General features: G+C 39.9%; 233 protein-coding genes, 11 tRNA genes, 1 other RNA gene and 13 pseudogenes (1 of these 258 cut by a window edge). 130 read left to right on the plus strand and 128 right to left on the minus strand.

Features of this window, described 5'->3' with window-relative positions:
* The 5 genes from APHWEB_RS06950 to APHWEB_RS04500 all read right to left on the minus strand — a co-directional run.
* A protein-coding gene (locus APHWEB_RS06950; RefSeq protein ID WP_226988806.1) for a hypothetical protein crosses the window boundary here: on the minus strand, positions 1-520 show its beginning. Its footprint begins 905 nt before the window's first position; only the first 520 of its 1,425 coding nucleotides appear in the window; its start codon is at positions 518-520; the stop codon falls past the left edge of the window.
* A gap of 276 nt (positions 521-796) precedes the next feature.
* Positions 797-1,279: a hypothetical protein gene (locus tag APHWEB_RS04485; protein ID WP_020849356.1), complete on the minus strand. Its 483-nt coding sequence runs from the start codon at positions 1,277-1,279 to the stop codon at positions 797-799.
* Between the two features lie 73 nt (positions 1,280-1,352).
* Entirely contained in the window at positions 1,353-1,862 is a 510-nt protein-coding gene (locus tag APHWEB_RS04490; protein WP_011450756.1) for a hypothetical protein, read from the minus strand.
* Positions 1,862-2,206, minus strand: coding sequence for a hypothetical protein (locus APHWEB_RS04495; RefSeq protein ID WP_011450929.1), 345 nt, complete (start codon positions 2,204-2,206; stop codon positions 1,862-1,864). The genes APHWEB_RS04490 and APHWEB_RS04495 overlap by 1 nt, the downstream gene beginning before the upstream one ends.
* A 282-nt stretch (positions 2,207-2,488) precedes the next feature.
* Positions 2,489-3,925: a hypothetical protein gene (locus APHWEB_RS04500; protein ID WP_011450928.1), complete on the minus strand. Its 1,437-nt coding sequence runs from the start codon at positions 3,923-3,925 to the stop codon at positions 2,489-2,491.
* A gap of 265 nt (positions 3,926-4,190) precedes the next feature.
* On the opposite strand from APHWEB_RS04500, the pseudogene APHWEB_RS07170 reads away from it, so the two are divergent.
* Positions 4,191-4,406: pseudogene (locus APHWEB_RS07170) on the plus strand (SAM-dependent methyltransferase); the annotation flags it as partial.
* A 760-nt stretch (positions 4,407-5,166) separates the two neighbouring features.
* Here the strand turns inward: APHWEB_RS07170 and APHWEB_RS04505 are convergent.
* Both APHWEB_RS04505 and APHWEB_RS04510 read right to left on the minus strand, forming a co-directional pair.
* The gene (locus APHWEB_RS04505) at positions 5,167-6,537 is read right to left on the minus strand and encodes a hypothetical protein (protein WP_011450925.1); all 1,371 of its coding nucleotides are present in this window, start codon (positions 6,535-6,537) and stop codon (positions 5,167-5,169) included.
* Positions 6,538-7,789: 1,252 nt separating this feature from the next.
* Entirely contained in the window at positions 7,790-8,155 is a 366-nt protein-coding gene (locus tag APHWEB_RS04510) for a hypothetical protein (protein WP_155237139.1), read from the minus strand.
* Positions 8,156-8,473: 318 nt separating this feature from the next.
* Between APHWEB_RS04510 and APHWEB_RS04515 the strand changes: the two genes are divergently transcribed.
* The 4 genes from APHWEB_RS04515 to APHWEB_RS04530 all read left to right on the plus strand — a co-directional run bounded on the left by APHWEB_RS04515 (position 8,474) and on the right by APHWEB_RS04530 (position 12,735).
* Positions 8,474-9,541, plus strand: coding sequence for a hypothetical protein (locus APHWEB_RS04515; protein WP_020849355.1), 1,068 nt, complete (start codon positions 8,474-8,476; stop codon positions 9,539-9,541).
* Between the two features lie 55 nt (positions 9,542-9,596).
* Positions 9,597-10,601 (plus strand): hypothetical protein, encoded by a 1,005-nt coding sequence (locus APHWEB_RS04520; RefSeq protein ID WP_011450921.1) that lies wholly within the window; start codon positions 9,597-9,599, stop codon positions 10,599-10,601.
* Positions 10,602-11,030: 429 nt separating this feature from the next.
* Positions 11,031-11,492 (plus strand): hypothetical protein, encoded by a 462-nt coding sequence (locus tag APHWEB_RS04525; protein ID WP_162183403.1) that lies wholly within the window; start codon positions 11,031-11,033, stop codon positions 11,490-11,492.
* Between the two features lie 232 nt (positions 11,493-11,724).
* A complete protein-coding gene (locus APHWEB_RS04530) occupies positions 11,725-12,735 on the plus strand; it encodes a hypothetical protein (protein ID WP_011450919.1) in 1,011 nt (336 codons plus the stop codon).
* A gap of 724 nt (positions 12,736-13,459) precedes the next feature.
* Here APHWEB_RS04530 and APHWEB_RS04540 read toward each other — a convergent pair.
* Positions 13,460-15,100: a hypothetical protein gene (locus APHWEB_RS04540; RefSeq protein WP_020849353.1), complete on the minus strand. Its 1,641-nt coding sequence runs from the start codon at positions 15,098-15,100 to the stop codon at positions 13,460-13,462.
* A 205-nt stretch (positions 15,101-15,305) separates the two neighbouring features.
* On the minus strand, positions 15,306-16,718 hold the full coding sequence (locus APHWEB_RS04545; protein ID WP_020849352.1) for a hypothetical protein: 1,413 nt from the start codon (positions 16,716-16,718) through the stop codon (positions 15,306-15,308).
* A gap of 805 nt (positions 16,719-17,523) precedes the next feature.
* Here APHWEB_RS04545 and APHWEB_RS04555 point away from each other — a divergent pair.
* The gene (locus APHWEB_RS04555; RefSeq protein WP_020848973.1) at positions 17,524-17,709 is read left to right on the plus strand and encodes a hypothetical protein; all 186 of its coding nucleotides are present in this window, start codon (positions 17,524-17,526) and stop codon (positions 17,707-17,709) included.
* Between the two features lie 386 nt (positions 17,710-18,095).
* Here the strand turns inward: APHWEB_RS04555 and APHWEB_RS04560 are convergent, their stop codons facing one another.
* The 8 genes from APHWEB_RS04560 to APHWEB_RS04600 form a co-directional block, all read right to left on the minus strand.
* On the minus strand, positions 18,096-20,024 hold the full coding sequence (locus APHWEB_RS04560; RefSeq protein WP_011450911.1) for a hypothetical protein: 1,929 nt from the start codon (positions 20,022-20,024) through the stop codon (positions 18,096-18,098).
* A 399-nt stretch (positions 20,025-20,423) separates the two neighbouring features.
* On the minus strand, positions 20,424-21,026 hold the full coding sequence (gene folE / locus APHWEB_RS04565; protein WP_020849350.1) for a GTP cyclohydrolase I: 603 nt from the start codon (positions 21,024-21,026) through the stop codon (positions 20,424-20,426).
* A 4-nt stretch (positions 21,027-21,030) separates the two neighbouring features.
* Positions 21,031-21,627 carry a F0F1 ATP synthase subunit gamma gene (locus APHWEB_RS04570; protein WP_020848972.1) on the minus strand — a complete coding sequence of 199 codons (597 nt, stop codon included), beginning with the start codon at positions 21,625-21,627 and terminating at the stop codon, positions 21,031-21,033.
* 90 nt (positions 21,628-21,717) lie between these two features.
* Positions 21,718-23,418 carry a hypothetical protein gene (locus APHWEB_RS04575; protein WP_020849349.1) on the minus strand — a complete coding sequence of 567 codons (1,701 nt, stop codon included), beginning with the start codon at positions 23,416-23,418 and terminating at the stop codon, positions 21,718-21,720.
* Between the two features lie 1,700 nt (positions 23,419-25,118).
* Complete coding sequence (locus APHWEB_RS04580; RefSeq protein WP_020849348.1) at positions 25,119-27,434, minus strand: hypothetical protein; 2,316 nt, start codon at positions 27,432-27,434, stop codon at positions 25,119-25,121.
* Positions 27,435-28,701: 1,267 nt separating this feature from the next.
* Positions 28,702-31,239: a hypothetical protein gene (locus APHWEB_RS04590; protein ID WP_020849347.1), complete on the minus strand. Its 2,538-nt coding sequence runs from the start codon at positions 31,237-31,239 to the stop codon at positions 28,702-28,704.
* A gap of 1,112 nt (positions 31,240-32,351) precedes the next feature.
* Positions 32,352-34,133 carry a hypothetical protein gene (locus tag APHWEB_RS04595; RefSeq protein ID WP_020849346.1) on the minus strand — a complete coding sequence of 594 codons (1,782 nt, stop codon included), beginning with the start codon at positions 34,131-34,133 and terminating at the stop codon, positions 32,352-32,354.
* Positions 34,134-34,408: 275 nt separating this feature from the next.
* Positions 34,409-36,949, minus strand: coding sequence for a hypothetical protein (locus APHWEB_RS04600; RefSeq protein WP_020849345.1), 2,541 nt, complete (start codon positions 36,947-36,949; stop codon positions 34,409-34,411).
* A 1,894-nt stretch (positions 36,950-38,843) separates the two neighbouring features.
* On the opposite strand from APHWEB_RS04600, the gene APHWEB_RS04605 reads away from it, so the two are divergent.
* From APHWEB_RS04605 to APHWEB_RS06725, 4 genes are all read left to right on the plus strand, one after another.
* On the plus strand, positions 38,844-39,290 hold the full coding sequence (locus tag APHWEB_RS04605; protein ID WP_011450899.1) for a HesB/IscA family protein: 447 nt from the start codon (positions 38,844-38,846) through the stop codon (positions 39,288-39,290).
* 22 nt (positions 39,291-39,312) lie between these two features.
* Positions 39,313-40,044: a signal peptidase I gene (gene lepB / locus APHWEB_RS04610; protein WP_011450898.1), complete on the plus strand. Its 732-nt coding sequence runs from the start codon at positions 39,313-39,315 to the stop codon at positions 40,042-40,044.
* A gap of 1 nt (position 40,045) precedes the next feature.
* On the plus strand, positions 40,046-40,540 hold the full coding sequence (gene nuoI / locus APHWEB_RS04615) for an NADH-quinone oxidoreductase subunit NuoI (RefSeq protein WP_011450897.1): 495 nt from the start codon (positions 40,046-40,048) through the stop codon (positions 40,538-40,540).
* A 460-nt stretch (positions 40,541-41,000) separates the two neighbouring features.
* Entirely contained in the window at positions 41,001-41,234 is a 234-nt protein-coding gene (locus APHWEB_RS06725) for a hypothetical protein (protein WP_020848970.1), read from the plus strand.
* Between the two features lie 935 nt (positions 41,235-42,169).
* On the opposite strand, the gene ileS is transcribed toward APHWEB_RS06725, so the two are convergent.
* The gene (ileS, locus tag APHWEB_RS04625; RefSeq protein ID WP_011450892.1) at positions 42,170-45,460 is read right to left on the minus strand and encodes an isoleucine--tRNA ligase; all 3,291 of its coding nucleotides are present in this window, start codon (positions 45,458-45,460) and stop codon (positions 42,170-42,172) included.
* A gap of 468 nt (positions 45,461-45,928) precedes the next feature.
* Here ileS and APHWEB_RS04630 point away from each other — a divergent pair, with 468 nt between their 5' ends.
* The 3 genes from APHWEB_RS04630 to APHWEB_RS04640 all read left to right on the plus strand — a co-directional run bounded on the left by APHWEB_RS04630 (position 45,929) and on the right by APHWEB_RS04640 (position 51,187).
* Positions 45,929-46,393 (plus strand): peroxiredoxin, encoded by a 465-nt coding sequence (locus tag APHWEB_RS04630; protein WP_011450891.1) that lies wholly within the window; start codon positions 45,929-45,931, stop codon positions 46,391-46,393.
* A 27-nt stretch (positions 46,394-46,420) separates the two neighbouring features.
* A complete protein-coding gene (locus tag APHWEB_RS04635) occupies positions 46,421-47,140 on the plus strand; it encodes a 16S rRNA (uracil(1498)-N(3))-methyltransferase (protein ID WP_011450890.1) in 720 nt (239 codons plus the stop codon).
* 1,308 nt (positions 47,141-48,448) lie between these two features.
* Positions 48,449-51,187 (plus strand): hypothetical protein, encoded by a 2,739-nt coding sequence (locus tag APHWEB_RS04640; protein WP_020849342.1) that lies wholly within the window; start codon positions 48,449-48,451, stop codon positions 51,185-51,187.
* Positions 51,188-52,918: 1,731 nt separating this feature from the next.
* On the opposite strand, the gene APHWEB_RS04645 is transcribed toward APHWEB_RS04640, so the two are convergent.
* Positions 52,919-53,953 (minus strand): flagellar biosynthesis anti-sigma factor FlgM, encoded by a 1,035-nt coding sequence (locus APHWEB_RS04645; RefSeq protein WP_011450888.1) that lies wholly within the window; start codon positions 53,951-53,953, stop codon positions 52,919-52,921.
* Between the two features lie 199 nt (positions 53,954-54,152).
* Here APHWEB_RS04645 and APHWEB_RS04650 point away from each other — a divergent pair, with 199 nt between their 5' ends.
* Both APHWEB_RS04650 and APHWEB_RS04655 read left to right on the plus strand, forming a co-directional pair.
* Positions 54,153-54,689, plus strand: a complete 537-nt coding sequence (locus APHWEB_RS04650) for an adenylyltransferase/cytidyltransferase family protein (RefSeq protein ID WP_020849341.1) — start codon at positions 54,153-54,155, stop codon at positions 54,687-54,689.
* A 228-nt stretch (positions 54,690-54,917) separates the two neighbouring features.
* Positions 54,918-55,619 carry a pyridoxine 5'-phosphate synthase gene (locus APHWEB_RS04655; RefSeq protein WP_011450886.1) on the plus strand — a complete coding sequence of 234 codons (702 nt, stop codon included), beginning with the start codon at positions 54,918-54,920 and terminating at the stop codon, positions 55,617-55,619.
* A 3,040-nt stretch (positions 55,620-58,659) separates the two neighbouring features.
* Here APHWEB_RS04655 and APHWEB_RS06505 read toward each other — a convergent pair.
* The 4 genes from APHWEB_RS06505 to APHWEB_RS04670 all read right to left on the minus strand — a co-directional run bounded on the left by APHWEB_RS06505 (position 58,660) and on the right by APHWEB_RS04670 (position 60,831).
* Entirely contained in the window at positions 58,660-58,803 is a 144-nt protein-coding gene (locus tag APHWEB_RS06505) for a hypothetical protein (protein WP_011450881.1), read from the minus strand.
* 91 nt (positions 58,804-58,894) lie between these two features.
* Positions 58,895-59,170, minus strand: a complete 276-nt coding sequence (locus tag APHWEB_RS04660) for an HU family DNA-binding protein (protein ID WP_011450880.1) — start codon at positions 59,168-59,170, stop codon at positions 58,895-58,897.
* Between the two features lie 192 nt (positions 59,171-59,362).
* Positions 59,363-60,241: a DNA polymerase III subunit gamma gene (locus tag APHWEB_RS04665; RefSeq protein WP_020849340.1), complete on the minus strand. Its 879-nt coding sequence runs from the start codon at positions 60,239-60,241 to the stop codon at positions 59,363-59,365.
* Positions 60,229-60,831: an L-threonylcarbamoyladenylate synthase gene (locus tag APHWEB_RS04670; protein ID WP_011450878.1), complete on the minus strand. Its 603-nt coding sequence runs from the start codon at positions 60,829-60,831 to the stop codon at positions 60,229-60,231. The genes APHWEB_RS04665 and APHWEB_RS04670 overlap by 13 nt, the downstream gene beginning before the upstream one ends.
* A gap of 524 nt (positions 60,832-61,355) precedes the next feature.
* Between APHWEB_RS04670 and coaE the strand changes: the two genes are divergently transcribed.
* The gene (gene coaE, locus APHWEB_RS04675; RefSeq protein ID WP_011450876.1) at positions 61,356-62,030 is read left to right on the plus strand and encodes a dephospho-CoA kinase; all 675 of its coding nucleotides are present in this window, start codon (positions 61,356-61,358) and stop codon (positions 62,028-62,030) included.
* Between the two features lie 544 nt (positions 62,031-62,574).
* Here the strand turns inward: coaE and APHWEB_RS06510 are convergent.
* The gene (locus tag APHWEB_RS06510; protein WP_011450874.1) at positions 62,575-62,751 is read right to left on the minus strand and encodes a hypothetical protein; all 177 of its coding nucleotides are present in this window, start codon (positions 62,749-62,751) and stop codon (positions 62,575-62,577) included.
* A 570-nt stretch (positions 62,752-63,321) separates the two neighbouring features.
* On the opposite strand from APHWEB_RS06510, the gene APHWEB_RS04685 reads away from it, so the two are divergent.
* From APHWEB_RS04685 to APHWEB_RS04700, 5 genes are all read left to right on the plus strand, one after another.
* Positions 63,322-63,393: transfer RNA gene (locus APHWEB_RS04685), tRNA-Asn, on the plus strand.
* A gap of 28 nt (positions 63,394-63,421) precedes the next feature.
* Positions 63,422-63,750: a transfer-messenger RNA gene (gene ssrA, locus APHWEB_RS06085) on the plus strand.
* Positions 63,751-63,947: 197 nt separating this feature from the next.
* Positions 63,948-64,421, plus strand: coding sequence for a ClpXP protease specificity-enhancing factor SspB (locus tag APHWEB_RS04690; protein ID WP_020849339.1), 474 nt, complete (start codon positions 63,948-63,950; stop codon positions 64,419-64,421).
* Between the two features lie 336 nt (positions 64,422-64,757).
* Positions 64,758-65,267, plus strand: coding sequence for a hypothetical protein (locus tag APHWEB_RS04695; protein ID WP_011450756.1), 510 nt, complete (start codon positions 64,758-64,760; stop codon positions 65,265-65,267).
* A 73-nt stretch (positions 65,268-65,340) separates the two neighbouring features.
* The gene (locus tag APHWEB_RS04700) at positions 65,341-65,748 is read left to right on the plus strand and encodes a hypothetical protein (protein ID WP_020849338.1); all 408 of its coding nucleotides are present in this window, start codon (positions 65,341-65,343) and stop codon (positions 65,746-65,748) included.
* 657 nt (positions 65,749-66,405) lie between these two features.
* Here the strand turns inward: APHWEB_RS04700 and APHWEB_RS04705 are convergent.
* Positions 66,406-67,440 (minus strand): rod shape-determining protein, encoded by a 1,035-nt coding sequence (locus APHWEB_RS04705; protein ID WP_011450870.1) that lies wholly within the window; start codon positions 67,438-67,440, stop codon positions 66,406-66,408.
* 257 nt (positions 67,441-67,697) lie between these two features.
* Here APHWEB_RS04705 and truB point away from each other — a divergent pair, with 257 nt between their 5' ends.
* The 8 genes from truB to APHWEB_RS04740 all read left to right on the plus strand — a co-directional run bounded on the left by truB (position 67,698) and on the right by APHWEB_RS04740 (position 79,555).
* A complete protein-coding gene (gene truB, locus APHWEB_RS04710; protein ID WP_011450869.1) occupies positions 67,698-68,600 on the plus strand; it encodes a tRNA pseudouridine(55) synthase TruB in 903 nt (300 codons plus the stop codon).
* Positions 68,601-68,634: 34 nt separating this feature from the next.
* Positions 68,635-68,916, plus strand: coding sequence for a 30S ribosomal protein S15 (rpsO, locus tag APHWEB_RS04715; RefSeq protein ID WP_011450868.1), 282 nt, complete (start codon positions 68,635-68,637; stop codon positions 68,914-68,916).
* 55 nt (positions 68,917-68,971) lie between these two features.
* Positions 68,972-71,488 carry a polyribonucleotide nucleotidyltransferase gene (gene pnp, locus APHWEB_RS04720; RefSeq protein ID WP_011450867.1) on the plus strand — a complete coding sequence of 839 codons (2,517 nt, stop codon included), beginning with the start codon at positions 68,972-68,974 and terminating at the stop codon, positions 71,486-71,488.
* Positions 71,489-71,493: 5 nt separating this feature from the next.
* The gene (locus APHWEB_RS04725; protein WP_011450866.1) at positions 71,494-72,279 is read left to right on the plus strand and encodes a methyltransferase domain-containing protein; all 786 of its coding nucleotides are present in this window, start codon (positions 71,494-71,496) and stop codon (positions 72,277-72,279) included.
* Positions 72,280-72,494: 215 nt separating this feature from the next.
* Positions 72,495-74,291 (plus strand): translation elongation factor 4, encoded by a 1,797-nt coding sequence (gene lepA / locus APHWEB_RS04730; RefSeq protein WP_011450865.1) that lies wholly within the window; start codon positions 72,495-72,497, stop codon positions 74,289-74,291.
* A gap of 1,252 nt (positions 74,292-75,543) precedes the next feature.
* Positions 75,544-75,705 (plus strand): hypothetical protein, encoded by a 162-nt coding sequence (locus tag APHWEB_RS06515; protein ID WP_011450862.1) that lies wholly within the window; start codon positions 75,544-75,546, stop codon positions 75,703-75,705.
* A 1,015-nt stretch (positions 75,706-76,720) separates the two neighbouring features.
* Positions 76,721-78,142, plus strand: coding sequence for a phage terminase large subunit (gene terL / locus APHWEB_RS04735; RefSeq protein WP_020848964.1), 1,422 nt, complete (start codon positions 76,721-76,723; stop codon positions 78,140-78,142).
* A gap of 543 nt (positions 78,143-78,685) precedes the next feature.
* Complete coding sequence (locus APHWEB_RS04740; RefSeq protein ID WP_011450859.1) at positions 78,686-79,555, plus strand: RNA polymerase factor sigma-32; 870 nt, start codon at positions 78,686-78,688, stop codon at positions 79,553-79,555.
* 2,050 nt (positions 79,556-81,605) lie between these two features.
* Here APHWEB_RS04740 and APHWEB_RS04745 read toward each other — a convergent pair.
* Both APHWEB_RS04745 and APHWEB_RS05815 read right to left on the minus strand, forming a co-directional pair.
* A complete protein-coding gene (locus APHWEB_RS04745; protein WP_020848963.1) occupies positions 81,606-83,621 on the minus strand; it encodes a hypothetical protein in 2,016 nt (671 codons plus the stop codon).
* 442 nt (positions 83,622-84,063) lie between these two features.
* A complete protein-coding gene (locus tag APHWEB_RS05815) occupies positions 84,064-84,741 on the minus strand; it encodes a hypothetical protein (protein WP_011450855.1) in 678 nt (225 codons plus the stop codon).
* Positions 84,742-84,927: 186 nt separating this feature from the next.
* Here APHWEB_RS05815 and APHWEB_RS04755 point away from each other — a divergent pair, with 186 nt between their 5' ends.
* The gene (locus APHWEB_RS04755; protein ID WP_011450854.1) at positions 84,928-86,481 is read left to right on the plus strand and encodes a YifB family Mg chelatase-like AAA ATPase; all 1,554 of its coding nucleotides are present in this window, start codon (positions 84,928-84,930) and stop codon (positions 86,479-86,481) included.
* Positions 86,482-87,621: 1,140 nt separating this feature from the next.
* On the opposite strand, the gene APHWEB_RS06755 is transcribed toward APHWEB_RS04755, so the two are convergent.
* Complete coding sequence (locus APHWEB_RS06755; protein WP_020849336.1) at positions 87,622-87,780, minus strand: hypothetical protein; 159 nt, start codon at positions 87,778-87,780, stop codon at positions 87,622-87,624.
* A 25-nt stretch (positions 87,781-87,805) separates the two neighbouring features.
* Positions 87,806-88,000 carry a hypothetical protein gene (locus tag APHWEB_RS06760; protein WP_020848961.1) on the minus strand — a complete coding sequence of 65 codons (195 nt, stop codon included), beginning with the start codon at positions 87,998-88,000 and terminating at the stop codon, positions 87,806-87,808.
* Between the two features lie 154 nt (positions 88,001-88,154).
* On the opposite strand from APHWEB_RS06760, the gene APHWEB_RS04765 reads away from it, so the two are divergent.
* Complete coding sequence (locus APHWEB_RS04765) at positions 88,155-88,724, plus strand: UbiX family flavin prenyltransferase (protein ID WP_011450849.1); 570 nt, start codon at positions 88,155-88,157, stop codon at positions 88,722-88,724.
* A gap of 765 nt (positions 88,725-89,489) precedes the next feature.
* On the opposite strand, the gene gatA is transcribed toward APHWEB_RS04765, so the two are convergent.
* Positions 89,490-90,965, minus strand: a complete 1,476-nt coding sequence (gatA, locus tag APHWEB_RS04770) for an Asp-tRNA(Asn)/Glu-tRNA(Gln) amidotransferase subunit GatA (protein ID WP_011450848.1) — start codon at positions 90,963-90,965, stop codon at positions 89,490-89,492.
* 624 nt (positions 90,966-91,589) lie between these two features.
* On the opposite strand from gatA, the gene APHWEB_RS04775 reads away from it, so the two are divergent.
* From APHWEB_RS04775 to ankA, 5 genes are all read left to right on the plus strand, one after another.
* The gene (locus tag APHWEB_RS04775) at positions 91,590-92,879 is read left to right on the plus strand and encodes a bifunctional folylpolyglutamate synthase/dihydrofolate synthase (RefSeq protein WP_011450847.1); all 1,290 of its coding nucleotides are present in this window, start codon (positions 91,590-91,592) and stop codon (positions 92,877-92,879) included.
* Between the two features lie 208 nt (positions 92,880-93,087).
* Complete coding sequence (gene hemC / locus APHWEB_RS04780) at positions 93,088-93,990, plus strand: hydroxymethylbilane synthase (RefSeq protein ID WP_021799056.1); 903 nt, start codon at positions 93,088-93,090, stop codon at positions 93,988-93,990.
* Positions 93,965-94,873 carry a UDP-N-acetylmuramate dehydrogenase gene (murB, locus tag APHWEB_RS04785; protein ID WP_020849335.1) on the plus strand — a complete coding sequence of 303 codons (909 nt, stop codon included), beginning with the start codon at positions 93,965-93,967 and terminating at the stop codon, positions 94,871-94,873. The genes hemC and murB overlap by 26 nt, the downstream gene beginning before the upstream one ends.
* Before the next feature lie 464 nt (positions 94,874-95,337).
* Entirely contained in the window at positions 95,338-95,562 is a 225-nt protein-coding gene (locus APHWEB_RS04790) for a hypothetical protein (protein ID WP_020849334.1), read from the plus strand.
* A gap of 1,222 nt (positions 95,563-96,784) precedes the next feature.
* Complete coding sequence (ankA, locus tag APHWEB_RS04795; RefSeq protein ID WP_020849331.1) at positions 96,785-100,480, plus strand: T4SS effector DNA-binding phosphoprotein AnkA; 3,696 nt, start codon at positions 96,785-96,787, stop codon at positions 100,478-100,480.
* Positions 100,481-100,788: 308 nt separating this feature from the next.
* Here the strand turns inward: ankA and APHWEB_RS07175 are convergent, their stop codons facing one another.
* Complete coding sequence (locus tag APHWEB_RS07175; RefSeq protein ID WP_133121364.1) at positions 100,789-100,932, minus strand: baseplate megatron protein TIM-barrel domain-containing protein; 144 nt, start codon at positions 100,930-100,932, stop codon at positions 100,789-100,791.
* Between the two features lie 1,100 nt (positions 100,933-102,032).
* On the opposite strand from APHWEB_RS07175, the gene APHWEB_RS04805 reads away from it, so the two are divergent.
* A tRNA-Met gene (locus tag APHWEB_RS04805) sits at positions 102,033-102,104 on the plus strand.
* 336 nt (positions 102,105-102,440) lie between these two features.
* Here APHWEB_RS04805 and APHWEB_RS04810 read toward each other — a convergent pair.
* The 4 genes from APHWEB_RS04810 to APHWEB_RS04825 form a co-directional block, all read right to left on the minus strand.
* Complete coding sequence (locus APHWEB_RS04810) at positions 102,441-103,046, minus strand: hypothetical protein (protein ID WP_020848959.1); 606 nt, start codon at positions 103,044-103,046, stop codon at positions 102,441-102,443.
* A 72-nt stretch (positions 103,047-103,118) separates the two neighbouring features.
* Complete coding sequence (gene recO, locus APHWEB_RS04815) at positions 103,119-103,856, minus strand: DNA repair protein RecO (protein WP_011450837.1); 738 nt, start codon at positions 103,854-103,856, stop codon at positions 103,119-103,121.
* A gap of 336 nt (positions 103,857-104,192) precedes the next feature.
* Positions 104,193-105,149, minus strand: a complete 957-nt coding sequence (gene thiL, locus APHWEB_RS04820; protein ID WP_020849330.1) for a thiamine-phosphate kinase — start codon at positions 105,147-105,149, stop codon at positions 104,193-104,195.
* An 804-nt stretch (positions 105,150-105,953) separates the two neighbouring features.
* Positions 105,954-106,970: an NAD(P)/FAD-dependent oxidoreductase gene (locus tag APHWEB_RS04825; protein WP_020849329.1), complete on the minus strand. Its 1,017-nt coding sequence runs from the start codon at positions 106,968-106,970 to the stop codon at positions 105,954-105,956.
* Between the two features lie 557 nt (positions 106,971-107,527).
* Here APHWEB_RS04825 and APHWEB_RS04830 point away from each other — a divergent pair.
* Genes APHWEB_RS04830 through dnaQ form a run of 3 tightly spaced genes read left to right on the plus strand, consistent with a single transcriptional unit; the run spans position 107,528 to position 109,951 of the window.
* Positions 107,528-108,715, plus strand: a complete 1,188-nt coding sequence (locus APHWEB_RS04830; RefSeq protein WP_011450833.1) for an NADH-quinone oxidoreductase subunit D — start codon at positions 107,528-107,530, stop codon at positions 108,713-108,715.
* Positions 108,712-109,227 (plus strand): NADH-quinone oxidoreductase subunit NuoE, encoded by a 516-nt coding sequence (gene nuoE, locus APHWEB_RS04835; RefSeq protein ID WP_011450832.1) that lies wholly within the window; start codon positions 108,712-108,714, stop codon positions 109,225-109,227. Before APHWEB_RS04830 ends, nuoE begins: the two co-directional genes overlap by 4 nt.
* Entirely contained in the window at positions 109,217-109,951 is a 735-nt protein-coding gene (gene dnaQ, locus APHWEB_RS04840; RefSeq protein ID WP_011450831.1) for a DNA polymerase III subunit epsilon, read from the plus strand. The genes nuoE and dnaQ overlap by 11 nt, the downstream gene beginning before the upstream one ends.
* 1,382 nt (positions 109,952-111,333) lie before the next feature.
* On the opposite strand, the gene APHWEB_RS04845 is transcribed toward dnaQ, so the two are convergent.
* Positions 111,334-111,405, minus strand: a tRNA-Met gene (locus APHWEB_RS04845).
* Between the two features lie 388 nt (positions 111,406-111,793).
* On the opposite strand from APHWEB_RS04845, the gene APHWEB_RS04850 reads away from it, so the two are divergent.
* Positions 111,794-112,699 carry a hypothetical protein gene (locus tag APHWEB_RS04850; protein WP_011450830.1) on the plus strand — a complete coding sequence of 302 codons (906 nt, stop codon included), beginning with the start codon at positions 111,794-111,796 and terminating at the stop codon, positions 112,697-112,699.
* An 861-nt stretch (positions 112,700-113,560) separates the two neighbouring features.
* Here APHWEB_RS04850 and APHWEB_RS04855 read toward each other — a convergent pair.
* Positions 113,561-115,822: a hypothetical protein gene (locus APHWEB_RS04855; RefSeq protein WP_011450828.1), complete on the minus strand. Its 2,262-nt coding sequence runs from the start codon at positions 115,820-115,822 to the stop codon at positions 113,561-113,563.
* A gap of 794 nt (positions 115,823-116,616) precedes the next feature.
* Here APHWEB_RS04855 and APHWEB_RS04860 point away from each other — a divergent pair.
* The 8 genes from APHWEB_RS04860 to nuoH all read left to right on the plus strand — a co-directional run bounded on the left by APHWEB_RS04860 (position 116,617) and on the right by nuoH (position 142,945).
* Positions 116,617-120,174: a hypothetical protein gene (locus APHWEB_RS04860; protein WP_155237134.1), complete on the plus strand. Its 3,558-nt coding sequence runs from the start codon at positions 116,617-116,619 to the stop codon at positions 120,172-120,174.
* 129 nt (positions 120,175-120,303) lie between these two features.
* Positions 120,304-121,119 (plus strand): hypothetical protein, encoded by an 816-nt coding sequence (locus APHWEB_RS04865; RefSeq protein ID WP_020849327.1) that lies wholly within the window; start codon positions 120,304-120,306, stop codon positions 121,117-121,119.
* Between the two features lie 1,859 nt (positions 121,120-122,978).
* Complete coding sequence (locus APHWEB_RS04870) at positions 122,979-133,040, plus strand: coiled-coil domain-containing protein (RefSeq protein ID WP_045895570.1); 10,062 nt, start codon at positions 122,979-122,981, stop codon at positions 133,038-133,040.
* A 625-nt stretch (positions 133,041-133,665) separates the two neighbouring features.
* Complete coding sequence (locus APHWEB_RS04875) at positions 133,666-135,795, plus strand: hypothetical protein (RefSeq protein ID WP_044104112.1); 2,130 nt, start codon at positions 133,666-133,668, stop codon at positions 135,793-135,795.
* Between the two features lie 848 nt (positions 135,796-136,643).
* Positions 136,644-139,025: a DNA topoisomerase (ATP-hydrolyzing) subunit B gene (gene gyrB, locus APHWEB_RS04885; protein WP_011450818.1), complete on the plus strand. Its 2,382-nt coding sequence runs from the start codon at positions 136,644-136,646 to the stop codon at positions 139,023-139,025.
* Between the two features lie 547 nt (positions 139,026-139,572).
* Positions 139,573-139,788 (plus strand): hypothetical protein, encoded by a 216-nt coding sequence (locus APHWEB_RS04890; protein WP_044104254.1) that lies wholly within the window; start codon positions 139,573-139,575, stop codon positions 139,786-139,788.
* Between the two features lie 9 nt (positions 139,789-139,797).
* Positions 139,798-141,876, plus strand: a complete 2,079-nt coding sequence (gene nuoG, locus APHWEB_RS04895) for an NADH-quinone oxidoreductase subunit NuoG (RefSeq protein ID WP_020849325.1) — start codon at positions 139,798-139,800, stop codon at positions 141,874-141,876.
* Between the two features lies 1 nt (position 141,877).
* Entirely contained in the window at positions 141,878-142,945 is a 1,068-nt protein-coding gene (nuoH, locus tag APHWEB_RS04900; RefSeq protein ID WP_020848955.1) for an NADH-quinone oxidoreductase subunit NuoH, read from the plus strand.
* Positions 142,946-143,503: 558 nt separating this feature from the next.
* Here nuoH and APHWEB_RS04905 read toward each other — a convergent pair.
* Entirely contained in the window at positions 143,504-153,499 is a 9,996-nt protein-coding gene (locus APHWEB_RS04905; RefSeq protein ID WP_155237133.1) for a hypothetical protein, read from the minus strand.
* Positions 153,500-154,813: 1,314 nt separating this feature from the next.
* Here APHWEB_RS04905 and APHWEB_RS04910 point away from each other — a divergent pair.
* From APHWEB_RS04910 to APHWEB_RS06535, 5 genes and pseudogenes are all read left to right on the plus strand, one after another.
* Entirely contained in the window at positions 154,814-156,553 is a 1,740-nt protein-coding gene (locus APHWEB_RS04910) for a hypothetical protein (RefSeq protein ID WP_133121363.1), read from the plus strand.
* Positions 156,554-157,297: 744 nt separating this feature from the next.
* Positions 157,298-158,154 (plus strand): annotated as a pseudogene (locus APHWEB_RS04915) (F0F1 ATP synthase subunit gamma).
* Positions 158,155-158,158: 4 nt separating this feature from the next.
* The gene (gene folE, locus APHWEB_RS04920) at positions 158,159-158,767 is read left to right on the plus strand and encodes a GTP cyclohydrolase I (protein WP_011450808.1); all 609 of its coding nucleotides are present in this window, start codon (positions 158,159-158,161) and stop codon (positions 158,765-158,767) included.
* A gap of 9 nt (positions 158,768-158,776) precedes the next feature.
* The gene (locus APHWEB_RS04925; protein WP_020849322.1) at positions 158,777-160,108 is read left to right on the plus strand and encodes a TldD/PmbA family protein; all 1,332 of its coding nucleotides are present in this window, start codon (positions 158,777-158,779) and stop codon (positions 160,106-160,108) included.
* Positions 160,109-160,452: 344 nt separating this feature from the next.
* Entirely contained in the window at positions 160,453-160,614 is a 162-nt protein-coding gene (locus tag APHWEB_RS06535; RefSeq protein ID WP_011450805.1) for a hypothetical protein, read from the plus strand.
* Between the two features lie 94 nt (positions 160,615-160,708).
* Here the strand turns inward: APHWEB_RS06535 and APHWEB_RS07180 are convergent, their stop codons facing one another.
* The 6 genes from APHWEB_RS07180 to rplU all read right to left on the minus strand — a co-directional run bounded on the left by APHWEB_RS07180 (position 160,709) and on the right by rplU (position 166,014).
* Complete coding sequence (locus APHWEB_RS07180) at positions 160,709-160,789, minus strand: hypothetical protein (RefSeq protein ID WP_410510716.1); 81 nt, start codon at positions 160,787-160,789, stop codon at positions 160,709-160,711.
* 921 nt (positions 160,790-161,710) lie between these two features.
* Entirely contained in the window at positions 161,711-161,833 is a 123-nt protein-coding gene (locus APHWEB_RS07185; RefSeq protein WP_080662890.1) for a hypothetical protein, read from the minus strand.
* Between the two features lie 414 nt (positions 161,834-162,247).
* Positions 162,248-163,990, minus strand: a complete 1,743-nt coding sequence (gene argS, locus APHWEB_RS04930) for an arginine--tRNA ligase (RefSeq protein ID WP_011450802.1) — start codon at positions 163,988-163,990, stop codon at positions 162,248-162,250.
* A 1,366-nt stretch (positions 163,991-165,356) separates the two neighbouring features.
* Positions 165,357-165,432, minus strand: a tRNA-Ile gene (locus tag APHWEB_RS04935).
* Positions 165,433-165,435: 3 nt separating this feature from the next.
* Positions 165,436-165,711 (minus strand): 50S ribosomal protein L27, encoded by a 276-nt coding sequence (gene rpmA, locus APHWEB_RS04940; protein ID WP_011450801.1) that lies wholly within the window; start codon positions 165,709-165,711, stop codon positions 165,436-165,438.
* A gap of 3 nt (positions 165,712-165,714) precedes the next feature.
* The gene (rplU, locus tag APHWEB_RS04945; protein ID WP_011450800.1) at positions 165,715-166,014 is read right to left on the minus strand and encodes a 50S ribosomal protein L21; all 300 of its coding nucleotides are present in this window, start codon (positions 166,012-166,014) and stop codon (positions 165,715-165,717) included.
* 251 nt (positions 166,015-166,265) lie between these two features.
* Between rplU and APHWEB_RS07190 the strand changes: the two genes are divergently transcribed.
* From APHWEB_RS07190 to APHWEB_RS04965, 4 genes are all read left to right on the plus strand, one after another.
* The gene (locus APHWEB_RS07190) at positions 166,266-166,829 is read left to right on the plus strand and encodes a baseplate megatron protein TIM-barrel domain-containing protein (protein WP_230596114.1); all 564 of its coding nucleotides are present in this window, start codon (positions 166,266-166,268) and stop codon (positions 166,827-166,829) included.
* Between the two features lie 250 nt (positions 166,830-167,079).
* Entirely contained in the window at positions 167,080-168,369 is a 1,290-nt protein-coding gene (gene eno / locus APHWEB_RS04955; protein ID WP_011450798.1) for a phosphopyruvate hydratase, read from the plus strand.
* A gap of 4 nt (positions 168,370-168,373) precedes the next feature.
* Positions 168,374-169,432 (plus strand): Obg family GTPase CgtA, encoded by a 1,059-nt coding sequence (cgtA, locus tag APHWEB_RS04960; RefSeq protein WP_011450797.1) that lies wholly within the window; start codon positions 168,374-168,376, stop codon positions 169,430-169,432.
* Positions 169,433-169,950: 518 nt separating this feature from the next.
* Positions 169,951-170,475: a 5-formyltetrahydrofolate cyclo-ligase gene (locus APHWEB_RS04965; RefSeq protein ID WP_011450796.1), complete on the plus strand. Its 525-nt coding sequence runs from the start codon at positions 169,951-169,953 to the stop codon at positions 170,473-170,475.
* 2,847 nt (positions 170,476-173,322) lie between these two features.
* Here APHWEB_RS04965 and rsmH read toward each other — a convergent pair.
* The gene (gene rsmH, locus APHWEB_RS04970; RefSeq protein WP_044104252.1) at positions 173,323-174,210 is read right to left on the minus strand and encodes a 16S rRNA (cytosine(1402)-N(4))-methyltransferase RsmH; all 888 of its coding nucleotides are present in this window, start codon (positions 174,208-174,210) and stop codon (positions 173,323-173,325) included.
* 1,003 nt (positions 174,211-175,213) lie between these two features.
* Here rsmH and APHWEB_RS06555 point away from each other — a divergent pair.
* Positions 175,214-175,366: a hypothetical protein gene (locus APHWEB_RS06555; protein WP_020848952.1), complete on the plus strand. Its 153-nt coding sequence runs from the start codon at positions 175,214-175,216 to the stop codon at positions 175,364-175,366.
* A gap of 837 nt (positions 175,367-176,203) precedes the next feature.
* Here the strand turns inward: APHWEB_RS06555 and APHWEB_RS04980 are convergent.
* The 3 genes from APHWEB_RS04980 to APHWEB_RS06560 all read right to left on the minus strand — a co-directional run bounded on the left by APHWEB_RS04980 (position 176,204) and on the right by APHWEB_RS06560 (position 179,631).
* Positions 176,204-177,040 (minus strand): DUF2163 domain-containing protein, encoded by an 837-nt coding sequence (locus APHWEB_RS04980; protein ID WP_011450791.1) that lies wholly within the window; start codon positions 177,038-177,040, stop codon positions 176,204-176,206.
* A gap of 1,725 nt (positions 177,041-178,765) precedes the next feature.
* Entirely contained in the window at positions 178,766-179,173 is a 408-nt protein-coding gene (locus APHWEB_RS04985) for a cytochrome c-type biogenesis protein (RefSeq protein WP_011450790.1), read from the minus strand.
* A 311-nt stretch (positions 179,174-179,484) separates the two neighbouring features.
* Positions 179,485-179,631, minus strand: a complete 147-nt coding sequence (locus APHWEB_RS06560; protein WP_155237132.1) for a hypothetical protein — start codon at positions 179,629-179,631, stop codon at positions 179,485-179,487.
* 885 nt (positions 179,632-180,516) lie between these two features.
* Between APHWEB_RS06560 and APHWEB_RS05000 the strand changes: the two genes are divergently transcribed.
* A complete protein-coding gene (locus tag APHWEB_RS05000; protein ID WP_011450786.1) occupies positions 180,517-183,156 on the plus strand; it encodes a glycoside hydrolase/phage tail family protein in 2,640 nt (879 codons plus the stop codon).
* 1,545 nt (positions 183,157-184,701) lie between these two features.
* Here APHWEB_RS05000 and APHWEB_RS05005 read toward each other — a convergent pair.
* The 9 genes and pseudogenes from APHWEB_RS05005 to APHWEB_RS07195 form a co-directional block, all read right to left on the minus strand.
* Positions 184,702-185,835 (minus strand): hypothetical protein, encoded by a 1,134-nt coding sequence (locus tag APHWEB_RS05005; protein ID WP_133121371.1) that lies wholly within the window; start codon positions 185,833-185,835, stop codon positions 184,702-184,704.
* A 65-nt stretch (positions 185,836-185,900) separates the two neighbouring features.
* Entirely contained in the window at positions 185,901-186,251 is a 351-nt protein-coding gene (locus tag APHWEB_RS05010; RefSeq protein ID WP_011450782.1) for a ferredoxin family 2Fe-2S iron-sulfur cluster binding protein, read from the minus strand.
* Positions 186,252-186,305: 54 nt separating this feature from the next.
* The gene (locus tag APHWEB_RS05015) at positions 186,306-188,084 is read right to left on the minus strand and encodes an Hsp70 family protein (protein WP_020849317.1); all 1,779 of its coding nucleotides are present in this window, start codon (positions 188,082-188,084) and stop codon (positions 186,306-186,308) included.
* Positions 188,075-188,530: a Fe-S protein assembly co-chaperone HscB gene (hscB, locus tag APHWEB_RS05020; protein ID WP_226988838.1), complete on the minus strand. Its 456-nt coding sequence runs from the start codon at positions 188,528-188,530 to the stop codon at positions 188,075-188,077. The genes APHWEB_RS05015 and hscB overlap by 10 nt, the downstream gene beginning before the upstream one ends.
* Positions 188,508-188,897 (minus strand): HesB/IscA family protein, encoded by a 390-nt coding sequence (locus tag APHWEB_RS05025; protein WP_020848947.1) that lies wholly within the window; start codon positions 188,895-188,897, stop codon positions 188,508-188,510. The genes hscB and APHWEB_RS05025 overlap by 23 nt, the downstream gene beginning before the upstream one ends.
* Position 188,898: 1 nt before the next feature.
* Positions 188,899-189,291 (minus strand): Fe-S cluster assembly scaffold IscU, encoded by a 393-nt coding sequence (iscU, locus tag APHWEB_RS05030; protein ID WP_011450778.1) that lies wholly within the window; start codon positions 189,289-189,291, stop codon positions 188,899-188,901.
* 15 nt (positions 189,292-189,306) lie between these two features.
* Positions 189,307-190,545 carry an IscS subfamily cysteine desulfurase gene (locus APHWEB_RS05035; RefSeq protein ID WP_011450777.1) on the minus strand — a complete coding sequence of 413 codons (1,239 nt, stop codon included), beginning with the start codon at positions 190,543-190,545 and terminating at the stop codon, positions 189,307-189,309.
* Between the two features lie 28 nt (positions 190,546-190,573).
* Entirely contained in the window at positions 190,574-191,773 is a 1,200-nt protein-coding gene (locus APHWEB_RS05040) for a cysteine desulfurase family protein (protein WP_410517942.1), read from the minus strand.
* Positions 191,774-191,776: 3 nt separating this feature from the next.
* Positions 191,777-192,123, minus strand: a pseudogene (locus APHWEB_RS07195) (RrF2 family transcriptional regulator); the annotation flags it as partial.
* Between the two features lie 212 nt (positions 192,124-192,335).
* On the opposite strand from APHWEB_RS07195, the gene APHWEB_RS05050 reads away from it, so the two are divergent.
* Both APHWEB_RS05050 and APHWEB_RS06815 read left to right on the plus strand, forming a co-directional pair.
* Positions 192,336-193,040, plus strand: coding sequence for an alpha/beta hydrolase (locus APHWEB_RS05050; protein WP_021799050.1), 705 nt, complete (start codon positions 192,336-192,338; stop codon positions 193,038-193,040).
* Positions 193,030-193,167: a hypothetical protein gene (locus APHWEB_RS06815; RefSeq protein WP_020848945.1), complete on the plus strand. Its 138-nt coding sequence runs from the start codon at positions 193,030-193,032 to the stop codon at positions 193,165-193,167. The genes APHWEB_RS05050 and APHWEB_RS06815 overlap by 11 nt, the downstream gene beginning before the upstream one ends.
* 1,441 nt (positions 193,168-194,608) lie before the next feature.
* Here APHWEB_RS06815 and putA read toward each other — a convergent pair.
* On the minus strand, positions 194,609-197,743 hold the full coding sequence (gene putA / locus APHWEB_RS05055; protein WP_021799049.1) for a bifunctional proline dehydrogenase/L-glutamate gamma-semialdehyde dehydrogenase PutA: 3,135 nt from the start codon (positions 197,741-197,743) through the stop codon (positions 194,609-194,611).
* A 235-nt stretch (positions 197,744-197,978) separates the two neighbouring features.
* On the opposite strand from putA, the gene fabG reads away from it, so the two are divergent.
* A complete protein-coding gene (gene fabG, locus APHWEB_RS05060; RefSeq protein WP_011450771.1) occupies positions 197,979-198,716 on the plus strand; it encodes a 3-oxoacyl-[acyl-carrier-protein] reductase in 738 nt (245 codons plus the stop codon).
* 2,697 nt (positions 198,717-201,413) lie between these two features.
* Here the strand turns inward: fabG and APHWEB_RS05065 are convergent.
* The 4 genes from APHWEB_RS05065 to APHWEB_RS05080 form a co-directional block, all read right to left on the minus strand.
* Positions 201,414-202,721 (minus strand): P44/Msp2 family outer membrane protein, encoded by a 1,308-nt coding sequence (locus tag APHWEB_RS05065; RefSeq protein ID WP_011450767.1) that lies wholly within the window; start codon positions 202,719-202,721, stop codon positions 201,414-201,416.
* A 63-nt stretch (positions 202,722-202,784) separates the two neighbouring features.
* Positions 202,785-204,125 (minus strand): P44/Msp2 family outer membrane protein, encoded by a 1,341-nt coding sequence (locus APHWEB_RS05070; RefSeq protein WP_020849314.1) that lies wholly within the window; start codon positions 204,123-204,125, stop codon positions 202,785-202,787.
* 8 nt (positions 204,126-204,133) lie between these two features.
* Positions 204,134-205,408 carry a P44/Msp2 family outer membrane protein gene (locus APHWEB_RS05075; protein ID WP_021799048.1) on the minus strand — a complete coding sequence of 425 codons (1,275 nt, stop codon included), beginning with the start codon at positions 205,406-205,408 and terminating at the stop codon, positions 204,134-204,136.
* Between the two features lie 1,074 nt (positions 205,409-206,482).
* Complete coding sequence (locus APHWEB_RS05080; RefSeq protein WP_101631098.1) at positions 206,483-207,673, minus strand: pyridoxal phosphate-dependent aminotransferase; 1,191 nt, start codon at positions 207,671-207,673, stop codon at positions 206,483-206,485.
* A gap of 301 nt (positions 207,674-207,974) precedes the next feature.
* Between APHWEB_RS05080 and APHWEB_RS05085 the strand changes: the two genes are divergently transcribed.
* Together APHWEB_RS05085 and trxB are read left to right on the plus strand one after the other, a co-directional pair.
* Positions 207,975-208,574, plus strand: a complete 600-nt coding sequence (locus APHWEB_RS05085) for a peroxiredoxin (protein ID WP_044104249.1) — start codon at positions 207,975-207,977, stop codon at positions 208,572-208,574.
* 5 nt (positions 208,575-208,579) lie between these two features.
* Positions 208,580-209,545, plus strand: coding sequence for a thioredoxin-disulfide reductase (gene trxB / locus APHWEB_RS05090; RefSeq protein ID WP_011450761.1), 966 nt, complete (start codon positions 208,580-208,582; stop codon positions 209,543-209,545).
* A gap of 762 nt (positions 209,546-210,307) precedes the next feature.
* Here trxB and APHWEB_RS05100 read toward each other — a convergent pair.
* The 4 genes and pseudogenes from APHWEB_RS05100 to coaD (APHWEB_RS05115) form a co-directional block, all read right to left on the minus strand.
* On the minus strand, positions 210,308-210,820 hold the full coding sequence (locus tag APHWEB_RS05100) for a hypothetical protein (protein WP_045895574.1): 513 nt from the start codon (positions 210,818-210,820) through the stop codon (positions 210,308-210,310).
* Positions 210,821-210,893: 73 nt separating this feature from the next.
* The gene (locus tag APHWEB_RS05105) at positions 210,894-211,403 is read right to left on the minus strand and encodes a hypothetical protein (RefSeq protein ID WP_011450756.1); all 510 of its coding nucleotides are present in this window, start codon (positions 211,401-211,403) and stop codon (positions 210,894-210,896) included.
* Positions 211,404-211,662: 259 nt separating this feature from the next.
* A pseudogene (coaD, locus tag APHWEB_RS06095) lies at positions 211,663-212,018 on the minus strand (pantetheine-phosphate adenylyltransferase); the annotation flags it as partial.
* Between the two features lie 14 nt (positions 212,019-212,032).
* Positions 212,033-212,539, minus strand: coding sequence for a pantetheine-phosphate adenylyltransferase (gene coaD, locus APHWEB_RS05115; RefSeq protein WP_011450754.1), 507 nt, complete (start codon positions 212,537-212,539; stop codon positions 212,033-212,035).
* A gap of 154 nt (positions 212,540-212,693) precedes the next feature.
* Here coaD (APHWEB_RS05115) and APHWEB_RS05120 point away from each other — a divergent pair.
* The 4 genes from APHWEB_RS05120 (at position 212,694) to APHWEB_RS05135 (ending at position 216,222) form a co-directional block, all read left to right on the plus strand.
* A tRNA-Phe gene (locus APHWEB_RS05120) sits at positions 212,694-212,764 on the plus strand.
* Between the two features lie 27 nt (positions 212,765-212,791).
* On the plus strand, positions 212,792-213,802 hold the full coding sequence (locus tag APHWEB_RS05125) for a gamma-glutamyl-gamma-aminobutyrate hydrolase family protein (RefSeq protein ID WP_011450753.1): 1,011 nt from the start codon (positions 212,792-212,794) through the stop codon (positions 213,800-213,802).
* A gap of 774 nt (positions 213,803-214,576) precedes the next feature.
* Positions 214,577-215,857, plus strand: coding sequence for a proline--tRNA ligase (gene proS / locus APHWEB_RS05130; RefSeq protein ID WP_020849311.1), 1,281 nt, complete (start codon positions 214,577-214,579; stop codon positions 215,855-215,857).
* A complete protein-coding gene (locus tag APHWEB_RS05135) occupies positions 215,854-216,222 on the plus strand; it encodes a holo-[acyl-carrier-protein] synthase (RefSeq protein ID WP_011450751.1) in 369 nt (122 codons plus the stop codon). Before proS ends, APHWEB_RS05135 begins: the two co-directional genes overlap by 4 nt.
* 240 nt (positions 216,223-216,462) lie before the next feature.
* Here APHWEB_RS05135 and APHWEB_RS06100 read toward each other — a convergent pair.
* Positions 216,463-216,864: pseudogene (locus APHWEB_RS06100) on the minus strand (rod shape-determining protein).
* A 1,268-nt stretch (positions 216,865-218,132) separates the two neighbouring features.
* Positions 218,133-218,399: a hypothetical protein gene (locus APHWEB_RS05145; RefSeq protein ID WP_011450749.1), complete on the minus strand. Its 267-nt coding sequence runs from the start codon at positions 218,397-218,399 to the stop codon at positions 218,133-218,135.
* A gap of 299 nt (positions 218,400-218,698) precedes the next feature.
* Here APHWEB_RS05145 and rpiB point away from each other — a divergent pair, with 299 nt between their 5' ends.
* Both rpiB and APHWEB_RS05835 read left to right on the plus strand, forming a co-directional pair.
* Positions 218,699-219,136: a ribose 5-phosphate isomerase B gene (gene rpiB / locus APHWEB_RS05150; protein ID WP_044108188.1), complete on the plus strand. Its 438-nt coding sequence runs from the start codon at positions 218,699-218,701 to the stop codon at positions 219,134-219,136.
* Positions 219,137-221,337: 2,201 nt separating this feature from the next.
* Positions 221,338-221,904 carry a hypothetical protein gene (locus tag APHWEB_RS05835; RefSeq protein ID WP_011450747.1) on the plus strand — a complete coding sequence of 189 codons (567 nt, stop codon included), beginning with the start codon at positions 221,338-221,340 and terminating at the stop codon, positions 221,902-221,904.
* Positions 221,905-224,370: 2,466 nt separating this feature from the next.
* On the opposite strand, the gene APHWEB_RS05165 is transcribed toward APHWEB_RS05835, so the two are convergent.
* The 5 genes from APHWEB_RS05165 to APHWEB_RS05185 form a co-directional block, all read right to left on the minus strand.
* Positions 224,371-224,442, minus strand: a tRNA-Met gene (locus APHWEB_RS05165).
* Between the two features lie 1,462 nt (positions 224,443-225,904).
* Entirely contained in the window at positions 225,905-226,303 is a 399-nt protein-coding gene (locus APHWEB_RS05170; RefSeq protein WP_021799045.1) for a phage tail tube protein, read from the minus strand.
* Positions 226,275-226,673, minus strand: coding sequence for a hypothetical protein (locus tag APHWEB_RS05175; RefSeq protein ID WP_011450742.1), 399 nt, complete (start codon positions 226,671-226,673; stop codon positions 226,275-226,277). The genes APHWEB_RS05170 and APHWEB_RS05175 overlap by 29 nt, the downstream gene beginning before the upstream one ends.
* Positions 226,670-227,227, minus strand: coding sequence for a head-tail connector protein (locus tag APHWEB_RS05180; protein ID WP_011450741.1), 558 nt, complete (start codon positions 227,225-227,227; stop codon positions 226,670-226,672). Before APHWEB_RS05180 ends, APHWEB_RS05175 begins: the two co-directional genes overlap by 4 nt.
* A gap of 16 nt (positions 227,228-227,243) precedes the next feature.
* The gene (locus APHWEB_RS05185) at positions 227,244-227,564 is read right to left on the minus strand and encodes a hypothetical protein (protein ID WP_011450740.1); all 321 of its coding nucleotides are present in this window, start codon (positions 227,562-227,564) and stop codon (positions 227,244-227,246) included.
* Between the two features lie 158 nt (positions 227,565-227,722).
* Here APHWEB_RS05185 and APHWEB_RS05190 point away from each other — a divergent pair, with 158 nt between their 5' ends.
* The 3 genes and pseudogenes from APHWEB_RS05190 to APHWEB_RS07205 all read left to right on the plus strand — a co-directional run.
* On the plus strand, positions 227,723-227,971 hold the full coding sequence (locus tag APHWEB_RS05190; protein ID WP_020849588.1) for a hypothetical protein: 249 nt from the start codon (positions 227,723-227,725) through the stop codon (positions 227,969-227,971).
* A gap of 135 nt (positions 227,972-228,106) precedes the next feature.
* Positions 228,107-228,224: pseudogene (locus tag APHWEB_RS07200) on the plus strand (P44/Msp2 family outer membrane protein); the annotation flags it as partial.
* A gap of 101 nt (positions 228,225-228,325) precedes the next feature.
* A pseudogene (locus tag APHWEB_RS07205) lies at positions 228,326-228,883 on the plus strand (P44/Msp2 family outer membrane protein); the annotation flags it as partial.
* Between the two features lie 1,516 nt (positions 228,884-230,399).
* Here APHWEB_RS07205 and mdh read toward each other — a convergent pair.
* Positions 230,400-231,365 (minus strand): malate dehydrogenase, encoded by a 966-nt coding sequence (gene mdh / locus APHWEB_RS05200; protein WP_011450737.1) that lies wholly within the window; start codon positions 231,363-231,365, stop codon positions 230,400-230,402.
* 68 nt (positions 231,366-231,433) lie between these two features.
* Positions 231,434-231,784: a dihydroneopterin aldolase gene (locus tag APHWEB_RS05205; protein ID WP_011450736.1), complete on the minus strand. Its 351-nt coding sequence runs from the start codon at positions 231,782-231,784 to the stop codon at positions 231,434-231,436.
* Positions 231,785-231,896: 112 nt separating this feature from the next.
* Between APHWEB_RS05205 and APHWEB_RS05210 the strand changes: the two genes are divergently transcribed.
* Complete coding sequence (locus tag APHWEB_RS05210) at positions 231,897-232,460, plus strand: RDD family protein (protein ID WP_044104243.1); 564 nt, start codon at positions 231,897-231,899, stop codon at positions 232,458-232,460.
* On the opposite strand, the gene tsaD is transcribed toward APHWEB_RS05210, so the two are convergent.
* From tsaD to APHWEB_RS05230, 4 genes and pseudogenes are all read right to left on the minus strand, one after another.
* Positions 232,453-233,481, minus strand: coding sequence for a tRNA (adenosine(37)-N6)-threonylcarbamoyltransferase complex transferase subunit TsaD (tsaD, locus tag APHWEB_RS05215; protein ID WP_020849306.1), 1,029 nt, complete (start codon positions 233,479-233,481; stop codon positions 232,453-232,455). The genes APHWEB_RS05210 and tsaD overlap by 8 nt on opposite strands.
* A 1-nt stretch (position 233,482) precedes the next feature.
* Positions 233,483-234,501, minus strand: a pseudogene (locus APHWEB_RS05220) (TAXI family TRAP transporter solute-binding subunit).
* A 7-nt stretch (positions 234,502-234,508) separates the two neighbouring features.
* Complete coding sequence (locus APHWEB_RS05225; RefSeq protein ID WP_020849305.1) at positions 234,509-235,240, minus strand: triosephosphate isomerase; 732 nt, start codon at positions 235,238-235,240, stop codon at positions 234,509-234,511.
* Positions 235,241-235,257: 17 nt separating this feature from the next.
* Positions 235,258-235,331 (minus strand) — tRNA-Thr (locus APHWEB_RS05230).
* 118 nt (positions 235,332-235,449) lie between these two features.
* Here APHWEB_RS05230 and rsmA point away from each other — a divergent pair.
* A complete protein-coding gene (rsmA, locus tag APHWEB_RS05235; protein WP_011450731.1) occupies positions 235,450-236,259 on the plus strand; it encodes a 16S rRNA (adenine(1518)-N(6)/adenine(1519)-N(6))-dimethyltransferase RsmA in 810 nt (269 codons plus the stop codon).
* A 2,693-nt stretch (positions 236,260-238,952) separates the two neighbouring features.
* Here the strand turns inward: rsmA and APHWEB_RS05245 are convergent.
* Both APHWEB_RS05245 and APHWEB_RS05250 read right to left on the minus strand, forming a co-directional pair.
* Positions 238,953-239,279 (minus strand): DUF721 domain-containing protein, encoded by a 327-nt coding sequence (locus APHWEB_RS05245; RefSeq protein WP_011450726.1) that lies wholly within the window; start codon positions 239,277-239,279, stop codon positions 238,953-238,955.
* A 37-nt stretch (positions 239,280-239,316) separates the two neighbouring features.
* Positions 239,317-239,408, minus strand: a tRNA-Ser gene (locus APHWEB_RS05250).
* A 2,155-nt stretch (positions 239,409-241,563) separates the two neighbouring features.
* On the opposite strand from APHWEB_RS05250, the gene APHWEB_RS05840 reads away from it, so the two are divergent.
* Positions 241,564-242,169: a hypothetical protein gene (locus tag APHWEB_RS05840; RefSeq protein ID WP_011450725.1), complete on the plus strand. Its 606-nt coding sequence runs from the start codon at positions 241,564-241,566 to the stop codon at positions 242,167-242,169.
* Here APHWEB_RS05840 and mreC read toward each other — a convergent pair.
* Positions 242,144-242,965 carry a rod shape-determining protein MreC gene (mreC, locus tag APHWEB_RS05845; protein ID WP_020848925.1) on the minus strand — a complete coding sequence of 274 codons (822 nt, stop codon included), beginning with the start codon at positions 242,963-242,965 and terminating at the stop codon, positions 242,144-242,146. The two genes, APHWEB_RS05840 and mreC, sit on opposite strands and share 26 nt — an antisense overlap.
* 452 nt (positions 242,966-243,417) lie before the next feature.
* Between mreC and APHWEB_RS05270 the strand changes: the two genes are divergently transcribed.
* The 9 genes from APHWEB_RS05270 (at position 243,418) to APHWEB_RS05315 (ending at position 255,647) form a co-directional block, all read left to right on the plus strand.
* A tRNA-Arg gene (locus tag APHWEB_RS05270) sits at positions 243,418-243,491 on the plus strand.
* 47 nt (positions 243,492-243,538) lie between these two features.
* Complete coding sequence (locus APHWEB_RS05275; protein ID WP_011450723.1) at positions 243,539-244,738, plus strand: cation:dicarboxylate symporter family transporter; 1,200 nt, start codon at positions 243,539-243,541, stop codon at positions 244,736-244,738.
* A 167-nt stretch (positions 244,739-244,905) separates the two neighbouring features.
* Positions 244,906-246,090: a cation:dicarboxylate symporter family transporter gene (locus APHWEB_RS05280; protein ID WP_011450722.1), complete on the plus strand. Its 1,185-nt coding sequence runs from the start codon at positions 244,906-244,908 to the stop codon at positions 246,088-246,090.
* 26 nt (positions 246,091-246,116) lie between these two features.
* Positions 246,117-246,695 (plus strand): tRNA (adenosine(37)-N6)-threonylcarbamoyltransferase complex dimerization subunit type 1 TsaB, encoded by a 579-nt coding sequence (gene tsaB / locus APHWEB_RS05285; RefSeq protein WP_020848924.1) that lies wholly within the window; start codon positions 246,117-246,119, stop codon positions 246,693-246,695.
* Positions 246,696-248,686: 1,991 nt separating this feature from the next.
* The gene (locus APHWEB_RS05295) at positions 248,687-250,579 is read left to right on the plus strand and encodes a peptidylprolyl isomerase (protein WP_044108160.1); all 1,893 of its coding nucleotides are present in this window, start codon (positions 248,687-248,689) and stop codon (positions 250,577-250,579) included.
* 47 nt (positions 250,580-250,626) lie between these two features.
* The gene (locus tag APHWEB_RS06575) at positions 250,627-250,785 is read left to right on the plus strand and encodes a hypothetical protein (RefSeq protein WP_020848921.1); all 159 of its coding nucleotides are present in this window, start codon (positions 250,627-250,629) and stop codon (positions 250,783-250,785) included.
* A 170-nt stretch (positions 250,786-250,955) separates the two neighbouring features.
* Positions 250,956-252,500, plus strand: a complete 1,545-nt coding sequence (locus APHWEB_RS05300) for a lysine--tRNA ligase (RefSeq protein ID WP_011450718.1) — start codon at positions 250,956-250,958, stop codon at positions 252,498-252,500.
* Positions 252,501-252,555: 55 nt separating this feature from the next.
* Positions 252,556-253,266, plus strand: a complete 711-nt coding sequence (ubiG, locus tag APHWEB_RS05305; RefSeq protein WP_011450717.1) for a bifunctional 2-polyprenyl-6-hydroxyphenol methylase/3-demethylubiquinol 3-O-methyltransferase UbiG — start codon at positions 252,556-252,558, stop codon at positions 253,264-253,266.
* A gap of 1,949 nt (positions 253,267-255,215) precedes the next feature.
* Positions 255,216-255,647 (plus strand): hypothetical protein, encoded by a 432-nt coding sequence (locus APHWEB_RS05315; protein ID WP_020848919.1) that lies wholly within the window; start codon positions 255,216-255,218, stop codon positions 255,645-255,647.
* A 1,238-nt stretch (positions 255,648-256,885) separates the two neighbouring features.
* On the opposite strand, the gene APHWEB_RS05320 is transcribed toward APHWEB_RS05315, so the two are convergent.
* Complete coding sequence (locus APHWEB_RS05320) at positions 256,886-257,098, minus strand: hypothetical protein (RefSeq protein ID WP_020848915.1); 213 nt, start codon at positions 257,096-257,098, stop codon at positions 256,886-256,888.
* Between the two features lie 928 nt (positions 257,099-258,026).
* On the opposite strand from APHWEB_RS05320, the gene thiC reads away from it, so the two are divergent.
* Positions 258,027-259,700, plus strand: coding sequence for a phosphomethylpyrimidine synthase ThiC (gene thiC, locus APHWEB_RS05325; protein ID WP_011450711.1), 1,674 nt, complete (start codon positions 258,027-258,029; stop codon positions 259,698-259,700).
* 3,126 nt (positions 259,701-262,826) lie between these two features.
* Here the strand turns inward: thiC and topA are convergent.
* Positions 262,827-265,262 (minus strand): type I DNA topoisomerase, encoded by a 2,436-nt coding sequence (gene topA, locus APHWEB_RS05330; protein WP_011450708.1) that lies wholly within the window; start codon positions 265,260-265,262, stop codon positions 262,827-262,829.
* Between the two features lie 1,007 nt (positions 265,263-266,269).
* On the opposite strand from topA, the gene APHWEB_RS05335 reads away from it, so the two are divergent.
* Complete coding sequence (locus APHWEB_RS05335) at positions 266,270-266,902, plus strand: cation:dicarboxylate symporter family transporter (protein ID WP_011450705.1); 633 nt, start codon at positions 266,270-266,272, stop codon at positions 266,900-266,902.
* A 545-nt stretch (positions 266,903-267,447) separates the two neighbouring features.
* Here the strand turns inward: APHWEB_RS05335 and APHWEB_RS05340 are convergent.
* The 3 genes from APHWEB_RS05340 to APHWEB_RS05350 all read right to left on the minus strand — a co-directional run bounded on the left by APHWEB_RS05340 (position 267,448) and on the right by APHWEB_RS05350 (position 270,833).
* On the minus strand, positions 267,448-267,669 hold the full coding sequence (locus tag APHWEB_RS05340; RefSeq protein WP_011450702.1) for a hypothetical protein: 222 nt from the start codon (positions 267,667-267,669) through the stop codon (positions 267,448-267,450).
* A gap of 1,122 nt (positions 267,670-268,791) precedes the next feature.
* Positions 268,792-270,171 carry an NAD(P)H-hydrate dehydratase gene (locus APHWEB_RS05345; RefSeq protein WP_011450699.1) on the minus strand — a complete coding sequence of 460 codons (1,380 nt, stop codon included), beginning with the start codon at positions 270,169-270,171 and terminating at the stop codon, positions 268,792-268,794.
* A 161-nt stretch (positions 270,172-270,332) separates the two neighbouring features.
* Complete coding sequence (locus APHWEB_RS05350; RefSeq protein ID WP_020848916.1) at positions 270,333-270,833, minus strand: hypothetical protein; 501 nt, start codon at positions 270,831-270,833, stop codon at positions 270,333-270,335.
* A gap of 934 nt (positions 270,834-271,767) precedes the next feature.
* Between APHWEB_RS05350 and APHWEB_RS05355 the strand changes: the two genes are divergently transcribed.
* Complete coding sequence (locus APHWEB_RS05355; protein WP_020848915.1) at positions 271,768-271,980, plus strand: hypothetical protein; 213 nt, start codon at positions 271,768-271,770, stop codon at positions 271,978-271,980.
* A gap of 271 nt (positions 271,981-272,251) precedes the next feature.
* On the opposite strand, the gene APHWEB_RS05360 is transcribed toward APHWEB_RS05355, so the two are convergent.
* Positions 272,252-272,545, minus strand: a complete 294-nt coding sequence (locus APHWEB_RS05360) for a hypothetical protein (RefSeq protein WP_044128612.1) — start codon at positions 272,543-272,545, stop codon at positions 272,252-272,254.
* Between the two features lie 275 nt (positions 272,546-272,820).
* Here APHWEB_RS05360 and APHWEB_RS05365 point away from each other — a divergent pair, with 275 nt between their 5' ends.
* The 3 genes from APHWEB_RS05365 to cutA all read left to right on the plus strand — a co-directional run bounded on the left by APHWEB_RS05365 (position 272,821) and on the right by cutA (position 277,640).
* Positions 272,821-273,477 carry an O-methyltransferase gene (locus APHWEB_RS05365; protein WP_020849301.1) on the plus strand — a complete coding sequence of 219 codons (657 nt, stop codon included), beginning with the start codon at positions 272,821-272,823 and terminating at the stop codon, positions 273,475-273,477.
* Positions 273,478-274,764: 1,287 nt separating this feature from the next.
* Entirely contained in the window at positions 274,765-277,257 is a 2,493-nt protein-coding gene (locus APHWEB_RS05370; RefSeq protein ID WP_020848913.1) for an ATP-binding protein, read from the plus strand.
* A gap of 47 nt (positions 277,258-277,304) precedes the next feature.
* A complete protein-coding gene (gene cutA, locus APHWEB_RS05375; RefSeq protein WP_011450692.1) occupies positions 277,305-277,640 on the plus strand; it encodes a divalent-cation tolerance protein CutA in 336 nt (111 codons plus the stop codon).
* A 248-nt stretch (positions 277,641-277,888) separates the two neighbouring features.
* Here cutA and APHWEB_RS05380 read toward each other — a convergent pair whose 3' ends face one another.
* From APHWEB_RS05380 to dusB, 3 genes are all read right to left on the minus strand, one after another.
* On the minus strand, positions 277,889-278,605 hold the full coding sequence (locus tag APHWEB_RS05380) for a M16 family metallopeptidase (RefSeq protein ID WP_052342460.1): 717 nt from the start codon (positions 278,603-278,605) through the stop codon (positions 277,889-277,891).
* A gap of 1,601 nt (positions 278,606-280,206) precedes the next feature.
* The gene (rpoD, locus tag APHWEB_RS05390; protein WP_021799040.1) at positions 280,207-282,075 is read right to left on the minus strand and encodes an RNA polymerase sigma factor RpoD; all 1,869 of its coding nucleotides are present in this window, start codon (positions 282,073-282,075) and stop codon (positions 280,207-280,209) included.
* Between the two features lie 231 nt (positions 282,076-282,306).
* A complete protein-coding gene (dusB, locus tag APHWEB_RS05395) occupies positions 282,307-283,254 on the minus strand; it encodes a tRNA dihydrouridine synthase DusB (RefSeq protein ID WP_011450687.1) in 948 nt (315 codons plus the stop codon).
* A gap of 192 nt (positions 283,255-283,446) precedes the next feature.
* On the opposite strand from dusB, the gene APHWEB_RS05400 reads away from it, so the two are divergent.
* Both APHWEB_RS05400 and APHWEB_RS05405 read left to right on the plus strand, forming a co-directional pair.
* Positions 283,447-284,337 carry a 4-(cytidine 5'-diphospho)-2-C-methyl-D-erythritol kinase gene (locus tag APHWEB_RS05400; protein ID WP_011450686.1) on the plus strand — a complete coding sequence of 297 codons (891 nt, stop codon included), beginning with the start codon at positions 283,447-283,449 and terminating at the stop codon, positions 284,335-284,337.
* A gap of 493 nt (positions 284,338-284,830) precedes the next feature.
* A pseudogene (locus APHWEB_RS05405) lies at positions 284,831-285,307 on the plus strand (MutS-related protein); the annotation flags it as partial.
* An 818-nt stretch (positions 285,308-286,125) separates the two neighbouring features.
* Here the strand turns inward: APHWEB_RS05405 and dnaG are convergent.
* The gene (dnaG, locus tag APHWEB_RS05410; RefSeq protein ID WP_020848909.1) at positions 286,126-287,964 is read right to left on the minus strand and encodes a DNA primase; all 1,839 of its coding nucleotides are present in this window, start codon (positions 287,962-287,964) and stop codon (positions 286,126-286,128) included.
* A 1,494-nt stretch (positions 287,965-289,458) separates the two neighbouring features.
* On the opposite strand from dnaG, the gene APHWEB_RS05415 reads away from it, so the two are divergent.
* The gene (locus APHWEB_RS05415) at positions 289,459-289,647 is read left to right on the plus strand and encodes a hypothetical protein (protein WP_011450680.1); all 189 of its coding nucleotides are present in this window, start codon (positions 289,459-289,461) and stop codon (positions 289,645-289,647) included.
* Positions 289,648-290,781: 1,134 nt separating this feature from the next.
* Here APHWEB_RS05415 and APHWEB_RS07030 read toward each other — a convergent pair.
* Both APHWEB_RS07030 and APHWEB_RS05420 read right to left on the minus strand, forming a co-directional pair.
* A complete protein-coding gene (locus APHWEB_RS07030; RefSeq protein WP_268915747.1) occupies positions 290,782-290,907 on the minus strand; it encodes a hypothetical protein in 126 nt (41 codons plus the stop codon).
* A 398-nt stretch (positions 290,908-291,305) separates the two neighbouring features.
* The gene (locus APHWEB_RS05420; protein ID WP_020848908.1) at positions 291,306-292,319 is read right to left on the minus strand and encodes a class I SAM-dependent methyltransferase; all 1,014 of its coding nucleotides are present in this window, start codon (positions 292,317-292,319) and stop codon (positions 291,306-291,308) included.
* A gap of 371 nt (positions 292,320-292,690) precedes the next feature.
* Between APHWEB_RS05420 and APHWEB_RS05425 the strand changes: the two genes are divergently transcribed.
* Both APHWEB_RS05425 and APHWEB_RS06970 read left to right on the plus strand, forming a co-directional pair.
* Entirely contained in the window at positions 292,691-292,972 is a 282-nt protein-coding gene (locus APHWEB_RS05425) for a DUF2610 domain-containing protein (RefSeq protein WP_011450677.1), read from the plus strand.
* A gap of 318 nt (positions 292,973-293,290) precedes the next feature.
* A complete protein-coding gene (locus APHWEB_RS06970) occupies positions 293,291-293,464 on the plus strand; it encodes a hypothetical protein (RefSeq protein ID WP_020848907.1) in 174 nt (57 codons plus the stop codon).
* 2,517 nt (positions 293,465-295,981) lie between these two features.
* Here the strand turns inward: APHWEB_RS06970 and APHWEB_RS05430 are convergent.
* The 4 genes from APHWEB_RS05430 to APHWEB_RS05445 all read right to left on the minus strand — a co-directional run bounded on the left by APHWEB_RS05430 (position 295,982) and on the right by APHWEB_RS05445 (position 301,637).
* On the minus strand, positions 295,982-296,575 hold the full coding sequence (locus tag APHWEB_RS05430) for a TlpA family protein disulfide reductase (RefSeq protein WP_020848906.1): 594 nt from the start codon (positions 296,573-296,575) through the stop codon (positions 295,982-295,984).
* On the minus strand, positions 296,565-297,536 hold the full coding sequence (locus APHWEB_RS05435) for a ribonucleotide-diphosphate reductase subunit beta (protein ID WP_011450673.1): 972 nt from the start codon (positions 297,534-297,536) through the stop codon (positions 296,565-296,567). The genes APHWEB_RS05430 and APHWEB_RS05435 overlap by 11 nt, the downstream gene beginning before the upstream one ends.
* 2,077 nt (positions 297,537-299,613) lie before the next feature.
* Entirely contained in the window at positions 299,614-301,002 is a 1,389-nt protein-coding gene (gene cysS / locus APHWEB_RS05440; protein WP_011450668.1) for a cysteine--tRNA ligase, read from the minus strand.
* Positions 300,999-301,637, minus strand: coding sequence for an exopolysaccharide biosynthesis protein (locus APHWEB_RS05445; protein WP_044104227.1), 639 nt, complete (start codon positions 301,635-301,637; stop codon positions 300,999-301,001). The genes cysS and APHWEB_RS05445 overlap by 4 nt, the downstream gene beginning before the upstream one ends.
* 1,412 nt (positions 301,638-303,049) lie before the next feature.
* Here APHWEB_RS05445 and APHWEB_RS05455 point away from each other — a divergent pair.
* From APHWEB_RS05455 to APHWEB_RS05465, 3 genes are all read left to right on the plus strand, one after another.
* Positions 303,050-307,864 carry an NAD-glutamate dehydrogenase gene (locus APHWEB_RS05455; protein WP_044104226.1) on the plus strand — a complete coding sequence of 1,605 codons (4,815 nt, stop codon included), beginning with the start codon at positions 303,050-303,052 and terminating at the stop codon, positions 307,862-307,864.
* Positions 307,857-308,297 (plus strand): Sec-independent protein translocase subunit TatB, encoded by a 441-nt coding sequence (gene tatB, locus APHWEB_RS06585; protein ID WP_011450665.1) that lies wholly within the window; start codon positions 307,857-307,859, stop codon positions 308,295-308,297. The genes APHWEB_RS05455 and tatB overlap by 8 nt, the downstream gene beginning before the upstream one ends.
* 158 nt (positions 308,298-308,455) lie before the next feature.
* A complete protein-coding gene (locus APHWEB_RS05465) occupies positions 308,456-309,826 on the plus strand; it encodes a PleD family two-component system response regulator (RefSeq protein ID WP_011450664.1) in 1,371 nt (456 codons plus the stop codon).
* 639 nt (positions 309,827-310,465) lie between these two features.
* Here the strand turns inward: APHWEB_RS05465 and APHWEB_RS05470 are convergent.
* Genes APHWEB_RS05470 through efp form a run of 3 tightly spaced genes read right to left on the minus strand, consistent with a single transcriptional unit; the run spans position 310,466 to position 312,734 of the window.
* On the minus strand, positions 310,466-311,398 hold the full coding sequence (locus APHWEB_RS05470) for an RluA family pseudouridine synthase (RefSeq protein ID WP_020848903.1): 933 nt from the start codon (positions 311,396-311,398) through the stop codon (positions 310,466-310,468).
* Positions 311,395-312,165, minus strand: a complete 771-nt coding sequence (locus APHWEB_RS05475; RefSeq protein WP_011450661.1) for an inositol monophosphatase family protein — start codon at positions 312,163-312,165, stop codon at positions 311,395-311,397. Before APHWEB_RS05475 ends, APHWEB_RS05470 begins: the two co-directional genes overlap by 4 nt.
* 2 nt (positions 312,166-312,167) lie before the next feature.
* On the minus strand, positions 312,168-312,734 hold the full coding sequence (efp, locus tag APHWEB_RS05480; protein WP_011450660.1) for an elongation factor P: 567 nt from the start codon (positions 312,732-312,734) through the stop codon (positions 312,168-312,170).
* A gap of 649 nt (positions 312,735-313,383) precedes the next feature.
* On the opposite strand from efp, the gene APHWEB_RS05485 reads away from it, so the two are divergent.
* The 4 genes from APHWEB_RS05485 to pssA all read left to right on the plus strand — a co-directional run bounded on the left by APHWEB_RS05485 (position 313,384) and on the right by pssA (position 322,832).
* Positions 313,384-316,695: a hypothetical protein gene (locus APHWEB_RS05485; RefSeq protein WP_210164998.1), complete on the plus strand. Its 3,312-nt coding sequence runs from the start codon at positions 313,384-313,386 to the stop codon at positions 316,693-316,695.
* A 531-nt stretch (positions 316,696-317,226) separates the two neighbouring features.
* Positions 317,227-320,598: an FAD-dependent oxidoreductase gene (locus tag APHWEB_RS05490; RefSeq protein WP_020849295.1), complete on the plus strand. Its 3,372-nt coding sequence runs from the start codon at positions 317,227-317,229 to the stop codon at positions 320,596-320,598.
* Positions 320,599-321,240: 642 nt separating this feature from the next.
* Entirely contained in the window at positions 321,241-321,924 is a 684-nt protein-coding gene (locus APHWEB_RS05495; RefSeq protein WP_011450657.1) for a phosphatidylserine decarboxylase, read from the plus strand.
* A gap of 62 nt (positions 321,925-321,986) precedes the next feature.
* Positions 321,987-322,832, plus strand: a complete 846-nt coding sequence (gene pssA / locus APHWEB_RS05500; RefSeq protein WP_020848901.1) for a CDP-diacylglycerol--serine O-phosphatidyltransferase — start codon at positions 321,987-321,989, stop codon at positions 322,830-322,832.
* Between the two features lie 348 nt (positions 322,833-323,180).
* Here pssA and APHWEB_RS05505 read toward each other — a convergent pair whose 3' ends face one another.
* Complete coding sequence (locus APHWEB_RS05505; protein ID WP_020848900.1) at positions 323,181-323,492, minus strand: molybdopterin-dependent oxidoreductase; 312 nt, start codon at positions 323,490-323,492, stop codon at positions 323,181-323,183.
* Positions 323,493-323,730: 238 nt separating this feature from the next.
* A pseudogene (gene yidC, locus APHWEB_RS05510) lies at positions 323,731-324,144 on the minus strand (membrane protein insertase YidC); the annotation flags it as partial.
* Positions 324,145-324,814: 670 nt separating this feature from the next.
* On the opposite strand from yidC (APHWEB_RS05510), the gene yidC (APHWEB_RS05515) reads away from it, so the two are divergent.
* The 4 genes from yidC (APHWEB_RS05515) to uvrA are packed head-to-tail and all read left to right on the plus strand — an operon-like array spanning position 324,815 to position 330,735.
* Positions 324,815-326,521 carry a membrane protein insertase YidC gene (yidC, locus tag APHWEB_RS05515; protein ID WP_011450654.1) on the plus strand — a complete coding sequence of 569 codons (1,707 nt, stop codon included), beginning with the start codon at positions 324,815-324,817 and terminating at the stop codon, positions 326,519-326,521.
* 12 nt (positions 326,522-326,533) lie between these two features.
* A complete protein-coding gene (locus APHWEB_RS05520; protein WP_020849294.1) occupies positions 326,534-326,992 on the plus strand; it encodes a 6,7-dimethyl-8-ribityllumazine synthase in 459 nt (152 codons plus the stop codon).
* Between the two features lie 4 nt (positions 326,993-326,996).
* Complete coding sequence (gene nusB, locus APHWEB_RS05855) at positions 326,997-327,842, plus strand: transcription antitermination factor NusB (protein ID WP_021799035.1); 846 nt, start codon at positions 326,997-326,999, stop codon at positions 327,840-327,842.
* Between the two features lie 28 nt (positions 327,843-327,870).
* A complete protein-coding gene (uvrA, locus tag APHWEB_RS05530; RefSeq protein ID WP_020849293.1) occupies positions 327,871-330,735 on the plus strand; it encodes an excinuclease ABC subunit UvrA in 2,865 nt (954 codons plus the stop codon).
* A 763-nt stretch (positions 330,736-331,498) separates the two neighbouring features.
* On the opposite strand, the gene APHWEB_RS07210 is transcribed toward uvrA, so the two are convergent.
* Complete coding sequence (locus APHWEB_RS07210; protein WP_080502898.1) at positions 331,499-331,693, minus strand: hypothetical protein; 195 nt, start codon at positions 331,691-331,693, stop codon at positions 331,499-331,501.
* Between the two features lie 186 nt (positions 331,694-331,879).
* On the opposite strand from APHWEB_RS07210, the gene APHWEB_RS05535 reads away from it, so the two are divergent.
* Positions 331,880-332,149: a hypothetical protein gene (locus APHWEB_RS05535; protein ID WP_020849292.1), complete on the plus strand. Its 270-nt coding sequence runs from the start codon at positions 331,880-331,882 to the stop codon at positions 332,147-332,149.
* 869 nt (positions 332,150-333,018) lie between these two features.
* Positions 333,019-333,213, plus strand: a complete 195-nt coding sequence (locus APHWEB_RS05540; protein WP_155238369.1) for a hypothetical protein — start codon at positions 333,019-333,021, stop codon at positions 333,211-333,213.
* A gap of 212 nt (positions 333,214-333,425) precedes the next feature.
* Here the strand turns inward: APHWEB_RS05540 and APHWEB_RS06590 are convergent, their stop codons facing one another.
* On the minus strand, positions 333,426-333,584 hold the full coding sequence (locus tag APHWEB_RS06590; RefSeq protein WP_020848897.1) for a hypothetical protein: 159 nt from the start codon (positions 333,582-333,584) through the stop codon (positions 333,426-333,428).
* Between the two features lie 128 nt (positions 333,585-333,712).
* Between APHWEB_RS06590 and leuS the strand changes: the two genes are divergently transcribed.
* The gene (gene leuS, locus APHWEB_RS05545) at positions 333,713-336,193 is read left to right on the plus strand and encodes a leucine--tRNA ligase (protein ID WP_021799034.1); all 2,481 of its coding nucleotides are present in this window, start codon (positions 333,713-333,715) and stop codon (positions 336,191-336,193) included.
* A 663-nt stretch (positions 336,194-336,856) separates the two neighbouring features.
* Here the strand turns inward: leuS and APHWEB_RS06140 are convergent.
* A complete protein-coding gene (locus APHWEB_RS06140; protein ID WP_370882745.1) occupies positions 336,857-337,072 on the minus strand; it encodes an orotidine 5'-phosphate decarboxylase / HUMPS family protein in 216 nt (71 codons plus the stop codon).
* Between the two features lie 16 nt (positions 337,073-337,088).
* Here APHWEB_RS06140 and APHWEB_RS07035 point away from each other — a divergent pair, with 16 nt between their 5' ends.
* Positions 337,089-337,220 carry a hypothetical protein gene (locus APHWEB_RS07035; RefSeq protein ID WP_011450647.1) on the plus strand — a complete coding sequence of 44 codons (132 nt, stop codon included), beginning with the start codon at positions 337,089-337,091 and terminating at the stop codon, positions 337,218-337,220.
* A gap of 82 nt (positions 337,221-337,302) precedes the next feature.
* Here APHWEB_RS07035 and APHWEB_RS05550 read toward each other — a convergent pair whose 3' ends face one another.
* Entirely contained in the window at positions 337,303-337,542 is a 240-nt protein-coding gene (locus APHWEB_RS05550; protein ID WP_011450646.1) for a TatD family hydrolase, read from the minus strand.
* A 466-nt stretch (positions 337,543-338,008) separates the two neighbouring features.
* Here APHWEB_RS05550 and APHWEB_RS05555 point away from each other — a divergent pair, with 466 nt between their 5' ends.
* Both APHWEB_RS05555 and pyrF read left to right on the plus strand, forming a co-directional pair.
* Positions 338,009-338,821: a TatD family hydrolase gene (locus APHWEB_RS05555; protein ID WP_011450644.1), complete on the plus strand. Its 813-nt coding sequence runs from the start codon at positions 338,009-338,011 to the stop codon at positions 338,819-338,821.
* Positions 338,787-339,473 (plus strand): orotidine-5'-phosphate decarboxylase, encoded by a 687-nt coding sequence (gene pyrF, locus APHWEB_RS05560; protein WP_020849291.1) that lies wholly within the window; start codon positions 338,787-338,789, stop codon positions 339,471-339,473. The genes APHWEB_RS05555 and pyrF overlap by 35 nt, the downstream gene beginning before the upstream one ends.
* An 808-nt stretch (positions 339,474-340,281) precedes the next feature.
* On the opposite strand, the gene ccmE is transcribed toward pyrF, so the two are convergent.
* The 5 genes from ccmE to ndhC all read right to left on the minus strand — a co-directional run bounded on the left by ccmE (position 340,282) and on the right by ndhC (position 345,685).
* Positions 340,282-340,707, minus strand: coding sequence for a cytochrome c maturation protein CcmE (gene ccmE / locus APHWEB_RS05570; protein WP_011450642.1), 426 nt, complete (start codon positions 340,705-340,707; stop codon positions 340,282-340,284).
* A 130-nt stretch (positions 340,708-340,837) separates the two neighbouring features.
* A complete protein-coding gene (gene surE, locus APHWEB_RS05575; RefSeq protein ID WP_020848895.1) occupies positions 340,838-341,590 on the minus strand; it encodes a 5'/3'-nucleotidase SurE in 753 nt (250 codons plus the stop codon).
* 2,637 nt (positions 341,591-344,227) lie between these two features.
* On the minus strand, positions 344,228-344,794 hold the full coding sequence (locus tag APHWEB_RS05580) for a complex I 30 kDa subunit family protein (RefSeq protein WP_020849290.1): 567 nt from the start codon (positions 344,792-344,794) through the stop codon (positions 344,228-344,230).
* A gap of 1 nt (position 344,795) precedes the next feature.
* Complete coding sequence (locus APHWEB_RS05585; protein ID WP_011450637.1) at positions 344,796-345,320, minus strand: NuoB/complex I 20 kDa subunit family protein; 525 nt, start codon at positions 345,318-345,320, stop codon at positions 344,796-344,798.
* 2 nt (positions 345,321-345,322) lie between these two features.
* Complete coding sequence (gene ndhC / locus APHWEB_RS05590) at positions 345,323-345,685, minus strand: NADH-quinone oxidoreductase subunit A (RefSeq protein WP_011450636.1); 363 nt, start codon at positions 345,683-345,685, stop codon at positions 345,323-345,325.
* A gap of 1,498 nt (positions 345,686-347,183) precedes the next feature.
* Here ndhC and APHWEB_RS05600 point away from each other — a divergent pair.
* From APHWEB_RS05600 to APHWEB_RS05860, 3 genes are all read left to right on the plus strand, one after another.
* Positions 347,184-347,531: a helix-turn-helix domain-containing protein gene (locus tag APHWEB_RS05600; RefSeq protein ID WP_226988836.1), complete on the plus strand. Its 348-nt coding sequence runs from the start codon at positions 347,184-347,186 to the stop codon at positions 347,529-347,531.
* 375 nt (positions 347,532-347,906) lie between these two features.
* Positions 347,907-348,314 (plus strand): DNA-directed RNA polymerase subunit omega, encoded by a 408-nt coding sequence (rpoZ, locus tag APHWEB_RS05605; protein WP_011450631.1) that lies wholly within the window; start codon positions 347,907-347,909, stop codon positions 348,312-348,314.
* Positions 348,315-348,484: 170 nt separating this feature from the next.
* Positions 348,485-349,147, plus strand: a complete 663-nt coding sequence (locus tag APHWEB_RS05860) for a Smr/MutS family protein (RefSeq protein ID WP_020848892.1) — start codon at positions 348,485-348,487, stop codon at positions 349,145-349,147.
* Positions 349,148-352,154: 3,007 nt separating this feature from the next.
* Here APHWEB_RS05860 and APHWEB_RS05615 read toward each other — a convergent pair.
* The 3 genes and pseudogenes from APHWEB_RS05615 to ykgO form a co-directional block, all read right to left on the minus strand.
* Positions 352,155-352,442, minus strand: a pseudogene (locus APHWEB_RS05615) (NADH-quinone oxidoreductase subunit C); the annotation flags it as partial.
* Between the two features lie 152 nt (positions 352,443-352,594).
* Complete coding sequence (locus APHWEB_RS06595) at positions 352,595-352,765, minus strand: hypothetical protein (protein ID WP_011450627.1); 171 nt, start codon at positions 352,763-352,765, stop codon at positions 352,595-352,597.
* Between the two features lie 900 nt (positions 352,766-353,665).
* A complete protein-coding gene (ykgO, locus tag APHWEB_RS06145) occupies positions 353,666-353,794 on the minus strand; it encodes a type B 50S ribosomal protein L36 (RefSeq protein ID WP_021799033.1) in 129 nt (42 codons plus the stop codon).
* 348 nt (positions 353,795-354,142) lie between these two features.
* Between ykgO and APHWEB_RS05620 the strand changes: the two genes are divergently transcribed.
* The 3 genes from APHWEB_RS05620 (at position 354,143) to APHWEB_RS05630 (ending at position 357,355) form a co-directional block, all read left to right on the plus strand.
* On the plus strand, positions 354,143-354,820 hold the full coding sequence (locus APHWEB_RS05620) for a hypothetical protein (protein WP_020849289.1): 678 nt from the start codon (positions 354,143-354,145) through the stop codon (positions 354,818-354,820).
* 339 nt (positions 354,821-355,159) lie between these two features.
* Complete coding sequence (gene xth / locus APHWEB_RS05625; protein ID WP_011450622.1) at positions 355,160-355,981, plus strand: exodeoxyribonuclease III; 822 nt, start codon at positions 355,160-355,162, stop codon at positions 355,979-355,981.
* 777 nt (positions 355,982-356,758) lie between these two features.
* The gene (locus APHWEB_RS05630) at positions 356,759-357,355 is read left to right on the plus strand and encodes an RlmE family RNA methyltransferase (protein WP_044104100.1); all 597 of its coding nucleotides are present in this window, start codon (positions 356,759-356,761) and stop codon (positions 357,353-357,355) included.
* 94 nt (positions 357,356-357,449) lie between these two features.
* Here the strand turns inward: APHWEB_RS05630 and APHWEB_RS05635 are convergent, their stop codons facing one another.
* The 4 genes from APHWEB_RS05635 to APHWEB_RS05650 form a co-directional block, all read right to left on the minus strand.
* The gene (locus APHWEB_RS05635) at positions 357,450-357,875 is read right to left on the minus strand and encodes a YebC/PmpR family DNA-binding transcriptional regulator (RefSeq protein WP_021799031.1); all 426 of its coding nucleotides are present in this window, start codon (positions 357,873-357,875) and stop codon (positions 357,450-357,452) included.
* A gap of 339 nt (positions 357,876-358,214) precedes the next feature.
* A complete protein-coding gene (gene truA / locus APHWEB_RS05640) occupies positions 358,215-358,955 on the minus strand; it encodes a tRNA pseudouridine(38-40) synthase TruA (RefSeq protein ID WP_011450619.1) in 741 nt (246 codons plus the stop codon).
* Entirely contained in the window at positions 358,952-359,854 is a 903-nt protein-coding gene (locus APHWEB_RS05645; protein ID WP_020849288.1) for an aspartate carbamoyltransferase catalytic subunit, read from the minus strand. The genes truA and APHWEB_RS05645 overlap by 4 nt, the downstream gene beginning before the upstream one ends.
* Positions 359,855-360,002: 148 nt before the next feature.
* A complete protein-coding gene (locus APHWEB_RS05650) occupies positions 360,003-360,599 on the minus strand; it encodes an RlmE family RNA methyltransferase (RefSeq protein ID WP_044104100.1) in 597 nt (198 codons plus the stop codon).
* 696 nt (positions 360,600-361,295) lie between these two features.
* On the opposite strand from APHWEB_RS05650, the gene APHWEB_RS05655 reads away from it, so the two are divergent.
* Positions 361,296-361,369 (plus strand) — tRNA-Pro (locus APHWEB_RS05655).
* Positions 361,370-363,313: 1,944 nt separating this feature from the next.
* Here the strand turns inward: APHWEB_RS05655 and mgtE are convergent.
* A complete protein-coding gene (mgtE, locus tag APHWEB_RS05660; protein WP_011450616.1) occupies positions 363,314-364,660 on the minus strand; it encodes a magnesium transporter in 1,347 nt (448 codons plus the stop codon).
* Positions 364,661-365,009: 349 nt separating this feature from the next.
* On the opposite strand from mgtE, the gene APHWEB_RS05665 reads away from it, so the two are divergent.
* The 5 genes and pseudogenes from APHWEB_RS05665 to APHWEB_RS06150 all read left to right on the plus strand — a co-directional run bounded on the left by APHWEB_RS05665 (position 365,010) and on the right by APHWEB_RS06150 (position 369,291).
* A tRNA-Leu gene (locus APHWEB_RS05665) sits at positions 365,010-365,092 on the plus strand.
* Positions 365,093-365,241: 149 nt separating this feature from the next.
* The gene (gene atpD / locus APHWEB_RS05670; protein WP_458692783.1) at positions 365,242-366,702 is read left to right on the plus strand and encodes a F0F1 ATP synthase subunit beta; all 1,461 of its coding nucleotides are present in this window, start codon (positions 365,242-365,244) and stop codon (positions 366,700-366,702) included.
* Between the two features lie 21 nt (positions 366,703-366,723).
* Positions 366,724-367,110: an ATP synthase F1, epsilon subunit gene (locus APHWEB_RS05675; RefSeq protein ID WP_011450614.1), complete on the plus strand. Its 387-nt coding sequence runs from the start codon at positions 366,724-366,726 to the stop codon at positions 367,108-367,110.
* Complete coding sequence (gene fsa / locus APHWEB_RS05680; RefSeq protein WP_011450613.1) at positions 367,107-367,763, plus strand: fructose-6-phosphate aldolase; 657 nt, start codon at positions 367,107-367,109, stop codon at positions 367,761-367,763. Before APHWEB_RS05675 ends, fsa begins: the two co-directional genes overlap by 4 nt.
* A 1,231-nt stretch (positions 367,764-368,994) precedes the next feature.
* Positions 368,995-369,291: pseudogene (locus APHWEB_RS06150) on the plus strand (GTP-binding protein).
* 562 nt (positions 369,292-369,853) lie between these two features.
* Here APHWEB_RS06150 and APHWEB_RS07040 read toward each other — a convergent pair.
* From APHWEB_RS07040 to APHWEB_RS05695, 3 genes are all read right to left on the minus strand, one after another.
* The gene (locus APHWEB_RS07040; RefSeq protein WP_280939962.1) at positions 369,854-369,979 is read right to left on the minus strand and encodes a hypothetical protein; all 126 of its coding nucleotides are present in this window, start codon (positions 369,977-369,979) and stop codon (positions 369,854-369,856) included.
* A 1,401-nt stretch (positions 369,980-371,380) separates the two neighbouring features.
* Complete coding sequence (locus APHWEB_RS05690; RefSeq protein WP_021799030.1) at positions 371,381-371,974, minus strand: hypothetical protein; 594 nt, start codon at positions 371,972-371,974, stop codon at positions 371,381-371,383.
* Between the two features lie 947 nt (positions 371,975-372,921).
* A complete protein-coding gene (locus APHWEB_RS05695) occupies positions 372,922-373,449 on the minus strand; it encodes a hypothetical protein (protein ID WP_020849286.1) in 528 nt (175 codons plus the stop codon).
* A 308-nt stretch (positions 373,450-373,757) separates the two neighbouring features.
* On the opposite strand from APHWEB_RS05695, the gene APHWEB_RS05700 reads away from it, so the two are divergent.
* Positions 373,758-375,239, plus strand: coding sequence for a hypothetical protein (locus tag APHWEB_RS05700; protein WP_021799028.1), 1,482 nt, complete (start codon positions 373,758-373,760; stop codon positions 375,237-375,239).
* A 664-nt stretch (positions 375,240-375,903) separates the two neighbouring features.
* On the opposite strand, the gene APHWEB_RS06600 is transcribed toward APHWEB_RS05700, so the two are convergent.
* The 3 genes from APHWEB_RS06600 to APHWEB_RS05710 form a co-directional block, all read right to left on the minus strand.
* Positions 375,904-376,065 (minus strand): hypothetical protein, encoded by a 162-nt coding sequence (locus APHWEB_RS06600; protein ID WP_011450604.1) that lies wholly within the window; start codon positions 376,063-376,065, stop codon positions 375,904-375,906.
* Between the two features lie 513 nt (positions 376,066-376,578).
* Positions 376,579-377,850, minus strand: coding sequence for an adenosylmethionine--8-amino-7-oxononanoate transaminase (gene bioA, locus APHWEB_RS05705; RefSeq protein WP_011450603.1), 1,272 nt, complete (start codon positions 377,848-377,850; stop codon positions 376,579-376,581).
* A gap of 62 nt (positions 377,851-377,912) precedes the next feature.
* On the minus strand, positions 377,913-378,746 hold the full coding sequence (locus tag APHWEB_RS05710) for a YihY/virulence factor BrkB family protein (protein ID WP_011450602.1): 834 nt from the start codon (positions 378,744-378,746) through the stop codon (positions 377,913-377,915).
* A gap of 1,009 nt (positions 378,747-379,755) precedes the next feature.
* Between APHWEB_RS05710 and APHWEB_RS05715 the strand changes: the two genes are divergently transcribed.
* Entirely contained in the window at positions 379,756-380,493 is a 738-nt protein-coding gene (locus APHWEB_RS05715) for a YebC/PmpR family DNA-binding transcriptional regulator (RefSeq protein WP_020849285.1), read from the plus strand.
* A 200-nt stretch (positions 380,494-380,693) separates the two neighbouring features.
* Positions 380,694-381,825 (plus strand): peptide chain release factor 2 gene (gene prfB, locus APHWEB_RS05720; RefSeq protein ID WP_155237155.1). Its coding sequence is split into 2 segments (ribosomal slippage): positions 380,694-380,756 and positions 380,758-381,825, totalling 1,131 coding nucleotides; the frame shifts between segments, so codons are not numbered across the junction.
* A gap of 595 nt (positions 381,826-382,420) precedes the next feature.
* Here prfB and APHWEB_RS05725 read toward each other — a convergent pair.
* Positions 382,421-382,582 (minus strand): hypothetical protein, encoded by a 162-nt coding sequence (locus APHWEB_RS05725; protein ID WP_155370117.1) that lies wholly within the window; start codon positions 382,580-382,582, stop codon positions 382,421-382,423.
* Positions 382,583-382,646: 64 nt separating this feature from the next.
* Between APHWEB_RS05725 and gatB the strand changes: the two are divergent.
* A pseudogene (gatB, locus tag APHWEB_RS06155) lies at positions 382,647-382,921 on the plus strand (Asp-tRNA(Asn)/Glu-tRNA(Gln) amidotransferase subunit GatB); the annotation flags it as partial.
* A 508-nt stretch (positions 382,922-383,429) separates the two neighbouring features.
* Here the strand turns inward: gatB and APHWEB_RS06605 are convergent.
* The coding region (locus tag APHWEB_RS06605; RefSeq protein WP_210164999.1) for a hypothetical protein at positions 383,430-383,649 on the minus strand (220 nt) is incomplete at its 5' end.

The raw sequence follows: 383,649 nt of genomic DNA on the forward strand, positions 1-383,649 counted from the left end.
TTTTTTCTACTACCACATTTCCGGTCGCGAGCGTATGTGCACCACGTAGCAAAGCAATTGCATCTGTTAGAGCCACTACGGCATTGGACACATAGCAAATTATATTAGAATTCTTTTCCTTAAGGGGATTTACAGAGCGGCGCGATTGACTGAGGTCATGCAGTGCCTGCATACACCGCTGGGCAAGTGATTTTCCTTTCTCCCGATAAAATTTAGAAGCTATTTCTTCGCTTTGATCCTCATTCCACTCTATATCTCGTATGGCATCATCAACTACTCTCACTAAATTGTAAAGACCTACTTGGACCAAGAGAAGCTGTTCCCCATCGAGGTGGGTGCCATCAGGACCGATTTTCTCACCAATGCCTTGTGCTCTTTCTACAGATTCTGCTGACGTATCCAAAGCACGCACCAGCACCTTGAGTGCCTCAAAATAAGACACATTCCCACCTTGCAATCCCGCGATTACGCCCTTGCAAACGGGCTCATGACCAAGTCCATGCATTGCATTTACCACCAAACACCCACCTCTACAACTATAACGAGCCATGACACAAGTAGTCAACTATTGATTTCTTAAAAAATATTGGGATTTGATCAATAATTTGATCAATAAAAAGAAGCAATACCTAAAGAAGAAAATATGCCTTGCTATGAAGATAATAATGTGCACTTCTATAGAGTATTCACTCCCTTACATCGGCTATTAGGGCTTTTATACAGTACACTTTTACGAAGGCACGGTGCCGTCTATGTGCAAGCACCGTTTTTCGCTAATTGGTAGAAAAATTACCTACTATAGTATGTGATACCCCATGGAATCTGCAACTAAACTTGGATAAGCAGCTTCGACGTTAGTAGATGAGAAGCCCCACGCTCTAGGATTAGCACAATCAAATTCTACAGGAACGCCATACTCAGGATTTCCCATGCACTGCTGCTTTACGCATACTGCTGCTGCTTCGCACAGTGTCTTCCTAACATTATTCAATAACTCCCCATGCAGTTCTGGGTTTGGTAATGAACTCACATCTATAGCTTCAAGTAACAGTTTAGCATCAGCTAGTAGCCCTGTTATATGAGAAAAAACATTTGCATCTCCCAGAGATTTAACCTCATTGAGACTTCTGCCACGAAGTACAGATAGTGCTGCTTGTAATTTTGCTCCGACACCCAAAACAGTGCGCTTACAGTTCTCAATATCACCTTCTATTACTGTTGGTATTGTATTGAAAGAAGTGTGCACTGCGTACATGGTAGACACAGCTTCTAAAAGCATTGGGAAAGGTTACAACCGCTTCCAAAGACATTATCATTGATGCACACACCAGCTGCATTGCGTTCGTGTTCTTCTAAGGCACGTTCTGTACTATTTTGCACAATTGAGTATCAGTGCTGTTGAGTACAGGATGCCCAACCATACATTGTAGTATAGATGCTGCTGTAGAGAAGGCGTGTAAGGCACTTTTACGATTGGTTTCCTGCTCTTCATCGCGTAAGCTAGAGATATAAGCGGCCTCCGTTAAGAGATGATATGCCATTGTTCGTATTTCAGGCTCTGTGCATCTTCCATTAGATTCAGTCACTAATTGACTTATTGACGCGTCTGACATTGAGCTAATAGCGCAGCACGACGTATTAATGTATCTCTCGATACGACGTTTTGTATCGGTTGTAGCCGCGCTTTCTTCTACCTTACCCGTGGTGACATATGCATTTGCTCTACTTAGTATTGCAATTGCATCTACTAGTTTTGTAACAGCGTCAGAAACATGACAGACAATATCAGGGCTTTGTTCCGCAAAAGGATTTATAGCATGGCGAGATTGATCGAGATGCGACAGTGCCTGTAAACACTGCATTATAATAGTGCATTTCCTCTGCGTTTTAAGAAATGTATAACCCTCTTTTCTCTACGCGCATCCGCTGTTGCACCTTCTATAGCAGCACCAATAGCTTCGATTGTGCTTAGGAAGCGCTTTTGAGACAAAGCAAGGTGCACTGCATTTATGTTTGTGCCTGCACCAACTTTTTCAACAATGCTCTGCGCCCTTCCTACAGATTCCGCTGCTTGATCCAAGATATACAGTAGTGCCTTGAGAATGGCAAAATAAGACAAATCTCTGTTTTGCAATCCTGAAATCAAGCGATCATAAGTAGACCTATAACCAGCTACGTAATTCCCAACTATGTCATGTCCATGCATTGCATTACCACTAAAACAACACGGCGACAACTATAACGTGTACAGCAGCACGCGACAAGCGAACTACTTATTTTTAAAGAATATCTAGATTGCAGTAATCATATGGAATGTATCTCTAAAGAAATCAAAATCTTACATATTATAGGGAATATTCTACTACAGCAGGAAAGATTTTAAGCGATACACTTCCACAAAAGTTGTGGTGCCTCATTAATGCATAAGGCACCGGGTACCGCTTACCTTTCTTCTAATCGCGAGCGAGCGCTAAAGCATCCGCCATTGTCAACTGCGCCGTAAAGAAAGATTAGGAAATATGGCCGAGAGTATTGTAGAAATGGCTGCTAAGTGAGACGATGGGATGTTCCACGCGTTGGAATCAAAACCAGATTCCTCAGGAATCCTATACTCAGGATCTCCAGCACACTGCAGTCTTATACATAGTGACCCAGCGGCTGACAAAATTTCTCTTGTACGATTCAACAAGGCACCATGCAAAGTGGGATTTGGTAGAGCACTCATGTCGATATTCTCAATGAGCCGTCGAGCATCAGCCACTAAACCTGTTATGAAAGAGCAGAGATTAGCATCCCCTAGAGATTGAGCAACACATAGTTTTTTCCTGCCCTTGAGAGCAGATAGTGCTTGTTGCACTTTGTCCAAAGTTTCCAGAACACTGCACGCACAGCGATCGGGCTTTCCCGCTATTTGTACTCTCGCAGCGCAGGAAGCATTTACCAGATACACCATCGCTGAAGCTTCTAAAAGCATAAGGGAAAGATTATGCTGACGTATCACATCATCATCATCACTAGGGAGCGCGCCCTCTATAAAGCACCGATATTCCTCAGAAGCACGTACCATTGCAGCCTGCGACACCGCAGCGAAAAACCTCGTATCAGTACAGCTAGGTGCAAGACCACGCAGTAAACGTCGCAGTACATTTTCCAGTGAAAAGTATGCATATGATACACAATCACGGTTTACCGTTTCTTCCCTACTATGTATTAAGCGAGATAACAGCGCAGCTTCTTTCAATAGGTAACATGTCATTTCCCGTATTTCAGGTGCTGAGCACCCGCCACCTGATGCATCTACTGAAGATCGTATTGTGGATCCCGGCACCGCATGAATAGCATAGCACGCCGCATTCATACATCGCGCAATACGATGTCTTGTTTCGGTTATGGCAGTGCTTTCTACTGTATTGCCTGTAGTTACGTATGTATGTGCTCGACGCATCAGGGTAATCGCATCTACGAGTACTAGTACGGTAATGGAAATAGAAGAAAATGCATCAGTATAATGCTCTGCGAGGATATTGAACCGACGGCGAGAATTACTAATATGATACAGGGCATCGAAACACTGTCTGATAAGCGCATTACATGTTTGTTTTAAGAAATTTAGAGATATTTCTTCCTCATTATTCTCAGATGCTGTTGCAGTTTGTATAGCAGTACTAACCTCTTCGGAAACTCTATGCAGGCGAACTTGAGCAGTGGCTAGGCACTGCGCATCAACCCTGCAACCTACTCTCCCGCTCTGCCCAACAATGCTTTGCGCCTTTTCTGTAGCTTCGACTGCATGCTCTAAGACACTTAGCAGTGACTTAAGGAAACTGAAATAAGAGCAATTCTCGCTTTGCAATTCTGAAATTAAGCGATTGCAAACGGGCTGGTAGCCAGAACCGTAATTGCTAACTGTACTGCGTCCATGCATTACATTTACCACTAACACCCAGTAGAACACTCTAACATGTTATAGTACATGCTACAAGGCAATGATTTATTTTTTAATACTTTGCTTTAAGCTAAATGTGCCTGAGAATTCTACACTTTTAAATAAATGCATTGTTGGTATAGCGTTTAAAGAAGGTATTGAATAAGCTTTTGGGGCATATAGCGGGCTGCGTTTACGCATAATGGAATAAAGTTCGACCTGGAACTATCAGAAACCCTGTGGGTACAGGTAGGTTGACCATGTAAACATAATAAACTCATGTGAACTTGCGAAAGATATAGCTTTGGAATACCCAAGTCCTAGTAGCAGTCTTGTTGCAAAATTACTGCACAGAGAGTACGAGCAAGAGTTTAAGCGATCTATCATGATGTGTTTTGATATATTTTTACGCTTCAACCCCAAGTCCAGTAGGAAAGATACTTCTGAGATCTATTTAGCAGCTCTAAAGTTCAAAGGGTAGTGGATACTCGTGGAGTTTAAGCTTCTCTAGAATTACTGCTCAGCGTTCTATTCTGCAAATCCAATACTCAATAAATATGTGCAGGATGCACCTTTCAAATTAATGCGTCGTAACTATGCATACAATTTGTGTTTTATGAAAACATCGCATTTTTACTCTCACCTGCAAGCACGAGGTCATAAACTTACACAATGCATATTGGAGTTCTTAATCTGAGTAAAGCACATACGGCAATATAGAAGCAAGTTCGGCAATAATCGAACAATACGTCCTATTGATGAGCTATAGATCTAATGTTAATGCAGCGTGCTATGGTTCATGCAGTACTGTTCCCACAATACGATCCTCAGTGATCGCACTGCGTAGAGGATAAGGGCTCAGAATCAGAAATTTCATGTTATTCCCTAAAAGAAGCTACTTCTGTTTCTACTTAATTCATGATGGTATAGGGGGAGAAATTGTTTAAATAGTCTTCAGTACCCCTTTGCGTTGGTAAAAGTACAACCTTATTGTTGTGTGTGAAATAAGTATGCAAGACAACTCGTATGCTAACAGTCTCATAACTAGAATTAGCATTTTTACATGCTATGTACTGGACGTTCTGTTGTTAGGAGAGGGAATTTCACTGGCCAGGTGCATGGTGAGAACTACTTCATGCCAGGTACTGTGTAATATTATTTATTGCAATGCTACACTTGGCCTTAGTAATTGCTCCCGCGCCGCTTTGGCCAGAAAAGAGCTAATTAAACTACCTATTGCATCAGTTTATATGATATCCAGTACCGTGTGCCATGCTCGTTAGTGAGGTAATATGTGTACTTTGTGGAAGCTCAAACATGGGTTCTTCGGTAGAGATTAAGACATCATTTTCTGTACCTAATAACACTTGTGGGTCATTCGTGCTTTTTGTCAATTTTCGTTGTATCTGAGTAAAATCTTTACAAGCATATTGTAGTATTCGTGACGAGCTTTCTGCATTAACTTTGAGTACTTTTGTGCGCTGTAGTATTGCTATTGTACTATTAATTTGGCTCACGAACTCACCGTATACGGGAGGTTCACCAAATTCTATACGTGCAACAGAGTTTTTAGATAAGATAGATGCAATTTTTGGCCTATTCAGGTAATGCACGTAAAGATCGAGCATTGTTTTTTGACAATAGGCAATATCGTTTCTAATCGAGATATTAGATGCAAGAGTTGATAGTTCTAGAGTTGATGACAATAACTTCGTTAAGATGTGCGAATACGGATGAATTGCGCCTTTATCATCAAGTTTTAGATTACATACATTGGAAAAATTATAGAGTTCCTCGCGAAGAGCAATTAATGCAATATCAAGAATCTGAAAGGTCTGGTAGTATTCTACATGGTGCGAAGCATTGTACGTCACAGAGGCAATCAGCGTAGAAACAGCACTGTGTAAGCACATGCTGATCCTACTGCGATCAGAAAGCGGTGTTCTGCTATTCAACAGTAATGACATCCTATCAATAATTTCTGTGATGCATGATATCCCGCTGTTGTAATCTTCCCTAGTTTTGCTCTTGTAATTAGGAGCTTCTTGGATTAGAGCACTTATGGTGTTGAATATAATTCTCTTTAGAGTACTGTATTTCTTATTGATAATATTATCCTTTTCCAATAATTCTTTGAAAGATTGCTTCGGGATTTGAGGCATGCTGCTGTGATAGGTGATCATCATTGCTGTAATGACAGGAAAAATACACGTCTTCACAGCTTCATACCGCTCCTCCGTACAAACCACATGCTGCTTTATATTAGGATGCTCCAAACTCGTAGACAGATGCTCTAATACTCTAGTAAGGTTATCATTGGTATACGAGAACCATTGCGAGAAGGTTTGATCAGCCTTCATATTATTCTCCATGATGCAATTCAGGATATAAGCAGCATGCGCTACACTTTGCGAGCCTAATGGCCTACAGTGAGGTGTGATAGAAACAGCATTTCTGGCATAGATGAGTGAAAACACGAAAGCATCAGAAACTTTTTTAGACGATATGCCATTTTCTATGATTTCACTAAGTACAGCTTCCAAAAAGCTCACGGAGCCTATGCTGGCATTTCTTAAAGGATCTTCGATATGAGAATATTCTGGTACAAGCATATTATTTTACGTTATATCCAACTAATTATGTAATACTATCTTAGTTATTGAGGGATAAAAGATATTATTTTTTAAAACAATCAAAAAATTAGCGACATTACGGGGATTTACTATTGAAAGATAGTTCCTTTTTTGGATTTATAAAATAGCATGAGATTTGGGAGAAATTGCTTTTTTAATATAAGTTTTCGTGTGAATACACAGGCGTAAGTGGGAAGTCTCCTTAATTATCGTGGGATCTTATGTTGCTTTTATATCTTACGAAATTGCAAGCAGCACAATGCCTGATGCAATGTGCATAGGTGATGTGATGAAATTGCAAGCAGTAGTTTACGTTTAAAAGCAGCGGAAAATCCCGTGAGGCGCATGGTATGCGGTAGGTTCTTCATATGTTGTTTATGTATAGAGGCAATATTTACACGAACAGCCTTTTTACAATGCATAAAAGTAATATTAAGTGTGCTCAGAGAAGCGATTCCGAAATTTAGAAACACGGTTGCAACCGAAGTTATTACACTTATCAGCATAACTATTTCAAGATCTCTCAGCACATGTTATGCAGTTTTTATGTTTGCGCATGCCAAGACACACAGGTACGGCAGCGAGTAAACCAGCTAGGAGTTTTTCATGTAAGCTTTTTGGGCCTTGAAGTATCTCGGCAGGTATGAAAAAATATCTGGCACTAATCTTAGCTTTATCACTTCCGATCAGGTACATTGCTAGAGCGATGCAGTGGTGTTACCTCGCATGCATTGTATATTCCCTCATTTTCCCCATGCCCATCACTTCTTCTGGTTTAGCGATTAGGTCCGTTGTATTTGAGGATATCTTTAGCTGTTACGTACGGTAATAGAGTCGCAGAGTTCTGCGCCATACAAGTTTGCTCTCTCCCATATACAAAAATTGCTTAGATATAGCAGCGTAATTGACGCACATTGAATGTTGGAATATAGCTAATATTATGGGCGTTATATGGCATGGGAGAGCTCTAAACAACACAGCGACCCTATCAGTAAGTTTTGAATCGCGTGAAATAGGGGATAGCTGACTAGCATCACTTTCCTGAAAAATGCGCTTAAAAGCATTTTGAAGTACCGTTCCATATTCCAAAATATACTCTGTAACCTCCTGCTATAATCCCCGCACAAGCAAAAGCTCCTATATTTTCTCGCATTTCCAAAATGCACGATAAATGTCTATATATTATTTTGTACGATAGAAAGCACACTGATGGTTAAAGCCACATCTTGAATCAAAGCATTGAGGTCAAGCTCGCTTTTACACACAAAACTGACATCAAGATGCGCCAAACAAGTGTATAACACCCCACATGCAACAATAGAGAGGTTTCCTTTGGTACAAACCCTTTTCCCGCTGCTATACCTACCAACCCTTTGCACAAACTCAGGACCTTTAAGGCCTTCCCTATGAAAACATTGCGATATGCTGTAGCACTACTCGCAACACATCCCCGCGCTTCCCCTAAACTAAATACTGCACTTTCTATTATATGCGCCAAGGCATATAATACTCCCTCGAGGTCCTCATATTGAGATATGCTGCGCAGTACCGCATTGCGGAATTCCTCCGAACATATGTCCGCACCACTGGCCTCCATAGTACGCGCAATGCTTGTATATGAACAAGCCACTTAAATGGACGGATATATCACAATCCCCCATTCCGGTTAACTTCAGCAGCAATAATACATTTTCTTCTAAGAGAGCATCCCTGTCTTTTCATGAAAATTTGATAAATTTTCATGCTAAAAGAAATATTATAATTACAAAGCATATGACATATCTTATTGTTCAGACATGCGTAATGTGAATGCTCGTTATATCTTGCTTCTTAGCATATAAAGCAATATTTTTAGTTTAAATTTATAATTTATTCTAGGATATAAAAAAAATTACGAGAGAAAAAAGAGGGCTATATGGCTATTCAATATAATGGTGACAATGATGTGCATTTGTACGATCCTGTAGCCCGCCTGCACCCGTACATTGCGCGTACTATGGAGGCCAGTGGTGCGGACATATGTTCGGAGGAATTCCGCAATGCGGTACTGCGCAGCATATCTCAATATGAGGACCTCGAGGGAGTATTATATGCCTTGGCGCATATAATAGAAAGTGCAGTATTTAGTTTAGGGGAAGCGCGGGGATGTGTTGCGAGTAGTGCTACAGCATATCGCAATGTTTTCATAGGGAAGGCCTTAAAGGTCCTGAGTTTGTGCAAAGGGTTGGTAGGTATAGCAGCGGGAAAAGGGTTTGTACCAAAGGAAACCTCTCTATTGTTGCATGTGGGGTTGTTATACACTTGTTTGGCGCATCTTGATAGGGTATCGGAATATCGGGAAGATGTAGACACTGCTGATTTGGGCAAAGCTATTACTAAGACCATCAATGCTATATACATTGTGTATAAAAGAGGTGACGTAATCAATGTTACTACTAACTGGAATGTAGAGGATATATCTTGCATATATGGACTTGGAATAGGGGAAGTAAGCCTGGTTCATCGTCTGATAGAAAAGACACTTAATGTTTCTAGGCGAACAATGAAGGGGGTGCCCGACATAACAGCTTTGGTTAAGGTGACGCAGGGCTCATCATGTGAAGTCGGGTGTATGAGTGCGTTGTGGGCAATGCCTGAATTGTTGCGCGATGCCGAACATACACGTGGTGCATCAGTCTCTCATAAGTTAGATGCTGTATCAATCAGCGCTGAAAACAATGAGCAAATACCCATTGCGACATTACGCTATGCAACACTGACACACAGATTACGTGCTCTAGTAAGTAGACTTCCTATTCCCTCTGATACCCGTGAAATTGATTCATGCTTACTAATGCGTTTTATGGCATCAACCTTGTTTGCTTCAGGAGATATAGAGGGCTGCAACGTACTAAAGGATGGCGCAGGCTTACCGAAAGCATTGTCCAACCTTATCGCCGCATTAGCTGAAAACGATTTAGCGCCGACGTACAGTCGCTGCTGAAGCAGAACAAGACTCTTTAGTGCCTACCCGATACAGGAAATGCTATGGTAATGACATGAATCCAAATAACTCAACAAATGCCTTGCATCCGTATATTGTAGATATCCTGAATAGCAGAGGAGATGCAACTTCAGTAGAATTCTGCAATTCAGTACTATATAGCATATTACAGGAGGAAGATTTTAGTGGGGTTTTCGCTGCCTTGGTATATGTATTAGAAGGCGCTGAATTGAGTTTAAAAACGGCTGAAAAACGTGCTAAAAGTGGTTCGGCAGCTCGGGTTCTCACAAGAAACGCGTGCTATGTCATGAGTGTATGTGTTGAGCTTGCACGTAGAGATGCGGAGGATGAGGAGATCTACTTCTTCCTACATGCAGTGTTATTGTATATTTGTCTGGGGCATCTTAACAGGGATGCAGCGTATACAGAAAATGCTATTGATGATTTGAGCGATGCTATATATCAAACAATAAATGCTCTCCATATTGTGGGGGCTTTGAGGTGTTCTCCTGCTGGTGTCGGAACTCGTTCCAATGCGCCCAATGTATTCTTCGAGCTTTTTTTAAAGCTTTCGAGATCTCGCATAGGTAAAGTAGAAATAGTTTTAGCTGATTATATGTTTTTCAGAGCAGTTGATGCGTCATTGGATGTATTTCATTATATTCGTGAGTCTGCGGTGCATAAGATTGTTGAAGCACAGGAGGTGCTGATGGGTTTACCACTGCCCGGGCATATTGCCAGTACGTTATTAGATAAAGAAATAAATTACGGAGCAATGCTCCTTCCAACAAAGACAGAGCAAATTTCTAGTGCATCATTGCGCGATACGCCACTTACTTATCGGCTAAACACTCTAGTACTGAGATTGCCAATTAGCTTCGGGGATAGTACTGATTACTGCTTGCCAATGCGCTTTATGGCATCGATATTGTGCATTGCAAACGACGTCAAGAAACTGAACCCCTTTTTAGAAGAGGCCCCAGACATATCAAGTAGAGTTTCTAACCTTATCGCCACATTAGCAAAAGATGATTTAGTACCAATGTACAGCCTTTTATGAGGCAGAAAAGTGCGCTGGAGTGTCTATCCAGAACATAGGAAATACTACGGTAATGCCATGAATGCAGATAACCAAACAGATGCCTTCCCCTCGCATTCTCATGCTACATATATTTTGTATGTCGTAGTTGAGGATTTTCAGATGGCTTGAGAGGAGGGAAGTTCAGTAGAATTCTGCACAATTCAGTGTTGTATAGTGTGTCACAGAAGGAGGTTTCCCCGCCTTTGTATATGTAGTAGAAAGTGTAGAAACCAACCTCAAAACTATGAGAGAACGCGTTAGCAATTTAGATCCGACGCACTCATAAAATACGCTTTTGCATATAATGTGTTATACGCAGGATATATACGTGGAGCTGTAAAATATAAGTTCTTTTACAAGGACGAAGGAAAGTATTTCCTATTGCGTGCTGTATTACTGTGGGCATATTTGGCTCATATTAACGGAGATGCTGGGAATATAGAAAATACCACTGACGATTTGAGCAATGCCATATGTCAAATAATAATCGTAGAAGCTCTAAGTAGTACTTTTCTTTCTGATAGAATGTGCAATAATGCGCGCTACTTCTTTCTTTTAGACTACGATAACTTTGTTTTAGGTAACACTCATAACTACGCAAGCATTTACTATGCAAAGGGTGTATTTGATGATGTTAGTTGCCTTGTTATACCTAAGATCGTTGAGGTACAAATGGTAGGGCTGCCACGAATTTCCATTACGCTATTTGATAAAGACATTGCTTTTGGAGTAAATCCTCTGTCAATACGCGGTGCAAATATTCCATCAACAAATACTAAGCAAGTATCTGGTGCATTATTAGGCGATGCACAACTCACTTATCGTCTAAACGTGCTAGTACTCGTATTGGCACTTGACTCTGGGGTGTAGAGGTGGATGCCTGCTTACTGATGCGCTTTGTTGCATCAATATTGTGGATTACAAATAACGTTAAGAAACTAAACCCCTTTGCGAAAGAATCCCCCTGTATATCAAGTAGATTTTCTAACCTGATCTCCAGATTAGCTGAGTATAATCTAATGTCGGTATATAATCGCAAATGAAACGGTAGCTGATAGAAGAAGTGTTCGTGTCAGAAGAACATTAAATAATGGGCAACAATATGAATTTATCCGACATAGTACTGGACTTACATCCCTATGTTGCAGACATCTTAGAAGTATGGGAAGATGGAAGCTCAGAAGAATTCTGCGATGCTATACTTGAGAGTATAGATAATGATGAAAATCCTCAAGGCGTTCGAGCGGCATTTATGTATTTGATAGATAGGGCTGAATATGCTCTAAGAAGAGCGCAAACACGTGCTCTAAGCAGGCCGATGACGGAACATCGCTGGATTTGTATTAACGAAGCACTACGCGCGGTGTGTTCCTGTAGTAGCGGCGTGAGGTTATCAAGCACTCGCCAGATATATTTTCTGCTACATTCAGCTATATTACATGCTAGCTTTGCTTATTTTGATAGAGGCGACGCACCACGCACAATACACAACGACTCGTACAACTTGCAAGATTCCATCTCTTTTCTCACCTCAGCGCTGGCTGTAGTATTGCGACAAGCCAATAAAGATCGGGCTAACGTTACCCGTTTCTGGGATGAGAATGCTATACCTCTGCTATCTAGCCTATCTGATAGTACAATCTATGATACGTTCATAAAAGCGTACGATAGAGCTGCGCAAATAATAATGCGTATGCAGCAAATCCTGCAAAATACAGGTGTTTATAGTAGGACGCGAAATTTATGTAACATACTTCATAATATAACTATACTTGACTTCAGGCGTTCGGGTATTAGTGCTGCCTTAGATTCTGATTACGATTCTGATGCCGAGGACATAGTTCTAAGCATACAAAATGACATGGGCTTTTATGAGAGGTTAAATGGATTATTCGAAAGCTTTCCTATACGCAATATTGGTAATTCCAACCTCTGCTTAAATATTCGGCATGCGGTAATCTTGGCATACTGTTTTATCAATAACTCTCGTATTACAAAAGCGATTGAGTACATAGAGGGAGAGGAGTGGGAGAATACACCTGTCCCATCAGAAATTAGTGAACTTGTTGGTGGATTAAGGCAAGATGCTTTCACCCAAGAGCCTGATCGCTAAAACAGGAGAAGTGATGGGCATGGGGAAAATGAGGGAATATACAATGCATGCGAGGTAACACCACTGCATCGCTCTAGCAATGTACCTGATCGGAAGTGATAAAGCTAAGATTAGTGCCAGATATTTCATACCTGCCGAGATACTTCAAGGCCCAAAAAGCTTACATGAAAAACTCCTAGCTGGTTTACTCGCTGCCGTACCTGTGTGTCTTGGCATACGCAAACATAAAAACTGCATAACATGTGCTGAGAGATCTTGAAATAGTTATGCTGATAAGTGTAATAACTTCGGTTGCAACCGTGTTTCTAAATTTCGGAATCGCTTCTCTGAGCACACTTAATATTACTTTTATGCATTGTAAAAAGGCTGTTCGTGTAAATATTGCCTCTATACATAAACAACATATGAAGAACCTGCCGCATACTATGCGCGTTACGGGATTTTCCGCTGCTTTTAAACATGCACTACTGTTTTATAAGCTATAAGGCGTGCCTTAACCGCGCTCTATGGCGTGAGTGCTAAAATATGTATTGTGAGATATTGGATTACAAATAAGTCGGATAACTACCTAGTCTTAAAGTTGCTTCTCTCAGAGGAATAGAGAGTTCGCCTTTTCATCATAAACTATAGAAAGATAAAAAGGGCATATTGTTGTAACGTGCCCTTTTGCAGTTATTGCCTTATTGTATTGAAAATGACATGAAAAAGCGGTGCATAGCACTCTTTAATGTAATCTGCGTCGTTTGGCTGACATATCAACATCTTCTTCTGCAGAGGGTTCTTCCATACGTCCAGAAGGGGATGATGACACTGATTCGCCTCTTGCTTCTGCTGAAGGAAAAGCGCTTGCTATGCCATGATGCTGAGGTGTACCTACCTGCTGTGCAAATATCGCACTTAGTTCTTCTTCTGAAGAATGATCACTTGTTTCTGGATGGCACGGGTAAGCACCTGCTGTTGCTGATGTAGTAGCCCCAATACTTTGAGCTCTTGCTGCAAGGGCAGCAACTGCAGCATGTGAAGTACTTGGGGCTGCTTCTTCGTCTTCGTAAGGAGCTAAATGCTCTGCTGCAGCTTGCTGGGTATGTATAGGAGTTTTCGGTTCCTCAGAATGATCTGACGTAGTCTCCTGTAAGCCATGCTCAGATATTAAGTGGTTTAGTTCCCGTAGAAGAGGTTCTGAAGTGATTGCTACCTGATTTACTACAAACAGCATTTGACTCACGAATTTACGGCCATGCATTGTTAGAACTAGGGCATCTAGATCCTGAGTCGACGGTATCAATTCATCAAGAGTACACATCACTTTCATGCATGCATCTGCGCGTGCTTGTGGATTGCTTGTATGACTATACCCTTGAATTTCATTGAGAGCCTGATTAAATTTTGTATAACATGGAGCAGTATTTGCAGGCAAAACACGGCCTTCATTCCGTACATCAGTACTCTCAGTTACTTCTATTAATGAGCAGAATGCGTTTAAAATACGTCCCGTTACAAGATCTTTCACTACACTTGAATCAGTGTTATGAACACAACGGTCATTACCAAAATCAAAGATTTCTTTGAGGGCAAGATCTTGTGCTGCATATAGCATATTACCGTGAGGTATTAGCGGGTGTGCATGGGGAAGCGCAGCTGCCCTGGAAATAGCATCACGTATGTATGGAGAAGTTGCATGCAACAAATTTATTGTTTGTCGAACAAGCTTACTGCGTTGCTCTGGAGGTGTAATAACACTTACTAGTCCCGTCATATTGACAAGGACATTTGCACAATTTACAACCATGGAGCGGGTTTGCTGATCTAAGGTGTTCTCAGTGGCTGTATTTATAACAGAGGCATATGCACTTGCCGCGGTGATGCACCTTGAGCGGGCGTCCCTCCATGGATCACTAGGCGCTGCAAGAGAGCCATGAATGCTTCGCAAGGATACATGTTGTAGCAAGACTATACTGTTGACTACAGTTGAAGCAGCATCGGCCATCAAAGCAGCATCCGTGCGAGATCCACTTTCCAAACATTTGCAAACAGCAGTAGTGCCATACCATAGTGCTTCATACAGATTGCTCAATAGGATGTGTTCTACTTCACGCAAATTCTCTCTGAGTGCTACACTTAAATGTTGTTGACAATTCAGGCTGCTGGTACTATACGGGCAGCTTGCGTCCATCCCTTCAGTTATATGGCGTAAGGTTCCATGCGCACTTTCTACAGTATACTTTAGTATATCATTAGAGCGTCTTTTATAGCATTCACCCCTCAAACTTTGCACTACTTGCTGGATAAAGGCTTGATTAGATGGAGGTCCATAGTTATCTAAAAACCGACGCACAGATGGACTAAGATTCCTAGGTGTAAGCATGATATTCTACCGTTTAAAAGGGATAGGTTTAGTGTATACAACTTATGCGATAGCTTACTATAAGTTTTGCTTAAATTGTTGTGCTTATCGTATGTATCAGTGTAATTTCTTCCCTACGGAGTATTCTGCATGCAACATAGTGTTATACTACGCGTATGACCAGGGTTTACACTGGCTAACGGACAGGATTGTCTAAATCAGTGCATCAATGGGCGCCCTTCGTTTTGGATGTATTTCCAGGTTTAACAGACGGTGCATGCATGAGATTCCGTGGAGTTCCTTTTCTCTCTAATGGTAATTGCGCATTGAGTAGCTGCTCTATATACTCTGGTATCCAGAGCATTGATATATATGCATCGGAGAGAACCTGTGTGCATTTTGGTTCCGGACCGTTATATTTTTTTTGTTCTAAAATGAGCTCTGGTAGTTCATCTAAGTATTTTCGGAAATCCTCTACTATACGTGAGTATTCAGATGTTTTAGCCATAGCACGGAGACGGTCTTTTTCTTTAGATACATTATGTAGTTCAAGAGCTTTTAGCAGCACCCTTAGACAATCGGAAACGCTGTTAGCAACCTTGTGATGACGTTTACTGCAGTTGACGTTGTTGAGACGGCTCCAGATATGTGATTTGTACAGAGGGATGAATGCAGCCGAGAAACGTGTTAATATTACCCTGTGTTCTGCATCTGAGTTACGGTTATCAATACACGCGTTACTGGCGAAGGCCTCAGCTTCTGATAGTATAATGTCTTTTGCTTTAGAAATGGGAATATAACAATATGTATATACAGCGTCTACATTCTTAGCCAGTAGTTCAATGGTGATCATTAACAGACTAAATTGCTCTTTTAGACAATTTTTAACACAGCTGCGCTTGCGTAGAGGAGTATGTCTATTGACTAATGAAACCATTCTGGAAGTTTGTTCGGTTTTACTGAGTAAGTCGCGGTACATGAGGGTGCGAGGTGGCGAGTCTTCAGCATCCACTGTATACTCGGGTATCAAGTTTACAGCGTCGTGGAATATACGCATAGCAGCGGCGCAGCGTTCAATTGTTTCGTTTTCTCTAATTAGTGCACTACTGTTCAATGCCATGGAAACTGGCATGCTACGTGCTCGATAGTGTTGCATCGTTATTATCATTGTGATGATGACAGAAGGAACCTTGCTCAGTTCAAGATTGCGTTCGATAATAGTACGATTCTCACCGCGGTAAATGGTAACTGTATGCCATAATGCATTGAATAACTCACTGTATGCCTCATCGAATTTTTCCCAAGAAGCGCCCATAGGTTGTGATTCTTCTAGTAATGCCTGCTGGGTAATGAGGCAGCTTATTTGTGTTATACTCTCTAGCACATCTGTCAAATGGAGCATGTATACGCTATAGTCTTCAATTGCGTAATTAGGCATCTGAGGGTATTTGTTCAACATACCATGCAGGTATTGAATCATAAAGACCAAAATACTATAGAACTCCGGATAAGGGGTGTTGTTCTGAATTTTGTTTAGCATAACATCGCAAAATTCCGTCGAATCAATTGCCGCATCTGTATTCAGAAGTGATTTTATAGAAACAAGAACAAGAGAGTTCAATCTACTACTTGCGTGCATGATATCACCATTTAATATACCAATAGTAGCATTTTATACTTAATAAGACATAAATTATATTTTTTTCTTAATATTTTTTTGTGCAGGACAAAATTTTTTAGGGTTTTTAGCAAAATGTCCTAATATTCCCGATGAATTTAATGTCAGTAATTTGTTACGTGTTCTCGAGATAATTACAAAATTCATGGAGTATGCTAGTGCCTTAGAGCCCATCGTACATAGTGCTTGTAGATTGTTTTGTGGCAACAAGGAAGTGCATCATGAGATCGTGCAAAAAAATACGGCAAAGAGACTGAGATCGCTGCTGGAGGTAGTGACGCATAAAAATATGCCGACGCATTGGGTTTTTGTTTGGAGCAGATTTGCGCAGCTGTATGATGTCGCAAACTGTAGCTTTTTTTTAAGTAAAGAGTTCGATTTTGTAGGGCATTTCTTGCTGAAAGATGCCAAATGTTCCATCCCTTGTGCCTGATAAGTGGGGTTAAATCATGAGAGGGATTCGTGTATCCCCTTGAGCTGGAGAAATTTTGTTGCTGCAGTTAGGTGCTTAGTGAAATTCTGCCAAAGGGAGGGGTTTTCTGATAACCGATTTTGCCGCCTCAGCTTTGACTTACTTCTGGAACTTTGCTCGCCTTCAATAATCCTTCAACTATTCTGCTTCTTTTTGGATTGTTGTATTTCTCATGTTGTTGCGTCTCTCCATAAATTATTCCCAATGCTTGCATGTAGCAATCACATTGCGGTTAGTATTGCGTGTTTTATGTAAGGGGAATGTGTTAATTAATGTGGATTTGAGGGCAGTAGTATGAACATCGGTAAGTCGGATGATAGGAACTTATCTATATACGCGTTTGGTAATACAGATAATGACTTAGTGAGTGCTATTTTAGGTTATGCAAGGAGATACGGGATAGTTAGTAATGACACTAATTTTAGTATCACTCATACCACACTTCTCGTAACATGTTTTACTGAGGAGTTGCATGGATAGAGCAAGAAGTTTATTCCCAGATTTATCGTGAGTAGTTCAACCGAATAGAGCGCTACGTATTCTGGCGTTTTCAGAGTTGAGTAGCTGTCTTTAATAACCCATGTATGAGCACTAACTGTGCGCATATCGATATGCAGTAACAACGTTATCAGTAAAGGTGGGGAGGCTATTTTTGCACGGTTATTCTTTGAGAGATCTTCTGCTTTTTCCCTTAATAAGGGTATTTTCAAGCATATTATCTTCATCATACTGCGCAATAAATAACGCACTCGAAGAGGGCACCATAACGCTCCGTACTGTGCCCTAATGGCTCATCCATACACTTTGATACTTTTCTAGTTTAACCTGTTACAGTGATTGTATAACTTTTACGTTCGCCGCATCATCTATAGATCAATGCTTTGTTCCTCCGAGTAATCTTTTGCAGTACAGCGCTCCGCTGTTACATCTGATAGCTGCGAATGTACTTCTGCAGTTACGGTTATCGGCCCAGTCACCTTAGGTGAAGAAGGGTGAGCGTTTGAGTTTCTAGAAGAGCTTCTATTGGCAGGAGATGCTGCTACCATTAATAATGCAAGTAGTTCTTCCTCCTCTGTGGCGAATTTTGCATCAGGATTCCCTTCAATTACCATATCTTCTTCGCTTATAGTCGGAGAGCAGCAGAATGCATTTCCTATACACGCTATCACCCTGGCAAAAAATTGCTTTACTTCTGTGTAACAGCAGACAAAAGCCTCTATTACGCAATTGAACGCATGCTTAAAAGCGCTACATATATTGCTTTGCTTTTGTTTTGCCACAATATCGCGGAAAGCTGTCGGATAATCTGATTTACATATTTTCCTGTTGAGCAGCTCTTCACCATTGAACAATGGCAGGAAGGAATAGTCCTGTTTCCAGGTGTGGTCATATAACTCTCTACGGTCATCTAGCCTATCCATTATTCTCGTAGTGAGGATAGCTACTCTTTCAATAGAGAAGTGCAATGACTGACAATCTTTAACATTTGGATTTCTCTGCAGTTCCTCAATCAAGTTCCCAAGTTTTTCTTGCATAGCTGCAGTATGTGAAAGTATCCTCAGCTGTAAATCTTTACTATTGTTATCTGAATCGAATACTGGAGAGGAATTGACAATACAGCGTAAACATACCTGCCTTAGGGTTTCGAGTACACATTCATGAAGATCATGTATAATCTCTGTTGCCTTGTCTTCCTCAATTTCCATATCTTCAGTTAAAGGTGTCTCAGGAAGAAGTACGGGCGTAGCCGTGTATACTTCTGTATCTTTAAGGGTTTTTTCTAATGCTTTTTCATATGTCAATTGTATGCTGGAAACATACACTACGCATTCCAGCAAATATGCTCTGATCCACAGCATATTATTCTCAAAGTTTCCAGCTTCTTCAGTAGCTTCGTGGTCTACAGTGCTGAAATCAACTTTATTTCCTAAATACCTTTGTAGTTCCCCGCGGTAAGCAGTTAAGAAGTGTTGAGCTAGATGTTGCATTGATACAGAAATCGAAATACTCTCTTCGGTTTCCATAACATGTCGTGAGCTTATGAATTTATCCAGCTCAGCCGACAGAGACATCACTATCAAATTCATGGCTGATGCCATGTGCGCCTTCAAAGCAGCAGGTGTATTTAAAGATGGTATTTGGGTCGTCAGTGAGAGGATGAGCACATGACGCAGCACTAACTTACGAGCCGCTGGGTTAGCAGCACTCGCAAGCATTGCCATAGCCTGCTGTGCGATTAATGAAGCTCTTGTCAGCAGTCGTACGTGTCTTATATCCGCTTGTTCTGTCGTGGAACTAAATGCGTAATTCTGCAAGGCCTGTACAAAACCAGCCATTGCGATAATAGTTTGGTCTGCCAGCATATTAGGCACGTCTGTAGCACTACTTGGCAGTATGCTATGCACTTTTGTAACACTTTGTAGTGTTCCTAGAACATCGTAACACCCTTTTAGTATGTCTTCTATGATATCACTAGGTATACTGTAGTCGGAATTACGAATAGATTGTTCAATAACTCTTTGTGTGTTGTCTAGGAAGTTCAACACGCTTTGAATCAATGGGAGAGGGGATGGCTCTGTAGATTGTTCTGGTGATACCATCTCATTTTTTATCTCAATGACGCACGATTTTGCTAGTTTCAAGACCGATAGCATATGTGCGAAAGTTTCTTCAGGACTCATATCACCCAGATGCACATCAGAGAATCCTTCTGCAACAGAGATTAGGGAATCAAATGCCATTGATAGCTCAATAGCATTAGCTTCAGAAATTTCATTTTTCTTTGTAGTAGGCATATACCACCTGGTATCATTTATAAAATGTAAGATATCATCAAGCGAGGTCAGAAGGCGCTAGGCAACAGGCAAAAACCAACTTTGCAAAATCAAGCGTGTATGTATTCGTATATTTATATACTACGACGCTAATAGTAAAGATATTATAAATTTTTTAAAAATGGGATAGCGAGTATGAGTTGTGTGTAGCAAGTTTTGCTCATTTTGGGGTAGGGTGAATTTAGTTGTAACTCGTATCTCCGTTAGTCACTATATATCAGACTATACAGCATGAGACGCTTATCATTAATTGTAAGTAGAAGGTGTACTTGTGCTCTTTGTATTAGCTTTATTTGCATAGAAAGAGAATTTTTTCAATACGATGACTTTAGTTGAGTTCGCATTAAATTCCCGAGACCTTTACATTTTAATTCTTAAGAAGAATTCATTGCGCAAATCACAACGCTCTTCAAAAACCCCTAACATTTGACTAGTTTGTACATTCAACCTCTCATCTCTAGAGGCAGTATCCCTGTTGCTACATTCAACGCACCAATGCTCGGCCTCTAGTAGTACAGCAACACCATGAGGATCTAGTATCTTCTCTAAATACTCTGCCACCTGATTAGTAAGACGCTCCTGAAGCTGTAGCCTTTTCGAAAAACAACCAACAATATGCGCTATACTACCAATACCAAGTATCTTCTCTTTTGGCATATAAGCGATATGCGCCACACCACATATAGGACTAAGATGATGTTCGCAGTTTGAAGAAAACCCTATGTTCTTCACCAACACCATTTCTGAACTACTCCCATCATAGGGAAGAATAGAATAGTGAGAGAGAAGCTCAGGAGCATAACCAGAACAAGACTTTTTATAGTAATCCAAGACCCTACGAGGCGTTTTTAATAAACCCTCCCTATTAGGATCATCCCCCATCCACCTTATTATGACTCTAACCGCCTCTTCAGCTTCTTCAATCGTTGGACAAACTCTACCACATTGCGTTACTTCTGCCATATACCTATCCCAAAGCTTCGCATCCACTAACCACTTCTATTAGATCCGTGGTTATTGCCGCCTGTCTTGATCGATTGTAATCTAAGACCAACTTGTTTAGCATACTTTTTGTATTGGTATTAGCAGATTCCATGGATATCATCCTACAACAGTGTTCACAGGTTACGCTTTCACATAAGGATAAGTAAAACCTACCCATAAAGCTATTAAACCATAGCTTCGTATTTATTGATGCAAAATCAGGATCATATAGATTTTCCCCTCTCTCGATCTCTACTTTATCTTTGCTTCCGTAGAAATCATTAGGGTCATCAACTGTGAGAATATCCTCTATAACCTGCTCCTGCAAATTTATGGCATGAAACTTGCTATATAGAACTGACACTCTCTTGTAACTTGTGAAATCTATGATACGAATTTGTCGCAGTAAGGAATTGGGAAATTGCGCTATTACGGTGAATTCTAGATAAATAATGTTGTGTGAGATGTCCGTGAGATATTTTGAAACAATAGTAATTTGTTTCTCACTGTGGACTTGGTGCGCATCTCTAAACATACCCCTCCTATAACTATCGAGGAGAAGACTAAGCAGCAAAGCCATGAATTGTTATCACACGTACACCAAATACCACACAACGTCTTACTAGAGGCACAGACCAATCATCAACTCACTTTAATGAACTGAACAAAATTACCTTGTCATACCAGAAGCAGCCTGCATATCCGCATTGACTAGCATCTGCTGCCGTAGATCTGTGAGCAGTGTACCATGCTCTCGATTGAACTCAGCAAGGAGATCCACGAGTCTAACTTCAAGTTTTTTACTGACTGGCCGCTGCTCACTGACTGTTTTCGGATCTTGTGTCGGTCCCGCTCTAATAGGAACAAGCGAAGACGTGAGACTAAGAAATGAGCTCACTACCATAGATTTTAAAGCATGCGTAATACCCTGAGCAGAGGATGGAGTTTCTTTGTGTTCAAGATCAAATACACAGGTACCGTCTTTTGTGCGACATATATCTCTGTTTTGCGGGACTTCACCTGAAAACACTGGCAACAGGCATTTGCTCCCATCCCAACAGCAATCGAATAAGGTTCTACCTTCGCATATCCTGTCTAACGTACGTTGTAAGCTGATCCCCAGTAGTTCCATTCCTTTTTTCAGGTCTTGAGGTACTACATCGTTTAGCTCTTGATTCATTAACTTTAATATGGAAAGCGACTTTTGTATTTTTTCTGCTACTTCCTGATTAGGCATTTCTCCACTAGTATCACCAGCGGATTTGATAATATTGTGATATAACTTGTCTAGCCCATCTGCTAGGCAATCCACTATATCCTGTAGTCTATTCTTAACAGAGAGAGTGCCTAAAGCCTCTTCGGCATTACATAACTTTTGATCAGTCTGTACGCTCTTTTTCCAATGATGCATCATTGTGAGAGTAAGTGACATACTCTCATTTAGACCCAGTATAACAAGGTTTGTTTTACCGTATGTTCTTCCTGCACGACATTTCGCTGCCTCTGCTTCTGACACGTTCTCCAGGCACTTATCGAGGAGGATATTACCTACTAGTGTCAGAGATTCATATAATCTTTCTGCCTCCATCTTCTGTGCTTCTGGCACGTGTACTAGTGCTGGTTTTATGAGAGCCATCATTATCGCCAAACGCAGCACGAAGTGATTTACCGACATACCTCTGTATTGTTTGGTCATATTCGAACTGACGAGCGAAGCTGCACATATTAAATCATTTGTTAGGAGACGCAATAAATGATGCGGTATTACAGTTTGAACTGCTGATAGACGAACTAAAAGATACCTACACACGTGTGTCATTCGTGGGATATTGCCCAGCTCAAGGCATTGCTCTTCCGTTTGGTTATCTGATACTTTCTCCGCGTTTACTGTTTGAAATATATCTAAAGCCTGCGTAATATAGATAGAAGCAGCAGTTAAGTATTCTGTATATTGGGCGCATTGAGGACTTCTAATAGTCTCCAGGTCGATTGCGCCTGCAATGTTGAGCAAAGCCTCATGGAAAGCACGAACATTTGCTAGAGGGGCAGAATACATATAGCCTATTCTGCCACCGCTGTGTGTTAGCATATTCGTGACAACGCCCATTATAGGCAACAATAAAGCACCAGCACTTTCTATGCTCGCTATTCTATCCTCGTCTGTGCTCATTCTTTTGCATCGCCTTAGCAAAGCTAGAGCAGATTTTAGATAAAACAACAAGTCGAGAGTTGCGTTACTTATGGGCTCACTTGTGGGTTCAAATGACGGTCTTATTACTTCCACATATAGATGCGATACATCTATATGCTCAAGACTTGTAGTATTAAGTGGTAGATACTTGAGTTTTGGAAAACGTAAAGGACCATTCATAACTTCTCTACCCCCCCCCCGAAAAAGGTACAGCGCCCTACCAACGAAGGGTAAAGGCTGCGTAAAACACCAACTATTAAGTAGAGACAGCATTCACAATTCGCATAGACCACACACGCTATGATTGTACTAATCCGCTATATCCTCAATCGATACGCGAAAGTTCCGCTTATGCTCAACTCACCTATATCTAATATGTACTTTTAATAAACATTATAATATATTTCAAGCAAATAAAGTGTACATTACGGTGTAATATACATTATCTCCTGAAGAGCATTGTTCTTGCGAGCACGCGTTATTTATCATTCTGCAATGGTTGCATGCTTGAACGTGTGAATGTGCAGCGAAATATGGAGTACTTGTCTATTTCTAAGGGAAAGGGCATCAATGATACCCAACAACGATTACTGATATTTAAAAGCTTATAAGTTTTTCGGTGTGCTAGTAAAGAAAGGATAGAGAAGAAATGCACACTAGCTTCGGCGCACTACTCTATTGATTTACGCGTATTTATCTCTAGTATGTAGCATAAACTAAAAATAGGATTCAGAGCTAAGTCAGAGAGCGTTAATCATATACATGCAGTAGCTTAGTATAAGAAATGCAATATGAAATTTTTTATACTAGCAGGAGGAGAATTGTGAATTAAAAAGGCATTTTACTAGACAATTTAATATTTTTTCATGCTATCCCAGAGAGATAAGAAAACAATAATAGCTAAGAAGACTGCTTCAGTGATTAAAGAAAATAGTACGTCTATAATATGTTTTTTCAGACAAACTTTAGCAAACAACCTTTTTCTTTTAATCTGTTCCTATCATATTTATTCAAAATCCATTGCATAACGCACTTGGTAGATGTGTAGCATCTGCAATGAATTAATGCGCCCTAGATATAAAAGTACTACAGGCGCTTGCCAGTGGAGAACATTTTTTAATTCGGAGGGTTATACATAAAAACGGAAGATATAGGAGTGACTTTAATCACTTATAACGCCTATGAAATGACGAAGGCTTCATATACATAATATGCTTTAGAAGTCTGCTTGCGATATTTAAACACGGATCTATAAGAAGATTACTGCGACATATTAATAAGAGTATCCCGATATAATTTGCACTTACTAGATAGCAATTAAAAACACCACCTCTTCCCGATATTCTACACTTATGCTGGTCTTACTGGTTAACTTGCTTAAGAATTTCAAACTCTATGCACATAACTTTGTTAGTAGTTGTCGTACTTTCTTGCTCTGGTTAAGTGATATGCAGTTCGCCATAAAAAATATATACATGGTTGTGCTACTCTGGTGGATATAAAGGAATTGATATACAAAATTTGCTACAACGTATTTAATATCGTCAGTTGTATTTCCGCCCATAGACTATGAGAACAAGGGAGGACGTTGTGCACACATATTCCAACTAGAATAGCGAGAGCTACGTAAGTGTTGGTAAGGGTAGACCAGGCTGTTCTTGATTTTTGCGTATAACTCTGAACGTATGCCAGACATCGTGCAATAAATTGCACAAGCCTGACACGTTTTCTAAGTCCTTCAGAGATCTACTCAATAATGGTGTTTTCAAAGCTCTCTCTACATAATGAAACCTCCATAACGTTTCCACCTTTGCGAGTTACAAACTCCTACTAGAAATGTCATCCCTTCTATATAGTATTGAAGGCGTGCAAGTTCTTTCCTAGTGCATAGTAGGAAAGAAGCAACTAGACAACGCAGTGAGAGCATTTTCCGGTGCAAGAGGTGACGGCAAAGGAGATGCCATTTCGCTGCTTGGTAATCTTGCTAATCTCTCTCCTAGCGCTCCATACATCGGACGAGCGCCGCGATATGCAGGTCTATCTATGCTTAACAACATATCTGGATGACATTCACCCGGCAATAACGGAAGCAACGCTCGCTTCTCATCTCCCCAAGGATGAACAGACTGCACGGTATCATCTACAAGACACATAGCTCTCTGCATACATAACGAAGCGTTTCTTAGCATACTACGTACACAGGCAGGAATATCAGTGCCAGGCAGTAAAGTTGCTGATATCCGGTCCATTGCATATTCCAAATTGCAAACAACTCTAGATATTGAACTATCCATTTCATGCATTGCTGCAGCTGAATCATCCTCAGCTTTGCAACATTTCCAATATTTCAAAGCAGCACTGTGCGCAGCTCCCGCGCCCATAGAACAGTATAGCTTATTTCTAATAAATCTTTTGCTCAATGGTTGAACAGACTGTTGCCTATCTGTTCGGTATATCTCTTCTGAAGCATCTAAGTATGCAATTGCATTTAGTATGTTTAAGAGGGAATATTCTGCTTTGTCTAGAAGACTCAAATCTTCCGATGATTCATCTACCTCAGCTCTCTGTTCTAGATAATTCTTAAATGCCCTTTCTAATAGAGCTTCTAATTTACATAAAATGTACACGTTGCATTCAAGCAGCGGATCGTCGCCCAGTGGTGCATACCGACCTATAGATGCCTTGAATTTAGAAACAGTGAGCGAGAACTTACGAATTACCAACTCGGCAAGTACTGTCTTCACGTATATATCAGTATCTTCCCGGAAAATACCTGCGATCGATGAACACATGTTTGCACACTGGGCAAATTCTCTCTCAACGTCAGGGCTCACGGGAAATGCTGTATCTGCTAGGATAGCAGATACCAGAAACAATACCCTACGAATGCCAGCTGAATCTGGATATTCTGTATCTCGTATAGCACGCCCTTTTTGTGATGATTGCATTATGTTCAGGCAATCACCGAGCTGCGTTATAGCATCTTCTACAGCAATCAGGCGCTTCGTAGGCTGAGAATCTGATTTCTCTATTTCAGTTCTTGCCAGCTCTAATAAAGGCCAAAGTGCTTGCACAAGGTGATTATGAGTGCCTGGATCTGGATCAGCTCTATGAAGTCTCCTTAGCCTGCATGATCTTAACGCATTGTACACCGCACGCTCTAAAGCACGTACATGCTGCTCATCTAATAAAGGCCAAAGTGCTTGCACAAGGTGATTATGAGTGCCTGGATCTGGATCAGCTCTATGAAGTCTCCTTAGCCTGTATGATCTTAACGCATTGTACACCGCACGCTCTAAAGCACGTACATGCTGCTCATAAAGTGTATCAGGTCCTTCATTTCCACTTTCAACTTCTTCGATAGCACTGGAATATCTACCTCTTGTTGCTTCAGAACTGACCGTACGTTTGCTTTGTGAAGAAGGAATGCAACACAGTCCTCGTGTAGACGTGACATTGCTCTCATCGCACATGTCTGCAGCTAAGTTCTTTACAGTATTGTGTAACCTTCGTAATGCACGTAACGTATCAGAACTGTTATGGAGTGGAATACCCTGTATTCTAGCAGCAACTACACCCATACTAGGTGCAGAGCTATAACCAGGAAAAGAACCTCGAACTCGAATAAATGAAGAGCTGCCACAAGGAGCAGAATCAGGAACTATAGGTGGTATCCCGTTACCACATTCGGCAGCAGCCAGCACAGCAGCATCCAAATCATCTGATTCCTCTTTCCTGTGATCCACGCTTTTTGCTCTGCTACTTACAGCACTCTTACTACGTGTAGTTCTACTACTTTCAGCATCTGTTTTGCTTCCAAGAGGCCTTGTAGTAGTTGTTCCAGAACTTGTCCTACGTTTTCCTTGAGAGGAAGGAATGCAACACAGCCCTGATGTAGAGGATGTATCATGGCCTTTTCCCTTACGAGCATCTCGAGGCTTTTCTGAGTCTGTACGTGTTTTAGCAGCACTACGATGTCTAGAGAAAAGTCCTCTGAACGCTCTAAGTATATAGCCTACTCTCTCAGATGCACCTCCTCTACGGGAATTTGCATTTCTGTTAACAGACGAACTCTCAGCAGTAGGAACATCGTTTTGTTCGAATACGTCATCAGATATATATGAGCCAGATGAAACGCGATCACTAACGTGTCTCTGAGTATTCAATCTCCTGTTGTCACCACTTCCTGGATGCATAAAAACTCCTTATTGGATATTCACGTTTTAGATGCAACGCAATTGCTAGCTACAAACAAGTACATTACCTTTATAAGGTGTTCCTAGCTATATCACAGGAGATCATAGGCCTTGCAGCTTGCTAAAGACACAAAATGCACAGCACTACCTTAATGGATGCAAGATGCAGATCCTACTCACGCATAACCCGACACTGGAAGGAAACACCACACAGAAAAAAGTAAATTTCAATTTGAGGCCATATTGGATGCACCAAAACCCCGGAGTCTCAGTCTACAATAAGCTGCTACAAAATGCAAATATTTTACCTATCATTGTATGTATAGAAGCAGCGCTATGTATACTAAAACGGGAAATCTGCTTACAAAGAGCAAATTTTATTTTACAACTTCTAGGATAATTGTGCCCAGTTTATATAAAATCATAGGAATATAGTGCTTGATGGGTGTCCGATCCGTATTCCTGTCCAAAATGTAATGCATGAAATGTAGAGTAACGTATATTGGTTGTGATTAGTGCATAGGAGAAGAATTTTTGATATATTCAAGCTGATGCTGTGACCGCGTGAGTATCAAGCTTAGTATACTCATCTAACTGATATTCCGCTATGTTGTCATCATGCATTGTAGCGCAAGCTTAGGGATCTTACCGGGGGTGTATGAGAATTGTGATGGCGGTCCTTTAACATCAGGAGTTATGTTGCTGTTAACATTGCAGATTAACCTACACATTTTTTCGCATGGTCGCTGTTATATACTCCCGATACATACTTTTCAGTATTATCTTAGATATTGCTGCATATAATGCATCCCATACTTTGTGCAAAGCAATACAGCCTTCTGTAAAGTCTTGAGTGCTCTGAGTATGAGTGTATGCTCATCCTAAGTTTTTGAATAAATTCCGCCGTGTTTTGAGAAACATACGCAGAAGTGTTGTTGACTTAATCTACATTATTCCAGATGCAGAATTATCTCCCAGTACAATGCAACATATTCAGCCATCTTGTTTTGCAGCATTGCCGAGTTTTAAGCCATTTCAGCCATCTTGTTTTGCAGCATTGCCGAGTTTTAAGCCATACCATACTTCCCATCCTCCTATAGCACCTGGAACAGCCTCTAGATAACACTATTATATGTGTTATCCAGAGTGCTGTGCTGTCTTGCTAAGTACACTCTCCACAATAAAACATTGCTCAGGAGACGTTGTTGCAGAATACTTTCACGATTCGGTTAAAGCACGGTCCATAGTGCAGAGATGCGTGCGAGCTTTATGGATTTCCTCTTACACTAGGCCATAAATCAACAGTAAGTTCTTCAGCATCTCTGACCAAGGTTACATTAAAAAGTATAGTTGATGGCGTTTGATTTCGGATACGTATGTTTCGCACGCTAACATCTGGATTAATGCTCAAAGTTTGAAGCTCGGCAGCATCGAGGAAGAAGGCTTGTTGCTCCTCACGTACTGACGGTTCGGTAGGCATCATGTAGTTAGCAGCTTCAGTGTCACGGCTTGGGCCGCTTATTTGTGATGTTGCAGTATGAAATAGTTGAACGGAAGGGTGTCGGCTCATAGGTGAACGTGCGGGCACAGGTGGGGCAGCAGCAGATGAAGATAATCGATTGTGCGCCATAGACCTTCTATTAGGCATTTCTCCAGGCAATAATGGCAATGATTTTGCATCCCAGATATTGGGTGTTGGAACCCTGTATGGATCTAAGATCTCAGAAGTTCTAATTGAACATATATAAGCTTTATTTAAACATTGAGCAGTGAGTGGCAGGGAAGAACAATCTGCCTTCATACAACCAATTGTTCTCGCTACACTGTCAAGACCACGTAGAATTTTCGTCACAACTCCTTGGCGCAGTCCTGCAGGACTGTTTACACAATCAACAACATCCACGAATGCATCATCAGCAGTTGAGATACAACGCTGTATGCTTTCATCAAAGCGTTTGAAAGCTTTGCATTTAGTTGCTTTGCATTCTGAGCGGTATAACTCCCTTGCGGCTTCCATGTAAAAAATTGTTTCAAGAGCAACAACTGCGGTATAGTGACTGTTGGCTTTTAGAGCTTCTAAAACTGCAGGAGAGCATCCTGTATCTCCGTACGTGTATCCCACCAGCGTACTTAAAATCATGAATGGGGTATCGCATACGACATATTTGACGTGTCTAACACGACCTTTTCGGGGATTTTTTTTTACATTGCTTCGGAATACGTCGATGGAGTAGTTGATAGCTGCGGTTACGGTGTACTTAACCAGCTCCTTATATTCTAGGCTATTTTGTGCGCTTACAACGCCTGATAGTGCTGAAAAAATACCTGCTATTGGAATAAATTTAGCATGAACCTCACTCGCAGCATTAGCCATATCTAACAAAACATAAGCTGCAAATGATAAGGCCCTTTGAAGTGCAGCAGCAGCAGTATCAGCATCTGGATCGGTTTTTTGTTTGCGTTTAGGAACTTCTTCTTCTCCCAATGCGCACATGCAGTTACATGTTGTGGTTATACTTACCGCAAGCTTTTTAATTACCTCTTCTCTGCAAGTTTTCTTTTTCAACTCTGTACTTAGTAATTGCAGAAGGTGTGTAAGTATGGAGCAAAAGGCATTCCTACACTTTATCCGATGCTTTGTATTCGAAGCTCCGTGTTTATGGATAGATTTAACATTAATACAAGCGACAGAGTTGATAGTAGCTTCCAAAAGATCGAGCTGTGATAAGTCAGTATCTATTGAGGGGTCCCTTATTTCTTGCCGTAAATCCTCAAAGTTTATAGATAGATACTGTATTAACACTGCAATATCAGTAGTGCCATATCCGTGTAATGCTGAGTGCGATGCCCTGGCTATTATCGTTCCTGGAGTTAGATGCGCACCGGGACGTGCTCCATCTAAATTAAGAGTTAAAGTGGAGGCACAACTATTCCTAGAAGCCCCCGCTCCTAGGGATTCCAAGTTGTCGCCCTCTAGTGTATGTTCTGCTACTGCCGGATCTTTTGCACTAGTATCTCTTTTTCTGCAAATCTGAAAACATTGTGCAAAAGCCTTTCGTATTCTATTCCAGACCCCACGATTACTATTGCTTCTTTGAGGAGGATTACACTCCTCTGCGAATACCGAAGGTGAAGTTTCTAAGTTGAAGCTAAAGTTGGAAACACTGGAAGCGAGAGAACTAGGAGCGCTCGCAGCACCACAACTAGATGCCCTCCTTCTCCGTATATATGTGCGGCTACTTTTGGAATGCTGAGTACGTAATGAACATTTTGCGTCACTACTTGTTCCTTTGGTAACAGCAGTTGCCTTATAACTCCCGAGAGATTGGGTTCTACCACGTCTTTCGGTGGTGATCTTATCACTTTGAGAAGAGTCTGCATAGCCAGGTCTGACAGAGCTCCTGCTTGCTCTAAAGCTTTTAGTGTACTGCGTAATGATAGGTGCGCCCAGGTTCTTGGAATTTGCATCAGTAATTACGGGACCGCCTCCTGCGCCATGAGTTTTAGGACTTTTACGCCTTACAACAGGATCACTACTAGCAGTACCACCGCTAGCTTGATCGATATGTGTAGTAACATCAGGACTGCTAGGTTCTACATTTCTCGTACTTGTATCAGCGGCATGTGTAGGACTGTCCTCTGCGCTGTCAGTTGTAGCAGTGGATGCAGCTTGTGGACTCTCATCGACAGAGTCGGTATCTGTGCTAGAATTATCGTGCGCTATAACCGCATAATTAGATTCAGTATTTTCTTCTTCATTTACACCAGCAGGTTGTTCAGTAGTCTTAAGCCCATTGTTGTGCATAGTTTCCTCAGCTTCACCTTTTGATTAAGGGTAGAAGATTCAAGCTTTACAGTGCTAAATGAACCGCCAGTTTGTCACTCACGTAGCAGTCGAGAAGTGTAACTTCCCAATAGTCTACACAGAGTATACACTGAGGCATCTACCCACTTTATTTCCGCAAATTCTTCCCAACAGGAACTCTTCAATAGAAAGTTGGAAAGCTGTTAAAAAAGTTGTGTAAAAGAACTTGAAACCGGAAGCTACATAATGGTTAACGTAACACAATATCCCTATTCAACGCCATTTTCACACACACTGCAACTCTACTATAAACTACTTACATATCTCTTAGCAAAGCTGCATGATAAATGAAAAAACTCCCTTCTATCCTGCAAAGAATAGCTTTTTTATTGTCAGCATTATAATGCGTTAACTTAAACTAGGAGTGAAGCTGTGCCATGACACTCCACGTGAATTATGATTCCCTAACAGAAACATTGTTATATAACTTTTTGTGTCTTTTTAAGAAAAAACACAAAATCTGCACAAATGAGGTGTATTCACTATAAACAGGGAAGGTCGCTACGTACTCTTTGCTTACAAGTTGCATACTGAACATGCATTTTGGTAAGATTAAAGTGTATTCTATGAAGGCCTAGTTTATCCAAAAATCAGAGAGTTAAAGAGCATACATACGATATGCTCACAGCGTAAAAAGCTAAGCTTTTCTTGAATGTGTGATGATTCATAAGCAATCTGGAAAGTATAGTTGTTATGCAACAGCGCGAGCATTCCATCTGTGCGTTTCTCTGACGCGTAAAAAGGACGTCTATCGCCAATATTGCAGGTGTTACCAATCAGGGAAAAAAATATCCCTGTGAGCATGCTTAATGCGCTACATATTTTCGGAGTGATTGGCAAACTTTGGGGAGAAGAAATATCGAAGATCACAAAAAGGTTATGTCCAGATTGTACATCAATACATTAGATGAAAGAGTGCTGTTATGATCTGCGTAACATACCGTCATCACCGCCATTGTAGTGCTCTTGTCAGCAGATTGATGTGTGAGAGTGATAACATGGCCTAAGGGAGGGCCCTAATGTAATTTAAAGCCCTTCCTTTGACAGCGGATTTACTTATACGTACTAAAGTGTTTAATGCGTCTTGAGGAAGAAGAGGATATTGCTGTGCTTGGTAAAATTTCACTTTCAGTACCCTGTATACGTGCTGACGTACTTGTCTCATTTTCCTGAAGACGCCCGTCCATCCTATACTTGCTTGATCTTGTTTCATGTCCACCAAGATCATAGTCTATAGATTGTCTTGCAGCAAAATCTATATCCAAAGCGCTAGAAGTTGCATGATCAGTTAATGTTCTTCGTATTGAGACCTCAGCATTATTTGAGCTGCTTTCAGAAGTGTGTTCTCGTACGTGTAGGGAATTAGATCGTGGACCAAAATTCTTTTTTCTTGAATTTGCAGTAGCCTTTAATGCAAGCATTGCGGGGATTTTCTTTAGTGTTTTTAGTGATAAGTGTGATGTACTAGGTTTATCACTTTTTTCTTTGTATAAAGTGCTTTTCTTCAGTGTTTTCGAATCACTAGCATGACTAGATGATGACATAACGCTTGGAATTTTTTCATACGAGGCGTGCTTACTTGATGCCTTTGCAAAGTAGAAAAAATAGAGAGTTTCCAGGGCAGATGTTACTGTTTTTCTTAATTCGCTGTACTGGGAGCGCGGATAAGATCGTAATATATAACTAAAATAGTCGTTGTCTAGTAACTTGTCAGCGCTCTCTAGGTTGTTCTGGATTGTTTCCATAACTGGTAGAGATTCTCTGCCGTACTTGCTAATTTTGCTGGAAAGATATGCGTTTCCTAGTACAGTACGTAGCCTATTTATATGAACTGGGCAGGGTTGGAAAGCGTCGCATATGCTGTCAAAATAATAGCTGTGCTCAAGATTTTTATTGTTCATAAGGGTGTTGCCCAGGTTCCGGCAGTTGAAGATATCAAGTTGAATCAGTGCAATGCTTGACGGTATTGAAATATTCTTCGAAGCTCTCCTAGATAGCTTGTTCAAACTGTTAGTAAGTAGAGTATGCGCAGTGTTTAACAGGTCAATGTCATGGTGAAATGAGTGTTTAAAGGTAGGTAAGGGTCTCCTGTTTAATATAGCAGAATATATGTTATCTATTCTTAATGCTAAATGCTGTGATAGCTGTATTCTATATTCATAAAGAGAGTCTTTATTAAGAATTCTAGCAATGCACGAAGCTACCTGCATATCCCTCTGTATCGCAGCATACTCTGATACTTGTACAGTTTGTGAAAGTATCAGGGCTGCATTATTAAAGGAAAACATGTGTTTTGTGATAGAGCTATCACGTGTGTATATCGCACCTTCTTCTGCTGAAGGAGTTCCTTCAATTTGTTTGTGTACAAGGTGAATTGCACACGATATTAAAGCGATTCCATTATCGATAGTACTACGTGTTTTACGTTTGGCAGGAGGCAGGAGGCTGACATCTTCACACAGATGCACAAGAGCATTACAACACTGAGTTAATACTACCTTATAGTCAAATGACACAGTCGCATCGGGACTATAATAGAATAGATGTATTTCATTAAGAACATTTTCTAATTCATGTAATGCTTTTTTGTTAGTACTCTCTCTATTACAAGATGATGCAGAGTTTGCTAGGAGTCTTGCGCTACTATTCAGTAGACGAAAAAGTAAAGGCTTTGCTTGGACAGAAGGATTATTGAACGACTTATTGTACTGCGCTATCTCTCGTTTTAGCTCACATTGATATGGTTCCTGGTTACTATGTGGAGAAAAGCTATATTGAACATCTTGAGATCCTTGATCAGTACCTGGTTCAGTACCGCGTACGTTATTATGCATAAGGTTTTCCTTTAAAATTTACTAAGAGTAATAAAAAAGATAAGAGGACTAAGTAGAGTGGTATCTCAGCCGTATAAGCGTGATAGTTTAGACAAGTGATACCAGGCGCGATTCCTATTGCATGCGAGACATTAGTGCAACATTGCAGTAATCTAAACCCCATTGCTGTTCGCAATCATGGGAAAGTGCTGCATAGCAATGCAAAATGCAGATTCATACATCGCTACAGGCATAAGATTCATATAGTATACACGGTACATCTTAATACGGATAGGTCAGGCAATACTCTTTGAAGTGATAGCTTTATTTGTGCCATCCTCAGGAGTAACGTTATGCTCTATAACAAAAGTATCTGTTAACCGCACTGTAACACGTTGAGGTACGTGTGAGATTGCAGCACTTGCTTGTATCATAGCTTTATCTGAAGTTGCAGCTTTTTCTTCAGGAGTACTATTACTTTTATCCGATATATCGATACTTCCTTGTGAAGTTTGGGTTTCTAGATCTTGTTTTTTGACGTAAATAACCGTTTCTTCTGAAGACGACGATAAGGACTCGACGTCTTCTTGTTCAAGAGAATTATCAAATACTGCACAAGGATCATGACCTATACAAGAGGTGCATCCTATAGTAAATCCTGCTATGCTGTCTCTTGCAGCTTTTACAATTGCTCTGGCGCGTTCATTACAATAAAAATCTTGTGTTTTTCCCGAGGATGAAGGTGCATGAATTCCACTTGATGTGCAATCTTGTATAGCATGTTGCGCTGCATGAATAGTGTCTTCTTTACTCTTTCGAGAGATATTACATAGTAGTTCGATTGCAATATCCAGTTCGACAAGATTTTTCTGGAAAGTACTATGATAACTTGAGATATCTTCTTCTTCAAGTGGGCTATCGTGCATGTTTTTGTGTATCTCCACAACGTGAACACTAATAGAGTCTTGTCCCTGTGCTCGGGATTTTGGTTGCAGAAACTGTGTTCTGCCGCGCACAGCAAGACTAGAATTTTCCTTCTCATACATTTGCAGCACTTGCGTGTCGTAGGGATTACTTTGTTCTTGATCATGCATGTGCCGGTATGTGTTCTCTATGCTTACTTTTTTGGGGAGTTGACTAGTTTTAGCTAGAATACCGTGTTTACTAGTAAAAGGTTGATGCTTAAACACGTCTTTTTCCGCTGCTGATGTCTTTTTTCTGAGTGAGCTTTTTCTTAAATGAAAGCGCACAGATTTTGAGCTGCTGGACTTCTGAACATAATTGCTAAACATCTTCTGTAAGGCGGTAACCTTTACTGGTACGCTATTCTGTTGCTTATCTTTAGGTTGCGTCCCCCCAGGGAATATTGGAATAGGGTGTGCAGCATAGTTGCTCAGAGTGCTGTGTTTCGACTTTTCCAAGCATCGTTGTGCGGATATTGCGGCCTTATTCAGTAGGATTAATATCTCTCCATGTTTATCATGATCAAGAACCCCATTGCAGTATCCCAAATGTTCACATACAGTTTTTAATTGGGCAATTACAATGTGGGTTTGAGAGAATCCTTCTACATCGTTATAGCACGAATTTATTGCCCGATTTAGGGACAGTGTAGTGTTACTCAATGTGATCATAATTTTCCGCACGCTATTATCGGCACTGTCGTGGAAATTAGAACACTTATAGAAGATTTCTTCTATGAGAGACTTACATTCAAACAGATATGTTTGTACTAATTCAATATCGCTGACTTCGCATACCGCTGGACCATCCAATGAAGCATAACGGTCTGCAGAGAGTATAAAGAGTTTAGCAGCTGTTATTGCTACTATGGAATTTGGCTGTCCAAGTGCTTGTCTAATAGAAGTATTGGCTTGATATGCTTGAAAGTTTGGAATAGCACCAGTCTCGATTGCCGAAGCTACGAGTTTTATGCCAAATTTTGTAATATATGCAACAATGAGCTTGTCATCGTCTGAAATGTCTCTTGTATTTACGAGACGGCTTAGAGAAGTAGCTGTGTTTATGCAGCTTAATAGGAATTCCTTTAGGCAATTGTGCCGCACGATAGTTGACTTCGCAATACTGTATGTCAACAACCTCAATGTACCCTGCAAGTTTGATAATGTGTTGAATACATGTAGTTCTTTCAGAGGCTCTGGCAGTAATATGGCTGTATTTTGAGTTGCATATACAATATCTGATATATTACAGAGCGCCTTCGATACGGTAAAATGGTAATCCTCTGTCATAATATCAGAAGAGGTGCTGTGAATCAGATGTAGCATAGCTGCGTGGCAATGCCTGACAATTGGCAAGATAATTGTTTCTGTTTCGGGAGATTGAGTGCTATTGTCCAAGAGATCGTGTATTGCATCCAATTCAGCATGACATTTTGTCCAGAGATTTTGTAAGAGCGCAGCTTGCACGCTTTCAGAGGTATCCTCTGGAGCATCTTGCAGGTTTTCAGGGAGCATGCTCTTACTATTCTTATTTACATAGTTGCACAATCCCTGTACGTCTAAGATTTTTTCAGTAATAAGATTGCGATCTAATGCCACAGGAGGCGAGGGAGATCCACTGGGTTCATAGATTAAGTGCCAATTCAAGGAATTACTTTCATCTAGATGTTGAGCAGGATGCCTTTCATCTAGCTGCTTTGGCCTAATACGTTCTTGCATTAATTTACAACGCAATACGTTGCCTTCACCTAATTCTTGAGATGCCCCAATACGGGATAATTTATTAGGAAAGTACAAATAATGCCTTTGGCGCGGTGCATTCTCTGGGCTTCGGGCGTTTTTTAATCCCAAAAAGTTTATAACCCACTTCCTCATGATATCTCCTAATAAATTAGGTAATAACGCAAATTATGCTTATTTTTTAATATATTGCTACAAAAAATAATGTTACCTGCTAAATAGTGTGAAATTTCGTGTGTGTTTATGAGAGAACACTAGATCTCAATATATGGAGGAGCGCAGTTTTTGCGATTTAAGAGTTGAATTTTGAGTATGGTAATAGTGTTATAAAAATACAAAAATAACGCTGAAAGTATGTGTCCTTTCAAACTTGGAGTAACAGTTAAAGAGAGGGAATTCTGTAAGGGGTTTGTAATAATTGTGGATTACCTGATGCATGAAATCCTCAAATTGCAGTATCTTTTAAAGTAGCTGCATTTGTTTATAGAGCCCGATATTATATGGTGTATGTATTGGCTTTTTGCATTCAGTCACGCATTAGAGATGTTCGTTGTAATATGGTGGAGCATATTCATATGAGAGCTGCTATGTAATTATAGTAAAGAACGTGTTTCTAGAAAACCATATCTATTGCTCTAAGTGGAAGAATGTTCTTTTGTTGGGTGAGGGAGAATATGTAGGATGTTCTATGGCAAGGGTTGCTTATGTAGCTTCAAAGCCGTATGCAATCACATATGCTTGCCAAATATGCTGTAGAAGGGGGATTTTTTCGTATTCTTGGTAGCTTTTAGAGCTAGTAGTATGTAATCCCACTTGTGTTGTTATGAGCTGCAGCATACTTGTACCTGGTAGACTCTTTATTTCCTTAATTCTTCAGTGTATTGGCATTTTTAGCTTTTATGTCTATTTGTGAGAGCGTAAGAGCATGAAGCGTTTTGATGCTTATAGAAGGACTTATTACACAGTAAGTTGGTTATTAGTGGATTGGCTGCTCTTGCCAAAGTATGTAACCTAATACGCTGAGCGTAGAGCAATTTTATACTATATTGTGAGTGCTATAGCTTTATTAGAGAATGTGTTCTTATAAAGGGCTATTCTGAGAAGCAAGAGCCCATAAATTTATCGTAGATCATCTCCAAATGATAATCTCCTATGAGATCGTCATTATAGTAGGATGGCTATTAGTCGCGCGTGATAAAGAATTTTAATAAAATGTCTCTCTGCGCACCTTTGAACTATCATAAGAAATAAAAGTATATTTTGGGTATATCTATCGTGCTTTAAACCAATGGATAATGTGGCTGGAGATATAACGAAACTTAGAAAGGTGATGTGTTATATAAATACTGTAATGCACGTATAATAGAGGTGTGCATGAACTTTTAACATGTGATGATTGCCTCAAATGAATCAGCTGGATTAGGCATAGCTTTACTGTGCATGAAGGCTGGTTTATCGGATGAGGTGCATGATTCGTGAGCCTATGAGTAGGTTGTTTATTTAGTGATATTAATAACGTATGTAATGATTTGACCTATATTGTTAAGTAATAGAGTTTGTATGATAAATAAGAAAATATAGATTGCGCCATATACCTATATTATGATAGAAGCAGTGTTGCTGCGTTATCATCTCCGGCACAGCCTGGTGTAGGGATATTGTTCAATGAAAGTGCGCGGTGTTGTGAATAGTTAGGGGCGTAGTGTTAGGTGCCCTTTTGAGACCTTTAGAAAGCCGATAGTAAGGGATTAAAAATACTAAACTGAACTAAGATAATACCAGTAAGTTTTTTAGTGTCTTTATTTGTCCAATAGCAGCGTTTATAGCGAACCGTATGTGAGATTATAAAAAGTTAATTAATATGTATGATATACTGATAGGTTATACTAGTATTTCATATGTCATAGGCTTTCAGCTTGTGTAAATGAATCGCATAGGAAAGGATAAAAATGCGAGATGACGGCCTTGTTTGACATGCCTAAAATACGTGATAGAATTGGGCTCTCTTTGTATAGCGACGGGTTATTGTATGTACGGTATAGAAAGTTATGGGTTGACTATAACTGGTGGTGCGGTCAATAAAATAAAGTCTGTCTTAGAAAGAGAGGGACATCCGTCTTTGCTGAGGTTATCTGTGCAGGGTGGTGGCTGTGCTGGGTTTAAGTATGAGTTCACTACTGAGAGTATTAGAGATGGCCTTATTGGTAGAAGTGATGGTGATGATGACTCAGAGTTTGACATAGATGATGAGGAAGAAGAGGAGGATGAAGATGGGCATGATGAGGTGCGAGGAGGGTCTGATCTCGTGCTTTCAGATGACTCTGGCGCTCCTATTTTGCTGATTGATCGTCATTCTAAGAAGTTTCTGAAGAACTCCACTATAGACTATGTAGAAGATATGAATGGGTCAAGGTTCGTGGTGAATAACCCTGGTGTAAAGTTTGGTTGTGGCTGTGGGAACAGTTTTTCGTTGTGAGAAGAAAGCGCCTCTTGGTTCAGTGCTGAAGGGGAAGAGGAGCGCTGTCGTTGAGTTAATCAAGGTATTGTTGGTAGCGTTAGTAGCGGTTGGTTGCTTCCGTAGTTTCGTTATAGAGCCTTTTCATATACCGTCTGGTTCAATGAAGAGTACTCTTTTGGTGGGTGATTATTTATTTGTTGGAAAGTATAGCTACGGTTACGGGCGCTATTCCACGGTTCTCACGCCCATTTTGTCGAGGATTCCTTTTTTGACTCTTAAGGGGAGGGTGTTATATACCCCTCCAAAAGCTGGTGATGTGGTGGTATTCAGGTTGCCTTCGGATCCGAGTACTAGTTATATAAAAAGGGTGATTGGTCTTCCTGGGGATAGTGTACAGATTAAAAATGGGCATCTGTATATAAATGGGAAGGAGATGCACTATGAAGTCGTGGGAGATTTCATGGACGGAGACAGAGCGGTGCGTCGGTATGTTGAGACTTTGTACAATGGCAAGTCATATGAGATATTAGATGAGCGTGAAAATAGTTCATTAGATAATACTCCTGTATATAAGGTGCCGCCTGGGCATATTTTTGTGCTTGGTGATAATAGGGATGATTCTCGGGATAGTCGCTTTGTAACAGAAGTTGGGAATATCCCAATTGATAACATTATAGGAAAGGCGCTTATAGTTGTTCTTTCTTTTCAGGGTAGTGATGGCTGGTTTCCATTCAAGATTAGGGCGGATAGAATCTTACATAAGGTGCGATAAAATGTTATATTGTGTGCAGTTTGGGAGAAGGGTCATAAGGCTGGTATCTGCAACTGTGCACGGTTTCTTTTTGACGCTTCTGGCAATGTTTAAGCCCAAAGTTACGTTGCGGTATCCGCATGAGAAGGGGCCTTTGAGTACTAGATTCCGTGGTGAGCATGCATTGCGTAGGTATGAAAGTGGAGAAGAGAGGTGTATAGCCTGTAAGCTCTGTGAGGCCATTTGTCCAGCTCAAGCTATAACGATAGAGGCGGAAGAAAGGAGTGACGGTAGCCGCAGGACTACAAGGTACGACATAGATATGACGAAGTGTATATACTGCGGATTTTGTCAGGAGGCATGTCCAGTTGATGCTATTGTTGAGGGGCCTAACTTCGAGTACTCTACGGAGACAAGGGAAGAGTTGATGTATAACAAGGAAAAGCTTCTAGCGAACGGAGACATTTGGGAAGAGGCTTTACGCTATCGGATTAAGAAGAACCAGCCTTACTATTAGTTTTCATTTGTGGCTTTGTGGTTTGGGGCGGTATAGCTACTGAGGTAGTTACTGTTCTATATCAGTATGGTGCTAGTTTAGTTTGGAGTGTTTCCCTATATTTTTCATTTAAGAAGTCGCTGCTTTGTATGAATGTAGATCTTTTGTGAAGAAGGTTTTTGCTATTCTTGGAAATAAGTAAGCGCTTCACGCAGCGGGATTACTGTAAAAAGGCTGCTATATGCATATCTTGCTCTTGTAAGTGAAATTTTCTGTTACAGGGATTTAGATAACGCAGCTGATTCTGCCAATATGGGACTCATGGTGCTAGGGAGAGAGGACGGAGTAGCATCGCATCATTTGGAGACAAGGCGCAGGCTACGGTGGAAGCGCAGTGTAGCGGTTTTGATGCGACTAAGGATTCTACACTATTGTTTAGCAAGTTTGTTGAAGGTGTAAAGATTGGCGAACTGTTGTCTTATTGGGAAAGTTACAGTTCTGTCTTGACGTAAATCTTTTAAGGTTGAAGTTTTTCCTAAGTGTGAGAAGGGAATGCAGATATTTCTACGAGTGGTTTGGCAATTTGTGTCCAGAATATACAGAAGCTTCAGGAGAAGAATGGCCACAGAATTTTAGGGTTATGCTATACGTAGGTGCTATTTCAAATCACGAGCTGATATTTGTTATGCCCTCCATCAAGGGGAGCAGAAAGTAGTAGTCATTCTGTGAACAAGTAGTGGAACATAATACACAAATCCACATCTTATCAAGTGTGTCCTGAGATATTATGAATCAATTGTGAACTGTGTCGAGTGGGTGGTAGAAGCCAGGAGGCATTTCATTTAGGATTACTATGCTTGTGCAGATTTAGAAGGAAGATGTGCAATCATGACATCGTACATGTAGTAAATACACCTACTAAAAAAGCATATTGAAGTTTTTTGGATGCTGGTCAAGTTTCAGCACACTTCTTTATCAATAAACATAGAAAAGTACTAGAACGTCTGATAGGCCGAAGTGTTGCTAAACTCATCATGCGATGCAAAAGATGTAATTTGAGAAGTATAGAAAGTATCTCGCAGACGCTGGAAAAGCTGTATGTGAATACCTAGCTTTGCATAGGAAGACTTCTCGCAGCAATGCTGCACGAATATTGAGAAAATCCGCATCCAACCCATAGAAAATCTCTTAACATTCTGCTAAGGAAGTACATCCCAAAGATACTGGAAAAATAGCAAGTGAATATCTAGCTTCATATAGGAATACTTCTCATTGTACTGCTGGAATGAATAATGAGAAAATTTCAACTCAAGCTATAGAGAATTTTGGATGATACCTTTCCATTGAGTAAGTCTTGACAGTACCTTTCAGATGCAGGAAAAAACGATATGTGAATACCTAGCTGCGGATAGAAAAATTCCACCGGATGCTAAGCGAATATTGAGAGATCTCAGCATAACCGATAAAATTTCAGATATATACATTACATCCATAAAGCAGGAGAATGCCTCTTCCGCATCGGCTTGAGCAATGCTTTATAATGGGCGCAGCGGTGATGCCTCAGGTTAAGAGCATCGCACCCAACACTAGGTACATTGTGAATCACACTGTAAAAACGCACTATGCCATTTTTTCAGGTAGAGTTTTAGATCAGCCCTGTAAGAATATGCTGAGATCTTTCTCATCTGTTACTTGAGTATATCCTGCTACTTTAGCATCTGTAATACTGTCTCTTAAGGAGTACTCCAAAGTGCTAAGTAGCGTTTGCTTCTTTATAAAGTCTTCCCACTTTAATATGGCTTCATATGTTTCACTGTCGCATGTATACACGCACACTTTAGCAAGGCTCAGCATGTCTAGGTCGCATTGTTTCCGGCCTTGTTGAATATATCTCACTATGTCTCGAGCAATTCCTTCAAGCAGCAGATCTTTAGTAAGCTCAGGGTCGATAGTGACGATGCCAACAGTCTGTCCACTTGAGATAATAGGGCATGAGTACTCATTGCGTACCTTCAAGCTCATGGAAAACTCATCAGCATGAAAGATGTACTGCTCATTTTTTGCACTGCCTAACGACAATTCACCACTAGGAAGCATTTCCCATACTCCAGCTTTCACTAGAGGAATGATCTCCTTGATTTTTTCAGGGATCCTTTTACCAAGTAATGGGAAGTTGAGTTTTAAGTCAAAAAATGCAACATCTTGGACATTATCGCACATCACAAGTTCCTTGATGTTTAGCTCACTCAAGATCACATTTTTGTATTCTGTAGGAAGAGATGACAATGCTGCACAATTATAAACATGTATTTTCATGCTGCTCAGTGGCTGTCTAATTCTCAGATTGTGAATGTTTCTCAAAGACAAAGCATGGCTACATATATCCATTACAAGCTGCATATTTTCAGCGTTTTTGACATGCTCTTCCTGAACTTGCAAAGCATTTGGAGCGGGAAAATCTGACAGATGTACAGATTCTTCCTGTTGAAAATCCAACCCTAACCAAATAGCTTCTGATATGAACGGCAAGAAAGGAGCAATCACTCTGCTAAAGTAGTACAGTACTGTATACAACGTGTTATATGCATCAAATTTATCTTGTGTTTTCTCAGTAGCCCAAAATCTTTCGCGACAGCGGCGGATATACCAGTTATTTAACTTGTCGGAGAATTGCACTATAGCAGTGCATGCAAGCTTTATGTCATAAGGGTCATGCCCTTCAATAGATTCCATAGCACTCAGCACGCTTTGCACCAAGTGCATACATTCATGGAGGATGTACTTATCCATGATATTATTTAAGCCGTCTAAGCTATCGAGCACACGTGCACGTATCTTGTCTGCATTTGCATATACTGTGAAAAAGCTGTAACTATTCCATATTGGCTTAACAACGTTCTTCAGCACATCACGGATTACTTGACCATCTTGATCTAGCAGTAGATCTCCCCCAGTTGATACGGAGCTAGAAAGCAACATGAACCGCAGTGAATCAGCACCAAACCTTTCGAATACTTCCATAGGGTCAAGGTAGTTATTTAACCTCTTTGATAGCTTTTGCCCTTGTATATCGAGTATCACTCCATGACATATGCAACTCTCAAATGGGTGTTTATCAAATATACCCGTTGAGAGAACAAACAATGTATAGAACCACCCTCTGGTTTGCGCTATATACTCAGTTATAAAATCTGCAGGGAAATTTTCTTCAAACAGTTCCTTGTTTTCAAAAGGGTAATGCACCTGTGCAAAAGGCATTGATCCTGATTCAAACCAGCAATCCAATACATCAGGTACTCTTCTCATCATAGACTTGCCAGAAGGATCATCAGGGTTGGGGCGTACCAAATCGTCTATATAAGGACGATGTAAGTCATCTATTGGACCAAAGTCTTCTTCCAGAGCCCGTACATTAGGGAGTACTTTTTTAATGGAGCCATATACGTCAATTCTTGGGTATTTTGGATCATCACTCTTCCATACAGGTACAGGAGCGCCCCAGAACCTATTTCTAGAAATAGACCAATCTCTGATCCCTTCTAACCACTTGCCAAACTGACCATCTCTGACATTATCAGGTATCCAATTTACTCCTTTATTGAGCTGCATCATGCGCTCTTTCAGCTTAGTCACTTCAATGTACCAAGATGGCATTGCGCGATATATGAGCGGGGTATCAGTCCTCCAACAGTGGGGATAGCTATGTGTATATGTACTTGTCTCCAGCCAAGAACCACGTTCTTTAAGATACATAATAACCTTATCAGTTGCGTCGAACACGTGACATCCCGCAAAGTCCGATATGGCTGCAGTATACACACCCGCGTCATCTATAGGACATATTATAGATAAGAGTTGTGAGACATTGCCATCTACGCTTGGGACGCTGTGCTTTTGGCACAATATAAAGTCATCTTCCCCAAATCCAGGCGCAATATGAACTATGCCTGTCCCAGTACCTTCTGTTACGAAATCAGCACCCAGTATTCTGAATGCATTTTTCTGATCGGCAAAATAAGGAAATAGGGGGTTGTACGCAAGTGATACAAGATCTTGTCCAGTGAGCTTGCAAACCTCAGTGTATTCTTGATTAATTCTCTTACAGTAATGCTGAAAGTGTTCTACATATCCCTCGGAGAATATCAACATTTCTTTTCCAAGAGAAGCAGCAACATAAGACATTTTTGGATTGACGGCTAACGCGAAATTTGCAACCAAAGTCCATGGGGTTGTAGTCCATGCGAGGATTTTACATGATTCAATATGAGGAGGTATAAATGATGGTTTATCTCGCAGTTCAAATTTAGCTACTATTGTTTTACTAACCTTTTCACGGTATGCATTGTCTAGTTTCGTTTCAAAATTTGACAACGGAGTCTGACAAGCCCAACTATAAGGCACTACCCTAAGGGATTCATATACGAGTCCCCTATCCCAAAGTTTGTAAAACGCCCACATGACTGATTCCATGAAGTCTTTATCCATGGTTTTGTAGCCATTATCAAAGTCTACCCAGCGGGCTTGTCTGGTTACGTATTCCTTCCATTTTTGGGTAAACCTCATGATCGAGTTACGACAGTTGGCATTAAATTTTTCAATGCCAAATTCTTCGATTTTTGTTCTTCCAGAAACATTAAGCTCTTTTTCACTTAGCATTTCGACTGGTAAGCCGTGGCAATCCCACCCAAACCTCCTATCCACTCGAAATCCTCTCATGCTCTTATAGCGCGCAACTGCATCTTTAATAAAGCCGGTTAAGAGATGCCCATAGTGAGGCAAGCCATTAGCGAAAGGAGGGCCATCATAGAATACAAAACGTCTAGTTTTTGGTTTATTCTCAACTGATTTCTCAAATATTTTATTTTTATCCCAATATTCAAGAATGTCCCGTTCAATTGAGGCAAATTCAGGATTTCCACTAACCTTGGGATAATACTTCACTTCTTTCCTCACTAAAGCCCCTGAGGAGGAAAGCATATTATTTTTTTCAACCATTGAAAATAGATTTTTCCTATGGAGGGGGAAATGAGATTACTATAACCTATGGTGATACATCTAAATTGCTGTTTTACTCAACTTTTCTGTTTCAAGGCATTTTCAATGGATAAACATGAAGTGGATATCTAGTACTGGGTACAAACTTCAGATAAAGTAAAGTCCGGCGTTTTAGCAATTGTTGATATTATATTTTGTACCAGTGGTTCAGTTTTTAAACAGCTGATAATGCGTGGGTCTCAAAAGACGGACTCTTTTTTCAGTTATACATTGATAAGCTAGTGTTTTAGTTGTTACTGATGCAATTCGCATTGTTTGCTGAAAATCTGTATTGCCAAAATTTCTGGTGATTAGTTTGTGAATGTTTCAGAGTACGTGTATCATCGGCTTGTGAATTATAGTTGAGAGGTAATTATGGTAGTTAGAGAAGGGGATAAGGCGCCGGGGTTCAAAGAGGAAGAGGGAGTAGTGTTTCCTATTTTGGCATCTTATTATGGGAATAAGAACGTAGTGCTATATTTTTATCCGAAAGATGATACTCCAGGATGTACCAAAGAGGCTGAAGGCTTTCGTGATGCTAATGACAAGTTTGCAAATCTAAATACCGCTGTTGTAGGGGTGTCTAGGGATAGCATAACCTCACACGAAAATTTCAAAAAAAAGTACCAGTTGCCTTTTGAGCTTATTGCTGATGAAGAAGCTATTTTGGCAAAAGCATATGGCGTATGGGTAGAAAAGAGCATGTTTGGGAAGTGTTATATGGGCATTGAACGATCAACTTTCTTGATAGATAAATGCGGTATTCTCAAGAGGATATGGAGGAATGTTAAAGTACATGATCATGTTGATACTGTATTAAAAGCGGTAAATGAGCTTTAGTAGTTTCTAGAAAAGCAATTATACTTTATGGTTTTCAAAAAGAAGCCCGTAAAAATCAGGCTATATTACAGCGATAGCGCACTGAATAAGGGTGAAAAGGTCCTCTTGCGTTCTGATCAAGCTCATTACATAAGAGACGTGATGAGAGTGAGGATATCAGATGCTGTTGTACTCTTTGATGGTGTAACAGGAGATTGGTTCGCTACTATTTCAGAAATATCTCGTAAGAAAGTAGAGGTGCGGGTTGAACACCTGGTTAGTGAATATGTAAAGAGCAGGGATCTTATGCTTTGCATTGCGCTTGTAAAGCAGGATACCATGCGTAGTGTTGTGCGACAAGCAACAGAGATGGGAGTAACGCAAATTCAGCCCATTCGTACGGAATATTCTGTAGTTAGTGATATAAATGTGCAAAAGTGTCGCCAATGGGCAATAGAGGCTGCTGAACAGTGTGAAAGGCAAGATATTCCGGAGATTGCATCGGTCATGGAATTTACGCATCTCAATGACCTTGGTAAGAAATTGGTACTATGTGATGAAACGGGTAAAGGAAGAATGCCTGCTGAGGTGCTGCGTAGTAAGGAGAACTTGGGCATCATAATTGGTCCAGAAGGGGGTTTTTCCGAGAGAGAGCTTGTCTGTGCAGAGAGTTTTTGTGAAAAGATGTCTTTGGGGCATAGGATTCTAAGAGTTGATACGGCAGTTGTGGCAGCTCTTGCATACGTGAATGAGTACTATATCTCATAGGTATTATTTCAGAGGTACTATCTACTGTATAATGAGCTGTTGTTGTGCTTATAAAGCGTCTAACAGCATGCATAATCTGGTATAAATACGGATTGATTATGGCACTGAGGCGTGTTGTATGTACTATCACCTGTTGAGGTTAGCGAGGAGTAGTTCTTATATGTCAAGGTATCGCTACAGTGTGGAGAAACATGCATTACATTGTGCAGCATTAAAAGTATTATGGTGACATGTGATATGGAGAAATCGCCAATGGTTAATAGAGGTTGCTGAACTATATGAAATGCATATTCATTGGTGCTCTATAGCATTTATGTATACCCCAAGATGTTAAGGGGCATATGTCAGTGTTGGTTGTTTGATCCAGAGCGACAGTGCCTTCTTATAGTTGTATTTGAAATATCCAGCTATGATGCCCTAAGTGAGTAGGGATCTTGCATGGCATTTGCGCATCTCAGTAAAGGTAGTCAGTACTATGTGATGAGACGGACAAAGGAAGAATGCCCGCCTAGGTGTCGTGTAGTAAGGAGAACTTGGGAATAACAATTTGTTCAGAAGGGGACTCTTCTGAGGGAGAGCGCTTGTGTGCGTAGAGTTTTTGCGAGAAGACGTCTCTCTAGGCCTCATGATAGGTGGTACTATGCGAATGCAGTAGTGAAGAATAATAAATTTTGGGAGTATATGGAAATTTGTTCCTTCACTGTGTATAGCATGTCTTTCATTTCAAGCGCTATGATCTTGCGTATACTCGTTTTATGATCATGTATTAGGCGCTCTGCAAGAGACTCTGTGACGGTATATGGCTTCCTATGTTTTAAAGCTGCTAGCGCGAATTGACAGATGCCCCATATGGAAGATATGGCATTAAGGTATGTATTCTTGGTGCGCGTAGCAAGTATAACTCGGCTTTAAAAGAAATTATCTTTTTATTTTGTTATGTAACTTTGTTGCTCAGCAATGAAAACACGAGCTTTTATAGTTAGATTTGTGAAGTGTTATGTTCATAAAAGCATTAAGAACTGTCCGGGAAATTCTTAATTTACAATGGCAAGAATTGTATGAGCGTGATACAATTCAACAGCTCTGTCTTATGGGTCGGGTTGTAGATTCCTAGTTAGAGGTAGGGTGTGTGTGGTGTATGGGCTTTGGAAGGTCCGTTGCTGGAATTGGTATATAGTTTGCGATTTATTGCGTTCTGTTACCGTATGCATGAAGGTGGCTGCATGATTGATAATCACCAGTTCTTACGTGTATGTGCCTGCTAAAGGGTGGGTGAATCTGTTTTAGATATTATAGTGTGTGTGTGCTATGGCTAAGTTGTTTTTCAGTTTGCGAAGCGATGACAGTAACAGAGGGGATCAGACGGCTTTGCCGGAAATTTTGTCGTTGCATCCTACATTGCAGCGTAATTTGCTCTCTGAGACGCATCTTTCAGAAAATGGTCTTCTGAGGTTGTGTAGTGATTTTACCTTCCGTGTGTCTGATGCGTTTTTCGTAGAGCCGGGTAATTGGGGTGATTTTGTTGCTGAATCTCCTTATGTTGTGGTAGATGCAAACGTAGATCCTTTACTTGCTAACTTGTGCGCTAGGTATTCTGATGTTGTCAGATTCTATGATCTTAGCATTTGGGATGGAAATGTACGGGGAAAAATACGGCTGAGCTGCAATGATGCCGGTAGTCTTAAGCGCGTTATGTGCTTTATCAAAGATGTATTGTCTTGTGGTGGGCTTGGTTTTGGGCGCATTTCTTCTAGAGCTCCTGCTTTTGGTCGAGCGCGTAGTCTAAGTCATGCAATTGCTAATGCATGTGATGGCTTTGTCAGATCGTATCTTTTGTTCTACATGCACCGTATAATCAGTGCTGGGTGCTTAGAGCAGGGTATGCATGGTGAGAAACTTAGGGTTTCTGCTGACTTTTTCATGCGCTTTATGGACGGAAGTGCCTTGTTGCATGATGAATCAGCGGCAGGTTTTTTGAGTGCGTTGTACTCGTGCATTGCCATTATTCCTTGTATGAAAGAGAAGGGATTTCGTGTGTTCTTTTCTGCGATTTTCCATGCTATTAGGCGGTTAGACAATACTGTTAAGCAAGATGTATTGAAAGATGACGTGGCAGCGGTGCGTGCGTTTTCAAATGCACGTGTTGCCTCTTTGGTGGGTAGTTGTGCTTCTGACGCTTCTGCTGAGGAGTTATTGGAGCGCTTATTCCATGATATAAGGTGTGTTGAAAACGGGCTTTCGTCGGTAGCTGCTGAGGCAATAGAGACATTGGCGATAATTCGCTGTTTCTCTGGAGCTCCGCTTCCTGGAGATTTGACTGAGCTTTTGGAAGGAGATGAGTATTTTACGCGTTATTGTCAAAAATATAACAAGATAGCTAAGAAGTTGAGGTTTCCTTTTAGGGTGATGTCGCGTAAGGATGTGCCTATCCATCGTGTTGTTGCTCCGGGTAGTTACCCGCTTTTATGTGATGTTAAGAATAAAACGGACGCTTTTTTGAGGAAAGAAAGAGTGTTAGGTCCGGTATTCATGGGGCTTCTTGAAAAATTCGAGAGGTTTTATCTCATTTCTGCCATGAGTGGTACTGAACCTGTTAGGGGAGTTCGCGCAACTTTGATGAAGTGGAGAAGTCCTGTTACGGCAATGAGGCGCTTTGCTAGATTCTGCCTAAGGGATTTTCTGATGATTTATGGTTCTGCTGCTTTAGTGCAGGGAGGATCTATGAATGTGGATCTGGGTGCTGGTATGGAAATAAATAGCAGAGCCCATAGTGTGCGTGTTTTAGGTTATGGAGGGCGTTTATTGACTACTGCGCATTGTTTAGATAGCGATACTGATGTTGGGCCTGATGATCTTAGTGATGCTGGTGATCGTGAAGGTGATGAATCAGGCTTGGCTGGGTATTCTCCTATGCGCAGAAGGATGTTGAAATATGTTTTGGTGGCGGTTTTCTTTATTAGCATACTGATGCTCTGTGCAGCTACTGTCCTTTTGATTATGTACGGGATGGATGATCTCATGATGGCTATAGTAGGGTCGATCATGGTTACTATTTTTGCGTTGCTCATACCGTATGTGTTGCACTTACTGTGTTCTATTTGGGAAGTTGAACTGCAGCAGAAAGCAGAGCTGTATTTGTGTTTGAAGATCAAGGATAACGATTTATTCGAGATTGCTGGGAATGCTTTTGGCGAAGATAGCATAAGTTTTCGTGATAATCAGTTGTACATAAATAATTCAGTAGTGCCTGCTGAGAAGTATGAAGTTACTTTGGTTGAGAGTCGGGATAGGGTTCCTCAAGGAAACTGTATTTTATTGGGCTTAAAGGCTTCTCAAGAAGATATGCGGATGTTTAAAGCTATATCTTCTGCGATGAATGCTCTTCCAATTCATGGGCTCAGTATAGCTGAAGGTGCTAGCAGTTGTGGAACGAGTGGTTTGTTACTCAGGTATGATGTAAAGTTAAATACAAGGTCTTCTTTCTTGCACGCGGCTGAAATTTTGGGAAGGGCTGGTCATGCTGAATTATTGCTTGCATATGTTGATTCGTATGTTGCTGCAGCCCTTTTGGGGGATGGTTCTTCTGCTGGGCTGTCGAAGAAATTTCTGCATTCCAGAAAGTTTATGCTCTTGTCGCAGGATCAGGATAGATGGGGTATTTTGGATATTATAGAGCAGACTTGTAGTAAATTCCTAGTGGGTGATCGTAGGAGATTTTTGGATTGTGTTAGGGAGGCTTTAAAAGAAGATAAGAAGAGGCTGTTCATTGATCCTATGGTGTCCATGATGATGGGGCCTGGGTTTCCTTTTGATCGTTCTGGATATAAGAATATTGCTATGTTTGTTTCAGGTTGGGATCCTGATGGTAATTGTTTTTCTGTAGAAGGGGTGGTGCATTTTACTGGCATATCTTTCGTGCGAGATGGTAATGGGGTTGAGTTTGTGGATGATGCTTCCCAATTTATCCAGGAAGCTGTGGAGTGTAATGTTAGTGATGTCCGTGTAGGAGGCGCTGCTGTAGACGGCCGCTTTAAGGGTGCGATGTAGAAGAAGAGGTATCAGGCTTCACTGTGGAGTCAATGTAAGTATTTGGCTCTCTGTATTTATGATATGCGTTTTTGCTTCTTTCGAGCTTTGCTATTGCCTTTTTCGTTAGGTACTTGTTATAAGGCTTTGATGTCCAGGTTGTAGTGCTTGCGTATGGTGTGTGTGCTTAACCTTGCATGTTTGTTAGCTGTGCTACAGTTGCGCTATTTTTTAGAGAACGGGTGTGTATAGCAATGCTTGTATCTCTAAGGTAGTTGCTTGATTATATCTCTAATCCCGTGTTTTTTCGCATGGAGGTGTTCTTTGAATCACGCACGATCACGCATTGCGATTTTATTGCACGTTGTGTCTTGTCGGTTCTCTATGCATCATAGACATGTGCAGTGCTTTGATTCTGAGCATTATTACTGTAGTATAGCAAATGTGAAAGAGACTTTAATTACGTACGGAAATGCCGTTTAGTATGAAAAAAGTGTAGAAATTTTGTGTACTGCGTCTGTAGTCGGGATTTATGCCCTTAACTAATGCATTCTTCGTAAATTCCCTCAACTTTTGTTTCGTGTTTATAGTGCTTTCCAAGTTGATGAGCTACTGCAGCGCAGCAACATATTTAGTTATCAGAGAAGAGAGAAGTAGGTTACATTGCCGTATTCTGAATTTTTTATCCAGTGCAAGTATGACACGTTGTATATCTCCAGCAGTGTATGACGCTAAGTTAACATGTCTTGCGGCGAGCACCTAGTCATCGAGTTTATGATTTGAGATATAGTGCTTTTATAGGATAAACGTTCGTATTGAGCTGAGAAATGGCTTCATGCTCACTCCCATTTTCAGGTGCTATAGCTTTGGAGTGAGGTGTCTACTATTGTTATAATGTAAACACCTCCACTTGTTGTATAATACGGTATAGTAGGTTCTGGAGTATTAGTAGTCGCAGCTTCTCAAAAGCATAGAAGCTTATAGGATATTGCTCTTTTTTATGTCTAAACTTCGGCATAAAGCGGTTGGACAAAAATGATGTGCTGTGAAATATCTGACGTCATCCTTTTAAGGATAGATTTTTCGTGACTATGCTATGTTTCAGATCTCAGGTTATGTAATCGCAAATCACAGGGGTTTTGGTGCTTGCTTGGAAAGTAATGATAGATTGCAACGGTAATCTTCAGAAGTAGTGTACATTTCGTATCTCATGTATGTTTTTCGTTGTACTACGTGCTTGGAGAATCGTAAGTGCTTGTAATCCATCAGGTAGTAGCCACACGGGAAGCACCCGCGCAAGATTCTACGGTGTAAAGAGTCTATAACGTATCAAGCTGAGTAGTATAAGAATCGGAGTAGGTATGACGCTTAGTGGGGGATGTTCTTGATGTTTCCAAGGCTGATAAAAGTTCTTATTTTCTTATATCTCAGTAGATTAATCTGTATTTTCTGCAACACATAGAAAAACAGTAAGTTCCTGCAGTTAGTGGTTAACAGCTACTGATGTAATCACTAAGCAGATAGGTCTTGCTAGTGATCCATTCCCTTATTATACTGCTATGTATGACTACAGCGTCTGTGTGTACGCTAGACTGTACCATACACAGATTTGTAACAACTCTGAGTACCAAACAGTGTCTAGTGTGTCAAAGGCAATACCTACATGATGCAAGACACTAAAAGGCTGTCTGTCTGAATTTACTCGTATAGACAGCCATCTACAGAACAAAACAAAGCTATAAAAGTAGAGAGCTATAATCCTCTTCCTTGACTAGGTGAGCTGCTAGAAGCTAGATATGATGCTGCCTTAGAAGAACTTGCTCCAGAAACTTGACTAGCAACAGCTCCTTCTGCTCCTTCGGCTTGAGGGTGAAAATCAAAGTCCGTACTTGTGTAAATCTTTGGTTTTACACCTGATAGTATGTCGTGTACGTTTATTTCAGGTTCAGAGGTCAAACCCTTGACAGTGCTCATTCCTTTCCATACACAGTGCAGAGGAATAGTAACCATAGCAAAACCAGCACCACCAGTTACTAATGAAACGCATAACATCGCAAATAAACTAATCGGAGCCGTTACAAGATCAGCACACAACTCATCTGTAGTCTGCTCCTCCTTCTTCCCGAAAATGTTCATACGTTCCTTCAGGAACTTTAAAGCTCCCCGCATGACACCGGGAATTCCTTCCTTAGCATTTGGCAATATATAGGAGACGAGCTTATCAAAGACAGACGATTTATCTATCTCGTATTTACCCTCGCGCTGAGCCTGTCTAATAGCTTGCTCCTCTTCATCAAAATCAGGAGTATTATTAGCGGCATCTACTAGGTCTAAAAAGCTATTCAGGTATTCAGGAGTTAAATCTTTTTTCACGAAGTCGCGAGATTCTTCAAACTGCGCAAGTTTATACATACTGAGCGCAAGTGTCCTTCTACGCTCACCAGTACGTAAATTATTAAACATATACTTGTATATCGCAGAGGCTTTTTCCTCACCAAAAGCTTCTGTTAGCAACTCCCTCATTCTTGTATTAAGGTGCTCAGAAGCGACTTGCTCACGCAATGCAGCATGCTCTGGTGAATTAGGATCAGAAACCTTCGCTGCAAGAGCCAGTTTTTCTTGCGTGCCACTAGCTAACAAGCTCGCTATGCTTCGCTCAACAGCATCAGAAATTTCTTTGTTTACAGTAGCAACTACGTCCGCATTGCTTTTTCTACAAATTCCTACAACATTTTCGGGTTTTAGATTACTATCCTCCAGATGGAGCTTGATGTTAGATATAGGCACAACATCACCTCATGTAAAATGCGATAAATTAGGGCTAAGGGTAAAGGGAATCACATACCTATCATAGAGGCTACAAAACCCATTGTATCAGTATAATACATACTGCAACAAATTGCAACAGTGGAAAAGCTTTTGAATCCGTGACAGCAAACAGTCCTAGATATACTATGTAGTGTAATACATTTGTGAAGTTTATGTAGTGATAGTAGGGATATTTGGTGGAACTTTTGATCCTCCTCATGAAGGACACGTCTATATTGCGCAGAAACTCAGAAAGTTATTGCGGCTTAGAGAGGTATGGTGGGTAGTTACTAGTAGAAATTACCTCAAGTCTTCAAGTAAGTACGATTTAGAGAAGAGAAAAGACCTTGTTCAGGAAGTTATTCTGAAGCTACAGGGTATGCGTGTAATTACAATGGATAGCCCTAGAGGATATGAAGTAGTACAATATTGTAAGAATAAGTATCCGAGCTTTAAATTTATTTGGATAGCGGGATCAGATAATATGGCTTCGATCCACCGCTGGTATAGATGGAGGGATTTCTGTGAAATGGTCCCTATTGTATTTTTAGAGCGTGCTGTATCCACGTACAAGGTTTTAAAAAGGCCATTTGCATCAGTGGTTCCTAGAGTGAATTTTTCTGCCGACAATGTATGTAACATATCGCGAGGATGGAGCATAATAAGGGCTAGAGCATGTGATATGTCATCAACTAAGATAAGAAATAAACTATAAATGTTACGGAGTATACGTAAGGCCTTTGAAATACTGTTGTTGACGCTGGGAGGGGATATTATAATAAAAAGAAGGTAGAGACGCTTGTGAACGTCATAATTTCTAGAACATAGGAGGCTGCATGTAGAATGTTTATATTACGTTGTGTTGCGATAATCGTGTAACATATTTATGTGTAGTTCTTAAAGTCTTTAGGTTACTTAAGCAGTATTTTCAAGGAGGATTTCAGTGCAGCTTGGTGTCAACGTTGATCATGTGGCAACACTTCGCAATCTCAGGGGCACAACATATCCCAGTATAGTTGAGTTGGCGAATATAGCGGTAGAACATGGCGCAGATTTCATCACTGTGCATTTGAGAGAAGATAGACGACATGTTCGAGATGATGATCTGTATGCGTTGAAGAAGCATGTGAATGTGCCTATAAACTTAGAAATGGCAGCTACTGAAGAAATGCTGGCCATAGCCAAAGAATTATCTCCAGAATTTGTATGTCTGGTTCCGGAGAAAAGGGAAGAGGTGACTACGGAATCCGGTCTGGATACTAAATTACTTTATGACACCCGTTTATTTATTATTAGTGAGCTGCAAAGGCATGGCATAAAAGTAACGTTGTTTCTCGATCCTAGCGAAGAAGACATTGCCTGTGCGAAAAGAATGAACGTTGACAAGATAGAGCTTCATGTCGGTGCGTATTGTATCAGTCGTGCCCCGCAGGAGTTGGAAATGATTACACGCGCAGCGCAACTAGTACACGAAGCAGGGATGATATGTCACGCAGGACATGGCATAGATTATGAATGTGCCGCAGCTATATCAAAGGTGAAGCATATCACCGCAATAAATGTTGGCCATTTTCTTGTTTGTGAGGCTATAACACAGGGTATGGGGAATGCGGTACGGAAAATGAAGGATATAATAACATCCTGATAGAAATGCTTAGAGAGGAAGTGTAACATCAAGTAAAATGAGATGTGGGGGAACTGTGAAGTCTGGGTGCGTAAATGCTGAGTTGTACGGTATGCTGACGGCGTTCGCGTGAGTGTGATATCAGCTGTCCTTCCAAGGTTCGCACTCTGTTAGTATGCGGGCTTCGCTCACATCTAAGTGGAGCAGTAATCAAGCTTTGTTGTGTTCGGAATATTCTGAGGCAGTACGGGGGATAGGGTAAGTGTCAACTATGCCTAATGAAGAAAGTATGAAACAAGAGAATATGTCACTCGTGATTTTTTATACTTCTGCTTACGGTGATCTCTAATTTGCAAAAGTGGAACAGTTTGTGTAGAACACTATGTCAATTTATGATGCGCTGTGCAGCATGTTCTTTAGTACTAAGAGTTTCCTATAGAAGCTGCTAAGGCCAGTATATGCGATCAATTTTAGTCATACTGCAGATGCAACGTGTATATTTTTCATTTAAGAATATGCTTTTAAGGAAGAATTTTTCTTGCTGAAAATGTAAATGCTGCTTGCTATATGTGAGAGTAAGACATGAGCCTTACTCCATCGTATTTATAAGTTATGCATTGCGTTGGTCGTTTGATGTGTGCAGCTTTCCAAAGTGATCTTATTATCCTATGCCCTTTGGTAGTCTATATCCGAGTAGAGTAATGGGTACGCTGTTCATAAGAATATACTCAAGGGGTAGTTAGAAATAAGGTGTAAACTCTGCCTTTCATCTCGTAAAAGCAGAAGATATCATCTAGAAATATCAAGAAGTATATGCTCTTCTTGATTTTTTGTAGATGTGCTTATTGGTGAAATTTGCAAAAGTGAGCAGTTAACACACTGCATCACTTTATGATACGCAGCGGTGAGCTATCCTTAGAGCTCATGAGAGAGCACCTTTTTCCTACAGCGAATATTGGCTCATCTTTGGCTGGTAGCGATAAATTTAGGCCACATTACGGTGGTAATGTCTGCAATTAAGACAGCCCTAGAAACCAATCATTCAATTCGCCTGCACAACGTTGGTACGACGACATGTTCGAGATGATAATGTGCCTATAAATTTAGAAATGGCAGCTACTCAAGACGGTAATACACCACTCCATGCGCTTCTTATACACATGTTGCGGAATAAGGATAATGGCAATATCAAACCAGGGCATATAGAAACTTTAAAGACCTTGGTTTCGCAGAGAGCACCTTTTTCCTGCAGCTAATATTGGCTCATCTTTGGCTGGTAGCGATAAATTTAGACATTATGAATGTAACGTGTATATCATTTTTAACTAAGACTATGCTTTTAGGGGAGAAATTTTCCTTATCTCAAATATATAAAGTCAATTAGTTATGTGGGATGAGCTGGGTATATCCCAAAAAGTTTTTAGTATCCATTGAGAACACCATAAATTGTGTGGCACTCATTTATCAAACACTTTTATAACCTATAAACCGTATATGCGATATTACATCTCCTTTTCCCTTATCCAAACCGAGGGCCTGTTTTAAACAGTAACTCTATGAACAGCAAGATTTCAGGGATATGCTATTTGTTAAAAGCAGGGTAGTGGCTATGAGGATTTCTAAGACCCACACATCGTAATCCGTATCTTGAAATTTGTGTATGTTGTCTAAGATGGACCTGATGGGTTTACCTTGGCAAGTGATTGTGGAAAACTCCTTTTAAAGAATAGTATGTTAGAGTGAAAGAATCGGGCAAATAGCACTATAGAGCTCCTTGCAATTTATTATGTAGTTTCTAGTATGATACTAGGCATAGGTGTGGATTTGGTATGTAAGGATACAAGCTTTAATTGCGAAATATTGTAGCAAATTCACAAGTGTGTTCTCTATTTCAGCAGTCAAACACTTGAATACCTCACAAGCTGTATTACAGAGCATTTACTCTTCTCCCCCTTGTTTTTAACACTGGGAATTTGTTTCTAGCAGTGACTGTGCGGCAATATTACAACAAAGCATCCTATATCACAGCAATGTAACAACACTTGAAATTTTTTTCTTCTCTCCCAGCAGTGTACCAAGAACTATGCATTGTGTGTCTTTTTCATTTATTAAACACTACAATCCTATATAAACCATATCTTGAGGCATCTTTATTGCGGGGCCTATTTCATTCTAAATGCATTGGGGGGCGACTGACTATGCAACGTCAGAATACTCAGCAAAGCGCTCTATCACAGGAGTATAATAGCGTTAAAAACCTTCCAGTTTTCAGGCAACAACATCCAGAACCGTGTACTGACCCTCTTACACTAACGGCTAGTCTATAGTACTAACAATGCAAGAGAATCAGGAACGCAAGATGACATTCAGCGATTTTTGCAAAAAAATAACGCCTGAAACTCCTTAGCACACTCGCAAAGCATTCCGACACAGTGTGGGTTTAGTCCTAGCTCCTTGTGTTTTATAAACAGTCAGAGCTAGTTTTGAGCACGTTCCAGAATGTGCTTAATCACGGGGATGATAGCAAGCAACATAACACCCTACGGATGCGCTCAGCAGTATATTACATGCTTTTATGTGCTACCACACGATTCATAACGCTATTACTAGGTTAAACAAAAAGAGCGGCACTCTCTATTTATAGTTATATACCAAATTCATAACCAGCATGCCTAACAACTGCAGATATTCCATTCTCCAAACAACTCCGCTATCGTCAGATCTTGTAACCTATCTGCCAAAACCGCACTAGTGAAGCTTTTTGTATATATAAGACACCTTACTCAGAAATACCTTATAACATGACGTGCTGCTATTCACCGAACGCATAACGTCCCACTATATGATACACACGAGAAGAGGACGCATTCCACGCACCCAGTATATAATAACGCAACAGGCCTACATTCTCGAAAACGACGCATACGCCACAACTCAAACACCCTTCCTTCAAGTACCCTTGTTATGGTTTCTAAAACTCACTTCATCTTCGAGAAACTAAGCACAGCTAGCCTTTACAAGGCAACAATATCCACTCAAAGAGCACAACACACCCACAGAGCTATAAACTGCACATCATTGTAACCTGTACATCCAAGCCAAACAAAGCACACACTTCAAACGCGAGGTGAAACCCAGCACAAACCAAAACCGCAACCGCCTCAAGGCACTCAACTCTTTTGAAGCTCGTAGCAACTCGATACAAATACTAATCCACTTTGTCTACGAAGCAACAACTCTAACAAGAAATACACGATCAAAAAGATGCTAGGTTCCTACCCGCATACAAAGTGCTTCTACACATTTACCGTATCTAACAACTTCCTACTCGAACGGAATCGTACACGTCTTTTTGGAGGTAATGTTTCTAAGTGACCAGTTTTTGGATTGTGGTACTTCTTCTCTGCGCACTGAATAACATGCAGCGTACCAACGTTGTGCAGGCGAATTGAATGATTGGTTTCTAGGGCTGTCTTAATTGCAGACATTACCACATCATAAGCGCTACTAGAATCTTTCTTTGTAAAGCCTAAACCCGACATCAACGCCCTTACTATGATTTCCTTGCTCATAAGTAAAACTCCTGACTCGACATAAGTTAACCGGACCTAGGATATTAGGTTGGTTGCTATAGTCAACTAAATTCGTAGCCATTAACTAACGTATTATTAAGCATGGACGACTTTTTGCCACAAAATCATGTAAAGACAGCGTACTTAGGTAAAGAACATAATAATTGAGAACATGAACACTAGGCAATATCCCTATTTTTTGGATTTGAGAAGATTTGATATAATCTCAGCTATTCTAAATAGGGTTACTTCCCTATGTATATGTAACTTTCGCGCGGTAGCAAAAATCTCCTGTGCTTTTGAGTACTTATCCAACATTGCAAGTATATTTGCCTCAGTCACGTAATTGGTGTTGCTTTCGTGCAACCTAAGTGTGCTCAGAATTGTGTCATATATCGCTTTAAGTGATAGGTACTCTATCTTGTGCATGGGAAGTTCTGTTTCCAGCACGTTTCCTATGGTGTCAGAAACGTTTTTTTTCTGTATCAAGTCAATTATGTTCTCGTACAGAGTTATTTCTTTGTCTATGTCTTCAGATACCATTCCTGGAATGCCAGGATATAAAGCTACTGCTTTATCTTCTAAGTTCATATCGGGAAATTTTAATCCTATTACTTGTCTTGTTTCCTCAAGACTAAGCTGAGAGAATGAAAGAATCATGCACCTAGACCTTATCACTATAGGCACGCTATATAGGTTGTGACTAATTATCAAGATAAGTGAGTGTTGTGGCGGTTCTTCCAAGATCTTGAGCATGGAGTTTATCGTGTTGCTGTTTAGCCCATCAATGCTATCAAGTATCACTATCTTACGTTCTGCACTTATCGGCGACATGTGTAAGAAGTGCTTAATTTTTCTGATCTTATCTATACCTATAGGTGATGTTTCATCATCTATGATAGCTACGTCTGGATGAGAATCCAAAGAATCAGAGCGAGTAAGAAACCTTGCATAAGCATGCGATAAAGTTGCTTTACCGATACCTCTTTTCCCGCACAAAAGCCAGGTGTTGACTTCACGATTTTGCCAAAGAGTCTCTTTTTGAGCACTATGTCCAACTACTGTGTCCATGTTGTTTTTCCACGGTTAATAGCATCAAGAATTTTGCTACTCGGTAGCATACCAGTTCTCAGTATTTTCTGCGATACCATGTCAAATACTGTAGAACACATTCCGCTAACAGAGCTATCATCCTCCCATAACTTAGAAACATGCATTCTAAGTTCTTCAGGAATATCAGAGGCCTTTAGAGCATCGCGCTCACCAGACAAATTCGCGCTAGTAGCTACAACAGGGAACTCAAACCTACTGAGTATATTACACGCCAGCGCATGATCAGGTATTCTCACGCCCAGGGTATCTTTGAAGAAGCGTCTTGGCAAGTTTTGTGCATAATGCAGAGGGAGTATGAAGGTTATCGGCCCCGGTGATAACATTTCCATTATCCTCAAGTCTGTATTTTTCATATTAGAAAACTTCTTAACTTGCTGAATATCACCTAACATTAGAGAGAAAGGTTTATCATATAAACGACGTTTTATGTCGTACAGTTTAGCAACTGCGCGTTCACTAAAAGCATTACATGCTAAAGCGTACAGAGTTTCAGTGGGGAAACATACTATTTCCTCATTTCTAAGCGCATTTACTATTTCTTCAACCATATATACCAATATACATAGTTACTATAAGCCTGCTGGTAGCCGATAATGAAGTTGTTAGGTCTTTAAAGGACATCTCCATGTATTAGGGTATCACATTCAGCTATGCGTATTAACTCTATTTATACTAAATTTTCAAGGGTACTTTATGGGACCTTGTATGCATGGTAGACAAATTTTTTCGTACTATTAGAGGGAGAGTAAAAAACATATAATGCGCTGTATAGCGTGCAACAATACGTAGTATTTGTACTTTTCACGTTGTATATGAGCTATGTAATCAGTCAATATGTATTCTGTTCCGAAGCGTACGAGGCATTCTTCCTTAATGGGTGATATAAGAGGTTTAAGCGATATGGCAGATGAGAAAGAATCTCTACGTGACTGCAGCTGATTTCTGAATACGGTAAATGTGTTGCTTTGTACATAGAATGTTGAGCATGTATACGCATGCAATACAGCGTTTTATTAGGTATATAGCGAGGTGATAGTTATTGTGTAAATTTTTGCGGCACAACAGGTAAGGCATGATAATTTTTGGCCTTAGTGGAGGGGTAGCTTCAGGTAAGACTCAGGTAGCAAGACTTTTTTCACAATTTGGTAAGGCAAGAGTTTTTAATGCTGATCGAGAAGTGCACAAAATGTATGAGCATGATGCCAGCATCATAGGGCTTGTCCGAGAGTATTTTCCAGACTCAATTCATGATGGCTGTGTTTCTCGGAAAGAGCTATTAAAGCATTTTGTAGAATATGGATCAAAGTGGCAAATGTTGCAGGCGGCCTTGTATAGTGAGCTGCTCATCAGACAAAATAGATTCATTACTGAGAGTCGCATAAGGAAAGCGAGATATGTGATATTAGATATACCTATGATATTGGAAGCAGGATATTGGAGGAGTTGTGATTTCATAGTATGGGTGCGTGTGAGCAAGGCAATACAGGTACGGAGATTGAGAGAAAGGGGTATATCGCAAGAGGGGATAAAGTGCCTTTTAAGTAGGCAAGTGCAGGCTGAAAAAAGACGAAATTTTGCAGATTTCAGCATAAACACATGTGGCAGCATAAGGGATACAGCCTTAGGGGTACTTGCTATTCTCAATAATTCTCGTGTCAATGCACAACGCGATATACGTTTCCACAGTCAGCGTTTATGCATTCTTCCTAGACGTAATGGGCTAGGTCGATTACCTAGTGTTCTGTGAATTATCAGCGGTATGTTATAGCTTTTGACTTTGCAGCTGCTCCTACGTAGGCCGGGTCTATTTCAGCTTTCTCTCTATAGCAACGGGTTTCTGTAATATGATGCCGGCATTAGCAACATCTTGAGGTAACACTCAGAAGAGGCACATCACCTTGAGTATAGGTTATTAGTCGTCCTGCAACACTTGGTCGCTATTGCTGTATCGCATAGTTCAAGCTGCAACTCAATGACTTAGAGCAACAGATCTTTGTAGTAAAAAAGCTGAAGCTTCATTAGTAGTAAGTTCTTGGCCTTGTTATGCTACTACTGCAAGTACAGCAGGTATAGATTTCTGTAGGTGTAGAAGGTAGAGCAGATGCTATGGCTTGACCTGTTTTCTCTCGAGCTTTTTTAATAAGAGCACCTGGAGCCAGATTCCCTACAGATTGTTTTCTTGTAGTGTGTGCAGATATGCCTCGTATCTCTATATCTTCTCCAGAGTTTATAGTGTCTTGAGTATTCATAGTATGCCCATTCTAACCACTTGCAGGAATGCTACTGCCATTTCAAGCAGCTAAATCCGTTCCGTCACGTAAAGACAACAGGTTACTGTAGTGTGACGCTGGCATTAGCAATACCTTGAGGTGATATACTCGGGATAGGCACATCACTTTGAGTTGATGTTCTTCATTGAACTTCAATCCAGCAATTCTACTAGTATCCGCAGCAGCGAGCATCACCATGACATTGATTGAGAGGGTGCTGTTGTTATACCTATGTCAGCAATTCAAGCACTGTACTCGGAGCATATGACTCGAATAGCGCCTTTTTTGGTAAAATGCCACCTTTAGGTTATTAGTGGATCTCTAATATGCGCGGCACGGGTTTTTATGCTGTGGAAACTTGAAGCTAATTAGCGTGTTTTACACCCATTATGGGGATTATCTCATGGATAATACGGCGTTATGGGCGATACTGAGTACGAATTGGGATTTTAAAAATGCAGAAGTATAATTGTGCGAGAGCATGCTATGGATATCTGCAGTTGTATGTTTTTAAACTAGATAATTTTGCGTCATACATGGCACATTCATAGTATGTTGATCGGTGTGGTTGCACACCACGGATATAAATCTAGGCACCATGTATGTACAATTCTTAATCACTGCAAAAAGCATGTAAGACTTGTTGCAAAAATTTTTCTCAATTTTGTGGAAAAAAGTACGAAACTGTTATATATAGGGAGCGCGCTGATATGCGTGAGTCTGGCTTTTGTTTATATAGCAATAGCGGTATAGTCTGCTTAGAGCTGTTCCCTGGTAGCTCAGCGGTAGAGCAACTGGCTGTTAACCAGTAGGTCGTTGGTTCGAATCCGACCCGGGGAGCTCAATGTGATGGGAAAGTTTAGTGTGCTTGCTTGACTTTCTCCATGTGCTGGCGTACAATCCTTTCGTGATCTTTCACTATGGCAATAAAAGTTACTTGGAATAGACGTTTTGGACCCGAGGGCAGTGCTCGGCATCTCCACGTGTTTGCGGGGATGAGACAGGTTAGACAGGCGTAGTAAAGAAGCTGGCTGTTGCTCGGTGGGAATTCCAGCCGTATAATTGGGTCATATTTATAAGTGCAAACGATGATTTCGTTGCCGCTAATGACAACGTGGAAACAGCTTTCGTAGCTGCAGCCTAGTGTGCCTTTAGCGCGGTCTCGGAGGCTTACCGGGCAACAGAAAAGCCTCCATTTCGGATACTATCGCTTCTTGTGCATCGAGTGTGGGATTATTTACTGGTCCTGTGAGTTGCATTTCATGATTTAATTTCTTTGCAGCGCGGTAAGTTTTATTTTAGCGACTGTATTTATTTATGGTATAATGGCAAGCTCTGCTCTATATGAGTATAACCCTTAGGGGATAACTGCATTTATATGCGTGAGAGGTTATATGGGTGATTTAGTAGATTATCGCAAGTTAGTATATTCTGCAATGTGCGGTGTTGTGAGGGAGGCTATGTCCTTCTTTTCTAAGCTCTCGCCTACCAGAGATGTTCATGTCGCCGTTTCTTTTGTGACGAATTGCAGTGGTGTTGTTCTTCCTGATTATCTAAGGATACAGTACCCTGAGAGCATGACTATAGTTCTGCAATATCAGTTCCGTGAGCTAAACGTTAGTGAGAATGGCTTTAGTGTTGTGCTTAGCTTTAGGGGTAAGGAAGAGCTCATTACAGTACCTTTTAGAGCTATAGTTAAGTACGTTGATATGATATCAAACTTCTCGCTTGATTTAGAGCAATACGGCGATATAGAGCTAGAGATGGAAATGGATTCCGACAATGACGATGATCTTGATGAGGATATAGTGTCATCGCATACAACCCAGGACAACATTATTTTTATTGATAAGTTTAGAAAGAATTAAGCGTATAGCATTCTGGGGAATGGGCTATGTTTTCGAGAGAGCAGTGTTGGGACAGGCTTTGTAGTTTCTGAAGTCTCCAATGGGAGAAGGGGCAGCCACCGGCAAAGTGGTTAGCTAGCTGCGGAGCGTAGGGTTTCGCGTGGATATAGGTCTCCGTTAAGTCTTTGAAAATAGGGCAGGCACTGTATGATAGTTCTCCTTCAGGGTGTTACATTGCGGCAAGTGCATATGCTCCTGTGAGGGGCGCAGTCACTAGGAGCACTTTAGAGCAGCGGATGCGCGTAGAGAAAAGAGGGTTATACATTTCTTAAAACGCAGAGGAAATGCACTATTATAATGCAGTGTTTACAGGCACTGTCGCATCTCGATCAATCTCGCCATGCTATAAATCCTTTTGCGGAACAAAGCCCTGATATTGTCTGTCATGTTTCTGACGCTGTTACAAAACTAGTAGATGCAATTGCAATACTAAGTAGAGCAAATGCATATGTCACCACGGGTAAGGTAGAAGAAAGCGCGGCTACAACCGATACAAAACGTCGTATCGAGAGATACATTAATACGTCGTGCTGCGCTATTAGCTCAATGTCAGACGCGTCAATAAGTCAATTAGTGACTGAATCTAATGGAAGATGCACAGAGCCTGAAATACGAACAATGGCATATCATCTCTTAACGGAGGCCGCTTATATCTCTAGCTTACGCGATGAAGAGCAGGAAACCAATCGTAAAAGTGCCTTACACGCCTTCTCTACAGCAGCATCTATACTACAATGTATGGTTGGGCATCCTGTACTCAACAGCACTGATACTCAATTGTGCAAAATAGTACAGAACGTGCCTTAGAAGAACACGAACGCAATGCAGCTGGTGTGTGCATCAATGATAATGTCTTTGGAAGCGGTTGTAACCTTTCCCAATGCTTTTAGAAGCTGTGTCTACCATGTACGCAGTGCACACTTCTTTCAATACAATACCAACAGTAATAGAAGGTGATATTGAGAACTGTAAGCGCACTGTTTTGGGTGTCGGAGCAAAATTACAAGCAGCACTATCTGTACTTCGTGGCAGAAGTCTCAATGAGGTTAAATCTCTGGGAGATGCAAATGTTTTTTCTCATATAACAGGGCTACTAGCTGATGCTAAACTGTTACTTGAAGCTATAGATGTGAGTTCATTACCAAACCCAGAACTGCATGGGGAGTTATTGAATAATGTTAGGAAGACACTGTGCGAAGCAGCAGCAGTATGCGTAAAGCAGCAGTGCATGGGAAATCCTGAGTATGGCGTTCCTGCAGAATGTGATTGTGCTAATCCTCAAGACTAGGATTTCCCATCTACTAACGTCGAAGCTGCTTATCCAAGTGTAGTTGCAGATTCCATGGGGTATCACATACTATAGTAGGTAATTTTTCTACCAATTAGCGAAAAACGGTGCTTGCACATAGACGGCACCGTGCCTTCGTAAAAGTGTACTGTATAAAAGCCCCCATAGCCGATGTAAGGGAGTGAATACTCTATAGAAGTGCACATTATTATCTTCATAGCAAGGCATATTTTCTTCTTTAGGTATTGCTTCTTTTTATTGATCAAATTATTGATCAAATCCCAATATTTTTTAAGAAATCAATAGTTGACTACTTGTGTCATGGCTCGTTATAGTTGTAGAGGTGGGTGTTTGGTGGCAAACACAATCCATAATGGGCTTGGGTATAGTTAGGAATTACGCATATGGCCATATGCGTTTACAAGCAGTAAAACCTTGTATACAAAACAACGAGCTTTCATGTCTAGGTCCGTAACATGGTTGGCTCAGACGGAATCATATTGACAGAGGTCGAACATAAGCCTTTTTAATAAAGGCAGTATATAACCGTTTCAGTAGTATGCCTTCCTGCACTACATTTCACGACAAATATCACTAGCTTCGTTTAATAGGCTCAAAGCCAAGTATACGGCACCATAGGAGGTGCTGGTACAGATACTAATTTTGCCTGAAAAGCACACGAGACAGAGAAGACATATTTTCCAAAACTTTTCCAACTCCTAGGGCTACGCAATATAAAGGATTTGCTGCTAGGGTGACTTGCAGCCCTGTTGCCTCTGCGATTACAACATCTAAGTTTTTCAGCATACTAGCTCCGCCAGTCAGTGTAATTCCCTGATCAACTATATCAGCAGATATTTCAGGAGGAGAACACTCTAAAGCAAGCTTGATGGCCGCAATTATGGTGTCTACTAATTCCGTAAGGCTTTCAGCAACCTCCTTCTCCGTTAGGGTAATTTCCCGAGGTACACCAGTCGTCAGATCCCGTCCTTTAACGACGGTACTATCTCCAGATCCTTCTTCAGGAATTCGCGCTGCGCCTATGTTCTTTTTTACCTTCTCAGCGGTGGCATCTCCAATAAGTAGGTTGTGATTCTTTCTTGTATAGGCAATGATCGCCTCGTCCATCAAATCACCTCCACTCCTCAAAGAGCGTGAATATACTATTCCACCAAGCGAGATAATAGCCACTTCAGTTGTGCCACCACCTATATCTACTATCATCGACCCTTCTGGATTAGAGACGGGTAAGTCTGCGCCTATAGCAGCTGCCATAGGTTCTTCAATCAAATAAACAGTGCCTGCTCCGGCGCATAACGCAGCATCTTGTATAGCGCGTCTTTCCACGGGTGTTGATCCAGAAGGTACACATATCACAGCAGTAGGACGATTAAGAGTTCTCCCCTTATTGGCAGTTTTTATGAAAAACTTTATCATCTCCTCAGCGCTCCTGAAGTCAGCTATGACGCCATCTTTCAATGGACGCACTGCTTCTATACCTTCGGGTGTTTTACCGAGCATCATTTTGGCTTCCACCCCAAAAGCATAAGGCACATAGCCACCATTATCCTTGAGCAAGGCAACAACAGAGGGTTCATTAATTATGATGCCTTTGCCTTTAACATACACGAGAGTATTGGCTGTGCCCAGATCTATGGCTAGGTCATTTGCCCACCAGTTTTTGCGGGTCAAAAATCCCTTACACTTTTCTATAATGCCTCCTGTGGCAGATATTGAGAAAAGAGACTGAAAATTGAAATTTGCCATAAAACACACCAAACTCTACGGAAGCAAGAACTCCTAATACGCTACTGCAAATCAACTAATACATCAATGAGTACGTGCTCTTGGAGTTTGTACAGTCTATATTGATAAACGCATTTGGCATAGGGGTTTTTCGTGATATTACTTCAGGAGTGAAATATAAAAGCTTTATATCGGCAATAGCCATGAAGCATGGATGGTTAAATATAGACAAACCATATGGGGTGAGCTCAGGTAGCGTTGTAGGCAAGTTAAAGAAGATGCTGCAGTGCAAAGTGGGGCATGCAGGAACATTGGATCCTCTTGCAACGGGCGTGCTTCCCATAGCGTTTGGTGAAGCAACAAAGACCACTAATTACGCGACTGACACCTTGAAGTCCTATGAAGTTACAATTCAGTGGGGTGAGCAGCGTGACACTGATGATAAAGAAGGCAAGATTATCAGGACTAGTACCCTTAGACCGACTGAGCATAGTATTAAAGAGGCGTTGCAACAATATGTTGGAGTTATACAACAAATACCATCGACTTTTTCTGCTATAAAGGTTGGAGGTATGCGTGCATATAGCTTATCACGAATGGGAAAAGAGGTAGCTTTAGCCCCGAGGAGCGTGTGCATTACGGAAATAGAATTACTGAGTGTGGATTCTGGTAGTAACACAGCTGATCTTAGAATTACTTGTGGGAAAGGGGTTTATGTCCGTGCTGTTGCGCGGGATTTAGGCATTACTCTTGGGTGTTATGGATATGTTGCGAGATTGCGTCGTACGATGGTTGGTCCCTTTACAGAAGCTAATATCGTAACCTTGCAGGAGCTAGAGACGTTAGTAGGTGAAAATAAGCTAGAGGAAGCGGTATTTCCACTTAGCATTGTTATGTCTGGTTTGCCACATATAGAAATAGATGTAGAAACGGCCAAAGTAGTAAAAAATGGCCGCAATATAAGATTGGTAGATGCTGCTTTAAATGGCTTGTACATCGTAGAGAATTGTGATATGTGTTACCTAAGCCAGGCGGGTGGCGTTCCTGTCGCTATCTGTGAAGTCGTAGATGGCACCGCGAAGCCGGTGCGGGTTTTTAATGTCTGAGTTTTTAATATAGTATGGGGGTGCTTGCGTTTTTATGTCGATTACACCTAGTAAAAAGTCTGAGTTGATTTCTGAGTATCGTATTAAGGAAGGGGATACCGGTTCTGCATACGTTCAATGTGCTATTTTATCCGAGAGAATACGTAATCTTACTGAGCACCTCAGGATCCATAAAAAGGATTATCATTGTAGGAGAGGGCTCATGGTCTTAGTTTGTAAGAGGCGCAAGAGGCTTCAATACATAAAAAACAAGTATGGGAGTGATTTGTATCTAGACTTGGTCAAGAAGCTTGGCATAAGAGACGTGTTCCATTGATTATAAATAAGTGATTTTAGCGCCTTGGCGTGTTTTTTAGAATGGGAATTTAAGTATGTTCGATATCACGAGGAAGTGTGTAGAGTGGGGAGATAGGTCGTTAACCATCGAAAGTGGTAAGATTGCACGTCAAGCTGGGGGTGCGGTTGTAGTTGACTATGGAGGCACATCTGTGCTTGCGACTGTTGTGTCGCAAAAGTCAAAGGAGGCAGTGGATTTTTTACCGTTAACTGTTCAGTTTTTGGCTAAGAGCTATGCGGTAGGGAAGATACCGGGTGGTTTTTTTAAGAGAGAGGGGAAGCCTTCTGATAGGGAAACTCTTATATCTAGAATTATAGATAGGAGTATAAGGCCGCTATTTCCTTCTGGCTTTAGTGATGAAGTTGCAGTGGTGTGCAATCTTTTGTCATATGATGCGAGTAGTCCTCCGGAGACTGTAGCTTTGATAGGCGCGTCTGCTGCTCTTGCGATCTCGGGTATTCCTTTTCATTGTCCAGTTGCTGGGGCTAGGATAGGGTATATAAGGGGAGAGGGGCGGTACATCTTAAATCCTTCTGCTGATGAACTGAGCGTTAGTGCGCTAGATATGTTCTATGCGAGGACGGATACATCGATCTTGATGGTAGAGTCTGAAGCTCATGAGTTGACCGAAGCGGAGATGTTGGGAGCTTTGCAGTTTGGGCATGAGCACTGTGAGGAAATAATAAAGGTTATAGGGGAGTTTGCTGAGGAAGCGAGGAAGTGTGCTCCTGCTGAGTTTGTTCCATGTGATTTGAGTACTATTATTGATAGTATAGGCTCTGATTACAAAGAGAGGTTTTTGGTTGCTTACTCTGAGAAGGAAAAGAAGGCTAGGGTAGCGAAATTAGATGCTGTTAGAGCTAGTTTAACAGAAGATTTGCGTGTCAAGTTTCTCTCTGAAAGCGAGGGTGGTAGCAAGTATATTGCGCAGGACATTGTTTATGCGATGAAGACGTTTGAGCGCTCTTTAGTTCGTGAGCGTGTTCTTGAAAGTAAATCTAGGATTGACGGAAGGGCATACGATCAGATTCGTAATATTGAGATAGAAGTTGATCTAATATCTAAGGCTCATGGTTCCGCTTTATTTACTAGGGGTGACACGCAGGCTCTGGTAATAACAGCGTTGGGTACTCCTCAGGATGAGCAAATAGTTGATGGCTTTGATGGGGACAAGAGGGAGCGTTTTTTGTTGCATTACAATTTCCCTCCGTATGCGGTGGGTGAGGCTTCTGCTCTGAGACCTCCGGGTAGAAGAGAGATAGGTCATGGTAAGTTGGCATGGAGGGCTATACATCCGGTTCTTCCTTCTAAAGCTGATTTTCCTTACACGATAAGGGTTGTATCTGAGATCACTGAGTCTGATGGTTCATCTTCTATGGCTACGGTGTGTGGTGCTTCGCTTGCATTGATGGATACGGGAGTGCCGTTAAAATCTTCTGTGGCCGGTATTGCGATGGGCTTGATAAAAGAGGGTGATAGGTACGCTATACTCTCGGACATACTCGGTGATGAAGACTATCTTGGTGATATGGACTTTAAGGTAGCTGGGACTAGAGAAGGTATCACTGCTCTGCAGATGGATATGAAGGTTAAGGGAATAGACTTTGCTGTTCTTGGGACTGCTTTAGATCAAGCTAAAGAAGGTAGGTTTTTCATCATTGAAAAGATGGATCGCGTAATAAAGGAATCGCGTGGTGCTGTTCGAGAACATGTTCCTAGGATGGAGTCTATGCTTATAGACAAGGGCAAGATAAAGAACGTCATTGGTGCCGGCGGGAAGAATGTACGTGAGATATGCGAAAAGACTGGTGCTAAAATTGAGATTTCTCAAGATGGTACGGTGATGATTTATGCCGTCGGGCGTGAGGCTATAGAAAGTGCAAAGGATATGATCACGGGAATAGTGTCTGAGCCTGAAGTTGGTAAGATCTATAGTGGTGAAGTTTGTGAGCTTGCTAAGTATGGTGCTTTTGTTACGTTTTTGGGTGCTAGAAAGGGGCTTGTTCACATTAGTGAGATTAGGAATGAGCACATAAATGCGGTGGCTGATGTTCTCGCGGTTGGTGATAAGGTAAAGGTTCTCGTCATTGATATGGATAAGGATCATATTCAGTTGTCAATGCGCAGAATAGATCAGGAGACTGGTGATCAAGTTGATTGTGAATTGTATGCTCCGCAAAGAAGGAATGGTGTTGCTGCCGGGAATACTGTTGGTGACAGTAGTGTAAATGGTGGAGGAGCAGGTTCTGTATATGTTCCTCGTGGAGATTATGGAGGTGCTTCCGCTGGAAGGAATGGTCGTGGTGGTGGAAAGCGCGATGGTGCTGCTAAGTCATCTTCTTCTGCGGGTAATGGAGGGGGTAGGTCATCTTCTTCGACGCGTCGTCGACATAGTGCTGGTAGTAGCGGTTATAGTTCTGATTCCTCTTCGGGAAACACTAAGTCGTCATCTTCTGAATCCTCTGGAGGTACAGGGGGACGGGGGCGTAATGGCGCTAATGGAGATGTTCAGAATGGTCCTGCTGCTCCTAAGAAGCCAAGGTTTTTCTAGGCTTTATGCTTTTTGATCGTAAGATTATAAGGCAATGTCGTGCATCGGCGCTTTCATTTTCTTCGTCAATTTTTTTTGAGGTGGCTGCTCTACTTGCTGGTAGAGTAGCCTTTCTTCAGTTGGATCGTGTTTCGGATATTTTGTTTTTGGGGTGTCGTGGCGACCCTATATTGAATCAATTTGTTCCTTTCTTCTCTTTGGACCATCGAGTTTTTCTTTGTGATGTTGTGGATTCGCAATCAGGAGATGGTAGAAGGTATTATAGGGTAGTATCTGATGACGAAGCCATGCCGTTTCTTGAGCAGAGTTTTGATTTAGCTATCAGCTATCTTACTTTGCATAACCTCAATTCCTTAGTAGAAGCAATTTCTAGAATTAATTCTATTCTGGGGAAGGGGGGTATATTCATAGCTGCCACTTTTGGAGAATCTACGCTAAGGGGTGTAAAGAAGGCTATAATCTCTGCTGAAGATGGATGTATTGTGCCTAGGATACAGCCTTTTCCTAGGTCAAGTGATATGGCAATGTTGCTACAGACCTGTGGATTTACGGATATAGTTGTTGATGTAAGTGTCATTTGCATCAGTTACATAAGTTTACATCACTTATATAAAGATCTAAAAGATATGGGTGAAGGTGATATGGTTAACAAGGGTTCTGAGCCTTTAGAGCCTGCTATTATGGAAAGAGCGTGGCATTTGTATAGGAAGTCACTGGCTGGAAAGGGGGAGGGGGAAGAAGCTCTTCCGGTGGAATACGAGATTATATTCTTAAAGGGCAGAAAAAAATAACTTTCGAATAGCGAAAAGAAGCGTACTGCATGTGATATCTCAGTGTTAGGTGTCTGTTGCGTGTAATAAAGAAATCAAATTGTTTGATGGAGAAGTGGTAGGCGTCTTAAAAGGTTGTCTATATGCCTTCTTGAGAAACTGATATAAATTATTACATTGAAAGGGAGATGATAGTAACTTAAACTTTGGCTTTAGATGTTGCTTGTGGTCCTAGAGTGAATAGGAGTTCGATACGGAATTTTGCGATAATAGCGCATATAGATCATGGAAAATCAACTTTAGCTGATAGGCTGATAGAGTCTTGTGATGCTTTGGCTGAGCGGGATATGAAGGAACAGGTTCTTGATTCCATGGATATCGAGCGTGAGCGCGGTATTACGATAAAAGCTCAAACCGTAAGGTTAAAGTATACATCTAAGGCGGGAGAAGTTTACTACTTAAACCTTGTTGATACTCCCGGGCACGTTGATTTTTCATACGAAGTTAGCAGAAGCTTAGCTGCGTGTGAGGGTTCATTGCTTGTTATAGATAGTAGTCAGGGTGTTGAAGCTCAGACATTGGCAAATGTCTATAAAGCGATTGAAAATAATCATGAGATAATAACAGTACTGAATAAAGTAGACCTTGTCTCTGCAGATCCTGAAAAAGTTAAGTCACAAGTTGAAACGATAATAGGGCTAGATGCAAGTGATGCTCTTTTGGTATCAGCTAAGACTGGTATAGGAATAAATGATGTTTTAGAGGCTATAATAGAGCGATTACCTGCGCCTGAAGGTGATGAGGAAGCTCCTTTAAAAGCGGTATTGGTGGATAGTTGGTATGACCCATATCTGGGCATTGTCATTTTAGTGCGTATTAAGGACGGTGTATTGAAAAAGGGAATGAAGATATGCATGATGTCCACGGGAGCGGTATATACCGTAGATAATGTGGGTGTATTTACTCCGCACAAGAAAATGGTTGATGCTTTGTCTGTAGGTGAGATTGGGTTTATCACTGCGGGCATAAAAGAGCTTTTAGCTTGTAAAGTAGGGGATACTGTTACAGAAGATGCTAGAAGATGTGCTGAAGCTTTGCCGGGATTTAGGGCTACCTGTCCGGTGGTCTTTTGTAGCCTTTTCCCTGTTGATGCTGGAAGTTTTGAACATTTAAGAGAGGCTTTGGGGAAGCTGCAATTAAATGACGCCAGCTTTACTTTTGATATAGAGAGTTCCACTGCTTTGGGATACGGTTTCCGCTGTGGTTTCCTAGGCATGCTTCATCTTGAAGTTGTCCAAGAGCGGCTAGAGCGGGAGTTTGATTTAGATCTTACTGCTACTGCTCCTAGTGTTGTATATAAGGTGACTGATAAGCGTAATGTCACAAGGGACATTCATAATCCTAATGATTTACCAGAAGCACATGAGATTCTCAAGGTGGAAGAGCCTTGGATAATGGCTACAATAATGGTTCCAGATCAGTATCTAGGATCTATGCTGGCTCTGTGCAATGGTAAACGCGGAGAGCGTGTAGATCTCTCGTATACTGGTAACATGGCTCTGTTGCAGTATCGGTTACCTTTAGCAGAAATAGTTTTTGATTTTTATGATAGGTTAAAATCTATCTCGAAAGGGTATGCAAGCTTTGATTGGCAGATGGATGGTTATATGCCTGCCGAGGTATCAAAATTGACTTTTTTGATTAATTCTGAGTTGGTAGATGCATTGGCGTGTATCATACATAAGTCAAAGATAGAATCAAGAGGGCGAGAAATTTGTGAACGCTTGAAGGATCTTATTCCTAGGCAGCAATATAAGATTGCAATACAGGCTGCAGTTGGTTCAAAGATAGTAGCGCGTGAGACTATATCTCCATATCGTAAGGACGTGACAGCAAAGGTGTATGGGCGCGATGTTACGAGAAAGATGAAACTGTTGGAAAAGCAGAAGAAGGGGAAGAAGCGTCTGAGGTCTATTGGAAATATTACTGTTCCGCAGAGTGCTTTTATTCAAGCATTGCAGGTGAAAGATTAGTTTCGGGTTATCTGTAAGTTTCAGAAGTGGATAGTAGGTATTCAGTCATTAATTTCAGGATTTTATCTTACTATATGAAACGCTGGGTTTGGAATATATCAAAGATTTTTTAGTATTGGGTGATTCTGCGCTCGGTAGAGGTTTTATGCAGTTCCGCTGTAGTATTCAGAACGAAGCGGTAAATGTGGTTTTGCTCTCTGATAATAATTCGCTCATACTGTTGCTAGTTTTACTTACGTAAAATTATGCATCTACCAATCTTTCCAACTGAAGAGTTACTGTATTTATGGGGTAGGGTATGTCTCAACTCCTGATGTAGATCCTATAAAGTGAGTAAAATACTGATGCCAGTGCATATTTTAATTACGATACCAGTACAATATTAGAATGGGTTGATTATTCTTAAAATACCTATAGTGCTGCTATACGTGTTACATCATATTAGTAGCTTTTTGTATATTAGCGAGGTACGGTCTTCTTAGTAAGACGATTTTTAATTTTACCATACTGCACGAGCAATAAAGTCATATGCTTTATGTCTACATTACTGCGGTTTTTGTAAGGAATGCAGGAAGATATATCGCTTAAAAGACATGTGGTTCTGCTGCAGTTTGTGCTGCTAGCGTTAGAATGCCGTTTAGTTACGTAGTTTTAATTCAGCAAAAACTGACTTCCTAGGTACTAGGTGTTGTCCAAGAATATGTAAGAAAGCATGGAGTTATAAGAAAGAAGTGGATGCACCGGTGATTTTTCTTTACACCCTATTCTAAGAGAGTGTGCTCTGCTTTTTAATATGCGTACTATCCTCTCTTGTGAATTTTCAAAGCCATTCTTGTTACAAAAAAGTATATTAATGGAGAGTCATGCGGTTATGTAACCAGTTATAGAACTTGTGCTATATAAGATGGGAGAATTAATACTAAAAGCAAGAGAAGAGATGCCGACTTTTTTCGTATGGTAAGCGCTTATTACGCGTTCAGACGTATGAAGGTCATACTCTTCTACATAGATTTACGTAATGCAAGCAAAAGTAAGTATAAGTATCTAGGAAAGTAATATTGATTACGCGGTAGTATGGGAAAATATTGAAGATTGTTGAACAGAAATTGTATCTACTATGTAATAAAAAGCGGTATGTATTTTGTATATGCTAGAGAACTTTAGCATAGTTATGGGCTTGATATGGCATGGTTTGTAGAGTTACCATTGGTGATGGAGTGCTGTTGTAGTAAGCTCTAAGGGTTTAACGGTATTGGAAAACAGTTTTCCTCGTCATCTTTGCGAGTCAGGAGACATGAAACATCTTGGAAAGGGTTACTTTGAATCGGTAAAGATTTTTGCACGAGAGTGCAATACTAGTCTGATGCTTGAAGAAGCTTTAAGTGAAGATTTGCTAAGGCTGTTGCACTTATAAACAAGCTTTTATAGCAGTATTTAGAGTTTTTAGTTGTTCTGCAGTTTGGTAAGAAAATTTATTGCGTTTTGCTAAAAACAAGGAGTATCCCATATAAAATAAGGCTCGCGGATAGTCTTGCATATATTTCAAGAATACCGCGCAATTGTTCCATATGAAAATGCTGCACTTCATTATTTTGATTTGCTAGAAAGGCTGGGTTCAGCTTCTCCGTTGGTGTGCTCTTCTTATATCAGATTATTTTGGGCTTTTACGCATCGGAAAAGTTTTGTTTATACTTGAGAAGACCTAACATTACATCATAAAATTTCGTCTGAAGTTTATCGCTACGGCGACCAACAAATAGCTATCCAAGCAAGGCCGTCCTGCGTGTTAACACATATCTACGAATAGATGATAGAATTCTTTGTGGAAAATTTTCTGTGAGAAGATAGCCTGAGTTCCTGCTACTAATCTCTGCAGCTTTAGTGGAAGTTACTCTGTGCGCTTTTTGTCTGTGAGTATTCCTAGCTTATGGCTTATTTTTCTTCTTCAGAATTAAATTTATATTCTCTAAATTCATATGTCTATTAAGGCATGCTGACAGCATTATGTTCTTCCATGCATTGTAATAGGAGGATATTAGTGGAGAAGGATACTATATCTCTCCTTTATGCAAGCGTTCTTTCTTATGATATTGCTTACGTCAGAACTTCCCCATACTTTGTCATCTAATTAATAGATGTGTACTTGTTGTATTTCTGAGAACCATATTTGGCTAGTAAAACGGTCCTTATAGCTTTCCAGATAGTGTTTTATCTGGTGCCGTGTATAGCTGAAATACCTCTAACTTTGTAGCACATCACGTAATTATACAAAAAAGTTCTTGGCTATATCTTTAGAAACGAAAATTAAGCTGATTATATGACCTTCTAACGTCTTTTATATTGAAAACTACATTCCATATGGAGCTTCACATCACTCATAGAGCTCCACTTATTCCTCATTCTGAATTCTAATTTAGTATAGAGTCACTATGCAATTCACTAAGTTTATAAAGCTAGTTTTTGAGACAGTTTCTCCAGGGAGCACGTACGTAAATAACTGGCACATACGTGTAATGGCCGACAGGCTGCAGGCAGCACATGAAGGGAAGATTAAAAGACTTATAGTAAATGTACCGCCACGCATGATGAAATCGATATGCGTGAGTGTAGCATGGCCTGCATGGATACTAGGGTTTAATCCATGTGCCAGAATCATTGTTGCAAGTTATTCTCAATTGCTTAGTGAGAAGCTATCTCTCGATACGAAGTGTGTTTTACAGTCATCATGGTATAGAGCAATATTTCCAGAGGTAGAAATAAGTAAACTACAGAATAGTAGAAGAAAGTTTATAACCACAAAGCTAGGATACAGAATGGCTACTTCGGTAGGTGGGACGGTAACTGGAGAAGGGGGAGATGTTTTAATTGTTGATGATCCGCTAAATCCGATGCAAGCATCTAGTAGCAAATATAGAAGGAGGGTGTTTGACTGGTTTAAAGAAAGCTTTTTAACCAGGATAAATGATAGGAAAAAGGGGATAGTAGTAATAGTAATGCACAGGCTGCATACTGAAGATTTATCAGCGCAAGTTCTTGCTACAAGTGCCCACAAGACATGGCACCACCTGTCGATACCTTTTATCGCTGAAAAAAGAGCGACTATCTTCTCTTTAAATAGGGATTATGGCTCTTCACGCTGTAGGGTGGCAATGTATAAACGCTCAAAAAATGAGCCCATTATCAAAAATTTAGGCAGTAGATATATTGAAGGTTTAAAGAATGAGGTAGGAATATACGCATTTTCATCGCAGTACCAGCAGAAGCCTATAAACATTGGTAATAGCGGAATCATACGAAAGGGATGGTTAAAGCGCTATCATAGTGATGAGTTTGATACTACGGAATCTTGCATAGTACAAAGTTGGGATACAGCATCCACTCTACACGCACATAGCAATTTTAGTGTCTGCATCACGTTAGCTATTCGGGATGGGAGCTTTTTTCTATTAGATGTATATAGAGCAAAAGCTAATTATACAGAGTTAAAGAAGAGGGTACTGCATCTAAGTGAGCATTGGAAACCGGATGTAATACTCATAGAAGAAAGATCTAGTGGGTATCAGCTTTTACAGGAAATGAGCAAAAAACTCCCCGTAATAGCGTTTAATCCTAAGAAGTATTGCAAATTATCTAGACTGCTTCAGATCATCCCTACAATTCAAAAAGGTCATCTTTTTGTGCCTCATTATGCTCCATGGTTACATGATTTTGAGAGCGAAATATGCGCGTTTCCTAATGGAGAGAATGATGATCAAGTTGATAGTCTCACCCAAGCATTCAACTGGTATCGTGATCAAGGAGTATCCAATATAGAAGAAGTACCTGAATGCAATATTCGATTTCTAATTTAAGAGCCTATAGCAACAATGGGTATGAAGCATAACTTGTAATGGTTTTTGCTAATAACTCATAGTTTCTTTTGCTGTATCATTATTATATGTTGTGCTCTGTTTACTTCTCTGAAAAGTGTTATCTTGGGTAAAGCAAGTAACAGGTATCGTGAAGACTTGCCGAGTAATTTCAAAAAGAAGCACATGCTCGTGATTATAAAGAAGATTGAATAAGAAACGCCTGCAAGGGTAGGGTATACGATAAGCAATTCATGAGATCTATGTATGAGAAGTATGCGGTGGTATTCATGCTAATAATATCTGTATCGATTAATATTTTCATACCAAACTTTTATATGAAAAATAGAAAGGTTATATAGATGCAGTGGATATTATTACGTATTTACGTTTATGCCACTAATTACATCTAGATGGAAATTGTATGTACACTTCAGTACTAGCGTAAAATTATTAAAGATGTAGCAAAGTCTTGAAAATTGCTCATACCATACCTATACTAGAGTGCGTACATAGTGCAATTAATAAACAGAGAGGCGTTGGTATATGCTTACCGCATCTGGGTTATCGATGGGAGCAGATGATTTACTTGCATATATGGAGCAAGTAAGGGCTTTTCCTATGCTAACAGAGAGAGAAGAGAAGGAATGTGCAGAGAATTGGCATAAAAATAGATCGGTAGCTGACGCTCATAAGTTGGTAACTAGCCATCTGAGGTTAGTGGTTAAAGTAGCAATGGGTTTTAGGAGTTATGGCCTTCCTCTCATGGAGTTAATAATGGAAGGAAACATAGGTCTGATGCAAGCAGTGAAGAAGTTCAATCCCGAATTGGGCTTCAGGTTGTCTACATATGCAATATGGTGGATAAAAGCGTCTATAAAAGACTATATACTGCGTTCCTGGTCGTGTATGCGTATAGGGACCACGCAGGCTCAGAAGAAGTTGTTTTTTAGTTTGAGGAAGATTAAAAGGAGAATATTAGGCTGTAGTGCTTCGGCCAGTCAGAGTGATATACGTGCTATAGCGGAGGAATGCGGTACTTCTGAAAAGGAAGTAGAGAGCATGGATAGGTTTTTCTCCAATAGGGACATATCACTCAGTGACAAGGTCTGCTGTGAAAGTGGTACTGAGCTACAAGATCTTATACCATGTTCAAGCCCCAATCAGGAGGTTATGTACCTATCCCATGAGGAGAGTGTGATGAAAGATCAGATGGTAAAGGAGGCTTTATCTACGCTGGATGAAAGACATAGAGATATTTTTTCGCGAAGAAAGTTAAAGGAACATCCAGACACTCTAGAAACGTTAAGTGAAGAATATGGAGTCTCAAAGGAAAGAATCAGGCAGATTGAGCTTCAATCTTTCAGTAAGGTAAGGTCTTTTGTAAACGCTAATAGATACAAGATATGCTGCTAGTTTATAGCGTCTACTGTGTTGGATTAGATTAAAGTCCGGTTTGAGGCTGATTTTCTGATAACATAAGTATGAGTAGATGTGCGGTAGTGTGTAAAGAGGTCATATGGATATGCTTCTGAGACATTATCTCAAAACACTGTTCTATTTGATAAGATATTTCTATTCTAGAAAGAGTAATCCTGGACACGCGCTATGATGCCGTTCTTATAGAGACTTAGCTACCTGTGTGTTGTTAGGATAGATTCTTTAAAAATGCCGTAAATAGGCCTTAAAGTTACACCATTGTTTTCCAAAAATAGCGATAAGTATTTTCGTGCCCATTTAGATTAGAATAGTAAAGGAGTTGTGTGATATAAGCAGGTATCCCATCCACCGACCCATATCTATATAGTAGAATCATAATTAATATCTATACGTGATGTAGTGAAGAGGTAATTCTGCTATTCTTGCAAAATATGCCCATACAGTAAGTGCTCACATACACTTTAAACTGGATTCTACTAACAAGATTGAGTTCTAGTGTTAAGGTTGTGATGCAAGTCGAGCGCATTCAGATAGACGTAATAAGTTTTTCCAAAATCTTGAAGAGCTGACTAAAGGCAACTCAATCAAGGTTCCAGAGTTGGATCAGGTGCGTTCTTACAGAGCTCTCTATAAAAAGAGAAACTATTAAAAATGAGAGGGTAATAGCATCATTTTATCTGAGTTATTCAGAGATAACTTCCCTTAATAACGGTGACGCATGGAGTTAAAACACATGAACCTTAAGGCAAGTAAAACACTCGCAGAAGAGAAGCTGCCTTCATATGAGTAGAAAACTAAATCCAAAACTTGTAAAGATCAGAGGCATAGTCCCGCTTGTATATAGCCAGATCTTTGAGAATCAGTCATGTATAATGATTATATCACATTAAATTCCCAACCTTAATACCATGATCCGATACATAAAATTACTCTAGACCTTTTTCTTTATCATGTAACCCGTATAATAAGTTTTTCAGCAGTTTGCGTACAGTTTCTAGGTTTTAAAAAAGTTTTCCTCGCAGTGATAGATTATTTTAGGTTCCTCATATAAGTTTATCACATTCTGAGCTGTAGACTCAATTCCCTCAGTATTTCATTTTTTAAAGACAGAGTATTATTTGTAACTCCGTGCATATCATCTATTTCATGAAGATTTTAATACTTTTAAAAGAAAATTTTATCGGAAATCGTATACAAGATCACAACATATATGAGAGCTACTGATATTATTGTGCTAGCCTAACACTTCAAAGCAATTCCCAAGAATTCATAGATGCTATCCAAGATGCCTCGCTTTGGAAGGAGTGAAAATGACGCATGATATAATGCTAACGTCCGCGACGTATGCTCAACATCTACCAATTTTTATTAGCGCAATGAGACCATGAGGATAACATGACGTTTTTATAAGGTATAGCTTTATATTGGAAAATACGCGGGAACTACAAAGAATATAAAAAACCTCCTTATATTGCCAAGCTGCATGTCAACTATGCGCATACAACTTATATCTCAATAAATAAGCTCGTGCCTATTAGTCTTAGAAATTTATGCTCTTCATTAAATTCCCTTCTAAAGGCTTTGAAAGAGAGCTTCATATGATATCTTTTTCCTCCTATGAACACCAGAGCAGGAAAAAGGATAAAGCAATTATTGCGGTGTTGTTATACACATTCCATTCATGTATAAACCACACATAACGCAAACAACACCACCAGAGGCGCTCCGTCACTCCATTCCCTGCTTCAGCACATAAACTTTAAAGACAGTAAAGTCGCACCGATTCTTTCCTATGCCACTTAGTGATTTGCAACTTTATAGCTAGGATAGTAGTGTAGCCTCCAAGATCTCGAGAGAAAACATACAAAACCAAAGACTTTCTACGCATGCAATAATAAACGTTTCTGCATAATCATGACAAAAAGCAGCAAACGCGCAGCTTAAAAGCTTTCCTGTTGTTGTAATGCTCACTATCCCAACACTTTTCTAGGATAAAAATACACTGCAACAAAAAAAGCCTTAGATTTTATCGCGAGACACCACTTCCATGCCCTGATCTACTACTTATTCTGCTACTACGCCCCCTAGGTGGAAGAACATCCACATACTCAGATTCCGCATTCTCATTAGCGGGCTCCTCCATAGCACTTATGGCCGAAGCGGTACCTATGCACCCAACAGCATCTATAGTTTTCAAATCACTTGCATTTAAGGCATACTCTTCTCTCGGCTTCGAGCCATCGTGGTCTCTAGATTCCCTATCACCATGAAGTAACGGTACCCCATCTTCAGAATCTACCGCAGCACTTTGTCTCATATTCACGCACGCGAAAGATATGCAGAGGAAACCTAAAGTCGCAGCCACGAAAGAAAGCACGAAGACGGATTGTATACTTAAAGTGATCCCTAACAATCCTCCAATACTCTCAAAAGGTATAGCCTCACTTCCATGTAGCATATACAGGCCCAGAGCGTATAATACAGAAAGCGCAGCGCATACAGCAAGAAAAATGCCGAATATATACATTGCTCTATTCAAATACCTACTTACATGTGATACTTCAGTCTTCGGCACACGCGGCAGCCAACGACCTTTTCTTCTTTCCACACCTTTGCCCACGCCCCTTCTCTCAAGGAAATTTCTAAAATCTATGTAAGTATCTACCACATTGGACTGCATGATAAACTCAGTGAGATCTTTATATTGAGGATTATCCACGAAATTACGTAAGAACTTTATCCGCTCAAATAACAGCAAAGCTATTTCCTTCGCATGAGCCATTACCTTCTTTCTATCGGTATCCTGACGACACACCCCTTCGCATATGTTACTCACTATATTTGATAGGAGTATTCCACCTTCTGCTGCATCATCACTTAAGCGCCTAATTTCCTCAGCAAGCGCCTCATAGTCTACCCCAAAACTACATCTCTGACGCGTGTGGTGACTCTCAATAAGTAAATTAACAAGTTCCCTACCTTCAGCAGAACTTAGCAGGCCATCGGACAACTTATGATAAGTGACACTCTGCTTCAACAACGCAAACGATGCGCTCGTATTGAAAGAATACCCAACCCTTCCACTATTAAAAAGCATAGCTCCAACATTGTCAGTAGTTATGCCAATTTCATTATTCAGCAACATACTGACTAGTAACAGCCTTTCCGCATTCACTGCAGCGCTCTTCCTAATCTGAGCACTAACCTTACTGTTTACTATATGAGGCCATTCATCATCATTTTTCAACGACGCCAAGAGCTCAACACGACTAAACGCAAGTGTCGCTGCAGATTCTGATCCACCAGACAAAACACTTCTGCGAATCTTATAATGCTTCGTCAAGCGAGGATTAAAATTGGATAACAAGCGAAGCTTCCAAGCCACGTTAGATACATAACCAGGATCAAGAGGCTCATCCATAGAAAGTAAAGCCAGTAAATCGTCACGAGACCTAGTTAGGTTCATGCAAGTGCTACTGGTATATACGGCATACGCAACACCAACCAAGGCAGAACCTGACATTTTCGACATTGCCTTTAAAAGCTTGCGAGAGCACGTTTTATATACCTCATCCCAGTTTAAAGTGCACTCCTCAGAAATATTTCCCGTATGCAATAATATTGCATCTACCACGTCACATACATCCTGCACAGCTTCACGAAGAGCATACGCAGGTGAAGACGGCGCTAGAAGGCTGCGCATCAGCGCCCCTCTCTCTTGAGGCATAAAAGCGCAAATAGCGACTAAATAACGACAGAGATTCTCCATGCCCTCTTCAGAAGCGATAGACCTCTTCAAGGCGGCTACTGCACAAGCCTCTCTCATACTGGGCACACCAATCTCGGCACCCGGTGTAGTGACATCGTAGGAATATCTCAGCCCATGAAAAGTAGGGTGCACCCTAAGGATATACTTTGGGGCCATTCCCTTGAAGATTGCACGAATGATCGCCCTTACCACTACTTCATTAACTACCCTTACGTCACGTTGCCCATCAGGACGCAATATCTCATTTGTAATTTCTTCAACTATTTTCCGCATCGTCTTGTTGTCTTAAGGATTAAAAAGGAATACATCCGATGCCATGAAGCGCACGCAGCTGCCACACACCACCGCATCCTAGATAACATAGATTAATACTTGCGGTCAAGACAAGAGCTACAGCCTCAGCTAGACATTGCTATACGCTAAAAATTTAAAACGCGTATAGTTCTAGTGTAGCACTATATATACTATGTACAGTTGTATCGAAAACTTGAGTATAAACTAAGGAAATTGCTGGAGAAAATAGGTTCACTAAACATAAGTTAAGTGTCGGCATTGTAATTTGCATACTATTCCGCTCTTATAAAAGCATGAGAGCAACTTTAGAAAAGATGGGAAATTCCTCTACTCAATTTCAGCATCAGTGAACGATTACATAGATTTGCAGATTCTACAAATATTAGAGTGCACTCACTCTACGTGATGGATATGCTGATTATTAGATTGTAAACTCAATACCAATAGATTCATATAGAGTACCATCCCGTTTAAAATCAATTTTATTTAGGTGTGGGAAATTGGCTTCCATAAAAACACCAGCATATATCGACGTGATGCTACCTATTTTGTACTTAATTCCGAAATTGATACTACATGGAACTCCATTCCCTTTGTCTATAGAAATACGTGACCCTACACGTAAAGCCAGGTTTTCTAATAGCAGTATGCCGTTCTTTTCCCAAAATAGCTCGGCATATGGAAGAGAATCACGTTTTATCTTTTCTTTTGTTTCCTGGAAAGAGGCAAATTCAAGCTTAGTAACACGATAGGAATACCCAACTCCTGCTGCGAAATTTCCCAGTGATGGAGTCGAAATAACATAGCTAATTCCTGCTAATGCGGAGTAGTGCTTGTGTATAATATTTGCCTTATTCTCAGGTTCATTTTTAGGTGTTGATGCTTCAGAAGTATCAGAAGGAGATTGTTTCTTTTTTGTTTTAAAAAGATTTAAGAAGTATTCACTTCCGTCTTTGTATGCACCTAAGCAAAACCTTAAATCTGCCTTTGTAGCGGATGAATTAGCATGTGATATGCTATCACAATATGCGCACTTGCTTGCAAGACCGATAACAATCACAAACTGAACAAGCGAATAGAAACGTTGTAATACTTTCATCCTTCATAACACATAACATACGGTTTGCTACAATACTACGTTTTGTAACTCTCAATACAATATAATATGCCAGATTATAAGAATATACTAAAAGTATCATGTTTTTATAATTAATAATTTAATATTTTTTACTAGGGATTTTGGTTATTTCTTGCTAAGAACTACTGCTTTAATGGCACATTTAAAATGCTGGCAGATGTAAATACAGTGGCATTCGTTGGTGTGTGTACTGTAGATGTTATTGTGCAAGTTCATATAGCAAATGGTATACCATCTTTTCATATCGTGGGTATGCCCGATAAGGTTGTTGCAGAGTCACGTGAGAGAATAAGAGCGGCATTAACATCTATCAAAGCTCCTCTACCGCTGAAACGTATAACGGTGAACTTATCTCCAGCGAGTCTATTTAAGGAAGGCAGCCATTATGATCTTCCCATAGTTATGGGCATACTTTCTGTTATGAAGATTATCAAAGAATCAGAGAAGCTTTCTTCTTACATAATGCTAGGTGAACTTTCATTGGATGGCAGCATTACAGCGGTAAAAGGAGTTCTTGCTGCGGCAGTATGTGCTAAAAATGGGTCGAAAGGGATAATATGTCCGTATGGCAATGCCAGAGAAGCGTCTCTCATTGCTGGTTTAGAAGTGCTGGGGCCGAGGCATTTATCTAATCTCGTGCATTACTTTAGTAATAATCATTATTCTGCGAATACCGACTCTGCAGAATTTTATAATACCTCTGATAGTAGGGGAAAAGAATTTCATATTAAAAGTAAAACTTTAACAATAGATATGGGAGATGTATTAGGGCAAGAAATCGCAAAACGCGCAGCGCTAATAGCAGCGGCGGGAGAGCATAATTTGCTTATGATTGGGCCTCCTGGTACTGGAAAGTCTATGATTGCAAAAAGAATTCCCGGTATTTTACCCGATTTAACTCCCGAGGAGATAATTGCAATTAATGTTATTTCCAGCATTACTCAAAGTGGGATTGAGTATCTTATCACTTCGAGGCCTTTTAGAGAGCCGCACAGTTCTGCGTCTATGCCATCTATAGTAGGAGGAGGGATGCGCGCGCACCCTGGTGAAATTACTTTGGCTCATAATGGTATTTTGTTTTTAGATGAATTGCCTGAGTTTTCTAAGAGTGTTTTAGAAGCGCTAAGGCAGCCTTTAGAAGATAAAAGTGTTGTAATAGCACGAGCGAATTCACATATTACCTATCCAGCAAATTTTCAACTTGTTGCGGCTATGAATCCTTGTAAATGTGGGTATCTAAATGATCCAAATAGGAGATGTTCTAGGGCGCCAAAATGCGCAATAGAATACCAAAGGAGAATTTCTGGTCCAATATTGAGTAGGATAGATATTAAAGTGGAGATGGGGAATGTAAGCGTGTTTTCGAAAATAACTGGAAGCAAGGAAGAAAATTCATCAGAAATGAAAAGAAGGGTCATGAGTGCAAGGCTTTTTCAAGAGCGTAGATATGGAGATGCTACGAAGAGAAATGCTTTTTTATCAGCGCATGACGTGGAGTCTTTTGTGATACCGTATATGTGTAGCAATGCGAGGAGATTGCTTGAACAAGTTTTTCAAAGGAATCAACTCTCTAATAGAGATTCTGCTAAGATCTTGAAAGTAGCAAGGACTATTGCGGATTTGTCTTGTAGTGAAGAGATCTTAGAGGAACATGTTGCTGAGGCCATAAGCCTGTTTGGTCATAATGTATTTTGTTTATAAACTTTGTTGCACTCTTGCCAGGCTGTATATTTTCTGAATCGCAGTTCTTTGCTCTCTTTGATAGTGCAAGTTCTTTTTGCTTTAGGGATATCTTAGCAGCATTGAAATTTAGGGCAGTGAGTACGCATTTCTCTAGGTAGAGTTCTGTTGTTTGTGAGCACTGGAGTTTAATAAGCCTTTTTGCATTCCAAAAGGCTTGATTATTCATGTGTAATTTAGCTTTTATATCTTAATACGAACGAGGGTGGTTTTTTAAACGCAAGTAGTTTTTTGCTCTTATTTAAGAAGCGCTTGTATTGAGAAGGAGCTTGTGCTGCTTAGTAAAATTGTCCATGACAATAACACTCTACCTCTTAAGAAGTGCATATAAAGTGCTATGGAGAATAATTACTAGCGATAAAGAAAATCCTCAATAATAGATATCGCAAAGAGCGCAGCTTTGTTACTTCAAATCTTGTAAGCAGTAGCATTTGTGTTATCAGTGGCAGGATATACATGGTCTCGCAGCATGTGAATAGCTAAAGCTTCTGGGTGATCTTGGAACAGTATGTTTCTATGAATGTCTTTTACTGACTTTATTATCCCGTTATCAGAAAATCTTACACCCAAAGATCCTCAAATCGTGTCATTCAGCAGGTAGAACCGTCCCTTTATGGTAGAGTATATATTATCCTCAATGAGGTTTTAAAGGCTTATTGATTCCAGAACTGGATGGGCGTATAGGTGTACATATCAGGTAATGTGGAAGCTATAAAAGCGCTGCAGTCTCAGAGTATAACCTTCTATAGAGCAGTATGGTGCAATAGTTGTGTAGATGGTGATCAATCTTTCCTAGACGCTAAAATTAAGGCACTGTTACGGGAGGGGGGATAAGGTTATCAACGCGGTGCTTTCTTCAGGGGTGTTACAAGTAAACCTATAAAGGTCTTTTTATGTGGTCATATCCGCACAATATGCTAGGTAAACATGCTCCTAAAGTGAGTATGATAAATTACAGAAAACCACGTACTAAATAATGGGGTCGCTGTTTGTCCGTGTGTTATGTTCGGAGCTCTTGACTTTTCCCGGTTTCATATGCCTTTCAGATGATAGGTTATCTGAGGCGTGTAAGAGGATTATAGAGGCCTGTTTATATCTAAGCTAGTTTTGGATCATTACATGAACATCAGAAAAAAACAAAGAATTCCATCCATTTGTTGCATCAGGTTCTACATGCACAGACACCATAGAAACCAATCTACTACCTGGCACGATTCTCAATTTATGTAGGACAACATCCTGATGATGCGGATCTAGCATAGATACTACATGTATAGCTGCAGCTTCAAGCTAACCAAGCAGCTTGTGAACGCGCACAAACTAAATAATGCCCATCGCATGCCATAATACTCTGCAATCCTCCGCAAACGCCCGTGAGGTTTATATCAGGATTTTTATGTACTATCTCAGCAATAGCCGCCGCAACCAATTGTCGATTAGTAGTTGGTGCATATGTGTGTATTATATCTTTAGCATCCATTCTAATTGCGTGAAATAAGGGAGTAATGCGGTAATGCAAGTAGTTATAGAACTGCTATAAGATTGTGCGCTGCTGTTTCTTTTTAAAAAGAAAGGACGTATATTCCTGTATACTTCTGCGTGTTAGACGTTAATTTTCATTGCATGAGGAAAATGTGAGAATAGTAGTTGGAATTTCTGGCGCTTCGGGTGCTATTTATGGTGTGCGTTTACTTCAGCATTTAAAAAATACAGATGTTGAAGTCCATCTAGTGATAAGTAATGCTGCAAAACTTACACTAATGCATGAATGTGCTGATATAATTACACTGAGAGAGTTGGAAGAGGACCTCTGCTATCAGTGTCATAATTGCGAGAATATAGGTGCGTCTATAGCAAGCGGATCATTTGCTACTGCGGGAATGATTGTTGCACCATGCTCCGTGAGAACCATGTCGGAAATCGCATCGGGCGCAGCATCGAATTTGCTCACTAGAGCAGCAGATGTAACTTTAAAAGAAAGAAGAAAGCTGGTACTGATGCTGCGGGAAACTCCCTTTCATTTTGGGCATTTAAGAAATATGACTGCACTTACAGAAATCGGAGCAATTATCGCTCCGCCCATACCATCTTTTTATCATCATCCTAAATCCATAACGGATATAGTAGACCATTCCGTTTCTAGGGTATTAAACATTTTTGGATTTTGGGATAAAGCGAAAGAATGGCAAGGGCTCAAGAAGTAACTCTAAGGAGTGAACATGTAATTTATTTGTAGAATATGATACTTTCAAAGCGGGAGTATCTTATACATGGCATATACATCAGATGCTCTAGAGATCTTAAAGTTTTGTGTGGATAAAAGCGTTTTGTCATAGCCAATCTGATAAAGGTTTGAGATTACTGTTACTACCAAGGATCCAATGCGCTTTTGCTGCTATACGGATACCTGATGAGTACAAATGCAGCAGTAGTAATGCTGCGCCTTCTCAAGTAAAAAGATTACATTTGTGACTTCGTGGTTTAGGAATAATATAGCATATTATATACAACGCTAGGCATTTTCAAACCCCTGAGTTTGTCCTTTAAAGGCTTAACAAGTCAGAAAAATGGAAAAAGATATCTAGAAACCCAGCCTCAAGACGCTAAAGATAAATACTATCAATATCCAGAATGGCATCTAAAGTGTGAGTTTAGATGTGGGGTACCGTTGTGTTTCGGAATTATGCCAATTGAGTATAGAACTCCTGTAATTATGGGAGTTCTGTAAGTATGGAAGTCCTGTAAGTATAGAAGTCTGATTCGGTTTCCTACAAAAGATTACAATGAGGGTGCTTTCGGTATTATCTCGAGAGTGGAAATACATGTATCCTATCCATGGTATTACGATAGCAGTAGGCTTAAGATACGTTTTCCCTATAACATAACTAGCAAATAATTTTGCTCAAATCTATAAACTCTCGACACACAAATATATGGCGACTGTTGCTACTTCTTCTGTAGTCAGGCACCTAAAAGTGGTGTAAGTGCTTTAGAAGATCACCAGTACGCTTGTGTATAACCGCAGCTACATTAAAAATTTCACCTTCATCGTAGTGCTTACCTATTACTTGTAATGACATAGGCAAGCCATGCTTCGTTAGGCCAGAGGGTATAGAGATGGCTGGAAGGCCTGCTAAGCTTGCAGGTACGGTAAAGACATCGCTATAGTATCTGTCTATCATTTCTAGTTTTTCGTCCATTCCAATGAAATTTCTCGGAGTTGTTAAAGTCAGTATGCAATCTACCTTTTTAAAGGCTTCATCGAAGTCTTGCATAACTCTGCGACGAACTCTCTGTGATTTATCATAGTATGCATCATAGCACCCATAGGAGAGAGCATATGCTCCGATAAGAATTCTACGTTTTACTTCTTCTCCGAAATTCAAGCTTCTCGTCAGCTCATACATATCATCTATGCTTTCACCTTCTCGTCTAACTCCATACCTGACGCCATCATAACGAGCCAGATTAGACGAAGCTTCAGATGATGCTATAACGTAGTATAAAGGCAGCGCGTACTTGGTATGATGCAAACTTATGTCTACAATTTCAGCTCCACAATCTTGTAAGTACTTTAAGTTTGCTGCCCACATTTCTGAGACACATTCCCGTTCCTTATTTTCAGGAATTGCATACTCCCTTACAATCCCTATGCGCTTTCCTTTGATATCGTAACTTATATGTTTTAAGAAGTCTGGTACGTCCACCGGTGAAGAAGTTGAATCTTTTTTATCATGTCCGCACATTGCCTGTAGCATTATAGCAGCATCTTCAACAGTGCGGGTGAGCACTCCTGCTTGATCTAACGAGCTTGCAAAAGCTATCATTCCCCAGCGAGAGCAGCGACCATAAGTGGGTTTTGCGCCTACTATGCCACATAAGGCAGCTGGTTGTCTTACAGACCCACCAGTATCACTACCAATGGCTGCTATGCATAGACGACCTGCAACGGCTGCGCTAGATCCCCCGGATGACCCTCCAGGTATAAGATCTTCGCCATAGGGGCCTTTCCATGGGTTTTTCACGGGTCCGAAGCAGCTGTAGCTGCTAGCAGAGCCCATGGCAAATTCATCCATGTTCAATTTCCCCATCATGCAAGCATTATTATTCCAGAGATTTTGAGAGATAGTAGACTCATAGCTAGGAACGAAATTCTTTAATATGTCAGAGCATGCGGTAGTGCGCACTCCTGCGGTGCAAAATAGATCTTTCACTCCTATAGGCATACCTGCTAATGGACTTATCTTTTCACCTTGAAGCAGTAGGTTTTCTACCTTTCTTGCTTGCTCTAATGCAATGTCTTGCGTTTTTGTTACAAAAGCATTGAGATTCTCATTCTCCATCTCATCTATGTACGCTTCTACAAGCTCAGTAGGGGAAAATTCTTTTCTCTTGAGGCAATTATGTGCTTCCAGTATTGAAAGCTTTAATAGTTCCTTCTTCATATTTAGCAGGCCACAAAAACGCTCAATTGTGATGGGAGGTTAACACACTTTGAGAGCAAGGCAACCGATTTAGTCACGTTATATGACTTCAAGCCTAGGTACTTTGAGTTTTATACGTAGCAAAACAATGATGCGCCATTTCTATACTTTCAAAATATTGATACAAATTTCTCCGATGTGGCAGTATAAGACTTTCTAGTGAAGCGCAAGATTATCTGATGATATATACGTTAGTCCTATGCCATTAAAACTGAATGCAATTTCAAAAGCCACCAGAGAACATATAAAATCTTTAGGCAACGGTAAGCTAATTTAATCCTCCATACCAATTGGTTATGTGGTGTGTGGAAGAATTGGTGAATACACTTGTGATTATGTGTTTTCCGCTCTACCGCTTGACATGCGGGTAGTATATTGCAAAAAAATAATAAGAATGCTACTGAAAGAGAGCACTTAGGGGGAGTACAGGGGTGCAGATGTGTGCACTGGGCATTTTAGAGATTAGTCATTATTAGGTGCTGAGCTAAGTGTAGTTGATATGCTCAATGCATAGATAGTAGGTTTTACATACATGTTGCTTGTAGAGGCAATAGCTCTGATTTTGTGATTTTCGGCTATGAGAGTATGGTATATATGCCACATTGGCCTAAGGTTTTAGAATTCAAACCTGAAGGTCTTACACTTGATAGAATGAGAGAAATTCTCTGTAGAATCGGGAATCCGGAAAATAACCTCCCGCCAGTTGTGCACGTTGCAGGTACGAATGGTAAAGGGTCTACCATAGCGTTTTTATCTAGTATATTGCAGGCAGCCGGGATGCGTGTTCATGTATATACTTCGCCGCATTTGCTAGAATTTAATGAAAGGATTGTTCTTAACGGGAGTAAAATCTCAGACAATCACTTACATGAGATTTTAGAAGAATGTCGTTCTAAGTGCGATGGGATGACGGTAACCTTTTTTGAGGCGACAACAGCGGCAGCGCTACTTGCATTCTCACGGGTTCATGCGGACATAGTGTTATTAGAAGTAGGTATGGGTGGTAGGCTGGATGCTACAAATGTGGTTATGCCTATCCTGACCATTATTACTTCAATTTCCTATGATCACACTTGCTTTTTGGGGGATACTGTAGAACTAATAGCAGGGGAAAAAGCGGGAATTCTTAAGGAAGGGGTGAGTTGTGTTTTAGCTCCTCAGAAGTATGATGCCGCTCGTAGGACGATAGAATATCATGCGGCTGTAAATCATGCTCCAATATACCGAGGAGGTATAGAATGGTCATGCACAAAAGATGCTGATGGAATGGTGTTTCGTAGTTCTGAAGAGTATAATTTTCCTCTTCCAGCGCTTCAAGGTGATCATCAAATAGATAACGCAGGCACAGCAATAGCTGCCTGCAGTGTATTATCAGGAAAGTTTGGATATGAAATAAGTCATGAAGACATAGAGGCGGGTTTGGTAAATGCTGTATGGCCTGCTAGGCTCGAAAGGATTGCTTCAGGAAGCCTCTATAACATGTTGCCAAAGTGCTGGAAATTGTTTTTAGATGGTGCCCACAACGTTGCAGGGGCAGAAGCTTTGAGAGATTGGATCACCGCTTATATGAAGCATGAGGATGTTTATCTCATAGTTGGAATGACGAAAGATAGAGATAGCAAGGCTTTTTTGGAGCCTTTAAAGCAGCACATTAGGTTTTTATGTACTGTATGTGTTAAGGCTGAGTATCGTGCTCAGTCTGCCGAAGATATTTTAAAGTGTGCGCTCGAATTGGATATTCCTGCATCTGCTGAAGAGGATATTAGAGCGTCTATACAAAAGATTATTGATATCGGTGATAGGGTGCGTAGCGCCACCATATTGGTTTGTGGTTCATTATTCCTTGCTGGTGATTTATTGAGAGAGAGTCTATAACATTGCTAATAAAGGTGAGAGATAGCAAATATTTTTGTTTATGTGCTCTTTGAATTTTCTACGCTATGCCTGTAAAAGCAAAGTTATATGTGTAAGTATGGGGAAGATTTTGGGTGTATGTGCTTTATTTATTACATGTTTTATCCATCTTTCCCTAAAATAAGGATTCATCTGATTTATATGCCGTAGTGCTCCGTTGGGTATAGTTATGGTTATTAGAATAGGTACAAGAGGAAGCCTTCTAGCCATGCAGCAGGCTAGAATAGTGAAAACTGCTATTGAAACCAATTATGCGGAGTTATCAACCCGTATAATTACCATAAAGACTTCTGGAGATATGAATACTCATGTACCTCTTTATGATATTGGTGGTAAGGGGCTATTTATAAAGGAGATTGAGGAAGCTCTTTTGGATAATATAATAGATGTGGCTGTGCATTCGGCTAAGGATGTTCCTGGCATATATTCCGAAGATCTAGATATTCCCTGTATTTTGCCCAGGGCATCAGCTTTAGATGCTTTTTTATCATCTAAATATGACAGTATAGCTTCTCTACCATTGAATGCAAAAATCGGTACTTCGTCGGTAAGGAGAAAGGTGCAATTATTGACGATGAGGCCAGATTTAGAGATCATTCCCATGCGTGGCAATGTAGAAACAAGAATATCAAAAATGCAGATGGGAGAGTGTGATGGTATTGTTTTGGCTGAAGCTGGTCTGTATAGGGTATCGAAAGATAATTTAATATCGGAAGTATTGCAGCCGGAAGTTATGTTGGGTGCAGTCGGTCAAGGAGCAATATGTGTTCAATGTCGCAGATATGATAGGAGGATACTTGAGATATTGAAGAAGTTAAACTGCCATAAGTCGTATACTACGGTATCAGCGGAGCGTAGCTTTATGAGGGCAGTAGATGGGTCTTGCAATACTCCCCTTGCTGCTATGGCGAAGTATATCGATATGGATATACTAACGATGAAGTGTATGTTAGCCGATGATGCCAGAAACATGGTATTTACAGAACGGGTTTTTGCAGAGCAAAATGCAGAAAGTGCAGGATATGAAATGGGGACATTGTTGAAAAATGAGTTACACCTTCACAGGTTATAAACTTCCTAAAGTTAGGGGAGTTTATAAAAGAAGCGTAAAAATGCATAGCATGACTTGGGTAGGCGTAGGTGGTGTTGCGCCATTGCTATTCAAGCCAAAGGACATAGATGATTTAGCGACCTTTCTAAAGAACACTTCATTAACAGCCAGTGCGATAGGTGCTGGCTCTAACGTTATTGTCAGAGATGGTGTATTCAACAATGTTGTGGTAAGGCTAGAGCGTGAATTTTCAGATATGAGATGCGAAGACAACGCTATTACTGTAGGGTGTGGGGCATCTATATCTGAGCTAGCTGCGTTTGCTAGGGAAAACTCTATTTCTGGTTTTGAGTTTTGTGTAGGTATGCCTGGAACTGTAGGGGGCGCGATAGCTACCAATGCGCGTTGCCATGGGAAGGATATAGCGTCTATATTACATGCGGTTATTGCAGTAAATGAGTACGGAGAGATTTGTACACTGTATAAAGATGACATGCAGTATTCGCGTCGTAGTCATGGTCTAGAAGGCAGATGGGTTTTTGTAGAAGCGAGGTTTGTGGGTAATCCAGCTGAGTTGAATACTATAAGAAATACAATGAGTGAATTGCTCATAAAACGCAATGCAACTCAGCCAATTTACTATGGAAAGTCCATTGGATATATCTTTCAAGATGCAGGTAATGCAGAAGCTAAAGCGCTTATAGAAGAAGCGGGGTGTCGAGGGTTGCAAGTTGGGTGTGCTGTCGTGTCGGAGAAGCACTGTAACTTTATAGAGAATATCGGAGGAGCTAGTGCGGCCGAAATAGAGGATTTAGGCAGCGAAGTAAAGCGTCTTGTAAAGGAAAAGACAGGAGTCAATCTAGAATGGAGCATTGAGTTTTTGGGTGCGCGAGTAGTAAAGTAAAAATTCCTGTGTGCAAGAGAATAGAGATAATACCGATGCTCGCCCGTACTGAGGGTTTTTATAAAGAATCATCTGATAAATACATGGTGATGTACCTTATAAAGGGAACAAGAGCATAGATATTGCAAGTGTATTCTTAGCTTTTGTCCTTAAATTTATCCGTCATGTTTATTTTAATTATTATGCTTTCATAGTGACCGCTTATAGGAAACTGTCTATATAGCTATAAGCTGCATAGACCGAGTTTTATTTGGGTTTATTGATCCAGAATTGCAAAATATCCCACTGCATGCTCTTACGGCTATAGTATTCCTATGTGTTGGTCTAAGGCATGGGGTTTCCCGTTGCATTCAAAAAGAACATATCTTGAGAGCGGAAACCGTAAGCGCCTGTCTAGGCTTTGTACTTGCTTTGCGTATACTGAAGAGGTAAAAAAGTCGAGGATAGGTGGCTTTTACTAAGAAGTGAAAGATAGAGACCTGGGGCCAGCTGCTAGTGCTGTAGGTATAAAACACCATAAGCAGTGGCTGCCGACACAGGTGTTATGGAGTAACAAACAGTATTGCCTGATCCAAGACTTTGCACCTATTCCGATATGTATCGAAAGATTTGCCGTATTTGAAGAAGAGTTTGAGCTATTTGTAGGGGGCTATTGGCTTTTATTCCAAAAAGTAGCGCTATGTTTTTGATCGGTTTCTAGGAGGTATTTTTAGGGATTGTTGAAAATATGGCCTTCCACGTATTTTAGCGTTCTTTTGTATACATGGTAGTGAAAACAACTTTCACGGGTAGGTGCAATGACATTGCTACCATATATAGTAGAGTTTTAGATATCATAAGAGCTGATATAACAGGTATAGAAGTATTATTTAGGGGAGGGGAATCTTCTATTTCTCAACTATAGAGGGTATTTAGACTTATATCTATGCTTTGATATGGGTATATATTCATAAAATGGAGGATAGCTGTTTTTACTGGAATTTACGATTTTCTGCGGTAATTACTAGAAGAGCTGCTATCTGTAATAAACTCTTCTATCCTTAAGTTATCAGATAAATTATTAAGGCGGTAAAGAAGCTTTGGCGTCGGAGTATAATCTAGAAACAGTGCTATGAGATAGGCTTTAGATTGCATTGCTCTAAGAATGTTCTGCAAGAGACAGTGTATTGACCCGTGAAAGTTGTTACCTGTGAGGTGAGTGGTATGCAATTTCAGAATACATTGCGCTTATGGCAAGCTTTTTAGTTTTCCAAAATATGCACAACTTTAAGGCAAGCATGGTAGGGGAATCTGCATTTTTTCACTTACATGCTTTTTATGGAATCACCATACATGCTCGGTATAAGATGCTTGGTAGTCGTTAATATACGTGGAGTTTAGCTAATTATAGAAAGGGCATAGTGTGAGTAGTTTTCATTATTTGGATGAAGCACTTTGGCCTTGCTGTTTTGTAAATAGTGCCATTATTTAGCTGAGATTCTTTCATAAAGGTCTAAGAGATGTATTTAGTCAATTAAGTATCATGGCCACTTTGCTTGGGCAAAGTGCGTGATTCCGTTTTGTCTTTTATATGTCCTTTAAAATTGAATAGTGCGTTTCAGTGACATCTATTTTAAAACTTTTTTATCTCTTATAGATTATAAAGGCAGGTGACATTTCGATGTACACATCTTGCAATTCTGGCATTTTTCTTTTGTCCGTAGGTAAGGTTTTTCGCCATCACCTGCTAGTTCCGGTTGTATGTGTTGGGCATTTTTATAATAATTTAATATTTCTTACGTTATCCTTTATTTCTCTAAGCAGTTAATTTCTTAAATCAAAAGATCTGGCGCCTGAGCGTCTGTAAGGCAGATTGTGCGCGCTAAGATAGGTTTAGTAAGACGTGTTTTTTATTGAATAAAGGCCCCAACAATGTTGACAGAAGAAGAAAAGAAAAAGAGCGCCAGTGCTCTGAAAGCCATTATCACAGGAGATTACGAGAGTTTTCAGGCGTCCATTCAGGGAATTTCTTCCGAAGGACTTAATACTCCCGTTGATAAAGAGGGGAGAACACTATTGCACTATGCAGCTTCATCCCGTAATGGTAATTTCTATGGCATTCTGGTTGAAAGAGGATGTGTTACTAATATCAAAGATGCTTATGGATTTACTCCAGAACAAGCACGTGAGAAGGCAGGGTATGCACGCACACAGTGGTATGGAGCAGATGTAAATGACCCTGGTGTATCTAGGCAGTTAATGACGCAAGCTGTTCAGCAGTCTGCAAAAGGTAACATGTATGGTGCTCTCGCTATATTAGACCTTGTGCGTAATGACGATGCAAACATTCAGGTCAATGAGAAAGGGCATGGTGTTTTGCATCTAGCATGTATTGAAGGCAGTGATCCATCTTTCACTTCATCCCTCATGCTAAAGGGTTGTTCTTTAAACATTAAGGATGTAGATGGTAATACGCCATTACATACAGCTGCATCTTCAGTAGGCAAAAATGCTTTAGGCAATCTTGATGTACTATGCGACAAAGCTCTTATAGCAGATGTTAATGCTAAGGGACCGGGTGGAAACACTCCGCTTCATATTGCTACGGAGCGTATGGATCACCAGAAAGTAAAGCATCTTCTCTCAAGGTTAAGTGATATTAGCGTTGCAAATGATGCTGGTGAAACCGTTTGCCACATTGTTGCAAAGCAATGGCCAAGGCGGGATGTTTTATCATACATTGACAAGATGCAAGAAGCGGTGTCGTCAAATATTGAGGGCAATCGCGAGTGTGCAGAGGCACTAATATTCCCGGATAAAAAAGGGATGAGTGCAGTACAGTATGCTATTAGAAGGCATATACCGGAGGCTGAGAAGATCTTCGAGAAGGCCATGAACATTGCAGATAAAGTGTATGGCTCAGCTTCTTCAGAAGTAAAATCTCTCTTTACATGTCCTAATCCAGAGGACGCATCAACGCTGGTGCATTTTGTATCTTCTAATGGGACCCCAAATTTTGATCCTCTTGCGAAAAGGGTATTGGAGGAAGCATATCATAGGTATGGAGAGGAACCTTTTACTAATTTAGATATTGCAGGTAATGCACCTATACATGCTGCAGCACAAAAATCAACAGTGGGGGTTTTTGAGCAGGTGGTAAGATGCACTCCTGAGTCTGTTGTAAATCAATTAGCACCGAATGGCAAAGCGCCTATTCACATGATAGTTGAGGATGAGCCAAGCCATAAAGGCGTAAGCGTTAAATTGCAGATGTTGATTGAGAATGTGCGTAATATTCCATCAATCAATGTACCATCTCCAGTGACAGGTGAAACGCCTGTGGTAGCTGCGTATAAAGGGGGCAACACTGAGGGTGTTAAGACTATGTTACGCTGTAATAGCATGGACGTAGATGCTCGGTCACATGATGGTGGAACTATAATACATTACGCAGCAAAGGATGGAAATTTAGAGATATTGCAGCAGGCTCTTGGAAGGAAGAGTAGTTATTCTAAGTTTCCTGTAAAGGATGGTGTTCCTACTCCAGGTGTATATGCGATTCGTGAAGCAAGTGGTGGAAAAGTATCGCTACCAGCACTTGACATGTTAATGAGATATGAGCCTTACCCGCAGCATGTTGCTGTCGAGGCAGTAAGAAAAGGTGCAGCAGATGTATTGAGGCATCTTATTACCACTGAAGTGATTAGTGTAAATGAAGAAATTACAACTCCTGAAGGAAAAAAGACAACTTTGACCGCTGAAGCACTAACTAGTGGTCAATATGCTGCAGTGAAGACGTTAATTAAAAACAGTGCTGATGTAAATGCGTCTCCAGAACCAGCTATTTCTGTGGGTATACAAGGAGGGTGCTTTCAGGGGGGTAAAGCTATAAAGCATTTAAAGCGTGTTGTAGAAGCTGGGGCACATATAAATACTCCTACCGGATCTATGAGCCCTTTAGCTGCTGCAGTTCAAGTGGCAAATGAGGCAAGTAACCTTAAAGAGGCTAATAGGATTGTAAATTTCCTTTTACAGAGGGGTGCAGATCTTTCGTCTACGGATCACACTGGAACTCCAGCCTTGCATTTAGCAACAGCTGCTGGCAACCAGAAGACTGCTAGGTTGCTCTTGGATAAAGGGGCTCCAGCAACGCAGAGAGATGCTTATGGTAAGACGGCTTTACATATAGCAGCTGCTAATGGTGACGGTAAGCTATATAAGTTAATTGCGAAAAAATGCCCAGATAGCTGTCAAGCACTCCTTTCTCATATGGGAGATACAGCGTTACATGAGGCTTTATATTCTGATAAGGTTACAGAAAAATGCTTTTTAAAGATGCTTAAAGAGTCTCGAAAGCATTTGTCAAACTCATCTTTCGGAGACTTGCTTAATACTCCTCAAGAAGCAAATGGTGACACGTTACTGCATCTGGCTGCATCGCGTGGTTTCGGTAAAGCATGTAAAATACTACTAAAGTCTGGGGCGTCAGTATCAGTCGTGAATGTAGAGGGAAAAACACCGGTAGATGTTGCGGATCCATCATTGAAAACTCGTCCGTGGTTTTTTGGAAAGTCCGTTGTCACAATGATGGCTGAACGTGTTCAAGTTCCTGAAGGGGGATTCCCACCATATCTGCCGCCTGAAAGTCCAACTCCTTCTTTAGGATCTATTTCAAGTTTTGAGAGTGTCTCTGCGCTATCATCCTTGGGTAGTGGCCTAGATACTGCAGGAGCTGAGGAGTCTATCTACGAAGAAATTAAGGATACAGCAAAAGGTACAACGGAAGTTGAAAGCACATATACAACTGTAGGAGCTGAGGAGTCTATCTACGAAGAAATTAAGGATACAGCAAAAGGTACAACGGAAGTTGAAAGCACATATACAACTGTAGGAGCTGAAGGTCCGAGAACACCAGAAGGTGAAGATCTGTATGCTACTGTGGGAGCTGCAATTACTTCCGAGGCGCAAGCATCAGATGCGGCGTCATCTAAGGGAGAAAGGCCGGAATCCATTTATGCTGATCCATTTGATATAGTGAAACCTAGGCAGGAAAGGCCTGAATCTATCTATGCTGACCCATTTGCTGCGGAACGAACATCTTCTGGAGTAACGACATTTGGCCCTAAGGAAGAGCCGATTTATGCAACAGTGAAAAAGGGTCCTAAGAAGAGTGATACTTCTCAAAAAGAAGGAACAGCTTCTGAAAAAGTCGGCTCAACAATAACTGTGATTAAGAAGAAAGTGAAACCTCAGGTTCCAGCTAGGACAAGTAGTTTGCCTACTAAAGAAGGTATAGGTTCTGATAAAGACCTGAGTTCAGGAACTAGTAGCTCTTTTGCAGCTGAGCTGCAAGCACAAAGGGGTAAATTGCGTCCTGTGAAGGGAGGTGCTCCGGATTCTACCAAAGACAAAACAGCTACTTCTATATTCTCCAGTAAAGAGTTCAAAAAGGAACTAACAAAAGCTGCCGAAGGATTACAGGGAGCAGTTGAAGAAGCTCAGAAGGGTGATGGAGGAGCTGCAAAGGCAAAGCAAGATCTTGGCATGGAATCTGGTGCCCCAGGATCTCAACCAGAAGCTCCTCAAAGTGAAGGCCCTAAGTCTGTAAAAGGAGGTCGCGGTAGGTAGAATTATACCGAAAAATCGCTGAGGTACTTTGATCAATATAATTCGCGCTTCTGAGTATTTAGGCGATGATCTCGCCACTTTAATAATACCCCTTTTAGAGTACATAACGCTCTAAAGGGGGCAGATTATTTTAAGTAGTAGGGTTTTGATTCTGAGATCTTTTGAGTACAACTATTCCTTAGTGTTTTTTTGGAATGCTATGTGCTTGATAAAGAAAAAACTTGCTCTGGGGTGGGATGCACTCTTGAGTACTTTCCGCGCTCTGTATATTCCTTTTTTTGCATCTGCATAATCTGCTGCATATGTGATTATGTGATAATGACGGAATTACCCAGAAAAGTTTTAGCGTGTGAGGCTATCATTCTCAGTAAAGTTACAGTAGGAAACTTGTCATTTTCATCTTGTATTTTTGTAAGTTGGCTAAGAGCACTAGCTATAACAAATGCATCTATGGCATTTTTTGAGAGTTATAATAATGAGCAACAAAGGGTGGTACTATTGTTCAAAATTTGTTTATGTGCTTTGTCTCACAATGGAGTTTAAAGTCATCTCCGTGTAGTACTACGACTTTAAGTAGAGAATACTTTGTATTTTCTTTATAGAAGCTCAGAGATATACTTCAGTATGTGTCGGAGGTTGTTCCCTTGGGAAAAAGGGCATTTTATCAACTGTGAACTATCGCTACTATGGCTGAGGAAAAGTAGATAGCAACAAAGATAGTATTCTGGTTTTATAATCAAACCGTAATCTTTCAACATGTTCGAAGATCGCTTTCACTTTATAATCCTTTTTGACTGCCCTGCTGAAAGGGCTTTTTTGTTATGAAACTATCCTCGCTCGATTTTCTTATCTTTGGATTCTATTACCACGGATAATGTTTGTTGGAATTATTTTAGAAGAAGCTTAGGCATTGCGTTATTTCTTTAACTCTTATGGTACTTGTACAGTTTTCAGCAGCTTTAATTAAATCTTTTTCAATGTGGGCTCAAAGAGTTGAGAATATAAGATTACGCTTATACTGTGACCATTTCTCTACTTTGCGCTGTAAGGGAAGTTCTTATGTTTGACTTCGTATTTAAGGTGCTTTACGCGACCTCGCGTGTGGGTAGATAGATAAATTTGCTATGGAGAGGAGGGATTTGCTTTGCATGCCAAATGCCGCATAATGTTCTGCATCGCGTGAACGATACGTTAATACTTTTTGCGTTGTTTTTGAGTTACGTAATCAATAAATTCACTGTTGTAATTTAAGAGATGCAAGATGTACACTCAGGCGTATATACTTATGGAATACTTCACATACCGCGTGATTAGGTAATAAAAAGGCCTCAGCTTTTCTAGAAGAATGTTCGCAGAAGCATTTAGTGATGTTTCAGGGTTTGTTTTTTATGCTAGGCGGACTTCCTTATGATCATCCCATGTAGGTATGCGGTTTTCAAATGGGCATGTAACGAAAAAATTCAATTTTTTTATTTATAAACATCTTGCTACTGTCTCAATAATTTGGTACATAGGAGAAAGTTGCACGGGTTTGTATGCAGCGCTTTCTTTTCGCGGGGTGGAGCAGTGGTAGCTCATCAGGCTCATAACCTGAAGGTCGATGGTTCGAGTCCGTCCCCCGCAACTTGTATTTCCTTAGTTCGCTATGTAGTGTTGTCCTAAGGGGCGGAATGTCTTTATCTCTAGCTATTGCTTTATCTTTAACTACTTGCGTGTTGTAGTAAAGCTGTTGTATCTATTGCAGCTCAGTAGAGTTCGGGGGGTAGAAGTACTAACGAAAAGTTTGAGATTAATATCAAAATGGCGGCTAATTTTATTCACCATCTACCGTATACTAACGCTTGGCTGCGCAATATCCGTATAGCTTAGCGGAATTATACTGTGTAAATAATATTCACTCAAAAGTGTGATGATTTTAAGATAACACAGGTTTTCACTTCGCTTACCACTAAGTGTTTATCTACATACCTCTTCCTTCGGAATGCTCTATGACGTTTGGCGAAGGAGAAGGGGAGACATGGTGCTCATGGCCTCTTTCTTCATGTGATACACCATCTAATCCTTGTGCTGCTCTTCCAATAGATTCGTCAGCATGTGGATACTGGTCAAAATCCCAAGGATCATATAGATGCGGGTCATTTCTTCCATCTAAATATCTCTCATCATCGCCACCGTCAGTATAATCTTCTCCTCCTTCGCCACCTCCTGATGCTGCTTCATCTCCTCCTTCTCCCCCTCCCTTTATGGAGTCAAAAAGTATAGGAAAGCCAAAAGCTAATGATGTTTTAGAAGGTCCATATATGCTAAACTGCGCTGATAGATTAGCTCCTAAAGACATTGCTGCTTTGTCTATATTACCAAGCAGGCTTCCTACAAGATCAGCCTTCATCGCTTCTACAGGGGTTGCCAGTACTGCATTCATTATTGCTAGAGAAGATCTATCATCTCCTTCTTCACCTCCTCCAGCAGCTTCAGCGCGCTCTTGAGTAGCATGCATTAAGGACTGTACACTAGCTATATTTGGTCCCATACCCATATCGGCACCGCCACCACCAGGTTTATGCATAATCACCTCTCAAGTAACATAGAAAATTCAAGGCATATCCTAACTACATCTACCATGCAATAGTGAATATTTTTAAAACGCCTCTTCCTCATATATAAGGGCTGTCATTTCTTTGCGCTGCTCTAGGAATTTTGAATCATCTGATAGTAAATGTCTATGGAGAAAATATCCTAGGATTTGTAAGCAGAGCAAAAACTCTTTTCGTGAACACTGTTCGGTGTGAGTTCCATTATGAAGATCGCGTAATATTTGTGGTAGAGGGAATAACAAGTGCCGATATGATACGCCAGCTCTTTCAGATATTGCGCGACCTGTTTTAGGAGATATGTACAATAGATTATCTTCGCAATGGTAAACAGCGCATCTTGAGAGATCTAAGGCGAAGCCCAGCTGGGATAAAATTTCAAGTTCAAGCTTTAAGTACTCGTTGTACCAATGGCCTCCACATTCTGCAGCTTCAGCAAACTCTATAAGATAGTCATATAGTATAGGATGTGCATCATTTGTGGGGACGGACTTGTATATTGTGGATGTAACAGAGGATAGACACAGCAACTTTGAATGATCTTGAAAATACGCATAAAAAGCTGATGAAATAATTTCACAGGAGTTAAAATACCCAAGGTTATTAGCTAATCTCGCACGCCACGTTACGCACACTCTATCTCCAATCTGCAGAGACTGCTTCTTTTTGTTTAGTCTGATCATGGCATTGCAAATTCCGTGATTACGCGTAAATACAGACAATATACTTCGAGTATCCCCATAAGGCGTCATGCTTACGATCATTCCATGGTCTTGCCATTGCATAGTGAATCAGCGCTATAGAACGAGCCTTAAGTTTTGATAAGTGGGGAAGAGCTGTCAAGGGCAATAATGTAGAACCGTAAATTTGTAGTGTATTTACTTCTATGAGTGTAGTAATACGCGTTTTTACAATTCAATGCACCGCAAATGAGCGCCTAGTACTGTAGTGATATTAAGGTAAGTGGCGGGTATTGGGTAGATTCTTAGTATATCTTACATGATATAATCAGCGTATACTTGTAATTGTATTTATAAGAACGCTGAAAAAAACGCTTACTGAAGTGGCAGTTCTACAGGTTATTCAAGCCATAGAGGTGTTTTTCCTGCAAAGTCATTAACTTAAGAAAAGGTGTGACTATAGCCCTCTTTTGATATTTTCATAAGGTTGTTATTTCTGTCGTATACACGTATTCCTTGTTCACGAGTAATGACTCCTATTCTTTTTACGGGGATTTTTATATTCGTGGCAATTTGCTCAACTTCTGGACAGTATTTGGGAGGGACCGTAAATGCCAGTTCGTAATCATCTCCTCCTGCCAGTACGTTTTCTAAAAGATCGTGATTTTGCATTATAGCAGCTGCGGCTTCGTGTGATAGTGGTACTTCATAAGCGTATAAATTTGCACCAACACCGGAAAGCTTACACAACAGCCCAATATCCTGTAATAATCCATCAGAAACATCTATGCATGCAGAAGCTACATTGCTAATACTGGTGCCTAACATAACTCTAGGCTGAGGTAAATCATATCTTTGCTTGAGATAGGAAAACTCACCAATTAGCTTTTTATTGTATGCTAGCAATCCTAAAGCAGCATCACCAATAGTTCCACTAACATATAGATAATCTCCTACTTTTGCATTAGATCTAGTAAGAATATTTGCAGATGGAATTCCCAAGGCGGTTATGCTTATTACGATGACATCTGCTAAATTATTGGTTGTATCACCACCTGTTAGCTTGATGGAAAAAATACTGTTATCTTCTTGTAAACCGGCGCAAAAGCTTTTCCACCATTCTTCATCAATAAATTTTGGAAGCGATAATCCCAAAAGATAAGAATGCGGTGTAGCTCCCATAGAAGCTATATCTGATAGGTTAACTCGTAGCGCCTTTTTAGCGAGTAAGAAAGGATCGCTATGATTTAAGAAATGAACATTTTCAACTAATACATCTTTTGTCATGATAAAAGACGATGTAGGGGAGGATACATGCGCAGCATCGTCATTTTCAGATGCAAACCCACTGCGAAGTAAAGGACGTATATATTTTTCTATACACTGAAACTCATCCATAATTCATCCAACAGCGTTCTGCGTTCCGTCTATATAAAGCGTTCCTTTCAAAAAATAAATGTGCCAACAGTAATATTTTGTAAAAATGCTGCCTAATATTCCTTATAAGTTTAGATAAAAACCTCTCTGCAATAAAAGGCAAACGTAGCCTCTTAATAGGCATTATCTCAAGCACATGTATAACTTCGCTTATGTTTTAAGAGTCAGTACATTGGAGATAGAAATCAAGATCGACACATTAAAATCTAAATGCCTGGTCATTATACGTTCTTCTGGGTCTTTAAATAGAAATCTTTGGAAGTAAGAAGATTGAGTAGATAAGCTCGAAAGACATACACCATTATTATCTATTGATCTTGTAGAAGTTTTCATTGCTGAATTTTCCATCCTTGTATAGTTACGGCTCCATGAAATGTCAGAAGTAATAAAGACTGAGCATGCCGTAAGTACTATCCAATAGGGTAGAACTGCAATATAACAAGAATTTAACAGCGCTTTTGTAAAGCAAATTCAGAGTATTGACGTATTTTTGTTGGTGACTTTCTTTCTAAGCGTAGCGTATACAAAGAATATTAGCAGCCACGTGCAATAAGCAAATTACTATCAGACAGTATTGGATTGCACACATAATTTCCTAAGTATTAAGTCATTCCCTGCTCATAAATTAAGAATATTGCTGTCTACTTAGAAGGCTAAAAAACTACTACTCACTCGGATGACCAACTCTTAGATTCCTCCACGACACAGAACACGAGATCTTTAAAAATCAGCATCTATGTGTGGCTAGAAGGTTTTTGCTATACACTAAAGCGTGGGAATACCTTTTGAGGTAGAATACTGAAAATTAAGAGGAGTATCCGGAAAGAGCACGGCACGTATATCTTGACATGCCAAAGCAGCCTCTGAAAAACCTACTAGTATAAGTTTTATCTTTCCGGGGTAAGCAGCTATATCACCCACGGCATATATTTTGCTACGTCTAGTCCTACATGTAGATTGCTCTACTGGTATCTGAAAGCCTTCTACGCCCAAGCCCCAGTTAACAATCTCACCCAGGTTTGCAGATATTCCAAAGAATGGTAAGAGAAAATCTGCTCCTATAGGGATTTCCTCCTTCGTGGTAATATTTCTGACTACAACGCTTCTGAGTTCTCCATTTTCACCATCAAGCCCTGCAAGTTGGTAAGGAATAAGCACATTTATGCGACCTTCATCCGCTAATTCTTCGAGTTTTTTTAAAGTATTAGGTGCGCAACGAAAAGACTTTCTTCTATGTATCACATACAGCTTATCAGCAACTTCCGCCAAATTTACAGCCCAGTCTGCAGCTGAATCTCCTCCACCAGCTATTACTACCTTTTTGTTCTTGAAGGTGGCCATTTGAGATACGTTATAGAATACGGACTTATTTTCGTATTCCATGATACCGTCAAGTGGGGGGCGGTTAGGGCCAAATCCTCCTGACCCAGCTGCAACTATTATTGCTCGACACTTTACGCTAGTACCTTTATTGGTCTGTAGAACAAAGCAGTCAGGACCTTCACTTATGCTTTCGACAAATTGCCCCATGATATAAACGGGAGCAAAGGGTTCTGCCTGCTTTTTCAGGTTATTTACCAGGTTTTGAGCCGTAATCATGGGATAGCCTGGGATATCATAAATAGGTTTTTCAGGATATAAAACTGCGCACTGACCCCCTACTATATCCAAAGCATCAATAACACAGGAATTCATTCCCAGCATACCTGCTTGAAACACGGTAAAAAGTCCCACAGGACCTGCACCTACTATAGCGACATCGAAAACAGAACTATACTCCACAGCTTTTGCTTTTCCAGTTTTTCTCTACCTATCACAAAGACACTGCTATATCTAGAAATAAAATACCTTTGAATGCTTGAAATTTATTATTCACTGGAAAAATTGACCTCTTTTACAGTGATTTCGAAAGAAAATGGGATTATAGATGATGCAATATTTTCTCAGATACTGCCTTTCTTTGTCTTTTGTTGGGTAATATGACCTCTACTGCTGTTACCGGATTTATTGCCTCTTTGGTAAGACGTTAGGGTTTTGTTACGTTTAGAGGTGCAAAAAAGAGGATTATATGCGGGTAGGAAAATATACGCGTAATCCGTGTGGCTTGAGGGTACACATAAATACTCATAAGGTATGTATTTTAGTGTATGTATCCCATAAGTGTGAATAATAGGGAGAAAATATTATATTAAGAAGTGTTGCAAGATATAAGAATTACACCATGCTCAATTATGGGCAGTATAGTGAATTCTCACGTTGTCAGGGAAACGGATTGACGAATTAGAACTTGACATCTGCACCTATTATAAGATACTAAAACTTGTTCTTTAGTAGCTAAAATGTCTGATAGCTCTGATGGCTATGCCAAGCCGATGACCATAAATTTTGGTCCTCAGCATCCGGCGGCGCATGGCGTTATGCGTTTGATACTTGAAATGAGTGGAGAGGTTATCGAAAGGATAGACCCTCACATAGGTTTGCTGCATAGGGGGACCGAAAAGCTCATTGAATATAAGACTTATCTTCAGGCGCTTCCGTATTTTGATAGGTTAGATTATGTGTCTCCTATGTCGCAGGAGCATGCTTATTCTCTGTGTGTGGAGCGGCTGTTGGGTTGTGAGGTACCGATAAGGGCGAAGTATCTCAGGGTTATTTTTTGCGAGCTGACTAGACTATTAAATCACTTATTAAATGTGGCATGTCAGGCGTTAGATTCAGGTGCTACTACTCCATTGCTGTGGATTTTTGAAGAGCGGGAGAAGATACTTTCTTTTTATGAAAGGGCTTCGGGAGCGAGATTTCATTCGGCTTATATTAGGCCGGGCGGCCTAGCTGCTGATGTACCCGATGGTCTTTTGGACGATATACATGAGTTTACTAACTATTTTCCTAAATTATTAGATAGTGTTGATGATTTGCTTACGGAGAATAGTATTTGGAAGCAGCGTAACGTTGAAATAGGAAAGGTTACTAAGCAACAGGCTCTTGATTGGGGATTTTCCGGGCCAATGCTTAGAGCTTGTGGAATCCCGTGGGATTTACGTAAAAGCCAGCCATATGAAATATATGATATATTAGACTTTAAGGTGCCTGTTGGTAGCAATGGAGATTGTTATGACAGGTATCTTGTGCGTATGGCTGAGATACGTGAATCGCTCTATATACTTGAGCAGTGTCTGCGTGATATACCTAGTGGGCCGGTGAAAACCGATGATAGAAAGATTGCTCCTCCTAAGAGAGAAGAGTTAAAATACTCAATGGAAGCATTGATTCACCATTTTAAGCTGTTCTCTGAGGGATATAAGGTGCCAGAGGGTGAGGCGTATGCTGCTGTAGAAGCTCCTAAGGGTGAATTTGGGGTATATATAGTCTCAGATGGTACTAATAAACCTTATAGATGCAGGATAAGATCACCGGGGTTTGCTCACTTGCAGGCCATAGATGCTATGGCGCGTGGACACATGCTTGCGGATTTGCCGGTTATTATAGGCTCTTTGGATATTGTTTTTGGTGAAATAGATAGATGAACTCTGCAGATCAGGAAAGCTTTAGGTTCACTGATGGTAACCTAGAAGAAGCATATAAGTGCATAAGTAGATATCCTGAAGGTAGGCAAGCGAGTGCAGTTATGCCTTTGCTGCATTTGGTGCAACAGCAAGCTGGAGGGTTTGTTCCTCGTTCTGCTATTGAGTATATAGCGAAGCTTTTGAGTATGCGTCCTGTGCATGTGCGTGAAGTGGTTGAGTTTTACTCAATGTATAATACTGCTCCTGTAGGCAAATATTTGGTACAAGTATGTAAGACTACTCCGTGTTGGTTACGGCGCAGCGATGATGTTCTCAATGCATGTAAGAGGGTGCTATGTGTGCGTGTTGGGGAAACAACTAAAGACAACCTTTTTACTTTAAGAGAAGTAGAATGTCTAGGTGCGTGCGTGAATGCTCCCGTTGTACAGATAAATGATGACTATTACGAAAATCTAGATGCGGAATCTATGGAGAAGATTTTGCTGAAATTAAAGGAGGGCAATGAAGGTTAGAGAGATTGTTTTAGATACGGAAACAACTGGCCTTGATGCTGATGGTGGCGACAGAATAATAGAGATAGGGTGCGTTGAGCTAGTAGATTATGTTATGACTGGTCGTGTGTTTCATAAATACATAGATCCAGAGCGTGATATATCTGTAGCTGCGACTAGGGTGCACGGAATAACAAGAGAATCTCTTATAGGAATGCCGAAGTTTGCTGAAGTTGCAGATGAGCTCCTAGATTTTCTTCAGGACAGTGCTCTCGTTATACATAATGCAAGATTCGACATGAGGTTTCTCGAGGTTGAGATTGAGCGCTTAAGCAATAAGCGGGCCATTACTAATACTATTGTCGATACTCTCGAGATGGCGAGAAAAAAGTTTCCGGGGATGCCGGCTAGTTTGGATGCGCTGTGTAAGAGGTTTAACATATCGACGCAAGAGAGGAAATTTCACGGAGCATTGAAGGATGCCACATTGCTGGCGCGAGTGTATGTAGAGCTGTTAGAAGCGCTGCAAAGGAGGCTAGTGTTTTCTCAAGAGGGAGATGACAGCAAGCAGGTTTCTGTAATCCATGATAAAGCAAAAAGAGTTGTATATCCTGCGCGCACATTTACATTGAGCTCTGAAGAGAAGAGGCTGCACAGGCAAACTGTTAGTAAGATGAAAAATCCTATATGGCTCATGTGTTTTGATGAAAAAGAGTTTTTCTGTAATGAAAACATTAACTCGTAATCCTATAGAATCCGCACTCACCAGTAATGCAAGCATATAAGCATAATGAGTTTGTTTTACCATGGAGCAATGAAGAGAAGAGGTAGCACATAGACTAACTGTACTATTGTCTCAAGCACTTACAGACGGAGATGTTGTTTACATGATATAACGGTTGAGAAATGCCATAAAACAATTGCACTACATCAAATTGTGATAAACATCCTTGAATATGATTAAAACTTTAGCAGCCGCACATATATGAGTAACTTATCTAGAGCTCATAGCTATGTAAAGTAATAACCTTCACCTCATGCTGTATTGAAATTTACAAAGGTAACACACATCCGCCTGGGATATAAAACAAAGCACTTTAATCTGTCTTTCTTAGATGCTGGAATCAAGGCATGTTCAATGCAGATTAGTCTATTCTCCTAGCAGCATTTCCTATAGATTGATATCTCCGATGATGCCAAAGTGCTATGTTTCACTTCTGATATCAGGAAGAGAATCTTAATGTAAGAGGCACTGAAAAAGCACTATCACGGAATAGCTTTATATATATTTTATCGTAATCTTCTTCGCAAAGATAAGATCTCATTATATTTTACTACCGTACATTGCATTGAACTCTTTAAAGGAACCCCAAACATTCACAAACGCTGGCCATACTAACTTGTATTATTTCCAAGAAAGCTTAAAAGAATGCGATGACACGTTGTGGTGTATGTAGATCTTCCTCAGTAAAAAGCTCGAGTACGCAGCATTCTCTACTTAATGCGATGGAAGGGGAGATAGGCCATCGTGATCAATGCGCTCTTCCTTCTCAGAGGTGGTTCCAGAAGAGTTATATCCTATCTTTGGAGTATTGCATCATGCACTCATTTCCCACTAAGGTACAGGATTATTATCTGTGCACTGCCATTTGTAAGATATAGCGACGTACTAGTAATTTTGAGCATTTTTTCTAAAAGTGCTTGCAGCACATAGAATATACCGAACCCCTGATAATGAGGTTGAAGATAAAGAGGATAAAAAAGGCAATGGGTCAGATTTAGATGATCCTATTATATACCGAATATTTTCCCTATCATCTCCTTTCTTATACATATTTCTTTGGCAGTAAATATACCATAAGGAACCTCTTATAGTTCTAGTTTGTACTGCGACGCAACAACGTGCTAGGTACAGATGCTCTTAGAGTGGGTGCGATAGGTTACTGGAGTGATATACAGCAAAGTTCTTACTAAATAACAGGGCAGCTGTGGTTCCAAGCGTTGTATTTGGCGCTCCTAACTTTTTTCTCTATTTCATGCTCTTTCAGATGACAGGTTTCTTAAAGCATTAGAAAGGATCTTGAAGCCCTGTTAACCCAAGCTAGTTTTAGATCATTATTACACAAGTGGCTAAGGAGGGATTCGAACCCCCGGCCCGGAGATTATGATGCTCCTGCTCTACCCCTGAGCTACCTAGCCCCAAGGTTATGGAGGTACCATATCTTTTGCGTTCTTGCAATATACTATTGCGCTGCCCTATGATTTCTATATTACGGGGGCTTTCTTCTTACGGGTATTTATGATGCATATAGCAATTCCAAGTTATAAAAGTTAAGTATTTATATACATTATCAGTATAACATTTAGAGCATTTGCATATGTTGTTCTTCTTATGCATATGGTCATTGCTTTAAATTGTCGAGGTTTATATTACCTATAGTCTAACCTCTAAGGATTTATGCATTGTATAGACGGCGTGCATGTGCTATACAATTTCTTTTCATTAAAATCTTAGGTCTTTTTTAACTAAAGATCTAATGGGGTCTAATTTATTAATAATTATAGGTATTACAAGGATAGTTAGGTTGTGTCTACCTATAACAGAGCATCTTTATATAGAAAAAACATGTTAGAAAATTTAAAGAAATTAAGTAAGGAGAGAGAAAATAATAACCTCTTCTACTTAGTAGATAGAAATAGAGCGCGCATCGATACGTCTCTGATGCATGCCTCTTCTTTAGCGCACTTAACCTCCATGGTCATGTGGTGCATAGTCTATGCAATAGCCTTGGTTGCTTTAAGTCAAGAAAAGTCGCTGGTGTGTGAGGCGCGGAAGTGTCTTATCTTATTTACTATGGGATTAGTGATTTTAGGATATGGAATATACGCATTACGCCTTGGGCTTGCTGCAACAAAGTCACAGCAGGAAGAGCATGAAAAACCACATGCAATAGCCGTAGCTGAGAAAATAGAGCTTGTGACCAGAGTATTAGAGGCAGCGATTTTTACCATACTAACATGTGTTTCAATGGCACTACTTGTCCAAGGAAAAAGCACGCCTGCATGCTTAACATTTTTCGGAATGATAGCCTCATTACTATCTATTGCTGCATCTACTGCTGGGATATACAGGCTGAATAAGCTATCAGAAACAGAAAGATCAAATCACTATAGAGCTCTTATAGCACTCCGCTTACTCTCTATAGCGCTTGGGGCAAGTAGTATATGTTTGGGAACTGTTTGTATGGTGCCTTCTATACAGATGTCAGAAGGAGTGCAAACTTCTCTAAGGTTAATGATAAGTTTTGGATGGATATTGGCAATTGCAGGAGCCATGATAGTTGCATACGCTTCTTCTAAATCTGTGCAGCATAGTAATCCTGACATAAATGCTTCGTTATCGCCTAGCAGCAATAGAGATGCTTCTGTAGGGCTATGTGTAGAGGACTGTATTCCTACTTTCCAAAATAACAGCATATCTGTTGCTCATTGATGTGTAGACAGGGGAAATATTAGCGGTTATGAAAATTGCATTTTTGCTTTAAAGAGTGTCTACCTCTTGGGCATAAGGCCATGCAGCATTTTTATATGTAGCTGGCTCTATGGCCTTCATACCAACAGGCATGGGTACTGTTAGCAAAGGATGGATGTATTGTATAATACATGTTAGCCAATCTGAATATGTCGACGATTACGTTGCTAATTTAGAGTTAGGGCATATGATGCACGGGGAGTAGCGCTCTCAGAGTGGTACCTTTTCTCACCTGTGCATGAGGGAGCTAGGCACTTCTTTTTCAATGAAGCTAGTGAGGTACCGTTTTTTATTTTGGCTATACGATGCTCTCATCTAGGTAAGACAGATACAGGCTCATCGTCAATTTTTACGTTTACTATCTGATGTCGTATATGAGATATGGGGAGTTACATAGTATTAGGAGATAATACAATAGAAATTGATTTATTATCTTCTTCGTACCTGATGTTTATATAAAAACTGATCTAAGATATGACAGACATCCTTCTCAGACTGCGTATTCATCCTATGCAGCTTTCCTTTCGTAAAAGTATATAAACTGATAGATGCAGTTCTTATGATAACTTACTACTATTATCGAAACAAAATGCTTTTATTAAAGTAAAGGTATAAAATCTAGCTGACGGATTTAAACCAAAACTTTTGTATGTTGTAGGCCTTTTACTTTACTATATCTAACAAGCCAAATCTGACACAAGCCCCATTCCTTGGAGCTTGTGTCAGAGGAATTCACCATTACAAACATATTTCCTAGTATGTTCCCTATGCATTCTTAGCAACTCTGTACGTAAAAATATTTTGATACATTCTCGTATTAATTCAGCTCATAGCTACATCATTAATCGTACCCAGCGGTGTAGAAGATATTTCTTCAGTTTTAGGAGATACAGCAGCCGGTTCACCAGTTTCATTTGCCACAGAAGGAATAGGAGTTTCTTGCTCCTGGAAGTATAGCTGAGGGCTATTTTTTCCGTCCCTACGTATGGTCATCAAGTAGTTTACGTTAGCATCAATTCCTCCATATGCAAGAATCAGATAGTACATAATTAAGGCGTAGACCGAAGCTATTGCCACTATTATTGCGGGTAATGCTATTACGTATACAGCGTATAGTGACGCAAATGTCCAGACAACAGCGGAAGAAGCGATGATGTAAGGGGTCTTGCGAAATAATCGGTGCTTTAAAGGTCTATGAGAGAAGGTTTCAATAATTTTTTTGCGTTTTGCCTCATCTAAATTACATAATTGATATAGATCTTCTTCACAAACAGGGGTATCGGATTCTAGAAAAGTTATGCTGTTCTCTTCATCTTCCGCACCTTTTTTTGCTGTAGAAAGATTTACTGAATAGTGTTTAAAGTTATTTTCTATGTCTTCGAATAATTGATGAACGTAACTTCCATCATCAGAAAAAACAGTGGCATTAGGTGATGCTGAGATTTCAAGTAGTTCCTCGATTGACAGAGCTTCGGTCTTGTAATTTCCCATGAGTTTAGTAAAGTGCTTCGCTGACGCCATAGCTTGTGCATTTTGCATGAATTTTTCTATATCATGTACTCTTGGCAATATACTCTCATAAGCTAACTGTGGTATATGCTCATGGTCGAACAGTATGACTTCGGACAAATTTTTCCTTAACTTATTATCAATCCCATCGCGTGCATCCTGATAGAATGATTTGCTATGAATTTTTCCACAAGCTTTCTTCAATTCCACTATAAATACGTCCCAGTTTAAATGGGGAACCATTTCCTGTATGGATGCAAAAATGTTTTGTATATCTTCAAGCAAAGCAAGATCTGCTGGAGATAATGTTCCTTCTTCAGATGTATTGAGAATATCTGATTTATTAAAATATAAATTATCTTTATCTATCTTTTCAAATCCCATATTCAATAAGCGGAGTTTTCCGTTTTCTATTATTATTTCTTCACCAGTAAATCTTTTTCCAGGATACAGAATAAGAGAGACAGCAGCTAACCTCTCTAACCCGTAATCTGTGTTATATTGCAGAGGTCCCATAACTTGCAGGTCTAGACTTTTTAGACTGGACACCATTGCGATGGCATCTTTTCCCTTCGATTTTATAAAATCACGGATGTCACTCTTCTTTATATCATTAGACGTGCACTTTTCCGCTTCAGTTGCTTTTAGTTTTAGAAACTCCTGTACGATACGGCGTAACTCATCACTATAGTCCACAAGTGGATGAAAGCATTTTTCAGCCGAATCTAATAGCGCTTCACCCTTTTCCTCTTGGGCATATTTGAAAATCATAAGATAAGTAATGAGCGTGTTATACGAAAGTTTTAAGTTGCCTATTCCGCCTACCATTGTCGTTAAGACGACATGAAACATAGAAAGATAGTCTTTCAGAGCTATGGTATGCAGTTCTTGTAGAAAAATAGGGTAATTTCTATTTTGCAGTGCTTTGTACAAACCCGAATTCTTTGTTATAAAAGACGTTGTATATGAATGTTCATCCTCGGGGTGTTTATCATAGTTGTCTACAACAGTTATCCAAGACGTATACAGTAACCTGAGAGCATCATCATCATTCAAATCTGCTATTATTTTTTCATCATTAAAATTTTTTGTTAAACTACTACACGCAGCAACCGCTAATTCCGCAGCAGTTTTTCTTATCATGCTTCTATTATAACTTAGCAAGGTAAGCGCATTATCCACATTATAGTTCAAGCAAACTCGATGAATTTCGCTTAAAGTTCCTTCTATCTTAAAGCCATGCCCGGCTCTATCAAGGTTACAAAAGCCCTTTAACGTTGTGACATGCTCTTCAATATCCAGATCCGCAGGCAAGTAATTATCTTCCATCAAGAGATTGTATAGCGGATCACAAATTAGAGCATAGCAAGTTTCAGTATTCAGCTTACCACCATTATGCCGACTTACATACTTTGCCATTTTTGTCGAAAAGAGAAGAAGATTCCCACACTTTTTTAGCTCTTCTTCTCTCCACTCATTAACCTTTGAAGCTTCGTCAACAGTAGGGTCACAAGCACCCACGCAATCTACTCTCTTTCCTTTTTTATTTTTATTTAAAACCAAACTAATGCTCATCGTAGCTCCAGAGAAAAGTAATTATTACATTTAATAAAGTACTAATTTTTTTAACGCAAGGCTGATGACATTGTTACTATATTAATAGTATGCAATATGATCGAAGTTATTTTAGAGCAGATTATTTATGCATTGTGCATTTCTCCGCGACCTACCTTTATCAATAATTGTTGAGAAATTTTCAAAGCAGCATTTTCACCGCTTCAGTAGAGCTTATAATCGCCCTGCGATATTGCTAAATCAGTTAAATCAAAAAAAATCATTGATTTAACTTATTAAATATCATCTAATAAGTTTACGTTTATTTAATAAATTAAATAATGCTTGGCTTACCGCAAGAGAAAGCATCTTTACACGTATATTCTATAATTTATATGTATTTAGAGAGTGTATCTACTATATATAGCAGAAGCAAAGATATTGCATTTTTGCTTTTAGCATGTTAGATAGCGCGGCATGTTGATTTTATGCAACATTTATAGAAAATGATAAGTATTATTAACGTTAGGATTTGGAGTAAAAATTAAAGAAATTAGGTTACCTGGTGCAGATAGGTTAATTTTCTTTATTTTATACAATGATGAAAGAGGGTTTGAGATAGGCCTTTAGTAGCGTATGTGTCTGATGGTTAGCTTTGGTGCTGCTATTTTAATAGTTATTGTTGGTTAAGTGAGTTTTGTGAAGCATTGTACTTATCTGTTGTGTTCTCGTAAGGGGAATGCTTACGGCGATTGGAAGGTAACTGGTTGCTATGTGTGCTGCATCGGGTTTTATAGATGGGATTTGAAAAAAGTATGAGAGATGAAGTGGGTAAAAGGTTAGTGTCTGGCAAAGCTCGAACCAATATTGGGCGAGAGTTTGCGTCTTGGGTGGAATCAACTGGATACACAAGGTCTCGTAATACTCTGGGTATTCTTATTGTAAGTACAATGAGTATAGGGTGTGCTTTTTCATACTATGCTTCTCGAGCTAAAGCAGTGATTGGGGTTACGGTTTTTTCTACGTATGCAATTATTTTTTTAGCGATGTCCACCGCGTTTCTTGTGGCTCTGGCTGTAGTTTTGCGAGATAAAGAGGATTTAAAAGAAATAGAGCGCTTAAATGAAAAGGTGAAATCTGGTGATATTGCATTTATAGCGATTGAGGAGGAGAAAACTAGCACAGCACATACAGGACTAAGTAAAGAGGAGGTAGAAGAGTCAAGCTGGGAAATAGAAGCTGATTCTGACGCCGATGAAATGACGTACACTTCGGGTGATGAATGGGGGGCAAAATTCTGTTTTGCAGGCGATAGGCTAGATGAGTTTATTGAGCATGCTAATAGCAGCCCTGAAAAAAATTTAGCTTTGTATACATATCCTCTAGCGAAGGGGATGGAACTAGTAAAAAGTGGGTTCTCAGGCGAGGAAGATATGCATACACCTTCACCTTTTAAGGGGGCGTTACTATCTAGATTGAAGATAGATTTAATGGATAGGGGGCAGCTATTAAGGATTATACTTGGGGAATACGATAGTGCACTGGGTTTTAAGAGGGATGGTTGCGCATTCGGTTTTTATTTAGATTACCATTTGAATCGTTTGGAAAAGCGCATATATTTGCTTGGCTTTATTGGGAGGGGTGGGCGAAGTTGCCGTGTTGAGACGGATGATGAAGTGCATTTGAGAGAGCTGCGGAGATTATTTGGAGAAACGGGGCTTTTAAAAGATTTTGACGAGAATAGAGCATATTTTGAAAATATGCGTGGGTGCTCAAATTTAGCTAAAAGCCATGTTGGGCTTATAGATTACCTCATCAACAACATTCCTGAAAATTCTACTAGTGGGCTAAGTGGCACGAGTGTTGATGCACTAAGGTCAGTTTGTGCTTTGTCAAGATATGGCAATCTATTTCTTGAAGAGACAAGTAAGGATAAGAGCGGGTCATGGTTTCCTAAAAAAATGCAGGAGAAAAATGAACTTAGCTACGGAGATGCGAGAAGGGTAAACACGCTACAATCACCCTTTGTGCGTTTAATAACGGCTAAATTTGCTCTTGATCGTGGATTTCGCTGCGCACTTCTTTCCTCTATTTTCTGCGCCATAAGTATTTCTGAAGAAGGACATTTTACTCTAGATACAGACAATGTTGCATATCTATGTCGCTTTGTTCCGTGGTTAATGCAGACAATGAAAATTTTTGTGGAAGCGGCTAATTTTAGAGGGAGTTCTATTGGGCTAAGAGGGGAAGAGGCGATACACGCGAATTTAAGCAGAGTAAAATGCTTTAAAGAAGCAGTTTCTTATGCTGATGAAGGAGTATTGGAAACCTTACAAAGCTATGTTGATGAAAGGATAATGAGAGATAGAAAGAATCCATTCATTGCTCAAGATCCAGGGGCTTACATCTTTTTAGAATACCAAGCGTTATGGAGAGCAGCGAAAAATGAAGAGTATAGTTTGGATAGTTTTCGAACAGATAGTGTACAACGCTCAGCGGATGATCTGGAAATAGCTCTTTGCCTTTTAGAAAAGGAGCATGAGATTAATGAATCAAGAGTTGCTTGGTTTATGCAAGAGTTTACTGCTTCTTTGGTGGCTTCAGAATTATTAACTGTAGAAAGAAGGATGCGGTGTCGTTTTAACGAAAAGATGGATTACAGTATTGATGGTTTAATTAAATTCGTTAAGAGCGGGAGTATTCAGCCAGATGATACAGAGAGACTGATTGCTTGGTCATTGGATGGTATATGGAAGGAAGATAGGGAATGGAAAAGTCGTGCACTATTCTCCGATGCTTTAAAAAGGGAATGTATAATAGATGATTATGTTCCAAGTGAAAAAATAAAAGTAGACATAGAGGGGTTGCGTAGTGGGACGAAGGCTACACGGGGTGACTCTCTAAGAAGAACGTTGCAGGCATCAACTATGGGTGAGGGGGATGATCTGTATGCCTCATCTTCTTTAGGTGCTATAGACATTACTGAAGAACATAGAAAATACGAGGAAGATCTCAGGTCATTGCCTAGCCAATCCACGATAGATAAGCAGAAAAGAGGAGAGACTCGAGATGATATATCTCAACCTCTTCAAGGTAGTACATGTGTTTCCTACGTGATGCAAGACATGGGTGCATTGTTTGGAGAATCTTTCCTGCTTGGTTCGTGTATAAAACATTGCAGGAGAGTAGTGGAGAGGTATATAGAGAGGGGTTTTACGTTGCAGGAAGCAATTGTTAAGACTGGTTTTCTATATGATTTTCACACGCACCGTGTGAAATGGGAGCAAATGAGGCAATCCGGAGATTTGGATTGTGACGACAAAAAATGGATTGGAAATGCATTAGAGGCTCTTGATCAAGGGAAATATGGAGGTCAGAGTTCACTTTTGTGCTCAGATAGCATTCCGAACATAGACATCAGAAACAATATACTAGGAGTACACACAGTTTTTGCCACAAGTTTGGTTGATAAGGTCATGGCAGAGGGAATGAAAGCGCTGCCCATAAAAGAAAGCGTGATTCATTTTCTGATAAGTCCAACCTTTTGTGAACTGCTTATGATCTCTATTTTAGGGCGTAATACATCACTTGCAGCGGTGAAATATAGTAATGATGTAGGTCTTTATGAATATATGGACGCGCATGTTGTAGATGCTCTTTGCACTTATATGGAAACGTTGTTTCCATATAAGTGTGCGGAGGATAACACGGTAAAACGTATTGCTATAGACCCGAGACGTAAAATTATTATCCAGACTGCATTGGGTGTGACTTTGCGAAATACCATAGACAGTATCGAGCTTAATCCTCACAACAAATCTATTATAGAGATTAACAAAATGACTGAAGGTGAAGATAGCGATTTATTACGTATTTTTATCTTTCTGAGAGTGGGGATGGATGGAGGGAGAGTTTCTGAAATTCTGTCTTCTTATAAGCAGTTCTCTTCTCGTAGCTCATATAAGGAGCATCTAGATGAACTTGTAGATGAAGTGATAATGGATAAAGGGGGGAGTGATTTACTATGCGACGCTATGATGTACGCAATGGGTTTGAGTTTAGGGAGAGCGATAAAAAGAGAGGGAATCAAAACTATTGATGAATTCCGTAGATACACAGCTGGAATCGATAAGATTATGGTTGACTACTGCATGCTGGATGGAGAAGAAGGAGCTTTTTTCAAGTTACTTGCTAATTCTGTAGGATTTAATGGAGATTGCTTTTTATATTCAGAAGATAAATCACAAGATGATATGATTCTTGGGATATTTAGGAATGAGAGCTATGGGAATGCTGCGATTGAGGGGAACCCTCCATCGTCTCTTGTATTGCAAGATTCGAAGGGATTGCAAGATAAGAGTTGGCAAGTTTGATTGAGGATAGGCGCGGTGTAATTCTCATAATCCTTAACCTACGTTAATTTTTTTGTTGCTATGGAGGGAGGGCACGGGTTCGCGTATTCATATAGAATTTAATATTAATATTTTAAAAGGTATTTATCTATGGCTAATAATAATGATAAGGCTCAGAAAGGACAAGCTGTTAAAACTCAACAGAGCAATGTTACTGTAGAAGGAGATGCACCTCAACAGAGTGCAGTTCCTGCAGCTGGGGTTGTAGAACAGAAGAGTGCAGTTCCTGCAACTGGGGTTGTAGAAGAACAGAAGAGTACTGTTTCTGCGGGACAAAGTAGTGATTCTACAAATAATACTAGGAGAAGAGGGTATATAGTTATTTCATCTATCATCCTCGTACTTAGTATTCTTTGTGTTGCTGCATCGATCTATCTATATCTCCATCAGATGCATGCAATGATTCTAAATCCGAAAACAATATATTGTATTGTTGGAGCGGGAGCACTTGCGCTCTGTTGTGGAGTATTGTCTCTGTGGAAATTGATTGCAGAGTGTAAAAAAGGCAAAGACAGCCCAGATGTTTCTGCTGTAGCATCAAGTGCTACAGCTGCTGAATCCAGGGTATCAGTTGACTCTACAGGATCAGAGGCATCAGTTGCCTCTACAAGATCAGCGGAAACAGATCGTGGAATTAAAGAGCTGTCTGAGAATATACAAAAACTCTCGCTTGATATGAAGGAAACAAAAGAAGTAATACAAATTATGGAAAGACGTCTCATGACCTTGCTTTCAGAGAATGATATTGCGGAAAAATGCTCTACTTTCTTGAAAGCCGCATTGCAAAAGTTAGAAGTTGGGGATTTTGATGAATTATCATCATCAGCTGCTCCGGGTACAGAGGTTAAGGTCAGAGATGCGGTGGTAGGTAGCGGCGGCGCTAAAGCCACGACGGTAGCTGCATAAGAATCCATTAAATTAATTATATTTCTGCATTAAAGTTTTTAGTATATTTACCAAATTTGGCCCGCTCTATATTTTTTGTAGTAGCGGGCCTATAGCATCAGTAGAGTAGTATTGACGGATTCAATATCTTTTAATTTTAATGCGAGAAATATATTCTGTTTCTTGGGCAATTGACCGTAAGATCGGTATGGAAATCTTTATAGTTATTTTTATGCTGCATAGGGGTATTGAATAGTGATTTTAAATAGGTTTAATTATAAAATTAAGATTTCTATGCTTTCTTCTTATAGGTATAAGCTCGTGGCACTTTTATAGCCTACATAATACAATGCTTTTTACTCATGAATTTGCAACTTAAGTAACGCTCAGTAATAGAGTTATAGCTAGGTGGCCTGCGCTACTGAAGAAAAAGATCGTGCCATATATTCAGAAGTATCTGATAAAACGGTAACAATGAGTTATGTTGCTATGTTGGTTTTTAGTATGCGTAATGAAAAGAGACTTCCGGTAAGAATCAATGTCCTCTGATACTGTTTCACCATTGAAAAAGTGTGAGTATTATTATTTTGAAGTACATATGCTATATGAGCTACGCTATGAGTTCTCCTTTTTAGAGAATTGAGGGTAGATTGTTTGCGTATAACTTAAAAGAGGTGTTCATAAGGTCCGCAGCAGGCTTCCATTGCGGTATAAGTGAGCAGTATTTCGTTATTTTAATAGGCGCAGTGCTCTTTATTTCAGAATTTCATTCTAAATCTAGTTATTTTTAAGTTACCATCCTATTTTTGATACCAGTATAGTTATTATGATAAATCGACATATCTACGTTATTATAGGTAAGCTCATAGTAAGCAATGCCCTTGAGAAATTATAATGATGTTGTCTTTATAATAGTAACATGACGAGCTGGAGATTTATCCTGTTCTTTTAATCGTTATAAGAGGCTCTTAATCTATTCTTTTAAATCCGCTATTTTTGTACCTGATTTTAGATCGAATATGCAAGTACTCTTGGTGCTCTTAGCTTGGGTTTTAACATATAAGATGCCAAGGAAAATGTGTGTAAACTTATGAAAAATCCACGTTATAATATTCATCAGCATTTTCAACGGAAAAACTGTTGCATAGAAATAGGGAGTTCAGCACCTTATCTTTTACGCTTTATGTAAATTATATCAGCAATATAGAAACAGAAATCAGACGTAATACTGCACATTTGTGTACATTCTTTCAAAAACATAAAACAAATGTGGCTCATAACCTGCAACAGCAGTGATCACAATTTTATTAATTTATATTTAAAATTATTTTTTAAATTAATTTTTTTGTGTTAGACTAAAGCATTAAGGTATTTGGATTTTTCTATTTATAGCAGCGATAATGTCAGCTTTTATAAGATATTTCCTGAAAAAGCCTAAAAAGAATTTTTTGTATCCGTATAATTTGTGAAATGCATTGCTAATGTATAGCTTAAAAGCAATGGTAATTTTTAAATAGCGATTATGTAAGGTAATCGATGATTTTTTAAGAGTATTAGCTCTTTGATCGTGTAAGTTGTAAGTGAGTTCAGGTAATTTATAAGTTAGGAAATAGTAAAAGGGTAATACAGCACGAGATATTTCTTACTTAAATCAGAAATTAAAGAAGATCTCATTGGAGCTATTAAGGCGTAGGTATGTCTTTTACTATTTTCTAACAGTTAATTTAAAAAGCTATAACAATTTTAGCATCTATGGCTCAGTTTTTTCTAAATATATGAAGACAGCTAGGGAGTATACGATTTTTAAGATCTTAGCACTCTTGTACTTTGTTCTTTGAGGGCCCCTTTAATTTAATATTGTTGAATAATATTGGTTTTATATGATTGATCATAAAAAAGATAAAAGAGAAGTTGAGCTCTCTCAGCTTGGAAAAAAGACGCGTTTGTCCTCGAGGCAGTTATTATATGTTGTAACATCTATAGTACTTTCGTTAGTAGCAGCTTTAGTAGCAATTCTACTTCACATGCAATATGGATTTCCTTTGATGGGATTGAGTATTCTAAGTGTTGCTATTATGCAAGCTGCGTTTGTTTCTCATGTGACTATAGATGCTTTAGCCACAAGGTATATTGGCTCTAAAATTTTCCTTCCTATGGTTTCTGTTGCTGCTATAGTCGCATTTGCATTGATGTTTCAATACGGGTTACCAGCTGCCCTTACGGAGTTAGGATTAAATAGTATCGTAGTATCAGTTTTCTTAGCTACATGTTTGTCTCATACATTGATAAAGTCATTAGCTATAAAGATATCCTCTAAGCTTGAGGAAAGGTCCTTAAAAGCGCAGGAAAATTCACCGGGTAAACAAAATAGTCAAGAAAAGGCTGTCAGTGCTGAGAAAGCTCGGATTATCGTAGAGGCTGAAGATGTGGCTCGTGAAGCTCAAAGAGAGTACAGTGAAGAGGTAGGTGTTTTCGTGCATGAAGGCAGAAAAATTCTGCGGGTAAAAGGTGATGATAAAGCTTCCGGTGCAGGGGCATCAAAGTCAAGTGCAAGTCCTGCTGAAGATGCAACGCAAGTAATTCTTCCGTCAGGAAATAATACATCTTCTGCAGTGTCTAGTAATGACAGTGCTAAAGTGCATCCTAAACTACTTGATAGGCAGCAAAATGAAAGGGCTTCAGTAAAAGAAAGTCATGCTTCTCAGCCTCCTGCAGCAACTCCTGCAAAAGTATTTGTAGGCAATGCACCACAAGGTACTCAAAAAGTTAACAGCTCGCAAGTTTCTTCGCAAGATAAGGGAGTAATACAAAAGGGAGATGCTAGTAACTCCGGAAGGGATGGATTAGTAAAAGCAATTCATGTGATCCCTAAATTCATTCCTAAGCTCAATACACCGGTAGAGCATGATGTCAGTGCCATTGCTCCTCAGGATGTAATGAATGATATTATGAAAGCTATTAGATTTGAGAATGGTGGTTATTATAGCAATAGTGGGCGACTTATAGAGGTCTTACATAGGGGTAATGGCGCTACTGCAGAAGACAAAATGCATGTATTTATTAATTTTGATATGATGCCATGGTCTAGGCGTACATGCGCAGATACGGAAGTTTTTGATGATATAAGACGAGGAAGTTGGAAAGAAGAAATTTTGCAAGAAGCAGCAAAAGATGGTTTTGCTACCTTGTATTATGATGGTTTTAGAGATAAATTTTGTGTAGGGCAATCCCGCAAGTTTCCAATCAATAAAATTATCGTATGCATAGGGGGGACTCAGGAGGATGCGGCAAAGCAAGTAAAAGCTCACGCACCGCTCGCTCGTAATGAGCTATTCCTACAGTTTGAATGCGATAATCTAAAAAGGAGTAATTATCAAATAAGGCTAAAAAAGGCACTAGAATTAAGCAGTAGCACGTGCAATGTAGAGCTATGCACATATATACCAACAACAGAAATAAACAACAGAATCGTTGCGAAAATGCTAGACGTGAATCGGGCACAGAAGAACGATTTATGGAGTAGAATGTGTGAGCAATATCTGAAATATAGTGCAGAATTGTGTAACAACAGCGGTGCGACTCTTGGCTCTGAAAGGGGATTAAAAAAGTATATTGCTAGAAATATTGATAAGGTTTCCGTGCTTCTAAAGAGTGGGATACTACCGGAAGAAAGTAGTACTTGTGCCAAAAAAATATTGGATACTATAAACGACAGAAGTATTGATGATCGTGATTCTTCTACCCTTGACCCTACTGTTGAAGAAAGTTGTGTGTTTACGCAATTCTGTGCAGTATATTCTAATGGAAATGAATTATTTAATGATTTAAGCCTTCGTGATCGCAAAGCGTTAGTACAGCAATTCTTAGCAGATAGTTCTTTTAGGGCTGCGTTGATAAATCACGCCCTGCATGCCATGTTAGAATTTGTGCAATCGGATAAAAACCGCGTGCATTATAACATGCAAGATATAGAAGAAAAGATGCCTTATTTATGTAGGCAGATACCTGGTTTGGCATTAATTGCTTTTCAGGTAGTATCTGCTGTTATAAAAAAGGAAGTGCTAAAAAAGCAAGATAGCTCTGTAGGCAAAACTAGAGGTCGTGAATCTGCAGAATCAGTACTATTTAGGATAGCAAATATCAACCTGTCAGATGATGCCATTATTGGAAAGACAAAAGAAGATATAGATAATGAAATATACCCATCTAGTTATGGAATATCCTTAGCTAATTTAAGTTTATTTCTTAAGAATATTATCTCTTCATCTAATCTTAAGGAGTATGAAGATTTACCAATAGAGACGCAGATACGGAAGTGCTTATATTCAAATGATCCTGCAGTAATAAACAAGCTAGCGACGGCGATTATTTTAACTGATCTTCAAGGAGGTCATATTATTGATACTTCCTTGTATGCTTCATTTAAGCAGAGATGTAATGCTCAAGAAATTGGAATATTAGACCACATTATTCATCCGCAAGATATTAAGAAATTTTTATTTTTGCAGGATGCATTAAAGCCGGAGGTAGTTGATATTACTCATTCAGTTATTAATTCTCAAGGTAAGTGTCAATTACATGGACTAGAACATGAACCACCTTCGCCGCCAATGCCTCCAAAACCTACATCTAAATTGCAAGATGTATTTAACAAATGTACTTCCTGGATAGGTGTGGGGTTACTAAACGGGGGTGATAGTAAGCCGGGTTACGTAACTTTATCAAAAGGTCATAATAGCATATTAAAAAGGATTGGTGCTATAGAGCCTAAGGGATTATGGGAAAATCAGGAAGCAGGTGTAAGTGACCTGGCTAACGCTTCTAATAGGCAAGTTATCTTATCGCTTTATGTTAAGACAAAAAGTGATGTTGTTATTAATCAACAATTTATTCAGTATTTAGATGTGGCGCGGACGAACACTAATGGTGTTCCTATATCATTATCAAGACGCGGACAGTTTGTAGATTTTGCTGCTAATGGGAAAGAGTTTTCCGTTCTTTCCGATAATGGTATACTCAATGCTCAGATGGTTGAAGGATACGGTAATGACGTTCGCGTCATTGATTCTATTCCAGACAATGTTATGCATCTTGTGTTGAAGTCCTCTATTCCTCAGGATGTGAGGATATGCGAGGATAATTGCAACATATACGTCAATCCTACTAAAGGGAGCGATGCCGTGTTGGTATGTGACGCAGAGGCGCCTCTATCTACTAGTAGTCTGCTTAGAGCTATGCTTTCTAACAATATTAAGTCAAGGGGTTTAAGTACACCATTTAGACTCTACTCTTGTCATTGCAATGACACTATGCAGGTAGATGAAATTAATCATGCTGCCCTTTTTTCTTCTTATAAAAGTGCTGCCAAGGATAAAGGCATTGCGTATGCAGCAATAGCAAAAGCGTCAAATGGACAAATTATTACTAATGGAAGAGGTACATCTTTGGATGATCTGTCTATGATTTTTGGACTTTCATACACAGGGGATGACCTTGCGCCTGAATCTATCACTCAAGACCGTCACGCATATTGTATTGAGGAAGTAGAGGCAAATTTATTAAGGCGTTTTTTCTCAGACATACATTTTCGTGATCTCATTATATCATCAGCATTCTTCCAAATTGCTAAAGCTATATCGGCGTATGGTCATGGCAATGCGCAAAGACGTGCGGATTATTTTCCAATCTTGCTTAAACACATGCCTGTATCACTAGAGATTTTCAAGGTAATAGCGGCATCTGCTACGGGGCAAGAGTTATCATTTGACGACGAACAATACATTGAAGCTTCTGTATGTAATAGCATTTTACTTGCTGCTGGAAAAGAAAACGCTGTTGTGGAAGAAAATGGAGGCCTGATAGAAAAAGCGTGCCGTCAAACTCAAGATTTCAATGAAGTTCTTTATGCATACCTTTTGAATAAGAAGGGCTTTCTGGAGGTAGCTGCAGCTGACTTCCAAGACGATCTAGAAATGATAAAAGGTATATCACAGAGAGCGTGTTCTCCAGATTCTGAAGTAAGAAGTGCTATATTTGGTGTTTTGCAATCTATTGATTACACAGAACTTGACTCTTCTTTGCTCTCAAAAGCCATGTCATTAGCATGTGCAGATTATTTCCGACGTTTTAAGGTTCAAACATTTATTCCTAATGAAAGTACCGGTAATAACATCGTCGTACAGAGTGTAACAATAGGCTTTTACAATGCTTTTAGTAGTTTTAGAAGTAATAGAAGTGATCTGATAGATTCGGGATTTTTTACAGAATACATGCCTAAATGCATAAAAATTAGATATCCCTTGGTGGTTAATAATTGTATAGGCATATATCACGCTAATGGACCATTCTATAAACAATATACAGTTACTCCAATTGAGAACGAGTCTATTTCTGTCTTACCTGCTATAGAAGATATAGAAGATAAAGTTAGATCTGATATTCAAGACGTTGTACCTTGGAAAGGTCATGTTGGTTTGCGAGCTTCCTTAGGAAATCAAACATTTGAAGCAATATCTAAAGATGAGATTGCTGCAAGAAGAGAATATGTAAGTGAGCTACTTGAAAGGTATTTCGATGCGGGCATTGAAGATGGTGTAAGAGAGCAGATTATAGAGCAATTGCTTGATATAGGTACAGGTTCTCTACGTCTGGTTAAGCAGTGTTTGCTAAATAAGTATAACGCTATGGGAGATCGAGATTCTGAGGAACACGCAAAGTACCAATCAGCTATAGTTTCTTGTGCTCAAGTTTTGTACACTGCATATATAAATAATCTGGTTGAAAAGTACATATATGCAAGAGGTGATGCTGAAGCAAGAGAGCAGATTGTAAAAGTACTAGACGCTAACAAGGTTCTAGATTTAGCAGAGACGTGTCTAGTGAAAAAGAGTGCCGCTGTAGAAGATAAAGATTTTAGAAGTATGGTGCTGATTAAGGAGGCTCAGAGTAGTCTGAAGTTAGCTGGCAAAGTTCTAGCTTCTAGAGCTGCATTTATAAAATATCGAGCTGAGCAGTATTTAGATGCGGGATTTAGAAGTGCTGAAGGAAAACTACTCGTAACAAAGATATTACGTATGAAGGCTTTACGGCCAGCTAAGCAGCATCTCTTTGAGAAGTATCAAGCTATAAAAGGTCAGGATCTTCAAGAAGAACGGCGAATTGAAGAAGCTATACGTTTTCTAGATGTAAATGTAATTCCTGTATATATCGCGGAACTAGCAGAGAATTATCTAGATGTAAGAGGGCGAGGTACTGAAGGAAAGCGACTTGTAAAAGAAATGTGCAGTATAGAGGGTATACATCCGTCCATAAAGTATCTCTTTAGTAAGTATCAAGCTATAAAAGGTAGCGATTTTCAGGAAGAACAGCGAATAAAAGACGCTATAAGTTCTCTGAATGTTGTTATAAGAGGTATAGATGCGAGGGGTCTAGATGAGGGAGACGAAAATCAAAAAATTGAAATAGAAGAGGTTATAGACGAGCTATATGCTTCAGGTGCTATAAGGCATGCAACTATAAAAGGTCAAGATTCTCAGAGAGAACAAGGAAACGTCATAGACTCTATTACTGCGGCAAATGAGCTAACTTCCATAAGGAGAGAAGCAAAGCAGGTAAGTGCGCTAGCTGAGAAGTATATAGGTGCAGTAGCTAGAGATGCTGAGTGCAAAGGGATAGTAAAAGAGCTCGATGCTAAAGGTGCTATAGGTATAGCTAAAAAGTATCTGAGGGTAAAGCATGCAACTGTAACAAAAGATTCTCAAAAGAATCGCCTTCAAGAAGCGATAGATAGCTTGAATACAGTTACTGAAGCTATGGCAAGGAGAGCTACACGTGCTCAAGGGCTGGTGAGAAGATATTTATCATCTCCAAATGAAGAGATGAAAATGCTACTTCAAGAGTACATTGATGCAAGAGGTAAGAGTATTGAAAGAAGTAGGATTATAAGAAAGTTACTTTCTATAGATGCTCTAGATATGGCTATTAAGTATCTTGAGGAAAGATATAAATATGAAAGAGGTACAGGTTCTCAAAGAGAATTGCAGCTTTTAGAAGCTCTAGATGCTCTGGATATAGAGAAGAAACGCGAAGAACGTCTGAAAGAGTTAAAGAGAAAAAATGCGCTTGTAAAAGAGCTAGTTGGAAAGTATTGCGACGTAATGTGCAAAGACGCTGAACGCAAAGAGATTTTAGAAGAGCTAAAATCTATGAAGAGCGTCGATATTACAATTGATCTAGACCTGGAACGTTCTGCTATCAAACATCAAGATTCTAAAAGAGCAGAGCTGCTTAAAGAAATTATAGATGCCCTAGAGTGGGATATGGACCTCGAACAAGTAGACAGTTTTATTGCAGACTATAAAGCTAGTGTACTAGGGAAAGATGATGTACTACGCGCAGAAACTTTAGATAATCTACGCTTGCACAGCTATACAGATCTAGCCATGAGTCGTTTGTCTGCAAGGCTGGATGCAGCTACAGAAGATCAAGATAGAGAGCAGCTTCAAAAAGTCATAGAAAGTCTAACACAAGATTTTGCAGATTTTGCAGATTATGCTAGAAAAAGTGCGCTTGTAAAAGAGCTAGTTGAAAAGTGTTGTGATGGAGTGGGTAAAGATGCTGAACGCAAAGAGATTTTAAAAGAGCTAAAATCTCTGAAAGGCGCAGATATTATGCCTTATCTACGTCAAGAATATGACGATCTCGAACATCAAGATTCTAAAAGAGCAGAGCTGCTTAAAGAAATTATAGATTCCCTAGAGAGGGATATTGAGCTCAAGGAAGTAGACAGTTTTATTGCAGACTATAAAGCTAGTGTACTAGGGAAAGATGATGTACTACGCGCAGAAACTGTAGATGGTCTACAGGAGAAGAATCATGTAGATCTGGCCATGAGTCGTTTGTCTGCAATGCGAGATGCAGCTACAGAAGATCAAGATAGAGAACAGCTTCAAAAAGTCATAGAAAGTCTAACGCAAGATTTTGCAGATTATGCTAGAAAAAATGCGCGTATAAAAGAGCTGCTTGAGGAATATATAGCTGCAAGAGGTAAAGATGCTGAAAGAGTCCAGATTATAAGGAAAGTACGCAATGTTGATACTGTGATGCTAGTTAAGACTATGCTAATACGGCATGTGGATGAAAAGAAAGGTGCTATAAAGCGCGAAATGCAAAGACATCTTGCAAAAGATATATGCGATATTGAACGAGATTTTAAAATTATTGAAGAAGAACAATCGCGTACCAAATATCTAGCTGATAAGTATCTGTGTGCAGGAGGTATTAGTAAAGATGCTGAAAGAAGGTGGATTGCAGAAGATCTATGTGATATGGATACGGTACAGCTTGCGATAGACCATCTATATACAAAGTGTAATGCAGCTGAAAACACTGAAAGTTCTCATAAAGATCTGATCAAAAAAAGCATAGTAGATTTAGCGCGAGATTGTGAAAATCGAGAAAAAATAATGGCACGTGCTGAAAGTCTAGCCATGAGGTGTATACGTGAAAGCAATATAGATGAGGTAATAAAGGAGTTACAGACTATTAATGGGCTAGATCTAGCTAGAAAGTATCTAACTGTAAGGTTTATAGATACAGGGGAGACATTAACGCATGATCCTAAACAAGAGAAGATAAGATCTGTTATACGTCTTCTAGAATATAAAAAAGGAGAAGAAGAAGTAAGACATCTGATTACAAAGTATCTAGCAATAGGTACAAGTGCAGAAAGAGCAGAGATGTTAAAAGATCTAAATACTGAAGAGAGCATTGCTACTAAGGATTTGTTGGTGAGAGAATATGCTAATAACGCACAGGGTTCTCAACAGGATTTGATTAAAGAAGCGATAGATACTCTCCAAACTATTACAAAGACTACGCTTGTCCATCAATTAGTTGGAAAATATCTAGCAAGCATGGATGACGGTGCCGCAAGAAGGAAAATTGCAGATGGTATACGCGCTATGGGTGTTGGCGAAATTGCTTGCCAGTATCTGATTGAAAAGCGCGATGCAGCTATGGAAAACCAAGATATTGAAACTGGAGCGCTATTCTCAGAAATTCTAGAAGGTTTTAATCAAGATGTTATGGCTTTTAATAGAAGCATAGCACCGGCGCGTGAGCTAGAGAAAAAGTATGCAGATTCTGTAGGAGGTGAAGGTGTTCTAAGAGAGCAGATTACAGAAAGGCAATATGCTCAGGGCACTACGGATCTTGCTGAAAGCTCTAGGAAAGTAGAGCATTCAGCTACAAAATATTCTCAAGAGGAGGGCCTTCAAGAAGCGGTAAATTCCATAGATGTGCCTGGAAAACCCGTGTTTGTCAGAAAGAGTGCTACTACTAGTGAAGCTGTAACTAGAGAATCTGCAAGTGCATCTACTTCTAAAGGTCTAGGCACAGAAACTGAAAATGCATCTACTTCTAAAGGTCTAGATGCAAGATGTGTACAGGTGTGTGAACTAAGTACTCAATATATGGCTGCTATAGCGAGGCAGAATGCTAAAAAAAGAGGGCAGATTATAAAGCAGCTATGCGATGCGGTAAATTCCATAGATGTGCCTGGAAAACCCGTGTTTGTCAGAAAGAGTGCTACTACTAGTGAAGCTGTAACTAGAGAATCTGCAAGTGCATCTACTTCTAAAGGTCTAGGCACAGAAACTGAAAATGCATCTACTTCTAAAGGTCTAGATGCAAGATGTGTACAGGTGTGTGAACTAAGTACTCAATATATGGCTGCTATAGCGAGGCAGAATGCTAAAAAAAGAGGGCAGATTATAAAGCAGCTATGCGATGCGGTAAATTCCATAGATGTGCCTGGAAAACCCGTGTTTGTCAGAAAGAGTGCTACTACTAGTGAAGCTGTAACTAGAGAATCTGCAAGTGCATCTACTTCTAAAGGTCTAGGCACAGAAACTGAAAATGCATCTACTTCTAAAGGTCTAGATGCAAGATGTGTACAGGTGTGTGAACTAAGTACTCAATATATGGCTGCTATAGCGAGGCAGAATGCTAAAAAAAGAGGGCAGATTATAAAGCAGCTATGCGATATGGATGCTGTTCATATGCTGATCAATTCTCTGAAAGAAGCGCTTGATCTTGCGAAACATAATCAAGATTCTGTAGGTATAGAAAGGCTGCAAGAAGTTCTAAGTACTATACCGCAGGATGAAAAAGCTATAAAAGCAGCGAGAAAACCTGTGTTTGTCAGAAAGAGTGCTACTACTAGTGAAGCTGTAACTAGAGAATCTGCAAGTGCATCTACTCCTAAAGATCTGGTTCAAGAAGCGGTGAATTCTACAGATATAGCTGGAGAATCTATGCCTATAAAAGAGACCATCGCAGCTCAAGCTGTAACTAGAGAATCTGCAAGTGCATCTACTTCTAAAGGTCTAGGCACAGAAGCTGCAAGTGCGTCTACTTCTAGAGGTCTGGATGCAAGATCTGCAAATGTATCTGCTCCTAAAGATCCAGGCAGAGAAACTGCGAGTGTGCCGACTCCTGAAGATCAAGACAGAAAAGCTGCACGAGTGTATGAGCTAGCTCCTCAATATGTATCTGCTATAACGGGGCGAAGTGCTAAAAAAAGAGAACCGATTATAGGAGAGCTGTACAATATGGACGCTGTACAGGTGCTTACTAGGATTCTGAGCGAAGAGCATGAAGTTGCAAAACGTAACAGAGATTCTAAGAGCATAGCAAAGCTGAAAAAAGCTCTAAAGGCTGTAGCTAAGGATGAAAAAGCTCTCAAAGCAAGGTCAAAAGGTAAGGTTCAAAACGCAGTTCTAAATGATCCAGGAAAATACAATGCAGATTTGCCTCAATTAGGGGCTACTGTAGAGTACACAGCTTCAATGGAAAAAGATAAAGGTATTGTGCCATCTATCTTGCATATGAAAGGTGACTCTGAGCTGATTGGAGAAGATATTATTCGAGGAACAGTATAAGAGTTATGACTAACTCTTTAAGTGATACCTTAGAAGAGTAGTAATAAAAGTGCTTGGAGATGCGAATTTAAAGCCGCATCTCCAGGTATATAAACGCTTATAGTACCTACCCTTTGGTTGCTGGTATACTACCCTAGATAGACAAAACACATCTGGGAGCATTTCTCACCTATGCAAATTACTTTCAACTCAGTAATTTCTAATCGTTTTAGTATAATATAAGAGAGAGAAGTGATACAGCAGTGCAGTATCTTAAAGAAGAAAAGATAAGGAAATTTATAAATTTCCTTTAGGTAATTCCCATAGGCATATCATGATGCATAATGCGCTTAAAGAGAAATTTGCTGTTTTCTGGAAAAGTAAATAGATTTTAGAAGCACAGATGCTTTGAATATATTGACTTGCAGGTAAAAGATTCACTTCCCAGGTTCCCTCTAAATAATGCCTTAGCTACTTAAATAAATCTTTCTTTTTATTAAATTAACACTAATGGCACAGTACAATGTTCTCGCGCCTGTGCGTACAACTAAGTGCAATATAAGACAATAATCTAGCTGATAAGTTGAAATTTTCACTCATTAGTTGCATCATTGCAGAGTATTATGTCTTATAAGTGGGTAAGGGTATGTATAGGCAAGGTGCCGGTAGAAAAGGAAGGGATGCTAATGATCGATTACAGAGATTTGGCGAAGCCCTTGCATATCTTGGTGCCTGTGCGCTACTTACAGCGGCCTTAATACTAGTAATCAGTCTTATCATATCAAAAAAGCATCGTCCAATTTGGGTGGTGGCGGTATTAGCCATAGCCGTTCTTGCTGTCTCATTGGCTGTATTAGTCGCCGTGATGTCTGGGAGTGTATTCAGGAAAAGGGTTACTGCCGACCTAGATAGGTATACGCCTTCTGAAAGACACGATACAAGGTGTGTTGCGTGTCAGCCTGATAATCCTAGGGATTTGCTTCCTGGATCTCAAATTGTTGCGCACGTAGAGAATGCAGAATTGCAGCAAAATGAAGAAAGTACGGGAGCAAGAAGGCGCGTATATGATGCATACATGATATGTGCTATATCGAGTGATGCCTTAGGAGATGATGCTGCTCACACAAGAGCCATTTCTTGCTGCAAAAGAGGGGATGTTGCTTTAGTTACAGAACCGGGAAACAAAGATAAGGTTGTTTTACGCATTGGTGAGAAGCATATTGATAGCAGTCAGTTCAAGTTGTTTTCTAGTAGATGCAGTGATTATAGGCCTAATATAGGCCATCCGTATAGGATGCGCTTAGTTTTTAAGATGAGGCGTAGCAACTTTAAGATTATTAACAACTCTAAAGTTCATCATGTTGCGTTGCTTGCAGAGAGGGGTGTTGGTGATACTCCTCCAAGGCATAGGGTGGATGCGTACTGCTTATCAGAAGTTGGAATTACATATTGTAACCTTGTCTCTGCGATGTTTTCGCGGGAGCTTTTGTGTAGCACTAGGGGTATGATGGCTTTCAAACGATATGCACTATTTTACTACTTGTGTACTCAAGGGTTTACTCAGATCGTGTATACCTGCGATGGCAATATGTGGATGGATATTAATCCTCTTTTTTATACGACTAGGTTGGGTATGAGGATTGCATCAGATATTAAGAGCAATCCTTTCGGCTTTGCGTGCCATATGCTGAAGCTCAGACAGAAAGGTGATGAAATGTCTCGCAGACTTCTATGCTTTTTAGAGGCTGTGCGCGATAATACTCCAGATGATCTACCGCAACCGCATGATACAAAAAATGAAGATGTTTACACTGCAATGTGTGCGGTATATGCATGCTCTGTTGGTTATAAAAGATTTTTTCAACCGCCAACTACGCCGCTGACAAGGCGGTCGCTATATTTCATGTTCCTTTACAATATGCAATTCCGTACTTCGGTAGTCGCACAGATGCTGGCTAGGGAGTTGCAGTCGCTTTTAGCTCCTGGTCATTGCGAGAGGGAATATTACTCTTTTGTTGAGAAGTCCATGCCTTTCGTCACTATACAAGTGAACTTTGTATTGCAAGTTTTAAATGAAAGATCAACAGAAAGGCTAAGGGATATGTATGTTAGAGGGGCAGAGTATGAACGAGAGATTATTGCTTATATCTTTCTAGATGAGCGTGTACGTACTGATTTTGTGGCAAAGGCATTAACACGGTGTCCAGAATTTCTAGATAATCTTCAAGAGCATATACGTGATCGTGAGTTAGGAGATAGCCTAGCTATTGGTTTTGATATTAGTCAGTCCAGTGAAGAAAGTATTAATGAAGCTTATAGGAGGGCTCAAGCATGTGTGCCTTATGCCATCGTGCGAGCACTTTGTGAGCTCTATAACACGACTGGAGTAAATTTGGCTTGCAGTATTGATCAAACAACTGGGGAGGTTTTATACAAAAGGCAACAAGAAATGCTTTTAGAGGAAGCAGATATGTGCCTTGCGGAGTCGGTGTCTGTTGTCACGGGTATGGCAGGTTATTATACTACAACATATCCTGAGCTTATGGCTGAAACAGCGGAAATTCATATGCGGGCTCCTGGGTATAGTTTATGCAGGGTTTATATCTCAGATGCTCCTGAATCAGGTCAAGGTACTGTAAATTGTGAGTGCATAGATATTTCTGCAAGTGGTGCTGTAGACGATCGTGGTGCAGTAAGTGAAGCTGCGACAGCGTTGGAACTAGAAACAATGCCAGAAAATTCCATAACGGAGGAAAATATCAAGCGAGCTTCATAAGCTAAAGTAGATCTTTTAATGGTGCGGCTGTGTAGTGGGGAGACTGATGTTTCACTTAGAAAGAAAGACTCGTATTTCAGATGTCTACTCGGGTGTATGTCCTCTTTGCATGCACAGTTGATCTATGCAGACATATGTTCTATTACCAAAGTAATGGCCACTCACATTGCAAATATATACCTCAAGAATAAGCATATCGCGCGTGAATACAATTTAGAGATATAATATATTTTAATGATATACCGAAGTTGCTATACCACAATATAAGCGGCGTAATATCTATGCTGGTATGTTTGTCATAGGTATTAGAGTAACGATGAAGTTATTATCGTATAGATAAAGGAAGAAACAAGATTGCGTTTTTCTACTAGAGATTATGATACTGGCTTTAGTAATGGATTTATGCTGTTACAAGTGTTCTATAATAAGGGAAATTTCAACAGGTATTATAAAGGTTTTATGCTTCTACAGCATTTTGCACGTCATTTTTAATTTATGGGTTACATATTCTACTTAAGAATGAGTACACATTAAAAATAGCGGCTTGATGAATGGTTGCTGGGATAATGTCTCGTGAAGTTTCGCATATGGCGGGTGGCAAATTCTAAAGCGATTTTATATTGGGACTGTACAACAGTTTTACAGTGTAAAAAGCCAGGTATGAGTTGATATATAGCGCATGAATATCAGGGCTGGCAAAGCTTTTTATGACATAAAGAAATGTTATATGCCTTTTAAGGCGTAGAGCTCATTTTTTGTACTGTGCTTTATTTTAAGTGGATTGAGGTTTTACATTTGTCGGATTTTTTGTATTATGGTGCATGGGTTTTTCTTGGTGATATTTAAGCATGAGTAGTTACAACGCCAGCTCTATAACTGTTTTGAGAGGTCTTGATGCGGTTAAGAAGCGTCCAGGTATGTACATAGGTGATACCGATGACGGTTCGGGATTACATCATATGGCATATGAGGTAATAGATAATGCAATTGATGAGGCGTTGGCGGGTTTTTGTAACAAAATCGACATCGTAATAGCCGCAGATGGATCAATTTCTGTAACTGATAATGGTAGAGGTATTCCTATAGATATTCATGAAGAGGAAGGAATATCTGCAGCGGAAGTTATTATGACTCAGCTCCATGCTGGAGGTAAGTTTGATCACAACAGCTATAAGGTTTCAGGTGGTCTACATGGAGTAGGGGTATCGGTTGTTAATGCGCTTTCTAGTTGGCTAGAATTGGTGATCTACAAAGAGGGTAGAGAATATTTTATGAGGTTTGAAGAGGGGAAGGCTGTTGCTCCTCTGAAGATGGTAGGAGAGTGTGGGAACAAAAAAGGGACCTGCGTTCGTTTCATGCCGTCTTCCGACGTTTTTTCTTTTACTGATTTTAGTTATTCTACTCTTGAGAACCGGATTAGAGAGCTTTCTTTTTTAAATTCCAATGTAAGTATTAGTCTTAAGGATTTGCGTGAAAGTCCTGTTTTAGAATCAAATTTTGGCAATGTTTCTGATGCAGCTACTAAAGGCGTTTCCTTGTTTGTGGAGTATCTGGATCGTAATAAAACTCCTGTGACGCCCGTTATAACGCTCAGTGGCATTATGAGCGGCTATGAGATCTCTGTAGAGGTTTCAATGTGCTGGAATGACTCTTACTATGAGAACATGCTGTGTTTTACAAATAATATCCGTCAAAGAGAAGGTGGTACACATCTAGCTGGTTTTCGTTCTGCTCTTACTCGGTGTGTGAACAACTATGCTACTAATGAGGGATATCTCAAGAAGGCAAAGGTATCGATTATAGGTGAGGATGTTCGCGAGGGATTAACTTGTGTATTATCTATAAAAATGCCAGATCCTAGGTTTTCATCACAGACTAAAGATAAGTTAGTGAGTTCGGAAGCTAGGCTTGTTGTTGAAAGTATAATGTTTGAAAAGCTTTCTTCTATTTTTGAAACTAACCCTAAGCTTGCGATGAGTGTTGTGGAGAGGGTTATACGCTCTGCAAAGGGACGGGAAGCTGCGCGAAAGGCTAGGGAGGTTATAAAGAGCCGAGGTACTCTGGATTTTACTTCTATACCAGGGAAGTTAGCTGATTGTCAGGAGAAGTCTCCAGAGCTTTCTGAGCTATTTATAGTAGAGGGTAATTCAGCGGGTGGTTCTGCTAAGCAAGGTAGAGATCGGCGCTGTCAGGCTGTATTATCCTTAAGGGGTAAAATTTTGAATGTTGAAAGAGTGGGCCTAGATAGGACGTTGTCATCTAGTGAAATAACGTCTCTCATCATGGCTATAGGTAGTAATATTGGGATTGGGAGCTTTGATATATCTAAAGTTCGGTATCATAAAATAATTATTATGACGGACGCGGATGTCGATGGTTCGCATATTAGGACGCTTCTCTTAACGTTTTTCTTTAGGTATATGAGGGAGCTTATTGATGCGGGGTATTTGTATATAGCTCAACCGCCTTTATATAAGCTAACTAAGCATAAGAAGGATACGTATATCAAGAATGACGAGGCTTTAAGTGATTATATAGTGGGGAATGCCACTAAAAACCTAGTTCTTAGCGGAGCGGGAGAATGTTCAGGAGATGAGCTTAAAGCTGTTCTGCGTAAGTGTGTACGTATAGCTAATATAACAAAGACTTATTCTAGGATAGTGCCGCAGGAGGTTTTAGAAGCGCTGATTGTTCGATATAAAAGGCATGGAATGGGGAGTTCGTCTGAGATCATGGCTTATATGAACAGCATGTTTCCTGAATACGAGTGGAATGTTGAAGTGCTGGAAGACGGTAGGCTGCAGATTCTAAAATTGTCACAAGGCATGGTTGATAGATACTATCTGGATGCGGATTTTATGAATACAAGAGATGTGCAGACTATATTATCGGTGCTTGATGGTATAGAGAACGTATTTACGGAAGATACGGTATTGACTGCTAAGGATTGCACGATCAGGGTGCATTCTCCTTGTGTTTTGGCTAGTAGTGTTGTGGAATTTGGTCGTAAGGACATGGCTCTTCAGAGGTTTAAAGGTCTTGGAGAGATGAATGCAGATCAGTTATGGGATACTACCTTGAACCCTCAGACTAGGACTTTGTTGAAGGTGAAAATTGCTGATGCAGAAGCGGCAGATGCCATTTTTTCTGTTCTAATGGGGGATTTTGTAGAGCCTAGACGTGATTTCATTAACAACAATGCTTTGAAGGTTCAGAATATAGACTCTTAAGCAGAAATTGATGTTCTGAGCATATGAGCTTGGTTGTAATTTAGGGTAGGGAGGCGGTAGACGGTGATTCGTGCTTCATGGTATGTTGTGAAGGCCAGCTGGAGGAATATCTTCGTTTTGCTGCTTGTATGGTACGATAAAGCATTTATGCGCAAGCTCATTTATGGCGTAGAAGCTGAGTTATCTTGAGTAAGAAATATGCTGCTATGATAAAGGGTTTTGGGGTTTTATATATGCATATCTAAGTGTGCTATATTGTTCACGACTGTATGCTTTTGCCTTTTTATAGTTTATTATGGTATACTAGGTATTCTTAAGATGCGTGTGTTATGTTTTGGTTATCTTGGAAGTGGTGCAAGTTAGCCTCTAAGACGTGTTAATCTGAGATTGCTTGGCTTATGAGCAGTATATGCTCTGCAGAAGTCTGCATATTCTTTTAAATAGTTTTGTTTTAGTGGTGTTACCGCTGCCCGTTGGGTTTGGTTTATGTATTGACGGAGTGGGGCTATTTGATAGAATTGTCTCTGTTTCTTTGTGGGTAATTAGTATGGCTAAGGGTGGAAAGGTTGCAAAGACCGCGAGTAAGAACAATCCTCTGCAACGGAAAAAGGGAATTACTGCAAAATTATACAATGGTAAGCAGGTAAAGCCTGTAAAGTATGTTAATCGTGATAAGGGGCAAGTCTTCATGGCTGCTCAGTTTGATGATGAGAGCCTGGTGAAGGGAGCTAATGGTGTTCCTCTCGAATGGTCTAGTATATAGAGGTCTGTTGTGGTTGAAGTTACTGTCAATTCTGTAAGCATCAATGTAGAAGATGGAATGACGGTTCTTCAGGCATGTGAGATTGCCGGGGTAGAAATACCTAGATTTTGCTACCATGAGCGTTTGGCGATAGCCGGAAATTGTAGGATGTGTCTTGTGGAGATAGTGGGGCAGCCGAAATTAGCGGCGTCGTGTGCTATGCCTATAGCAAATGGTATGGTAATCAATACAGATACTGAAAAGGTAAAAAAGGCCAGAAAGGGAGTTCTAGAGCTGTTATTGGTCAATCATCCTTTAGATTGTCCTATATGCGATCAGGGTGGAGAGTGTGATCTTCAAGACCAGGTGGTTGCCTATGGATGCGGAATAGGTAGGTATCACGAGGAAAAAAGAGCAGTATCCAAGAAGGCTTTTGGTCCTCTTATAGAGAACTCTATGAATAGGTGCATTCACTGTACTAGGTGTGTGCGGTTTCTCTCAGACGTTGCCGGAACTTACGAATTTGGTACTTTCGGTAGGGGGGAGAAGATGGAGATAGATACTTGCGTTGAGCAAGGGGTCACTTCTGAGTTATCGGGAAACATAATTGATTTATGCCCAGTGGGGGCATTAACGTCGAAGCCATACGCGTTTAAAGCCAGGCCTTGGGAGTTGTATCACTGTGATACGATAGATGTGATGGATGCCGTAGGTTGTAGTATACGGGTGGATTGTAGAGGTCTCAATGTTCTGAGGGTCCTGCCTAGGCTGAATGAAGATGTAAACGAAGAGTGGATTTCTGATAAGACGCGGTTTGCATATGATGGTTTGGCTTTGCAGCGGTTGGATAAGCCATGTGTTCGTAAGGATGATAGGCTTGTAGAAGTAAGTTGGGATGATGCTATTGAGATAGCTGCGGGCAGATTATCTGGTGTTCAGCGTGGTAAAATTGCAGCAATTGCAGGGGACTTAGTGGATTGCGAGTCTATGTTTCTTCTTCGGAGGCTTATGTTTCATCTTGGAAGTAGCATCATGGATTGTAGGCAAGATGGGGCTAAACTGAGTGCCCTTGCTAGGAATATGTATCTCTTTAATACATCAATCGCGGGGATAGAAGCGGCGGATTTCTGTTTGTTAATTAATGCAGATTTGAGAGTAGATGCTCCTATTATAAATGCTAGAGTGCGTAAGCAATATCTTGAGAGGGGTATGCGCATAGCATCTATAGGATGTAATTTTAGCTATAACTATCAAGTTGATCATCTCGGTGATGATATGGCGTTGCTGGGGGAGATATACAATGGCGATCATGAGCTATGTAAGGCTTTGATGGCTGCTGAGCATCCTATAATAATTTTGGGGCAGGATGCTATTGTGGGTGATAAAGGGCATGCTGTGCTAATGAATGTGCTGCGTATTGCTCGGAAATTTAATATTGTGCGAGATGGTTGGAATGGGTTTAACGTCTTGCATAAAGCTGCGGCAAGGGTAGGTGGTTTAGATGTTGGTTTTTTGCCGGAAGATCCGGTGAATTTCGGTGTTTCAGATATACTTTCTGCTGCTGCGAGTAATGATGTACAGGTGTTATATTTACTTGGTGCTGATGAGGTAGATATTTTTTCCGTAAAATCTAAGAATCCTGATCTCTTTGTTATATATCAGGGGCATCATGCTGATCGAGGAGCGCAAGTGGCTGATCTCATATTGCCGGGCGCTGCATATACGGAAAAGAGGGCTACTTATGTTAATACTGAAGGTAGAGTGCAGCGTACAGAGTTTGCAGTGCGATCTCCAGGGGAAGCGAGAGAGGATTGGAGAGTAATTAGTGATCTTGCTGAGAGGTTAGGGTGTCCTTTTGGCTATGAATCGGTCTTTGATGTCTGGAAAGGGTTAGCTGCTCTTGGTGCGCAATTTGAAGATGGTAATATAGGCAAGCTTGTGGTTTCTGAGGGAGATTTTTCTAAGGCTTTTGATTTGGAGGGTGTCGATTCTTCGCTTGAAGGCAAGTTTACGGTCGTTGGGAAGAATTTTTATATGACTGACCCTATAAGCAGGGCTTCGCCTACTATGGCTAAGTGTACTAAGTTTTTTATGAGGCAAGTCTGCTGATATGGATACTTTGTATGCTTTATATGGGTGGTTAGTTGCTTCGGGAATGCAGCTAGTAGGTATGGTCGCCTTGATGGTGGGTGTACTTGTGAGTGTTGCGTATCTTGTATATATGGAACGGAAGGTGATGGCTTTCATGCAGCTAAGGCATGGTCCTAGTGTTGTGGGGCCTTGGGGTTTATTGCAGCCGTTTTCTGATGCGCTGAAGTTGCTTGCTAAAGAGTGTATTATTCCGTTTAAATCAAGAGGGTGGGCGTTTTTTGCGGCGCCGGTTATTACCTTTGCGCTTGCGCTTGCGGGATGGGCTGTGATTCCTTTGGGTGCTACTGAGGTAATCAGGGATGGTGTTGTTGTAGTAATGCCCTATGTTGTAGCTGACCTTAATTTAGGAGTGCTTTATGTTTTAGCTATATCATCTTTGGAGGTGTATGGCATTATTATGGCGGGTTGGGCTAGTGGCTCAAATTATGCATTTTTAGGTGCTATAAGATCGGTTTCCCAGATGATTTCGTATGAGATGTCTATGGGGCTGGTTATGTTGTCTGTCTCGTTGTGTGCTGGTTCTTTGAGGTTGACTGATATTGTGGTAGCAAGGCACGCAATGCCATATTGGATGGATTTGCTTCTCTTGCCAATGGCGGGTGTATTTTTTGTTTCTATGTTAGCGGAGACAAATCGCCATCCGTTTGATCTTCCTGAAGCTGAATCTGAGCTTGTCTCAGGATATAATGTTGAATATTCCTCGATGTCATTTGCTATGTTCTTTTTAGGGGAATATGCCAACATGATATTAGTTAGTGCAATGATGGTTGTTCTATTTCTAGGTGGTTGGTATCCTCCGCTAAATATTCATATTTTGTATTACATTCCTGGATTTGTTTGGTTCTGTTCTAAAGTATTTCTTTTACTATTCTGCTTTATTTGGGTCAGATCTACCGTTCCTAGGTATAGATATGATCAGCTCATGCGTTTGGGATGGAAGGTGTTTTTGCCATTTTCTTTTGTTTGGGTAATGGTGATATCAGGTGTTCTTTTATGGGTCAAGGCTCTACCTGGTATGCAGAACTAAACTTCGGGTATATGTTTCTGCTCGTTGCGCAATCTCTGACATGGGGATGTTTCACTCGCGTAGCATGTCTTCAGTCTTCTAAAATGTGTGTTTGATCTATTCTTCGTTTTTGCTGATACAAGTTTAGCTAATTAAAGTGTTACATAAGTTTTGCTCAATATAACCTCAATTATCCGAGGTTATGGTTTTTAGCAGCATTTTCATTTTATCAACTATAGGTTTCACAAGCATATAATTATATAGAATAATGTTATGGATAGAGAGAAAGGCTTCTGTATTAGTTTTTCCCTTTTTATACAGCAGTGGATTTCTTGCTGATATACGTTTCTATATTGAAGCAATGGATTAAGAATATATCCAGATAATTAAATAAAAGTATTCTCTAAACTCTCTTCTATAGAGCACTTAGAACAGAGTTTTTATGATACCCAATCTTGCCTATGAATATAAGAGAAAGAACTGAAGTATAGCCAAAGCTCAATTTACTAGGGCTTAAAAAACGTATTTTAAAAAATGGGCTATATTGAATATTACCTCAATATAGCCCTAAATGCGATATTACCTATTACTTCTCCCTTCTTGATGTGACGCTTGAGAGACTATTGGAGAATGTCCAGGAGTTGTGATAGTAGTAGATGAATCATCTCCTCCTTTTACTCCTTTCATGCCATCAGCACACTTTTTTACCTCTTCTGCAACTCGGCTAACAGCTGCATCAACTACATGAGTAGGAGTACTTATACTACTCTTTGCAGCCGTAGACCGTCTTTTGGGTCTAGCACCTGTAGCGTAATAAAAATCCATCATAGCTGCTTCTGAGTCTGGCGCCGGCTCAGGAATAGGAGCTCTTGCGGGCATAGAAGCAGTACTAGATGCTCCTAGAGCAATATTAGCATCTTGCCGCTGCCTTATGGCTGATTCTCTTTGTTCATCTATGTCAGCTCGTGCATTAAAGGCGCTAATTTTGTCTTTTGCTAAGCCATCGATAATAACCCTACGTTCTGGTCTGTCTGAAGGAGTAATATTATAAGTACCACCCTTTGCTACGCAGATATTACCAATATGTGTGAGTATTCTTTCTCCACATTCTTGAGGTATAGGAGAATCATCCCCAGGCACGTTAAAGAATCTCCTACTAAATTCCCCACCATCCTGTGTGACTTGTTGAACCGCTACAGGTAGTGCTGGTAAAGATTCTCTGCTCATCTCAGAAAGTGAATTATTCAAAGTAGACCTTCTTGCGATTTTTGCGATATCCTCAGCAGACTCTATAATTACGCTGTCCAAATAAGGCCCAAAGCCCAAAGGAGAAATGAAATGGGCTGGAACCTTATCGGTAGGTCCAGTAATTGCTCCATTTTCAATGTTGACGGTACCATCACCAAGGTCTACATAATCGATGTAATTTCGCTTTAATGCTTCCGGAATCCTGTCCTTCAAAATCTCCTGAGTTACCTCATTACTCCGCTTGGAATCTACTGCCTTTTTATAGGAATCAAATACGTATCTAGCCGCCGATATAACATCTTCTGGCTGTTTAGCATGCATTGCTAAGTTCAGTCCTGCTATAGAAGAGAATTTGTTTAGCATTGCCCAGCTATACATCTCACATCTAGGCAAATCGTTTTCAGATTCTGAAAACATCTTGAGCATACTCTCCGCTGTTTTAGTATGTCTTTCATCAGATAGAATATAATAAGCCCCCACACTTGCCGTGTATATTTCAGGAGTATTATCTCCGACTGACATAGTCCCGCTATGTACTGTAGAGACGGCTAAATGTGGCTTATATGATGCGCCTCCGCCTGCTCCATCAGAACTTTCTATACTAGAAGTATCACTTTTTGTAGAAGAGATACTGTCGTAGCTATTTGTAGAAGCAATACTATCATAACTATTGGCACTTTCTTGCACAGGTTCAGTTAGCATCGCATCCATGTCAGCATGAAGCATTGGTTCTCCTTGAGAGACAAGCGCACGTTCAGCATCTATAACCTCTATAGTTGCTTTTAATGCTTCTATGTCGCCATCAGACAACATATTTTGTTGCATCGTTCCATGTGGAATAGAAGCCGCTGTACCTTCGTCTTCATTAGCCAGAGATGAGAAATATCTAATTAATCTAGAAACTTTTCTAGCTTCTGGATCATCACGTAATATGGAAGATCCTTTAAATATTTTTGGCTTTTCTTCGAGCATTGCAAGATTAGAAACTCCTTCTAGGAAGTTGATCGCGTCTCTGGAAGGAATTGGTGCATCATCATTTACTCCTAAAGAGGGAAGCGCCAACCCTTTTCGAGGATCTTTCATATTATTAACAGCTAACGCAATGCGCGGCAGAGAGAGTATATTAGGTCGAATCTCGCAATTCAGATCTGCTCTACGAGCTACCTCATTCACATCCCTCAATGCGGCTTGTATCATGCCATCTATTTTTTCGCCAAACCCATAAGGAGAAGAAAAATGCATCGCATCCTCAAGACCCTGCACATTTCCATTTTTTATAGTTAATTTTCCATGGTTTAAAGGGATATTTGGTATACCAAACTCACCTAATACGTCACGCATCTCTTTTTTAAGTGCGGCCCGTCTAGTAGCTGGATCTTGCAAGTCTTCCCGTTTAGCAAGTGCACTATATTTTTCAGCACATTTTTGAGCGATAGCACCAATATCATTCTCATTTCCGAGATCCATAGCAAACTGGCATCCGGCGTGCATTCCCATCCTGAGCATGGAGTGCCATCTCTGTAAGTTTACAGATTCCTGTGTAACCGCAGGAGAACGTGATGTACTACTTGAAGGAGCAACAGGTAAGATAGATCTATCAAGAGCAGCAGGTTCTCGTGGAGTTCTACTTTTATCACCGCCATCATCACCATGTGGACCTAAGTCTCTGCCTCTTGCAGCAGGGATAGGTCTTCCTGGTGTTCTACCTTCAGCACCGCCATCTTGATCTGGTACTTCATCGATAGGAGTAGTTATTTCTCTAGCACCAGCACCATCTCTAGCAGCTAAATCTTCAGGAGATGGAGCAGCAGTAGGTTCTTGTGGTGTTTTACTTTCAACACCGCCATCTTGATCTGGTACTTCATCGATAGGAGTAGTTATTTCTCTAGCACCAGCACCATCTCTAGCAGCTAAATCTTCAGGAGATGGAGCAGCAGTAGGTTCTTGTGGTGTTTTACTTTCAACACCGCCATCTTGAGCTGGTATTTCATCAATAGGAGCAGCTATTCCTCTAGCACCAGCACCATCTCCAGCAGCTAAATCTTCAGGAGCTGGAGTAACAACCCTATCACTTAAATCACGCATGTTTTGCGCTTCCACAGCAAGTGCAGCAATATCCTCAAGTGAGGGCGACGGAGAAGTGAGAGTGTTCCTACTACTAAAGAAATCCTCATCATCTGAATCTGAGTTATACCGTGAACCCAAACTACTACTCTCATCTTCAGATTCAGATAATATGGTCGGAAGAGGTACAAAGCCTCGAATAGGCATTGCTAGCCGTTGTTCAGCATCAGCAACATTGGAATCTTCAGGGAACGTAATCGTTGGAGTAGGTTCTACTGCACCTTCTCCATCAATAGGAGCAGTTATTCCTCTATCGCTAGCACCGCCATCACCACCATGTGGACCTAAGTCTTTACCCCTTTCAGCAGGGATAGGTCTTCCTTCTTCATCGAATACCTCTGCTTCTGCAGTTATTACCTGTCCTCTACCTGCGCTTGCTGATGGATAATCGTCATCTCCAGCATCTGTTGTACTAGATATAGAAGATGTTCTGCTAGTAGGAGCGTGACTAGACAACGCAGTACCGTCGCTACCTGGAATGGAAGTATATGGTATTGAATCATCTAGAGCAGCAGCTCCTAGCTCTCTTCGTTCATCGTTACCTGGTGATGGAGATCTATCTAGGCCATGTTCGCGACCATCAGGATCTATGTCAGGAGCAGATGTTTCAATTTCTTGATTAGCTTCGCGCCAACGGCCTCTTTGTAAGGCTTCAGCAAGTGAATAGCCTCCTATATAAACTTGGCAATTATGAAAATTAAGCTTTTCACCTTGTGCACCACATTCCCGTATGCTCTCATCATTTACTTTTACGGTACCATCTGCGAGTACATCTACCTGAACCTTTTGAGTTTTTCCTTCAGAAGGTTTCCAAGATAACTCTAGTTTTATAGTACCTTTTTGTACGGTATAGTTTCGCTTATTACCGACTTTTTCAACAGAACCTAAATCTTTTCCGTCGCCAAAATCAAAATTAGCTGAACTTAATGCATTTTCTTGGAAGACTATACTATGTAATAGTTTACTGCTCGTAAGCACTCCACCAGCGCCTATTTTTACAGCAACTTTGGAACCAGAAAGATCACAGAAAGATAATGTAGATTTTTCAATACCAGAAGGCCACGTGATATTGCTCTCTACTTTCTTTTTTACATCTTCTTTTAGATCGTGATATTGCAAATGAGCTTTAGCTACAAGATCTACGCAGCTATCTTCCTTCTTCCTGCGAAAAGAGAACATTGATCTTTTAACAGGCGATGGTAAGTGTTCTATGCTTTTTGCAAGATCACAGACACTGAACCCTTCCTTGTTTTTTAAATGAAGCGGTGCGCCATGCGAAACCAAGGTCTTTAAAGTTTCTATATGCCCCGGTTTGATATTGTTACTATCCTTATTCCGCAACATGTGTATAAGAAGCGCATGGAGTGGTGTATTACCGTCTTGATCAAGTAAATTGATGTTTCCACCTGTGACCATAACAGACATAAACGCATCGTGGTCTCCAGATACTGCAGCCTTATGGATACGTGATTTACCGCGGTAATCACTGTCCCCTATAGGAAATACTGAGTAATTTTTACAAATGTGATTTTGTAAAGAAGCTTGATTTGCAGATCTAGCTAAAATTGTATTTAGATCAGAATGTTCAGAAATTTTTTCAGGGGTAAGCGTAGTCTCCAACGTCCGGAATATGTCAAACGATGGAGAAACATCTGTTAGTGATTCGATAAAGTTTTCACCCTCGTAATTTTTATGCTTTAAGAAAACTTCTTCAAGAAGTTCCTTATGTTTTTTTTCAAGAGCTGATGCAACATCTGAACATACTTCTAGTAAAGCAGTGGTGCGCTGTTGACCAATTTCTGGGCTTCCTACTTCTGCAACTAAAGCTTTAAGAGCACTTTGTAAAGGATTGTTACCTTGAGCATCAACATTTTTTAAAGTATCCCTAAGGGTATTATCCCTGAGAAAGGCAGCTATAGCATGCCGAGCATTATCGCTTATACCATTAGTTTCAGTGTTCTTATCAAGCAATATGTTTGAGAGAAGGGCTGCAAATGGATTTGCTGCATTACGTGCGTGATTAGGGTAAACTCTCGTAAGCGTTGATAAATGCTGGACTGCATTAGGAGAAGCCTCTTCCATGACCTTGTTAATGGCGTCTGAGAATTTTTCTCCTATTTCAACTTCTCTATGTTCTGCCCTATCAGCAATATTGCGTAGCTCAGCTCCTGATACCCCTCCTATGTTTCTTAGAACATATTGTGCTTTTATACCACTATCAGATCTAGTGCTGCATCCAGATTTATCCAGTAAGTTCTTATACAACTCTAAGAACTCTTTATCCCGCAATACCCCAGGATTTTCCAGCATCTTACCAAGCTGTATAACAATATTATCCCCATTCTGATTGGTAATGTTTAGGGGTAATTCTTCAGCTCTGTACTCTAAAATTTCCTTGATAAAAGGTATGTTTTCACGTTCAATAGCAGCATCTAAAGGAGAAAAACCATAATCAGGGTTGCGAGAAGTAAAGGCTTCCATAGGAACGCAACGAAGTATATCTCGATCCTGCCCAGATAGAACCTCTTGACTACAAATAGAGAATAGCTTTTTCTGCTGCTCTAAAAGCAAGTGTCTATCCTTACTAATATAACGAACAGCGCCAGCTATAGGATTAATTTCTGTAAATGATCTTTCAGATGTGCGCTCCAAAGCATGAGGCAGCTGCTTTTTGTTATTTTTCCGAGAACTACTTGTGATTTTACGTAACTGACTCAATGCATGCTCAGCTGCAGTTGTAGAATCATCGCGAAAGTATTCATCGAGAAAGTCACCAAGAACGTTATCAGAACGATTCTTATCAATTCTATTTAGCTCATTCTTGATATACTCATTACGTTTTTTGCTGTTCTTAGCATATTTAACAAGATTTGCATCTAAGACTACTCCATCAGCGCTTCTGTCTTCCGTATCACCAGGCACAGATGCAATAATACGTTCAAGCATCGCTACGGTACGCTCTGGATGTATACAGGAAGCAGCATAAGATAGAAGGCCTTTTCCTACTTTATCTTTCGTATTTAGTTCTGGGTTTTCTCTTATCAGTTTTTCAAAAACAAATTCTCCATCAGTAGGAGTGAGCATGCCGCTTCTAGCTGTAAGATGAGCAATGTTCTGCCCATTAGAAGTTGATATATTCTTATCGCCTCCTAAAGTCAGTAATGCCTCCAGAGTATCATAGGAGCCATGCATAGCTGCTAAGTGTAATAAGGAATGGCCATCTTCTACTCTATTGATTTCATTAGCTACCTGGCGTTCTATTTTCTCAACTTCAGCAGGATCTTGCTGTTGGCATAGCTGATCGTGGTGAAGAAGATAGTGTCTTAAAAGAGCAGATGTGACGCGATAGTTCTTAGGAGAAGACAATGATGCACGCAAAATGCTAGGCGATTCATCAGACTGCTCAAACAACTTGCTAGCTGAATCACGAAGATGCCCGTCCAGAGTTGCAAGTTGCATTGAATCTAATTCTAGAGCAGAACCTTGTGTAGCGAGAATTCTAGTAACGGTATGGGAAAAATTCTCCCAATCTTCTTGAGAAATTAATTCATCCGCTCTAACGCCAGCAATACCTCTAGCTGCCGTTGCTTCAGATAAAGCAAAATCTATGGTTTGCTTCGCTAAGTACTTGATCAATTCTGAATGTTTTTTAGAATTAGCGCACTTTTTAACAGCGAAATCATATGGTAGCAGATTAGAATCACCTCCAGTTTCAGCAGCACCTGCCTGAGATTTAGCTATTAGAGTAGGATCCATCGCTATTAGATCTTTTACTCTATTTAAATCGCCGGACAATATCGCAGAATGCAATGTTGCCTCACTCAAAACAGCAGGGAGCTCTGCATCAGCACACCAAGCTGCATAGAAGTCCCTGGACTTCTTCATTTTACCTTGAGACTCCACCAAAGCCTTCTTAAGGTCTTGGTCTATATTTTCCAATTCTGCAGGTGTACTGTTCTCTAAACAGTACGATAAGAGATTGTCTTTCCCGCTTTTGATTAATGCAGACTTATCTAAGTGCTGTGCAATGTCTTGATACGGTATGTGTTTGATAAGGTCCGCATTATCGTGCTGCCAAGCCCCTTTTAAGAAAAATTCATTCTTTATGGGATCCTGAGCTTGTGACAATTCCATGAGGTTAGAATATACCTCAGGATGGTATGTGTTATTTGCTACTAAATATGCTAGTGCTTGCTTAGATAGCTTAGAAATATTTGCAGATGCCTCTTCATCAACAGAAGAACTTTGAATTCTCTCATTTATTTTTCTCAAAAGAAAAGGCGCAATATCAGGGTTTTGACTTTTACAAGCATCTCTCAATAGAGATAATTCATAGTTTCTATTTCCTAGTACCTGCAGCTGCTTAGATGACGCCTTGCCCTTCTTCTTTCCGGATGCTAATACTGAAATGTTATGCCGATTTTCAGTATCAAATATCCACCCTAACAGTTGGGTATTACCGTGCTCTATTGCTGTTTGAACAATGTTTTCACTTCCAATTAATCTTTCTATTTCAGAGTCCTTCAGAGAGCTACTGATAAATGACAGCAAAGCACTTGTATGCTGCTCTCCACTTGTCAGTGCTAAGTCAATAGGTGTCTGATTGTGTGCATTCTTTTCTAAAAGTGCTTTTAATACGCTTTTAGAATGTACTGAACTCTTCTTCGGTGAAAATGCTGAAGGCAAAACACGCAATAGGTCAAGATTAGATGATCCTACTATCGTGTGTAGAAGATTTTCCTTATCGTATCCCTTTTGTATACTTATTTCTTCAGCATCGCATTTCTCCAGCAAGTGTCTTGCCATGCTGCTATTTCCAGCTTTGACCGCGCATTGCAAGGCTGTACCGTGCGAAGAAGCACTATATCCAGGGTGCTTAGTCCAAAAACTGCACTTATCACTATATCTTTTAAGCAGGGCATCATATTGCTCTGGTGTCCCTAATATAGCAGCTAATGTGAATACATTATGCCCCGATCCAGATTTATGAGACGTTTTACGAAAATCTCTCTCATTGTTAAGAGAATCAAGGACTTTTTCTTTGAATTCGTGCGCATCATTCGCAGTGTTCTTTATCGATGATGCAAGGTGTTGTAATGATCCAAAATCCTTTAGTGCTTTAGTAGTAGATCCCGTTACACCAGATGTAAGAGATTTTTTCTCACCTATTTGTTGAGGAATAGAGGGTTGCTTATATTTCTCAGCAGCAGTGGTAGATTTCTCTGATGGAGAATGATATTTTAAAAAAGATAACGTACTTATCTCAGGGTAGATTGTCTCTAGTGACTGGATAAGAAGGCTTCTATCAGTTATATGGGAATTGCTTAATATTCGTTTGGCATCACCATGAGAAATGTATCCATTTGAAGATAAGTACTCACTCACCATGTGAGCAGCATCTTTTGCAGATACTTTAGATACTTCTTCAATGCTAGATATTGCATTACATGACTGATTTATAGGATCTTGGCTGATGTCCCTTTCTAAAACTTTTTTATGTTGGTCAATCAAAAGACGCACTACAGGCGTATGTCCAGCATCTGCAGCAACTTCTAAGATGCTCTTATCACTTGCGTGATCTACCGCATACAGTACGTGAGGCAGTGCCTTTACGATACCTTCAACTTTTGCGTAATTACCTTCTCTTGCATGCTTTATTCCCACATGCGACATTTCTGTCTTTAAAGCAGTCCTTCCGTGGAACGGTGTATTTGCTCCAGGATGTATATCGTTACGTACGGCAGAAGTAAGCAGACTATAAATCTTGTCACTAGGACATGAATCGCATATCTTTTCTATGATAGAAGTGCCATTACGATCCTTCCCAGCGAGTTTAAAGCATGCTTCTTCAAGCGCAGCAGGACTGCTTTTGTCTAAAATCAACTTGAGGGAGTCAGCTTGTGTTTTTTCATTAATTAAACCTAGAACCTGGCGGGCTTCAAGCTGTAAATCCTTAGGTAATTTACGACTATTAAACAACCTATCAAGCGCATTTTTATCTCCACCACTAATGCATATCGCACTTGATACAATGCTGCGTATAGCGTCGCTTTGGCACGGCTCTTCATTGCCTGTAATATTTGATACACGACGCCCCATAGGTAAACGACCAGGGATCAATTCGTCTACCCGATCACTTCCCGATAACAACCAACAGGCCATGTATTCTGGTGCCCGCTCAGCAAGATATTGTCTCCACTGACCATCTTCTATGAGCTTATTAGATATATCTTCGTCTTCTAAAGCTAAAATCCTGATCAATCTTTGCGGATGATCTAAAAGTTCCTTAACAGAGTGCTTTATCAATTTGTCTTTACGCTCAGGCGAGAAGCTATCTAAGTAATTATTTAGAAGATCTATATCAGAGTATTCTAGTAAACTGATTACACCTTCTACTTCACTTTTAAAATCACCTTTACAGACATCCAAAACGTGGAGATTTCCAACCTTCAGTGCTGTGTGTACCACGGAATTTTTCTCTAGGTCTTTAAGCGAAAGATCAACATTTACCTGCCCAGAATTCTCTTTGATATAGCGTTTAAGCACATCACTTGTCTCGCTATTATCCTGAATAGCATAGGCACTATGAAGAGGAGTCTCTCCTAGCCCATTCTTTTGCTCCAACAGTAATCTCAAATCTTTAGATTGCGAAATGCTTTTCTCAATACAGAACCTTAAGAGCTCCGCATCATCTGATGCACACGCGATGTGTAAGATATTATCTCCTTGTCTATTAACCCGATCAAAGGCATCGGGATACCTTGTTAATATTTGTGCAAAAATCTCTGAATTCCCATCAAACCGGATGTTTTTTACAGCGAATGCAAATGGGATATTTCCTTCATTATCTACTGATATACCCCAATCAACATCCCGAGAGTTCAGAAGAACCTGCGCATATTCTTTTCCCGCTTCTAAAGCCAGGGTGTGCGGATAATTTCCCTCATGATCAGGAACATTTAAAGTATCTGCTGTAGAGAAATTTACTATTTCTTGCACAGCTTCTACATTTGATATACCCCCTTTTGCTTCATGTAAGGAGTAATGTAATAACGGCTTTTCTTCAAATATAGGCCTGCAAAGAACAAATGCCCTTTCTTTTCCGTTAAGATCGGATAATGCCTTTTTTAGACCTTCAGCGTCGTTATTTCTTACAGCGTCGCGAAGAAATTCATTGAAACCTTTATTTCTTCTGGCATGCATAAGCTTATCTTTCACCTATATTTTTTTTATATCAGAATTATAGCACTTATTTATCCTGAACCGCCAATAATAGTACTAATGCCTCAACTACAGAGGGAAAAAATTTTCTTTTTTAACTGATTTCATGGATTACGTATTAGCAATCGCGCTACTATGTACAATTTTTACGTGAACAGAATATGAAGCAACACCGCAACAATTATACCTATCCTTATTAATAATTTCCTACTCTAGCGTTCGTAGTGGGGGATGGACGCCGTATTTAACTCCCTTCTATGCAGCCCTTAGAATAGAATGAAAAGAAGACTTTTATCGAGTTTATCTGATGTATTCTTAATGCATTGCTTCAGTAGCATGTTTTCCTTCTATTTTTGGCGTAGTGGAAACTTCTAGACTAGGAGGTGTGCGATTTATACATAAACGTCTATCATCCATAAGTAAGGGTGTATATAAGGAGGTAGAAAACCTGCTTAATAACCTAGATTGCAATAGCTCTTAAAGATGAGATATTGTACACAACTTTAACTTTACTCTATCATTCTGGAAGAGCACAAAGGCAGCTATTTAGTCTATTCGATGTGCCTTACTTTTTAGGTAAAAAATCCTCCTTCATAACATGGATAGGCTACAGTTATAAGTAAGCAGTAGCTGATTATTATAAAGCTACTTAGTATAAAAACATCCCTTGCTTTAGAACACACAAATAAGTTTTGAAAAAACACGTATTAGAAAGCAATACACTTCCATACGCTTTCCCTTGGATGGAACAGCTATCTCTCTCGCCTATTAAAACTTAAGGCTTGTTATATATAGCTCCGACTAGCATGATAGGGAGTAATAGTAAGCAGACACCCTTTGGGGGGCTAGAGATATTTTCTGTACTTACTCGCAATCACAGAATTTGTAATGCTCTGATTAGAAAGACACAATAGAGCAGATTTGTCATAGAGTATTCATAACATGGAGGAATAGACAATTTCCCCTATCTCTATTCAAAATCTCGGATATATTCAGAGGTATGCGTAGATGTTATAAGAGGTAGGGATAGTCATATCTTATGGGATATAATAAAATTATTATTAGGATATAAATAAATTAAAATTGATTTATTTATGAATTATATTAATAAATAGATAATCTTTATGGAATGAGATGTTTTCTACATCTCTTATGTAGAAGGAAGTATTTCATCTGGGAGTAATTTACAAAAACGGGAGACTCAACTCTATGCCCAGCGTGAAAATGGCATGAACGCAGAAAATTGTAAAATAGATTGCGCATCTTATGAATTATAGGGCTTCTATAATAGTTAGCATGCTTGCAGTACTGATATTAATTGCCGCAATGATAGCTATATTGCTTTTTCGCTCTTATATGGATCCCGCAAAGTTTTGGTGGAGTTTTGCAATTATTTTGTCTTGCTTTGTTTTATCCTCCATTATTTGTGTAGCTTCCTTTATAAAATATGCTAGCAATTACTTACAGGATAAGAAAACCGCCTTTGTAATTGAAGTCGGTAATTCTGATATATTAAATGAGCTAAAAAATGCACTTACTTATAGCAGTCATCTGAATAACTTTTTGATTAGCATTGGAGGAGAAGAGCGATCTTACACATTTAGAAAATCAAAAAGTGGATGGTTTTTTTCCAAAAATTGGAAAAAAGAAGAAGAAAAAAATGATTACTCCGCGAATAGAGTATATCTGAATTTATGCACTGCGCTAATAACACACTGTTTTGGAAATGTATCCAAATTCGCTGAGGCAGTTTCTAATATCATTGAGGTATCACTTGTCTTTTCAGGGGAAGGAAAGGAAGCACCAACACTTCGACTATGCTTCCAAGAAGCACTGAAACGAAATTCCTTCTTTAGCTATGTATATGAATCTTGCCGTACGCAGATAGAGGATAGTACATTCTTCAGAAACTACATTGAATTATTAAAAATTCTATTTAAAAGCGATATCGATAAAGACGCCACGATAGCCAAGAAAAATAGTGATTCATATAAGGTATTGAGAAAAAAAGCGATACAAAGGATGCTCTCAGATATGGCACAGAACAAAAAAGTATTCCACGCTGTTGGTGATAGCAAGACAGTTCTTTGGGAGGAGCATCACAGGAAAGAATATCTTCAAGACTTAGATGTTATCCATAGACAAGCCAGTAGTCTGCAGTCATATGAGATAGACTCATACAATAGTGATTATAGCAATGGGGTTTTGAATTTTTTAAATGCTGTAACGCCTAACAACGGTACATTGCTAAGAGGCCATTCTTCTCAAATTTTATTACACCTCTTGTCGAATAATAGAGCTAAATATGCTTTTGCAAGCATGAATGAAACATTTGGAAGCACGATATCAGATAAGTTAGAGGAAATAGGTTGTAAAAGTGGAAAATGCTTGAGAATAATGCGACTATTAATGTCAAATAACGTAACTTTAGAACAACTTATAGAACTCTTCGGCAGCAAAGAAGGCTATTGTATATCATACTACATTTTTAATAGATTTAAGAATAGCAAGTGGCGTGGTTCTGACTGGATTGGATATATTAACCAGAAGGCAAGAGATTTATTTCCGAAGTTTCGCCTAAGGAATGATCCTTATAATGACAATTATGACCTTTTATCTCGCGATACAACAAAAGAAGGGAATAGGGTGGAAAGCTATGCCAACGATAGTATCGGTAGCGAATACTGCGATACTCTTGATTATCAAATTTTTGATTTACTTGAGCGTAAATGTTTGTCCTTATCAAAAAGAGAAATGAGCTTAAGTGCTGCAATTGACTTTATTGCGGAGGAGAGCCTAAGTGATTTATGTTGCGAACCAATATGGAATACTTATTCTGTAGAAAAGAGATTGCACGTTGATATTCCAGTGGCGAGACATGAGGAAGCAATCTTGTTTTCTTTAGGTGATGAAGCTGCGATAAATAATGTAAAAAGCTTACCTATAGAAGGAATAACTAGCGACGTTAGTGCTTATATAGGTGATGATATCTCAATTGAGCGTTATCCTTATCGGAATTCTTCTTTTTTATGCTGAATAAATCTATGTAGTAAAACAACGTGCATTATGCGCAGCATAGCTCCACATCCATATCATATTTCTGTTATGGCAGTTTCTATCATGCTCATGCTTAGGTTTTGTAAGCCTAAGGAGTAATGCATATTTCAAATGCCTTATATGACAAGGCCCGAATAAATCAGCTAAACACGCTTCTAAGCCTAAACACGCTAGAGTTTTTTCCTAACTTAAAGCGAGGAGCCCAGTGCTGGTACAACATAGACTGCGCGCACCCTAGTAGTTAAGTGTGTGTTAAGAAGAAGCAGTAAGAGGCTTGGTCTATGAGAGGGGAGGGTATTGCGTATAACAGGGCGCATAATAGTGATAAAATTTCAGACACAAGAATCACTCATTGACACTGAACGTTATGCTCAAAATCTCATTTTTGTGAATATGACGCTAGAGGTGTTGCTACGATTTTAGAGCATAGCCATACGAAGCTTTATAAGGTTTTAGCAGAATGGATAATGAGTGAGATAAAGAGAATCCTGTGACTAAATTCTTGCTGCAATATAGCTGAAGCCTTAGTCTGGTAAGGCTATATGATTATGTTTTTTAGGCTTTCAGCAACATAGCTTTTGTACTGAGAAGCACGCCTCTTACACTCTAAATACTGGTGTATAAAATTTATAAAGTACTCAGTAAAAAAAACTCTAGACTGTTTTTAGACTTGTTAATGGATCAAAAGATAATATACTAGGGCTGTGGCTGTAAGGTGTCGGTATGGCAAGTCGAAAGGCTCTTTCAACAAGGATAAGAAGCGTTAAATCAATACAAAAGACGACTCGGGTAATGCAGATGATCTCTGCTTCAAAGTTTCGTACTGCGCGAGAGGGTTTGGGGCATGCTCGACGATACTGCGAGAAAGTGCTGAATGAAGCAAAAGAGCACAGTTGTAATAACATAGCTGTAGAGCGAGCTTCGGGAAAGTTACTGGTTATCTTCTCGTCTGATAGGGGGTTGTGCGGGGCTTTAATCACTCGGTTGCAAAGTCTCTGCGTGAGTATTTGCAAAATTCTGCAACAGACGAAGAGCTCAGCTTCCTTTTTATTGGTAAGAAGGCATATGATGCTGTGAAGAATGTAATAGCTGATAGCGGAAAGGTTCTGGGCGTTGTATCCCAACCGAAGAATTTAGGATTTTATGCTTTTAAAGGCTTTTTTTATTCATTGGGTATAGATTTCACAAGTTACAAGAGAGTGTCAGTTCTATATAGCAAGTTTCATGCCATAAATTTGCAGGAGCAGGTTATAGAGGATATTCTCACAGTTGATGACCCTAATGATTTCTACGGAAGCAAAGATAAAGTAGAGATCGAGAGAGGGGAAAATCTATATGATCCTGATTTTGCATCAATAAATACGAAGCTATGGTTTAATAGCTTTATGGGTAGGTTTTACTTATCCTTATGTGAAAGCGTAACCTGTGAACACTGTTGTAGGATGATATCCATGGAATCTGCTAATACCAATACAAAAAGTATGCTAAACAAGTTGGTCTTAGATTACAATCGATCAAGACAGGCGGCAATAACCACGGATCTAATAGAAGTGGTTAGTGGATGCGAAGCTTTGGGATAGGTATATGGCAGAAGTAACGCAATGTGGTAGAGTTTGTCCAACGATTGAAGAAGCTGAAGAGGCGGTTAGAGTCATAATAAGGTGGATGGGGGATGATCCTAATAGGGAGGGTTTATTAAAAACGCCTCGTAGGGTCTTGGATTACTATAAAAAGTCTTGTTCTGGTTATGCTCCTGAGCTTCTCTCTCACTATTCTATTCTTCCCTATGATGGGAGTAGTTCAGAAATGGTGTTGGTGAAGAACATAGGGTTTTCTTCAAACTGCGAACATCATCTTAGTCCTATATGTGGTGTGGCGCATATCGCTTATATGCCAAAAGAGAAGATACTTGGTATTGGTAGTATAGCGCATATTGTTGGTTGTTTTTCGAAAAGGCTACAGCTTCAGGAGCGTCTTACTAATCAGGTGGCAGAGTATTTAGAGAAGATACTAGATCCTCATGGTGTTGCTGTACTACTAGAGGCCGAGCATTGGTGCGTTGAATGTAGCAACAGGGATACTGCCTCTAGAGATGAGAGGTTGAATGTACAAACTAGTCAAATGTTAGGGGTTTTTGAAGAGCGTTGTGATTTGCGCAATGAATTCTTCTTAAGAATTAAAATGTATAAGTAGAGGTGTGTCTTGAGTGCCCTGAATATAGCAGAAGATATAATTAAACTTATAAAGTCTCGGGGAGTTGAGGGAGAAGTCGTATTAACTCAGCACGAGACTACCTCTGTTACCCAGCGTATGATGAGGCTCGAGGAAATGATTGCGAGCAGCGGATGTAATGTTGGGATACGCGTGATTGTGGGTAAGAAGTATTCATGTATTTCATCGAATGATTTAGAGAGGTCTGAAGAGCTAGTAGATGCTGCTGTAAAGATGGCAGACTTATCTCCTGAGGATCCATTTATCTCTGTAAGTGATCAACAAGGAACGTATACCAATACTGCTTCTGATCTTATGATCTTCGATGATTCTATTGTTGAGATGGATTCTATACGTGACATTCTTCAGGAAATGGAGGGTGAAGCCCTGTCGGTGGATTCTAGAATAGTAAATTCTGAAGGAGCAAGTTTCTCGAAGTCGTTGACGGAGACTGCGCTTATGACAACAAGAGGGTTTTGTGGTTCATATAAGAAAACATATTTCTCTTCATCTATATCTGTAGTAGCGGCATCTGATGATAAGAAGATGGAGGTAGACTATAGCTTTGCGGTGAAGAGTAAATTCAGTGATTTAGAGAAGTCGAGGGTTTTAGGGAGAGAAGCTGCTAATCGGGCTCTGCGGAAGCTGAATGCTCGCGAGCTTCAAACATGTAAAATGCCAGTTTTATTTGAAAATAGGGTGGCATCTTCATTGTTGTCCAATTTTGCTTCAGCTATTAATGGAGCTTCTATCGCTGATAAGACGTCTTTTCTTCTAAATGATTTAGGAACTAATGTTTTTGGCAGTGATATTTATATAGTGGATGATCCTCTCATGGTATCTGGTATATCATCGCGTCCCTTTGATGGTGAGGGTATACTGTCTACAAAGCGGAGCATAGTAGAAAGAGGTGTTCTCAAGAGTTGGATTTTAGATATGAGAACGGCAAAACAACTGGCATTGTCCACGACAGGTCATGCGGTAAGGAAAGATAATGCGTCTGTTTCTCCCGGTGTAAGTAATTTTTACATACAGAGATCGGATATTACAGTACAGGAATTAATGTCAGATATTAAGAGAGGGTTGTACATCACTGATCTTTTCGGATTTGGAATAAATTTTGCTACAGGAGATTATAGTCAAGGAGCTTTTGGTTATATGATCGAAAATGGAGATATAACCTATCCAGTCCATGGAATTACTATAGCAGGGAATCTACGAGATATGTTTTCAAGCGCACAAGTTGCGAACGATTTAATTTTTCTCCGATCAGTAAACTCTCCGACATTAAGGTTCGGTGATATGGTTGTTTCTGGTGCTTAGTAAACCATCAATATCAGTAGCGTTTTACCTTGTTAAAGCAAGTGGTAGTTATTCATGTAAATCCTACATCAAACAGTCATATGGGAATAAGATGAAATTGGTATAAAATAGCCATTCCAGCGTTTGATGCCTACGCAGAGTTTTTTTCCATTGTATAGTATCTTGAGTGCCCTGAATATAGGGAGATATAATTAAACTTATAAGGTCCTTGGGGGAAGATGAGGATGTATTAACTCAGCACGAGACTACCTCTGTTACTCAGCGTATGATGAGGCTCAAGGAAATGACTGCGAGCAGTGGACGTCATGTTTGAATACGTGTGAGATTGTGGGCAAGAAGTATTCATGTATTTCTTGAATGATTTAGAGAGGTCTGAAGAGTTAGTAGATGCTGCTATAAAGATGGCAGACTTATCTCCTATAGAAGGCCTTTTCGTACTTTATTTTTCGTATTTAGTTCGGGGTTTTCTCTTAACAGTTTTTCAAAAACAAATTCTCCATCAGTAGGAGTGAGCATGTCGCTTCTAGATGATCCATTTATCTCTGTAAGTGATCAACAGTGATCAACAAGGAACGTATACTAATACTGCTTTTTATCTTATTATCTTGTTTCTACTATATTCCGCTTGGTAGACAGTATACCCTCACCATCAAAGGGACGCGATGATATACAAGATACCATGAGAGGATCATCCACTATATAAATATCATTGCCAAAAACATTGATGATTCTATTTTTGAGATGGATTCTATACGTGACATTCTTCAGTAAATGGAGGGTAAAGCTCTGTCGGTTGATTCTAGAAAGTAAATTCTGAAGAAGCCAGTTTCTGGAAGTCGTTGACGGAGACTGCCGAATGCGTTTTATATCCTAAGTTTATAATATCGTACTAAGTTATGGTGGTATAATCGGCTGATAGTCGTACCAGCTTGCCAAGGTCTATAGCACTTTTTTCTTCCGGTTTTCATCAGGAACAGATGAAGACAAGAGATGACCATTTTCCCACGTGTTTTTGTATATACCGATCCCTGAGATAATACTACTCAAATATTCCGTTTATCTCATTATCTCGATAATAACTACGATTCGAAAGTTATATTTGTTGCGACTGCAAACAATCTCAATTTTTAGAAGCCTTTGCTAGATAGTATAGAGATAATCCAGCTTTCTGGGACGGAGGAGGAGAAGCTGCAGATTGGCCCCAAGTTTCATCTTATTCCTGGTTTACGTAGGAGCATGGTTTACGCGATAAGGAGGTGACATTAGACTAAATCCAATTTTTTATGTTTCTGTATGCATATGTGTTGTGATGGTTTTGTATGTCAGCTTTGTGTTTCTATTTTATTTTGTATGTGTTGGTGCCTATTTTCCATAATAGATATTATGTGTTCTTAATAATAAACTCAACTCATAAGCTAAAACCTAAACCTGTTGGTTGAGTATGGATACTATGGATACTGATGATGGAGATGCTTAAAAACTTATCTCAACCTAGTAAATTGCTAGTTCCGTATTGGTTCTATCATTCATCTATAAGTAGTAGCTTACCTTCCTTCTAATGCCTACTAAAAAAGGGATAACTCTCTTCTATTACTAGAAATCTCATAGGTTGCTACTAATGTCGTAAACACTAAGTGAGCGAAACGCTTCTGCTACTTCTATCAGGTAAAATGCTATTGTATGAGGCTCATAATTCTCAAATGACGTTTGATAACACTGGGCCATATTGATAGCCTGCTTAAAAAGGCTACACCAATTTGCAAGATAACTTCTTCTTCTCTTTCTCTGCTTGAATAGTATTTCACGCCGTGTGGTTTACTGATTGCGACTTACAAAGACTAAGAATTTAAACCTTGCCGATATTATACAGTATTTGGGTTAGTGAAAATTTTGGTTACTTAGAGATCTTCCTGACGGTTGTTCAATTATAGCTTATGGCATACGCTATTTTAAAACGGTGAAACGGTGAATATGAATTTATGAATTAAGGATTATATAAAAAACAAACAATTCAGATTGGCTGCTTTTTCAAAGCACGAAAATATAACACCTCTATCCATAATCATAAGCAGTGCCTGACTAGTTTTAGAATCAAGACGGATACACATAACAGAACCTTGTGTTTTTTTTTTGCGCTTACTACCTCATTTCTTCCGAAGGTGTGATGGAAAAAATATCCAGACCAGACGCTATAACATGGGATACGGCTATTGCTATATAAATACGGGCCGAAGTGGTATGTAGATCACCCTCTACTATGAATCTCATACTAGGATCACTATTGCCGCAGCCCCAAAGTGCATGAAACGCTTCCGCTACTTCTATCAGGTAAAATGCTATTGTATGAGGCTCATAATTCTCAGCTGACGTTTTGATAACACTGGGCCATCTTGACAATAGTCTTAGCAAAGAAAGCTCTTGCTCAGTAATAACACACGAAAAATCTATTTTTTCTATTGCTAATAACTCAGGACAACGCCGTACTATAGAACGTATTCTAGCGTGTGCATATTGGATATAGAATATCTGGCTATCTTTTGATTCTTCTCGAGCTTTAGCGAAATCAAAATCTAAAACCACGTCATTCCGGCGCGTAAGCATCATGAATCTCGCAACATCTCTTCCCACTTCATCAATTACATCTCGAACTGTTAGGAACTCCCCTTTCCTTTTTGACATTTTGACAGGCGTGCCATTTTCTAAGAAATTCACCAAATTATAAAGCTTAATATCTATAGATGCCTTGCCATTACTTAACGCAGCAACTGCGGCTTTTAGTCTTGAAACATAGCCTTTATGATCGAACCCCAATGTCATTATCATGGAGTCAAATCCTCGGGAAATCTTGTGAAAATGGTATCCAATGTCACCAGCAAAATACGACCAAGTACCGTCTTCCTTTTGCAAAGCTCTATCAGAATCATCTCCAAATTCCGTTGACTTAAACAGCATCTGAACACGAGGTTGCCATTCGCTTAACTCATCTTCCCTCTTAGGTTTTTCAAGCACTCCCTCATATATAATACCGCGCTCACGCAGGTACTTTACACATTCCTCAATAACATTACGGTTCTGTAAGTCACTTTCCGAAACAAATACATCATGCTCAACTCCTAAAAGGGCCAAATCTTCCTTAATTAAGTTAAGCATGCTACTCAGAGTAAAACTCCTAATTATCTCATCTTTGTCACTAGCGTTTAGTAGATCAGAGCCGTATTTCTCAACCAAATCCCGCGCTATGGGCTTTAGATATTCTCCGGGATATAAACCTGCACCTATTGTGATTTCTTCCCCCAATGCTTCTTTATATCTAAGAAAAACCGAGGATACCAACGTCTTTACTTGAGACCCAGCATCATTCACGTAATACTCTTTTATTACATCATAACCTACCCACTTAAGGAGATTAGACAAAACATCACCAAAAACTGCACCCCTAGCATGTCCTATATGTAGCGGTCCTGTAGGATTTGCTGAAACGAATTCTATATTAACTTTTTTATTATGACCTAAATCTGTACGTCCATATTCTCTGCCTAGCTTGTTTATATTCCTTACAACTCCATGCCAGACGCTATTTACACAGTGAAAGTTTATGAATCCTGGAGCAACAACATTTATACTTTCTATACCCTCGATATTTTCAAAGGCATTACATAAAGTACTTGCCAATTCCATGGGATTTTTCTTATCAAATTTTCCAAGAATTAGTGCTGCATTTGTATATAAATCCCCATGTTTTGGCTGCGCCGGAGGACCAACTATAATCCTCTTAAATAATGATTCAGGAATGTTATCTCCTGACCACACAGCCCTTATTCGCTCTTCTATTGCATTCCGGAAAAAGCCAAAGATATCCAATATTTTATCATCTAATAACATGCTATTTACTCCACTAACTGCACCTGCTGTATATATGGATTTCCTATTCTATAGAAGCAGACAAATATATATAGACGTATTATCTCCAGTTTTAGACTAAATCTAAGAGTAATGTACTACATTTAACAACACGCGCCCTCTCATAATATAATATTATGGCAAATAAATCCATTACACATAATTATTTTCGTTTGAAAAATCCGAAACGAGTTAATGCATTGTTTTATTATTGCCAAAGCGCCTATCACGTATACTCATAGCATCTGATAGATATACTTAGCTTTGAGTCCTATCTACCCTACTCTCTTTTCTAATGTTATAGCTATTCATACTATCAATTCATATGTAAAGCGCACATACGATGCCTTCCTATCCTACAAAGCACGCATTACCAGGTAGTAAATCACTACCGTATCCCTAATTAAAAAGCGCTGGGAAGTTTTATAAAACTCTCAATTTCTCCTTATCACCCTATATAAAATGGGAGAATATAACTTATAAAGCATATTCAGTAATAAGCCCCATGCGCAACATTTAGCCACGTTCTGCTTTTAAATTAGCTTTATAAGAACTTAGCATATATGCATCATACCTATCTCAGGATACCACAGAGCTACATATCGCGCATTCTATCCAGTTCAGTATCTCAAATCAGAATTATGATACAGTTTCACGTATTTAGTCGTAAGTAGACTTCCATGCACCTCTAATTGCGCCATAAATGCCTCCCCATCATAAACGCCACGAGGCAGAGATGGACGAGTTTTCACAGATATTCAAAGGCTTTTCACACTCATTTAGCTAAACTCAAGTTACTCTTTTCTTACACAGCACCTTCTAATGCTCGATCCTTTCTTTCCAATTTGCGAGTCACATTTACGTATTTTTTTCTAAGATGCATGACGGGGTGATGCAGAACAATAACGCAGCAACCACTTCTTCTTTCTTCATACAAAAGCTAGAAAGTAAACCTTTTAAGTATACGGCTATATTCCACTTAGATTATGATGCCCCCCTCCACTCTTTCGCGCGTTTTCTCCAGTAGAAATTCTCCTGTTACTCTTTCAGCAAAACTTCACCATGACGCACTTCTATACTCGAAAACACTCACAGAAAATGCCCTCAACGAGGGGTCCCTCACGTATAAAAAGCTATCCTATCACCCACTCATACATAGCACAGCGACAACAGTAGACTTAGAGAAGATAATCTCTCCTTACATCCCTCATATCTCCCTTTTTCCAGCTATAATATCAAAGCGAGCACCACCACGAGATACAGACCCATACAATTATAGATCCACCCCACGCCTCCTATATAATTACAAAGAGCAAATCACCAAACGCATCCGAACGACAAGAACAGATGGTGGGCCTGGGAAGAGTCGAACCTCCGACCTCACGCTTATCAGGCGTGCGCTCTAACCACTGAGCTACAGACCCTGACTACGATAACGACGCAGACACACTTTCCGGAAGCACATCCACGAAAACCCTTCCTTCAGCTTTACGCCTAAAGGATACAACTCCAGCGATCTTGGAAAATATAGTGTGATCTCGACCAATTCCCACGTTCTTCCCCGGATGATACTTTGTACCGCGCTGCCTTATAATGATATTCCCAGGTATCACCAATTCGCTACCAAACTTCTTAACCCCGAGCCTTCTACCTCTCGAGTCTCTACCATTACAAGAACTACCACCAGATTTTTTAGTAGCCACAGCCTACCTCACCTCTACTACACGCAAAACGGTCATATTTTGCCTATGCCCATTCTTCCGCCTATAATTCTTACGACGCCGCTTTTTAAACACTATAATCTTGTCAGAGCGACAATGAGCCACAACCTCAGCAGAAACAGACCCAGAGCTAGCCGAGAAGCTACCACTGCCATCATTATTAAATGTAGCAAGGCTCTTAAGCAGCACCTTCTCACCAATTCCCGCCTTCAGCAGCTCTACCTTGATGACGTCTTGTTCCTTGACCTTATATTGTTTACCACCAGTTTCAACCACGGCGAACATACACAGAGCTCCAGATCGACATATCACAAACACCTAGATTCTGCTTTACATAAATGGAGGTGTCAATAAAATTCTAGCTGACTTAATTCAGCCCTCATGGTGCGCATCGTGCTTAAGCATAAATCTATGTGATACAAAGCATGCTTTGCTGCACTATGACTGATATGAATATTTCTGCTTACGCTGAATAAAATCCACTACTCCCCCCAGGATTATCCTTTGAGAAACTCAGCATAGAAGAGATAGCCAAACTGTGGGAGAGTGGAGAAGGATACAGTTACTTTTACGATGAAACTGATACCGATAAGAAGCGGCCTATAGCGTATACACATCCACGCTCAGCTTGGAAAAATATACAATACTGGTGGGAATCTCATATAAAATCGACGGCGAAAACAGCCGGTAGCACAGGAAAACTTATAGATAAAAAGATATGGTTCATAGAATACGGTTTTCGTAGTGTAGAAAACTGCATAAACCGCAACACATCTCTAGACTTCATGAATGATATAATGGACTATACATCCCCCATAAATATTGATTATTTATCTCAAAAAGTCGCAATCGAAGGGACTTTAAAAGCCTGGAAATCATCAAACATGGTTGAAAGAATGTTCTTATATGGTTGGGATTTACGACCCCAACGCAATACAGATACCAACTCTTTTAAGCGCTGGCAAAGTAGCTTCTTTGTAAATCGTAAAATTATGCTTATTACCCTCTCAGACATAATACAAGATGTCCTACAATGCTCAGGAATAGATCAACTAACTGTGGAATTGAAATCTACCTCTCATAAAGGGCATTTTCCTTAATCTAAAGCCTTTAAAACATGTATTTAGTTAACCTAAATAAAGTACGAGGATGGACACAGTAGCAGGCTGAGCTTTAGCGATAATATTACCATCATTGAATGCAAGTATAAATCACATTCTAGCAACGCAAAGTCCCTCTACGCAATGAGAGGCCCTGCGCACAAATGCAAAACTAACGGCTGCAGGATATCTTTACTTTTTGGGGAATATTGTTTACACTGACGCCCACTCAGTATATCGAGAGTTGCGTGTGCTATATTCTAGGTCCGTTGCCAAAATAAATGGTGTCTCTGCTCGTCAGATACTTGATAGCAGGGGGCGTCCCACTGTTGAAGCAGTTGTATCGTTATCAGATGGAGCCCTTGGAGTTGTATCTGTTCCTTCTGGTGCGTCAGTAGGGAAAAATGAGGCCTTAGAGCTCCGCGACAAGGATATGAATAAGTACGGAGGCCATGGCGTAACAAAGGCTGTTGAGAATGTTAATTCTATAATAGCGCCGCGACTGGTAAACACAGACCCCTTTAACCAAAAGGCTTTAGATGATCTCTTGATAGAGCTTGATGGAACAGATAATAAGTCAAGGCTCGGTGCGAATGCGACGCTTGCTGTCTCCGTTGCTACAGCTAAGGCGGCAGCTGCTAGTCTTAAACTCCCACTCTACAGATATATAGGTGGAGTTGCCTCCAGAGAGATGCCAGTGCCATTGGTAAACGTCATAAACGGTGGCTTGCATGCAGATAATGGGCTGGATTTTCAAGAATTTATGATCATGCCTATAGGAGCCTCTACTTTTTCCGATGCTCTTAGAATGTGCGCTGAGGTGTTTTTATCGCTCAAAGAAATATTGAAAAGTAATAAGCTGAGTACAAATACTGGCGATGAAGGTGGTTTTGCACCTAATCTTGAGAGTAATGATAGGGTATTCTGTATACTGCTAGAAGCTATTGAGAAGGCTGGCTACAAACCTTCTATAGATTTCGCTCTGGCTCTGGATGTTGCTGCTTCTACATTCTATGATGGCAAAATTTACAAGTTTTCTGGCTCAAGCATGAGTAGTGCGGAGATGGTGTCGTACTATGAAGAACTAGTAAAAAAGTACCCTATAATCTCCATTGAAGACGGCATTGCTGAAGATGATCTCGCTGGCTGGAAAGAATTGACTGTGCGCTTGGGTAAGAAAGTGCAATTAGTTGGCGATGATCTGTTTGTCACTAATCCTCGCTTGATTAAGGACTTTTCTGAGAGAGGGCTTGCCAATGCTGTACTTATTAAACCGAACCAGATTGGTACGCTGTCGGAAACTATAGAAGCTATTAGGCTTGCTTCTATGTCAAATTTTAATTCCATTGTTTCTCATAGATCTGGAGATACAGAAGATCCGTTTATTGCTCATATTGCTGTGGCTTTGAACTGTGGTCAAATTAAGACGGGTTCTATGTCTCGATCTGAACGCATGGCTAAGTACAATGAATTGTTAAGGATTGAAGAAGATCTCTGTGGTACTGCCATACTTCGTTCCGTTAAGATAGGGCGACATTAGCTTTATGAGTTTCATTGACGAAGCCAAGGTTTTTGTTAAGGGCGGCAATGGCGGAAATGGCTGCGTGAGTTTCCGTAGGGAAAAGTATATTGAGTTTGGCGGCCCAGATGGTGGCAATGGTGGAGATGGCGGTTCTGTTATCTTAGAGGCTAGTAGCGCTGTTAATACTTTGCTATTCTTCCGCTATCATCAGCATTTGCGTGCTGAAAACGGTAAAAGTGGCTCTGGAAAAAAGAAATCTGGAGCTTCAGGTCGCGACCTTGTTATAAAAGTCCCTATTGGAACTCAGGTATTTGATAGCCCTGGTGGGAGTTTAATTGCTGATCTTTCTACTGTAGGACAAAGGTATGTTGTTGCCTCTGGCGGTAAGGGAGGCGTGGGAAATGCGCAGTATAAGAGTTCTACTAACAGGGCTCCTGTGTACTATACTTTAGGTGCTGTAGAAGAAGAGTTTCCTATTTTCATGCAGCTGAAAGTGCTCTCTGATATAGGGATAATAGGAATGCCCAATGCAGGGAAATCGAGTTTGCTGTCTAGATGCACTATGTCTAAAACGAAAGTCGCTGATTATCCCTTTACTACCTTGGAGCCGCATCTAGGTGTCGCTAGAATCAACGAGTATGATCTTATTCTCGCTGATATTCCTGGATTGATAGAAAATGCTAATGAGGGTGCTGGTTTAGGGCATAAGTTTTTAAAACACATAGAGAGGTGTTCTTTGCTCTTACATCTCATAGATGGCTCTACCGAAGATATAGTCGGTGCGTATAAATTGGTATCACGCGAATTGGCTATGTATAGTAAAGAGCTATCTGAAAAGCGTGAGGTGATAGTACTTAATAAATGCGACATGATCACTGAGGAAGAAATAGTCCAGAAAAAGCATTTATTAGAGGATTATAGCAATAAAACAGTTGTTACTCTTTCCTTGGATGATCCTTTAAACCCTTTGCTAGTAATGTTATATGAGATGTTACAGAAAGATGATATAGAAGAAGAATCAAAGAAATTCGATCCTTTTTTACACGTTGGCTACAACAAGAAAAAGACACCTAAGATATAACTTTGGCACGATCTTATACCATTAACTCCTCTTGTATGGAAAACCAAGAATGCGCTTCACAAGGCGCTCGCTAAGGGCGCAGTTAAGGGAACTCAGAATAGGTCTCCAAAATACGCTTTATAAATAATAAGAGCCGTTTTAAGTATGCTTTGCGCTTCTCTAATATTATATCTTAAGAACAAATGCACACCATTGATTTCTATACTAGGGAATTAAGAATGGAATTTTATAGGATATTTAATGTTACTTCTGATAGAGGTATCCTCAGTTTAGCTTAATATAATACAATGTATTTTTATTCTACAGCTATGTATACCACTAACCTCCTCTGTACTACAGAAGAAGTTGCATAGAGAACAATGATACATCAAAGAGTAGTGCTCTGGTTAGCGCGCATAATATGAACTTCATCTTAGCATATATCTTGGGCGTAATGCTATGGTAGCTCATTAGAAATAAGTGACAATACTAACAAGTGGTGTAGGATAAATAGTTGGGAATAATTGAGCTTTTGTTCTATGGATCACTTAGAGGAAAAGGTGCGACTCCGAAAGGAATATAGAAAACTGAGAAAAGCTGTTACTACTGTTGCTGATGCTGCGCAAATGTTATTGCAAAATACTATCAGCATATTAAGTTTCGGAAACCACGACATAGTCTCAGGGTATATTCCAATTGACGGAGAAATAGATGTTCTGCCTTTAATGAATTTTATAAGCAAGACATCGGTTGTTCTTGTACCTGAAGTGAAAAAAGATTCCAGAATGCTTACATTTAGGAGATGGTTCAGCGGTATTAATGAATTGGGCGAAGCGCTAAGCCCCAATATTCTTTTGATACCTCTCGTAGCATTTGATAGACGTCTATACAGACTAGGATTTGGCGGTGGATACTACGATTATACGATAGAGCATTTGAAAAGGAGAGGTCAATGCAAGTGCGTTGGCATTGCATATGACTTACAGCTTTGCGCAAATCTTCCAGTTTGCGAGCACGACCAAAAGTTAGACTTAGTTATAACCGAAAAAGGTATATATTCCTGATATTTTCCTGCTTACGTATACCTTGTATTAAGGTGTGACTGATGTTTCTTTTCACAGTAACACTCTATCTAGTACCTTAATAGAGAATCTGAAAAGAAGCATAAGCACGTCACGATAGGATAGCCTGCGTTTCATCAACAAGATTCAAAAGCTAAATTCTATGCCTTGCCAACAGGAGGACATATTTCACCTATCTTATCAGATACCGTCCTTGCGATTTTTTACCTCATCTAGAAAAAAAACTTATAGGAGCTGGAACCTTAACACTCGAGATAGGCAATATTTAATAATAAGTCAAAGTTCTGCATAAGTTCATGGGCATTTTTAGTGCTTTCGTTGTTACTTATTTTCCTTAGGTTAGCAGTTATTTGCGCTGTTTTCGTAGAGAATTTAAAACTTTTGTGTTGTCATGAGCGAATCCCAAGGTTATGAGCGTGATGGATGCTAACAGCGTTATAACTTAAGTATCGCCCCATATGCATGACTATCCGCATTTTTTTCATAATACCTCATTGGCACCAACATGCTCAGAGCGCTTTGAAATGCTCTGCATAATGCGTATTTATCTAACATGACAAGAGTACCTATACCTTTTCCCAAGCTGTGGTTACAGGATATACACATGCATTACGCGGGCCACGTCAAAAAAAGATCTACACCCCCCTTACCCGTACACAAGAGAAACACCATTTGAAAAGCACATTACAGACGAACACTAATCAGCGATCTTTATACCAGTAGCCGTTTTTCAATTAACAAACATAAAGAGTACTACAGTACCAAAACGTAACTTGTCTCTGTATATAATGCATTAAAGAGAATATACCTCCCTTGCAAATTGCATATCTCCAAAATTGGAAAAAATTCTCGTACATAATGCAAAAAATCTATATGCGAGTCTCAAATTAAAAGAAAAGATTGAAAATCCATACCCGTACCTTCACATCCGCCACCTAAAAGCGCAGATGATGCACAACCACCAGCAGAACCAGCATCAAAAAAAGACAACTGTCTCTCCGTAATGCTACTAGATATTGAGCATTTTAAGCAGGCAAATGACTCTTTAGGCCCATTAGGTCAAAGATGAAATACTGCAGAAGATATGCAATATTCAATAGCATTAGAATATCCGATCTGCTAGCAAGGTATGGCGTATAGGAATTTGTTATAATTATGCATGTGAAACATGTATAGAAGAGGCTACATTAGTTGCGGATAGGCTACGACGACGTATAATAAATCTCCCTTTACTACAAGTGCAGGTCATTTAAACAAAACTTCAGATCAGTAGGCAAAGGTCCACCATAGCAATACCACATAATGTTGCCAAGGTGTAAAATTGCTACTATTCATAACATAGTAATCAGTAGCCATAAGAAATTTGAATACTATATCAAGAAAGAGAAGAAGTTATACTGAAATTAGTATGCGGTTATTGTATTGCCACACTAAAAAGGCGCTATCGTATAGAGCTAAGGAACTATAATCGCTATAGTTCATCTTTAGAGACTCATCCCCAATGCACTTTTTTACCTTCTCTACAACATGCAGCTACTTTTCCTAGTTACAAGCTGTTTTAAAAATATTCTTAGCCTATTATTTAGGCATATCAATCACATGCCCTAAGCCATGTCCGCCAACACATACAATCCTTTATGATTACCCATACGATAAGACTATAATACAAACACTAAGCAAAATACTTATAATATTCGCAACTTTAGCACTTTTTACATACAGATTGGGCTTTATTCCCGAATATTAACTAAGTATACCAGTGCACTTTTCCTTAGTTCCATCAGCCCCTACATCACTACTCATTTACCCCGATCTAACATCTACTCAAGGCACTATTATAAAATCCGAAACTTTTATCTAACTTGAAAAATTTTACACATCACCTTATAAATCAGGCTTATGCATTACTTTAATATCAATATTATTTTAAAGCTATAAATTATATCTTCTATATAATAGAATGCATTTTTAGAGCTTTTACTTTCATTAAGTAATAAAGGCATTTATTTAAGTATGCTTAGTAACTGAGCTACATATGCATTTAATGCTACGGATATTACTTCAATTATCTCTAGTATTACTTTAGATAATTAGCGTATTTTTCACAAAAATAAAGTTTTACTTTAATTCTCACGTATAACTAGTTAGTTATATCGCATAATTAAATATCATCAATGCTATACTTGCTGCTGCATTAGTTAATATGTACTTCTTCTTTCATCTATAATTTCCGATGGCATAATGGGTATTTTTTTAGGTTGTGAGTAGTATATCTCACGTGCTTAAAACTGAGAAAAAAGAACTGACATTGCTGCGTAAGTAATGAGTTCGTTTATTGCTGATATCCTGCTTTCTTCTAAAGTGGATACGTTACCTATATTAGAAATGCAAGAAAGATATTAAGGTGCAATCCGCAAAGATATTGAAAAAATCATAACTCTTGCATTCCTATCCCCGTGCAGCATCTGTTCTACTGTTTAATAAGTAGCTAGATACCATATTTAAGGTAGTGACTATATATTGCCAAATTGACATGTAGAACTAGTAAAAAGCGTTATGGTCATTCTATCTTTAATCGTAATGCCTTATCAGAACAGTATGTAATACCTTATCACTGCCATCTTAGCGATTTATCTTCTGTGAGATGATAATAATATTCATCATTTTATTCTTTATTACATGCAAGAAAGTAAACTTTACTCGAGGCATACTCTCAAAGAGGATAACCAAAATAATCTACCAAAGAATATCGCTGCTTTTCATATAACCGAGAAAAAGCCCTGCAACTCGCCGTAATTACTTACTAATCAACGTAATTTTCTACTGTGATTACTCCTCTTTTACTATGCCACGCAATTTTGCTGATCGCGACCTAGTATTTTCGCTAATTTCTTTTTCAGTGGGCTTTATAGCTTTTTTATTGATAAGTTGAAATCCCTTCTCTCGTAGAGCGTTGAACTTATGTTTTACTATCCTATCCTCGAGTGAATGAAATGAAGTAACAATAATCTTGCCTCCAACTCCTACAATTTGAGAAGCAGCTTCTAGACCTGCTTTTAGCTCTTCTAGCTCATCATTTACCCATATTCTGATAGCCTGAAAGGTCCTTGTTGCCGGATCTATTGGATTTGCCTTACTGCGGGGCACAACAGACCTGATAATTTTTGCCAAGTCACTCGTGTTACGTATCTTATTATTACTCTCTCTAGCGCTGATTATAGCTCTGGCAACGCGTCTTGAAAGCCTCTCTCCTCCGTAATAGAAGATTACATCTGCCATGTCTTTTTCTGATAAAGAATTTACAAAAGTCGCGGCGCTTTTGGATTGAGAGCGCAACATATCCATTCTCATATCAAGTGGCCCTTCCTTCATAAATGAGAATCCCCTGTCTGGATCACTCAGCTGCATACTTGATACTCCAACATCAAATACAACACCATCTACTTGATTGTGATCAAAATGCTGTAACGCCTCTCGAAGCCTACTGAACTTGCTGAGAAAAAAGTGCACCCGTCCAGGGAATTGCGAATGTAAAGATTGATAGAATTCTGAAGCAATAGGATCTTGATCAATAGCTAGTACAGTACATTTAGCCCGTTCCAATATTCCCCTACTATAGCCGCCTCCACCAAACGTTGCGTCAACATATACTGCACCGTCTTTAGGAGAAAGAAGCTCTAGCATTTCGTTTAGTAGTACAGGTCTATGAGAATCCATTAATTCTACTTTTAAAAATCCTATGATATTCTCCACTTAATACTTAGATTATTATACTTAGTACTCGTACCCTAACAGGGCATAGCAGTATAAAAACAAATCAAAGCAGTTGTATGTTTTATATATCACAATTGAACAACGTTTACTAATATTATGGAGATACTGGAGAATAGTACCATTATATACCAGATTCCCTTCATAAGCTGGCCTCTACGTACAGTACATTTCCTCATCATATCGCTATACTGCGTGAAGTGATGCTTCATGCAATGAATACGTTAGCCAAAAACTGGCTTAAATGCTCTACTAACTGAGACTTCTAGGTTTAATATACCATGTAGGCATAGCGTATAAAATATCAAATTTTAGCTATAAAGATTGCAGAAATGTATTCCCTAGGTTCGTGCTGTTTCTTTTATATCACTCTAACGCTGTCCATAATGACGCATATTATTTTTATATGCGCTCTCTTCTTCCTATATAATCTCAGTAGCTGTTATTATGTGCTATAATCTTTACCCAATTCATCAGAATATACTAGATACTACAGCTGAAACACATACCTTTAAGCTACACAAATAAAATATAGGAGCGCCTCAACGAGTCATGAAGAAAATCCAAAACGAAGCCTAAGCGCGAATAAACTATTAGATTATTCCTTAGATACTAAATCTCATTCATACTATAAAGCCAGAACAAAGAAGAAGATAGATCGCATTCGAGCATTTTTCAAACCCTACCCCTGGCGCATCCAGAACCAAATCTAGTTTTCCCAAAGGATATAAAAAACCCCTAGCACATCTTGAAAAATACTGTCCTAATACCTTCTTGAAATAAAATTCTTTGCTTCTAGTTTAACTACAAAGCCTCAATCCTAGCAGCATTGTTGTTTATTATTGATGTAAGAGTTTGCCGCGTTACAGCTAGCAATAATCTACTCCATTGAATATTATCCATTAGAGTTTATGACGAGAGAAAGAAGAGTTGATTTAAGAAGTGCTAGGTGATAACTACGGATCTCACAGTAGATGCAAAGATTTGCGATAAAGTGCATGACTGGAGTAACACGAATGTTTGTCCAGCGAATGAAGAAACTGAAGAGGCTATTAGAGTCATAATAAGATGGATAGGATACAATCCTAGGCGGGAAGGTTGAGATAAAACCTCAGATGGAGTTTGAGATTATTAAGTATTGTTCCGGTGATGCACTCGAACTTCTTTCTCACTCTTCCTTATAATGGAAGTTGTTCCGAAATAATATCGGTAAAGAATATAAAGCGCAAATCTATGCTAAGTAGTTTAGAATATACAAAAATGCTTTCGTGCTCTACATAAGGGCAAGGTTACCATTGAAGTGTAAAGCTATATACTCATTTGCATGCGGCGTTCGTTTTAAAGATCACCTAAGCACCCGGCGCATATACCATATATAATAGAACACGCTCTCATTACTGTGTTTATCCGGAAATATTACACTTTTTCACTCCCGCGATTGTCTTTGATATTAGGGATAACAGCTCTTTTACTATTTTCTCAGTATAGGATAAAATTTCTCACCGCGCGCATTAACTCGTACAATCATAGTATAATGTATGCGCCTCCTAAAAAATCCCTAGCGCAGTAAGCTGCGTATAAATGCTGCTTTATGTATATTGCATAGAAACAGTAGCTTCTATAGTCTATAACAAGTACATCATTGCACTGCATTCGTGATTGTATAATTACATGCCCTTTTGGATTTTGATCTACTTGATAGTCATTATGACACTCAATATCAGATGAATGGTGCGTACATATCACAACGCTTAGATTATCCCGTAATAATCTACTTTGTAATATCACCTATTGATAAAGATATCACATTATCTCCCCTACTTAAGTAGTGATATAACACGGATTAAAAAACTACCCTTTCCTATGCTATTCTTCCATAAAAGTAAGATCCTTAAAATGTTTTCCGCAATATTAAAGTATGGCGTTTTCTGATAATAGACTAATCTATAGGTTGAAATACCGAATGCGGATCTGGAACGTGCGGTTCTCCTCTGAAGTTTACTGCATTTTGGAATTTTGTAATACATGTACGAAAATTTTTATCACATCCCGCTAGTAACGAATATTGGTCGTCCACGCTTATAGGATAAGGTGTGCATGAAGTAAGGGATATGATGGTCCCCGTATTTGAATGTATTTCAAAAGTACATTGTTTATTGTTGCCACTTAAAAACGTCACCAAACCATATTTGTAGTAGTTGTCGTAAGTAGTAAGGGTGGAATCTCCAAATTCTTTATACTTATCTAAGATAGAAGATACAGTGCTAAAGATAGAGAATTTACTAGCAGAAAGTTTACATAAGCTATCGCAGAATTGGGCTCTGCATTGTTGTGAAAATACACTTCCTACCTTATTGTATAGTGCATGTATATCACCTATTAGATATGCGTTGATTAGGTGATTATGCAAGGAAATTTCCCTGATTTTTCCTATAAATAGTCTGATTGAACCTTGTGATATATCTGAATAATTTACTAATAGTATTTCAATTTTTGCATCAGTATATAATTCAAATAATAGGCTACCATCTGCAACAATCGGGGTATCATACGGCAAAAATTCAATTTGTGCAGTACTATTACCGTGGCCATGGCTTATGAGTTTTACCTTGGTATGGGAATTGGAGAAATATGAAACACCATCTACTGTTAAGTCGTGATCACAATCAGTAAAGTAGACATGTGTACCATTCATGAAAGTAATCTTACAGCAATGAGCAATAGTAATAACTTCTTGTGACAGGTGAGATAATAGCGTTTGTTCTGGGTTTTTCATTGTCTAACTCGGTTATTGTATTTTGCTAAAATAAATAAGATCAAGACATAAAGGCTATTATGCCAAGTACACTTGATTGATAAGAAGTACACTTTATAATCCCAATAAAAGCGTACAGTAGCGTATATTCTTATAAATAGATGAAGCACCTTTTAATCCCATATCAATAATAGTATGAAGAGGTGCAGTGGCTATGCTTATTAATATATAATGTTATTATATTTCATAAAATTCATCCTGACTATTCAGCGTTCTTATGCTAGTGTTGACGCTTATCTTGAGTGACGGAAGCAGCTTATACGTTAACTCATTCCATCACAATGCTAGCGAAAGAAAATTCAGTACTGATAAGCATTGGTGATTTTATATCAGAGAAGTCCGCCGGGATAGTACTAAGGATATAGTTGCTTGGGGTTATGGTGGATTTATGCACTAAAGCACATAATTACTGAATGTACTAAGAATTCCTTATCTATGGAATCTCAAAGGCAAGTGTCGTTTCACTACCTATAATTTAGTGGTAATAGTATTGATTTTAAAAGATCTATACACCTACAACTTACAGGTTTGCGGCCAGGTATTGGGCGTTCTTCGGGAGTATGGGAGATATAAATCTTTTCTAAATTACAGCCACGAATCCTCATATAAAGCTACATCAGCCATAGCCATCAGCTGAGTATGTGTTCAAGTATAAGTATTTGCAAGACCTATAAAAAACATACAGATATGCTACAAAGTCCTTATCTGCTGCCTCTTGTTTCGTTGCCTTTCGTATAATAAAACCTTCCCTGCTATTTGATCCACATGACAAGCTAAATTTACAGCAGTAGTGCTATAGATCTCGTAAATTGCTTGCATAATAAGTATACAGTGAATACGTATGAACCATACTACAAGCTTATCAAGCTCTAATGCAGTACAAGGATGAATGTCGAAAAGACTTACCGCAAGCTATCGCACGATGTATCGCGTAATAGACAGCATATGCCCATAATTATACTCAGAAGATAGTACCGGCTTATCAACTAAATAGTGAGTATTTTTGTGCTTGAGAATTAGGTCTCATACAAGCAACACCACAATCTACGATACATCAGAATATTTAGCATCCAAAGAATTATAATCAAGAGGAAGATTTCACTGCATCTTTATATGCTATTAAAAAGGCAACAGTTAATGTGACAATTTTGCTACTAGTTAACAAGTAGCACAGACCCCTAAAAAGGATTTCTTGTGCTCATTTAGCTGCAGTACCATTTCCCTTTGCCCTGCTGTGTAGCTTTTGCTCTATACATATCTATCGAAAAAAACTCCTATCCTGAACAGCTAATGTGATGCAAACACTAAAATTGCCACATGCGGCAGAGTGGATACTGTATCCAATTATTTTGTGTATTGTACAAAACTCTCAGTATCAAAAACTTATCCGATATGCTATGATAGCGATTCAACCATCTCCTTTCGCATTATCCCGCTATTATCAATATTTTTAGATCTCTGCCGGTATTGCGATGAAAGTATATTACTGCCTCATTTTTTCAAACCTTTAATATATATACTGCTGAAATTTTTGATAATGGGCTCATTACAAGATATAGCAACAATGAAGATACATGGTGCGTGCATTGTGCGCTTATATTGCAGGAGTTTACTATATATGTGAATGCGACACGCCCTCCTCTCCTATATCACGAGAATATATACCATCTTACCTAGGTAAAGCTTTTACTGCGCAGATTTTTTTAGCCGCCCAAGTTTTAGTGCCATGAACACTGTGATAATTACCGCAAGAAATATAGGAGTAATCCATAAAAAATATGTATCAGCATTGTATGGTGTATCACCAAGAATTGCGCTTCCATAACGCTGTTTTAGGATATCTAAAATCTGTTCATCAGTCATACCACTTACGATTTGACGTCTTATAAAAGAGCGCATTTCAACCGCAAATGCAGATTGCGACTCATATAAGGACTCTCCCGAGCAAGTCATGCATTTTGTCGCCTTAAAGAGCTTTATGGCTCGCGACTCCTGGTCCTTAGATAGGAAGTCCTCATTTGCAGAAAACGCGTTGTTTACTCCGTTTTGAGCAAACGAAATAAAAAGTAAAAAAATAAATATCAACCGCTTCACAGCTATAGCTAAACTACTGGAATAAATACTGCTATAGTGTATAACGCATGGCTTAAAGAACCTACCTTTAAGACAGTAATGCTCATATTAGTGGGTATCACGGAGAGTTTTACCACAAGATGATAGCCATTTATAAAATCAAAATTAGCACTCTCAATAACATTACTGTCTCACCAATGCATCAGAATCATCACTAAAAAACCACGTATATAGGTGTACTCCGAGCATAAGTACAAGCTACCAAAAACATCTATGCGCCAAAGTACTTAATCTATTTTCTTTGAGCTTCTTTTGTCTTACAGATATACAAGTCAAAAGATGAAAAATAGCTGCCTAAAAGCAGCTACCGAAACTGTCGGAACTTCAGCGCTAGCCCTAGCAGCATCTAAAACATGCGCATAGAACCCCGGCACCGAAGCAGCAAGAACTTGTGTCTCAAATCCATAATTACTATACACACATCGCATCCCTTATCAACGCTGCTCTCTCTGCCCAGATTATCTATCCATCCTATCCATAAAACGGAGAAAAAACGTAAGCAGCACTTGCTGTTGTCGCAATTAACGCTTGAGTCCACCAAAAAACACAGCGTCATGTTCACCTTGCTCTCTCGTGAGAGTGTTACATGCGCGAATAGCATCAAAGGTCAACTGCAATTTTACTACGACATTTTTAGCGATCTTAGCCCTTCAGCTACCGTATAGTCTTCCCACTATATTGCCTATAACTTCACATAATAGCACGTCAGGGTACTATATTCATATAGCATTCATTGCACTATAGAAAAGTCTCTTGATGCACGTGAATATAATGCTCATAACTACCTATGGTAACCAAAAGCTTTGCGGAAAATAATACAGAACGCATTACGCCTTCCCTAGGTATAGCATTTTTGATACAGTTTTGCAGTAGTGCATTATGCTTTTTAGATATAGCTCCGAGTCTGCAATTCTCGAAAGTATATTGCGTTATAAAAAAGTCTCTATTGCCCCATGTGCAAGCAATAGTACTCAATGCTACTTATGGATAATCAAAAGCTCTATAGAATCACTCATAGTTAGGCAGAACGGAGAGATGCGTAAAAAGTATCTCTCAGAGAATCATCTCACTGTAGTTTATACCTCTCAAGATGGTCTCGTATATGCTGTTATATCTAGAACAAGCAGATACCACAGAACATATTAGCATATTGTCATAGAATATCTGGCTATCTTTCGATTCTTCTCGAGCTTTGACGTAAAAATCTTTCCTCATGAATGTCAGGAAAAGGTTTTAGCCCGCTCTAATTAAATCTCAAGATGATTTATACCCTTTTATCCCAAAGTTATTGGAGGAACAAATAAATGTCGTCCCCACTATTTGCAGCGATTGCCGATGCAATCGAGAAAAATCTCACTCAAATTATTCTAAAACCCATGGAGTCAATACTAGGAAGCAAGATCAGTAAAGACTTGACTCAAGCTTTTTTGCAAAGAGAACAATTCTCAACTCACGCTGATGCTACACTGCAAAAAAATCTGAAAATACTTTCTTCAACGTATGGTAGAACGATTCCCAAGATTTACGGCACAACCCGGGTAGTAGGAAACATTATCTGGGCAAAACCAATACAATACTCTCAGCACCAACAGGTTTTGCACAATAGCAGTCAGTCTTCCACGAAGAGCACAACCACTACAAGCTACAATGCTACTCTAGCAATAGCTATATGTCAGGGCCCTATACATGAAATATCAAAAATATGGGCCAATGAGAAACCTTTAAACCTTGCAACAATCACGTACCGCTTATACAAAGGTACGGAGACTCAAGATCCCGATCCACTAATCTTAAATACCGAAGATAATGCACCTGCGTATAGAGGAATAGCGTATATAGTAATAGAAAATCTTCCTCTTCAAAATTACAACAATAGCATACCAAGCATTGTATTTGAAGTCACAGCATACCCAGAAGAATTTTTGCAAAACCATGTAAGTAAACAAATCCTAGCAATACATATAGTAGGTCCCGGGGAATTTACTTACGACACTAAAATTCAAAAACGTTTTAATGTGGAGACCATAAATGGCAAAGAGATTCTCTATGGTACTGCAAAAAACATCAATGGAGAATTCGATAACACCTATTCAATACTTGGACTCAACTCTCTACACAACTACTGCGCCAACGTACAGTGGATCGCGGTTACTGTACATTGGTTTGCCTCGCACTCAGACATTCAAAAATGCACTCTAAAACCCGGCACTTCCCTCACAACTGCGTTAAAAACAATCCCAGATACTTGGCAAGTTGGTAGCTATAACTGCTCAAATGCTCATGCACTACCGCTTGTAAACAATCACCCTAAATTCGAAGGAACAACCTCCGACATATCATTACTGAGATATATCTCTGAGCTTCGATCAAGAAAATACAAAGTATTATTGCTACTTAAAGTTGTAGTACTGAACGGAAATGACTTTAAACTCCATTGTGAGGATGCAAAGCACATCAACAAATTCTTTGAACAACAGTACCAACCCTTTGTTGCTCATTATTATAAACTCTCAAAAAATGCTATAGATGCATTTGTTATAGCTAGTGGTCTTAGCCAACTTACAAAAATACAAGATGAAAATGACAAATTTCCTGCTGTAACTTCACTGAAAACAATAGCCTCACATGCTAAAACTTTTCTGGGTAATTCCGTCATTATCACATATGCAGCAGATTACGATGAATATCATTCACATAATGGTGTGTATAATATGGATGAGCTTTGGTTATCCAATGCAATAGACGTAATTGGAATAAACGCATACTTCCCCCTACTCCCCCCAGGATTATCCTTTGAGAAACTCAGCATAGAAGAGATAGCCAAACTGTGGGAGAGTGGAGAAGGATACAGTTACTTTTACGATGAAACTGATACCGATAAGAAGCGGCCTATAGCGTATACACATCCACGCTCAGCTTGGAAAAATATACAATACTGGTGGGAATCTCATATAAAATCGACGGCGAAAACAGCCGGTAGCACAGGAAAACTTATAGATAAAAAGATATGGTTCATAGAATACGGTTTTCGTAGTGTAGAAAACTGCATAAACCGCAACACATCTCTAGACTTCATGAATGATATAATGGACTATACATCCCCCATAAATATTGATTATTTATCTCAAAAAGTCGCAATCGAAGGGACTTTAAAAGCCTGGAAATCATCAAACATGGTTGAAAGAATGTTCTTATATGGTTGGGATTTACGACCCCAACGCAATACAGATACCAACTCTTTTAAGCGCTGGCAAAGTAGCTTCTTTGTAAATCGTAAAATTATGCTTATTACCCTCTCAGACATAATACAAGATGTCCTACAATGCTCAGGAATAGATCAACTAACTGTAAAGATTAAAAATATCGATAAGGCAATTTATGGATACTCCATTAGCAAAAAGCTATCCGCATGGGATATCATAAAAGAACTACAAAGCGTATATAACTTCACCATCAGAGAAGAAAGCAACCAAATCACTTTATATTCCATGCCTCCTGAAAATGTTATCACTATTTCTAAGAATGATATTGAAGTTGAAAATTGCACCGTAACTCGTACTGCAGCAAATTTGCACAATACACCCGTATTATCCTATATTAGTATGAGGTTTGATTATCAGATAAGATCGCAAAGCTATAGCACACATAAAACAACACACAATATTACGGACACTGTACATACATCACTGGTGCTCGATGACAAACAAGCAGAAAAAATAGTGCTACACACTTATGATGAAATAATCACGAAAAATACGATTTATAAGATGACCTTGCCTCTGAGATATTTACACCTCAAAATAGGAGATATAATTGAAGTTAAACTAGAATATCTAAACGATAATATTAAAATCATGGAAATGAGAATCCTGAGCACACATATCCATATAATGGGTTATGCTTGCTCAGTGGCACCGTTAAACGCAGGGGTGTTTCCCATATAATAGAATTAATACCCACTAGAATATACAAACAGCATTAAGATAGCAGAAGTCCATGGGCACACAGCATTCATATAGTTTGACCACCTGCTTAGTTACATAATTTAACTCTGAAGCATTATTTCCCACCTCCTGATCCTGTATTCCCTTGCCTGCTATTCTCTTCATTGTAAGAACTTCTTGTTTTACAGAATTGTAAGAACTTCTTGTTTTACAGAATTGTAAGAACTTCTTGTTTTACAGATATGAAAACTGTTATTTTTCTGTGTTTCCATTAATAGAAGATGTCTTACCTTTTTTAGCTTAAAAAGTCGTAATCGAAGGGACTTTTTAAGCCTTAAAACCATCAAATATGGTTGAAAGAATGTGTTTCTATTATGGATAGAATTTACGTCTGCAACACAATACAGATACTAACTCAGTTAAGCTCTGACAATGCTTCTTTATCAATCATAAAATCATGTTTATTACCCTATCATCGACAATATAAGATGTCTTACGAAACGCAGAAATAAATCAACTCACTGTAAAGATTAAAAATATCGATAAAGCAATATAAAAGAAGCCGGAAATATATAATTCTGCACTAAATAAAGTATTGAAAAGTGAAAAGTCTTGGTGCGAGGACACAAACATAACCTATTATACTCTCCTACCTAAGATACATAGGAAACTATCTTACCCAGCAATAAATACAACTTCTATGTTTAAAAGCATGAGCTGTGGTGCTAGACAATGCTACAGCTCATCGCATTACCCATGCTTTTGTCATCCTTTGATCACTACCGCCCTACCTACATTAAGAGCAATGTACTTGCCGTTCTATTGGGTGTGCTTGCGGTAAAAGCAGATGTTTTCTTCCGAAAAAGTGGTACTGTTCTTTGATTGCTATTATATTAATAAAGGGTGCTCTGTTATGAGCGGTGCGACTGGGTTCATGTAGAAGTAATACTGTCATTGCTAAAGGCGCTAAAAAGGTTCAAAATAGGATGTTAAAGAAGTTGCGCGCGGTCCTCTCGTGAAAGCTATAGCTTCTATAAGGCATAGCTCTTAGTGATGTTATAAAGGTTTTAGAAATTATAGAACGCGTGAGGGATGCGGAGTAATTGTTTTAAGATCATCTTTCTTGATTGAGTATAGAGAAGTCCCAAGGTTTTCCCAGTGCTAAATAATGTGCTTTCTTGACTATCATAGTCCTTTTAAGACGACATATTGCCGCGAATCTTAGAATATAAAAAAAGATCATAAAAAATAGCCTGAGATAATCCCAGCAAAAAAACTTATAAGCTCTATATAAACCCTTTTAGACCTGTTTAAAGCCCTAAAACTCCTATATAGACACTAGCACGCAATACAATGTCAGGTACATGCTATAGCACTTCTTCCATACTTAATCTTAAATGGGCTGACTAAAGACTCCAACTACATTGCTTCTATATCTTTTACGAGAACGTTAGAATGGTATTACTCACGCTATACAACTAGCACATCAATATGCGCCAAAACCTTTACTGGCAAATTATGCCAAATCTTGCGGTAACTATTTCACTAACCTAAAGCACTTACCACAGCAGGCAACTCTGCAGCTATAATATCCTTAGCCAAAGCACCTAAAATCTCTTTAACAAACTCATCATAACTAATTTTTCCTACGCGGAGTTCATCACCTCCTGACTCTACGGATAAAGTCATCGAATCATTCTCCTCTTCAAAAGTAGCAGCAACACCAACAGCCGCACTTAGAGCATCAACTCCTCTCCTTACATCCGCACCATCAAATCCGATTTCTGGACCAGAAGCTCCTTCTGCAACTTCATACATAAACTTTAAGAAATCCTGATAGCCTTGCACTTCCAAAAGAAAATCTAACCCACAAGAACGAAACGAATTAAAGACACACTCGCTAGCAAGAGATACCTCCCCCTTCAACGACATACTAAAATCTCTACGCCATAACCTAAACTGAGTGATATCAATATCAACACGCCTATCATCCCCATACTGATGCACTAGCATGTCTCGTATACTAAAAGACAAAAAGTCCGAATTTGCCCCCTTAGCAGAAACCTCAACATTTGCTTTGACTTCCGCATTACTAATAACATCAAAGTCAAACCGAGCACTACTATATACCGGCGTTTCCTCTTTGGTATTTTGATTTACACAATTAGCGGCGCTGCTATCTATATAACGCACAGCAACTATCTGATTAGCCAATCCCTCTTCAATCCCCAACAACCGCTTCATGGTGTACAAGAATAGATTGTCACGCAATTCAAACGAAAGCACAGCACCTATATTATTACATTGATAACGAACCTCTTCTCCTGACAGAACCGCAATACGCATTCCGCCAGCATTCGGCAAAAATACGCTTGTAGCTCCAACTATAAAATCATACGACAGAGCAACATTATCAATCTCCAGCCGCATACCATCTACAACAGCTACAAAATCCTCAACTAAAACATTAACTAATGGAAATAAACGCCTCTTACTATCCCCTAATAAGCCATTAGAAGAATATGAGAGTACAATTTTAATATCTCCATAATCAACAGAATCAAACGAGGTAAGACCAAAGCGAACTTCCTTAACAGAACGCAACAAATCTCCGCTAATATCCCTTATAATACGAGCTCCAAAAAACACTCCCGCAGACACGAGAGCACCCAACAACAAGATTATAAAAAAACTCCATTTGATAGCTCTCAACATGCCCTCTTCTCCTTAAAGTTACGCTCCGCTTACTCTCTATGATCAAAAGAGACATTCCGCGTCTCACCTGGTAAGATCACACAGAGACCATCTAGCTCCTTAGTCATCACCACCTGACATCCTAATCTAGACGTTTCCGTCAAACCAAATGCTAAGTCAAGCATATCGTTCTCTTCATCCGTCAACTCATTGTACTGTTCAACCTTACTATACCATTCGGGAGCTACTATAAGATGACATGTAGAACAGGCCATAGACCCTTCACACGCACCTTCTAAGTCAATCTTATTTCTATGAGCTAGAGTTAAAAGAGTCTCTCCCTCAAGTGCCTCATAGGTTTTTCTCGTCCCATCTGGAGAAACAAAAGTTACTAATGGCATACCACCGCACTCCTCAATATAACGCCGCTATTATCGTCGCCTATCACTAAGATATTACCCCTCTTTTTTCTTTAAATCTACAATCTTTGCATTAAGCTGCTTACTAATATCTCGAACCATACCAATATCCTGAGATAATAAAACAGCTTCGCAACGTAGCATTATTCCCCTAACATCGTTCAAAATAACCTCAGATAGCCCACCAAGAGCAATAATATCCTTCATCTTTTCTAAAATACGAGTACACTCAGCCTTCGCAAGACCCAACTCCCTCAACTGCATATCTGAATCAAAATTCTCTACAGAATCCCTAACACACTGCTCGATATCAGTTTCCGTGACTCCATACAAAGAATTTATCTCCACACTCTTCTCTATACCCCTAACATTGTCTTGCGCCGATACAGTCAACAGACCATCCATATCAACACGAAATTCAACCCTAATCCTAGCTTCGCCAGCAGGCAACGGTAACACCTCAAAATCAAACTTTGCCAACGAGCGATTTTTAGAAACTAATTCTCGCTCCCCTTGACATACATGAATACTAATAGAAGTCTGCCCATCAACATAAGTAGTAAACTCCTGAGAAACTAACGCAGGAACTGGCGTATTACGAGGAATTAGAACTTCCGCTATTCCTCCCATAACCTCAATAGCTAATGAAAGCGGAACAACATCCACCAAGACCCCTCCACTCGTTCCCGATAAAGGATTCGAGAGATTATAGGCCTGTATCGCTGCTCCAGTTACCACAACACTCTCCGGATCTATATCATCATATACCTTTCCTGGAAATTCCTTATCTAGCAGCAACTTCACATGAGGAAGCCGGGAAGACCCCCCTACTAAAATTACCCGCGCAACCTCTGAAGGCACAAGATCAGCATCAAGCATAGTGCTCTTTACTATTCCCAAAGTCCTAGAAAGAACTTTATCAACGATCTCAGAAAACTCGTCTATAGAAATCGCACAAGAAAATACTGCATCGCCAATCCGAAATTCATACTCGCCACTGCCAGCAGCACTAACCCCTTCTTTTGCTTTTTTCGCATCTAATAACAAGCTCCAAGAGATCTCACCAGAACTTACAGAACACGATGCCCTATATTTCCGCAAAACCAATTCAGCTAGTAAATAATCGATATCATCACCACCAAGATTCGTATCACCCCCAGTAGCAACGATCTGCATCACCCCGTCATGCATCTTTACTATAGATACGTCAAATGTACCTCCTCCAAGGTCATACACCAAACATATCTCACCATTCTTTATCTTCTCACCATATACTAAAGCCGCTGCAGTAGGCTCATTTAGCAACCTAATAACCTCAATACCAGCCCTAGTAGCAGCATCTCTAGTAGCCTTTCTTGCTACCTCATCAAAATATGCCGGAACAGTTACAACAGCGCGCTTTATTTCCTCTCCTATAGAATCTTTAACAATAGAATTGAGATATTTGAGAATTTCTGCAGAAATCTCTACTGGAGTAGTAGCTCCCCTACCATCAATCCCTAGAGCTACGCCACCATTATGCTCTGCAACAGGAATACCAGAAAATGAATTCCCTACATCACTAATACTCTTCCCCATCAAGCGCTTTATAGAACGTATAGAAGAGGCAGCAGCATCATGACCAACTCTAACTTCCCCTTGATTACAATACTCAACTACAGATGGTATTAAACACCTTCCAGATGCGTCTTGAAATATCCGCACCTGCCCATTTTCCATCCTGGCTACTAACGAATGCGTGGTCCCTAAATCTATACCAAATGCCACACTATCCGCATTAGGAACATCTGGCTCAACTATATCCACTAACTGCATCCTTTCGTTCCCCTCTCTACGCCCCTTAAGTACTTTAGCTTCTCAACTTGCATTGCCGCTGCATACATATCACCAGAAGCAAAAGCATTCTCTACAAGCTCCCAACACTCACCTACAGCTTCTTGCACCCCTGCTTCCGTGAGATCTAAATCAAATACCTCTTCGACAATCTTTTTGCGATCTTCCGCGCTTAACTTCACTCCCTTCTCTGCCAATATGTATTCCGCACGTGCTATAGGCGATTTTAGCACCAAATAAGCTTTATTAACTTTCGCAATGTGCCTTACAGCGGATTCTTTGTCTTTAATAAAGAAAAAACGGTCCGGATGAGAATTTCTCTGTATTTCTATATAATTCTTCTCTAAAAGCGCAAGATCAATGGAAAAACTCACATCACCCAGATTAAGCAGGGCAAAATAATCATCAGACATAAAAACTTTCTCCACACCCACATCTTCCTTTTTCATTGGGGTTTTTAAAAGTAAAACCTGACGACAGTTTATCGCTATAATAGTCTATCACAGTGCCACGAATGAACATCATAGCCTTTGGTTCTATGAGTATGGTAACACTGAACTCATCAATGACTTTTTCTACCTTCACTTCCAGTGGTCTTACATCATAAGCATACTCTATGTGATATTTCAGACCATAACACCCCTTCTGCTTGATCAATATACGTATCGCAACATTCTCTGCTTCATCCCCCTTAGCAAGCAGTAATTCCTTCATTCTACGGAGCGCGGCATCAGTAATAACAACAGGAACCTCCCTGCCTTTATCATCCATATTCTGAACAGCGCTATTATCCATATTAATTGCCTACCGCTTCTTGCTTTTTACGATAATCATTAATAGCAGCCTTCACAGCATCTTCAGCCAATATAGAGCAATGTATCTTTACCGGAGGAAGAGAAAGCTCCTTAGCAAGAACAGTATTCTTCAACAAAGATGCCTCGTCTATAGTCTTACCCATTATCCTCTCAGTAGCCAATTCACTCGCTGCTATTGCTGCTCCACATCCAAAGGTCTTGAACTTGGCATCGACTATCTTCCCGTTCTCGTCCACCCTAATTTGCAACTTCATCACGTCACCACAACTCGGCGCACCCACCAAGCCCGTACCAACAGAAATATCATCCTTAGGTAGCGAACCCACATTCTGAGGAGCCTTGCAGCGATTTAATACAGCATCACTATAACTCATAAAAACCTCTACTTACTATACATCCCACTTAATCGTACTCAGGTTAGTACCTTCCTGCACCATCTCCCATAAAGGACTAATATCCCTCAGCCTGCGTACACTGCTGATGATAAGATCAGCCGCACGCTCTACATCTTCCAACGTGGTAAACCTTCCTATACCAAACCTAATGGAAGAGTGTTCTAGATCTTGCTCTACATTTAACGCACGCAGTACATACGACGACTCAAGAGAAGCCGACGTGCATGCAGAACCCGAACTCACAGCCAAATCACTGACAGACATTATCAGCGACTCTCCCTCAACATACGAAAAGCTTAGATTTAAATTACCGGCTATCCTGCTAGAATAACTTCCATTCAAGACAACGTGAGGTAAGCCATTCATTATCCTCTCATATAACACATCGCGCAACTTCTTTATCCTCTCAGACTCAGAATCCATCTCTTCTAATGCGATTCTCGCTGCTTCACCAAGGCCTACAGCTAGAGGAGTAGGAACTGTACCAGAACGCATTCCCCGCTCTTGACCACCACCACTTAATAGTGGAACTAGCCTCACTCTAGGATTACGCTTGCGTACGTATAATGCTCCTATCCCCATAGGACCATATATCTTGTGCCCAGAGATGCTTAAAAGGTCTATGCCCATCTCATTAACATCTATAAGTAGTTTTCCAAAAGCTTGCGCCGCATCAGTATGAAAAAATACGTCCCTTCCTTCACTTTTGCATATCTCCCCTATCTCACGGATCGGCTGAATAACACCTATCTCATTATTCACCATCATAACTGATACTAATATAGTATCCTCTCTGATAGCCTTTTTTAGAACTTCCAAATCTATTAGACCATCTTTCTTGACGCCTAAATATGTAACCTCAAACCCCTCAGTCTCCAGATGACGACATGAATCTAAAACACACTTATGCTCAGTGCTGACAGTGACTATGTGATTACCTCGATTCTTATAAAAGCGCGCTACTCCTTTGATTGCTAAATTGTTGGACTCCGTAGCTCCTGATGTAAAAATCACTTCCTTAGGATCCGCACCTATCGACTGAGCAACCTGCTCCCTGGCAATTTCAACTGCAGACTCCGCTCTCCAACCATAACAGTGACTACGCGAATGTGGATTAGAAAACTGCTGAAAATATGGGATCATCGCCTCAAGAACCCTATCGTCAAGCTTAGTAGTTGCCTGATAATCAAAAAATACAGGAAGCTTCGCTCCCTTATCCTCATTATTTTTCATAGTCCACCTCAACTGCCTACAGGACAACTCAACTCAGCGAGTGAAAATTACTGTAGATTTTATACCAACATTCGATAATTTTATTTACTTGATCACTGCTTACTTCAGGACCTAAGCTGATCCTAATAGCATTCTTAGCATCCTCTTCACTTGCTCCTAGTGCTTCTAATACCTTTGACCTTCCTATTTTCCCGCTACTGCACGCTGCTCCTACACCAACCGCTATCCCATTGCTATCAAACCCTATAAGTTGTGTTTCACTGCTCACACCAGGCATTGATATACACGTCGTGTTAGGTAACCTGTCGGCTCCGGAACCCCAGATTATGCATTCTGGAACCATTTCCTTAATCTTCTTTTCAAGCAAATCACGCATACTCGCCACATTAGACATCTTTTGCAGACGATCTTTGAGATTTTCCAAGGCTATAGCCAAAGAATAAATTGCCGGAATATTCTCAGTACCAGCACGTAACCCTTTTTCCTGCATGCCACCACGTAACATCGGCACTACATTGACCTTTTTACCGTTGTAAAGCACAGCACCAGCACCCACAATTCCCCCGACTTTATGGGAAGAAATGGTTACAAAATCTGCACCAATATCCAACACACTTACAGGTATCTTCCCACACGCCTGCACGGCATCCATATGCACTACAGCACCATATTTATGAGCAATATTCACAACGTCTTTTAGAGGCTGAATTACACCAATCTCGTTGTTAGCTAACATAACAGATACAAGGCTTCCTTTGCTATCGCCCGACTTTAAAGCTTCCTCCAGCGCTTCTAAAGAAACAACACCATCTCCTGTTACCGATATCAACACCGGATCCACTGCTGCATTCATCACTGACGGATGCTCTATTGCTGAAATTATATGCCTGCCATTTACACTATTGAACACGAGATTATTGGCTTCCGTTCCAGAAGAAGTAAAAACCACTTCATAACCTCTGGCATCAAGTGCTTCAATAACAACTCGCCTCACGTCTTCTACTAAACTTCTGGCCTTCTGTCCTAAGCCATAAACCGCTGAAGGATTATAAAAATTACCAAACAATAGCGCATTACCTAACTTATGCCGAACTTGCTGGCACACTTCTGAAGACGCATTATCATCGGCGTAAATATAATCTCCACCACCACCTAGTTCTTTAAGCGTATTATTAGATACATCGAGTATTGTAGTATTGGCAAAGTAGTGCATCATGTACTTTTCCATACTTTCCCACAGGTCGTGACTATTACACTTCCCCGCATAGGAAGATATACACCCGGTATTCCCGTCTGCGTCACATCTGACCATTTTAACTTTATCTCCCACGGAATCTAATAGCATATCCAAGGTTATGCGATCTGGTGACATGCCTAAAGAGTACCCCCCTCCAGGCCCCTAGTGGGTTTTACTAATCCCCTGCTTTTAAGATGTGAAATGACGCGCTCTAAGTATCCTTCAGAGAGCGATTGCGAATCCGCTATCACCGATGCACGTTTCGGTTTGCCGTAACCAGAACACTCCTTTTGCACTAGACCAACCATGAACATAACGGCATAACGCAAACGCGTTGTCATCAACACGACAACCTCACAATTCAAGATAATAAAAAATGTACTCTAGAAGTTCCATGTATAGAGCAAAGTCAAAAAAACCTTTGGTATACAGCAACTTTTTGGTTAGCATCCCCATGTTGCACAGTGGTAATGAATAACATACCTCATGTCAAGTGGGTTTTTACTTATTAATTAGTGTGGTGTTGAATAACTGAAGTTCTGGGTAAATGGAAATGCGTGAAGTTTTTTTCAATGGGTCTGCTGGAAAGATAGAGGGAAGATATACAGGAGGAAGAGATGCTGATGCCCCCCTCGTATTAATACTACATCCACATCCACAATATGGCGGATGCATGGATAACAAGATTGTGTACAACCTTTATAAGGTGTTTGCGAATAATGGCTTCTCCGTATTAAGAATTAACTTTCGTGGTATAGGAAAATCTGCCGGAGTATTCGATAAGGGAGTAGGAGAATTAAGTGACGCAGCAGCCGCTGCCGATTGGTTACAAAATAATAGTCCCGTGGTGTCCTCGTTTTGGGTAGCTGGGTTTTCGTTTGGTGCATGGGTCGCAATGCAGCTTATGATGAGGCGACCAGAGGTTGAAGGCTTTGTGGCAGTATCACCTCCAGCTAATAGGTATGATTTTTCCTTCTTATCACCTTGTCCAGTACCAGGACTTATAATTCAAGGTGATAACGATAGCATTGCAGAAGAGTCAGCAGTGTCTCAACTTGCTGCACGCCTAAGCGCTTCTATCAAAAGTGAGTATATGCAATATTGCATAATAGAAAAAGCAGATCACTTTTTCAGGGATTATATGGATCAGCTTAATCAAGTGGTTGATACCTACATAAAGTCCCGTATGTCTGGAAAGGATTCAATAGTGACTGCAAGGAAGACTAGCAGTGCTAGACGCCCTGTATTTGCAGAGTAAGGCTCCCATAAGGCTTCTGCTTAAAAATGAGGAGGATGCAGCTGAGCAGGCTGCTCCTTCTGCTGCTTTTAGACAGAAAAGGGGGATTTTCGCTTTCCACACAATGGTACAAAATCCAGATGTATAAGCGCATGCCGAAAGTGTGCTATTATAAATCCATAAATTAAATTTTTTTTAAAATCACGTTGGAAGAGCAGATATTTACGTGAAATACAGTACTTTACTTATACATATCACACCTATAACTTGAAGTAAGTATTGCTGAGTTAACATTAATATTTCAAGTAAAAATTTAATTAAGAAAATAGGCCTTTTATCACGCACTATAACAAAAACAACTACAGCCGCTCAGCGCATTCTATTAAAAAACCTTCAAGAAACTTAATATCAAAAACACTAAAGAGCATAATATTTCAGAGATATTGCAGTGTAGTATCCAAAATAACAACAACGTAACCTAATGCTTATATGAGGTTTTATAGAGGGAAAAACGTCAAAAACCCCGCATAGGAGTGCTATATGCTCATATATATGTTAGCATAATGTCTGAAATAACAAATAGCGTCATGTACTTAACAACCTCGCACTTATATTAGAATGAAGGGGGATTTTTCTAGAAGGGAAAACAAAAATACGTTGAAGTATTGTATGCTTATATATTTTAAAAACAACAGCTTACATACTTTATATCCTCGATCTTATATTACCAAATGAGCGTGAATCTTAAAAAGCTGATATTTATTAGGATATGTCACTCTCACAAGATATCTAAAGTGAGACAAGTATATACAAAGACAGATAGCATTTGTCACGCATCTAAATGTTAAGCATAGCTATATGCTCCTTCCACTCAAGAGTTTTTATTGCTGTAAAATCGATAAATACTCTTAGATTATCGTTACCTGACTCTATATACTACTAGCCACATTAGAACTACCCTCATGTTATTCAACTAAATATATGCAAAAATATGCGGAGTCCCTTAATCAACATGAAATGCCATGCAAAGTATGTGATGGGAGAAATCTGGAGGAAATTATTCACTGTGCATAATTGGTGAATTACCGCACTGCAGAGTAATTTACTTTGAAAATTTTGACACAGTGCACCTAAAGTTGTACAGCTCAGAGATGTTACCTTTCTTGGTGGTATTGTGATTTTGTCGCTAAAACTTTGCTGCAAATTCTTGGCTGACAAACACTTATGCGCAGAAAAGAAACAAGTTAGGATTTATCATATCCTCAGAGAAGCATTTATAAGTGAAGTGATGCACCATTAAGTAAGATCTAAATCAAATGCGCCTCTTTAAAACCTTTTTACGATCCTCTCTGCGATACACAATGCATTCACTTGGGATTCATAAAAACGCATGAATGCTGAGGAAAATATACACTACCCAACAGCCTAATTGTTTAGGCAATGCGCTATTTCTAATAGTAGAACAATATTAACGACTCTCACCTGTTCCTAAAAAACAGGCCCACTTCAATAATTCGCAAAATAGAAAAGCTCAGAAAAAGCGCAGCATACCCCTTAAAGGTTAGACTACGCTTCCTCCAAGTTTTCTTTTACTCTTCTTCAAGGCATGCAAGAGCAACATTACCGCCAAGCGCCGTAGTATTTACTGTTACAGTCTTCTCAGTAACAAACCTATGCAAGTAGAAAGGCCCACCTGCCTTTGGCCCAGTTCCCGAAAGACCAGAACCACCAAATGGTTGCACACCCACAACAGCACCTATTTGATTCCTGTTGACGTAAACATTACCAGTTCTAATCTTATCGACAATCAAATCGATATTACTCTGTATCCGACTTTGCACAGAGAACGTCAGACCATATCCTGTCTTATTTATTTCCTCCAAGATACTAACCAGATCAGACTTCTTATATCTCACAATGTGCAGTATAGGACCGAACACCTCTTTAGCAACCTCAGATACTGACCCCACCTCGAAAATATGCGGCGGGAAATAATGCCCTACTTCCGCAAGAGAACCTATATCTAGCTTACATAACAGCTTAGCCCCCTTCTCTTCCATGCCTTTCACATATTCACAAAGCATGTCATAAGACTGCTGATCTATCACAGGACCAACATCACTACTTAGCAACATCGGATTACCCAGCCTTAACTCCTTCAGCGCCCCACATATGATCTCGATTTGCCTATCAGCAATCTCTTCCTGCAATAAAAGCACTCTCAAAGCCGAACACCTCTGACCAGCACTTCTAAATGCAGAAGTTATTACATCATCGCAAACTTGCTCAAGCAAAGCAGAACTATCGACAATCATCGCGTTTATCCCGCCCGTTTCCGCAATAATAGGCACTATGTCCCTATTACGCTTAGCTAGCGTTCTATTTATTATATTCGCAGTATCAGTAGAACCCGTAAATGCCACACCTGCAACGTGCCCATTATTTATAAGCACTTCTCCTAAAGCAGCGCCTTCACCAGGCAAGAATTGCAAAACACTACCCGGAAGACCAGCTCTGAAAAATAATTTCACAGCTTCATAAGCAATCAGAGAAGTCTGCTCAGATGGCTTAGCTATAACCGTATTACCAGTAACTAAAGCAGCTGCTATAGGCCCTAAAAATATTGCCAATGGGAAATTCCAAGGAGAAATACATACAAAGACACCCCTACTCTCGAAGTATATGTAATTCTCTTCACCCGAAGGCCCAGGAAGCTTAATCGTACCAGCTATATCCTTCCTAGCTATCATCGCATAGTATCTCAAAAAGTCTACAGCTTCTCTAATCTCTGCCATTACATCAGAAATCACCTTACCGCCTTCCAGCATTAGCAAAGCAACAAACTTACCCCTTTCTTTTTCTAGTAAGTCTGCAGCAGACTCCAAGATAGTAGCACGTTCTTCAACTGATAAAGCGCTCCACTCTGCATACGCAGCATGCGCAACAGCAAAAGCTTCCTTCACCTGCTCAGGAGTTGCATAAGATACTTCCCCTACCTTGCAGCTAAAATCTCCCGGAGAGAAAAACTCTATAGGAGCAGCACCCTCTACATCCTCCCCATTAATGATAGGAGTAGCCTTACGAGTGACATTTGTAAATGTCTGCACTTCCTCATTAAGCACAGACATAGCCAATGAATCAGAAGTATTGAGACCAATGGAATTTACACGATCCTTTCCAAACATATCTATCGGCAAAGGAATACTAGGATGCGGACAATACTCAAAACTCTTAGCCTTCTCTAAAGGATCGACCAAAAGCTGTTCAGCTAGAACATCAACATCATTTATCTTATTCACAAAAGAACTATTGGTACCATTTTCCAATAGCCTCCTGATAAGATACGGCAATAAGTCTTGATAACTTCCAACTGGAGCATATACCCTACACTTCACACTCGGAGCAACTTCACCTGTAACATAACTGTATAGACCCTGCCCCATAGCATGCAGCCTCTGAAATTCAAAACCCGGGTGATCCTTATCCGCTGATTCTAATACCGAAGCCAAAGTATACGCATTGTGAGTAGCAAAGCACGGATAGAAAGTATTTGGCTTACTCAAAATTCTTTGAACACATGCAAAGTAAGATGTGTCAGTATAAGCTCTTCTTGTAAACACCGGATACCCGTCCAAGCCAAGCTCCTGAGCATTCTTAATCTCATAATCCCAGTAAGCACCCTTAACTAGCCTCACAACCATCTTACGGTTAGCCCTAATCGCTATATCTTCCACGATATCCAGCACACCTAAGGCTCTCTTTTGATACGCTTGAACCGCGAGCCCCAGCCCTTCCCAGCCATCTAGCGACTTATCTAAAAACACCTTCTCCAAAACTATCAAAGAAGCCTCTAACCTCCGAGCCTCTTCCGCATCAATTAGCACCCCTATATTATGCTTCTTCGCCGCAGCACATATCTCCAATAGCTTAGAAGATATATCATCAAGAACGTAGTCGATTTGAGCAAAATCATAACGCGGATGCAAAGCAGAAAGCTTAACCGATATTCCATGTCTAGAGGAAATATCATCACCGCATCCCGCATCTGCTCCTATTACCTCTATAGCGTGCATGTATGCCGCAAAATACCTGTCCGCATCTTCCCTAGTTCTTGCAGACTCACCCAAAATATCAAACGAACATAACTGCTTTGAATCGTTACTCCTTGCAACAGCATCTTCTATGTCACGCCCCATGACAAAATGCTTACCGAGAATACACATAGCCTGGAGAGCAGCTTTCCTTATTATGGGCTCTCCCATATTTTTCAGGAGATTACTTAGTACACTATACCACCGAGAATCATCCACCTCTCTTAGCACACGCGCGCCTACACACAACGCCAAGGTAGACGCATTGACGAATATCGAAGAAGAACTCCCTATATGCTTTTTCCAAGTCGTACCTGCTATCTTATCTCTAATCATCTCATCGATGGTGCATTCATCCGGAATCCTCAACAAAGATTCCGCCAAACACATCAAAGCAACTCCCTCCTCGCTAGAAAGACCATACTCCTGCATGAAGGCATCTATGAGCGTAGAGCCCTTTCCAAAACGCACCTTTTCAATTATCTGCTTAGCAAGGTTATATATTCTTACTTTGGCGTCCTGAGAGACCTCGGCCTTCTCTGTTAAATATCTGATATAACTCTTCTCATCAGTATTATACAGCCCCTGCATACGCTTACGTAACTCATCGGGCACCTGCAATGAACTTATCATCATGTATTATCATCTCCCAAAAACATCAACAGCAACGCGAACTTCCTACGTCTACAGCCCGCTTACCAAAATAAAAGTACGGCTCCATAAAGATAAAGATTTAAACAGCCAATATACGAAGGCTTGCAATTATGGAAAGCTTCGCGATGCTATCAAATAATATTGCAATTATCAACTAAATTAGTTAGCGTTAGGCCTGTATGTCTTGTATGTGTTTTTTAGGGGTAGTTGCGGAATGTTTGATTTGCAGGGCAAGAAGTTTCTAGTTACAGGTGCATCTAGTGGCATAGGGGCAGCCATATCTCTTATGTTATCAAAAGCTGGAGCTCAGTTATGCCTCTCAGGCACCAGAATTGAGGCTCTACAAGAAGTGGCAGCTGCTTGTGAGAATGGGACTCACGTTTTGCAGTGTAACTTGCTAAATTCTGATAAGGTAGACACCTTAGTAGACAAGGCTGTAGACTGTATGTCTGGCATGGATGGGGTAATATGTAGCGCTGGAATAACGAGAGACAAATTGTCTTTGCGCATCACAGATGATGACTGGAATCAAGTAATTGCGGTAAATCTTACTGCGATATTTAAGATAAACCGAAATGCTTGCAAGGCGATGCTGAAGAATAAGAGTGGTAGAATCATAAACTTATCCTCCGTGGTTGGCATATCTGGAAATGTAGGACAAGCAAACTATACAGCTTCAAAGGCTGGGATTATTGGTATGAGTAAGTCGCTTGCTCTTGAATTTGCTTCTCGTGGCATTACAGTCAACTGCATAGCACCGGGCTTTATAGATACTCCTATGACTTCTGTATTACAAGACAAACAAAAAGGATACATACTGAACTCTATCCCTATGGGCCGTATGGGAACTGCTGAGGAGATTGCTTCCGTTGCGTTGTTTCTCGCAAGTGATGCAAGTAAGTACATCACAGGGCAGACCATACATGTAAATGGTGGGATGCTCATGTATTAATGTCCATAGCTCTCCGTGTTTGGGTGCATCTTAGAGAACGCACTGTAATACTGGGCATCTTTCTTGATGCATGGAGTACAGTCATCTCTTCTAGATTCTAACGGCTTTGTTTCTGTATACGGGGGGCATGACGTTTTATAAGTTGGTCGTTGTGCGGGAGGGATTTCTCTGTTTCTCATCTCTTAAGACCTGTTAGGCGGCCAGTTTTTATAATTGCTCTTGTGATGCTAGAAAGTATCACTAAGGTGAACAGAGATGCCTGAATAGGGAATTTGTACTACTAGAAAAGGCGTGTGATAGTGTGGCCTTTTTTGTTGACTTCCCAGTGGCACCATTAGCAATGTGCAGTTTAAACCATTTTCTATCCCCTTCCGTGTTTATTCGGTAGTTATTGTGATATTTATATCACTGTATATTAAACCGCAGAATAGTGACTCTACTATATTTATGAGAAGTGTACCGTTTTGTAAGCATCCAACCCGTACTAAAAGAAAACAATCCTTTCAAGTAGAATGGTTTTCCTTAGGGTTTTAAGTCCAAGCAATAAAAGACCACACTATACTGCCTAAGTTACAAACATAAGCTAATATGGTATCTAATTACCAATTCATAGTCGTGTCAGGGCATACAGAGAATATGCGTAAGCGCTCTTAAAAGAAAGCTTTAAAGAAATACTGTGATACTCTTAAGTAGCACACGCAATATCCATGAATATAACGCATAACTAGATACTATGCTCAAATAGCCCGACCAAAGGTCTTAGATTCGTGAACTACCAATGTATTGAGGGGTAAATCCCCCTTTGCTCAGGGGCGAAATTTGTGTCTCTATATCGGTATTATAAACCCTATATTTAGGAATAAAACAACCACTACATTGCTCTTTGAATACAAAAGACTCAGCTCTATGAACTACACATACACCCAAAGGTGAATCCTACCATAAAGCGCTGAATCATAGCTTTACAGCGATATCAAGCTTAGTGCTTTATTTTATACAGAATCATACGTCTGTACCCATCTTCATTATTTATTTTATCCTAGTTTTTTTTTGCATCACACTGCGTGAATCTAAGCCCTTATAAATGCAAAAGCCATTCTGGAATCTAATAGCACGTGACATGCCCCACATGTTAAAACGAATTTGAAATTGCACTTTCCCAAAAAAGTTCTGTAATTCGCCACTTCACATAGTAGTATATCTTGTCTGCATTCGCCCTATTCTCGTTTTTTGCGTCACACTGCATTAATACTAGCACTCACAAATGAAAACTTTTGGAATCTTATCACCGTGCCTCTATATGCACGAAACTGGTCAGTCTAAATGGTCTTGGTTCTAAAAAACACCAAAAAATGGCTATATCAGATAAAAATATTTTCCAAGGCAAGGTTAAAAAAGTTAGCAAACCCAAAAATGCGTTTTATCTAAGCGAGATACTCGGGCATTATGGAGAAAATCACGCCTAATACTAGCATATCAAACTCAAATTTCAGCCCATGCACTTTTTTACCACCATGGACGCTTGAGAGACTATTAGAGAATGTCGAGGAGGTGCTGTGGAGGTTGTTGCAGGAATTGAATCATCTCAAAACCAAAACGTTCTAGAATAAACTTGTGATCTTCTTTCAGATTCAGATTGCTTAATAATCTTCTATAAAACTCATGCTTCTTATAATTTTCTGGGAAACATTTCACATAAATACTAACAACAAAAGCTACTTAAACCCTGACCTCTACTACTTTATATATTATTCTAAAAACAATCATACAAACCCTTTAACTTCACAAAACCTAATATCAAGAACAATGCGTAAGAGCCCTCCATGCGCATGCTCATAAATATTCTATCTCTGGACAAACCTGCACATAATGCATATAGCCTTCCAAAATGTAACACCAATACATATCTTGCAGATGCACCAATACAAAAGCACTGTTAAGGGATTTAGCAGTGTTGGAGAAGCTTGCCAGCGTAGACATAGAAAGCGTATCTTTTCGTGCAAATTTTAGTACGTATCTGTATAGCGCAGCACTACTGCCACGCTATAGATTCATTATGTAACGTGCCAAAGACTAAAAGTATTAGATATTTCAGATACTACTGCATAGTACATACCGAAGACGTCTGCGTTGCCTTCAATTAAATAGCCCTTCTCAAGAAGGAAAGAAAGCCCCATGGTATACCGCAAAAATCATATTCATGCCTACTTTCGTACTGCTATAATCTAAGCATCAGCCATGACATAAAAAGAAAAAGTACGTAACACATCTTGGTAAGGCGTCGTTAGACACACTATAATGTCAAACACTAGTCTCCCCTACTTCTGTTGTCTACGTATATTGGCAGCTGCGCAATCATTTATCTCTAGAATTTGTGATATATGTAATTACCTTTTCCATCATATGAAACTTTAAGAAGTTTATCGCAACAAATTGGAATTGTTGTTAGAAATTAAGGGCTATCAGTCACCAATTGTATTACTCATTAATAATGAGAGAGATAATATATTGAATGCAATCCTTATCATACTATTAGGCTGTTTGGTAGCATATATTGTCCTCAACATTCATTTTTTATATGAATCTCAAGTAAGTGCATCTTTTATAGCAGAGTCTCTCCCCCCATAACACTGCTAAATATAAACGCCCGCGCTGCTACCACCCATGCCATTACTTTCCTTATAACAATCACCCCAGCTAAAAAGCAAATCTCATACCAAACTCACCCCCAGCATAACTCATTCTGAAATCAGCCATTGCAGTCTCCTTAGTACGTCCGTAAGGACTCACATCATCTATCAAGTACTCTACAGGAATGTCTGTATATTCGGTGCTACCAAAAACCCTATGGTAGAACCCTGCCGCAAAGATATCAACACCAGAGAAAAGCTTATAACTGACACCAGCCTTTAATCTATAAGCTGGCTTTGGAGTAAAGTGTCCCTTGACAATGCCCACAAAATTACTGCCTAATCCCATGCATCCATAGGGAACTATAGATCCTTCTTTACTCAAGAAATCGTAACACACATTTACCATTACGGAGGTAGAAGAAATTTCACCAATGTCTACTACTTCACCCCCTTCAATAGTATTTACCATTAATCCCGCAACTGCTATCTTTTCTTCTCGGCTTAAGACTGTTATTAGGTCTCTTGCTAATGCCTTTGCATTGTCGTTTCCCCGTGTCTTATCACCAGTTGTTGTTGGCCAGTTTGTGCTACCACCTAGCAGAGCTTCACGCGCGAAGTCCTTAAAAGAATTTTGAATCATGTTGTGATGTTCATGTTTATCGCTGTTACCTCCTATATCTCCACATAAGGCTGTGAGATTATTAGTATCTTTGAGCCACGAAGTGTATCTATTATACTTACCGTAGTTTTTACCTCCAGTAATACTGCGAGTCCTACAGATCTTTCTACCAATATCTGGACGGGTCTTCTCTAAGGCATTAGCGAGGCGCACAATATCTTCACCTTTTACTTTTGTCAAAGCTGATACAAGATCTTCGGTTTTTTCAGTGACTGTGCTATGTCCTAACTCCTTCGCAAGGAGATATATTGTATCAGATTCTTCTTCTCTTTCATTTCCAATATATCTCCCCCGGCTCTTAAAACGCTCATGAGAAACTTCAATTTCAAGTCTCATACTGCCCATAGCATAACCAATACTACTTCCTACAGCTACAAGCGTACTGTTTTTAAAGCCTATGCGCGGGTTTGGCATATTCCAGTCAAATCTACTAGCATCCAGTATTATCTCCTTATCTCCCCTAATGTACGGATATATCGCCTTAGTTTCACCGTTGCTTTCCTGTATAGTGAAGTTTCTTATGTTGCTAAATGCTGGACTGTAATCCAATCCTATATAGAAATACTGGGGTTTCTCAACCTCAAAAGTACTTTTCGCAGCATCCCTTGCTTGAGCTCCTTGACAAGTTATTAGCACGGCAAGAGACATCATTATGCTTCCTAAAAATAGGTTATTATAATTTTTAGCGCTCATATACCTAACTCCTAAAACTGAAGGGCCCTTACGTAAATAGACCCATCCCCCTTTACTATTACATTAAAAGGCTAACCTTACACCTAACTCACCACCGGCATAACTCATGCTGAAATTAGCAACTGCGGTATTTTTTGTGCGCCCCTTTGGACTTTCATCGTAAAATAAGCGCTTTACAGGAAGATCCGCATATCTCCCATTACCTAAAATACGATGATAAAACCCACCTGCAAAAATTGAAATTTCAGGAGAAATCTGACAGCCTATACCAGCTTTTAATTTATAAGCAAGTTTAGGAACGATATGGCTATCTACTATACCAACGAAATTACTACCTATTCCTGCACATGCGTAAGGAGCAATACTTGACTCTTTTCCATAAAAATCATAACAAACATTCAGCATAACAGAAGTAGTAGAAATAGCACTAATCTTTGCGGCCTCACCCCCTTCAATAGTCCTTGAAAATAATCCAGCTACTATGGCTTTCTCCTCCATATTGAGATTTTTAACTAAATCTGCAGCTACAGCGTTCGCATTATCGTTTTCCGTACTCTTAGTCCCACTAGATGTTGGCCAGTTCCTACTACCATCTCCTAGCGTTTTAGCCGCAAAATCCTTAAAGACATTCACCCTTGGACTATTATGAGCACTGGTTCCACCAATATCTCCACATAGTGAAGTATCATTACTGGACCTCGAGGTTTTTTCTACATACCTAGCATAATTTTTCTCACCACTTCCACTGCGCGTTCGACAAACCTTTTCCCCAATAGTGGGGCTAGTACTTTCTAGGGCTTTTGCAAAATTAACAATATCTTTCCCTTTAACCTTAGATAATGCTACAGCAAGCTTATCCTGTTGATTAGATGCTACACTATATGCAAGCTCCTTTGCGAGCAAATATACCGCACTTCCATCCTTCTCTTTTTTTCCACCCTTACCCCGATCCTTTATCTTAAAGGACTCGTAGCCAACTTCAACTTCAACTCTAGCTCTAGAAAAAGCATAACCTATACTGCTACCTATAGCTAAAAGTGTATTGTCCTTAAAGCCTATACGAGGATTTGGAGTATTCCAATCAAATTTATTGTATTCTATTGCATGGCTCCTCCCATCATCAAAATACGGATATACCGCCGCAGTTTCACCACTACTTTCTATTATCTTAAAATCTCTTATCTTACTAAATGCCGGACTATAATCTAACCCTATGTAAAAATGACTAGACCTCCTAGCATCTAAAGAAGCTCCATAATCTTGATCTGCTTTCGCGGCATTGCTAACAGTAACTCCTACTATGGATGCCATTACTCCTGCTAAAAACAGATTACTATAACTTCTAACTCTCATGTACTTTACTCCTAAAACTAGGGCAGAGGCTCTACCTCCCCCCAGATCCACCAATCACCCTAAAAAGCAAACCTTATGCCAAATTCACCACCTACATAACTCATGCTGAATTTCGCAACAGCCGTTTCTTTTGTACGTCCCTGAGGACTAAGATCATAAGATAAGCGCTTTACCGGAAGATCTACATATTCTCCATCACCAACAACACGCTGATAAAACCCTCCTGCAAATGCTGAAACTTCAGGAGAGAACTTATAACTCAATCCTGCCTTTAACTTGTAAGATAACTTCGGAGTTACTTTTCCATCAACTATACTAACAAAGTTACTCCCAAGACCAATGCAGGTATACGGCATAATACCAAACCCCTCACTGAAAATATCATAACAAGCGTTAAGCATGACAGACGTGGAAGAAATTGCTTTTATCTCTACAATCTCACTTCCTTCTATAGTCCTGGCTAATAGACCTGCCACCATTACTTTTGATTCCCTATCAAGAACACTGATATCCCCTGCTACAGTAGCTGATGCATCCAACGCATAAGGCTTCCCGTTGCTTTTACCGGTTAATTTTTTACCTCCATTATTGATCTTAGGCCACTTCTGCGCTCCTTGATCACCTAAAGCCGCTGTAAAGCTCTGCTCCAACTTTCCGCCCTTTTTATCTTTACTATTGCAAGAACCTTTCTTACTGTCTTTGAGCCCACCGTTGTCCAAAAGATCGTTTCCTCTATTGCAAATTTGCTCATTAATCCAAGGATGAGTAATCTTCAGAGTATTGGCAAAATGAACAATGTCTTGTCCTTTCACTTTCGCAAGAGCGGCAGCAAGCGCGTCAGTTTTGTTTGCAACAACATCATAAGCCAGCTCCTTAGCTAGTAGATATATTGTATCGGATTCCTCTCCTCTTATACCCTTGCCGTAGCGACTTTTGATTTTAAAACGCTCATAACCAACTTCAACTTCAAATCTGAGAGCACCCATGGTATAGCCAATACTTCCTTCCATAGCTAGTAGCACGCTGTTCTTAAACCTAATTTGCGGATCAGGTACACTCCAATCAAATCTATTGGTCTCTAATTTTACGCTCTTCCCATCCCTTAGGTATGGATATACTGCCTTGGTTTCTCCACTGCTTTCACTTATAGTAAAATCTCTTATCTTGCTAAATACTGGACTATAATTTAATCCTACATAGAAATAATTAGATTCTCCCATATCGGAAATATTCTGTCCAGAATGCATAGCTTGGACTTCCTGACTAGTCATTAGCACCGCAAAAGACAGCATTATACTTCCTAAAAACAGCTTCCTACAACTTCTAGCGCTCATACACCTAACTCCTAAAACTGAGGTCATGAAAATCGACCCATTCCCCTTAACCATCACTTTATCAATGCAAATCACACCACAAGTTCGGCTCAAACGTAATAAGTATTAAAATAGGCTATAGTAGAGCATTATAAATCTATCTCGAGTATCATAATTTTCAATCATACCTAACAAAAAAGTACATTGATCTCCTTTTTATGATAAGACGATAAGAATAATACTTGTAAGTTGAAAACTCCGGTTAATATAAGATATCTCATATCAATCCTTACAACCTATTCAATAAAAATCACTGCTTTAGCCTATGCTAGTAGGAGAAATAACACCTAAAGCTTCTGAAAAATCGTAACAAGCATTACTTAAAAGATAGTAACAACCATTGACCAGCCTGAAATTGAAATGAGCCGCGCATTTCCGCACTTTAATTTCTTAATTACTCATATAATAGTTTAGTTTATGCCTATAACATACTTTATATATCATACTATTATAAGCCAGAAGATAGCATTACCACCATCCAATAGGCTTTTATTGATATTTTTGAACTTTATAGGATATTTCGTTTATATCGCCTAAATACCAGAAAAATAACGCTTTTTATATACAAGATAAAACTGAAACTACTTTCCAATTTACTGGTATTTGAACCCCTTTAATGCAATAATTTCTCCTGCTGAAATTCTGTTTGCTACGTAGCGCTTGGAAAACTGCCTAGGAATTACATCTATATAACAAAACTCCCTTCTTTCCAAAAGAGAGAGTACACATATTCCTCAACCTGAAGGCCGCAAAATTCATTCAAAGAAGTAAGAAGAAACCCCCAAGCCTAGCTCAATATCCAGGCTAAACTCGCAAAAATTTGAATTGAATATGGGGACACAAACCAACTCTGTAAGCAATGTAGTAATACTCGCAAAGGAAAAGAAATGCCGCATATAGCTAAACGGGCTGGCTCATACCCGCAGAGACCTAGCAGCAAGACTTCTACCCCAAGCTCAATCTTACCCTACCACAGAGCACTTAAGATCCACATCTGCAACTCAGTAATTTTTTCTAAACCCCTAACACCAAATGCTAGCTTAGGTACGAACAAGCCTCCAAAATCCTCTCACATGCTTCAGATAACCTATCATCTGAGAGAGCATATGAAATACGGAAAAAGTTAGGAGCTCCAAAGGCAACACCAGGAACTACAGCCACCCTATGATTTAGCAAATGCTTCGCCATATCACTTCCGTCGTTTATCACACCAACTTTAGGAGCGTGTTTACCTATCGCATTACCGCATGATATGAACACATAAAAGGCTCCTTGTGGCACATCTGCCTGCAACACTCCTGAAGAAAGCACTGCATCCATAACCCTATCCCTTCTACGCGCAAATGCCTTAATTCTAGTGTCTAAAAAAGATTGATCACCATCCAGCGCGGCTATTGCAGCATACTGCGCTATGGAATTAGCATTAGTTGTACTCTGAGACTGTATTGTGGATACCGCTTTTATAGCTTCCGCGTTACCTAATATGTACCCTATCCGCCAGCCTGTCATGGAATACGCTTTTGAGACCCCATTAACTATATAGACTCTATCATAAAGTGATGGTTCTACCTGCAGAATGCCGCAAAACTCAGCATCATAGACAAGCTTTGCGTATATGTCATCAGTAATAACTAAGACATGTTTATGCTGCTTTAAAACCTCTGCTATAGCGGCTAACTCTTCTCTACTATACACTGCACCGGTAGGGTTGGACGGAGAGTTAATAATGAGCCATTTAGTCTTCGGGGTTATTGCTCCACGAAGTAATTCTGGAGTCAACTTCAAATAGTCACCGCAATTTACAATAACTGGAGCTCCCCCTGCTATTTTTACCATGTCTGGATACGAAACCCAATACGGCGCAGGAATAATAACCTCATCTCCCTCGTTTATGGTAGCCATAAACAGGTTATATATGCACTGCTTAGCCCCAGCCCCTACTAATACTTGATTTGCTACGTAGTCTATACCATAGTCCCGACGCACACTGCGAATAATGGAATCTTTCAATTCGGGAATACCTTCCACTGGAGTGTATTTAGTTTTTCCTGCATTAATGGCAGCAATCGCCGCATCCTTTACATGATCTGGAGTATCAAAGTCGGGTTCCCCTGCACCTAGAGATATTATGTCAAGCCCTTGAGCCCTAAGTTCTAACGTAAGTCTAGAAAGCTCTAAGGTAGGTGACGGTTTGATACAATTCATCCTTTCGCTTAGCATACATATCCCCCATTGAAATGCATCACTCCTGATGCCACTATTCTTAACCTAACTCGTTAACTCTAAATCAGAACACTTGCAATACCTAAAGCACTGCATACACCAAAATTACGTGTGTCAGTGAGCGTTATACCCTTACTATTTCACTTCTACAAGTTTTAAACTACCGTTAGTAGCATTGGTACTACTTATACGCTGCTAACCTGGAATACAAATGTCAGCATGCTACGTTTTATGTTCCAAAAAACACATTGTTGATCTAGTAATATTTTGTATACTGTTCCAAGTTTTTTTTGTGAGACGCCTTATGAATTTGGTAACAAAGCCGGCCATAGACTTTACTGCACGTGCCGTTATGTCTGATGGTAAGATGTGTGATCTTACGCTTAGTAAGCACGTCGCTGGAAAATATGCAGTGTTGTTCTTCTACCCTCGTGACTTTACATTCGTGTGTCCGACTGAGATACTGTCTCTGCATAGCAGAATACCTCAATTCAGTGAGCAAAACGCCGAAGTCATAGCGATCAGCACAGACTCCGAGTTCGCGCACTCTCATTGGCGTAACACACCTTTAGAAAAAGGTGGTATAGGGATGGTAAGTTTCCCCCTAGTAGCGGATGATTCTCATAGCATATCGGAGAGTTATGGTATGCTATTCGCAGGTAAGGTATCCCTGCGCGGCACCATTATTATCGATGAAAATTTTGTCGTTCGTCATCAATCCATAAATGACCTCCCTATTGGAAGGAATGTTGATGAGTTCCTCAGAATAATAGATGCGATCGAGCATCACAAAAAGCATGGAGAGGTATGTCCTGCAGGTTGGTCAAAAGGAAAGGTCGCTATGGAGGCGACTCAACAAGGGGTAGAACACTACCTTCAATCTCATATAGATAGTCTGAGCTAATAGTGATGTCAGAAGTGCATAAAGATGCAGTTAAAGTTCTGATTCTAGGTTCAGGGGCAGCAGGTTGTACTGCTGCCATCTATGCTGGCAGAGCTAATCTGAATCCCGTTTTAGTGACCGGAATGCAACCCGGTGGACAGCTGACTATTACCACTGATGTTGAGAATTATCCAGGCTTCTCGGCTATAGAAGGCCCTAAGCTAATGGAGTATATGCAGGAGCAAGCGGTAAAAAGCGGGGCTACTTTACTTACGGACGAGATAAGTGAGATAGACGCTAGCGTTTATCCATTTAAGTGCACCAGTATGTTTGGGGAAACGCTGCAAGCATACAGTATAATAGTGGCCACTGGTGCGCAAGCTAAGTGGTTAGGTCTCGAAAGTGAGCAAAATTTTAAAAGTAAGGGTGTTTCTGCGTGTGCTACTTGTGACGGGGCCTTTTTTAAAGATGAAGTTGTTGCAGTAATCGGTGGTGGAAATACAGCTGTTGAGGAAGCACTATATCTTACCAGAAGTTCTAAGAAGGTATTCCTCATTCACAGAAGAGATAAACTGCGTGCTGAGGCTGTAATGCAGCAAAGGTTGTTTAGTAACAGTAAGATTGAAGTTATCTGGAACAGCGTTGTAAAGGAAATTTTGGGTGATTCTGAGGGTAAAAAAGTAACCTCTTTGCTTTTGCAGTCTACGGTGGATAGTACAGAGAGCTTGCTAGACGTTGGGGGAGTATTTGTTGCCATAGGGCATACACCTAACACGCAGGTTTTGAAGAATATGCTAGGTGCTAAGGTGAATCTTGATGATGAAGGTTATGTGATCACTGCGCCTGGTACTACTATCACTAGCTGTCCTGGCATATTTGCTGCTGGAGATGTATGCGATAAAGTATATCGTCAAGCTGTGGTGGCTGCAGGTTCGGGATGTATGGCTGCATTGGATGCGGAAAAGTATCTAGCAGAGAAAGGCATCGAGTAGTAAGCTTGTGGTAGGTAGTAGTAGGGTTTTACTGCCTTTTTAAGTAACTGAAGACCAGAGTAGTCTCCATTGTCATAATGGGTATATTCTCTAAATTGCATTCGTATTTCCGTTCAGGTATTGAAGAGTAAGTCATAGGAGTCAGATATTGAGCTAGCCTCAAGGTGTTGTAGCCGTTTTATATATGTACTTTACTACCACAATTAGCGTAGTGGTGTGTTTTCATCAGGTATTGAGCAGTGAGTTGTTATACAGCTGGTCATAGGATGTCACTACCGTTTTTAGTAGCTTAAAGTCTTAGTGCCACTATTAGCGTAGTAAATGTCTTCTTGAGTTATACCTCTTAGTCAGATATTGCGCTAGACACTAGATGTTACAGCTGTTTTGTAATGGGTACTTTATACTAAAGTTTGATCAGCCACCATTAGCGTGCTGGTATGTCCTTTAGTGTTTTCTATAAGGGGTATTATAAATAGTAAGTTGCTGAAGCCAGTCATAAGATGTTGTTTGCATTTATATAGTGAAGCTTCAGTATTGAAATTAAGCATAGCGTGCTGAACGTCTACTCTAGCTACCTGCACGTTGTTTTCTATTGAGTAATGAGCTGCTGCTGCCACTCGTACAATGTTGCTGCGTTCTAGATAGGATAACTTAAATCTTAGGAGGAGCTACCGTTAGCATGTCTTATTTATTTCCTATGTATTTTTTTGTAAGATAACGGGTGCTCAGGTGTGCAACTACTCATACTGGCTCAAATCTTAGTTAGCAATTATTTATTTGCGAAGTCTTCCATGGCCACCTGCGCGTTTTTGTTGTGGTGATTCGTTGTAAATATTTATAAGCTGCAAATTTAGTAGATGAGAAGCCCCACGCTCTAGGATTAGCACAATCAAATTCTACAGGAACGCCATACTCAGGATTTCCCATGCACTGCTGCTTTACGCATACTGCTGCTGCTTCGCACAGTGTCTTCCTAACATTATTCAATAACTCCCCATGCAGTTCTGGGTTTGGTAATGAACTCACATCTATAGCTTCAAGTAACAGTTTAGCATCAGCTAGTAGCCCTGTTATATGAGAAAAAACATTTGCATCTCCCAGAGATTTAACCTCATTGAGACTTCTGCCACGAAGTACAGATAGTGCTGCTTGTAATTTTGCTCCGACACCCAAAACAGTGCGCTTACAGTTCTCAATATCACCTTCTATTACTGTTGGTATTGTATTGAAAGAAGTGTGCACTGCGTACATGGTAGACACAGCTTCTAAAAGCATTGGGAAAGGTTACAACCGCTTCCAAAGACATTATCATTGATGCACACACCAGCTGCATTGCGTTCGTGTTCTTCTAAGGCACGTTCTGTACTATTTTGCACAATTGAGTATCAGTGCTGTTGAGTACAGGATGCCCAACCATACATTGTAGTATAGATGCTGCTGTAGAGAAGGCGTGTAAGGCACTTTTACGATTGGTTTCCTGCTCTTCATCGCGTAAGCTAGAGATATAAGCGGCCTCCGTTAAGAGATGATATGCCATTGTTCGTATTTCAGGCTCTGTGCATCTTCCATTAGATTCAGTCACTAATTGACTTATTGACGCGTCTGACATTGAGCTAATAGCGCAGCACGACGTATTAATGTATCTCTCGATACGACGTTTTGTATCGGTTGTAGCCGCGCTTTCTTCTACCTTACCCGTAGTGACATATGCATTTGCTCTACTTAGTATTGCAATTGCATCTACTAGTTTTGTAACAGCGTCAGAAACATGACAGACAATATCAGGGCTTTGTTCCGCAAAAGGATTTATAGCATGGCGAGATTGATCGAGATGCGACAGTGCCTGTAAACACTGCATTATAATAGTGCATTTCCTCTGCGTCTTAAGAAATTTACAGTTATCGTTTCCTTATGCGTATTCGCTGCTCAGCAAAAAATTACCAATGCCAGGAGGACTTTCTTTTGTAGAAATCTCTCAGGTGCTTATTCACGTATAGAACCACAATATATATTTTCTTAAACATCCCTGCTACTGCTATAGCTTTTCATACTTCTCTTGGCTTTTAAGACAACACACTCTGCGCTTAGCAAAATTACGAGCTCAAGAAGGCGGCTATTTAGCAATCTCTTAGGTGCTCATGAACATTATGTGGCACAAATACACTCACATCTCCTCCTAATCTTGCAACTTCCTTGACAAAACTCGAAGAGATAAACTGAGTCTCCTCTGCTATGGGTAAGAAAATAGTCTCGATACCTGGTTGTAATTTATCCAGCTCATCTGAAATTCATAATCAAAATCTGTAACTGCACGTAACCCTCTAATGATCATTAAAGCCTTTTTTTGTTTGGCAAACGCAGTTAACAAACCATCGAAAACCTCAACCTTCACAACGCTCTTGCATTCCAAAACGTGCATCTCGCGCTGTATCATTTCGGCACGCAATTCTGCTGAAAAAATAGTGTTGTTATTCTAGATACTATTACTTACTTCGCAGAAGAATTATTATAGAAATCTCTCAGGTGCTCATGAACATTATGTGGCACAAATACACTCACATCTCCTCCTAATCTTGCAACTTCCTTGACAAAACTCGAAGAGATAAACTGAGTCTCCTCTGCCGCGGGGAGGAAAACAGTCTCGATACCTGGTGTCAATTTGTAATTTATCCAGCTCATCTGAAATTCATAATCAAAATCTGTAACTGCACGTAACCCTCTAATGATCATTAGAGCCTTTTTTTGTTTGGCAAACGCAGTTAACAAACCATCGAAAACCTCAACCTTCACAACGCTCTTGCATTCCAAAACGTGCATCTCGCGCTGTATCATTTCGGCACGCAATTCTGCTGAAAAAATAGTGCTCTTCTGTACACTCCTTGCTACACCAATAACCAACTCATCAACAAGAGTACATGCTCTCTTGATTATATCTATATGTCCAAAAGTTATGGGATCAAAAGTCCCGGGATATATCCCTAATCTCTTAGTCACGGCTTTAACTCCACAGAGTTACTATTATCCAGGATGATAAAAGAATTATCTACCTATTTTTCAAGTTTATTTTTCTTGAATGCTGATGCTTGAGCATATAATATACCTCTGATCTCGTGCAGAGTCGTGTAGTCATTGCTCTGCGTTTTTACCAGGCCTGGTAGCTCAGTGGTAGAGCAGAGGACTGAAAATCCTTGTGCGTTGGTTCAATTCCGACCCGGGCCACATTTCCCCAGATTTTAGGTGTGTACCATGAGTGTTTGCTTTCGTTCGTTTGTCTTACTCCTCTCCACCGTAGTTTGTGTTATTAACACAACATGTATGGCCGCTAGTGTTGTTTTTCAGCAACAAGCACAACAGGTAGTCGTAGGATTTTTGCAGACAGCAGAGGAAACCTATCCAGAGGAACTTACTTTTTCCCATAATATATATGAGCTCTTTACCGGACTTGGTGCAAAAGTTATTCGCTTGGATTATAACAAGGTACTAGATTTTGAACTTATACGACAAAGTGCTTTGGAAGAGGCACATGGGGATATTTCTAAGATTCATGACTTAGAAGCACGAATGATAAAAGAAGGGATACTGTCTTTTCTGAAGGAAAACGAAATAGACAGAGTTTTTATACCTGGAAACTACTATAATGTAGATGCTGAGCCATATGCGCCGACTCCTAATAGACAATTGGTTACTGCCGCCATTGCTGAGATAGTGCATGAAAATCCTGCTATAAAGCTTATGGGCGTTTGCGGTGGATTGCAGGGAGTTATGCATGCTATGGGCATTAAGGTTATCCGAGTTTACAAGTTGCTTGGTTCGCATGAATCTGCGGCTGTACATGCAGTATCTATGCCAGATCCGCATCATAAGGATGTTGTTCTACACAGGTTAAGAATTGTGCCAGGTAGTAGGTTGGCTTCTATAGTGTCTAAGCATGTGGAGCCTGATACAAATGGATGGTATTCCCTGTTTTTCCCTGATGCTCATGGGGGAGTCGTAAGTAATGATCCTGAGAATGTTAAAAAGCTTGAGGATCTCGGGTATAAGATTGTCGGATTTTCTGATGATGGCATAATAGAAGCAGTGGAAGATGTTCATGGAAACATACTCTTCCAAGATCACCCAGAAGCTTTAGCTATTAACATGCTTCGAGGGCATGTATATCCTGATGCCGATATCACTACCTCTTCTCAGCAAGATTTAAGATATAAAGCTGCGCTCTCTGCAATATCGATTATTGAAGATTTTCTTTATCGTCAGTAGATTCCCATTGCGCTTTATACGCGCCTCTAAAAGGCAGTGTTGTTATATTGAGTGCAGCGCAACAGTGCAGTGTGTGCTTGGATCTAAGATTAAATACAGAAGACGTCCTGTGCATTGCTGCTAGTGATTTAAGAGAATACTACTGTGGACAGTACGTAGTAGCCTTGCGAACATACTGTTCAGGAATTTCACCTATTTTGACGTTTCAAAGATTTGCATGTATTTAGGCTTACGTAGCAGGTTCTACTTTTTACCCTGTGGCGGAATTCACGCTGCTTTTCTTTATAGGAATTTTATTTCTCATAATGAGTGCAATACAGCACCAATTGAGGACTTATAGCATGTTTTACTGGATGCTTTTTATATGCTTATAGCACTTTTTTTTCTGAAAATACGCGCTCGCAAATTACTCAACAAATAAGGTATTACGTGTATGTTGGTATATAAGTGTATTTATTTTTAAGGCACATACATCACATGCCTATTTAGGACTTGTATAGTTGCTGCAATAATTTATGCTGCAATTAGGTTATTATCTCTCTAGATAATGGCTTTTTAAGCACACACGCTTTTTCATAATAATGCCCGCTATACAATAAACAGCGCTCCTCGAAATCAATATGATAAAATATCAATGGGGGCATATCAAAAAATTAAGCGTAATAAATCTATTTATACTTCCCTTATTCTCTATAGCAAGCTGTGGGTGATTTATCTTGACTCCTATTTTATTGTCTCGTAGACTGATGCCATAAAGTCAATCTCGATTCTTCCATGCGTCTGTCGGAGTTTTATTCTCCTACTGTTAAGAACGTGTCATCGGATGTCGTTTCTGCATCTCATAAATATTCCATTCGTGCTGGTATTGTATCGCAGACTGCTTCTGGCATCTATACTTTGCTACCATTAGGCTTAATGGTGCTGAGAAAGGTGGAAAATATCATCCGTGAGGAAATAAATGCAGTAGGCTTTTCAGAGATCTTAATGCCTACTATGCAGCCTGCAGATTTGTGGAAAGAATCACAAAGATACGATTCTTACGGTCAGGAATTGATCCGTATTCATGATCGTGGCGGCAGAGAAATGGTTTTAGGCCCTACGCATGAGGAAGTTGTTACTGATTTGGTTAGGTCTTCATTAAAAAGCTATAGAGATCTGCCAGTAAATTTATATCAGATTCAGTGGAAATTCCGCGATGAGTTACGCCCTAGAAATGGCATACTCCGTAGCAGAGAGTTTTTAATGATGGATGCGTATAGCTTCAATACCGACTTTGAGAAGGCTATGAAAACCTATGATGCAGTATTCCGGGCATATAGGAAAGCTTTTAAAAGAATGAATCTGCAGACTATAGCATTAAAAGCTGATATGGGTGCTATAGGCGGAAGTGTAAGCCATGAATTTCATGTTTTGACTCCTACGGGAGAAAGCACTGTCTACTATGACGAGCGGGCACTAGAGTTGTCGGAGATGAATGATTATGGCATTGAAGAATTGAAAGAGGTATATGCCGCAACCGATGATATGCATGACGAAAAAAGTTGCGGTATTGCTCCTGAAGACTTAAAAACTGCGCGTGGTATAGAAGTAGGACACATTTTTTATCTTGATGATCGTTATTCTAGAACAATGAATGTGAAGTTCTGTAATACTGATGGGCATAGTGGTACACATGTAAAGATGGGTTGCTACGGCATCGGAATTTCGAGGCTAATTGGGGCACTAATAGAGGTGTTTCATGATGATGCGGGAATCAAGTGGCCCCTGTCTGTTGCGCCGTTTAAGGTTGGTATTGTCAATCTTTTTTCGAAGAATGAAGAGTGCAAAAGAGTATCAGAACGCATACATTCCGTGCTCCCTAATGATTCTTTATATGACGATAGAGATGATACTCCTGGGGTAAAGTTGTCGAGAATGGACCTCATAGGTTTGCCTTGGCAAGTGATTGTGGGAAACTCCTTTATCAAGGATGGTGTATTAGAGTTAAAAAATCGTGCAACTGGTGATATAGAGCTCCTTTCTGTTGATGATGTAGTTTCTAGGATTAGCGTATGATACTGGGCATAGGTGTAGATTTAGTATGCACGAGAAGGATACAAGCTTTAATTGCGAAGTATGGGAACAAGTTCACCAATAGAATATTTTCTGAGAAAGAAATACTGGATTCTCTGAAGTATCGGGATGAGTATGCTCGTGCAAGACATTTTGCCAAGAGGTTTGCTGCTAAGGAAGCGTATGTAAAGGCGCTAGGTTTGGGTTTTGGTCGCGGAGTAGAGGCTAAGGATATATCTGTGCATAACGATCCTTATGGCCAGCCCATGATTTCACTTGAGGGCGGTGCTCTGCGCAATGGTCATGTAAAGCTTTCTATGAGCGATGATGGTGATTATGCAATAGCCTTCGTTACATTACATACTTAGTTTTGGTACAAAATTAAGAAGCAAAGTCGTTATCTGTGAAGCGCCGGTATAGAAAGTAAAAAACATAGGCGATAATACGAGTAAAAAACGAAGGCGCTGCGTTGTGCGCATGGGAAGGCACTGTTTATTTTATTGAAGAACTGACGGCAGCTGCTATAGGCGCAGACTTACCCGTATCTAATCCAGAAGGGTAGATGATAGTAGATATAGGTGGTGGCATAACTGAAGTGGCTATTACATCTATAAGTTTTTCAGCATACTAGCTCCGCCAGTCAGTGCAATTACCTGATCAACTATATCGGCAGATATTTCCGGAGGAGAACACTCTAAAGCAAGCTTTATGGCCGTAATTATGGTATCTACTATTCCATAAGGCTTTCAGCAACTTCCTTCTCTGTTAGAGTAATTTCACGAGGTACACCAGTTTGTCAGATCCCGTCCCTTAACGACGGTACTATCTCCAGATCCTTCTTCAGGAATTCGCGCTGCGCCTATGTTCTTTTTTACTTTCTCTGCAGCAGCATCTCCAATAAGTGGGTTGTGATTCTTTCTTGTATAGGCAATGATCGCCTCGTCCATCAAATCACCTCCACTCCTCAAAGAGCGTGAATATACTATTCCACCAAGCGAGATAATACTCACAGAGGCAACGGGCTTACAGTCACCTTAGCAGCAAATCCTTTGTATTGTATAGCCCTAGGAGTTGGAAAAGTTTTGGAAAAATATGTCTTCTCTGTCTCGTGTGCTTTTCAGGCAAAATGAGTATCTGTACCAGCACCTTCTATGGTATCTATGGTGCCGTATACTTTCTGGCTTTAAAGCTTGTTCAATGAAGCTAGTGATATTTGTGCGTGAAATGTAATAAGTGCCTTAAGTAATTTACTATGGAGCTACTTATATGAGTTTATGTTTGAGAATGGTGCAACATATGATTATTTTGTACTATAAATTTGAGGGATGCGCACTGCATAACAGATACTCCTTATAACATACCATAACTCCAATTAGATATAGCTCCCCTCTTGAATGGTAGACGTCTACTACTGGCTGTTATAGTACATTTGCAAAGCTAGAATAGGAGCCACTACATCATGTAAAAAATGTGCTGCTCATATGCTACAGGACAGATCACATCTTGTATGGGTTATATACCCAAAATGGCAACACTTGTGCGGTTTGCTGTGCAATATAATTGTCACGCTTGAAAAAGATCTAACAACATCGAAAATACCACGTCGATTATCTACTATTACACTAGAGTTAGGTAGCATTACTAGGTTGCCGCATAGCTGAAACATCTGCCATGTTCAAATGGCTTTAAATAACGTATTACAAAACCACATATGTAAGCGATATACATAATTATATATTGCGCAGAGATCTCACCTGCTATCTGGAGCGTCACCTTCAAGTTTGAAATGGTCCAGCTAGGTTCGGTGATATCCCAAATACTTAATACAGTAGCGTTTACCTGGGTATCATGTCCGAGGTGGCAACACCTGTGCAGTTTGCTATGCGATATAATCATCACATATAAAGGACAGCAAATAATGTTGTAAAATAATGTTGCAAATGTACGTTGCATAGAAGCACTATTTGTGCAAATCGTACGCTAAAAGACATCGAAGCATACATTGGCGTAACTGTCACACTCGAAAATGGTCTATCCTGTGCAAACGCTACCAACAATGGGCTATACATCCACTATATAGTGAGCAAGATGCAGGAAAGAACGTCTAAAACCTGCTATTAGAGATATCCTATGTCCTTAACAGTCAACTGCACGAAGCAGAGCGAACGCCCATACTCTAAAAGAAGAAACTACGCCATTGACGCATATATCCGCCTTCTATTTCTTGGGCGTGAATCTAAAATGGGTTACCGCATGGGAGCGGGAGAAGAGTCTCGCATCAACTCCCCTTCTCGCTCGTATAGCACATCGGACTACTTGCCAAAAGGCGAGCACCCCTTATACGCTCAAAAATATCCTCGTATACAGAGATCTTACCCAAAAAATTCTCTATATACCCGTTCATACGCTGGTACTGCTTCTCGCTTATAGCACCAGACTGGAATGCTTTTGCAACATCATGCTTGAAAGACTCAGCATATGTTTTCGTAACATCCAAACGGCTCAAAGTAGACTCTATTACAGAGTCGGCATCACCCCTATCCATAGTACCATCCTAGCAAAACTAACCTATGATAAGCTAAAAACCAAGGCGAACGCTACGACTATCTACCCCGTAAACAATAGGAGGCCATATCCACTTATACACCTCTTATTGCAGACTACCAAAGCGAGTGCCTCGCGACAGTAATACACTTTTGGAGACAAGCTGTAAACAAAAAATATAGGATGTAAAATAAATAAAGTATGGTCTATAAGCTATTTTGGCTTTATATTATTTGAACGCTCCATCAGGAGTTGTAATATGTGTTTTTCAGTAAGGTTATATTATCAATAGATAATAAAGTGTTAGTGGTAAAAAGGGTTTTTCTCTCCTCTGATCATGCTGGCGTAGAACTCAGATTGTTTCTTAGCGCGTATCTAAGAGACTTAGGTTGCGAAGTTTTTGACTGCGGTTGCGATCCTAAAGAGCATTCCGTAGACTACCCAGATTACGTACATGACGTTGTAAGAGAAGTATCAGATACGAGTTTTGGAGTTTTGATATGCGGAACGGGTATAGGCATGAGTATAGCAGCCAACCGTCATAAAAATATTAGAGCCGCTCTTTGTTCTTCTACCATGCTTGCAAAGCTTTCTAGAGAACACAATGATGCGAATGTTCTGTGTTTTGGCTCTCGTTATATAGATCCTGATACTGCACAGTCCGTATTATACACGTTCATGACAACGGCGTTCTTAGGGGGAAGACATGCCGTAAGAGTACAAAAACTTGGTGAATGATACGTATGAAAAAACTGCGTTATTAGAAGATCTTTCGTGTGTTAATCAAGGTCTGCATGGTGTTGCATATCACGCAGCTTTCCTTTTTCATCAGACCTTACTATTACTGTATGCGTACTTTCTGTCCCTGCGGGATTGCTCTATCCAAAACATTGCATTAAATCACGTATTTCGGCTCTTCTTCTATATGCCTACAGAATATGGCTAGATTGTACCTTGGGATAAAAACAAAGTTTTTAATCAGCCTATATGATGCCATGAATACGCATCGTAATACATATTAAAAAACATATCATTAATCTCTAACTAACCCTGACGTCCATCAATCTGAAACCTTCTAACACTTCTATAAAGACATTTCCCAATACCAGTACTCCCATTAAAAAAAGAAAAAATCCCAGTCACCCAGTCACCCAGTCACCCAGTCACCCAGTCACCCAGTCACCCAGTCACCCAGTCACCCAGTCACCCAGTCACCCAGTCACCCAGTCACCCAGTCACCCAGTCACCCAGTCACCCAGTCACCCAGTCACCCAGTCACCCAGTCACCCAGTCACCCAGTCACCCAGTCACCCAGTCACCCAGTCACCCAGTCACCCAGTCACCCAGTCACCCAGTCACCCAGTCACCCAGTCACCCAGTCACCCAGTCACCCAGTCACCCAGTCACCCAGTCACCCAGTCACCCAGTCACCCAGTCACCCAGTCACCCAGTCACCCAGTCACCCAGTCACCCAGTCACCCAGTCACCCAGTCACCCAGTCCGGTATCTTCAAATCATTGCATTGAAAAGGAGTAATTCTCCTTTATTAGAAGATAACGCATGGATATATGCGTCAATAGCGTGGTTTCCCCTTTAGATAACAATTGAATATTGCTATCCCGATCTCTGAGATATATAGAGGTTCTTACATCCATTTACAAAAGCCTTCTGTAAAACTTTTTGTAGCAGGAATATAATCTGCTGCAGCCATCTAAAATATTATTCTATAAGTTTTGAAGAGCGTTTTCTCAAAACTCTTCTATCAGGATTTTTACAGCTATCAGGATTTTTACAGCAGCAATATAAGCTATAATAACCATGCTAGATATCATTCCACCCGTTTTTAGGAGAGCATCTTTTTACTGAACGATCTATAGAATAAAAGAATTTTCCAGGTCATGACATGTTTTCCCTTGTATAGATAAGAACTCATGCTTATAGATCTGCGGTACACTTTCTATGTATTTCTAGTATCCCTGGTTTACTACCATCTATCCTTAGCTTGCTTCGAAGATGTTAAATAGCATATTGCCTTCTAGGTTCTACATTAAAATTTGCTGAACATACCCCGTGCTGCATTCCCTCTATTGTCTATTCACTCATCCTATAGCTAGAAGTAAGGTACTTATTCTCCTATTAATCAACTCTAATATCCCCTGAAAACCGAACTTATAGAGCCTCAACATGTATGCACACTATTTATAAGTCTTTTCTACTTATCGAAACTCAATTCTTTATAATTTCAGCACTGCGCATCCCATTGCCTTAGATATGGAAAAATCTCAAAACAAGTAAATTACATTTTAGAACATGAGTACCATCATACAGGAGAAAGTGCATCCCGTTACGTATACCCGCATATATCCCATAAATATCTTGCTTCTCTCTTGAGTAGCATTGATCTCACCATAGCATTTGCCGTGATTTTAGCATTCGTAATATCACAACATTCTCTTTGCCAGATTCCGAATACCGTGCCCATTAAGCTCGTTGTGACCAAAACCTTACTGATGCCGGAGTTTATTTCCCCACATATTTTCCTTCAAAATACTCCCGATTAGGTCATCATAATCTCTGGCATAAGTGCCCAGGCACTAAAGTGGAATACCGGCTAAAACAATAAAATGCACTGGAACAACTCTTTGCATTATTAGGGAAAACCTCTGTATATCCTTCCCCATATCACAAAAACTACCTGCAAAACACAGGTATTAGAAGTAAGCTCTACACTCAAATACACAATAAATTTCTCAAATATTGCTGAAAAAATTAGAGAGTATGATCTTGGTTTAGATCTCAATTAATAATATTAAGTTCTTAATAGAATTAACTTAGTATTCACATATCCTGCTTAGAATACAACAAGCGATTATCCATTAGATATCCCCACAATGCTCAGCAGCTCCTTCTCTCTGCACAAGCAGGTACTACGTTTAGCATTGCAGCGTAAAAGAGTACAAAAGCAATTACCTGGATATCTAGAGCAGCACAAGTCTTTTAAGAAGAAAAGAACGCCTTTAAGCAGTACGGCATTATCTTATACAGAACGTGAGAAAATTAAAAAAAGGGAGCGTAATGCTCAACAATATCGCTGTAACATAGCTTTTCAAAAGCCTACTAATACAAGTTTTGTCCTTAGGCTAACGGAGCAGCAACGCGGAGTTTCTGCAGTAATACAACGGATGCGCAAGGTTACTATAGCTCATGGTATGGATCCTGTTCAGAGGGCGGGACAAACCAAATCTTCTAATGAGAAGGACGCTGCCAGATTTGGGCGTGTACCTAAAGGGAAAAAGAGAACCTCTGCTATGTCCTTTTTGAAGATGCTTCTCAAATTCCTGCTGATGCTTCTTTTTCCTATTATGTTTTGTAGTAACCTCATTGTTAAGGGCATCCTGAAGGATTTGCAGTCTAGACATAAACCTACGAAAAAAACCTCTCGTCGTCCCTTCTCAGCTATTCTTCTTTTGGGGCCTTCGCGAAGAAAATTTGGTTTTTCACGATAGCAGAAAAAACTAGATGGTCTATCCATTTATCACTCTCTTGCCTTTCCAATCCAATTTGCAAGAAAAAGATACCCTAACACCATATAGCAGCCTAATCAACACACATCACAGAGCAAAGTATCATATAGCAGTGAAATCACGCGGCATTGGAAGTGCGTTTATAAAGCATCCTGTAAAGATTGCATTATACGCTCTAATTTGATTATACCGTAGAGACTTATTCGATAGCAGCTTTGATAACGCTCATTACGGCAAAGAAAAATATAGATAGGCTATAAATAAGGGCTTGTTGATGGCTATAGGGAAAGAAAAAAGGCTGCTTGTTATATAGCGAATAACACAAGGAATAGCGCACCTCACGAATAATCCCCATTGGCTACTCTTGTCCAACGCAACTTCAATCAGGTTTAAGTTCCTTACCATACTACTTGCTATCACTCCACAAGTTCATAATCATGTATGTAGAAAAAACATGCATACTCCCCAAAGCAATATCCAGCTAATCAATAGTATAGACTCATTCCTGCTTGCACTGCTGTGGATACATAAAGCAGTTTTAAATTCATCAATCCTGCGGATAAAAGAAATCCTAAATTTACATACTGAACAACAAGTTTATCGAGGTGATGTATTGCATTATAACATCCTCAAAACCTCTGAATATTCTCTAATAACGAAAAAATATACTTTCAGCTTGATAATGATATGTATAGTACATAAAACTCTTCAGGGTACATGCATAGTTACACCGTTTTTTTTACGTATATTTTCTAATGGCATATAGGGAAAAATTTTGTATGCTCTGAGGTCGCTTTGGTAGATTTGCTTTGAGGACTCTTGTTGCCGTTGAGATGCAACTGGGTTTTATTGTGTAAATAGTTTTTTTCCATAGCAGGATTTTTGCAGATTTCTGACATCTGTTTACATAGGTAAAGCCTATATCTGATGTGCAGTATTCATATAGCAACCAGAGAAAATTTTTGGTAGATTAAAGTATATATGTTCTTTAACCCTGTAAACTCCATCTCAACGCATGAATGTCTCAAACTCAATACCAGATAATCTGGGGAAAATACTAAGATCTATACCAAAAAACTATTCTATCTCACTAATAATACAAGTATACAAAATGAGTTTGTTTTACCATGGAGCAATGAAGAGAAGAGGTAGCACATAGACTAACTGTACTATTGTCTCAAGCACTTACAGACGGAGATGTTGTTTACATGATATAACGGTTGAGAAATGCCATAAAACAATTGCACTACATCAAATTGTGATAAACATCCTTGAATATGATTAAAACTTTAGCAGCCGCACATATATGAGTAACTTATCTAGAGCTCATAGCTATGTAAAGTAATAACCTTCACCTCATGCTGTATTGAAATTTACAAAGGTAACACACATCCGCCTGGGATATAAAACAAAGCACTTTAATCTGTCTTTCTTAGATGCTGGAATCAAGGCATGTTCAATGCAGATTAGTCTATTCTCCTAGCAGCATTTCCTATAGATTGATATCTCCGATGATGCCAAAGTGCTATGTTTCACTTCTGATATCAGGAAGAGAATCTTAATGTAAGAGGCACTGAAAAAGCACTATCACGGAATAGCTTTATATATATTTTATCGTAATCTTCTTCGCAAAGATAAGATCTCATTATATTTTACTACCGTACATTGCATTGAACTCTTTAAAGGAACCCCAAACATTCACAAACGCTGGCCATACTAACTTGTATTATTTCCAAGAAAGCTTAAAAGAATGCGATGACACGTTGTGGTGTATGTAGATCTTCCTCAGTAAAAAGCTCGAGTACGCAGCATTCTCTACTTAATGCGATGGAAGGGGAGATAGGCCATCGTGATCAATGCGCTCTTCCTTCTCAGAGGTGGTTCCAGAAGAGTTATATCCTATCTTTGGAGTATTGCATCATGCACTCATTTCCCACTAAGGTACAGGATTATTATCTGTGCACTGCCATTTGTAAGATATAGCGACGTACTAGTAATTTTGAGCATTTTTTCTAAAAGTGCTTGCAGCACATAGAATATACCGAACCCCTGATAATGAGGTTGAAGATAAAGAGGATAAAAAAGGCAATGGGTCAGATTTAGATGATCCTATTATATACCGAATATTTTCCCTATCATCTCCTTTCTTATACATATTTCTTTGGCAGTAAATATACCATAAGGAACCTCTTATAGTTCTAGTTTGTACTGCGACGCAACAACGTGCTAGGTACAGATGCTCTTAGAGTGGGTGCGATAGGTTACTGGAGTGATATACAGCAAAGTTCTTACTAAATAACAGGGCAGCTGTGGTTCCAAGCGTTGTATTTGGCGCTCCTAACTTTTTTCTCTATTTCATGCTCTTTCAGATGACAGGTTTCTTAAAGCATTAGAAAGGATCTTGAAGCCCTGTTAACCCAAGCTAGTTTTAGATCATTATTACACAAGTGGCTAAGGAGGGATTCGAACCCCCGGCCCGGAGATTATGATGCTCCTGCTCTACCCCTGAGCTACCTAGCCCCAAGGTTATGGAGGTACCATATCTTTTGCGTTCTTGCAATATACTATTCCCAATTGTTTCTTATATTCCTTCTACATTATCGTAGGTTTTGCTAACAATGCCCCCAACATCATTAGTTATAACAGCATAGACATACGTCTAAAATCCCATCAATAGCGCTTTTTAGAGAAATCCAGCGTTGCACGAGATACGCTTAAAACTCGACCAAGCTATACTCCTGATATCAAAACCTATACCAGGTGTCTTTGCCGCAATTTTTCCGAGATACTCTACCTAAGAAGCTCCCTTATAATTATTTCAGCACACTTGATCCTTATCTCTTTGCACCCTCTTATTTATTTTTACTACTTACATAAAAATCCTAAGCAGAACGTGAGATACTTTCACATCGGGAATACTCCTCTGCAAGAACTGAGAAACCTCCTTGTGCTAGCCGCGCTGGGCGCTGTATAATTTTTATAGAATCATACGTGACAATGTACCTAGGCATACACTCTTCTGCAGTGGAGAGTGCACTGAGCACTTCCTGGATACGTATAATACAGTACAACTACACCTTGAAGCAGCTGCTACAGTACTAAAGCACGTAAGCGCTGGCCTACCGTTCAATCTTCTTGATGCTTACGGCTTAGTTACAGAAAACAGCACTGCTTTACCTAGTGGCAGCAGAACGTACTTGGAAATCACAAAACAGACAAGGTTCTCATGTCGTAGAAGGAGCACAATGTACCTTCTAACATCATAGTGTGATCATAGGGAATAGTGAACTCATCACCAGTATATCCATAACATCCGTATCTGGAATCACTTCGTCTTTACCAGCGCTTTGTTGAAGCTCAACTGTTCAATTCATACTAAAGACATGTTAGGGGGTCGTATTCAAGCTTTTACGGGTGGTTTCATTACATTGCACATACTGCGCTGAAAAATACATAGTCGTGCTTTGTTGGGCTCAACTATTTACTCCATGTTCGAAGATGTGCTTGAAAAAGCATATGCATTATTCCCTCTCATCGCTATAATCTAGTTTTCGTGAAAAGTTGAGTTCCCGCTGGCCGCATCTTATGATATTCACTAGAATATCATACCTTGCACTGCGGCCCCCACAGAGAAGAATCCCATGTCTTCAGTACTAGCGTCAGTACGCAGCTAAAAGGAATTAAAGTAAACCCCGTTATGCTCTGGAAATTATTTAAGTTCTAGCAGTAACATTACTTCTATTACTCTTCTCACTTAAGTATAGCCTTCGGCACACTGAAGACACTACTTGGTACTCAAAGTTGTTATAAATCTGAAGGATCTGTATATGGTACAACCTAGCGTATATACGGGCGCTGTAATCATACATAGCGGTATAATATTAAGGGAGGCGGATCCCGAGCTCTTATAGACCTATCTGATTACATTAGTAGCTGTTAGCTGCACAAACTTGCTGTTTCTGTGTATTGCAGGAAATATAGTTTAATTATCCTGTAAAAAATGCACTGCCCCGCTACTCTGTAAGATGGTAGTATAACTCTCTAAACTTCCAGCTTCACAGTGCTTTTCGTAAAGTTCTATAAAGCATTTAGTCCTAAGTTTTTCTTTCGTTTCGTTAGAAAACAGGATTTCACAACTTATAATACGATTCTCCATTGCAAATTCACGTAGAACAATCTCAGAACGAGAACGCCCTACTATAGCATTGATCTTAATGGTCACATGTTTTTCACCAGATCTCTCTAAAGCATTCATCCATCCATCTGAGCGTACACTTCTTATATAACTATTTTTATTACATAGTGTTATTTTGACACTCTTTACATTTTTCAGTGGTAAATAAACACCTGATTCATTCTCTTGGAAGCTCACTACTATCACTTATTAAGACCTCTAAATCTATGTTTGATTGAAAAACGTTCTGCGATAAATGTGCAATTCTGTATCGTATATAGGACAATACATACTTCTCCTTATCAGAGAAAAATGCCATACATACAGATCTAACCTGCTCTGTTATGTTCATAACCTCCTCAAGACTATTACTCAAGGAACAGCACATGATCATTGCCCGATATGCCAGTCTATCAAAAGTACAGATTTCTTCTATATAACGAAAATGCAAGTATACGTATGGCAGAGATGCATTTGTTGGGGCCTGCTCATATATATCACTTAGTAGATCTTTTAAAATCACATCAGAACGTAAGTACTCAACTAAAGCGCTGTATAACCTCTCGATACCTGTCATAGAACTAGTTTTAATTCACGAAACGGAAGATACATCTCTTTAAGAAAAGTCATATGCTTTATGTCTACATTACTGCGGTTTTTGTAAGAAATTGCAGTATGATGCAATATCCCATGTCTAACTTGCGCAGGAATTATTTCAGGAGCCAAATACCCTGCACTATAGACTATTTCCACACGCACTGAATTTAAACACGATGAAAGTTCAATACTTGAGCGCAACATATCAATGCAGTAATTATTGCTCTTTATTGCAACTTTTTCATCTCCAGCACTAGTTGTATTTACAGATGTTACGGAAATCAGCGGGCCAAACGGCAAGTATATTTTTTTCGGAACTACCTCACCGCTATAAGATAACTGCCATGTTTGCTGCATTAACGATCTTTCTATATACCACTGTGCATACTCTGTAGAAATAGAGATGAGATTACGTAAAAGCGCATCTTCCTTATTATTGTTGATGCCTAAAAATAACTTAGCATCTTCTAATGAAACCGGAAATTCCTTTGAAGAACTCTTCCTTAGAATTTGAAAAACAGAATTTTCCATCATTTACAAAAAACCTATATCAAGATAAATCTTCTAAAGCTCCTTGAACAATTTGCACAATTACGTCATCGAGGAACATATTAGAAGTATTCTCGCCTATAAGATTTTTCCCGTGTTTTTCACTTATAATTCCCGAAAATTCTCGTGACAGTAGATCTGCTTGCAATTTTTTGATTAATTCAGGTAATTCTCTTTCTAGCGACCTATACAGCTGCTCAGAAAATTTACGAAGTATGTCGTCTACAGAATTTTGAAATTCTTCTTCTTTTCTTCTCAGAATGGTCTCAAAAATCTTTTCTGAATAATCATATGTTACTGGTAGATTTTCTTTTCTTTCCATATATCACCTAGAATCAACAATAGACAGATAGCATTGTATTTCAGCTGCTTTGCTTACAGGAAGCACATATGATGTAGTTACTGATACAAACTGATAAGCTTTTTTCTGCTGCTCGTGCCAAAACCTTCTGTAAGGACATTGTCCATTTTGCTAAGGCGGTGGAGATTTCTTCCCCTAAGATCAATAAGCAGGTTTGTGTGACGAAACACGCTAACGGACAGCCGACTAGCTTCGGAAAGCACTGGGAAAGAACAGAGGAGTCAGGAAACGATGCGCGGATCGCGGTATATGTGGCGGTCAAGCATACGGAACAGGAACAGGAACAGGAACAGGAACAGGAACAGGAACAGGAACAGGAACAGGAACAGGAACAGGAACAGGCTATGGAGGTTTTAAGGACTTTGTAGCGAAAACTCTAACTAATGGTAGTGAGAATTAGCCTATGTCCAAGGCAAAAATAAAGGCTCAAAACCCCAACCTCAACCTAACGACAACGCCGAAGCGCCGTAGTCACGGACCTAGTAGCTCTTAATCGAGACTAAAAAACCATAGTAGCAGGGTTACTAGCTAAACTATTGAAGGGAGCGAGGTTGTTGAAATCAGGGCGGGTTTTCTTCTACTTCTATTATGGTTAATACTGTATTTGAGGTTATTCAGGATAGAGAGTGAGTTCTAGAGTGTCATAATTAGTAAATGATCCAGGGCTTTATAATTCAATACTTAGAGTTCTCTTAGAAAGTTATTCAAGGATCTATTATTAGAGAGAAGATGAAGCTGATACAGTATATCTACTAGCTAAGGAGTTAGCTTATGATGTTGTTACTGGACAGACTGATAACCTTACTGCTGCTCTTGCCAAGACTTCTGGTAAAGACATCGTTCAGTTTGCGAATGCTGTGAAAATTTCTGCCCCTAAGATCGATAAGCAGGTTTGTGTGACGAAGCAGCGCAAGGGCGGGACAAAGTTTGGAGAATATTCTGGAGAGACTAGCAACTTGAGTACAGAATGTGTGAACAAGGTTACTGTTTGTGGTATGCAGGCCCTAGGCAATGCCGACACTACTGGGGCAGCAGCTGCAGAGACTTTGAAGGACTTCGTAGAGAAAACTCTAAAAGGTGATAAGAACTGGCCTACGTCAACAACAGCAAGTGGAAAGGGTCCTGCTGCGGAAACTAACGACAACGCCGAAGCGCCGTAGCCACGGACCTAGTAGCTCTTAATCGAGACGAAAAAACCATAGTAGCAGGGTTACTAGCTAAAACTATTGAAAGGGGGTGAGGTTGCGCTTGAGATTAGGGAAGTTTCTTCTGCCCTCATAAAAACCTGAAAAGAGTTGCTAACGCTTCTGTCGTGGTTCACTTTGGGTAATTGATGATGTACATAGCGTCTGTGCTCTGGGAGTACGTTACAGTAATCCAAATATCTGAGACTTTAGGTGCTATTGTCAGGCACCTGGTTTATACCAGGATAAGCTATCTAGGATATAGTTGTCAGATATAAGGGTGATGACATATTGCGCATATTGTTGAGATTAGGGCCATTTCTTCTATACCAAGCATGACTAGCTTTGGGTGTGCTGATTGTTTTCTAAAATGTTGGGAAAGTTACAGCAATAGAATCTCATAGCAACCTCAATACACTACTCTGAGAATGTGTCTCAATTCTTGGAAGTGTGGTCAGTTCACCTAATGAATAGCTAGGTACACCAAGGTCCTACCTAATAATTCCTATTATTTAGAATCAGACTACGAAACTAGGAAAAAGCCTGGGCGTTGTTCCTTATGCTTGCATTGAGCTTGCTGGGAACTTCGTGGGTGTTATTGATGGCGCGCGTCGCACAATCCGTCTTTGATCCTGAAGACCCTAGTTAAGTAAAGAGGCAAAATCAGTGCTGCATCACTTACGAAACGTACTACAATCAGCAATTCTCCATACTTAGCAGGTCTGTACAGTGGCTGTATACTCTTACCCAGCATAAAATTACTTGTTCTCTAGGAATCTCCTCAAAACTTTACAGCAGTTATCTGTCCTTCGAGAGGAAGCTAATCTGTGACTGATGTGGATGGTGCGTTGAACGCATTACTGATCAAGCTGCCTTTCAGTTTCTGGAGATGTTTGTTATGAGGGTGCACCTATAGAACTCTGAAACATATCACTGCAATACGATCCTGATTCAAAAACACTGGTAAGTATGCCGATCACCCACAAATCGCTAGGTATACAAAGAGCTCATACAATAACTCTTATTATTAAAAACAAGACCAAAGGTATTAGAGATAGTGGAAAAAAGGAGTTAGCTTTTTGTTTTGCCGTATATCATATCTAAGAAAGAGTTTAATTTGAGAGAAGAAAAAGCAACTGCCCCCTTCTGTATATCTACTATCAGAAACACTCTCCAGATATGTTTAGTAACCTTAGAGTTTAATAGCAAGTCTACATATGAAGATCTATTATCAATATGTATAAGACAAGGACACCGTTCTCTTCGCTAAGGCTCTTGGAATTTCTCATCCCATTATCAATAACAAAAAATCCCTCTACGAAGTGCAACTAGCAGCCCATGCAGCAGACAAAAATATGCACTCCTTATACTTTAAAAAGCTCTGCACGTGGCACAATTCAAAGATTCAGGCAGCATCAACTACCTAATTTCCAGTACACAACCAATCACTGAAGAGAAGCCACAGCCCGAAAAAATATCATACAAAACGGCCTCCCCATGCACCTAACTTGACCACATCGCGAGAGCATAATACACAACACCGGTCTTATTTCATCCCAAACAAGATGAAACATCACCCACCCGAATGCATTCTGTCACGTAAGATACAATACTACTTTTGCTCAGAAATAATCTTCACTGAATTACTGATTAATCCCACTGATTTTTCGAAAATTTCCCGCTCTTCTTGTGAAAGAACGTATTCTATCACCTCTTCTACGCCATTCTTCCCTATAACCGCTGGAACCCCCACAAACAGACCGCCATTCACCCCATATTTACCATCCAGCCCTACTGAACAAGGGATCACACAGCGCTTATCGAATAAGTATGATTCTAGCATATTCATACAAGAAGCAGCCGGAGCATAATACGCTGAACCACTCTTTAGCAATTTAACAATCTCCTCTCCTCCCTTGCGAGTCCTTTCTATAATTGCATGCACATCCTCAGAACTCAGACGACCACAGCTTATAAGGTCTGAAACAGAAACACCTCCAACAGTAGAATACTTCAACAAAGGCAACATAAGGTCACCGTGCCCACCTAAGACAACAGATGACACGCTACTAACCGAAACACTCATGTGCTTAGCAAGGAAAAAAGAAAACCTCGCTGAATCCAGAACGCCCGCCATGCCAACTACTTTGTTCACAGGCAATCCTGAACATTGATGCATATACCACACCATAGCATCAAGAGGATTAGTCACAACTATAACAAAAGCATCGGGAGAATATTTCCTAATATTTTCGGCCACACCTTTTATCACTGCTGCATTAGCCATGAGCAAATCTTCACGACTCATCCCTTCCTTTCTAGGAAGGCCTGCAGTAACCACAATCGCATCAGATCCCTCAATAGCTGCATAGTCTGAACCACCAACTGCTGTTATATCCACACCCGATATTGCTAGCGCATGCCCAATATCCAATAACTTCCCCCGTGGCACACCGTCCATCACATCTACGAATACCAGCTCCTGACAGATACCCGCAACACCCAGCATATAGGCTAGAGTACCACCTATATTCCCAGCACCTACTAATGAAACTTTTACTGAACGATGAGACCGCATAGCCACAATGTGAAAAACAAAAACCCTCGGAGTATAGCAGGCCTTCTATACTTGTCAAGCAGGCTTCCCTACCTGTCCTTATTCCATATAGCAGAGATAGAAATACTCTTTGAATCCCGGAGAAAAGACACTACTGGCTTATAGATTTTCACCTCGCATGCCAACGTTGTCTCGTGCTCCAAAACTATAAACGATATTACATCGGATATTGCATCCTCCAAAAGGAGGTAATCTTTTGCCGTAAGTAATTCAATGATTCTTTGACTAAAGGTATCATAATCCAAGAACTCACCACCTTGCTCGCTGCTATACGTTACATTTATACTTACATAGACTTTTTGCTTGATTATTCTTTCCCAGTTGTAAACTCCTATGCACATAAAGACCACTAGATCTTCAATATTTAGCTGAAAAACCACAAAATTCTCTCTAGATAGGTATCAGTTAGTATAAAATGCGACATTAAGCGCTTTGTCTAGGAGAATACATATGCAAAAGCCTTTACATAAGTTACTGACATGGGCTTCAAACATGGCACTATACCCATTTGGACGCCCGAAAAAAGTGCAAAATGGTGAATTACACTATATATCTGGTACGCGCAGATGCATAGCTGCATTAATAGATCTGCTACTTGTCGTACTAGTATTACAGCTTATGCATGGTTGTTTCATGTATGTTTTCCCTAAAAATGAGGAGACTTTCAAGGCCGTTGAGAAATACAAAATGGGAGCTTCACTAAAGGAGAATGAAGTAATTTTAAAAAATAGATACCTGTACAAAGTTGTGGCACTGCAGACTATACAACTTGTTGCGCTATATATGTATTATGTATATATGTGGACGCGTTTTTCCGCTACAGTAGGTGCATATCTATTAGGACTTAAAGTAATAGATGAAAATTCACTTGCAGCCATGAACTTCACACAAGCTACCAAAAGGTTTGCGTATGTAGGGATTTCTGGCTTACCTCTTTGTCTTGGAATAATTTGGTCCAATTTTGACTCAAGAAAAAGGGCATGGCACGACATGCTGGCGAATACTGTAGTAGTAACAAGAAAGAGTTTACTTCAGTATAAAGAAAAGGCTAGCTAATGCTTTCCATAGGCCATCTAGCTCTGGGAGCAAATCCTAGTGAAGCAACTGCGTTACCCTTACGGAAGTTCTCCACCCCTGCCCAAGCCACCATTATGCCATTGTCCGTGCATAGTTCGCGTGGCGGGAATACCGCAGTAACACCCATGTCTTCTGCGCACTGCGATATAATAGTTCTTAAAAATCCATTCGATGCTACCCCACCAGTAACCACCAGCTTATCTATACCCTCCTTCAGTTGTCTAGCAGCCTTTATGGCATTCCGTATCCTACTCACCAGTATATCACCAACGCATTCCTGAAAAGATGCACATATGTCACATACCATTTCTTCATCCAGAGGCCCTTCTCTCTCGATCGCATAACGAACCGCTGTCTTTAATCCTGAAAATGAAAAATCACAGCCAGGTCTATTATGTAAAGCCCGAGGGAAAAAGAATCTATCCCCACGACCATTCTTAGCCTTACATTCTACAGCCGGACCACCCGGATACCCTAACCCAAGCATTCGCGCTACTTTATCAAACGCTTCACCTAGTGAATCATCAATTGCACCGCCCAATTTACTGTAGCAACCAACGTCATGAGCTAACATAAACTGACAATGGCCGCCCGAAACAATAAGGACAAGAAAAGGAAAGACAATCTCTTGATTCATCCGCGCTACTAAAGCATGGGCTTCTAAATGATTTACCGCTATGATAGGCTTTTTCGTTGCATAGGAAACAGCCTTTGCAAACATAACACCCACAATCAAAGAACCTACTAACCCGGGCCCGGCTGTAACAGCTATACTTGAAAGATCATCGAATTTTAGACCTGAATTGCTCATTGCCTTCTTCACGAGCACTTGCAGGAAATCGTAGTGAGCACGTGCAGCTATTTCAGGAACCACCCCACCATATGCAGAATGCTCTACTTGAGATAAGACCTCATGCGCAAAGACTTCCCCACTGTCGGTCAATATAGCAACAGCAGTCTCATCACAACTCGTCTCTATTCCTAGTAGTACTTCACCCACGCTAGCCTGTTATTAGACCAAAGTCTCTATAAAACTTTTCTGCACCCTCATGCAATGGCACCTCAAACGCACTACCTCTTGTTGATGCCCCGGAAGATCCGCCAATGTTAAATTCCTGAGAGCACCACTCAGCTCACGGAACCTTACTAAGTTAGAAGCGATTGACTTTACCGTAATATAAGCCATCTCATCAGAAAGCTCCGCAGTCCCATATATAGAAGCCCTGATCGAGATAGTATGAACATCATACGGAATATTTGAGTATGTATTACCAGGTATCATACCCGCCTGGTAGTAAGGATACTTTTCTATAACCTGCGCTATCAAATCAGCATCTAGAGACAATACAACTGAACCACACGTCGCAGCCACTTCCTGCATGGATGCATTAGGATGCCCAATAAAATCAGATATCACATCCACCTTTCCATCACAAAGTGCCTGCACCTGCTCAGAAGCCCTTAAATCCGACGTTACAAGAAAATCTTTTGTCGTCCACCCCTTCAACTCCATAAGCCCCAACATCGCCGTACGAATGCCTGTACCAGGAGCTCCTATGTTAACCCTCTTACCCTTTATATCATCTATCGTTTTTATTCCAGAATCAGCACGCACTATTAACGTGAGATACTCCCTATGCAACTGCGCCAGCAACCTAAGATTCTGCATTGGGTGCTCACCACTATACAAATTTTTCCCCGCATATGCATAGTACCCTATGTCTGATTGAGCAGCACCGATATCCATGGCACCCCTTCTCATGGCATTGAGATTGTATACACTTCCAGACGTAGATGCAGTAGAGCAGATAAGTGCATCACCAGGATGCCTCTCCCTATATCCCGAAACAACAAACTTACACAACCCTCCACCAATGGAATAGTACACTCCGGTCATAGACCCGCTCCCTATAAGGACGAAATCCCTAGACGGAGCATCTGCAGAGAGAGCTACATTAGTAAAAAACAAAAAAGAAAGGCTACAAAGCGCAACAAAGCAGGTAACTATTCCCCTTAGCATATATGACCTATAAGCATTCCATCACATTATCCAACATTCTAGCAAATCCATCAGCATCTAGACTAGCACTACCCACTAATACCCCAGCGATACCACTAACACCTGTTTTCAGCGAGCGTATGTTACTCTCATTTACAGAACCACCATATATGATACGAAGCCCAGGATTATGCGACTTAATGATAGAAAAAGCCTCCTCTATCATCGCAATATCAGGGATAACAGAACCACCTATAGCCCATATAGGTTCATATGCAACAAAAAACTCCCCCTCTTCAGGAAGACAACTTCGGCATTGCTCCAATAAAACCCTTCCAGTAGCACCACTTTCTCGCTCTTCCCTATTTTCTCCCACACATATTATCGGAATAAGGCATTCTCCTACAGCACTCTCAGCCTTAAGCTTTATCAAAGAGTCACTCTCATTAAGCAGAGTCCGCCGGTCAGAGTGCCCTAGTATTACATATTCACAGCCACATTCCCGCAGCATTTTAGCAGTGATTTCACCGGTACAACCACGACTCACCCCAGCAAAACAGTCCTGCCCACCTAACCTAACTACACAACTTCGCCCCCTTAATGAAGGCATAGCAGTATATGGAGGACACAACACCACGCTGCACGTAGAACCACCTGATAATGAGTTTTGAGAAGACAGAACATCCAAGAAACTTTCAGCTAGCCTTGCATTACCGTTAGCCTTCCAATTCGCAACAACAAGAAAGGACATATCATCCATAATAATTACACAGAGAGAGCCGACTGCCGGACTCGAACCGACAACATCCTGATTACAAGTCAGGCGCTCTACCAATTATAGCTAAGCCGGCCAACCATCGCGAAAACTAAATCCTATAACAGCTAGCGGTAGCTATGATATACATGTTAGGATAAAAGTCAATACACTAAAACATGACTATTTATGGAGATATGCATGAGAATTAATGTATGAAAATTACTAAATACAGGACGAAAAAATCTTTAGGGCAGTGTTTCATACTAGATCCTGCTATCGCGGAAAAAATTGTTTCATATGCAGGATGCTTGGAACAATATAACGTAATAGAAGTCGGACCAGGGCTTGGAATAATGACTCAATCAATCCTTAACAAAGAGGTACGTAGACTAACCGCTATTGAGAAGGATAGAAGATTATCAAACATACACAGCAAACTAAAAGAAGCACATGCTGAATATGATTGCATCTTTGAAGATATTTTGGATGTCAACATCGAACAGCTGCTATCGCAATCGCCCCTCAAAATGATATCCAACCTCCCGTACAATATATCTGTAATTTTGCTTCTAAAACTCCTTCCCTATATACATCGCTTCGAGAAGCTCATTCTTATGTTCCAAAAAGAAGTAGCTGATAGGATCGTAGCTCAGCCAAATACGAAAAGCTATTCTATTCTGTCTATTCTTGTGCAGCTGCTATGCGATGTTAGAAAAGTTGAAGATTTCCCACCAGAAATTTTCTCCCCATCTCCTAAAGTATATTCTTCAGTTATAGAGATAACTCCCTTATTATCTCCTAGATTCTCTGTAGATAATTCATACTTTGCACAAGTATTAAAAAAGCTATTCCACTGCCGACGAAAAACAATTCGCAACTCGTTAAAGTCATGTATAAAAGATGCTGATGCATTATTTATTGGATGTAATATTGACCCTAATGCAAGAGCAGAATCCCTGACTATAGAGCAATTGTGCTCACTAACAAATGCCTTAAAAGCGCGCAATATCAATATAATCTGACCATACCAACAGAAACTAGAAATGATAATCTGTCAATACAGCGTTATTTATGGTTTTATGCCCGATATTACTTCCGGATAAAAACACGATACAATTGATAAATACCACTTCACTCCGAAAATCAGTCAATACCGACTGAAGCTATGGCAAATATTCATTTCCGATTCAGAATACTCAGCCACAGTCAGTAATCTAAAACCCTTAATAGAGTGGTTCTGAAGAAGCTGGTTGATATCCCATAATTAGAAGCTATTTCTGCGAGAATCTCAAGCAGATCTAGATATAATTCTCTACTATTTCTTGATAAATATTACTGCTAAAAACAACAAGATATTGTTTTCAGTGATACACGATGCTTCTTCTCCCACAAGAAATAAAATACACACCGCTCTACTCTATCTCTATTGATTGGTCTCAGCCTCATACCTTTTCCTGATATATCGCTAATAGCATGCAACATTCTCATGCTTCCTAGTACCTTTGTCAGCTGTATCTATATGCACTACGCATCACTTCTATAGACAGCATAGACCACTAGTTTGTGCTGCATCAGCAGACTTTCCTGATGCACATGTGTTATCCAGGAATCTCTCATAAAGGGTGTGGAAAAACATTACGGTGTTCTAAAGCTGAAAATTTACCTAGCATGACTGTAAAATCCACTTACACACTTTACTTCTCGACATTTGCCATGATAGCCGCTTCTATAATCATAGGTAATGCCATGAAACTCACTACCGCAATATATCTCATAGTAACTCTGATCAAGGATATAAGCATGGTTATCAATCTGAGTAATTGCAAACTGCATCCCAGCTATTATTTCAAACTCTTATATGCAGATCGCTGAATACATACCGAAAAATACACTAAATCTCGGCGCAATACTCCGAGCAAAAGAGGTAAGATATTTTTATCACCTGTACCTATATGCTATACCTATAATACTATTGAAAACCCCTTTCAACGCGGATACTGCTTTAGTTATCTTACAATAATGCATGATAACTTTTTAAGCCAAATCAGGGTAGATGCTGAACCTTACACGCATGCAAATATCTCATTAGTACACCCTTCTTCCTTGCCTGTATAGTGCCATATCCCATAGCAATAAGCACTTGTAAACCTAGGCAAGCTACCTACATTATAGCAAGTGAAGGTTTATTACTTATAGATCTTGCTAGTTACCACTAAACTTGGAACACTCATAATGCTTATAGACAACGTTACTGCAGTGTTGCTATGCTAACCTTCTTCCCAAATAATGTAGACAAAATAGTGTATAGTAACAATTAAAGGTACCACTGTCGCTAGTTTTTAGAAGATTTTTCAACAAATAGGTCTGCAAGAAATACTGGGGAATTTTATGATATTTAAAGAGTAACATGTTTTCTGACTGCCTTTATCAATAAGAACGCATACTGATGGATCCTTGATATGCTCCCTGTACAAATGTATTATACGGGAATTTTAAATGCCATCGTCGTCTCAAGATATCTTACAACCCTTTTTCACCCTTATTCGGTGTGCTATCGCTGTAATCCAGCCTGACTTTTACGGGCTTCTTTTTGAAAACCATAAAGTATGATTACTTTGTGATAAGAATATCTTTCTGACCTAAGTGTTTTCGAGAAATATCAAAGCATTTTATCCAGCTCTTATAAAAACCTACAGAAACGAGAAGTTTTGTGAAAGATTAAAGCATCCTGACGCTACAGGTAATAAAAAACAAAGTAGCATAATTGCGCTTCTTGAAAAACTAGAAACGCCTCTGTTCGGCTCACTATAGCATCACTACTACTTACTGAACAAGTTCCGAGACAGATCCCGCATATATTTCACAAAAGCGTACAAATCTGCGAAAACAGTAGACACAACGTATTCTCAGGAAAAATGTAATCACGATACAAACATTGCAGCAGTATTCTTACTACTAACCACCTCAATTTCAACGTACTAAAAGAACTTTCACGATCAAAGATGTATTACTTCAGGCCTTATTACCAATTTGCAAATTATCTAAATGCATCATTACAACTTCGCGTACTACAATTTTAAGGCTACTACCTTAACTTTGCACTTGCTTTAGTAGACTGACTTGTTGCACTGAGAGTAAGTCATAATGCCCACACTCTATACCCTAAATGCAGCTCATCACAATCCAACGTACTCATAGCACGTAAAGCACACCCGAAGAATACATACGATTACAAAAACGTGATCTTTTTTTGATAATCTTAGGGTATCTATACAACGAGCTCGCTACATATTATTGTCGTCTCAAGCACAGACAACTGAAAGAAGATCATTAAAAATCCTAAGTATCTAGCGACACAAGCAAAGCTACTTCATACGTAACAATAGCCCATAGTTTTCATTAAGTTAAGGATGCAAAAACCCACGTATAGAACACACTACAAAAAAACAAAACCCCCAAGTGTCATTTACATAATATGCAAGCATGCAAACTCCGTAAAACGGCCATGCTAAAAACATCAAAGTATGACAAACATTCTAAACACGATAAAACTTCTCTGCTCATAGAGTAATAACCAAATATTTAGTTGCCTCTCCTATCCTATCAAAGCAGACTCCACCTCGTACCTAACTGAAGAGTATACAAGAAGAGACATAAGCCTATAAACGCACATAACCCCTCTCACAAGCAACCACAGGGGAATGTACCTAGGCAATTATTGCCTGATTTTTATTGAGTGTATCGCTTTGAAGCCAAAATAAACAGAGATCTTCTCTATCATTCCAGGTATAGCATATTGCAAGAACATTGCGTATCCCCCATTCTTTACCTGTAAACACAAGGCACCTGAGTTATTCCCGGTGAATACAACTCTATCTGGCGACGCCATATCCGCTATAGTGCTTCCCACTATAGATCGCCAATTCAGAAACAGACGAACCTCTATTTTACTGATGCTCCAAAGATTACAGTGCTTTAATACAAATGACTCAACTACAGAATTAACACTCTTATATCCGTGCTTAGTCACAAACCGGCTCATATACAGCCTCGTACCTCAATGCCGCCTGCACCTACACTGGCGGAGAGAGAGGGATTCGAACCCTCGATACAATGTTACTTGTATAACGGTTTAGCAAACCGCCGCCTTCAGCCTCTCGGCCACCTCTCCCCTTTCTATCGATGGGATTATTCTACATTTTGCAGCAAATATCAATAGTAATTATCCCTACTCTCTCCCTTTTACAGCCCTATGTACAGACATTTATATCCGTTTTGTGACTTCATAATCATACCTACTTCTTCCTTAAAGGGATAAAAACAAAGTTTTTAATCAGCCTATATGATGCCATGAATACGCATCGTAATACATATTAAAAAACATATCATTAATCTCTAACTAACCCTGACGTCCATCAATCTGAAACCTTCTAACACTTCTATAAAGACATTTCCCAATACCAGTACTCCCATTAAAAAAAGAAAAAATCCCAGTCACCCAGTCACCCAGTCACCCAGTCACCCAGTCACCCAGTCACCCAGTCACCCAGTCACCCAGTCACCCAGTCACCCAGTCACCCAGTCACCCAGTCACCCAGTCACCCAGTCACCCAGTCACCCAGTCACCCAGTCACCCAGTCACCCAGTCACCCAGTCACCCAGTCACCCAGTCACCCAGTCACCCAGTCACCCAGTCACCCAGTCACCCAGTCACCCAGTCACCCAGTCACCCAGTCACCCAGTCACCCAGTCACCCAGTCACCCAGTCACCCAGTCACCCAGTCACCCAGTCACCCAGTCACCCAGTCACCCAGTCACCCAGTCACCCAGTCACCCAGTCACCCAGTCACCCAGTCACCCAGTCACCCAGTCACCCAGTCACCCAGTCCGGTATCTTCAAATCATTGCATTGAAAAGGAGTAATTCTCCTTTATTAGAAGATAACGCATGGATATATGCGTCAATAGCGTGGTTTCCCCTTTAGATAACAATTGAATATTGCTATCCCGATCTCTGAGATATATAGAGGTTCTTACATCCATTTACAAAAGCCTTCTGTAAAACTTTTTGTAGCAGGAATATAATCTGCTGCAGCCATCTAAAATATTATTCTATAAGTTTTGAAGAGCGTTTTCTCAAAACTCTTCTATCAGGATTTTTACAGCTATCAGGATTTTTACAGCAGCAATATAAGCTATAATAACCATGCTAGATATCATTCCACCCGTTTTTAGGAGAGCATCTTTTTACTGAACGATCTATAGAATAAAAGAATTTTCCAGGTCATGACATGTTTTCCCTTGTATAGATAAGAACTCATGCTTATAGATCTGCGGTACACTTTCTATGTATTTCTAGTATCCCTGGTTTACTACCATCTATCCTTAGCTTGCTTCGAAGATGTTAAATAGCATATTGCCTTCTAGGTTCTACATTAAAATTTGCTGAACATACCCCGTGCTGCATTCCCTCTATTGTCTATTCACTCATCCTATAGCTAGAAGTAAGGTACTTATTCTCCTATTAATCAACTCTAATATCCCCTGAAAACCGAACTTATAGAGCCTCAACATGTATGCACACTATTTATAAGTCTTTTCTACTTATCGAAACTCAATTCTTTATAATTTCAGCACTGCGCATCCCATTGCCTTAGATATGGAAAAATCTCAAAACAAGTAAATTACATTTTAGAACATGAGTACCATCATACAGGAGAAAGTGCATCCCGTTACGTATACCCGCATATATCCCATAAATATCTTGCTTCTCTCTTGAGTAGCATTGATCTCACCATAGCATTTGCCGTGATTTTAGCATTCGTAATATCACAACATTCTCTTTGCCAGATTCCGAATACCGTGCCCATTAAGCTCGTTGTGACCAAAACCTTACTGATGCCGGAGTTTATTTCCCCACATATTTTCCTTCAAAATACTCCCGATTAGGTCATCATAATCTCTGGCATAAGTGCCCAGGCACTAAAGTGGAATACCGGCTAAAACAATAAAATGCACTGGAACAACTCTTTGCATTATTAGGGAAAACCTCTGTATATCCTTCCCCATATCACAAAAACTACCTGCAAAACACAGGTATTAGAAGTAAGCTCTACACTCAAATACACAATAAATTTCTCAAATATTGCTGAAAAAATTAGAGAGTATGATCTTGGTTTAGATCTCAATTAATAATATTAAGTTCTTAATAGAATTAACTTAGTATTCACATATCCTGCTTAGAATACAACAAGCGATTATCCATTAGATATCCCCACAATGCTCAGCAGCTCCTTCTCTCTGCACAAGCAGGTACTACGTTTAGCATTGCAGCGTAAAAGAGTACAAAAGCAATTACCTGGATATCTAGAGCAGCACAAGTCTTTTAAGAAGAAAAGAACGCCTTTAAGCAGTACGGCATTATCTTATACAGAACGTGAGAAAATTAAAAAAAGGGAGCGTAATGCTCAACAATATCGCTGTAACATAGCTTTTCAAAAGCCTACTAATACAAGTTTTGTCCTTAGGCTAACGGAGCAGCAACGCGGAGTTTCTGCAGTAATACAACGGATGCGCAAGGTTACTATAGCTCATGGTATGGATCCTGTTCAGAGGGCGGGACAAACCAAATCTTCTAATGAGAAGGACGCTGCCAGATTTGGGCGTGTACCTAAAGGGAAAAAGAGAACCTCTGCTATGTCCTTTTTGAAGATGCTTCTCAAATTCCTGCTGATGCTTCTTTTTCCTATTATGTTTTGTAGTAACCTCATTGTTAAGGGCATCCTGAAGGATTTGCAGTCTAGACATAAACCTACGAAAAAAACCTCTCGTCGTCCCTTCTCAGCTATTCTTCTTTTGGGGCCTTTTACTACTAAATTGCGTCACATCTATCCGTCACGCATTTCACCTACGTATTGTCATCTCGCAGGCTAATAACGCTAACTATATCCAGCTCTTCTACATTAACCGCCGCTGCTACTCTGTTGGACTTTAGTACATCACCTACATATATCCCATAAGGGAAACCCCCGATACCTGCAACGGTTATCACTATTGAGCCTATCTTTATCTCCTTGTCAGATGAGGAAACATTAGTAAAAACGGCACCTGTTCCAGAGCCAGACAGTAACGCACTGACCCCATTTTCTACAATAAAAACCTGAGCATCAAAACCCTTATCTGTCACAAGCAAAACTCGGGAACTACGCTCACTTACATCTACTATCTTTCCTACTAAACCTTTACTATTGACAACAGCCTGCTGATTTTTGATACCGTCCCTAGTGCCTAAAGGAAGAAAAACTTTTCTCGATATACCATCATATGAATGTATCACGCGTGTAGTAATATAAGAAAGGCCCCTATAATCAGAAACAAAGTTTAATAATCGCCTAAAATTTTCATTTTCCTCGGCTAACATTTCTGTACGCACAAAACAAGACGCAACTCCCATAGCATCTTGTATTGCTGTACAAGACTGAGCACAGAGAGAAGCGGGTACAGCAGATTTCATTACTACTTCAGTTGCTGCAACACATCTGTCTACAACATGAGTACGCATTCTCCAGAAAAAGCTGCTTTCATCTCCAGAAAACCACCGCCCAAAACAATAAAGCAGTGACCCTGCTATGACTAATACACATACCCTGTGCTGCATTATCTTAAAAAATCCCCTTTTAAGATAATAAGACACACCAGATGTTGGCTTTATACGTACGTATCTTACCATTGGCCCATTTTACCATTATGAAAGTACATCAGAAATTTGGTAAAGATATTATCAAAAATCCTGCTATGGAAAAAAACTATTTACACAATAAAACCCAGTTGCACCTCAATGGCAACAAAAGTCCTCAAAGCAAATCTACCAAAGCGACCTCAGAGCATACAAAATTTTTCCCTGTATGCATAGAGAAAACGGAGTAACTATCCCTTCCCTCTAAGAGTTTTTATTATGCACTAAATTATCAAGTTGAAGGTATATTTTGATCATTAGAAAATATTCAGAGATTTTGAGGACCTTATCATGCATTTTCTCACCCAAATATTTATTGCATATCTCATGCTCTATTCTGCGTTGCTATTAATGAATTGCTAACTATCTGTATTTTTAACATTGCGCTTGATCAAAAATTCTGTTTACATAAGCCCGATTAACATATAACCTACCGTTGCTTTTAAGCGCCCTTAGCTCAGTTGGATAGAGCATTTGACTACGGATCAGAAGGTCGGGCGTTCGAGTCGCTCAGGGCGCATTTCTAGGCTAAGGAATGCACTGTCGTTTATTTAGTACTTAGAAGTTATGAGTCATTCACTGCGGTTTCTGTTCCTTTTCTTGCTTGTTGCATCAGCCTTTCTCTTAGGTGATATGGTGCCTTATAAGATCCAATCTCTCTTTTACACCGTTAGTTTATATGTGAAGGAGTGCCTGGTATTTATATTGCCATTTGTGGTCTTCAGTATCATATTTCATTCTACGAGTCAGTTGCGCGGTAGTAGCGCTATAAAGGTTACATTTTTGTTATTTTCCATGGTATTGCTGTCCAATACCTTGTCAGTGAGTATATCTCACTTTTTGAGTGTACAGGTCCTTGATATATTGGACCAGGAAATAATACATAGCTCTACTAGCAGTGCCGAAACGCTTTTACCGGCTTATCCCGTTTTTACGCTTCCGTCGATAATGAGCTGTGCAAAAGCTTTGGCCTTAGGGTTTGTAGCTGCGATTATACTGCAAAGGATTTTTGGCGATACTGTTCTTAAAGTATCTGAAAAGCTCTATAGTATAAGCGTTTTTACGTTGGAAAAGATCTTTTCTCCTGTGATTCCAGTATTCATAGTAGGGTTCACATTTAAGATAAGAAGCGACGGAGCTTTGGATGTCCTAGCCAATAATTATGCTGCTATACTGTATATCTCTCTTCCCGCTTTAGCGTATGTAATCTTATTATACTTCATAGGTAATGGTGGATCCTTCAAGAAAACTGCTGAAGCGCTGAAGAACATGTTGCCTGCTGCGCTGACTGGTTTTACTACCATGTCCAGTCTATTGACTATGCCAATAACTCTTGCTGCTGTAAAGAAGAGCACTAGCAATTCAAACCTCGCCGATATTGTCGTACCTGGGTCTGTAAATATTCACTTGCTTGGAGATTGTTTCTTCACAGTTGTTCTTTTATCGCTCATGGCATCAGCTTTTGGAACGATGGATATGATGAGCACTTCGGATTATCTGCTTTTCCTGTTCTACGTCGTAATTATGAAGTTTGCTGAAGCTGCTGTGGCAGGAACAGGTTTGTTGCTGATGTTTCCCGTAATGGAGAAGTATCTGCACTTTACACCCGTGATGTTATCGCTTTCTACAACCGTGTACATACTACTCGATCCTATAATCACTATGTTAAATATTTTAGGAAACGGAGCATTTTCTATCCTGTTTATCAAGGCAAATAAATTATTGTTTGGAGGCTCTACGTTACCAAAGCCTAAATCCAAAAGCTAGCGTGTGTTATCTTGGTAGATCTTATTGATAGATTAATGTGTATTAAGTGTTTGTGTTGCATTAGATGACCTCTACTACTCATTTTAACTATTTACTTTGGCGCTTAGTACATTAAAGGTAGTATGCGTGCTTTACAGTATATCGTTTTGAGGTAAAGGTCTTCTTATATGAAAATTGTCAACACACACGCGATAAAATTCTCTCTTCTGCTCATTGCTGTTATTTCGGCGTTTTGTTTTGCAGATTTCATTCCCTATACTATAAGGTCCTTTTCCTATGCTATTAGCCTCACCATAAAGGAAGTCATAGTATTTCTATTACCATTTATCGTTTTTAGTATTGTTTTTCAATCTGTATCAAAATTGCAGGGATACAACGCTATAAAGGTGGTTTTTCTGTTGCTAGGTATGGTCCTTTTGTCAAATTCTGCTTCTGTCTCCGTTGCACATGTTGTTGGAAAGATTGCCATAGGCTCGGTCTCAGAAAATTTGACATGCTTTGATGATGCTAAGCCCTCTGTGGAACTTCTTCCATATTACAGCTTTAGCTTGCCGCGTCATATAAGTAGCCTAAATGCTGTAATCCTTGGCTTCTTATCTGGTATGCTGCTTCCCAGGATGCTAGGAAAAAAGTCTGAAAAGTTATCCAGTATGATGGCTACTTCCAGCGTTTTTGCTTTGGAAAAAGGGTTTGCTCCCATATTGCCTGTGTTCATAGTAGGTCTTGTATTTAAAATGCAGAGTGATAACCTACTCGATATACTAATAAGCAATGCAAACGTTGCCTTATTATTATTCTGCTCTGCTTTGTTATATATATCTTTTTTATACTTCGTGGCTGCGGGTTTTTCAATAAAAGAGGGGCTCAGAAAATTTAAGGGTATGCTACCAGCATCTCTATTCGCGTTTACTACAATGTCTAGCTTGATAACCATGCCCATAATACTGAAGGCCGTAAAAAAAGATTCGCAGGACGGCGATATTGCAGACATCGCAGTTCCTACTGCTCTCAATGTACACCTAGTTGGTGATTGTTTTTTTATTATAGTGATGGCACTAGTAATCTCTGCAGCATTCAATGGCGTAGGATGCATTACAACTTCAAGCTATCTTGCATTTCTACTATACTTTCTTCTTGCAAAATTCGCTGTTGTCGCCATACCCGGTGGCGGGATCATAGTTATGCTGCCGATTATCGAGCAATATCTAAATTTTTCACCAACAATGTTGTCCCTCATCACTACGTTATATGTAGTTTTTGACCCTGCAATAACTTCAATGAATGTGCTTGGAAATGGGGCATTTGCGATGTTATTTGTGCGAGTACATAGATTGTTCGTGAAAAATGGATAGTTTAGCAAGGTACCATTGTGAAGATAATGATTTTAAATACTTGCGGAGCTGAATGTGTTGTTGCGCTTTTTAGCCCTGGTAATAACGAGTTTTATGAAAGGAAAAGCGTTAAGGCAAATCATCATGCTGAGTCATTATTTCCTCTCATAGATATAGTGCTTTCTGAAGGAGGAATATCCTACCAAAATTTAACTGACATTGCAGTAATAATAGGCCCTGGAAGCTTTACTGGGTTAAGAGTATCTCTGGCAACAGCACAAGGTTTTGAGCTTGCTTCTAGTGTTGCTGTTCATGGGATCAGTCTTCTTGAACTACAAGCATATTCAATTTTGTGTGCTTCTGAACAAACTGAAGAAGATATAGTTGCTGTGATAGAATCTACAAAAGCCGATTTTGTCTATTATCAAATGTTCAATAACTCCCTCATTCCCCTAACAGGTGTGCATTTAGTGCCTCTAAATGAAGTGCCTCAAGGCAAAATATTGAAGGGCTCCCCTGCTATAGCTTTGGATACCAAGTCTATTGGGTTGTACCTTATTTATAAACTATCAAATCGACTTCCGAAAACTACACTTGCCCCCATTTATTCGCGCTTTTACCACTAGAGTGTCCATGATAATTTAACTGATAACATCAATCGGGCTAGATATGTGTCTAGCTTTTGTGCGTAAGCTCTTATGGAAATAAGTGTGATATTTTGCGAGCACATGGTGATGGAGAGCTCATCTAAGGCAGCCTCAGTAACATGCCCCGCGTCTATGAATTGTGATTGTAATGCGTATTAAGGATTCCACAATTTCCTGTGACAACCACTAAAAGTAGTCTACAAGCTATAAACTCTTAAATCTATAGATTGCTAGGGCTGATAAAGAACCTTTAGCATTAGAAGCGTAGAGAGACACTGATGGGTTAGAATTTGATACAAAAACATGACCTTATTACTACAATAGTTTACTTGTGAGCAGTGCACACCAAGAATATAACATTAAGCTTCTGAGAGGATACACTCACTGAGACTCTGTGAGATCTGACGTACCCTTACCCAATCTACTACACTCTACCTCTGGCAACGCATTCTACAGAGCACGTTTTAGCGTGAAAATCTTCACACGAAGATACCGTTGTATTGTGGCTCCAGTTAGCGTCACTAAGTATTGAGCTAGCAGTTCCACCTTGATTAAAAGGTACTGCATCTTATACAGACTTTAGCAGTCCCATTACATACTCACCTTGATCTAGAAAACAATGATCTAGCCGCACCTAACATTTCTATCTTCAAAAAACCACTTATAGCGTTTTTCTCTCCAACTTCTAAAACATACTCTATATACTTTAAAGGTTTTATTGAGGAAATCAGAAAAGATTTTTCAAGTAACACTGAGCTTTCTTTTAAACATCTGGTGCAGAGATATGTACTACACAAACTGAAATATAAACGTTTTGGAAAATATCTATAAATATGAAACATTAAGTTTTAAGCATAATATGCTTTAAAACTAGCAGAATATATTGCAACACATATTCTATACATTCTTGCTTGCATTAGAATAAAAATAGATTGCTCAAGGAAACTGCTAGGTATACATATACCTTTTCACCAAATTAGCAGTGTATACCTTCTGGAATACTCATAAGCGTCTTGTGAATACGATGTTTTTCTACACTGCAGGTAAGATGACGTTTGGCCTATTTTTCGTATCAGCAGGGCTTAGGTAAATGATGTATGTGCGGTGTTATTATCTATCAACAAATGCGTATGGTGTATTTTTGATGCCGAAAATTGTCTCCATCTCACAGGCAGCATATCTTACTCTTGTAAGCATATAAAATTTTAGTTCACAGTGTTAAGAAACACTGTTATTTGATCCCTTGAAGGTATGCTTAAACGGTTTGAAAATGCACGTCCTGCAGTGTGTTTGTAATACCTGTTCTAACAACCAAGAGCTTTAAGCATCTCGAAAAAGCTTTTAAGAAATTGATGCGTCCCCTAGTAGTGCCGCGGTAAGCATTATTATGAACGCTCAAAGGTATAGTATTTTTGGCATATTGAATATTACAGTACAGCATCAATATACAGTTTAAAACTCAAGTATCACATCTCCTACTGCTATTATCTATGCTGGAAAAACTCATTTATACCCTGTGATGCGCTTTTAAGAGTGTTACACTGTTAATTCTTTCCTCTGTTTAAATGTTATGCAGAACATGAGTAATAAAACTAATAGAAGATATGTGAGAAGAGGCATTCAGCCCATTACTTACTCATGGATTAGATAAGAAACTAGAGCCACGTTTGCTTCTGTTTTTCGTGACATGCTTATGTAGAATTCTGCACAAGCAGCAGAATGGTGCTTTCATTAACACGGATGTATATGGGATGGGTAAGGGCTCTTAAGCTTTGCATGGCAAGGTTCTATAGCTTTTTAGAACTTCATATATCGTACCGAAACAAATTAATACGGGTCTATCCATACATTACGTAATGGCTACTATGCAAAATTCAGAATATTGCCCATAAACAACTAGAAAAAGTCTTGCAGATTTTTTCTGATTACTATATTCCTTCGGGAATCTGACCAGCTATGGGCGTTCTGTTATGCGATCAAGGAAGATTTATGTTTGGGTGGTCATGGCAACGGTTTTAGGTGCCATGGCTTTTGTCACTTTTGGAAGCATGATACCAATGGGTAAGTTGTCTAATTCTGGCAACGGACAGTGCGTTGCAATGTTGGGTAATAAATGTCTACCATTGCGGGATTACCGTATAATGTACCGCAACGAGTTGGCAGAACTAGAGAAGATGTTACAACACAAATTGTCTGATGCTCAAATTAATCAGTTTGGTATTAAGGAAGTTGTCCTCAAGAACATGATAGCCGACATGGTCGTTGAAAAGTTTGCTCATGACTTAGGCATACGTGTTGGCTCAAATAGCTTACGGAGTCTGATCAAAAATATAAGAATATTTCAGGATGCTAATGGTGTCTTCGACCAGGAGAGATATGAAGCCGTATTGGCTGACAGCGGAATGACTGAGTCGTCCTATGTGAATAAAATTCGCAATGCTTTACCTTCTACTATTCTAATGGAGTGTTTATTCCCTAATAGGGCGGAATTACATATTCCTTATTATGATGCATTAGCAAAAGATGTTGTGTTGGGATTGCTGCAGCATCGTGTGGCAGACATAGTGGAAATATCTTCTGATGCCGTAGACATTTCAGGAAGTGATATATCTGATGATGAATTGCAAAAATTGTTTGAGGAGCAGTACAAGAATTCTCTAAATTTCCCTGAATATCGCAGTGCTGATTATATAATCATGGCAGAAGACGACTTGCTTGCTGATGTCATTGTTTCGGATCAAGAGGTAGACGTTGAGATTAAAAACAGTGAACTACATGATCAAAGAGATGTTCTAAATTTAGTATTTACAGACAAAAATGAAGCTGAGCTAGCTTACAAAGCTTACCAAGAGGGTAAGTCTTTTGAGGAATTGGTTAGTGATGCTGGCTACACCATAGAGGATATTGCACTCAATAATATCTCTAAGGATGTTCTTCCGGTAGGTGTGCGAAATGTGGTGTTTGCACTAAATGAAGGAGAAGTCAGTGAAATGTTCCGTAGCGTTGTCGGCTGGCATATCATGAAGGTAATAAGGAAGCATGAGATCACTAAGGAAGACCTAGAAAAGCTGAAAGAGAAGATATCTTCAAATATTAGAAGGCAGAAGGCAGGTGAGTTGCTAGTTAGCAATGTGAAAAAAGCAAACGATATGATCAGCCGCGGGGCATCGCTGAATGAACTAAAGGATATGTTTGGTGCGCGGATCAGTGGTGTTTTGACGAATTTTGATATGCATGGGCTCGATAAATCTGGCAACTTAGTGAAAGACTTTCCGTTGCAGCTTGGTATAAACGCCTTTACTACTTTGGCGTTTTCATCTGCCGTAGGAAAACCGTCTCATCTGGTTAGCAATGGTGACGCTTATTTCGGCGTTCTTGTTACTGAAGTAGTGCCTCCAAGACCAAGGACACTTGAAGAAAGCAGGTCTATTCTTACTGAAGAATGGAAGAGTGCATTACGTATGAAGAAAATACGTGAATTTGCTGTGGAGTTGCGCTCGAAGCTACAAAATGGCACTGAATTGTCCGTTGTAAATGGAGTTTCTTTTAAAAAGAATGTCACGGTAAAAAAGTCAGATGGCTCTACCGACAATGATAGCAAGTATCCTGAACGCTTAGTCGATGAGATATTCGCCATTAACATTGGTGGAGTAACGAAAGAAGTTATAGATTCTGAATCTGAGACTGTATACATTGCTCTGCTTAAAGAAATAAAAGATGCTGAAATAAGTGAGGAGGATCTAGAGAGCTACAAGGCACATTTTGTTAGTAGTGGCATCCTATCTATAAGAGAGCAGCTCTTAGGTTATTTGATGAAAAAATACGGAGTAACGATCGAAAATAGTTTGCTAGAGAAAGTGTAATTACGTACTTTCCTAAGGCTATTTTGTTTTTAGGATGAAGCGCGTTAGTGGATTTTAGTATCCTGTGTGTGCATCGTATATGTACAGTATATGCTTCGTTACATATGGATATGATATTGTCGATGAAGGTTTTGCTTTCTGATATAGGAAAACTCTTGGCATTGCTGTTATATTACGAAGAGAGAGGCGTTTCGCAAGTAGGATAGTGTGCACGCAGATAATGATTAACTGTAAACTCATGTGTCGCTGCTAAGTAGCTTATATTGCCGGATGATGAAATTACAGGCATTTTCTTAGTGCTGGGTAACATTGTAATTAAGTAAGTTATACTTATAAAAATAATGAATATTTGCATGCTGGTGGTGGAGCAAAACATATGAAGGGAGAAGTGGTATCTTGGCCGTTTATAGAAGCTGAAAAAATTTTAAAGGCATTTGGTGATAGCGAGGAAATAATACTTGCTACAGGGTATGGTCCGTCCGGATTGCCTCATATAGGAACTTTTGGTGAAGTACAAAGAACAGTATATGTAGCTAATGCACTGCGAGAGATCTCTCCTAAAACTAAAACAAGGATTTTAGCATTCTCTGATGATATGGATGGGTTGCGGAAAGTTCCTGATAACGTACCAAACCGTGAAATGCTAGAGAAACATCTGGGACAGTTACTGACCTCAATACCTGATCCGTTCGGCACATCCTCAAGCTATGGCCATCATATGAACGGCACTTTCTGTGCTTTTTTAGACAGATTTGGGTTTGAATACGAATTTATTAGTGCAACAGAGTGCTACAGATCCGGTAGATATGATGATGTACTGCTACGGCTACTAAGAAATTATGATAAGGCCGTAAGCATACTGTTGCCAACACTTGGCGAAGAGCGTCAAAAAACTTATAGTCCGTTTCTGCCCATATGTGAAAAAACATCTAGAGTGCTGCAGGTGACTATAGTCAAAACAGACGTAGAAAAAGGAACTATTTTTTATCAAAATGAAGACGGAGACTTGGTAGAGGTAAAAGTAACCGGTGGACATTGTAAATTACAGTGGAAAGCTGATTGGGGAATGCGTTGGGCCGCTTTTGGTGTGCATTATGAATCTCATGGTAAAGACCTAACTCCTTCTGCTAAACCGTCTGCAGAAATCTGTAAACTCCTAGGTAGAAGGCCTCCTGTTCTGTTTCCATATGAACTTTTTCTTGATAAAGAAGGGAAGAAAATTTCCAAATCTAAGGGCAATGGTTTCTCTGTAGAAGAGTGGCTTGCATGCGCACCGTATGAGAGCCTAGCCCTCTATATGTTTCAAAACCCGAAAAGGGCTAAGCGCTTGTGTTCTGAAGTAGTGCCAAAATTTGTAGATGACTATCTGTCATTATTACATAAATACAATGAGGCTCCTAGTACTCACAATCCTGTATGGCATATACACAACGGTAATGTTCCTAAAGTAGAGCTGTATGGTTTAACTTTTTGTCTACTCATCAACATAGCATCAGCGTGCAATGCAAACGATGTTGCGATGTTGGAGCAACTCATAAAAATATATAGGGACGGGATTGATTTAGAGAACAATACTCTACTAAGTAGGTTATTAGAGTTCTCTGTTGCGTATTGCAGGGCATTTGTTATGCCGTCTAGATCATATAAAACACCTACTGCTGAGGAGAGCAACATGTTACTTGATCTAGCAAATACTCTTTCTTGCATGGATGACAGTAAATCACCTGATGAAATACAAAATGAAGTATTTGAGGTTGGAAAGAAGTATCTACAGCCTAGTGATCTACGTATGTGGTTTAAGATGCTGTACGAAGTGTTACTTGGACAGAGTGATGGGCCTAGATTTGGGTCTTTTGTAAAATTGTATGGTATTGAGAATACAGTACAGTTAATAAAGCGTAGTATTTCTGCTACTGAATAGGAGGAGTCACACCATAATATGAGTATTGTAGCATCTATTTTTGGGTTGTTTTTTTGTGAGTAATGTTGACGAATCAGAGCTGGTGAAGTTCTCAAATTTGGCTTCAGAATGGTGGGATGGGGAGTCTTTTTCAGCTTTGCACAGGATAAATCCTTTGCGCGTTCAGTATATTCTTGAAAATTTACAAGAGGCTACTAACTCAGGTAAAAGGCTTTTGGATATCGGTTGTGGTGGTGGGCTTATTTGCGAAGCCATGGCAAGGCTTGGTTTTAGTGTCACTGGAGTAGATCCATGTAGAGAAGGAATAGAAGCTGCTAGACAGCACGCTGCTATCGAAGGCTTAGATATAGAGTACCATTTTACGGATATAGAGTCTTTTATACACTCCTCAGAGTGTTCTTCTTACGATATCATCACCTTAATGGAAGTTGTAGAGCATATCCCTGATTTGACTGAATTTTTATCTAGCTCCTGTAAGTTACTGAAACCTGGAGGTATGCTTTTCATTTCTACACTAAACAGAACTATCAAATCCATGTTACTTGGTAAGATAGCTGCGGAGTATATACTTCGCATGGTGCCTCCTGGCACGCACCAGTGGAAGAAGTTTGTCAAGCCTTCAGAGATTCACGATGCCCTATTAAAAAGCAGAGTGCTCGTTAAAGATATAAAAGGCATTACCTATAAAATATTGCATAACGATTGGGTCTTAAATGATAGAGATATAAGTGTAAACTACATATTAGCCGCTCAAAAAGAGCAATAATCTACTTAGTGATGTTTATACGTAGTGTGTACCACAGAATGTACTACTATTTAGGTTAGGTGTTATAGGCATTTCTTTTGCCGTCGTGAATACCATATAGCCTTATTCTCTTGTACAAAAATAGAGCTGCGCGCGCAGCTTCCACATACTTGCCATAGCTCTTACTTGCTTTTGCATCTTATAAACCTCGTATCTATGTTGAAATGGGAAATTTAAATAGTTACGACACTATATCCCCGCTCGACAGTAAAGCCCTCTTAGCGACTGAACCAGATATAGTAGAAAGAAGTATTCAAGGGTTAAATACTGAGAAAAAACAAAACCACTCATTTCATCTATAACTGCTCATGCGAGGAAAAGGATGTTATATCACTATAAGTCTGCATAGGCGTAAACCAGGCTCAATAGCATTTTCGCGTGTAAATAGTGGCTATAACATCAAGCAACTTTAGCTTGTGTCCTTCCAAGGGTTGCGCATGCTGTCTCTGCTCCTTGCTGGTATTTTCATGCTGCTGACCTTAGGTTACATACTTCGTTGGTAAGGTACTGTGCCTTTTTCTAGGAAGAGGGAGAAAGATTATGAACAGTCCTTTGCATTTTTAAGATATGAACACTTAACACTGAAATAAGGTGCTATACCCATCGATTTGTCAGCTCTGACTAGGGAAGCCAATAGGCCGCTTTTCACAGCCACAAATGATGACTTCAGTGCTCAATATTCAGTATATTTTAGTTTCTAAGATCTACACAAACTTTGCTAACGCGGTGCAGCAGAACTGTGTAAATACGGTGGTGATTATGGAGGCAATATAGGCTTTACTGGTACCTGCACTAGCGGAAATGAGATACTTACTGTCGCATCATGTTGGAATAACAGGCTACTACTCTGCTAACCCTAGATCAATGAGTAAGAGCTTGTAATAACGCTTTGTGCGATGTTATATGCTCTACTAACCTGAAATATTATGATAAGTGCTAATGCTGCAGACTTAGAATATACAGAATGCTTAACAACTGCTTCTATCTTCATTACGCAAGTTATATGTGCATTTCAAGAAGTGAACAGAGCGAACTACTAGCAAAAGAACGAACGGAAGAGGAAGTTAGAGAGCTGCGGAACATCCCGCGAATAATGCACGGATTAAGGTATATTTTAGTGCGTCTGTCAGCAATTCAAAATGTGCTACCTCGCCTATAGTTCTACCCCTCACCTATTGTTAAATATTATGATAAATGACGTGATATGTGCATCTAAGCTTATAGGTACACATACATCTGAGACATGCGCAGCCACAGCGCTAACTTACTCTGTTATGCACGTTGCAACAGTTGTTTCTCTTATAAAAACTACCACTTGAATAAGTTTTAGAAACACAAAAAAATGAGGCAAAGAACTTATTCAAATCTGCTGCATTAGTATGTGATATCCTCTTGGATAAGACCTTAGAGGGCGCAGTAAGAAGCGAAGCGGCAAAAAATCGTATGGGGCAAAGTACAATCCAAAAGGACTGCTTGTATATAGAAATAAGTGAGGGTATGTCGCTTGCTCTCGCTATGATGAATCATTGGAAAAAGAATTTAAAAAAATAGTACCGCCTTACAGAAAGCTGAGGCAGATTTGAGTGACTGTTCTTTAAGGAGTTCAGCAAACAGTAGATTGCTTAGCGGACACGTTGGCTGAGATATATAGCTAGGAGAAAATGCATTTATTTCTTATAGTGCAGTAAATTTTTTCGCATAAATCCATAATGTTACGATTTAAAATTAATGTTATACATTAAGAATAGAATTCTGCAGTGATATTCAAAATTCTAGTAGTATGCCCTCTCTACGCGCATGGCATTTTCTGCTTTCCATATTTTATATGCCCCTCCTACACTGCTTTGCTGATCTTAGTATAGCCAGTATAGTAATTGACAGCCAGAATTGGTATGCTATCCTTTAGCGCTATGTCGCGTAGGTCTGTTATGCTGTTAAGGTTTTTAGCTATATGCTGTGCTCTTTGCACACTAACTGGGTGTTTATCTCATGTTCAGTATAATGGATATCCGTCAACAAATATAAAACTCTGGGATAATGTAAAAGAGGGCGCTTCTAAGACAGAGATTATCAATGTTTTGGGCTATCCGGTGCTCGAAGAGGATAATAATTGGATATATCCGTCTTGTATGTTGCAAAAGGTTGCGGCTTCTATATTTCGTGAATACAGCTGTGACGTATTGAAAGTTGCGTTTGATGCTGATGATAATGTTGAAACTGTCGTGCGCCTTCACACTCCCACTAGAAGTTTACATAAAGTCTTGAAGTCAAAGACAAGCATCACTGGAATACATGATGGCATATGGCGAAAGGTTGAAAGGGTTTTTGGTGCGGCAAGCTAGTATCAGGTAAGCATAGGGTCTTCTCTGCAATGGTGGCTATGTATGTCTGCTATTGCACAGTGATGGGCATTTGGTTATGTTCCTATAAAAGTTGGCTCAGCAATGAGGTATGTGAGTCTGTTTTCAGTAATAGTTAGCTGGCAGAGTATATCGTTGCTTACTCATGTAAATTTCGCAAGTAATCTAAAAGCTTGAGCAAAACCTGTAGAGAATGCAGTTGTACACAATATATTAGGAATATGTTGTTCATAGCTGCAGTGATTCTATTATTTTAAGAGTTGTTGCAATATATTTCAGTATGCTGCTACACCTCTACATAGTGCGGAAACTATACGTATTTTCTACTACGTTTCTAAATTAGGTATGCTGTATATTTATGCCATGCACATTTGTCGCACGTTTATGTGCAATCACGCCGTATAAAAAAATAACGCCTGCAAGAACTGAATTCTTTGAGATAGCGTGCTTACTTGAGTGAGAGGAGGCAACTTTATGTAGTCATCAGAAGTACCCGTCAAAAGAATCGACCGGTGTGCTGGTATAGTGACAGAATATTATGAAGAAATTAGAGATAAGTCATAGTTATATATCACTCTTTGGCATAAAGCTTGATAATACGTTTTTGGTAATGTATTCATCTGCGCAAACGCCTCTATGGCTTTTATCACTTGCGGAATTTTGTAGCACAGCTTAACTCCTAGTCTATCTGTGAGTTAGTGCATTATAATGGTAAAGGAAGTTTTCCATTAATCGCGCAACTGCACTCTGGAAGCGGAGTTCATTATATTCGAAATAGCATTATTAAAGGAGACATAATGCTACTCTACCTTCTAATAGCGTGAAAATGCGGTATCCAATTGCTTCAATTAATGAAGAAAATGAAATCTTTACTTAATATGGCTTTATAAAAAAGCTCCACTGATAAAAATATATGAGAAATGTGATTTTAAAACCCTGTCATCCGTCGTCATAATGCAGAAATAAAAATGCTAAAAAGAGTTATTTTTATGCCTTTAGGAATATAACCTAAGAATCTACGGGAATAACATTTTCTTCAGCATATAGATGCTATCGCGATAAATAGAGACGCTAGCATAACTCTCCCCTATCCCCAAAAAGCAACTATTAGCATTTCCCATTTGGCTTTTAGTGCACGTTACATGCTTTATGACTTGAATATTATTAAAAATCTTCAAGATTTCCGATATACATCAAACACAAGCAGGTATCTAACTTAGCTAAAAAAGGCATGAGAGCATTTCAAGAAGTAAGCGATTGGCTATTACTTTGGAGAAATAATCAAATGACAGACAAAAGGGCTTAGAAGTCTTGTCTACCAAAGCCCTTGAACCTAGATCTTTAATCTTCGTACAAGTTATGTCGCTGATGAAAATACCATTTACATCAACAACCATATCCGTGAAACCATATGTTTGTAGTAGCATTGCCATATGGATCACTGAATCTATGGAAAGATATCATTTAAGGTTTATGTTTTACTTATTAAAAGGTCTGAGCTTTGCTTACGAGAGACAAAGTATTCCATCAAGATTCTATAGATAAGTCTCTTTTTAGATACGTAAAATCGCTACGAAGTGATATTATCGCTTTGCTATTACCTGAGAACTTATGATGGCATACCTTCCGTAAGACCTACTGTTATTACGATGATATATCTCACTCTTCTATAAAGCCACTGCCTGTATCCCAAGTACAGAAGAGTCATAGCAGCACGCGTGTATACTAAATCCTGCTGCTATATATCATTGCGCACATTACGTAACTTAGTCGCTTCGCTGTTGTCTCCTATAGATAATCTTGATTATTGACGAGTTGCAGAATTGCCTTCATAGCTTCGTTTAAACACTACACCTGAGCATGATGAGAATTCTCTAATGCTAAACCACAAATTGCGCTGTTAAGTTCAATGCTAAAACACTTACATGCTACCTTTTACCTGATAGCTTAGTTAGATCATACCAGGTACATGCAGAGATCTCTTGGAGTGATTAGGCACACGCCTTTTAGATATTTATTACCTGCTCCAAGATCAATGCGGGTACTACTAATACAGTGCATTTTATCAAGCCCGGTATGTGTGTAATATTGGGCATTCATCTTTCGGTAGGAGAATTACAGTAAGTAACAAGGGAATCCTATTCCTAATCTCTTTTCCACGTGTTACTTCTCCGTTGTACTAGATGTTCTCCTTGGAAGGATACTCTAGGACGGTACAGTACACGTTTTACTTCACACAATTAGTGTGTAGTTAATATATCACATCTTCTGACATAATATGTTTATAAAGAAGAGATTTTTATTTAAGATTGTATAATATATTCCATAAATGTATGCTAACCGGGAATATTTTTCATCCTAATGCACATGAATATTTCTGAAATTTACCCATCATCTAATAAAATATACATTAATTGCACTCTATATCCGGATGTTAAGGTCGGAATGCGTCAAATAAATATTAGAAATTCTTCGCAGCGTTTCCTTCTCTACGATACTGCTGGTCCTTATACTGATTGCGATATTAAGGTTAATCTGACTGAAGGAATATCTAGCATAAGGCGAGATTGGATAGCTCGCAGGAATGATACCTATCCTATACGTAAGGCTAAGACTAATTCTGATGCTCGAGGTGTAAAGGCTCTTTCTGGAGATGATAGAGTAATATTGAAAGGAATAGCTGGAGGTGCTCCAGTGACTCAACTCTTTTATGCTAAAAAAGGTATCATAACACCCGAGATGGAGTATGTAGCCGTGCGGGAGAACGCTTTGCTTGAACAGGCTGAAGCTATCCCTGGTCTGTTATTGCCTACTAAGACACGTAAAATAACACCTGAGTTTGTGCGTGAAGAGGTGGCTTGCGGAAGGGCTGTAATCCCATCAAATATCAATCATCCGGAATCTGAGCCTATGATTATAGGTAGAAACTTCCTTGTGAAAATAAACGCTAATATAGGAAATTCTGCCGTACTTTCAAATATCGAAGATGAAGTGAAAAAGATGGTTTTAGCAGTTACGTATGGAGCTGATACAGTTATGGATCTGTCTACTGGTCATGATATTCACAACATACGAGAATTGATAGTGCGCAACAGCCCTGTGCCTATAGGTACTGTGCCTATATATCAAGCTCTAAACAAAGTTAATGGCATAGTTGGAGATTTAAGTTTTGAAGTATTCAAAGAAACGATAATAGAGCAGGCCGAGCAGGGGGTGGATTACTTCACCATACACGCGGGTGTGTTGAAGAGCTACATTGAGCATACCCGTTCACGCACTACAGGAATTGTATCGCGTGGTGGTGCAATAATGGCACAGTGGTGCTTGCTACACAACAAAGAGAACTTCTTGTACGAGAATTTTGAAGAGATTTGTGAAATAATGCGTAGTTACGATGTAACATTCTCTTTGGGGGATGGTCTTAGACCTGGCTCAATTAATGACGCCAATGACGTAGCGCAGTTTTTAGAGCTTCGCACTTTGGGAGAATTGGTAAAAATAGCACGTGCGCATGATTGTCAAGTTATAGTAGAAGGTCCTGGCCATGTGCCTATGCATTTGATTGAAGAAAATGTAAAAAAGCAACTTGATTTTTGTGATGAGGCGCCATTTTATACACTAGGCCCTCTGACTACGGATATAGCTCCTGGCTATGATCACATAACCAGTGCCATTGGTGCTGCTATGATAGGTTGGTATGGAACTGCGATGTTGTGCTACGTAACACCTAAAGAGCATCTCGGATTACCCAATGCCGAAGACGTAAAAGCGGGTGTTATATCTTATAAAATCGCGGCTCACGCTGCTGACCTGGCGAAAGGTAATCCGGCCTCGTTTGCCCGTGATTATGCTCTCAGCCAAGCAAGATATGACTTTAGGTGGGAGGACCAGTTTAACTTGTCTATAGATCCCGCAACTGCTAAAAAGCTGCACGATGAATCTTTACCTGGAAAGGGCGGAAAAACAGCGCATTTTTGTTCCATGTGTGGGCCAAAATTTTGTTCCATGAAACTTAGCAAGGCTCTCAATGATTGACGTATTATTTCCGTTAATAGCATTTTTTGTCCATACGCTACAGCGCGCGTTTACAGCTTGAAATGGAACTTTTCGCAGTATATTCCCAAGGAAATGAGTTATTTAGTGTAATTAAGAGACTAGTGAGAGAGATGGTAGAAAAAACGTCATGTGATATTTTACCCACATTATCTATAGACGAGGAGCAAGCAGATGTTTTTTTCCAGTAGAAAATGATGATGGTATACCAATGCTATAAAAATGCAAGTGCGTAATATGATTCTCAAAGGTGTGTGATATTTACCAGTTTTTTTGGTTGTGTTCACGCGAACAGTAAAGGGACGTGCTGGTCGGGTATTGTTGCAACACAACGAGAGCTTTGTGGGATAGCGATGCAATATGGAATCTTTGAGGAGCCTTAGGTGTATTTATAATATTTTGCTTGGAATTGTTTCGTATAGGAACGGGCAATTTCTGATGTAATCATTTTTCGCTGATGCTGACAGAACCTTTGCATATATAAGAGAGCCTGTGGATATATTTACTTTAGCGGTAGATTAGTGCGTTTTGTGCTGGGGGGATATTTTAAAAGTCTCGAGAGACAGAAATGCAGTAGCTGAGCTTTACAAGGGTATTGTATTACGGTTCATTATCGCAGTTTGAAGAACTACATCGAGAGATTATTACTATATATAAAGCTATAATGTCTGAATGCTATAGCAGGAGCTGTATGCTTTCTTAGTGTGGGATATAACATGTTTTTAAATAATGCGTATATCCTTACTCTCTATTTGTTACGCACGTTGCTGTGAAAAAGCGCTAAGTTCGTGTAGTGTCTCGAGCTGCTTTACCTCTAGAGAGGTACTCCTGCAGGAAAAATGTAAATTTGGTAACAGCTAACTAACACATGATGCTAATTTACCATACTTATTCAAACTCCATATCAATTTTACAAACTCGTATTAGAAACCATTCCAACATAACAGGCAGAGCAGGGACTAACGGCTATCACATAGTCTTTGTTGTTGTATTTTGCTTTCTGTAAAGAGTATACATTTGCCTCTCGCAAATTTAACCTAGCGGCACGGCATAACGATAGAGAAATAAAGATTTTGCCACTTCAAAAAGAGATTGATTCCCTCACTAGTTATATGCGCACGTAGGTACTACTGCTTTCTCGGTGGGAGCGCAGCATTGCAGATATCTAGGAAGAGCAAATTAATACGCACTGGTAGCGTTGCTACTTTAAGTTATGTCAGTAACGATATAATCGCTCAAGATTATAAATAGCAGCTTGTTACAGTGCTTGTGGCTTCTGCTGCGGATAATATGCTTAATTGAGCTAGAATATATGCCCTGTATAGTTACCATGTGTGAAGATGCCATGCTAGCTATATGTCATAGATGTCAGTAGCACTTTGCTGCACACCATCGCAGATATTGAGTACGAGCAATTTAAAATACTTTATGGTAGCAGTACTGATTTATAGTAATTGTGTTTCACCACTATAAAGATTAGTGCATGGCTTATGCAGCGTACGATCTCTCGGTACCTATAGCATTACTTTCCGAGTCCCCACAATTAGTTGACGCATAAAAAATGCCACGCTACTACAGCGCAATATGCGCGAGCAGTGCTTTGGCGGGCGCACATCCTAATAGCTCGAGAAAAAGCAGCTTAACGCGTACTTGCAAGTTAACATCATTTTCTAGAGATCGAATTCAAAGACGGTGTCTTTTTGCACCCTATGCACACTTCTAAGGCAGAGTTAGTCCTAGAACACACCTGCTCTGTGCAAAATCTCGCTTTTATAGCTCTTAGCATAGCGCCGAATGCATATAACACAACACCATTGTGCTGTAGACGAACACATTGTGATACGAAAATGCAGCTTTTACCACCCTTTACCTTGTTATAAACTCCTCACGCTCCTTCCAGATTGGTATCCCACTATGATTGCTTTGAAGAATTTGCCTTAGCAAGGTGCTTATATATTGAGCGTTACGTACATCAATAAGTTGCCTAAGAAATCAGTGGCGTGTCGGATATTATGCCAGATGTACTGCAGCTATGGCCAGTTAGGTGACGTGTAAGGCAGGGGTTTGTATAGGAAGCAACATGAAAGGGCAGATGAATGATGACATAGCCGATATCGATATATTAGTTCTGCACAAATGTTGCCGCTACATTTTATACATTAGCTCCTACATAGGTACTGCTACGAGGGAAGTATAAAGGCAGTAGGTGCGCAATAGTATTGTATAGCTGATAATATGAAGACGGATACAGAGCATTATGGCATGCATTATGAGAAAAGATGCTAACCGCTACGGTAGTCAGCATTCAGTAGTATATGTATTGTGGGCAGAGTTTTACAAGCAAGGGAATCATACTATTGCCGCAGTTAATATGGTGATGCAGGTTAGCACACGGGGGATATCTAAGAAGCCAGATGAATGATGATGTAGACGTCGCATTAGTTCTACGACAATATTGCTGCGCGGTAAGTATTTATGCAATACAGGCTGCTGTAGCGGTATTATACTATTAGTGCTGCATTTTTTAAAAGTAACGCGACTGTGTTGTGGATAATTCACGACGGAGAGCATTTTGGCATGCATTATGAGAAAAGATGCTAACCCGCTTAGCCTTTCCACTTTACGCATCTACAAAAGAACTCATCTCGATAGCCTTTAAAGATAACAGTCACAAACGCTACTCTTAGTAAACGTATCCTAAACAAACAGAGCATCTCGCCATAACTATAGACAGCTCAAGAAGATCAGGTTCTGTGCGCTTTTTCGTAATGCACTGCAAGGCTCATAAGCTTGCACCATTGCGCAGAGAGCGAAGTCTAGCCAATACCTCAGTATTGCGCCTACAAGGTATATCGTAGAGAGCTTTATGCACTCTTCGTCCAAGATAGGCAATATTGCACGTGCATCTTTTCTTCAATCAGCCAGATCTATGAATCCACAAGTGCCTAATGCGCATGATAAAGCCTGTTAGAGAGCACTCTATAATATAACGAGAGGAACTCACTGTTAAAGTTGTGCAGCAGGCTGAAGGCAGGAGAGAGCGCTTAAAAATGCGATCGACACATTACAACCCAGGCTACCCTAGCTTTATACCAATTAGCTCTTCTTTTACTGTTTCTGACTCAGTAACAATATAGCATCCTCTAGCGTAATGTCTTCAGATCTACCCTTGAGCGCTACACTTGTCTTGTCACACTTTAGGTAAAAGCCGTACCTGCCCTTACATACGTATATATCTTTACCATCCTTGTTCTGACCCAAAAGTTTAGCCTTTTTGTCAGATTGCTTATCTATTATTTCTACAGCTTCCTGATGGCTTATGTTGATGTAGTCTTCCCTATCTTTGATAGAAAAATACACGCCATTGTAAAAAAGGTATGGTCCGAAACGGCCAATACCCAACTTGATCTCTTTATCAGTATCCGGATAGCATCCAAGAACCAATGGAAGAGATAACATCTTCTTCGCAAGATCTACAGTAATTTCACCAGCGCTCTTAGTTAAAGAAACACGCTTTGTGCTGTTACCTAACTGCAAATATTCACCGTATGGCCCACGCTTTAGGAAAATCTCTTCCTGAGTCTCCTCATCTATACCCAAAATTCTTGAGGCATCATCAGCCGGAGAAGCGCTACCATCTCCACCAATTCCTCTCGTATATCTACATTCAGGGTATCTATTGCATCCCAAAAACGCACTAGTCTTACCGATATTGAGCATGAGCTCACCCGATCCACACTGTGGACAAACTCTGCTAATGCTTTCGCCATCTACTGAAGAAAATGCATAATTCTCCAAATCTCTGGTAATAGCTTTCAATATCTCACTAGCTTCAATAGTTTTTACGGAACTGACATCCGATATAAACTTATCCCAAAATTGACTCAAAACCTCCTTCCAAACCATCTTTCCATTTGAGATAAGGTCAAGCTCTTCCTCCAGATTAGCCGTAAAGTCATACTCCACGTACTTTCTAAAAAAGTTCGTCAAAAAGGCGTTTACTATTCTCCCCCGCTCACTTGGAATAAAACGCTTTTGCTCTAGTTGAGTGTACCCCCTTTCCTGCAAAACTGAAATAATCGTCGCATAAGTAGAAGGTCTACCAATGCCGATCTCTTCCATTTTTTTCACTAAACTAGCTTCGCTGTATCGCGCAGGCGGCTGAGTAAAATGCTGATTAGGATGTACTTCCAACAGCTCGCAGCTCTCACCTTCGCGAAGTTGTGGCAACATGCGACGCTTATCACTATCCTCAGAACCATATACTCTATAATAACCATCAAAACTGAGCGTCGATCCAGTTGCATGAAGACTTATTTTCCCACACGATGACTTAATATCCACAGCCACCTGATCTATTACTGCAGACTCCATCTGTGTAGCAAGTGTCCTTTTCCATATGAGAGTATAAAGCTTCAATTGCTCATCCGTGAGGTATTTTGATAGCTGCTCAGGTAGCATAGTAATGTCTGTTGGACGGATAGCTTCGTGCGCTTCCTGTGCATTCTTTACTTTTTTAGTGTAATTCCTAACAGATTTGGATAAATACTTCTCCCCAAACTGCATTTTGATTGTATCACGTATATAGTTTACGGCATCTTCAGAAATGTAAAAACCATCTGTACGCATGTACGTTATAAGACCTACTATTTCCCCTCCGATATCTATACCCTCATACAACTTCTGAGCTATCATCATGGTATTCTTCGCAGAGAACCCCAATTTCGTAGATGCCTCTTGTTGTAGACTCGATGTGATAAAAGGAGGATATGGGTTGCGCTTAGTCTTTTTCGACTCAACAGATTCTACAGTATAGCTCTGATTCTTAACAGTCTCTGCGTATTCCTTGGCTTGCTCTTCTGTGCCTATTGAAAACTTCTCGAGCTTCTCACCCGCATAACACTTAAGAACGGCCTCGAATTTCTCACCACCCTGGTTTTGCAGATCTACTCCAACATCCCAATATTCCTGAGTCTTGAACTGCTCTACTTCATATTCTCTTTCACAAAGTAGACGGAGCGCCACAGATTGCACTCTACCTGCTGACCTACTGCCTGGTAACTTTCTCCATAATAGCGGGGACAGCGTAAACCCCACGAGATAATCCAACACTCTGCGTGTTTGCTGCGCACGAACCAAGTCCATATTTATAGGACGGCAATTATCAACAGCAGCAGTAACTGCTCTTTTGGTTACTTCATTGAACACCATCCTGTTCACTGTAACATCTTTCGCTATGGCACACTTCTCCTTCAAAACCTCTACTATATGCCAAGCTATCGCCTCTCCTTCGCGATCCGGATCCGTAGCGAGATATATAGCCTCTTTTTCAGCACTGACAGTTTTTACTATCTTATCCAGGTGTTTTTCTGATTTTGGGATAATCTCATATATCATTTTAAAATCATTAGAAGGATCAACTGATCCACTCTTCGCTGGAAAATCCCTTATGTGGCCAAAAGAAGCAATAACATTGAATTTCTTCCCCAAGTACTTACTAATAGTCTTCGCCTTAGAAGGAGACTCTACTATGACCACGCCCATCTCAAACCTACAAACAACGCTCCCTTTGAAGCTAGGAACCTAATATTATAAAAAGGGGGTCTTGAAAAGTGTTTTGATATCATAAGCATCAATGCGCCTTACGAAATCTCTTCACAGATTACCAACTATCCTACATATGCAATTATTTCTGTATAGAAAAAAATAATTGCTAAATTATAAACTTTTTCTTAATCAATATAGCACTTTTATAAGAAGTTATACCCGATACTTCTATATAATTGGCAGATGTTTCATATGCAAGAACTTGAGATTTTGCCTTAGCGCAGTAGTTATTTTCTATAAAAATAGCTTGTTCCTTGCCATATTTGAGGATTTCGTCTTGAAATTATCTCTAAATTTACACTGATATTACATTTGCTCTAAATATAGAACTTACTCTTGGAATGTCGTTAAAAAACCTTATATCCGCAAGTATTGCAGGAGTACTCTATACAAGATGCACCATTTTCTGACGCTATAGAAGAAAACATAGTGTCGTAGGCAAAATATATCAACGCATTGTGGAGGTATAACTGATAGATATAAAACTTCGCAAGGATAGCGCTCTCTGCACTAGAAAGGAGCATTAATAGCGCGAAGATCTTTCAAGATTTTTCAAGTCTCTTCTGCAAAGAGATATTCAAAAAAAATCTCAGTATATGAGGGCTCGATTTCCCCGGTCTTCTTATTATATAAGCAAATATAGTTCCTATCCGGATCATGATCTTGAGCCATGATGCCAGTACTAAAAATGATCAGCAATACTTCAGATAGAGCGCTTGCAAATCATCATCTGAGCTAGTAGGCGATACACCTCTTAAAACCCCAAACAGGTAACAGAGCCATGCTTAGAAACATTCTGGAAATATGAGGTGAAAAATCTATAGATTTAGCCTTTGCCAAAAGAATTACTCTGTGAACCGCTATAAAAAACTGACATTTATGTACCACCCTCATGCATGATTTAACTGCTCTTCTGAATTGAATCGCTGAGCACTATATCACTAATGCAGAGCTCGTCTAATCTGCTACTGCATAAAAAAGATATTCTTCGTTTACGTCATGTCAGCGGTCAAGGATACTGTTTCTTTAGCAGGTTAATAGTATTTCTATTACCATTTATCGTTTTTAGTATTGTTTTTCAATCTGTATCAAAATTGCAGGGATACAACGCTATAAAGGTGGTTTTTCTGTTGCTAGGTATGGTCCTTTTGTCAAATTCTGCTTCTGTCTCCGTTGCACATGTTGTTGGAAAGATTGCCATAGGCTCGGTCTCAGAAAATTTGACATGCTTTGATGATGCTAAGCCCTCTGTGGAACTTCTTCCATATTACAGCTTTAGCTTGCCGCGTCATATAAGTAGCCTAAATGCTGTAATCCTTGGCTTCTTATCTGGTATGCTGCTTCCCAGGATGCTAGGAAAAAAGTCTGAAAAGTTATCCAGTATGATGGCTACTTCCAGCGTTTTTGCTTTGGAAAAAGGGTTTGCTCCCATATTGCCTGTGTTCATAGTAGGTCTTGTATTTAAAATGCAGAGTGATAACCTACTCGATATACTAATAAGCAATGCAGAGGCCATTATTCTTATATATGTGCTGACATATTCCAGCACTGCATATTGCGAGTATCCATTACAATGAAATATCTGTTCTATATATGAACAATTATTCTAGTCTTTGAAGTAATCTACTTACGTATAGAATCTTTTCTCACCAAATTCCTGCAACTTTCCAGATCAGATTGCATCACCCAATGGCATTTTACATACGTAATGTCCTAATACTTCTTCAAGCGCATGCGCAGTATGAGAGAATAAAGCGCTTGGGAAACACCCTAAAGAAGTAAAAAGCATAAGCTCTATGAAGAATAACCGTGCATTGTTGAATACAAATTAAATCAGAAAAGGCAGTGGAAGGAGGCCTGAAAGTATCGCGATAACCTACCCAATGGCAGTTTATAGCCCTATCTATGCATGTGCTTAGCTAAAAAAACCTTTGAGTGAGTGTAAAGCACTAATCTATCGCATATTTACAAGAAAACACACTGCTGTTTGTCACGCTCTCTATATTCCCACAAAACCCTACAGATACGTATGTGTGTCCGCTTGCCCATCTGGCAGGCTCTACTTCTTGCCAAACCCTTGCTTTTTGCAAGTATATCCAGCGAGATATTTACACACTACTCCCTACCTTCTATGCCTTTGCTCTCGGATATTATCCAAAATCTCCAGCGCATCATCATCAAGAGACGTTAGACTAGTTCCCGGAACAAGACTAGAAGCACCGCGAAAAGGACGAGAAGAAGTAGAAGGACCTGCTCGCGATCTACTATCTCTTGTCTGGTTGCATGGGGTATCAACATAGCGCGAAAGTTCAAAGACGCCATCAACCCTTTTAACAGCATCCATCTAGAGCGCTGGGGAAACTAAACTCTCCCACACTAGTTTATAGCAGTACATAATACAGTAGAAACTGCAGCACTATCTGTATTGCCATCGGAGGAATGTATCGCAAGCGTTACTAAGGGAAAAATATGACCTCGCTGCACTCGAAGTACAATACTCCACAGTCACATCTTCGTGTCTTGCTGTTGTATATAGAGTGGTACGTCCTTCAAAAAACGATGAAAAAGTCTGCGCGGATCAGCCGCGCCTATTGCATTATAGCGCTTTAGATCTGCAAATCAGAGTTTCTACTAGCCACTATTCCCTTCCCACTAGTATTCTGCCCTTAGCGTAATTGACAAGGTACTCAGAACGCGAGATGAAGCAACCATATTCAGCTCAACTTATATCGCCCGTTCAATTTTAGCTCTTCAGATCTATAAACATTAGTAACTTCCGACACCCTATAACCTGATATTTTTTCCCTTTGCAGCTGCATTGTTCTATATCTTCCATGAAATTACTGCTCGTAAACCTCAAATTGTATTCCTTTTCCAAATTCGAGCACCTACTAAATTTTTCAGATTTCAGCGCAATGTTGCTACTTTGAAGAGTACTTCTATTGCGGTTTTTTTCTTATAGAACACGCTCCTGTGCTGTTTTCTCATAAAACTATGCGTTATTGCAAATATGAATATTCACGATTACTGCTATGTATTTTGATTGTTTATAAAAGCCCCTTATACAAAAACCATTACGCTGGAGTGCGTATAGCAGTCTCTTCACAATGTTTACGCTAAGCAATAATGAATACTTTTCCAAAATGATAGAATTACATACAGCTTGTTGCTGCACAGATGCCTATTTTTCAGCCCATTTCCGCAACTGCTGTTATATACTCTGCTTGTATAGCTCATATCGAATCTACCTCCCCATAAAAGAAAGCATGGCTTGATTCTTGAAAATAAACGTACAAGCAAAATCAGGATAACTGGGGGAGCATCATGCTTGTGTTCGGGATTCTATATACATAGGCCACCAAACTAATTTCTGAAAAAATAGCGGCAAAATCCAATATCAGTCGGGTGCAGAGTAGAATGCTTGAACGAATACCCCAAAATTAAGCATAAATGCTGTAGAGCATTGCTATAGTGCAGACAATACCTCGGAAATTTGACTTATTATGTCTTCGGCAATTAAACCTAATCTGTATTTCTTCCCACATTCTCCATGTACCCATACAGCGCAACAAGCAGCATCAAACTCATTCATGCCCGTAGCTATTAACCCTGTAATCATACCTGCTAATACATCACCGCTACCTATTGTCGCCAACGCACATGGTGCATTATTATTCACTACAACCCTACCCTCAGGCGAAGCTATCACAGTATCATGTCCCTTTAATACAACAATAGCATTTGAGATTGTTGTAGCCGCACGCGCACGTTCTACAACGGTGCCTTTTAATCCTGGGAAAAGACGCTCGAATTCTCCTTCATGAGGCGTAAGCACCACTCGCTTTTTACTTATGCTTTTAAACAAGATATCACTGCAATCCTTAAAAACCGACAGGGCTCCAGCATCTAGCACATAACCCCTATCACCACTCTCCAATACATTCAGTACTTTGTTTTTTATAGAAGCGTCTGATAATTCACCACCAGGCCCTATCAATATAGAAGTGACTTTTTCATCACGTATAATCTCTTCATGTGCTTTATACATCACTGAGAGGAGCGTGCTAGCATATAATACAACTTCATCCTCCTCGCAAGCGACTGCAACTGCTCCAGGGCCAGTTCTCAATGCTGCAAGCGAAGCCAATTTTACCGCTCCTATAGACCTAATTCCTAGAGAGCAAATTGCGGCATAACCTCTATTGTACTTATGTGACTTATAGCTTAAGCGAGCCATTGATTTCTCCCACAACGCCGGAGAATTGAGGGATACTGTAGAATCACATACTTCCAAACCTATGTCTTTAACGCATACAACACCAGAATGCTGTCTCCCAGGTGATATTACATGTCCAAGCTTTAAACAAGAAAAGGTAACAGTAAGATCCGCCTTGATTGCTGCTCCCATTACTTCACCTGTGTCGCTATTTATACCAGTAGGGATATCCACAGATACTACAAATTTACCACTGACATTTATCTGCTGCACTATAGATGACAAATCCTCTTCCAATGGTCTAGACAATCCGATCCCAAAAATAGAATCTATGATTAATGGTTCTTCTAGTACAAAACCATCTGGCTCTAATGCAAATCCATCGGGTATATTACTCCGATAGCACAGTAGTCTAACAGACCACCCCTTATCACGTAGAAGATTAGCAATAACCGCACCGTCTTTTCCATTATTTCCCGGCCCGCACAGAACCAATACTGGTGACTTAGGAAAGCGAGATACTAACTCTTGTACGACTGCAGCGCCAGCTCGAGAAATCAGTTCTTCCTCTGCGATAGAAGAACCCTGCTCACATGTTCTAAATTGGTTAACAGAGAGAATTCTATGCACTACCTATACCTAGAAAGACAGCTTAGTGTAAATATAACAAGTTATGCTACAAACTAATATACTCTTCTATATATCTTCCTCTTAGCATAATTTTTCCTCTACTAAGCATGGCTAGACTGAGATATAAATGCACATAGTAAACATGTGTTTTTGCACATATATCACACGCAAGCCACCTCTTCACGCACAAACTCAGGTGTTATTTTACGTGTCTTAGTAGGCAATAACAGACCAGGGATAGCTTCAGCCTGTTCAAGCAAAGCGTTCTCCCGCACGGCTACATACTCCATCTCGGGTGTTATGATACCTTTTTTAGCATAAAAGAGTTGAGTCACTGGAGCACCTCCAGCTATTCCTTTCAATATTACTCTATCATCTCCAGAAAGAGCCTTTACACCTCGAGCATCAGAATTAGTCTTAGCCTTACGTATAGGATAGGTATCATTCCTGCGAGCTATCCAATCTCGCCTTATGCTAGATATTCCTTCAGTCAGATTAACCTTAATATCGCAATCAGTATAAGGACCAGCAGTATCGTAGAGAAGGAAACGCTGCGAAGAATTTCTAATATTTATTTGACGCATTCCGACCTTAACATCCGGATATAGAGTGCAATTAATGTATATTTTATTAGATGATGGGTAAATTTCAGAAATATTCATGTGCATTAGGATGAAAAATATTCCCGGTTAGCATACATTTATGGAATATATTATACAATCTTAAATAAAAATCTCTTCTTTATAAACATATTATGTCAGAAGATGTGATATATTAACTACACACTAATTGTGTGAAGTAAAACGTGTACTGTACCGTCCTAGAGTATCCTTCCAAGGAGAACATCTAGTACAACGGAGAAGTAACACGTGGAAAAGAGATTAGGAATAGGATTCCCTTGTTACTTACTGTAATTCTCCTACCGAAAGATGAATGCCCAATATTACACACATACCGGGCTTGATAAAATGCACTGTATTAGTAGTACCCGCATTGATCTTGGAGCAGGTAATAAATATCTAAAAGGCGTGTGCCTAATCACTCCAAGAGATCTCTGCATGTACCTGGTATGATCTAACTAAGCTATCAGGTAAAAGGTAGCATGTAAGTGTTTTAGCATTGAACTTAACAGCGCAATTTGTGGTTTAGCATTAGAGAATTCTCATCATGCTCAGGTGTAGTGTTTAAACGAAGCTATGAAGGCAATTCTGCAACTCGTCAATAATCAAGATTATCTATAGGAGACAACAGCGAAGCGACTAAGTTACGTAATGTGCGCAATGATATATAGCAGCAGGATTTAGTATACACGCGTGCTGCTATGACTCTTCTGTACTTGGGATACAGGCAGTGGCTTTATAGAAGAGTGAGATATATCATCGTAATAACAGTAGGTCTTACGGAAGGTATGCCATCATAAGTTCTCAGGTAATAGCAAAGCGATAATATCACTTCGTAGCGATTTTACGTATCTAAAAAGAGACTTATCTATAGAATCTTGATGGAATACTTTGTCTCTCGTAAGCAAAGCTCAGACCTTTTAATAAGTAAAACATAAACCTTAAATGATATCTTTCCATAGATTCAGTGATCCATATGGCAATGCTACTACAAACATATGGTTTCACGGATATGGTTGTTGATGTAAATGGTATTTTCATCAGCGACATAACTTGTACGAAGATTAAAGATCTAGGTTCAAGGGCTTTGGTAGACAAGACTTCTAAGCCCTTTTGTCTGTCATTTGATTATTTCTCCAAAGTAATAGCCAATCGCTTACTTCTTGAAATGCTCTCATGCCTTTTTTAGCTAAGTTAGATCTGTATGGCTGTTTCTACTAAATAACAAAGCAAGCAAATTTTGCTCTAGGGTAAAAGCCAAGACTTCTCGCCAATATGACAACTGCCACTCAATACACTATACCTAACCGCCCGCTTTTCTTAACTACAACGTTGCTCAATTTTTACAACAACAAACATAAGAAAAACCACTGTTAGTGGCAAAATTAACAAAAAAGCATAATATGTTACAAGAAAGGAACGACTTGTAACATATACACAACCAGTAGCAGCCAGAAATATCAGGCGTACTCTGTCTCTTCCGTAACTACCGAGACATCTCTCTCTTCTCCAGCAACGTGCTCCTTTCCTTTCCCCTGAGATACAAAACCCCTGGTTCTCTCGAAGCCCCTACGCCTCCTATGCCACCCGTATGTGTGCATCACGACCTTATTTTCTATCAAAGCTATAGTGCCGTCAGGATAGATTACCATGTCCATTCCCCGCCTCTGTGCTTCTAGAAACTTTTCCCTATACCTCTCCCGATATTCAGGATCCTGAAAAACATCAGCTTCTCCACTGCATTCTTTAGACATTACTGCATCTCCCCACTCTTCCCTAACTGCATAACAATTACACAGCTGCATGCAGCGCTCATACTCATGCAATGCCTACAATACATCAGACATAGCCGGCGGATCATATCACAAAATCAGCACAAATAAATATATATGCATGTCACTTATACCACATTTTCTATATACGTGATAAAATTATCACGCTGCATATACTTATAAAGTTAACGATATATTGAAGGAATTTATAAAAAAATATAAGATCTTCCTACAAATTAGAAACGTATAGGTAATAAGTGCGCAATGTCTCTTTAAGCAAACAAGATGAGTACCTTAATAAGCTTTTTGCTGTAGATACTGAGGGTGCATTGAAGGCGCATAAAACTGCACATTCTGAGTTGCGTATGGCACAATTAGGGACTGTTGAAGGACAAATGCTACAGCTTTTAATAAGAATGGCTGGTATACATTCAATAGTCGAAGTGGGTACTTGTGTGGGATTTTCCGCAATATGTATGGCGCATGCCCTGCCTTCTAAGGGACATATATACACAATAGAGAAAGATTACGAAAACGTAGTGACCGCAAATCAGAACATAGTCAACTGTAAACTGGAAGATAAAATAACGGTATTGCATGGTGAGGCTTTGGCGCAGCTAAACACTTTAAAGGAAATGGCTCCATTTGATATGATATTTATAGATGCAAACAAATCCTCATACCTTGCTTACTTAAACTGGGCTAAAATGTATATAAGGAAGGGTGGCCTCATAGTTGCTGATAACACCTTCCTCTTTGGCAGCGTATTTGATGAGCACCCAACTGAAAAAGTTTCTAGTAATGCTCATGCCAGTATGCGAGCGTTTAATGACGAACTCGCTAATAAAGAAAAATACCTCTCTACCATTATACCTACTAGCGAAGGCATGATGGTATCGATAAAGCTCACATGATTTCACGCCACAGACATTTGATCTCTAGACATCTTGTAATGACTCAAGATTTTAGAATACGCAAGAACATGTAGCGTGTGTTTATAAGCGGATCTATTCTCTAGATGCAGCTCTAAGTGTCGGGAGGGCTTTAGAGAAAGAATCACTGAGATTTTCGTCTCTAAAAGCTTGGAAAGATCACCTTGGCTCTTTGTGTAATTACTGCTGAGGTATTATAATAAAGTCTTCTTTCTGACGCAGTTCTACAGTGACCTCCCTATTTTGAAAGCGTTTCTTATAACCTGTGCGAGAGACGTTGTATTTTATCACTTTGCTCGATATGGAAAAATATATGTTTGTGTGATTTTACCCACTACACTCCCATGATAGACGTAATTGCAACTTTACAGGATCTCTATGTTACTAAAGTATCAGATTAAGTTGCAGACATTCATACTGCAAGGAAACAAAAAATCTCTACATACAGAGTCTACTTATACCTCATGACGCTTCATCGCCACTTAGAAACTCAACCCTATCTAGCCTTGAGTAGTAAAGTGTTCGGAGTTTGAACACTATGGGTTATAAATCTCTTGAAAAAACGTGTCTATTTTGCATTCCGAATACATTTAAAAATAAAAAGTTCCGGTAAGGAGTATGTTTTATTTACAAAAAAACATACTTACATGCCTAGAACAAAAGATAAAAATACCCCGTGAAACATCTATCAAGATACTGAACTCTGCAATTCTGTGATTATGACTATGTTCCCAGACGTAAAATGAAGCATGGAGTTTTAAAGACTACATTTGAGGTAATATTTACGCTGCATAATCTCCCTCCTCTATATTGCTGAACGATAATTCTGAATATACCGCAAGCCTTCCGAAAAAATATAGTATATATCTTACTGCTACATCATTTGTTTATAATACTTCTGTATTTCTTATAAAGAGCTCTTTTACAAGATTTTGACAATTCTTACTGAGGAAGAACAACAGACATATGAAGAACTTGCTGATTGTGTATAGAAGTTCTTGTAGCTTGCTAAAGACACAACGCTGCTATACTCGTACTGCATGCTAAATGCAGTTATTGCAAATGACAATACTATAAATTAAAACGAGTTAGAAAAGGAACAATAAAATGTACAGTATAAGGCAATATTTAAACTTTTAATTCAGTGATTATAGAAGTTTCATGCTTAATTTTTCATATGTACTTGCCATGCTCTTGAGCTACAGGTACATAAGCCTGGGGCGCTTAATCGGCCTTTTCTGTGTTGAGCAACGAGCTGGGAGTTGGTAGGTGCATAAGAGGTATACAGACAGTGAACGGAATCATAAAGTCGACTTTATGATTCGTGACTATGGAATTACAAAGATAAAAGCCGCAATTGTGGTGATATTACCATTACTTTGTATTTTCAGCATATACCTGTTCGGCATCGAAAACGGGTACGTTAGTATGGTGTTTAACTGTTTATTCACAAGCGCCATCGTCCTAGTGCTCTTACAAAAGCTAAGTCGCTATCCTAAGGTTATAGCTGCTATTGAGTATCAGAATATGATTTTTGCAAATGCATTAAATCACGATACAGAGTTTTGCTTGATATTAAACGGACAGGGAAATGTTGTATACTCAGATGCCAGGTTCAATACGCGATTCCAAAATTTTACTCAAAATGGCAATCTGAACCTATATAACGTGCTTAAATTAGGTAATTTGAGCGATAAGGAAATATCGAGATTTTTAGGTGCCTTAAAGAACAAATCACCTGTACGAACATATTGTTCAGTCAGTAAGAAAAATACCGTTTCAAACTTCTCTCTTATCCTTGATCCGATAGTAAATAATCCTCAAGTTGACATAAATACCGAAGCAACATTTAGTCTATTTCTTAGCCCCCTTTCAAGGCCCCAGGACTACTTCGTACTTAAAGCAGTAAAAATTACGAAGGAAGACGTGCATGAAAAGCTATTAAATAGACACAACGTAGGATCTTACTTACTCAGTCAGGATGGGGTCATAATTTCTGCAAATGCAACGTTTTTAAAAATTTTTGAGTTAGACACTTTAAAGCGTCATACATTATTGAGCGACTTTCTTAGCAAAAACCAATCAGATAGCGAAACCGATGAAGTTGTATTTTTGACATCAACTGGCACAATGTTCAGAGCATATGTCACACAAGAAGTCTTTCACGATAAAAATAACAATAGCTACATATATGGATTAATCACGCCTAAAAAATTCGATCTCACCGATTATCAGTTAAACCCGTGCTTTATCCATTCTCCCATCGCTATTGCACAGTGCAACATGGATGGAAAAATTATAAAGTACAACAAAGCGTTTGAGGCACTTGTAGATAAGCAACATCAAGAATACATATACTCTCACCTTACGGCCGTATACAGCAAGAAGATAAAAAAGTACTTACAAAACAGCGTTATAAACAATATGTCCATAGAGGGACAGCTCTGCAACAAGACTTACGTTAAGATATACATGAACAAGCTGATACATAATAACACTGTATCAGTGGTGTGCTACATAACTGACAGCGCTGACCGTAAAAGTTTAGAAACTCAATTGGAACAATCGCAAAAAGTACAAGCAATTGGTCAATTAACCGGTGGGATAGCACACGATTTTAATAATATACTGACCGCAATTATAGGATTTTGCGACCTGTTACTTATTCAACACCCTGCTACCGACCCTTCGTTTAGGGATATTATGCAAATAAAGCAGAATGCTAATCGTGCTGCCAATTTAATTAGGCAACTGATGGCATTTTCACGCAAACAGACTCTACAACCCAAGATTCTAGACATAAACAACATTGTTGCAGATCTAGCACAAATGATAAAGAGGCTCATCAGTGAGGATATCGAACTCAATATTTACTATCAGGAAAACATAGGGCTTGTAATGGTTGATCTTAGTCAGCTAGAGCAGGTAATTGTCAATCTAGTAGTAAATGCAAAATCTGCTATGAGCTCTGGCGGAGCATTAACTATAAGAACCTACAATTTTACAGTAGATGCCTCAACTACACCTAAGGGTATGTTTGCACCAGATAAAGATCGAATCGAGCATGGTGAGTACGTTGTACTTGAAGTCATAGACACTGGACATGGAATAGATAAAAACATAATGAAGAAGATTTTTGATCCCTTCTTCTCAACACAAAGTGATACTTATGGCACAGGCTTGGGACTCTCAACTGTATATGGCATAGTAAAGCAAACCGGTGGTTACATATACGTAAAGAGTAAGGTAGGAGAAGGTACAAAGTTTATGATCTTCCTACCAAGAATATACGCAACTGAAGGTCAAGAAGTAGGAAATCGCTCCGTATCAGATGAAAATACAGTAGAAAAAGAACTATTAGAAGGAGGGCTACTATTACCTAATGCAGCAACTGTTTTGCTTGTAGAAGACGAGGATCCAGTCAGGGCATTTACTTCGAAAGCGTTGTCACGCAGGGGTTTTAATGTCATAGATACAAATTCGGGAAAAGATGCCATAATTGCAGCATCCGATAACCACATAGATGTTATTATCAGCGACGTGGTAATGCCAGGTACTAGTGGACCTGAAACCGTAAATGAAGTGTTAAAAATACAACCCAACACCAAGGTTATATTTGTCTCTGGATATGCTGAAGAAGTGTTCCATCAGCAACATAAAGGGATAGATTTCAATGAAATACTATTTTTATCAAAACCATTTACATTAAAGCAATTATTACAAAAAGTAGATGAGGCTCTAGCGTGCAAAGGCCAGAAATAAGCACAATATGCACAGAAATATAATATCCCTAGAGAGGACTTGTCGATATGAGTAGTACGCTGCTTTTAATATACACTACAATGCCAGATCATGATAGCGCTCGTAATATGAGTGAACTTTTACTACGGGAAAAACTCATATCCTGTTCTAATATGATTAATGGTATAACATCCATGTATATATGGAATGGGGATATTAATACTAGCACCGAATGCATAGTAATAATGAAGACTACTGCCGGTTTATATGAAGAGATTGCGAAAAAAATAAAGGAACTTCACCCTTATAACACACCAGCAATATTCTCAATCCCTACTCATAACTGCGACCCAGAATTCTTAAAGTGGGTAAATTCCTCTACCTATAGAGATATTGACTGCTAAAGCCATTCTTAGACACTGAAGAAAGATGGAGTTTTAGTTATAGTGAGTGTGTTGCTCGCGTTTTTGGGAATCTCCGTCACAGTTGTTGCCTCGATTGCTAGTCTAAAGCTCGTAATGGGGCGCGTTAATATATATACAACATTCTAGCGCTTCATGAAACAAAAATACCACAACAGAAGTATATGAAAGACGATGCTTTTTCAAAAATTCATAACTCAGCATTTTTTGAAATCAAAAAGCATTAAGAATTATGTGCGCATACATTGGTAATATATAGTCACTACCTTAACGGTAACCCCTTCAAGAGCGTCTAATGTGCCGGAAGCGTCATAAGCGTGCGGCTGATCACCAAATACAACTTTGTTCAACATGTTATGCGCTAGCTGTCCCGGATCACTAGAATCACGTCTTATGTCTGATTTTTGACGCTCCTTTTCTATGACGAAAACCTCTTCATCAATAGGAGAATCTACCAACACCTCCCCTATCAATCCTAGTGCAAAATCTAAATTCTCGGAAAGAGTCTTCAACGTTACATAAGCATTGTCGCTGTCTACAGAAACATGAAAAATTATTCCTTTCTCTTGAAACAGCTTAGCAATACTTTCCCCATCCTTCGTCGTACCACGCGATATCAACGAGGTTGCTAACAACGCCAAACCCTTTTTGTCTATAGGATCATAAATGAAACCAGCATTTTTAAATGCCATAGTCATAGACACCAGAGGAAGCCCTTCTTTTTGCTTGTACCAGTAACCAATCCCTGCAGAAGTCTTCACGTCGCGAATGTCAATTTTCATATCGGAGGCAAAGCAATGAGTACCCCAAAACAAAACGCTAATAAAAAATAGCACATGACCAAATAGCTCACTCCTCAATAATGACGGCGGTGTGTAGATATTACTAAAGAGCAAAACGGCTATAACTAATGGGTAACACAAAATCGACCTATAAGAAGGTTTCATAGCATCACACCAACACACAGACAGATATAGATACAGTCCTGCCCCATGCCGCGCAGCAACCGGTCGTATATTCAATAACCACCTCATATAAAAAAGAGGCAACACGAGCATTTTCAAATGCCAGAATCGCAACTCAGGGCTATAGTAGCTTCACTAGGCAATGCAAAGCGAAATGTTCGTGTAGTAAATTGGAAAACGTACGCAATATATGGAAAGATAGCAGAGATAATTGCACCAACTCGCTCCACAGAAAAAAGCCGAAGTAGCTTCAGTAAACATATACAGATGATCAAGATAAAATCATCATACACTACAGAAAGGTTGTATAATAGCATCGAACTCAGATAGATACTGCCCCGGACGACATCCGGTAGGTCGTACATTCCCCGTGAGGCTAATGTAGCTTTGCTAGGCATGATACATTAGCAGACGCACATAATATGACGCAAAGAAATTCAGCAACACAACAGATGCTTGCACTAACTTAAGCCTACACCCTGATCGCACTATCATAGTACGTCAGAAACATATCAGTGCAATTATCAGAGAGTCTCATATACCGAACTATGCGATGCTGTGGTGTTAAGGTATACAGTTATATCTATAAACAAACGTAGCGCAGAATCGAAAGTCGCATTATGACGTTATAAAAGAATCCTGCTCCAAGACGTAAGTTTCGTTAAATCAAATTTGCCACTTGATCTTGAAAAGAATTAAACACTGGTAATACACACCAATAACGCAAAGCGCGTGTTACTAGGTATAGTAACATTAGCAGACGCACGCAATATAACATAAAAGAAATTCAGTGACATATGGGACTAATGGGTCTAGAAACCAAGTCAACTTAAAAGAAAAAAGGCTTAATGGCATAACAGCAACACGCAGTCAGATATAGATACCGCCCTGCTCTGGGGCGCGCAGCAACATCCGGTTGTATATTCAATAGCCGCTTCATCTAAAGCAGCAACACGAGCATTTTCAAATGCCAGAATCTCAATGCAAGGCTATAGTAGCTTCACTAGGCAATGCAAAGCGAAATGTTCGTGTAGTAAATTGGAAAACGTACGCAATATATGAAAAGATAGACAATGAGAATTGGGGAATGTTCATACAGTAAATTGAAGAGCATGTGTAATATGCAGAAAGACAGCAGAAATAACGATACCAACTCCAACACACTCACAATAAAAAAGCCGAAGTAGCTCCAAGCTAAATATATACTGGAAAATATATGCAACACACAAAATCAAAAAGGTGGCAAGGGTACAATCTCGCAATTAACTCAAGTCTCAATCAGCAATACCCCAATCTCACGTACTACGATACGCAAGACATAGAAAAGACAGCAGAAACTCTGCAAGGAGTTGTACAATTTAGCAATTAGTGCAAATTTTTGAGCACACAATATATAAGAAATATATGAGAAACGCGCAAATACTAAAAATTCACCCCCTGTCTTTTACAAGACAAAAGCTTCACACCCTATCATCCCACTACAAAACGTGAGACAATATTCCAAGAGAGAACAACACCAATCCCCCACATGCCCTCACCACAAAACCACGCAGCATGCAGAAATTGATAATCTTTCAGCGATTTTAGAAAAACCCACGCAATTTCCTAGCACGACTTGGATGACGCAGCTTTCGCAAAGCCTTTGCCTCTATCTGCCTTATCCTCTCACGAGTAACATTAAAGAGCCTACCTACTTCTTCCAAGGTATGATCCTTACCGCTCTTACCAATTCCAAAACGCATACGGAGAATTCTCTCTTCTTTAGGTGTAAGAGTAGAAAGTACCTTAGTAGTTATCTCACGCAAATCAGCAAGCACCGCGGCATTCTCAGGCTTTACAGCACGCTTATCCTCTATACAATCACCAAAGGTACTACTATCATCATCCCCTATAGGACTCTCGAGACTAACAGGATCTTTGACGATCTTCATCACCTTACGGATCTTCTCAACATTTATATTAAGCCTAGCAGAAAGCTCCTCCAAAGTTGGCTCCCGACCAATCTCATGCAGCATCTGCCTCAGCGTACGATTGATCTTGTTAACAGTCTCAATCATATGCACAGGTATTCTAATAGTCCTAGCTTGATCAGCAATCGCCCGCGTGATCGCCTGACGCACCCACCATGTAGCATACGTAGAAAACTTATAGCCACGCTTATAATCAAACTTATCTACAGCCTTCATCAAACCTATATTGCCCTCTTGCACTAAATCAAGAAATTGCAATCCACGATTCGAATACTTCTTCGCTATAGACACAACTAACCGAAGATTTGCCTTGATCATCTCCTGCTTAGCTCTGTTCGCCGTACGCTCATGCTTCTGAATCTTGGCTACTAACGCCTTGAAACTTCCAGGACAATCCTCCCCAGATAATAACTTCACCCTGTTCTGCATCTCCAATAGGGTGTCACCTTCCTTATCTAGCAGATTTTGCCATTCAAATGAGGTTTTCGCTTGTTCAGCTATAGTATTGTTATTATAAGCATCTAAAAAGCTCTTTCTATCTACACCGTAGCTCTCAGCCAACGAAATAAGAGAGGACTCCTCCGCCGCTATTGACTTACTTAAAGCGTATATTTGCTGAGTCACAGACGCAACAGCAGAATCGCTAAGCTTCATCTGAGAAACCATCTCCCATATGCTGTCGTGCAGTTCATTATAAGCATTCTCATCGTACTCGCCGCCGTCACGCTTTTTCTTCTTCATCTCCAAGATCTTCTCAGCAGCTTCTATCGTGGAATCCAAAATAGATATAACTTTCGGCAATAAAGCACTCTCCATCTCTAATATAGAAGCATTACCAAGAGAAGATTCATCGTCTTCATCAGCCTCATCATCAAGAGATGACTCCGGATCTACATCCCCATCATCTGGAGGCAATACTACATCACCTCGCCCGACACCATATTCTTCACCATCTCCCTCACCAAACCCAGGTTGAGGGAACCCACACCTGTAATTTGCATCTAGATCAATAAGGTCACGCAGCAATACCTGCTGATTTACCAAATCATCCCGCCAGGACATAAACGTGCGCAACACCAAAGGAGCTTCTACCATGCACCTAAGCATGTTGACCTTTTCTGACTTGATCCTTTTCGCGATCTCTATCTCTCCTTCACGTGATAAAAGCTCAACCGAGCTCATCTCACACAAATACATACGTATTGGATCGTCAGTCTGACCAAAATCCCAAGAACGAATACTAGCTTCATCCTCTTCGTCTTTTACAACACTCTCTCCAGTAACAGTATCATCTGTGTCATCCACATCGCTCTGCTCAAGAACACTAATTCCCGAATCTTGCAACATAGATATAGTTTCGTCTATGCTATCCGAGGTTACTACCTCATCATCAGAAAGAGCATCATTCAAATCGTCAAACGTAACTATGCCGCCTTGCTTTATACCCTTTGTTATTAGACTTCTAACAAGCTCCTTATCCATCAATGAATCCCGCAAAGGAAAAAAACTAAACTATATAACCAGACGAAAATACCAGCCACCTGCCTCGTTAGACCCTAAAAAATACCAACCACACACCGAAGACGACCCCATAACCCAATGCTATGGCAACAAAAACCGCAAGTGATACCGATATAAAACACAACTGGTAGGCACTCCCACTAACATAAATTCTGCAAAATGTCCAATAATTTACTACCTTTTACGCGTTTATCACGATGTTTGAAAAAACTCTGTTAGCTTTTCCCTTACCTCTACAGGGTCACTCATAGTGTTTACTTGCGCTCTAAAATAAGATGCACCAGAATAGGAACTGCTATACCAACTCAGGTGCTTCCTCAAGATTTTTACTCCTAGATCTTTTCCATAGTAGTCTAGTGCATAATCGTAGTGATCCAATATAATTGCCAACTTTTCACTTTTTGTGGGCTCTGGTAATATCTCCGAGTTTTTCATAAAGCTTAGTGCTTGCTTTATTAGCCATGGTTTACCGTAGGCTCCTCTGCCAATCATCACTCCATCTGCCCCGGATTCGTTGAGCGCCACTACGATATCATCCAAGGTTCTAATATCCCCGTTTACTATTACTGGTATTTTTACACACTCCTTTACTCTCTTGACGAACTTCCAGTCTGCAGAGCCACTAAACATCTGTGAACGCGTTCTGCCGTGAATGGTAATCATCTGAATTCCTACATCTTCAGCAACTTTGGCCAAAGTAGGTGCATTCAGATTTGTAGTATCCCAGCCCATGCGCATTTTTACTGTGACAGGAACTTTTACCGCCTTGACCACGCTTTCCATTATTTTCGTCGCGATAACTTCATCCTTCATTAATGCAGAGCCCGCATAGCCATCCACAACTTTTTTGGCAGGACATCCAAAATTTAGATCTATAGATTTCGCACCTAGATCTTCATTAATCTTAGCCGCTTCTGCCATAATTTCAGGAGTACAACCAGCCAATTGCACAGAAGTATTAGGACACACTTCCGATTTTTGCATACTTTGCCGAGTTTTTAAGATCATTGCCCTACTGGCCACCATTTCAGATATCAAAAGCCCAGCTCCCAGCTTTCGTACTGTTGTTCGAAAAGGCAAGTCGGTAACGCCGGACATAGGGGCAAGTATAACTGGGTTTTCTGAGATGAATTGCCTCATTTAAATATTGTTCATTAATCGCATATAGGCCGATAATAAAGCGCAACCATGACAGTCGCAATATAGAAATTATTACCATAGATAGTTTATTTAGTGATAATTTTATTTAAATTTTTAATAATTTATTTACAATAATGCAAAATAGAGAGTATTACATGTTTGCGGGGATGGGTTCTGTAGATCGGATGTATGATGTCGAAGTATTTTATTAGCGCGCCTGCGAAGATAAACTTGTTTCTCCATATAGTCGGTAAAGCTCCGTGTGGGTATCACTTAATAGAGTCTGTCTTTGCATTTGTAGAGTTATACGATGTTTTAGAGTTTGACATTGGCTCTAGAAACCGAGGGATAAGGTTTCTCAAACCTTCGTGTATTAATAGACGTGATAACACTATACAGCGAGCTATTGGACATTTGGTGAGGAGATGCTCGCCGGGCACTACGGATAATGTTTATGTTAAAGTTTTGAAGAATATTCCTGTATCGTCTGGATTGGCAGGCGGGTCAGCAGATGCCGCTGCTGCTATTAATCTGCTAAGCAAGCTGTGGGGCATAAATGAAAAAGAAACTGAGAGGGTAGCTTTTAGGGTTGGAAGCGATGTTCCTGTGTGTTTAGAATCTAAAACTGCGTTTGTTGCGGGCATGGGAGACGTAGTGGAATTGCTAGAAGACTCATTCTTGCCTAGGCACGTTATTTTGGTAGGGCCCAAAGTGGAATTGAGCACAAAAAGTGTCTTTGACATGTACAATCCCAAAGCGTTTTCTCCAAGTATAGGTAAGTTGCCTGGTAATTCTGAGGATTGGCTTTCTTTATTGAAGGAAGCTCGTAATGACTTAACGGAGGTTTCTGTAGAATTGGTACCGGAGATTCGTATCATATTGGATGTGCTGGGTTCATTAGATGGGTGTTGCTTTTCCAGAATGAGTGGAAGTGGGGCTATGAGCTTCGCTATTTTTGAGGATGAGAATTCAGCTGAGTTAGCCACTAGGTATCTGAGGAGAAATTACCCAGACTGGTTTATTTTCAAAACTAGGATTATTAGGTCGAGTGATCAGGAAGATAATAATATGGGTAATCTTTGAGGCAGGGAATTTGTCGTGATGATTTATATACTCTTTTCTCCTCTTGATCTTGTAGCTTCCTTAATAAAACTAGGAGAGAGAAACTAAGTCTCCTCTGCAGCAGACAAAAACAGTATCGATACCTGGTTGTAATTTATCCAGCTCATCTGAAATTCGTAATCAAAGTCTGTAACTGCACGTAAGCCTCTAATGATCATTCGAGCCTTTTTTGTTTGGCAAAAACAGTTAATAAACCATCGAAAACCTCAACCTTCACAACGCTCTTACATTCCAAGACGTGTATCTCGCACTGTATCATTTCAGCACGCAATTCTGTTGAAAAAATAGTATTCGTTTTTATATAGTTGACTGTAACGTTACCTTATAGGCAGCGTAACTTAAAGAGCCAAAACACTCGAAATACCGAACTGAACAAAGAAATCTGTTTTGCTGTCATCAATTCTACAACATGTTGTAGAGAAGAAAGGATAGTTTCAGCTCAAAGCGAAAGTATAGTAAGCAGTTTAAAATAGTACGAGGTCGTCATCCAGTAGTAGAAGTAGGAACGGATTTTATTGCGAATGACTGTGATCTTTCAGAGGGGAACAGTATGTCTCTCATTACCGGGCCAAATATGGCAGGTAAGAGCACGTTTTTGAGGCAAAATGCTTTAATAGCAGTTTTGGCTCATATAGGGTCATTTGTTCCTGCTGAGCACGCGCATATAGGGGTGATAGATAAAATATTTAGTAGGGTAGGTGCATCGGATAACATAGCGCTTGGGCACTCTACTTTTATGGTGGAGATGGTAGAGACTGCAGCGATTTTGAATCAAGCAACTTCGAAGTCACTGGTTATTTTAGATGAAATTGGCCGTGGAACCGCTATTAATGATGGCCTTTCCATAGCTTTAGCCGCTATTGAACACATATATGATGTTACAAAGAGTAGGGCGATATGTGCAACGCACTATCATGAGCTACCAAAACTTAGTTCGCATTTTGTGTATATGTAAGTTGTCTATGTAGTTCTTACTGCATGAAGATGTAATTCCTTATATTGGGCATATTTTTCAACCTCAGGAGTATAGAACAAGACGTGCTGTAACGACACTTTATATGCACTAGGAAAGGGTTATGGCTATATGTGCAACGCACTACCATGAGCTATAAAAACTTAGTTCGCATTTTGTGTATATGTAAGTTGTCTATGTAGTTCTTACTGCATGAAGATGTGATTCCTTATACTATGCATGTTTTTCAACCTCAGGAGTATAGGACAAGACGTGCTGTAACGACACTTTATATGCACCAGGAAAGGGTTATAAGGCGCGTTATTACATTGCGTGTGGCCCAACGTTGTTATAAGTGACTTTGCTATATGGCTTTAGCTTTATAAATGTCGCCAGTTGCACCTACTATACAAGAGCACACTGTGCATTTCACGCAACTGTATTATAACATGTGACTCATATATCTTTGTGCAGTATAACCTGATCTATGCGCTGCAACTTAAGCTTGTACTCCTGTATCTGTTCGTGAAAATTTTTAATGTGACGGTCATTTAAATACAGTGCAGAAATATCTCATATGTATACAGCTGGTCATGGGGTTATACGGCACACATATTACATTATGCCGTAATTGTGAGCTCTTGTGTATGGGCCTAGCACGAAAGAGCTTTAATAGCTTAGGCACGAAGCTTTATATGAATACAATCAATAGTAGGATCTTAGGTACATGAATCTCAAGCAATGCCTTGAAGCATAAAATTCGGAAGTATTATGCTGATTGCCACTTGAAACAGGTTTCAGCATTTCCACAGGCTACGCAATTTATCATCTATCTCGCGAGCATACTCAGATAAGTTCAAGGCTACATCATTCTTTCCTTCGAGTCTTAGCTTTACTATCTGCTCGTGAATCTCGTTCAGCTGCCTAGATAACATAAGCTTTTCCCATTCCTGCTTAGCCAATTTTTCTATACTCTCGTCGCTTAGTCCCGGCACTATAAACGCACATCCAACATTTGCCATACTTCTTATTATGTATTGAAGAATCGCCTCAAGATTCTGCCCTCGTGGCCTAAGCTTTTCCACAAGATCCTGCTTCAAAAACACGTTGTCACAGGTACTTTTTATATCAACAATATGTTGCTGTAGCACCCTTCTGTCTACAGAGGAAAAATCTATACTAGCAAACTGTTCAAAAATCGCAGGATCATCTAAAAGTTTAGGACACTCTATAATTGTGTACATAACACGCAGCTGATAGTTCTCTTCCATACATACTTTCATTGATACATCTTGAAGTCTGTCACACGATTTCACCTTATTTGCTCTACTAACCGCAGTTCCTGCATACGAATTCGCGTTCCACTTTTTATACCCTTGCAGTGCCTTCATCTGCTGATAAAAGAAATTCCTATAGTGCTTTGCTACATTGGGATCTTGTATTCTTGAAGTATATTCTTTTATCTTTCCTTCAAGCATCATGCACTGCTCTGGCACGACTTTATCGCCTATACCACTGCTAGAGAGTTCATACTCCCATATAAATTCTGAAAGCAACTTAGCGCGTTCTATTAGGTCTTTCACAAAGTCAATGCTTTGTTCTCTGCATATATCATATGGATCCTTACCTTCTGCAATAGATATAAACCTAATGCTGGAACCAGACTTCATGATAGATACTGCAAGTTGAGCAATTTTTACCGATGCTTTTAAGCCTGCAAAATCTCCATCAAGCCATACTATTATCTCAGGTACAACACTCCAAATGTTTTTCAGATGAAACTCCGTCATTGACGTTCCCAACAATCCCACCACATTGTGGATACCCAACTGACTGAGCATTAAGACATCCATGTAGCCTTCCACAACTATGATCTTACCTAGCTTCTTTGCTTGCCCCATAGCTAGATGTAAGCCATACATGCACTCTCTTTTTTTGAATAATGCATTTTCTGCGGAGTTTAGATACTTTGGAGTATGTCCTGGAGTAATAGACCTGCCCCCAAGGGCAATAACCTTCCCCATTGGGTTACATATTGGAAATATGATCCTATTATAAAGACAATCCTGGACGCTTTTAGTCAGCAAACCAGTCTCGCTCATTTTTTCCATGCTAATGCCCAAAGACAAAAGGTGCGCTTTTATCCCAGTGGAAGTCACATATCCTAACCTGAATCTATTGATGGTACTATCCGAGATTCCCCGATCTTTGAGATACGATAAGGCAGCTTTTGAAACACTTAGTTGCTGCGAAAGGAATACCGCCGCTTTTTCCATAACATCATATAGAGCGCTATGTGACGAATCAGGCCTCTTATCATCTAGAAGCTCTACGTGGTACCGCTCAGAAAGGTATTGCATGGCCTGCTTAAAATCCAGCCCTTCCGTATCAGATACAAACTGTATTACATCACCTGTTGCCCCACATCCAAAACAGTAGAATAACTCATTTTCACTATTAATATTGAATGAAGGGGTTTTTTCTGAATGAAATGGACACAAACCCACATAGTTGTTCCCACTCCTCTTGGTTAACTTAATCTTCCCTGCTACTACATCAATGAGCCTTATTTTACTTCTCAGTAAGGTTATATTATCGGTGATAGAATTATTATTCTGCATGATACTCCCCAACATCACACTGAAGATTATACTCCCAGTGCATCTTGTTGTCACACCAGTCGACTACTCACATAATACTTGCTGTTCGCAACAGACGTTATCACTATTTCATGATTCACGAATTATTGAAATTAATACATAAAACTCAGAAACATGCACATAGTAATATCAGCTACAGTAGACTAAAAAGGTACTATATCTATCTCAGAATTATACAAATTGTTGTATAATTCGCTGCTGAGAAATGCACCTGGAGAATTTTTGCAAGACTAATGGCATTATGCCACGCAGAACATATATATCAGTGATAACAAATACAGGTCTAAAGCAGATTTAAAAAAACTCTTCGATGCATGCTAAAGCTAGTCTCTCGATTCTAGGGCTCTAACACAATATGATACAAATCTACGCTTTTTCAGCCAGTATTTAGATTAAAAGGTGATAACAGGCGAGGTTATACCGCAATAAAACTCAATTTCTCATTCTACGGCTATCTCTTATTCGCAGGGTTTACCATAACTACGCTTCTGCATACAAAATAAATCAAATGTGATTCACCAGGGCTAGGATGCCGGCTATAACCTGTCAATGCTTACCTATCGATATCAACATCTTCTCATAATTCACACCACAATGCTCTGTATCCGTCGTGAATTATCCACAACACAGTCACGTTACTTTTAAAATGCAGCACTAATAGTATAATACCGCTACAGCAGCCTGTATTGCATAAATATTTACCTCACAGCAATATTGTCGTAGAACTAATGCGACATCTATATCATCATTCATCTGGCTTCTTAGATATCCCCCGTGTGCTAACCTGCATCACCATATTAACTGCGGCAATAGTATGATTCCCTTGCTTGTAAAACTCTGCCCACAATACATATACTACTGAATGCTGACTACCGTAGCGGTTAGCATCTTTTCTCATAATGCATGCCATAATGCTCTGTATCCGTCTTCATATTATCAGCTATACAATACTATTGCGCACCTACTGCCTTTATACTTCCCTCGTAGCAGTACCTATGTAGGAGCTAATGTATAAAATGTAGCGGCAACATTTGTGCAGAACTAATATATCGATATCGGCTATGTCATCATTCATCTGCCCTTTCATGTTGCTTCCTATACAAACCCCTGCCTTACACGTCACCTAACTGGCCATAGCTGCAGTACATCTGGCATAATATCCGACACGCCACTGATTTCTTAGGCAACTTATTGATGTACGTAACGCTCAATATATAAGCACCTTGATAAAGCAAATTCTTCAAAGCAATCATAGTAGAATACCAATCTGAAAGGAGCGTGAGGAGTTGATGATAATCTGCGTATAAGAGAGATGACTACCCTATGCGAGCAAGAGAAATAACATAACTAAGAGCGATATTACAATAGCATAATGAACAAGCCTTTGTACGTTACCAGATGATGCACCCCCAGTAATTAATGTCAGATATTAAGAAGGGATTATAACTCACTGACCCTTTCGGATTCTAAATGAATTTTTCTACCGGAGATTATAGCAAAGTATCCTGTATGACTACACACAAACACGAGCACATTACTATCCTGATGAATGAATATGGAACCTTTGAAGATATTCTTGAAGAGATAGTTATCGGTCTTTCTGATGGGCACTACATATTTCCTGAAAGCTTAAAGTTAGCGGAACGAGTGCCATATTGATGATAGAGCTCTTATAGAGATAGGTAACTTTCAGGGAATTTACCTGCATCATCGATCGTAACGGTAGCTGAGTTAATCAATCCTACATGATATAGAACATGTACGTACCTGAAGAGGGAAAAAGTTCTATCTACACGGGTTTTTGTTTAAATATATTGTTATTTCCAATCTCTCTGTAAGTGCCACTATACCCAGAACACCTAGTATCTTCTCAAACCAAAACTGTACACTCGATTCATCTAGAGCTTATGCTTGTTACAATACTGCACTCCTACAGAGTGACCATTAAACAAAACTCAGTATATGTAAAACACTCTACTTTTTCCTAGCCCGTGCTTGTTGACGCCGTCAGAAGTCACTTCAACCATTACCCTATCATGCATAAGAATACGTATCTTGCGTATTCTGCCAAAAGCGTGCGCAATATAATCTCATAACCGTCCCTCAATTTGACTATGAAAAAACTACTTATCCAGAGACGTTGCATAGTTAGTCAGCCCATAACGCATTCATAAAATGAACAATAAGGATGTCTCAAGATATGGTTTATATGGAATTGCAGTGTCTAATAAATGAAAAAGACACACAATACATAGTTCTTGGTACACTGCTGGGAGAGAACAAAAAAATTTCAAGTGTTGTTACATTGCTGTGATATAGGACGCTTTGTTATAATATTGCCGCACAGTCACTGTTAGAAACGAATTCCCAGTGTTAAAACAAGGAGAGTGTAGCGATATAAAGCACATAGGGCTACAGGATATACGTGATACGGTGTGATCTACAATGGAGAAATAAATCTTCAGTAAATACGGCATCACGTAGTCACTTGGTTACTACAACATTGTGCATGCCCATTGTAATACACGTACCACTAATAACTTAAGATCTATGCCCCAGAAGGTTAAAAGAGGGACAAAACATGAAGTCGGGTATGACCATTCTAAAGATGCGCTACAACCGCGGATATTCCAGATGCTGAGCCAGACGTAGAAGATGGGAATTATATTGCGAAGTTGGATCTACTTCAAAAATAGTGATAACTGGTAGGGGCGATGAAGCGAAGGTGGCATCCGAGGAAAGATATATTATGAGGTGTAATATCAGTACAACAGGCTCCATTATAGGAGCACCCTACCCCAACTCCTTACTAACTCTCACCCTATGTATGGTCAGGAGAGGCTTTATCCTATTCCGAATCACGTGATGTTTCTCACTTATCCAAGTGACAACAATAACCTTCGCAGCCGCACTTTTCATATTACTATGGGAAGTAATTACCTGAAGAACATATGTTGTTGGACCACACAATAATAAGAATATTCTCCTTCACAACATGACATACCTAAGTTCTACCACGCTGCACCCTACTTCACGCCTATTATAAAAAACTCAATACCTTCTTTCATGAAAACGGTGAGATATCAGATGTCGATCTGAAATAAAAGCTTCACGATGTTATAGTAATGCTTGTGGACGAGTTTATAGCCCCTACGTTAAAATTCTGTACTGCTTATAAGCCGCATCAGAAGCGCTCAAAGCCTAGAACGTAATGGGAAAATCATCAAAACCAATAACAAGTTTATTGGCTATAGCTTTAGAATCTATAAGTGCATATTCATTGTTGTCGTATTACAGCTACGCATTAACCGGTAGTACTATATATAATTTAATAACAAAACCTTGAACAAAGTACCCATGTTTTCCGTTAACCTAAGAAATCCACATTTAAGATCTTCCGCTTGCTTTGCTTGCGCTCGTTGCATAAGGAACTCTAATCTCTCACGTATACCAAATCTATAGAGAAATTCTCGCTGAGTCATGGCCTCGCATTTTATCTCTTTTAAACTTTTCTGCAACATAACAAAGTCAACAGATGCAGAAATGTCGCTCTCTCCTATGTGATCTAGAAAACTACAATACTGATGATTTCTCACAGCCTGAATCGTGCTTTTATAAACAGGATGCATGTACCCATAATCCACTATTAACGCCGTGCCACCGTGTTTTAGCAAAACCCCTTCTATATTTCTTATAATATCTGTAGCAGCTTCACATATCTCAATAACTCCTCCATCCGGCACATTGTTGTCTGGAAAAATAAAGTCCGTACTTTTAACCGGGATAATATCCAAGCCTTCAGCACATGAACGAACATAATTTTCAAACCACATTCCGTCATGAAATACAAACTGCTTGATAGGTAATGCATCAAAAAACTCATTGGCTATTAGTATAGTCGTACATTCCGGAAGATCATATACACTGTCATGCCAAAAAATTTTTTTACGTAGCATAGCTTCTTTTAGCGTCTCTTTCTGTATATTGCGCAACAGTGGACTAATCTCCACGAGGTGGACCTCAAACAAGCTGTCATACTGCGGGAAACAGCTTAGTATCCTTAGTATATCACTCATAAGAGTGCCTCTACCCGGACCTAATTCAACTAAAATGCACCGCTCAGAAAGTTTTACATACTCTAAATATTGCAGAAGCCAGATTGCTATAGTCTCACCAAATAATTGGCTAATGTCAGGAGATGTAATAAAGTCCCCACTCAAACCAAACGGAACATGTGTCATATAGTAGCCACATGTTCGATCATATAGCGCCTCCCTCATGAACTTATCAATAGGCACTGCGTTGCTGTCAGAAAAGATCGAGTGCTTCATTACTTTTACCAGTGTGTTAATATTTATTTTACTTCAATAAGTTAAAAAGTTGTAGCTGCTTAGGGCATATGCTCTAGTGCAGAGACCTAGCTTTAGATCAAAGGGAACAGTTAAGGGGGCGGTTGCGGAAATAGCCGACCCCGAGATTTCCTGCTGCATCGGATCTTAAAACCTGTTAGTAATTAGCAGTCGGCAAAATTGGTACTGTATGCTCCTATAAAAGCTTGTAATTCTCTTAGTATAAACAGTGTGGAGTAGTGATATGCAGAGTTTTTGAGTGATATATTTATCGTAGTATTGTATACGAACGTAGTACTGTATACGAAAAGGCCTCCGCCCATGCCATATGATAATATTGAATAGGTGTCTTCATGTCTGTAGTCAAGAAGTTCATAATTCCATGCGAGTTTGGGGGTAAAACCTCACCATTTGCAGTGTATATAGGTGAGCCAAAGCCAGATGCACATCCCGTGCAGCACCAGAATACATGGCTATCCAAAGAGCGCGGTGGTCAAGTGCCGGAAAGGGTTATTAACAGCCTTGAGAGGCTTCATAAATTGGCTAGGGAAAACGGTATATGCTTTGCCGAATTGTGCGTATACGCTCTAAAAGTTGCTACTACCCATGATGACAACGCTGAGAATGCGAAGTGAAGCATAGGTCACTGCCCTATTTCCATACATACTGAATGCGCTATAACAGCGCTGGCAGTGTTGTTGCTGCGGTGGTAGTCTTCACCCAGGATTTACGTCTGTAACTGGCACTGTACCTATTAACACATCCATACAACTTTTACCCATAACTCATCCTAACAAGGCGACATGGCTATAATTTGCTGTACAATTGTGATTATGTAAAAACGCATATTATCTAGAGTCTTTCCGGGAAGAGTTAAAACCATTCAGCGCTTCTATGCCCGACGTATGCGACATGACTATAATTTTGATGTTTTGTCTAATCTCCTGCAGTAGATGGGTTATGATGTTACAAAAAAGTATTACGTAAATGATGCCGTGTCTCAAGTAAAGACGTTGGTCTCCCCGGTTTTTCTTAGATATAAGGAGGCATTGGAAGAAGAAATCACCATAGGTGCAGGTTTATATCCCGGGGAATTATCTAAAGCCCATAGCGCAGGATTTGGTTGAGAAATACAGCTCCGATCTACTAAACACTAGTGATAAAAACGAGATAATTAGGAGTTTTACTCTGAACAGCATGCTCCACTTAATCAAAAAAGATTTAGCTCTTTTGGGAGTTGCAACATTGTGATTATGAAAAAACGCATATTATCTAGAGTCTTGCTAGAAAGAGTTAAAACCTCTTCATTGCTTCTATGCCCAATGTATGCGGTATGACTATAATTTTGCTAAAAATTGGTGATGCATATTATCCAGTCTCGCCAGAGTTAAAAACCTTCAGCGCTTCTACTCCCACTTTATAACGCTATATTTTCGCTATGCACAACTCATCTGTAAAGGAAAGAGAAATGCTGATAGGAAAAACCTTTGTGCATTGTCAAAGTATTTTGACTTTTACACAACAAAAGTTTTGCTTCACTGCAGATAAACCAATACCTCTACGCTACTCAAATACTATCACTTAGGTTGAGCATTTGCTAAAATGCAACTATGAGCGTCGTATTCTCTGGAAGATCGTATACACCGCCGGGGCAAAAAATTTCTCTATGTCTCATAGCTTTCTTAGCGTCTTATTCTGCATATTGTTTTCAATAACTTAGAACTGAATATCGAACAGGTTGTCGTATTGCGGCTCAGTACCCTTGGTAGATTACTTATAAAAGTGCTGCTATCTAGACCAAACTCAAGCATAATTCACCGCTAAGATAGAACCACAGGTAGTTCTATTCTATAGTTATTATGCCAAACTTACATTGATATACCCACTAACTCACATGCTAAACTGAATTTATGGAAAAAAAGTACTTTAATTGTGGGAAACTGCAACTTGGAAAAACAGAACTCACATCACCTGCAAGACGCAAACTGGACTGAGGATTGAGCACTAAGGAAGCTCACATCACATCTTTTTGCACCCCTAATCCCCTGTTAAGGTTAGTCTCAAGCAATAGTTGTCTCATCACCATTATAGAACCATGGTACATTAGGTCTCCAGAGCTTCTCACACATTATCAATTCTTAAACTCCATAGCCAGTAGCACCATACTGTAAAGGCTCATAGTTATGCAAAAAGCACTAAAATAATACCAAGGACATGCTGCATTAGGACTCCAGAGCTTCACGCACAATTATCAATTCTTAAACTCCATAGCTGCCGGGACAACCACACTGGAAAGACTCATAGTTATACAAAAAGCGCTAAAATAATACCAGGAGAAGAATACACCCGTATCTTATCAAACAGCTAAAATTTATAATGGCAATAGTACTACACGGCTTAGGAACATGGCATAGATGTAAAGTGCCAAAAACGCACATATGCATCAATATACATACCGCCCCTTTAATCTATCGTCGTGACTTTAAAGTCACTATTACTCAAAGCAAAACAGGCGGATAATAGCAACTGCATACTACCTTGTATGGGGCATATGCAATACTGTCAAAAGCATTTTTCTTCTTGCTATATAATATGCTTTTTGATCGTAAGATTATAAGGCAATGTAGTATATCGGCGCTTTCATTTTCTTTGTCAATTTTTGGAGGTAACTACTCTGCTTGCTGCTAGGGTAGCCTTTCTTCAGCGAGATCGTGTTCGGATATTTTGTTTTTGGGATGTCGTGGCGACCCTACATTGAGACAAAGTGGCGTATACCAGTACTTTAGGTTACATATTGCATATAATTGTTGAGTAATATAAAGCACATAGTACTACTTTTTCAAAAAAACTATAGATACGTTTAATAGTGGCATCGGTTTAGCAGACGTAAAAGCATAAAATTTAACAAGTGTGATTTATACATGAAAGCAAGTTGTGAAGTAATTACCTGAAGAGCATATGTTGTTGGACCACACAATAATAAGAATATTCTTCGTCACAACATGACATGTCCCCGTTCTACCACGCTGCACCCTACTTCACATCGCTATATAAAAAAACTTAATCCCTTCTTTCATGAAAACGGTGAGATATCGGATGGTGATCTGAAACAAAAGCTTTACGATGTTATAGTAATGCTTGTGGACGAGTTTATAGCCCCTACGTTAAAATTCTGTACTGCTTATAAGCCGCATCAGAAGCGCTCAAAGCCTAGAACGTAATGGGAAAATCATCAAAACCAATAACAAGTTTATTGGCTATAGCTTTAGAATCTATTGGCATAATGTAGAAATAGAATATGACTACTTTGTAGCCCATATAAGAAAGATCGATGCTTGTATGAGCTTCGAAGTTCTCAAAACCCCTGATAATTACATAAGCGTCGTCAACTTCTCAAAGACTCTAAACATACTCATGAGCAATAGTGTACTTCTATTCCGTTGCAATACATATCACTAAGCCAACGCAGATAAACACTTGGATCCTTGGCTATGTTTCATTGAAAATCTCCATTAGATAAAGATATCTACAGACAAACGCATCAACTACCAACATATAAAGAATGCATGTGATATGGCTATGATTTCTGAAGATTTATAGGTATAAAACCGGGAGATTATCCCTCATAACAGCACGGTAATGTCCTATTCCTGCGCTTGATTTACAATGGATAAAAGCTCGTTCTCTACTGCTGTATTCTCCCACTGCATATATCCTACAATGCGGTATATCACCTCCCCCTTCCTATTAACTATCAAAGTCAAGGGAATAGCCGTAACATCAAAATAATCAAAAAGCTCATGCTTTACATCAATGTACATGGGGAGAGTAAGACCATAGCTATCGCGTGCACGCAACACTTTAGGAACATCATCTATACCCACATCTGAGATGGGCAAAAACACCACTGTATCCCCTAAATCTTTTGCTGCAAGATTTTCTGAAACTCGCTGGATTCCCTGCAACAGCATTACCGAATCTAAATTCCAAGGCGCCCAGAATACAATGACACATACCCTATCTTGAGCGATATCTCGTAAGGTAAGCTCCGTTCCATCTAAATCTGCAAGGAACTTGTTGCTGACCTTAAAACCTCTACTAACTTTCCCTTCTACAAAAACCCGAGGTAATATCTCCTGAACACGCCTGTGTTGCAAAACTTGCTCAGCAGCGTGCGCATAACACGAAAGTACAAGCAATGCAGCTACAGCACATGTAAGCCACTTGCTAATCCTCAAACGCTTCCTCCCAGGTTCCCTCCGTTGCAGCTCTAGCATATTCTGTAACCCTATTCTCGAAGAAGTTTGTATGCTCTACCCCGTTTAAAATCTCATCTAACCATGGTAACGGGTTCTCCGCAACATCATAAATAGGCTCCAAGTGCAGCTGCTTCAATCTTCTATTGGCTATGAAGCGTATATACCTCTTCACTTCACACGCGGAAAGACCCTCAACATCACCTAAAGCAAACGCAAGGTCTATAAACTCATCCTCGAGCATTACTATAACTTTACACGCATCGTAAAGCTCTTGTTTCAGATCATCGTCCCATATCTCACCGTTTTCGTGGACGAAGGTGTTGAATAACCTTATGATAGAATCTGTATGCAAACTCTCATCACGCGCAGACCAAGCTATAATCTGCCCCATCCCCTTCATCTTGCCGAAACGTTGAAAATTTAGCAAAATCGCGAAAGAAGCAAATAACTGCAACCCTTCTGTAAACGCACCAAACACAGCAAGAGTCTTAGCTACATGTCTCTTATCGCCCCTTCTGCACTCTTCAAACCTCTGCATGTAGTCATATTTCTTCTTCATGACCTCAAACTTCAAAAACGCCTGATATTCTACCTCAGGCATCCCAATAGTATCTAGCAAGTACGAATATGCAGCCACGTGTATGGTCTCCATATTGGAAAACGCAGACAGCATCATGCATATCTCTGTGGGTCTGAAGATATTAGAATAGTGCTTCATATAGCAATTATTCACCTCTATATCCGCCTGAGTAAAAAAGCGGAAAATCTGCACGAGGAGATTCTTCTCTTTCTCAGAGAGCATGGTCTTCCAATCCTGCACATCATCAGCAAGAGGCACTTCTTCGGGCAACCAATGAATCCTCTGTTGGCATAACCATGCATCATACGCCCATGGATAGTCAAAAGGCTTGTATACAGGCTTAGCATCTAACAGCGACATGCTCGCTACCCCCAGAAAAAGTTCACGGCTAAACCTTACGAATAAGTGTGAAAATTGTCAATCTCAGACCACAACCTTCGTGCTATATTCTTAGTATCAATACAAACCGCTATATACAAGTACTGCATCGCAAAAGCTCTCGAACTGAAGCTTGTTTCCTTAATGAGTACAAGTATTTATCTTACATCGGATCTCCCAAATAGCACAGGCCTAAATTATCAGAAAATTGGATGTTTTACCTCAGGCTATAGAGCAATATTCTCCCTTCAACATAAAATTGAAAAAATTTTTTGGCTTTTTTAAAATGCATCATGCAAAAACAAGTACCCCAGTGCATACATACGGTACTATATATTGTATCAGTGTATTTTCATTCTTCATTTTATAAGATAGTGCTAAAGTTATAATCAAACAGCTCTTTGAGAAAATCTATACATAACATAGGGAGCAAATACGTTTACCCACTACAACTTTTGTCAGCAACCAAAACGCGGTGAAAAAAGTAAATCCAAAACTATCCCCTGCGAAATCCTAGGCATTAGCGCAATGTCCAATACGAGCCTTAACATATCAAACACAAAATATGCTAAGATTGATTAGTAATATCTATATTCTGATTACCTAATATTCTTCTATCAGCAGTAGTGCTTCTTATAATGTTCTAAAAACACTCAACACAGGTACTAGCAATAGAGGTTTTCTGAAACCCCATTCCCCTACCACTTTTATATCATCTCCCAAAAACAAGGCTACATACCCTTAACTTAAGTATCACGTAAAATACCAAGATAAAGAACAATGTCTAAAAGCTCTCCATGCAGCATGGATAAAATTCCCCATATCCTGACAGGATGCATAGAGCACGCAATATTAAAATGCAGATAAATACACGAATTTGATTACGCTTCCCCTCTCAATATACTTGTATGTGATATACACATTATTCAGTATTTTCGTACCTTGCAAAAGGCGGAACATACTTGTCCACGAATCTTCCAGAAGTCGGACTTTTTGTCCTGAAAACGAACTCCGTGTTTTGCTCATAATGCTAAGCCCATTGGCCTGTGCAACTTCTCCAGCGCTATCACTAACAATGAAGTGGCATTTCACGCTATTGGTTATGGAAGTGTAGTTCTCCGGAATGATAAGGGTGAGTATCTGAGATGTTCTTTGGAGTCAAGCTCATAGCCTGCAATATCTCAAAAAGAAAAACCTATACAAAAGCAACCTTGACAACCTGAATTTTCTAATTTGATATAGGATTGTGGAATACGCTATGGTACCTTACAATGGTACACTACTAAGTGATAACCCCTCTCAAATATCACTATACTTACTACCCAGCAACCAGATAACAATGCATAAATGAAATATTTGGAAATGCTATATCAGACGTGCTAGAAGCGATATACTGTAAAGCGCTTGGATATACCTTCTTTGCTGCCTTGCTCCACGTAAAAGGTACCACCCATCGGTCGCACTTCTCACCTTCACTATATGCTATGTTGTCTGCGAAAACGGATGATGTATTCGGGCAAGAAGAGAGAAAATCTGACTATACGAAGTTTTACGATAGTGCAACACAGTAGTAATCAGTACAAAAACTTCACGTACACGTATAACAGCAGATCTTCAGAATTTCTAGAATCTTCCGACAGAGCTTCTCCTTCTATTTCTTGAGGAATATCCCATAATCTCTACACAAAATCATCGAAGAATGTAAGGTTATAAGCACTATTTATAATGTCCCTACCTTACCACAGACATGAACCAGAGCTTTTAATGTTACGCGTTCTCATAAACACATTCCCAAGGTGATATAGCGTAAAGCATGCCAGACAGAGTAGCAGCCCATAAACAAACCACCAAATGCCATATATCTAAATCATTAGTCCATCCCGGACAAAAACATCTATACAACACCGAAGGCTAAAAAATGTAAACCCGTGTCCTGAGCTACCATCTCACATTTGATAGGCTTTGTACTACTAGCCCCAACCCCACAATACCATACTGCTATTGCCAAAGCCCTTACTAAAGGAAATCTCTACAATATTGAGATCTAAAATATCCTTAACTAAGCCCTAGACCAACGCGTAACACCATCCTTGTCATCCTTTATCACGATGCCCATAGAATGTAGCTGGTCCCGTATTTCATCTGCTAAAGAGTAATTGCCACCATTCCTCGCTTCCCGTCTACGCTCTAAAAGTTCCTGAATCTTATCTACATCTACCGCCTCTTCAGCAGATTTCCCTGCAAAACCGTCGGTAATGCCCATTAACTTAGCACTGCGATTGAGCACCCGTGCCAACTTCAGCCGCTCCTTAAAATCAGTAGTTTTATTTATCTCTCCTACCAATGCATGCAATGCCGCAATTGCCATAGGCGTGTTCATATCATCTTTTAAGGCTTCTAGGAGCATATTATGCACCCCAACTGCTTCTATATCAGAATTCAGCTCTTCAGATGTAAATTCCTCGCAAGACCTACGCATTTTACTCAAAGCGCTCTGAGCGTCAAAAATGGCCTTTTCATTCCAGTCAAGCGGCTTTCTATAGTGTGTACATAAGAATACATACCGTATCACCGCCCCTTCAATACCGCTATTTCTTAATCCCCTTACGGTAATCACATTACCAAGGGATTTGCTCATTTTTTCCCCTGCATTGACAGTGAGAAACCCGTTATGTACCCAGTATCTAGCGTATTCACTACCAGAAAACGCACACATATTTTGCGCAAGTTCATTCTCATGATGAGGAAACATTAAATCAGCTCCTCCCCCGTGAATATCAAAACTTTCACCAAGATAGCGATAGCTCATGGCAGAGCATTCTATATGCCAACCAGGCCTACCCCCACCCCACGGGCTTTCCCAAGCTGCTCCCAATTTGATGTCTTGCTCAGTTGCAGGCTTCCACAAAACAAAATCCCCAGGATGCAATTTCTCAGCGTCAATGCTAACCCTATTCCCAGAAATCATCTCGTCTATCTTCCTACCGGATAGCCTACCGTAATGCCTATGAGATGAAATACTGAAATACACAGAGCCACCTTTCACATAAGCGTGCCCACTTTCCACTAGCCTACTAATAAGCTGAAGCATAGTATCTATTTCGGCAGTCGCCCTTGGCTCTACTGTAGGCGATAAACAGTTAAGCGCATCCATATCCTCATGGAAGTACCTTATATACCTCTCCGTGAAATCACCTATATTCTGTCCCGTTTCTGCAGCAGCGTTTATTATCTTATCGTCGACATCCGTAATGTTACGAACGTAAATTACCTCAGGATACAGCTCCCTCAATAATCTAAAGAGAACATCGTAAACAACAGCTGAGCGCGCATTTCCTATATGTGCCAGATCATAAACCGTAGGACCACATGCATAAATTTTCACGCATGCGCTATCTATAGGGTCAAATACCCTCTTGGCAGCACTAAAAGTATCGTACAGCTTCATATTACAAAAAATTTGTAGATAAAAGAGAACATCCCCATTACGAGCTTCGGACCAGCAATCAAGACAACAGATGTGACAGAAATTCCCAAAAACGCGAGCAATACACCCACTATAACCAAAACTCCATCCTTATTCAGTACACCAAGCGCCATGGCTGATATCCCTCCAGCAGGAATAAAGTTTGTCAAGGGAAGTGGTATAGCAATTGATATTGCGCATAACAGACACAGCATAGCTATTGTCCTCTCCCCAACATTGCAGAATATGAATAGCATCCTAGGCTTTGTCCACTTCTCTGTTTTTCTAAGAAAAGGCGATGTCTTCTCTATAACAGCTGCAAGAAAGCTACGCTTAAAGGATTTTCTTTCCAAAAACGCCGGCAACCATGGTATAGACATACCCATCAACATCTGCATGGAGAACAGCAGCAGCGGCAACGACAAAATTGTCGTATATCCGGGCACAACAGGAATCGGTATCGACAGAGGTAAGGAAAACAGCAGCATCAACACGCCAAAACCTCGGTCACGAAGTATCATTTTAAGTTCGTACAGAGTAACTGTGTCTGCACTCCCCTGCACACTGACCTCTTCCAGTATGTCAGAGACAGCCCTCCTGTCCTTACCAGTATCCATACAAAATCCACGAGAACGCAGGTCAGTCAATGAGATACCATAATAGAGAAATAGTGTATAGCGAAATATACGCCCAACACCACTACTCATCCCGTATTGGTAACCTATTTTGCATGACGAATACAACAACTCTGAGTACATATGCCATGACGCACGGTAGACCCATTATGAGGATTCTCCTATGCTATTTTCCATGAGAAATTCCAATAATTACATATCATATGTAATGTTATACTTATCATATACCGCAATGAATACTGCATCTCGAAAATACGGCGTTGCTATTTTTTTGCATATAATATCGCAGAGCACAAACCGCATTTAAATGCCTATCAAGGCCGCACCTTCTAACCTTAGACAAATCACGCTTAAACGCAGGATGTTTTAAGTCCAACAGCATAATTGACAACAACAAAGCTGCATATACGCCCTCTGAATAATCTAGAGCCTTTTAAGAAAATTTCGATAATTACAATATATTACATTCTATATATAATACTTTACTTTTAAAATCTAACTGATACCTTCAAGAATTGCGTGTACCTTACTCCGCAACAGCACTTACTGAGTATTGATTGTGGCTGTAGTTTTGTTTTGAGCAACATAAAATCGTGTTTGCTTAATCCCTGAAGACGTTCCGATAATGGGGTTAATTTTTACTCCGTCTATTGCCGCTACACTGTGTCTTTCCTTGAGTAAATAGTGTGCTATACCTATTCCAGCAGCCCCCCCAAAACCGACTATGAGGACTTTTAAATACATTAGGGGCGTATACATACCTGTATAACAGGCAATTTCCCACAGAAGGGGACGCGTGCACCTATTCCGGCAATACAGTTTTCCCGATACCAGCACCCGTAAAGTATAGTAGCATGTAACTATGCTATGGAATGCAAACTCACTTCCACATTCAAAACTCAAATACTATCGTATGCAAAGATGTCTTACTGTGTGTACATATGACGCATGCGAAACGCAAGGCAGCATTGTCTACAAGGGTTTAGTAATGCACCAACTTATACTTTGCATCCTGTATATAAATGCAATAGGCATATTGAAAAACTAACCTAATGTCCGCCAGAAAGGGCACTAATGATTTCAGCGGTCACTCCAACTTAGAAAAAACCCGTACCATAACCTTAGTTTCTCCCCTTACTGCTTGATGTAGGGTTCGTCGCGCCCCACTCCTTATAGTGGGTTAAAACTCAGCAAGCTCCTGGATTTTTACTGCATAACATGAATGCTGCTTAAGTGCTTTTTTAACATTTTAATACATGATTACTGAACTACTCTTGAGACGATGAGTTCGCGCGCAGTAATTTTGTCAAATTAGTTGTGTTTTGACAGCCGTAAGATATGATATCCTCTCGTTTGTTTTCTACAAGTCTTCTGTTATTAAATATACGTTAAAGATGCACACTACCGGAGACAGTTCTTCTAGTTTTGACGGGCATGTGGTTCCCTCTGTACTAGAAGCTTTGAGTCGTAAATCGCCTCAAAATATAAAATATGAGCTGCTGAAGAGCTTTATAGAAAAGTTTTATAACTTTTCGTACAGCACAGATATGGAATTGAGTGCTGAGTTTCTTCTACACATGGCAGAGGATTTATACCAATTTATAAACCAAAGAAAGCCAGGGGAAAGCTTAGTAAGGGTGTTTGACGTTGCAAGGCCAAACTTCCCTGATGAGTCTCTTACAATTGTTGAAACGGCCAATGATAATCTGCCGTTTATAGTGGATTCAGTGATGATCGCCATTAAAAAGCACGATCTTCCTATATATCACTATACCAACTCTGTGCTTCATATAAAGCGAGATGATAGCGGAATAGTTGATGTGGATATACTACCGTCTGACTCTTGTGCAGAAAATGGAACTTGTGAGTCTGTAGCATACTTTGTGGTAGGCAAGACCACTAAAGATTTGCAAGAAAAGTTAAAGGCTGATGTGGAAAAAGCCCTTTATTCAGTCACCTGCTGCGTAAATGATTGGAAGCCTATGCTCGATCGAGTCAGCGACTTATTGCATGACTTTGAGAAAGATCTGAGTTGTAGTGAAATCTGCCATTTTTTGAAATGGATGTCCTCTGATAACTTCGTATTCTTGGGATTTGAGGAATATGTTAAGTCACCATCTTCAAGTGAAGATCTGGTTTTGCTAATAGAGCGTAGTCTAGGCCTGGCTAGGATAGAAAGCCATCGGGAGTCCACAAAGGGCTCTGCTTATGGGCGCGTGCACTTATATGTAGCACAGTCAAACCTTGTGTCTAATGTGCATAGGCACGAATATATGATGTGCGTGGGTATAAAAACATTTAATACCTCAGGAGATGTAATTGATGTAATTAAAGAAAGCTGCTTTTACGGTTTCTTCACCTCTGCGGTGGCCTTTCAGAGCGTTCTTGATATACCTATTATTCGGCGCAAAGTGGAATACGCAGAAGCGCGGTCTGGGTTTATGAGATACGGGCACAATGGTAAGGCCCTTTTTACTATAATCCAGAAGTTTTCAAGAGAAGAGCTATTGCGCGCTTCTGAAGAGGAGCTCTTTCAAATTTCGATGGGTATTCTTTCCTTATCAGGTAACCCTAAGGTCAAATTGTTCACGCTAAGGGATACTGTAAACGGATTTATAGTATGTATTATCTTTATTCCTAAGAGTGTAGCTAGCACTGAACTCGCTGATAGAATAGCTCTGGTTCTAGAAGGAACTTTGATGGGAGAAGTCGTTGGAAAGTACTATAACATGTACAACGAGTCTGATCTTGTGAGGTTACAGTTCACTGTTAAAGTTGCTGCTGATGCTGAGTGTTTGCTCTCCGAAAGGGATATAGAAAAACTTGTAGTAGAGACAACAAAGCGCTGGGAAGATAGGCTTGCAGAAGTCATCATGGAGAAGATGGGCTCTAAATTCTTGGAGTATGTCACTGCTTTTCCAAAGGGTTATCAGGAATACTTTGCTCCTAGGAGCGCATGTCATGATATCCTAAAAATCCATAAAGTTCTGGAGAGTGGTATTGGAGAAGTGGATCTATATCTGCTTGATAATGACAGTCAATATCAACTTAAGATATACGTACCTTTGGAAAGTGATTTACGGCTGTCCAAGGTGCTCAATGTGGTGAAGAAAATGGGCGCAAAGATGTCTCTTCACTATGGCTATGATGTTAATGTTCATGGTCAGTGCATGCGGCTGCATCACTTTGTGTTATCAAATACTCATAGATCATTGGATCATCACAGGGTTAAGAGCCAATTTGAGACAGTGCTCAAGCAAGTATTCTGCAAGAAAACAGAGAATGACTACTTTAACAGTTTAGTAATTTTGGCAAATCTCCAGTGGAAAGAGGTTTTGCTCATTAGGGCACTCAGCAGATACTTAAAGCAAATATCGTTTAATTACAGTCAGTCGTACATACAGAAGGTGGTGCGCAAGTACCCTGACATGATTAACCTGTTTGTGAAGCTGTTTGAGGCTAGGTTTGATCCAAAGTTATCTGAAGGACGCGAAGAGAAAGTGGCGTCGGTTCGCAAGTCTATAGAAGATTTGTTTGCTCAGGTTTCTGACGTTGTACACGATTATGTGCTAAAGAGCATGTACATGCTCATAATGGCCATATTGCGTACTAGTTACTATCAGGGTGATAAGCCATATTTATCTATCAAGATAGACTCCTGTGCGGTTCCTGATATGCCGTTACCGCGCCCGTTCCGTGAAATATATGTCTATTCGAATGAGTTTGAAGGCATACACTTACGTGGTGGTAGAGTTGCTAGGGGTGGCTTGCGCTGGTCAGACAGGTCTGAAGATTTTCGTACTGAAATATTAGGCCTTATGAAGGCGCAGATGACGAAAAATTCTGTTATCGTGCCTGTAGGTTCAAAGGGTGGATTTATTCTTAAGGGTGATTCGAAAAAGGTTTCATCTGTGGAATATGCTGTAGAGTGTTATAAGAATTTCTTGCGCGGTATTCTGGATATTACAGACAATATAGTAGATGGCCAGTGCGTTACTGCTGATGGTATTGTGCGGTACGATGACGATGATTCATACCTTGTTGTTGCTGCAGACAAGGGTACTGCTTCTTTCTCTGATTACGCGAATGAGGTGTCCGCAGAGTATAACTTTTGGTTAGGTGATGCTTTTGCATCGGGAGGCTCTGTAGGTTTTGATCACAAGAAGATTGGTATAACAGCAAAAGGAGCGTGGGTAGCGGCACAAAGGCACTTTTGGGTTATGGGTAGAGATATCCAGAGGAGTACTTTTACCGTTATTGGTATTGGTGATATGTCTGGTGACGTTTTCGGAAATGGGATGCTCATGTCTGACAAAATTTGTCTACTTGGAGCGTTTAATCACAAGCATATCTTTGTGGATCCTACACCAGATCCTGAGAGGAGTTTTGTTGAGAGAAAAAGGCTATTTAACACTCCTGGATCATCGTGGCAGGATTATGATGCTGCTCTAATTTCCAAAGGTGGAGGTGTTTTCTGTCGATCTTCTAAATCTATTTCCCTGACCAAGGAAATGAGGCAATGTTTTGGAATAGAAGACCGGGAGAGTAGTATATCGCCAAATTGTCTCATTAAGCATATGCTTAAGGCCCCTGTAGATATGATATGGAACGGTGGTATAGGAACCTACGTTAAATCTTCGAAAGAAAACAATGCGGTTGTTGGTGACAAGGCAAATGATAGCCTACGCATTGATGGAAAAGAAGTAAGAGCATCCATGATAGTAGAAGGTGGAAATCTTGGGTGTACTCAGCTGGGTCGTGTTGAGTATGCAGAAGCTGGGGGGCAAATCAATACTGACTTTGTTGACAATTCTGGAGGGGTGATATGTTCGGATTTTGAAGTCAATCTGAAGATATGCATGGAAATGGCTGTCAAAGATAATTTTATATCTCTTGACGAGAGGAATAAAATACTAGACGAGATGTTGCATGACGTGCTTGGCATTATTTTGACACGCCATAATACGCTTGAAACCCGAGCGCTGATGCTGGAATGTATGCAGGCACCTAAGCGTGTTGAGCAACATCATAGAATCATGCAGTATCTAGAAAAAATTGGAATGCTTGACAGAGCTATAGAGTTTATGCCAAGCGACGAAGAGATTCAGAAGATGATTTCCGAATCTAAAGGCTTCAGTACGCCTCAGATAGCTGTGCTCATTGCTTATACTAGGATGTTTATTAAGGGTGAGATTATAAAGTCTGGCTTATTACTTCGCAGTGGCTTAGAACATGTGTATGAGTCGCGATACTTGCTGACATATTTCCCAGAGAGTATGAGGGATCGCTTCGCTCAGTACATACGGAAGCATAAGTTGAAGCACGAAATTCTTGCTACTTGTATATCTAACGATATCGTGAACAGGATGGGTTGTGTGTTTGCTAGTCATATCGAGAGCATGGGTATATCCATAGATATGATAGTGAGGATATACGTTATTATTGCTCGAGTATATAATCTCCATGACATATGGAGCGAATTGGACAGGGTCGATGGAGCTATTGGTGTAGACGACTATGTGAGGATAGTCCGCAAAGTTCAGAAGTTTGTAGGGCAGGCTACTTTTTGGCTCTTCAGGCATATGCACAAGTTTTCTGATATAGAAAAGAGGCTAGATAGTCTTTCGGAGAAGACCTTATTATTGGAGAGTCAGCTTACAAATGTACTTTGCGACGAGTTTTTAGATGCGTATCGTTCTGCGCATGAGGATTTACCTAAGACGGACATCAATCCAAAGGTTGCGCAACGGATTGCGGGGCTTGAGTTCTCAATTTTTGGTATGGACATCATTGACCTTTCGGAGAATTCTGGCGTAGATCTTGCAACTGTTGGACGGATATATTTTAAACTAAGGTCAGTTCTAAGCTTTAGCAGAATACGCGATTTGGCGACACAAATGGATTCTGTATCTCCGTACTGGCAGCGTATTGCTATTAGAAACTTGTTGGATGATTTGAGTGATTATCAGTCGATAATTGCTAAGAACATAATCAAGCACATGATACCGAAACAGTCTGACATGCAGGAATCTGTAGATACGGTTGCGCAGGAGTCTGTCGCTGCATGGTGTGAGCAACATAGGAATCAGCTTGACGGGTACTATAGGTTTCTTGAAGACATAAACTCAGCTCAGCTTGATCTTAGCAAACTTGTACTGATTATCAGGTCTCTGAGTGTATTTACTTTAGGTAAAGACTGCGATGCTTAATATTGGCATCTCTGAAGTATTACTTATAGTTGTAGTTGGTTGCTTAGTTACTGATCCGAAGAAACTCCCAGCCCTGCTAAAATCTGCTGGGGCGTACTATAGGAAGTTTGAAGCTATAAAGGGTGAAATACTAGATTCCTTGAAAGGCGTATGTGAAGAACCAGATCCAGATCTAGTTGCGGAAGATGCTGAGGTTATACGCGGCACCAAGCAGATTATAGGTGATGATGGCATGGTATACGAGGCTTTTGATGTCGGTGATTTAGTTAAAAACAGATGTACTGATATCAATATCTGTTTAGGCGATAGTCCTGAGGTTTCTTGTAATGAGGAAGATAAGAGGTCTGTTGACAACTTACCTGTACGTAAATGTGCGCTGACTACGGTGAATGATATTGATGCTGCATCAATCAAGGAGAATGATAAAAAATAACCCGCATTGTAAGGCATGCCTATGTTATTTTATGTGTAATACGAAATAAGAAATGTTTTATCTATTTCTTCTACACTTGTAAATCTTATATGAAGCAAGACTATAGTGTCAGGTACGATTCATCGTATTGTGCAAGACGGTAAAATAGTGAGTGTAATGTGACTGCTAAAATACTAATAGTGGATGACTTGCCTTCCAACATTAAATTATTACAAGCGAAGCTTACAGCGGAATACTATACTGTAATTACTGCCACAAGTGGCCCTGAAGCAATAAGGATGGCAGAGGAACATCAACCAGATTTGATACTTCTCGACGTCATGATGCCAGGAATGGACGGGTATGAGACGTGCAAAAACATGCGTACAAACCCTGCCATTGCGTATATACCTATAGTAATGGTTACAGCTTTAGATAATACTACAAGTAATAGGGTTAATGGGCTGAGTGCTGGTGCAGATGATTTTCTGATAAAGCCTATAGATGATGTTGCGCTATTTTCCAGAATCAAGTCCCTTACTCGGTTCAAGATATTAGTAGATGAGCTAAGGCTTAGGGGCAAGACTACTAAAGATATGAGCATGGTAGATTATAATATCATGCATTATGCAAATCAGATTTCTGATGGTAAGATTCTTATAATTGATGAAGACAAAATCCGAGCTGAAAGCATAAATAATCTCTTACAGGAAAGCTTCCAAGAGACTACTATACTCAGCGACCCTACCCAGAACATAAATTTCACCAACGCGGCAAAGTATGATTTACTCATTATAGATATGCACTTTGCCGGAGATGGGTTAAGACTTTGCTCAGAGTTCCGAAACAGCAATGAAGAGTCACGTTATACATCTATATTATTGCTCATCGATGAAAGCGAAGACACAAATATATTGCATAAGGCGTTTGACATAGGCATTAGCGATTACATCATGGTTCCGATTTGTAATAACGAACTTGTTGCCAGAGTAAACCTACAAATCAAAAAGAAAAGATATCAAAATGCCTTAAGGTCACACCTAAAGAACAATGCAGAAATGTCTATAAGGGATTCTCTTACAGGATGCTATAACAGGCGTTACTTCGAGATGCACTTCCAAAATATACTTAATGAGTCACAAGAAAAAGACAAACCTCTCTCCGTAATGCTGCTGGATATTGACCATTTTAAGCAGGTAAATGACTCTTTGGGCCATCAGGTCGGAGATGAAATACTGCAGCAGATATGTAAACGAATCTTCAATAGCATAAGAATATCCGATCTGCTAGCAAGGTATGGCGGAGAGGAATTTGTTATAATTATGCCTGAAACATGTATAGAAGAGGCTACGTTAGTTGCAGACAGGCTACGACGCATAATAGCAGAATCTCCCTTTACTACAAGTGCAGGTCCTTTAAACAAAACTTTAAGCATAGGAGCGGCCAACTTGAGAAGCGGAGAGACGGCTGAACAGCTACTTACTCGAGCGGATAAGTTGCTTTACGTTGCAAAAAAAACTAGAAACTCGGTTGTGTCTGAAAAAATCTAAATTTATTCTCGTTGGGATGATCGTCTCAACTTCCTTGGCTTTTAAAAAACCGCGTGATAAACGCCCTCTCGCATTCAATTAGCATCAAACTCTTTACCACCCCTTGTTGTATTTAAATGTGGCATAATACTATAGAGCTCTTACATGCCACTAGCTCTGCATTACAAGCATCTCTTCAATACTCCTAGATATGACCTCGCATAAATAAGATGCTATAGATAGCGAAAAGGCATTTTCATAAATAACTATGCCGCCGTATCACCGGAATAACACTTTTACTATAATCACCCCTACTCTTTTTTGTTTGCAAAGCTTATCAGTGACTATATTCCAATAGCGGTATACTCCCAGCATCTATATATACCTAGATACTATAGATCTCTTACATGCCACTAGCTCTGCATTACAAGCATCTCTTGAAGACTCCTAGATAAGACCTCGCATAAAGAAGATGCTATAGATCGCAGGACAGCATTTTCACCACGAGCGCACCGCTTCTTTCCATAGCATTTTGCTGCGTTTTGTATAACAGAAGCTCACTATCAAATTTAACTTTGATTCTTCCTCAGTAGCCATAGGACCGTCGAGCATATACTAAAAGCTTAAATAATGCACATTATGATATGCATGCAACGATAGTTAATCACAAGTAAAGCTCAATACATCTGTTGCATCATCAAACAACTCATTAATAGTTGCTATCATATATTCAGGTACTGGGGCTTTTATAACAATTTCTCGATCAAAAAGCTGAAACGAAGTACGAAAAGCGTGCAAATGCAATGAGTTATGCTGTTGTACCTCAGTGTCTTTAGAATACTTTGTATCGCCTATGATAGGACAGCAAAACTGAGACAAGTGTATTCTTAGCTGGTGTTTTCTGCCCGTTACCGGGGATAATAACATCACTGCATGCCTTTTAGATGATTGCAACACTGAAAAAACTGTCTTAGCTTCTTTGGGAATAAGAGTTTCCCCTACTCCTGACTGCTTTTTACAATAAATCGGCATAGTGATCTCGCCTTTACTGAAGGCCGGAACGCCTTTTGTAACAGCAATATACTCCTTTCTCACTCTACGAAAGCGCAGTTCTTCTGATAAGATCCTAGCTATAGACTGCCCACGAGCGATTATTAACACTCCACTCGTGTCTCTGTCTAATCTGTGCACAATGTGTAACTGCTCTCCGGGAATGATCTTATTTAATAAGTCACTCAAACTAATACTTACCTTTGTGCCACCTTGAACGTTTACCCCCGCTGGTTTATTTATTGCGATGATATTTTCATCCTTATAAATAATATTGTCACTCACAAGCCTGAGCAAAGCATCATCATGCACTTCCTTCGCTTCCTTGCTTCTGGAGGCAATTTTATCAACATTGCGTATACTAACCGTGTCCCCACGTTGCACCCGAGAAGACGCTAATGCCTTTGAACTATTAAGACGAATTTCACCCTTACGCAGTAGCTTCTCAACTAAAGCTTGAGGTACTCCTGGAAGAATAGAACGCACATATCTATCCAGGCGCATTTTGTCCTCTGCTACCAGATAGTCGGTTATACTCTTCACTGTCCAGCTACAGTAATGTTCTTTTCTATGAAGTCTCTCAAAAACAGGTTACTCGCTATAAAAAGGCCATTATCGGTGGTAACACCACCCTTGCTCTCTTCCACGAAAAGCCTCCCTATCTCTGCCTTATAATCATGTAATCCTGAGTAAACGAGCATATCATAACAACCCGCACACAGATACGAAAACCCCAAAACAACCGACCCCATAGAACGCAACACAACATGCTGCGCCGCAAGCTCGGAAACGATTCCCCTAACTCTTGAGCACCCTGCAGTAAAGTCGATCATCGAAGCATTTATGCTTTCCTTTTTTGTGACATACATTCTTACATATCTGCTCTGCACACTTTCAACAAATGTCCCATAACCCTTCTCAGCATAATATGTTTCACGCAGTATAGGAGCATCAACAACAGCTGCAACAACCGCTTCATCCTTTATCAAAGCAACCGCCGTAGCAAAGTACGGAAGACCGCGCATGAAATTTGTCCTACTGTCAATCGTACTCACGTACCAGAACATAGGACCCAACTCTCGATGATCCCGCGTGCCTTCAAAAAAAATCTCAAGCCCCTGCCTATATGCACTAAGCTCCTCAGCAATTATGGCACTAGACCTAGAATAAGCAGCACGCGTAAATTCACTAGCAGCTATATAAGAAGACTTTAAATACCTAATTTCATTAAAATCCCGCACTAAGCCACGTGATGACTTGCGCACTGCATTGATCATAACCCCTATAATAGGCGAGAATAAAGCTACCATACTTAGTCTTTTGCCCTCTCGTAATACGTGTCATCAGGAGTGTAAATTACTATCTTTTCTCCAACTTTTATAAACGGCGGTACACTCACACGACGCCCATTTTCCAATACCGCAGACTTATATGATGAGGAAGCAGTCTGCCCCTTGATAACTGACTCTGCCTCCACAACCTCAAGCACAACATAATCAGGAACCTTAGCTGATATCACCTGACCTTTGTGGAAAAGCAGGGTTAGTATCATATTCTCCTGAAGGTATACACTTTTATCTCCCAACAGCTCCACGGGTATAGAAATCTGCTCATAATTCTCAGTATTCATTAAAGTAAGCGAAGATGAATCCCCAAAAATATACTGAAAACTGACCTCTTCTATAATGGCACGGTTTACATATCCATCAGCACGAAACCTCTCCTGATACTTAGCACCAGTTTTCAGATTTTTTAACTCAGCCTGAATATATGCTCCACCCTTACCAGGCTGCGTATGCATAGTTTTCACAACTAGATACAGAGCCCCATTATGATCCAAAACTTGACCTGGCCGTATGTCATTCCCTCTTTCAGCCATAGCTACCTCCAAGAACGAACGTGAATTCTATGCGCAAGAATACTACAACTCAAGTAAAAAATTAAGAACAATCCTGCATTTGATACTCAGCACGTAATGCAATATTAGCATAGATGCTATCACTCTTGGTACATAATACACCTTAATACAGCCTTCATAATTGCAACCCAAAGCAAACATCCTTGAAAACTACCTCAATTTCACACTCATTATGCGCATCACAGAAGCAGACACCCCTCATACAAACAACAAAGGTACAGAATTGCGATCATAATTGCCGAGCCAACGTTTTTATCAAGTCCGCACGTTAAACTCCAAGAATTCACACAGCTTTATGGATCTTTCAGAGCGATACCAAGATGAACATCACCTCCTAGTAGCGAAACCACTCAATACCTTCACGTTATACAATATATAAAAAGTGAATTATTACTGAAACTCGCTACTATAGAGACATTTTCCTAGAAAACACAGACCACATTTCTCCAAAAATAGCCTTATGCTACAAAAAATAATGTAGCAAAAATCCAATTTTTTTTATCCCTCACCCACTACACCACTGCCCTGCATATCTACCCGTTGTATACAAATTATAATATGATAAATCCTTAAGATCCTTTGACATTTTATTGAGAAATTAATAAAATTTTTGATACTTAATAAAGTATTTATTTTTATGGGAAAATTAACAAAAATCTTTAAGAAGAAAAATAAGATAAGTTTTCCCGCGGAAGTAGATGCTGGTTCTCCGGTAAATGAGATCCCGCAATCTAATGATTCTGCGGAAGCTTCTCTCACAAAGGTTTCTCAATTATTTACTAATTCCCCTGAAGAAGTTGCCGGCTATAGCACTCCATCTACGAATGAAGCAGCTCAGGGAGCAACAAGTGATATTGAAGGGGGTATAGAAAACGCGCCTTCCAAAACTTCTAAGAAAGACGATGGAAAACATGGATCGTCTTTAGGTAAGAGATTTATATCGTTAATACAATCGGTAGAAAGGAAAGTTGGTAAAGCTTTCTCAACGAAACCCAAGAAAAAAGATCCGGAGAAAGAGCGTAGCAAAGTCTATCTTGAGGAAGTGTGTTCAGATACTGACTCAATATTAACTCTAAGTACGTATGCCTCTTATGAAAGCCTATCAAAGGAACTGGATTTCCAGAACTTTCTCGATGAAACAAGTTCAGAACGTGACTCAACACGAGCGTTGGCTGCGTCTTCCTCTAGTGAAAGCATGGTCTCAAATCCAGAAACCGTAAACTCAAAATATGTTCCGAATGTGTTCTTTGCTAAGGGTGCGCCAAAGCATTTATCAAAACAAGAGCTCGATGCTATTTGCGAGGACATTACTGCACATAGTAGCAGCTCTGTAAACCTTTCAGAAGCAACTGAACCCCACTATGCTGTCCCTCGGGACGTAAGTCTTAGCGCTTCTAAGCACGATGGGGAAGAGTCTAATTCCTCTAATAAGCAGTCTAATGCCCCTAAGAAGTCTAATTTATTCAAGAAAATCAAATTTCTAGGGCCACTTGTGCAATTCATTAAAAATGGTACTGTCATGCCTAAGAGTCCTCAGAACGATACCCCTACTCAAAGTAGTAGTACTAGTAGCGAACCACTATACGCTGAGCCTTTAAACTACGCGTATCACCCTATTCCTTTTAAGAGGCACAACTCTTGGGCGAGCTTGAGTACTATACCAGAAGAGGTTGAAGAGGTTTCAGACGCAGAATCTATTTCTCAAAACAGTAGAGCTAGTAGCGGACCGTTATATGCTACTCCTTCTACTGAAAGCAAGCCTACGTTTTATGTAAGTTCAAGTACTGAACAAAGCCCAACTCCGCCTATGCAATCTCCTACTCCAAGTAGTAGTAGTAGCGAACCACTATACTATGAGCCTCTAAACTACGCGTATCATCCTATTCCTTTTAAGACCAACACTGCACATAAATCAGTTTCACCTGTAGCATCGCCGACTCAAAGCAGTAGTGGCAGTAGCAACTCTCTATACGATACTCCTTCCTCTAAAAGCAAGTCTACATTTTATGTGAGTATGCCTACTGAACAAAGCCCAACTCCGACTATACAATCTCCTGCTCAAAGCAGTAGAGGCAGTAGCAACTCGCTGTACGATACTCCTGCCTCTAAAAGCAAGTCTACATTTTATGTAAGTATGCCTACTGAACAAAGCCCAACTCCGACTATACAATCTCCTGCTCAAAGCAGTAGTGGCAGTAGCAACTCGCTGTACGACACTCCTGCCTCTAAAAGCAAGTCTATATTTTATGTAGGTTCAACTACTGCACAAAACCCAACTCCGACTATACAATCTCCTACTCAAAGTAGTAGTATGCTGACAAACAAACCTACTACCCATCCCGAACCCAAATCTTTGAAAAACTCAGGTTCAGTTACGGGTTCTGTAAAAGTAAAAACTGCTGCTTTTGAGTCTCAGGCACAAAGTAACAGTGAGATTGAAAACAAGCCTGCTGTACTGCCTAATGCTCTTGCAAAAGTTGGTACTCTACAAAAATCCGCTTCAGCTATAGGATCTTCTACTCAAAGTAGTAGCTCAACTAGCGAAGCATTATATGCTACTCCTTTTAAACCTAAGCTTTCTGCAGAATCGCCTAAAACACAAAACTCAACTTCATCCATAGAGTCATCGGCTCATAATAGCAGTGCGATTGAAAGCAGCAACTATGCTACTCAACCCAAAGTTATCGGTGCTATTAAAAAACCAGCTTCAGCTGTAGGATCTTCCGCTCAAAGTAGCAGTACGTTTGAAAGCAAGCCTACTACTTCTATTGAGCTTAAATCTTCGAATAACACAGGTTCTGGAACAAATTCTGTAAAAGTAAAAGCTGCTGCTTTTGAATCTCAGACACAAAGTAACAAAGTTGGTGCTCTACAGAAATCTGCTTCAACTTCGGGATCTTTTGCTCGAAGTCTCAGTATGTTTGAAAGCAAATCTACTACTTATAATGAGCCTAAATCTTCGAATAACACAGGTTCTGAAACAAATTCTGTAAAAGTAAAAGCTGCTGCTTTTGAGTCTCAGGCACAAAGTAACAAAGTTGGTACTCTACAGAAATCTGCTTCAACTTCGGGATCTTTTGCTCGAAGCCTCAGTATGTTTGAAAGCAAATCTACTACTTATAATGAGCCTAAATCTTCGAATAACACAGGTTCTGAAACAAATTCTGTAAAAGTAAAAGCTGCTGCTTTTGAGTCTCAGGCACAAAGTAACAAAGTTGGTACTCTACAGAAATCTGCTTCAACTTCGGGATCTTTTGCTCGAAGCCTCAGTATGTTTGAAAGCAAATCTACTACTTATAATGAGCCTAAATCTCTAAAGTACACAGGTTCTGGAATAAGTTCTATAAAAGCGAAAGCTTCTGTTTTTGAGTCTCAGGCACAAAGTAACAGTGAGATTAAAAGCAAGTCTGTTGCTCCTCCTAAGCCCAAGCGTGGCATACTATTGAGTGATAGCATACAACATTCTGCACAGGGTAACCTTTCCGTAGCTAACTCTGTAGAAGGTGTTGCGTCTTCAAACACTCAAGAAGAGCATGGTACTCAGAAGAAAGAGCTTCATAATGTGTTGAAAAAATTCTCTAACCCTTCACAATTGTCAACACTGGAAGCAATGTTTGCTAAAGCGGGCTCATCATCAAGTAAGCCTGTCAATGCGGCCGCAACTGGTTATGGAAGCAGCAAGGCCTCTACCTCTTTCGCTTCGTCGAATAATGCTTCTGTAAAGGAGGGCCAAGCTTTTGCTCAAACTGACGCTAGCACTTCAGGTAACACTAGAAAATCATTTGTGCAAGCACTACAACAAGAAAGGCAAATGCCTCATAAAACTAAATCTGTACATGAATTAGCAAAACAACTTGAAGAAGGAGGAGTTCTTACGCAAGTGCTTGCTTCAAGGGCCAATGCATCAAGGGCACGTTTCTAGTTCTATCAAGACAGCATCCTATAAAATTTAGGATGATCTACACGCGCGCTGCACAGTTAATGTTTCTAACATGAATTGTGTGGCGCGTTCTTGATTCTAAACCCAAATCAAACGCGCTCAGTATACTTAATCCACCTCTAAACCTTAATCTCAATAACTCCTTTATAGTATTTCGCTCCCTCTGACATACGACTTAGGTATGCTGAAGCGCGTGACATCCCTCGATTTTTAATTACAAGAATTTATCTAACTTGCAATCAAACACACAATAAGTACATTAATGATGTTTCTAAGGTGATGTTTCAATTTGGTTATTGCATATTCCCTGAACGCAAAACAGCTGACCATCAGATAGAGTCACTATAGGTAAGTCCCTTTCAGAAAGGCTTGCATAAGGCGGGTTGCCTTTTAGTTAAAGTGTAAAAATCTATGTTGTTGCAGCGCTAGATGTATACCGGATATAATGCCTCGCTTGTCATTGTTTCCATGCATTTGATGAAGAAATCTCTACTTAGCACGGGCTAAGCGCTGATGTTAACATTAACACCCCAAGATCTGTACTCTATAGACGGGTTAAGGAAAATAGATGAACTATTTCAAGAAGAAGTTAAGCGGCATTGCCCAAACCTGCTTGAAAGGCTAATTGAAGCACGCTGTACTGGCGAAGGAGACGCGGAGCTTATAATAGAACTTGCCCATTTACTGGAAAGGTTTATCACAAAAATATTTCACATTGAAGAAGAGCTAAAGGCGTATCAAAAACTCCACGAAGAATTTCTAGATCTATATAAATGCAAAAGGAACTTCGTGCAGCGCTATGCCATAAAGAAGTTTCCTGATCGAGAAAGCCTAACTCTAAACGTTGAAGAAGCACTACTCAGTATCTTGGAAGTCGCTAATATCCCTGTTGATGAGAACGTCTTTGCCAGCAAAGTAAACGCTTGGATGGAGGATAAAGAGCAGTATGAACAGCAGCTCGATATAGCTGCCCAATATGCTGCACACATGGTCCATAGTGGTAGCAAATCTATTTTATTTCAGGTGCCTCAAAAATACGAAGCTGAAAATCTCATACCAGTAGATCGCGCATGTTTTGACAACAATATAGACGTTACCGTAGCAAAAAGTTGCCTTATCAAAGAACGTACAGGCTTTAATATTGCCAACCCTCCTTCGGCAAATAAAGCATTAAATGAAGTGCATTACTGCATTTTGTGTCACAAGCAAAAGCGGGACAGTTGCTCGAAGGGAATGGTCGACAAACAAGACATTGTGAAAGCATCCCCTTTACAGGTTTTGATGACCGGATGCCCGTTAAAAGTCAAAATTTCAGAAACAAATCTATTGAAAAGCCAGGGGCTTGTATTATCGCCACTTGCTGTGATTGCAGTCGATAACCCAATGTGTGCTCTTACCGGACATAGAATATGTAATGACTGCTCCCGCGCCTGTATTTATCAAAAGCAACAGCCTGTAGATGTACCTTCCATAGAGAGCTATATTCTAGATTCTGTTCTAAATCTACCTCATGGATTTGAGATATATTCCCTATTTACTAGATGGAATCCCCTTTCATTTACAAACATTCTGCCCAAGGAACCTACAGATAAAAACGTTCTTGTAGTTGGTTTGGGACCTGCGGGAATAGGTATAGCACACTATCTACTTAATGAAGGACATAATGTAGTGGCGATAGACGGACTAAAAATTGACCCATTACCGGAACATCTTTCAGGAGTTACAGAACACAATAAGAAGACTTCTTTTACACTTATTAAAGACGCAAAAACTGAGCTTTTTGAACACCTTGACTATAGGCTAGCATACGGCTTTGGAGGGGTATCTGAATATGGTATCACTGCTAGATGGAGCAAAAATTACCTGAAAATAGCACGCATACTTCTTGAGCGCAGAGCAAACTTCATGATGCATGGCGGAGTAAGATTAGGCAGTACATTAAGCGCACATGATGCCTTTACTATAGGATTCCATCACATAGCACTAGCTACTGGGGCTGGAGCTCCTAAAATTCCTATGCTAAAAAACATGCTGGTGAAAGGAGTCATGACTGCTTCTTCTTTTCTCATGGCCCTACATCTTGGAAATGCAGCACACAAAGACTCAATTGCAAATTTACAAATCCGCTTACCTGCGATTGTAATCGGAGGAGGATTAACCGCAGTAGACGCAGCAACTGAACTACTTGCGTATTATCCTGTACAGGTTGAAAAATTTTTACAGAGATATGAAACCCTGCTACAGGAATGTGCAACCAATACTTCAGAAATTTGCTGGTCGGACGAAGAACGCGAGATATTTAATGAGTTTATTGAACATGCTAGGCAGATCAGATGCGAAAAAGAACTAGCAATTGCCGAACAAAGATCTCCTAACATTCTCAAACTCCTCCAAAAATGGGGCGGGGTCACTATAGTCTATAGAGGGAGTTTCTCATCATCCACCGCCTATAGGCTGAATAGCGAGGAGTTAGAGCATGCTATGTCTGAAGGAATATATTTCGCTGAAAATCTTCAACTAGATGAGATAATAGTAGATAAGCACAATTCAGCTGCTGGCTTACAAGTACATGACATCGATAATGCAAAAAAATACATCGCCGCCAAAAGCATAGTAGTCGCTATAGGCACAAATGAAAATTCAATAACCTTGGAAGAGTGCAAAACATATAATTCCCATTCTGCATCAAGCATAGATACACAGGAAAATATGCCTCTAGACGAAAATAATTTTTATATTTCTGCAGAAAAAACTATCAGCGCATTCGGTGACATACATCCCTACTATAAAGGCAGTGTCGTCAAAGCTCTTGCAAGTGCTAAAAGTGGTTATACTTCCATCACAAAGGCATTGGAAGATTTTCCAAAGTGTTCAGATAGCGAAGGTTTTTTTTCAGACATAAACAGACTGTTTTCTTCGCAAATTGTTAAAGTTATCTCCTTGACCGATAACATTGTCGAGATAGTAGTGCGCTCACCTCTTGCTGCTGCAAATTTCCAACCTGGACAGTTCTACAGACTGCAAAACCTAGGAAGAAACAATCACCCTAACCTAGAGATGGAATGCCTTGCCATAACGGGGGCATATGTAGACAAAGAGAATGGGACAGTCTCGGTTGTAGTATTAGACGTAGGCGGCTCATCTAGACTGTGTAAACACTTACAACCTGGGCAATCAATAAGCCTTATGGGGCCCACAGGTTCTCCTACGCATATACCTCACAATGAGAATGTTATGCTTATCGGAGGAGGAGTAGGCAATGCCGTACTTTTCTCCATTGGTGAAGCAATGCTAACACAGCAGTGTAAAGTTTTATTTTTTGCTGGCTTTAAATCTGAATCAAGCATCTTTGGAAGGCAACAGATAGAATATGCGTCTGATGTAGCTGTATGGTGCTGTGAAACTGGCAAATTTCAGCCTCAGAGACCTGACGATAAATTCTTTTATGGCAATATATTAGCCGCAATAGAAGCTTATTATAATGATCCTCAAACTAAAATAACTTTAAATTCAATAGACAGGATAATTATGGTAGGTTCTAGCGGGATGATGGCTGCTCTTCAGCGTGTTATTTCAGGAAAATTCAAACACATGTTTAAGTCTAACATTAAGATAGTGGCCTCTATAAATTCTCCTATGCAGTGTATGATGAAAGAAATATGCGGACAATGCATACAAAAGCATGTAGACCCACTAACGGGAGAAGAACGCTTTGTATACAGTTGCGTAAATCAAGATCAATGCGCTAACAAAGTTGATTTTGATTTTCTACAAGATAGATTAAAGCAAAACAGTGTCCTAGAAAAATGCACATCTATGTGGGTTAGTCATTGCCTAAAGCAGGCATTCAATACTAACCAATCACGAAAAGACACTCATGATTAATGTATTAGTTTAAAAAGACCCTATATTATCCTTTATATAAGGAAAAAAGTTTATCTTTGCAGGCGCACTAAAAGTTCAACATTGCACATCCGTTCCGCAGAATCAATCCCCACAAACATGTAATATTCTGGGCATGATTTCATTTTGCATGGTTTTAGATCATTATATTTGCCATAATTACCTATGCAGACGCAACGGCACTGCTTACTGAAAGCGCTCAAAATGTATATAAGTAAGTGCTGAAAACGCGCATATAAAGCACTCTCAAGCACGACACTGTACAATGCCGAAAAAGCATCCAATCAATAGTTGGAGAAGCCTAGCCACATGCTCTCTCATCTATAATCATATGCTGTAGATATATGCACAGTTTCTTTTGTAACGAGCACCCAAAATGCAATGTATCTCAGCTGAAGATATTGGAAGTTTTCTCGCGCATATTAATGTGCAGCTAGCAATTTTAAGGGATAAACCTTCTATATCTGTCCCATGCATTCAATACATAGTGTACAAAGTAGTCGCACCGTTATCGAAAAATTGTTGCATTGTTATCAGCAAATATAGAACACATTTAAAAGATGCATTGCAATTTGAAAAACAAGTTCCTACAATCTGCGTGTTTACAGTAGCTAACGATGTGTTATGTGTTTTCCCAATATTCATAAGCAAGGGTATCCGTTTATAGCGATCGCGTTCGTGTTGACGTGCATTGGTTTCGCCTTTTCTTTCGGACTCGGATTGGTTTTTCAGATTATTACCGTACTTTGCGCGTGCTTCTTCCGTAATCCTGATCGTATTGTTCCAGTAGATGATAAGTTGATTATAAGCCCTGCAGATGGTTTAGTTACATCTGTGGCAGAGGTAGAATCTCCGATAGAAGCTGGCAAGATGGTCACTCGAGTAAGTGTGTTCTTGAGTATACTTAATGTGCATGTGAACCGTGCTCCTGTTTCAGGGTCAGTAAAGCTTGTTGAGCACAGACCAGGTAGGTTTTCTCCTGCATGCACAGATGGCTCTACAAGTGAGAATGAAAGAGTTAGGTCAGTCATAGAATCGACATTTGGTAACCACAATATCGTCATTGAGCAGGTTGCTGGCGTTCTTGCTCGAAGGATAGTATGCGATTTAAAGGTGGGTGATAACGTAAAGCTTGGAAGCAGAATGGGTATCATCAGATTTGGCAGTAGAGTTAATGTCTATGTGCCTGCGGGGGTACCAGTTTTGGTAACTGAAGGCCATACCTTAGTGGGTGGAGAGACCGTTATTGCTGATTTAGATAGCGAGCGTACTGCGGGATATCCTAGAGCAACTTTTGAAAAGGTGTAATTGCTAGCATTGTGAATTCGTGGTAACACTCCGATAGGTTCTATTTATGGTTGTGCTGTTTCATGGGAGAAAGTGATATCAAGGAAAGAAGCGGTGATGGATATCTTCCTATAGTGAAGCTATTCCCCAGTGTGGTCACAATGTTGGGGTTGTGCGCTGGGCTGACTTCTATAAAGTACACTTTCGCCGGAAATTGGGAACTAGCAGCCATATTAATAATTGTGGCTGCGTTTATGGACGGAATAGATGGCAGAATAGCTCGTTTGCTTAATTCTGCCACTGGTTTCGGTGCTCAGTTAGATTCTTTAGCGGATTTTTTGAATTTCGGCGTTGCTCCGGCATTTTTGCTATATTTTTGGCTGCTGCGTGACATGAAAGTCATCGGATGGATGCTGGTGATGATTTTCGTAGTGTGTATGTCTATAAGGCTCGCCAGGTTTAATGTTTCCTTGAACAAAGATAAAGAGAAGGATGATTGGAGAAAGTACTTCTTTGTAGGCGTGCCCGCGCCTATAGGTGCTGGTCTTTCGCTTGTGCCTGTAATGCTTACTTTTAGTGATATTAATATTGCTGTGCTTGATGATGCATTGCAGAACAAGAATATTATCGCGATCTACTTTGTGTTCGTTGCATTTTTATCTGTGAGTAATATACCCACAGCTTCTGCTAAGTATCATAGTATACCTAAGAGGCTGTCTTACCTTTTTATTACGCTTTTGGCTGTGCTAATGGTGCTGGCTATAACCAATCCTTGGATTACTTTTCCGATTATGGGTTTTACGTATCTTATGTCTATTCCCATCTTTGGGGTGTACTATATGTATGTTGATTCAAAGCGAAGTAATATGGAAGAGGAAGACGCGGAGGCTTTGCTATTTGAAAATGATGAAGATGACGACAACGTATAGCAGCCCGTAGTTAAGTAAGCCTGTATTTTCCTACATTTAATATGCTTTCGTTGATGGTCTGGTAACATGCACCTATACAGATTTTGAAATTGCTGAAATTACCCTTCTCCATAGCTCTTTCTCTAGAAGAGACCAGGATTCTTAGCTTTCACAGAAAAAATATCTACCTCATCCACACAGATTTGAAAAGGTGTAATTGCTAGCATTGTGAATTCGTAGATACAACACATATATATCATTCTTTGCAGCAGAAGAAAGTATAGCCGGATCTTACAGCAAAAACACAATATCCAAACAACCTACCCTTGCCTCAGCTTTATGCAAGACGTTAAGACCATTCCAACCGTCTCACACAATATTAAATTTCCGAGCAATACGCAGCACATTCATTAGCACAGCATGCCCTTTATCACCCACAATAGCATCCTGCCCCAAAATTATTATAGGATTCTCAGCAGCCATCAAAGCCTTACATATCTCATGATCGCCATTGCATATTTCTCCCAGCAACGCCATATCATCACCGAGATGATCAACTTGATAGTTATAGCTAAAATTACATCCTATAGATGCTATGCGCATACCCCTCTCAAGATATTGCTTACGCACTCTGGCATTTATAATAGGAGCATCTACTCTCAAATCTGCATTAATTAACAAACAGAAATCCGCCCCTTCTATCCCTCTATGGACAATGTTTAAGTTTTCAACGTGGGGGCTCTACTATCTTATGGGAATTGTAAAAACGTACGGAAAGAGAATTAAAAACTATTGTGAAGAGTAAGATTATAGGTCTACGGACTCTACAAGATATTTCTGCGAAAATGCGCCGCTATTTCTAGCAAATATCGATACATTCTGGCGTCTGAACTTTCTATATCTAAAGAACTTACAGAGGAAATTCATTAACAGGACTAACCTTATGCTTCTTAAATAAAGAAGCTATCTCCTTACTAATTCTAAGGTCATCGGTTTTATACAGTTCCTTTATTCTTAAAACCTCTGGCTGTAGCCTCTTGAGCTTAAACATTGAAACGTATGACCTCATCGATAGAGGAAAGGCTACTAACTTGATAGCTACCGTTAACATTACGATCGCTAAACCAAAATTTCCTAGCAGCTTATGAAAGTACTGCAACAGTAAAAATACAGGCTTTGTAATAAAATATAACATGCCAAAGTCTACTGCCTTATCGAACATTGGTATATTTAGCGTATCCTTATATTGATCCAAGAGCTCTAACTCTTTTGCTCCCATAAATAGATGCGTTACCGCCTCTACCTTATCATGCGCTCCTATCGTACCGTGCGATTTACATTGGCCATACGCGATATGGGCTCATAGCTTAGAGCAAGCTGCAATATCGCTCAGCCCCCTACTAGAACTCTCTATAAAACAGGAATAGTCTTTGAAAGCAATGATGCTGATATTATTCAGCCTTATGCATTAGAATTCGCGAATTACACATAAAATACCACTGATCTCGCAGAATTGTATTACATAGAAAACCCGCTTCATAGCTCATCGTTGGTTTACTATTGTCAACATACAGTACTGTACCCTTGGTTGCATACGAATGTCATCACCGCAAAATGGATTGAGGTCTCAAATAACTCTAGGGTATAAGTTTGTTAGATAGTAGAAGAAAACTTATCCTATGGATACTACCATGACTCGTCATTGTGGTATGTATCAAAGACTTTATATTGATTTTCACTCAAAAGATAAGAAAAAGGCTGTATTTGACTATAGTACAGCATAGCAAACGCTGTAAAAAATAGATGATAATGTCGCTTCTATACTTTAAAAAGAAGGGCTAAGCCGCGCACGTCGATTTAAAAAGACACATACTATACTTCCAAATGGCACATTTTAGTGAGCATATCCGTATTGCGTTGCAATGCTTTATATGCTAGCTTAGCTGATCCGGTGGCATGCAGTTCTGTGTGCTCTGAAGTCACTTACATGGCGTTTTGTGTATATGTCAGAAGTTCGTAATTTGATACTGGCGGTCGTTGCATCTGTTGCAATAATGCTAGGGTGGAAATACATTTATGGAGAGTTTTTCGCGGTGAAAACTGTTCCTGAAGGGGTTCAGGAATCGGAATCACTAATACCAGAAGTTGATGATATTGTTGATTATGCTTCTTATAGTGATGCGCTAAAGCAAGTCCCGCGCGTTGAGCTTAAGAACTCAAAGCTAGCTGCCTCCGTATCACTGAGGGGTGCTTTGATAGATGATGCGTCCTTGGTAAAATACCGGGTATCGCTTGATAAAAATTCGGAAAATGTGCTTCTAATGTCTCCTGAAGGGACAGTTAGTGATTCTATGGTAGAGTTTGGGTGGGTTGATCCCAAACATGTACTTAAGGTTCCAGGCAGGGATACTGTTTGGGCTCTAGAAGATGGTAGCGATGAGCAGAATTTTACAATCCGTTGGGATAATGGGGAAGGGTTAATTTTTCGATTGAAGTTCTCCGTGGATCAAGACTATATGCTCACGGTGGCTCAAGAAGTTATTAATAATACTGATGTTAACGTGCACCTTGCACATTATGGTCGGATTAATAGAGCGCATTCTAAGAGTAGTAAATCTTTCTGGATCTCGCACGAAGGTGCCATTGGTAGTTTTGGCCATGGGCTTAAAGAGTGGACATATAAAAATTTAGAGGAAGCTGGAAGTATACGGCTCAGCGGTGTAACTAGAGAAGATGGCGGACGCAGCTGGATTGGGTTTGCAGATAAGTATTGGTTTACAGCATTAATACCATCAGCATCTGAACAAGGAAAGCTGGCCTTCCGTACGCAGCGCGTTTACAGAGAGGGAGCAAGTCGCTTTCAGGTAGATTACAGTAAATCGCACGGTACGATAGGAGCGCATGATAAGGTAGAGGCGGTAACGCATCTATTTATGGGAGCAAAAGAGTTAGAGCTCTTGGATCAATATAAGGATACGCTAAATATACCAATGTTCGATAAGGCAGTAGACTTTGGCATGTTATATTTTATTACAAAGCCTGTATTTTTACTGTTGCAGTACTTTCATAAGCTGCTAGGAAATTTTGGTTTAGCGATCGTAATGTTAACGGTAGCTATCAAGTTAGTAGCCTTTCCTCTATCGATGAGGTCATACGTTTCAATGTTTAAGCTCAAGAGGCTACAGCCAGAGGTTTTAAGAATAAAGGAACTGTATAAAACCGATGACCTTAGAATTAGTAAGGAGATAGCTTCTTTATTTAAGAAGCATAAGGTTAGTCCTCTCTCTGGGTTTCTTCCGGTATTGATTCAGATTCCAATATTCTTCGCATTGTACAAGGTGCTATTTGTTACTATCGAGATGCGTCATGCTCCTCTATTTGGTTGGATAAGGGATCTTTCTAGTCAAGATACAGCAAACTTCTTAAATCTATTTGGATTAATTCCTTTGGAGCCACCGTTCTGTATAGGTGTTTTGCCTGTTGTATTGGGTCTTACAATGGTATTGCAGCAAAAAGTAATGCAAAAAGATCAGGCTACGCCGGATCGATATGGGGTCATGAAATTCTTGCCATATATCTTTGTGTTTGTATTTTCCTCTTTTCCTTCGGGACTTGTGCTATACTGGATATGTAGCAACGTTATAACCATTCTGCAGCAAATCGTAATCAGGTACTTTGTCTGTAGAAAAGAGCTAGGTGCAAATGGTTAGTGTGTAGTCGTGATGGGAAGTGTTATGGATGCTAAATTGAGTGCTTTGATTGTTGTTGGGTCTTTTCATACTGAGGTTTGTGGACAGCTTGTAAAGGGGGCTATAGAAAGGATCAAGGCTTATAATGCTGCTGCAGAATGTGAGGTTATTGAAGTGCCTGGGGCTCTAGAGATACCACCGGCAATCTCTTTTGCTGTCATGAGTGATAGGGAGTCTTACGATGGGTTTGTAGCGTTGGGATGTGTTCTAAAGGGATATACAGACCATAATATTCATGTTTCGAACTCGGCTTTTTCGGCCCTGAGTGACATTGCTGTGCAACATGCAGTGCCGATGGGTACGGGTATAATAACTGCTGATACTATGAGTTTGGCTATGGAAAGGGCTGATGTAAATGGAATAAATATAGGTGGTAGAGCGGCTGCTGCAATGTTAAGAATGCTGGAATTGTATAGAAGGTTTTTGGGCTAGCATGATGGAAAAAGTGGTTAATGGAGCTCACGATGACATGCCATGGCATGTTGGAAAAACTTCTGCTAGATTCCTAGCGGTACAGGGTGCTTACGCCATGATGTTTGGTGCTTACACAGCATCTGATCTGGAGGACCTCTTGGAGCACTTGTGTGAAATGCAGGAAGTGCTAGATTTACATAGGGTGGACAAGAAGTTGCTGTCTAAAATTCTGGGGTGCATGATAGAGAAATGTAACGAGGTGGATAGTTTAATTTCGGTGCATCTAAATGAAAAATGGTCGATGGAGAGGATAAATTTGGTGAGCCTAGCTGTGATGAGAGCTGGCGTGTGTGAGTTGCTCTGTTTAAAGACTAGTGAGTGTGTTATAATAAATGAATATGTAGGGATAGCTTCTACTGTGCTGGAGAAGAGTGAGGTCAATTTTGTTAATGCCATATTGAATAAGGCAAAGACTGTGCGGTCTCCTGAATGCGATTTGTCATTATCAACTTTTGCAGACGATTCTGATGGGGTCTCTACGGCGAAGTGTGAGAACGGGCTAAATCTGGGCGCAGGAGCTAGGGTGAAGCTAGAAAGCGTTGATAATGCTGCAGATGCAGATTTGGGTGGTGTCTCAAAATCTGAAATTCCCGTAGTTTCTAGGGAAGGTACTACTGGTAGAGTTTTGGGTGATTCTGAAATCCCACATATTGAGTGCTATCAAGAAATTGAGGAGGATGATAACGGAGGGACCGAGTCTGTAAGTCTGGATGATCTTATGGATTCGGGTGGAGATACGAGCGTGGCTGAAGCTCTTCGTACCGTATCCGAAGTAGAGTCTTCTGATCTGCTGGTGGTAAGTTGCTAGTGAGTGGCTCGTAGAGGTATGGCTTGTCATGGCTAAAGGGGTCATCAGCATTCGTGGTGCAAGGGTTCATAATCTTAGGAACGTTGATGTAGATCTGCCTAAGAATAAGCTCATAGTCATCACTGGTGTTAGCGGTTCTGGAAAGTCTAGTCTAGCATTTGATACGCTTTACGCTGAAGGTCAGCGTAGATATGTCGAGAGTCTTTCTTCTTATACAAGGCAATTTGTGAACCTACAGGCTAAGCCTGATGTGGATTCCATTGAAGGATTATCACCTGCTATCTCTGTGAGTCAGAAAACGGCCGGGAAAAACCCGCGTTCTACTGTTTCTACGGTTACGGAAATACATGATTATCTGCGTTTAATGTTTGCTAGAGTGGGAGTGCCCTATTCTCCTACGACGAATCGTCCGATCGTGAAATTTACAGCATCGCGGATGGTGAAGGAGATAGCAAATCTTCCTCCCGGAGCGAGGGTATACTTACTTGCGCCCATCGCCCAGGATAAGCATACTGAGTATGTTAAAGAAATATCTAACATACGTAAACAAGGTTATGTTCGAATAAGTATAGATGGGGTAGTTTACGATATTAATGAGATTCCCAAGTTAGAGCATAACAAGCGCTACGATATTTCAGTGGTGGTAGATCGTTTAGTTATAACTAGAGAGAGATCGAATCGCATATCGAGTAGTGTGGAAAATGCGTTAGCTGTGGGTCATGGGGTCTTATGCGTTAAAATAGTAACCTTACCTGGTGATTACACTGATGGTGAATATGTAGAAGGCCAAGTATTGGTATTTTCAGAGCATTTTCTCTGTCCTGATAGTGGCTTTAATGTGGGAGCAATAGAGCCAAAGCTCTTTTCGTTCAACATAGTAAATAGTGCATGCCAATACTGCATGGGTCTAGGAAGAAGCCGTGCTGTAGATGTAAATATGCTAGTACCCAATGTGGAATTATCTATCATTGAGGGCGCTATAGATCCTATTGGCCCGGTAAAACCCGCGTGTTATTCGTCGTATGAGTCTACTTTCGTGCATAAATGTTGCACTGAGATACTTGCTATCGCTAAAAAGTTTGGCATCGATATAGCTCAACCCTGGCACCGTTTGGATTTGAAATCCCGCAACCTGCTAATGTTTGGGAATGAAGAGGGAGATCTCAACGCGGCTAAGGTGGGAAATTTTAAGGGTGTCGTGGGCTATTTAAGTGATACAGGAAACGTAGTGGCTGAAAAAATAGCGGAAAGGTATTCTGTATTTAGAAAGTGTCCTCACTGTGCCGGTTTTAGATTATCACCTCAGGCTTTGAGTGTGAAAATTGACGGGAAGCATATTGGTAATGTATGCGCCATGACGGTAAGTGAGACGATTGAGTGGTGTGAGGGGTTACCTGCTAGACTGACGGATTTCGAGAAACAAATCTGCTCAAAGCTGTTAGATGAAATAATAAGGCGGCTTACTTTCTTGTCGAACGTCGGGCTTGGATATTTGACGCTAGATCGGGAGTCTAGGACACTATCTGGCGGTGAAAGTCAACGTATAAAGTTAGCGTCTCATGTTGGATCTAGCCTCACTGGAGTTCTATATGTTCTTGACGAACCTTCTATTGGGCTACATCAACGTGACAATGCTTTACTAATTGAAACTTTAAAGAATCTTCGGGACTTGGAAAACACTGTTGTAGTTATTGAGCACGACGAAGAGACTATGATGCATGCGGACCATATAGTTGACGTGGGTCCTGGTGCAGGGGTTAATGGAGGACAAATTGTTGCTCAAGGCAGTTTGGAAGAGATACTTTCTAATACTGATAGTATAACAGGGAGATTTCTTAGCGGAAAGATGGATATTCCGATTTCTGATTGCAATAAAACGTTCTCAAAATGGATTAAGATTCGAGGTGCTTATAAAAATAATCTCAAAAATGTTGATGTAACGATTCCCATTGGTGGATTTACCTGTGTAACGGGGGTTTCTGGGAGTGGAAAGTCGAGTCTCATAGGAGATATACTGTATCCGTATGCTCTGCATAAAGTCTATGGGGTTACACCTCCACCAACGGAGTGCGCTGGAATCCTAGGGCTTGAGAATATAGATAAGGTTATAGAGATAGACCAATCCCCTATTGGCAGAACGCCTGCTTCAAATCCCGCTACTTACGTAGGGTTATTCACGCATATACGTTCGTGGTTTGCTGGGCTACCTTTAGCAAAATCACGCGGATATACGATGAGTAGATTTTCTTTTAACGCTAAAGGTGGAAGATGCGAGTCTTGTAAGGGTGACATGTATATGAAAATAGAAATGCACTTTTTACCTGACATGTACGTCACCTGTGAGGAGTGTAACGGGCTGCGCTATAACCGAGAAACTTTAGAAGTTCTATACAAAGGAAAGTCTATAGCTGATGTTTTGGATATGACTGTTGACCAAGCATTGGACTTTTTCTCAGCTATTCCTCTCATCAGAGAAAAGCTAGAATCCTTACAAAGTGTAGGAATGGGGTATATCAAGATCGGACAGCCCTCTACTACCCTATCTGGGGGTGAATCACAAAGAATAAAGATGTCGAAAGAACTATCGAAGCGGTCGACTGGGAACACATTATACATTCTTGATGAACCCACTACAGGGCTGCATATTTCTGATATTCAGAACTTGCTACAAATTCTACATCGGCTTTCTGACATGGGTAATACTGTAGTGGTGATAGAGCATAATTTACACGTAATAAAAACTGCTGATTACATAATAGATATTGGGCCTGAAGGTGGGACTCATGGAGGTGAAGTTGTGGGAGTCGGCTCACCGCATGAACTTGTGAAGAACTATCCTAACAGCATCACTGCTAAATACTTAGCTCCTTACTTAAAGAGCGCTAAATCCTAAATGATCTGAAATTGCAGCCTATGAATTGCTGCAGCTGAGTGCATAGTCTAAGCCTATGGCCCATTGCTATATACTATTCCGCAACACATCTCGCGACTTAATGAACATTCCATTGGCAATACCTACGCATCTAACATTGTTGTTGCTAAAAAAGATCAATATCAAAGACCTTATAAGTCTGAAAATTTATTGATTGGAAGATTACTAAAGAAATGGGATTTCCACCCTAAACACATTTCAGACACTAACTCTCTGAAGCGCTGGTAAACTTATAAAAATGAAATTTAAGGAATTTGAGAAGGATATAGGCTCTTAGGGGAAGTCGCACATACTTTTTAGCTACCTCTATTCTATGACATCTAGGCCTATGTCTTTGCATTTTACTGCATTTGTAATGCAGCCTACGGATATATAGTCTACCCAGCAATCAGCAATCAGCAATCAGCAATCAGCAATCAGCAATCAGCAATCAGCAATCAGCAATCAGCAATCAGCAATCAGCAATCAGCAATCAGCAATCAGCAATCAGCAATCAGCAATCAGCAATCAGCAATCAGCAATCAGCAATCAGCAATAGGTCGCACGTTTTCAGATTTTCTCAACCAGAAACTTCTATTTTTAAACGTGAATTAACGATGCTGTCTGACTTTTTTATATTATCCAGAGACATGTTATCCAGCATTACTGTATTCTCGTTGTTCAGAACAGATTCCTAAACTTGCATCACATTCTACGATAATGACAACGTTACCCAATTTTTCCCTTACCTTGTGAACGCATTCCGATATACCGCATGGTTGTCTTTCATTAGTACTCTATCAAACAATCCGGTCCTAAAACTTTCTCCTCCCCCAATATGCTCTGCATACAGATCAGATTTACTCAGACCGGGACATGTTTTTCTAGTACTGCAAATGATTGCATTGGTCTCATGATAGCTTGCTGATTTACCATACAATACGTGGAATAAATCACATCAGGGTAGAGATAAGGCAATTTATGGATATTCAACCCACAAAAATGCTGTCCGCATGGGATATTATTAGTGTTAGTATCTTGGAATTTGCGGTGTTTTTGCCCGTGACACTTACTGTATAAGTATAAAATCCCCATCATATAGTTCTTGTAGCTACATGTCTGTGTCATGCAGTCGTTGGCTATGAGAATACAGGTAAAAATTGCGGAAAAGGTCTTTGATAAGTGTGGAGATTGTGCATGTGGATTACTCAATATGGAAAGTAAGCAAACTATTTTAGAAAGTCATATTAAAGCCCAACAATCTTCGGTGGAAATATACAGTAGACAAACTTACCTAGAAGGTTATGGAGCTTTGATGGAAATTGATAATGTCTTTAGCATCTTCGATGAGAAGTATACTATCGGCCTACGGGTGCAAACATTTACACAAGCTTAGAACGTTCTTGATCAGTCCTTCACTTATCAGCTATGAAAAAAAGACTATATGCGGCTGCGGTTATCTGTAGAAAACATAAACCACAGAGCAGGCTCTTGTTTGGAGAGAAAGTATGCTAAAAAATACCGATAAGTTTTCCCCGCTAGTAAATTCAGAAGATCTTACCGAAAAACGGTGGGATTTGTGCTCAAAAAGTATATGATGCTGTAGGTGTCAAAGTATCGTTCGGTATGTGCTATACTAAGCGGGATTCAAGGAGGAATAGCTTATATCTAATAAATTAACTCAAGATAATAAATTGCGGTCCTCCAGGGACAGCCATATCACAAAACCTTAGCGTTGGAGAATTTATCGATACCATTGGTTCAGCTATTCCCGGGTATATTGCCTTTGGATGCCAGTGCGTGTTTTTCTTATCACAATAATTCTGATAAAATTCAAATCGTTTTGTGCTCTGGCAAACATATCCGATACAAATTACTCGCTACAGTAATGTCCTGCTCAGAATTTCCATTTTCGATCATAAACCAAAGGCTTCTTAGATAATAATCTCTTGCAGCAAACCAAATCATAAAAGATCAGTAATATATTCCCTTCTTGATATCGGACATTGATTCTTGAACTGTTTTTTCTGAACCCTACATATAAAAATTACTGACACAACCGCAAAATGAGTCACTCCATTTTGGGCACAGTATATAGCTTTGCAAATTCTCACATCCTAGTACTTTAGTAGAAGATTCCTGCTTTACCCTACTACTGAGAAGAAAATTCCAGATTCCCCCAGGTTCGTTCTCGTCGATAGAAAATTGATACTGACGAAATTTATGATACTCCCCACTGATACTGATAAAGAAAGTGGCGTGTTTATGCCACTCTATGCAGTATATTCTCAAGGGCATGAGCTATTTCATTACTTAAGTCTTCAGGACCGTCAAAAGTTACAACGTATAGTGTTTGAGGATGGTTCTTTTAGGGCTAAGTGTAATAAATTACGCGTTGTATTAGGTGTTTGCATTTCTGCAATCGAGGAAAGAGCAATAATATACTGGGAAGGATATTGAAGAACAGATTCCTTTTTATGTAGGCAAATTCCGGATTCAGTTAGCGTTGCTTCTCACCTGGCGCCATATACCTATCTGGTAAAACTGCTACTGTGTATGGCAAAGTTTTTTAGCATTATATGAAAGAATTCACATGCTAGACGCATTGCAGTGCATTAACACTTTTGCCACAAACTTGGAGGGTATTTTATATTCAGGAATAGGAGGCGTTTTCAAATCATGGCCCATACTTTCGTTAAACATTCTCTTGATTTAAGCTTAGCAAACTGAACAATGTCCTGACCGGAAGTCTTGGCAAGAGCAAGCTTGTCAGTCTGACCAGCAACTACACCATCAGCCAGCTCCTTAGCTAAGTGGAATTCACATAACAATACTACGCTTTGCTCATGTATTGCTCTTCTAGATTATATGGTATAGTTAGCAAATGGTGACGCGCACTCTGTATGCAAAATCACCAAGCATTTTAGTGGAATATACAAAACACCGGGGCCCATTGTACATGAGTTATGATTTTAAAAATATAGAGAGTGAGATACAACAGCGGTGCTGCTTTACTATTGACAAAAGCGAAAATATAAACTGCTATGTCCTTAGTATGTTCCCATATCCTTCGGGAAATATACATATGGGACACATACGTAATTACGTCATAGGGGACGTAATAGCTCGGTTTAAGCGTGCAAAGGGGTTTTCTGTTCTGCACCCCATAGGATGGGACTCTTTTGGTCTTCCGGCTGAAAATGCCGCTCTGTCCTATGGTATTAACCCTGAATTGTGGACGAGGAATAATATAGATTCCATGCGAACACAGCTCAAAGCGATAGGTATCTCATATAACTGGGATCGGGAAATTACTACCTGCTCGGAAGACTACTATAAGCATGAACAAAGTTTCTTCATCGACTTTTTACAGAATGGATTAGCCTACCGCAAGGAATCATGGGTTAATTGGGATCCGGTAGATAATACAGTTTTAGCTAACGAGCAGGTAATTGATGGCAGAGGTTGGCGCTCCGGTGCGCTGGTAGAGCGTCGCAAGTTATCCCAGTGGTTTTTGAGGATTACTGATTACGCTCAAAGCCTTCTGGATGGGTTGAATCATCTCCCAGGGTGGCCTGAAAAGGTTAAGCTTATGCAGCAGCGCTGGATTGGGAGAAGCGAAGGCGTTGTAATAGAATTTGATACGGACTGTGAGCAAAAGTTAGAAGTGTTCTCCACCATGCCTCATATGCTTTTTGGAGCGACGTTCTGCGCTGTTTCCATTGATCATCCTATATTGCAATATGCTAAAGCAGCAGGATTTGCTGAACGTATTAATGAGCTCACGAAACCTGCTCTGCAGTGCAAAGATGCGGAAAAGGCGGGTATAGACACAGGACTGGTAGCAAAGCACCCGTTTTTAGACAAGAAATTGCCTATTTACGTCGCGAATTATGTTCTTGAAGACTCTGGCACAGGTGCGGTGTTTGGATGCCCTGCTCATGATCAAAGGGATTTTGAATTTGCCAAGCTTTATGGATTACCAATACAGCAAGTGGTGTTTCCTGAAGATGGTTCGGTATGTAACTTAGAGGAAAGAGCATACACTGGGGATGGGGTATACTGTAATTCCGGCTTTCTTGATGGAGTACGTCTTGGCGATGCTAAACGTGTAATGCTGGAAAAGCTGGAGTCACTTGCCAATTGTAAGCAAGTAACCAACTATAGGCTGCATGACTGGGGAATATCACGGCAGAGATATTGGGGGTGCCCTATTCCGATAATATATTGCACGCAGTGCGGAATAGTACCCGTGGATAAGAAGGATTTACCCGTGCGGTTACCAAAAGATGTAGATTTCTCAAAAGGTGGCAATCCGCTCGCAAATCATCCAACATGGAAACACGTAAAATGCCACGTTTGTGGGGGAGATGCAGAACGCGAAACTGATACTTTTGATACCTTTTTTGAGTCTTCATGGTACTTTGCAGCATTTTGCAGCAGACAAAACGAGTTAAACCTGTCTGATAGCAACAGAATTCTGCCGGTGGATTACTATATAGGTGGCATAGAGCACGCTGTTCTACATTTGCTTTACTCTCGATTTTTCTGCAGAGCGCTGGGTAAATGCGGACACTTACAAATCGAGGAGCCTTTCCGGAATCTTATTACGCAGGGTATGGTTTGTCACACCACATATCAAGACGGGTCTGGGAATTATCTTTTTCCCAAGGATGCCGAAAAAATGGCTGCTGAAGGTAAAAAAGTCCTTCAAGGCAAAGTTGAGAAAATGAGTAAATCTAAAAAAAATGTGGTTGATCCCAGCGAGATACTCAAGCAGTACGGAGCAGATACTGTAAGATTGTTCATGTTATCAGATACTCCTCCAGAGCGGGATATCGAATGGACTGATTGTGGTGTCGAAGGTGCATGGCGGTATTTGGAGCGCTTGTGGAAGGTTTTAGGAAGTAATACTAGTATTAGCACTGAGTTTAACAATGAGAACGTAAGTGGCAAAGATCTTGAGTTCCTGTCTAAAGTACACAAACTTCTCAATGGCATTGAGGGTGATATAGAGCACTGTAGGCTAAATTGTGCCGTAGCAAAATTCAGAGAGATGAGCAACATAGTTTTTGAAATGATGAAGTGTTCAGCTAGCAATTCCGTCATTAATGAATCTGTGTGCATTTTACTGAGAGTTATGGAACCATTTATTCCTCATTTGACTGCGAAGTTATGGGAGATTATCGGCGGAAGAGGCATGCTTTGTGAGCAGCCTTGGCCCAGTGTAAGAAAAGCCCTACTCGAAGAAAACTTTGCTACCATTGCCGTTCAAGTAGATGGCAAATTTTGCGGTACTCTTAGGGTAGAGTTGCAATGTGACGATGACAAGGTCAAGACCGAAGCCTTAGAACTTGCGCAACGCAGAATAAAAGAGCGTTTGGTAAAGAACGTGCACTATGTGCCTGGAAAGGTAGTGAACATTGTTACAAAGGCCTAAGATTGATTATGTGTAACGATAATGCGCTATGGAGGTGCAATATGAGAAGGACTATGTTTTGTGGCAGCCTTGGCCCCGTGTAAGAAAGGCCCTACTCGAAGAAAACTTTGCTACCATTGCCGTTTAAGTAGATGGCAAATTTTGCGGTACTCTTAGGGTAGAGTTGCAATGTGACGATGAAAAGGTCAAGACCGCAGCCGTAGAACTTGCGCAGCGCAGAATAAAAGAGCGTTTGGTAAAGAACATGTGCTTGGAAAGGTGGATAATAATATTGTCACAACAATCTAGGAGTATGTGATGTATCGCATACTCTATGGAGCATAATGCAATAAGAATCTATACGTTTGTGATGCGTGTAATTAGATGCTCCTCAGCAAATGCGAATGGTACTGAATGCTATGACGTATTTTAGTGCGTTTCTAGGGAAATGAGATTTCGATAGATAAGAATTTGAAGAGTACTAGGCATGCAAGACAATTTAAATAGTCCACAAAAGCTTCTATGGTGTTTTTTTGAGAAACGAAATTTCAATAGGATGAGAAGTTGCCACGGGTGATATGTAACAAGTATCATGGGAGTGATACTGTTCTTGATGGAGAGGAATAGCCGTAGAACTATACCCTCTAAGTTACATTGGCTCCTATAATCATGTTTTTTCCACCGCTAACATGTATGGTCAACATATCGATAGCAGGAGGGTTTACCACGGACTGTATTAGGAATATCGTGCAGTTTGAGGTCTAGAAATATTCTAAATCCTAGATCAACAATTTTCTGTACACCGGAAAGTCCGTGAGCTGTAAAAAATTCTAGCCCTACCTTTGCCGTTGATGTTGATGATGACGTCTTTGATATTTCACGCCACGTTACTCCGCGCAACCAGGCAGGAGAGAGATTGCGTGCAGGTACTTCTTCTTCTCGTGCTCTTCAAGGTGCTGCTGGTCTTGCTCCGGGAACTAGCCTAGTATCTCTTGAGAGTATGACGTATGAGACAGAGAGCGTTGCCTCAGTTGACGCGTCTTACTGATGAAGCACGGAAATGTAACTGTATAGCAACCTTACCAGATATTGCCTTTGCTAAGGTAGTTGCACGTTCTAGATCTGCTGTATCAAGAGCGCAAATTATTGGATTCTTCTGATGCATAGTATAGACGAGCACATTTATCAAAAAGTGTGAAAAAATTCTTCGTAGTTATTTCGCTAACTACGTCAACGCTTTCTTCCCATATCTGAGCCAAACTTTCTACGACAAATCTGGTCATTTCTGGAGAGTTTTGTTTCTCTCTGTGGGGCTCTGGACATAAATATGGTGAATCGGTTTCGACGCCATCGATCTTCTTTATTGGCAATCATGAAATTTAGCAGTAGAAACACCTTTGAAGATGTGAAAGCTGAATTTACTACTAATAGAAAGAATAGCAAAAGCGCTAGGAGCTGGCATAGAAGCGCAACAGAGTAATCATGAATGGAGTGATGCCAACTCCTATCAAGGGACTGAACATTGATATTGTTAGGGCATGTGCTCGCTAATATATACAAGGAAAAACATCTTTGAGAGCCAATATCTCAGCACAGTCTGCACATACATGCCCTACCAAAACATCATGACCTCTTGTCTTACCCATACTTTTGGCTCCTTGAACGAGATAGAAGATGGTAGCTGCTCTAGTAACAATGCATGAGCACGACTTTGAGTATTACTAGCACTTAAAACACTGCTGTCTTAATCTAGCAATTTATTAAATGTCTACGTTGTGCTTCTCGGCAAACCTGATAGAATCCAGAGGTTGCTTTGGTTTTCACTGAGTATTGTTGGTGATAGTAGATTCGCACTGTCATTTAAATTATTTTGATTCTGCAAGCCTGCGGGATATTATCGATCACGCATGTGCCGTGGGAGTGTCTCTTATGCAGACTGTATGCACTACTATAGAAGAGTTTCCTGTACTACTAGAGATAGCCAATGGCTATGCACAAGTATATGCCTCTGTAGGTGTCCATCCTTGTAATAGTGCCAAGGGCGAATTTAGTTCAGTAGATGATTTGGTTGCCTTTGCGCAAAATAATAAAGTCATCGGTCTGGGGGAAACCGGTTTAGATTTTTATCGGAGTGAAGAGGGCATCGATAAACAAGAGAAAAGCTTTCTTGCTCATATAGATGCAGCTAGAGTAACGCAGTTACCTGTCATTATTCACTCAAGAAATGCTGATACTAGAATGGCTGAAATCTGTGCCTCTGAAATGAAAAATGGTGCATTCAAAGGAGTTATGCATTGTTTTGCTTCCTCGATGGAATTGGCAAGGCACTCGCTCGATGCTGGACTCTATATCTCATTTTCTGGCATTCTTACCTTCAAAAATGCAGGGTTTTTGAGAGATATAGCTAAATTTGTCCCCAGAGACCGTGTAGTTGTCGAAACCGATTCACCATATTTATGTCCAGAGCCCCACAGAGGGAAACAAAACTCTCCAGAGATGACCAGATTTGTCGTAGAAAGTTTGGCTCAGATATGGGAAGAAAGCGTTGACGTAGTTAGCGAAGTAACTACGAAGAATTTTTTCACACTTTTTGATAAATGTGCTCGTCTATACTATGCATCAGAAGAATCCAATAATTTGCGCTCTTGATACAGCAGATCTAGAACGTGCAACTACCTTAGCAAAGGCAATATCTGGTAAGGTTGCTATGGCAAAGGTAGGGCTAGAATTTTTTACAGCTCACGGACTTTCCGGTGTACAGAAAATTGTTGATCTAGGATTTAGAATATTTCTAGACCTCAAACTACACGATATTCCTAATACAGTCCGTGGTGCGTTAAAATCCGTGGTAAACCTTCCTGCTATCGATATGTTGACCATACATGTTAGCGGTGGGAAAAACATGATTATGGGCGCTATCGATGCTCTTAAGGAATGCGATATAGAACCTGTCGGGGTGACTGTCCTCACTAGTATGGACGATGTTGATCTTCGAGCTTGTGGGATAAATTCCTCAGTTGAAGCACACGTTATGAATCTAGTAGATCTTGCCGTGAGCTCAGGTCTTAACGCAATAGTTTGCTCTGCAAAAGAAGTGGCTAGTATACGTAAAAAGTATCCATCTTTAAAGCTTGTAGTACCGGGCATAAGGATGGCTCAATCTGCAACAGGAGACCAAAAAAGAGTTGATACTCCTAAAGATGCACTTGCAGCTGGAGCTGACTACCTTGTTATAGGCCGTGTGATTACACAGAGTTCAGATCCTGCCGGTGAGATAGACAAGATCTTAAAGACGCTTTAGAACCCTTTTGCACAAGTCATTGCGTCTATGTACGTAGAATCAGATTGAACATATCCGGTGGTTTATAGCGTAAATGCGGTCACCGCTGCATCACATTTGTTAGTTATTGTGAAAAACCTGTAGTGGTCTACGCACAAGTTATACGCAGATACGCTATTGTCCCATAACTTTAAAGGTTACAAACAATTTTCTGCCTGAATATCGTCTTGGCCCCTCACAGGATGCTATTGCCGCATAACCTCGCTTGTAGCTACTTCCGATTTCATAATGTTTCGTAAAAAACTTGTAGAGATGAAATACGAAGGGAATGTCATAGATCAAGATAGACTTCCAAACAATCTTCTGTATATCGTCATTAGCATACCAGTACAATAACACCTCTGCGTGTAATTACCGCTGAGGCACGTTCATCAACAGAGAGCATGAAAGTTTTACTGCATCACTGATTTTATATACGAAGCTAGCAAAGCAGTTCAATCTAAAGACGTGCTAATGGCCTTGAGCACATGTGTTCAAAAAGTGAAAAATATTGAGAGGATAAGAGTTCGCTGAGATATATCAGCAACATCTTGGAAATGGTGTTCTCAATCCATAGCTCGAAAACTAACAAAAGAACTATTACCTAACTAGCTAATGATCTTAATTCTAGTATCCAGAGTGATGAAGTCACAAGTACAAAGGCATACCTCAGTAATGAACTGAGATATCTTGAGAAGAGAATAGCGATACAAAACACCTAATGCACGATTACATAGCAGTGATTCACATGGCTTCCACGCAATTTCGCTGTAGATCTCCCAATAATAGACTAACTACTACCAATAACAGCGGCATCTGATGATGAATACTTTTTAGGCATATATTTCTCATCGTGTTTGGCTAAGAGTTCCTCCGCTATAAATACCCCATCTACAAATCGCCCCTTTGCTATAGCACCAACATCCTCACCAAACATAGGGGGTAATACCCCTCTATACGTAACCTCAAGTTCAGTCCCTAAATCCGTTATAGAAAAAGTTACTGAATCACCATGCCGCACAATACTACCCTTCACTATCATTCCCCCTACACGGATAGGATAGCGAGACGACTTTATGGGATCAGCTACAAGTTCGGTAGGAGTGCAGAAAAAGGATATACTTTTGCTGAGCTCAAACAACACAAAAGCAGATACGCACCCTAAAGCTATAAATGAAACAGCTACAAAAAGAATACGTTTATGTTTTCTTTGCATTATTGACTACTTCTCTAAGCACCCGCTTACTCTTCAGAAAGCTCCTCACAACATACACACCAAACAATGCCAAGATGCTGAAGCCCAGAGCATAAGCCAGGTATACCGGATACATAATAGTTAACCCTTGCTAACTACCTAGCATGCGATTCAAAGTACTATGGTCTGTGAGATCAGAACCAACCGGAGTAACTATAATATACCCCGCACGCAACATCTCGCTGCTCGCCTTTTGGAATCGCTCTAATTTTGTCTCTCTATTCACATCGCATATTGTATAGATAGTGCAATCTGGCTCCTCTCCAGGTGCATCAGCAACGTCACCACATGGGCAATAATCACCTTGTTCAGTGAAGTGCATACCCAAAATATCAAAATGTGGAACATTAATACTCATCACAGACTTTCTATCCCAACGCGGATCATCCATTAGCTGCTTTACTATATCTAGCACTACTTTCTCTGAATTCCCCCAGTTGATATCAGTACCACAATATTCCTGACTAATGGCAATCGACGGGATCCCCATAGAGGCGGCAGCAGCCGCTGCAGCTATAGTACCAGAATATAAGACTTTGCTCCCAACATTAGAACCGTAGTTAATACCGGATAATACCAAATCCGGCAAAACTCCCGCAACACTCTTCATTATGTGCAGTCCCAACACCGCACTGTCAACTGGTGTACCAGAGATAGTATATTCCCTATCATTGACCTTACGTGCTTCTACAGGCACACCTACACTTATAGATCTGCTCATACCACTGCAATTCCGCGCAGGAGCCGATATCCATACTTCTGAGAAAGCCTGAGATACAATGCCCTTCAGTACCTGCATGCCCTGAGCGAAAAACCCATCGTCATTTGTTAGCAGAACCCTCACCTATACACCTCATAGCAAAGCTTACGGCAAATCGCAACACTCTAGCATAAATCGCTATATGAAGTAACTACCTTTTTTATTTTAATGCACAACGGCATATATTCTACTTAATATAGAATAAAGAAGCATGTTATGCGCCTATAGGGTGTTATAGATAATTTCACCGTAATTAGAGATAGTACTACGTAATTTCTAGATAAATACTACGTAACCAATCTCCTGATCGTTAATGCAAAATTCATTACCGCCGCTTTTTCAATTCAGAATTAAAGTGCAATACGCAGTACTGCTGAAACATCAGTTAGTATTGATCACCATGCCGTTGGACAATTCCATAAATTACGCATAAGTGATTGTGCACCACAGAAATTGGGCTACCTTTCAGCGCATTATCAACCCTGACGCATAGCCATGACAAACTTACTACCCTAAAAAAGTTACTTTATGTTTTGTCCAAGGCATTTCCCTGTCGATAGGCAGGATAGCACACTGTACATCCCTATTCTGCATCCGTACAAATCCCAAGTTGCACTCACACCTCCTTCTGTTGCAACGTATGCGTTACTCCCCAGTATCCAGAGACACTGCTCAAAACCAGGGCACGTACTCCCTGCTGAGTATATATGTCACTGTTCTTCAAGTTGGGTCCGAAATTATGCCTTTTAAGTCGCACAAAAATTCAGGTAATTCTTAGCATGATAGAGTCATCAGAAATACACTACAGCCCTACTTCTTGGCACGTACACGAAAAAGAAATGGTAAGTTTCTCACTTGCAATATCCGAGAAGCATCTCAAAAAAGTATAGTGACCCTACTGAAAAACAGAGTTGCGCAGCATTACTGTGTCAGAAAAACTTTACAGGCGCTAAGATACGCACGCAAAACAGCGGAGAATATACCAGAGTGTTCTATCCTGTCATAATAATGTACAAAGACACAAACTCATGATCTGTACCTGATACAACGCACTTTAATGATCCATAGAAGTATTATCTTTGTGTACGCCCATTGCGATACACGTTACCATTCATATCACTTAAGATAAATACCCTGGAAGGTTAAAAGAGATATATAAGATCCCTATTCGTAGGCTATACAAGCCCCCTTACATCGAAGACTTCGCCCATAATTTAGTGAGTGCTTGAGAATAAAGAAAATAACAAATCAAACGCAATTCATAGATCTATAATTTTAACTATGAGAACATACCAAAATGAGTACCAAGAAGGTAGTGATGTAATCCTAGCTCAAGACTATAGAACTTTAAGTACACCTCTCTCACAAACGTAAATATTACCCTATTACAGGTATCAACAAAGAACAAAAAGCGCTTCCCTTACATACTTCCATGACTTACATCTGCAATACAAGCTGAGTAAGGTACAATCCTTATTCCCCTACAAAAAGGCACCTGAGCGTACTCCAAATTCCAGCTTAAAGTACCTACACCACAAAACATACCACTAAAAAACAGAATGTTCCACCTATCTCGCTATAGAAGGAGATTATAATCTCGATAAAGTATGCTCGTAATCTTGATAAAGTGGTACACATAATCTGCAGTACATGCTTCTATGAAAACCACAGTTCTTTCAGCATGCATCAAGGAATCTACATAACTGAAGATTAGCACCGAATTTAACACCGCACACGATATATTGCGCTTATCACTTATAGAAGCAGATTAATATACTGTTCAGGTACGTAAGTAGCCTAAACACAGTTCATTCACATATAAAAAAATGACATTCGGATATCAGCTATGAACCTAAGCGTTAAATGCATACTAAGAAAAGACAGAGCATTTGCTGCCACATATACCACACCACTACAGACATTTCATACTGCTGACATATCTCGTGCTAGAGAGATATCTATCAATTCTCTTCGTAGAAAGAACTATTTTTTAAGTAGTTGTGGTTGGCACAATAATTTGTACTGAGAGTAGGTTTTATATCCTGAGGGATTGGCTTTCTCATTACTTGATAACTTCAAGTGTGTTTATCTTTTTCAGGATATATACCGAAAATGTTTATGCAGTTATTTCTAAAACCGTAAAAGTTTCTAACTCTCTCATATATTATAGGGTTTACGCACAAGCGCATGTCTAACGTGCTCTTGTGGCTTATATCGGCTATTGCTAGTCTTCTATTGTATTACAGAATTTACCTATACAACAGTGGTGTTACGTACTGGTGGATCGAGTCTTATAGGCGGGTATATATTCCACACAAAAGTCTACATTGATTCCAGAATTACTTACGGAGTGTGCTAGAATCTTGCGGCTTTAAAGTGTGCAGAACACGGTTATATCCATACTGCGCTCACGGTATCAAGATAGCAATCCTATAGCAATAATGAAGTTTAGAACGTTGTGATCATTTACTGATGCGGCACAAGGCAAGATGTGTAGTAGGTATGCTGGAGTCTTAAACAGCAGGATAAAAAATGCAATATCTACAAAAATTCCCATTGCAAAGATAATGTTCTGCGTGAAAGAGCAGTTTCAGTTGTGGTAAGAGATAAGAAGACGTAGATGAGTTATCTGCAACAACACTGCGAATAAGGTATCAATGGCGCATAAACAATTCGAGAATGCCATACCCTATACTGCCGCAATAGTGGGTTATACATTAATTACTTGTAGCCTTTCCATGGCGACATTGAATTGAATAACCTAAAGTTTTGCTGCAAATCCACCGGCTGATATGCCACCTTCCCTTTACGGAAGTCATATCGTATCTCTTCGTAACCCGTGAGCGGAAAGTCCTTTAGCATTGGGTGACCTCGAAACCCGTAGTCTGTGAGAATACGCCTCAGATCAGGATGATCACTAAACTCGATGCCATACATATCGTAAACTTCGCGCTCAAACCACCCCGCGGATCCAAAAACTGAAGTTACAGAAGGTATAATACTTCCCTCAGTCAGCGCAACCTTACAGCACACCCGTATGTTATAAACAAGACTAAGAAGCATGTAGACTACTTCAAATCTAGATTTCTTGTTGTGATAGTCGACCGCAAAAATATCAGTCAGCACCCTGAGCTTAGTCTTGGGATCATCCCGCAGAGTAATAAGATTATCCCGTATACTCTGCGCCTCAAGATAACACTGCAGCACACCATCTTGGCGCAACACAACATCAGTCTGCAACAGTTCCTGTATATGCGAGCTAGCAACAGGCTCAATATCTAAAGACATTCTACGCCCTCCAAGTTCCTTGACCGTTGCGAAGGATCTTCTGCTGTAAACACAGCAAACCATATAACAAGGCTTCCGCTGTCGGAGGGCATCCAGGCACATATATATCTACAGGAACTACCCTATCACAGCCCCTAACAACAGAGTACGAGTAGTGATAATAGCCACCCCCATTTGCACAACTACCCATTGAAATAACATACTTAGGGTCTGCCATCTGGTCATATACACGACGTAACGCGGGCGCCATTTTATTAGTAAGCGTACCAGCCACTATCATAACATCAGCCTGCCTTGGACTGGCCCTGAACATTATCCCGTATCTATCTAGGTCATATCTACTAGCAGCAGTGTGCATCATCTCAACCGCACAACAAGCCAGGCCAAAAGTCATAGGCCACAAAGACCCACTGCGCGCCCATTTCAGCACTCTCTCTATTAGGTCCGAGAATTGCGTTACCACAAAACCCTGATCCTTATAGCCCTGCCATAGATCATTTTCTAGTATCTGATCACATTCACCCATGCCTACTCCCATTCTAAGGCACCACTATTCCATTCGTATATAAAACCGATAGTTAGCATTCCCAGGAAACATAGCATCGAAAAATACCCCGCAAAACCAATGCTACCTAAGCATACCGACCAGGGAAAAAGAAAAGTGACCTCAACATCAAAGATCACAAATAAAATCCCGATAATACAAAACTTGATATCAAATACAGAACTTACCTCCTCCTTTTGATCAAACCCGCACTCGTAAGGAACTAACTTCTCCATAGAATCCCTACGCTTTGCTAAAAAGATCGGTAAAACGGCAAAGAGCGAAGATAGCACCGCTGCAAGCGAGAAAAAGATCAAAACTGAAGAGTACTCTCCAACATCAAACACGCAAATATATCACCTAGAGTATATCACCGAATTGTGACTAATTTCCTTTAAAATGTCAATTTTTGATAAAGCATACTACGCCTAACGACTACTACTGAATAGTAAATTTACTTAATACATGTAGCAGTCTTGCAAATAAATAACTCTAAATAGTGAAGACGCAAACCAACGAATAAAATTCCTCATATAGCAACAATGGTGCAACACGTTATACACGCACATAGCCTTGCACATACGTCACTATTAAAGCAGCGCAAAACAAATTATGTCACACTGATGCAACGCCCTACTAAGATGTAAAACATTTTAGCTCTGCCGTTTTATACATATATAGAAGGTTTACCGCGTTATACATGCAAATTGGTTGATGTATGACGTATAATGACGAACAGTTGCATCCACGATATTGAACAAAAACACACTGAGTATTTTTACAACATTATCATAAGATATGATGCATGTATCCCCATGCAATAGAACCTGATGATCTATGTGCTACAGCTTATCCATATACAAATCCTGCATCTGTCAATGAAAATTATGACGTATTTTCTGCACTAGCATTTTCATAATCAATAATATAGCTCCTTATGGAAACCCCCAAGTTTCCACCACTTTCAGAGTTCACCCCACTATCAATAAGGAAGCAAGTTCTGTACTCAAGGCGCATGAAGCAGTCGTTTAGGAAATGCATAGAGCCCCAGCTTAAGAAGCCCATAATTCGCAACACCTGACAACACGAGAAGCAGTGAGAAAGACTTCTATCATACCCTCCCCCGTAGCCATGCTATATTAACATTAGGTAAATTCGTCGTTCTGTCTCAGCGCATGCTAAACCGTTGGTATTTTACCTATAGCCTTACAAACCCAAATTACAGCCTATGTAAGAAATTTCATGAGCTGCAAATGAACACCAAATCTAAATATGCTATATTAACATTATGCAAAAAAAACGTTGTCACCCCTAGCACTGCCGCTACCTAAGCTCACACCCAGTATACCTGAATGAAGATTAGGTAAATGAAGGTTTAAGCACAATTTCCTTAATACGTCATCAAGACAAAATTTCTCTAAATATTGCACTCAGTGCATAAGCTTCCATTAAGTGTGTATAAAATGTTCGCTAGCTGTAGATAATAATGTCATATGTACTACTAGATGTGCGATAATTTAGTCACACTTCTGACAGAGTCACGTAATCCTCCTTATAGGCATCTTAAAATATGGACTATAGCACGTATTGACATGATATTACGGTGCTTTTTTCACGCACTTTAAGTTGACATTGAAGTACAATATTCTCCCTGTGCGCAGACTACGCTCTACTTTAACTAGCAATTTTACCTTCCCGCTTTATAAAAAAATTAATCAATTTACACTAGTATGATCGCAGTTGTAGTGGCTATGCTGCCGTGTTTCTTTGTTGTAAGAGCATGTGGCTGTTTGGCATTTTGATGTTTTGCAAAATCATAAATTGAATCGGTTATAAGTTCACCTGGTGGAAGGTTCTATGAGAGAAAAACGTCGTCGTAACGGACAAAAAATTAAGCTCCAAATTTTAAATATCATAAGAGATACAATACAGAAGAGTCAATGGAGTCAGATGGCTGCCGCTAAGGTAATAGGGGTAGATCAGCCAAAAGTATCTCAAATCATAAACGGTAAGGCTTCCGGGTTTTCCCTAGAGAGGTTGCTGGTATTCCTATTAAGGCTACATTGTAAGGTAGAGTTATCGGTGTCCATAGGGGAAATCCCACAAAATATCTTAAATGAAGTCGAAGGCTCACAGCTGTCAGATGACTTAAATGCGATAGATTTGAAGGTTATCTCTAAAGATAGCAAGTAATCCCTGGTACATAATTTATACTCCTTGCTTTCGTAAACATTCCAGTCATAGAAAAAGTCTACACATTTACGTGTAGCCTCAGGAGTATGTAGTATGGTCTTGTGCGATAGTGTGACTTTAAGATCACGCATCACAATATCTAGTGGTATATGTGTCGATCGCATACCGCGTTTTTTCGACACGTGTATGCTGAGTTTTTGGATCACGTAATGCTATTGTCTTTAGTGACATGAAATCTGTAGCCTAGGATGCTAGTATGGTCCTCCAATGTAGATAAAAGAAGAGAAATACTTTCGGCGATACTTCATCAACATATTGCATATGGCGCCTTATGAGGGTATAATTGCGGGTTTGTTATGTGCTGTATGAAAGAAAATGGACTCTGAAGAAAGTAGGTGCTTTTCTGGTTATGATGGAAATAGATTTAAGCTGGTGATTCTTGCAAGTCAGAGAGCTCACGAGTTAAGCTCGGGCGCAGCGACTCTGGTAGACCGTCAGGGTGATAAGAATACGGTTGTCGCACTGAGGGAGATAGCGTCCAATCAGTTAGATCTCTCTACCGTATTCGGGTTGGCTGTGCAAAGATGTAGAAAATATCTAGAAGAATTTGCTGGTTCTCGTGGTATTGCGGGGCACAGCTCCCATGTCTCACCTTCTCGTAGTTCCCGACATACCGGTCTTGGTAAGAGCTTTGTAGATAATAAGAGCACGTATTCTGCTTCGTTTCTGGATCAGGATAAGTTTCTTTCAGGTGGAAAAGATGATGGTATAGAAGGTTTCTAAAGACCTTCTCCTGTGAGTTATTAGAGGTTGTGCTGCGTCTGTTGTACGTGTGTGGTGTGTGTTTGCATCTTGCTGTCTGATTGTAAAAATTTCGTATCATAACCTCCTGCTGTTGTGTTTGCCGTGGCTTAACTGAAAGCTACTGGCGTATGCGTTTTTCGGGGTTTATCGTGAGTGATGCTGGATGTGAAGACTTGACCGATGCTCTGTGTTGGGAAAGTGTAGAGAAAGTAGCTCGTCCCCTCGAAAGAAATAACAGGGTTCTTTTCGCACCACAAACGGTGTTTTGCAATACGGAGTGCGAAAGAGCGCATCATAAAGTATTGCCTACCAATCGTATTTCTAGACCTAGTACACGTCAGATAGTGTATGACAGGTCAGATGTACTGTTGTCTTCTCTTGATAATGCCAAGGGCCTTGGAGAAAAAAGCGTAGTTAATGCCTCTCAATGCACTGAAGATCAGGGGATCCTATCTGCCATAGCGCACAGGATGAAGTTAAAGGTGGACAAGGGAAAGTTTCGTATCGACAATGTTATTGACTTGCACGGTTATACAACTGATGTCGCTTACGATCTACTAGCAGATTTTATTATAATGAGCTTTCAATCCGCCCATAAGTGCGTCTTGGTAATTACGGGTTGGGGAAGTAAACAATCTGGAGAAAATGCTTTGCGGAGGAGTTTGTATAAGTGGCTACAAAGCGATAAAATAGTAAACATGGTTCTTTACTATACGCGTGCTGTTCCCGAGCACGGTGGGAGGGGTGCTTTTTATGTTCTGCTCAGATCAAAGCACAAAATATCCAAATTAATGCAACGGACAGAGTTGTAAATCTATATAGATCCCTAGCCATAGGTAAATTCGCTGTTCTTCGTCCTCAGCGCGTGCTAAACCGTTGGTATTTCACCTATAGCCTTACAAACCCAAATTACCTACTACGGCATGGATCAGAGAAATCTAAATAACTGAAGATAAACGCTAAATCTAAAACTGAAAAGCAAAACGTTTTACCTATCTCGCTATAGAAGGAGATTATAATCTCGATAAAGTATGCTCGTAATCTTGATAAAGTGGTACACATAATCTGCAGTACATGCTTCTATGAAAACCACAGTTCTTTCAGCATGCATCAAGGAATCTACATAACTGAAGATTAGCACCGAATTTAACACCGCACACGATATATTGCGCTTATCACTTATAGAAGCAGGTTACAATACCATGACAAAGTACGTATGGAAGGTCACCCCAGTTAGTTCATCACGTATTCGAAACAGCAATACTCTCTGGAAGATACAGAATGGTCAGATGTTTAGTAAGTTCAACATCTTGTAGTAAACGGTGATGCCTTAGTTCATCTTCTTCGGTAAAAGGAAAAACACCTGGAATTATGAATATGACACCGTATACATGCGGTGCAAGAGTGCTCTATAGGGTATAGTATAAAAATACAAACAGTGGACGGAGTTCTATAAGAAACTTCATATAAACGTAGCATACACAACTTCCCCTCTACCTTATTTTCTTCTGGTGATCTATGAATCTAAAATCGAAAACAGAATGTTCCACCTATCTCGCTATAGAAGGAGATTATAATCTCGATAAAGTATGCTCGTAATCTTGATAAAGTGGTACACATAATCTGCAGTACATGCTTCTATGAAAACCACAGTTCTTTCAGCATGCATCAAGGAATCTACATAACTGAAGATTAGCACCGAATTTAACACCGCACACGATATATTGCGCTTATCACTTATAGAAGCAGGTTACAATACCATGACAAAGTACGTATGGAAGGTCACCCCAGTTAGTTCATCACGTATTCGAAACAGCAATACTCTCTGGAAGATACAGAATGGTCAGATGTTTAGTAAGTTCAACATCTTGTAGTAAACGGTGATGCCTTAGTTCATCTTCTTCGGTAAAAGGAAAAACACCTGGAATTATGAATATGACACCGTATACATGCGGTGCAAGAGTGCTCTATAGGGTATAGTATAAAAATACAAACAGTGGACGGAGTTCTATAAGAAACTTCATATAAACGTAGCATACACAACTTCCCCTCTACCTTATTTTCTTCTGGTGATCTATGAATCTAAAATCGAAAACAGAATGTTCCACCTATCTCGCTATAGAAGGAGATTATAATCTCGATAAAGTATGCTCGTAATCTTGATAAAGTGGTACACATAATCTGCAGTACATGCTTCTATGAAAACCACAGTTCTTTCAGCATGCATCAAGGAATCTACATAACTGAAGATTAGCACCGAATTTAACACCGCACACGATATATTGCGCTTATCACTTATAGAAGCAGGTTACAATACCATGACAAAGTACGTATGGAAGGTCACCCCAGTTAGTTCATCACGTATTCGAAACAGCAATACTCTCTGGAAGATACAGAATGGTCAGATGTTTAGTAAGTTCAACATCTTGTAGTAAACGGTGATGCCTTAGTTCATCTTCTTCGGTAAAAGGAAAAACACCTGGAATTATGAATATGACACCGTATACATGCGGTGCAAGAGTGCTCTATAGGGTATAGTATAAAAATACAAACAGTGGACGGAGTTCTATAAGAAACTTCATATAAACGTAGCATACACAACTTCCCCTCTACCTTATTTTCTTCTGGTGATCTATGAATCTAAAATCGAAAACAGAATGTTCCACCTATCTCGCTATAGAAGGAGATTATAATCTCGATAAAGTATGCTCGTAATCTTGATAAAGTGGTACACATAATCTGCAGTACATGCTTCTATGAAAACCACAGTTCTTTCAGCATGCATCAAGGAATCTACATAACTGAAGATTAGCACCGAATTTAACACCGCACACGATATATTGCGCTTATCACTTATAGAAGCAGATTAATATACTGTTCAGGTACGTAAGTAACCTAAACACAGTTCATTCACATATAAAAAAATGACATTCGGATATCAGCTATGAACCTAAGCGTTAAATGCATACTAAGAAAAGACAGAGCATTTGCTGCCACATATACCACACCACTACAGACATTTCATACTGCTGACATATCTCGTGCTAGAGAGATATCTATCAATTCTCTTCGTAGAAAGAACTATTTTTTAAGTAGTTGTGGTTGGCACAATAATTTGTACTGAGAGTAGGTTTTATATCCTGAGGGATTGGCTTTCTCATTACTTGATAACTTCAAGTGTGTTTATCTTTTTCAGGATATATACCGAAAATGTTTATGCAGTTATTTCTAAAACCGTAAAAGTTTCTAACTCTCTCATATATTATAGGGTTTACGCACAAGCGCATGTCTAACGTGCTCTTGTGGCTTATATCGGCTATTGCTAGTCTTCTATTGTATTACAGAATTTACCTATACAACAGTGGTGTTACGTACTGGTGGATCGAGTCTTATAGGCGGGTATATATTCCACACAAAAGTCTACATTGATTCCAGAATTACTTACGGAGTGTGCTAGAATCTTGCGGCTTTAAAGTGTGCAGAACACGGTTATATCCATACTGCGCTCACGGTATCAAGATAGCAATCCTATAGCAATAATGAAGTTTAGAACGTTGTGATCATTTACTGATGCGGCACAAGGCAAGATGTGTAGTAGGTATGCTGGAGTCTTAAACAGCAGGATAAAAAATGCAATATCTACAAAAATTCCCATTGCAAAGATAATGTTCTGCGTGAAAGAGCAGTTTCAGTTGTGGTAAGAGATAAGAAGACGTAGATGAGTTATCTGCAACAACACTGCGAATAAGGTATCAATGGCGCATAAACAATTCGAGAATGCCATACCCTATACTGCCGCAATAGTGGGTTATACATTAATTACTTGTAGCCTTTCCATGGCGACATTGAATTGAATAACCTAAAGTTTTGCTGCAAATCCACCGGCTGATATGCCACCTTCCCTTTACGGAAGTCATATCGTATCTCTTCGTAACCCGTGAGCGGAAAGTCCTTTAGCATTGGGTGACCTCGAAACCCGTAGTCTGTGAGAATACGCCTCAGATCAGGATGATCACTAAACTCGATGCCATACATATCGTAAACTTCGCGCTCAAACCACCCCGCGGATCCAAAAACTGAAGTTACAGAAGGTATAATACTTCCCTGTTATATGCCCTCCCTTGCTAATCTGGTAATAGAGTCAAAAGTATCCCTTTAGGAAAGATTTTGCTCAAGCCACTACCCTGCAAAAACTCACAGTACACTTTTTGCCGTCAATCAGACTACTATGTCCCATCCTTAACCCCTAACGACTGAAGTCAACACGACTTCCTACACAAATTGACTACAAGATATGCCAACGAAAGCGCGGAGCAATCCTCCATATCATGTTGTTCGTGAAAAAATACCAGCTTGCACACAGAAGGTACTCCACATGAAATAAACCCCTGTACAACTAAGTGCTGCTGCAGACTAGAAGAAGCCTTCACATATCAAGCTATAGCTCTGAAAAATGGATCTGAAAAATTCTTAGGTAGGCATAAACATATTCGTACAGGCATTACGTTCTGTTAATACTTTTCGCTACCTTCCCTTTATGGAAAAGCCATACCAGACTACTAATGCCGGCGCATGCATATAGAAAAGGAAATTATTCAACCACACTAAATCCCCAAAAGTTGAATAAATAGTATCTATACCGCTTACTCATGCGACTCACTGCATGATTTTAGCCTGAAGCATATGAGACAATAGCTGGAAACTTTGATCTAATTACTCCCATAGAACAGAAATGTCTCTGTCAGGGCACCAGAACTGTGTAAACTGAAAAATAACAAGATAAGGCAATGCATACCCACTATAGAAACTCACTACAAATTTCCCATGATACCACATTGCACATCACTACAGCACCACGTCTACTAAAAGTACTATGTCACCAAAACTGAAAATCTCACACTAATAGTTAGATAGTGTTTCGGAAAAAACCTGCCTTGAACTCATGTATCCAGTGGACACAACCCAACTTGGAGAGTCTAGCTCTGCACTTTTGCGCGCTAAATCACCACATCACTAGGCAAACCATACCCTGAAATTCTCACCACAAACACCACCCCGCCATGGAAACAGGAAGTGCAGTAACAGAGCCTCCAACTGCCAGCCTTGCATCTTTATGTAACTCTATAGCTCAACAAGACTCCTTGTAAGAACGCGGACACGCCTGCAAGAGTCTCCCCCTACCCTGCCTATAGCATTACAGATCACACAAAACCACCCGACGTGCGTTCTCTCACCGACACTCAAGACAGGTGCGAAGCCATAGCCAACAACATACTATACGCACGTGCAACGCCCACCGAGAGACCACGCCGCAGAACACTTACTACGAACTAGTACCCCTGACGAGCCTTAAATCTTGGCTTTTTCTTGTTGATTACGTACACGCGGCCCTTCCGGCGCACTATCTTACAGTCCCTATCTCTGCTCTTAGCAGACTTCAAAGACCCCATAACTTTCACAACATACCCCACGCCTACAACAAACGCAGAGTATCTCAATATTTACTATAGATCGTCAAGAGAAAATCTAGCCTTCTCTCACCAATAAATTGCCAATGATACCATACTGGCACATCAAGTTAAATGGCACCATAACAAAGGTAGCTGCAGAGCTAAAGTACTCGTATGTTGCATACTCCGGCTCGTATTCGTGCACTATCTCGATATAGGATGTTTTACTCTACAAATAATTAATTTATTTATTTTTTAGTTGAAAATATTAAAAATTTAATACAGGATTCCGCAGGGCGCTTCTCTTAGGTTTTCCGTTGGAAAAGTGCAAATACTGTTCGTAGAGAGGGGGAGCTTGTGCTGGATTTTTCACATATGTCTGTTGCATTGCCGTACTTAAGAGCTTTGACTCCTGTAGAATATAACATAGGCTATACGAGAAATGTTGCGTTTTCTGACCCCTTTAATGTGGGATATAAATCGCAAATGGCTAACTGGAGCTTCACTGCTTCGATGTTATGGCCAATATTTAACGGTAAGTACTATCACGAATTTGAGCTTCATAGCGCTAAAGCTGTACCATCATTGAACGTTGATACTCAGCATGGTTTTGGCATAATCAAGGCGATGAGGAATGTATACGGAATACACGACTTATCTGCATCATCCGCTGAGAATATGCTCACCATAAGGTCTACGGCTGCGTCTTACGGTTTTTATAGGTATCACCCAATAAACGAGTCATCGAGCTTATATGTTGGCACTGGAATTGGCATTGCTAAAATACTACAATACCAGGGATTCAGAAGGAATTCTGAGGACTTATTCGGTATAGTAAAAAACTTTAGATTGGGTATAGTACACAAATTTATTTCTGGATTGTCTGCTTATGTAGGGTATACCTACAGGATTACCTCTTGGAAGTATAAAAGCGACACAATATACGATCAGGATGGTAATAGCATCACGTATGATCTGCAGAACTTTGAATTCTCTACCCATGGCTTAGACCTAGGCGTAAGATTTTCCATGTAAAAATGTGTATACGCAGCTCAAGTACCCGCAATTCATCTTTAGCGTGAATAACATATGCTCATGCCTATGCTTACAGCGCCTTTTTTGCTACGAAGCATAATTTTGGCAGTTGTACTCCGCCTATGCTGTGGAAGAGAGAATGACATTATGTCACGTGTTATCACGCTGGATTATTTTAAGAAATATCAACATTCATTTTGGCGATGCTATATGGTAAAAAAAGCGTTTTATATGTGTATTACGCTTAGGAATCGCATCCTTGGTAAAAGATCGACTTGACATGCTCAGTAGCTTACTATCTAACATCCTAATACATAATTAAAACGTTTAGTGTGCGGTATGATCAGAGTAATAACATGGAATGTCAATTCGATAAGAAAAAGAATAGAGCACCTGTGTAGTGTGCTATCAGAGCACAGTATAGACGTTGCTATGCTACAAGAAATCAAGTGCACAAATGAGCAATTCCCTTTCGTTGAGCTAGAAGCACTAGGTTATAAATGCTACGTGCATGGTCAGAAATCTAGAAATGGAGTTGCGATAATAAGTAAGTTGCCCGTAGTAGAAGTAGTTTCCTACAGCGTTTTAGACGAAGGAAAGGAGTTGGAAAGCGCAGGAAGTTATTCATCTGAGGAATCAAGATATATAGAGTGTACACTGGAGTGTACTGGGAATAAGAAAATAAGAGTAGTGAGCGTCTACGTTCCCAACGGGCAGGAGGTAGAATCTGAGACGTTTTTCTATAAATTGAAATTCCTGGAACATCTGAAGGACAGATTGTTAAACATCATGAAAACAGAGGACTTCCTCATTGCTGGGGGTGACTTCAATGTTGCACCTGAAGAGATAGACGTGCACGATCCTAAAGCTCTTGATGGCAGGCTATGCTTTCATATTTTAGAGCGTGCTAAATTCAGAGAAATTCTAAATAACGGTATAGTGGATATTTTTCGCACTTTTGTGGGTATTGATAGAAAAGAGTTTAGTTGGTGGAATTACAGAGAAGGCGGATGGCAGAATAATAGAGGTCTTAGAATAGACGCTCTGCTATCTTCTCCTCAAATCGCTGATAAAGTTCTAGATTGTTCTATACTATCGAAGGTTAGAGGTTGGGATACTCCTTCGGATCATGCTCCGGTTATGGGCGACATAGATGTCTAATGTGGGTTCATGTGCTTAATTCTTGGTGCTATTTGGGGTTTTGATACGTATAAGTTGTGGGGTGTCTTGACTCTCTTATGAGGTGTTTTTAAGGTATTGCTCCTTTACAATTGATAGGTATGTATAAGGCAGCTTTTGAGGCATGTGTTCAGTACCTGACAATTGATTCAGGAGTCATCTAGCGGTGAGATAATGCGATTTTGGCAGGATCTATTAGACCTGTGTCTGCTTGGATCAGTGATTTTTCATTATGTACTGACGTGGAATAGATACAATTCGCTATTGTAGTACAATAGATACGTACTGTTTTGTCTCTAGATCCGCGATGGCTTTTTCATTCGCTCTTTTTCAGCTGCTTCATACTTTGCACTTAGATGGTTCAAAGCTAGATCTATAGCATCTATCTACTCTAATAGGGGGAGCGTGTTGTATTTGCTAGTGATTTGCGAAGAGGGACGACGGGTGAGAATATTCATGTGGATTGTACGCACCATGTACTAAGGTTGGAGTCAGTTATTAGATAAGCGAAGGTTGATAGTATTGAGGGCAAACCTTGTTCTCGGATAAATCTTTAGCAATTATTGGGGTATTGGGCGGCAATATTAAGAACTGCCTGTGAATTTTGGAGCCATGAGGAGTTCAAATCTCACAACTACAGTACATTTTCTATCACCTGTTTTCGCAGCTTTTTTTCCTTCGCATGGTACAGAGCAAGAAGATGCCCCTATAGTAAGGGTAAAGACGGCAAAGGGAAGGAAGATATCTTCTACGAATTGGATACGTAGACAGGTAAATGACCAGTACGTATCACTTGCCAAGAAAGAGGGGTATAGATCAAGATCAGCGTATAAACTTATAGAGATTAATGATAAGTTTAAGATCCTGCAACGCGGGAGGTTTGTCCTGGATTTAGGTTCTAGCCCTGGAGGATGGGCTCAAGTTGCCTCTAAGAATACTGCTATTATCGACAGCACCGAACCAACCGTTGTGGCGGTAGACATTCAGAGTATGAAAGACATACACAATGTGTCATTTGTGCAATGTGACATTGATAGTGATCACGACCTATTGAATGAAAAATTAAGCGGAAGAAAGTTCGACGTGGTACTGTCGGATATGGCTCCGAAGTCCTGCGGTCACAGGCAGGTTGATCACGCTAACATAATAAACTTATGTGAACTTGCAAGAGATATAGCTTTGGAATACTTGAATCCTAATGGAAGTTTTGTGACAAAGCTGCTACACGGTGAATATGAGCAAGAGTTTAGGCGTTCTATAATGACGCATTTTGGTGTAGTTTCTTACTTCAAGCCCAAGTCGAGTAGGAAAGATTCCTCAGAAATCTATCTAGTAGCTCTGAAGTTTAAAGGATAGTGCATGCTAATAGAGTTTAAAGCTTCTCAAATACTGCATGGAAGCTCAGAAGCAGGTTTAACTTTTTGTTTAGGACGCCAAGAGAGACGAGCAGTCACACCATCAGAAAACTTCTCATACAAAGCATCTCTGATTCTGCCAAAATCTTCACAACTTGGCAAGTAACGTGATACTCCTTCTCCGCGCCATTATCGTGTTCTTCAAGATCTATAGCACCGAGGCTAGTAGCCTCATCAAAAATCACATCAAAGCTTCCAACCTGCGAAGCACCATAAACTATTAGCCCCACATGATCAAACAGATAACTTATGCTTCCTCTCTCTCCGAGCTTTCCTCCGTGCCGCGTAAATATATGGCGTAGCTCCCCAGCAGTGCGATTTCTATTGTTGCTCAAAGCATGCACTACTATAGCGACACTACCAGGACCATAACCTTCATACGTTATTTCCTCATAGCTATCATCAGCCTCATTGCCCTGAGCGCTTCGTATAGCAGCTTCTATACGGTCTTTAGAAGGCAATATACCTCCTCTCGAACATTAACAAACTGATAGCTAGGAATTTTGAAATAATGTATACCACACAAAAGCTACTGACGTAGATTTTAAAAAGTATGTAACTATGCGCTCAAAAAGTGCATACAGTTATAGCCAACTACGCACAGTGTAGAGTAAACTCAGCGGCTCTAGAGCACTATACTTAAAAAAACATAGCATTTCACAGCCTGTATCAGAAGAGAATTAAATTAGATACGGCCCCGCATACTGCCTCTTCAAGTAAAGCTAAGCAGTTTCTTCAGATTTCAACAAAAAACATAATATACTCCGAGCTTTTTGTGTCGCGCATATTACCTTCGTTCGTTAATAGTCAACTCTTGTTAGATAAAGACCATGGGCTGGTGCTGTGATTCCTGCAGCTGCTCTATCCTTCTTTTCTAGTATTTCCAGTACATGTGCAGGTGGATATAGCCCCATGCCGCATTCCACAAAGGTACCCACTGTTATTCTCACCTGCTTATGTAGAAATGACTGAGCCGATATATTAATGTTTATTTCCTCTTCTGCTGCGATGATGTCTATACTATCCACTGTTTTGATTGAAGACTTAGATTGGCAATCTTTGGCGCGAAAGCTGGCAAAATCGTGCTTTCCGACAATGTAAGACGCTGCTTCACGCATATTTTCTACATTTAACCTTTTTGGAACATGCCACATTCTCATTAAATCAATACATAGAGGAGCCTCTCTATTCGAGATTTTATATGTGTAGTGGCGCTTTTTTGCAGAAAACCTTGCATGAAACTCCTCATCAACCCGTTCTAACTGCAATATTGACACCTTTTCATTGCGTAGATAGTGATTGAGCGCATTCTTTATAACGTAATCCTCACGGGAAACCTTCAGGTCAAAATGTACGACCTGACCTGTTGCATGCACTCCTGCATCCGTCCTTCCTGCTGCGTAAACTATCACACTCTGTTGACAGAACTCTTTGATAGAGCGCTCTATAGATTCCTGAACTGACTTTCCTACCACTCCGTGTTGCCTCTGCCAGCCTATAAAGGAAGTGCCCTCGTATTCTACAACTGCTTTATATCTCATCCCAACATATAGTGTAAAATTGCTTTTCTTACCGCAACCCCCATCTTTACTTGCAGTAAAATAGACGAGCTTGCATCAGCTACTTCATCTGAAATCTCTATCCCACGATTCATAGGTCCTGGATGCATTATTATCACATCATCTTTTGCTATCGATAGCTTCGCATTGTCTAGCATATAGTGCCGAGAGTACTCATTTGCAGATATAAACGAGGCTCCTGACATACGCTCCTTTTGAATCCTCAACAGCATGATAACATCTGCATCTTTGATTCCTTCCTCAAGACTATGTGTTATTTTTGTCACGTTACTTGATGGCACAGAGGCAGACCAGCACGGTGGCGTAACGACATTTATATTAGCACCATACCTAGAAAGTAGTCTCATATTAGATCTAGCAACCCTACTGTGAAAAATATCACCGCAAATAGTAACGTTTAACCCCTCAATGTACTTACCCTTTAAGTAGCGTATGGTAGCGTAATCAGTAAGTGCCTGAGTTGGGTGCTCGTGATTTCCATCTCCGGCATTTATAACACAACAGTCTCCCACTCTTTCTACTACTTCATCTATGAAACCACTGAACCCTGATCGTACTACAACTAAGTCGACACCCATAGCACTCAAAGTACTGAGAGTATCTGAAACACTTTCACCTTTTTTCATGGATGAAGTTTCCGCATTGAGCGTAACAGAAACAGCTCCTAGGGATTTTTCTGCAATTTCGAATGCCAGTAGAGTTCTTGTGGAGTTCTCGAAAAATAAATTGGCTATAACTCTGCCCTGCAGCACGTTGTTAGCGCTACTATCCTGCAAGTATCTATGGGCCAGCGCTACTATATTTTCTATGTCTACATCACTTAAGCTTTGAATTCGAAGAAGTTTATTTAACTTTTTCATACCCTTGTACGCAACAACGTTTCACAAACTTAGCACTATTTTAAAGGTATAAAAAGGCACATTATCTACACATGTTTTGTAGAGCATTGAATTACGGAGAAACACGATGCGCTGTAGTTCTGCAGAATACCTCAGCTACTAGCATGCACTATCCTTTAAACTTCAGAGCTACTAGATAGATTTCTGAGGAATCTTTCCTACTCGACTTGGGCTTGAAGTAAGAAACTACACCAAAATGCGTCATTATAGAACGCCTAAACTCTTGCTCATATTCACCGTGTAGCAGCTTTGTCACAAAACTTCCATTAGGATTCAAGTATTCCAAAGCTATATCTCTTGCAAGTTCACATAAGTTTATTATGTTAGCGTGATCAACCTGCCTGTGACCGCAGGACTTCGGAGCCATATCCGACAGTACCACGTCGAACTTTCTTCCGCTTAATTTTTCATTCAATAGGTCGTGATCACTATCAATGTCACATTGCACAAATGACACATTGTGTATGTCTTTCATACTCTGAATGTCTACCGCCACAACGGTTGGTTCGGTGCTGTCGATAATAGCAGTATTCTTAGAGGCAACTTGAGCCCATCCTCCAGGGCTAGAACCTAAATCCAGGACAAACCTCCCGCGTTGCAGGATCTTAAACTTATCATTAATCTCTATAAGTTTATACGCTGATCTTGATCTATACCCCTCTTTCTTGGCAAGTGATACGTACTGGTCATTTACCTGTCTACGTATCCAATTCGTAGAAGATATCTTCCTTCCCTTTGCCGTCTTTACCCTTACTATAAAGGTGCCTCATTCTAATGGTCCGGTGATTATAGTAAAGAATTTACGCCATAGAGTTAAGTAATATCTCATGATGTTTTGCACACTTGCACATATATCAAGAATGAATGAGTTTTTGATGCTGCAGATTGCACTGCGTGAGTTACATGGAGTAAGAAATAGAGCCTCACAGTGATGGGACTAACTTGAACTACTTATAGATTCTCCTTTCACGCGATGTATGCAGCAAAACGCTCAGTTGAGATACATTACAGCATAAGGACCACCCCCGTTTTTCAAATATGACGCAGTTTGCTTATTAGGTATAATTCTGCAAGATGTAACATTTTCTCAATATAAAAAAGCCCTAAAAGGGATATCACACATACACAAATGCATCTTCTTAAACAAACTGAGAAGGTCTATTCCCTGATGAAAGGTGATAACATTAAGATATGGCTCTAGAAAAAACTACATCACTTTGCCTGTATTGACAGACTACAACACTGTGGTATGAGCGTATATAGGCGCGTATTCAAAACAAGATAATAAAAGAAGAACAAAAGGATCATATAATTACCGAAAACTTACTCATGAGGAAATGCTACGTAGCCACTGGTAGAGGTCTTGACACTAGAGCATGTATGCTATACCATGACGGGGCTTCGGGGTGTGGCGCAGCTTGGTAGCGCACTTGGTTTGGGACCAAGGGGTCGGGAGTTCAAATCTCTCCACCCCGACGCGTTTTCTGTCACGTACCATCTTTCTTTTGCTCTCTATGTATATCGCTGTAGCACTATAATATAGCAGTGCTGATTAGGGTATTTGCTCTTAGCAAGAGAGTTTCCCACAGTATAGGGAATCGATCTGGTTGAGTGCATATACGGTACGGCTTGTTCTAATTATCTGAATATTCCTTGATGGTTTCGATGTTATGAATTGTACAAAGTATCTAATAATGCAAAGAGATTTGTGTGATGGTACTAGCCTTAACGCGTGCCTTAAACTTCCCCTTTAACGCAACTTATTCTGCAAAACGCGTAATTACCCACAGAGATATGCAATACAGGAGTAGTCCCCTGCCCTAGTTTTTCAAATACTGATGCCGTTATCACCTATAGAATTCAAGTATATTGCGCTCATGCTATTAATTAAGAGACATCTCTCCCTAGTATTCGGTGAGGCATGCTTAAAATTTCGCGATATTTTTACACGCAGCATTGCCTAAAGTTCTCACTATACGGTATTCCCTATACAAGCACTGCTTAAGTCTTCACGAATCAAGCCTGGATATTCTAATATCATACGCTACGCACAGATCACAAGTTTGTACGTGAAACTCAAACATTAAAAGTACAGCTCCACTAAAGACGACACATAAGCGAGCATGCAGATTCGTTACATCTTATAATTTTTGGCGCAATATACAAAGGCGTGTTGCTAATTCGAGCATTGGTGCTAGTACAAGATTTTTTGGATCCCAGTAAGAAATAAAGTGAATAGTCACGTACTTTGGCAATGATAGGGAGCGCAGATGTTGGGTGTATATGCTAAGAGTTACGAAATGAATGAGTATTTGGATGCCGCGTGTTGCCCCAATTAATACATGGAGAATGTGATACGACAACTTTCCAGCTATAATTCAGTTCTGCTCAGTATACAAAGTACATAGCAAAAAGCATCTCCGCTATAATATCTGTAAGGTTACCATATATTGTTTTAAGAACTTAAAAGGTTTATAGGTACCCTGAAGAAATGGACATCAACGTCCACGTTGCTGCAACAACGTCTGTTCTTGACATAACGACTACTACGTTCTGCCTTACCTTAGGAACCATGCAATACATCCAAGAAACATCTACCTACCCATAGACTTTAAGCACTCCCAATGCCCATCTATCACTTCAAAAAAGGAAAAAGTGCCTCAAATAGTGCACTTAACATCGTCACAGCAACTATTATTAATGCCAAACATACTGAGCAGCCATCTTAGCAGCTCTGATTGACAGAGTTAATACTATTATGGGAATGAATAAGTTTGATCCCGCATGTTACGCCATATGAGTATAAGGGGATGCATATATAATAGCGGTCTGATGGGCATGGCCAGGTACTGCTTGTAGTCTCTGATTGCTCCTTGATGATTCCTATATTTATGAATTGTACCAAGCACCTCATAGCGTTGAGAGCTTTGCATAATGGTACTAGCTTTAACATGTGCCTTTTTTGAATTTCCATGCGATTTATCCTGCGAACTGTGCCATTACCTACGGACAAAGCAATGCGGCAGGGGTATCCTACCCTAAATTCAATATATAATGCAGTTTGAAGATGCAGCATAATACCGAAGAATGCTACGTTTTCTCAAGATAAGATCCCCATATTACTTTGAGAAAATATCACCCGCATCATAAATGCATATTCTGTCACTATCTGAAAAGATCCCTTCCCTTTGGAAAAGGTGATCACATTAAAAATAGCTCCCAATCCTCAGAAGAATAAACACACCTTATGACTTCATAAACACTATTATCGTGAGCTACATGGCAGAATCAGCGCTAAAAAATTCAACAACATAGGAACAGCTGCCCCAGATAACATGGCTATCGAAAAGGAACCTCACGTATCATAAAACGCACGCTCCACGCTGTCTCGAAAGGGCTTGTTCCTTGTGTAACAGGTGATCACATTAAGAAGAGCGTTGCCAACCCTAAAAAGAATAAAAACGACATTATGTCGCTTGCGGCGCATACTATTATGGAGGACGAGATGGCAGGGTCAGCCCTGAAAAAATTCAACAACATAGGAACAGCTGCCCCAGATAACGTGGCTATGGAAAACGTTATTATCATAGATATTGCAAAAAGCACCTCTATAGAAACATCTCTGAATCTAATCACTACTGCTACGGACGCTATTGCCGCGATTATAATCCCATTTACAAGGCCTACGCATAACTCTTTGAGTAGCAATCTCTTAGAATTTCTATAAGTAAGCTGTTTTGTAGCCAAAGCGCGTACTGTTACTGCTAGAGCCTGCAATCCAGAATTTCCGCTCATTGACGCGATCATAGGCATAATCACTGATAAGGCCACAAAACTTTTTATCGTGTCACTAAACCAGCCTATCACCAAAGAACTTGCGGTAGACGTCAATAGGTTGACTAGAAGCCATGGCATTCTTCTAAAAACTGTCTTCATTAACGGAGCACTTATGTCGCTATCAGACACCATTCCCAAATGAAGCGCATCCTCTTCCGCCTCTTCATGTACCACGTTTATTATGTCATACACCAGAATAGATCCCATTATACGACCCTCTTTGTCGACAACAGGCGCAGACAATAGAGAGTACTGCCTGAACATTTCTGAGACTTCTTCTTGTTTTGCGCTTGGACGTATCACTTTAATATCCTCGTCCATCAATTGCTGGACAAGACAACTCTTATTTGACGTTATCACATCGTCCAAAGACAATATCCCTATGGGCTGCAACTTAGGGTTTACTACGAATATCTCATGTAATTTTCTGTTTTGCTTAGCATTGTCACAGAGGTACGTGGTTAACTGTTGAATGCTCCAGTGTGCAGGAACAACAGTGATGTCCTTGTGCATCAGCCTACCGGCGCTTTTTTCTGGATATGACAACAATTCGCTAATAAGCAAACGTTTTTCTTCTGGAAGCAGACGTAGTATGTCTTCTTGGTACTCCTTACTAAGGTCTTCCACCACCACAACTATGTCTTCGCTGTCTAAGGTGGCAATAAGTGCTGCAACTTTTGATACACCTAGAGTACTGACGGCCTCCTGCCGCAGTCCAGGTACAAGATGCACCAGGGTATCAGAGACAAGCTCATCCCCAACGTATTTTAGAAGCCCTTTCCTTTGATTAATGGTTGAGGTAAGAAGGAAAGATGCAAGCTGCACTCCATCAACGTTATCAAGAATCTCACGAATATCCCCTGCTCTTTCCTCTTCTATCGCATCTATGAGAAAATCACTGGTCTTCTTATCCAACAAATGGTACGACATAGCAGGCCTGGTAATTGCATCAATTATGGTGAAGCAGCGTCCGGTTTTTCTAGCATATTTTTCCTTCCTTGTATATTGGGAAATTCCCCATTTTCGCGCCTAATTACATCCGCTTACACACCATTAGAAGCACTTGCGTAAACTTCATCCAGCGCTCGTATATCAATCATATACTCTTAGGCAAGTTGCCGAGAATACAAGAAACTTAAAATTGCAGGTTCTACCTTAACACTAGGCAAATTTCTGTACAAATGTACTTCAATCAGAAGGTAAGGTCTAGAAACATGTTTTCAATATAGGTAGGGATTGACTTGCAGAAAATAGATTGTAGTATCAGTACGTTGATGCGGCCCTTATGGCGGAATGGTAGACGCGGTAGACTCAAAATCTACTGCCCGTGAGGGTGTGCTGGTTCGAGTCCGGCTAAGGGCACATCTGGTTTTTAGCATGCCTACGGTGGGCTGTTTTTGTCGTGTGGATAACTCTTCTTGGTTAGGTGTAGAATGAAGAAAGTCAAAAAGGAAGTTAGTAAGGTGAATCAGGATTCTGGCTGCGAAGGTGTTGGAGAAGTTGTCAGGGTGATGCCTGCGGTCGTTGATGTTGAGTTTGCCCACGGAGGTCTGCCGGATATCTTACATGCTTTGAAAAGTGAAAAGGATTACCAAGGAAAGCAATTGGTTCTAGAAGTAGCACAGCACCTCGGGGATGGGGTTGTTAGATGCGTTGCCATGGGTAGCACCGATGGTCTATCTAGGGGGGATAAGTTTATCAATACTGGCTCGCCCATTTCTGTTCCTGTGGGACGTAAAACATTGGGTAGGGTCTTTGATGTTTTAGGGGAGCCCATAGATGGAGTTGGTGATGTAGGCGCAGATGTCGAATACCACTCTATACACGCTCATGCTCCGAAGTTATCAGAACAGAAGGTTGCTACTGAAGTCTTAGTGACAGGTATCAAGGTAATCGATTTATTGGCTCCGTATCTAAAAGGTGGAAAGGTCGGTCTGTTTGGTGGGGCAGGTGTTGGAAAGACAGTCCTCATAATGGAGTTGATAAGCAATATAGCTAGGGCACATAAGGGTTTCTCCGTTTTTGCGGGTGTCGGTGAGCGTACTCGTGAAGGTAATGACTTATATCGTGAGATGGTAGAGTCTGGGGTAATTAATGAAGATGAGCGCGAAAAATCACAAGCGGTGCTTGTGTATGGGCAAATGAATGAGCCTCCTGGTGCCAGAATGAGGGTTGCGCTTTCGGCATTGACCATGGCTGAGTATTTTCGTGATGCTGAAGGGCAAGACGTTTTGTTCTTTGTTGATAATGTATTTAGGTTTACGCAGTCTGGGTCAGAGGTTTCTGCGCTTCTCGGGCGTGTGCCATCTGCTGTGGGATATCAGCCGACGCTAGCTTCTGAAATGGGGGCAATGCAAGAGCGTATTACTTCTACTCACAAGGGGTCAATTACTTCCGTTCAGGCTATATACGTCCCTGCGGATGACTTGACAGATCCGGCTCCTTCTACTTCGTTCCTGCACCTTGATTCTACTACAGTGTTGTCTAGGCAGATTTCGGAGCTTGGTATATACCCTGCAGTGGATCCTTTGGATTCAACTTCACAGGCGTTGTCTGTTGATGTGGTTGGTGCTGAGCACTATGAGGTTGCTAGAGAGGTTCAACGTATTCTACAGACGTATAAGTCTCTTCAGGACATTATTGCGATACTTGGTATGGATGAGTTGTCTCAGGAAGACAAGATATTGGTTGCTAGGGCTCGTAAAATTCAGAGATTTTTATCGCAGCCGTTCCATGTAGCGGAAGTCTTCACTGGTAATCCTGGTGTTTTTGTATCATTAGAAGATACAGTGCGTAGTTTCAAGGGATTGGTAGAGGGGCAGTATGATGATCTGCCTGAAGCAGCGTTTTACATGGTTGGTGGTATAGATGCTGCCGTTGAGAAGGCGAAGGCTCTGAATAGCTGTTTTTCTGAGAAAGGTTCGGGAGAATATGTCTGGGGGGTTGATCTACTTCGGTGTTGCGGCTTGTAATTGATGTGGTGAGGATTATTCATGGATAGCTTTAGCGTAGAGTTTGTCTTACCGGATTGTACGAGTAGTTTTACGGGCATATGTTCTCTTGTTGCGCGAACTGGTAGTGGTGAGCTTGTGGTTATGGCGAATCATGAAAGAGCTGTGATGGACTTGCCTCCTCAAGCCTTGCTCCTTCGTAATGAGAAAGGTGAGGAAACTGTAGTGCTTGTATCTAGCGCTGTGCTTACCGTGAAGGATAATGAATGCGTGGTTATAGCTGATGCTATAGTTTTTGCCGGAAGTAGTAATAAGGAAGCCCTGGAGCGTATTAGGGAAGAGATTAAGAAGTCTGCTGATGGGGATAGTCTGCTTGCGGAGATAGCAAAAGGAGATTTGATGTTTATTGATATGGTCTTAAAGGCATGAAAATATTTTTAGACACGATAGATGTAGATAGTATAGCTGTGCTTTATAAGACCGGTGCTGTTGATGGTATTACTACTAATCCGGCGCTATTATCGAAGTCTGAGAGACCGTATAGGGAATTGCTAGAGGAAATATGCAGCCTTGTGCAAGGGGATATCAGTGTGGAGGTTGTTTCCGTTGATGCTGATGATATGGTAGCTGAGGGGCTAAAGCTGGCTAAAATTGCTAAAAATGTCGTAGTAAAATTGCCGTTGACCTTTGATGGTATACGCGCATGTAACATTCTCGCAAGGGAGCGTGATATAAAGGTGAACGTGACGCTGTGTTTTTCGGCAACTCAAGCGTTAATGGCTGCAAAGGCTGGTGCTACTTACGTTTCTCCGTTTATGGGCAGGATAGATGATCTGGGAGGAGATGGAGCGGCATTGATAAGAGATATACGGTGTGTATATAGTAATTATGGTTTCAAGACGCAGGTTCTTGCGGCTTCGGTGCGGAGTCCTATGCATGTTTTAGAGGCTGCTAAGGCTGGTGCTGAAGTTGCGACAGTTCCGGTATCTGTTTTCAAGCAGCTATTTCTTCATCCGTTGACCGATAAGGGACTGGCTGACTTTCTTAAATCCTGGGAAGTGAGTGGGAGGTCCATCTTATAGATCTATAGAGATGGCGCTTTTTTCGCTGCTTTTACTGGAGATTCATTGCTTGGGATGTTTTGTGTAGCGCTTGATTTGTTGTAGGTGGGTTAGCTTACTTTTTCCGGGATGTGTGCCTGACGGAAGCTCTAATTGCATTTTCTTTTTTCTTAGAAAGCTAGAGGCGTATAGGTAATATATCTTAGGGTGTAAAATGAAGGCCTAGACTACGCTTCAAGTTATATATTACGAATTTGATAGAGGTATGATTTCTCGTGCTATCTGGAAGGTGGGTACTATATCTGGTTATTGGTAGTGCGCTGTTATGAAGCGGCAATTTCGGCAAATTTCGTTAAACAGTTCTGTGACATTGCTCCGTAGAATGTAAGGATCTATAGAGTCCGTAATCCGCTGCGGCTTTTTTTTGCAATTTGTTGTGCTCGACTTAGTGGTAACTCAGGTTATAGCTGACTTTCTAAAAACTTGATGTATAAGTACTTCAGGCTTGGATAGGGCATACTGTTTCCTTAAGCATTCCTAGTACTGGAAATGCCGTCATAACAAATTTATTCATTACGATATAAATCCGAAAGTCAGCATCTCAACAGGCTACCGTTTCTACGGACCTTGGCACACACCATTGGAACCCTGATATAGGCTGACTTTCTGAAAACAGCTTTTTTTTGCAATTTGTTGTGCTCAAATTAGTGGTAACTCAGGTTATAGCTGACTTTCTAAAAACTTGATGTATAAGTACTTCAGGCTTGGATCAGGCATACTGTTACCTTAAGCACCCCAGTACTGGAAATTCCGTTGTAATAAAAATATTGGAAAATAATAGCTGTGCTTCATAGAGTTGATTGTGAGAATTCTCTGCAAAGCGCTACAATGAGCTTATAGTTTTCATCTTCTTGGAGAAAAATAAGACGCTGCCATGGTTCCCTTATATATGGAATTACTATAGGAATCATCATTATATCCTCTCTTACGTGCTGCAATACTCCTCAGAATTTCCTCTTGCAACAAAGATGAAAAGTCAGGGCATGCCGCGCGTTATCTTTACCATGTGCATGATCTGTCTGCGATAGAAGGTTGTTTACGGCACCAATTGTTGACGTAAAGTCTACAAAGGCGACTACTGCTCCGATATGTTGTAAAGCATTTCAGGTTTTAGCAATTTTTTTGCGTTCTTAACAGGGAGTATGATATGTGAGTAAGGGTGATTGATCTAAGTGTGGGGAATATAGGGATAATGGCGCACATAGATTCGGGAAAGATTACTAAGACAGAGCGCATACTTTTTTACACTGGGAACTGCAGAACAGGATAGGGGAAGTTCACGAAGGTGCTGCATCTATGGACTGGATGGAGCAGGAAAAGAAGCGTGGCATTACGAACGATTACATCTGCTGCTACTACATGTTGTTGGAATGGATGCAGAATAAATATCATCGATACACCAAGGCACGTTGATTTCACTGTAGAAGCGGAAAGTTCTCTGCGGGTTCTGGATGGTGCTGTAGCTGCGTTTAATGGGGTGCAGGTGTAGTGCTTCAATCAGAGGGTGAGCGTCCAGCTGATCGGTATGATGTGTCGCGTATCTGCTTTGGCTATAAGATGGATAGGTGGGCGCTGACTTTTATACTGGTGGCGATATGATTAATGCTATTTAAACAAGCAGCTATAACGTGATAAGAAGAGGAAATAAAAACACACATGACCTCGATTAAGGGTGGCATGGTTTCTCTTTTATATAGAAAGCGCTATCCGCTTTTGTTTCTTGTTGATCACATGCAGCATTATGCAATTACTAATACGCGTAATCCTTCACATAATCATAAATTATATTAAACCTCCAAAGCTAGGGGCTGCACAGACAAGAAATCTTAATCTGATTTCCCTTAATGTAATAGACATAAATATTACACCTTGCCTCTGAAGGGGGAGAATAATCCCGTAAATTGCTTTTGGGAAATGCATCCCATGTGTAATGTACGACGATTATTCCGTAAGATTAATAAGCTGCTAGCAATATATTGATCGAAAACATGGGGATACAGGAATAAAACCTATATATTCGTCACATATGCTTCTAGGAGCACATTCCCACTCTACTCTTCTTCTAGACAACAATGCGCTCTCACCGAAATAAAATCTTGTTTGATTCCCATAGTACGGATTACTACAGCAAAATCCGTGAGCACGGTCATACCGGTAGGCTGCTGATAAGACATCACTCAATCCTACATTTAACCCGCAAGATAATAAAATGCCCACTATTATTAATCCTGTAATTATTGGCGCTGAGCATACCATAACACATGTAAGGACTGTTTCAGCTATTGCATATTGCACATCCATGGGCATATAACTAACAGCGCTGAATAAAATACAGAAAAAAATTATGATAAATAACGCTAAGTAAGTTGCTGATATTATGACAAAGGCTCGTATACTATCTTTATACCACTTAGAAATACTCTCTTTCAGCTCAAGCTCTTCTTTACTACCGCGTGACACGTTTAACCTGATATACCCTCTGTATTACTAGTATAAAAAATACATCACATGAAAAGACCGCGTATTCATAATAATACACCGGGAAACATTTGATATTTCCGTGAAATTTGTATCTATCATATTCTAAGCTTCTGGAACAGACTGTTAAAAATTGCCAGATGGCAATCTGTAAAGAATAAAAAAGGCGTGTACATTAAAAAGTATGATCTCTAAAACAATATGGAGACGCGATTCGTCTCAGAGAAAGAATTGCATGAACTTTGGGCCTTTGTGCTCCCTTAATAAATAAGTGCTGAAAAATGCAGGTCTATCGCGGGGCCACGGCGGTATAGCGTGGATTTATGCGGTATAGCATGGATCTATATTGATAAATTAAAAGCTTTGTTCGTGTTTTGAGTTTTATATGCAGCAACAATATATGTACTAATGATTTTAAGCAGGTGTGGGTAATGACGTCTTGTAATACAGAGAAGAAAAGTCCCTGCATAGTGATAATACTATCTATGCCCGCGATACGTACTTAATTTACATATCTGTGTATCAACTGCACAGAGAACATAGCTCTTCTCTCTCTGCTGTATTGACCCTTACTGTAATCCGTGTTTTTGACAACGTCATAGTATATACATGGATGGAAACCAGGATTGCGTATACTAATCCAACTCCTTGAAGGGCAACTTATAACCTAATGCAGATCCTTAGAGAACTGCCTTCTTTATCTAATTGTTAAACTCACTCAGAATATCCCTTTCACAAGCGCAGCAGTACGACGCGATACTTTATAGAGATACTGTTCCATTCTGCAAAATATTGCGCTTTTCCATGTAATTCTAATTTGAACCGTAGTAAATCAAACAAAAGGAGACCGGGATTGAAAGCCATCTGCACACTTCGAAGAAGTGGCTGAAAAACTTCAATCCCGAATCAGAAGACAGCCCTCTTGCCTTTTAATATGCAGAAGAATCATCCCCAAGCAAATTAAATAAAGCACAAACATCTCCTTTTGGTATACCACACTCATATGGAGTGCGATATGTGAACTGTTGAAATTTTGGATAACAAGTCACACACATCTACTTGAGATCCTCTCGTTTTCTCTTATTAGAGATGGAAACAAGCTATGCACTTATACCATTTGCAATTTCTCTCCCCTCTGCATTTCCATTCTCTACATGAGATAGGGGCTTATTTTCCTTACCACTATTGGAACAAGTCGAAGAAAGAATAGCCTCTCTTCTTTCAGCGCTTATACCATACTCGACCATTAAATGTGCGATGCGTTCTGGGATTGCGGATAATGCTCCACAAATATTCGAAAGTTCTTCTTGTCTTTGCTGCTCAAAGAGTGCCTGCGCTTTCATTACACATTCCGCATTTTGCATACAAGAATTGAACGACTCCAAAAGCCCATCTTGTTCTTTCTTGTTAGAGATATTATCGGTATAGTTTTGCCATTTTATACTCATATTAACCATGACTACAAGACACGCAAGAATCGCTATATTCCGCAGCAGAAAGTCCATACTATTACCCGCTGTAATAAACTGGATTGCTACTACTACACTCATGATTACAGCAGCGACAATGCAGGCCTTAGTTAGCGCATCCGCCACGACTCGACCATCAATTCCCTCTTTCCAGAGAAGCTTAATGTTTCTTTTTTTACTATTAAACCAGTTGTTTTCTTTAAACCATTTCACGACTAATCCCACTACATGTATTAACTACTTTATAATATTATTAGATAAATAAGTAAAAAATAAACCTTTATATGAATTAAGATAATAATAAGCTGAGCAACTTCGTAGCCTCTTGTATCATATTTACGGAAGCGGAATGTGCGCTATACTTCATGGAAACCCTCTTCTATAGCTCTTATTTGCATTCTATATTTTCATTGAGTTTCGTTCTAATCTCGCAAACTTAAAAAAAGCTACAGCACGTAAAAGGAGTAGGAAATTAAGGACAACAATCTAAGGAAATACCTTTTCTCTATACAGCGTGTAATACGCAATTTGCGCATCATGACACAATTCATGCACTAGTGCCATAATATAGAATTACAGAATTTCTCCCATAAGCTACATAAACCTTTCATAAATCGTGTCTTCTTGAGATTTTTAATATCTTACTAAACTGAAATTAAGTGCTACAGTTAACTGATAAGACTATAATACATGGCGCAATGCATACCACACTGCGTTAACCATTGATAAATGGAAAAAATTAAGATTATCTTCATGAAAGTACATAGCAATTTTCCATACAGATGCACAGAAATTAAGTTATGACAAAGCCTCTACTCAGTAATTGTGTTACGTTCGAAAAAAGAACATGAGTGTCGTATCACCTAGCCTCTTAAAAACCGGATTGTCTTGAATTTGGAGTAAGCATACTGAATACTGTGTGACCACTCTGACGTAGTTAGAGATCCTAATTTCCACACCTAGGAGAGAGAATTGTTACTCATGTAAGGGTCATGCAGCACCCGTAGTAGAATATCCAAAAAAGGCTACAATTCCCCGTGGGCTTCGTTGTAAATATGCAGCAACGTACACAATCCTTGTCGTATGATGAGCGGAGCTATCAGCAACGGAAACTTAGAATAAAGCATCACAACACTTCACTTAAATTAACGCGTTTATGAGATGGAATAATCTTATATGGCTACTCGTAATGATGCTTTGTCTTGTTGACAAACAATTTCCACACCACCTGAAGTCATATCCGATAAAGTTGAAGGATAATCATGCTTTGTAGCATCGAGCCCTGTACATTTCTCTCTAACAGCAGAAATTTCTCCTACGCCACTCTCTTCTTCTCTAGCACCCGATACACTATTTGTATCATAACTAGGACTCTCTGCTTCCTCACCCTCTGCAAGACACTCCAACAAACGTGTATCTTCCTTTTTTATACCTTCTACCTTAGTAACGTACTCATAGCAGTATACACATAACAAAGGTATAAGAACTAAGCATGGAAGGGCTCCTGCATACCGAAGATAGGAAAATATCATAGATTCCCCACTTAGCCCCTGGAAAATCTGAATCAAGCTAACAAGGCAAAGAACAGTCGCCGTGAAAACCATGCACCCAAGGATTACCTTATCCTTATCATATCCCTTATGTCTTTCCTCGAAAATCCTCTTCCATCTGTGAATATCCCTTCTGCGATGACTTGGCACAGTACACACCAAAATGCTGTTATATGTAAATAGCGTAGCAAAATTTGCTACATAATAAAAGTCTTAAAAAATAAACTTATATAAAATAACTACACCAATTCCACTGCTATATCTGCAGGCAATTTACTACCGACTGAAGATAAACACACTGCGTTAAGATGCTTCCTATTTCTATTTGCATCATGAGAGCATATTTCCTAATCTTTCGCGCAATTTTCTGATATTTACGCATAAAATCGTTTTTGAAGAAAACTTATTAATATATAATTTACAATTAACTTGTAGTGTACTCCGTTAAAAATGACCTTATGGTAATATACATGAACCTTGGAAAGAAGCCGCTACTTAGAAAACCACAAACCACTCCCTTTATTTTGGAAAAAACTGCTATAGGTGATGCATCACCTGATCACCTTAAAAAGCCAGACGTTACTAACTCGTCAGCAAACACAGCTGCTTTGCAGGATGCGCTACGCTCACATAAGAAAGATACTAGATATTCAGACAAGGTATATATCTTTTTCTCTGAAGAAGAAAAGAAGGGCATTGTAACTTTATATGAATCGTCCATCCAGAGCATACAAATCTATAGCAACAGTTCAGAGAATTTAGACACCCAATATACAATGGTAGCCATATTGAACAAAATTACCGTTGGGCAAGATAAAAAACGAAAAGCCTCACGGAATATAAGTATTCGTGCTTTTCATCATGAATGGGAAAATAAAGATTTCCAGAACATCAAGCCTGAAATAACCTTGATAGCCGCGGGAAAAGACTATAACACACGTACTGAAACTTACTTCTCTCCTCCAAAAAATCAATCCATACCTTTAATAGGTATAAGCACTAGTAAATACGTAGAGTATCGCCCAATGATTGAAAAACACAGCAAAACTTTCCTTGAAAAAGCCTTACCGCTGCACATTAATAAAAAGTCCATTATAACAACAATATTAGAGAGTTATATCCTAAAAAAAAATTCTAGAGCTAACACTAAAGTAGCTATTTATCTGGTAGAAAATTTTCTCCCACTTATCCCAAAAACAACCTTAGCAGCATTGAAGAAGGGAGCGCTAAAGCTAAAACGTATATGCTTAGAAGAAGGGAGCAACACTACTGATTTAAGTGAAGTAGATAGATTATGCCTGTCCTTAAATTCAGCTTCTTTTTCTGCACCTTACTCTATTACTGAAACAAATACCAAAGCCTTAAAAGAAGAAGTATTCCATTTAATAAAGGAAAGGGCATGCCAATATGAACACCTGCACGAAGCCTTAAGTAAAGACGCGTATAAGAGTATAATCTCTGTAGATTTAGAGGAAATAGTAGCCTGCTATACCAACAAGTCTAATCAATTTACGAGTACATTATTAAAAAAGTGCATCTCCGCAAATAAGAATTTATCCCACAAAATGGCTATAGTACATAGATATATAGATGAGCTTAAAAAACGCTCTGTGAACAATAATGCCAAACCTTTGATATTAGATTGCCAATTACCTTGCGCTGGCGAAGATTTCACATTCGCTCACAATTCCCTTATATCTCTTGCAAAGAAGAATGCTCCTCAAGAAGTTGAATTCTGTGTGGACCACATTATAGAAGAGGCAAAAAGACAAGTGGCTGAAAAATATAGCACGATATTCCTGCGTGATGTTATGGGTATAACAGAAAAAGTCTCAGCACACGTGAATAAGATGTCTGTTAAGATAAATAAGATGCAACATAATGACGAACTACAAGCTTCAGTGCCCCATAATAGCACCGAAAGCTGTAATCTCATATAACGCTTATTGAATATGATGGACAAGAAGGAGGTCTGAGATTAGTCACGTGTTCCCCAAAAATGATAGAGCTCCATGGCATAGTGCAGCCCTTTATGTACCTACGCGATTAGGTGATTAAGTAATGGCTATACAGAAATGAGATTGCAATGTGAGCTCCTACACCGCATTTTGCAGATCTGTACTGATTTCTCTTTTTAATCTGTAACTCTGGAAGTTGTAGTTCTATATGAGCACGCATTCTTAATCACAGCGTTCTTATCCAGAGTAAAAGGTATGGGTACCATGGCGAACAGTGCATCATATTGCGGCGCAAGTCTGCTTACCATGAGGGCATCCGCTGAATAAATATCAGACTTCTTAACATAATACTCAATGGCAGTTGAGCGCGACAATCTAAGGGAGATAATCAACAAATGTGTTCTTTTCCTCCTTTATGAACCAGATAGAATTAAATAATCCTAGCGATTTTCGACAGATTGCATGCACCACCGCTCCAAACAGGTTGATGTATGCTGTAGCGCTATTCAAACCCTGTAACTGTTGGTTATGTATCCCCAGACTTAACTAAAGATACAAACCTTGTATTCCATATATTTTGTGAAACTTACTCTACCACAGAGTAATTCAACATTCATCCTCTGCAGCGAGGGAGGAATGCATTACTCTACTCCCAAGGCACCGTCGCATGCACGATATCAACCCTAGAAGCACCCAATCCCCCTACACAACACTGTGAATTATCGTACCATTGCGTACTTAACTCGAGACACAACATTGAAAATATCTCTGTGATATCACAAATACTAATTACTCCCTCTATCACCATTTATGATCCAAACTGCGATTATGTTGCTTTGTAAATGCACTCAACATAAGCAAATTGCCGCTTTCAGAGCGTGAAAGAAAAACCGGACACATATACGCGCAGTATAACCACAATTAGCTATGCATCTTTCACATAATTAAAGGGCTACATAAAGATAAATCATCCTGGCAGAGTATATCCAATACGTCTACCTGACACTTCTATCTTCACAAATCCTTGATGCAAACTGCCTTATTCCTCAGCTATCATCTCTCTCGATGTGTATGTCACAGAAGTATCTAGCTTACATGAACACAATACCTTAATAGTGGGTGTAGCTAAATACTAGATTCATCATGGTCACAGTATTTATCCTATTCTGCAACGCAACAAGCGTTATCGTCTGCCTACAATCACATGTCACATTTTAAAGTTTAATTCGTGTACACCCATCATCTTGCAACATACACATCCAGAAGCAACAGTACGGCTGAAAATAAACCTTCCAGTATTTTTGCCTAAAATACTAAGTACTTATCTTCTACACTCGTATACCAGTGTTTTCAATGCAGAAAGCAATGCTAATAGCTCATCCTCTGCAATTGTGAGCGGTGGCATCACATACATTACAGTTTTAATTGGCCTGATCCATATACCCAAATCTAAGAGCTTTTGTGTCATGCCATTTTTAAGCTTTTCCACGCACTCGTTCTTAATATTAAAAGCTGCCATAGCCCCTTTTATTCTCACATTGCACACGTAATCTAAAGCATGCAGTTCTTCCAATTCGGCTTTTAAAATTCTTTCTATTCCCGATACCTTCTGAGTGTACGACTCACCCGCAAATAAATCGAGAGAAGCATTAGCAGCAGCACAAGATAAAGGATGTGCCATAAATGTATTACCGTGCATAAATGTTTCTCCACCGGATATAAAAAGTTCGGATATATTACTGCTAACTACCGCTGCTGATAGTGGACAAGTACCGCCGCTAAGGGCTTTTCCTATTACCATAATATCAGGCTGAATAGAAGCCTGCTCACAAGCAAAGGATGTTCCTAATCTATAAAAGCCTGTAGCAACTTCGTCAGCAATAAACAGAATCTCATTTTCTTTCGCAATCTTTCTCAACGTAGATAAAACATGAGGAGGATAAATCACCATACCACCTGCAGCCTGTAAAAGTGGCTCGACGATAATTGCGGCAACTTTATCCGCTATGCTCTCTATCTTCTGCTGCAACAATACTACGTCTTCTTCACTTGCGGGTATATCAAGCAGATATTGCTTCGGACAATATCTTGTAAAGGAGTCTCCATGAATAGCTGCAGGATCAGAGATCGATATACATCCCATGCTATCCCCATGGTATGAATTTTTGAAATATATAAAGCTGTGTTTTTCTCGCTTACCCATACTGTACCAGTATTGAACAGCGAGTTTCAGCGCTACTTCCACTGCCATAGATCCAGAATCCGCAAAAAACACCCTATCAAGCCCTGGCGGCATTAACTTAGCGATGCGTGATGCTAGTACGTATGCTCCTTCATGAATTAAATCACGGCAAAACATCACATGTGATAACTTTGCCAATTGCTCCTGCATTTTGCCTACTATATAAGGATGCGAATAGCCATGACATACACTCCACCAGCTCGATATACCATCCAATAGCCTTTTGCCATCTTCAAGTTCTAGATAACTTCCCTGGCCTGACACCACTCTCATCGGGGCCACTGCAGGCACTGCGCTACTGTAGGGGAATAATACTTTCTCTTCTTGAAACCAATGTGCATGTTCGTACATGGAACCTCACAACTCCCATAAAATAGGAAGTATGGTAACACATTTTCCACAGTAGTCGTACTCTATATATGTACACTAGAGTGACGATTTGAGAGTCTATAATTCAGTTCTGCTCCGTATATGAAAAATATGCTAAGTATGTAGAAAAACAGCATCGCTGCTATAATACCTGTAAGATTACCGTATATTGTCTTGAGAACTTGAAAGGTTGAGAGATACCACGAAAAAGCCATTGATGTTAACGTCCATGTTGCGGTTACAACAGCTGCACCTGGCAGCACGACCAGTATATTCTGCCTTACATTTGGAACCATGAAGTATATCCAAGAAACAGCAATAAAAAGTACCACTTTGCTAACTACAAACCTCAGGAACTCCCAATGTCTACCGACCACTTCGAAAATTATAGGGACCAATACCGCGAATAATACACTGAGCATCATCACAGCAACTATTATCAAAAACTGCAGTATACTAAACATACGGCCCAATATGTATGGTGGAGGCGCTGATACCCTAAGGGCTTTATTCAACACGTGCCTTATCCCCTCGATAACTGAGGAAGCAGTCCATATTACACCACCTATAGCGACAGTCAGCAGGCTCTGGGGAGGCCCTGATAGGATCTCCTCAATTCTAGGCAATAGTGCATCCATGGTATCGTGCGGCAATTCACCTGATAGTACATCAAAAAGCCTTGTATATAGAAATTGATCCTTATCCAATACTGACACTATAGAGGAAGTCAGAGCATTGAAGAACACGAAAAAAGGAAACATCGACAAAAGTACTATAAAGGACAAATACCCTGCATACTCCATCCCATCATGATCTCTAAAATCAATAACGGCTTTACAAATACACTTGAAAAACGTCAACACTTTCTGCAGTATCATTTCTTTTAGTACGTATGCGATATATATTCCCGGGAGGTTGTATTATGACGCATCTTACTGCAAAAACAATTCCCATTTATCCCCATTTTAAATACACATCGGTATGTCAAAGTTTACTTTCACAGGCATGGCGGGAGTAAAATGTATTCTTCATTCTTAAAATATCATAAAATCTGAACATTGCGCTTTCCAACGCTTTAGTGTTAAACGAATGCCTTATTGAGTTCTATAAAAAGCAACATGTAGCCCAACTATTACCCCAACTGTGTGCTGGTATCAGAACACAATCGTCTAAGTGGTCTAACACTTCCCTGTATTAAGCAAGTAGTTAGGATCGATCACAATACATTCCCAACTCAGATATATATCTTATATACCTCATGGTACAATCGATAATAGTTTAAGTAAGATTATAAGTCCTCATAATAAGCTATTATTATAGTCGTAATTTTAATGCACTTTAGACACAAAGAGTTACCAGACAAAAATGTGTACATATCGGGTGGACTCTTCACGATTGTCACATAATTATTGCTTCTGGCAACTGGACTATCACTATATTGAGCATCTGTATTTCGAGATTAACGGATAGTTGCTTATTAACAGAGGTATACTGCTGATGTATTAGAGATGCCGTAACACCGTTATTTTTAAGGACATAGGCCTGCACAGAAAGTGTATATCGGATGGGAAGAGGTTAGTTGCTTAGAATACGTAATACACATAGATGCGTCGTCTTGAGTGACCTCAGAGTGCTAGTATGCGGTTTGTGTGTATAAGGCCGAACATAAAACAAAGCTGGTCGCGATACTGCTACTTCCCCTTTGTTGTCACTCCTATCACGTAATGCCACTCTGCACTGTTCTCAATTTTCAGTGATATATAAATTAACCATGCGTATAATGACCTATACAAACATATAATTAGTATTGCATATATTGGTTATAGGTCTTAGACTAAGTGGTATCTCGTGTATACATACCATGTGCTTAGCGTTGTAGGATGAGTTATGGCTGGTCATTCACAGTTTGCGAACATCAAACACAGAAAGGGCGCGCAAGATGCCAAGCGTGCTAAGCTGTTCACAAAATTGAGGAAGGAAATCATAGTAGCGGCTAGGAGTGGTTCTCCCGTTCCGGAATTGAACCCTAATCTAAGGTCTGCAATAGCCTCTGCCAAGGCTTTTAATCTTCCTAAAGACCGTATAGAGGCTGCTATACGAAGCGCTCAGGGCAATGAGGCTGATGATAGCTATGAGGAAATAACGTATGAAGGTTATGGTCCTGGTAGTGTCGCTATAGTAGTGCATGCTTTGAGCAACAATAGAAATCGCACTGCTGGGGAGCTACGCCATATATTTACGCGGCACGGAGGAAAGCTCGGAGAGAGAGGAAGCATAAGTTATCTGTTTGATCATGTGGGGCTAATAGTTTATGGTGCTTCGCAGGTTGGAAGCTTTGATGTGATTTTTGATGAGGCTACTAGCCTCGGTGCTATAGATCTTGAAGAACACGACAATGGCGAGGAGAAGGAGTATCACGTAATTTGCCAAGTTGAAGATTTTGGCAGAATCAGAGATGCTTTGTATGAGAAGTTTTCTGATGGTGTGACTGCTCGTCTCTCTTGGCGTCCTAAACAAAAAGTTAAACCTGCATCCGACGAAGCTTCTGCTAAACTTATCAGTTTCCTGAATGATCTGGATGATAATGATGATGTCCAGTATGTTGAGGGCGATTTCGAGTTGTAAATTGACGCGTTGTTAGTGCCTCGCTGGTTGTGGCGGTATCTTTTGTAACTTGCTTTTATATGTGACATCTGTTAGTATTCTGGCAGTCGCTTAGCTATGGTATTTATGTTAAAGATGCTGTTATGCTGCGTTTTACTGTATTTAGTATTTGGTAGGTTATCTAATAGAGTGTAGTTAGTATAGCATTTTGATGGTTTGTGATGCATGGCAGGTCGGTAATTTTAGAAGATATATCAGAGATTGGTGAAGATCTAGCTTCGATAGCGAGGTGTCTTTGACATTGTGGGGCTAGAATCTACGTTGGAGAGCCTGGATCTAGAGTGCTCTTCACCTTCCTTATGGGATGACGCTGAAAAAGCAAAAAGCTTGCTTAGTGAACGGTCGAGAGTGAGCGCCGTTCTCACATCTTTTCGTGTTTTAGAAAAAGAACATAAGGACTTAGCTGAATTAGCAGAAATGATTTCTGACAGTGATGACAGAGACTTTCTTGCAACGATAAATGCTGAGCTTCAATCCTTGAAGTTGCGTATCTCTCAGAAAAAGACTGAGTGCATGTTCTCTCACGAAGCTGATGCTAATAGTTGTTTCTTGACTATTCGTTCTGGAGCTGGTGGAACCGAAAGTAGCGATTGGGTTTGCATGCTTTTACGCATGTATACAAAGTGGGCTGAATCTTTTCATAAGTTTACTGTTGAGACTGTTGATTCTGTTGACGGTGAGGAAACAGGTCTGAAGGCTGTTACTGTGAAAATATGTGGTATTGGCGCCTACGGGTGGGCACGTACTGAAAGTGGTATTCATAGGTTAGTTCGCATTTCTCCCTTTGACCATGCTGCAAAACGGCACACCAGCTTCGCTAGTGTTGAGGTATCTCCTGTTGTGGATCATGAAATTGACATAAAAATTCTAGAAAAGGATCTTCGTATTGATACTTATCGTGCTTCTGGTGCTGGGGGGCAGCATGTTAATAAAACAGAAAGTGCGGTCCGTATAACACATATTCCCTCTGGCATGGTGGTACAATGTCAGACAAGCAGGTCGCAGCACCAAAACCGTGCTGAAGCCTACTCTTTACTTAAAAGCCGTCTCTATGAAATGGAGCTGCAAGAAAAAGAGAAAAGAATGGCTCAAGATCATCAAAACAAGTGTGAAATTGGTTGGGGGCATCAGATAAGATCCTATGTAATGCATCCATATCGTATGGTGAAGGACTTACGTACAGGGCATGAAACTGGCAATGTAGATGCAGTAATGAATGGAGACTTAGACGCTTTTATCACTGCGGCTCTCATGCGTGGATCTCTTGCCAAGGTACAGCGATCTGGATCTTAAAATATTCCATGGTGCTTACCTATGGGATAGGATAGCGATACGCAAAATCACTTGAGAACATAATACGGCAGTACGGGTATGGCCCACGCTGAAGAAGATTATTATGTGCAGAACTAATAACATGGATGTGCACTGTTGCATTCCATGCGCATATCCCTATTCTCCGAACAGTTAGCTATAGTGCTTACCTATGGGACAAGATAGCAATATACAAACCGAAGAACATAATATAGCAGTACGGGTACAGCCCACACTGAAGAAGATTATTATGTGCAGAACTAATAACATGGATGTGCACTGTTGCATTCCATGCGCACGTCACTATTGTCAAAACAGTTCTCTATAGTGCTGACCTCGTAGGGCGTAAGAGACTAACTACAGACTTTCAGGAGAACATAATACTGCGGTACAACCCGCTTTTATAGAGAACTACGCTTTGTAGTATTCTACACGTACATCATCGCGACAAACAATGTAGTGTTGAACACAACGTAGTCAGTATTTAAACTTCTGCTTTATAAAGCACGCTTAAATCCTCTAGCATCTTATAAAATGCCTCTACCACATATTGTTTTCTTATAGTTTGTGCCTTTACCTAAAATGCATTATGACCTCTACGAGAATGTATCGCCACTTTCACAGTAATAGCTATAAGATTCCCGTGCAAAAATACAGTTTCTGTGTGAATTTCCAGACTTACGTGTATCAGGATATTCCCTAGATACAGCCCTAAAAGCACATGCGACATACCCCGCATACGACCATGAGCAGGCCTCTGGCTGGGAGATGCAGTTTGCAGAGTATGAATTTTCAAATTCTGCCAAATAGCTAAGCAGGTTTTTGCAACAATGTTTGAGACAGGAAAGTCCGCATCAAAGATAGCGGAAGAAGAGCAATTGCCTCAGATAGCTGATAAAGGGGTCTCAGGTAGATGGTTGAGAGAGCGCTCGAGAAAAACCCGGATAAAGTTCAGCAATACAAGCAGGGTAAGGAAAAGCTATTTGGATATTTTGTGGGGCAAATAATGCAGGAAACAAAGGGCAGAGCGAATCCTGAAGTTCTCAACGCACTCATTAAGAGCAAGCTGAGTCAGTAGTAGTATTTTACTCCATTGATAAGCCTTTTCGGGCTTGTTGTGTCTAGTGAAATGTGGGGGCACTGGGAGATAAGCTCTAATTCCTACAGCTTCTGTAGGCGTTATATTACAAGGTTTAGCCACTGATAAACAACCATAAGCCGTTACTTCACAGCCTGGAAAGGTACTAAGCTTTATGAAAGACTAGAATGTGCATATGTGTGGAAGCTGTGTCTGATGGGCTAGCTGTCGGGCTCTTGGTTCGTAAAAAGGGGTTTACCCACTTTGAAAACTGGCCCACAGTTATGGATAATAATTGAAAATATTGCTGCTGCGTTATCAAGATGATGTGCTTTTATTTTTTATAACTTCTTCATACAGACCTATAGTAGTCTTCATGATTCTATAACATTATGGTCTGCAGCATTAATCTCCAGTACACCATACTTTTTTTTCTAAGTATCAAGACCTATGCATACTCTTAGAAGGTGCTCTCAAAAATCACCCGCTATTCGTATAGTTTGCGTATTCACCTTAAGGCAATTTTACTTCCTCGAGAATGCATTGCGAATTTAACGGAAATAGCTATAAGATTCCCAGTACATAAGATACAGTTTCTGTATGAATTTCCAGACTTACGTGTATCAGGATTATTCCCTAGATACAGCCCTAAAATCACATGCGACATACCCTGCATACGACCATAATTAGAGGAATAGGCAGTTACTGTACTAATTCTCACATAAACA

The organism is Anaplasma phagocytophilum str. Webster (genome assembly GCF_000964685.1).
Lineage (GTDB): Bacteria > Pseudomonadota > Alphaproteobacteria > Rickettsiales > Anaplasmataceae > Anaplasma > Anaplasma phagocytophilum.

Excerpts from the sequence above, each read along its gene's own strand:
- nuoE (WP_011450832.1), top strand. The coding sequence starts at position 108,712 with ATGAACTCTGCAGATCAGGAAAGCTTTAGGTTCACTGATGGTAACCTA.
- trxB (WP_011450761.1), top strand. The coding sequence starts at position 208,580 with ATGTCAGAAGTGCATAAAGATGCAGTTAAAGTTCTGATTCTAGGTTCA.
- APHWEB_RS04910 (WP_133121363.1), top strand. The coding sequence starts at position 154,814 with ATGCTTGCAGTACTGATATTAATTGCCGCAATGATAGCTATATTGCTT.
- pyrF (WP_020849291.1), top strand. The coding sequence starts at position 338,787 with ATGCATCAGAAGAATCCAATAATTTGCGCTCTTGATACAGCAGATCTA.
- APHWEB_RS04540 (WP_020849353.1), bottom strand. The coding sequence starts at position 15,100 with ATGCTTACACCTAGGAATCTTAGTCCATCTGTGCGTCGGTTTTTAGAT.
- APHWEB_RS04725 (WP_011450866.1), top strand. The coding sequence starts at position 71,494 with ATGCTTTTTGATCGTAAGATTATAAGGCAATGTCGTGCATCGGCGCTT.
- gatA (WP_011450848.1), bottom strand. The coding sequence starts at position 90,965 with ATGAAGAAGGAACTATTAAAGCTTTCAATACTGGAAGCACATAATTGC.
- APHWEB_RS04595 (WP_020849346.1), bottom strand. The coding sequence starts at position 34,133 with ATGCATAATAACGTACGCGGTACTGAACCAGGTACTGATCAAGGATCT.
- tsaB (WP_020848924.1), top strand. The coding sequence starts at position 246,117 with ATGATTTTAAATACTTGCGGAGCTGAATGTGTTGTTGCGCTTTTTAGC.
- APHWEB_RS05335 (WP_011450705.1), top strand. The coding sequence starts at position 266,270 with ATGCAGAGCTCGTCTAATCTGCTACTGCATAAAAAAGATATTCTTCGT.
- APHWEB_RS05175 (WP_011450742.1), bottom strand. The coding sequence starts at position 226,673 with ATGACAGGTATCGAGAGGTTATACAGCGCTTTAGTTGAGTACTTACGT.
- rplU (WP_011450800.1), bottom strand. The coding sequence starts at position 166,014 with ATGTTCGCCGTGGTTGAAACTGGTGGTAAACAATATAAGGTCAAGGAA.
- ankA (WP_020849331.1), top strand. The coding sequence starts at position 96,785 with ATGTTGACAGAAGAAGAAAAGAAAAAGAGCGCCAGTGCTCTGAAAGCC.
- APHWEB_RS05010 (WP_011450782.1), bottom strand. The coding sequence starts at position 186,251 with ATGCCATTAGTAACTTTTGTTTCTCCAGATGGGACGAGAAAAACCTAT.
- xth (WP_011450622.1), top strand. The coding sequence starts at position 355,160 with ATGATCAGAGTAATAACATGGAATGTCAATTCGATAAGAAAAAGAATA.
- APHWEB_RS04775 (WP_011450847.1), top strand. The coding sequence starts at position 91,590 with ATGGTATATATGCCACATTGGCCTAAGGTTTTAGAATTCAAACCTGAA.
- APHWEB_RS04755 (WP_011450854.1), top strand. The coding sequence starts at position 84,928 with ATGCTGGCAGATGTAAATACAGTGGCATTCGTTGGTGTGTGTACTGTA.
- APHWEB_RS04660 (WP_011450880.1), bottom strand. The coding sequence starts at position 59,170 with ATGAGCAAGGAAATCATAGTAAGGGCGTTGATGTCGGGTTTAGGCTTT.
- leuS (WP_021799034.1), top strand. The coding sequence starts at position 333,713 with ATGAGTTATGATTTTAAAAATATAGAGAGTGAGATACAACAGCGGTGC.
- APHWEB_RS04590 (WP_020849347.1), bottom strand. The coding sequence starts at position 31,239 with ATGCACAACAATGGGCTTAAGACTACTGAACAACCTGCTGGTGTAAAT.
- ccmE (WP_011450642.1), bottom strand. The coding sequence starts at position 340,707 with ATGCAAAGAAAACATAAACGTATTCTTTTTGTAGCTGTTTCATTTATA.
- APHWEB_RS05520 (WP_020849294.1), top strand. The coding sequence starts at position 326,534 with ATGGGAAGTGTTATGGATGCTAAATTGAGTGCTTTGATTGTTGTTGGG.
- APHWEB_RS04860 (WP_155237134.1), top strand. The coding sequence starts at position 116,617 with ATGAGAGATGAAGTGGGTAAAAGGTTAGTGTCTGGCAAAGCTCGAACC.
- thiC (WP_011450711.1), top strand. The coding sequence starts at position 258,027 with ATGCACATGAATATTTCTGAAATTTACCCATCATCTAATAAAATATAC.
- APHWEB_RS04890 (WP_044104254.1), top strand. The coding sequence starts at position 139,573 with ATGGCTAAGGGTGGAAAGGTTGCAAAGACCGCGAGTAAGAACAATCCT.
- APHWEB_RS04500 (WP_011450928.1), bottom strand. The coding sequence starts at position 3,925 with ATGCATGGACGCAGTACAGTTAGCAATTACGGTTCTGGCTACCAGCCC.
- uvrA (WP_020849293.1), top strand. The coding sequence starts at position 327,871 with ATGGCTAAAGGGGTCATCAGCATTCGTGGTGCAAGGGTTCATAATCTT.
- APHWEB_RS04630 (WP_011450891.1), top strand. The coding sequence starts at position 45,929 with ATGGTAGTTAGAGAAGGGGATAAGGCGCCGGGGTTCAAAGAGGAAGAG.
- APHWEB_RS05300 (WP_011450718.1), top strand. The coding sequence starts at position 250,956 with ATGAAGGGAGAAGTGGTATCTTGGCCGTTTATAGAAGCTGAAAAAATT.
- hemC (WP_021799056.1), top strand. The coding sequence starts at position 93,088 with ATGGTTATTAGAATAGGTACAAGAGGAAGCCTTCTAGCCATGCAGCAG.
- cgtA (WP_011450797.1), top strand. The coding sequence starts at position 168,374 with ATGAGTTTCATTGACGAAGCCAAGGTTTTTGTTAAGGGCGGCAATGGC.
- APHWEB_RS05400 (WP_011450686.1), top strand. The coding sequence starts at position 283,447 with ATGTCGAAGTATTTTATTAGCGCGCCTGCGAAGATAAACTTGTTTCTC.
- APHWEB_RS05340 (WP_011450702.1), bottom strand. The coding sequence starts at position 267,669 with ATGGATGCTGTTAAAAGGGTTGATGGCGTCTTTGAACTTTCGCGCTAT.
- APHWEB_RS04490 (WP_011450756.1), bottom strand. The coding sequence starts at position 1,862 with ATGCAGTGTTTACAGGCACTGTCGCATCTCGATCAATCTCGCCATGCT.
- APHWEB_RS04635 (WP_011450890.1), top strand. The coding sequence starts at position 46,421 with ATGGTTTTCAAAAAGAAGCCCGTAAAAATCAGGCTATATTACAGCGAT.
- cutA (WP_011450692.1), top strand. The coding sequence starts at position 277,305 with ATGAGTAGTACGCTGCTTTTAATATACACTACAATGCCAGATCATGAT.
- APHWEB_RS04570 (WP_020848972.1), bottom strand. The coding sequence starts at position 21,627 with ATGGCTTTGCTGCTTAGTCTTCTCCTCGATAGTTATAGGAGGGGTATG.
- folE (WP_011450808.1), top strand. The coding sequence starts at position 158,159 with ATGGCAGAAGTAACGCAATGTGGTAGAGTTTGTCCAACGATTGAAGAA.
- topA (WP_011450708.1), bottom strand. The coding sequence starts at position 265,262 with ATGGGCGTGGTCATAGTAGAGTCTCCTTCTAAGGCGAAGACTATTAGT.
- APHWEB_RS05315 (WP_020848919.1), top strand. The coding sequence starts at position 255,216 with ATGTCGCGTAGGTCTGTTATGCTGTTAAGGTTTTTAGCTATATGCTGT.
- APHWEB_RS05715 (WP_020849285.1), top strand. The coding sequence starts at position 379,756 with ATGGCTGGTCATTCACAGTTTGCGAACATCAAACACAGAAAGGGCGCG.
- APHWEB_RS05100 (WP_045895574.1), bottom strand. The coding sequence starts at position 210,820 with ATGCTTTTAGAAGCTGTGTCTACCATGTACGCAGTGCACACTTCTTTC.
- APHWEB_RS04605 (WP_011450899.1), top strand. The coding sequence starts at position 38,844 with ATGTACGGTATAGAAAGTTATGGGTTGACTATAACTGGTGGTGCGGTC.
- mreC (WP_020848925.1), bottom strand. The coding sequence starts at position 242,965 with ATGGTAAGATACGTACGTATAAAGCCAACATCTGGTGTGTCTTATTAT.
- APHWEB_RS05040 (WP_410517942.1), bottom strand. The coding sequence starts at position 191,773 with ATGGAAAAGTACATGATGCACTACTTTGCCAATACTACAATACTCGAT.
- APHWEB_RS05295 (WP_044108160.1), top strand. The coding sequence starts at position 248,687 with ATGCGATCAAGGAAGATTTATGTTTGGGTGGTCATGGCAACGGTTTTA.
- APHWEB_RS05420 (WP_020848908.1), bottom strand. The coding sequence starts at position 292,319 with ATGAAGCACTCGATCTTTTCTGACAGCAACGCAGTGCCTATTGATAAG.
- APHWEB_RS04670 (WP_011450878.1), bottom strand. The coding sequence starts at position 60,831 with ATGGTTGAAGAAATAGTAAATGCGCTTAGAAATGAGGAAATAGTATGT.
- dusB (WP_011450687.1), bottom strand. The coding sequence starts at position 283,254 with ATGAGGCAATTCATCTCAGAAAACCCAGTTATACTTGCCCCTATGTCC.
- APHWEB_RS04560 (WP_011450911.1), bottom strand. The coding sequence starts at position 20,024 with ATGCCTACTACAAAGAAAAATGAAATTTCTGAAGCTAATGCTATTGAG.
- APHWEB_RS05015 (WP_020849317.1), bottom strand. The coding sequence starts at position 188,084 with ATGCAGTTAGTGGATATAGTTGAGCCAGATGTTCCTAATGCGGATAGT.
- APHWEB_RS04905 (WP_155237133.1), bottom strand. The coding sequence starts at position 153,499 with ATGCATGCCAGAAGAAATAAAGGTTTCAATGAATTTCTTCGCGACGCT.
- pssA (WP_020848901.1), top strand. The coding sequence starts at position 321,987 with ATGGGAGAAAGTGATATCAAGGAAAGAAGCGGTGATGGATATCTTCCT.
- nuoH (WP_020848955.1), top strand. The coding sequence starts at position 141,878 with ATGGATACTTTGTATGCTTTATATGGGTGGTTAGTTGCTTCGGGAATG.
- APHWEB_RS05425 (WP_011450677.1), top strand. The coding sequence starts at position 292,691 with ATGTCTGTAGTCAAGAAGTTCATAATTCCATGCGAGTTTGGGGGTAAA.
- putA (WP_021799049.1), bottom strand. The coding sequence starts at position 197,743 with ATGATAAGTTCATTGCAGGTGCCCGATGAGTTACGTAAGCGTATGCAG.
- truA (WP_011450619.1), bottom strand. The coding sequence starts at position 358,955 with ATGAGATATAAAGCAGTTGTAGAATACGAGGGCACTTCCTTTATAGGC.
- thiL (WP_020849330.1), bottom strand. The coding sequence starts at position 105,149 with ATGGATGAGTTTCAGTGTATAGAAAAATATATACGTCCTTTACTTCGC.
- rpoD (WP_021799040.1), bottom strand. The coding sequence starts at position 282,075 with ATGGATAAGGAGCTTGTTAGAAGTCTAATAACAAAGGGTATAAAGCAA.
- APHWEB_RS05675 (WP_011450614.1), top strand. The coding sequence starts at position 366,724 with ATGGATAGCTTTAGCGTAGAGTTTGTCTTACCGGATTGTACGAGTAGT.
- APHWEB_RS05455 (WP_044104226.1), top strand. The coding sequence starts at position 303,050 with ATGCACACTACCGGAGACAGTTCTTCTAGTTTTGACGGGCATGTGGTT.
- APHWEB_RS04830 (WP_011450833.1), top strand. The coding sequence starts at position 107,528 with ATGTCTGATAGCTCTGATGGCTATGCCAAGCCGATGACCATAAATTTT.
- APHWEB_RS04530 (WP_011450919.1), top strand. The coding sequence starts at position 11,725 with ATGAATTTATCCGACATAGTACTGGACTTACATCCCTATGTTGCAGAC.
- terL (WP_020848964.1), top strand. The coding sequence starts at position 76,721 with ATGCAATTCACTAAGTTTATAAAGCTAGTTTTTGAGACAGTTTCTCCA.
- APHWEB_RS05580 (WP_020849290.1), bottom strand. The coding sequence starts at position 344,794 with ATGTCTTTAGATATTGAGCCTGTTGCTAGCTCGCATATACAGGAACTG.
- APHWEB_RS06600 (WP_011450604.1), bottom strand. The coding sequence starts at position 376,065 with ATGGTGATAGAGGGAGTAATTAGTATTTGTGATATCACAGAGATATTT.
- APHWEB_RS05540 (WP_155238369.1), top strand. The coding sequence starts at position 333,019 with ATGCCACTCTATGCAGTATATTCTCAAGGGCATGAGCTATTTCATTAC.
- APHWEB_RS05105 (WP_011450756.1), bottom strand. The coding sequence starts at position 211,403 with ATGCAGTGTTTACAGGCACTGTCGCATCTCGATCAATCTCGCCATGCT.
- APHWEB_RS05035 (WP_011450777.1), bottom strand. The coding sequence starts at position 190,545 with ATGAAAAATAATGAGGATAAGGGAGCGAAGCTTCCTGTATTTTTTGAT.
- APHWEB_RS04575 (WP_020849349.1), bottom strand. The coding sequence starts at position 23,418 with ATGAATGGTCCTTTACGTTTTCCAAAACTCAAGTATCTACCACTTAAT.
- APHWEB_RS07185 (WP_080662890.1), bottom strand. The coding sequence starts at position 161,833 with ATGGCCCAGTGTTATCAAACGTCATTTGAGAATTATGAGCCTCATACA.
- iscU (WP_011450778.1), bottom strand. The coding sequence starts at position 189,291 with ATGAGTTATAGTGATGCTGTATTAAATCGCTGCAAGGCTCCTCAGAAT.
- APHWEB_RS04495 (WP_011450929.1), bottom strand. The coding sequence starts at position 2,206 with ATGCATGGACATGACATAGTTGGGAATTACGTAGCTGGTTATAGGTCT.
- dnaQ (WP_011450831.1), top strand. The coding sequence starts at position 109,217 with ATGAAGGTTAGAGAGATTGTTTTAGATACGGAAACAACTGGCCTTGAT.
- APHWEB_RS05380 (WP_052342460.1), bottom strand. The coding sequence starts at position 278,605 with ATGAAACCTTCTTATAGGTCGATTTTGTGTTACCCATTAGTTATAGCC.
- APHWEB_RS04700 (WP_020849338.1), top strand. The coding sequence starts at position 65,341 with ATGCTTTTAGAAGCTGTGTCTACCATGTACGCAGTGCACACTTCTTTC.
- APHWEB_RS06970 (WP_020848907.1), top strand. The coding sequence starts at position 293,291 with ATGGGTTATGATGTTACAAAAAAGTATTACGTAAATGATGCCGTGTCT.
- yidC (WP_011450654.1), top strand. The coding sequence starts at position 324,815 with ATGTCAGAAGTTCGTAATTTGATACTGGCGGTCGTTGCATCTGTTGCA.
- APHWEB_RS07180 (WP_410510716.1), bottom strand. The coding sequence starts at position 160,789 with ATGGTATCTTGTATATCATCGCGTCCCTTTGATGGTGAGGGTATACTG.
- fsa (WP_011450613.1), top strand. The coding sequence starts at position 367,107 with ATGAAAATATTTTTAGACACGATAGATGTAGATAGTATAGCTGTGCTT.
- murB (WP_020849335.1), top strand. The coding sequence starts at position 93,965 with ATGAGTTACACCTTCACAGGTTATAAACTTCCTAAAGTTAGGGGAGTT.
- APHWEB_RS04810 (WP_020848959.1), bottom strand. The coding sequence starts at position 103,046 with ATGCATAAACCTGGTGGTGGCGGTGCCGATATGGGTATGGGACCAAAT.
- APHWEB_RS04515 (WP_020849355.1), top strand. The coding sequence starts at position 8,474 with ATGGCTATTCAATATAATGGTGACAATGATGTGCATTTGTACGATCCT.
- tatB (WP_011450665.1), top strand. The coding sequence starts at position 307,857 with ATGCTTAATATTGGCATCTCTGAAGTATTACTTATAGTTGTAGTTGGT.
- atpD (WP_458692783.1), top strand. The coding sequence starts at position 365,242 with ATGCCTGCGGTCGTTGATGTTGAGTTTGCCCACGGAGGTCTGCCGGAT.
- efp (WP_011450660.1), bottom strand. The coding sequence starts at position 312,734 with ATGGCTGAAAGAGGGAATGACATACGGCCAGGTCAAGTTTTGGATCAT.
- fabG (WP_011450771.1), top strand. The coding sequence starts at position 197,979 with ATGTTTGATTTGCAGGGCAAGAAGTTTCTAGTTACAGGTGCATCTAGT.
- APHWEB_RS04580 (WP_020849348.1), bottom strand. The coding sequence starts at position 27,434 with ATGCATCCAGGAAGTGGTGACAACAGGAGATTGAATACTCAGAGACAC.
- APHWEB_RS04695 (WP_011450756.1), top strand. The coding sequence starts at position 64,758 with ATGCAGTGTTTACAGGCACTGTCGCATCTCGATCAATCTCGCCATGCT.
- APHWEB_RS05320 (WP_020848915.1), bottom strand. The coding sequence starts at position 257,098 with ATGGCAATGCTACTACAAACATATGGTTTCACGGATATGGTTGTTGAT.
- APHWEB_RS06535 (WP_011450805.1), top strand. The coding sequence starts at position 160,453 with ATGTATTTCTTGAATGATTTAGAGAGGTCTGAAGAGTTAGTAGATGCT.
- APHWEB_RS05275 (WP_011450723.1), top strand. The coding sequence starts at position 243,539 with ATGAGTCATTCACTGCGGTTTCTGTTCCTTTTCTTGCTTGTTGCATCA.
- APHWEB_RS05075 (WP_021799048.1), bottom strand. The coding sequence starts at position 205,408 with ATGAGCGCTAGAAGTTGTAGGAAGCTGTTTTTAGGAAGTATAATGCTG.
- rpsO (WP_011450868.1), top strand. The coding sequence starts at position 68,635 with ATGTCGATTACACCTAGTAAAAAGTCTGAGTTGATTTCTGAGTATCGT.
- pnp (WP_011450867.1), top strand. The coding sequence starts at position 68,972 with ATGTTCGATATCACGAGGAAGTGTGTAGAGTGGGGAGATAGGTCGTTA.
- APHWEB_RS04505 (WP_011450925.1), bottom strand. The coding sequence starts at position 6,537 with ATGCTTGTACCAGAATATTCTCATATCGAAGATCCTTTAAGAAATGCC.
- APHWEB_RS04965 (WP_011450796.1), top strand. The coding sequence starts at position 169,951 with ATGGATCACTTAGAGGAAAAGGTGCGACTCCGAAAGGAATATAGAAAA.
- APHWEB_RS06755 (WP_020849336.1), bottom strand. The coding sequence starts at position 87,780 with ATGCTAGATCCGCATCATCAGGATGTTGTCCTACATAAATTGAGAATC.
- rsmH (WP_044104252.1), bottom strand. The coding sequence starts at position 174,210 with ATGGATTCTCATAGACCTGTACTACTAAACGAAATGCTAGAGCTTCTT.
- rpoZ (WP_011450631.1), top strand. The coding sequence starts at position 347,907 with ATGGACTCTGAAGAAAGTAGGTGCTTTTCTGGTTATGATGGAAATAGA.
- APHWEB_RS05725 (WP_155370117.1), bottom strand. The coding sequence starts at position 382,582 with ATGCGGGGTATGTCGCATGTGCTTTTAGGGCTGTATCTAGGGAATATC.
- APHWEB_RS06760 (WP_020848961.1), bottom strand. The coding sequence starts at position 88,000 with ATGGATGCTAAAGATATAATACACACATATGCACCAACTACTAATCGA.
- APHWEB_RS04665 (WP_020849340.1), bottom strand. The coding sequence starts at position 60,241 with ATGGACACAGTAGTTGGACATAGTGCTCAAAAAGAGACTCTTTGGCAA.
- APHWEB_RS07030 (WP_268915747.1), bottom strand. The coding sequence starts at position 290,907 with ATGAAAAGTGCGGCTGCGAAGGTTATTGTTGTCACTTGGATAAGTGAG.
- truB (WP_011450869.1), top strand. The coding sequence starts at position 67,698 with ATGAAGCATGGATGGTTAAATATAGACAAACCATATGGGGTGAGCTCA.
- APHWEB_RS04545 (WP_020849352.1), bottom strand. The coding sequence starts at position 16,718 with ATGCACGCAAGTAGTAGATTGAACTCTCTTGTTCTTGTTTCTATAAAA.
- APHWEB_RS05585 (WP_011450637.1), bottom strand. The coding sequence starts at position 345,320 with ATGGGTGAATGTGATCAGATACTAGAAAATGATCTATGGCAGGGCTAT.
- APHWEB_RS06510 (WP_011450874.1), bottom strand. The coding sequence starts at position 62,751 with ATGGTGATGCTCGCTGCTGCGGATACTAGTAGAATTGCTGGATTGAAG.
- APHWEB_RS05535 (WP_020849292.1), top strand. The coding sequence starts at position 331,880 with ATGCAGTCGTTGGCTATGAGAATACAGGTAAAAATTGCGGAAAAGGTC.
- APHWEB_RS05125 (WP_011450753.1), top strand. The coding sequence starts at position 212,792 with ATGAGTGTTTGCTTTCGTTCGTTTGTCTTACTCCTCTCCACCGTAGTT.
- APHWEB_RS05050 (WP_021799050.1), top strand. The coding sequence starts at position 192,336 with ATGCGTGAAGTTTTTTTCAATGGGTCTGCTGGAAAGATAGAGGGAAGA.
- APHWEB_RS04510 (WP_155237139.1), bottom strand. The coding sequence starts at position 8,155 with ATGGAGGCCAGTGGTGCGGACATATGTTCGGAGGAATTCCGCAATGCG.
- APHWEB_RS04690 (WP_020849339.1), top strand. The coding sequence starts at position 63,948 with ATGGGTGATTTAGTAGATTATCGCAAGTTAGTATATTCTGCAATGTGC.
- APHWEB_RS05000 (WP_011450786.1), top strand. The coding sequence starts at position 180,517 with ATGTCGTCCCCACTATTTGCAGCGATTGCCGATGCAATCGAGAAAAAT.
- APHWEB_RS05225 (WP_020849305.1), bottom strand. The coding sequence starts at position 235,240 with ATGGATGATATGTCCTTTCTTGTTGTTGCGAATTGGAAGGCTAACGGT.
- APHWEB_RS04640 (WP_020849342.1), top strand. The coding sequence starts at position 48,449 with ATGGCTAAGTTGTTTTTCAGTTTGCGAAGCGATGACAGTAACAGAGGG.
- mgtE (WP_011450616.1), bottom strand. The coding sequence starts at position 364,660 with ATGTCGTACCATTTGTTGGATAAGAAGACCAGTGATTTTCTCATAGAT.
- coaE (WP_011450876.1), top strand. The coding sequence starts at position 61,356 with ATGATAATTTTTGGCCTTAGTGGAGGGGTAGCTTCAGGTAAGACTCAG.
- APHWEB_RS05065 (WP_011450767.1), bottom strand. The coding sequence starts at position 202,721 with ATGAGCGCTAAAAATTATAATAACCTATTTTTAGGAAGCATAATGATG.
- APHWEB_RS04520 (WP_011450921.1), top strand. The coding sequence starts at position 9,597 with ATGAATCCAAATAACTCAACAAATGCCTTGCATCCGTATATTGTAGAT.
- dnaG (WP_020848909.1), bottom strand. The coding sequence starts at position 287,964 with ATGTTGGGGAGTATCATGCAGAATAATAATTCTATCACCGATAATATA.
- argS (WP_011450802.1), bottom strand. The coding sequence starts at position 163,990 with ATGTTATTAGATGATAAAATATTGGATATCTTTGGCTTTTTCCGGAAT.
- APHWEB_RS04980 (WP_011450791.1), bottom strand. The coding sequence starts at position 177,040 with ATGAAAAACCCAGAACAAACGCTATTATCTCACCTGTCACAAGAAGTT.
- recO (WP_011450837.1), bottom strand. The coding sequence starts at position 103,856 with ATGCAATGGCAAGACCATGGAATGATCGTAAGCATGACGCCTTATGGG.
- APHWEB_RS05355 (WP_020848915.1), top strand. The coding sequence starts at position 271,768 with ATGGCAATGCTACTACAAACATATGGTTTCACGGATATGGTTGTTGAT.
- APHWEB_RS04745 (WP_020848963.1), bottom strand. The coding sequence starts at position 83,621 with ATGCGGAAAATAGTTGAAGAAATTACAAATGAGATATTGCGTCCTGAT.
- APHWEB_RS05025 (WP_020848947.1), bottom strand. The coding sequence starts at position 188,897 with ATGGATAATAGCGCTGTTCAGAATATGGATGATAAAGGCAGGGAGGTT.
- APHWEB_RS05445 (WP_044104227.1), bottom strand. The coding sequence starts at position 301,637 with ATGGATACTGGTAAGGACAGGAGGGCTGTCTCTGACATACTGGAAGAG.
- APHWEB_RS04600 (WP_020849345.1), bottom strand. The coding sequence starts at position 36,949 with ATGAGGAAGTGGGTTATAAACTTTTTGGGATTAAAAAACGCCCGAAGC.
- APHWEB_RS05490 (WP_020849295.1), top strand. The coding sequence starts at position 317,227 with ATGTTAACATTAACACCCCAAGATCTGTACTCTATAGACGGGTTAAGG.
- APHWEB_RS05210 (WP_044104243.1), top strand. The coding sequence starts at position 231,897 with ATGGCACTATACCCATTTGGACGCCCGAAAAAAGTGCAAAATGGTGAA.
- mdh (WP_011450737.1), bottom strand. The coding sequence starts at position 231,365 with ATGCGGTCTCATCGTTCAGTAAAAGTTTCATTAGTAGGTGCTGGGAAT.
- APHWEB_RS04875 (WP_044104112.1), top strand. The coding sequence starts at position 133,666 with ATGTATAGGCAAGGTGCCGGTAGAAAAGGAAGGGATGCTAATGATCGA.
- APHWEB_RS04555 (WP_020848973.1), top strand. The coding sequence starts at position 17,524 with ATGAACATCGGTAAGTCGGATGATAGGAACTTATCTATATACGCGTTT.
- APHWEB_RS05415 (WP_011450680.1), top strand. The coding sequence starts at position 289,459 with ATGAATTTTTCTACCGGAGATTATAGCAAAGTATCCTGTATGACTACA.
- APHWEB_RS05815 (WP_011450855.1), bottom strand. The coding sequence starts at position 84,741 with ATGAAAGTATTACAACGTTTCTATTCGCTTGTTCAGTTTGTGATTGTT.
- APHWEB_RS05360 (WP_044128612.1), bottom strand. The coding sequence starts at position 272,545 with ATGTCTAAAGAATGCAGTGGAGAAGCTGATGTTTTTCAGGATCCTGAA.
- APHWEB_RS04865 (WP_020849327.1), top strand. The coding sequence starts at position 120,304 with ATGGCTAATAATAATGATAAGGCTCAGAAAGGACAAGCTGTTAAAACT.
- APHWEB_RS05475 (WP_011450661.1), bottom strand. The coding sequence starts at position 312,165 with ATGGTAGCTTTATTCTCGCCTATTATAGGGGTTATGATCAATGCAGTG.
- bioA (WP_011450603.1), bottom strand. The coding sequence starts at position 377,850 with ATGTACGAACATGCACATTGGTTTCAAGAAGAGAAAGTATTATTCCCC.
- APHWEB_RS05180 (WP_011450741.1), bottom strand. The coding sequence starts at position 227,227 with ATGATGGAAAATTCTGTTTTTCAAATTCTAAGGAAGAGTTCTTCAAAG.
- cysS (WP_011450668.1), bottom strand. The coding sequence starts at position 301,002 with ATGAAGCTGTACGATACTTTTAGTGCTGCCAAGAGGGTATTTGACCCT.
- APHWEB_RS04485 (WP_020849356.1), bottom strand. The coding sequence starts at position 1,279 with ATGCTTTTAGAAGCTGTGTCTACCATGTACGCAGTGCACACTTCTTTC.
- APHWEB_RS04740 (WP_011450859.1), top strand. The coding sequence starts at position 78,686 with ATGCTTACCGCATCTGGGTTATCGATGGGAGCAGATGATTTACTTGCA.
- APHWEB_RS05435 (WP_011450673.1), bottom strand. The coding sequence starts at position 297,536 with ATGTCGCTGTTAGATGCTAAGCCTGTATACAAGCCTTTTGACTATCCA.
- nusB (WP_021799035.1), top strand. The coding sequence starts at position 326,997 with ATGGAAAAAGTGGTTAATGGAGCTCACGATGACATGCCATGGCATGTT.
- APHWEB_RS05280 (WP_011450722.1), top strand. The coding sequence starts at position 244,906 with ATGAAAATTGTCAACACACACGCGATAAAATTCTCTCTTCTGCTCATT.
- proS (WP_020849311.1), top strand. The coding sequence starts at position 214,577 with ATGCGTCTGTCGGAGTTTTATTCTCCTACTGTTAAGAACGTGTCATCG.
- APHWEB_RS05185 (WP_011450740.1), bottom strand. The coding sequence starts at position 227,564 with ATGGAAAGAAAAGAAAATCTACCAGTAACATATGATTATTCAGAAAAG.
- rsmA (WP_011450731.1), top strand. The coding sequence starts at position 235,450 with ATGAAAATTACTAAATACAGGACGAAAAAATCTTTAGGGCAGTGTTTC.
- folE (WP_020849350.1), bottom strand. The coding sequence starts at position 21,026 with ATGGCAGAAGTAACGCAATGTGGTAGAGTTTGTCCAACGATTGAAGAA.
- APHWEB_RS05710 (WP_011450602.1), bottom strand. The coding sequence starts at position 378,746 with ATGATACTGCAGAAAGTGTTGACGTTTTTCAAGTGTATTTGTAAAGCC.
- gyrB (WP_011450818.1), top strand. The coding sequence starts at position 136,644 with ATGAGTAGTTACAACGCCAGCTCTATAACTGTTTTGAGAGGTCTTGAT.
- APHWEB_RS05350 (WP_020848916.1), bottom strand. The coding sequence starts at position 270,833 with ATGAATATTTCTGAAATTTACCCATCATCTAATAAAATATACATTAAT.
- APHWEB_RS04855 (WP_011450828.1), bottom strand. The coding sequence starts at position 115,822 with ATGAGCATTAGTTTGGTTTTAAATAAAAATAAAAAAGGAAAGAGAGTA.
- APHWEB_RS05145 (WP_011450749.1), bottom strand. The coding sequence starts at position 218,399 with ATGGATAGGGGTGATGCCGACTCTGTAATAGAGTCTACTTTGAGCCGT.
- APHWEB_RS05135 (WP_011450751.1), top strand. The coding sequence starts at position 215,854 with ATGATACTGGGCATAGGTGTAGATTTAGTATGCACGAGAAGGATACAA.
- nuoI (WP_011450897.1), top strand. The coding sequence starts at position 40,046 with ATGTTATATTGTGTGCAGTTTGGGAGAAGGGTCATAAGGCTGGTATCT.
- APHWEB_RS05085 (WP_044104249.1), top strand. The coding sequence starts at position 207,975 with ATGAATTTGGTAACAAAGCCGGCCATAGACTTTACTGCACGTGCCGTT.
- APHWEB_RS05245 (WP_011450726.1), bottom strand. The coding sequence starts at position 239,279 with ATGAGCCGGTTTGTGACTAAGCACGGATATAAGAGTGTTAATTCTGTA.
- APHWEB_RS04870 (WP_045895570.1), top strand. The coding sequence starts at position 122,979 with ATGATTGATCATAAAAAAGATAAAAGAGAAGTTGAGCTCTCTCAGCTT.
- APHWEB_RS05645 (WP_020849288.1), bottom strand. The coding sequence starts at position 359,854 with ATGAAAAAGTTAAATAAACTTCTTCGAATTCAAAGCTTAAGTGATGTA.
- APHWEB_RS05700 (WP_021799028.1), top strand. The coding sequence starts at position 373,758 with ATGGTAATATACATGAACCTTGGAAAGAAGCCGCTACTTAGAAAACCA.
- APHWEB_RS05495 (WP_011450657.1), top strand. The coding sequence starts at position 321,241 with ATGTGTTTTCCCAATATTCATAAGCAAGGGTATCCGTTTATAGCGATC.